Origin of the sequence: Microbispora sp. CA-135349, from assembly GCF_050947365.1 — a bacterium.
GTDB lineage: Bacteria > Actinomycetota > Actinomycetes > Streptosporangiales > Streptosporangiaceae > Microbispora.
Genome location: NZ_CP192001.1, coordinates 280,533 through 734,421, shown reverse-complemented (window position 1 = coordinate 734,421; position 453,889 = coordinate 280,533). Strand labels below are relative to the sequence as shown.

The 453,889-nt window shown below is 69.9% G+C and carries 433 protein-coding genes, 4 tRNA genes and 8 pseudogenes (1 of these 445 running past the window's edge); 195 read left to right on the top strand and 250 right to left on the bottom strand.

Going from position 1 to position 453,889, the window contains the following annotated elements:
- The 15 genes from nuoL to ACQPZZ_RS03505 form a co-directional block, all read right to left on the bottom strand.
- A protein-coding gene (nuoL, locus tag ACQPZZ_RS03575) for an NADH-quinone oxidoreductase subunit L (RefSeq protein WP_432928883.1) crosses the window boundary here: on the bottom strand, positions 1-275 show its 5' portion. Its footprint begins 1,567 nt before the window's first position; the window shows 275 of its 1,842 coding nt (coding positions 1-275); its start codon is at positions 273-275; its stop codon lies beyond the left edge, outside the window.
- Between the two features lie 66 nt (positions 276-341).
- Positions 342-638, bottom strand: coding sequence for an NADH-quinone oxidoreductase subunit NuoK (nuoK, locus tag ACQPZZ_RS03570; protein ID WP_139574092.1), 297 nt, complete (start codon positions 636-638; stop codon positions 342-344).
- Positions 635-1,561, bottom strand: a complete 927-nt coding sequence (locus ACQPZZ_RS03565; protein ID WP_432928881.1) for an NADH-quinone oxidoreductase subunit J — start codon at positions 1,559-1,561, stop codon at positions 635-637. The genes nuoK and ACQPZZ_RS03565 overlap by 4 nt, the downstream gene beginning before the upstream one ends.
- A complete protein-coding gene (nuoI, locus tag ACQPZZ_RS03560) occupies positions 1,554-2,069 on the bottom strand; it encodes an NADH-quinone oxidoreductase subunit NuoI (RefSeq protein WP_139574090.1) in 516 nt (171 codons plus the stop codon). The genes ACQPZZ_RS03565 and nuoI overlap by 8 nt, the downstream gene beginning before the upstream one ends.
- Positions 2,056-3,417: an NADH-quinone oxidoreductase subunit NuoH gene (gene nuoH, locus ACQPZZ_RS03555; protein ID WP_432928878.1), complete on the bottom strand. Its 1,362-nt coding sequence runs from the start codon at positions 3,415-3,417 to the stop codon at positions 2,056-2,058. Before nuoH ends, nuoI begins: the two co-directional genes overlap by 14 nt.
- Positions 3,414-5,810, bottom strand: coding sequence for an NADH-quinone oxidoreductase subunit G (locus ACQPZZ_RS03550; RefSeq protein ID WP_432928876.1), 2,397 nt, complete (start codon positions 5,808-5,810; stop codon positions 3,414-3,416). Before ACQPZZ_RS03550 ends, nuoH begins: the two co-directional genes overlap by 4 nt.
- On the bottom strand, positions 5,807-7,096 hold the full coding sequence (nuoF, locus tag ACQPZZ_RS03545) for an NADH-quinone oxidoreductase subunit NuoF (RefSeq protein WP_432928874.1): 1,290 nt from the start codon (positions 7,094-7,096) through the stop codon (positions 5,807-5,809). The genes ACQPZZ_RS03550 and nuoF overlap by 4 nt, the downstream gene beginning before the upstream one ends.
- Complete coding sequence (gene nuoE, locus ACQPZZ_RS03540) at positions 7,093-7,830, bottom strand: NADH-quinone oxidoreductase subunit NuoE (RefSeq protein WP_432928872.1); 738 nt, start codon at positions 7,828-7,830, stop codon at positions 7,093-7,095. Before nuoE ends, nuoF begins: the two co-directional genes overlap by 4 nt.
- Positions 7,827-9,116, bottom strand: coding sequence for an NADH-quinone oxidoreductase subunit D (locus tag ACQPZZ_RS03535; RefSeq protein ID WP_432934270.1), 1,290 nt, complete (start codon positions 9,114-9,116; stop codon positions 7,827-7,829). The genes nuoE and ACQPZZ_RS03535 overlap by 4 nt, the downstream gene beginning before the upstream one ends.
- 85 nt (positions 9,117-9,201) lie before the next feature.
- A complete protein-coding gene (locus ACQPZZ_RS03530) occupies positions 9,202-9,867 on the bottom strand; it encodes an NADH-quinone oxidoreductase subunit C (protein WP_432928870.1) in 666 nt (221 codons plus the stop codon).
- Positions 9,864-10,415, bottom strand: a complete 552-nt coding sequence (locus tag ACQPZZ_RS03525) for a NuoB/complex I 20 kDa subunit family protein (protein ID WP_363634703.1) — start codon at positions 10,413-10,415, stop codon at positions 9,864-9,866. Before ACQPZZ_RS03525 ends, ACQPZZ_RS03530 begins: the two co-directional genes overlap by 4 nt.
- 2 nt (positions 10,416-10,417) lie before the next feature.
- Entirely contained in the window at positions 10,418-10,777 is a 360-nt protein-coding gene (locus ACQPZZ_RS03520) for an NADH-quinone oxidoreductase subunit A (RefSeq protein WP_142567576.1), read from the bottom strand.
- A gap of 2 nt (positions 10,778-10,779) precedes the next feature.
- Complete coding sequence (locus tag ACQPZZ_RS03515; protein WP_363634704.1) at positions 10,780-10,923, bottom strand: hypothetical protein; 144 nt, start codon at positions 10,921-10,923, stop codon at positions 10,780-10,782.
- Positions 10,920-12,173 carry a geranylgeranyl reductase family protein gene (locus ACQPZZ_RS03510; protein WP_432928867.1) on the bottom strand — a complete coding sequence of 418 codons (1,254 nt, stop codon included), beginning with the start codon at positions 12,171-12,173 and terminating at the stop codon, positions 10,920-10,922. Before ACQPZZ_RS03510 ends, ACQPZZ_RS03515 begins: the two co-directional genes overlap by 4 nt.
- A 162-nt stretch (positions 12,174-12,335) precedes the next feature.
- Positions 12,336-13,058 (bottom strand): demethylmenaquinone methyltransferase, encoded by a 723-nt coding sequence (locus tag ACQPZZ_RS03505; protein WP_363634707.1) that lies wholly within the window; start codon positions 13,056-13,058, stop codon positions 12,336-12,338.
- Between the two features lie 101 nt (positions 13,059-13,159).
- Here ACQPZZ_RS03505 and ACQPZZ_RS03500 point away from each other — a divergent pair, with 101 nt between their 5' ends.
- A complete protein-coding gene (locus ACQPZZ_RS03500; protein ID WP_432928864.1) occupies positions 13,160-14,407 on the top strand; it encodes a hypothetical protein in 1,248 nt (415 codons plus the stop codon).
- Here the strand turns inward: ACQPZZ_RS03500 and ACQPZZ_RS03495 are convergent.
- The gene (locus ACQPZZ_RS03495; RefSeq protein ID WP_363634711.1) at positions 14,404-14,613 is read right to left on the bottom strand and encodes a DUF4229 domain-containing protein; all 210 of its coding nucleotides are present in this window, start codon (positions 14,611-14,613) and stop codon (positions 14,404-14,406) included. The two genes, ACQPZZ_RS03500 and ACQPZZ_RS03495, sit on opposite strands and share 4 nt — an antisense overlap.
- Positions 14,614-14,872: 259 nt before the next feature.
- Between ACQPZZ_RS03495 and ACQPZZ_RS03490 the strand changes: the two genes are divergently transcribed.
- Positions 14,873-15,094 (top strand): BldC family transcriptional regulator, encoded by a 222-nt coding sequence (locus ACQPZZ_RS03490; protein ID WP_079315524.1) that lies wholly within the window; start codon positions 14,873-14,875, stop codon positions 15,092-15,094.
- Between the two features lie 112 nt (positions 15,095-15,206).
- Here ACQPZZ_RS03490 and ACQPZZ_RS03485 read toward each other — a convergent pair whose 3' ends face one another.
- Both ACQPZZ_RS03485 and ACQPZZ_RS03480 read right to left on the bottom strand, forming a co-directional pair.
- Positions 15,207-15,443: a hypothetical protein gene (locus tag ACQPZZ_RS03485; RefSeq protein WP_363634713.1), complete on the bottom strand. Its 237-nt coding sequence runs from the start codon at positions 15,441-15,443 to the stop codon at positions 15,207-15,209.
- 8 nt (positions 15,444-15,451) lie between these two features.
- Complete coding sequence (locus tag ACQPZZ_RS03480) at positions 15,452-16,501, bottom strand: hypothetical protein (protein ID WP_432928861.1); 1,050 nt, start codon at positions 16,499-16,501, stop codon at positions 15,452-15,454.
- 343 nt (positions 16,502-16,844) lie between these two features.
- Here ACQPZZ_RS03480 and ACQPZZ_RS03475 point away from each other — a divergent pair, with 343 nt between their 5' ends.
- Positions 16,845-17,147, top strand: coding sequence for a PLD nuclease N-terminal domain-containing protein (locus ACQPZZ_RS03475; protein ID WP_363634717.1), 303 nt, complete (start codon positions 16,845-16,847; stop codon positions 17,145-17,147).
- 238 nt (positions 17,148-17,385) lie between these two features.
- Here the strand turns inward: ACQPZZ_RS03475 and ccsB are convergent, their stop codons facing one another.
- The 7 genes and pseudogenes from ccsB to ACQPZZ_RS03440 all read right to left on the bottom strand — a co-directional run bounded on the left by ccsB (position 17,386) and on the right by ACQPZZ_RS03440 (position 24,821).
- Entirely contained in the window at positions 17,386-18,360 is a 975-nt protein-coding gene (gene ccsB, locus ACQPZZ_RS03470) for a c-type cytochrome biogenesis protein CcsB (protein WP_432928859.1), read from the bottom strand.
- 3 nt (positions 18,361-18,363) lie between these two features.
- The gene (resB, locus tag ACQPZZ_RS03465) at positions 18,364-19,983 is read right to left on the bottom strand and encodes a cytochrome c biogenesis protein ResB (RefSeq protein WP_432928857.1); all 1,620 of its coding nucleotides are present in this window, start codon (positions 19,981-19,983) and stop codon (positions 18,364-18,366) included.
- Positions 19,983-20,714 carry a cytochrome c biogenesis CcdA family protein gene (locus tag ACQPZZ_RS03460; RefSeq protein ID WP_363634723.1) on the bottom strand — a complete coding sequence of 244 codons (732 nt, stop codon included), beginning with the start codon at positions 20,712-20,714 and terminating at the stop codon, positions 19,983-19,985. The genes resB and ACQPZZ_RS03460 overlap by 1 nt, the downstream gene beginning before the upstream one ends.
- Positions 20,707-21,336, bottom strand: coding sequence for a TlpA family protein disulfide reductase (locus ACQPZZ_RS03455; RefSeq protein WP_432928855.1), 630 nt, complete (start codon positions 21,334-21,336; stop codon positions 20,707-20,709). Before ACQPZZ_RS03455 ends, ACQPZZ_RS03460 begins: the two co-directional genes overlap by 8 nt.
- Before the next feature lie 205 nt (positions 21,337-21,541).
- Positions 21,542-22,156: pseudogene (locus ACQPZZ_RS03450) on the bottom strand (histidine phosphatase family protein); the annotation flags it as partial.
- A gap of 87 nt (positions 22,157-22,243) precedes the next feature.
- The gene (locus ACQPZZ_RS03445; protein ID WP_432928853.1) at positions 22,244-23,161 is read right to left on the bottom strand and encodes a LysR family transcriptional regulator; all 918 of its coding nucleotides are present in this window, start codon (positions 23,159-23,161) and stop codon (positions 22,244-22,246) included.
- 349 nt (positions 23,162-23,510) lie between these two features.
- The gene (locus ACQPZZ_RS03440) at positions 23,511-24,821 is read right to left on the bottom strand and encodes an FAD-binding oxidoreductase (protein ID WP_432934268.1); all 1,311 of its coding nucleotides are present in this window, start codon (positions 24,819-24,821) and stop codon (positions 23,511-23,513) included.
- A 176-nt stretch (positions 24,822-24,997) separates the two neighbouring features.
- On the opposite strand from ACQPZZ_RS03440, the gene ACQPZZ_RS03435 reads away from it, so the two are divergent.
- Positions 24,998-25,531: a Uma2 family endonuclease gene (locus ACQPZZ_RS03435; RefSeq protein ID WP_432928851.1), complete on the top strand. Its 534-nt coding sequence runs from the start codon at positions 24,998-25,000 to the stop codon at positions 25,529-25,531.
- Position 25,532: 1 nt separating this feature from the next.
- Here the strand turns inward: ACQPZZ_RS03435 and hemL are convergent, their stop codons facing one another.
- The 7 genes from hemL to ACQPZZ_RS03400 form a co-directional block, all read right to left on the bottom strand.
- Complete coding sequence (gene hemL, locus ACQPZZ_RS03430; protein ID WP_432928849.1) at positions 25,533-26,828, bottom strand: glutamate-1-semialdehyde 2,1-aminomutase; 1,296 nt, start codon at positions 26,826-26,828, stop codon at positions 25,533-25,535.
- 57 nt (positions 26,829-26,885) lie between these two features.
- Positions 26,886-27,530: a bifunctional DNA primase/polymerase gene (locus ACQPZZ_RS03425; RefSeq protein ID WP_363634735.1), complete on the bottom strand. Its 645-nt coding sequence runs from the start codon at positions 27,528-27,530 to the stop codon at positions 26,886-26,888.
- 217 nt (positions 27,531-27,747) lie between these two features.
- A complete protein-coding gene (gene hemB, locus ACQPZZ_RS03420; RefSeq protein ID WP_432928846.1) occupies positions 27,748-28,734 on the bottom strand; it encodes a porphobilinogen synthase in 987 nt (328 codons plus the stop codon).
- A gap of 66 nt (positions 28,735-28,800) precedes the next feature.
- The gene (locus ACQPZZ_RS03415) at positions 28,801-30,390 is read right to left on the bottom strand and encodes a uroporphyrinogen-III synthase (protein ID WP_363634739.1); all 1,590 of its coding nucleotides are present in this window, start codon (positions 30,388-30,390) and stop codon (positions 28,801-28,803) included.
- A complete protein-coding gene (gene hemC / locus ACQPZZ_RS03410; protein ID WP_432934266.1) occupies positions 30,387-31,259 on the bottom strand; it encodes a hydroxymethylbilane synthase in 873 nt (290 codons plus the stop codon). The genes ACQPZZ_RS03415 and hemC overlap by 4 nt, the downstream gene beginning before the upstream one ends.
- A gap of 35 nt (positions 31,260-31,294) precedes the next feature.
- A complete protein-coding gene (locus ACQPZZ_RS03405) occupies positions 31,295-32,593 on the bottom strand; it encodes a glutamyl-tRNA reductase (RefSeq protein ID WP_432928843.1) in 1,299 nt (432 codons plus the stop codon).
- A gap of 25 nt (positions 32,594-32,618) precedes the next feature.
- On the bottom strand, positions 32,619-33,317 hold the full coding sequence (locus ACQPZZ_RS03400; protein ID WP_363634745.1) for a redox-sensing transcriptional repressor Rex: 699 nt from the start codon (positions 33,315-33,317) through the stop codon (positions 32,619-32,621).
- Between the two features lie 195 nt (positions 33,318-33,512).
- Here ACQPZZ_RS03400 and ACQPZZ_RS03395 point away from each other — a divergent pair, with 195 nt between their 5' ends.
- Positions 33,513-33,761, top strand: a complete 249-nt coding sequence (locus ACQPZZ_RS03395; RefSeq protein ID WP_363634747.1) for a glutaredoxin family protein — start codon at positions 33,513-33,515, stop codon at positions 33,759-33,761.
- A 144-nt stretch (positions 33,762-33,905) separates the two neighbouring features.
- Here ACQPZZ_RS03395 and ACQPZZ_RS03390 read toward each other — a convergent pair whose 3' ends face one another.
- Positions 33,906-35,534 carry a putative quinol monooxygenase gene (locus tag ACQPZZ_RS03390; protein ID WP_432928840.1) on the bottom strand — a complete coding sequence of 543 codons (1,629 nt, stop codon included), beginning with the start codon at positions 35,532-35,534 and terminating at the stop codon, positions 33,906-33,908.
- Between the two features lie 289 nt (positions 35,535-35,823).
- Here ACQPZZ_RS03390 and ACQPZZ_RS03385 point away from each other — a divergent pair, with 289 nt between their 5' ends.
- The 3 genes from ACQPZZ_RS03385 (at position 35,824) to ACQPZZ_RS03375 (ending at position 38,165) form a co-directional block, all read left to right on the top strand.
- Positions 35,824-36,363: a sigma-70 family RNA polymerase sigma factor gene (locus ACQPZZ_RS03385; protein ID WP_363634751.1), complete on the top strand. Its 540-nt coding sequence runs from the start codon at positions 35,824-35,826 to the stop codon at positions 36,361-36,363.
- Between the two features lie 155 nt (positions 36,364-36,518).
- Positions 36,519-37,229: a DUF5667 domain-containing protein gene (locus ACQPZZ_RS03380; protein WP_432928837.1), complete on the top strand. Its 711-nt coding sequence runs from the start codon at positions 36,519-36,521 to the stop codon at positions 37,227-37,229.
- Between the two features lie 66 nt (positions 37,230-37,295).
- Entirely contained in the window at positions 37,296-38,165 is an 870-nt protein-coding gene (locus ACQPZZ_RS03375) for an HAD family hydrolase (RefSeq protein ID WP_432928835.1), read from the top strand.
- Here the strand turns inward: ACQPZZ_RS03375 and ACQPZZ_RS03370 are convergent, their stop codons facing one another.
- Entirely contained in the window at positions 38,166-39,632 is a 1,467-nt protein-coding gene (locus tag ACQPZZ_RS03370; protein ID WP_432928833.1) for an MFS transporter, read from the bottom strand.
- 126 nt (positions 39,633-39,758) lie between these two features.
- Between ACQPZZ_RS03370 and ACQPZZ_RS03365 the strand changes: the two genes are divergently transcribed.
- The gene (locus ACQPZZ_RS03365) at positions 39,759-40,760 is read left to right on the top strand and encodes an Lrp/AsnC family transcriptional regulator (protein WP_432928831.1); all 1,002 of its coding nucleotides are present in this window, start codon (positions 39,759-39,761) and stop codon (positions 40,758-40,760) included.
- Between the two features lie 7 nt (positions 40,761-40,767).
- Here ACQPZZ_RS03365 and ACQPZZ_RS03360 read toward each other — a convergent pair whose 3' ends face one another.
- The 11 genes from ACQPZZ_RS03360 to proC all read right to left on the bottom strand — a co-directional run bounded on the left by ACQPZZ_RS03360 (position 40,768) and on the right by proC (position 51,068).
- Entirely contained in the window at positions 40,768-41,814 is a 1,047-nt protein-coding gene (locus tag ACQPZZ_RS03360; protein ID WP_432928829.1) for an alpha/beta fold hydrolase, read from the bottom strand.
- Positions 41,815-41,946: 132 nt separating this feature from the next.
- Positions 41,947-42,861: a lysophospholipid acyltransferase family protein gene (locus ACQPZZ_RS03355; RefSeq protein WP_432928827.1), complete on the bottom strand. Its 915-nt coding sequence runs from the start codon at positions 42,859-42,861 to the stop codon at positions 41,947-41,949.
- 5 nt (positions 42,862-42,866) lie between these two features.
- Positions 42,867-43,898 carry an NAD-dependent epimerase/dehydratase family protein gene (locus ACQPZZ_RS03350; RefSeq protein ID WP_432934264.1) on the bottom strand — a complete coding sequence of 344 codons (1,032 nt, stop codon included), beginning with the start codon at positions 43,896-43,898 and terminating at the stop codon, positions 42,867-42,869.
- 71 nt (positions 43,899-43,969) lie between these two features.
- Positions 43,970-44,068: a 30S ribosomal protein bS22 gene (locus tag ACQPZZ_RS03345; protein ID WP_018654693.1), complete on the bottom strand. Its 99-nt coding sequence runs from the start codon at positions 44,066-44,068 to the stop codon at positions 43,970-43,972.
- Positions 44,069-44,223: 155 nt separating this feature from the next.
- The gene (locus ACQPZZ_RS03340) at positions 44,224-44,427 is read right to left on the bottom strand and encodes a helix-turn-helix domain-containing protein (protein WP_030456159.1); all 204 of its coding nucleotides are present in this window, start codon (positions 44,425-44,427) and stop codon (positions 44,224-44,226) included.
- A gap of 312 nt (positions 44,428-44,739) precedes the next feature.
- Positions 44,740-45,522 (bottom strand): phosphatase, encoded by a 783-nt coding sequence (locus ACQPZZ_RS03335; RefSeq protein WP_432928825.1) that lies wholly within the window; start codon positions 45,520-45,522, stop codon positions 44,740-44,742.
- Between the two features lie 42 nt (positions 45,523-45,564).
- Positions 45,565-46,728 (bottom strand): acetoin utilization protein AcuC, encoded by a 1,164-nt coding sequence (locus tag ACQPZZ_RS03330; protein ID WP_432928823.1) that lies wholly within the window; start codon positions 46,726-46,728, stop codon positions 45,565-45,567.
- Between the two features lie 97 nt (positions 46,729-46,825).
- On the bottom strand, positions 46,826-48,010 hold the full coding sequence (locus ACQPZZ_RS03325; RefSeq protein WP_432928821.1) for an ABC transporter permease: 1,185 nt from the start codon (positions 48,008-48,010) through the stop codon (positions 46,826-46,828).
- Between the two features lie 10 nt (positions 48,011-48,020).
- Entirely contained in the window at positions 48,021-48,764 is a 744-nt protein-coding gene (locus ACQPZZ_RS03320) for an ABC transporter ATP-binding protein (protein WP_432928819.1), read from the bottom strand.
- Positions 48,761-50,164, bottom strand: coding sequence for an efflux RND transporter periplasmic adaptor subunit (locus ACQPZZ_RS03315; protein ID WP_432928817.1), 1,404 nt, complete (start codon positions 50,162-50,164; stop codon positions 48,761-48,763). Before ACQPZZ_RS03315 ends, ACQPZZ_RS03320 begins: the two co-directional genes overlap by 4 nt.
- Positions 50,165-50,273: 109 nt before the next feature.
- The gene (gene proC / locus ACQPZZ_RS03310; RefSeq protein ID WP_432928815.1) at positions 50,274-51,068 is read right to left on the bottom strand and encodes a pyrroline-5-carboxylate reductase; all 795 of its coding nucleotides are present in this window, start codon (positions 51,066-51,068) and stop codon (positions 50,274-50,276) included.
- Positions 51,069-51,290: 222 nt separating this feature from the next.
- Here proC and ACQPZZ_RS03305 point away from each other — a divergent pair, with 222 nt between their 5' ends.
- Positions 51,291-52,859 carry an alpha/beta hydrolase gene (locus tag ACQPZZ_RS03305; RefSeq protein WP_432928813.1) on the top strand — a complete coding sequence of 523 codons (1,569 nt, stop codon included), beginning with the start codon at positions 51,291-51,293 and terminating at the stop codon, positions 52,857-52,859.
- A 104-nt stretch (positions 52,860-52,963) separates the two neighbouring features.
- Here the strand turns inward: ACQPZZ_RS03305 and ACQPZZ_RS03300 are convergent, their stop codons facing one another.
- Both ACQPZZ_RS03300 and ACQPZZ_RS03295 read right to left on the bottom strand, forming a co-directional pair.
- The gene (locus ACQPZZ_RS03300; RefSeq protein ID WP_432928811.1) at positions 52,964-53,698 is read right to left on the bottom strand and encodes an ABC transporter permease; all 735 of its coding nucleotides are present in this window, start codon (positions 53,696-53,698) and stop codon (positions 52,964-52,966) included.
- A 102-nt stretch (positions 53,699-53,800) separates the two neighbouring features.
- Positions 53,801-54,529: an ABC transporter ATP-binding protein gene (locus ACQPZZ_RS03295; protein ID WP_432928809.1), complete on the bottom strand. Its 729-nt coding sequence runs from the start codon at positions 54,527-54,529 to the stop codon at positions 53,801-53,803.
- Positions 54,530-54,810: 281 nt separating this feature from the next.
- On the opposite strand from ACQPZZ_RS03295, the gene ACQPZZ_RS03290 reads away from it, so the two are divergent.
- The 7 genes and pseudogenes from ACQPZZ_RS03290 to ACQPZZ_RS03260 all read left to right on the top strand — a co-directional run bounded on the left by ACQPZZ_RS03290 (position 54,811) and on the right by ACQPZZ_RS03260 (position 63,793).
- Positions 54,811-55,311: a hypothetical protein gene (locus ACQPZZ_RS03290; RefSeq protein WP_432928806.1), complete on the top strand. Its 501-nt coding sequence runs from the start codon at positions 54,811-54,813 to the stop codon at positions 55,309-55,311.
- Between the two features lie 194 nt (positions 55,312-55,505).
- Positions 55,506-57,380: a molecular chaperone DnaK gene (dnaK, locus tag ACQPZZ_RS03285; RefSeq protein WP_432928804.1), complete on the top strand. Its 1,875-nt coding sequence runs from the start codon at positions 55,506-55,508 to the stop codon at positions 57,378-57,380.
- Positions 57,377-58,030, top strand: a complete 654-nt coding sequence (grpE, locus tag ACQPZZ_RS03280) for a nucleotide exchange factor GrpE (protein WP_432928802.1) — start codon at positions 57,377-57,379, stop codon at positions 58,028-58,030. Before dnaK ends, grpE begins: the two co-directional genes overlap by 4 nt.
- 80 nt (positions 58,031-58,110) lie before the next feature.
- Positions 58,111-59,283, top strand: a complete 1,173-nt coding sequence (dnaJ, locus tag ACQPZZ_RS03275; RefSeq protein WP_432928800.1) for a molecular chaperone DnaJ — start codon at positions 58,111-58,113, stop codon at positions 59,281-59,283.
- Positions 59,284-59,287: 4 nt separating this feature from the next.
- Positions 59,288-59,599, top strand: a pseudogene (locus ACQPZZ_RS03270) (heat shock protein transcriptional repressor HspR); the annotation flags it as partial.
- Between the two features lie 59 nt (positions 59,600-59,658).
- Entirely contained in the window at positions 59,659-62,247 is a 2,589-nt protein-coding gene (gene clpB, locus ACQPZZ_RS03265) for an ATP-dependent chaperone ClpB (RefSeq protein WP_432928798.1), read from the top strand.
- A gap of 160 nt (positions 62,248-62,407) precedes the next feature.
- The gene (locus ACQPZZ_RS03260; RefSeq protein WP_432928796.1) at positions 62,408-63,793 is read left to right on the top strand and encodes a hypothetical protein; all 1,386 of its coding nucleotides are present in this window, start codon (positions 62,408-62,410) and stop codon (positions 63,791-63,793) included.
- A gap of 452 nt (positions 63,794-64,245) precedes the next feature.
- Here ACQPZZ_RS03260 and ACQPZZ_RS03255 read toward each other — a convergent pair whose 3' ends face one another.
- Entirely contained in the window at positions 64,246-64,785 is a 540-nt protein-coding gene (locus ACQPZZ_RS03255; RefSeq protein ID WP_432928794.1) for a hypothetical protein, read from the bottom strand.
- A 163-nt stretch (positions 64,786-64,948) separates the two neighbouring features.
- On the opposite strand from ACQPZZ_RS03255, the gene ACQPZZ_RS03250 reads away from it, so the two are divergent.
- Complete coding sequence (locus ACQPZZ_RS03250) at positions 64,949-65,356, top strand: hypothetical protein (RefSeq protein WP_432928792.1); 408 nt, start codon at positions 64,949-64,951, stop codon at positions 65,354-65,356.
- Positions 65,357-65,484: 128 nt separating this feature from the next.
- On the opposite strand, the gene ACQPZZ_RS03245 is transcribed toward ACQPZZ_RS03250, so the two are convergent.
- Together ACQPZZ_RS03245 and ACQPZZ_RS03240 are read right to left on the bottom strand one after the other, a co-directional pair.
- Positions 65,485-66,054, bottom strand: coding sequence for a TetR/AcrR family transcriptional regulator (locus ACQPZZ_RS03245; protein ID WP_432928790.1), 570 nt, complete (start codon positions 66,052-66,054; stop codon positions 65,485-65,487).
- Positions 66,055-66,300: 246 nt separating this feature from the next.
- The gene (locus ACQPZZ_RS03240; protein ID WP_432928788.1) at positions 66,301-67,392 is read right to left on the bottom strand and encodes a CapA family protein; all 1,092 of its coding nucleotides are present in this window, start codon (positions 67,390-67,392) and stop codon (positions 66,301-66,303) included.
- 118 nt (positions 67,393-67,510) lie between these two features.
- On the opposite strand from ACQPZZ_RS03240, the gene ACQPZZ_RS03235 reads away from it, so the two are divergent.
- Positions 67,511-67,954 carry a Fur family transcriptional regulator gene (locus ACQPZZ_RS03235; RefSeq protein WP_432928786.1) on the top strand — a complete coding sequence of 148 codons (444 nt, stop codon included), beginning with the start codon at positions 67,511-67,513 and terminating at the stop codon, positions 67,952-67,954.
- A gap of 67 nt (positions 67,955-68,021) precedes the next feature.
- Positions 68,022-69,470, top strand: a complete 1,449-nt coding sequence (locus tag ACQPZZ_RS03230; RefSeq protein WP_432928784.1) for a catalase — start codon at positions 68,022-68,024, stop codon at positions 69,468-69,470.
- Positions 69,471-69,596: 126 nt separating this feature from the next.
- Here the strand turns inward: ACQPZZ_RS03230 and ACQPZZ_RS03225 are convergent, their stop codons facing one another.
- Together ACQPZZ_RS03225 and ACQPZZ_RS03220 are read right to left on the bottom strand one after the other, a co-directional pair.
- A complete protein-coding gene (locus tag ACQPZZ_RS03225; protein ID WP_363634810.1) occupies positions 69,597-69,803 on the bottom strand; it encodes a DUF397 domain-containing protein in 207 nt (68 codons plus the stop codon).
- Between the two features lie 63 nt (positions 69,804-69,866).
- Complete coding sequence (locus ACQPZZ_RS03220; RefSeq protein ID WP_432928781.1) at positions 69,867-70,724, bottom strand: helix-turn-helix domain-containing protein; 858 nt, start codon at positions 70,722-70,724, stop codon at positions 69,867-69,869.
- Between the two features lie 679 nt (positions 70,725-71,403).
- Between ACQPZZ_RS03220 and ACQPZZ_RS03215 the strand changes: the two genes are divergently transcribed.
- The 3 genes from ACQPZZ_RS03215 to ACQPZZ_RS03205 all read left to right on the top strand — a co-directional run bounded on the left by ACQPZZ_RS03215 (position 71,404) and on the right by ACQPZZ_RS03205 (position 73,384).
- Positions 71,404-71,610, top strand: coding sequence for a hypothetical protein (locus tag ACQPZZ_RS03215; protein ID WP_432928779.1), 207 nt, complete (start codon positions 71,404-71,406; stop codon positions 71,608-71,610).
- Between the two features lie 150 nt (positions 71,611-71,760).
- On the top strand, positions 71,761-72,363 hold the full coding sequence (locus ACQPZZ_RS03210; RefSeq protein ID WP_432928777.1) for an HD domain-containing protein: 603 nt from the start codon (positions 71,761-71,763) through the stop codon (positions 72,361-72,363).
- Between the two features lie 109 nt (positions 72,364-72,472).
- Positions 72,473-73,384, top strand: a complete 912-nt coding sequence (locus tag ACQPZZ_RS03205) for a Rieske 2Fe-2S domain-containing protein (RefSeq protein ID WP_432928775.1) — start codon at positions 72,473-72,475, stop codon at positions 73,382-73,384.
- 118 nt (positions 73,385-73,502) lie between these two features.
- On the opposite strand, the gene ACQPZZ_RS03200 is transcribed toward ACQPZZ_RS03205, so the two are convergent.
- The 3 genes from ACQPZZ_RS03200 to ACQPZZ_RS03190 all read right to left on the bottom strand — a co-directional run bounded on the left by ACQPZZ_RS03200 (position 73,503) and on the right by ACQPZZ_RS03190 (position 75,497).
- Complete coding sequence (locus ACQPZZ_RS03200; protein ID WP_205830246.1) at positions 73,503-73,748, bottom strand: hypothetical protein; 246 nt, start codon at positions 73,746-73,748, stop codon at positions 73,503-73,505.
- Between the two features lie 6 nt (positions 73,749-73,754).
- Complete coding sequence (locus ACQPZZ_RS03195) at positions 73,755-74,504, bottom strand: sulfite exporter TauE/SafE family protein (RefSeq protein ID WP_363636131.1); 750 nt, start codon at positions 74,502-74,504, stop codon at positions 73,755-73,757.
- Between the two features lie 204 nt (positions 74,505-74,708).
- A complete protein-coding gene (locus tag ACQPZZ_RS03190) occupies positions 74,709-75,497 on the bottom strand; it encodes an ABC transporter ATP-binding protein (RefSeq protein WP_363634824.1) in 789 nt (262 codons plus the stop codon).
- Positions 75,498-75,561: 64 nt separating this feature from the next.
- On the opposite strand from ACQPZZ_RS03190, the gene ACQPZZ_RS03185 reads away from it, so the two are divergent.
- Positions 75,562-76,293 carry a hypothetical protein gene (locus ACQPZZ_RS03185; protein WP_432928772.1) on the top strand — a complete coding sequence of 244 codons (732 nt, stop codon included), beginning with the start codon at positions 75,562-75,564 and terminating at the stop codon, positions 76,291-76,293.
- A gap of 41 nt (positions 76,294-76,334) precedes the next feature.
- Here the strand turns inward: ACQPZZ_RS03185 and ACQPZZ_RS03180 are convergent, their stop codons facing one another.
- The 8 genes from ACQPZZ_RS03180 to ACQPZZ_RS03145 all read right to left on the bottom strand — a co-directional run bounded on the left by ACQPZZ_RS03180 (position 76,335) and on the right by ACQPZZ_RS03145 (position 84,926).
- The gene (locus tag ACQPZZ_RS03180; RefSeq protein WP_432928770.1) at positions 76,335-77,243 is read right to left on the bottom strand and encodes an LLM class flavin-dependent oxidoreductase; all 909 of its coding nucleotides are present in this window, start codon (positions 77,241-77,243) and stop codon (positions 76,335-76,337) included.
- 34 nt (positions 77,244-77,277) lie between these two features.
- A complete protein-coding gene (locus ACQPZZ_RS03175; protein ID WP_432928768.1) occupies positions 77,278-77,748 on the bottom strand; it encodes a hypothetical protein in 471 nt (156 codons plus the stop codon).
- A 568-nt stretch (positions 77,749-78,316) separates the two neighbouring features.
- Positions 78,317-78,778 carry a DUF427 domain-containing protein gene (locus tag ACQPZZ_RS03170; RefSeq protein WP_432928766.1) on the bottom strand — a complete coding sequence of 154 codons (462 nt, stop codon included), beginning with the start codon at positions 78,776-78,778 and terminating at the stop codon, positions 78,317-78,319.
- A gap of 177 nt (positions 78,779-78,955) precedes the next feature.
- Complete coding sequence (locus ACQPZZ_RS03165) at positions 78,956-79,903, bottom strand: LysR family transcriptional regulator (protein WP_432928764.1); 948 nt, start codon at positions 79,901-79,903, stop codon at positions 78,956-78,958.
- Positions 79,904-80,253: 350 nt separating this feature from the next.
- Entirely contained in the window at positions 80,254-81,738 is a 1,485-nt protein-coding gene (locus tag ACQPZZ_RS03160; RefSeq protein ID WP_432928762.1) for an MFS transporter, read from the bottom strand.
- A gap of 734 nt (positions 81,739-82,472) precedes the next feature.
- On the bottom strand, positions 82,473-82,937 hold the full coding sequence (locus ACQPZZ_RS03155; RefSeq protein ID WP_432928760.1) for a MarR family winged helix-turn-helix transcriptional regulator: 465 nt from the start codon (positions 82,935-82,937) through the stop codon (positions 82,473-82,475).
- 44 nt (positions 82,938-82,981) lie between these two features.
- Positions 82,982-83,599 carry a response regulator gene (locus ACQPZZ_RS03150; RefSeq protein WP_432928758.1) on the bottom strand — a complete coding sequence of 206 codons (618 nt, stop codon included), beginning with the start codon at positions 83,597-83,599 and terminating at the stop codon, positions 82,982-82,984.
- A gap of 34 nt (positions 83,600-83,633) precedes the next feature.
- Positions 83,634-84,926 (bottom strand): GAF domain-containing sensor histidine kinase, encoded by a 1,293-nt coding sequence (locus ACQPZZ_RS03145; RefSeq protein WP_432928756.1) that lies wholly within the window; start codon positions 84,924-84,926, stop codon positions 83,634-83,636.
- A gap of 124 nt (positions 84,927-85,050) precedes the next feature.
- Here ACQPZZ_RS03145 and ACQPZZ_RS03140 point away from each other — a divergent pair, with 124 nt between their 5' ends.
- The 3 genes from ACQPZZ_RS03140 to ACQPZZ_RS03130 are packed head-to-tail and all read left to right on the top strand — an operon-like array spanning position 85,051 to position 87,571.
- Complete coding sequence (locus ACQPZZ_RS03140) at positions 85,051-85,713, top strand: SDR family NAD(P)-dependent oxidoreductase (protein WP_432928754.1); 663 nt, start codon at positions 85,051-85,053, stop codon at positions 85,711-85,713.
- Complete coding sequence (locus ACQPZZ_RS03135) at positions 85,710-86,960, top strand: S-adenosylmethionine:tRNA ribosyltransferase-isomerase (RefSeq protein WP_432928752.1); 1,251 nt, start codon at positions 85,710-85,712, stop codon at positions 86,958-86,960. Before ACQPZZ_RS03140 ends, ACQPZZ_RS03135 begins: the two co-directional genes overlap by 4 nt.
- 41 nt (positions 86,961-87,001) lie before the next feature.
- Positions 87,002-87,571 (top strand): hypothetical protein, encoded by a 570-nt coding sequence (locus ACQPZZ_RS03130; RefSeq protein ID WP_432928750.1) that lies wholly within the window; start codon positions 87,002-87,004, stop codon positions 87,569-87,571.
- Positions 87,572-87,642: 71 nt separating this feature from the next.
- Here ACQPZZ_RS03130 and ACQPZZ_RS03125 read toward each other — a convergent pair whose 3' ends face one another.
- Positions 87,643-88,659, bottom strand: a complete 1,017-nt coding sequence (locus tag ACQPZZ_RS03125) for a lysophospholipid acyltransferase family protein (RefSeq protein ID WP_432928748.1) — start codon at positions 88,657-88,659, stop codon at positions 87,643-87,645.
- Entirely contained in the window at positions 88,656-89,453 is a 798-nt protein-coding gene (locus ACQPZZ_RS03120; RefSeq protein ID WP_432928746.1) for a GNAT family N-acetyltransferase, read from the bottom strand. Before ACQPZZ_RS03120 ends, ACQPZZ_RS03125 begins: the two co-directional genes overlap by 4 nt.
- Before the next feature lie 255 nt (positions 89,454-89,708).
- On the opposite strand from ACQPZZ_RS03120, the gene serB reads away from it, so the two are divergent.
- Positions 89,709-90,932, top strand: a complete 1,224-nt coding sequence (serB, locus tag ACQPZZ_RS03115; protein WP_432928744.1) for a phosphoserine phosphatase SerB — start codon at positions 89,709-89,711, stop codon at positions 90,930-90,932.
- Positions 90,933-90,936: 4 nt separating this feature from the next.
- Here the strand turns inward: serB and ACQPZZ_RS03110 are convergent, their stop codons facing one another.
- From ACQPZZ_RS03110 to ACQPZZ_RS03090, 5 genes are all read right to left on the bottom strand, one after another.
- Positions 90,937-93,072, bottom strand: a complete 2,136-nt coding sequence (locus ACQPZZ_RS03110) for an FUSC family protein (RefSeq protein WP_432928742.1) — start codon at positions 93,070-93,072, stop codon at positions 90,937-90,939.
- Between the two features lie 94 nt (positions 93,073-93,166).
- Positions 93,167-93,628, bottom strand: coding sequence for a SixA phosphatase family protein (locus ACQPZZ_RS03105; RefSeq protein ID WP_432928740.1), 462 nt, complete (start codon positions 93,626-93,628; stop codon positions 93,167-93,169).
- Positions 93,629-93,796: 168 nt separating this feature from the next.
- The gene (locus tag ACQPZZ_RS03100) at positions 93,797-96,130 is read right to left on the bottom strand and encodes a sodium-translocating pyrophosphatase (RefSeq protein ID WP_432928738.1); all 2,334 of its coding nucleotides are present in this window, start codon (positions 96,128-96,130) and stop codon (positions 93,797-93,799) included.
- Between the two features lie 403 nt (positions 96,131-96,533).
- Positions 96,534-96,962 (bottom strand): ATP-binding protein, encoded by a 429-nt coding sequence (locus tag ACQPZZ_RS03095; protein ID WP_363634858.1) that lies wholly within the window; start codon positions 96,960-96,962, stop codon positions 96,534-96,536.
- Between the two features lie 19 nt (positions 96,963-96,981).
- Entirely contained in the window at positions 96,982-97,332 is a 351-nt protein-coding gene (locus ACQPZZ_RS03090) for an STAS domain-containing protein (protein ID WP_030506779.1), read from the bottom strand.
- Positions 97,333-97,477: 145 nt separating this feature from the next.
- Between ACQPZZ_RS03090 and ACQPZZ_RS03085 the strand changes: the two genes are divergently transcribed.
- Positions 97,478-100,009, top strand: a complete 2,532-nt coding sequence (locus ACQPZZ_RS03085; RefSeq protein WP_432928736.1) for a DEAD/DEAH box helicase — start codon at positions 97,478-97,480, stop codon at positions 100,007-100,009.
- 204 nt (positions 100,010-100,213) lie between these two features.
- On the opposite strand, the gene ACQPZZ_RS03080 is transcribed toward ACQPZZ_RS03085, so the two are convergent.
- The 9 genes from ACQPZZ_RS03080 to ACQPZZ_RS03040 all read right to left on the bottom strand — a co-directional run bounded on the left by ACQPZZ_RS03080 (position 100,214) and on the right by ACQPZZ_RS03040 (position 110,207).
- Positions 100,214-101,941, bottom strand: coding sequence for a hypothetical protein (locus ACQPZZ_RS03080; protein WP_432928734.1), 1,728 nt, complete (start codon positions 101,939-101,941; stop codon positions 100,214-100,216).
- Positions 101,942-102,326: 385 nt separating this feature from the next.
- Entirely contained in the window at positions 102,327-102,719 is a 393-nt protein-coding gene (locus ACQPZZ_RS03075; protein ID WP_432928732.1) for an Rv3654c family TadE-like protein, read from the bottom strand.
- Between the two features lie 314 nt (positions 102,720-103,033).
- Positions 103,034-103,396 (bottom strand): TadE family type IV pilus minor pilin, encoded by a 363-nt coding sequence (locus ACQPZZ_RS03070; RefSeq protein WP_432928730.1) that lies wholly within the window; start codon positions 103,394-103,396, stop codon positions 103,034-103,036.
- Positions 103,397-103,560: 164 nt separating this feature from the next.
- On the bottom strand, positions 103,561-104,007 hold the full coding sequence (locus ACQPZZ_RS03065) for a DUF4244 domain-containing protein (protein ID WP_432928728.1): 447 nt from the start codon (positions 104,005-104,007) through the stop codon (positions 103,561-103,563).
- Between the two features lie 563 nt (positions 104,008-104,570).
- Positions 104,571-105,329: a type II secretion system F family protein gene (locus ACQPZZ_RS03060; RefSeq protein ID WP_432928726.1), complete on the bottom strand. Its 759-nt coding sequence runs from the start codon at positions 105,327-105,329 to the stop codon at positions 104,571-104,573.
- Between the two features lie 166 nt (positions 105,330-105,495).
- Positions 105,496-106,254, bottom strand: a complete 759-nt coding sequence (locus tag ACQPZZ_RS03055) for a type II secretion system F family protein (RefSeq protein WP_432928725.1) — start codon at positions 106,252-106,254, stop codon at positions 105,496-105,498.
- A complete protein-coding gene (locus ACQPZZ_RS03050) occupies positions 106,242-107,420 on the bottom strand; it encodes a TadA family conjugal transfer-associated ATPase (RefSeq protein ID WP_432928723.1) in 1,179 nt (392 codons plus the stop codon). The genes ACQPZZ_RS03055 and ACQPZZ_RS03050 overlap by 13 nt, the downstream gene beginning before the upstream one ends.
- Complete coding sequence (gene ssd / locus ACQPZZ_RS03045) at positions 107,417-108,595, bottom strand: septum site-determining protein Ssd (RefSeq protein WP_432928721.1); 1,179 nt, start codon at positions 108,593-108,595, stop codon at positions 107,417-107,419. The genes ACQPZZ_RS03050 and ssd overlap by 4 nt, the downstream gene beginning before the upstream one ends.
- 835 nt (positions 108,596-109,430) lie before the next feature.
- Positions 109,431-110,207: an oxidoreductase gene (locus ACQPZZ_RS03040; RefSeq protein ID WP_432928719.1), complete on the bottom strand. Its 777-nt coding sequence runs from the start codon at positions 110,205-110,207 to the stop codon at positions 109,431-109,433.
- A gap of 262 nt (positions 110,208-110,469) precedes the next feature.
- Here ACQPZZ_RS03040 and acs point away from each other — a divergent pair, with 262 nt between their 5' ends.
- The 4 genes from acs to ACQPZZ_RS03020 all read left to right on the top strand — a co-directional run bounded on the left by acs (position 110,470) and on the right by ACQPZZ_RS03020 (position 114,772).
- Positions 110,470-112,446, top strand: a complete 1,977-nt coding sequence (gene acs / locus ACQPZZ_RS03035) for an acetate--CoA ligase (protein ID WP_432928717.1) — start codon at positions 110,470-110,472, stop codon at positions 112,444-112,446.
- A 241-nt stretch (positions 112,447-112,687) separates the two neighbouring features.
- Positions 112,688-113,185: a phage holin family protein gene (locus tag ACQPZZ_RS03030; protein WP_432928715.1), complete on the top strand. Its 498-nt coding sequence runs from the start codon at positions 112,688-112,690 to the stop codon at positions 113,183-113,185.
- A complete protein-coding gene (locus ACQPZZ_RS03025; protein ID WP_432928713.1) occupies positions 113,175-114,095 on the top strand; it encodes an alpha/beta fold hydrolase in 921 nt (306 codons plus the stop codon). Before ACQPZZ_RS03030 ends, ACQPZZ_RS03025 begins: the two co-directional genes overlap by 11 nt.
- Before the next feature lie 290 nt (positions 114,096-114,385).
- The gene (locus tag ACQPZZ_RS03020) at positions 114,386-114,772 is read left to right on the top strand and encodes a DUF309 domain-containing protein (protein ID WP_432928711.1); all 387 of its coding nucleotides are present in this window, start codon (positions 114,386-114,388) and stop codon (positions 114,770-114,772) included.
- An 8-nt stretch (positions 114,773-114,780) separates the two neighbouring features.
- Here the strand turns inward: ACQPZZ_RS03020 and ACQPZZ_RS03015 are convergent, their stop codons facing one another.
- From ACQPZZ_RS03015 to nth, 6 genes are all read right to left on the bottom strand, one after another.
- On the bottom strand, positions 114,781-115,413 hold the full coding sequence (locus ACQPZZ_RS03015) for a response regulator (protein WP_432928709.1): 633 nt from the start codon (positions 115,411-115,413) through the stop codon (positions 114,781-114,783).
- Positions 115,410-116,513 carry a sensor histidine kinase gene (locus ACQPZZ_RS03010; RefSeq protein WP_432928707.1) on the bottom strand — a complete coding sequence of 368 codons (1,104 nt, stop codon included), beginning with the start codon at positions 116,511-116,513 and terminating at the stop codon, positions 115,410-115,412. Before ACQPZZ_RS03010 ends, ACQPZZ_RS03015 begins: the two co-directional genes overlap by 4 nt.
- Before the next feature lie 3 nt (positions 116,514-116,516).
- On the bottom strand, positions 116,517-116,711 hold the full coding sequence (locus ACQPZZ_RS03005) for a hypothetical protein (protein WP_432928705.1): 195 nt from the start codon (positions 116,709-116,711) through the stop codon (positions 116,517-116,519).
- A 74-nt stretch (positions 116,712-116,785) separates the two neighbouring features.
- A complete protein-coding gene (locus ACQPZZ_RS03000; RefSeq protein ID WP_432928703.1) occupies positions 116,786-117,976 on the bottom strand; it encodes a MarP family serine protease in 1,191 nt (396 codons plus the stop codon).
- 97 nt (positions 117,977-118,073) lie between these two features.
- Positions 118,074-118,733, bottom strand: a complete 660-nt coding sequence (locus ACQPZZ_RS02995) for an NUDIX hydrolase (protein ID WP_432934262.1) — start codon at positions 118,731-118,733, stop codon at positions 118,074-118,076.
- Positions 118,734-118,839: 106 nt separating this feature from the next.
- Entirely contained in the window at positions 118,840-119,577 is a 738-nt protein-coding gene (gene nth, locus ACQPZZ_RS02990; RefSeq protein ID WP_363634896.1) for an endonuclease III, read from the bottom strand.
- A 395-nt stretch (positions 119,578-119,972) separates the two neighbouring features.
- Here nth and ACQPZZ_RS02985 point away from each other — a divergent pair, with 395 nt between their 5' ends.
- Positions 119,973-120,653, top strand: coding sequence for a Crp/Fnr family transcriptional regulator (locus ACQPZZ_RS02985; protein WP_169949820.1), 681 nt, complete (start codon positions 119,973-119,975; stop codon positions 120,651-120,653).
- Here the strand turns inward: ACQPZZ_RS02985 and ACQPZZ_RS02980 are convergent.
- From ACQPZZ_RS02980 to ACQPZZ_RS02965, 4 genes are all read right to left on the bottom strand, one after another.
- Positions 120,650-121,441 carry an MBL fold metallo-hydrolase gene (locus tag ACQPZZ_RS02980; protein WP_432928700.1) on the bottom strand — a complete coding sequence of 264 codons (792 nt, stop codon included), beginning with the start codon at positions 121,439-121,441 and terminating at the stop codon, positions 120,650-120,652. The two genes, ACQPZZ_RS02985 and ACQPZZ_RS02980, sit on opposite strands and share 4 nt — an antisense overlap.
- The gene (locus ACQPZZ_RS02975; RefSeq protein WP_432928698.1) at positions 121,438-122,310 is read right to left on the bottom strand and encodes an NUDIX hydrolase; all 873 of its coding nucleotides are present in this window, start codon (positions 122,308-122,310) and stop codon (positions 121,438-121,440) included. Before ACQPZZ_RS02975 ends, ACQPZZ_RS02980 begins: the two co-directional genes overlap by 4 nt.
- 94 nt (positions 122,311-122,404) lie before the next feature.
- Entirely contained in the window at positions 122,405-122,866 is a 462-nt protein-coding gene (locus ACQPZZ_RS02970) for a RidA family protein (RefSeq protein WP_432928696.1), read from the bottom strand.
- Positions 122,866-123,018 carry a DUF4177 domain-containing protein gene (locus ACQPZZ_RS02965; RefSeq protein ID WP_076440089.1) on the bottom strand — a complete coding sequence of 51 codons (153 nt, stop codon included), beginning with the start codon at positions 123,016-123,018 and terminating at the stop codon, positions 122,866-122,868. The genes ACQPZZ_RS02970 and ACQPZZ_RS02965 overlap by 1 nt, the downstream gene beginning before the upstream one ends.
- 289 nt (positions 123,019-123,307) lie before the next feature.
- Here ACQPZZ_RS02965 and ACQPZZ_RS02960 point away from each other — a divergent pair, with 289 nt between their 5' ends.
- Together ACQPZZ_RS02960 and ACQPZZ_RS02955 are read left to right on the top strand one after the other, a co-directional pair.
- A complete protein-coding gene (locus tag ACQPZZ_RS02960; RefSeq protein WP_363634905.1) occupies positions 123,308-124,348 on the top strand; it encodes an ArsA family ATPase in 1,041 nt (346 codons plus the stop codon).
- A gap of 119 nt (positions 124,349-124,467) precedes the next feature.
- Positions 124,468-125,607, top strand: coding sequence for an ArsA family ATPase (locus tag ACQPZZ_RS02955; RefSeq protein WP_432928693.1), 1,140 nt, complete (start codon positions 124,468-124,470; stop codon positions 125,605-125,607).
- A gap of 157 nt (positions 125,608-125,764) precedes the next feature.
- Here the strand turns inward: ACQPZZ_RS02955 and ACQPZZ_RS02950 are convergent, their stop codons facing one another.
- Entirely contained in the window at positions 125,765-126,061 is a 297-nt protein-coding gene (locus tag ACQPZZ_RS02950) for a WhiB family transcriptional regulator (protein WP_030506755.1), read from the bottom strand.
- A 381-nt stretch (positions 126,062-126,442) separates the two neighbouring features.
- Here ACQPZZ_RS02950 and ACQPZZ_RS02945 point away from each other — a divergent pair, with 381 nt between their 5' ends.
- Positions 126,443-128,563 carry a transglycosylase domain-containing protein gene (locus ACQPZZ_RS02945; protein WP_432928691.1) on the top strand — a complete coding sequence of 707 codons (2,121 nt, stop codon included), beginning with the start codon at positions 126,443-126,445 and terminating at the stop codon, positions 128,561-128,563.
- Positions 128,564-128,658: 95 nt separating this feature from the next.
- Here the strand turns inward: ACQPZZ_RS02945 and ACQPZZ_RS02940 are convergent, their stop codons facing one another.
- Complete coding sequence (locus ACQPZZ_RS02940; RefSeq protein ID WP_363634912.1) at positions 128,659-129,114, bottom strand: GatB/YqeY domain-containing protein; 456 nt, start codon at positions 129,112-129,114, stop codon at positions 128,659-128,661.
- Between the two features lie 80 nt (positions 129,115-129,194).
- Here ACQPZZ_RS02940 and ACQPZZ_RS02935 point away from each other — a divergent pair, with 80 nt between their 5' ends.
- Positions 129,195-130,127 carry a metallophosphoesterase gene (locus tag ACQPZZ_RS02935; protein WP_432928689.1) on the top strand — a complete coding sequence of 311 codons (933 nt, stop codon included), beginning with the start codon at positions 129,195-129,197 and terminating at the stop codon, positions 130,125-130,127.
- A gap of 34 nt (positions 130,128-130,161) precedes the next feature.
- Positions 130,162-130,235 (top strand) — tRNA-Pro (locus ACQPZZ_RS02930).
- Between the two features lie 77 nt (positions 130,236-130,312).
- On the opposite strand, the gene ACQPZZ_RS02925 is transcribed toward ACQPZZ_RS02930, so the two are convergent.
- Positions 130,313-131,140 (bottom strand): SMI1/KNR4 family protein, encoded by an 828-nt coding sequence (locus ACQPZZ_RS02925; RefSeq protein WP_432928687.1) that lies wholly within the window; start codon positions 131,138-131,140, stop codon positions 130,313-130,315.
- Between the two features lie 77 nt (positions 131,141-131,217).
- Positions 131,218-131,565 (bottom strand): hypothetical protein, encoded by a 348-nt coding sequence (locus tag ACQPZZ_RS02920; protein WP_432928685.1) that lies wholly within the window; start codon positions 131,563-131,565, stop codon positions 131,218-131,220.
- A 796-nt stretch (positions 131,566-132,361) separates the two neighbouring features.
- On the opposite strand from ACQPZZ_RS02920, the pseudogene ACQPZZ_RS02915 reads away from it, so the two are divergent.
- From ACQPZZ_RS02915 to ACQPZZ_RS02880, 8 genes and pseudogenes are all read left to right on the top strand, one after another.
- Positions 132,362-132,499 (top strand): annotated as a pseudogene (locus ACQPZZ_RS02915) (GntR family transcriptional regulator); the annotation flags it as partial.
- Positions 132,500-132,611: 112 nt separating this feature from the next.
- A complete protein-coding gene (locus ACQPZZ_RS02910) occupies positions 132,612-132,977 on the top strand; it encodes an FCD domain-containing protein (protein ID WP_432928683.1) in 366 nt (121 codons plus the stop codon).
- Between the two features lie 86 nt (positions 132,978-133,063).
- The gene (locus ACQPZZ_RS02905) at positions 133,064-133,633 is read left to right on the top strand and encodes a DJ-1/PfpI family protein (RefSeq protein ID WP_432928681.1); all 570 of its coding nucleotides are present in this window, start codon (positions 133,064-133,066) and stop codon (positions 133,631-133,633) included.
- Positions 133,634-133,652: 19 nt separating this feature from the next.
- On the top strand, positions 133,653-133,811 hold the full coding sequence (locus ACQPZZ_RS02900) for a hypothetical protein (protein ID WP_432928679.1): 159 nt from the start codon (positions 133,653-133,655) through the stop codon (positions 133,809-133,811).
- An 8-nt stretch (positions 133,812-133,819) separates the two neighbouring features.
- On the top strand, positions 133,820-134,116 hold the full coding sequence (locus ACQPZZ_RS02895; protein ID WP_432928677.1) for a hypothetical protein: 297 nt from the start codon (positions 133,820-133,822) through the stop codon (positions 134,114-134,116).
- A 219-nt stretch (positions 134,117-134,335) separates the two neighbouring features.
- Positions 134,336-138,262 (top strand): ThuA domain-containing protein, encoded by a 3,927-nt coding sequence (locus tag ACQPZZ_RS02890; RefSeq protein ID WP_432928675.1) that lies wholly within the window; start codon positions 134,336-134,338, stop codon positions 138,260-138,262.
- Between the two features lie 202 nt (positions 138,263-138,464).
- Complete coding sequence (locus tag ACQPZZ_RS02885) at positions 138,465-140,396, top strand: ThuA domain-containing protein (protein WP_432928673.1); 1,932 nt, start codon at positions 138,465-138,467, stop codon at positions 140,394-140,396.
- A gap of 65 nt (positions 140,397-140,461) precedes the next feature.
- Positions 140,462-140,734: an amidohydrolase family protein gene (locus tag ACQPZZ_RS02880; RefSeq protein WP_432928671.1), complete on the top strand. Its 273-nt coding sequence runs from the start codon at positions 140,462-140,464 to the stop codon at positions 140,732-140,734.
- A 92-nt stretch (positions 140,735-140,826) separates the two neighbouring features.
- Here ACQPZZ_RS02880 and ACQPZZ_RS02875 read toward each other — a convergent pair whose 3' ends face one another.
- The 5 genes from ACQPZZ_RS02875 to ACQPZZ_RS02855 form a co-directional block, all read right to left on the bottom strand.
- Positions 140,827-142,290, bottom strand: a complete 1,464-nt coding sequence (locus tag ACQPZZ_RS02875) for an RICIN domain-containing protein (RefSeq protein WP_432928669.1) — start codon at positions 142,288-142,290, stop codon at positions 140,827-140,829.
- Positions 142,291-142,844: 554 nt separating this feature from the next.
- Entirely contained in the window at positions 142,845-143,723 is an 879-nt protein-coding gene (locus tag ACQPZZ_RS02870) for a DUF7710 domain-containing protein (RefSeq protein WP_432928667.1), read from the bottom strand.
- A 231-nt stretch (positions 143,724-143,954) separates the two neighbouring features.
- Entirely contained in the window at positions 143,955-144,824 is an 870-nt protein-coding gene (locus tag ACQPZZ_RS02865) for a DUF6745 domain-containing protein (RefSeq protein ID WP_432928665.1), read from the bottom strand.
- A gap of 260 nt (positions 144,825-145,084) precedes the next feature.
- Positions 145,085-145,684 (bottom strand): sugar O-acetyltransferase, encoded by a 600-nt coding sequence (locus tag ACQPZZ_RS02860; protein ID WP_432928663.1) that lies wholly within the window; start codon positions 145,682-145,684, stop codon positions 145,085-145,087.
- 196 nt (positions 145,685-145,880) lie between these two features.
- The gene (locus ACQPZZ_RS02855) at positions 145,881-146,492 is read right to left on the bottom strand and encodes a TetR/AcrR family transcriptional regulator (RefSeq protein WP_432928661.1); all 612 of its coding nucleotides are present in this window, start codon (positions 146,490-146,492) and stop codon (positions 145,881-145,883) included.
- 127 nt (positions 146,493-146,619) lie between these two features.
- On the opposite strand from ACQPZZ_RS02855, the gene ACQPZZ_RS02850 reads away from it, so the two are divergent.
- Both ACQPZZ_RS02850 and ACQPZZ_RS02845 read left to right on the top strand, forming a co-directional pair.
- A complete protein-coding gene (locus ACQPZZ_RS02850; protein ID WP_432928659.1) occupies positions 146,620-148,062 on the top strand; it encodes an MFS transporter in 1,443 nt (480 codons plus the stop codon).
- A gap of 31 nt (positions 148,063-148,093) precedes the next feature.
- Positions 148,094-148,882, top strand: a complete 789-nt coding sequence (locus ACQPZZ_RS02845) for an SDR family NAD(P)-dependent oxidoreductase (protein WP_432928657.1) — start codon at positions 148,094-148,096, stop codon at positions 148,880-148,882.
- A 45-nt stretch (positions 148,883-148,927) separates the two neighbouring features.
- Here the strand turns inward: ACQPZZ_RS02845 and ACQPZZ_RS02840 are convergent, their stop codons facing one another.
- The 4 genes from ACQPZZ_RS02840 to ACQPZZ_RS02825 all read right to left on the bottom strand — a co-directional run bounded on the left by ACQPZZ_RS02840 (position 148,928) and on the right by ACQPZZ_RS02825 (position 155,920).
- Entirely contained in the window at positions 148,928-149,788 is an 861-nt protein-coding gene (locus ACQPZZ_RS02840) for a TIGR03619 family F420-dependent LLM class oxidoreductase (protein WP_432928655.1), read from the bottom strand.
- A gap of 213 nt (positions 149,789-150,001) precedes the next feature.
- The gene (locus tag ACQPZZ_RS02835) at positions 150,002-150,598 is read right to left on the bottom strand and encodes a class I SAM-dependent methyltransferase (protein WP_432928653.1); all 597 of its coding nucleotides are present in this window, start codon (positions 150,596-150,598) and stop codon (positions 150,002-150,004) included.
- Positions 150,599-150,734: 136 nt separating this feature from the next.
- The gene (locus ACQPZZ_RS02830) at positions 150,735-151,859 is read right to left on the bottom strand and encodes a HupE/UreJ family protein (protein ID WP_432928651.1); all 1,125 of its coding nucleotides are present in this window, start codon (positions 151,857-151,859) and stop codon (positions 150,735-150,737) included.
- A 140-nt stretch (positions 151,860-151,999) separates the two neighbouring features.
- Positions 152,000-155,920, bottom strand: coding sequence for a metallophosphoesterase (locus tag ACQPZZ_RS02825; protein ID WP_432928649.1), 3,921 nt, complete (start codon positions 155,918-155,920; stop codon positions 152,000-152,002).
- Positions 155,921-156,313: 393 nt separating this feature from the next.
- Here ACQPZZ_RS02825 and ypfJ point away from each other — a divergent pair, with 393 nt between their 5' ends.
- Positions 156,314-157,198, top strand: coding sequence for a KPN_02809 family neutral zinc metallopeptidase (gene ypfJ / locus ACQPZZ_RS02820; RefSeq protein WP_432928647.1), 885 nt, complete (start codon positions 156,314-156,316; stop codon positions 157,196-157,198).
- A gap of 111 nt (positions 157,199-157,309) precedes the next feature.
- Positions 157,310-158,011, top strand: coding sequence for a DedA family protein (locus tag ACQPZZ_RS02815; protein WP_432928645.1), 702 nt, complete (start codon positions 157,310-157,312; stop codon positions 158,009-158,011).
- A 22-nt stretch (positions 158,012-158,033) separates the two neighbouring features.
- On the opposite strand, the gene ACQPZZ_RS02810 is transcribed toward ACQPZZ_RS02815, so the two are convergent.
- A complete protein-coding gene (locus ACQPZZ_RS02810) occupies positions 158,034-159,068 on the bottom strand; it encodes a lysylphosphatidylglycerol synthase transmembrane domain-containing protein (RefSeq protein WP_432928643.1) in 1,035 nt (344 codons plus the stop codon).
- A 252-nt stretch (positions 159,069-159,320) separates the two neighbouring features.
- Between ACQPZZ_RS02810 and ACQPZZ_RS02805 the strand changes: the two genes are divergently transcribed.
- A complete protein-coding gene (locus tag ACQPZZ_RS02805) occupies positions 159,321-160,388 on the top strand; it encodes a sporulation protein (RefSeq protein ID WP_432928641.1) in 1,068 nt (355 codons plus the stop codon).
- A 92-nt stretch (positions 160,389-160,480) separates the two neighbouring features.
- Positions 160,481-161,323 carry an arginase family protein gene (locus tag ACQPZZ_RS02800; RefSeq protein WP_432928639.1) on the top strand — a complete coding sequence of 281 codons (843 nt, stop codon included), beginning with the start codon at positions 160,481-160,483 and terminating at the stop codon, positions 161,321-161,323.
- A gap of 45 nt (positions 161,324-161,368) precedes the next feature.
- Here ACQPZZ_RS02800 and ACQPZZ_RS02795 read toward each other — a convergent pair whose 3' ends face one another.
- The 5 genes from ACQPZZ_RS02795 to ACQPZZ_RS02775 are packed head-to-tail and all read right to left on the bottom strand — an operon-like array spanning position 161,369 to position 168,986.
- Positions 161,369-164,218, bottom strand: coding sequence for a hypothetical protein (locus tag ACQPZZ_RS02795; protein ID WP_432928637.1), 2,850 nt, complete (start codon positions 164,216-164,218; stop codon positions 161,369-161,371).
- Entirely contained in the window at positions 164,215-165,330 is a 1,116-nt protein-coding gene (locus ACQPZZ_RS02790) for an ATP-binding protein (RefSeq protein WP_432928635.1), read from the bottom strand. The genes ACQPZZ_RS02795 and ACQPZZ_RS02790 overlap by 4 nt, the downstream gene beginning before the upstream one ends.
- A gap of 13 nt (positions 165,331-165,343) precedes the next feature.
- A complete protein-coding gene (locus ACQPZZ_RS02785) occupies positions 165,344-167,011 on the bottom strand; it encodes a VWA domain-containing protein (protein ID WP_432928633.1) in 1,668 nt (555 codons plus the stop codon).
- On the bottom strand, positions 167,008-168,486 hold the full coding sequence (locus ACQPZZ_RS02780; protein ID WP_432928632.1) for a hypothetical protein: 1,479 nt from the start codon (positions 168,484-168,486) through the stop codon (positions 167,008-167,010). Before ACQPZZ_RS02780 ends, ACQPZZ_RS02785 begins: the two co-directional genes overlap by 4 nt.
- The gene (locus ACQPZZ_RS02775; RefSeq protein ID WP_432928630.1) at positions 168,483-168,986 is read right to left on the bottom strand and encodes a hypothetical protein; all 504 of its coding nucleotides are present in this window, start codon (positions 168,984-168,986) and stop codon (positions 168,483-168,485) included. Before ACQPZZ_RS02775 ends, ACQPZZ_RS02780 begins: the two co-directional genes overlap by 4 nt.
- Positions 168,987-169,209: 223 nt before the next feature.
- Between ACQPZZ_RS02775 and ACQPZZ_RS02770 the strand changes: the two genes are divergently transcribed.
- Together ACQPZZ_RS02770 and ACQPZZ_RS02765 are read left to right on the top strand one after the other, a co-directional pair.
- Entirely contained in the window at positions 169,210-170,310 is a 1,101-nt protein-coding gene (locus ACQPZZ_RS02770; RefSeq protein ID WP_432928628.1) for a HesA/MoeB/ThiF family protein, read from the top strand.
- A gap of 23 nt (positions 170,311-170,333) precedes the next feature.
- A complete protein-coding gene (locus ACQPZZ_RS02765; RefSeq protein WP_363634973.1) occupies positions 170,334-170,465 on the top strand; it encodes a hypothetical protein in 132 nt (43 codons plus the stop codon).
- Positions 170,466-170,472: 7 nt separating this feature from the next.
- Here the strand turns inward: ACQPZZ_RS02765 and ACQPZZ_RS02760 are convergent, their stop codons facing one another.
- From ACQPZZ_RS02760 to ACQPZZ_RS02720, 9 genes are all read right to left on the bottom strand, one after another.
- On the bottom strand, positions 170,473-170,931 hold the full coding sequence (locus tag ACQPZZ_RS02760) for a nuclear transport factor 2 family protein (protein WP_432928626.1): 459 nt from the start codon (positions 170,929-170,931) through the stop codon (positions 170,473-170,475).
- A 147-nt stretch (positions 170,932-171,078) separates the two neighbouring features.
- A complete protein-coding gene (locus tag ACQPZZ_RS02755; protein ID WP_432928624.1) occupies positions 171,079-172,398 on the bottom strand; it encodes a sensor histidine kinase in 1,320 nt (439 codons plus the stop codon).
- Positions 172,395-173,084: a response regulator transcription factor gene (locus ACQPZZ_RS02750; RefSeq protein ID WP_432928622.1), complete on the bottom strand. Its 690-nt coding sequence runs from the start codon at positions 173,082-173,084 to the stop codon at positions 172,395-172,397. The genes ACQPZZ_RS02755 and ACQPZZ_RS02750 overlap by 4 nt, the downstream gene beginning before the upstream one ends.
- Positions 173,085-173,214: 130 nt before the next feature.
- Positions 173,215-174,540, bottom strand: coding sequence for a cation:proton antiporter domain-containing protein (locus tag ACQPZZ_RS02745; protein WP_432928620.1), 1,326 nt, complete (start codon positions 174,538-174,540; stop codon positions 173,215-173,217).
- A 52-nt stretch (positions 174,541-174,592) separates the two neighbouring features.
- Positions 174,593-175,936 (bottom strand): cytochrome P450, encoded by a 1,344-nt coding sequence (locus ACQPZZ_RS02740; protein ID WP_432928618.1) that lies wholly within the window; start codon positions 175,934-175,936, stop codon positions 174,593-174,595.
- Entirely contained in the window at positions 175,930-176,973 is a 1,044-nt protein-coding gene (locus tag ACQPZZ_RS02735; RefSeq protein ID WP_432928616.1) for an alpha-hydroxy acid oxidase, read from the bottom strand. Before ACQPZZ_RS02735 ends, ACQPZZ_RS02740 begins: the two co-directional genes overlap by 7 nt.
- Before the next feature lie 5 nt (positions 176,974-176,978).
- On the bottom strand, positions 176,979-178,547 hold the full coding sequence (locus ACQPZZ_RS02730; RefSeq protein WP_432928614.1) for an NAD(P)-binding domain-containing protein: 1,569 nt from the start codon (positions 178,545-178,547) through the stop codon (positions 176,979-176,981).
- Between the two features lie 83 nt (positions 178,548-178,630).
- Entirely contained in the window at positions 178,631-180,274 is a 1,644-nt protein-coding gene (locus ACQPZZ_RS02725) for a class I adenylate-forming enzyme family protein (RefSeq protein ID WP_432928612.1), read from the bottom strand.
- 190 nt (positions 180,275-180,464) lie between these two features.
- Positions 180,465-181,349 (bottom strand): GNAT family N-acetyltransferase, encoded by an 885-nt coding sequence (locus tag ACQPZZ_RS02720; RefSeq protein WP_432928610.1) that lies wholly within the window; start codon positions 181,347-181,349, stop codon positions 180,465-180,467.
- A 152-nt stretch (positions 181,350-181,501) separates the two neighbouring features.
- Here ACQPZZ_RS02720 and ACQPZZ_RS02715 point away from each other — a divergent pair, with 152 nt between their 5' ends.
- Positions 181,502-182,170 (top strand): GNAT family N-acetyltransferase, encoded by a 669-nt coding sequence (locus ACQPZZ_RS02715; RefSeq protein ID WP_432928608.1) that lies wholly within the window; start codon positions 181,502-181,504, stop codon positions 182,168-182,170.
- Positions 182,171-182,280: 110 nt separating this feature from the next.
- On the opposite strand, the gene ACQPZZ_RS02710 is transcribed toward ACQPZZ_RS02715, so the two are convergent.
- From ACQPZZ_RS02710 to ACQPZZ_RS02700, 3 genes are all read right to left on the bottom strand, one after another.
- Entirely contained in the window at positions 182,281-183,447 is a 1,167-nt protein-coding gene (locus tag ACQPZZ_RS02710; RefSeq protein WP_432928606.1) for an MFS transporter, read from the bottom strand.
- A gap of 22 nt (positions 183,448-183,469) precedes the next feature.
- Positions 183,470-183,931, bottom strand: coding sequence for a PPOX class F420-dependent oxidoreductase (locus tag ACQPZZ_RS02705; RefSeq protein ID WP_432928604.1), 462 nt, complete (start codon positions 183,929-183,931; stop codon positions 183,470-183,472).
- Between the two features lie 93 nt (positions 183,932-184,024).
- Entirely contained in the window at positions 184,025-185,020 is a 996-nt protein-coding gene (locus ACQPZZ_RS02700; protein ID WP_432928602.1) for a GntR family transcriptional regulator, read from the bottom strand.
- Between the two features lie 136 nt (positions 185,021-185,156).
- On the opposite strand from ACQPZZ_RS02700, the gene ACQPZZ_RS02695 reads away from it, so the two are divergent.
- From ACQPZZ_RS02695 to ACQPZZ_RS02685, 3 genes are all read left to right on the top strand, one after another.
- Entirely contained in the window at positions 185,157-186,260 is a 1,104-nt protein-coding gene (locus tag ACQPZZ_RS02695) for an FAD-dependent monooxygenase (protein WP_432928600.1), read from the top strand.
- A 164-nt stretch (positions 186,261-186,424) separates the two neighbouring features.
- Positions 186,425-186,616 (top strand): DUF5999 family protein, encoded by a 192-nt coding sequence (locus ACQPZZ_RS02690; RefSeq protein WP_432928598.1) that lies wholly within the window; start codon positions 186,425-186,427, stop codon positions 186,614-186,616.
- A 172-nt stretch (positions 186,617-186,788) separates the two neighbouring features.
- Positions 186,789-187,337 carry an ATP-binding protein gene (locus ACQPZZ_RS02685; protein WP_432928596.1) on the top strand — a complete coding sequence of 183 codons (549 nt, stop codon included), beginning with the start codon at positions 186,789-186,791 and terminating at the stop codon, positions 187,335-187,337.
- On the opposite strand, the gene ACQPZZ_RS02680 is transcribed toward ACQPZZ_RS02685, so the two are convergent.
- From ACQPZZ_RS02680 to ACQPZZ_RS02670, 3 genes are all read right to left on the bottom strand, one after another.
- Positions 187,300-189,765, bottom strand: coding sequence for an ATP-binding protein (locus ACQPZZ_RS02680; protein ID WP_432928594.1), 2,466 nt, complete (start codon positions 189,763-189,765; stop codon positions 187,300-187,302). The two genes, ACQPZZ_RS02685 and ACQPZZ_RS02680, sit on opposite strands and share 38 nt — an antisense overlap.
- A 102-nt stretch (positions 189,766-189,867) precedes the next feature.
- On the bottom strand, positions 189,868-190,095 hold the full coding sequence (locus tag ACQPZZ_RS02675) for a hypothetical protein (RefSeq protein WP_363635009.1): 228 nt from the start codon (positions 190,093-190,095) through the stop codon (positions 189,868-189,870).
- A gap of 58 nt (positions 190,096-190,153) precedes the next feature.
- Positions 190,154-190,627 (bottom strand): NUDIX domain-containing protein, encoded by a 474-nt coding sequence (locus ACQPZZ_RS02670; RefSeq protein WP_432928592.1) that lies wholly within the window; start codon positions 190,625-190,627, stop codon positions 190,154-190,156.
- A 161-nt stretch (positions 190,628-190,788) separates the two neighbouring features.
- Between ACQPZZ_RS02670 and ACQPZZ_RS02665 the strand changes: the two genes are divergently transcribed.
- A complete protein-coding gene (locus tag ACQPZZ_RS02665; protein WP_432928590.1) occupies positions 190,789-193,032 on the top strand; it encodes an MMPL family transporter in 2,244 nt (747 codons plus the stop codon).
- A gap of 233 nt (positions 193,033-193,265) precedes the next feature.
- Positions 193,266-194,495 carry an MFS transporter gene (locus ACQPZZ_RS02660; RefSeq protein ID WP_432928588.1) on the top strand — a complete coding sequence of 410 codons (1,230 nt, stop codon included), beginning with the start codon at positions 193,266-193,268 and terminating at the stop codon, positions 194,493-194,495.
- 23 nt (positions 194,496-194,518) lie between these two features.
- Here the strand turns inward: ACQPZZ_RS02660 and ACQPZZ_RS02655 are convergent, their stop codons facing one another.
- Genes ACQPZZ_RS02655 through ACQPZZ_RS02640 form a run of 4 tightly spaced genes read right to left on the bottom strand, consistent with a single transcriptional unit; the run spans position 194,519 to position 196,371 of the window.
- Positions 194,519-195,109 carry an N-acetyltransferase family protein gene (locus ACQPZZ_RS02655; RefSeq protein WP_432928586.1) on the bottom strand — a complete coding sequence of 197 codons (591 nt, stop codon included), beginning with the start codon at positions 195,107-195,109 and terminating at the stop codon, positions 194,519-194,521.
- A complete protein-coding gene (locus tag ACQPZZ_RS02650; protein ID WP_432928584.1) occupies positions 195,106-195,411 on the bottom strand; it encodes a DUF1778 domain-containing protein in 306 nt (101 codons plus the stop codon). Before ACQPZZ_RS02650 ends, ACQPZZ_RS02655 begins: the two co-directional genes overlap by 4 nt.
- A gap of 44 nt (positions 195,412-195,455) precedes the next feature.
- A complete protein-coding gene (locus ACQPZZ_RS02645) occupies positions 195,456-196,184 on the bottom strand; it encodes an MBL fold metallo-hydrolase (protein WP_432928582.1) in 729 nt (242 codons plus the stop codon).
- Between the two features lie 43 nt (positions 196,185-196,227).
- Positions 196,228-196,371 carry a hypothetical protein gene (locus tag ACQPZZ_RS02640; RefSeq protein WP_363635023.1) on the bottom strand — a complete coding sequence of 48 codons (144 nt, stop codon included), beginning with the start codon at positions 196,369-196,371 and terminating at the stop codon, positions 196,228-196,230.
- A 192-nt stretch (positions 196,372-196,563) separates the two neighbouring features.
- Here ACQPZZ_RS02640 and ACQPZZ_RS02635 point away from each other — a divergent pair, with 192 nt between their 5' ends.
- Complete coding sequence (locus ACQPZZ_RS02635) at positions 196,564-197,379, top strand: putative RNA methyltransferase (RefSeq protein ID WP_432928580.1); 816 nt, start codon at positions 196,564-196,566, stop codon at positions 197,377-197,379.
- 6 nt (positions 197,380-197,385) lie between these two features.
- Here the strand turns inward: ACQPZZ_RS02635 and ACQPZZ_RS02630 are convergent, their stop codons facing one another.
- Positions 197,386-199,854, bottom strand: a complete 2,469-nt coding sequence (locus tag ACQPZZ_RS02630) for an FtsX-like permease family protein (protein WP_432928578.1) — start codon at positions 199,852-199,854, stop codon at positions 197,386-197,388.
- Positions 199,848-200,576 carry an ABC transporter ATP-binding protein gene (locus ACQPZZ_RS02625; protein ID WP_432928576.1) on the bottom strand — a complete coding sequence of 243 codons (729 nt, stop codon included), beginning with the start codon at positions 200,574-200,576 and terminating at the stop codon, positions 199,848-199,850. The genes ACQPZZ_RS02630 and ACQPZZ_RS02625 overlap by 7 nt, the downstream gene beginning before the upstream one ends.
- A gap of 168 nt (positions 200,577-200,744) precedes the next feature.
- Between ACQPZZ_RS02625 and ACQPZZ_RS02620 the strand changes: the two genes are divergently transcribed.
- Both ACQPZZ_RS02620 and ACQPZZ_RS02615 read left to right on the top strand, forming a co-directional pair.
- Positions 200,745-203,486, top strand: coding sequence for an AAA family ATPase (locus tag ACQPZZ_RS02620; protein WP_432928574.1), 2,742 nt, complete (start codon positions 200,745-200,747; stop codon positions 203,484-203,486).
- Positions 203,487-203,596: 110 nt separating this feature from the next.
- Positions 203,597-205,387, top strand: a complete 1,791-nt coding sequence (locus ACQPZZ_RS02615; protein WP_432928572.1) for a prolyl oligopeptidase family serine peptidase — start codon at positions 203,597-203,599, stop codon at positions 205,385-205,387.
- A gap of 464 nt (positions 205,388-205,851) precedes the next feature.
- Here the strand turns inward: ACQPZZ_RS02615 and ACQPZZ_RS02610 are convergent, their stop codons facing one another.
- Positions 205,852-207,390 (bottom strand): PP2C family protein-serine/threonine phosphatase, encoded by a 1,539-nt coding sequence (locus ACQPZZ_RS02610; protein WP_432928570.1) that lies wholly within the window; start codon positions 207,388-207,390, stop codon positions 205,852-205,854.
- 154 nt (positions 207,391-207,544) lie between these two features.
- On the opposite strand from ACQPZZ_RS02610, the gene ACQPZZ_RS02605 reads away from it, so the two are divergent.
- Entirely contained in the window at positions 207,545-211,756 is a 4,212-nt protein-coding gene (locus tag ACQPZZ_RS02605; protein WP_432928568.1) for a HAMP domain-containing protein, read from the top strand.
- Between the two features lie 3 nt (positions 211,757-211,759).
- On the top strand, positions 211,760-212,386 hold the full coding sequence (locus ACQPZZ_RS02600; RefSeq protein ID WP_363635041.1) for a response regulator: 627 nt from the start codon (positions 211,760-211,762) through the stop codon (positions 212,384-212,386).
- Positions 212,387-212,889: 503 nt separating this feature from the next.
- Here the strand turns inward: ACQPZZ_RS02600 and ACQPZZ_RS02595 are convergent.
- Together ACQPZZ_RS02595 and ACQPZZ_RS02590 are read right to left on the bottom strand one after the other, a co-directional pair.
- Entirely contained in the window at positions 212,890-213,213 is a 324-nt protein-coding gene (locus tag ACQPZZ_RS02595; protein WP_354842435.1) for a nuclear transport factor 2 family protein, read from the bottom strand.
- Positions 213,214-213,471: 258 nt separating this feature from the next.
- Positions 213,472-214,302 carry an SDR family NAD(P)-dependent oxidoreductase gene (locus ACQPZZ_RS02590; RefSeq protein ID WP_432928565.1) on the bottom strand — a complete coding sequence of 277 codons (831 nt, stop codon included), beginning with the start codon at positions 214,300-214,302 and terminating at the stop codon, positions 213,472-213,474.
- Between the two features lie 58 nt (positions 214,303-214,360).
- Here ACQPZZ_RS02590 and ACQPZZ_RS02585 point away from each other — a divergent pair, with 58 nt between their 5' ends.
- Positions 214,361-215,017: a TetR/AcrR family transcriptional regulator gene (locus ACQPZZ_RS02585; protein ID WP_432928563.1), complete on the top strand. Its 657-nt coding sequence runs from the start codon at positions 214,361-214,363 to the stop codon at positions 215,015-215,017.
- Between the two features lie 408 nt (positions 215,018-215,425).
- Here ACQPZZ_RS02585 and ACQPZZ_RS02580 read toward each other — a convergent pair whose 3' ends face one another.
- Together ACQPZZ_RS02580 and ACQPZZ_RS02575 are read right to left on the bottom strand one after the other, a co-directional pair.
- Positions 215,426-217,147: an NYN domain-containing protein gene (locus ACQPZZ_RS02580; protein ID WP_432928561.1), complete on the bottom strand. Its 1,722-nt coding sequence runs from the start codon at positions 217,145-217,147 to the stop codon at positions 215,426-215,428.
- A 273-nt stretch (positions 217,148-217,420) separates the two neighbouring features.
- Positions 217,421-220,936, bottom strand: coding sequence for a hypothetical protein (locus tag ACQPZZ_RS02575; protein WP_432928559.1), 3,516 nt, complete (start codon positions 220,934-220,936; stop codon positions 217,421-217,423).
- Between the two features lie 188 nt (positions 220,937-221,124).
- Between ACQPZZ_RS02575 and ACQPZZ_RS02570 the strand changes: the two genes are divergently transcribed.
- Positions 221,125-221,667 carry an orotate phosphoribosyltransferase gene (locus tag ACQPZZ_RS02570; RefSeq protein ID WP_432928557.1) on the top strand — a complete coding sequence of 181 codons (543 nt, stop codon included), beginning with the start codon at positions 221,125-221,127 and terminating at the stop codon, positions 221,665-221,667.
- Here ACQPZZ_RS02570 and ACQPZZ_RS02565 read toward each other — a convergent pair.
- Positions 221,639-222,088, bottom strand: a complete 450-nt coding sequence (locus ACQPZZ_RS02565; RefSeq protein WP_432928555.1) for a hypothetical protein — start codon at positions 222,086-222,088, stop codon at positions 221,639-221,641. The genes ACQPZZ_RS02570 and ACQPZZ_RS02565 overlap by 29 nt on opposite strands.
- Positions 222,089-222,326: 238 nt before the next feature.
- Complete coding sequence (locus ACQPZZ_RS02560; RefSeq protein WP_363635055.1) at positions 222,327-223,007, bottom strand: DedA family protein; 681 nt, start codon at positions 223,005-223,007, stop codon at positions 222,327-222,329.
- 176 nt (positions 223,008-223,183) lie between these two features.
- Here ACQPZZ_RS02560 and fbaA point away from each other — a divergent pair, with 176 nt between their 5' ends.
- The 4 genes from fbaA to ACQPZZ_RS02540 all read left to right on the top strand — a co-directional run bounded on the left by fbaA (position 223,184) and on the right by ACQPZZ_RS02540 (position 227,244).
- Positions 223,184-224,206: a class II fructose-bisphosphate aldolase gene (fbaA, locus tag ACQPZZ_RS02555; protein WP_363635057.1), complete on the top strand. Its 1,023-nt coding sequence runs from the start codon at positions 223,184-223,186 to the stop codon at positions 224,204-224,206.
- A 169-nt stretch (positions 224,207-224,375) separates the two neighbouring features.
- Positions 224,376-224,798 (top strand): DUF3151 domain-containing protein, encoded by a 423-nt coding sequence (locus ACQPZZ_RS02550; RefSeq protein WP_363635059.1) that lies wholly within the window; start codon positions 224,376-224,378, stop codon positions 224,796-224,798.
- Positions 224,799-224,931: 133 nt separating this feature from the next.
- On the top strand, positions 224,932-226,215 hold the full coding sequence (locus tag ACQPZZ_RS02545; protein WP_363635061.1) for an adenylosuccinate synthase: 1,284 nt from the start codon (positions 224,932-224,934) through the stop codon (positions 226,213-226,215).
- 102 nt (positions 226,216-226,317) lie between these two features.
- Positions 226,318-227,244, top strand: a complete 927-nt coding sequence (locus ACQPZZ_RS02540) for a glycerophosphodiester phosphodiesterase family protein (protein WP_432928552.1) — start codon at positions 226,318-226,320, stop codon at positions 227,242-227,244.
- A gap of 184 nt (positions 227,245-227,428) precedes the next feature.
- Here ACQPZZ_RS02540 and ACQPZZ_RS02535 read toward each other — a convergent pair whose 3' ends face one another.
- The 3 genes from ACQPZZ_RS02535 to ACQPZZ_RS02525 all read right to left on the bottom strand — a co-directional run bounded on the left by ACQPZZ_RS02535 (position 227,429) and on the right by ACQPZZ_RS02525 (position 230,184).
- A complete protein-coding gene (locus tag ACQPZZ_RS02535; RefSeq protein ID WP_432928550.1) occupies positions 227,429-227,647 on the bottom strand; it encodes a ferredoxin in 219 nt (72 codons plus the stop codon).
- Complete coding sequence (locus ACQPZZ_RS02530; protein ID WP_432928547.1) at positions 227,644-228,840, bottom strand: cytochrome P450; 1,197 nt, start codon at positions 228,838-228,840, stop codon at positions 227,644-227,646. Before ACQPZZ_RS02530 ends, ACQPZZ_RS02535 begins: the two co-directional genes overlap by 4 nt.
- 225 nt (positions 228,841-229,065) lie before the next feature.
- Positions 229,066-230,184, bottom strand: a complete 1,119-nt coding sequence (locus ACQPZZ_RS02525; RefSeq protein WP_363635069.1) for a magnesium and cobalt transport protein CorA — start codon at positions 230,182-230,184, stop codon at positions 229,066-229,068.
- A 456-nt stretch (positions 230,185-230,640) separates the two neighbouring features.
- Between ACQPZZ_RS02525 and purD the strand changes: the two genes are divergently transcribed.
- The 8 genes and pseudogenes from purD to ACQPZZ_RS02485 form a co-directional block, all read left to right on the top strand.
- On the top strand, positions 230,641-231,882 hold the full coding sequence (gene purD / locus ACQPZZ_RS02520; RefSeq protein ID WP_432928545.1) for a phosphoribosylamine--glycine ligase: 1,242 nt from the start codon (positions 230,641-230,643) through the stop codon (positions 231,880-231,882).
- Between the two features lie 85 nt (positions 231,883-231,967).
- A complete protein-coding gene (locus ACQPZZ_RS02515; protein WP_432928543.1) occupies positions 231,968-233,569 on the top strand; it encodes a DUF262 domain-containing protein in 1,602 nt (533 codons plus the stop codon).
- 4 nt (positions 233,570-233,573) lie between these two features.
- Positions 233,574-234,764 (top strand): type II toxin-antitoxin system HipA family toxin, encoded by a 1,191-nt coding sequence (locus ACQPZZ_RS02510; protein WP_432928541.1) that lies wholly within the window; start codon positions 233,574-233,576, stop codon positions 234,762-234,764.
- Positions 234,765-234,784: 20 nt separating this feature from the next.
- The gene (locus ACQPZZ_RS02505; RefSeq protein WP_432928539.1) at positions 234,785-235,633 is read left to right on the top strand and encodes a phosphoribosylaminoimidazolesuccinocarboxamide synthase; all 849 of its coding nucleotides are present in this window, start codon (positions 234,785-234,787) and stop codon (positions 235,631-235,633) included.
- Positions 235,634-235,806: 173 nt separating this feature from the next.
- Entirely contained in the window at positions 235,807-237,084 is a 1,278-nt protein-coding gene (gene murA, locus ACQPZZ_RS02500) for a UDP-N-acetylglucosamine 1-carboxyvinyltransferase (protein WP_363635079.1), read from the top strand.
- A gap of 262 nt (positions 237,085-237,346) precedes the next feature.
- The gene (locus tag ACQPZZ_RS02495) at positions 237,347-238,591 is read left to right on the top strand and encodes a transcriptional regulator (RefSeq protein ID WP_363636135.1); all 1,245 of its coding nucleotides are present in this window, start codon (positions 237,347-237,349) and stop codon (positions 238,589-238,591) included.
- A gap of 36 nt (positions 238,592-238,627) precedes the next feature.
- Positions 238,628-239,632, top strand: coding sequence for an EamA family transporter (locus tag ACQPZZ_RS02490; RefSeq protein WP_432928537.1), 1,005 nt, complete (start codon positions 238,628-238,630; stop codon positions 239,630-239,632).
- Between the two features lie 275 nt (positions 239,633-239,907).
- Positions 239,908-240,342 (top strand): annotated as a pseudogene (locus tag ACQPZZ_RS02485) (Clp protease N-terminal domain-containing protein); the annotation flags it as partial.
- Between the two features lie 11 nt (positions 240,343-240,353).
- Here ACQPZZ_RS02485 and hisC read toward each other — a convergent pair.
- Together hisC and ACQPZZ_RS02475 are read right to left on the bottom strand one after the other, a co-directional pair.
- Positions 240,354-241,418, bottom strand: coding sequence for a histidinol-phosphate transaminase (gene hisC / locus ACQPZZ_RS02480; protein WP_432928535.1), 1,065 nt, complete (start codon positions 241,416-241,418; stop codon positions 240,354-240,356).
- Positions 241,419-241,495: 77 nt separating this feature from the next.
- A complete protein-coding gene (locus ACQPZZ_RS02475; RefSeq protein WP_432928533.1) occupies positions 241,496-241,972 on the bottom strand; it encodes a hypothetical protein in 477 nt (158 codons plus the stop codon).
- Between the two features lie 158 nt (positions 241,973-242,130).
- On the opposite strand from ACQPZZ_RS02475, the gene ACQPZZ_RS02470 reads away from it, so the two are divergent.
- Positions 242,131-244,218 (top strand): glycoside hydrolase family 6 protein, encoded by a 2,088-nt coding sequence (locus tag ACQPZZ_RS02470; RefSeq protein WP_432928531.1) that lies wholly within the window; start codon positions 242,131-242,133, stop codon positions 244,216-244,218.
- Between the two features lie 160 nt (positions 244,219-244,378).
- A complete protein-coding gene (locus ACQPZZ_RS02465) occupies positions 244,379-245,227 on the top strand; it encodes a polysaccharide deacetylase family protein (RefSeq protein ID WP_432928529.1) in 849 nt (282 codons plus the stop codon).
- Here ACQPZZ_RS02465 and ACQPZZ_RS02460 read toward each other — a convergent pair.
- The 7 genes from ACQPZZ_RS02460 to ACQPZZ_RS02430 all read right to left on the bottom strand — a co-directional run bounded on the left by ACQPZZ_RS02460 (position 245,206) and on the right by ACQPZZ_RS02430 (position 254,406).
- On the bottom strand, positions 245,206-246,492 hold the full coding sequence (locus ACQPZZ_RS02460; RefSeq protein WP_432928527.1) for an acyltransferase family protein: 1,287 nt from the start codon (positions 246,490-246,492) through the stop codon (positions 245,206-245,208). The two genes, ACQPZZ_RS02465 and ACQPZZ_RS02460, sit on opposite strands and share 22 nt — an antisense overlap.
- Positions 246,493-246,641: 149 nt before the next feature.
- Positions 246,642-247,298 (bottom strand): NUDIX hydrolase, encoded by a 657-nt coding sequence (locus ACQPZZ_RS02455; protein ID WP_079314646.1) that lies wholly within the window; start codon positions 247,296-247,298, stop codon positions 246,642-246,644.
- A 130-nt stretch (positions 247,299-247,428) separates the two neighbouring features.
- Positions 247,429-248,016: a hypothetical protein gene (locus ACQPZZ_RS02450; protein ID WP_432928524.1), complete on the bottom strand. Its 588-nt coding sequence runs from the start codon at positions 248,014-248,016 to the stop codon at positions 247,429-247,431.
- Between the two features lie 269 nt (positions 248,017-248,285).
- Positions 248,286-250,112, bottom strand: coding sequence for a DUF4434 domain-containing protein (locus ACQPZZ_RS02445; RefSeq protein ID WP_432928522.1), 1,827 nt, complete (start codon positions 250,110-250,112; stop codon positions 248,286-248,288).
- Between the two features lie 150 nt (positions 250,113-250,262).
- On the bottom strand, positions 250,263-251,351 hold the full coding sequence (locus ACQPZZ_RS02440) for a glycosyltransferase (RefSeq protein WP_363635106.1): 1,089 nt from the start codon (positions 251,349-251,351) through the stop codon (positions 250,263-250,265).
- 14 nt (positions 251,352-251,365) lie between these two features.
- A complete protein-coding gene (locus ACQPZZ_RS02435) occupies positions 251,366-252,628 on the bottom strand; it encodes a nucleotide sugar dehydrogenase (RefSeq protein ID WP_432928519.1) in 1,263 nt (420 codons plus the stop codon).
- A 110-nt stretch (positions 252,629-252,738) separates the two neighbouring features.
- Entirely contained in the window at positions 252,739-254,406 is a 1,668-nt protein-coding gene (locus tag ACQPZZ_RS02430; protein WP_432928517.1) for a glycosyltransferase family 4 protein, read from the bottom strand.
- 62 nt (positions 254,407-254,468) lie between these two features.
- On the opposite strand from ACQPZZ_RS02430, the gene wecB reads away from it, so the two are divergent.
- The 6 genes from wecB to ACQPZZ_RS02400 all read left to right on the top strand — a co-directional run bounded on the left by wecB (position 254,469) and on the right by ACQPZZ_RS02400 (position 262,608).
- Positions 254,469-255,596, top strand: a complete 1,128-nt coding sequence (wecB, locus tag ACQPZZ_RS02425) for a non-hydrolyzing UDP-N-acetylglucosamine 2-epimerase (protein WP_432928515.1) — start codon at positions 254,469-254,471, stop codon at positions 255,594-255,596.
- A 67-nt stretch (positions 255,597-255,663) separates the two neighbouring features.
- The gene (locus tag ACQPZZ_RS02420; protein ID WP_432928513.1) at positions 255,664-257,733 is read left to right on the top strand and encodes a glycosyltransferase family protein; all 2,070 of its coding nucleotides are present in this window, start codon (positions 255,664-255,666) and stop codon (positions 257,731-257,733) included.
- Positions 257,734-257,954: 221 nt separating this feature from the next.
- Entirely contained in the window at positions 257,955-258,884 is a 930-nt protein-coding gene (locus ACQPZZ_RS02415) for a CPBP family intramembrane glutamic endopeptidase (protein WP_432928511.1), read from the top strand.
- Between the two features lie 91 nt (positions 258,885-258,975).
- Complete coding sequence (locus ACQPZZ_RS02410) at positions 258,976-260,319, top strand: sensor histidine kinase (RefSeq protein ID WP_432928509.1); 1,344 nt, start codon at positions 258,976-258,978, stop codon at positions 260,317-260,319.
- Positions 260,307-260,966 carry a response regulator transcription factor gene (locus tag ACQPZZ_RS02405; protein ID WP_432928507.1) on the top strand — a complete coding sequence of 220 codons (660 nt, stop codon included), beginning with the start codon at positions 260,307-260,309 and terminating at the stop codon, positions 260,964-260,966. The genes ACQPZZ_RS02410 and ACQPZZ_RS02405 overlap by 13 nt, the downstream gene beginning before the upstream one ends.
- Positions 260,967-261,087: 121 nt before the next feature.
- Positions 261,088-262,608 carry an MDR family MFS transporter gene (locus tag ACQPZZ_RS02400; protein WP_432928505.1) on the top strand — a complete coding sequence of 507 codons (1,521 nt, stop codon included), beginning with the start codon at positions 261,088-261,090 and terminating at the stop codon, positions 262,606-262,608.
- A gap of 66 nt (positions 262,609-262,674) precedes the next feature.
- Here the strand turns inward: ACQPZZ_RS02400 and ACQPZZ_RS02395 are convergent, their stop codons facing one another.
- From ACQPZZ_RS02395 to ACQPZZ_RS02375, 5 genes are all read right to left on the bottom strand, one after another.
- Entirely contained in the window at positions 262,675-263,184 is a 510-nt protein-coding gene (locus tag ACQPZZ_RS02395; RefSeq protein WP_432928503.1) for a carboxymuconolactone decarboxylase family protein, read from the bottom strand.
- Positions 263,185-263,372: 188 nt separating this feature from the next.
- The gene (locus tag ACQPZZ_RS02390; protein ID WP_432928501.1) at positions 263,373-264,881 is read right to left on the bottom strand and encodes an SPFH domain-containing protein; all 1,509 of its coding nucleotides are present in this window, start codon (positions 264,879-264,881) and stop codon (positions 263,373-263,375) included.
- 41 nt (positions 264,882-264,922) lie between these two features.
- Positions 264,923-265,123, bottom strand: coding sequence for a hypothetical protein (locus ACQPZZ_RS02385; protein WP_030507699.1), 201 nt, complete (start codon positions 265,121-265,123; stop codon positions 264,923-264,925).
- Between the two features lie 121 nt (positions 265,124-265,244).
- Positions 265,245-266,312, bottom strand: a complete 1,068-nt coding sequence (locus ACQPZZ_RS02380; protein WP_432928499.1) for an acyltransferase family protein — start codon at positions 266,310-266,312, stop codon at positions 265,245-265,247.
- Between the two features lie 212 nt (positions 266,313-266,524).
- Positions 266,525-267,337, bottom strand: a complete 813-nt coding sequence (locus ACQPZZ_RS02375) for an SDR family NAD(P)-dependent oxidoreductase (RefSeq protein ID WP_432928497.1) — start codon at positions 267,335-267,337, stop codon at positions 266,525-266,527.
- 186 nt (positions 267,338-267,523) lie between these two features.
- Here ACQPZZ_RS02375 and ACQPZZ_RS02370 point away from each other — a divergent pair, with 186 nt between their 5' ends.
- Genes ACQPZZ_RS02370 through ACQPZZ_RS02355 form a run of 4 tightly spaced genes read left to right on the top strand, consistent with a single transcriptional unit; the run spans position 267,524 to position 271,442 of the window.
- Positions 267,524-270,103 carry a nitrate- and nitrite sensing domain-containing protein gene (locus ACQPZZ_RS02370; protein WP_432928495.1) on the top strand — a complete coding sequence of 860 codons (2,580 nt, stop codon included), beginning with the start codon at positions 267,524-267,526 and terminating at the stop codon, positions 270,101-270,103.
- A complete protein-coding gene (locus ACQPZZ_RS02365; protein ID WP_363635139.1) occupies positions 270,100-270,507 on the top strand; it encodes a roadblock/LC7 domain-containing protein in 408 nt (135 codons plus the stop codon). Before ACQPZZ_RS02370 ends, ACQPZZ_RS02365 begins: the two co-directional genes overlap by 4 nt.
- A 31-nt stretch (positions 270,508-270,538) precedes the next feature.
- The gene (locus ACQPZZ_RS02360; RefSeq protein WP_432928493.1) at positions 270,539-270,886 is read left to right on the top strand and encodes a DUF742 domain-containing protein; all 348 of its coding nucleotides are present in this window, start codon (positions 270,539-270,541) and stop codon (positions 270,884-270,886) included.
- Positions 270,867-271,442, top strand: coding sequence for a GTP-binding protein (locus ACQPZZ_RS02355; RefSeq protein ID WP_432928491.1), 576 nt, complete (start codon positions 270,867-270,869; stop codon positions 271,440-271,442). Before ACQPZZ_RS02360 ends, ACQPZZ_RS02355 begins: the two co-directional genes overlap by 20 nt.
- Before the next feature lie 70 nt (positions 271,443-271,512).
- Here the strand turns inward: ACQPZZ_RS02355 and ACQPZZ_RS02350 are convergent, their stop codons facing one another.
- On the bottom strand, positions 271,513-271,725 hold the full coding sequence (locus tag ACQPZZ_RS02350; protein ID WP_432928489.1) for a DUF4287 domain-containing protein: 213 nt from the start codon (positions 271,723-271,725) through the stop codon (positions 271,513-271,515).
- A gap of 143 nt (positions 271,726-271,868) precedes the next feature.
- On the opposite strand from ACQPZZ_RS02350, the gene ACQPZZ_RS02345 reads away from it, so the two are divergent.
- Both ACQPZZ_RS02345 and ACQPZZ_RS02340 read left to right on the top strand, forming a co-directional pair.
- On the top strand, positions 271,869-272,894 hold the full coding sequence (locus ACQPZZ_RS02345; RefSeq protein WP_432928488.1) for a PLP-dependent cysteine synthase family protein: 1,026 nt from the start codon (positions 271,869-271,871) through the stop codon (positions 272,892-272,894).
- A 382-nt stretch (positions 272,895-273,276) separates the two neighbouring features.
- On the top strand, positions 273,277-273,561 hold the full coding sequence (locus ACQPZZ_RS02340; RefSeq protein WP_363635149.1) for a hypothetical protein: 285 nt from the start codon (positions 273,277-273,279) through the stop codon (positions 273,559-273,561).
- A gap of 192 nt (positions 273,562-273,753) precedes the next feature.
- Here ACQPZZ_RS02340 and ACQPZZ_RS02335 read toward each other — a convergent pair whose 3' ends face one another.
- The 3 genes from ACQPZZ_RS02335 to xylA all read right to left on the bottom strand — a co-directional run bounded on the left by ACQPZZ_RS02335 (position 273,754) and on the right by xylA (position 277,071).
- Positions 273,754-274,401, bottom strand: coding sequence for a DUF998 domain-containing protein (locus tag ACQPZZ_RS02335; protein WP_432928486.1), 648 nt, complete (start codon positions 274,399-274,401; stop codon positions 273,754-273,756).
- A 125-nt stretch (positions 274,402-274,526) separates the two neighbouring features.
- Positions 274,527-275,897 carry a xylulokinase gene (gene xylB / locus ACQPZZ_RS02330; RefSeq protein WP_432928484.1) on the bottom strand — a complete coding sequence of 457 codons (1,371 nt, stop codon included), beginning with the start codon at positions 275,895-275,897 and terminating at the stop codon, positions 274,527-274,529.
- Positions 275,898-275,925: 28 nt separating this feature from the next.
- Positions 275,926-277,071, bottom strand: a complete 1,146-nt coding sequence (xylA, locus tag ACQPZZ_RS02325; protein WP_363635155.1) for a xylose isomerase — start codon at positions 277,069-277,071, stop codon at positions 275,926-275,928.
- A gap of 200 nt (positions 277,072-277,271) precedes the next feature.
- Between xylA and ACQPZZ_RS02320 the strand changes: the two genes are divergently transcribed.
- Positions 277,272-278,579, top strand: a complete 1,308-nt coding sequence (locus ACQPZZ_RS02320; protein WP_432928482.1) for an ROK family protein — start codon at positions 277,272-277,274, stop codon at positions 278,577-278,579.
- Between the two features lie 101 nt (positions 278,580-278,680).
- Here the strand turns inward: ACQPZZ_RS02320 and ACQPZZ_RS02315 are convergent, their stop codons facing one another.
- Positions 278,681-279,919 carry an MFS transporter gene (locus tag ACQPZZ_RS02315; protein WP_432928480.1) on the bottom strand — a complete coding sequence of 413 codons (1,239 nt, stop codon included), beginning with the start codon at positions 279,917-279,919 and terminating at the stop codon, positions 278,681-278,683.
- Positions 279,920-280,003: 84 nt separating this feature from the next.
- Between ACQPZZ_RS02315 and ACQPZZ_RS02310 the strand changes: the two genes are divergently transcribed.
- Positions 280,004-280,642, top strand: a complete 639-nt coding sequence (locus ACQPZZ_RS02310) for a FadR/GntR family transcriptional regulator (protein WP_432928478.1) — start codon at positions 280,004-280,006, stop codon at positions 280,640-280,642.
- Between the two features lie 158 nt (positions 280,643-280,800).
- Here ACQPZZ_RS02310 and ACQPZZ_RS02305 read toward each other — a convergent pair whose 3' ends face one another.
- Entirely contained in the window at positions 280,801-281,013 is a 213-nt protein-coding gene (locus tag ACQPZZ_RS02305; protein WP_204048993.1) for a hypothetical protein, read from the bottom strand.
- Between the two features lie 196 nt (positions 281,014-281,209).
- Here ACQPZZ_RS02305 and ACQPZZ_RS02300 point away from each other — a divergent pair, with 196 nt between their 5' ends.
- The 4 genes from ACQPZZ_RS02300 to ACQPZZ_RS02285 all read left to right on the top strand — a co-directional run bounded on the left by ACQPZZ_RS02300 (position 281,210) and on the right by ACQPZZ_RS02285 (position 288,096).
- On the top strand, positions 281,210-281,713 hold the full coding sequence (locus ACQPZZ_RS02300; RefSeq protein ID WP_432928476.1) for a VOC family protein: 504 nt from the start codon (positions 281,210-281,212) through the stop codon (positions 281,711-281,713).
- A gap of 149 nt (positions 281,714-281,862) precedes the next feature.
- Positions 281,863-282,717 (top strand): SAM-dependent methyltransferase, encoded by an 855-nt coding sequence (locus ACQPZZ_RS02295; protein WP_432928474.1) that lies wholly within the window; start codon positions 281,863-281,865, stop codon positions 282,715-282,717.
- Positions 282,718-282,917: 200 nt separating this feature from the next.
- Positions 282,918-283,268, top strand: coding sequence for an STAS domain-containing protein (locus ACQPZZ_RS02290; protein ID WP_432928472.1), 351 nt, complete (start codon positions 282,918-282,920; stop codon positions 283,266-283,268).
- 403 nt (positions 283,269-283,671) lie between these two features.
- On the top strand, positions 283,672-288,096 hold the full coding sequence (locus ACQPZZ_RS02285) for an HAD-IC family P-type ATPase (protein WP_432928471.1): 4,425 nt from the start codon (positions 283,672-283,674) through the stop codon (positions 288,094-288,096).
- Between the two features lie 110 nt (positions 288,097-288,206).
- On the opposite strand, the gene ACQPZZ_RS02280 is transcribed toward ACQPZZ_RS02285, so the two are convergent.
- Positions 288,207-288,695, bottom strand: a complete 489-nt coding sequence (locus ACQPZZ_RS02280) for an SDR family NAD(P)-dependent oxidoreductase (RefSeq protein ID WP_432928469.1) — start codon at positions 288,693-288,695, stop codon at positions 288,207-288,209.
- On the opposite strand from ACQPZZ_RS02280, the gene ACQPZZ_RS02275 reads away from it, so the two are divergent.
- The gene (locus ACQPZZ_RS02275) at positions 288,688-289,110 is read left to right on the top strand and encodes a hypothetical protein (protein ID WP_432928467.1); all 423 of its coding nucleotides are present in this window, start codon (positions 288,688-288,690) and stop codon (positions 289,108-289,110) included. The two genes, ACQPZZ_RS02280 and ACQPZZ_RS02275, sit on opposite strands and share 8 nt — an antisense overlap.
- Before the next feature lie 68 nt (positions 289,111-289,178).
- Here the strand turns inward: ACQPZZ_RS02275 and ACQPZZ_RS02270 are convergent, their stop codons facing one another.
- From ACQPZZ_RS02270 to ACQPZZ_RS02260, 3 genes are all read right to left on the bottom strand, one after another.
- Positions 289,179-289,700: a hypothetical protein gene (locus tag ACQPZZ_RS02270; RefSeq protein WP_432928465.1), complete on the bottom strand. Its 522-nt coding sequence runs from the start codon at positions 289,698-289,700 to the stop codon at positions 289,179-289,181.
- Between the two features lie 262 nt (positions 289,701-289,962).
- On the bottom strand, positions 289,963-291,393 hold the full coding sequence (locus ACQPZZ_RS02265; protein WP_432928463.1) for an aldehyde dehydrogenase family protein: 1,431 nt from the start codon (positions 291,391-291,393) through the stop codon (positions 289,963-289,965).
- Positions 291,394-291,498: 105 nt separating this feature from the next.
- Positions 291,499-291,969, bottom strand: a complete 471-nt coding sequence (locus ACQPZZ_RS02260; protein ID WP_432928461.1) for a MarR family winged helix-turn-helix transcriptional regulator — start codon at positions 291,967-291,969, stop codon at positions 291,499-291,501.
- Between the two features lie 95 nt (positions 291,970-292,064).
- Here ACQPZZ_RS02260 and ACQPZZ_RS02255 point away from each other — a divergent pair, with 95 nt between their 5' ends.
- Positions 292,065-293,687, top strand: coding sequence for an FAD-dependent monooxygenase (locus ACQPZZ_RS02255; RefSeq protein ID WP_432928459.1), 1,623 nt, complete (start codon positions 292,065-292,067; stop codon positions 293,685-293,687).
- Positions 293,688-293,732: 45 nt separating this feature from the next.
- On the opposite strand, the gene ACQPZZ_RS02250 is transcribed toward ACQPZZ_RS02255, so the two are convergent.
- On the bottom strand, positions 293,733-294,341 hold the full coding sequence (locus ACQPZZ_RS02250) for a cupin domain-containing protein (protein WP_432934260.1): 609 nt from the start codon (positions 294,339-294,341) through the stop codon (positions 293,733-293,735).
- Between the two features lie 213 nt (positions 294,342-294,554).
- On the opposite strand from ACQPZZ_RS02250, the gene ACQPZZ_RS02245 reads away from it, so the two are divergent.
- Positions 294,555-295,643 carry a L,D-transpeptidase gene (locus ACQPZZ_RS02245; protein ID WP_432928457.1) on the top strand — a complete coding sequence of 363 codons (1,089 nt, stop codon included), beginning with the start codon at positions 294,555-294,557 and terminating at the stop codon, positions 295,641-295,643.
- Between the two features lie 96 nt (positions 295,644-295,739).
- Here the strand turns inward: ACQPZZ_RS02245 and ACQPZZ_RS02240 are convergent, their stop codons facing one another.
- Together ACQPZZ_RS02240 and ACQPZZ_RS02235 are read right to left on the bottom strand one after the other, a co-directional pair.
- Positions 295,740-296,228 carry a DUF5946 family protein gene (locus ACQPZZ_RS02240; protein WP_432928455.1) on the bottom strand — a complete coding sequence of 163 codons (489 nt, stop codon included), beginning with the start codon at positions 296,226-296,228 and terminating at the stop codon, positions 295,740-295,742.
- A gap of 56 nt (positions 296,229-296,284) precedes the next feature.
- Entirely contained in the window at positions 296,285-297,325 is a 1,041-nt protein-coding gene (locus ACQPZZ_RS02235) for a trypsin-like serine peptidase (protein ID WP_432928453.1), read from the bottom strand.
- A 245-nt stretch (positions 297,326-297,570) separates the two neighbouring features.
- On the opposite strand from ACQPZZ_RS02235, the gene ACQPZZ_RS02230 reads away from it, so the two are divergent.
- The 3 genes from ACQPZZ_RS02230 to ACQPZZ_RS02220 all read left to right on the top strand — a co-directional run bounded on the left by ACQPZZ_RS02230 (position 297,571) and on the right by ACQPZZ_RS02220 (position 299,848).
- On the top strand, positions 297,571-298,056 hold the full coding sequence (locus tag ACQPZZ_RS02230; protein ID WP_432928451.1) for an SRPBCC domain-containing protein: 486 nt from the start codon (positions 297,571-297,573) through the stop codon (positions 298,054-298,056).
- A gap of 452 nt (positions 298,057-298,508) precedes the next feature.
- Entirely contained in the window at positions 298,509-299,348 is an 840-nt protein-coding gene (locus ACQPZZ_RS02225; protein WP_432928449.1) for a CDP-alcohol phosphatidyltransferase family protein, read from the top strand.
- Positions 299,349-299,401: 53 nt separating this feature from the next.
- Entirely contained in the window at positions 299,402-299,848 is a 447-nt protein-coding gene (locus tag ACQPZZ_RS02220; RefSeq protein ID WP_432928447.1) for a hypothetical protein, read from the top strand.
- A 126-nt stretch (positions 299,849-299,974) separates the two neighbouring features.
- Here ACQPZZ_RS02220 and ACQPZZ_RS02215 read toward each other — a convergent pair whose 3' ends face one another.
- Positions 299,975-300,316: a winged helix-turn-helix transcriptional regulator gene (locus ACQPZZ_RS02215; protein WP_432928445.1), complete on the bottom strand. Its 342-nt coding sequence runs from the start codon at positions 300,314-300,316 to the stop codon at positions 299,975-299,977.
- A 97-nt stretch (positions 300,317-300,413) separates the two neighbouring features.
- Between ACQPZZ_RS02215 and ACQPZZ_RS02210 the strand changes: the two genes are divergently transcribed.
- From ACQPZZ_RS02210 to ACQPZZ_RS02195, 4 genes are all read left to right on the top strand, one after another.
- The gene (locus tag ACQPZZ_RS02210; protein ID WP_432928443.1) at positions 300,414-301,292 is read left to right on the top strand and encodes an NAD(P)-dependent oxidoreductase; all 879 of its coding nucleotides are present in this window, start codon (positions 300,414-300,416) and stop codon (positions 301,290-301,292) included.
- A gap of 67 nt (positions 301,293-301,359) precedes the next feature.
- Entirely contained in the window at positions 301,360-301,842 is a 483-nt protein-coding gene (locus tag ACQPZZ_RS02205) for a DUF1992 domain-containing protein (protein ID WP_363635196.1), read from the top strand.
- 229 nt (positions 301,843-302,071) lie between these two features.
- Complete coding sequence (locus ACQPZZ_RS02200) at positions 302,072-302,722, top strand: DUF6461 domain-containing protein (protein WP_432928441.1); 651 nt, start codon at positions 302,072-302,074, stop codon at positions 302,720-302,722.
- 83 nt (positions 302,723-302,805) lie between these two features.
- Entirely contained in the window at positions 302,806-303,201 is a 396-nt protein-coding gene (locus ACQPZZ_RS02195) for an ACT domain-containing protein (protein WP_432928440.1), read from the top strand.
- 26 nt (positions 303,202-303,227) lie between these two features.
- On the opposite strand, the gene ACQPZZ_RS02190 is transcribed toward ACQPZZ_RS02195, so the two are convergent.
- Positions 303,228-303,713, bottom strand: coding sequence for a DUF2000 domain-containing protein (locus ACQPZZ_RS02190; RefSeq protein WP_363635202.1), 486 nt, complete (start codon positions 303,711-303,713; stop codon positions 303,228-303,230).
- Between the two features lie 110 nt (positions 303,714-303,823).
- On the opposite strand from ACQPZZ_RS02190, the gene ACQPZZ_RS02185 reads away from it, so the two are divergent.
- Positions 303,824-304,276: an Lrp/AsnC family transcriptional regulator gene (locus tag ACQPZZ_RS02185; protein WP_363635204.1), complete on the top strand. Its 453-nt coding sequence runs from the start codon at positions 303,824-303,826 to the stop codon at positions 304,274-304,276.
- A 158-nt stretch (positions 304,277-304,434) separates the two neighbouring features.
- The gene (locus tag ACQPZZ_RS02180) at positions 304,435-305,130 is read left to right on the top strand and encodes a helix-turn-helix domain-containing protein (protein ID WP_432928438.1); all 696 of its coding nucleotides are present in this window, start codon (positions 304,435-304,437) and stop codon (positions 305,128-305,130) included.
- An 18-nt stretch (positions 305,131-305,148) separates the two neighbouring features.
- Here the strand turns inward: ACQPZZ_RS02180 and ACQPZZ_RS02175 are convergent, their stop codons facing one another.
- Together ACQPZZ_RS02175 and ACQPZZ_RS02170 are read right to left on the bottom strand one after the other, a co-directional pair.
- Complete coding sequence (locus ACQPZZ_RS02175) at positions 305,149-305,652, bottom strand: nucleotidyltransferase domain-containing protein (protein ID WP_432928436.1); 504 nt, start codon at positions 305,650-305,652, stop codon at positions 305,149-305,151.
- A gap of 266 nt (positions 305,653-305,918) precedes the next feature.
- Entirely contained in the window at positions 305,919-306,389 is a 471-nt protein-coding gene (locus ACQPZZ_RS02170; protein WP_432928434.1) for a nuclear transport factor 2 family protein, read from the bottom strand.
- Between the two features lie 240 nt (positions 306,390-306,629).
- On the opposite strand from ACQPZZ_RS02170, the gene ACQPZZ_RS02165 reads away from it, so the two are divergent.
- The gene (locus tag ACQPZZ_RS02165; protein ID WP_432934258.1) at positions 306,630-307,670 is read left to right on the top strand and encodes an NBR1-Ig-like domain-containing protein; all 1,041 of its coding nucleotides are present in this window, start codon (positions 306,630-306,632) and stop codon (positions 307,668-307,670) included.
- A gap of 60 nt (positions 307,671-307,730) precedes the next feature.
- Here ACQPZZ_RS02165 and ACQPZZ_RS02160 read toward each other — a convergent pair whose 3' ends face one another.
- Genes ACQPZZ_RS02160 through ACQPZZ_RS02150 form a run of 3 tightly spaced genes read right to left on the bottom strand, consistent with a single transcriptional unit; the run spans position 307,731 to position 310,517 of the window.
- On the bottom strand, positions 307,731-308,696 hold the full coding sequence (locus ACQPZZ_RS02160; RefSeq protein WP_432928432.1) for a SpoIID/LytB domain-containing protein: 966 nt from the start codon (positions 308,694-308,696) through the stop codon (positions 307,731-307,733).
- 34 nt (positions 308,697-308,730) lie between these two features.
- Positions 308,731-309,630, bottom strand: a complete 900-nt coding sequence (locus ACQPZZ_RS02155) for a peptidase inhibitor family I36 protein (RefSeq protein ID WP_432928431.1) — start codon at positions 309,628-309,630, stop codon at positions 308,731-308,733.
- A gap of 41 nt (positions 309,631-309,671) precedes the next feature.
- The gene (locus ACQPZZ_RS02150; protein ID WP_432928430.1) at positions 309,672-310,517 is read right to left on the bottom strand and encodes a peptidoglycan-binding domain-containing protein; all 846 of its coding nucleotides are present in this window, start codon (positions 310,515-310,517) and stop codon (positions 309,672-309,674) included.
- Between the two features lie 347 nt (positions 310,518-310,864).
- Here ACQPZZ_RS02150 and ACQPZZ_RS02145 point away from each other — a divergent pair, with 347 nt between their 5' ends.
- Complete coding sequence (locus tag ACQPZZ_RS02145; protein ID WP_432928429.1) at positions 310,865-311,371, top strand: MarR family winged helix-turn-helix transcriptional regulator; 507 nt, start codon at positions 310,865-310,867, stop codon at positions 311,369-311,371.
- Positions 311,372-311,500: 129 nt separating this feature from the next.
- Here ACQPZZ_RS02145 and ACQPZZ_RS02140 read toward each other — a convergent pair whose 3' ends face one another.
- The 3 genes from ACQPZZ_RS02140 to ACQPZZ_RS02130 all read right to left on the bottom strand — a co-directional run bounded on the left by ACQPZZ_RS02140 (position 311,501) and on the right by ACQPZZ_RS02130 (position 314,335).
- The gene (locus ACQPZZ_RS02140) at positions 311,501-312,445 is read right to left on the bottom strand and encodes an NADP-dependent oxidoreductase (protein WP_432928427.1); all 945 of its coding nucleotides are present in this window, start codon (positions 312,443-312,445) and stop codon (positions 311,501-311,503) included.
- Between the two features lie 411 nt (positions 312,446-312,856).
- Entirely contained in the window at positions 312,857-313,156 is a 300-nt protein-coding gene (locus tag ACQPZZ_RS02135; protein WP_432928425.1) for a hypothetical protein, read from the bottom strand.
- Between the two features lie 870 nt (positions 313,157-314,026).
- Positions 314,027-314,335: a hypothetical protein gene (locus ACQPZZ_RS02130; RefSeq protein ID WP_432928423.1), complete on the bottom strand. Its 309-nt coding sequence runs from the start codon at positions 314,333-314,335 to the stop codon at positions 314,027-314,029.
- 370 nt (positions 314,336-314,705) lie between these two features.
- On the opposite strand from ACQPZZ_RS02130, the gene ACQPZZ_RS02125 reads away from it, so the two are divergent.
- The gene (locus tag ACQPZZ_RS02125; protein ID WP_432928421.1) at positions 314,706-315,293 is read left to right on the top strand and encodes a phosphotransferase; all 588 of its coding nucleotides are present in this window, start codon (positions 314,706-314,708) and stop codon (positions 315,291-315,293) included.
- Positions 315,294-315,906: 613 nt separating this feature from the next.
- On the opposite strand, the gene ACQPZZ_RS02120 is transcribed toward ACQPZZ_RS02125, so the two are convergent.
- On the bottom strand, positions 315,907-316,218 hold the full coding sequence (locus tag ACQPZZ_RS02120) for a hypothetical protein (protein WP_432928419.1): 312 nt from the start codon (positions 316,216-316,218) through the stop codon (positions 315,907-315,909).
- Between the two features lie 534 nt (positions 316,219-316,752).
- On the opposite strand from ACQPZZ_RS02120, the gene ACQPZZ_RS02115 reads away from it, so the two are divergent.
- Together ACQPZZ_RS02115 and ACQPZZ_RS02110 are read left to right on the top strand one after the other, a co-directional pair.
- Positions 316,753-317,244: a DUF4365 domain-containing protein gene (locus ACQPZZ_RS02115; protein WP_432928417.1), complete on the top strand. Its 492-nt coding sequence runs from the start codon at positions 316,753-316,755 to the stop codon at positions 317,242-317,244.
- Positions 317,245-317,816: 572 nt separating this feature from the next.
- Entirely contained in the window at positions 317,817-318,395 is a 579-nt protein-coding gene (locus ACQPZZ_RS02110) for a hypothetical protein (RefSeq protein ID WP_432928415.1), read from the top strand.
- A gap of 1,027 nt (positions 318,396-319,422) precedes the next feature.
- Here ACQPZZ_RS02110 and ACQPZZ_RS02105 read toward each other — a convergent pair.
- The 3 genes from ACQPZZ_RS02105 to ACQPZZ_RS02095 all read right to left on the bottom strand — a co-directional run bounded on the left by ACQPZZ_RS02105 (position 319,423) and on the right by ACQPZZ_RS02095 (position 322,939).
- Positions 319,423-320,991: a restriction endonuclease gene (locus tag ACQPZZ_RS02105; RefSeq protein ID WP_432928413.1), complete on the bottom strand. Its 1,569-nt coding sequence runs from the start codon at positions 320,989-320,991 to the stop codon at positions 319,423-319,425.
- 260 nt (positions 320,992-321,251) lie between these two features.
- A complete protein-coding gene (locus ACQPZZ_RS02100) occupies positions 321,252-322,064 on the bottom strand; it encodes an inositol monophosphatase family protein (protein WP_432928411.1) in 813 nt (270 codons plus the stop codon).
- Complete coding sequence (locus ACQPZZ_RS02095; RefSeq protein WP_432928409.1) at positions 322,061-322,939, bottom strand: DUF5919 domain-containing protein; 879 nt, start codon at positions 322,937-322,939, stop codon at positions 322,061-322,063. Before ACQPZZ_RS02095 ends, ACQPZZ_RS02100 begins: the two co-directional genes overlap by 4 nt.
- 157 nt (positions 322,940-323,096) lie before the next feature.
- Here ACQPZZ_RS02095 and ACQPZZ_RS02090 point away from each other — a divergent pair, with 157 nt between their 5' ends.
- The 4 genes from ACQPZZ_RS02090 (at position 323,097) to ACQPZZ_RS02075 (ending at position 324,771) form a co-directional block, all read left to right on the top strand.
- Complete coding sequence (locus tag ACQPZZ_RS02090) at positions 323,097-323,261, top strand: hypothetical protein (RefSeq protein WP_432928407.1); 165 nt, start codon at positions 323,097-323,099, stop codon at positions 323,259-323,261.
- A 5-nt stretch (positions 323,262-323,266) separates the two neighbouring features.
- Positions 323,267-323,626: a hypothetical protein gene (locus tag ACQPZZ_RS02085; RefSeq protein WP_432928405.1), complete on the top strand. Its 360-nt coding sequence runs from the start codon at positions 323,267-323,269 to the stop codon at positions 323,624-323,626.
- Positions 323,623-323,940 carry a hypothetical protein gene (locus ACQPZZ_RS02080; RefSeq protein WP_432928403.1) on the top strand — a complete coding sequence of 106 codons (318 nt, stop codon included), beginning with the start codon at positions 323,623-323,625 and terminating at the stop codon, positions 323,938-323,940. Before ACQPZZ_RS02085 ends, ACQPZZ_RS02080 begins: the two co-directional genes overlap by 4 nt.
- A gap of 99 nt (positions 323,941-324,039) precedes the next feature.
- Complete coding sequence (locus ACQPZZ_RS02075; RefSeq protein WP_432928401.1) at positions 324,040-324,771, top strand: GntR family transcriptional regulator; 732 nt, start codon at positions 324,040-324,042, stop codon at positions 324,769-324,771.
- Between the two features lie 16 nt (positions 324,772-324,787).
- Here the strand turns inward: ACQPZZ_RS02075 and ACQPZZ_RS02070 are convergent, their stop codons facing one another.
- On the bottom strand, positions 324,788-325,309 hold the full coding sequence (locus tag ACQPZZ_RS02070) for an Imm21 family immunity protein (RefSeq protein ID WP_432928399.1): 522 nt from the start codon (positions 325,307-325,309) through the stop codon (positions 324,788-324,790).
- A 131-nt stretch (positions 325,310-325,440) separates the two neighbouring features.
- Here ACQPZZ_RS02070 and ACQPZZ_RS02065 point away from each other — a divergent pair, with 131 nt between their 5' ends.
- From ACQPZZ_RS02065 to ACQPZZ_RS02040, 6 genes are all read left to right on the top strand, one after another.
- Positions 325,441-325,857 (top strand): plasmid replication, integration and excision activator, encoded by a 417-nt coding sequence (locus ACQPZZ_RS02065; protein ID WP_432928397.1) that lies wholly within the window; start codon positions 325,441-325,443, stop codon positions 325,855-325,857.
- Positions 325,854-326,132, top strand: coding sequence for a hypothetical protein (locus ACQPZZ_RS02060; protein WP_432928396.1), 279 nt, complete (start codon positions 325,854-325,856; stop codon positions 326,130-326,132). The genes ACQPZZ_RS02065 and ACQPZZ_RS02060 overlap by 4 nt, the downstream gene beginning before the upstream one ends.
- The gene (locus ACQPZZ_RS02055; RefSeq protein WP_432928394.1) at positions 326,129-326,458 is read left to right on the top strand and encodes a hypothetical protein; all 330 of its coding nucleotides are present in this window, start codon (positions 326,129-326,131) and stop codon (positions 326,456-326,458) included. The genes ACQPZZ_RS02060 and ACQPZZ_RS02055 overlap by 4 nt, the downstream gene beginning before the upstream one ends.
- 87 nt (positions 326,459-326,545) lie before the next feature.
- Positions 326,546-327,967: an FtsK/SpoIIIE domain-containing protein gene (locus tag ACQPZZ_RS02050; RefSeq protein WP_432928392.1), complete on the top strand. Its 1,422-nt coding sequence runs from the start codon at positions 326,546-326,548 to the stop codon at positions 327,965-327,967.
- On the top strand, positions 327,964-328,155 hold the full coding sequence (locus ACQPZZ_RS02045; RefSeq protein WP_432928390.1) for a hypothetical protein: 192 nt from the start codon (positions 327,964-327,966) through the stop codon (positions 328,153-328,155). The genes ACQPZZ_RS02050 and ACQPZZ_RS02045 overlap by 4 nt, the downstream gene beginning before the upstream one ends.
- Positions 328,152-329,174, top strand: a complete 1,023-nt coding sequence (locus ACQPZZ_RS02040) for a replication initiator (protein ID WP_432928388.1) — start codon at positions 328,152-328,154, stop codon at positions 329,172-329,174. The genes ACQPZZ_RS02045 and ACQPZZ_RS02040 overlap by 4 nt, the downstream gene beginning before the upstream one ends.
- A gap of 61 nt (positions 329,175-329,235) precedes the next feature.
- Here ACQPZZ_RS02040 and ACQPZZ_RS02035 read toward each other — a convergent pair.
- Positions 329,236-329,308 (bottom strand) — tRNA-Arg (locus ACQPZZ_RS02035).
- Between the two features lie 168 nt (positions 329,309-329,476).
- Positions 329,477-329,935 (bottom strand): MaoC family dehydratase, encoded by a 459-nt coding sequence (locus ACQPZZ_RS02030; RefSeq protein WP_363635232.1) that lies wholly within the window; start codon positions 329,933-329,935, stop codon positions 329,477-329,479.
- 208 nt (positions 329,936-330,143) lie between these two features.
- Between ACQPZZ_RS02030 and ACQPZZ_RS02025 the strand changes: the two genes are divergently transcribed.
- The gene (locus tag ACQPZZ_RS02025) at positions 330,144-330,266 is read left to right on the top strand and encodes a hypothetical protein (protein WP_363635234.1); all 123 of its coding nucleotides are present in this window, start codon (positions 330,144-330,146) and stop codon (positions 330,264-330,266) included.
- 52 nt (positions 330,267-330,318) lie between these two features.
- Here ACQPZZ_RS02025 and ACQPZZ_RS02020 read toward each other — a convergent pair whose 3' ends face one another.
- Both ACQPZZ_RS02020 and ACQPZZ_RS02015 read right to left on the bottom strand, forming a co-directional pair.
- On the bottom strand, positions 330,319-330,858 hold the full coding sequence (locus ACQPZZ_RS02020) for a DUF4142 domain-containing protein (RefSeq protein WP_432928386.1): 540 nt from the start codon (positions 330,856-330,858) through the stop codon (positions 330,319-330,321).
- Positions 330,859-330,968: 110 nt separating this feature from the next.
- Positions 330,969-331,790, bottom strand: coding sequence for a glycoside hydrolase family 16 protein (locus ACQPZZ_RS02015; protein ID WP_432928384.1), 822 nt, complete (start codon positions 331,788-331,790; stop codon positions 330,969-330,971).
- A 133-nt stretch (positions 331,791-331,923) separates the two neighbouring features.
- Between ACQPZZ_RS02015 and ACQPZZ_RS02010 the strand changes: the two genes are divergently transcribed.
- The 4 genes and pseudogenes from ACQPZZ_RS02010 to ACQPZZ_RS01995 all read left to right on the top strand — a co-directional run.
- Positions 331,924-332,325 carry a ribonuclease domain-containing protein gene (locus ACQPZZ_RS02010; RefSeq protein WP_363635240.1) on the top strand — a complete coding sequence of 134 codons (402 nt, stop codon included), beginning with the start codon at positions 331,924-331,926 and terminating at the stop codon, positions 332,323-332,325.
- A gap of 8 nt (positions 332,326-332,333) precedes the next feature.
- Positions 332,334-332,702 carry a barstar family protein gene (locus ACQPZZ_RS02005; protein ID WP_432928381.1) on the top strand — a complete coding sequence of 123 codons (369 nt, stop codon included), beginning with the start codon at positions 332,334-332,336 and terminating at the stop codon, positions 332,700-332,702.
- A 345-nt stretch (positions 332,703-333,047) separates the two neighbouring features.
- Complete coding sequence (locus ACQPZZ_RS02000; protein WP_432928379.1) at positions 333,048-333,761, top strand: hypothetical protein; 714 nt, start codon at positions 333,048-333,050, stop codon at positions 333,759-333,761.
- A 798-nt stretch (positions 333,762-334,559) separates the two neighbouring features.
- Positions 334,560-334,784, top strand: a pseudogene (locus ACQPZZ_RS01995) (response regulator transcription factor); the annotation flags it as partial.
- A 33-nt stretch (positions 334,785-334,817) separates the two neighbouring features.
- On the opposite strand, the gene ACQPZZ_RS01990 reads toward ACQPZZ_RS01995, so the two are convergent.
- The gene (locus tag ACQPZZ_RS01990; protein WP_432928377.1) at positions 334,818-335,513 is read right to left on the bottom strand and encodes an SDR family NAD(P)-dependent oxidoreductase; all 696 of its coding nucleotides are present in this window, start codon (positions 335,511-335,513) and stop codon (positions 334,818-334,820) included.
- Positions 335,514-335,615: 102 nt separating this feature from the next.
- On the opposite strand from ACQPZZ_RS01990, the gene ACQPZZ_RS01985 reads away from it, so the two are divergent.
- Positions 335,616-336,476, top strand: coding sequence for a helix-turn-helix domain-containing protein (locus tag ACQPZZ_RS01985; protein WP_432928375.1), 861 nt, complete (start codon positions 335,616-335,618; stop codon positions 336,474-336,476).
- Positions 336,477-336,487: 11 nt separating this feature from the next.
- Here ACQPZZ_RS01985 and ACQPZZ_RS01980 read toward each other — a convergent pair whose 3' ends face one another.
- Complete coding sequence (locus ACQPZZ_RS01980; RefSeq protein WP_432928373.1) at positions 336,488-337,117, bottom strand: hypothetical protein; 630 nt, start codon at positions 337,115-337,117, stop codon at positions 336,488-336,490.
- Positions 337,118-337,401: 284 nt separating this feature from the next.
- Between ACQPZZ_RS01980 and ACQPZZ_RS01975 the strand changes: the two genes are divergently transcribed.
- Complete coding sequence (locus tag ACQPZZ_RS01975; RefSeq protein ID WP_432928371.1) at positions 337,402-339,468, top strand: sensor histidine kinase; 2,067 nt, start codon at positions 337,402-337,404, stop codon at positions 339,466-339,468.
- On the top strand, positions 339,458-340,117 hold the full coding sequence (locus ACQPZZ_RS01970; protein WP_432928369.1) for a response regulator: 660 nt from the start codon (positions 339,458-339,460) through the stop codon (positions 340,115-340,117). Before ACQPZZ_RS01975 ends, ACQPZZ_RS01970 begins: the two co-directional genes overlap by 11 nt.
- An 8-nt stretch (positions 340,118-340,125) precedes the next feature.
- On the opposite strand, the gene ACQPZZ_RS01965 is transcribed toward ACQPZZ_RS01970, so the two are convergent.
- Positions 340,126-340,899 carry an SDR family NAD(P)-dependent oxidoreductase gene (locus ACQPZZ_RS01965; protein WP_432928367.1) on the bottom strand — a complete coding sequence of 258 codons (774 nt, stop codon included), beginning with the start codon at positions 340,897-340,899 and terminating at the stop codon, positions 340,126-340,128.
- A gap of 89 nt (positions 340,900-340,988) precedes the next feature.
- Between ACQPZZ_RS01965 and ACQPZZ_RS01960 the strand changes: the two genes are divergently transcribed.
- Positions 340,989-341,579 carry a hypothetical protein gene (locus ACQPZZ_RS01960; protein ID WP_432928365.1) on the top strand — a complete coding sequence of 197 codons (591 nt, stop codon included), beginning with the start codon at positions 340,989-340,991 and terminating at the stop codon, positions 341,577-341,579.
- Between the two features lie 173 nt (positions 341,580-341,752).
- Here ACQPZZ_RS01960 and ACQPZZ_RS01955 read toward each other — a convergent pair whose 3' ends face one another.
- Positions 341,753-342,451 carry a GntR family transcriptional regulator gene (locus tag ACQPZZ_RS01955; protein WP_432928363.1) on the bottom strand — a complete coding sequence of 233 codons (699 nt, stop codon included), beginning with the start codon at positions 342,449-342,451 and terminating at the stop codon, positions 341,753-341,755.
- 172 nt (positions 342,452-342,623) lie between these two features.
- On the opposite strand from ACQPZZ_RS01955, the gene ACQPZZ_RS01950 reads away from it, so the two are divergent.
- Together ACQPZZ_RS01950 and ACQPZZ_RS01945 are read left to right on the top strand one after the other, a co-directional pair.
- Positions 342,624-343,157, top strand: coding sequence for a YbhB/YbcL family Raf kinase inhibitor-like protein (locus ACQPZZ_RS01950; protein WP_432928361.1), 534 nt, complete (start codon positions 342,624-342,626; stop codon positions 343,155-343,157).
- An 8-nt stretch (positions 343,158-343,165) separates the two neighbouring features.
- On the top strand, positions 343,166-343,858 hold the full coding sequence (locus tag ACQPZZ_RS01945; RefSeq protein WP_432928359.1) for a metal-dependent transcriptional regulator: 693 nt from the start codon (positions 343,166-343,168) through the stop codon (positions 343,856-343,858).
- Positions 343,859-343,913: 55 nt separating this feature from the next.
- Here the strand turns inward: ACQPZZ_RS01945 and ACQPZZ_RS01940 are convergent, their stop codons facing one another.
- Positions 343,914-344,939 carry a helix-turn-helix domain-containing protein gene (locus tag ACQPZZ_RS01940; RefSeq protein WP_432928357.1) on the bottom strand — a complete coding sequence of 342 codons (1,026 nt, stop codon included), beginning with the start codon at positions 344,937-344,939 and terminating at the stop codon, positions 343,914-343,916.
- Between the two features lie 103 nt (positions 344,940-345,042).
- On the opposite strand from ACQPZZ_RS01940, the gene ACQPZZ_RS01935 reads away from it, so the two are divergent.
- Complete coding sequence (locus tag ACQPZZ_RS01935; RefSeq protein ID WP_432928355.1) at positions 345,043-346,074, top strand: saccharopine dehydrogenase family protein; 1,032 nt, start codon at positions 345,043-345,045, stop codon at positions 346,072-346,074.
- A 19-nt stretch (positions 346,075-346,093) separates the two neighbouring features.
- Here the strand turns inward: ACQPZZ_RS01935 and ACQPZZ_RS01930 are convergent, their stop codons facing one another.
- The 3 genes from ACQPZZ_RS01930 to ACQPZZ_RS01920 all read right to left on the bottom strand — a co-directional run bounded on the left by ACQPZZ_RS01930 (position 346,094) and on the right by ACQPZZ_RS01920 (position 347,674).
- Positions 346,094-346,888 (bottom strand): class I SAM-dependent methyltransferase, encoded by a 795-nt coding sequence (locus ACQPZZ_RS01930; protein ID WP_432928353.1) that lies wholly within the window; start codon positions 346,886-346,888, stop codon positions 346,094-346,096.
- 77 nt (positions 346,889-346,965) lie between these two features.
- Complete coding sequence (locus ACQPZZ_RS01925; RefSeq protein WP_432928351.1) at positions 346,966-347,184, bottom strand: DUF7662 domain-containing protein; 219 nt, start codon at positions 347,182-347,184, stop codon at positions 346,966-346,968.
- Positions 347,185-347,215: 31 nt separating this feature from the next.
- Entirely contained in the window at positions 347,216-347,674 is a 459-nt protein-coding gene (locus ACQPZZ_RS01920) for a hypothetical protein (protein ID WP_432928349.1), read from the bottom strand.
- Between the two features lie 86 nt (positions 347,675-347,760).
- Here ACQPZZ_RS01920 and ACQPZZ_RS01915 point away from each other — a divergent pair, with 86 nt between their 5' ends.
- Positions 347,761-348,216, top strand: coding sequence for a hypothetical protein (locus ACQPZZ_RS01915; RefSeq protein ID WP_432928347.1), 456 nt, complete (start codon positions 347,761-347,763; stop codon positions 348,214-348,216).
- 144 nt (positions 348,217-348,360) lie between these two features.
- Here the strand turns inward: ACQPZZ_RS01915 and ACQPZZ_RS01910 are convergent, their stop codons facing one another.
- Positions 348,361-349,065, bottom strand: coding sequence for a hypothetical protein (locus tag ACQPZZ_RS01910; protein ID WP_432928345.1), 705 nt, complete (start codon positions 349,063-349,065; stop codon positions 348,361-348,363).
- Between the two features lie 441 nt (positions 349,066-349,506).
- Positions 349,507-349,980 carry a hypothetical protein gene (locus tag ACQPZZ_RS01905; protein ID WP_432928344.1) on the bottom strand — a complete coding sequence of 158 codons (474 nt, stop codon included), beginning with the start codon at positions 349,978-349,980 and terminating at the stop codon, positions 349,507-349,509.
- Positions 349,981-350,231: 251 nt separating this feature from the next.
- Between ACQPZZ_RS01905 and ACQPZZ_RS01900 the strand changes: the two genes are divergently transcribed.
- The gene (locus ACQPZZ_RS01900) at positions 350,232-350,606 is read left to right on the top strand and encodes a hypothetical protein (RefSeq protein WP_432928342.1); all 375 of its coding nucleotides are present in this window, start codon (positions 350,232-350,234) and stop codon (positions 350,604-350,606) included.
- Here ACQPZZ_RS01900 and ACQPZZ_RS01895 read toward each other — a convergent pair whose 3' ends face one another.
- Complete coding sequence (locus ACQPZZ_RS01895; RefSeq protein ID WP_432928340.1) at positions 350,607-351,329, bottom strand: hypothetical protein; 723 nt, start codon at positions 351,327-351,329, stop codon at positions 350,607-350,609.
- 668 nt (positions 351,330-351,997) lie between these two features.
- Here ACQPZZ_RS01895 and ACQPZZ_RS01890 point away from each other — a divergent pair.
- A complete protein-coding gene (locus ACQPZZ_RS01890; protein ID WP_432928338.1) occupies positions 351,998-352,369 on the top strand; it encodes a hypothetical protein in 372 nt (123 codons plus the stop codon).
- Between the two features lie 300 nt (positions 352,370-352,669).
- On the opposite strand, the gene ACQPZZ_RS01885 is transcribed toward ACQPZZ_RS01890, so the two are convergent.
- The 3 genes from ACQPZZ_RS01885 to ACQPZZ_RS01875 all read right to left on the bottom strand — a co-directional run bounded on the left by ACQPZZ_RS01885 (position 352,670) and on the right by ACQPZZ_RS01875 (position 355,926).
- Complete coding sequence (locus ACQPZZ_RS01885) at positions 352,670-353,320, bottom strand: hypothetical protein (RefSeq protein WP_432928336.1); 651 nt, start codon at positions 353,318-353,320, stop codon at positions 352,670-352,672.
- Between the two features lie 117 nt (positions 353,321-353,437).
- Positions 353,438-355,474, bottom strand: a complete 2,037-nt coding sequence (locus ACQPZZ_RS01880) for a hypothetical protein (RefSeq protein ID WP_432928335.1) — start codon at positions 355,472-355,474, stop codon at positions 353,438-353,440.
- Positions 355,471-355,926, bottom strand: a complete 456-nt coding sequence (locus ACQPZZ_RS01875) for a hypothetical protein (protein WP_432928333.1) — start codon at positions 355,924-355,926, stop codon at positions 355,471-355,473. The genes ACQPZZ_RS01880 and ACQPZZ_RS01875 overlap by 4 nt, the downstream gene beginning before the upstream one ends.
- A gap of 267 nt (positions 355,927-356,193) precedes the next feature.
- Here ACQPZZ_RS01875 and ACQPZZ_RS01870 point away from each other — a divergent pair, with 267 nt between their 5' ends.
- The 12 genes from ACQPZZ_RS01870 (at position 356,194) to ACQPZZ_RS01815 (ending at position 366,416) form a co-directional block, all read left to right on the top strand.
- Positions 356,194-357,006, top strand: a complete 813-nt coding sequence (locus tag ACQPZZ_RS01870) for a helix-turn-helix domain-containing protein (RefSeq protein WP_432928331.1) — start codon at positions 356,194-356,196, stop codon at positions 357,004-357,006.
- Between the two features lie 96 nt (positions 357,007-357,102).
- Complete coding sequence (locus ACQPZZ_RS01865) at positions 357,103-357,522, top strand: ATP-binding protein (protein WP_432928329.1); 420 nt, start codon at positions 357,103-357,105, stop codon at positions 357,520-357,522.
- Positions 357,523-357,527: 5 nt separating this feature from the next.
- Positions 357,528-357,794, top strand: coding sequence for a hypothetical protein (locus ACQPZZ_RS01860; protein ID WP_432928327.1), 267 nt, complete (start codon positions 357,528-357,530; stop codon positions 357,792-357,794).
- Between the two features lie 146 nt (positions 357,795-357,940).
- Positions 357,941-358,783, top strand: a complete 843-nt coding sequence (locus ACQPZZ_RS01855; RefSeq protein WP_432928325.1) for a sigma factor-like helix-turn-helix DNA-binding protein — start codon at positions 357,941-357,943, stop codon at positions 358,781-358,783.
- A complete protein-coding gene (locus ACQPZZ_RS01850; RefSeq protein ID WP_432928323.1) occupies positions 358,783-359,601 on the top strand; it encodes an integrase in 819 nt (272 codons plus the stop codon). Before ACQPZZ_RS01855 ends, ACQPZZ_RS01850 begins: the two co-directional genes overlap by 1 nt.
- A gap of 987 nt (positions 359,602-360,588) precedes the next feature.
- Positions 360,589-360,999, top strand: a complete 411-nt coding sequence (locus ACQPZZ_RS01845; RefSeq protein ID WP_432928321.1) for a plasmid replication, integration and excision activator — start codon at positions 360,589-360,591, stop codon at positions 360,997-360,999.
- A 267-nt stretch (positions 361,000-361,266) separates the two neighbouring features.
- Positions 361,267-361,569, top strand: coding sequence for a hypothetical protein (locus ACQPZZ_RS01840; RefSeq protein ID WP_432928319.1), 303 nt, complete (start codon positions 361,267-361,269; stop codon positions 361,567-361,569).
- Positions 361,570-361,656: 87 nt separating this feature from the next.
- A complete protein-coding gene (locus tag ACQPZZ_RS01835) occupies positions 361,657-363,084 on the top strand; it encodes an FtsK/SpoIIIE domain-containing protein (protein ID WP_432928317.1) in 1,428 nt (475 codons plus the stop codon).
- On the top strand, positions 363,081-363,236 hold the full coding sequence (locus ACQPZZ_RS01830; protein ID WP_157099559.1) for a hypothetical protein: 156 nt from the start codon (positions 363,081-363,083) through the stop codon (positions 363,234-363,236). The genes ACQPZZ_RS01835 and ACQPZZ_RS01830 overlap by 4 nt, the downstream gene beginning before the upstream one ends.
- An 80-nt stretch (positions 363,237-363,316) precedes the next feature.
- Positions 363,317-364,891 carry a replication initiator gene (locus ACQPZZ_RS01825; RefSeq protein WP_432934256.1) on the top strand — a complete coding sequence of 525 codons (1,575 nt, stop codon included), beginning with the start codon at positions 363,317-363,319 and terminating at the stop codon, positions 364,889-364,891.
- The gene (locus ACQPZZ_RS01820) at positions 364,891-365,067 is read left to right on the top strand and encodes a helix-turn-helix domain-containing protein (RefSeq protein WP_359868289.1); all 177 of its coding nucleotides are present in this window, start codon (positions 364,891-364,893) and stop codon (positions 365,065-365,067) included. The genes ACQPZZ_RS01825 and ACQPZZ_RS01820 overlap by 1 nt, the downstream gene beginning before the upstream one ends.
- Positions 365,067-366,416, top strand: a complete 1,350-nt coding sequence (locus ACQPZZ_RS01815; protein WP_432928315.1) for a tyrosine-type recombinase/integrase — start codon at positions 365,067-365,069, stop codon at positions 366,414-366,416. The genes ACQPZZ_RS01820 and ACQPZZ_RS01815 overlap by 1 nt, the downstream gene beginning before the upstream one ends.
- Positions 366,417-366,518: 102 nt before the next feature.
- Here ACQPZZ_RS01815 and ACQPZZ_RS01810 read toward each other — a convergent pair.
- Together ACQPZZ_RS01810 and ACQPZZ_RS01805 are read right to left on the bottom strand one after the other, a co-directional pair.
- Positions 366,519-366,608 (bottom strand) — tRNA-Ser (locus ACQPZZ_RS01810).
- A gap of 189 nt (positions 366,609-366,797) precedes the next feature.
- Positions 366,798-367,361, bottom strand: coding sequence for a YceI family protein (locus ACQPZZ_RS01805; protein WP_432928313.1), 564 nt, complete (start codon positions 367,359-367,361; stop codon positions 366,798-366,800).
- A gap of 98 nt (positions 367,362-367,459) precedes the next feature.
- Between ACQPZZ_RS01805 and ACQPZZ_RS01800 the strand changes: the two genes are divergently transcribed.
- A complete protein-coding gene (locus tag ACQPZZ_RS01800; protein ID WP_432928311.1) occupies positions 367,460-367,957 on the top strand; it encodes a MarR family winged helix-turn-helix transcriptional regulator in 498 nt (165 codons plus the stop codon).
- A 136-nt stretch (positions 367,958-368,093) separates the two neighbouring features.
- A complete protein-coding gene (locus ACQPZZ_RS01795) occupies positions 368,094-369,098 on the top strand; it encodes a thermonuclease family protein (protein ID WP_432928309.1) in 1,005 nt (334 codons plus the stop codon).
- A gap of 9 nt (positions 369,099-369,107) precedes the next feature.
- On the opposite strand, the gene ACQPZZ_RS01790 is transcribed toward ACQPZZ_RS01795, so the two are convergent.
- Positions 369,108-369,608, bottom strand: a complete 501-nt coding sequence (locus ACQPZZ_RS01790) for a SigE family RNA polymerase sigma factor (RefSeq protein WP_363636147.1) — start codon at positions 369,606-369,608, stop codon at positions 369,108-369,110.
- A 274-nt stretch (positions 369,609-369,882) separates the two neighbouring features.
- On the opposite strand from ACQPZZ_RS01790, the gene ACQPZZ_RS01785 reads away from it, so the two are divergent.
- Positions 369,883-370,842: a hypothetical protein gene (locus ACQPZZ_RS01785; RefSeq protein WP_432928307.1), complete on the top strand. Its 960-nt coding sequence runs from the start codon at positions 369,883-369,885 to the stop codon at positions 370,840-370,842.
- Between the two features lie 3 nt (positions 370,843-370,845).
- Positions 370,846-371,676, top strand: coding sequence for a MauE/DoxX family redox-associated membrane protein (locus ACQPZZ_RS01780; RefSeq protein WP_432928305.1), 831 nt, complete (start codon positions 370,846-370,848; stop codon positions 371,674-371,676).
- A 105-nt stretch (positions 371,677-371,781) separates the two neighbouring features.
- On the opposite strand, the gene ACQPZZ_RS01775 is transcribed toward ACQPZZ_RS01780, so the two are convergent.
- From ACQPZZ_RS01775 to ACQPZZ_RS01750, 6 genes are all read right to left on the bottom strand, one after another.
- Positions 371,782-372,963 carry an AAA family ATPase gene (locus ACQPZZ_RS01775; protein ID WP_432928303.1) on the bottom strand — a complete coding sequence of 394 codons (1,182 nt, stop codon included), beginning with the start codon at positions 372,961-372,963 and terminating at the stop codon, positions 371,782-371,784.
- Between the two features lie 525 nt (positions 372,964-373,488).
- Positions 373,489-374,457 carry an ankyrin repeat domain-containing protein gene (locus ACQPZZ_RS01770; protein WP_432928301.1) on the bottom strand — a complete coding sequence of 323 codons (969 nt, stop codon included), beginning with the start codon at positions 374,455-374,457 and terminating at the stop codon, positions 373,489-373,491.
- A 73-nt stretch (positions 374,458-374,530) separates the two neighbouring features.
- On the bottom strand, positions 374,531-374,866 hold the full coding sequence (locus tag ACQPZZ_RS01765) for a hypothetical protein (protein WP_432928299.1): 336 nt from the start codon (positions 374,864-374,866) through the stop codon (positions 374,531-374,533).
- A complete protein-coding gene (locus ACQPZZ_RS01760; RefSeq protein WP_432928297.1) occupies positions 374,863-376,419 on the bottom strand; it encodes a radical SAM protein in 1,557 nt (518 codons plus the stop codon). Before ACQPZZ_RS01760 ends, ACQPZZ_RS01765 begins: the two co-directional genes overlap by 4 nt.
- Before the next feature lie 8 nt (positions 376,420-376,427).
- Positions 376,428-376,712: a hypothetical protein gene (locus ACQPZZ_RS01755; RefSeq protein ID WP_432928295.1), complete on the bottom strand. Its 285-nt coding sequence runs from the start codon at positions 376,710-376,712 to the stop codon at positions 376,428-376,430.
- 464 nt (positions 376,713-377,176) lie between these two features.
- Positions 377,177-378,010: a prolipoprotein diacylglyceryl transferase gene (locus ACQPZZ_RS01750; RefSeq protein WP_432928293.1), complete on the bottom strand. Its 834-nt coding sequence runs from the start codon at positions 378,008-378,010 to the stop codon at positions 377,177-377,179.
- A 175-nt stretch (positions 378,011-378,185) separates the two neighbouring features.
- Between ACQPZZ_RS01750 and ACQPZZ_RS01745 the strand changes: the two genes are divergently transcribed.
- Positions 378,186-379,034, top strand: a complete 849-nt coding sequence (locus ACQPZZ_RS01745; protein ID WP_432928291.1) for a M15 family metallopeptidase — start codon at positions 378,186-378,188, stop codon at positions 379,032-379,034.
- 252 nt (positions 379,035-379,286) lie between these two features.
- On the opposite strand, the gene ACQPZZ_RS01740 is transcribed toward ACQPZZ_RS01745, so the two are convergent.
- Positions 379,287-380,909 carry a cellulose-binding domain-containing protein gene (locus tag ACQPZZ_RS01740; RefSeq protein WP_432928289.1) on the bottom strand — a complete coding sequence of 541 codons (1,623 nt, stop codon included), beginning with the start codon at positions 380,907-380,909 and terminating at the stop codon, positions 379,287-379,289.
- Positions 380,910-381,781: 872 nt separating this feature from the next.
- Between ACQPZZ_RS01740 and ACQPZZ_RS01735 the strand changes: the two genes are divergently transcribed.
- Together ACQPZZ_RS01735 and ACQPZZ_RS01730 are read left to right on the top strand one after the other, a co-directional pair.
- Positions 381,782-382,657, top strand: coding sequence for an NUDIX domain-containing protein (locus ACQPZZ_RS01735; RefSeq protein WP_432928287.1), 876 nt, complete (start codon positions 381,782-381,784; stop codon positions 382,655-382,657).
- Positions 382,658-382,843: 186 nt separating this feature from the next.
- Positions 382,844-383,944, top strand: a complete 1,101-nt coding sequence (locus ACQPZZ_RS01730; protein WP_432928285.1) for a calcium:proton antiporter — start codon at positions 382,844-382,846, stop codon at positions 383,942-383,944.
- A gap of 114 nt (positions 383,945-384,058) precedes the next feature.
- Here the strand turns inward: ACQPZZ_RS01730 and ACQPZZ_RS01725 are convergent, their stop codons facing one another.
- The 4 genes from ACQPZZ_RS01725 to ACQPZZ_RS01710 all read right to left on the bottom strand — a co-directional run bounded on the left by ACQPZZ_RS01725 (position 384,059) and on the right by ACQPZZ_RS01710 (position 388,504).
- Positions 384,059-385,288: a family 16 glycosylhydrolase gene (locus tag ACQPZZ_RS01725; protein WP_432928283.1), complete on the bottom strand. Its 1,230-nt coding sequence runs from the start codon at positions 385,286-385,288 to the stop codon at positions 384,059-384,061.
- Between the two features lie 168 nt (positions 385,289-385,456).
- Positions 385,457-386,302, bottom strand: a complete 846-nt coding sequence (locus ACQPZZ_RS01720) for an MBL fold metallo-hydrolase (protein ID WP_363635378.1) — start codon at positions 386,300-386,302, stop codon at positions 385,457-385,459.
- 106 nt (positions 386,303-386,408) lie between these two features.
- A complete protein-coding gene (locus tag ACQPZZ_RS01715; RefSeq protein WP_432928281.1) occupies positions 386,409-386,834 on the bottom strand; it encodes a nuclear transport factor 2 family protein in 426 nt (141 codons plus the stop codon).
- Between the two features lie 239 nt (positions 386,835-387,073).
- Complete coding sequence (locus ACQPZZ_RS01710) at positions 387,074-388,504, bottom strand: MFS transporter (protein WP_432928280.1); 1,431 nt, start codon at positions 388,502-388,504, stop codon at positions 387,074-387,076.
- A 128-nt stretch (positions 388,505-388,632) separates the two neighbouring features.
- Between ACQPZZ_RS01710 and ACQPZZ_RS01705 the strand changes: the two genes are divergently transcribed.
- Positions 388,633-389,583, top strand: a complete 951-nt coding sequence (locus ACQPZZ_RS01705) for a sigma-70 family RNA polymerase sigma factor (protein ID WP_432928278.1) — start codon at positions 388,633-388,635, stop codon at positions 389,581-389,583.
- Here the strand turns inward: ACQPZZ_RS01705 and ACQPZZ_RS01700 are convergent.
- Positions 389,580-390,260, bottom strand: coding sequence for an alpha/beta fold hydrolase (locus ACQPZZ_RS01700; RefSeq protein WP_432928276.1), 681 nt, complete (start codon positions 390,258-390,260; stop codon positions 389,580-389,582). The two genes, ACQPZZ_RS01705 and ACQPZZ_RS01700, sit on opposite strands and share 4 nt — an antisense overlap.
- 146 nt (positions 390,261-390,406) lie before the next feature.
- Between ACQPZZ_RS01700 and ACQPZZ_RS01695 the strand changes: the two genes are divergently transcribed.
- Positions 390,407-391,648, top strand: coding sequence for an MFS transporter (locus ACQPZZ_RS01695; protein WP_432928274.1), 1,242 nt, complete (start codon positions 390,407-390,409; stop codon positions 391,646-391,648).
- 10 nt (positions 391,649-391,658) lie between these two features.
- Positions 391,659-392,507, top strand: coding sequence for a PIG-L family deacetylase (locus ACQPZZ_RS01690; RefSeq protein ID WP_432928272.1), 849 nt, complete (start codon positions 391,659-391,661; stop codon positions 392,505-392,507).
- Between the two features lie 4 nt (positions 392,508-392,511).
- Here the strand turns inward: ACQPZZ_RS01690 and ACQPZZ_RS01685 are convergent, their stop codons facing one another.
- From ACQPZZ_RS01685 to ACQPZZ_RS01650, 8 genes are all read right to left on the bottom strand, one after another.
- On the bottom strand, positions 392,512-393,381 hold the full coding sequence (locus tag ACQPZZ_RS01685) for an ABC transporter ATP-binding protein (RefSeq protein ID WP_363635388.1): 870 nt from the start codon (positions 393,379-393,381) through the stop codon (positions 392,512-392,514).
- Positions 393,382-393,401: 20 nt separating this feature from the next.
- Positions 393,402-394,193, bottom strand: a complete 792-nt coding sequence (locus tag ACQPZZ_RS01680; protein ID WP_432928270.1) for an ABC transporter permease — start codon at positions 394,191-394,193, stop codon at positions 393,402-393,404.
- Complete coding sequence (locus tag ACQPZZ_RS01675; RefSeq protein WP_432928268.1) at positions 394,190-394,873, bottom strand: hypothetical protein; 684 nt, start codon at positions 394,871-394,873, stop codon at positions 394,190-394,192. The genes ACQPZZ_RS01680 and ACQPZZ_RS01675 overlap by 4 nt, the downstream gene beginning before the upstream one ends.
- A 141-nt stretch (positions 394,874-395,014) precedes the next feature.
- Complete coding sequence (locus ACQPZZ_RS01670) at positions 395,015-395,929, bottom strand: hypothetical protein (protein ID WP_432928266.1); 915 nt, start codon at positions 395,927-395,929, stop codon at positions 395,015-395,017.
- The gene (locus ACQPZZ_RS01665; RefSeq protein ID WP_432928264.1) at positions 395,926-396,480 is read right to left on the bottom strand and encodes an RNA polymerase sigma factor; all 555 of its coding nucleotides are present in this window, start codon (positions 396,478-396,480) and stop codon (positions 395,926-395,928) included. The genes ACQPZZ_RS01670 and ACQPZZ_RS01665 overlap by 4 nt, the downstream gene beginning before the upstream one ends.
- Before the next feature lie 65 nt (positions 396,481-396,545).
- Positions 396,546-396,878: an aldehyde dehydrogenase family protein gene (locus ACQPZZ_RS01660; RefSeq protein WP_432928262.1), complete on the bottom strand. Its 333-nt coding sequence runs from the start codon at positions 396,876-396,878 to the stop codon at positions 396,546-396,548.
- Between the two features lie 98 nt (positions 396,879-396,976).
- Positions 396,977-397,912 (bottom strand): alpha/beta hydrolase family protein, encoded by a 936-nt coding sequence (locus ACQPZZ_RS01655; protein WP_432928260.1) that lies wholly within the window; start codon positions 397,910-397,912, stop codon positions 396,977-396,979.
- A gap of 14 nt (positions 397,913-397,926) precedes the next feature.
- Entirely contained in the window at positions 397,927-398,268 is a 342-nt protein-coding gene (locus ACQPZZ_RS01650) for a hypothetical protein (RefSeq protein ID WP_432928259.1), read from the bottom strand.
- A gap of 82 nt (positions 398,269-398,350) precedes the next feature.
- Here ACQPZZ_RS01650 and ACQPZZ_RS01645 point away from each other — a divergent pair, with 82 nt between their 5' ends.
- Positions 398,351-398,872: a helix-turn-helix domain-containing protein gene (locus tag ACQPZZ_RS01645; protein ID WP_432928257.1), complete on the top strand. Its 522-nt coding sequence runs from the start codon at positions 398,351-398,353 to the stop codon at positions 398,870-398,872.
- 5 nt (positions 398,873-398,877) lie between these two features.
- On the opposite strand, the gene ACQPZZ_RS01640 is transcribed toward ACQPZZ_RS01645, so the two are convergent.
- Positions 398,878-399,831 (bottom strand): helix-turn-helix transcriptional regulator, encoded by a 954-nt coding sequence (locus ACQPZZ_RS01640; RefSeq protein ID WP_432928255.1) that lies wholly within the window; start codon positions 399,829-399,831, stop codon positions 398,878-398,880.
- A gap of 59 nt (positions 399,832-399,890) precedes the next feature.
- Between ACQPZZ_RS01640 and ACQPZZ_RS01635 the strand changes: the two genes are divergently transcribed.
- Both ACQPZZ_RS01635 and ACQPZZ_RS01630 read left to right on the top strand, forming a co-directional pair.
- The gene (locus ACQPZZ_RS01635) at positions 399,891-400,436 is read left to right on the top strand and encodes a DinB family protein (RefSeq protein ID WP_432928253.1); all 546 of its coding nucleotides are present in this window, start codon (positions 399,891-399,893) and stop codon (positions 400,434-400,436) included.
- Positions 400,433-401,047 carry an N-acetyltransferase family protein gene (locus ACQPZZ_RS01630; RefSeq protein WP_432928251.1) on the top strand — a complete coding sequence of 205 codons (615 nt, stop codon included), beginning with the start codon at positions 400,433-400,435 and terminating at the stop codon, positions 401,045-401,047. Before ACQPZZ_RS01635 ends, ACQPZZ_RS01630 begins: the two co-directional genes overlap by 4 nt.
- A 23-nt stretch (positions 401,048-401,070) precedes the next feature.
- Here the strand turns inward: ACQPZZ_RS01630 and ACQPZZ_RS01625 are convergent, their stop codons facing one another.
- From ACQPZZ_RS01625 to ACQPZZ_RS01610, 4 genes and pseudogenes are all read right to left on the bottom strand, one after another.
- Entirely contained in the window at positions 401,071-401,805 is a 735-nt protein-coding gene (locus tag ACQPZZ_RS01625) for an alanyl-tRNA editing protein (protein WP_432928249.1), read from the bottom strand.
- 10 nt (positions 401,806-401,815) lie between these two features.
- Entirely contained in the window at positions 401,816-403,279 is a 1,464-nt protein-coding gene (locus tag ACQPZZ_RS01620; RefSeq protein WP_432928247.1) for an alpha/beta hydrolase family protein, read from the bottom strand.
- A 123-nt stretch (positions 403,280-403,402) separates the two neighbouring features.
- A complete protein-coding gene (locus ACQPZZ_RS01615) occupies positions 403,403-404,467 on the bottom strand; it encodes a serine hydrolase domain-containing protein (RefSeq protein ID WP_432928245.1) in 1,065 nt (354 codons plus the stop codon).
- A 78-nt stretch (positions 404,468-404,545) separates the two neighbouring features.
- Positions 404,546-404,731, bottom strand: a pseudogene (locus ACQPZZ_RS01610) (LuxR C-terminal-related transcriptional regulator); the annotation flags it as partial.
- Between the two features lie 328 nt (positions 404,732-405,059).
- On the opposite strand from ACQPZZ_RS01610, the gene ACQPZZ_RS01605 reads away from it, so the two are divergent.
- Positions 405,060-406,229, top strand: a complete 1,170-nt coding sequence (locus tag ACQPZZ_RS01605) for an endo-1,4-beta-xylanase (protein WP_363635418.1) — start codon at positions 405,060-405,062, stop codon at positions 406,227-406,229.
- A 225-nt stretch (positions 406,230-406,454) separates the two neighbouring features.
- Here the strand turns inward: ACQPZZ_RS01605 and ACQPZZ_RS01600 are convergent, their stop codons facing one another.
- From ACQPZZ_RS01600 to ACQPZZ_RS01590, 3 genes are all read right to left on the bottom strand, one after another.
- On the bottom strand, positions 406,455-407,462 hold the full coding sequence (locus ACQPZZ_RS01600) for a HEAT repeat domain-containing protein (protein ID WP_432928242.1): 1,008 nt from the start codon (positions 407,460-407,462) through the stop codon (positions 406,455-406,457).
- 6 nt (positions 407,463-407,468) lie between these two features.
- Positions 407,469-408,137 (bottom strand): HEAT repeat domain-containing protein, encoded by a 669-nt coding sequence (locus ACQPZZ_RS01595; protein WP_432928241.1) that lies wholly within the window; start codon positions 408,135-408,137, stop codon positions 407,469-407,471.
- A 166-nt stretch (positions 408,138-408,303) separates the two neighbouring features.
- Positions 408,304-409,725, bottom strand: coding sequence for an MDR family MFS transporter (locus tag ACQPZZ_RS01590; protein WP_432928239.1), 1,422 nt, complete (start codon positions 409,723-409,725; stop codon positions 408,304-408,306).
- A gap of 882 nt (positions 409,726-410,607) precedes the next feature.
- Here ACQPZZ_RS01590 and ACQPZZ_RS01585 point away from each other — a divergent pair.
- The gene (locus ACQPZZ_RS01585) at positions 410,608-410,811 is read left to right on the top strand and encodes a cold-shock protein (protein WP_139577431.1); all 204 of its coding nucleotides are present in this window, start codon (positions 410,608-410,610) and stop codon (positions 410,809-410,811) included.
- 176 nt (positions 410,812-410,987) lie between these two features.
- On the opposite strand, the gene ACQPZZ_RS01580 is transcribed toward ACQPZZ_RS01585, so the two are convergent.
- Together ACQPZZ_RS01580 and ACQPZZ_RS01575 are read right to left on the bottom strand one after the other, a co-directional pair.
- Positions 410,988-411,599 (bottom strand): dihydrofolate reductase family protein, encoded by a 612-nt coding sequence (locus tag ACQPZZ_RS01580; protein WP_432928237.1) that lies wholly within the window; start codon positions 411,597-411,599, stop codon positions 410,988-410,990.
- A gap of 74 nt (positions 411,600-411,673) precedes the next feature.
- Positions 411,674-412,513, bottom strand: a complete 840-nt coding sequence (locus tag ACQPZZ_RS01575; RefSeq protein WP_432928235.1) for a helix-turn-helix domain-containing protein — start codon at positions 412,511-412,513, stop codon at positions 411,674-411,676.
- A 264-nt stretch (positions 412,514-412,777) separates the two neighbouring features.
- Between ACQPZZ_RS01575 and ACQPZZ_RS01570 the strand changes: the two genes are divergently transcribed.
- A complete protein-coding gene (locus ACQPZZ_RS01570; protein ID WP_432928233.1) occupies positions 412,778-413,422 on the top strand; it encodes a hypothetical protein in 645 nt (214 codons plus the stop codon).
- 166 nt (positions 413,423-413,588) lie between these two features.
- Here ACQPZZ_RS01570 and ACQPZZ_RS01565 read toward each other — a convergent pair whose 3' ends face one another.
- The 4 genes from ACQPZZ_RS01565 to ACQPZZ_RS01550 form a co-directional block, all read right to left on the bottom strand.
- Positions 413,589-413,954 (bottom strand): hypothetical protein, encoded by a 366-nt coding sequence (locus ACQPZZ_RS01565; protein ID WP_432928232.1) that lies wholly within the window; start codon positions 413,952-413,954, stop codon positions 413,589-413,591.
- A gap of 376 nt (positions 413,955-414,330) precedes the next feature.
- A complete protein-coding gene (locus ACQPZZ_RS01560; protein WP_432928230.1) occupies positions 414,331-415,089 on the bottom strand; it encodes a response regulator in 759 nt (252 codons plus the stop codon).
- Positions 415,090-415,095: 6 nt separating this feature from the next.
- Positions 415,096-416,196 carry a sensor histidine kinase gene (locus ACQPZZ_RS01555; protein ID WP_432928228.1) on the bottom strand — a complete coding sequence of 367 codons (1,101 nt, stop codon included), beginning with the start codon at positions 416,194-416,196 and terminating at the stop codon, positions 415,096-415,098.
- A 378-nt stretch (positions 416,197-416,574) separates the two neighbouring features.
- Positions 416,575-416,799, bottom strand: a complete 225-nt coding sequence (locus ACQPZZ_RS01550; protein ID WP_432928226.1) for a nitroreductase family protein — start codon at positions 416,797-416,799, stop codon at positions 416,575-416,577.
- Between ACQPZZ_RS01550 and ACQPZZ_RS01545 the strand changes: the two genes are divergently transcribed.
- Positions 416,798-416,986 (top strand): hypothetical protein, encoded by a 189-nt coding sequence (locus ACQPZZ_RS01545; RefSeq protein ID WP_432928224.1) that lies wholly within the window; start codon positions 416,798-416,800, stop codon positions 416,984-416,986. The genes ACQPZZ_RS01550 and ACQPZZ_RS01545 overlap by 2 nt on opposite strands.
- Before the next feature lie 266 nt (positions 416,987-417,252).
- Here ACQPZZ_RS01545 and ACQPZZ_RS01540 read toward each other — a convergent pair whose 3' ends face one another.
- The gene (locus tag ACQPZZ_RS01540) at positions 417,253-417,729 is read right to left on the bottom strand and encodes a MarR family winged helix-turn-helix transcriptional regulator (RefSeq protein ID WP_432928222.1); all 477 of its coding nucleotides are present in this window, start codon (positions 417,727-417,729) and stop codon (positions 417,253-417,255) included.
- Between the two features lie 56 nt (positions 417,730-417,785).
- Here ACQPZZ_RS01540 and ACQPZZ_RS01535 point away from each other — a divergent pair, with 56 nt between their 5' ends.
- Positions 417,786-418,814 carry an NAD-dependent epimerase/dehydratase family protein gene (locus tag ACQPZZ_RS01535; RefSeq protein WP_432928220.1) on the top strand — a complete coding sequence of 343 codons (1,029 nt, stop codon included), beginning with the start codon at positions 417,786-417,788 and terminating at the stop codon, positions 418,812-418,814.
- A 52-nt stretch (positions 418,815-418,866) separates the two neighbouring features.
- Here the strand turns inward: ACQPZZ_RS01535 and ACQPZZ_RS01530 are convergent, their stop codons facing one another.
- Positions 418,867-419,433: a TetR/AcrR family transcriptional regulator gene (locus tag ACQPZZ_RS01530; protein WP_432928218.1), complete on the bottom strand. Its 567-nt coding sequence runs from the start codon at positions 419,431-419,433 to the stop codon at positions 418,867-418,869.
- Positions 419,434-419,543: 110 nt separating this feature from the next.
- Here ACQPZZ_RS01530 and ACQPZZ_RS01525 point away from each other — a divergent pair, with 110 nt between their 5' ends.
- A complete protein-coding gene (locus ACQPZZ_RS01525) occupies positions 419,544-420,500 on the top strand; it encodes an NADP-dependent oxidoreductase (protein WP_432928216.1) in 957 nt (318 codons plus the stop codon).
- A 33-nt stretch (positions 420,501-420,533) separates the two neighbouring features.
- Entirely contained in the window at positions 420,534-420,776 is a 243-nt protein-coding gene (locus ACQPZZ_RS01520) for a hypothetical protein (RefSeq protein ID WP_432928214.1), read from the top strand.
- A 156-nt stretch (positions 420,777-420,932) separates the two neighbouring features.
- On the opposite strand, the gene ACQPZZ_RS01515 is transcribed toward ACQPZZ_RS01520, so the two are convergent.
- Entirely contained in the window at positions 420,933-421,979 is a 1,047-nt protein-coding gene (locus ACQPZZ_RS01515) for a hypothetical protein (RefSeq protein WP_432928212.1), read from the bottom strand.
- 599 nt (positions 421,980-422,578) lie between these two features.
- On the opposite strand from ACQPZZ_RS01515, the gene ACQPZZ_RS01510 reads away from it, so the two are divergent.
- Complete coding sequence (locus ACQPZZ_RS01510) at positions 422,579-422,776, top strand: helix-turn-helix domain-containing protein (protein ID WP_432928210.1); 198 nt, start codon at positions 422,579-422,581, stop codon at positions 422,774-422,776.
- A 547-nt stretch (positions 422,777-423,323) separates the two neighbouring features.
- Here the strand turns inward: ACQPZZ_RS01510 and ACQPZZ_RS01505 are convergent.
- Positions 423,324-424,046 (bottom strand): annotated as a pseudogene (locus tag ACQPZZ_RS01505) (IS3 family transposase); the annotation flags it as partial.
- A gap of 168 nt (positions 424,047-424,214) precedes the next feature.
- Between ACQPZZ_RS01505 and ACQPZZ_RS01500 the strand changes: the two are divergent.
- Both ACQPZZ_RS01500 and ACQPZZ_RS01495 read left to right on the top strand, forming a co-directional pair.
- Positions 424,215-424,559, top strand: coding sequence for a hypothetical protein (locus ACQPZZ_RS01500; RefSeq protein WP_432928208.1), 345 nt, complete (start codon positions 424,215-424,217; stop codon positions 424,557-424,559).
- 12 nt (positions 424,560-424,571) lie between these two features.
- The gene (locus ACQPZZ_RS01495) at positions 424,572-426,827 is read left to right on the top strand and encodes an ATP-binding protein (RefSeq protein WP_432928206.1); all 2,256 of its coding nucleotides are present in this window, start codon (positions 424,572-424,574) and stop codon (positions 426,825-426,827) included.
- Between the two features lie 461 nt (positions 426,828-427,288).
- Here the strand turns inward: ACQPZZ_RS01495 and ACQPZZ_RS01490 are convergent, their stop codons facing one another.
- Complete coding sequence (locus tag ACQPZZ_RS01490; RefSeq protein ID WP_432928204.1) at positions 427,289-427,534, bottom strand: hypothetical protein; 246 nt, start codon at positions 427,532-427,534, stop codon at positions 427,289-427,291.
- Between the two features lie 1,945 nt (positions 427,535-429,479).
- Here ACQPZZ_RS01490 and ACQPZZ_RS01485 point away from each other — a divergent pair.
- Positions 429,480-430,790: an HNH endonuclease gene (locus ACQPZZ_RS01485; protein ID WP_432928202.1), complete on the top strand. Its 1,311-nt coding sequence runs from the start codon at positions 429,480-429,482 to the stop codon at positions 430,788-430,790.
- A gap of 544 nt (positions 430,791-431,334) precedes the next feature.
- Here ACQPZZ_RS01485 and ACQPZZ_RS01480 read toward each other — a convergent pair.
- On the bottom strand, positions 431,335-432,306 hold the full coding sequence (locus ACQPZZ_RS01480; protein ID WP_432928200.1) for a BsuBI/PstI family type II restriction endonuclease: 972 nt from the start codon (positions 432,304-432,306) through the stop codon (positions 431,335-431,337).
- Positions 432,303-433,763 (bottom strand): Eco57I restriction-modification methylase domain-containing protein, encoded by a 1,461-nt coding sequence (locus ACQPZZ_RS01475; protein ID WP_432928198.1) that lies wholly within the window; start codon positions 433,761-433,763, stop codon positions 432,303-432,305. Before ACQPZZ_RS01475 ends, ACQPZZ_RS01480 begins: the two co-directional genes overlap by 4 nt.
- Positions 433,764-434,330: 567 nt before the next feature.
- Here ACQPZZ_RS01475 and ACQPZZ_RS01470 point away from each other — a divergent pair.
- Positions 434,331-435,317 (top strand): annotated as a pseudogene (locus ACQPZZ_RS01470) (IS481 family transposase); the annotation flags it as partial.
- Positions 435,318-436,226: 909 nt separating this feature from the next.
- Here ACQPZZ_RS01470 and ACQPZZ_RS01465 read toward each other — a convergent pair.
- Positions 436,227-436,952, bottom strand: coding sequence for an XRE family transcriptional regulator (locus tag ACQPZZ_RS01465; protein WP_432928196.1), 726 nt, complete (start codon positions 436,950-436,952; stop codon positions 436,227-436,229).
- A gap of 160 nt (positions 436,953-437,112) precedes the next feature.
- Between ACQPZZ_RS01465 and ACQPZZ_RS01460 the strand changes: the two genes are divergently transcribed.
- The 3 genes from ACQPZZ_RS01460 to ACQPZZ_RS01450 all read left to right on the top strand — a co-directional run bounded on the left by ACQPZZ_RS01460 (position 437,113) and on the right by ACQPZZ_RS01450 (position 438,554).
- Positions 437,113-437,466 carry a hypothetical protein gene (locus tag ACQPZZ_RS01460; protein WP_432928194.1) on the top strand — a complete coding sequence of 118 codons (354 nt, stop codon included), beginning with the start codon at positions 437,113-437,115 and terminating at the stop codon, positions 437,464-437,466.
- Complete coding sequence (locus tag ACQPZZ_RS01455; protein WP_432928192.1) at positions 437,450-437,929, top strand: GntR family transcriptional regulator; 480 nt, start codon at positions 437,450-437,452, stop codon at positions 437,927-437,929. Before ACQPZZ_RS01460 ends, ACQPZZ_RS01455 begins: the two co-directional genes overlap by 17 nt.
- A 67-nt stretch (positions 437,930-437,996) precedes the next feature.
- A complete protein-coding gene (locus tag ACQPZZ_RS01450) occupies positions 437,997-438,554 on the top strand; it encodes an HD domain-containing protein (RefSeq protein WP_432928190.1) in 558 nt (185 codons plus the stop codon).
- A gap of 9 nt (positions 438,555-438,563) precedes the next feature.
- Here the strand turns inward: ACQPZZ_RS01450 and ACQPZZ_RS01445 are convergent, their stop codons facing one another.
- Genes ACQPZZ_RS01445 through ACQPZZ_RS01435 form a run of 3 tightly spaced genes read right to left on the bottom strand, consistent with a single transcriptional unit; the run spans position 438,564 to position 440,281 of the window.
- Positions 438,564-439,058, bottom strand: coding sequence for a hypothetical protein (locus ACQPZZ_RS01445; protein WP_432928188.1), 495 nt, complete (start codon positions 439,056-439,058; stop codon positions 438,564-438,566).
- Between the two features lie 3 nt (positions 439,059-439,061).
- Complete coding sequence (locus ACQPZZ_RS01440) at positions 439,062-439,538, bottom strand: NUDIX hydrolase (RefSeq protein WP_432928186.1); 477 nt, start codon at positions 439,536-439,538, stop codon at positions 439,062-439,064.
- 2 nt (positions 439,539-439,540) lie between these two features.
- Positions 439,541-440,281, bottom strand: coding sequence for an XRE family transcriptional regulator (locus ACQPZZ_RS01435; RefSeq protein WP_432928184.1), 741 nt, complete (start codon positions 440,279-440,281; stop codon positions 439,541-439,543).
- A gap of 150 nt (positions 440,282-440,431) precedes the next feature.
- On the opposite strand from ACQPZZ_RS01435, the gene ACQPZZ_RS01430 reads away from it, so the two are divergent.
- Positions 440,432-440,650 (top strand): hypothetical protein, encoded by a 219-nt coding sequence (locus tag ACQPZZ_RS01430; RefSeq protein WP_432928182.1) that lies wholly within the window; start codon positions 440,432-440,434, stop codon positions 440,648-440,650.
- 177 nt (positions 440,651-440,827) lie between these two features.
- Here ACQPZZ_RS01430 and ACQPZZ_RS01425 read toward each other — a convergent pair whose 3' ends face one another.
- A complete protein-coding gene (locus ACQPZZ_RS01425; RefSeq protein ID WP_432928180.1) occupies positions 440,828-441,184 on the bottom strand; it encodes a GntR family transcriptional regulator in 357 nt (118 codons plus the stop codon).
- 107 nt (positions 441,185-441,291) lie between these two features.
- Here ACQPZZ_RS01425 and ACQPZZ_RS01420 point away from each other — a divergent pair, with 107 nt between their 5' ends.
- The 10 genes from ACQPZZ_RS01420 to ACQPZZ_RS01375 all read left to right on the top strand — a co-directional run bounded on the left by ACQPZZ_RS01420 (position 441,292) and on the right by ACQPZZ_RS01375 (position 449,153).
- Complete coding sequence (locus ACQPZZ_RS01420; protein ID WP_142649204.1) at positions 441,292-441,633, top strand: hypothetical protein; 342 nt, start codon at positions 441,292-441,294, stop codon at positions 441,631-441,633.
- The gene (locus ACQPZZ_RS01415; protein ID WP_432928178.1) at positions 441,626-442,966 is read left to right on the top strand and encodes an FtsK/SpoIIIE domain-containing protein; all 1,341 of its coding nucleotides are present in this window, start codon (positions 441,626-441,628) and stop codon (positions 442,964-442,966) included. Before ACQPZZ_RS01420 ends, ACQPZZ_RS01415 begins: the two co-directional genes overlap by 8 nt.
- An 18-nt stretch (positions 442,967-442,984) precedes the next feature.
- Entirely contained in the window at positions 442,985-443,647 is a 663-nt protein-coding gene (locus ACQPZZ_RS01410) for a DUF2637 domain-containing protein (protein WP_432928176.1), read from the top strand.
- 14 nt (positions 443,648-443,661) lie between these two features.
- A complete protein-coding gene (locus ACQPZZ_RS01405) occupies positions 443,662-444,024 on the top strand; it encodes a hypothetical protein (RefSeq protein WP_432928174.1) in 363 nt (120 codons plus the stop codon).
- 21 nt (positions 444,025-444,045) lie between these two features.
- A complete protein-coding gene (locus tag ACQPZZ_RS01400; protein WP_432928172.1) occupies positions 444,046-444,186 on the top strand; it encodes a hypothetical protein in 141 nt (46 codons plus the stop codon).
- A 96-nt stretch (positions 444,187-444,282) separates the two neighbouring features.
- Positions 444,283-445,659: a replication initiator gene (locus tag ACQPZZ_RS01395; RefSeq protein WP_432928170.1), complete on the top strand. Its 1,377-nt coding sequence runs from the start codon at positions 444,283-444,285 to the stop codon at positions 445,657-445,659.
- Positions 445,659-445,850 carry a helix-turn-helix transcriptional regulator gene (locus ACQPZZ_RS01390; protein ID WP_432928168.1) on the top strand — a complete coding sequence of 64 codons (192 nt, stop codon included), beginning with the start codon at positions 445,659-445,661 and terminating at the stop codon, positions 445,848-445,850. Before ACQPZZ_RS01395 ends, ACQPZZ_RS01390 begins: the two co-directional genes overlap by 1 nt.
- A complete protein-coding gene (locus ACQPZZ_RS01385; protein WP_432928166.1) occupies positions 445,847-447,217 on the top strand; it encodes a tyrosine-type recombinase/integrase in 1,371 nt (456 codons plus the stop codon). Before ACQPZZ_RS01390 ends, ACQPZZ_RS01385 begins: the two co-directional genes overlap by 4 nt.
- A 213-nt stretch (positions 447,218-447,430) precedes the next feature.
- Positions 447,431-447,790: a hypothetical protein gene (locus ACQPZZ_RS01380; RefSeq protein WP_432928164.1), complete on the top strand. Its 360-nt coding sequence runs from the start codon at positions 447,431-447,433 to the stop codon at positions 447,788-447,790.
- 112 nt (positions 447,791-447,902) lie between these two features.
- On the top strand, positions 447,903-449,153 hold the full coding sequence (locus ACQPZZ_RS01375; protein WP_432928162.1) for a hypothetical protein: 1,251 nt from the start codon (positions 447,903-447,905) through the stop codon (positions 449,151-449,153).
- A gap of 264 nt (positions 449,154-449,417) precedes the next feature.
- Here the strand turns inward: ACQPZZ_RS01375 and ACQPZZ_RS01370 are convergent.
- Positions 449,418-449,506: transfer RNA gene (locus ACQPZZ_RS01370), tRNA-Ser, on the bottom strand.
- A gap of 100 nt (positions 449,507-449,606) precedes the next feature.
- Positions 449,607-452,213 carry an AAA family ATPase gene (locus ACQPZZ_RS01365; RefSeq protein ID WP_432928160.1) on the bottom strand — a complete coding sequence of 869 codons (2,607 nt, stop codon included), beginning with the start codon at positions 452,211-452,213 and terminating at the stop codon, positions 449,607-449,609.
- 114 nt (positions 452,214-452,327) lie between these two features.
- Between ACQPZZ_RS01365 and ACQPZZ_RS01360 the strand changes: the two genes are divergently transcribed.
- Positions 452,328-453,290, top strand: coding sequence for an NAD(P)H-quinone oxidoreductase (locus tag ACQPZZ_RS01360; RefSeq protein ID WP_432928158.1), 963 nt, complete (start codon positions 452,328-452,330; stop codon positions 453,288-453,290).
- Between the two features lie 58 nt (positions 453,291-453,348).
- Positions 453,349-453,876 carry a bacterial proteasome activator family protein gene (locus ACQPZZ_RS01355; protein WP_363635448.1) on the top strand — a complete coding sequence of 176 codons (528 nt, stop codon included), beginning with the start codon at positions 453,349-453,351 and terminating at the stop codon, positions 453,874-453,876.
- Positions 453,877-453,889: the final 13 nt, after the last annotated feature.

Genomic DNA, 453,889 nt, shown 5'->3' with positions numbered 1-453,889 from the left:
TGGATCAGCGAGCCCACAAAGGTGATCAGCAGGCAGAACGAGATCGACAGCGGGTCGACCAGCAGCCCGACCTTCGCGAGGCCGGGGATGAAGTCGTACAGCTCGATCCCGCGGCGGCGCTCGCCGGGGGCGAGGCCGAGCAGCTGCACGAACGACAGCGCCGCCACCACGAACGACGCGACGGCCATGAGCACGCCCAGCAGGTGGCCGAACTTGTCGGTCCTCCGGCCGCCAAGCAGGAGGACCGCCGCTCCCACCAGGGGCAGAGCGATCATGAGCCAGGCTGCTCCGATCGCTCCGCCGGAGTGCTGGATGATCTCAGCGGGTTCCACGGCCACCTCTTAGTACTTCAGCAGGCTGGCGTCGTCCACCGACGCGCTCCTGCGGGTTCGGAAGATCGTCACGATGATGGCCAGGCCGATGACCACCTCGGCGGCGGCCACGATCATCACGAAGAACGCGATGAGCTGGCCGTCGAGGTTGCCGTTCTGCCGGGCGAAGGTGACGAACGCCAGGTTGCAGGCGTTGAGCATGAGCTCGACGCACATGAACACCACGATGGCGTTGCGCCGTACGAGCACGCCGACGCCGCCGATGGCGAACAGCAGCGCGGAGAGCACCAGGTAGTGCGTGGTCACTTGCCGTCCTCCTCGCTCCGGGACTCCCTCACGGACTCACCGCGGGAGCTGACGACCCGGCCGGCGACGACGCCCTCCTCGGGCATCGGCTCGGTGTCGGGGCCGCCGTCCCTGGCCTCCTCGGCCACGGTGGGCGTGCTGTGCCCGCTCGGGTGCCCGTTCGAGCGCTGGGCGGCCTCCTCCTGCTCCAGCACGCGGGCGACCTCCGGGGGCAGAGTCCCCTGGGCCTCCTCGTACCGGGCGATGTACCGGTTGACCGACAGCGGCGAGACGGACCCGTCGGGCAGCAGCGCCGGCATGTCGATGGCGTTGTGCCGGGCGTAGGTGCCGGGGCCGGGCAGCGGCGCCGGGTTCTTGCCCGTCTTGCCGAAGGCGACGAAGCGCTGCCGGGACAGGTCCTTCTGGGTCGGCTTCGCCTCGGTGCGCTCCCGGTGAGCGAGCACCATCGCGCCGAGCGCGGCGGTGATCAGCAGCGCCGAGGTCACCTCGAAGGCGAACACGTGGCGCGTGAAGATCAGCTCGGCCAGGGAGGGCACGTTGCCCGCCTGAGTGGCGGCCGCCAGGCCCTTCGGCGAGCCGACGACGGCGTTGCCGATGCCGAGGGCGAGCAGGGCGGCGAAGCCGAGCCCGCCCACGATGGCCCAGAACCGCTGGCCCCTGATCGTCTCCACGAGGGAGTCGGACGAGTCCACGCCCACGAGCATGAGCACGAACAGGAACAGCATCATGACCGCGCCGGTGTAGACGATGATCTGCACCGCCGCCAGGAACGGAGCGTCCTGAACCGCGTACAGCACCGCCAGCGAGAGCATGACGACGCCGAGCATGAGGGCCGAGTAGACGGCCCTGCGGCTGAAGACGAGTCCGAGCGCGGCGATCACCGAGATGACCGCGAGCACCCAGAACGTGATGGACTCACCCATTGCTTCGACCCAACCGGTAGTAGTCCTCTTCGGTCTCGCCGAGGCGCATCGGGTGGGGCGGCTGCTCCATGCCCGGTCCGAGCGGCGCGAGGAGCATCTCCTTGGTGTAGATCAGCGACTCGCGGCTGGAGTCGGCGAGCTCGTACTCGTTGGTCATCGTGAGCGCCCGGGTGGGGCACGCCTCGATGCACAGCCCGCAGAGGATGCAGCGCAGGTAGTTGATCTGGTAGACGCGGCCGTACCGCTCACCCGGCGAGAAACGCTCTTCGTCGGTGTTGTCGCCGCCTTCGACGTAGATGGCGTCCGCCGGGCAGGCCCAGGCGCACAGCTCGCAGCCGACGCACTTCTCCAGCCCGTCGGGCCACCGGTTCAGCTGGTGCCGCCCGTGGAAGCGCGGCGCGGTGGGCCGCTTCTCCTCGGGATAGTTGACGGTCACCGGCTTCTTGAACATGTGGTGGAAGGTGACGCCGAATCCCTTGATCGGGTTCAGCCAATCAGTTGCTCCCACTGGTCACCTCCTTGGCGGCGTCGGGGTTGAGACGCGCGGCGGGCACGACTCCGTGGTAGTGCGGCGCGTCGAGCGGCGGCACGGGGAACCCGCCCGCGACCGGCTCCTCGCGCAGTTGCTCGAACTCCTCCTCGATCGCGGCCGCCTTGGCCTCCTTGCGGCGCTGGTTGACCGTGTCGAAGCGCAACCAGATCGCGAGGGCGCCGATGATGACGACAGCACCGATGGTCATGATGATCGCCCGGTTGCTGTCCGGCATCCGCAGCGCCTTGAACGTGGCGGCGATCAGGATCCAGGCCAGGTTGACCGGGATCAGTACCTTCCATCCGAAGGCCATGAGCTGGTCGTACCGGACACGTGGCAGTGAGGCGCGGACCCAGACGAAGAACCCGAACGCGATGACCAGCTTGGTGAAGAACCACAGCAACGGCCACCAGCCGGAGTTCGCGCCGTCCCACAGGGAGATCGGCCACGGGGCCCGCCAGCCGCCGAAGAACAGCGTGATCGCCATCGCCGAGACCGTGAAGACGTTCACGTACTCGGCGAGCATGAACATCGCGAACTTCAGCGAGGAGGAGTACTCGGTGTGGAAGCCGCCGACCAGCTCGCCCTCGCCCTCGGGGAGGTCGAAGGGCACGCGGTTCGTCTCGCCCAGCATCGTGATCGCGTAGATCAGGAAGGACGGGATCAGCGAGATCACGTACCAGGACGGCATCGGGATGGACAGTCCGCCGATGTCCCAGGTGCCGCCGCCCGCCTGCTTCGCCACGATCTCGTGGGTGGACAGCGTGCCCGCCTGGAGGAACACCGCGACGAAGGACAGGCCCATCGCGATCTCGTACGACACGACCTGGGCTGCCGAGCGCAGGCCGCCCAGCACGGCGTACGGCGAGCGGGAGCCCCACCCGGCGAGCACGATGCCGTAGACGCCGATCGAGGCGGTGGCCAGGACCAGCAGGACCGCGACCGGAAGGTCGGTGAGCTGCAGCGGCGTCCGGTGGCCGAACATCGAGACCACCGGCCCGAACGGCACGACGGAGAAGGCCAGGAAGGCCGGGACGGCGATGATGACCGGGGCCAGGAAGTAGATCACCTTGTCCACGGTGCGTGGCATGATGTCTTCCTTCAGGCCCATCTTCAGGCCGTCGGCCACCGTCTGCAGCAGGCCGAACTTACCTGCGCGGTTGGGGCCGTAGCGGTGCTGCATGCGCGAGATGAGCTTGCGCTCGGTCCACACGCCCATCAGCACGCCCAGCATCAGGAACACGAAGATCGCGACGGCCTTGATGATGATGATCCACAGGGGATCGTGGCCGAAGTCGTTCCAGGTGGGTCCGGGGTTGTTCACGAGACGCTCCCGATCTTTACGACGTCTCCGGCGACCGCGCGCAGGTCGCGCGTGACCGACAGGCCGGCGGAGTTGGACGGCACCCACACGACACGGTCGGGCAGGTCCGCGACGCGCACCGGAACGACCACGTCGTCACCGATGGTGATCTTTCCGCCGTCGACCGCGCCGATCTCGGCGGCCGTCGCCTCCGACAGCAGCGCCGCGGCCGCGCGGGCGGTCCCCGCCAGGTACGGCTCGCCGTCCTGCAACCGGCCGTCGTCGAGCAGCAGGTGCCAGGTGGCCAGCACGGCCTCGCCCGCCTGCGGCTCCGCGATCACGAGGCCGCCGACCGCGGGCGCGGCCGGACGCGGGCCCTTCCAGGACCCGAGCGCGGCCATCTCGCGCCGGGCCGCCGCGGGGTCGGGCAGGCCGAGGTGGACGTCCATCTGGTCGGCGATCGCGGCGATGGCGCGCAGGTCGCTCATCAGGCCGGGGACGGCCGTGGCCACGCCGAACGAGCGGCCCCTGCCCTCCCAGTCGACGAACGTGCCGGACTTCTCGGCCACGGCGGCGACCGGCAGGACCACGTCGGCCCGGTCGGTGACCGCGCTGGCGCGGATCTCCAGGCTGACGATGAACGGTGTGTTCTCCAGCGCCGCCAGGGCCCGGGCCGGATCGGGCAGGTCGTAGGGGTCGACGCCCGCCACGACCAGCGCGTCGACCTCGTCGTTCAGCGCGGCCTCGATGATGCCCGCCGTGTCGCGGCCGGGCGCCTCGGGCAGCGAGGCGACGCCCCACACCCTGGCGACCTCCGCGCGGGCGGCCTCGTCGGCGGCGGGGCGGCCGATCGGCAGCAGGCCCGGCAGGGCACCCGCCTCCAGCGCGCCGCGCTCACCGGCGCGGCGTGGCACCCAGGCGAGCCGGGCGCCGGTCGCCTGCGTGAGCCGTACGAGCGCCGACAGGGCGCCGGGGGCGGCGGCGAGCCGCTCACCGGCGAGGACGATCGCGCCCTCGGGCAGGACCTCGCCGGTGACGAGGTCGCCGAGCGCCTCGGCCTCGGCGCCGGGCAGGGTGCGGATGAGCGTGCCGTTCATCTTGGCCAGGCCCGGCGTGGCGAACGGCGCGAGCGCGTAGACCTTCAGGCCCCGCTTGCGCGCCGCCTTACGCAGGCGCAGGAAGACGATCGGCGACTCCTCCTCGGGCTCGAACCCGGCCAGGAGCACGGCCGGGGCCGTCTCCAGGTCGGCGTAGGAGACCTCGATGCCCTTGCCCGCCACGGCGTGGGCGAGGAAGCGCGCCTCCTCCTCCGAGTGCGGGCGGGACCGGAAGTCGATGTCGTTGGTGCCGAGGGCGATCCGGGCGAACTTGCTGTAGGCGTAGGCGTCCTCGACCGTGAGCCGCCCGCCGACCAGCACACCGGCCTTGCCGCGGGCCCGCAGCAGGCCCTCGGCCGCGACGGCCAGCGCGTCCGGCCAGGAGGTGGGGACGAGCTTGCCGCTCTCGTCGCGCACCAGCGGCGACCGCAGCCGGTCGGGCGCGGTGGCGTAGGTGAAGGCCCAGCGGCCCTTGTCGCAGTTCCACTCCTCGTTGACCTGCGGGTCGTCCCCGGCCAGGCGGCGGGTGACCTTGCCCCGCCGGTGGTCGGTGCGCAGCGAGCAGCCCGACGCGCAGTGCTCGCACGCGCTCGGCGTGGAGACCAGGTCGAACGGGCGGGAGCGGAACCGGTAGGCCGCGCCGGTCAGCGCGCCCACCGGGCAGATCTGGATGGTGTTGCCCGAGAAGTAGGACTGGAACGGCTCGCCGCCGGCGACGCCCACCTGCTCCTTGGCCCCGCGCTCGAAGAAGTCGATGAGCGGGTCACCGGCGATCTGGTCGGAGAACCGGATGCAGCGCGCGCACTGGACGCAGCGCTCGCGGTCGAGCAGCACCTCGGTCGACAGCGGGACGGGCTTGTCGAACGTCCGCTTCTGCTCGACGAACCGGCTCTCGCCCTGGCCGTTCGACATGGCCTGGTTCTGCAGGGGGCACTCGCCGCCCTTGTCGCAGACCGGGCAGTCGAGCGGGTGGTTCAGCAGCAGCATCTCCATCACGCCGCGCTGGGCCTTGTCGGCCACCGGCGAGGTGAGCTGCGTCTTGACCACCATGCCCTCGGCGACCTCGATCGCGCACGACGGCTGCGGCTTGGGGAAGCCGCGGCCGTTGCCCGCGTCGGTGATCTCGACCAGGCACTGGCGGCAGTTGGCCGCCGGCGAGAGCAGCGGGTGGTCGCAGAACCGGGGGATCTGGATCCCCAGCAGTTCCGCGGCCCGGATGATCAGCGTGCCCTTGGGAACGCTGACCTGGAAGCCGTCGATGGTCAGGGTGACCATGTCCACGACCGGCTGCTCCGGCTGCGTCGTCTGAACTGTCACTTGGACCCCCACACCGTGGAAGCGGCGGGATCGAACGGGCAGCCGCCGATCTCGAAGTGCTTGAGGTATTCGTCGCGGAAGTACTTCACCGACGAGTGGATCGGGCTCGTCGCGCCGTCACCGAGGGCGCAGAACGAGCGCCCCAGGATGTTGTCGGCGATGTCGGTGATGGTGGCCAGGTCCTCCTCGGAGCCCTGACCCTTCTCCAGCCGCTTGAGCACCTGCTTCAGCCAGTAGGTGCCCTCACGGCAGGGCGTGCACTTGCCGCAGGACTCGTGCGCGTAGAACTCGGTCCAGCGCATGACGGCCCGGACCACGCAGGTCGTCTCGTCGAAGATCTGCAGGGCGCGGGTGCCCAGCATCGAGCCCTTGGCCCCGACCGACTCGAAGTCGAGCGGCACGTCCAGGTGCTCGGCCGTGAAGATCGGCGTCGAGGAGCCCCCCGGCGTCCAGAACTTCAGCTCGTGGCCCTCGCGGATGCCGCCCGCCATGTCGAGCAGCTCGCGCAGCGTGATGCCCAGCGGGGCCTCGTACTGACCCGGCCGCGTCACGTGGCCGGACAGCGAGAAGATGCCGAAGCCCTTGGACTTCTCGGTGCCCATCCCGGCGAACCAGTCGGCGCCGTTGGCGATGATGCTCGGCACGCTCGCGATCGACTCGACGTTGTTGACCACTGTCGGGGAGGCGTACAGGCCCGCGACCGCCGGGAACGGCGGCTTGAGCCGGGGCTGGCCGCGGTGGCCCTCCAGCGAGTCGAGCAGCGCGGTCTCCTCGCCGCAGATGTACGCCCCGGCGCCGCTGTGCACGACGAGTTCGAGGTCGTACCCCGAGCCGAAGATGTCGGCGCCGAGGTAACCCTTCTCGTACGCCTCCCGGACCGCGGCCTGCACCCGGCGGATGACGTGGAGCACCTCGCCGCGGATGTAGATGAACGCGTGGCTGGCCCGGATGGCGTAGGACGCGATGATCACACCCTCGACCAGCGCGTGCGGGTTGGCCATCATGAGCGGGATGTCCTTGCAGGTCCCCGGCTCGGACTCGTCGGCGTTGACCACGAGGTAGTGGGCCTTGCCGTCACCCTGCGGGATGAAGCCCCACTTCATGCCGGTGGGGAAGCCCGCGCCGCCGCGGCCGCGCAGACCGGAGTCCTTCACCGTCTGGATGACGGCGTCGGGGTCCATGCCCAGGGCCTTCTTGGCGGCCGCGTACTCGCCGTACCCGTCGAGGGTGAACGAGTTGTCCTGGTCCCAGTTCCTCGTCAGAATCGGCGTCAGGGTGGTTGTCATTCCGCGCTCCCCTCGGCCTTGGGGGCCTCCCAGCCGTTGGCCTTGGCGACCTTCAGGCCCTCGAGCGACGGGCCGGCGGCCGACGGGCCGTCACCGGCCTGGCCGTCGGGGAACCCTGCGAGGACCCGGGACGCCTCCTTGAACGTGCACAGCCGGCCCGGGCCGCGCGTGGGCGCGACCTCCTTGCCGGCGCGCAGGTCGTCGACGAGCTGCCTGGCCGACTCCGGCGTCTGGTTGTCGAAGAACTCCCAGTTGACCATCATGACCGGCGCGAAGTCGCAGGCGGCGTTGCACTCCAGCCGCTCCAGCGTGATCTTGCCGTCCGCGGTGGTCTCGTCGTGGCCGACGCCCACGTGCTCGCTGAGCTCTTCCCAGATCTGGTCGCCGCCCATGACCGCGCACAGCGTGTTGATGCAGACGCCGACGTTGTACTCGCCGGCCGGCTTGCGCTTGTACATGGTGTAGAAGGTCGCGACGCCGACGACCTCGGCCTTGGACAGGCCCAGCATCTCGGCGCAGAACTCCTGGCCGGCGTCGGAGATGTAGCCGTCCTCCGACTGCACCAGGTGCAGCAGCGGCAGCAGCGCCGAACGCGGCCGGGGGTAGCGGCCGATGATCTCCTTGGCGTCCGTCTCCAGACGCTCGCGGACCTCGGGCGCGTAACCCGTGCTCATGGTCGCGCTCCCCTCCTCATTCGCTACGCGGGCGGTTTGAACCGTCGGCTCGCCGCTCATCGGTCCACACCTCCCATGACCGGGTCGATCGAGGCGACCGCGGAGATGACGTCGGCGACCATGCCGCCCTCGCACGTCGCGGGCACCGCCTGCAGGTTCGTGAACGACGGGTCGCGGAAGTGGACCCGGTAGGGCCGGGTGCCGCCGTCGCTGACCACGTGCGCGCCGAGCTCGCCGCGCGGCGACTCGACCGAGGCGTACGCCTGTCCGGCCGGCACCCGGAAGCCCTCGGTCACCAGCTTGAAGTGGTGGATCAGGGCCTCCATGGAGCTGCCCATGATGTGCGCGATGTGGTCGGGCGAGTTGCCGAGGCCGTCGGGGCCGAGCGCGAGCTGCGACGGCCAGCCGATCTTCTTGTCCTCGATCATCACCGGACCGCCCTTGAGCGGGCCGGACAGGCGGTCGAGCGCCTGCTCAATGATCTTGAGGGACTCCTCCATCTCGTCCATGCGGACGAGGTAGCGGCCGTACACGTCGCAGGTGTTCTGCGTCGCGACCTCGAACTCGTACGTCTCGTAGCCGCAGTAGGGCTGCGACTTGCGCAGGTCCCACGGCAGGCCGGCGGCGCGCAGCATGGGCCCGGTGATCCCGAGGGCCATGCAGCCGGTCAGGTCGAGGTAGGCCACGTCCTTGGTGCGCCGGGTGTAGACGGGGTTCGCGTCGAGGAGCTTGCGCATCTCCTTGATCCGCCCCGGCATGATCTTGAGGAACTCGCCGATCTTGTCGACCGCGCCGGCCGGCAGGTCGACGCTGACGCCGCCCGGCCGGACGTACGCCATGTTCATCCGCAGACCGGTGATGTACTCCATCAGGTCGAGCACCATCTCGCGCTCGCGGAAGCCGAACAGCATCGGCGTGGTCGCGCCCAGCTCCATGCCGAACGTCGCGATCGCGACGAGGTGCGAGGAGATCCGGGTGAGCTCCATTGTCAGGACCCGGATGGCCTGCGCCCGATCCGGGATCCTGTCGGTGATCCCGAGGAGCTTCTCGACGCCCATGCAGTAGGCGGTCTCGTTGAAGATCGGCGCGAGGTAGTCCATGCGGGTGACGAACGTGACCCCCTGGGTCCACGTCCGGAACTCCATGTTCTTCTCGATGCCGGTGTGCAGATAGCCGATCACCGTGCGGGCCTCGGTCACGGTCTCGCCGTCGAGGGTCAGCACGAGCCGCAGCACGCCGTGCGTCGACGGGTGCTGCGGGCCCATGTTGACGACCAGGCGCTCGTCGGCCGACTCGCTGACGGTCTTGACCAGCTCGTCCCAGTCCTGACCGGCGACGTCGTAGATCCGGCCCTGGGTTTCGGTGGTCTCGGTGGTGCTCACGACGCTCTCCTCGCTGCCCTCGTCCACTCGTGCAGGTCGCCGCGGATGCTCACGAGTACGACCTCCTCCGGTCCGGCGCGGGGACCTCGGCGCCGCGGTATTCCACCGGAATGCCGCCGAGCGGGTAGTCCTTGCGCTGCGGGTGCCCCTCCCAGTCGTCCGGCATCTCGATCCGGGTCAGCGCCGGGTGGCCGTCGAAGACGATTCCGAAGAAGTCGTACGTCTCGCGCTCATGCCAGTCGTGCGTGGGGTAGACCTGAACCGTGGAGGGGATGTGCGGGTCGGCGTCGGGGCAGGAGACCTCCACCCGGACGCGCCGGTTGTGCGTGATGGAGCACAGGTGGTAGACGGCGTGCAGCTCCGCGCCGGTCTCCTCGGGGTAGTGGACGCCCGAGACGCCGAGCGACAGCTCGAACCGCAGCGCGGCGTCGTCGCGCAGGTGCTTCATCACCTCGGGCAGCCGCTCGCGCCGCACATGGAAGGTGATCTCGCCGCGGTCGACGACCACGCGCTCGATGGCGTCGGCGAAGGCCGGCTCCAGCGCGTCGGCCACCTCGTCGAAGTACGACCCGTACGGCCGGCTGCTGGACAGCTTGGGCGGGCGGCGGACGACCAGGCGGTTGTAGCCGGAGGTGTCGCCGCTGTCCTTGACGCCGAACATGCCCTTGCGGGCGACGGGCTCCTCGGGCAGCCCGGGCAGGTTCTCGGTGGTCACTTCCCGGCTCCCTGGTCGATCAGCGGCAACGTGCGCAGTGCCTGGAGCTCCAGCTCCTCGATCTGCCTCTCGCGGTGCGCGCCGAACTTCATGTTCTGGATCTTGTCGTGCAGCTTCACGATGGCGTCGATCAGCATCTCCGGGCGCGGCGGGCAGCCGGGCAGGTAGATGTCGACCGGCACCACGTGGTCCACGCCCTGAACGATGGCGTAGTTGTTGAACATGCCGCCACTGGACGCGCAGACGCCCATCGCGATGACCCACTTGGGCTCGGCCATCTGGTCGTAGATCTGGCGGAGGACGGGCGCCATCTTCTGCGACAGCCGGCCGGCCACGATCATCAGGTCGGCCTGGCGCGGGGACGCGGAGGCGCGCTCCATGCCGAACCGGGCCAGGTCGTGGTTCGGGCCGCCGGTGGCCATCAGCTCGATGGCGCAGCACGCGAGACCGAAGGTCGCGGGCCAGACGGAGTTCTTCCGGGCCCAGCCGGCCACCTGCTCGACGGTGGTGAGGACGAACCCGCTCGGGAGTTTCTCTTCAAGACCCATGGCTAATCCCAATCGAGGCCGCGGCGACGCCACACGTAGGCGTACGCCACGAGAACGGTGACGATGAACAGCACCATCTCGACGAGCCCGAACACGCCGAGTCTGTCGAAGGCCACCGCCCACGGATAGAGGAAGATGATCTCGATGTCGAACACGATGAACAGCATCGCGGTGATCATGTACTTCAGCGGGAAGCGGCCGCCGCCGACCGGCTGCGGAGTCGGCTCGATGCCGCACTCGTAGGCGTCCAGCTTCGCGCGGTTCCAGCGCTTCGGCCCGGTGAAGGGCGCGATGCTCACGGAGAACACGGCGAATCCCGCCGCGAGGACCGCGAGCACCACGATCGGCACATACAGCTCCATGGCTACATGTCCTCGCTTACTCGGTGAATTTGGGCGATCACGAGAATGCCGGAGAACGCGGCCGGCCGGGCGGCCACCTGCGGGGCCGGCGGCGACACGCGCGTCGTCTCGGTCATGCGGGCTTCGGTCATGCGGGTTTCGATCATGATGGCGGAGCCACCTTGGACAAGGCGTTGATTATGCGGTCGGAGACGTCGCCCCGCCGGTCTGTGAGATTAGCGAGCAGCTTGAAGGCGAATCTCATCAGGGTGGGATGGGGCATCCCGTGCCGGGTGGCGAAGCTCATCACTCCCGGTCTTCCGATCGCCTCCACGAACAGGCGACCGAGGGTGAAGTATCCGCCATGGGCGTCTTTGAGCATACGAGGATACGCGAGTAATACACGCTCACGCTGGGCGGGCGTCGGCCGGGCCAGCGCCTGCGCGATCACCTCGGCCGCGACCCGGCCGGTTTCCATGGCGTACGCGATGCCCTCGCCGTTGAACGGATTGATCGAGCCGCCGGCGTCGCCCACGAGAACCAGCCCGCGGGTGTAGTGCGGCTGCCTGTTGAAGCCCATCGGCAGCGCGGCTCCCCGGATCGGGCCCGTCATGTTCTCTTCGGTGAAGCCCCACTCCTGCGGCGTGTTCTTCATCCAGCGCCGCAGCAGGTCCCGGTAGTCGATGTTCTTGAAGGCCTCGCTGGTGTTCAGCAGGCCGAGGCCGACGTTCGCGGTGCCGTCGCCCATGGGGAAGATCCAGCCGTAGCCGGGCAGCAGCCGGTCGCCGTCCCAGAGTTCGAGCCACGTCTCCAGGTAGTCGTCGTCGTGGCGGGGGCTCGTGTAGTAGGTGCGCACCGCCACGCCCATCGGGCGGTCCTCGCGCTTGTGCAGGCCCAGCGCCAGCGACAGCCGGGTCGAGTTGCCGTCGGCCGCCACCACGAGCCGCGAGCGGTAGGACACCTCCTCGCCGTCCGCCTTGGCGGTCACGCCCACGACGTGGCCGCTGCGCTCGTCGAGCACCGGGCCTGTAACGTTCACGCCCTCGCGCAGCCGGACGCCCGCGCCCTCGGCGTGCCTGGCGAGGATCTGGTCGAAGTCGGCGCGGGTGCGCACCAGCCCGAAGCTCGGGTAGCTCGTCAGCTCCGGCCAGTCGAGCTCCAGGCTCATGCCGCCCCCGTAGGCGCGCAAGCCCTTGTTCCTGACCCAGCCGGGGGCGTCGATGTCGACGCCCATCGCGACGAGTTCCTTGACGGCGCGCGGGGTCAGCCCGTCACCGCAGACCTTCTCCCGCGGGAAGCGCGCCTTCTCCAGCAGCAGCACGTCGAGACCGGAACGGGCGAGATGGAATGCGGCCGTCGAACCCGCGGGACCCGCACCGACGACGATGACGTCGGCGTCGACATCTCTCCGCGTCACGCGGGCTTGCTCGCTCACGGGGGACCTGTCCGTTCCAGGGAAGGAAGGCCTCGAATTGGTTTAGACCTTCGTGCCTTTGTGAACAACTTCACAAACTGTCGCGCCGCAGTCTAACCCCTATCCGCCGCACAGTGTCAGAGGGGTATGGCCAAGCACGTCTCATCACGCTTTGACCCCACGATGCAGGGCCACGATGCCGAGCGTGAGGTTGCGCCAGGCCACCTTCCGCCAGCCGGCCTCCTGGATGATCCTCGCCAGCGCCTCCTGGTCGGGCCACGCCCGGATCGACTCGGCGAGGTACTCGTAGGAGTCGGGGTTCGAGCTGACCATCCGGGCCACCGGCGGCAGCAGCTTCATGAGGTACTGCGTGTAGACGAGGTCGAACGACTTGGGCGTCGGCCGGGAGAACTCGCAGATCACCAGCCGCCCGCCCGGGCGGGTCACCCGCAGCATCTCGCGCAGCGCCTCCCCGGTGTCGGCCACGTTGCGCAGGCCGAAGGAGATCGTCACCGCGTCGAACGTCTCGTCGCGGAACGGCAGCCGCAGCGCGTCGCCCGCGACGAACGTGACCCCGCGCACGCCCCCGCCGTACAGGCCGGAGCCGCCGCGCCGCTCGACTCCGGTGCGGAGCATGCCGAGCGAGAAGTCACACGCGATCGCCCGCGCCCCGAGCGCGGTGAACGCGTCGGTCGAGGTGCCGGTGCCCGCGGCGAGGTCGAGGACCAGCTCGCCGGGCCCGGCGTCGATCGCCTCCGCGGTGGCCTTCCGCCACAGGCGGTCCTGGCCGAGCGAGAGGACGTCGTTGACCAGGTCGTAGCGCCGGGCCGTGCGATCGAACATCGCGGCGACCTCGTGCGGCTGCTTGTCCAGCGATGCGCGCGTCATGCAGGCAAGCCTAGGCCGCGGCGGGCGCGCCTCCTCATCACCGTCGCCGGATGAGCGGAACGTAGTTCGCCGATTACGTTGCGTCTGCTAGAAATTGGGGAATGCGCGTCACCACCGCCCTGCTCCCGGTCGCATCGCTCGTCACATGCGCCGCAGTCATCCCCGCCGCACCGGCGTCCGCCGGCCTCGGCCAGCCCCGCGTGGTGTCGGAGAATCCGGTGAACACCACACCGCATGTGCTGGACGGCATCGTCACCGCGTTCGCGCTGGTCGGCCGCACCGTCGTCGTGGGCGGCGACTTCAGCGCGGTGCGCGAGGCCCGGGGCGGGGAGGACCTGCCGCGGGCGAACGTCTTCGCCTTCGACCTCTACACCGGGCGCGTCCTGCGCGACTTCGCGCCGGACCTCGACGGGCCGGTGGCCGCGCTCGCGGCCGGCTCCGGCGGCACGGTCTACGTGGGCGGGGCGTTCGCCGCCCCCTCCCGGGGCCTGGTCCGGCTGCGCGTGTCCGACGGCGCTCCCGTCGACGGTTTCTCCGCCCCCGTCTACGGCGGGGAGGTCACCAGCCTGGTGCGGCTGGGCGGCGCGCTCTACGTCGGCGGCGACTTCAGCAGGATCGGGCGCAGCCCGCGGACCGCGCTGGCCCGGGTGGACGCCGAGACCGGCGCGGTGGACCCCGGGTTCACCGTCACGCCGGGCGACGGTCGCCACGGCGATCCCCGGATCTACGCGATGGCCGCCGTCCGCGACCGCTTAGTCGTGGACGGCTCGTTCACCACGCTCGACGGCCTGCGCCGCCCGCAGCTCGGGGTGATCGACCTGACGACCGGAAGGGTGGCCGACTGGGGCACCGAGGCGTACGCCCCGGCGTGCAAGCCGAACTTCCCGTCGTACGTGCGGGGGCTCGACCTGTCTCCGGACGGGCGCTACTTCGTGGTCGTCACGACGGGCGGGCCGGCGCGCGGCACCTCGAAGCTGTGCGACTCCGCCGCCAGGTTCGAGACGTACGCGAAGGGCGAGGCGGTCCGTCCGACCTGGGTGAACCTGACCGGAGGGGACTCCCTGTACGCGGTCGCGGTCACGGGATCCGCCGTCTACGTGGGCGGACACCAGCGCTGGCTCGACAACCCGGGCGGCGCCGACACGGCCGGCCCGGGAGCGGTCCATCGGCCCGGCATCGGGGCGATCGACCCGGTCACGGGCAGGGCGCTGCGCTGGAACCCGACGCGGGAAAGGGGAATCGGGGTAAAGGCCTTCCTGACCGTAAAGGCAGGTCTTTTGGTGGGAAGCGACACGACGGAGCTCGGGCATGAGTACCATGCCCGCGTCGGCATGTTCCCGGCGACCTAGTTCTTCCCTGTCTCCCGCCGTTTCCCGGCGACCCGCTCGCTCACCGCGTCGCGCTGTTTGGACAGCAGCACGTAGCTGGCCAGACCGCTGACCAGGACCGCGAGCAGGAGCAGTGGGAACGACCTCAGGCCGACGAGATACAGGACGCCGAGGGCGACGGCGAACAGGCCGAGGCGCGAAAGGGTGTAAACGACAACCGGATGCACAGCGTCGAGGTTACGTCACCCTCCCGGCGCGCCGGTCTCTCTTCGCATCTGCTGCGGGCACTGCTAGTGTTCACAACAAGGCGCTTTTGTAAAGAAACACCCATGAGCGCCCCAAAGAGGCTCTATCATATAACAATCGGGCACTGAGCCGGTAACAACCCGTGATCTTCTCCGAAAACCACGGATAAATCAGGCTTCGCTCGGCACACTGGTTACCTGTCCGCCCGCTGCAGGACGCGGGACGCGAGGGGGAGAGATTGTGGAGAGTAGCAGCGAGCGACTGCTGACTCCTGGAGAGGTTGCCGCTCTCTTCAGGGTCGACCCGAAGACCGTGACCCGTTGGGCCGCGGCCGGGCGTATCAGCAGCATCCGTACCCCCGGGGGGCACCGGCGCTTCCGTGAATCGGAAGTCCACGCCCTCCTTCGCGGTGAGGACGTCCTCACGGCCGAACGGCCGAACGGCGACTCCCCGCGAGTCTGACGCAGTACCAGCACCGGGTGATCCTGCGCGCTACCCGGACGCCGCAGGGTCACCGGAGTCAGCCCCACGTCATGTCTGCGTCCCGGCCTGTCCTGCTCCCTTGCCGGGGTCGTCAGTCTTGCTCCGCCTTGAAGGCCAGGAACGCCTGTTCCAGCGCGTCGTCGCCCTCACGCCAGCGGCGCCGTCGTTCGGCGTCCTCCTCCTCGGTGATCGACTCGGCCAGCCACTGTTCGTAGCCGGGCTCGCCCGGAGCGACCTCCACGTACGCGTTGCCGATGAGGCGCCCGTCATCCGTGGTGAGTGACCGAGGCACGCGCAGCGTCCCGTCGCCGAGCCGGATCACGTACATCGAATCACCTAGATTCCGTAACGCCGGTTGAAGAAGAGCATGACGTTGAGGGCCGCCCGCGTGTCGCCGCCAAGCATGTCGACCAGGGCGGGACGCTGCCGGGACGCGATCGCCGCGAACGCGTCGGCGAAGAACTCCTTGCGCCCCAGGCCGCCGGTCTGCCGGTGGAACGACGACGCGAACAGCGGCAGGCACTCCTCGTAGAGCGCCGCGAACTCGGGAGAGTCCGACACCCACTCTCCCGGACTCGCGTCCACGTCGTCCAGCGCATGGCCGACTTCGTGCATCATCACGTCGGGCGTGGGCGACGGCCGGTCCCCCACCACGATCTTGCGGTCGCCGTACGCGCCGGCGCAGATGTCCCAGGTGGCCCGTCCCGACGGCAGCGGCGCGCCACGCAGGTAACCCATGTCGTCGAGGTCGGGCACGCCGCCGCGTCCGACGTAGATGCCTTCGAGCCCGATGGCGAGCTTGGTCTTGAGCTGCTCGGGCAGCCTCGCCAGGCTGTCCACGGCCCGTACGGCGTCGGCGGAGGGCGGCCCCTCCGCGGCGTCCCACTCGCGGTGCAGGACGCGCTCCAGCGGCCCGCAATGCCGTCTGCCGTCCCGCAGATCGGGCGCGTCGGGCGAGTGCGGCGAGGCCCGCGTCGGAAGGTCGTCGAGCTCGAAGTCGTGCCAGGTGTACTGCGGCCGGTCGTCCACCACGGGTGCGGTGACCGCGTGGGCCCGGTCCACGGGCCGCTCCGGCGGCCATCCGGCCCAGTCGCCGCCCCACTGCCCGTCCCAGGGGGAATTCCTCGCGGGACGGGCGATGGACTCCCACCGCGAGGGGCGCCCCTGCGGCCGTTCGGGAGGCCGGTCCCGGTCCTGGTCCCGCTCCCCCGTCCGGTCGGGGGCCCGGTCGGGGGCCCAGTCGGGGGCCCGGTCGGGGGCCCGGTCGGGGGCCCGGTCGACAGGTCGTTCGGGACCATCCGTACGGCGGTGGGAGGACAGATAGGGTCCTCGCTGCCACCACCGTGACCCCCGCCGGTGGCGGCCCCTGTCGCCCGGCTCCGCCATCGCCCCCCCAGTCCGTCGCACCCCTCTGTCAGGCTCCGCGTTCCGGCGCCCTTCCCGTGGGTCTTCGCCCCGTCGCGTCGCCCGGAGCGGCACTCGCCGGTCGCCCCGCCGGGGAGGTTCCTCGCACACTCGGAATCTCCGGGGGGCCGGAGTCGTCGCCGACGCTGTCGCCGGTCACTTCTCCGCCTCGCGATGCGCCACTTCGGGCACCGCTCCGTCCGGGCGGACCCCGGCGGTCGCGGCACTCGGCATGCCGTGTACCGGTCCACCGTACGATGCCGCGCTGTCCGCGTCACCCCGAAGCCCGACCCGATCAGTCGCCGGAATGGCTTACCGTGTGGGCATGCCTAGCGTGATTATCGGCCTGGCGCTGCTTGCCCTCTGGCTCTACTGCCTGTTCGACGTGATCACGACCCCCGAGCAGGACGTGCGCAATCTCCCCAAGTTCATGTGGGTCCTCATCGTGATCCTCCTGGTGGACGTGGGCGCGCTGACCTGGCTCCTCGTGGGTCGTCCCCGCCACCGGCACGCCGTGTACGCGGCGGGGAACGGCCAGTGGTACCAGAGCGGCGACGTACCTCGCGGACCCGACGACGACCCCGAGTTCCTGCGCAGCCTGGACCGTCGCCTGCGCGACGAGGACTGAACCCCCCGTAACCGCGCGCACCCCCCGCGCGCCCGACCCGCACCGAACCCCCGCGCGGACTCCCCACCGAACCCCCGCACAGAACCTCGCGCGAACCCTCCCGGAGGCTCCCGCCCGAACTCCTCGCGGGCTCCTGCCCGACCCCCTCGCGGGCTCCCGCCCGACCCCCTCGCGGGCTCCCGCCCGGAGCCCTCGCCGTGGACCGCCCGTTGGCCGGGCCGTCTTACTTGGGCACGTCTTACTTGGGCACGTCGGCGTAGGAGTGCAGTCCCGAGAAGAAGATGTTGACGCCGACCAGGTTGAACAGCAGGCAGCCGAAGGCGACCAGCGAAATGATCATCGCGGCCTTTCCGCGCCACCCGGCCGTTGCCCGGGCGTGGAGATAGGCGGCGTAGACGACCCACGTGACGAACGCCCACACCTCCTTCGGGTCCCAGCCCCAGTAGCGGCCCCACGCCCGATCCGCCCACAGAGCGCCGGCGATGACGGCGAAGGTCCAGATCGGGAAGGAGATGACGATCGCCCGGTGCGCGACGCGCTCCAGGCCCTCCCTGCTCGGCAGCACCGACGGGCGCCCGTCCTTGCGGATCAGGTAGAGGATCGCGCAGACGCCAGCCAGGATGAACAGCCCGCTGGCCACGATCGCCGCCGTGACGTGGATCGCGATCCAGTACGAGTGCAGCGCGGGCATCACCGGGCCCGCCTGGACGTGCAGGAACAGCACGGCGAAGCCCAGCCCGAGCGCCGCGGTCACGGTCACGAACGCGCCGAGGAAGCGGATCGGCTGACGGATGAGCAGCGCGAGGAACGCGGTGACGGCGGCGAAGCAGATCGCCACCACGAACTCGTACATGTTGGCCCACGGCCACCGGTCGACGGCGATGCCCCGGGTGAGGATGCCGCCGAGGTTGCCGGCCCATCCGATCCAGGTGAGGACCACGCCGACGGTCCCCGCCCGGACCGCCCACGCGGCCGGCTGCGGGCCCGAGTCCGGCGTCGCGTCACCGGCGGGCGCGTCACCGGGTACCGCCGGGCCGCCCGCGCCGACGAGCTCCCGCCGGCGTGCGGCCACGACCGTTCGAGCCCTGCCGAACGCGAGATCCAGCGCGTAGCAGATCATCGCGGCGAGATACAGCAGGACGGTGATCAGGATGAGCTGGTCACTCAGTGTAGCGAGATTGTCGTTGACGGCTTGGCTTACCGGGGCGGGCATCACTCACTCCTCGTCCGGGCGGCCGCCCGGGGCAGCGTTTCCGGTGGGCGGGTCGCCGGTGGGTGGGCCACCGCGCAGGGCGGTGACGATCTGGGCGAACTCCTCGGCGAAGGCCGCGCCGCCGCCTTCTGTGCGGGTCAATCCTCCCACCGTGACCGTCCCGTCCTTCACCCGCACCCAGACGCGGCGGCGGCGGATCGTGAGAGACAGCACGAGCCCGATCACCGCGGCGGCCGCCGCCAGCAGGGCGGGTTCCCGGCCCGGGTCGTAGGTGATCTGGAGGCTGATCCACTCCTTCACACCGGTGAACTGGATCTTCCCGGCGCCGTCGGCGAGCTCCTTGGTCTCACCCAGGTTGAGCGGGGTCGGCTGGGCCGACATCGTGCCGAGCGGCTTCAGGTTCGTGGTGTCGAGCTGGTACACCGACTGCGGCTGCCCCGACTTCAGGCCGAGGTCGCCGCCGAACGGGAAGACCTGCACGGTCGGGTTCGCGGCGCCGGGAAAGACCGACACCCAGGCGTTCCCGGCCGGCACGGTCGTGGGCAGGAAGCGCGCCAGGAACCCGAGCTGGGTCGGCTGGGCGTCCGGCACCTTGATCACACACTCGGACGTGTACGTGGCCTGGTCGTCGGCCAGGCACGGCACCGGGCCGTCGTAGGCCACCTGGCCCTTGCCGTCGGTCACCCGGAACGTGGGGGCGTAGCCGTGCCCGATGAGGTAGGTCAGCGTGCCGTTCACGTCCAGCGGATCGTTGACCTTGAGATCCACCTCGCGCGGGGTTGCCGTCGGCGAGTCCTGGACGGCCAGCTTGGCGAGATAGTCGAGCGGCTGGCCCTGCTTGTCCCCTGTGGCGACATAGCTGGCCTGGAAGTCCTTCAGGGTGAAGGAGAACGGCTCCAGCGACTCGGCGGTGACCCGGTTGCCCGGCATGAAGCGGTCGTAGGCCGCCACGGCGTTGGAGAAGCCGTCGCCCTCCACCACCAGCACGTTGCCGCGGTAGCCGTACAGGCCTCCGGCGCCGACGGCGAACAGCAGCACGAGCAGCGCGACGTGGAACAGCAGGTTGCCGGTCTCGCGGAGGTAGCCCTTCTCCGCCGCCACCCAGCCGTCGCCGACGGCGACGCGAAACCGCCTGCGTCTGAGCGCGGCGGCGGCCTGCTCCAGGGTGAGGCGGCCCTCGAACGTCTCGCCGTGCGGCAGGCGCAGGAGGTTGCGCGGCGCGGCGGGCGGGCGGCGGCGCATCTCCTTGATGTGGACCAGCGCGCGCGGGAACACGCACCCGGCCAGCGAGACGAACAGCAGCAGGTAGATCGCGGCGAACCAGGGCGAACTGAAGACGTCGAACAGCCAGAACCGGTCAAGCCACTTCGCCTGGGTGGGGTTGTCCTTGAAATACTGCGCGACCCTGGCGGGATCGACGCCTCGCTGCGGATAGACGGATCCGGGGACCGAGCCGAGCGCGAACAGGAACAGCAGGATCAGGGCCGTCCGCATCGAGGTGAGCGTGCGCCAGAACCAGCGCAGCCAGCCGATCGGGCCCAGCCCGACGGGCTTCGTCCGCTCCTTTTCCTGGAGCGCCGACTCCTCCTGTACGGCGGACGCGAGGTCGTCGGGGGCGCTCATCAGATCACCGGCCTGAAGCCGCCGACCCACACCTGCAGGTGGGCGATGATCTCCGACCACTGCCCGGTCACGAGCAGCACGCCGACCGCCACGAGCATCGCGCCGCCGACCTTGGTGATCAGCGGGGTGTGGCGGCGCACCGCCTTGAAGGTGTGCAGCGCCTTGCGGTAGGCGAGACCCGCCAGCACGAACGGCAGCCCGAGGCCCAGCGCGTACGCGAAGGCGAGGGCGGCGCCGCGCAGCGCGCTGCCCTGGTCGACCGAGAGCGTCATCACCACCGCCAGCGTGGGGCCGATGCACGGCGTCCAGCCGAGGCCGAAGACGATCCCCAGCAGCGGCGCCGTCGCCATCCCGGCCGCAGGGAGCCGATGGATCCGCACGTCACGCTGGAGGCCGGGGATCACGCCCACGAAGGCCAGCCCGAGGACGATCGTCACCACCCCGAGGACTCTGGTGATCACGTCGGCGTTGCCGTGCAGCGCCGCGCCGAGGCTGCCGAACAGCGCGCCCCCCAGCACGAACACGACGGCGAACCCGAGCACGAAAAGCGCGCTGCCGAGCACCATCCGGCCCCGCTTCGGGTCGCCGCTCATGCCCGTGACGTACGACAGGTAGCCGGGGACCAGCGGCAGCACGCACGGCGAGACGAACGACACGAGCCCGGCGACCGCGGCGATCGGCGCGGCCAGCAGCAGCGACCCGGTCGCGACGGTGCTGCCGAGGTCACTCATCGGTCACCTTCGTGACGGCGGAGAGCAGGTCGTTGTACTTGACCGCGCCGAGCGCGCGGGCGGCGATGCGGCCCTGGGCGTCGATGATCAGTGTGGAGGGGATCGCGGCGGGCGGCACCGTGCCCTGGAACTGCAGCAGCACCTTGCCGCTCTGGTCGTAGATGCTGGGGTAGCCGGGCTCGACCGAGCGGTCGTACGCCTGCGCGGACGCCTTGAGGTCCTTGAAGTTGACCCCGAGGAACTCCACGCCCTTGGACTTGGTCGTCGCCGCGATGTCCTTGAGCACCGGAGCCTCGGCCCGGCAGGGCGCGCACCAGGAGGCCCAGAAGTTCAGCACGTGGACCTTGCCCGCGGTCAGCGTGGCGGTGCCACCGTCGAGGGTCTGCCCCTCGACCACGGGCGCCTTGTGGCGCTGGGCGGCGTCGAAGAACTCGACGCGGCCGTCCCCCGGGACGAAGCGCGTGTCGCCGGAGCGGGGCTGGGCCGCCTGGCCGCCCGCACAGCCGGCGAGAACCGTCGCGGCCACGGCCGCGGCGGCGAGCGCGGTCAGACGCTTGACGGTCACGCGCTTGACGGTCAGGTGCTTGACGGTCACGCGCTCGGCGGACAGGCGCTCGGACACGGGAGGAGGATCTCCTTGTACTACAACCGGTAGAGCTGTAAGCCTACCGAGCGATGCGGGTGCCCCGTTCGCCGGGTCACGCGCCGGGGACGGAGCGCGGGCCGGGCGTCTCCTCGTCCTCCGAGCTCGCCTGCAGTGCCTCGGGAAGCACCTCGTCGGCCTTGTCGAACAACGCGGCCTCCCCCTGCGGCGACGCGCCGACGGCCCTGAGCAGCGCTCCGGCGGGCTCGCTGTAGCCGACGCTGATGAGCCGGTCACCCTCGAAGGTCAGGCTGGTGAGGCTGGCGAGCGCGCACTGACGGCGGCGCGGGTCGTGCCACAGCCGCCTGCCCTCGGCGGCCAGCCGGATGATCCAGATGGGCAGCTGATGGCTGACCAGCAGCGCCTCGTGGCCGCGCGCGGCCGCCCGGGCATCGTCCACGACCGCCTTCATGCGCGCCACCACCCGCGTGTACGGCTCGCCCCATGACGGACGGAACGGATTCCTGAAGTGGCGGTAGGAGCGGGGGTCGCGGAAGACGTTGTCGCTGCCGGTCATCCGCAGGCCCTCGAAGACGTTGCCCGCCTCGGTCAGCCGCTCGTCGGTCGCCACCTCCAGGCTCAGGGCGCGGGCGGACGGCGCCGCGGTCTCCTGGGCGCGCTCCATGGGAGAGCTCCACAGGGCGACGATGTCCCTGCCCTCGACGGCCTTGGCGACCACCTCGGCCATCCGGCGGCCGGTCTCGGACAGGTGGTAGCCCGGCAGCCTGCCGTACAGGACCCCACGGGGATTGTGAACCTCACCGTGCCGGAGCAGGTGAACGATGGTCATCTCTGTCATGACCTGGACAGCCTACCCGCCGGGCGGCTCGGAGCACGCAGGGCGCAGCACGTCATTGGCAAGGCCGTACGCGTCGTCGGCGGGGCTCTACGCGTCGGAGGCAGGACGCAGCGCGTCACAAGCAGAGCGCAGCGCGTCGACGGCGGCGCGGATCGCGGGCCGGCGTGCGGCGTCGGTCCGCCAGACCGCGTAGATCCGCCGCACCGGCGGCGGCTGGACGGCCAGGACGGCGACGCCCTCGGGCAGCGGTCCCCGGCCCAGCCGGGGGATGAGCGCGCATCCGTGGCCCTCGGCGACCAGCGCGAGCTGGGTGGGGTACTCGTCGGCCATGCAGACGATCCGCGGTTCCCGCTCCTCCGAACGCAGCAGGAACACCAGGAAGTCGTGACACACCGTGCCGGGGGTCGAGCTGATCCAGCTGTCGCCGGCGAGGTCGCTCAGCCGCACCCGGTCGGCCTTCACCAGCGGATGGCCGGCCGGCACGACCACGTCGGCCACGTCGTCGAGCAGCGTCGTGCGCGACAGGCCCTCGGGCAGCGCCATCGGCCGGTTGAGCCAGTCCTGCAGGACGGCGAGGTCGAGGTCGCCGCGCACCAGCTCGCGGGTCTGCCGCTCCGGCTCCCTTTCGTAGACCAGCAGGTCGAGATCGGGGTGCTGCCTCTTGAGCGTGGTGAGGGCGCGCGGGACGATGCCACGGGCCGCGGTGGGGAAGGCGGCCATGCTCAGCCTGCCGACCACCGCTCCGCGCAGCGCCTCGAAGTCGGCCTCCGCCGTCTCCACGAGCGCGAGGATGCGCTCGGCGTGCTCGGCGAGCAGTCCGGCGGCGTCGGTCAGCTTCACACCGCGCCCGTTGCGCTCGATCAGGACGGCGCCGGTCTCCCGTTCGAGCTTGGCGAGCTGCTGGGAGATCGCCGAAGGGGTGACCATCAGCGCCTCGGCCGCGGCGCCCACCGAGCCGTAGACCGCCACGGCGTGCAGAGCCTTCAACCGGTTCAGGTCCAACATGTAGCCAGTCTAAACCGTTCTGGTTAGAAAAACTCGTTTGCACTCAACTGTTTAGCGATGCGACGATGTAGCCATGCGAATCTTCAACAAGCTCTTCACCAAGCCCACCCGTTCCGAGCAGACCTCCTATCTGGAGACCCTGGCCAGGCAGGCCAGGCAAAGCCGCGACCGGCGCCTCTCCTCCTCGCGCTGAGTTTCTCGCGTCTGTTCTCCTCCGGCTGATCCATGCGTCCCCTCCACCTGGCTCTCGCCGTCGCGCTCGCCGCCGTGTGGGGCTTCAACCTCGTCGTCTGACTTCACTGGTCCTCCAGGTGCACCCCGCCTCACGCTGATCCACGCCCGGAAACTCTCAGGCGCCGGCCGGCGGGATGACGTGGCCGCCCCCGAAGACGTTGCCGGGGTCGTAGACGGCCTTCACCTTCCGCAGACGCCCGAAGTCCTCCGGGGTGTACGCGGTGGCGGTGCGGGAGCAGTCGTGCAGGAAGTTCAGGAAGGAACCCCCCGTGGCGTGCGGGCGCAGCGCGGCGGCCAGCGCGGGCGCCTCGTCGTCCACGATGACCGAAAGTGACGTGTTCCGGTGGCCGGCGGGGCCGGCGCCGGGCGCCGGCCGGCTCATCGCGCCACCCCAGTGCCGGACCTCCACGGCCACCGAGGGCGTGGCCGTGACCGCCTCCACCACCTCGTCGGGCAGGCCGGTGAACAGATGGACCTGCCCGGGGGCCGTGCCACCCATCGAGGCCGCGGCGTACGGCATCGTGCGGAAGTCCTCGGCCAGGACCCGCCCGGCCGCCCGCCACAGGGGGCGCAGCAGGGACCGGGCGCGGTCCGCGTCCCCCGCGTACATGGCTTTGATCATCACGACCCGCCTGCCGCGGAGGGACGCGGGGACCCAGGCCTCCTCGGGCGCCAGGGTGAGCACGATCGCCGTGCTCAGCTCGTCGGGGATGTGCCCGATCCAGTCGCGGTAGCGGGCCAGCACCTCACCGGCCGTCTCGGCGGGGAAGCAGGCGCTGCCGGCGTAGACCTCGCGCACGGGGTGGAGGCGGAACTCCAGCTGGGTCACCACGCCGAAGTTCCCGCCGCCGCCCCGCAGGGCCCAGAACAGATCGGGCTCGTTGTCCGCGCTCGCCGTCACCAGCCGGCCGTCGGCCGTGACCACTCTCGCGCGCAGCAGACTGTCCGCGGCGAAGCCGTACCGGCGCGACAGCCAGCCCAGGCCGCCGCCGAGCGTGTAGCCGGTGACGCCCACGTCGCGCGACGATCCCGACAGCGGCGCTAGCCCGAACGGAGCGGCGGCGTCGAGCACCCGGCCCCAGCGGGCGCCGCACCCGGTCCTCACGGTTCCGCGCCGTGCGTCGACGGCGACGCCCGTCAGGCTCGAGGTCCTGAGCAACAGAGCACCGTCGCAGGGGACGTGCGTGCCGTGTCCGGTGCCCTGCACGACCAGCGGCAGGCCGCTCTCGCGAGCCGCGATCACAGCCGCTTGCACGTCCTCGGCCCCGGCGGCCTCCACGACCAGTGCGGGGCGTGGGTCGAACGCGTAGAGCGGCCGGCGGGCCCGGTCGTATCCATCCTGTCCGGGCAGGTGCACGTCCCCGGCGAAACGGTCGCCCAGCAGACGCGCGGCGAGGGACGCGGCCGGGAGCGTCCGAGCGGGCATGGTCAAGGCAGTGATCCTTCCGATGGGTTCCTGAGAGCGATCGGTTCAACCATATAGTCAATGATCGTGACAGTAAAGATTCGTGACTATATTTGCGCGCGAACCGCCCGGCGACGTCCACTCCCGATCCCGGATCAATTCGGAGACAAAGAAGGAAGGTCACGAGAATGAGTGGAATGACTACCGTGTGTAACGGTCATCTGCCCTCGGAGGGCCCGAACGGCGAGCCGGGCTTCTTCGAACGCGTCGAACTGATCGACGGAGCGCTCATCTTCGCGGCCCCGCAGCAGCGGTTTCACCAGCACCTGAGCCGGGGGCTGACCGAACGGCTCGACGCCCAGGCTCCCGGCCATCTGGCGGCGATCCACCGCATGGGCTCTCGGACGCGTCCGTGCCCGGATGTGGTGATCATCGACGCCGCGACGGACATGACCCGTACCTACTACGAGGCGCACGAGGTCCATCTCGTGATCGAGGTCGTCTCCCCCGAGTCGGTGGAGCGCGACCGCAAGCTCAAGCCCGCGCGATACGCCGAGGCTGGCATCCCGCACTTCTGGCGGGTCGAAGAGAGCGACGGGCGTCCCGTCGTCTACGTGTACGAACGGGACCCCGCCACGGGCGCGTACACGCCGACCGGGATCCACCACGGGCACCTGGCGGTGCAGGTGCCCTTCCCCATCGAGGTGGATCTCGACCAGCTGGTGAAATGAATCAGACGCCGGCGGCCTGGGCGGCGGCCTTGGCGGCCAGGGGCAGGGCCTCGGCCACCTGGGTGAGCGCCGCGTCGTCGTGGGCGGCCGACAGGAACCACGCCTCGTACGCCGACGGCGGCAGATAGACGCCCTGGTCGAGCATGCTGTGGAAGAAGGCGCGGTACGCGTCGGTGTTCTGCGTCCGCGCCGACTCGAAGTCCGTGACCGGGGTGTCGGTGAAGAAGATCGAGAAGAGGTTCCCCGCCCTCTGGAGGCGGTGCGGGACCCCGGCGGCGGCCAGCGCGTCGGAGGCGGCCCTGCCGATGACCAGTGCGGACGCGTCGATCCTGTCGTACACGTCGTCGTCGCAGGCGCGCAGCGTGGCCAGCCCGGCCGCGCAGGCGAGCGGGTTGCCCGACAGCGTGCCCGCCTGGTAGACGGGCCCCTCGGGGGCGAGCGCGGCCATGACCTCCGCCCGGCCGCCGAACGCGGCGGCGGGCAGCCCGCCGCCCATGACCTTGCCGAACGTCATGAGGTCGGCCTCGACGGGGTCGATGCCGTACCAGCCGGCGGCGGACACGCGGAAGCCGGTCAGCACCTCGTCGATGATCAGCAGCGCGCCGTGCTCGGTGCACAGCTCGCGCAGGCGCCGGTTGAAACCGTCGGCAGGTGGCACGACGCCCATGTTCGCCGGGCACGCCTCGGTGATCACGCAGGCGATCTCGAACGTGCGGAACGCCTCCTCGACCGCCTCGACCGAGTTGTACGGCAGGACGATCGTGTCGGCGGCGGAGGCGCCGGTGACGCCGGGGGTGTCGGGCAGGCCGAAGGTGACGACCCCGGACCCGGCCGAGGCCAGCAGCGCGTCCACGTGCCCGTGATAGCAGCCGGCGAACTTCACGACCTTCGCACGCCCGGTGAAGCCGCGGGCCAGCCGTACGGCGGACATGGTGGCCTCGGTGCCGGAGCTGACCAGGCGGACCTTCTCGAGGGGGGCCACCCGGGAGACGATCTCCTCGGCGAGCAGGACCTCGCCCTCGGTCGCGGTGCCGAACGAGAAGCCGCGCGCGACGGCCTCCTCCAGGGCCTCCACGACGGCCGGGTGGCGGTGGCCGAGGATCATCGGGCCCCAGGAGCAGACCAGGTCGACGTAGCGGTTGCCGTCCACGTCGGTGATGTAGGGGCCCTCACCGGAGGCCATGAAGCGGGGCGTGCCGCCCACGGCGCCGAAGGCGCGCACCGGCGAGTTGACGCCGCCGGGAACGATCCGGCGGGCGCGGTCGAACAGGTCCTCGGAGGTCTGCGTGCGAGTCACGCCCTCCAGATTACGGGCCCACCGGTTCGGAGCCCGTACCGGGAACCGGGACACGGCCTACTCGCAGTAGTCGGCGAGCAGGTCGAGCACACGCAGCGGGTCGGGCAGCGGACGCCCGTCGGGGGGCCTGATCCAGCTCACGACCCCGCCCGAAGGCGTGGTGGACGGCGGCGCGAGCACATAGCTGTCCCGGCAGTGCCAGCGCAGGCCCGGCGTGCTGTCGATCGTCTCGGGTCCCGCGTCCAGGCTGCAGGACCACCACTCGTCCTCGTCCTCGGGCGCCCCACGCGTGGCCACGAAAAAAAGCACCCGGTCGCCGTTCTCGGCGACCGGGCCCGTGTCGAAGCCTGCGGCGTCCATGGCGGCCAGGGCGGGACGGCCCGCCGAGGCCGGTACGTCGAACACGTCGAACACCCTGCCGGTGGGCAGGATCACGTTGGCGTCCTGGTCCTGTTTCCACCATCGCGTGAGCAGCGCGGTGTCCGTCGTGGCCTGCATCTGCCACGCGGGCGACAGCGGGTGCATCCCGGGGTCGGGACAGCCGACCCGGTCGCAGGAGCACGCCCTGCCCCCCTCGCTCAGCGGGTGGGCGCCCATGCAGCTCGCCCAGCCCAACTGCGCGTACTCGAGCACCGACGTCATCTTCCGCGGCGCGTGATGCCCACGTCGTTTCGCACGTCTGGCCAGCGGTACCCCCACCATGGCGTTCCTCCCCACAAGCGTCCTCAGTCGTGTCCGGCTGAACACGCCTACTGCGCGCGGCCCCGGGCGGCGCCTCGCTTCGCCGTCGCCCGGCCCACGCTCGTCACTCCGGGCACTCCTCGCCGCAGCCCTCCTGCGATACGCAAGATGCTCGCGGTACGTACCCGATAATGCCGTCTGCCCGATTTCGCCGCGGCAGGACCCCCCTGATGAGGTGTCAGGATAGTCCGCGGGCGACCTCGGTGGCCCAGTAAGTGAGGATCATGTCGGCTCCGGCGCGGCGGATCGCGATCAGCGACTCCATGATCACCCGCTCCCGGTCGATCCAGCCGTTGGCCGCCGCCGCCTCGACCATCGCGTACTCGCCGCTGACCTGGTAGGCCGCGACCGGCACCTCGACGACGTCGCGCACCTGCCGCAGGATGTCCAGGTATGCCAGCGCGGGCTTGACCATGACGGCGTCCGCGCCCTCGGCCAGGTCGAGGCGCACCTCGCGCAGCGCCTCGCCGATCGGGCCGGCCGGGTCCTGCTGGTAGGCGCTGCGGTCGCCGAACTGCGGCGCGCACTCCGCGGCGTCGCGGAACGGCCCGTAGAACCCGGAGGCGTACTTGGCGGCGTAGGCCAGGATCGGGACCTCGGCGAAGCCGCCTGCGTCGAGGGCCGCCCGGATGGCGCCCACCTGGCCGTCCATCATGCCGCTCGGCGCGATCATCCTGGAGCCGGCCGCCGCCTGCGCGACCGCCGCCGACGCGTACCGCTCCAGCGTCGCGTCGTTGTCCACCTCGCCGTCGGCCGTCAGCAGGCCGCAGTGGCCGTGGTCGGTGTACTCGTCGAGGCAGGTGTCGGTCATCAGCACCAGCGCGTCGCCCAGGTCGGAGGCGAGGTCGCGCAGCGCCACCTGGACGATGCCGTCCGGGTCGTCGGCGCCCGAACCGCGGGCGTCCTTGTGCGCGGGGATCCCGAACAGGATGATCCCGCCCACGCCGGCCTCGGCCGCCTCGTGGGCCGCCTTGCGCAGCGACTCACGGGTGTGCTGGACGACCCCGGGCATGGAGCCCACCGGCTGCGGCTCGGCGATGCCCTCCTTGACGAACATCGGCAGGATGAGCTCGGCCGGGTGCAGCCGCGTCCCCGCGACCATGCGGCGCATCGCGGCGGTGCGGCGCAGCCTCCGGGGCCGCGCCACCGGGTATTGGGCGTTCACGATGGTCTCCTTTGATCGCGTCGGCCCGCCGGGTGTCCGTCCCCGGCGGGCCGTACGCGAGTCGGTTCATTTCACACGTCGCCGCGCGCCCCTGCGCATCTGGGACGGACGGCGGGGCACCTCGCCCGCCGAGACCGCGGCGTGCCGCATCTTGGCACCATAGTCGGCCAGCGCGGCGGCGAGGGCCGATGCGGACGGCTTGTCGGCCATCACGTCGACCCGCAGGCCGAACTCCTCGGCCGTCTTGGCCGTCTGCGGCCCGATCACCGCGATCACCGTGACGTTGTGCGGCTTTCCGGCGATGCCGACGAGATTCCGCACGGTCGAGGACGAGGTGAACAGCACCGCGTCGAAACCGCCGCCCTTGATCGCCTCGCGGATCGGGGCGGGCGGCGGCGCGGCGCGCACGGTGCGGTAGGCCGTGACGTCGTCGCACTCCCAGCCGAGCTGGGTCAGCCCCGCCACCAGGGTTTCCGTGGCGATGTCCGCACGCGGCAGCAGCACCCGGTTGATCGGGTCCAGCATCGAGTCGTACGGCGGCCACTCGGCCAGCAGGCCCTCGGACGACTGCTCGCCCGTCGGCATGAGGTCGGGCTTCACGCCGAACTCCACCAGCGCCCGCGAGGTGGCCTCGCCCACGGCGGCGACCTTGAGCCCGGCGAACGCGCGGGCGTCCAGGCCGTATTCCTCGAACTTCTCGCGCACCGCCTTGACCGCGTTGGCGCTGGTGAAGGCGACCCACTCGTAGCGGCCGGTCACCAGGCCCTTGATGGCGCGGTCCATCTGCTGCGGCGTCCGCGGCGGCTCGACGGAGATCGTCGGCACCTCCTCGGGCACCGCGCCGTACGAGCGCAACTGCTCCGACAGGCCCTTGGACTGCTCCTTCGTACGGGGCACGAGGACCCGCCAGCCGAACAGCGACTTGGTCTCGAACCAGGACAGGCGGTCGCGCATGCCGACCGCGTCGCCCACGACGATCAGCGCGGGCTCGGTCATCCCGGCGTGCTTGAGGTCGGGACCGAGCCGTCCGAGCGTGGAGACCACCGTGTACTGCTCGGTGGTCGTGCCGTCGCTGGTCACCGCCACCGGCGTCGAGTCGGGCTTGCCGCCCGCGATCAGCGCCTTGCCGATCGGGACCGCGTCCGCGACGCCGTTGTAGATCACCAGCGTGCCCTCGCACGCGGCGTGCTTCGCCCAGTCGTCCGTCTGCGCCGCGTCCACGATCCGGAACTCCGGCGCCGACGCCGCCGGCGGGATGCCGGCGTACGTCAGCACGGCCGTGGCCGGCGGCACGCCGGGCACGATCTCGAAGTCCACGTCCGCCTTGGCGCAGGCGGCCACCTCGTCGGTGACGGAGGAGAAGAAGGACGGGTCGCCCGAGCACAGGCGCACGACCGTACGGCCCGCCTTGGCCTCCTGGATGGTCTTCAGCGACACCGAGTTCTCCGCCGCGTCCGCGGAGATGTCGACGACCTCGACGTCCTCACGGCAGTGGCGCAGCAGCGCGCCGTACGCCTGCCGGTCGAGCACGACGACGTCCGCCCTGCCCAGCAGGTCGGCGCCGCGCAACGTGAGCAGGTTCTCGTCACCGGGGCCGGCGCCGATGAAGGCGACGAACCCGGACCGGGTCTGAGTGCTGTGATTCGCGGGGCTCAATGGGCCTGCTCCCCCATCAACGTGTCGGCCCCCTCGGCGATCATGGCTGCCGCGAGTTCGCGGCCCATGATCACTGCCGTCGTAGAGGGTCCGGAGGTGGACTTGCGCACCGACCGCGCGCCGTCGACGTCGACGACGGTGGCGGTCAGATTGAGAATGTGCCCGTCACCGGAGGCGAAAGCACCTACCGGGGCCGCGCAACCGGCCTCGAGGGCGGCGAGCACCGAGCGCTCGGCGTCCACAGCGGCCCGCGTGAGCGGATCGTCGACGGCGCGGAGCAGCTCGATGAGATCGTCACGGTCGGCCAGGCACTCGACGGCGAGGGCGCCCTGCCCGGGGGCGGGCAGCATCTCGTCGACCTCGAACACCTGGGCGATCTCCCCGTCCCGGCGGATCCTGGCCAGCCCTGCGGCGGCCAGCACGATGGCGTCGAGCTCGCCCGACGTCACCTTGCCGATGCGGGTGTCCGCGTTTCCCCTGATGGGGACGTAGTCGAGATCCGGCCGGAGCAGGCGCAGCTGGGCCACCCGGCGCGGCGAGCCGGTGCCGACGCGGGCCCCGGCGGGCAGGTCGTGCAGTTTGGTCGGGCCGACGAGCGCGTCGCGCGGGTCGTCCCGCCGCGTGATCGCGGCCATCGCGATCCGCTCGTCCGGCTTGGTCGGCAGGTCCTTCAGCGAGTGGACCGCGAAGTCGACCTCGCCGGCGAGCAGCCGGCCCCGCAGGTCGTTCACGAACACGCCGGTGCCGCCGAGCTGGGTCAGGTGGGCCCGGGACACGTCGCCGAACGTGGTGACGCCGACGAGCTCCACCTCCCGGCCGGTCAGGGCGGTCAGCCGGTCGGCGACGATCTGCGACTGCGTGGTCGCCATCAGGCTCTTACGAGTGCCGAGCCGCAGTGGGGCGGTCACTGTTCCACCTCCAGGCTCGAAACGGCTTCGGGCGCCTTCGGGTCGAGGCCGAACAGCTCGCGCAGCGCCTCCGCGTACTGGTCGCCGCCCGGGGACGCGGCCAGTCGCTTGACCCGTACGGTCGGTTCGTGGAGCAGCTTGTCCACGACCCTCCGCACAGTCTGGGTGAACTCGTCGCGCACCCGTACGTCGATGTCGGGCAGGCGGGACAGCAACCGGCCCATCTCCGCCTCGACCACCCCGGCGGCCTTGCTGCGCAGGGCCACGACCGTGGGGGTGACGAGCGCGGCGCGCGCGGCGTCGAGATAGGCGGCGACCTCCTCGGTCACGATCCGCCTGACCTCGCAGATCGCCTCGGCCCTGCCGCCGTCGGAGACGTCGTCGCCGACGCCGTCCTGCTGCATCGACTTCAGGTCGACCAGCGTCACGCCGGGCAGGTCCCGTACGCCGGGGTCCACGTCGTGGGGCAGCGCGAGGTCGAGCAGGAACAGCGGCCGATCGCGGTCCCCGATCATCTCGGGGGTGATCGTGCGGGTCCCGGCGCCGACGCAGGAGATGACCAGGTCGGCCTCCGCCAGCTCGGCGGGGACGTCGGCCAGGTTCGCCGCCCGCCCGCCGACCGTCTCGGCGAGCCGTTCCGCGCGCTCGCGGGTGCGGTTGGCGATGACGATGTCGGTCACGCCGGCGCGGGACAGCGTCGCGGCGGACAGCGAGCTCATCGAACCGGCGCCCACGACCAGGGCGCGCCTGCCGGTGATCGGGCCGAGCACCCGCTCGGCGAGCGTCAGCCCCACCCCGACCAGCGACGCGCCGGCCCGGTCGATGCCCGTGTCGGCGTGCGCGCGCTTGCCCACGCGCAACGCGTGCTGGGCCAGCTCGTTGAGCGTGGTCCCGGCCGTGCCCTCCTCCTGCGCCAGGCGCAGCGCGGCACGGATCTGGCCGAGGATCTGCCCCTCGCCGATCACCATCGAGTCGAGCCCGCAGGCGACGGTGAACAGGTGTTGCACCGCCCGGTCCTCGTAGTGCACGTAGAGGTGCCGCGCGAGCAGATCCTGTGGCAGGCCCGAGTGCGCGGCGAGCGTGTTCGTCACCGCGGTGACGCCGCCGTGGAACCGGTCGACGACGGCGTAGACCTCGACGCGGTTGCACGTCGAGACGACCAGCGCCTCGGACACGTTCTCGTCCGCCTGCACGTCGTGCAGGAGCTTGACGAGCGCGTCCCCGCTGACGGTGACGCGTTCGAGCAGCGCTACCGGCGTGGTCCGGTGGCTGAGGCCGACGACGAGGACACTCATGAGCTCGCTCCGATCGATGGCTCACTCACATGACCACCCCGTCCGGCCACTCCTCGGCCATGATGGGCCCTCCATTAGCCTTGCGCTGCTCGTGGAACGCAAGTATCTGCAGCTCGATGGATAAATCGACTTTACGGACATCCACGCCGTCAGGCACAGCCAAGACGACGGGGGCGAAGTTCAAAATACTGGTGACGCCGGCCGCGGTGACACGATCGCAGACCTGCTGCGCCGCGGTCGCGGGGGTGGCGATCACCACGATCGAGACTCCGCGCTTCCTGATCACCGACTCCAGTTCGTCGGTGTGCTCGACGACGAGACCCGCGATGCGGTCGCCCACGACGTGCGGATCCGCGTCGAGAAGACCGGCGATCCGGAACCCGCGGGAGGCGAATCCGCCGTAGTTGGCCAGCGCGCGGCCGAGGTTTCCCACGCCAACGATCGCCACGGCCCAGTCCTGAGTGAGACCAAGCTCACGCGATATTTGGTAGATGAGGTACTGCACGTCGTAGCCCACACCCCTGGTGCCGTACGACCCGAGGTGGGACAGGTCCTTGCGGAGCTTGGCCGAGTTCACCCCGGCGGCGAGCGCCAGGTCCTCCGAACTCACCGTCGCCGTGCCCCGCTCGGCCATCCCGTTGAGCGCACGCAGATAAAGCGGCAATCTCGCGACGGTGGCGTCGGGGATGCCACGGTCGCGGGCCTGCGGGATTCGGCGGATCACTTGCCGGGGCTCCAGGGGAACGGACGGCCGGTTGCGCCCCCGGCCGCACAGCGGATGCGACGGTTGGATTCCAGGTTAGTGCTTTTGTGAAGCAATGCACAAAGTCGATCGTGCGGGGCTTCCCTCGCATCCAAGGGTCCCAGGAGGGGGCGGCGGTCTCCATTCCGGGCTGCGGGCATCGCGATAATCGGGAGCATGGCTCCTCAAGACCACCGGATCACGCTGCTCGGCAAGCCCGGCTGCCACCTGTGCGACGACGCCCGCGCGGTGGTCGAGCGCGTGGCCGCCGAGCTGGGTGTTTCCTGGGAGGAACGCGACATCACCGCCTCACCCGAGGACCAGGCGGAGTACTGGGAGATGATCCCCGTCGTACTGATCGACGGCGTGCAGCACGACTACTGGCGGGTCAACGAGAACCGCCTCCGCGAGGCCCTGGAGCGCTGAAGCCGCGACTGTGGCGCTCCAGCTCGTCGCCGAGGGCGGGATCGCCTTGATGGCCGGCTACGGCCTGGGGCTGATGAGCACGCCGCCGCCCTGCGGCGGTGTGCTCCGGGGTCACCGCCGCCCTGTGCGAGACCCCCTCATGATCTAGAGGACCTGGCGGGTGGGGAGGGGTGCCACCTTGGCGGCGTTGACGGTGAGCTCGATGACGTTGGCCGCCAGCACGTACCTCACCCGCTCGGTCGCGAACCGCTCCATGTGCGGCTGCCGCTGGTGCTCGCCGTAGCCGACCTCGTCGCGGTAGAGCTCGTAGACGATGCGCTGGAGCGGGGCCGACTTGACGCCGTGGCAGACGAACAGCAGCGTGTCGGGCTCGTTGCGCTGGACGGCCTCCACCGTCTCCTCGGCCAGCTTGTCGAACGCCTCACCCGTGCCGTCGAGCAGCGTGAAGACGGTCAGCAGGCCGTAGATGCCGGGGGCCGGCTTCACCGAGCTCCCCTGACCGGCCGGACGGTCCGCCTGCCCCTGCCCAGCGCCCTGCCCGCCGCCCTGCCCGCCGCCCTGACGGCTCATGGCCGGCCGCGACCTGCCGCCGAAGCCCACGCCGAAACTCGCCGCGAGGTCGGCCGGGTCGGGGACCTCCGCCCCGGGATAGAGGGCCCCGGTGGCGGGCATCGCCCTGTCGGGCTCGGCCGGCGGCGCCGCGGGCATGCCGTACTCGGGCCGGCGGGGCTGGCCGTACTCGTCGGCGGCGAGAAGCTGACCGGTCGCGGGCCCGCCGAAGTCGTCGGCGGGCGGACGGCCGTCGGAGGGCCGCATGCGGGCGGCGTAGTCGACCTCGCCCTGCTCCCCCGCCCGGTATTCGGCCACCAGATCTCCGAGCCCCGAGCGTCGCGGCGCTCCCGGCGCCCCTGCCGCTCCCGGAACGCCGGGGGGCACCGCGCCCGGCCCGCCGGGACGGCCGCCCGGGGCCCCGCGCGGCGGCACCGGCGGCCCCGAGGGCGCGGAGGGCACGCGGGTCTCGGCACGCAGCGCGGTGTCGGCCCGGGCGCCGCGCCGCCCCTGCCACTCCTCCTCCGCGGGCTCCTCGTCCTCGCCCTCGTCGTCGTACGGCGCGAGCGGGCGGGCCACGGCATACCAGACGCCTCCGGCGGAGGCGGCCAGCACCGCGACGACGACCAGCCCCGGAAGCCCGAATTCGAGCACACCCGAGATCGCCATTCCCGCCGGGGCGAGCACGACGGCCGCGTTCATGTTGTCGACGTCGTACTCGTCGCCGTCACGCCAGGCCATCACCGCCATGACGAGACAGAGCAGGAGAAGGAAGACCACCAGGCCGTGGACGCCCCGCAGCAGCCACTCCGGCCACAGGTCCCAATGCGCCGGCCCGTCAGGGAGGGATTTGCCGAACCCGGCGGTGACGACGGGGTCGAGCACCATGATGACCGTGCCCACAACCGTGAACGCGGCGCCGAGGAGCCATCCGGCGAAGCGGGCGCCGCCCCTCTCCGCGAGGAGCTGGATGACACCGACCGCCAGCCACAGCGGCGCCAGCAGCGAGCCGGTGATCTGGTAGGCCCGGAACGTCACGGGCCCGAACCCGGTGAGGTGACCGACGGCGATGGCGCCGAGCGACAACGTCAGCGCGCCCGTGGCGATGCTCCACGCGATCAGCCAACCGGCCGGCTCGTCACGGAGACGCCCGACGAGAACGCCGGTGGTGATGCCGGCGAGCAGAGCGCCGGCGAACGCGAGGAGAGCGACGAGGACTTCCATGGTGGCACCCATGCTGCCGGACATCGGCTTCCCACCGGTAGCCGGTCACCCGGTCCGGCGATGTCGTCACCCGTGTCTTCCCTGCCGAACGCGATTCCTCCATCCGAACGGATTGTGTTATCTCCCGTTGATTTCTAGAGTGTTCGAGCACGCCGACTCCCCTTCCCCCATGGGATAACGGATGCCGAACACGTGGCCGTTGGCCGGGCTTTCTCCTCCGGCCGCCGCAGGAGCAGCGCGACCCGCGCACTCCACCGGTCTCTCCGACCGGGAGCACGAGCACGACGAGATGCGAAGTCTCGTACTGCGCGCCAAGACCGGCGACAGCGAGGCGTTCGGCATGCTCTACGACCACTACCTGGAACTGATCTACCGGTACGTCTACTTCCGGGTCGGCAGTCACGCGCTGGCCGAGGACCTCACGAGCGAGACGTTCCTGCGGGCGCTGCGGGGCATCGCCGAGTTCACCTGGCAGGGCCGCGACTTCGGCGCCTGGCTGGTCACGATCGCCCGCAACCTCGTCACCGACCACTTCAAGTCGGGCCGCAACCGCCTCGAGGTGACCACGGCCGAGATACTCGACACCCCCCTGGACGGCCCGCACATCCCCGAGAACGCGGTCGTCACGAACATGGTCAACGAGCGGGTCATGCTGGCGATCAAGCAACTCGGCGCCGAGCAGCAGGAATGCGTGATCCTGCGCTTCCTACACGGGATGTCGCTCGCCGAGACGGCGAAGATCATGGGCAAGAAGGCCGGGGCGATCAAGGCGCTCCAGTTCCGGGCGATCAGGGCCCTCGCCCGGGCGCTTCCGGAGGATCTCGGCTGAAACGCCCGTAACCATTACCCATACCCCATCGTTGGGCATGTGGCAGGTCGGATCTTCAGGCGGTTGTCGCGGGCCGTCCGGAAGGTGATGAAACGCTTCCGAGCGGCCCCGCGAGCGGATTCCACTCGGCGTCAAGCGGGGATGGCGGGAGCGTGATGGGCTGGTGGCGACCCTCGCGCCGCGCGGGCGGCCGGTCGGCGGCCCGTACCCGCGGTGTCGCCGCGCGCGTGGGCGGCCTGCGCTCTCTGCTGGGCGGCGGCCCGAGACCGGAGTTCCGCGAGAGGCTGCGGGCCGACCTGATGCGCGCCCATGCCGCCGAGCGCGCCGCCGGCAGGCACGCGGCGGGAAAGCACGCGGCGCCCCCCGCGGCCGCACCCACGCGGCCCCGGCCCCGCAGGTCCCTGCTCGTACGGCTGTGCCCCCTGCTGGTCTTCTGCGTACTGCTGGCGGGGATGTTCGGCGCCGGTGTGCGGGTCTACCACTCGGTGCCCGGCGAGGCGCTGTACCCGCTGAAGAGGCTGGCGGAGTCGACGGTGCTCGACCTCGCGTACGACGATGAGGAGCTGGCGAAGCGGCAGATGGTCGCGGCGCGGCAGCGGGCGGCCGAGACCGCCTCGCTGGTGGGCGCGTCCGCCCCGGACCGCGGCCGGCTGATCGCGCAGACGCTCGACGACATGGAGACGACCACCAGGGCCGCGCTCAGCCGGGTGGCCCGGCCGGGACGCGCCTCGGGTGAGGCGCGCGAATTCGCCCGTGAGCAGCGCAATCTGGTGGAACCGCTACTTCCGAAGCTCGACCGGGAAAATCGCGATAAGGCCAACCAATACCTGAGTTATATCGAGTCGTTCACGGGTTCCGGCCGTTGACACGTCATGTCCCGCTCACCCCCTGGTCCCGTTCCGGGCGCCGCACGGCGGTTAAGCTGATGAGCCATGAGGCGGCTATTGCGACGGCGGGAAGCGGCGGAAATCGCCGGCGAGGTGGCGGCCGCCGCGGCGGTGTCCGCCCCCGAGGTCGTCCCCGATCTCACCGCGGCGGCGTTCTTCGACGTCGACAACACCATGATGCGGGGCGCCTCGATCTACCACTTCGCCCGGGGTCTGGCGGCACGCGGCCTGTTCACCAGCCGTGACCTCATGAAGTTCGCGCTCGGGCAGGCGTGGTTTCGCGTGCGGGGCAACGAGAACCCCGAGCACATCGCCAAGGCCAAGGAGATGGCCCTCGCCTTCGTCGCCGGGCTGAAGGTGGACGAGGTCGTCCGGCTGGGCGAGGAGATCTACGACGACGTGATGGCCGACCGCGTGTGGCAGGGCACCCGCGCGCTGGCCCAGGCGCACCTGGACGCCGGGCAGCGCGTGTGGCTGGTCACCGCCACACCGGTCGAGCTGGCCCGGGTCATCGCGCAGCGGCTCGGGCTCACCGGTGCGCTCGGCACGGTCGCCGAAACCGCCGACGGCGCCTACACCGGAAGGCTCGTCGGCGACCTGTTGCACGGCCCCGCCAAGGCCGAGGCCGTCCGGGCGCTGGCGCGCCGCGAGGGCCTCGACCTCGCCCGCTGCTCGGCCTACAGCGACTCGGCCAACGACCTGCCGATGCTCTCCCTGGTGGGGCACCCACACGCCATCAACCCCGACAGCGAACTGCGCGAGCACGCCAGAGAGAGCGGCTGGGAGATCCGCGACTTCCGCACGGGCAGGAAGGCGACGATGATCGGCCTGCCGATCGCCGCGACCGCGGGGGCCATCGCGGGCGGCGTCGCCGCCGGGATCGCCCTGCGCCGCCACTACCGCTCGGCCCTCTGATCAACCGGTCGGTCGCCTGCCCGCGGGCGCCTCGCGTACGCCCATGAACGCGGCCGTGACGGCCGTGACGGCGACGAGCGCGGCGGCGATCCCCAACGTGAGCCGGATCGCCCCCAGGGCGGCGCTGCCCGCATCGGAGTGCGCCCGGACGTCCGCGGTGAACCTGTGGAGGAACGCGGTGCCGAGAACGGCGACGCCGAGGGTGCCGCCGAACTGCTGGACGGCGTTGAGCAGGCCGGCGGCGGAACCGGTCTCGTGCGCCCGCACCCGTGACAGGGCCGTGGTGAAGAACGGAACGGTGAACAGGCCGTTTCCGGCTCCGCCGAGTGACAGCGCCGCGAGCAGGGGCCAGGGGTAGCCGTCGGCGGACGCGGCCCGATATACGGCGACGGCGCAGATCAGCCCGGCGAACAGGGCGGCGAGCCCGACGAGCATGATCTTCGCTCCGTGCCGGGGAACCAGGCGGGCACCGGCGTACCAGGAGGCGACGGCCATGCCGGCCGACCATGGGAGCAGGGTGAGCCCGGCGGTCAGGACGTCGCCGCCCAGCCCCAGCTGCACCTGCAGGACGATCGCCACCGTCAGTCCGTTCATCACCGCGAAGAACAGCGTGGAGGTCGCCAGCGCGGCCGGGAAGGCCCGGTCGCGGAACAGGCTGGGCTCGATCAGCGGGCTGCGGCCCCGCCGGGCGCGGTGGCGCTGGTGCCACCCCAGGACCGCGAGGACGACGACACCCGTCGCGAGAGCGATCCAGACCCAGGCGGGCCTGCCGGCGGCGTCGCCCTGGATGAGGGGATACACGATCAGGCCGGTGCCGAGCACGGCCAGCGCCGTGCCGGGCAGGTCGATGCGGGGAGGGCGCGGCGACCTGCTCTCCCGCAGGACGGGCAGGAAGGCCAGGACGAGGGCGGCGAGGGGAACGTTGACGAGGAACGCCGCCCGCCACGACGCGCCGAACAGGTCGACGCGGGTGAGAACGGCGCCGAGCACGGGCCCGCAGACGGCGGCAAGGCCCATCACCGGACCGATGGACCCCATGGCCTTGGCCAGGTCGTCTCCCTCGAACATGGACCGGATCAGCCCGATGGTCTGCGGGATGATCAGCGCGGCCGCCGCTCCCTGGACGGCACGGGTGGTGATGAGCATTCCCGAGCCGGTCGCGCAGGCGCAGACGGCCGATGAAAGCGCGAAGAGGGCGACCCCGGCCGCGAACACCCGCCTGCGCCCGGCGAGATCGCCCAGGCGGCCGCCGGGCACCAGCAGCACGGCGAAGGGCAGGGTGTAGGCGGCGCTGAACCACTGGATGTCGGACTCGGCGCCGCCGAAATCGCGGTGGATCACGGGCGCGACCACCGTCGTGATCGTGGCGTCCAGCAGGTTCATCGCCTCGGCGACCAGCAGCGCGACCAGGGCCGCCCACCGCCGTCGATACGCCGTCGCTACGGCGGTGTCCTCCAGTGCGGGCATGGCGTGTCCTTCCGGGTCGTTCGTGGGCACGCAGCAGCCTGGGGCGTACGGATGGCGAGCTTCCAGCAAGGACGCCGAATTCGCGGATTTCTTCCACGAGAAGCGGAACCGCGAGAGAATCCGACGATGCTGGATGAACTGGACCGGGGTCTCGTCCATGCCCTGCACGTCGACGGGCGAGCGCCGTTCAGCCGGATCGCCGAGGTTCTCGGCGTGTCCACCCAGACAGTGACGCGCCGCTACCGGCGGCTGCGCGCCGAGGCCGGGCTGCGCGTCGTCGGCCTGCCCGAGCAGGACCGCACCGGTCAGGCGCAGTGGATGATGCGGCTCACCACGACCCCCACCGCGTCTCAGGCTCTGGCGTACGCGCTGGCCCGGCGCCCCGACACCTCCTGGGTCAAACTGGCCTCCGGAGGCACCGAGATCTTCGCGATCGTCCACGCGGAGGACGACGGCCGCCTGTCACGGTCGCTGCTGCTGCACGACATCCCGCGTACGTCCGGGATCACGGCCGTCTCGGCGCACCTGCTGCTCCACACCTATCTGGGCGGCCCGACCGCCTGGCGTGGACGGCTGCGAACCCTCAGCGACGAGCAGCGACGGGCACTCGCAAGGCCGGCCGCCGCACCGGGCACCCGCGACCGGGTGAGCCTGACGGACGGCGACCGCGCCCTGATCGACGTCCTGCGTCACGACGGCCGGGCCGGCTACGCCGAACTCGCCGCGGCCACCGGCTGGTCTCCGGCCACCGCGGCGCGCCGTCTGTCCGAGCTGCGCGCCGGCGGGACGATCTTCTTCGACGTCGAGGTCGACGTCGCCGGCTACGGCGTCACCGCCCAGGCCCTGCTGTGGATGGCCGTCGCGCCCGCGCATCTGGACCAGGTCGCGGCCACCCTGGCCACCCACGACGAGCTCGCCGTCGTCGCGGCCACCACCGGCGCCACCAACCTGCTCGCCCATGCGCTCTGCGCCGGACCCGCCGATTTGCACCGCTACCTCACCCGGCGGCTCGGCACGCTCGACCAGATCCGCACCCTGGAGACCGCCCCCGTCCTGCACACGCTCAAGGCGGCCGGACACCTCACGCCCGTGGCCGCGCGGCCGGGATTCCGCGCGGCACGCGCCTGAACGGCGGTCAGGCCCCGGACCGGCCCCGTACCGGCCGGCTCGGCACGGCCCGCTCGATCAGGCCGGTCAGCTCCCGGTGCACCAGCCTGGGGCGTTCGAAGCCGATCATGTGCCCGGCATCGGGAATTCGCACGAACCGGGCATTCGGCAGCGCCTCGGCGATCCGGCGGCTGTGGACGAGGGGGGTGAGCCGATCCCGCTCACCCACCATGACCAGTGTCTCGATGCGCCGGAGCGCCTTCAGCGCGGCGAACTTGTCGTGCACCCGGAAGTCCCGGAAGAACCCGACCATGACCTCCGTCGGGGTCGCCGAGGCCATCGCGTTGACCAGCCGGATGTGCCGGCGGCTCGCTCCCCTGCCGAACGCGACGTAGCGCGTCACCGGCAAATTCGTCCAGCCCTTCAACCGCGGTCGCCCGTCGATGACCGCGGCGCGGGTCAGCATGTTCTCGAACATCGACGTCGCGACGCGGGGAGCCAGCCGCCCGAGCGGCCCGGGAAGGCCGAAGGTGCTCGCCTCGAGCCCGCCGGACGAGGTGCTGAGCAGCGCCGCACCGGCCACCCGCGACTCGACCAGGGCGGGATGCCGCTCCGCGAGCGCCATGATCGTCATGCCGCCCATCGAGTGCCCGACGAGGACGACCGGCAGCCCCTCCGGCACGGAGGCCTCGATGACGGCGGCCAGGTCGTCGCCCAGCCGGTCGATCGTGCACGCGTCCACTGCCCCGGCCGTGGAGTCGCCGTGCCCGCGCTGGTCGTAGAGGATCAGCGTGCCCAGGCCGGCCAGGGCCTCGCGCTGGAGCTGCCAGCAGTGCCGGTTCATCAGCCAGCCGTGCGCGAAGACGACGGCGCACCGGGGCTCGGGATGGTCGTCGATCTCGACGGCGAGCCGCACCCCGTCGCCGGTCGTAACCGTCATCCGGCGCACGGGCGCGCGGTCCAGAGCCTGCGCGGCCTTCCTGGCCTGCGTCCGCCTGCCCTGGACCCGTCGCGCGGTACCGATCGCCAGGCCGAGGGCGAGCCCGGCGAGGGCGGCCTTCCGCCCCTTGCTCATGGTGCTCCTCCGGGGTGAGAGTGAGCACACCATACCGACCAGTAGGTCGCTTTGCCGGACCGGGTCTCGATGATGCCCGGACGCCCTTGCGGAACGATGTCGCGGTGCACCGAAGCGGCGAACGCCTCGTTGTCACATCGTGATCGGCGGAAACGCGGGCCCCCGGCGCAGCCGCAGGGCGTCGAGCTGCGCCTGCATGCTCTCCCGGATCCGGTCGGTCAGGTCGAAGACCAGCATGGGGTCGTCGGCCTCCTCCGGGTCGTACTCGTCGGTACGGATCGGCTCGCCGAACTCGATCAGCCACTTGGACGGCAGCGGGAGCAGGCCGAGCGGCCCGAGCCAGGGGAAAAGCGGTGTGATCGGCAGGTAGGGCAGGCCGAGCAGCCGGGCGAGCGACGGGCTGTCGCCGATCTTGGGATAGATCTCCTCCGCCCCCACGATGGCGCACGGCACGATCGGCACGCCGGCTCTGATGGCCGACGCGACGAACCCGCCCCGGCCGAACCGCTGGAGCTTGTAGCGCTCGGAGAACGGCTTGCCGAGGCCTTTGAAGCCCTCGGGGAAGACACCGACGACCTCGCCCTTGCGCAGCAGCCGATCGGCGTCCTCCCGGCAGGCGAGCGTGTGACCGGACTTGCGGGCCAGGTGCCCGAGCACGGGCAGCTGGTAGACCAGGTGCGCACCGAGCAGGCGCAGCGGCCTGTCCAGCTCGTCGTGCACCGCGACCTGCAGCATCAGCGCGTCCACGGGCAGCGTGCCGGAGTGGTTGGCCACGATCAGCGCGCCCCTGCCGGGCGGCACGTTGCCGAGCCCGAGGACCTCGACCCTGAACCAGTGCCGGTAGAGCGGGCGCAGCGCCTCCAGCAGCACCGTGTCGTTGAGCTCGGGGTCGAAGCCGAACTCGTCGATCTCGTAGTCGCCGGTCACCCTGCGGCGCAGGAAGGCGAACAGCTCGGCGAGCCGCTCGTCGGCCGTGCCCCCATATGGGCTCCCATCCGGGCTCCGGTCCGTGCTTTCATCCGGGCGCCGGTCGCGGAAGTCGTCCATGCCGGTCACCGTTTCGTCACGACCTCGGTCAGCCAGTCGACCACGGCGCGCGGCAGCTCGCCGGGGCCGCCGCGTGATCGGAGGAAGTCGTCGAACGCGGCCGCCGTGCTGTACTTCGGCCGCCAGCCGAGCTCGGCGGCGAGCCTGGTGGTGTCCACCGCGCGGCCGTGGCTCATGAGCGACAGCTGCTCGGGTGAGAAGTCCACCAGCCGCGCTCCCCGGGCGAGCCCACTGACCAGGCGGAAGGCGGGAGACGGCATCGGGATCACCGGCCGGCCCGTCCGCCGCACGCACTGGGACAGCAGCAGGACGCCGTCGCCCGCGACGTTGAACACTCCCGGGTGGTCGGCCCGTGACGTACGGCACAGCACCTCGACCGCGTCGTCCTCGTGAACGAACTGCAGCCGGGGGTCGAAGCCCAGCACGGTGGGCAGCACCGGCTGGGAGAAGTACCGCGTCAGGGGCGAGTCGACGGTCGGTCCCATGAGGGTGGCGAACCGCAACGTCGTCGTCGTCACGTCGGGCCTGCGCCGGGCGAAGCCCCGCACGTAGGTCTCGACCTCTGTGGCGTCCCCGGCGTAGCCGTGATGGGACGCCTCGACCGGCATGGTGTCCTCGGTGAACACGGCCGGAGCGTGCGGCGAGGAGCCGTACACGGCCGTGGTGGACCGCACGACCACCCGGCGCACCGTGGCGGAGCGCTGACACGCCGCGAGCAGCTGCATCGTCCCGATGACGTTGTGCTCCTTCATGGCCGGCCGGCCGCCCGACTCGACGCCGGGGCCGCTGACCAGGCTGAGGTGCACGACGGTGTCGACGTCGGCGTCCCTGATGACCTTGCCCAGGTCGGGACTGCGCAACGCGACCCGCACGAACTCGGTGCGGCCGAGCACCGCGCCGTCCTCCCCGGCCGGGGATGGCGGCGGTGCCGTGTCCACGCCGATAACCCGGTCGACCTCCGGATCGGCCGCGAGCGCGATCGCCACACGAGCGCCGATGTGACCGGAGACACCGGTGACAAGCACAGTACGAGTCATCGACGCCTCGCCGGGGATGTGCGTGTTCACGGTCGCCCGGTCCCTGGGGACCGGTGCGCGCTCCGTCTCGGCTACTTCTTGTTACGCCGCTGGATACGGGTCTTCTTCAGCAGCTTGCGGTGCTTCTTCTTGGCCATGCGCTTACGGCGCTTCTTGATCACAGAGCCCACGGGACCCCCAGGTGAAGGTGTGTCTGTCAAACCGGCGCGCGAGCGCACACCGGCTCAACAGACTACCGGCGATCCGTGGTAGATCGCTCCCCCGGGGGACCCCGCGTCGGCAGGGAGTCGGCCACGCCGCCGTCAAGCATGACCTCCGGGGCGGTTCATCCCGCTTCGATGAACGCGTCCCGCAAGTAGTCGTGCACCGCCTGCTCAGGCACTCTGAAGGACCGGCCGACACGGATGGCCGGTAACTCCCCCGAGTGCACGAGCCGGTACACGGTCATCTTGGACACCCGCATGACGGTCGCCACCTCGGCCACCGTCAAGAACTTCACCTCGCTGAGAGGTCTTTCGCCTGCACCCATCGGACGCCTCTTCCGCACGTGTTTCCGGGTTATCCCCACTGGTGCCATTGCTCACGCACGTGTACTGCCGTCAGCGTAAGTCCGGACTCCGACTAGGCAAACCCCTCATTTCACCAGTCATCAGAGCCATGTGCCGTCAAAACCGGAAAAATTGCTGGCAGCAGCCGGGCCGTGCCCCTCGCCCCAATCCTGGAACGGACCAACTTCTCTCACATCAGAGTCGCCCAGGCACACGAAAAAGTTGGCAAACGGTGGGCACAGAGCCTCAAAAGTGGGCGCGAAATGCCCGGTTTAGGAGGTCCGGAAGGGGAGTCAGAGGCTACGGGAGACCTGCGCGAGCAGGTACGCCGTCAACGGAGCGTAGAAGCGCGGCAGCACATTGTCGTCCAGGGGAACGGTGACGGCGATCTTCCCCTCGGCCTCGCCCACGAACAGCGCCGGGTCGTTGCTGTCGGCGAAGCCCACGGTCTCGACCCCGGCCTCGCCCGCGGCTCCCGCCCAGCCGTGATCGGCGATCACGAGGTCGGGCCGCTCCTCGGCCAGCATCGCCTCCATCGGCGCCGCGTCGTGGGTGTGCACGAACGTGCCCCGGTCCTCCAGCATCGCCACGCCGTCGAGGTAGCGGATCCGCCTGCGGCGGCCGAGACCGCCGACGTACGTCCACCCCTCGGCGGGAAGCAGCAGCGTCGCCCCGTTCTCCGCGAGGAACCGTGCCATCGCGAGGTGCATGGTGAGCAGGCCGGTCGGGTGGCCGGTGGCGACCACGATCCGGGGCGAACCCCGCCGCAGGACCTTGGCGATGCGCTCGCCCATCTCCTCGACGGCGTCGATGGTCCGCTCGGGGTCGATGGTGTCGGGGCCCTCGCGATGCCCGGGATCGGCCACCACGCCCGCCTTGTCGGCCATGAGCGCCAGCACCTCGTGGTAGGACCACTCGCCCTCGAAGGTGAGCCCGAACAGGTAGTGCGGGTCGCGCAGCGCGAGCGACCGGTAGTGATCGAGGTTGTTCTCGCGACTTGTCGCCACGTCACCCGCGATGGCGGTCCGGACGAGGTGATCGCGCAGTTCGGCTCGGGAGGGTGGTGGTGCGGTCACGACAGGTACAGCGCTCCTCGGCTCGGCGTGATTCCGTCCTTCTCAGGGCATGGGGTCCAGCCCGTGGAAGGGGAACACCGCCTTCCTGGTCGCGATGACGGCCCGGTCGACGGCGTCCGCTGGATCGTATCCTCCCGAGATGTCCCGCCACTGCGGATGACGACCGTCTGTCATGGTCAAAGGCGGTATCTCCCCGGTGCGCTCCCGCACGTACGTCCGCCAGGTCGCCGGTGTGGCGGTCGACGGTTCGACGGGGCGCCCCAGCGCCTCGGCGATCAGATGGGTCCACGCCCGCGGCACGACCTGGACCAGTTCGTATCCACCGCCGCCCACCGCGATCCACCGGCCGCCGGCGGTCTCGTGGGCCAGCCGGTGCAGCGCCGCGTAGGCCGTGCGCTGGCCGTCCACACTGAGCATGAGATGGGCCAGCGGGTCGAGGGCGTGGCTGTCACAGCCCTGCTGGGTGACCAGGATCTGTGGCGCGAACGCGCGCAGCAGCGGCGGGACCACCGCGTGGAAGGCGCGCAGCCAGCCGGTGTCGCCGCACCCGGCCGGCAGTGCCACGTTGACCGCGGTGCCCTCCGCGCCGGTCTCCTCGGGGAAACCGGTGCCGGGAAACAACGTGCGCGGGCTCTCGTGCAGGCTGATCGTGAGCACTCTCGGGTCGTTGTAGAACGCCGCCTGAACGCCGTCGCCGTGGTGCACGTCCACGTCCACGTACGCGATCCTGGTCGCGCCCTGCGACAGCAGCCACGCGATGGCGACGGCCGGGTCGTTGTAGACGCAGAAGCCGCTGGCGGCGCCGGGCATGGCGTGGTGCAGCCCGCCCGCGACGTTGACCGCGTGCTCGGCCCCGCCCGACCACACCGCCCTCGCGGCGGCCAGCGTCGCGCCCGTGACCAGGGCGGACGCCTCATGGACACCCACGAAGGCGGGGTTGTCCTCGGTGCCGAGCCCGTAGCGCAGGTCCGGACGGCCGTCCTTGGAGACGGTCTTGACCGCCTCGATGTAGTCGCGGTCGTGCACCAGCGCGATCTCGTCCTCGGTGGCGGAGAGGCAGCCGATCGTCGCGGCGGCGTCGAGCACGCCCAGATCGCGCGCGAGCGCCATGGTGAGCTCGACGCGTACGGGCGCGAGCGGATGGCCGGGCCCGAAATCGTACGAAACCAGAGCGTCGTCCCAGACGACCCGCACCGCCTGACTCATGCCGTGACGCTATCGCACGATCGGTGACAGGCGTCCACCCGGGCGTCACAGCCCGTCAGTCCGTGGCCTGATCAGTCCGTACCCCGATCAGCGCCGATCAGTCCGTACGCAGCGCGACGACGGGATCGAGCCTGGCCGCCCGCCGGGCGGGGGCCACGCCGAAGAACACACCGACGGCCGCGGAGACCCCGAAGGCGAGCACGATCGACCACCAGGTGATCGACGCGGGCACCGGCGAGACCGCCTGGATCAGCAGCGCCCCGCCGACCCCGGTCAGGATGCCGATCGCGCCGCCGATCGTGGTCAGCAGCACGGCCTCGATCAGGAACTGGCCGAGGACGTCCCGGCCTCTGGCGCCGAGGGCCTTGCGCAGGCCGATCTCCTTGGTCCGCTCCCTGACGCTGACCAACATGATGTTGGACACCCCGACACCCCCCACCAGCAGGGAGATCCCCGCGATCGCGGCCAGCACGCCGGTCAGCATGCCGAGGACCGTGCCGATCGTGCCGAGCAGCTGGGTCTGCGTGACGGCCGAGAACTTCTCGCCCGGGTAGCGAGCGCCCAGCGCGGCCACGACCCGCTGCCGCAGCGGTTCGATCTCGTCCGGGCCGGAGGCGCCGACGGCGATGCCGTTGATCCTCGGCAGCCCGAGCAGCCGCTGGGCGGTGGTGACCGGCAGATGCACCTCCTGGTCCCGCGCCACCCCGAACGTGGCTCCGACGGTCTCGTAGACGCCGATCACCCGGAACCGCACCCCGGCGATCGTGACCTGGCGGCCGATCGGATCGACGTCCCCGAACAGCTTGGCCGCGACCTCCGCGCCGAGGATCACCACCCGCCGCCGCGTGTCCACGTCGGTCTCGCTGAGGTAGCGCCCTCGGCGCAGCGGCCGGTCGAAGACGTGCGGCATGTTCTCGTCGGTCCCGGTCAGCGTGGCGAACACCTCCACGCGGCCCACCCGGACCGGCTCGCCGGAGTTCACCGCCACCGTCACCTTCGACGGGTCGCCGACCATGCGCCGCACGTACGCGACGTCGGCCAGGTCGAGGCGGCTTTGCGTGGGGGCCGCGCCCAGCCCCACCTGGCCGGGAACCACGAGGATGATGTTGCTGCCGAGCCCCGCGATCTCCTGCTCGACGGCGTTCTTGGCCCCGGTGCCGATGGCGACGAGGATCACGACCGAGAGCACGCCGATGATCACGCCGAGCATGGTCAGCATGCTGCGCAGCCGGTTGACCCGCAGCGCGTCCACCGCCATGCGCAACGCCTCGGCCGTCTTCATGACAGGGTCCTCATCTGTCGAGCTCCACCCGGCCGTCCCGTACGTGGATCTGGCGCCGGGCCCGGGCGGCGACCTCGGCGTCGTGGGTGACGAGGACGACGGCGACGCCGCCCTCGTTGAGCCGTTCGAGCAGGCTCATCACCTCCTCGCCGTTGCGGGTGTCGAGGTTGCCGGTGGGTTCGTCGGCCAGCACCACCCGGGGGTCGCCCACCAGCGCGCGGGCGACGGCCACCCGCTGCTGCTCGCCGCCGGACATCTGGGACGGCCGGTGGGTGAGCCGGTGGCCGAGCCCGACCGCCTCCAGCGCCGCCCTGGCCCGCTCCCGGCGCTCGGCCCGGGACACGCCCCGGTAGACCAGCGGCAGCGCCACGTTGTCGAGCGCGGAGGTGCGGGCCAGCAGGTGGAAGGACTGGAACACGAAGCCGATCGTGCGGTTGCGCAGGTCGGCCAGCCCGGAGTCGTCGAGCGTCGCCACGTCCACGCCGTTCACCCGCAGCGTGCCGGAGGTCGGCCGGTCGAGGCAGCCGAGCAGGTGCATCAGCGTGGACTTGCCCGAGCCCGACGGGCCCACGATCGCCGCGAACTCCCCCTGCCCGATGCGCAGGTCCACCCCGCGCAGCGCATCGACATGCACCCCGCCGTCCAGCCGGTAGGAGCGGGTGAGGCCGATCGCCTCGAACGCCGGCGCCGCCGCCCCGATCGGCTCAGGTGCCGGCCGCGTGGCGGGCGCGCCTTGGCCGTCGTCGCGGCTCACGTCAGAGACTGGCCGGGGCGCACGGTGTCGGCGCCCCTGACCACCACGCGCTCGCCGGGGGACACCCCGCTCAGGATCTCCACGACCGCGTCGCCCTGCGCGCCCAGCCGGACGACCCGCCGTTCGGCCTTCCCGCCGTGCTCCGCCCACACGATCATCTCCCGGCCGCTCGTGACGATCGCCGAAGCGGGCACGGCGGTGGCGTTCTCCGACCGCCGTACGGCGAGCCGCACCACGGCGCTCATCCCGGGTTTGGGCGCGGGGGCCGCGCCGCCGTCGTCGTAGGAGCCCCGCCCCAGGCGCAGCCGTACGGGATAGCTGACCCCGCCGGTCGCGCCCTCCTTGGGGGCGACCCCGACGCCGGTCACGGTGGCGGTGTACGTCCCGCCGGTCACCGCGTCGAACTCGACCTCGGCGGGCGTGCCCTTGCGGACCAGCAGCACGTCGGTCTCGTCCACGTCGGCGGACAGCGTGAGCACGGACACGTCGGTCACGGTGACGATCGGATCACCCGCGGCCACCGGGACGCCGGTGGCGATCGTCCCGCCGGAACGGCCCGCGGGGGCGGCCGCGGCGGCTCCCGCCTGGCCCGCCCCCGTCAAGCCGGACAACCCGGCCGGTAGCTGCGAGACCAGCGCGTCGAGACCGGCGGCGCCGCCGGCGGAGGAAGCGCCGCCGAGCGTGACGATCCCGCCGAAGGGCGCCTTGACGACCAGGGCGTCCACGGTCTGCTCCGCCGCGCGCACGGCCGCTCTGGTCTGGGACCTCGACGCCGCCCGCAGCGACGCCATGGACGCGCTCAGCCCGCTCATCCCCGCGCTCACCTGGCCGCTCACCTGCGACAGCGTCTGGTCGATCGAACGGGTGAGCCCGTCGAGCACCGCCCCGAGCGCCCGCCGCTCGGCCCTCTGGCGCTTCTCCGCGGCGTCGATCGCGGCCAGCAGCCGGGCCCTGACCGTGCGGTCGCCGACCGACCTGGCCGCCTTCCTGGCCCGGGCGAAGGACGTGGCGACCTTCGCGTCGAAGGAGGCCGGCAGCCGCAGGCGCGGCAGCCGTACGCTCACCGGAGCGCCGCCGAAGGACACGGGACGGGCGGCCTGGCTGTCGGCCTTCCGCGCGGCCGACAGCTGCCGCTTGGCCTGGGGAGAGCTGATCTTGGCGATGATCTGGCCCTTTTTCACCGTGTCGCCGTCCTGGACGTACAGACGGGCGACCGTGCCGGATGCGGGGGCGGTCAACGTGGCCGTCGCACGCGCGCCCACCGTCGCCGGGGCCTCGACGACCTCGCTGACGGTGGTCCTGGTGACCGTCGCCACCTGGGCTTTCGGAGGTTCGGTCGACGAGCACCCGGCGGCGAGCAGGACGGCGAGAAGCGGGACGATCCCGCGACGAGGCGTCACCCGGCCAATGGTAAAGGAATGGTCAACGAGTGATCGGGCAGATGTCGATCATCGCATGGCGGCCGGGGCGCGAGCCGCGAGCACCGCCCGGCAGCCGGGACGCCGTGCCTCAGCCGGCGGCGAGACGGCGGCTGCGTTCGCACGCCGCCTCGATGGCGTCGAGGAACGCGGCCCGCACCTTGTGGCGCTCCAGCTCGGCGATGGCGGCGATCGTGGTGCCTCCGGGTGAGGTCACGGCCTCACGCAGGATCACCGGGTGCTCCCCCGAGTCACGCAGCATGATCGCCGCCCCGACGATCGACTGGGTGACCATGTCGAGGGCGGCGGCCCGCGGCATGCCCAGCAGGATCCCGGCGTCGACCATGGCCTCGACCAGGTAGAAGAAGTAGGCCGGGCCGCTGCCGGACAGGGCGGTGGCGGCGTCCTGCTGCTTCTCGGGGATGCGCAGCACCTTGCCCACCGGGCTGAGCAGCGCCTCGGTGCGCTTGAGGTGCTCCTCCGAGGCGTGCGCCCCGGCCGAGATCACGCTCATGGCCTCGTCCACGAGGACGGGCGTGTTCGACATGACCCTGACGACCGCCATACCGTCACCGAGCCTCGCCTCCACGAAGGCGGTCGTGATGCCGGCGGCCACCGAGATCACCAGCCGGTCGGCGGCCACGTGCGGGGAGACCTCGGTCAGCAGCGCGTCCATGTCCTGCGGCTTGACGGCGAGGATCAGCGTCTCGGCCAGCTTGGCGGCCTCGGCGTTGCTCACCACGCGCACGCCGTACCGCTCGCGAAGCGCCTCGGCGCGCTCGGGCCTGCGGGCCGTCGCCATGATCTCGTCCGGTCGCAGACCGGCGCGTACCAGCCCGGAGAGCAGGGCCTCGCCCATCTTTCCGGTCCCGAGAATCGCGATCATTCCTGCACCTCTTCTGGGCGTGGCCGGGATCTCCACGCAGCTTACCGGCCCGCCGCACGCGCGGTTCCGACACCCGGCGTCAAGATCCGGCGACGGGAAATGTTGCGGTTTCGCAACCAACCGCCGACGCCTGTCGCTTTGCACCGTCTTTATCCGGATGATCTACCCAAGATGCCATAAGTCGGTTTCAACGAAGGGGCCGTCGGCGTCGAAGGGGTTCACGTGAAGAAGATCCTCGTAGCGCTGGCCATCGCCGGCCTGGGTCTGAGTGGAGCGCTGGTCGCGCCACCCGCGGCCGATGCGGCCCAGGCCTCCGACTACACGCCGCCCGCGCCGCGGTGGACGCAGTGCGAGGGCCTGCCCGGCGGCATCGAGTGCGCGGCGGTCGAGGTCCCGCTCGACTACACCCACCCCCGGGGCCGGACGATCAAGATCGCCGTCTCCCGCAAGAAGGCGACGGACACCGCCCACTACCAGGGTGCGCTCCTGTTCAACCCCGGCGGACCCGGCAGCAGCGGCCTGGCGTACCCCGCGGTCATGGAGAGCCGGCTGGGCGCCGCCCTCGCCGCCCAGTACGACCTGATCGGCTTCGACCCGCGCGGCGTCGGCTCCAGCGAGCCCTCGCTGAGCTGCGATCCACACTTCTCCGATCCGGTACGGCCCGACTACGTGCCCTCCACCATCACCGAGGAGCTGGCCTGGGCCCAGCGCTCCCGCGCGTACGCCGAGGCGTGCGGCAGGACCTACGGGGACCTGCTGAAGAACATGACCACGACCGACGCGGCCACGGACATGGACCAGATCCGCAAGGCCCTCGGCCAGGAGCAGATCAGCTACGTCGGCTATTCCTACGGCACCTATCTCGGCGCGACCTACGCGACGCTGTTCCCCTCCCGGGTTCGCCGCCTGGTGCTCGACAGCAACGTCGACCCCTCACGGGTGTGGTACGAGGCCAACATCGACCAGAACCGCGCCTTCGAGGGCCGCGCCAAGGACTTCTTCGCCTGGATCGCCAGATTCGACGACACCTATCACCTCGGCACGACGGCCAGGGAGGTGGAGCAGGCGTTCTACACGGCCCGCGCCAGGCTGAAGGACACCCCTGCCGAGGGCAGGGTCGGGCCGGACGAGTTCGACGACACCTACCTGGCGGGCGGCTACCTCAAGAGCCGCTGGCCCCTCCTGGCGAACGCGCTGTCCCGCTACTTCACCGCCGGCGAGACGGCCCCGCTGCTGGCCGCCTACGGCACGTACGGCGACTCCAGCGGCGACGACAACGGGGTCGCCGTCTACTCGGCCGTCGAGTGCTCCGACGCCAACTGGCCGCGCGACTGGGCGAGATGGCACCGCGACATGTGGCTGTCGTACCGCGAGGCGCCGTTCCTGAGCTGGGGCAACGCCTGGTATAACGCGCAGTGCGCCTTCTGGCCCGTGCGCGGCGGGCACGAGCCGCACATCGACGGCCGCCGGGTCAAGGACGCGCTGATCTTCCAGGACACCAAGGACGGCGCCACGCCGTACGAGGGCGGGGTCGAGATGCACAGGCGCTTCCCGAACTCACGCCTGGTGGTCATGGACGGCGGCGGCAACCACGGCCTGACCGGCCGCGGCGACGCGTGCGTCGACGGCATCTGGAAGGCGTACCTGACCGACGGCACGCTCCCGATGAGCCGGCCGGGGCCTGACGCGCACTGCGCGCCGTTCCCCGACCCCGTTCCGCCCGCCCCGGTGACCGCGCTGCAGTCGGCTGTCCCCGTGCAGGGTGACGACTGGGTGCCCGGCGAGCGCTGACACCCCTTCTCCCGCGGGCCCCGGCCGATTCCCGGCCGGGGCCCTGCCTTCTCCGGTTCTCGGGGCACGGGTTCTCGGGACGCGGGGTGCCGGGGCGCGGTTTCTCACGGCGTACGCCGGCGCAGCGTGGCGGCGCCGAGCAGGAGGGCGAGCACGGCCGACCCCGCCACCACGACGACGTCGCGCCAGAACTCGGCGCCCTGCCCGGAGTCCGCGACCGCGTGCCCCATCGCCTCGATCGCGTACGACATGGGCAGCACGTCCGAGATCCATTCGAGCACGGTCGCCATCTGGCCGCGTGGCACGAGGATCCCCCCGAGCAGGATCTGGGGAAGCATGACGATCGGCATGAACTGCACGGCCTGGAACTCCGTACGGGCGAACGCGCTGCACAGCAGGCCGAGCGCGGTGCCGAGCAGGGCGTTGAGCAGCGCGACGAGCACCAGCGGCCACAGCGGGCCGGGCAGGTCCAGGCCCAGCCAGGTGAGGGAGACGGCCAGCGCGAGCGCCACCTGGGCGCACGCCGCCAGCCCGAACGCGAGGCCGTACCCGAGGAGGAGGTCTAGCCGGCCGAGCGGCATCGCCATGAGCCGCTCCAGCGTCCCCGACGTACGCTCGCGCAGGGTCGCGATCGACGTGATGAGGAACATCACCAGGAAGGGGAAGACACACAGGAGGATCGGCGCCCAGCGGCCGAACGACCGCGCGTCGTCGATCACGTAGTAGAGCAGGATCATCACCAGCGTCGGCACCAGCACCATCAGCGCGACCGTGCGCCGGTCGTGGTGAAGCTGGCTCATGATCCGCCGGGCGGTGGCGAGGGTGATCGCGATACTCATGTCACCTCCTCGCCTTCGGCCCGGAGCCGGGTCGCGCGGGAGGCGCGCAGTCGAGCACCCCGCGCACCGCACTGCGCCTGTCGGTTCGCCCGCTTCGCCCGCTCACGCCGCCGCCCTCTTCTCGATCAGGCGCAGGAACGCCTCCTCCAGATCGGTGGTGCGCGTGTGAGCGCGCAGGCCACCGGGGGTGTCGTCGGCGAGGATCTCCCCCTGCCGCAGCACGATGAGCCGCTCGCACCGCGCGGCCTCGTCCATGACGTGGCTGGAGACCAGGAGCGTGGCGCCGCCCTCGGCCAGGCGCCGGAAGAGCGCCCACAGCTCCTGCCGCAGCACGGGGTCGAGTCCGACCGTCGGCTCGTCCAGCACGAGCAGTTCCGGACGGCCGAGCAGGGCCACGGCGAGCCCGGCGCGGCCCAGTTGTCCGCCCGAGAGCGTGGACCCGAGCTTGTGGGCGGCGCCGGCGAGCCCCACCTCCGTCAGCACCCGCTCGGGGTCGTCCTTGGGCGCGCCGAGCACCGCCGCGAAGTAACGCAGGTTCTCCAGCACGGTCAGGTCGCGATAGACGGCCGGGCTCTGGGTGGAGTAGCCGATCCTGCGCCGCAGGCCCGCGCTCCCGGCCGGCTCGCCGAGTACGCGCACCTCGCCGCCGGCCACCGTCTGGACGCCGACGATCGCGCGCATCAGCGTCGTCTTGCCGCAGCCGCTCGGCCCGAGCAGGCCGGTGACCTGCCCCCGCGGCACTTCGAAGGAGAGGCCGTGCAGGACCTCGGTCCCGCCTCTCGACACCCGCAGATCCCGTACGGCGATCGCGGGACCCGATAAATTCATCATGTGTTGAAATTAGCCCGGCGACTCCGGCGCGTCAACGCACGAGCGCGTGACCGGCGCCGGCGCGCACAGCCGGTCGCATCGGGACCGCGGCCCCGGGCGCCGGTCACGGCCGCACTGGTTCCTCCTCGGAGCGCGTGTTCCCTCCCCGGAGCGGGTGTTCCCTGCTCCGAGCGCACCGGCGGGGCACCCCTGCGCGCCGGGAGCGCCGAGGGAGCGTTCCGAGGGCGCGTTGGACGGTCACAGCGGGTGAACCCGGAGGCCTTTACAACCGTGTAAGGGACATGAGAAAGCTCTGGCTCGTGGCCCTGCTGTTCCTGGCCGTCGCCTGCGGGGGAACCTCCTCCACCTCGGCCTCACCCGAGCAGCCGGAGGGCTCCCCCTCCGGCGCCGGGGCCGATCACCCCTCCCGCCCGCCGGTCCAGGCTCCGGGCGCGGCCACCGGCGCACCGGCGGCCCCGTCGGGCGCGCCGAGCGGCACTCCGTCTCCCGTGACCCCGGCCGGGCCCACTCTGCATCCCCGGAAGGTGCCGTGGGAGAGCGCCACTCCCGCGGCCGACGGCCGGTCACTCGACGTCGTGTGGTGGTCCGGAGTGGAGCCCTGCACCGTGCTCGACCGCGTCGAGGTGACCGAGAGCGCGCGCGAGGTCACCGTCACCCTGTACGAGGGACAGGACAGGCGATCGCCCGACGCCGTGTGCATCGCGATCGCGATCCTGAAGACCACGAAGGTGCACCTCAAGGCCCCGCTCGACGCACGGAAGATCGTGGACGGCGCCAAATAGGCCGGGCGGACGGGCGGCGTGCGGGCCGCCCGCCGCGAGGCAGGCAGGACGGTTCGCACGGATTCGCGGATGAAGGGAACAAACCCGCGCGCCTCAGGGTTGAGCCCCATAGACTCAAGCTGTTTGACAGAACCCCCACCGGGGCTTCAGTATTTGAGTCTGACCGACTCAACTTTGACTACAAGGACGTACTCATGGCACGTGCGGTAGGTATCGACCTGGGGACGACCAACTCCGTCGTCTCGATCCTCGAGGGCGGCGAGCCCACGGTCATCGCGAACGCTCAGGGCTCGCGGACCACGCCGTCCGTGGTCGCGTTCGCGAAGAACGGGGAGGTTCTCGTCGGCGAGGTCGCCAAGCGGCAGGCGGTGACCAACGTCGACAGGACCATCCGCTCGGTCAAGCGCCACATGGGCACGGACTGGTCGATCGAGATCGACGGCAAGAAGTTCACGCCCCAGCAGATCAGCGCCTTCGTCCTGCAGAAGCTCAAGCAGGACGCGGAGGCGTACCTGGGCGAGAAGATCGCCGACGCGGTGATCACCGTCCCGGCGTACTTCAACGACGCCCAGCGGCAGGCCACCAAGGAGGCCGGTCAGATCGCGGGCCTCAACGTGCTGCGCATCATCAACGAGCCCACCTCCGCGGCCCTGGCCTACGGCCTCGACAAGGAGAAGGACCAGACCATCCTGGTCTTCGACCTCGGCGGCGGCACCTTCGACGTGTCCCTGCTCGACGTCGGCCAGGAGGACGGGCACGGGTTCGTCGAGGTCAAGGCCACCAGCGGTGACAACCACCTCGGCGGCGACGACTGGGACCAGCGCGTCGTCGACGAGCTGGTGACCCGCTTCAAGAACGCGCACGGCGTGGACCTGTCCAAGGACAAGATGGCCCTCCAGCGCCTGCGCGAGGCGGCCGAGAAGGCCAAGATCGAGCTGTCGGCCCAGACCGAGACCACGATCAACCTGCCCTACATCACCGCCTCCTCCGAGGGCCCGCTGCACCTGGAGGAGAAGCTGACCCGGGCGGAGTTCCAGCGGATCACCGCCGACCTGCTCGAGCGCTGCAAGGGCCCCTTCCACCAGGTCATCAAGGACGCCGGGATCAAGGTCTCCGACATCGCCCACGTGGTCATGGTCGGCGGCTCCACCCGTATGCCGGCCGTGTCCGACCTGGTCAAGGAGCTGACCGGCGGCAAGGAGCCCAACAAGGGCGTGAACCCGGACGAGGTCGTGGCCATCGGCGCCGCGCTCCAGGCCGGTGTCCTGAAGGGCGAGGTCAAGGACGTCCTGCTGCTCGACGTCACCCCGCTCAGCCTGGGCATCGAGACCAAGGGCGGGATCTTCACCAAGATCATCGAGCGCAACACGACGATCCCGACCAAGCGCTCGGAGGTCTTCACCACGGCCGAGGACAACCAGCCGTCGGTGCAGATCCAGGTCTACCAGGGCGAGCGCGAGATCGCGGCGTACAACAAGAAGCTGGCCACCTTCGAGCTGACCGGCATCGCCCCGGCCCCGCGCGGCATCCCGCAGATCGAGGTCACCTTCGACATCGACGCCAACGGCATCGTGAACGTGTCGGCGAAGGACCTCGGCACGGGCAAGGAGCAGTCGATGACCATCACCGGCGGCTCGGCCCTGGGCAAGGACGACATCGAGCGCATGATGCGCGAGGCGGAGTCCTACGCCGAGGACGACAAGCGGCGCCGCGAGGAGGCCGAGGTCCGCAACAACGCGGACGCGCTGGCCTACCAGACGGAGAAGTTCCTCCGCGAGAACGACGAGAAGGTCCCGGCCGACGTGAAGACCGAGGTCAACGACTCGCTCGCCGAGCTGAAGAAGGCGCTGGAGGGCACCGACGTCCCCACCATCCGCACCGCCGCCGAGAAGCTCGCCACGGTCAGCCAGAAGATGGGCTCGGCCATCTACGCCCAGTCCCAGGCCGGCGCCGAGGGCGCCGCGGCCGGCGCGGGCGCCGAGGGTGCCGAGGGCGCGCAGGCGAAGGCCGACGAGGACGTGGTCGAGGCCGAGATCGTCGACGACGAGCGGGAGGGCGGCCGCAAGTGAGCCCGCGTGAGAACGGCTTCGAGGAGGAGCCGGTGATCCGCGACAACCGCAAGATCGACCCGGAGACCGGCAAGGCCCGTGAGTCCGACGGGGGCGCGCCCGAGGCCGCCCCCGGGGACCAGGGGGTGGAGACCGCGCCTGCCGAGGGGTCCGCGACGGGCCTGCTCGCCGAGCGCACCGCCGACCTTCAGCGGCTCCAGGCGGAGTTCAGCAACTACCGCAAGCGGGTCGAGCGCGACCGGATCGCCGTCAGGGAGCAGGCCGTCGCGAGCGTGCTCACCGAGCTGCTGCCGGTGCTCGACGACATCGGCCGCGCCCGCGACCACGGCGAGCTGACCGGTGGCTTCGCGAAGGTGAGCGAGTCGCTGGAGGCGGCCGTCGGCAAGCTGGGCCTGACCGTGTACGGCGCGAAGGGCGACCCCTTCGACCCGACCGTGCACGAGGCCCTGCTGCACAGCTACTCGGCCGAGGTGTCCGAGCCCACGTGCGTCGAGATCCTGCAGCCGGGCTACCGGATCAACGACCGGATCCTGCGCGCCGCCCGGGTGGCCGTGGCCGAGCCGAGCGAGGAGGCGGCGCCGGAGCAGACGGCGGCCGGCTCCGGTGAGTCCGGCGCGGACGGTTCGTCCGACGGGCCGGACGAGAACTGAAACCGCGAAGGTCTCTCCCGATCGGCGAAGATCGGGAGAGACACCGATTCACTCCCCCTTTCGTGCGAAGGAAGCGATAGATGAGCACCAAGGACTACTTGGAAAAGGACTACTACGCCGTCCTTGGTGTGCCCAAGACCGCGAGCGCCGAAGAGATCAAGAAGGCGTACCGCAAGCTCGCCCGGCAGTACCACCCCGACGCCAACCCGGGGAACAAGGAGACCGAGGAGAAGTTCAAAGAGGTCTCCGAGGCGTACGACGTGCTGTCCGACGCCAAGCGGCGCAAGGAGTACGACGAGGCTCGCACCCTGTTCGGGTCGGGCGTGGGCGGCTTCGCGGGGGCGGGCGGTCCACGCGGTGCCGGCGGCGGCTTCAACTTCGACTTGGGCGACCTGTTCGGCGGCTCTGGATCGGGCGAGCGGATCGGGGACCTGTTCGGGGGGCTGTTCAACCGGGGCGGCGCGGGCACGCGCACGACGACCGCCCGGCCCCGGCGCGGCCAGGACGTCGAGTCGGAGGTGACGCTCACCTTCGGCGAGGCGGTCGACGGCACGACCGTGTCACTCCGGCTCACCAGTTCGGCCGCCTGCACCGCCTGCGGCGGCACGGGGGCGAAGGCGGGCACCACGCCGCGGGTCTGCCCGACCTGCGAGGGAACCGGGGCGGCCAGCCGCAACCTCGGCAACTTCGCCTTCTCCGAGCCGTGCCGTGACTGCCGCGGCCGGGGCCTGGTGGTCGACGACCCCTGCCCCGTCTGCGACGGCAGCGGGCGCGGCAAGAGCACCCGTACGATCCAGGCCCGCATCCCGGCCGGAGTCGGCGACGGCCAGCGCATCAGGATCAAGGGCAAGGGCGCGCCCGGTGAGAACGGCGGCCCGGCCGGCGACCTCTACGTGCTGGTCCACGTCAAGCCGCACCCCGTGTTCGGGCGCAGCGGGGAGAACCTGACCGTCACGGTCCCCGTCACCTTCCCCGAGGCCGCGCTCGGCGCCGAGATCAAGGTGCCGATTCTCCGGGGGATGCCGGTGACCCTGCGCATCCCGGAGGGGACGCCCAACGGGCGGACGTTCCGGGTGCGGGGCCGGGGGGCCTCCCGCAAGGACGGCACGAAGGGCGATCTGCTGGTCACCGTCCAGGTCACGGTGCCCCAGAACCTCGACGACAAGGCCCGCGCGGCCCTCGAGGAGTTCAGGAACGCCACCGAGGGCCCGGACCTTCGCGAAGAACTGATCAAGCAGGCCAGAAGCGAGTGAGCCGATGGATGCCAGGTTTTTCGACCTTTCCGACGACACCCCCGTCTATGTGATCTCCGTAGCCGCCCAGCTGTCCGGGCTGCACCCGCAGACGCTCCGCCAGTACGACCGGCTCGGCCTCGTCAGCCCCGGCCGTACGGCCGGGCGGGGGCGGCTCTACTCCACCAGGGACATCGTGCTGCTGCGCGAGGTCCAGCGGCTCTCCCAGGAGCACGGCATCAATCTCGCCGGCATCAAGCGCATCCTCGAGCTCGAAACCGAGAACATGCGCATGCGCGAGGAGGTCACACGGCTCAGGGGTGAGGTCACCATGTTGCGGGCACTGGTCCGCTACGAACTGCCACCTGCCTGACCGGCGAATCGAGGCATTCACATATGGACTACAAGTTCACCCAGAAAAGCCAGGAGGCCCTGTCCGCGGCCGTCCGGCGCGCCGCGGCGGACGGCAACCCCGAGGTCGCGCCCGCGCACCTGCTGACGACCCTGCTGGCGCAGAACGGCGGCATCGCCGGGTCGCTGCTGCAGGCCGTCGGGGCGGACCCCCGGCATGTGCGCGCCCAGGCCGAGGAGCTGCTGGACCGCCTGCCCAAGGCGCAGGGCTCCACCGTGAGCGCCCCGTCCAGCTCACGCCAGCTGCTGACCGTGCTCAACACCGCCGCGCAGCGGGCCAAGCAGCTCGAGGACGAGTACGTCTCGACCGAGCACCTGCTCGTCGGGCTCGCCACCGACGGCGGGCAGGTCGCCGACCTGCTGAAGGCCGCGGGCGCCACCCCCGACGCGCTCCTGGAGGCGTTCGAGAAGGTCCGCGGGCACGCCAGGGTGACCAGCGAGACGCCGGAGGACACCTACCAGGCGCTGGAGAAGTACGGCGTCGATCTCACCGAGCGGGCGCGGTCGGGCAAACTCGACCCGGTCATCGGCCGCGACAGCGAGATCCGCCGGGTCGTCCAGGTGCTGTCGCGCCGCACCAAGAACAACCCCGTGCTGATCGGTGAGCCCGGCGTCGGCAAGACCGCCGTGGTCGAGGGCCTCGCCCAGCGGATCGTCGCCGGCGACGTGCCCGAGAGCCTGCGCAACAAGCGTCTCGTCGCGCTGGACCTCGGCGCGATGGTCGCGGGCGCCAAATACCGCGGCGAGTTCGAGGAACGCCTCAAGGCCGTGCTCACCGAGATCAAGGAGAGCAACGGCCAGATCGTGACGTTCATCGACGAGCTGCACACGATGGTCGGCGCGGGCGCCGCCGAGGGCGCGATGGACGCGGGCAACATGCTCAAGCCCATGCTGGCCCGCGGTGAGCTGCGCATGATCGGCGCGACCACGCTCGACGAGTACCGCGAGCGCATCGAGAAGGACCCCGCCCTGGAGCGGCGGTTCCAGCAGGTCTACGTCGGCGAGCCCACCGTCGAGGACACCATCGCGATCCTGCGTGGGCTCAAGGGCCGCTACGAGGCCCACCACCAGGTGCAGATCTCCGACAGCGCCCTGGTCGCCGCCGCGACGCTCTCCGACCGGTACATCACGTCGCGTTTCCTCCCCGACAAGGCGATCGACCTGGTCGACGAGTCGATGTCGCGGCTGCGCATGGAGATCGACTCGCGGCCGGTGGAGATCGACCAGCTCCAGCGGAGCGTGGACCGCCTGAAGATGGAGGAGCTCGCGCTCGCCAAGGAGACCGACGAGGCCAGCCGCCAGCGTCTGGAGAAGCTCCGCGAGGAGCTGGCCAACCGCCAGGAGGACCTCAACGCGCTGGTCGGCCGGTGGGAGCGGGAGAAGGCCGGCCTCAACAAGGTCGGCGAGCTGAAAAAGCAGCTCGACGAGGCGCGCGGCGCCGCCGAGCGGGCCCAGCGCGACGGCGACTTCGAGGCCGCGTCCCGGCTCATGTACGGCGACGTCCCCCGCCTGGAGAAGGAGCTCGCCGAGGCCACCAAGGCCGCCGAGACGGCGGAAACCGAGGAGCCGATGGTGAAGGAGGAGGTCGGCCCCGACGACATCGCCGAAGTCATCTCCTCGTGGACCGGCATCCCCGCCGGGCGGCTGCTGGAGGGTGAGACCGCCAAGCTGCTGCGGATGGAGGACGAGCTGGGCGCGCGCCTGATCGGCCAGCGCGAGGCCGTCCAGGCCGTCTCCGACGCCGTACGACGTGCCCGGGCCGGCATCTCCGACCCGGATCGGCCGACCGGCTCGTTCCTGTTCCTCGGCCCGACCGGCGTGGGCAAGACCGAGCTGGCCAAGGCTCTCGCCGAGTTCCTGTTCGACGACGAGCGGGCCATGACCCGCATCGACATGAGCGAGTACGGCGAGAAGCACAGCGTGGCCCGTCTGGTCGGCGCACCGCCCGGATACGTCGGCTACGAGGAGGGCGGCCAACTCACCGAGGCCGTGCGGCGCAGGCCGTACACCGTGGTGCTGCTCGACGAGATCGAGAAGGCCCATCCCGAGGTCTTCGACATCCTGCTGCAGGTGCTCGACGACGGCCGGCTCACCGACGGGCAGGGTCGCACCGTCGATTTCCGCAACACGATCCTGATCCTCACCTCGAACATCGGCTCGCAGTTCCTCGTGGATCCCACGATGGAGGGCGAGGCCAAGCGCGAGGCCGTGCTGAACGCGGTGCGGGCCTCGTTCAAGCCCGAGTTCCTCAACCGGCTCGACGACATCATCGTGTTCGACGCGCTGGGCACCGAGGAGCTGTCGCAGATCGTGGACCTGCAGGTCGCCCGTCTCGCGCGGCGCCTGGCCGACCGGCGGCTGACGCTGACCGTCACGCCCGCCGCCCGCGACTGGCTCGCGCTGACCGGCTACGACCCGTTGTACGGCGCGCGCCCGCTGCGCCGGCTGATCCAGTCGGCCATCGGCGACAAGCTCGCCAGGGAGCTGCTGTCGGGGGCCATCCGGGACGGCGACGAGGTAATCGTCGACTTTGACGAGGCAGGAGACACGTTGAAGATCAAGGCCGCTCGGTAAGGTCTTCCCCACCATTGAGGCAAGCGCGCCCCGCCCTTTCTGCTCGCTGCTACGTTCGGCGTTCGTCGGACTACCGTACGCGATCAGGGGGACGTGGATGTCCAGGACATCACGAAGTATTCGAGGGCGGTGCGTCGCGCTTGCGGCGGTCACTGCCGGCGTGAGCTGGCTGACCGGGGGCCCGGCGATGGCGAAGGCCGGCGCGCTCGCCGACGCCTGCCGGACCCAAAGCCGCGACGTCACGAGTCATGACGTCACGAGCCATGACGTGACAGGCCGCGACCTCCCGGGAGGGCTGTCCACCCTCGCTCCGGCGGCGGGTGTGCTGAGCATCGCCGACACGGCCGGGGCGGCCGCCGGTCAGGGGCACAACTCGCTTCCCACCGGCTTCGTCACGGCCACGCGGACCACGCGGACCGTCCCGGGGCCCGCGGCGCTGCCGGCCGTGCCAGGCCCCCGTACGCTGCCGGGCCCGGTAGCCGGCGCAGTAGCCGGCGCGGCGCCCGGCGGGGCCAAGGCCCTTCCCGTTGTGCCCGGCGGCGCGGCGGCGCTGCCCGCCGACGCCAAGACCCTCTCCGCACCCGCGCAGGCGGTCTCCGCCCCGGTGCGCAACGCCGTGTCCGGCACCACGGCGATTCCCGCGCCACGCCGCGCACCCGCCGCTCCCGCCACGGATGCCAAGACACTGTTCCCGAGCAGGAGCACCGTGCCGCTCCTGGCCGTCGCACCGGCCAGGCCCGGCGCCACCGGCACCTGCCCGCAGGAGGCGCTGCGGACCGCTCCGGCCGCCAAGGAGCGGGAGCACCCCGTCACGCAGGAGCGTCCGAAGAAGAGCCACCGGCGCACGAAGCCGGGAGGCGAGCCGGTGGACGCCGCCTCCCGGGGCGACTCGCCCCAGGGCCGGGCGTCATCACAGAACCCCGTCTCGCAGAACCCCGCGTCACAGAACTCCGCGTCGCAGAACCGCGTGTCGCACCAGCCGGAGACGAACAAGCCGGAGACGCACAAGCGGGGAGCGCAGAAGCCGGAGGCACAGAACCAGGGACCACAGGGCGTCACCGCACCTCTGGGCACCTCCACCAACAGCAGTTCGCAGAGCGGCGCCTCGGGCCAGAAGCAGAGCACGCAGACCTTCCCGGCCCGGGACCACCGCCACCGCAAGGCGCAGCACCCCCACAAGCAGCCGGGAAACCCGGCCCCGGCGCAGGCGGCCAACCAGGCCGCCAACCAGGCGGGCCAGACCGGCCAGGCCGGTCGGCCCTCGACCGGCACGCGGAACGCCTCTCTGCCGCAGGGCGAGCGCAAGGAGGCCAAAGACAAGCGTCAGCGGCACGACGGCGAGCGTGGGAGGGAAACCTCGGCGGCCGTGCGGCCCGACACGGCGGACGGCCGGCATGTGCCGCGTCTGCAGCCGCGGGAGCACCCCAAGGCGGCCGCGCGCCGGCAGAACGACGACATCACCGCCCCGGCCGCCCTCACCAAGGCGACGGGCACGCGCGCGGTGACCGACTTCGCCGCCGCCACCGGCAAGAAGCTCCTGCCGTAACCCGCTTCGCCGTGCGCCACGGACGAGCGCGGGACGGCGGCCTCGCGGCCCACGGGCCGCAGACGACGGCCAGGCCGCACGAGGAACACAGCGGCCGGGCCGCAGGAGGAACGCAGCGGCCGGGCGGGAGACGGGAGCACCCGCAGGGAAGGCGCACACCGACCGGCCGCACTCCCCGGCCGGGTGAGCGGTCTCCGCCCCGCCTCCACCCACAGCGACCCGCCACAATCCCGCCGCGGCCCGGCCTCGACCACCCGAGACACCGAAGACGGCAGAACCTGAGACAGCACAACCGGAAGACAGCGAGAGCACGACAGCAAGAACCGCGACAGCGGGATCAAGGGGCCGTGACCCACGGCCCCTTTTCGCATGACGGTCACCGATCACGCGGCGCGCAGCGTGCCTGAGGCACGGTGGACAGGCCCCAGGCGGAGCCGGGACGCCGGGAGGACTCAGCGGGAGACGTCGAGGAGGGCGTCGAGGTCGTCCTCCGGCAGGCCGAGATCGACCCGGATGCGATAGCGGGTGCGGAGCAGGGAGTCGCGGATGCCCGAAACCGTCGCGCCGCAGGCACGGATGCCCTCGGTGGCCCACTCGTGCGCCGCTTCGAGGTCGCCGTACGCCACGAGTGTCTCGGCGACGGTCAGCGCGGTGGCCGGATTCCAGTCACCCGCCCCGATCACGGCGATCACGGCCCTGGCCTCCTCGGGCCGGTCGAGCTCGAACAGCGTGTCGGCGATGCCGGCACGCGGGTCCACCTGCACCTCCCCGCCGTCCTCCACGGCGCTCTGGTAGCGGTCGAGAGCGGTCGCGGGCTGACCAGCCTGGCGCCACTCCTCGGCGGCGAGCACGAGGATCGCCGCCCTCGACATCTCTCCCGACTCGTACCCCTGGGCCAGCACGTCGAGGCGGCGGGCGAGGGCACCGTGGTCATCGAGCAGCAGAGCCTGTTCGAGCAGTCGGTCCACCTGCTCATTTGTCACATGTGCCACAGAGCCGAGGCTACCGATCTCGGCGTGCTTTCGCAGGACAACATCAGGCATTGTCAAAGCAACAATTAGTACACGTTTGGCTACTATGCGCTTTTCTCGGCAGATAGTCGGGCATATCGCACCACGCCTGTGCCAACCAAAGCTCGGCGAGGAGCGTTACAGCATGTCCAAGCGGGTGATACTGACTCTCGCCTCCACAACGGTGCTCGCCGCCGTGGTCCCGGGTTTCGCCGGATTCGTCACCGCCCAGTACGAGGCGCTCGACCGAGCCCATGCCGAACTGGCCCGGCTGCAGGCCAAACTGCAGATGCTGGAGCTGAGCGTCGAACCCGCAGCGGCGGTGGGGTGCCACGCCGAGAGGGCCGAGAAGGGACAGCCCAACCTGGCAGGCGAGGACGACACGCGGGAGCTGACGATACCGCCACGCACTCACACCAGGTCGTGGCAGAACACCTCATACGTCCGGGGCGCCGCTCCGGGGCTGTGGCCCTCGATCGGCGTCCCCCGCGCCGTAAGCGGCCCCCAGGCACCGATCGAGCCGGCGGGTGAGCCGGGCCGCCCTCACGAGTGAGCCACCGCATCACAGAGCCTCCGCACTACGGCCCCGGCGGCCGTCGACTCGCCGGCCGCGAGGCCGATCACCGTGCGGGAAGACGGCCCCACGACAGGCGCCCGTCACTCACACCGTCGCTCACACCGTCATTCGCCTCGTGAGACGGCGGAGGCGAGTTGGCGGGACAGATATCCGCGGACGAGCTGTTTGGCTTCGGCCACTATCCCGGGGTCGCCGCCCGGGTCGTGCCGGAAAGCGAGCTTCAGCACCGCGTCCCCGGCCTCGACGGCGACGAGAATGGCACGGTCCAAATCTTCGCTGTCCGCCAGTCCGAATTCGGCGAGGAGTAGCGCGCGGAGCCGTCCGGCGATCACGGTGTTGTTGTCGGACACGGAGTCGAGCAGGTCGAGGTCGAAGACCTCGCCGAAGTGCAGCGAGCGGAACCCGGGCACGCTGCGGTGCATCTCGACGTACTCGTCGATGATGACGTCGACGGCGTCCCACCAGCCGGCGTAGTCCTCGACCATGAAGCGACGGCCGACCCGCGCGACGAACAACTCGACGTTGCGCCGCGTCAGCGCTTGGCTGAGCGCCCTCTTGTCCGGGAAGAACTGGTAGACCGAGCCGATCGCCACCCCGGCCCGCTCGGCCACCCTGGTGGTCGTCAGCGCGTCGTACCCACCCTCGTCGAGCAACTCGGCGCAGGCGTCGAGCATCCGTTCCACTCTGCGGGCGCTGCGACGTTGCGAAGGGCGCCGCCGCAGCGGCTCACCGGGATGCGACGCGCGCGGCGACATCCCTTCACCATCCCCATGGTCCCGGCGCTCGTCGGCGATGGCGGGACCGCCTGCTTCCCTCACGTACCGGCTGGACACTCACCTATCTTGCCTGTTTCACGCGCCGTGGTCAGCGGTTGTCAGCCAGTCGTCCGATTTGCGGCGAGATATCGGTCGTACTCGCCGTCAGGAGTCGGCGGGTGCGGCCGACAGGCCGGTGCAGCCGCGCAGCGCGCGGTACGCGCCGAGTGCCTGCTGCTTGGCGCCGCCCGTCGCGGGAATCGGCACGCCGCCGTTGATCCTGGCGGGGGTCCACTGGTCCTTGAGCACCTTCCTGCCGTTGATGGTCAGGGTGAGCACGCCGGTCGCCCCGGTGTCCGGGCCCCAGTTGTAGAAGGCGAAGTTGCCCAGGCCGTACTGCACGTACGCCTGACCGGAGTAACCGCCGCCGAGCAGGATGTGCGCGTGGCTGCCCACGACCACGTCGGCCCCCGCGGCCACCAGCTTGCCTGCCAGGCTCCGCTGCACCGGCGTCGGGCACTTGACCAGCTCGGTGCCCCAGTGCAGGAACACGATGACGGTGTCGGAGTTCTTGCGGGCCTGCCGTACGGCGCGGATGAGGCGCGGCTCGTTCTTCGCCGAGGCGAGCCCCGCCTTGTCGCCGGAGGCGGTCCACGCCTGGATGAACTGCTCGTCGAGCACCTGGGTTGCGCCGATGATCGACACCCGGTTGCCGTTGACCGTCCTGCGGTAGGGCCGGTACGCCTCGGTCTCGTTCGCGCCGATGCCGATGACGGGGAACTTCGACGACTTGATCGCGGCGAGGGTGTCCCGCAGGCCGCTCTCCATGTAGTCCATGCCGTGGTTGTTGGCCATCGTGACGACGTCGACCCCGGCGGCCTTGAGCGCGGCGAACGCCGTGGCCGGGGCACGGAAGGTGAACTGCTTGCCCGGCGCGGGCGTGCCTCCGGTGGTGATGGCCGTCTCGAGGTTGAGCGCGGTGAGGTTGGATTTGCGCAGCACGGCGGCGATCGGGCCGAGGGCGGTACGCGGATTCGCGTCCAGCCGACTCCGCAGCACGCCCTCGAAGTGCACGTCACCCGCGAAGGAGATCGTGAAAGGCCGCCGCTGCGGTTTGGCGGACGGCGTGGCGGTCTTGACCTCCGGTTGTTGCGAGGCGCCGGGGACGGGCTCGCTCTCCGCCGGGCTGCACCCCGCGACAAGGAGGGGAGCCACGAGGAGGCCGAACAGGGACAGGACGAGGGGGTGACGTCTCACGGCACCTGAGCATGCCATCTCCCGCCGTCATCCGGGGAGTCCGCGGGAGATCGTGGGGCAAGTAACTTGGAGAGTTCCTTTACTTGAATCATTCAAGTTTGCTGCTAACGTGGGGGTTGTGGACGACGCCGGCCTCCTTCGCCATGCCGGACTGCGGGTGACCGCGGCCCGGCTCGCGATCATGCAGGCCGTGGGCGAGGGCGACCACCTCGACGTGGAAGCCATCCATCGCGGTGTGTGCGAACGCGTTGGTCAGGTGTCCTTGCAAGCCGTCTACGACTCGCTGAACGCGTTGCAGCGCGGCGGGCTTGTCCGCCGCATCGAGCCCGCGGGCAGCCCGACGCGGTACGAGACACGGGTGGGCGACAACCACCATCACCTCGTCTGCCGCCGCTGCGGAAAAGTCACGGACGTCGACTGCGCGGTGGGACACGCCCCCTGCCTGGAGCCGGCGTCGGACTCCGGCTACCTGGTGGACGAGGCGGACGTCATCTACTGGGGCCTGTGCCCCCCATGCCGGGCCGAGGCCGGCGGCGTCCCGTCCGACTCCGCCCGTGTCTGAGCCTCATGTCCCTGCTTTCCGTTGCTTTCCGCACGCATCCAATGAAGTGACCCCGGAGGACAGCCCCATGACCGACAGGCCCATCACCACCACCGACGCCGGGATCCCCGCCCCCAGCGACGAGTTCTCGCTGTCCGTCGGCCCCAACGGGCCGCTGCTGCTGCAGGACCACTACCTGATCCAGAAGATGGCCCACTTCAACCGGGAGCGGGTCCCCGAGCGCGTGGTGCACGCCAAGGGCGGCGGCGCGTACGGCGTGCTGCAGATCACCGAGGACGTCAGCCAGTACACCAAGGCCGGGCTCTTCCAGAAGGGCAAAGAGACCGAGCTCTTCCTGCGGTTCTCCACCGTGGCCGGCGAGCTGGGCAGCGCCGACACCGCGCGCGACCCCCGCGGCTTCGCGATCAAGTTCTACACGGAGGACGGCAACTACGACATCGTCGGCAACAACACGCCGATCTTCTTCATCCGCGACCCGCAGAAGTTCTCCGACTTCATCCACACGCAGAAGCGCCGCGCCGACAACCACCTGCACGACCACAACCTGCAGTGGGACTTCTGGACGCTGTCGCCCGAGTCGGCCCACCAGGTGTCGTTCCTCATGACCGACCGCGGCACGCCGCGCACCTGGCGGCACATGCACGGCTTCGGGTCGCACACCTTCCTCTGGTACAACGCGGCGGGCGAGAAGTTCTGGGTCAAGTACCACTTCAAGACCGAGCAGGGCATCGAGAACTTCACCGACGCCGAGGCCAGGGCGATGACCGCGGAGGACCCGGACTTCCACATCCGCGACCTGTCCGCCGCCATCGGGAACGGCGATCACCCGGCGTGGAAGGTCAACGTCCAGATCATGCCGTTCGAGGAGGCGGCGGACTACCGGTTCAACCCGTTCGACCTCACCAAGGTCTGGCCGCACTCCGACTACCCGGAGATCACGATCGGCCGGTTCGTGCTGGACCGCAACCCGGAGAACTACTTCGCCGAGGTCGAGCAGGCCGCTTTCGAGCCCGCCAACCTGGTGCCGGGCATCGGCGCGTCCCCGGACAAGATGCTCCAGGGCAGGCTGTTCTCCTACCCGGACACCCACCGCTACCGCATCGGCGCCAACTACCTGCAGCTCCCGGTGAACCGGCCCAAGTCGCCCGTCCACAGCTACAACAAGGACGGCGCCATGGCGTTCACCAACCCGGGCGACCCGTTGTACGCGCCGAACTCCTTCGGCGGCCCGGCCGCCGACCCCTCGCTCTACGAGGGCGAGAACTACCAGGTCGCCGGTGAGATCATCCGGAGCGCCTACGTGCGGCACCGCGAGGACGACGACTTCGTCCAGCCGCGCGCGCTGTGGGAGAACGTGCTCTCCGACGTCGACCGCGACCACATGGTGAGCAACATCGTCGGACACGCCTCGGCTCCCGAGGTCACCGGCGGCATGAAGAGGCGCGTGGTCGAATACTGGACCAACGTCCACAAGGACCTCGGCCAGCGCGTCGCCCAGGGGCTCGGCGTCGTCTGACCCCCTTCCCCTCACGTACGGCTCGCGCCCGATTCCGGGCGCGGGCCGTACGCGCGTCCCGCGAGCTCTCTGCCGACGCCCTTCGCGGGCGGTTCCCCCGGCGGGGCTCGTTGAGGGTCCGTATGGCTAAAGGTCGAACTCGCCGTCCTTCACGCCGCCGATGAACGCGTCCCATTCAGCGGGGGTGAAGATGAGCGCGGGGCCGTCCTGGTTCTTGCTGTCGCGAACGCCTACGTGACCGTCCGGCAGGACGGCCACTTCCACACACGCGCAGTTGTTGGCGCTCCGGCTGCTCTTCCACCAGGCGGCACCGGACAGATCGATCGAGTTCATGGACAATTAATCTCTCCCCCCGGAAATCAATCGCGTGTGGTTTCCGGGGCGGTCTAGAGCTGGCTATCGCCAGTGACGGACAGTTTTCTCCAAGAACCGGCGAGAGTCGTCCACGTCGAGGGCTTTGGTTTCCAGATAGTCGAACGCCACCTCGTACCGGTAGACGATCGCCTCGTCCTCGACCAGACGCCCGCCCAGGAGGGCTTCCAAGTACACGATGTCGTGGAACTCGGGCAGCTTGAGGTGGCAGAACGCCCCGGTGTTGATCGGGTGGTCCGCGTCGAGCGGAAGGATCCGCAACTCGACGTTCGGCAGCTCTGACACCTCGACCAGCCGCCTGAGCTGTTCCCGCATCACCTCGTGATCGCCGAACCTGCGCAGCAGGACCGACTCCTCCAGGACGGTCGAGATGGCCAGCGGGCTCTCCGCCCCGAGAACCGCCTCCTGGCGGGCCATCCGGACGTCGATCCGGCTGCGGACGCCGCCCGGCGCCACAAGGGTGCTCCGCTGTCCGCTCTCCATCATGACTCGGACGTACGCCTCGGTCTGGAACAGACCCGGCACCACCTGGGGTTCCCAGTTGCGTGCCACCGTGGCCTCGGCCTCCAGGCCAAGGAACGTCGTGTATTCCTTGGGCAGGGAGTCGCGGTAATCCTCCCACCAGCCCTTCCGGGTCGCGTCCCGGTGCAGGGCGAGCAGCTCTTGGCGCTGGCGGGAATCTACCATGTAGATCATGAGCAGCGCCTCGACGTCGGCGGTTCTCGGCGAGGTGCGCGCCGTCTCGATCCGGCTGATCTTCGCCGCCGACCAGCCCAGCCGGGCGGCGACCTGGTCGCCCGTCAGATCGGCGCGCTCGCGTAACCGGCGCAGCTCCTGCCCCAGCCGCCGCCGGCGGACGGTGGGACTGCCGTGCTGGGGCATCCCGGCCGACCTCCTTCATCCGGTGAATCCGGTGATTCCGGGTGGACGCACGGATGGTGGGCGCGCCCTGGCGGATCGGGCGCGCGGGGATCGGCGCCCTGTCCGAAGATTACCGCGCCCGCTCGTGCAACTTGCACGGTAATTTGCAGCGCATCCGCACAAGATTGTTGCGGATTTCTTTTCGCCAAGTATTGCAGGGCATTCCCCGGTGAGTCACGATCGATACGGGAAGGGTCTTCCGGAGTGTGGGGGCGCCGGCGACGCCGGCGAAATATTCCGAAACCCGCTTCCCCATCCGGGGCACGCGCCCGGCCAGGGAGTGTCTGAGAAATGCTGCCCGTCGCGAGCGTGAAACCAGGTAGTTGCATCGCGAGTCGGAGGAGGAGCCGATAACAGCGTTATCGGCGACGACAACGTAGCGAGGCGCCGCCTGGGCCACGCGTAGCAGGGCTTGAGGGTTGTCAGGCACGCCCCAGGGGCGCCGGCCGCTTCGGATGCGCGTGACAACGGGAGGCATCCGGGCCAGCGGGATTTCGACACTCGGCCGGCGCCGCCGGCGCTCGCACTTCACGAGCAGCGACCACCTATCGGGCCGTTACCTGAATGGGACGCGCCCCCGTACGACGAATTCAGGACTGACGAGATCTCCACTTGGCACCCACCGGAAAGGAGTCTCCCCATGAACCCCCCCGGTGCCGCCTGGTTATTGATGATCAGAAGCCGGATGACGATGGCCGATCTGGCGTTGTGCGCCGACCAGGACAGATGGGCCCGCGAACTGAGATGGACCGTCAGCCGCACCGGCTTCGGCGCCCGCCACTACCGCGACCCCCGCTTCGACCTCGTACGCGAACTCGAGGAGGTCGGCCGCCTCTTCACCGTCTGACGCCGAATTCTCCGACGTCAGGTTCACCGTTCGACACCCTCTTCCGCGAGAACCTCGCAGGTTCGCCATAGGCCCCGGCGTTTCATGGACCTGATGGCACCCGGCCGAGGATCCCCTACGAGCTGATCGTGACCGGTTAGGCTTGCGCGGGTGACGACCGCGCTCATTCACGAACGGCTGCAGTCCCAGCTCGCCTTCCACACGGAGATCGACAAGCTCAAGCGTGTCATCCGCCGGAACTCGCTGATCGACGGCTCACGCCGGGAGAACGACGCCGAGCACTCCTGGCATCTGGCCATGATGGCGATGACGCTGGCCGAGCACGCGCCTCCGGGAACCGACATGTCCAGGGTGGTCGCGATGCTGCTCGTCCACGACATCGTGGAGATCGACGCCGGCGACACCTTCATCTACGACTCGGTCGCGGTCGAGGGGCAGGCCGACCTCGAACGCGCCGCGGCCGACCGGATCTTCGGGCTGCTTCCCGAGGACCAGGGGACGCGACTGCGGGCCCTGTGGGACGAGTTCGAGGAGCGGCGCACGCCGGAGGCGAGGTTCGCCAGGGCACTCGACCGGCTCGCGCCGATCATCGCCAACCATCACAACGACGGCGGCACGTGGTCGCTGTTCAAGGTGACGGCCCGCCAGGTCATGGAGAAGGTGCGGCTCATCGAGGAGGGGTCTCCCACGCTCGGGCAGTACGCCGCGGGGCTCGTCGCCGCCTCGGTCGCCCGGGGTCATCTGGCGCCCTGACGGAAAGGGGGGGCCCTCTCCGGCCCGAAACTCGCATATACCGTCTCATGCCTGTCCATGTTCACAGCCGTGACGCGGGGGTACGTGATCCCGTGTTAGGGGGCGAAACATGGAAGAGACGACCAGGCCGCGACGTGCGGGCCGGACGGCACGGAGGGTCCCTTCGGCAGAGCTCCTCGACGGGCTCGAGCGGGCCACCTCGCTCGACCGGCCGATCGCCGTCCTCTCGAAGAAGGTCCGCCGCCGCCTCGGCCCCGGCAAGCTCCGGGACGTCCTGCACGGCGTGCCCATCGGGCATCCGCTGCATCCGGCGCTCGCCGTGACCACCTTCGGCTGCTGGCTGTCGGCGAGCGTGGTGGACATGACCAGAACGGGCTCACGCGCGGCCCGGACGCTGATCGTGGCGGGCCTCGGCAGCGCCCTTCCCACGGTGGCGGCCGGGCTCACCGACTGGTCCACCCTCCATCGGGAGCAGCAACGCGTGGGGTTCGTGCACGCCATGACCAACACCGCCGCGGCGCTCTGCTACACGGGCTCTCTTTTCTTACGGCTGACGGGACGCGAACGCGCCGGGCGCACACTGGGGTACGTGGGACTCGCGGCGGCCTCCGCCGGTGCGCACCTCGGCAGCCACATGTCCTACCGCCAGGCGGCCGGGGCCAATCACGCGGAGTCGGTCGGCCACCTCATGCCGCTCGGCTGGCACGATCTGTGCGCGCTCAAGGACCTGCCGAACGGACGGCCGGTCCGGCGGCGGCTCGGCTACATCGACCTGTTCGTCCTGCGCCTCGGCGACGACGTGAACGTGCTCGCCGACAGCTGCGCCCATCTCGCCGGTCCCCTTCACCAGGGCCGGGTCGCCATGGAGGACGGCGAGGCCTGCATCGTCTGCCCGTGGCACGGCAGCGCCTTCCGCATCTCCGACGGCCGGGTCATGCACGGCCCCGCCACGTCGCGCCAGCCGGCCTTCCAGACCCGGCTGCGGCAGGACGGCGTCGTACAGGTCCGTCCCGCGGAGTGACCGCACGGTGAGCACATCGAAGACCGCATCGGAGTCCGCATCGAAGACCGCGTCGAAGGCCGTGTCGAAGACCGCGCGGTGACCCTCCGGAAGCGGCGGGCCCATGCCCGGACCCGGATCAGCCGGTGTCCGGGCCGCGGTCGTCCGCGGGATGTTCGACCAGCGCCAGGACGCGATTGGACATGAACCTCGCGGTGCGGACGGGAGTGCCCGCCCGCGTGACCTCGGTGACCTCGACCACTCCCCGGCCCGTCGTGATCTCGATTCGGCGGCCCGCCCTGGTCGCGACCACCTCGTAGGTGCGCGGGGTTCCCCCCGCATCGATGACGATCTCCACCCGGTCGCCCTTCACAAGGGCAGACATACCCTTTCAGGACAACAACTTCACTATCGCCACGATACCGACGACAACAATGAATCCCCGTAGCAAGGGCGCGGGCAGCCGGCGTCCCACCCGGGCGCCGAGGAAGCCGCCGACGGCCGAACCGAGCGCGACCATCAGCACGGCGGCCCAGTCCACCGGCGCGATGAACGAGAACAGCACCGCCGCCGTGGCGTTGACCAGCAGCGACAGCAGGTTCTTGGCCGCGTTCACCCGTTGCAGGTCCTCGTCGAGGAAGCTGCCGAGCAGGCCGATCAGGACGATGCCCTGGGCGGCCCCGAAGTAGCCGCCGTACATGCCGGCGCCGAGGACGCCGAGCCAGAGCCATGGTCCGCCGTGCGGGTGCGGCCTTCGCCGTACGGCCAGCCACTCGTTGATCCGCGGCTGGAACACCACGAGGAGGCAGGCGACGGCGATGAGCACCGGGACGATGACCTTGAACGCCTCCGCGGGCAGCCACAGCAGGAGCAGGCCGCCGGCGAACGAGCCGATCACCGACGCGACCCCGAGCCGGATCAGCCGGTCACGCTGGCCCTTGAGCTCGGTGCGGTAGCCGAGCACCCCGGTCACGCCTCCGGGAACGAGCCCGATGTTGTTGGACACGTTCGCGACGATCGGCGGAAAACCGACGGCCAGCATCGTCGGGAACGTGATGAGCGAACCCGATCCCACGACGGCGTTGATGGCCCCGGCCCCGACACCGGCCGCGAAGACCGCGGCCGCCTCCCACGGCGTCACTGGCATCTCTCCCTGTTTACCTGCCTCGCTTCGCTCGGCTGCTCGGGGCGCTTTGAGGCCGTTGGTCGTGCCGGAGGCGCGCGATGAGCACAGCCCTCGTCGCGCTTGGTCGCTTCGCTCCCGCGCGCTCCTCAGTCCAGAACACGGCGCGCCCCTCGCTGTACGGCTATCCGCCAAGGGTAGGCGCCGGACTCCGCGTGGCGATCAGAGGGGACGGGCGTACCAGCGGCCCTCCTGACCGCGGTCGAGGTGCAGCGGCACGCCGAAGGTCGTGGACAGGTTCTGCGGGGTCATCACCGCGTCGATCGGCCCCTGGTCGACGACCGAGCCGTGCCGCAGCAGCAGCACGTGGGTGAATCCGGCCGGGATCTCCTCGACGTGGTGGGTCACCAGGACCATCGTGGGCGACTTCGGGTCCCGGGCCAGCGCGCCGAGGCGGCGTACCAGATCCTCGCGGCCCGCCACGTCGAGGCCCGCCGCCGGCTCGTCGAGCAGCAGCAGCTCCGGGTCCGGCATGAGCGCCCGGGCGATCTGCACCCGCTTGCGCTCGCCCTCCGACAGCGTCCCGAAACGCCGCCGGATCAGATGGGCGCAGCCGAGCTGGTCGATGAGCTCGACGGCGCGGGTGACGTCATGGGAGTCGTACTCCTCCGTCCACCGGCCCAGGATCGCGTACGACGCGGTGAGCACGAGGTCGATGACCTTCTCGTCCGGCGGGATGCGCTCCGACAGGGCCGCGCTGGCCAGGCCGATCCGGGGTCGCAGGTCGAACACGTCCGCCTGGCCGAGCCGCTCGCCGAGGATCTCCACCGAGCCCTCGGACGGGAACAGCAGCGATGCGGCCACCTGGAGCAGCGTCGTCTTTCCCGCGCCGTTGGGCCCGATCACCACCCAGCGCTCGTCCTCGCGGACGCTCCAGTCGATGCCGCGCAACAGAGCGGCGCCGTCCCTGCGGACGGCCACGTCCTGAAGCTGAAGCACCTGACCGCCCATGTGGTCCCCCTCCCGTGGTCACTGAGATAAAACTATTGCAGTCCGACCACATATCGTGGATCGGGTGCACATCGATTCACCGATCTCCGCCACGCTGGTCGCCTGGGGCAATGCCTGGCTCGGGGGACACGTGAGTCTGGAAGGCGCCCTCGACCGCGTCGAGCGCGAGGCCGGGCCACAGGTGGTGGCGGCCGAGGGCGTCGAAACCCCGTTGCTGGCCTTCCTCGTGGACCGGCGGATCGAGGGGCTCCGCGCGTTCCGGCTGGCCCTGCCCGTCCCCGGCGACCCGCTCGGGCTCACCGGCCCGCCCGCCTTCAACGGCGCCGCCGTCGACGCGGGCCAGGCCGCCGTGGCCGTGCTGCCCGGCCGCTGCCTCGGCCTCGTCCCCTCCGCCGACCGGAGGGGCTCGTCGTACTCGGGGATCCGCTGGGCCGTGGCCGAGGCGTCGGCCGTGCCGCCGGACGTGCCGTCCCTGGCCGAGGCCGAGCAGGCGCTGCGGACCACGATGATGGCCGCCACAGAGGCGCTCCTGGGCGTCGACGGCCCGGCGCAGGGTTTCCCCGCGCCGGACGCGCTCGACCGCGCCGGCGAGGCCCTCGCGCCCGGTTATCCCGGCAGGGCGCACCGGGTCGGCGCCCTCGCCTCCCGGCTGTCGGTCGCGCTCCGCCTCGCCGACGAGCGGGGGCTCACCTCGGGGCAGCTCGGCGCCCGGGGGCAGGCCCTGCGCGACCTCGACCGCGCCGTACGCCGGGCCAGGGTGGCCGCGCACAACGCGATCGTCGAATCCCAGGTCTGATCCCGGTCTGATCCCGGGTCTGACGCGCGTCCGCACCGGGCTCACCGCTTGGCGATCGCCTCGCGTACGGCGGGCACGACCTCCTGGGCCCAGCGGGCCAGGAGGGTGGGGTCGGGGGCGCCGTGGTCGGCGGAGAAGAGCGTGAAACCCGTCGCGCCGTGCTCCAGCACGGCTCCGGTCAGCTCCTCGACCCACTGATCCGCGGAACCGCCGATCCAGCGGCCGTCGGAGTCACGGGTGGCGGGCAGCGGCCGGTCGGTGATGCGCCCGGGGAAGTTGAAGACCGTGCGGATCTCGCTCGGATCGCGGCCCACGGACGCCGCCGCCTCGTCGATGACCGGCCGCGAGGCCCGGTAGCGTTCGCTGAGCCAGTCGGCCGCGTGGCCGGGGATCCAGCCGTCGGCCACCCGGCCGGTGGCGGCCAGGGATTTGCGGCCGACCGATCCGGTCCACACGGGCGGTGCGGGCACGGGGGCCGGCTCGATCTTGTTCACCCGGTAGTGCTTGCCCTGGTAGGTGACCGGTGAGCCGCCGCCCGACAGCATCTTCACCAGGACGATCGCCTCCTCGAAGGCGTCCACGGCGTCGCCGGGCGAAAGGAGCGGCACCCCCATGTCGGCGATGCGGTCCCACAGTCCGCCCGCGCCCATGCCGAGCACGACGCGGCCGCCCGACAGCGCCGACAACGACGTCACCGTACGCGCCAGCATGGGCGCGGGCCGGGTCGGCAGGTTGGTGACGTTGGCGAAACCGGCGATGCGCTGCGTACGCCCGAGAACGAAGCCGAGCGCGGCGTAGGCGTCCAGACGCCCGCCGAAGTAGGGATGGTCCGACAACGTGAAGATGTCGAGCCCGTCCCGGTCGGCCTGCTGGGCCATGCGCAACAGCTCGGGAATGTCGTCGTGGCCGGAATGCGCGCCGAAACCGAAGACGACGTCAGGTGCCGACATTGTTCCGCCTTTCTGTACCGGTGTGGAGTCCATGTCAGGCGCCGAACTGCTCGGTGAACCGGCCGGTTAACAGGTCGGCCCCCTTGTACGCCGAGACGGTCTCGGCCGGGACGACGACCGGTCCGTCGGGTGTCGGCAACTGGCCGACACCGCCACGCGGGCCGAGCGGGAGCAGGATCATGGGGTGGGGCAGCGGCTGATAGGTGGCCTCCGGCCGTTCGCCGCGTAGCTGAGCGATGATGTTGCGGGCCACCACCTCGGCGTGCTGCATCGCGTACCCGGCCATCTTGGCCTCGGGGACGTCGGTGATGTCGCCGACGGCGTAGACGTGCTCGTATCCGTGGACGTTGAGGGTTTCGGTGACGGGCACCTGCCCCCGTGGGGTGCGCGTCGTCAGCCGGCCGTCGGCGAGGTAGTCGCTGTTGACGCGTACGCAGTGGGCACGGAACCAGATGTCGGCGCCGATCTCCTCCCCGCCCGTGGTGGTGACGGTGAAGGCGGCCACCCGGCCTGCTTCCGTCGCCGGAGGCGCGGTCAGGGCGGTGCCCAGCCGCAGGTGCGCCCGCCCAGTCGGGCCGGGTCAGCGCACGCAGGGAGCCGGCCGTGTTGACGAACGCGTCCCGGGGGTCGACGAGGACGACGTCGGCCTCGGCGTCCAGCGCCTTGGCGACCGCGGAACCACCGTAACCCCCGCCGACGATCACGACTGTACGACTCATCATTCACGCTCCAACGCAGAGAAGGTTGCAGTTCGTGCTACGAACCATATTAGTTCGTAGCACGAACTGCAACCTTCGGCGAGCGTTCGACGACCCACCGCCGCTCGATCACCCGCGAATCCGATCTGCGCGGGGGCCTTGCGGACGATGTGCAGCACGGTCCGCAGCACGCGCGGGCCCGGATGGAATTCGTTCTCCCGACCGGGCCACCGGCATCACGCTGCCGCGCGTTCCAGAACCTGCCTCGGCGCGATCAAAAGAGTCCCCAACCGCTGTGTTACGACAACACGCGGGCCCGTGAGGTTCTCAAGGCGTTGCGAAATCTGCCCCGCGATAGCTGTGAACTGCGACTGCTTACGCGACCTGCCCGTTCACTTCCAGGGTGACACCCGGCTTCTCGGCCCAGAAGGCGAGCCGTCCTCTGATCCGCTCAACCTGCGCGTATGGTTCCGGGTAGGACCAGACGACGTCTTCAACCGGAGCCTCGCCGGTGTCAACCGACCAGTACACCGCATCTCCCTTGTACGGGCAGTGCGACGTCGTCGTCGTCGACCGCAGCAGATCCATCTTCACATCCTCCCGCGGCAGGTAGTACCGCGGTGGGCAGTTAGTCTCGGCGAGTACAAGCGCCCGTGAGGAGGTCGCGACGACCGTGTCATTGACTCGCACCACGATGTGGTCCGACACGTGTGTGAGCTCGATGCGATGTTCTTGTGTATTCATGTGAATCCCGTCAAACATCTCCGGCGGTGGCCGATGTTCACCGGCCGCGCGTCCACTGATCGTATTCCACCGTAACACAAATGTGTGCGCCACGCGGCGAATAATGCCACGCGTATTAGCCGAGCGATTCCAAGCTGAATGGATAGCCGATTCATATTCGCAGGCACCGGAAGCCACCTGAGTGGCCGGCCCGATGAAGTGTCCGATACGGCCGATGTCAGTTATGTGATCGTCACGCTCGCCCAGGGTTGGCCTCAGGTACGGCAGATTTCACGACGTCGCGCCGGCTCCCCGGAAAATGTCGTCTTCACGCGGCAGCAGCCAGTCGTACTGTTGGGCGACCAGGCGGGCGCATTCGACGAAGGCTCTGACCTGAGGCGTGTTCTCGACGGCAGGTGAGATCATCATGGCCCAGCTGAACACCGGAACAGGCTCGACGAGCGGGCGGAACACCAGGTCGGCCGGCGGTTCGTTCCAGCGCGTCGTCGGTGTGACGCAGAGCCTCTCGCGCAGCACGTCCGCCGCGCCATGCGAGCCGTAAGTGACGCCCGGCCACCTGCGCACTCGGATGCCCGCCTGCCGGCAGAACTGCGCGACGAACTCGACCCACTCGACGGCCACCTCTTCGGTGGGCAGCAACAACTCGAAGTCGGCCAGCCGCGCCACCGGCACGACCTCCAGATCCGCGAGCGGGTGGTCGGCGGCCATGCCCAGCATGATCGTCTCCCGCCGGATCACCTCGGCCGGAATCTCGATCGGACAGTGAGTGGCCAGCCCGAGCAGGACGTCGAGACGGCCCTCCTGCAGGGCGACCAGGCCGCGGGTGACGCCCTCCTCGATTTGCAACACCGGGATCTGCGGGTGCAGGCGCCGGAAGTGGCGCAGCAGAACTGCCCCGGTCTGCAGGCCGCTGGAGGAGATGTCGACCCGCAGAGAGCGCTGATGCCCGCCGTTGCCGGCCCGCTGGGCTGTCTTGAGTGCGTCCTCGGCCGCGGCGATCGACTGCCGCGCGGGGCCGAGCATCGCCTCACCCGCGGAGGTCAGCCGCACGCTGCGGGTGGTGCGCTCGAATAGCTTGACGCCGAGCTGGTGTTCGAGCTGCTGGATGATGCGGCTCAGCGCCTGCTGCGAGACATAAAGCCGCCGGGCGGCCCTGGAGAAGCTCAGGTCCTCCGCCACGGCGACGAAATACCGGAGATGCTTGAGTTCCGGTCCCATGTCAACTAGCAATTTTACCCACAAGGGATGATCGGTGCCACCGACCTTCCCGACGGCCACGGCCACGGCCGCAGTCGCGTCGGCCCGAAAGCCGGGGCAGGTCACGGGGAGCCGCCGGGTGGACGAGGCCCTCGTGCGCGGTCGGGGGCGGTCTTGTTCCACAGGAGTGGTCAGGGGCAGGGTGCTCACAGTGTCACGGGGAGCCGCCGGGTGGACGAGGCCCTCGTGCGCGGTCGGGGGCGGTCTTGTTCCACAGGAGTGGTCAGGGGCAGGGTGCTCACAGTGTCACGCGGACACGCTCGGCGCGTCCGCGCGACAGCAGCATGGCTCAAATGCCCCTTCCAGGGGGTCTACGCCGTTGCCGTCTGCTCCTGTTCTTCGGCGACCGCCTCGGGGGCGTCCATCCGGCCGAGGAGGGTGGCGATCGCGCCGAGCAGTGTGATGACGGTGCCGACGATCGCGCCGACGTGCAGGGCGGGGATGTAGTCGTTCGGGTCGGTTCTGCCGTCGAGCGAGGCGCTCACGCCCGTGGCCACCAGGGCGAGGCCAAGCCCACCGCCGACCTGGAGGGCGGTCTGCTGGATGCCGGCCGCCAAACCCTGCTGTGAGATACCGACCCCGGTCACGCCGCCGATGGCGTAGGTCGGGTAGGCGTTGCCCACGCCGAGACCCAGGCAGATGATCGATGAGGGCAGCAGCACGGTGGCGTAGCCGGTGTCGACGTCGACAAGGGCCAACATGAGGAATCCGACCGCGACCAGGAACAGGCCGGCGAGGCTGCCGGTGATCCGCATGCCATAGCGGCGAATGAGGGCCGGCGCCATGTAGCGGGATACGAGCGCGGACACCGCCGCCGCCGGCAGCAGCGCCAGACCGGTCTTCAGCGGCGAGTAGTGCAAAACCTCCTGCGTGTAAAGGGTGACCACGTAGGAGTAGCCGAACGGGGCGGCCAGCACGGCCAGCGACGAGATGTCGGCGTTGCGGAGGGTCGGCATCCGGAAGATCCCCAGGGGCAGAAGGGGATCGGGGTGCTTGGCCTCGTTGACGACGAACGCGATCAGCAGGACCACGGCGGCGACCGCGGAGGCGATGATCAGAGGCACTGGGACAATGTGGTCGGCGATCTGCGTGACGGCGAACGCGATGAGCAGTAGACCGGCGGTGCCGAGCACGCCGCCGAGCAGATCGTAGCGGCGCGAGCGGTCACGGGTCTCGGCGCTGCGGGGGATGACACGGACCGCGATGATCAGCGTGGCGGCCACGATCGGGACCTTCACGAAGAAGATCCAGCGCCAGTTGAGCAGGTCGGTGAGGACGCCGCCGAGGATCAGTCCGGCGGAGAACCCGGAGGCGGCGGCCGCGGAGAAGACGCCGAAGGCGCGGTTGCGCTCGTGGCCCTCGGCGAACGTGCCGGCGATGATCGCGACGCTGGAGGGCACGGTGAGAGCGGCGCCGATGCCCTGGACGGCGCGGGCGAGGATGACCACAACCGCGTTCGGCGACAGCCCGGCGACCAGTGACATGACGCCGAAGATGGTCAGGCCGAAAAGGAAGACGCGGCGGGCGCTCAGCAGGTCGGCGGCGCGGCCACCGAACAGAAGGAAACCGGCGTAGGTGAGGACGTAGGCGTTGACGGTCCACTGCACGCCGGCCGTGGACAAGTCGAGGCTTCCGCGGATGTCGGGGAGCGCGACCTGAGTGATGGACAGATCCAGAGCGTCGAGCAGGATCGCCGTGGACACCACGAGCAGGACCAACGAGGAGTGCCGGCCGGCTCGCTCCTCGAAAGGAACGCCCCTGACACCGTCGCCGGCCGAGTCCGTGCCCTGGCTCATGACAGCTCCTTGTTCACGATATTCCCTCGGTTCCGATTGTCATCGATTTCTAATCTCGGTTGCCGGAAATTGCGTAGGCAAATGTGAATGTTGGGGGCGGCGCCGCGCATTCGGTGAATTGAGGGCTCCCACGCTAGCGGCATGCTCGGCCGCGTGCACCACCCACATGACACGGTTTCGGAGTGAATGAACAGGAAATCATTGTTATTCGCAGGCACCGCGACGGTAGCGTGACCGCCCGACGGGAGCATGAAGTTCGGGCATGCCGAACGGGAGTGACGGTGCGGGTTTCCGCGGCCGAGGCTCGCCACGCTGCAAAAGCTGTTGGTGCAAGAAGGCAATAAACGTGCGGCGCGCTCGCTGTCGCTGGTGCAGGACACCGACGAATCGCTTTCGGACTCCGCGGAACAGCCGCAGGGCGTCGCTGCGCGTACGTCCGATCTTCCTGGACCTGTTCCGGCCGGCCGATTTGCCGGCCATCGCTACCCAGATGGACACGATGATCATCGGCGTCGCCGACACGAGGTCACCGTCGCCGCGATGCCGGCCGATCCGTTCACCAAGGCCGAGCCGGGTGGCACTGGAACATTGACGATTCAGCTACGCGAGGCGATTGCCGATGCTCTTATCCGGTCAGGTCCTGCGACTTACCAGACGTGTGTCGAGCCTTCCGGCCGGCCGACGGCGATGGGGAGGAGGCGTACTGCAGCAAGCGCGGATACGCTCTCAGCGGTTCAGCGCGTGAGGTCCGGTTCCATGAACACGGTGGGGACCTTGTTGTCCGTCACGACGCGGCCGAGCAGGGCGGCGAGCGTGTCGCGCTCCTCCGGGGTGAACCGCGCGGTGAGCTCCTCGATCCGGCGGCAGGTCGCGGCGTAGAAGTCGGCCGCCAGCGTGGCTCCCTGCCCGGTGAGCGACACCCGCACCGCGCGGGAGTCCTGGGGGTCGGGCGTACGCTCGACCAGTCCGTTGCGCTCGCTGCGGTCCACCAGGCCGGTCAGGCTCGACTTGGCCAGACCGAGCATCGCGCCCAGCTCGCTCATGCCGTAAGGCTGCGCCATGAGGACGCACAACAACTGGCCCTGCTGCTGGGTGAGGCCGTACTCGCGGGCGGAATCCGTGTACACGGCATTCACCAGGAACGTGGACCGCACCAGCGCGGCCACCGTCCCGATCCGGCCGCCGTCATCCTTGCTCATTTGTCCAGAGTAACCAATTCGTGAGGCGAACTATCATTTCCCGTTCAGGCGAGGCCGTGCCGTACGGCGTAGAGCGCCGCCTGGGTGCGGTCCTGCACGCCGAGCTTCATCAGCACGTTGGAGACATGCGTCTTCACCGTCTTCTCCGCCACCGTGAGCTCGCGGGCGATCTCGCGGTTCGACCGCCCGGCGGCGAGCAGCCGCAGCACCTCGCGTTCGCGGTCGGTCAGGGCGGCGGCCTCGGCCGGCTCTCCGGACGCGCGGGTCAGCATCGCCTCGGCCGCCTCGGGCGCCAGCAGGACCTGGCCGCCGTGCACGGCCCTGATGGCCTGGACCAGCGCGGCCGGATCGACGTCCTTGTAGAGGAAACCGGACGCGCCCGCCCGCATGGCCGGGGCCACGTCGCCCCGGTCGCTGACCGAGGTGAGCACGATCACTCGCACCTCCCGGCCGGACAGCTCCGTGAGCGCGCCGAGGCCGTCGAGCACCGGCATCTTCAGATCGAGCAGCAGCACGTCGGGGGCGAGCGCGGCGGTCATCTCGACGGCCTCGGCGCCGTCGGCCGCCTCCCCCACGACGCTGATGTCATCCTGGATCTCCAGGAACGTACGCAGGCCCTGCCGTACGACGGGGTGGTCGTCGGCGATGAGCACGCGGATCACGCGGGCACCCCCAGTCGGACGATGAGCACGCGGATCACGCGGGCACCTCCAGTCGTACGGTCGTGCCGCGGCCGGGCGCGGAGGAGACCGACAGCGTGCCGCCGACGGCCTGGGCCCGGTCGCTCATGGACGGCAGCCCCAAGCCGCGCATCCCGGCCCCGCTGAATCCGGCGCTGTCGAACCCGACGCCGTCGTCGTTCACTTCCAGTACGAGCCCGGCCGTGTCGTGGGCGAGCCGTACGCCGATGCGTGCGGCACGGGCGTGCCGTACGGCGTTGTGCAGCGCCTCCTGCGCGACGCGGAGCACGGCGACCTCGATCTCGGGCGCCAGATCGGCGGGCGGCTCCCCCTCGGCGGAGAACGTGACCGTCACGGGGTGCAGGCGGTCGAGCAGGGCCGCCTGCTTGCGCAGGCTCTCCACCAGGCCGTGCCGGTCCAGCTCGGCCGGGCGCAGCTCCACGATCACCGCGCGCAGCTCGGTCAGCGCCTCTCCCGCCATCCGTTCGACCCGTTCGATCGCCTCGGCCGCCCGCTCGGGGTCCGTACGGGCGAGCGCGGCGGCGGCCCGCGCGGTCAGCCGCAGCGAGAACAGCTTCTGGCTGACGGCGTCGTGCAGCTCGCGGGCCATCCTCGTGCGTTCCTCGACGACCGTGAGCTCACGCCCCCGCTCGTACAGCCGGGCGTTGGTGAGGGCGATGGCGGCGTGCGCCGCGAACAACGTCAGCAGTTCCTCGTCGGCCTGGTCGAATCCGCCGGGCCTGCGCTTGTTGGACAGGAAGATGATGCCGAGCACCGTGCCGCCGTCCATGATCGGCACACCCAGGAAGTCCTTGAGGATGGGGTGGGCCTTCGGCCACCACTCGAATCGGGGGTCCTTGCGGATGTCGGCCAGCCGCACCGGCGTCCCCTCGCGGAGCATCGCGCCGAGCATGCCGTGCTGGCGCGGGGTGGGACCTATGGCGGCCCACTGCTCGTCCGAGATGCCCTCGGCCACGAACTCGGCGAACGCGCCGTCGTCGTCGGGCACGCCGAGCGCGGCGTACTTCGCGTCGAGCAGCCGCGCCGCCGAGCGCACGATCACCTGGAGAACCTCGCGGACCGACAGGTGCCGGGTGACGGCGAGCACGGCCGAGCTGACCGCGTGCAGCACGGCGTCGCGGTCCCGCACGTCGTCCGCGGACGCGTCACCGCCGGGCGCGGGGAGGGCCTTTCCGGCCGCGGAGACGGTCTTGCCGGCCGCCTTGGAGACGGCCGGCGTGAGCGCGGCACCAGCCGGCTCGGGCGAGGAACGGGCCTTTTCTGGCACCGCGTCGGCAGGCTCGGGCACGGACCCAGACTAGGTCCCGCGCCCGGTGGGCCGCGTCGGCCGCCGGTCCTAGACCCAACTGCCGAGCGACGGCCGGGCCTCGGCCCGATGTGTGCCTGACGTGCCGATTCCTAGCGTGAGGCACATGAAGCACGCACTCATCACCGGAGCGTCGCGAGGGCTGGGACTGGCTCTCGCCAAGGCGCTCGCCGCCGACGGCTGGTCGCTCCTGCTCACCGCGCGCGGCGAGGAGGACCTGATGTCGGCGGCCTTCGACCTCGGCGCCCGGGCCATCCCCGGAGACGTCGCCGACCCCGCGCACGCGGCCAGGCTCGCCGAGGCCGTGCCCGAGCTGGATCTCCTGGTGAACAACGCGAGCGGGCTCGGGCCCGCCCCGCTGCCCAGGCTCGCCGACTATCCGCTCGACGCGCTGCGCGCGCTGTTCGAGACCAACGTGATCGCGCCGCTCGCGCTGGTGCAGGCGACGTTGCCCGCACTGCGCAAGCGGCGGGGCGCCATCCTCAACATCTCCTCGGACGCCGCCGTCGAGGCGTACGAGGGCTGGGGCGGCTACGGCGCCACCAAGGCCGCGCTCGACCAGGTCTCGAACGTCCTCGCCGCCGAGGAGCCCGACGTGGCGGTCTGGTGGGTGGACCCCGGCGAGATGCGCACCCGCATGCTGGCGGACGCCGTCGGCCCGGAGGAGGCGGGGGCGGCGCCTCCGCCCGAGAGCGTGGTCCCTGCGCTGCTGCGCCTCGTGGGCACCCGCCCCGCCCCGGGCCGCTTCACCCGGGGAGAGCTGACATGACCGCCCCCGGCCCTCACGCCGCCACCCGGACCCGGACCGGGACCGGGACCGGGTCCCCCGCGGCAACCCCCGCGACCGCCACCCCTGGCCCCGCGGGCGACCCGGACGCGAGGCAGGCCCGGGGCGAGGCAGGCCTCGGGACGCCGCCCGCCGACGTCAGGCCGTACGGGCCGGAGGGGTCGTTCGAGTTCACGCTGACGACCCCGCTGGAGGCGCACGAGCCGCCGGAGGCGCGCGGACTGCGCCGCGACGACGTCAGGTTGCTGGTGTCCCGCCGCGACACCGGCGAGATCTCCCACCACGTCTTCGCCGACCTGCCGTCGCTGCTGTCCCCCGGCGACCTGCTGGTGGTCAACAACTCCGCCACCCTGCCCGCGGCGGTACGGCTCGACCGGCTGGCCGTCCACTTCTCCGGCCGGCTCGCGTCAGGCGAGTGGCTGGTCGAGCTGCGCCGCCGTACGGCGACGGCGACGGAGCCCTACTCCGGCGCGGCGCCCGGGGAATGGCTGCCGTTGCCGGGAGGGGCCACGCTGCGCCTGCTGGCGCAGGAGACGCCGCGCCTCTGGCGCGCCCACCTGGATCGCGACGTGCTCGCCTACCTCGCCGCGTACGGGGTGCCCATCCGGTACGGCTACGTGAGGCGCGACTGGCCGCTCGCCGACTACCAGACGGTCTTCGGGGTCGAGCCGGGCAGCGCGGAGATGCCCAGCGCCGGCCGGCCGTTCACCCCGGACCTCGTCACCGCCCTGGTCGCCCGGGGGATCGGCGTCGCCCCGATCACACTGCACACCGGGGTCGCGTCCCCGGAGAAGGACGAGCCGCCCTACCCCGAGTGGTTCTCGGTCTCTCCGTGGACGGCCCGGCTGGTGAACATCACCCGAGAACACGGGGGCCGGGTGATCGCCGTCGGCACGACCGTCGTCAGGGCTCTGGAGACGGCGGCGCTGGAGACGCCTCCCCTGACCCCGGACCCGGCCGCAGAGCCGAGGGCGGACAGAACCACGGAGCCGGGGGCGGGCAGGGGCACGGTGCGGGCGGTGTCGGGCTGGACCTCGCACGTCGTCACACCGGCGGAGGGCGTACGGGTGGTGGACGGCCTGATCACGGGCCTGCACGAGCCCCGCTCCAGCCACCTGATGATGCTGTCGGCGATAACCGGGACCGGCGTGCTGGCCCGCTCGTACGAAGCGGCGCTCGATGAGGGCTACCTCTGGCACGAGTTCGGCGACAGCCATCTCATCGTGTGATACGTGATCAAACCGTGATCTCGATCGTCAAGGCTGACCGCATGCGTACCCCCATCGGCAAGCCGACCGCGCTGCTGGCCGTGCCACTGGCCGCGGGCGCGCTGGTCGCCTTCGGCGCGCCCGCCTCCGCCGCGACCACCGCGACAGCCGCGACAACGGCGTCCACGTCGTCCACGTCGTCCACGGCGGCGTCGGCACCCGTCCGCATCCAGGTCAGCTATCCCTACAGCGTCCGTGCCGGGCGTGTGGTCTCGTTCAAGGTCAGGCTCGTCAACAACCTCAGGACCAGGACCGACGAGATCTTCCTCGCGGTCAAGTTCCCCAAGAACGTCACCAAGACCCGTATCTACGTCCCGCACGGCACCAACTACCACGAGCACTGCACGCGGGAGCGGACCCGCGCGCTGTGCGTACTGCCCGGTCTCAAGAAGGGCAAGAGCTACACGTTCTGGGCGAAGGCCCAGGTGAGCGGGTCGGCCCGCGGCAAGCTCTACGGCTACTTCGGCGGCGCGGTTGTCGACACGTCGACGAACACCGACCCCAGGGAGCTGCTCAGCGAGTTCGGCGACAGCATCGGCTGGGTGAAGTCGAAGAGCTCGATCACCCGCTGAGATCCGTCCGTCGTTCACGGCGCCCGCCCGGCCTCCCCGGGCAGGCGCCGACGATCGTGTGACCGCCCCCGTCAGGCCGCCGCGACCTGCTCCGCGGGCTCGAAGAGCCCCGTTCTCACCTGGGCCTCGGCGATCCGCGCCAGCACCGCCCGCGCCTCCGCCCGGTGCGCCCGCCCACCGAGCGCGATCGATCCGTTCAGCCGTACGGCGGGGAAGACCGTCACCTCCGCGACGAGGTCCCGGGTCGCGACGATTCGCAGGACGGACGCGAGCAGCGTGTCGTCCCCGACGTACGACGGCCGGGTGGAAAGGGCGGCCCGCTCCCCTGTGTTCCCCTGAACCGCTGCGTTTCCGTGAACCGCCGTGCTTCCCTGAACCCCTGTTTTTCCGTGAACCGCGGTGCCTCCGTGAACCGCGGTGCCCTCCAGGAAACGCAGCGCCACCGGCCGTACGGGCACCCCCGCGTCGAGCGCCGCCTGGAACATCGCGGGCCGGAAGCGGCCCATCCCCCGTCCGCACCACGTGGTGCCTTCGGGAAACCCGGCCACGCTCTCGCCGCCCCGCAGCGCGGCGGTCATGGCCGCGACGACCCCGGGAAGGGCCGACAGCCTGTCCCTGTCGATGAACAGCGCTCCGCCCCCGGCGGCGAGCGTACCGACGATCGGCCACCTGCCCACCTCCGCCTTGGCCAGCGGGCGGCAGGCGAAGGTCGCCGTGATGATGAGCGGGTCGAGCCAGGAGACGTGGTTGCCGACGACCAGGGCGGGCCCGTCCTCCTCGGGCACGGCTCGCGCCCGCGCCGAGCCCCCGAGACAGGAGAACCCGCGGCGCGTCACGATCGTGACGCCGAGGGCCCGCAACAGCAGACGCGACCAGCGCGCCGTGATCGCCCCGCGCCGTGCCGTACGCCCCAGTGTGAGCGCGATCGGCAAACCGGCGAGCAGCACGGCGGCCGCGCCCGTCAGGCGGGCGGCCCGGCGCAGGGGACCGGCCGTACGCGCCTGCGTGCGGAGGCAGACATCCGGCGCGCAGGGAGAGACGGGCAGCCAGGCGGAGGAGGCCGCCGGCGGGTGCGCGACGCCGCTCACCGTGTCCGTCCGAGGAAATGCCGCAGGTAGCGAGGGTCGGCGTCGGCCACCGAGAGCAGCACGAAGAAGTCGGCGGTGCCGAAGTCCGGGTCGTGCGCGGGAGCGCCGCAGATCCACGCGCCGAGACGCAGGTAGCCGCGCAGCAGCGGCGGCAGCACGAACCGGTCGGGGCGGGAGATCCCGGCGTCGCGCCAGGGCCGGTGCGGCGTGACCCGATACTCCTGCGGCCCCAACTCGACCCGGTCGACGACCCCGGCGGCCACCGCGCCGCCGTCGTCCAGGGGCACCGAGCAGCAGCCCGCGAGCCAGGCGTGCCCGCGGCTGGTCATGTAGTGCGCGATCCCGGCCCACATCAGGGCGACGACCGCCCCGCCGCGATGGTCGGGGTGCACGCACGTACGCCCGGCCTCGACCAGGTCGCCGCGCAGGCCCCGCAACGCGCCGAGGTCGAACTCGGAGTCGGAGTAGAGCCGGTCGGAACGGCCCGGCGGCAGCAGGCGGTAGGTGCCGACCACCGTGTTCCCCTCGCGGACGAGGAGATGGTCGCAGTACGCGTCAAGCGGTTCGGCGTCGAGTCCGTTCAGAGGGGAGTCGAGCCGGGCGCCCATTTCCCCGGCGAACACCTCATACCGCAGGCGCTGGGCGGCGCGCAGGTCGGCGGCGTTCTCGGCGAGCCCGACGGTGTAGCGGCCGGAGTCGCCGGAACGGCCGGGGCCAGGGGAGAGCCCGGGGCCACCGGAGCCCCCCGGGTCATGGGAGTGCCCGGAGCCAGGAGAGTCCAGGGAGACCGTCATGCGCGTCACGTCCTTCCTCGGGATGCGTCGGCAGCACCGGTGGGACCGGTGGGGCCGGCCCGGCACGGAGCCGGGGGCACCGCACCCGAGAGGAGATCGCGTGCCCGCGCCTCCTCGGGTCCCGGCCTGCTCCGCGGCCCACCACCATGACGACATGCGGAAATGACAGCGGACCCTCAGAGCGGGGGCATGAAGGCGTCCGCATCGTGAACCTCGTGCGCGCTCATGACAAGCCGCACAGTAACCTCAAACAACGTGAACCAGCGCACGCTCCTGATCACGCTGACCGGTCCGGATCGCCCGGGCGTCACCTCGAGGCTGTTCTCCGTGCTGGCCGGGTTTCCGGTCGTCGTGGCCGACGTGGAGCAGGTAGTCATCCGTGGACGCCTCACTTTGGGCGTGCTCGTCGCTTACGCCGGGGGGCCACCGACCGGCACCGGAGGCACGATCGGCGGCCTGTGGACGGCCGTCGAGCAGGTCGCCGCCGACCTCGACATGGACCTGGAGATCGCGACCGGCACGACCTCCAAGGAGAAGCGGCGGCGCGGGCGACTGCACGTCACCGTCCTGGGCGCGCCGCTGTTGCCCGCCGCCATGGCCGGGATCTCCGGCCGGATCGCGGCGAGCGGCGCGAACATCGACAGGATCGAACGGCTGTCGAGCTATCCCGTCACGTGCATAGAGCTGGCCGTGTCCGGCGCCGACCCTCAGGCGTTGCGGGCGGAGCTGGCCGCCGAGGCGGCCGCCCAGCAGGTGGACGTGGCCGTGCAGCGCAGCGGCCTGCACCGCCGCGCCAAGCGCCTCATCGTGATGGACGTCGACTCGACGCTGATCCAGAACGAGGTCATCGAGCTGCTGGCCAAGCACGCCGGCTGCCTGGACGAGGTCGCCCGGGTCACCGACGAGGCCATGCGCGGCGAGCTCGACTTCGCCGAGTCGCTGGTCAGGCGCGTCGCGCTGCTCGAAGGGCTGTCGGAGGAGGTCTTCGAGAGGGTCGTCAAGGAGGTCGTCCTCACCCCCGGGGCGCGCACGCTGGTGCGGACCCTCAAGCGGCTGGACTACCGCTTCGCGATCGTCAGCGGCGGCTTCACCCAGATCACCGACTCCCTCGTGGCCGACCTCGGCATCGACTACTCGGCCGCCAACACCCTTGAGGTCCTGAACGGCCGGCTCACCGGCCGCGTCGTCGGTGAGATCGTGGACCGGCCGGGCAAGGCCCGCGCCCTGGAGCGCTTCGCGGCCGAGGCGGGGATCCCGCTGAGCCAGACCGTCGCGATCGGCGACGGCGCGAACGACCTCGACATGTTCGCCGCCGCGGGTCTCGGCATCGCCTTCAACGCCAAGCCGATCGTCCGGCAGGCGGCCGACACCGCGGTCAACGTGCCGTACCTCGACTCGATCCTCTACCTGCTCGGCATCTCCCGCGAGGAGGTGGAGGCGGCCGACGCCGAGGACGGCATGCCGCCCGCCCTGACCTGAGGGGTCACGACGGCGGGGTGGCGAACGCCCCGGCCGCCGCCGTGCACAGCCGTACGGCGTCGGCGTCCAGCGAGCGCAACGCCTGGTCGACGGCGGCGGTGCGCAGCAGCGCCCGTCCCGAGCCCGGCTCTGTGGCGGCCGTCCCCGGGCTCGGCTCGGTCGCGGCCGTCTCCAGTTCGGTGAGCCGGCGCTCGGCCTGGGCGCCGACCCGCACGGCGTCGTCCGCGAGCCCCCGGCTCACGTCCGCCGCCGGCTCGTACGGCTCCCGCCCCCGCACGGCCTGTGCGGCGGCCCGCAGGTGGCCGGCCACGGCGTCCAGGACGTCGGGGACCGGCCCGGCGCCGGTCGGCTCGTCGCGGAGCACCGAGATCAGCGTCAGAAGGTCGTCGCGGACCCGCTGGGCGGCCTCCAGGGCCTCGTCGACGGCGTCGGGGGCCGTGCCGCCGGGCTCCTTGGCGATGTAGCCGAGCGCCCCGGCGACCATCTCGGCGTCCACCGCGGCCTTCCTGATCCGCTCCTCGGCCCGCTCGGCACCGGTCTTCCCCCGGGCCAGCTGCGCGAGCGTCCGGGCGACCGCCGCGTGGGAGTCGAGCATCCGGCCGAGCCGCTCGGCCAGCCGTTCCGTCTCTCCCCGTGGCCACAACAGCCGCGCGCACGCGATGGCGATGACGCCGCCGACGACGGTCAGCACGACCCGCGACTCGGCGATCTTCGCGGTCTGCGGCACCTGGAAGTCGAGCAGCAGCAGCACGCACATCGTCATGAACGTCGCCCAGTAGGCCTGGTGGGTCGGGGCCAGTCCGAACGCCAGCGCGGCCGACACCCCGATCAGCGCGACGAGCGACCAGTGACCGGGCGCGACGTTCAGGATGGCGGCCGAGACCAGCCCGCCCGCCGTACTGCCGCCAACCCGCCACCACACCTTCGCGCGCGTCTCGCCGTACGTCGGCTGGATGGTGACCAGCACCGCGATCACCAGCCAGTGCGGGAACGCGGGCTTGAACAGCACGATGACGATCGAGGCGAAGGCGGTGCCGAGCACGACCCGCAGGGCGTGCCGCACGCGCGGGTCGTCGAAGGCGAGCGACGGGGGAGCCGCCAGGGTGGCCAGGTCGAGAGCGGGGCCGAGAGCGGGGCCGAGGCCGGGCGCGCACAGCCGGCCGGCCGCCTCGGCGGAGCCGTCGAGCGCCTCCTGGACCCGCCCGGCGCTGTGGGCGATCTGGCGGAGGAGGACGAGCACGACCATCTCGCGCTCGCCGCCCGCGGTCCGCTCGCGCAGCCGGTCCACCCGGTCGCCGAAGTCCACGACGGACACCTGCTCGGGCGGGCAGTCGGCCAGATACGCCCGCAGTGCCGCGGACATCGAGTCCACGAGGCCGCCGAGCCCCACCTCGTCCGCCGCGCCGGGCGCCCGTCGCGCCAGCGTGTCGTACAGCCCGCGCAACGCGATGATCTCGTGGAACACCCGGCGCAGCGCGATCGCGACGTCCTCGGCCGCCCGCGACCGCTCCCACCGCAGGCGGCGGGCCCGTGCCGTACGGATCTCGGCGATCGCGTCGGAGGCCTTCCTGCGGCGCTCGTCCCACTCGTCCTGCCCCACCGCGGGATCGGCCACCGCCTCGACCAGCCCGGCCAGGGTGTCGGCCGTCTCGCCCAATATCGTGACGATCGGCCGGGTGCGCCGCCACGGCCAGGACAGCGTGAGCAGGACGGCCGCCAGCAGGCCGCCGAGCAGTTGCAGGCCCGTGTGCGGCAGGGGGTCGAGCGGCAGCGGATTGGCCGCGGTCAGCAGCAGCGTGAGCGCCGGGGTGACGCCGATCGGGCGCACCAGGCCGCCGAGCCCGGCCAGGGCCGAGGCGACCAGAACCATGAGCCAGCTGCTCCCCGACAGCAGGATCCCCAGCGACGTCCCCACGCCGACCGACAGCACGACCCCGAACAGGTACGGCGTGCGCACGCCCGCGGGGTTCGCTATGGCCCGCCCCGCGACCAGCCACGCGCCGAGGCCGACGGTCGCGCCGCCCGCGGGATGACCGGTGAGCAGGCCCGTGAGTAGCGGGATCACCAGGCAGGCGGCCCCGGTCAGGCCGAAGCCGAGCGCGAGGCGCGGATCCTCCAGCCTCGGCGCCCTGGCGAGCACGACGTTCCTGAGCGGCAGGCGCTTCTTACTACCCGCGTTCCCGGGCCGCTATCGGATTTCCCGGGCCTTTCCCGGGCCGTCGTCAGGGTCTCCGTCAGGGCCGGCTCGTGTGGATCAGCCGTCCGGTGCCGGGAGCGGCGTCCTCCCACGGCACGTCCAGCTCGATCACCGCGTACGCGGCGGGCGGGAAGCCGTCGAGCCGGGCGTCCGTCAGAGCGGCGACGAGCTCGTGCACGCCCGGATTGTGGCCGACGAGCACCACCGACGCGATCTCGCCGTCCGTGCGGCGCAGCACGCCGAGCAGGTCGTCCGGGTACGCCTCGTAGATGTCGCGCTCGATCTCGATGGGGGCGTCGACGCCGAGCAGCTCCGCGGTCCTGCGGGTGCGCACCGACGGCGAGCACAGGATGAGCCCGGGAGCGAACCGCCGGATCTCCTCCCCGGCCGCCCGCGCCTCCCGCTCACCGCGCGGGGTGAGAGGACGTTCGGTGTCCAGGAGGCCCGGCGCGTCTCCGGCCGTGGCGTGCCTGACCACGACGAGCGTCCGGACGCTCACGGCATGGCCCAGACAGCGAGGCCCACGATCACGGCGATCATCACCGCCATGGTCAGCAGGATCAGCGCCAGCGTCCTGCCCCCGTTCGGCTTGTCCATAAGTGCTCAGTGTATGGAGAAGGTCCCCCGCTCCCGGAGCAGGGGACCTTCGAGCCGGTTGGAGGCCGCGTCAGTGGGCGACGGGCTCCGTGGCACGGGAGGCCTCGTCGGCCTCGCCGGACGGGGCGATGCCCGTGGCGCGGCGCTTGGAGACGACCACGGCGCCGACCACGACCGCCACCGCGATGACCGTCGCGGTGACGCGGACCGCGACGTTGTCGGCGTACGTGACGACGGCCGGGGCGATCAGCAGCGCGACCAGGTTCATGACCTTGATCAGCGGGTTGATGGCCGGGCCGGCGGTGTCCTTGAACGGGTCGCCGACGGTGTCGCCGATCACGGTGGCCGCGTGGGCCTCCGAGCCCTTGCCGCCGTGGTGGCCGTCCTCGACCAGCTTCTTGGCGTTGTCCCAGGCGCCGCCGGAGTTGGCGAGGAACACCGCCATGAGCGTGCCGGACGCGATGGCGCCGGCGAGGTAGGCGCCGAGCGGCGCGTACCCGAGCGCGAAGCCGACCGCGATCGGGGTCAGCACGGCGAGCAGGCCCGGGGTCGCGAGCTCGCGCAGCGAGTCGCGGGTGCAGATGTCCACCACGCGGCCGTAGTCCGGCAGCTCGGTGCCGTCCATGATCCCCGGCTTGGTGCGGAACTGCTCGCGCACCTCGTAGACGACCCGGCCGGCCGCGCGGCCGACGGCGCTGATCGCGAGGCCGGAGAACAGGAACACCACGGCCGCGCCGACGATGAGGCCGACCAGCACGTTCGGCGCGTCCACCGAAAGACTGAAGTCGGCGAACGAGCCCAGGGCGTTCTTCACGCCCTGCGTCGCCTTGGCGAGTTCGCCCTCGACCGCGGTGCGGAACGAGCCGAACAGCGCGGTCGCCGCGAGCACGGCGGTCGCGATCGCGATGCCCTTGGTGATCGCCTTGGTGGTGTTGCCGACCGCGTCCAGGGAGGTGAGCACGCGGGCGCCCTCGCCCTCGACGTCGCCCGACATCTCGGCGATGCCCTGGGCGTTGTCGGAAACCGGGCCGAAGGTGTCCATCGACACGATCACGCCGACCGTGGTCAGCAGGCCGGTGCCGGCGAGGGCCACGGCGAACAGCGCCACGGTCACGTTGCCGAAGCCGAGCAGGAAGGCGCCGTAGACCGCACCGCCGATCAGCAGCGCCGAGTAGACCGCGGACTCCAGGCCGACCGAGATGCCGGACAGGATGACGGTGGCGGGGCCGGTGAGCGAGCTCTCACCGATCTCCCGGACCGGGCGGCGGTTGGTCTCGGTGAAGTAGCCGGTGAGGATCTGGATGGCGCTGGCCAGGACCAGGCCCACGAGCACCGCGCCGATGGCGATCAGGCGCGGGTCGGCGGTGACGGAGGCGACGTCCGCGGCGGCGCCGGACAGGTCGGCGAAGCTCGACGGGAGATACGCGAACGCCGCGACGGCCACCAGCACGGCCGAGATGGCGGCGGAGATGAAGAAGCCGCGGTTGATGGCGGACATGCCGGAGCGGTCGCTGGCGCGGGGGGCGGTGGTGAAGATGCCGATGACCGCGGTGATCACACCGATCATCGGGACGATCAGCGGGAAGACCAGGCCCTCGGTGCCGAACGCGGCCTTGCCGAGGATCAGGCTCGCGACCAGGGTGACGGCGTACGACTCGAACAGGTCGGCGGCCATGCCGGCGCAGTCGCCGACGTTGTCACCGACGTTGTCGGCGATGGTGGCGGCGTTGCGGGGGTCGTCCTCCGGGATGCCCTGCTCGACCTTGCCGACCAGGTCGGCGCCGACGTCGGCGGCCTTGGTGAAGATGCCGCCGCCGACACGCATGAACATCGCGAGCAGCGCGGCGCCGAAGCCGAACCCCTCGAGGACGTTCGGCGCGTCGCCCTTGTAGACCAGCACGACGATCGCGGCGCCCAGCAGGCCCAGGCCGACCGTGAACATGCCGGCCACGCCGCCCGTGCGGAACGCGATGCGCATCGCGGTCTTCTCACCCGACTCCCGGGCGGCGGACGCGACGCGGACGTTTCCGCGCACGGCGAGCCACATGCCGATGAAGCCGGTCAGCGCGGAGAACACCGCGCCGACGACGAAGAAGACGGACCGGCCGATGCGCTCGCCGGTCGAGCCCGCCGGGAGCAGCAGAAGCAGAAACGGAATGATGACTACGAATATCGCGAGCGTTCGGAACTGCCGCGTGAGATACGCTGCGGCGCCCTGTTGCACGGCACGGGCGATGTTCTGCATTCGCTCGGTGCCCTGCCCGGCGGCGAGCACCTCCCGGACCAGGCCGCCCGCGACGGCCAATGCCAGCAAAGCCACGACGGCGACAACGATGACAAGAGTGAGATGGGAACCGTTCAGAGCTACCGCTGCGCCTTCGCCAGCGGCGTGCAAGGCAGACATCCGTCCTCCTCGGCCAGACGGGGTTTCGGTCCTCCTGCCCGGGCGGCGCTGGACGAACCCACTGGTCGTGCGGCGCTTCCGGGCGGGTTGGCAAGTGCCGCTTCCGGTTGCATCCGCAATACCTTGGCCGGTGCCGGGAGTCTACGCAGCGATGCCACGGATATGAAGGCCCTCGTGGCGCGTAATCGAAACGGCGTCCAGTAATAGGCGAACATTTGCGCCGCTTTGAAGGTGCTTTGACCAGCGGAGTCAGGGGCGCCACGGTGAAGGTCGGCCTGGTTACGGCGCTCCCCGATCCCTGATTTCGGACATCCCAAATCAGGGTGGGCATAACAAAGATCGAGTGTCACGCCGGGGGCGACACTCGATCTGTTCGAAGGTCTTGCACGTCCTCCGAGGCCGGTCAGAGGGCGGCGACGCCGTTGGGAGACGCGGGCCAGCTCATGCGGATGCGCATGCCCTTGGGCCCGGGTAGCACCTCGACGTCGTCGGCCAGCCCCGCGATGACCGCGATGCCCAGATTGTCGATCTCGGGCATGAGGCTGCCGTTCGCCTCCAGCATCTGAGGCGTCACATCCTCGCTCGGGGCGGCGTCGGTGACCGTCACCTCGAAACGCCCCGCGTCATCGCGTAACTCGATGCGTACCGGCTCGCCGGGGCAGTGGAGGCGGTGCGCCTCCACAGCCCGCGAGCACGCCTCTCCGACGGCGAGCCGCACCTCGTCCAAGATCGCCTCCGCCACACCCGTACGCCGGGCGATGGCCGTGGCGACCAGCCGGGCCGTACGCACGTGGGCGGGCAGAGCGCTGAACGTCAGCTCGACGGTGGCCATGTTGCCGAATCCCCAGCCGTCACTTGTCCCGGCCGTGGGCTTCCTTGGCCTCCTCGACCGAAGCGTAGATCCCGAAGACCTTCGTCAAGCCGGTGATGCGGAAGATCTTCAGAATGCGCTCCTGCGTGCAGACGAGCTCCAGGGAGCCGTCGTGCGCCCGCACCCGCTTGAGGCCGCCGACCAGCACGCCAAGGCCCGTCGAGTCGAGGAAGTCCACCTTCTCCATGTTCACGAGCAGGTGGAAGTTGCCCTTGTTGACCAGGTCGATCAGCAGCTCACGCAGTCTGGGCGCGGTGTAGACGTCGATCTCACCCTCGACATCGACGATGGTGAGATTGTCCTCGGAATGGTGGTCCAACTTCAGATCCACAGATCCTCCAGCGCCTTACTTGCGTAGGTCTCGATACAGGTCATGCATCCTGGTAGTCCAGAGGCACGACCCGATGCGCGGCATTCAACCACGCTACGACTCCGTGTCTATACGAAATCACGACTCCGGGCGACTCTCCCCGCAGATGCCAAACTGGAAACCAGTGACTCCGACTTCTTCGTCCTCTGCCCGAACAGGCGACCTTCTCACCCGTCTGCTCGCGGTTCCCGCGCGCCGGGGGCGCGTGACCCACGTGGAGCATGTTCCAGCACGTCAGGCGAGTGACGCAAGGTGGCCGGAGTGGGCTCCGGAACCGCTGGTCTCGCGGCTGCGCCCGCACGGGGTCACCGGCCTGTGGGAGCACCAGCTTCAGGCCGCCGAGCTGGTGCGTTGTGGCCGAAACGTGATCATTGCCACGGGGACGGCGTCCGGAAAGTCCCTGGCCTACCTGGTGCCGGCGGTCACGGAGATCTTCTCCGGCGGCACCGTGCTGTATCTCACCCCGACCAAGGCGCTCGCCGCCGACCAGCTCAGGGCCCTGCGCAGGCTGCGGCTCACGCAGGTGCGCGCCGCGACGTACGACGGCGACACGCCGCCCGAGGAACTCCGTTGGGTCCGTCAGAACGCCAACTACGTGCTGACCAACCCGGACATGCTGCACAGGTCCATTCTGCCTCGCCACTCGTCCTGGTCGTCCTTCTGGCGGCGGCTGCGGCTGGTGGTCGTGGACGAGTGCCACGGTTACCGCGGCGTCTTCGGCTCCCACGTCGCCCAGATCCTGCGCCGGCTGCGCCGGGTCACCGCCAAGTACGGCTCCTCTCCCGTGTTCCTGCTGGCGTCGGCCACCGCGAGCGACCCGGCCGCCTCGGGAATGCGCCTCACCGGCCTTGAGATGGCCGAGGTGACCACGGACGCCTCTCCCAAGGGTTCGACCACCTTCGCCCTGTGGGAGCCGCCTCTGACCGATTTACGCGGGGAGAGCGGGGCCCCGGTCCGCCGTACGGCCACGGCCGAAGCGGCCGACCTTCTGGCGGACCTCGTCATCGAGGACGTACGCACTCTCGCGTTCGTCCGCTCCCGCCGCGCCGCCGAGACCGTGGCCCTCACCGCCCGCCGCACGCTGGAGGAGGTCGAGGCCCTCCTCGACGCGGGACCCGCGCCGTACGGCGAGGACGCCGGGCCCGCGCCCTACGAAGAGGACGCCGGGCCCGCTCCCTACGGGAAGGACGCCGAGGACGCGCGGGAGGAGCTGAGCGGCCCGGGCGACGCCGGACGGTCTTTCGCGGCGGTCCCGGGCACCGCGGACGCGGCGGAAACCGGAGCGGGGACCGATCGCGAGAGGAACCGGCTCGCCGACCGGGTGGCGGCCTATCGGGCGGGCTACCTGGCCGACGACCGCCGGGTGCTCGAGAAGGCCCTGCGGTCGGGCGAGCTGACCGGCCTGGCCACCACCAACGCGCTCGAACTCGGCGTCGACGTCTCGGGACTCGACGCGGTCCTCATCGCCGGATGGCCCGGCACCCGTGCCTCCTTGTGGCAGCAGGCGGGCCGGGCAGGACGCGCCGGGCAGGACGCGCTGGCGGTGCTGATCGCCCGGGACGACCCGCTGGACACCTACATCGTCCATCACCCGGAGGCCGTGTTCGGACGGCCGGTGGAGGCCGTCGTCCTCGATCCGGATAATCCGTACGTGCTGGCACCCCACCTGTGCGCGGCCGCCGCGGAGATCCCGCTGACCGAGGACGACCTGGAGATCTTCGGCCCGGCGGCGCGGGGCGTGCTCGACGACCTCGTGAGTCAGGGACTGCTGCGCCGGCGGCCCACCGGGTGGTTCTGGACGAGCCGGGACCACGCGGCCGATCTGGCGGACATCCGCGGCTCGGGCGGCGCTCCCGTGCAGGTCGTGGAGGCGTCCACCGGCCGGCTGCTGGGCACGGTCGACGAGCCGTCGGCGCACACCATGGTCCATCCCGGGGCCGTCTACCTGCACCAGAGCGAGACGTTCGTGGTCGACGTGCTCGACCTGGACGCGGGGGTCGCCCTGGTCACCGCAGCCGAACCGGACTACGCGACCTTCGCGCGGGACGTCACCGACATCCGGGTGATGGAGTCGCTGCGTTCGCGGCCCTTCGGTCCCGGCGCTCTGCATTTCGGCTCGGTGGAGGTCACCCGCCAGGTCGTCTCGTACCTCAAGCGGCGCGCCCAGACCGGGGAGGTCCTCGGCGAGGAGCCGCTCGACCTGCCGCCGCGCACACTGTGCACCCGCGCGGTCTGGTGGACCCTGCCCACGCCCGCCCTCGCCGATCTGACCCGGCCCGGAGACGCGGTGGATCTCGGGGGGGCCGCGCACGCCGCCGAGCACGCCTCGATCGGCCTGCTGCCGCTGTTCGCGACCTGCGACCGGTGGGACATCGGGGGCGTGTCCACCGAACTCCACCCCGACACGGGCCTGCTCACGGTCTTCGTTTACGACGGCCACGACGGAGGCGCGGGCTTCGCCGAGCGCGGCTACGCCCGGGCGTCCGACTGGCTGACGGCGACGCGAGAGGCGATCGCCTCGTGCGAATGCGAACGAGGCTGCCCGTCCTGTATCCAGTCTCCCAAGTGCGGCAACGGCAACGAGCCTCTCGACAAGGCCGGGGCGATCCGCCTCCTCGACATCCTTTTGCGCGCCTGATCGGGCGTGTCAGGTGCCGGATGCGGACACGGCCCCTTCGAACGGACGAGAGGCCGGCCTCGGCGTCCTGCTCCTGCTCCGGCGGGTGACCGTGTGGCCGTCCGGGGCGCGGGTGTGGGCGCGCGCTCCCGGCGGGGATCGTGTGGCCTTCCGCGGCGCGGAACGGGCGCGTGCCCCCGGCGGGTCGCCGGGAGCTATCGACCGTCAGAGGTCGCGGCGACGGCCGGAGTACAGGGAGTCGTCGTCCTCCGTCCAGACGTCCGGTTCGGGCTGCCGGAGAGGCCGTTCCTGCGACTGCCCGTTGATCGCCGCACCGGCGGGCACCGCCGGTGCCGGGACCGCCGGCACCCGAGGGGACGGCCTTGCGGGAGACAGCGTCACGTGAGAGAGGGACGCCTGGCCGCCGTCACCGATGAGAGTGGCGGAGGTCGCCTCCTCCGCCGGTGACGCGCCGGAGGTCTCAGCGGCGAGCCGCGGCGACTCCTGCTGGTCCGTGGGGGTGAGCGGGGCGGTCGGCTCCTGATCGGACGGCGTGGTCCGCGTGTCCGCGGCCGTCGAGATGGGCGCGTCCAGGCCGGCCTCGGTGCCGGCCTCGGTGCCGGCCTCGGTGCCGGCCTCCGTTTCCGTCTTCGTCTTCGTCTCCGTCTCCGTCTCCGTCTCCGTCTCCGTCTCCGTCTCCGTCTCCGTCTCCGTCTCCGGGAGACTCTCGCGGGCCTTGGGCCTGGCGAGGATGACAGAAGGACGCCGGGCGGGGGTGGCCCCTCGGGCCTTCGCCGTGGCGGCGCCGGTGAGCGCGGCCGCACCACTGGCCACCGTGGCGGTCCGCGATGAGGCGTCCGCCTTTCCGTCGGCCGGCTGCGGTCCGGAGCCACGAGGCTGTCCGTCGCCCGCGGTGTCGCCGGTCAGGCCCTTGCGCCGCAGCCAGGCCCCCAGGTTCGCGCCCGTGAGCAGCAGGACGACGGCGAGCGCGATGTACGCACCGGTGCTGAGCCCCCCGAGCGGCAGGAAGGAGGACTGAGCCGTCATCTTCGGATCGTCGGTCTTCTCGGGAACGACCACCGGCTCGGTCTGATCACTGCCGCCGTTCGCCTCCGGCAGCATGAGCTCGGTGTCCTTCGGCAGCTCGGTGTCCTGGGGATGTGTGGCGTTTTCGGGGAGTTTTGTGTCCTTCGGCAGCGTGGGCACCGGGTTCTGCACGGCCGTGGACTGGTGTGCCTTCGGCGTCTTGGCGGCCTGCGATCCGGCCGCCGATTTGTCCGGCGTCTTCGACGGTGTCGGAGAGGGGCTCGGTGACGCCTTCGGCGCGGGAACGGCCACATACGCGGCCGAAGAGCGCTGAGATCCCACAGTGCCGCCAGTGCCGTCCGATCGGAACGCCCGGACGGAAACGTCCACCTTCTCCCCACCTAGCCCGGCCGGTATCGCGAGGCTCGTCTTACAGGACGAACCGGAACAGGCGGAGTCGACGGAGACAGAGCCGGACTTGCCGGCCTTGACCGAGCTGATCTCGTAGGACTGGAGATCCGATTCCGCGCCCTTCGCCCAGCTGACCAGGATCGTCGTAGGGTTCTTGAGCTGCGCCTCGACCCCGGTGGGAACCTCCGGCGGACGGCTGAGCACGAAGGTCGAGGTGGCGTAGGTCTTGCGCGTGACCTCACCCGACAGGCTGACCGTGAACGTGCCGTTGGGGGCGTCGCCGGGATCGAAGGATCCGCTGATCGTCTGGTTCGCGCCGCCAGTGGCGATCTTCTGCCGGGACACGGACGGGCCCTCGACGTACAGGGACATGCTGATCTGGTACCAGTCCGTCTTCGCGGACACGGCCACCGGACCGGACGACTTCACGACCTCCCCGTCCGCCGGGGACAGGATCTCCGCGTCGGCCGCGTTCGCCGGTGCGGCGCCGACAGTCAGCGCGGACGCCAGAGCCATCGAAACGATCATCGCCGTTGTGCCCAGCCTGCGAACCCTGGTCACGAGGCATCCCTTCGTGGAGAACCGTCCGCCCCGGCCGCCTTGGCCGAATGCGTCCGACGACTGAGAGTACGCGGCACTTTACGCCAGCCGTCCGCTCTTGGACCCTATGTCTAAGAAGTCGTGATTCTATTGCGACATGGGTTGCACGACATTACTCAAGATCCCGAAGTGAACCATATGTTGGGCCTTGTCCGGAGCAGCCGATGAGGTGTCATCGCGGCTCTACGGGTGTCTTTCGCCCGCGCGGAACCTACGACGGCGGGGAGGAGCCGGTGTTGTTTTCCGCGCGGTGATCCGCCCACCGGCCCCCGCTTGCCGGTGCCCGCCCTCGCACACCCCCTCATGCCGCCGCACCGACCGGACCGGCCCTGGCGGAAGCGGCGGCCGTCGTGGGACCGAGAAGAGGGATCAGGAACCGCACCCTCACCGTCACCTCCGCGACGCCGTCCGACAGCGAGCACGACCGCAACGACGCGCCGTTGACAGTGGTGATCGCCTCCGCTCGTTCACACGCCTCATCCGGGGCCGCCAGCGCCACGCGGGCGGCCCCGAGCGCGCCGAGATCGGCGGCGCTCTGCGCCCGGTGACGCGCGACGCGGGCGACGCCCACCTGAACGACGACCATCGCCACCGCCCATACGACGGTCATGAGGGCCATGGCCCAGATGGTCGCCGAGCCGCGTTCCCGCACGTGGCGCACGCCGTCCTCCCAGGCGGGGGATTCCCGGTGCATGCCTGTTGTCCGCGACGATCCGTCATCCACACGTCCCGGCCGGACAAGTGATCCACCACTCACGCTCCACCGGCTCTCAGCCATGCGCCATCAACGCTCCCTCGTTACGCAGACGGGTACTCCCCCGGCCCGGAGACAGCCTTGGTCCGCCCCCAGCTTGGAGACAGCCTTGGTTCTCCCATAGCTCGGAGACAGCCTGGTCCCCCAGCCCGAAGACAGCCCGGCCTCCCCTGATGTGAAGAGCGCCTTCCCTCGGTTCGCTCGCTTCCGTCCAAGGTCTCCCCTGCTTTCCGGAGTCCGGGGATCCGCCGCCTTCAAGGCGGAGGCGCCGGCGTATCCACCGTCGTCGGCAGTACGCCGGGTTCGGTGGCCGCGACGGCGGCTGCCCGGAGGCGAGCCGGCGGCAACGGTGACCTGAACGGTGGCCGAACGGTCGCGATGACCTCGACCCGCGTGGTGTCGGCCCCCGCGCTGATGGACACCGTGGCACCCTCGGGAGCCAGTCTCAGCACCGTCGCGCTCACCTCCTCGGTGGCCTCGCCCCGCGCAGCCGCCCGTGCGCCGGCCTGGGCGGCGTCCACGCATCGCAGTTGGGCGCCCGCGATCGTCACCACCCACAGTGAGGCGGTCAGCACCAGCACGAGGGCGGGGAGAGCGACAGCGGTCTCCGCGGTCACCGAGCCTCGCCCCCGCCCGAGCCGCATGTCCAGGACACGAGGCCGCGACGTCTCGGGAGATCGACGCAGCACAAGGGCACATCGGCGTAGCACCCGAACATGTCGACGCAGCACAAGGACACGTCGGCGCACCACCCGAACATCTCGGCGCAGCATCGACAGCCTCAGGCGGCCAGCTTCAGCGCCTTCTGGATGAGCGCGGCGAGCATGGACCTCACCTCGGCGCTGGTGACCACCTTCCAGAGAAGTGCGGCGAACCCGCAGGCGGCGATCGTGCCGACGGCATATTCCGCGGTCGACATCCCCGCGTCGGCCCTCGTCGCGGCCTGCACCGCCCACCGCATGCTCAGCTCCCGGGCGCGCCGCGTGACCCCGGCGACGGAATGCCGCAGCACCACGGACGACCGCCTGACGGCGGCGCGCGTCGTCTGCGCGACCCTCCGCAACCGGGCGCTTTCGTACCTCGCGCCCTGCTGCCCGGCACCCATCCGCCGCGGCAGTGCCGCCCCTGGGAGAGCGGCCAGCGCGCTGAGAACGAGGACCCGCCCCACGGCCACGCCAGAGCCGTGGCCGTCCGCCGCCCGCCGGCCGACGACCGCCCGCCGTCCCACACAGTCGGCTCCGGGGCCGAAACCCGGGCGGCCGAATCCGGGACCGGAGCCCGGCCGTCGCCCGGAGCGAGGCCCAGAGCGAGGCCCAGAGCGACGTCCGGAGCACATCGACGGCCCTGAGACATTGGAGCCGCCGGATCCTGCCCCGTGGCCGAGACGGGCGAAGACAGACGCTCCCCCGGAGCGGCTGAGCAGCGCCCTCCGCACGGAGCGCACGAGGGCCGCCCATCGTGCCGGCCGCGCCCGGTGACGGCCCACCGCGTCACCGTCTCGCCGCCGGAGAATCGGGCCCGTCTGGTTCCTTCCAGTCGCCGCGTGCTTGCTCATCGGTCCTCCTGACCCGCTCGGGGCGGCTCCTCCGCCCGTGCTGGGGCCAGGTTGTGGCATCGCGGGCGGCGGAATTCGGGCCGAGCACGGTTCTGTGGACAAGAGCCGCGCCATCGGAGTTGTCCACAGCACCGGCTCGGCACCTGTGGATGAACGACCAGGAGTCGGGGGCTTTCCGCACCATCCGTCCCCGGCCTACCGTCCACAGCTGTGGATGACGGTTATCCACAGGGTGTTCACGGCAGGAGGATCTGGCCGGCCAAGCCCGCGACCATGGGAATGATCCCGAGAAAGACGAAGGCCGGCAGGAAGCACAGCCCAAGCGGTGCGACGGCGTGAACTCCCACCCGTCGTGCCGCTGCCGAAGCGGCCGCCTGAGCCGTACGTCTGGCGTCGTCGGCGAGCCGGGTGAGGACCTCGGCTACCGGCGCGCCGCTCTGGGCAGCCCGGATCATCGTTCTGGCCAGGGCGGCGAGCGCGGGCTCGTCGGACAGAACGGCCCACGCCTCCTCGGGAGGTGCGCCCAGGCGCATCCGGGCACCGGCCCACGAGAGGCGCTCGCCCACCGGGCCCGCTATCGCGCCAGCGGTCGTCTCGACGGCACCGCTCATCGGCTGCCCGGCACGGAGGCAGGCGACGATCAGATCGACGGCGAACGGAAGGTCGGCCCCCATCCGCTCCCGCCGGCGCCTGACTTCAGCGGGCTCCCGCCTGCGAACAGCGACTAACAGGCCGATGGCCGTCATCGTCCCCGCGAGCACTCCCGCCGGACCGCCGAGAAGCAGGAAGATCGCGAATCCCACAGGTGCCGCGACGGCCACTCCTCGGCGAGACGCGCTCGCGTCCACCGGCATGGGGACCGACGTTCCCGGAATCGGCGCCTCGGGTGACGGCACCGACGACGCGATGGCGTTCAGCCGCGCGTCCGGCGAACGGGCCACCGGCCATGCCAGCATCGCCAGCGTGGTCAAAATCCCGGCCAGCACGGCGAGCATGTCTCGCCCCCCTTCACACGAAGCCCTCCTGGGCGGCGACGAAACCGGACACGGCGGTCCTCGCCCATCCTGAAGGCCCACACCTGATTCACCCGCGCCCGCCGCCCCGCGCGGCCACCTTCGATCACCTGGCCGCCGCCGCCGCGGCACACGCCGGTTCAGGCCGTCACCGTGGATCGGATCCCGGTAGCTCCTCCGCCCGGGTGACCAGCCTGTGCGTCCACCAGACGCCGGCGGCGTCGAGGGCGAGCCCGACGACCAGACATGCGAGCCCAGCCGGGCCACCGAGCAGGAACGCCAGCGGATTCATACCGAGTCCCGCGCCCATCAGCAGGCCGAGCACGGGCAGGCCCGCCAGCATCCGGGCGGTCGCCCGAGGCCCGGAGAGCTGGGCGGTCACCTCTTCCCGATGGGCCTGTTCCTCCCGCAGGGACGCGCACACCCGTTCCACCAGTGCGGTCAGGCCGCCGCCCACGGTCACGCTCACCCGCCAGCACGCGGCCAGCCGGACCAGGCCCTCCCCACCGCGGGCGGGTGCGGCGCTCAGCAGAGCCGCGGCGACGTCGCCGCCATCTCTGGCGGCTACGACCACCGGGGCTAGCGCGACCGGATCGGGTGGGCTGATGGAGGAGACGGCCCGCGCGAGAGCGTCACCGGGAGGCCTGCCCGCCGACAGCTCGGCCGCCAGGCTCTGGCACAACTCGATGGACGCCGCACGCCAGGCCGCCGCCGTCGCCCCCGGCCGTGGACGGAGCACGAGAGCCGCCCAGAACCTGCGCAGGTTCCTTGGCCGGCGCGTTCCGGTGAGCGACGCCAGGCGTGTCGCCCCGGAAACCGGCCCGGCCCACACCCAGGCGGCAAGGGCGGCGGCGAGCACCGCGGCCACGCCCAAGGCCAGCCCGCCCGGCGGCGTCATAACGGCCATGACGCCGGGCAGCGTGCTCGCAACGCGTCGAAGGACGGGCCCCGGCGGGCCCCGCGGTCCGTGCCGAAGGTCAGGGCCGGAACCGCCGTCACAAGGCCGGACGGACCGCGTTCGAGCACACAGATCTCCGACACGCGGCGACGGCCGCCCCCGGCATCCCGCACCAGGTGGATGACGAGGTCGAGCGCGGCGGCGATCTGGCTGTGCACCGCCTCCCGCGACAACCCCGCGGCGCAGGCCAGAGCCTCCAGCCGGGCGGGCACATCGGCGGCGTTGTTGGCGTGCAGCGTTCCGCAGCCGCCTTCGTGGCCCGTGTTCAAGGCCGCCAGGAGATCGACGACCTCCGCTCCCCGTACCTCGCCCACCACGAGACGATCGGGCCGCATCCGGAGGGCCTGCCGTACAAGATCGCGCAGTTCGACCCCGCCCGCGCCTTCCAGGTTCGGCGGCCGGGCCTCCAGCCGCACGACGTGCGGATGCACGGGCTGCAGCTCGGCGGAGTCCTCGACCAGCAGCAGTCGCTCCGCCGGACCGGCGAGGGAGAGCATGGCGCTCAACATTGTCGTCTTGCCGGTGCCGGTGCCCCCGGTGACCAGGAACGCCAGCCGCGCCGCCACGATCGCGCGGAGCACGGCGGCTCCGTCCTCCGAGGCGAGCTCCTCCACGGTGAACGCCCGCCGCGAGGGCAGCCGCAGGGACAGGCAGGTCCCCTCCGCCGCGATCGGCGGGAGTACCGCGTGCAGGCGCACACCGCCGGCGAGCCGGGCGTCCACATAGGGACATGCGTCGTCGAGACGCCGCCCTGCCGCGGCAGCCAGACGCTGAGCGAGCCTGCGGACCTCGTCGTCTCCCGGAAAGGTCACACCTGTCCTGCGCAAGCCGTCCCCGTCGTCCACCCACACCTCCCGCGGCCCGTTCACCAGGACGTCCGTGACGCCCGGCTCGGCCAGCAGGGTTTCGAGCGGGCCCGCGCCGATGAGATGGGCGCGCAGCGTGCGTGCGACGGCCAGGATCTCGGCGTCGCCGAGCACGGCCCGCTCCGCGCGCAGGGCCGCCGCCACCTGGGCCGCGGTGGGAACGGCACCGGTCTGCGACAGCCGTACTCGGACCGCCTCGACCAGATCCGCACCGACCCCGGGAACGGTCACCGGGCCGGCGCGGGTCACGGGCCACCTGCCCCGGCGGCCGGTCGACCGATCCGGCCGGTCCGCGCAGCCCGCTCAGCCCGACCGGTCCGCTCCACCCGGTCGGTTCGCGCAGCCCGCTCAACCCGACCGGTCCGCTCAATCCGGTCAGTCCTGGAGGAACCGCCCAGGAGAGACTCGAGCAGCTCCGCGCAGAAGCGGCCCAACGGGGAGCGGCGCAACGGCGGCGGGTCGCCCCGATCCAGTGTCTCCACAAGTCCGCGAACCTCCGGCATCACGCCCGCGCACGGGGCCGACAAAGAGGCCGCGACGACGTCCGGATCGAGCGTTCCCGCGCGCATCACCAGGCGCAGGTCGCCGGTCCCCGGCCGGAGCAGGGTCACCGTCTGGGCCGCCGCCAGCGCTCCTCGCAGGTCCGCGGGAACGACGACGATCGTCGCGGCGGCCCTGGCGAGCGCCTCCGCCTCGCCTTCGCCGAGATGCCGCGGCAGGTCGACCACGACCAGGTCACAGCCGCGCCTCGCGGCGTCGAGCACCACGCGCATCGCCTCCCGGGGGATGGGCAGCGGCTCGCCGCGATGCGCGGACAACACGGTGAGCTCGCCGAAGGTGGGCAGCGCCTCCTGAAGGGCGGCGAAGCTCACTCTGCCTTCCCTCCCGGCCACGTCGGGCCAGCGGGCGCCCAGGGCCTCCTCCTGGCCGAGCAGTACGTCGATCCCTCCACCGAGCGGATCGGCGTCGACCAGGAGCGTGCGCAGCCCACCGCGGGACGCCGTCAGCGCCAGGGACGCCGCGAGGACGGTGGCACCGGCGCCGCCTTTCCCCCCGGCGACGCAGAGGACCGTGCCGGCCCGGGTCGCGGGCTCGGCGGCGTCGCCGAATTCCTCCATGAGGAGCCGTTCGGCCTCGGGCAGCTCCAGTACGGTGTGCGCCCCGACGGCGACGCACCTGCGCCACATGTCGGGGTCGCCGGCCGTCCGCGTCACGACGACCACGTTCTGCCGGGGTGGCGGGCCCGTGGCGGCGAGATCGTCGGCCAGGTCGCTGCCGACCACGACCAGCGGCGCCCGGATCCAGTACGGCCGGACGTGCGCGGCCGCGTGGGCGACGTCGAGTTCGACGCCCGCGGCGGCGGCGATGCGCAGCAGATCGTCGAGGAGTTCCTGATCGGTGGTTATGGCCAGTGGGCGTGGCATCGGTGTCTCCCTGTGGTCCGGGACGACTCGGCGTCCGGCACGACCACAATGCGAGGGGCCGCGACCGGCCCGGGAGAGCGAATCATGTTCTGTGGACGAAGCCCGGCCTGTGGACAAAGGCCGGCGGCTCGGTCGTCCGCCGATCGGCCACAGGTTGATCAAAAGAAAGGGCGACCCCCGCCGGGGGGGGAGAGCGGGGGCCGCCGAGTGGTCCGGCTCTGGGGGGGTAGAGCCGGTCCCGTGTTACAAGAAAGCTTTAAACAAGGGACCAGGGCATGGCAAGGGTTTCGCCGCCCGCGAAGCGGTCGATATGGGGAGACACACCGCATGCTGCCTGATCACGAGAGGTGCACCGAGGACTCGTCTCCCATTTGAGTAAAGATCTGTCCAAGAGTCAGTGTTACATGTCGGCAGGCGTGGCCGCAACGGATGCACGCGACGGCCGCAAGGGGTGACGCACCGCTACTTCTATGCCGACATACTCCCCCAGTGGGGATGGGCTGACAGGAATGACTGAGGTGACTCGGTAATGCTCTTGGCCTCAGGGGTTTCCATCTCAGGGAAACGGACGTAAAAAGGGATTACGGACCTGCGGGTCCGCGTACGGCATCGGGCACCCACGCGCGACCAGCCGCGGGAGGCGTGTCGAGACGGGCTTGACCCGCTCCGACGAATTCAGGTGCACGCTTGGTAACCCGGTGACACGTACCGGCGACGGCGTTCCACACCAGGGACGCCGTCCGCTTTGTCCGCACCACGGCCACACACCACGGCCACACACGACGGCCATCTCAGGCGAACCGGCGGCGCCGGGCAGCCACGGCCCTCGCGTGGATCAGCGGGACATGGCCTCGCAGATCGCCGTCGTCTCGCGGACCCCGAGGACGACCGCCGACGCGCAGTGCCGCACCCACGTGCCCACGCCCTCGCCCGTGCCCGTGCAGTACGCCCTGAGGCTCTCGGCGTACGCGTCGCCGAGGTCGGCGTGGCCCACCTCCACGATGGCGAGCGACTTGGGGTCGAGACCGAGGTCGACCAGGGTGAGCCGCTCCGCGGCGCGGGCGACCAGGCCGTCGGCCACGCCGAAGGGACGCAGCACCGCCAGCTCCGCGTGCACTACCGCGGCGAGCACGAGCGCGGGAGCCGCGGTGGAACCCGTGAGCAGCCCGGCGAGGGCCGACATCCGGGCCGCCGTCTCCTCCGCCCCCGGAGCCGGACCGACCCCGAGCGGGTCGGCGGTCGTGGGCGCGGTGCGCGGCCTGCCGGGATCGGCGGTCAGCCCGGCGGCCGCCAGCGCGTGCAGCCGGGCGAGCACCTGACGCGGCGCCGATCGCCACGTCGGGGCCAGCCGGCCGAGTTCGGCCGAGGCGCGCAACGCGCCCTGCACGACGGGGTCGGTCACCTCACCCATGCGCAGCGGCTCGAGCGGCACGTCCACGCCCTCGATAGCGGCGGAGGCGCGCGCGCCGCGCAGGGCCGACTCGGCCGACACCTCGGGACTGCGCCGGCGCAGCACCCGGTGGCGGTAGAGCCGGTCGACGGCCTCGCGGGCCTCCTGCACGGCCTCGGGCACGCCGGGCAGCCCGGCGATCACGGCCAGGGGATCGCTCACAGCCCCCGACCATACCCGCCGGTAGGGCGTCGTTCGCCGAGGAGGTGCGGCCGTTCACCGCACAACGACGACACCGGTCTCGGCCGGCTTCCCGCCTGGGGCTAAATTTGCAGGCCAAAGGCCGGTAACCGGACAAAACGCCCCCACCCCGATTACTTGTACTTGACACCGCTCGCCTGGTGAAGTGGGACACGACATACCCCTGCTTGGCCGAGGCGGCCGAACGAGAGACAACCTTTTAGACGCTGTGAAGGAGTACGGAGTGGCCACCGAGACCCCCGGTCAGGAACCCCAGGAGACGCTGTCGAACCTGCTGAGCGAGACGCGCAGGTTCGAGCCCCCGGCGGACCTGGCCTCGGCCGCGAACGTCACGGCGGACGCCTACGAGGAGGCCGCCCAGGACAGGCTCGCCTTCTGGGAGCGCGCCGCCGAGCGGCTGACGTGGGCGGAGCGCTGGGACACCACGCTGGAGTGGAAGCCGCCCTTCGCCAAGTGGTTCATCGGCGGCAAGCTGAACGTCGCCTACAACTGTGTCGACCGCCACGTCGAAGCCGGCCGGGGCGACAAGGTCGCCTACTACTGGGAGGGCGAGCCGGAGGGCGACAGCCGTACGATCACCTACGCCGACCTGCAGAAGGAGGTCGCGAAGGCGGCGAACGCGCTGCAGGAGCTGGGGGTGCGCAAGGGCGACCGGGTCGCGGTCTACATGCCGATGATCCCCGAGCTGCCGATCACTCTGCTGGCCTGCGCCCGGATCGGGGCGATCCACTCGGTGGTCTTCGGCGGCTTCTCCGCCTCCGCCCTGAAGAGCCGCATCCACGACGCGGACGCCAAGGTCGTCGTCACCGCCGACGGCGGCTTCCGCCGCGGCGCGCCCAGCGCGCTCAAGCCGACCGTGGACGAGGCGGTCGCCGAGTGCCCCGGCGTCGAGCACGTCCTCGTGGTCCGCAGGACCGGGCAGGACGTCGCGGTCACCGAGCGCGACGTCTGGTGGCACGACCTCGTGGACCGCCAGCCGGCCGAGCACGAGCCCGTGCCGCACGACGCCGAGGACCCGCTGTACATCCTCTACACCAGCGGCACGACCGGAAAGCCGAAGGGCATCCTGCACACCACCGGCGGCTACCTCACGCAGGTCGCCTGGACCCACCACGCGGTCTTCGACCTCAAGCCCGAGACCGACATCTACTGGTGCACGGCCGACATCGGCTGGGTGACCGGGCACTCCTACATCGTGTACGGCCCGCTCGCCAACGGCGCGACCAGCGTGATCTACGAGGGCACCCCGGACACCCCGCACCGCGGCCGCTTCTGGGAGATCGTGCAGAAGTACAAGGTCACGATCCTCTACACCGCCCCCACCGCGATCCGTACGTTCATGAAGTGGGGCGACGACATCCCCGCGAAGTTCGACATGTCGTCCCTGCGGGTGCTCGGGTCGGTCGGCGAGCCCATCAACCCCGAGGCGTACGTCTGGTATCGCGAGCACATCGGCGCCGGCCGCTGCCCGGTGGTGGACACGTGGTGGCAGACGGAGACCGGCGGCATCATGATCAGCCCGCTCCCCGGCGTCACCGCCGCCAAGCCCGGCGCCGCCATGCAGCCGCTGCCCGGCGTCTCCGCCGACGTGGTCGACGACCAGGGCAACTCGGTGCCGAACGGCGGCGGCGGCTTCCTCGTGGTCCGCGAGCCGTGGCCGTCCATGCTCAGGACCATCTGGGGCGACGACAAGCGCTACGTCGACACCTACTGGTCGCGGTTCGAGGGGATGTACTTCCCCGGAGACGGCGCCAAGCGCGACGAGGACGGCGACCTGTGGCTGCTCGGCCGGGTGGACGACGTCATGCTCGTCTCCGGGCACAACATCTCCACGACCGAGGTCGAGAGCGCGCTGGTCAGCCACCCCAAGGTGGCCGAGGCGGCCGTCGTGGGCGCCACCGACCCGGTCACCGGCCAGGCCATCGTGGCCTTCGTGATCCTGCGCGGCAGCGCGGAGGAGAGCGACGACATCGCCGCCGAGCTGCGCGCCCACGTGGCCAAGACGCTCGGCCCGATCGCCAAGCCGCGGCAGATCCTGGTCGTGCCCGAGCTGCCGAAGACCCGCTCCGGAAAGATCATGCGCCGGTTGCTGCGCGACGTGGCGGAGAACCGCTCGCTCGGCGACGTCACCACGCTGACCGACAGCTCGGTCATGAACCTGATCGCGGAGAAACTGCCCAGCGCCAAGAGCGACGACTGATGGCGAACCGCCCGATCTCGTGAGGAAGGCGTGGACGACCGGCGTCCACGCCTTCCTCGTCTCCGCGTCCGTGCGGCGAGGAGCGGGCGGGTCGCCTGAGGTGTCATATTCCGGCCGCCTGTGGGCAGGTCCCCGCATGTGTGGGCTTCGGACCGCGGTCATCCACAGGCGAGGGGCTTCACGTGCACGTGCGCGGACGGGCACGAGATGATGTTTGATAGTCGCAGATAGGAGATCGCTCATGCCCGAGGACGAATCGCTCGGTGCGCTGGTCGCCCAGGCGAGCCATCACATCTCGACCCTCGTACGGTCGGAGATCGAGCTGGCGAAGGCCGAGCTCAAGTTCGACGCGAAGCGGGTCGGCACCGCGGCGGGGCTGTTCGGCGCCGCGGCCTTCATCGGGCATCTGTGCCTGATCCTGGCCTCCTTCGCGATCGCGTACGCCCTCGTGGCCGCGGGGCTGGCCACATGGCTCGCGTTCACGATCGTCACGGTGTTCTACCTCCTGATGGCCGGGTTGCTGGTCCTCATCGGCTACCGCCGGCTCAAGGGGCTGACCGGCATGAAGCGCACCAGGCGGAGCCTGCGCGGCCTGGCGGGCCCGGAGGAGGCGGAGGAGCTGCCGGAGAGGGTTCCGGCATCCGGACCGCGGCCCGCGGCCCCTGCGCCGCCGCCGTACACGGGCCCGACCGCCGGGCAGGTGGGCGCCCACCGGGAGTCCGTGAGCGATGCCGGCTGACGAGGCGCTGACCGAGGTCGACGGCCCCTGGACACACCGGACGGTGCACGCGGGCGGTGTGCGATTCCACGTGGCGGAGGCCGGGGACGGGCCGCTGGTCCTGCTGCTGCACGGGTTTCCCCAGTTCTGGTGGACCTGGCGGCACCAGCTCCCAGCCCTGGCGGAGGCCGGTTACCGGGCCGTCGCCGTCGACCTGCGCGGGTACGGCACCAGCGACAAGCCGCCACGCGGATACGACCTGCCCACACTGGCCGTGGACGCGGCGGGCCTGGTGCGCGCGCTCGGCGAGACGAGCGCCGCCGTGGTGGGGCATGACTGGGGCGGTCTGCTCGGCTGGACCATGGGCGTGCTCGACCCGAAGGTGGTGCGCCGGCTCGTCGCGGTGTCGGCGCCGCATCCGCTGCGCATGCGTGCCGCGCTGTTCACCGACCCGCTCGGGCAGCTCAAGGCCAGCCGCTATGCCCTGGGATTCCAGCTCCCGTTCCTGCCGGAACGGAAGCTGACCCGCAAGGGTGGCGCCGCGGTGGGCCGGTTCGTCGAGCGGTGGGCCGGGCCGCAGTGGCCGGGCGACAGCGTGACGCACGTGTACCGGGAGGCGATGCGGATCCCCACCGTGGCCCACTGCGCGCTGGAGTACTACCGCTGGTTCGCCCGGTCCCAGGTCCGTCCGGACGGCTTCCGCTACGCCCGGCAGATGCGGGCGGAGATTGAGGCTCCGACGCTGCAACTGCACGGCGCGCTCGATCCGTGCGTCCTGCCGCGGACCGCCCAGGGCTCCAGCAGGTTCGTGGCCGCGCCGTACCGGTGGCGGCTGATCGAGGGCGCCGGGCATTTCCCGCACGAGGAGCGCCCCGAGCAGTTCAACGCCGAGCTCATCTCCTGGCTCTCCGACCCCGAACCCGACCGCTGACAGTGTCGTCCACATCGGCACCGGTTCCGCCGTCGCCGGCCTGGCGGCGCTCCCCCGCTGCCGGATCGGTACCCGTGATCTTGAAGAAGATAGTAGAAATGTGCCCTGAAGTGGCCCAACTCCCTGTCCGGCGTTCCGGGAGATCGCCGGCGATCCGGCCATCCTGAACCGCCCACGCGCCCTGCGGAGAGATCATGCGTGACCGTGACGAAGCGGGCCGCCCCCGCAATGCACGCCCTCGCGACGAGTACGGCAGGCCGCTCCCCAAAGGCACAGAGGGAGTGCCCCGAGTGCCTGACGACTACGCCCCCTCCGCCGAGGAGGCGCTGGAGGAGGCCAGGAAACTGCTCGCGGCGGGCCGGCCGTTCCACGCCCACGAGGTGCTGGAGGCCCGTTGGAAGACCGCCCCGGCCGAGGAACGCGAGTTGTGGCAGGGGCTCGCGCAGATATGCGTGGGACTCACGCACATCCAGCGCGGCAACCTTTCCGGCGCCGCCGCCCTGCTGACCCGTGGATCCGCCCGGCTCGGCGCGTACGGCTCCACCCGGCCCTACGGGCTTGACCTGCGCGCCCTGGCCGTGCAGGCCGACGCGGTCACGACCGCCATCGACGAGGGGAACGCCGACGCCGGCTCCGCCGTCGCGGCCATCCTGGCCCGCCTGACCCCCGCCGAGTAGCGAAGCCGCTAGAGCAGCTTGTCGCGCGCGTAGGCGGCGGCCTCCGTACGGTTGCGGACGCCGATCTTGGCGAAGGCGTTGTTGATGTGTGTCTTGACCGTCGTCTCCGCGATGAAGAGGGCCGAGCCGATCTCCGCGTTGCTCAGACCCCCGGCGACGAGCCGCAGCACCTCGGTCTCCCGCACGGTCAGCCCGTCAGGACAGGCCGTGACCGGCGGCGGCGCGGCGCGGGACAGCGCGTCGACCAGGCGTCGGGACACCGCGGCCGAGAACGTCGACTGCCCGGAGGCGGCGGAGCGGAGGGCGGCGGCGATCTCGGCGCGCCCGGCGTCCTTGGTGAGATAGCCGCAGGCCCCGGCCAGCAGGGCGGAGTCCACCGACCGGTCGTCGTCATAGGTCGTCAGCACCACGACGGCCACCTCCGGATACTGTCGGGTGATCCGCCGGGTGGCCTCGACGCCGTCCATCACGGGCATGCGCAGGTCCATGAGCACGACGTCGGGACGCAGCTCGGCCACCAGGCTCAGGGCCTGTTCCCCGTCCCCGGCGTCGCCCACCACCTCCACGTGGTCGACCAGGCCCAGCAGCGCCACCAGGCCCTCACGCATGAGCTGCTGGTCGTCCACCACCAGCACCCTCATTCCGGCACCTCCGCCCGCACCTCCCACAGACCGCCCGCCGGGCCGGCGTCCAACGTCCCACCGGCGAGCGCCAGCCGCTCACGCATGCCCTGCAGGCCGTGCCCGGATGACACCGCGCGTCCGGCCTCCCACGGGTTGCGAACCACCAGCCGGACGGCGCCCTCGCCGTAGCCGAGCTCGACCGTGACCGGCTCGCCCGGGGCATGCCTGGCGGCATTGGTCAGCGCCTCACGCGCCGTACGCAGCAGGCAGACCTCCGCCGCCGGGGTGATCGGCCGCCGTGTGCCCGCCGTACGCAGCTCGGCGGGCACGTCGTGGTCCCTGCGGTGCTCGGCGACCAGCAGGCTCAGCGCGTCGGGCAGCGGCGGCACGTCCTCGCGCAGGGCCGCCACCGCCGAGCGCGCCTCGACCAGCCCCTCCCTGGCCAGAGCCCGCGACCTGCGGATGCGCACCACCGCTCCCGCCACGTCGCCCCGCTCGGTGAGCAGGGCCTCGGCGACCTCCAGTTGCACTCCCAAGGCGCCGAGGGAGTGCGCGAGCACGTCGTGGAGCTCCCTGGCGATGCGGGCCCGCTCGTCGAGCGCCATGGCCCTGGCCCGGTCCTGCTGGGCCCGGCGGTACTGGCGCCGATGCAACGCGAAAAGCACGGTGCACAGCACGACCGCGGCGCGGACCACGATCGCCGATCGCGGCCGCTCCCACCACAGCATGCCGCCCGCCATGAGCGCCAGGTCGGTCACGGTGACCGCGGCGATCGCCCCCATGCTCGGCGTCACGTGCGCCGCGAACAGCAGCAGCATCGCGAACACGAACACCGTTGGCGCCGCCTCGGCCGATCCCGACACCGACGCGGCGATCGCCGAACCGGCCGCGAGCAGGGCCACGGCGACTCGCGGGAAGCGGCGGTCGAGCAGCACGAAGGCCAGCCAGCACGCCATCGACGCGCAGAGCGCCGACCGAACCAGCGCCGGGGCGCGATCGGGCGACGCGGTCGCGAGCGACCAGGCGAGGACCAGGCTCATCAGCAGCCTGACCAACTGGCCGGTCTCGGGGTCGTCGGCCGCCAGGAGCCGCACGACCCGCCCCCACACCTCCCGCATCGCCTAGCGCGAGTCCGCCAAGGTCAGAATCATGTTCAACACGATAAGCCGGAAGGCCACGAAGCCGGCGATCACCAGTAGAGCCGCGATCACGATCGCGAGCAGGACCTTGCCGTTCATCTTCCCCCCGTTGGCGTCCAGGAGCCGGTTCAGCAGGTCGAGCCAGATGCGGCCCGACCCTCCGGTGCGTCTGTCCATGCCTGGGACGGTAGGGACGGGGCGGGGTGGAGCGGCACCTCCGAAGGGTGGAGAACGGGGTGGAGTGCTGGACCTCAGTCGCAGTCCTGGGTGCCCACGCGGACGACGGCGCCGCTGCCGTCCTTGGCGTCGGGCATGACCTCCTCCGCCGTGAGGGCGAAGCCCGTCTCCGCCTGGTCCGTCGCGGCGGCGAAGATCACTCCGAGCACCCGGCCTTCCGGGCTCAGCAGCGGCCCGCCCGAGTTGCCCGGCTGGACCTTGCCCCGGATGGCGTAGACCTCGCGCTCCACCTTGCGCTGGTTGTAGATGTCGTACGACTCGGCGCGCTGCTTGACCCTGATGCGCGCGGCGAGCGGCGTGAAGGGGTGTCCCTTGGGATAACCGGCGATGATCGCGCTGTCGCCCTTGTCTGCGGCCATGTCGAAGCGCAGGGCGTTGATCGGCAGGCCCTGCACGAACAGGACCGCGATGTCGCGCTCGGGGTTGTACAGGACGACCCGTGCGTCGTACTGGTTGCCCTCGTAGTCGGTCACGTGCAGCCCCTCGGTGACCCCGGCGACGACGTGGGCGTTGGTCATGATCCGCTGTCGTGCGTAGACGAACCCGGTCCCCTCGATGCGCTTGCGGCAGCTCGGGGCCGTGCCCTGCACCTTGACGATCGCCCTGCGGGCCCGGACGAGCGCGGGGCTTCCGTTGATCAGGCTCTGGTCCGGCGGCGGCACGTTCTGGCCGCCGATCGAGGTGATGACCTGCGGCCACTCCGATGTGCTGACGAAGTCCCTGAACTGCTTCTGCAGCGCCCCCACGCCGTCCGGGATGGCGTCGTCGACGCCCTGCCAGATCATCGAGCCGTTGATCTGGTCCTTGACCAGCGGCTGGCCGATGCTCATCGAGACCATCAGGGAGCCGATCAGCCAGGCGATGGCCAGAACCGACAGACCGCTGGCGACCGAGCCGCCGAACGCGTCGACCGCCTTGGCCGGCTCCCACGTGACGTGGCTACGGGCCATGGCGCCGAGGGTGGAGGACGCGAACTGCCCGATGGTGGCCGTCAGGAAGACGATGACGATGGCTAACAGGGCCCGCTCGATGTCGCCGCTGACGATCGCTCCGGCCAGAGGTGGCGCGATGAACAACCCCAGGATGGCGCCGCCGACGAATCCGAAGAAGCTGAAGGCCCCGATGATGAAGCCTTGCCGGTAGCCGGATACCGCGAAGGCCACCACCAGGCCGATCAGAATGAGATCCAGAAGATCGCCGCGCACGCTTTCCACGGTATAGCCACGCCATCCGTCGTGCGGGCGTCTGCCCGGGTCTCATCGCTGTCGCGCGGCCCCAGCAGGCCCCTCGAACCCGGGACGCTCAGCCCCGCGCGGCCAGGTTGACGACCTCCGGGGGGAGATCCTCGATCCGTGAGCGGTCCCAGGGGCGCTCGAACCCCGCCGCGGTCAGCACGCCGTCGAGCACACCGGCCGTGAACCCCCACACGAGCAGGCCGCGTACGCGGAACGCCACGGAGGGGCCGACGCCGCGCGGGTGGCGCAGCCGCAGCCGGTTGGCGGGGTCGACCAGCTCCGCGATCGGGACCCGCTCGACGATCTCGACCTCGTCGGGAGACGCGGCGTGCACGACACACGGCGTGTGCCACCAGGCGAGCACGGGTGTGACCCGGTTGTCGCTGCGCCAGACGTAGAGCTCGGGCATGGTCCCGACGACCTCGACGCCCGCGGGATCGAGCCCGGTCTCCTCCTGCGCCTCCCGCAGGGCCGCGCCGATCGGGCCGTCGTCGCCGGGGTCGACGCCGCCGCCGGGGAAGGCGGGCTGGCCGGCGTGCACCCGGCCCTTCGAACTGCGCTGGATCAGCAGGATGTCGGGCCCTTCGGGTCCCTCGCCGAACAGCAGCAGCACCGCCGCCGAGCGGCCGGCGCCGTTCGCGGGCGGCCGCAACGCGGTGGGAACAGGGCTGTGCGCGGCCTTCGCGGCCAACTCCGTCAGCCAAACGGGAGCCACGACCACCTCCATATCGTCACGCCGCATCGTCCCACCGCATCGTCACACGGGGCACGCGCGGGCCCAGGCGTGCCGTACAACCACGCGAGAGCGCGCGAGCTTCCCGATCACCGGGTGCTCACGAGAACGGGCCCGGCCGCACCAGCGCGCGCGCCTCGTCCGCGTCGGTGGGGCCGGTGCCGTACGACGGGCAGAGCGCGGCGAGGGGGCACACGCCGCAGGCGGGTTTTCTGGCGTGGCAGATGCGCCGGCCGTGCCAGATCAGCCGATGCGACAGCATTGTCCACTCGGACTTGGGGATCAGCTCGCCGACCTCGTGCTCGATCTTCACGGGATCGGTCTCGGCCGTCCAGCCGAAGCGCCTCGTCAGCCGCTGGAAGTGCGTGTCGACGGTGATGCCGGGGACGCCGAAGGCGTTGCCGAGCACGACGTTCGCGGTCTTGCGGCCCACGCCGGGGAGCTTGACGAGGTCGGCCAGCTTGCCCGGGACCTCCCCCTTGTGGTGCTCGCAGAGGGCCTGCGCCATCCCGATGATGCTGTTGGCCTTCGCCCGGAAGAACCCGGTGGACCTGATGATCTCCTCGAGTTCGGCGCGGTCGGCCCCGGCGTAGTCGGCCGCGGTCCGGTACTTCGCGAAGAGCACCGGCGTGACCATGTTGACTCTCTTGTCGGTGCACTGGGCCGAGAGGATCGTGGCGACCAGCAACTCCAGGGGGTTGCCGAAGTCGAGTTCGCAGTGGGCGTCGGGGTAGGTCTCGGCCAGGATCCGGTTGATGCGCCGCGCCCGCCGTACGAGTCCCAGACGGGTCTCGGCCTGGCGCTGACGCCGCCGCGGAGCGGCCGTGTTCGTCGCCATGCCGCAAGCGTAGGGCCTCGGGCGAGCGCCCACCTCACGGTCGGCCCGGCCCGTATCCACGCTTCCGGCGTCCGCCGGCCATTCCCGTCCTGCGGGAGGTCACCTTGTCATACATGCCACATATGCAGCCTGTATTTGCCAATTTGTCCCTACACGGCGCAATACACTGTGCCCGTAGGGGGACGACCGGCTACCCGAGCCGGTCGGGCACGCGATGGGCGTCAGGATAGGTTTCCGCCAAGATTGTGTTGTTTCGTCACAGACGGCCCACGACTGCGAGCCGGGACAGCGCCCATGCGACGTAACGGGACACCCCGTAAGCCGCTGTGCAGGGCGTGCGTCACAATGGCTAGCACGGAGCCGGCGACCGAGCGCGCCCGCAGCAAGGAGGCACCGTGAGCACCGAGGAAGTACTGAGCAAGGCGCCGCTGTTCTCCGCGCTCGACCGCGAGAGCGCCGCGGCTCTGCGCGCGAGCATCACCGAGGTGGAGCTGCCCAAGGGCCGCACCCTCTTCAGCGAGAACGAGACCGGCGACCGGCTCTACGTGGTGCTCGAAGGCAAGATCAAGCTGGCGCGCACCGCCCCTGACGGCCGGGAGAACCTGCTGAGCGTGCTCGGCCCCGGCGAGATGTTCGGCGAGCTGTCGCTGTTCGACCCCCGCCCGCGTACGGCCTCGGCGATCGCGCTGACCGACGTGCGCCTGGCCGGGCTAGGCCACGACGACCTGCGGCCGTGGCTGACCGGCCGGCCCGAGGTCGCCCTTCACCTGCTGCGCGCACTGGCCCAGCGGTTGCGCCGGACGAACGACGTGCTCGCGGACCTCGTCTTCACCGACGTCCCCGGCCGGGTCGCCAAGCAGCTCCTCGACCTGGCCGACCGTTTCGGGCAGAAGACCGACGACGGCATCCGGGTGCACCACGACCTCACCCAGGAGGAGCTCGCCCAGCTCGTGGGCGCCTCTCGGGAGACGGTCAACAAGGCCCTGGCCGACTTCGCCCAGCGCGGCTGGCTGCGCATCGAGGCCAAGGCCGTAGTGATCATGGACAGGGAGCGGCTCTACAACCGCTCTCGCTAGAGCGTCTTGAGATAGTTGAGCTGAGCCGCCACCGACATCTCGGCGGCCGGCCACAGCGACCTGTCCACCTCGGCGTAGACCATCTCCACGATGTCGCGCGCGTCCCTGGCGCCCCTGCGGATCGCCTCGCGGATCTGCTCCAGCCGCTCACGCCGGTGGGCGATGTACGCGTCGAGCACCCCGGACGGGTCGGGCAGGACGGGCCCGTGACCCGGCAGCAGGGCCGCGGCCTCCAGCATCTCCGCGCCCCGCCTGAGCCTGTCGAGGCTGCGCAGGTAGTCGCCGAGGTCCCCGTCGGGCGCGATCACGGTCGTTCCCCGGCCGAGGACGGTGTCACCGGTCAGCATCGCCCGGTCGCCGGGCAGCCAGAAGCACAGCGAGTCGAACGAGTGCCCGGGCGTGCCGACGACCCGCACCTCCACGTCGCCCGCCGTCACCACGTCGCCGTCGGCCAGGCCCTCCTCGCCCAGGCGGTGGCGGGGGTCGAGCGCCCGCACCGGCGCGCCGAGCATCCGCGCGAGCGTCCCCGCGCCCTCGCTGTGGTCGGGGTGGCCGTGCGTGAGCAGGACGGCGCTCACCCGGCGGCCGTCCACCCGCTCGGCGACCCGCCGCAGGTGCGCCTCGTCGTCCGGGCCGGGATCGACGACCAGTACGGCCCGCTCCCCTCCGATGATCCACGTGTTGGTGCCGTCGAGGGTCATCGGTGACGGATTCGGCGCCAGCACGTTCACCGCTGTCGCCGTGCCGGAACCGTCCGGGCCTTCCACCGGTATGCGCAGGCCGCTCACTCGCCCGCCTCTCCTGTCTCGGGGATCGTCTCGGAAATCGTCCCGGGGATCGCCTCGGTGATCACCTGGGGGATCATCAGCACCATCCGCCCGTCCACCTCGGCGGGCTCCGGCTGGACGGTCGTGATCGACCGGGGGCAGGCGAACACGTCGCCGATCGACTCGAACGCCGCCATCTCGGTCAGTGTCCGGAAGGTGGGCGGCAGCATGCGCGCCGTTCCCGCCCTCGCGGCGGCCAGCGCGTCCCGCGGCCGCATCCAGGCCACCCCGGACGCCTCGCCGCCCACGTCACGCGTACGCTGCCCGGACGGCAGCGCCGCGACGAAGAAGCGGGTGTCGAAGCGCCGGGGCTCCACGACCGGCGTGATCCAGTGCGCCCACGCCTTGAGCAGGTCGGACCTGAGCACGAGACCGCGCCGGTCGAGGAACTCGGCGAACGACAGCGTGCGCGCGATCAGCGCGAGGCGGTCGGCCTCCCAGCCGGCCCCGGTCGTGTCCGTCACCACCGTGTCCGCGCTCGGCCCGGCCAGGAGCACGCCCGACTCCTCGAACGTCTCGCGTACGGCGGCGCAGACGAGGCCCCGGGCCGTGCTCTCGCCGGCCCGGAAGACCTCGCCCCACTCGGCCGGCGGCGGGCCCGCCCAGGCCACGGTGTGGTCGGCGTCCCGTGGGTCGACCGACCCACCGGGGAACACGTAGGCGCCGGCGGCGAAGGCCATCGTGGCCTTGCGCCTGAGGAGATACACCTCCAGAGGGTCGTCACGCAGCAGCACCACCGTGGCCGCGTCCCTGGCGGGGACGGGAGCCAGGCGGCCGGCGAGGATCTCCCGCGCCCGCTCGCCGACCTCGCCGGGCAGCGGAAACCCCATGAGGCCCTCCAGAACAACGATCGGTTCGCACCGGTCCTCATGCTCCCCCACGCCTTCGCCGGGCCGCAAACCCCGGTCCCGGAGAGCCGGACGGTCAGCGGACCTCCGCGATGACCTCCACCTCGACCGGCGCGTCGAGCGGGAGGACCGCCACGCCGACCGCGCTCCTCGCGTGCCTGCCCGCCTCGCCGAACACCTCGCCGAGCAGTTCGCTGGCGCCGTTGACGACCTGCGGCTGCCCGGTGAAGCCGGGAGCGCTCGCGACGTATCCGACCACCTTCACGATCCGCACGACCTGCGACAGGTCGCCCACCAGCGCCTTGATCGCCGCCAGGGCGTTGACCGCGCAGATGCGCGCCTGTTCCTTGGCCTCCTCGGCCGACACCTCCGCGCCGACCTTGCCGGTGACGCCCAGCTCGCCCTTCACGAGCGGAAGCTGGCCCGAGGTGTAGACGTAATCGCCCGTCCGTACGGCGGGCACGTACGCGGCGAGCGGGGGCACGACCTCGGGCAGCGTGAGCCCGAGCTCGGCGAGCCGCTCCTCCGGGGTCGCCATCACTTGGGCCGCTTCATGTAGGCGACCAACTGCTCGGGGTTGGGCCCCGGGATGACCGAGACGAGTTCCCACCCGTCTTCGCCCCAATTGTCCAGAATTTGCTTCGTAGCGTGCGTGAGCAGCGGCACGGTGACGTATTCCCACTTGGTCATGGGCAAAGGCTATCGAGGCACGGCCCGCCAGGAGTGGTCAGGAACGCCGTACGGCCCCGCCGCGGGCGGGCACGGCGAACGTCGGGCCCCGGCGGCCCGGCCGCGGTCCCCGGCACGATCCCCGGCACGCGCGTTCGCTGACCTCCCGTTGACGAACCTCACCGGATCGGCTCGCAAGCCGTACCTCGGGTTACGGCGGGGGACGACCCCCGCGTATCGGCAGGTAACCCTTGGGTAGCCTTCCTCACGTGGGCGCGTGGAGCAGGCACGCCGACGCGGAGGAGGCACGGTGAGTCAGCCGACCAGCAGTCGCGGCGGGAGCGACGGGGGAACCCGGGACACCGACTGGGACGGCGTGCGCCTGCACGTGGTGAGCGGCAAGGGCGGCACCGGGAAGACGACCGTCGCCGCCGCGCTCGCGCTGGCCCTGGCGGCGGGCGGGCGCAAGGTGCTGCTCGTCGAGGTCGAAGGCCGGCAGGGCATCGCCCAGGCGTTCGACCTGCCGCCGCTGCCGTACGAGGAGCGCAAGATCGCCGTGGCGCCCGGCGGCGGGGACGTGTACGCGCTGGCCATCGACCCCGAAGAGGCCATGCTCGACTACCTCGAGATGTTCTACGGCATCAAGCGCGTGGGCAAGGCGCTGACCCGCATGGGTGTGGTCGACTTCGCCACGACCATCGCCCCCGGCCTGCGGGACGTCCTGGTCACGGGCAAGACCACCGAGGCCGTACGGCGCCGCGACAAGCTGGGCCGCAGGGTGTACGACGCGATCGTCATGGACGCGCCCCCGACCGGCCGGATCGCCCGATTCCTGAACGTGACGCAGGAGGTCGCCGGGCTGGCCCGGGTCGGGCCCATCAAGAACCACGCCGATCTCGTGCGGGGTGTCCTCGCCTCCCCGGAGACGGCGGTCCACTTCGTGACGCTCCTGGAGGAGATGCCCGTCCAGGAGACGCTGGACGGCATCGAGGAACTGCGCACGACGGGCCTGCCGGTCGGCGGCGTGTTCGTCAACATGGTGCGCCCCGCCGGGCTGCCCGAGGGGGTGCTGGAGGCGGCCGTCCAGGGCCGGTTCGACTCCGCCGAGCTCGCGCTCGGCCTGAAGGCGGCCGGGCTGACGGACGCAACGGCCGACGCCTCCGCGGTCGCCGAGGCTCTCGCGCACGAGGTGACCGAGCACGCCCTGCGGACCGAGCTGGAAAAGCGCGAGCGCGTCACGCTGGAGGAGGCGGCGGTGCCGCGGTACGACCTGCCGCTGCTGCCCGACGGCGCCGACCTGGCCGGGCTCTACGAGCTGGCCGACGCCCTGCGCGCCCAGAGTGTGGCGTGAGCGGTGCGCGGCCCGAGCAGTGCCCGGCCCGAGCAGTGCGCGGGCAGAGTGTGGCGTGAGCAGTGCGCGGCGTGACCAGGGCCTGCGGCGTGACTTCCGATCGAGTGAGAGGCTGAGCTGTGACCAGGACGGCGCCCGCGCTGGACATTGACGCGATCTTGGATGATCCCGGCACTCGGATCATCGTCTGCTGTGGCTCGGGCGGTGTCGGCAAGACCACGACGGCCGCGGCCCTCGGGTTGCGCGCCGCCGAACGGGGCCGCTCCGTGGTCGTCCTGACCGTGGACCCCGCCAGGCGGCTGGCCCAGGCGATGGGCCTGACCGAGCTCGACAACACCCCCAGGCGCGTGCACGGCGTCGACGGCGCAGAAAAGGCCGGCGGCGAGCTGCACGCGATGATGCTCGACATGAAGCGGACCTTCGACGAGATCATCGAGGCCCACGCCGACCCCGAGCGCGCCCAGCAGATCCTGACGAACCCCTTCTATCAGTCGTTGTCGTCCAGCTTCTCCGGCACGCAGGAGTACATGGCCATGGAGAAGCTGGGCCAGCTGCGCCGCTCGAACGAGTGGGACCTGATCGTGGTGGACACCCCCCCGTCGCGGTCGGCGCTCGACTTCCTCGACGCCCCCGAGCGTCTCGGCCGTTTCCTGGACGGAAGGCTGATCCGCATCCTCACGGCACCGGCCAAGGCCGGCGGTCGCGGCGCGTTCAAGCTGCTCAACGCAGGTTTCGGGATGGTCGCGGGCATCCTGACCAAGGTGCTCGGGGCTCAGGTGCTCAGGGACATCCAGATGTTCGTCACCGCGCTCGACGCGGTGTTCGGCGGGTTCCGCCAGCGCGCCGAGCAGACGTACCGGCTGCTCCAGGCACCCGGCACGGCGTTCCTCGTCGTCGCCGCGCCGGAGCGCGACGCGATGCGAGAGGCGTCCTACTTCGTGGAGCGGCTGGCCGACGAGCGCATGCCGCTGGCCGGCCTCGTCGTCAACCGCGTACACCGGCCGCTGGCGCCGTCGCTGTCGGCGGCGCGCAGCTCCGCCGCCGCCGAGGATCTGGACGTCAGGGGCGAGCACGAGCTCACCGCGGCCGTGCTGCGGCTGCACGCCGGAAGGATGCAGCTCGCCTCCCGGGAGCAGCGCCAGCAGGAGCACTTCACCTCGGCCCATCCGACGGTGCCCATCGCACAGGTGCCCGCGATGCCCGAGGACGTGCACGATCTGGCGGGACTGCGCCAGATCGGGCAACTCCTCGCGTCCTGAAGACCGGCCGCCCGGCTGAGCTCCTCGGAACCGCGTCGCCCGGCTGGACGGCGGGAAACCCGTCGCCCGGCTGGGCTCCTGGCGATCGGTCGCCCGGCTGGGTTTCCGGACACGTGTCGTCCGGCGTCCCGCTACGCCGCGGGACGCCGCGCCGGGGTCAGCCGGCGATCAGCTCGTTGGTCCGCTCGTACTCTTCCTTGGCGGACTCCAGCAGGTCGCGCCAGGACTCCACATCTGGCCTGCGCCTGAGCAGCGCACGCCGTTCCCTCTCGGTCATCCCGCCCCACACCCCGAACTCGATGCGGTTGTCCAGCGCATCGGCGAGGCATTCGGTGCGGACGGGGCACCCACGACAGATGAGTTTGGCCCGGTTCTGGGCGGCGCCTTGCACGAAGAGTGCGTCAGGATCCGCACCTCGGCAGGCGGCACGGGAGGTCCAATCCGTGATCCACATGTTCGACCCCACTCCCCTTAGGTGGTCAGTCGTCGTTTCGGCCGACGGGCGCGGGCGTCGGGCCTCCTGGTTGCAGTAGCCGCAGAGGAGAAAGTACGCAAGGAAACGATCGAACCGACATACCCCGGGGGGACCAAATTCGTGCATGGTCATGTCAGGCCATGTGGCCGGGAATGACTAGTCCCCCCCTCGGCGGGGTAATGCGGACCCGTGAGGTCGATGCCGGGAGAGTCACCAAACGGACGTACCCTTGGATCCGTGCAAGCACAAGGCAAAACTCTGGCATCCCGGACAGGTGCGGCCCTGCGCCTCGTCGGCGCCGCGGGCGTCGCTGGAGTGCTGGCGGCGGCGATTGCACTACCCGCCGTAGGCGGGGCCGGTGTGACGGTCAAGTCGAGTATCGAGACTCTGAGCCTCAAGCCGGCGGACCTCAACGAGCCGCCGCTGCCCGAGAAGACGGTCCTGCTCGACGCGGACGGCAAGCAGATCGCCCAGTTCTACTTCGAGAACCGGGAATCGGTCCCGATGGACCGCATCGCGCCGATCATGCGTCAGGCGATCGTGGCGATCGAAGACTTCCGCTTCTACGAGCACGGGCCTCTCGACGTCGAGGGCACGACTCGCGCGCTGGTGAGGAACATCACCACGGGTGGGGTGACCCAGGGCGGCTCGTCCATCACCCAGCAGTACGTGAAGCAGGTCCTGTTCAACAAGGCGGAGACCGACGAGGAGAAGGCCGCCGCCGTCGCGCCGACCGTCGGGCGCAAGCTCAACGAGATCCGCTACGCGATGTCGATGGAGCAGAAGTACTCCAAGGACGAGATCCTCAACCGCTATCTCAACATCGCCTACTTCGGCGCCAGTGCGTACGGCATCGAAGCGGCGTCCAAGCGGTTCTTCGGCAAGCACGCCTCCGAGCTGAACCTCGCCGAGGCGGCGACGCTGGCGGGAGCCGTCCAGGACCCGAACGCCACCGACCCCAACCGGGGCAAGACGTTCCGGGACCGGCTGCTGGCCCGGCGCAACGTCGTGCTCGACCGCATGCAGGAGCTGCACATCATCACCGAGGCCGAGCGCGACGCGGCCAAGAAGAAGAAGCTGGGGTGGAAGGACAAGGAGATCCCCGGCGGCTGCGAGGAGAGCGACTACCCGTACTTCTGCCTGTACGTGCGCAACGAGATCCTCAACGACGCGCAGTTCGGCAAGACCAAGAAGGCCCGACAGGACTTCCTGGCCCGCGGCGGCCTGACGATCCGCACCACGCTGGACCGGAAGATGCAGAAGGCCGCCGAAACGGCGATCAAGAAGTACGTCCACCCGTCCGACAAGCCGGTCGCCTCCGAGGCTCTGGTCGAACCGGGCACGGGTGCCATCAGGGCGATGGCCGCCAGCCGGAAGTTCGGCACCAGCAAGAAGAAGAACGAGATGTCGATCAACGTCGTGGCCGACGCGCTGCACGGCGGCGGCGCGGGCTTCCAGGCAGGATCGACCTTCAAGGTGTTCACGCTGATCACCGCCCTGAAGGAGGGGTGGAAGATCAACGACGGCATCAGCACCGGCGCGACCTTCCAGGCCAGCGGTCCCTCGGCCTTCAAGGACTGCGACGGCAACCTGGTCGGTGACCCCCGGGGCATCCAGCACAACTCCGAGGGCGGCAGCGGCGGGTTCCTGACCCTGCAGACCGGCACCTTGAAGTCGGTGAACACCTTCTTCATGGCCTTGGAGCAGAGGGTGGGGCTCTGCGATGTCGTGAAGACCGCCAAGGACTTCGGCATCAAGCGGGCCGACGGCGCGAAACTGCGCGAGTTCCAGACGTTCACGCTCGGCTTCAACGAGATGGACCCGGTGACCGTGGCCAGCGCGTACGCGGCCATCGCGGCGCGCGGGAAGTACTGCAAGCCCATGGCGATCACGGAGATCACCGACCGCTACAACAAGGTGACCTCGTTCAAGCCGTCCTGCAAGCAGGCCGTCGAGGCCGAGATCGCGGACGCCGCCACCTACATCATGTCGGGCGTGTTCACCAAGGGCACCATGTCGGCCGTCGGCGGCATCGGCAGGGACGCCGCCGGCAAGACCGGTACCGGCGACCAGTCCCGCACCGTCTGGTTCGCCGGGTTCACTCCCGACCTCGCGGGCGCGGTCAGCCTCGGCGACCCGCGCGGCCCGATGCGGTATCCGCTCCCTGGACAGGTGATGGCAGGCCGGACGTACGGCTCGGTCTTCGGCGCCACCGTGCCCGGTCCGATCTGGAAGGCGACCTTCCTGTCGGCGCTCAAGGGCGTCGAGGCCTCGTCGTTCGTAAAGCCGGACATGTCCAGGTTCGGCGGCTGCGCCCACCAGTGCGCGCCCCCGCCGAAGCCCAAGGTCGACCGGGGCGATGGCGACGGCCCCGGAGGCGGTTTCGACTTCCCGGGCGGTGGCCGTGGTGGCCGTGGCGGTGGTCACGGCGGCGGCCGGGGTGGTGGTCCCGGCGACGCGCCGTTCAACCCCTTCGGGTGATCCTCTCCGATGGGCCGCTCCTCTCACGGGGAGCGGCCCATCGGCCTTTCCGGTCCCGGCCGGCCTTTCCGGTCCCGGCCGGACGCCCTCTGCCGTCAGGCGGACAGACGGGCGCGTACGGCCTGGGCGACCCGGCCGCCCTCGGCGCGGCCCGCGACCTTCGGGTTCAGGACCTTCATGACCTGACCCATGGCCTTGGGGCCCTGCGCGCCGCTCTCGGCGATCGCCTCGTCGACGAGCGCGTGCAGCTCGTCGTCACTCAGCTGGGCGGGGAGGTACTCCTCCAGGACCGCCTGCTCGTCCAGCTCCGCCTGGGCCTGCTCGGCCCGCCCGGCACCCGCGAACGCCTCGGACGCCTCCCGGCGCTTCTTGGCCTCGCGGGTCAGCACCTTGACGACCTCGTCGTCGGCGAGCTCGCGGGCCTGCTTGCCCGCGACCTCCTCGACGTTGATGGCGGCCAGAGCCATCCGGATCGTCCGGACCCGCACCTCGTCACGCGCCTTCATCGAGGCCGCGAGGTCGGCCTTCAGCTTGTCCTTCAACGCACTCATGCGTCCATCTTGCCGTGCCCCCGCTCCGGTCTTCGCCAGGTTATGCGGGAGGCGGGCCGTGCGTCGGGCATCATGGCTGTGTGAGGAAAGCAGCCGCGATTCCCCTGTCCATCCTCGGCCTCGGCGTCGCCGGTGTCGGCTACGCCGCCGTGATCGAGCGCAACTGGTTCCGGCTGCGCCGGTTCGACGTCCCCGTCCTGGCTCCGGGCCAGCGGCCGGTCCGGATCCTGCAGATCTCCGACCTGCATCTCACGCCCGGGCGCCACCGGCTGATCAAGTGGGTGCGTTCGCTGGCCTCGCTCGATCCCGACCTCGTCGTGAACACCGGCGACACCCTGGCGCACCCCGACGCCGTCGCGTCGTACATGTACGCCGTGGAGCCGCTGCTCGACCGGCCGGGCCTGTTCGTCTACGGCTCCAACGACCTCTACGCTCCCCGGCCGAAGAACCCCGCGCGTTACCTGTGGCGTACGTCCAAGGGGGACTCCCGGCAGCACGTGCCGAACCTGCCCTGGGCCGAGCTGGGCGCCGCGATGCGGGAGGCCGGCTGGCTGGACATGAACAACACGACGGCCCGTCTCAAGGTGGCCGACCTCGATGTCCACGTGGGCGGCATCCACGACTCCCACATCGACCGGGACCGCTACGACGAGATCGCGGGGCCGGCCCCCGCCGACGCCGACCTGCGGCTCGGCGTCATGCACTCGCCCGAGCCGCGCAACATGACCCGCTTCGCGCAGGACGGCTACCAGGTGCTGCTGGCGGGACACACTCACGGCGGACAGCTCTGCATCCCCTTCTACGGCGCCCTGGTGACCAACTGCGGCATCGACCGCGCCCGCGTCAAGGGGCTGAGCAGGCACGAGAGCGCCTGGCTGCACGTCTCGGCCGGCCTCGGCACCTCGCCGTACGCGCCCGCGCGGTTCGCCTGCCCGCCCGAGGCGACCCTGCTGACGCTCGTCCCCCGCCGCCCCGTCGTGCCGGATGACACAAGCAGCCGCAAAGTCCGCTAGACTTGCCGAGGCACAGAGCAAAAGCCTGAGCCACCGGGGTGTAGCGCAGCTTGGCAGCGCGCTTCGTTCGGGACGAAGAGGCCGTGGGTTCAAATCCCGCCACCCCGACCCAGAAGTACCAGCTGAGAGGCCGGTTCCGAAGATCGGAACCGGCCTTCTGCATTGCTGAGTGACTAACTGAGTGACTACGGCTTCGGAGGGTACGGATCTCCCAACCGAGGCCACTCCCAGTGGAACCACTCTCGGGGCAGAATCTCACGCATGGCGTTGACGGCCTCAGGTGTGCGCCCATGGATCCTGAGACCGGCTCGACTCCATGGCCGATGCCAAGGCCCACTCAGATGCTCGTACTCATCTGGGATGGAGTGGAACCGGTCAAGGGAGACGATCACGTCCTCCCCGACGTACCAGCGGCTCGCTGGGGCGCATTCCATATGCCCAATGGGCAGTGGCGGAAGCGCCAAAGGCGTGAATATGCGCTCCACATCGGCGATTTCGTTTTCGAGCAGCTCCCCATACATCTCCCGAGCGCCATCCAGGCAGGCGGATTCGACGAGCATCATCTCAATACAGGCAGTGGACAACCGTTCGGACCACGCGATCCCACCCTGATGCTCGTCATGATCGCAGTCGGAGGACTGCACTGTAGGCGGATCGTCCATGTCGAGGTCCGCCACTCGTATGTACCGCTCCCAGACGCCCTGATTCTCGTGCTGATAGGGCAGCAGGCCGCTATCTTCGTCCACGCGGAGCTCGTCCGGGTGCTGCAGGAAATGCAGAGTGCCGCAAAGATCCGCACGCTTGCCGAAGAGCATGTACGCCTCGCGCAATGCGGCCGGGAGCTTGAGGCCCAACCGCTGCTCAACGGCGTTCAGCTCCTCCTCGGTGTAACCGTCGCCATCCCTGAGAGGAGTCATCCAGGCTTCCGCGAAGCGCCGTATGAAGATCCAAGCACTGTCCTTGTCTCGCACACCAGCGGCGAGATCGGTTGCGAGATCGAATCGTTCGGACACGGGCGTGATCATACAAAGCGCAGACGAGGGGCCATTCAGAGCAATCAGAATGGCCCCTCGTCTGCGGAAACTCACGATCAGGTGTCGAAGATGCGATCCATGGCCACGGCCCCTGCCTGAAGTACCGGACGGATCTGCTTGCGGTAAACGGCCTCAGTGACGGCAGTGCTGCTGTGGCCGACGAGCCGGGAGATCTCCTCCAGGGGGAGGCCGTTGTTCTCCTGCCACCTCTCCCCCGCGGCTTCTCTCTCCCTTTCCTGCTGTTCTTTTTGTCGCTGCACGTTTTCCGCGCTGAGGTCCCGGAGCTTTCGAGCGCCCAGAGCGGGAATGATGTGGGTATTACACCGGATCGCGCAGGCGGCGACGGTGCCCTTGTCGCGTCCATTGAGCCCGTAGGCCGGCCAGTCATTCACCGCGCGCTCCACCGTGTAATCCGCCGGAGCGATGGCGAGGCCGTCTTCGTAGTCGCGTCGTCAGGGGCGTCAGGAGAAGGGCACACCCTTTCGTGCCGGCGCTCATCCCTCGGCCATCTCTGCCGCGGCGGTGGCCGCAGGGTCTGGTTGCTGGCAGGGCACCGGCCGCAAAGCATTAGGCACGTACATGCACCAGGCGTGGGTGTCACCCCACACCCGACCGGCGTTGTAGCGCAGGAGGTATGCCCACCCCGGCTCTCCCCCAGGTCTGCGGACCAGCGCCCGGGCCAGCAGCGTCGCGAACCGCACGATGCCGTCGTCGCACAAAACCTCAGCACACAGGCGAATGCTCTCCTGCACCTCGCCCAGGAGCACAACAGCAGGCGGAAGCGCAGGACGCGGAAGCGGCGGCCGCGACCCCCGGTGGCGAACCGAGCAGGACGTCGAGCATGCTCCAGAGAGCTTTAGGTGGTCGAAGTAGGGCGCCGGCAGGCGGTTCCGCGATGGTGCAGGACGGCTAGCATCCGCCACCTTTCCTATACGATCCGAGTGGTCGTCAGCATGCAGCAGCGTTGCGTCCGATGTCAACAGGTTCGCGAAGAAAGGGACCTCACGTCACGATGGTCGACGAAGCGTCGATCGCACGGGGCCGTGAGGCCAGGACGTGCTGGAAAGTCCTCAAAACCGGCTTCCGGCGATCACTGGAGGACTTCCCCACAGTGCTACGCACCGTGACCAAACTGGAGGTCTTCCGACTGTACGGCCCGTACTGAAACACCAACCAAAATGGTTTTGGGGAGTCCTCCTGATGTCGCTACGGATCGAGCCTGGCTCCCGCGCCACGATCGACGTCCTGGCGCGGGAGCTGGGGGTCTCGCAGACGCCGATCCGAGACGCTCTCAACCACATGGAGGCGGAGGGCCCGGTCGTGCGTGTGCCTCATGCCGGCTATCGCATTCCCCCCAGATCACCCGTCAGCGATTCGAGGACAGGCTTGAGCTCCGCCTGCTCCTGGGCCGGCGGCGCGCAGATCCGCCGAACGCGCATAGCCCCAGCAGGTGGCCGGTCTGCGGCGGATACTGGAGGAGATGGCGGAGCTGGAGGGGCAACGGGATCAGGGCCTACGGCGCCTTCGGGCTGCGCGACGCCGCTTTCAGGATCTCGTCGCCCTGAGCGCGGAGAACCAGGTCATCCGCGAAGCGCTCGCTCGCCTGCACACGCACGTGCACCTGTTCCGGCTTCTCCACGACACCCAGGTCACCCACCTGGCCATGGCCGAGCACGAAGAAGTCGTGACCGCGATCGCCGCGCGTGACCCCGACGCCGCCTACGCCATGCGCCGGCACATCCTGCTGTCCGGCGAGCGGTTCTGGCGCTTGTTCGACGAGGTTAAGGACACGGACAAAATGGCGGTAAAGGCTTGACGGGCGGGCCGGGCCGAGGAATGCTAACGCAACCGGATCGGATCGGATCGGATCAATCTCACCCGCCCATTTGCGAGGAGAAGCAGGTGCCCAGAGCGCTACTCCTTACCGGCGATGCCGCCGAGGAGCTCGACACCATGTATCCCTACTATCGCGTGCAGGAGGGCGGCTGGGACGTCGACGTCTCGTCACGGACGTTGCGTGACGTTCAGCTGGTCATCCACGAGTTCGACCCCAACTCCGACGCCTACGTGGAGAAGAACGGCCGGAAGTTGCCGGTCGACGTGCCCTGGGCCGAGGTAGACGTCGAGCGCTATGACGCCCTCATCATTCCTGGGGGACGTGCCCCCGAGTGGATCCGGGTCGACCCCGACGTCAGGCGCATCACCGAGCACTTCTTCGCGCGCAACCTCCCGATCGCGCTGGTGTGCCACGGCGCGCAGGTGCCGGCTGTGTACGGGCTGCTGAAGGGCCGGAAGACGGCGTGCTTCCCCCCCATCACCGGTGACATGGAGAACGCGGGCGCGACGGTCATCGACGCTCCCGACGTGGTGGACGGAAACCTTGTCTCCTGCCGCGGCTGGCCCGACATGCCGCAGTTCGGCAGGGTGATGATGGAGGTCTTCTCGAAGTCCGTCAACTCCGCATCGACATGAGCACACCTGGCCTGTCTCGGTGACGGCACTTCGGACCGTCACAGTCGACGGCTCCCCCGTCCACGTCATGGAGAGCGGCACCGGGCCCGCGGTGCTGATGCTGCACGGCTCCGGACCCGGTACGACCGGATCCGGCGCCTGGGCGGCGACCGCACAGGCGCCGGCGACCGGCGCATGATGCAGGCGGTGGCGCAGGTCGGCCAATGGCTCGGGCTCGGCGGCTCGATCGTGGCCAACCTGTTCAACCCGCGACTGATCGTCATCGGGGGCTACTTCGCCTCAGTGGCCGAGTGGCTGCTGCCCCACGCGCAGGATCAGCTGCAGCGGCTCGTGGTGGCCGCCCCCGCCGCCCAGTACCGATTCGTCGCCTTCACGCTCGGCTTCGGCGCCGCTTCCCGCGGCGCCGCGAGCATGGTGGTCAACCGAATCATCGACGATCCGACAACGATCATGGATTCACTACCCCGGCCGACAGCCTACTGACGGCCCCACAGACCTGGAGGCGGCACCTCTCCAGCAACCCCCCGTATCCGCAACCAACGCCAACAAGCGGCAACAAGCGCGGCGGCGCGCGCCTTGCCTGACGTCCCCCCGGTCAGGAAAGGGTTTCCCATGTCACCACGTCATCGAACGTGGGCCAGGCTGCTCGACGCAGCCCTGCCAGAAAACGGACGACGCCCGAGACGTCGCACCGCGACCACGATGGCCTTAGGCCTCATCGCCCCTTTCATCACGCTCCTCGCGACGCCGGTGAGCGCCCAGGCCCCCACGGCGGCTGAGCCCGCTTCCAGCGCTGCGGCGGCGTTGCTGCAGCCGTCCGCGTCTGCCGCCAAGGCCGCACCACCAGACGCCGGCTTCAAGGTACTCGTGGTGCGCAGCACCCAGGACGCGGTGTCGTCGGCCGGCCTGGCCGCGATCCGGGATGCGGCCAAAACCGGTGATTTCACGGTCGTGGCGCCCGGGCCCGCTGACGTGGGCGACCATTTCACGAAGAAGAAGCTGGAGCAGTACCGCGCGGTCGTGTTCTTGGACACGGGTCACGCGAGCCCGCTCACGGACGCGCAACGCGCGAACTTCGAGAGCTACTTCCGCGGCGGCGGCGGCTTCGTCGGCGTCGGCTCGGCGGTCGAGACCGACGAGTCCTGGTCGTTCCTGACTGACCTCCTGGGGACGCGTGCGTCCGGCAGGACCGACGTGCAGTCGGGTGACGTGAAGGTCGCCGACCGCGTCCACGACGCGACCAAGGATCTGCCGCAGATCTGGTCGCGGACCGACAGCTGGTACAACTTCACGAAGAACGTCCGCGGTGTGTCACACGTCCTCGACACCGTCGTCGAGGACCCGTTCGGGCCGCAGCCGCAGGGCGCCAACCTCGACGGGATCGCCGGGGGCACGATGGGCGCCGATCACCCGGTCTCGTGGTGTAAGGACTTCCAGGGCGGCCGCTCGTTCTACACCGGCCTGGGCAACACGGCCGCGAGCTTCGACGCCGGCCTCACCAAGCACCTCAAGGGCGCGATCGGCTGGGCCGCGGGCCAGGCCGACCCGGTCTACAGCGATTGCGGCGCGACCGTGCTGGCCAACTACCAGCAGACGAAGATCGGCTCGCCGCCGAACCTGCAGGAGCCGATCGGCTTCGACCAGCTGCCGGACGGCCGCGTTCTGCAGACGGACCGCCTCGGCTCGCTGCGCATGCACGACTCGACCACGGGCGTCACCACGGTCGTCGCCAACTTCGCCGACCCGAGCCTGCCGATGACGCAGCAGATCTACTCCGCCGGCGAGGACGGGCTCTATGGCCCGGCGGTCGACGCCGACTTCGCGACCAACAAGTGGGTCTACCTCTACTACTCGCCGAAGGAGGTCACCGACGTCAAGCTGAGCGACGGATCGGTCGTCACCCAGATCACGCCGAACACCACCCCGCCGAACGTGGCGGCGTCCAAGACCGCGTGGGATCCGTACGTGGGCTATTTCCAGCTCAGCCGCTTCAAGTTCGTCGACGCCACCGACAGCACGCCGGCGCACCTCGACATGAGCTCCGAGCAGCAGATCATGCGCGTGCCGGTCAACCGCCAGGAGTGCTGCCACGTCGGGGGCGACATCGACTTCGACAAGCACGGCAACCTCTGGATGGTCACCGGCGATGACACGCCCGCGGGCGGCATCAACGGCGGCGGCTACGGGCCGTACAACTCGCAGAAGACCGACGAGCAGCAGACCGTGCGCGTCACCAACGCGACGGGCGGCACGTTCACGCTGACCTTCGAGGGCCAGACGACGGAGCCGATCGCGTGGAACGCGGATCGTGATGCGATCGACGCGGCGCTCGAGGCGCTCTCGAACATCGAGGCGGATGAGATCCAGACCAGTGGCGGCCCGGTCAACACGTCGAACGTCAACGTGTTCTTCCGCCGCGGCAAGCAGCAGTCCGATCAGCCGCAGATCACCGCCGACGGCGCCGGCCTGACCGGCACCGCCACGCCGGCGATCGCCACCAACACGGCGCAGGCGGGCGGCTGGTATCAGCGGCTCACCGGTGACTCGCGCCGCAGCGCGCTGAACACCAACGACCTGCGCGGCAAGGTGCTGCGGATCAAGGTCAAGGACGGCGACATCTCCGCCGCCGACGCCAACAAGGTCGACTTCGGCTCCGGCAAGGGTGCCTACTCGATCCCGTCGGGCAACCTGTTCCCGCTGGTCGCGGGCGCGCCGCAGGAGAAGACGCGGCCGGAGGTCTACGCGATGGGTTTCCGCAACCCGTTCCGGATCCAGGTCGACGAGAACGACGTGGCCTACATCGGCGACTACTCGCCCGACGCCCAGACACCGCAGCGCTCGCACGGCCCGGCGGGCACCGGTCGCTACGAGATCGTGCGCAAGCCGTCCAACTACGGCTGGCCGACGTGCTACAAGCGTGACCTCGCGCACTATCAGTGGAACTTCCACGAGTTCGCGCCCGGCACCACCACCGCGGGCACGCCGCTGAACAACCCGCCTCAGAAGTTCGACTGCGACGGGCCGACGCAGCGCAACGACTCGCTGTGGAACATTGAGGGCGGTCCGACGGTCGAGCCGGGCCTGAGGGACGTCCCGCCGGTCACCGACCCGGACATCTGGTACTCCTACCGCGACAACAACCCGAGCGCGCCGCTCGGCACCCCGTGCGAGGCCTACTACGCGCCGACCCCGGGCCCGATCGCGCCCGGCTCGACGACCGAATGCCCGCGGCTGTTCCCCGAGCTCTACACCGGCGGCGTCGGTCCGCACGGGGTCACGAAGTACCACTACGACCCGGAGAACCCGAACCCAAACAAGTTCCCGCCGTACTACGACGACTCGGTGATCATCAGCGAGTGGACGCAGGACACGCTGCGCGAGGTCAAGCTCGACAAGCAGAACAACCACGTCCAGAAGATCAACAACTTCCTGGACTGCGGCAGTCGTGCGAACGCCGGGGCAGGCAGGTTCCGGTTCGAGTGCGACAACCCGATGGACTTGCAGTTCGGTTCTGACGGCGCGTTCTACCTGCTGACCTACGGCAACGGGTTCAACGTCATCAGCCCCGACGCGGGCATGTACAAGTGGGAGTACGTCAAGGGCAGGCGCGCGCCGAAGGCCGTGCTCACCACGGACCGCACCGACGGCTCAACGCCGCTGACCGTGAACTTCTCCAGCGCCGGCTCGCTGGATGAGGATCCCGGCGACTCGATCCGCTACGAGTGGAACTTCGGCGACGGCTCGGCGATCGAGACCGACCCGAACCCGACACACACCTACACGCAGTCCGGCCGCTACACGGCCGTGCTGACCGTGCTCGACTCGTCCGGCAAGAAAACCTCGACCAGCACCGTGATCACCGTGGGTAACACGAGCCCGACGGTGGTCGTCAATACGCCGGTGGAGGGCGGGACGTTCGCGTTCGGCGACGACATCCCGTTCTCGGTCACGGTCACCGACCCCGAGGACGGGACGGTGAATTGCTCCGAGGTGCAGGTGACGTTCGTGCTCGGTCACGACGCGCACGGCCACGCCGAGGAGTCCGTCAACGGCTGCTCGGGCGTGCTCCACACGGAGGCCGACGACGTCTCACACGGCGGCACCGTCTTAGGCGTGGTCCAGGCGCGCTACACCGACCACGGCGGTCCCGGCGGCGTCCCACCGCTGACCACGACCGGCCAGCACCAGATCCGCCAGAAGCACCAGGAGGTGGAGTTCGTCGTCAACCAGTCCGGCACCAACACGGCGACCAACACCGACGGCGGCGCCGGCGTGCACCGCGGCAGCCTGGGCTCGGGCGACTGGCTCCAGCTCAACGGCCCATTCAACCTGACCAACATCGATTCGATCATGTTCCGCGTGGCGGACGCGGCGACCGGCCGCACGCCTGGGTCGCCGCTGGCGGCGATCGAGGTCCGTCAGGACTCGATCACCGGGCCGATCCTGACGACGGCCAACCTCGTGTCCACCGGCGGGACGGGAACCTGGACAAGCCAGACGTTCCCAGTCTCGATGTCCGGGACGCATGAGCTGTTCCTGGTGTTCCGCTCGGTCACGGGTGGCGCCACGGGCGGCAACCTGTTCAACCTCAACTGGGCCGAGTTCGTCGGCACCGGCATCGGCACCTAAGGAACCCGCCCGTGCCGACGAACCCGGGTTCGTCGGCACGGGCATCGGCACCCAATGAACCCGCCCGTATAGCGGCAAGAAAGAGAAGACATTCATGCGAAGAAGATTTCGCACATCGGCAGTGGCCGCCTTCCTGACGGGGGCCGCACTCATACCCGCGGCACCGTCGTGGGCAGAGGAAACGACACCGCCGACGATCAACGTGGCGACGCTGTCGCCCTCCGCGCCGACCGGCCAGAACAACTGGTACACCGGCCCGGTGACGCTGAACGTGTCGGCGACCGACGACGTCGGCATCGCCAAGTTCCAGTACTCGCTCAACGGCGGCGCCGCCTACATCGACGTGCCCGTCGAGGGGGCGCCGGCGTCGGCCACTGCGTCGGCGGTGATCACGCAGGAGGGCAACACCAGCGTCCGGTACCGCGCGGTCGACACGGCCGGAAACGTCGCGGCGTTCCGCTCGATCTCGGTCCGGATCGACACGCGCGCGCCGGCTGCATCGTACCCGGCGATCACCGACGGTCACGTCGGTCACGTCGCCACACTCATCCCGACGCGCACGGACCCCGCCCCCGGCTCGGGCGGAGTGGCTGTGCTGAACATGTACCTCGACGGCAAGCTGGTCCCGCCGTTGCCGGTGCAGACCTCCGACCTGTCGCTCGGCGTGCACACGCTCGCGGTGCATCTCTCTGACGCTGCTTCCAACAGCGCGAAGTACACGCAGACGTTCATCGTGACGACATCGTTCGCGGACATCGGCACGCTGATCACCCGGTTCGTGACCGCCGGCAGCGTCCCGGCGGAGGTCGGCGCGGCGCTCCAAGCCAAGCTCGACCAGGCGAAGGCGCTCGCCGACGCCGGTTCGGCCAAGCGCGCGAGCCAGGTCCTGCACGAGTTCGTCTCGATCGCCGGCGACCAGATCGCGCCCGGCTCGGCCCGCAGCACACTCGTGGGCGATGCGCGTTACCTGATCGACCAGCTCAACGGCCGGCTCGCGCCGGAGCCCGCGACGGGCCTCAAGTCTGAGCCCGCGGAGGGCCCGAAGTTCATCCCGGACCCGGTGCTCGCCCCGCTCCCGCACAACCCGGACGCCGACTACAACGTCCTGGTCTTCTCCAGGACGACGGGCTTCCGGCACGACCACATCCCGCACACCGTGGCCGCGATCCAGAAGCTCGGCATCGCGCACAACTTCAACGTCGACGTCTACGACCCGCAGCTCCCGACCGTCACGCTGCCCACGAGCCCGTTCCTGAGCCTCGACACGCTCAAGCAGTACGACACGATCGTTTTCGAGTCCAACGTCGGGCACCCGGGCCCGCTCAATCCGATCACCGAGCAGCCGAACTTCGAGGCCTACATGCACCAGGGCGGCGGCTATGTCGGCATCCACGGCGCCGCCGACTCGTTCGAGATCGGCACCTGGCCGTGGTACGGCGACCTCGTCGGTGGGTTCTTCACCAACCATCCGAACGGCCAGAACGGGTTCGGCCAGTGCGGCAGCTGCATCCACACCGAGGTGGTGACCGAGGACAACACGCACCCGGCGACCGCGCATCTCCCTGACCGGTGGATGACGGTCGACGAGCTCTACAACTTCGACCGCAACATGCGGGCCGACGTGCACACGCTGCTGAGCCTCAACGAGGACAGCTACCAGCGCAGCCTCAACAGCGGCAACGCGGCCACCAACCCGCTGCGGCTGATGAACGGCGACCACCCGATCGCGTGGTGCCAGAACTGGGGCGGTGGCAAGGCGTTCTCGAACATCCTCGGCCACTTCCGGACGCAGTACTACGACGACTCGTTCATGCGGATCATCCTCGGCGGGATCGAGACGACCGCCGACCGCAAGGGCGCCAACTGCTCGTCCTACCGTGAGACCAGCCTGCTGATCGAGGCCGACCGAGCGGCCGGGCTGCTGACCGCGGCCGCCGCGGACGCCGCCGATGCCGCCCTGGACATCGCGCGGGACAGCTACCTGGCAACCAACTACACCACCGCCATCCCGGCGCTGAACTCGATCGTCGACCTGGCGAACGACAAGGCCTCCGGCGACGCCGCGGCGCGTTCCGAGCTCGCGCGGCAGGCGCGCGAGCTGCGGGAGTGGATGCAGAACCTCAACCGCCGCTGACCCGTTGACGCGGCGGGGGCGGTGGATCGCCGCTCCCGCCGCGCTGACGCTGGAGCGCCGCCTTCATGACCTCCGGCCCGCCGCCTGGGCGTGCCGACCACCTGGGGGAGGTGCTGGGCGACGTCGGCCGTCTGCACCGGGCCGGTGTTGAGATCCTCGCCGGGACGGACGCGAACGCTGAGTCGTCCGCGCCGCTGCCCGTGCCCCACGGCGAGAGCCTGCATCACGAGTTCGAGCTGATGGCGCGGGCCGGAATGACGCCGGTGGAGATCCTGCGCTCGGCGACCGTGCCGCCCGCCCGCGCCTTCGGCCTGGCCGACCGGGGCGTGTCCGGATGAGGATGGTCAGACCCCGGCGCCGAGCGCGCACAGCACGCGATCGGCACCGGGGAGGGATGTACCGCGGATCCGCGGTTACGTCGAGACGACCGTCAGACGGCCGTGCGCGACCACTGCTGATTGGTGCCGCTGTTGCACGCGTACTGCTTGAGGATCACACCGTCCGCGGTGGACGCGGCCGGTACGTCCACGCATTTGCCGCTGTGGCGTGCGCGGAGCTGGAAGTAGCCGCCGTTGGCGACCATCTGGAACTGCTGGTTGTTGCCGGTGCCGCAGGTGTACTGGATGAGCTCGGCACCGTCGGCGGTTGAAGCGCCCACGACATCAAGACACTTCCCGCTGTGGCGGCTGACGATGCGCCAGTAGCCGCTGCCGGCGTCCTGGAACTGCCACTGCTGCCATGGGTTGCCGCCGTAGGTGTACTGGTCGACGCGCGCGCTGTTGTTGGTGCTCGCCTGTTGGACGTCCATGGCCTTGCCGCTGTGGCGCGCATCGATCCTGTAGAACGTTTCCGGCTGCGGCGAAGGGGTGGAGTCGCGGACGGTGTCGCCCCAGCCGTAGCGGACCCGGTCGGCGCCGGATTGGTTGCGGACGGCCAAGGTGAGGTTGGTGCCGCTGCCGCCGAGGGCCCACATCGAGTAGTGGTCGTAGCCGAGGCCTGCGGTCACCTTGCCGCCGAGGGCGGGCCAGTAGGTGCCGCCCATCTGGTTGTCCCGCATCACCTGGGCCACGGCGCGGAGGTAGCGCACGAAGTTGTCGGTGCTGTTCGGGTCGGCGTAGTTGAGGCCGGTGGCCATCGGCGCGCCGTATTCCGTCACGACCGCGCGGGAGGCGCAGTTGCCCAGAAGCGTCTGAATGTGGCTTCGGAAGGCGTCGTAGGTCATCGCGCTGTAGAAGAAGGCGTAGTAGTGGAAGGACAGCAGCGTCGAGTTGAAGCGGCTGTCGTTGCAGATGTCACGCAGGTCCTGGCTGAAGCCGGTGCCGCCGATGAGCACCCGGCCGGGCGCTGCCGAACTGTGAGAGCTGAGCCAGTTCGCTGCCACGTTGCGCCACTCCGCCGATGAGTAGCCGTGCGGCTCGTTCATCGGCTCGAAGTAGACGTTGCCGTTCGAGCCGTACGTGCTGATCACGGTGGACCACATCGAGTTCCATGCGGCGAGGTTCGTGATCCTGCCGCCGGAGGCGGCGCCGTCCTCCCAATAGGCCAGGATGACCTTGAATCCACGGTCGGTGGCGGCGTCGATGGCGCCGCGGTAGGAGTTCCACCAGGTCGTGTTGGCCACAGTGTGGGTGTTGATGGGCAACCGGACGGTGTTGACCCCCATGATGTATTCCATGTAGTCGTAGAGCGAGTTGGCCTTGGCCCGTACTGTCGCGTTGCTGTCGGACTGGCTCAGGCCCTGCACGACGAGCGTGCCGGTGCTGAAGTTGTCACCCAGCACGGCCCAGTTCATGCCTCGGAACTGGTTGGTGGCGGCATTGGCCGACGGCGCGGGGACGAGGGCTGCCATTGCGGTGAGCGCGGTCAGCACAAGGGCGATCAGCAACCGGCGCAACGACCGGATACTCCGCGATGGTCCTGATGAGTAACCATCAGACGCCATACTCAGTGCCATGAAATGTCCCATCACTAGATCTGAATTGCTGGGTCGCAATTTCACTTACGCACATTGTTAGCGATAACAAATAAATGCCGATCACCCACGGAGGCCTCACGCTAGAGAGGAGGCGGGAGTGCGTCAACAGAAAGGGAGACGACGTGCTCGAACCGCTGGTCCGTGACGGACACCGCTGTAAATTTCAGACAGACTTCCTGGTCGCGTCTACGCCCCGATGGTGCCGATGCGACTCCACCGCGCCTCGGCACACGTTTCGCTCTCCGATCGCGGCCCGGCCGGTGCAGGGGACGAGCAGGATCGCCTGCCGCCCGGGGCGCCGCGGCCTACCAGGCCGAGGGCAGTCCCTGCTGGACACCCGGAGGGCCGCCGATCATGCAGGAGGAGATCGGGCCGATGCGTGGAGGCCGACGGCCCGTTCAGCTGTCGCAGCCGGTCAATGATTCTCGGTACGACCCGCGGGCGGTCCTTGCAGCGCTGCCGGAAAGCGCCTATTAGTCGGGACGGCCGCCAACCAGGTGGACATGACGTAACCCCGGGCTGAAGGCGGCGACGTGCTCGGCGGTGCCGTGGTGCGCCTTCGAGGGCGTGAAGCGGCCTTCGCTGACCGCGACGTCGTAGGCGCCGCCGAAAGGGTACTCGGCCAGAATGCCGGTCACCTGGTGCTCGGCCGCCCAGGCGAGTCCGGCGTCCAGCGTGTCGAACACCCCGGAGGCGTGTCGGGCGTGGTCACCGTGGAAGATCCAGACGGCCGGCCTGAGCGGACTGCGCTGGTCGGCGCCGGGCCTGCGGCGCAGGCCCTCAGGCGTGAACGAGAAGGCGCCGGGGAAAGGGCCTGGCCGATGACGTACGGCGAGCACCACCGGTTCGGGGTGCACGCCCCGCAATCCGTTCTCGGGTGAGGGGTTCGCGAAGGCGTTCCACAGGTGCAGGAAAATCACGTCGTCGTCGCGATCGGCGGTGACGTAGGCAAGGGTCTTGGAGTAGAACGGGTTGGTTCCGCCGATCCACAGCGACGGGGGCCCGAACGTCTCAACGACTTCGGACAGCGTGCGGTCCTGCGTCACCCACCCGCCGATGTCGGCGCTCAACCGCTGGTACTCCGCCGCCGACAGCGCCCGATCCGGCTCCAGCCAGCCGAGACGATGAGCGATTTCGGCATAGACGGAGGCCGTGGCATCACGCAAGGCGTCGGCGGGAAGGATGCTGCTGTAGGCGCCCCTGACGCCCGTCGCGTCGAACGCGTCGCGCTCACGTAGTCGATCGCACTCCGCCCACCACCGCGTCAGGCTCCCGTCCACGGCGGCCATCGCCTCCAGCAGAAGCCGTTCCGCCGTCTCATCCCTGCCGTACATGCCAGGACGACGAAGCACACCGTTCACCTGATCCAGGTGGTGCCGGCGAGCCTCATCGAGAACGGGATCCGAGTCCCCTCCGCTGCTCATCGCATTCGATCATGACATACCAGCGCAATCCGAAGTATCGGCACTCAGCCGCCGGTGAAGCGACTTTCGGGCACATGAGGCGACCACCCGGCTGCCGCCACGCCTTCGTCCTGGGGCGGGCCGGGACGAGAGCCTTTCTCGTCCCGGCCCGCCCGTGGGTCATGCCGGCAGCGGGTGCCAGCCGTCGCGGTAGCGGACACCGTCGCGCCGGAGCCGGACCTCGTCGTGCCAGGTCCCTGGGACTGGTTCGGTGCGGACCAGCTCGGGGCGATCCACCACGACGCACACATCCTCGCCGGGCCACCACCAGCCGCCGGAGCGCGCCAGTGCGGCCCAGTGGCCGAGGTGCTCGATCTCGTCCGGCCCGTAGGAGGCCAGTCCGAGCCGGTGCAGGGCGTCGTAGTAGGCGACCCACGCCGCGTCCTGCTGCCCGTACCAGCAGGCCGGCACGGGCCCGCCGCCGGCCAGCGCGGTGCGGATCGGCATGCGGAATCCGTGCGCGAGGCTCCGGTGCAGTGCGGTGCGGATGCCCCGGTGCACCACCACGCCCAGGGGAACGCCGGCGTCGAGCGCCTTCAGCGGTGGCAGCTCGGGCCAGGGCTCGCCGCCTTTGCCCTTCCGCGCCGAGGACAGCTCGGGGTCGGTGTGGGAGACGCCGGCGCTGAGTGCGCCACGCAACTGGGACTCGAGCATGGCCAGATCACTGGCCGGTGGCGGTGTCCCCCGTGGATGAGGATCCCGGATCCACCCGTAGAGCTGGTCGAGGGTGGGCAGACCGGCGACAAGCGGGATCGCCTTGTCCGGTGAATCGACCCATTCGAACCACGGCTTCGGGCGAGAGATCCTCGCGTAGAGCGCGGTCAGGCTGTTCTCGACGGCCTGCCGGTCGGCCGGCTGTGTGCACAGGCCGTGGTCAAGCCACTCTTGTCGGATCTTGACGGCTTCCTGCCACCGGTCGTGAGCGCTCCTGCTGCTACGAACGTCGGCCACAGGTTCGGCGGCGGCATAGCGCCGCGTGAGCGCGGTCACCGCGCGTGGGCGTCGCCGCCCTTTCGGTTGGAGATCATGTCTCGATGATGGCCTGCGTTCCGCGGTGCGCGCAACCGCGTAACCGATTCCCGCCCAACCGCCGCTGCTTACCGGCCGGCCGAAACCGGTGACGACCTGGACGACCGGCGCGCCGCAGTAGGTCTGGAGCCGTTCGAGACGTACGAAGCCCAGATGCGGCGCCTGTACGAGGGCGACATCTGACGTCGTTCTCTCCGTGCCTTCCTGTCCGTGGCGGGCGCCTACAGGGCGTCGGGGCGCCAGCCGGTGACGTCCTTTTCGGTGATCTCGCGCACGATCCGGGCGGGGTTGCCGGCGGCGATGACGCGTGCGGGGACGTCCCGGGTCACGACGGCCCCGGAGCCGACGATCGCACCGTCGCCGATGGTCACACCGGGGTTGACGGTGACCCCGCCCCCGATCCACACGCTGTCGCCGATGGTCACGGGCTTGGCGTAGCAGGCGCCGGCGGCGCGCTCGTCAGGATCGATGGCGTGGTTGGACGTGTAGATGCTCACGCGCGGTCCGAGCAGGACGTTGTCGCCGATCGTGATTCGCGCCCCGTCGAGCATGACGGCGTCGAAGTTGGCGTAGAAGCCGGCGCCGACGCTGATGTTGTAGCCGAACTCGCACCGGAAGGTGGGCTCGAAGTACGCGCCGGGGCCGACGTGGCCGAGCAGGTCACGCAGGAGGGCCTCGCGGTGGTCCTGGGGAGCGCCGAAGCTGTCGTTGTAGGCGTTGGCGAGCAGCACGGCGCGCCTGCGGGCGGCGACCAGTTCGTCGGTCAGGTCGTTGTACATCTGCCCGGTGAGGATGTGGGCGCGCTGTGCCTCGAGGCTCACGGTTGTCTCCTGCGGCGTTCGGTCGTCGTACTCGTCGAGGAGCAAGTGTGGCGGAGACCGGCGACCGGCCCTGACGCGCCTCTCCTGCCGAGAGCATGACCCGCACGCGGTCGTCGCGTTCGCGCGAGCGCCGGCGTGGCCGCCGTACGCGACGAGTCCCCAGGTCCTCGGTAGGACCGCCTGCCAGAGGCGAGCATCACGTGGTCGAGAGGGCCCCGGCGCGGGCCGCCGCCAGCGCCGCCGTGGCGGCGCGGTCCGCCGCGGCCTCGTCCAGAGGTTCCCCGGTGTTGAGCAGGGCGTAGTACAGGGGTGCGGAGACGGCGGCGATCACCCGGCGCGGGTCGGTGCCGGTGGGCAGCTCGCCTCGTTCGATCGCGTCGGTGACGCAGCCGGCCCATTCGTCGATGCGTACGGCGTAGAAGCGGCGCAACGCCTGCGCCGCCTGGTCGTTGCAGAGCGAGGCGGCGATCAGCGCCTTGAACAGCCGCCCCTGGCGGGCGTCGGTGAGGGTTTTGAGAACCAGGCGGGCGTTGTCGCGCAGGTCCTGGCCGATGTCGCCGTTGCGCGACCGGGGCAGGGATCGTTCGGCCATGTCGTGGAGAAGGTCGGCGGCGAGCGCACCGGGCGTGCCCCAGCGGCGATAGAGGGTGGTCTTCCCGACTCCCGCGATACGCGCGATGTCGCCGAGGTCGAGCCCTTCGAAGCCCTTCTCGGCCAGCGTGTCGGCGGCGGCTTCGAGAACGGCCTCGCGGACGCGGGCGGTGCGTCCACCTGGGCGGACGGCACCGGGCGGTGGAGTGGCTGCCATGACGGCTCCTTCCCCTAGGGGTTCACTATCGGGACCACAGTTCCCTTAAGGCGGCATGGGGTGCTAGTGTCCCTCTCAGTCTAACGGGACTACAGACCCGTTAAGTCCTGAAGGGATGGTCCCTGGCATGTCCACCACGAAGTCCCTGCCGGCGGCCTCGGCCGCCACACCCGAGGCACCGCCGCGACACCTGACCAGCCGCCTGAAGGTCATCCTCGCGGTGCTGCTGGTCGCCCAGTTCATGCTGGCCGTCGATTTCTCGATCCTGAACGTGGCGCTGCCCGCGATCGGCGACGACCTCGGATTCGCCCTGGCCGACCTGCAGTGGGTCGCCACCGCCTTCGCTCTGTGCGCGGCCGGCTTCACTCTCTTCTTCGGCCGCATCGGCGATCTGATCGGCCGCAAGCGCGTCTTCCTCGGCAGCCTCGCGCTCCTGGGCGCGGCCTCGCTCGCCGGTGGGCTCGCCCCGACCCCCGCGATCCTCATCATCGCCCGTATCGCCCAGGGGCTCGCCACCGCCGCCGCCACCCCGGCCGGGCTCGCCCTGCTCACCACGTCCTTCCCCGAGGGCCCCCTGCGCCAGAAGGCCCTGGGCCTCAACGGCGCGCTCATGTCCGCCGGGTTCACCGCCGGCGCGGTCCTCGGCGGCGTGCTCACCGACCTGCTGTCCTGGCGCTGGGCCTTCTTCATCAACGTCCCCGTCGCCGTGGCCGTGCTCCTCGTCGCGCCGGCCGTCATCGCCGAGTCGCGCCCCGCCGCCCGCCCCACGGTCGACCTGCCCGGCGCGCTGTCGGTCACCCTCGGGCTGCTCGGTGTCGTCTACGGCCTGACGCGGACCGGCGAGCACGGCTGGACCGAGCCCCTCGCCCTGACGGGCCTGCTGGCCGGGGCGGTCCTGCTGGTCGTCTTCTACCTTGTCGAGCGCAGGGCGGCCCAGCCCCTGGTCCCGGTGCGCGTGCTGCGCAAGCGCACCGTGGCCTGGGGCAACGTGCTCGGGCTGCTCGCCTTCGTCACCGAGACGTCCCTGGTGTATCTGCTCACCCTGTACATGCAGAAGACCCTCGGCTTCTCGGCCCTCGCCGCCGGGCTCTCCTTCGGCGTCCTGGGAGCCGGAACCGTCACCGGCGGCGTGCTCGCCCCGAAGGCGATCGCCCGCACCTCCACGACGGCCGTCCTGGTCGGCGGCGGGCTGCTCCAGGCCGTCTTCACCGCCGTCCTGATCTTCCTGGGTGACACGCCGGCCTCGATGGGACTGCTGCTGCCCGCCACCTTCCTGGGCGGCGTGGGCAACATGCTCGTCATCGTCGGTTTCATGGTCACCGCCACCACCGGACTCCCCGACCACGAGCAGGGCCTGGCCACCGGCCTCGCGTCCATGTCCCAGCAGATCGGCATCACCATGGGAACCCCGATCATGTCCGCGATCGCGACCGCCACGGCCGGGGGCGTGGTGTCCGCCGGGGCGATCCTGCACGGTGTCACCGCCGCCGTCGCCGTCAACGCCGTCCTCGTCCTGCTCGGCGTCCTCCTCTCCGCGGTCTTCCTGCGCGCACGCCGCTCGCACGCCTGACCGGCCCCTCCCCCTCGTCACGGAGCACACCATGGACCTTCAGCTCACCGGCAAAGTGATCCTCGTGACCGGCGCGACCAGCGGCATCGGCCTGGCGACCGCGCGGTTGCTCGCGGCCGAGGGAGCGCACGTCGCGGCACTGGCGCGCGGCGGCTCCGCACTCCCCGTCCTTCCGCCCGGCACGCTGCTCATCCGCGCCGACCTCACCGATCCGGGCACCCCCGCGCATGCCGTCGCGCGGATCACGGACCGGTACGGCAGGCTCGACGGCTTGGTCAACAACGCCGCCTCCCTGACCTCCCGCGACTCCTTCGCCGCGATCGACGACGACCAGTGGCACGCCACGTTCGAGCTCAACCTGCACGCGGCGGTCCGGATGACCAGGGCCGTGCTGCCGATCCTGGAGAAGAATCCGGAGGGAGGCGCCATCGTCCACGTCGCCAGTGAGGCGGCCCGCCTGCCCGACGCCTCGATCGCGGACTACGCCGCGTCGAAGGCGGCACTCCTGTCGGTGTCGAAGTCCTTGGCAGCCGCTCTGGGTTCGGCCCGGATACGCTCCAACGTCGTTTCCCCCGGGCCCACGCGCACCGCGCTCTTCGACGCGCCGGGCGGCTTCGCCGACCAACTGGCCCAGCGCTTCGGCATGTCGCCGGCGGAGGCCGTCGACCACTTCGTACGTGTCGAACGGCGACTGCCCACGGGACGCATCGGCGACCCGGAGGAGGTGGCAGGGGTGATCGCCCACCTGCTGTCGCCCCTCGCGGCGCAGGTCACCGGCGCCGAGTGGGCCATCGACGGAGGAGCCCTGCGCCAGCTGTGAACGCTCGCGGGCGCCCGGCCGACGCACCTGGCACCAGGCCAGGTGTCAGCCGGAATGTGGGAGGGCGAACCGCTGGGCGAACGCGGACATCTCGTCCCGCTGGCGCTCCGGTTCCGCGGACGAGGGGCTGACCACGATGCGGGTCACACCCTGCGCGGCGTACGTCTCGACGCGTTCGGCGGACATGTCGATCGACCCCCAGCGGGTGTATTCCAGCGCATCGGGATCGCGACCGGCCTCGGCCGCCGCGGTGCGGGCCAGTTCCCACTGGACGGCGCGTTCCTCGGGAGTGAGCGCGCCGCCCGGGAAGTAGCCGTCGCCGCGTCGTCCCGCGCGGCGGGCGGCCGCCCGGCTCGACCCGCCCACGTGGATCGGCAGGTGCGTGCGGCCGTAGGGCTTGGGATAGCTGCACACGTCGTCGAAACCGAAGAACTCGCCGGTGAAGCTGACGCCTTTTTCGTCCCCCTCCCACAGCAGCCGCAGCACGTCGATGGCCTCGTCGGCACGGCGCCCGCGGGTGCCGAAGTCGACGCCCGTCGCCTCGGCCTCGCCGGGCAGGCTGCCCAGCCCCACGGTCAGCAGCCGCATCCGCCCCGTGGACAGCACGTCGATGGTCGCCAGTCGCTTGGCCAGGACCACCGGGTGGTGGTACGGCAGAAGCAGCACGGCCGTGCCGAGCAGGAGGCGTCGCGTGGCCGCCGCGACGAAGCCCAGGCAGTCGAGCGGATCGGGGTAGGGCAGCGCCGGTGGGATCTCGAAGGGGCCGATCGCGGCGCCGGGATACAAGACGATGTGCTCCGGCAGGTACAGCCCCTCGAAGCCGCAGTCCTCGGCGTGGCGGGCGTAGGCCACGAGCGCGTCGGGGTCGAGCCCGTTCGCCGTGGAGTAGCTGGTCGCGAATTTCATCGGAGCTCCTCGGGCCGGTATCCGCGATCACGTTAGAACCTTGTCGCAGGCGTCAAGGCAACCCGCTGTGCCGCCTCAGGCCGGGTACGCGTGCGTCTCGGTGGCCTTGACGCCGGTCCAGGGCTCCCGGCCGGGGCGAGGCCGAGGTCCGGCGGTGTGGCGATCACCGCGGTCACGAGGCGTGGTGGACACGAGCGATTTGGCGGGGATGTCTCATCTGCGAGCGAGCGCCAGGTAGCGCTCCTCGGTGTCGTGGTAGTCGAGCAGGGTCCAGCCGGCGGTGCCCAGCAGGGGACGGAGGTTGCGCTCGGCGCGGAGGTCGTCCGGGGTCAGACTGCGGCCGCGCCGTGCCGCGAGCACCGCACGGCCCACGGGGTGGAACAACGCAAGCCTCCCGCCGGGGCGGGTCACCCGGGCCAGCTCCCGCAGCACGGCCGCCGGCCGGAGAACGTGGGAGATCAGCCCGGAGGCCAGCACGCCGTCGGCCACGCCGTCGCGGAGCGGAAGCAGCCCGACGTCGGCGATCAGCAGCCGGCCGTACTCGCCGCGTCCCCGGTCGCGGGCCGACCGGATCATCTCGGGAGTGACGTCGACGCCCACCACCTGTCCGGCGGCCCCGACCGCGTCCCGGAGCAGGGGGATCGCCCGGCCGGTGCCGCATCCGGCGTCGAGGGCCAGCCCTCCTGCCGGCAGGGCCAGCTCGGCGACGGCGGCGGCGAAGGCGGGGCCGTCGTCGGGATACTTCTCCTCCCAGGTGGCCGCCTTCGTGGCGAAGAACTCCCTGGTCGCTTCGAGGGATCGGTCGTTCATCGTCTTCGTCTCCCCGCTGTAGGAGGTGGATGAACGATTCGACCACGGTGAGGGCCTCGTCACGAAGCCGGACACCGACGGCGAGGCCCGCAGGAAGCGCGGCGCGCGATCACCGCGGGCTTCCGTCAGGCTGTCGTCAGGCGGAGAGCGCGATCCGGTCGACGCACCAGTAGAGGCCGACCACGACGATGGGGACCGACATGGCGGCGGTCGCCCAGCGCACCGCGGTCGTACGGCGCAGCAGCACCAGCAGCGGGAAGAGCACCGCGATGATCAGCAGCTGGGTCGCCTCGATGCCGACGTTGAAGCTCAGCAGCGACAGGAGCAGCTCCCACGACCCCTTCTCGTCGATGTCCAGCGCGCTCGCGAAGCCGAGCCCGTGCACCAGGCCGAAGGCGAAGACGATGGGCAGCCGCCACCTGCCCAGTTTGTCCTCGTCGCGGCCCAGGATGTTGGCGACGGCCACGACGATGATCGACACCGCGATGACCGGCTCGACGATCCCCGCGGGAACGTGCACGATCCCCAGCGCCGCCAGGAGGAATGTGATGCTGTGGGCGGCCGTGAACGCGGAGGCCGTGACGACGACGTCCCGCAGGCGGCGAGCACCGATGAGCAGGGCGAGCAGGAAGAAGATGTGATCGAGCCCGGACAGCAGGTGCTCCGCCCCGAGCAGGAAGAACTCCCCGATCTGGCGCGAAGCCCGGTGCTCGCCGGTCCGCAGCGTCGGGTTTCCGGCGGTCAGGACCGCGGAACCCGTCGTTCCGTCGAGCGTGTAGCCGACGATCGTCTCCGTGCTGTGCACGAAGCTCTCGGCGTCGGGGAAGAGCGCACTCGAGATCGCGTGTTCTCCACCGCCGTCGCCCGCGCAGTGGTAGCCGAGGGTCACCACCGCGTAGGCCACATTGTCGCGGTCGCGCACACCCGCGTCGCCCACCGGCGTGGGCGTGCAGGGCCTGTCGCCGTACGCCACGGCGAAGCGGCGCGTGACGTAGTCGATGACGGCGGCGTGGTTCTTCTTGAGCTGGCGGAGTTGCTCGGCCCGCTCCTTCGCGTCGTACGCCTCGGCGTACAGCCAGGCCGACTTCATGAGGAGGTCGTATTCCAGGTCGAGCACGACTCTGACGTCCGCGCCCGTTCCGGTCACCGTGGCGTGCGCCTTGGTGGTCGCGTTGTGCGCCGCCGCCGGAGCGGAGAACGCCATCAGCCCGCCGAGGGCGAAGGCGAGAGCGAGGACGGCGGCGGACAGCCTGCGAGACATGTCTCGTTCTCCAGGTTGAGAGGGGCCCGGGCTCGGGCCCGGGATTCGAGGGGTCCGGGATTCGAGGGGGTCCGGGTACTGGGGAAAAGGCCGCCCCGGACGCTCCGCGTCGACACGGGGCTCCGGGGCGGCGATGGCGGTTACCTGCGCTGGAACCAGCGGTAGAGAGGCGAGTCCGGTCCCCACTTACCGGGGCGGCCGTGCTCGTCCTTCGTGACGAAGACGCTCGGCTCGGAGGCGGTCACGCCGCCGCCGGTGGAGCGCGCGGTGACGAACCAGGCGTAGGCCGTGTCGCCCTTGAGACGCTTCCAGGTCACCGAGGCCACCTGGCCCGACGGAACCGTGCTCGTGCCGACGACCCGGGTGGGCTTGTAGATCGCCAGCGAGTCTGTCGTGAAGCTCGTCGTGCGGGTGGTGAGGTCGACCGGCAGCACCATGTTGTCCTCGCGACCGTCGTAACGGCGCAGCGGGTCGAACTCGCCCGCGCCGAAGTCGTTCAGCAGCGGGGAGTAGGTGTCCACCGTCATTTCGGCCCGCTTGACGTCGAACTGCAGCAGCCGGAAGAAGCTCGCGCCGAACTGGAGCTGGTCGTCGGGGTTGTATCCGCCGACCTGGGTGAGCCCGAGGCGGTCGGCCGAGACCGTGTAGAACTGGTAATCCGCCAGCAGTTCGACGACGCCCTTGCCGACCTGGCCGACCTTCGGCTTCACGTTGGTGGCCACGCCGTGCTCGTGCCCGGCGAGGATGAGGAAGACGTTCGGGTTCTTCTCGACCACCGTCTTGTAGAGCATCGAGCCGTCCGGCGCCGAGAATGCCGCGCCGCGCCCGTCCGGGTTGGTGCTCGGCACGAGGTAGTCGTGCGAGAGCAGGATGCCGTTGCGGTCGGGGAACCGCTTGAAGACGGAGTCGGCCCATTCGGCCTCCTCCCGCGTGACGCCGTACGACAGGCCGACCACGACGAAGTCCAGCCCGCCCGCGGAGAACAGGTCGTAGTGGTTCTGGTTGTCGCCCTCCTTCCACGGCCCGCCGTACTCGGCGTGCTGCCAGCCCTGCGCCGCCGTCTGGTAGCGGCCGGGGCCGTAGTACGTGTTGTAGATCGCCCCCGGCCCGTCCTCGGTGCCCGACTGGTTGTCGTGGTTGCCGGCGATCACGCCGTTCGGGATCTTCGCCTCGTCCAGGACACGCTGCTGCTTGGACGAGACCTCGAACTCGCCGACGACCTGCCGCTGCGTGGCCTCGTCCGCGGGCTTGCGGATGTTGTTCTCGATGAGGTCGCCGGTGTGCGCGACGTACGAGATCTTGCGCTGGTCCTTGTTGTCCTTGATCCAGTCGACGACCCCGGCGTACGCGGACTCCCACACCGCGCGCTCCTCGGCGGTCTCCTGCTCCACCGCGCCCTCGGAGAGGTACTGCGTGTCGGTGAAGTGGACGATCGAGAAGTCGTACGTGGAGGGGTCGGCGAAGCCGTTCGGGTCGCCGGGGTCGATGTCGTCGGCGAACGGGTCCTCGCCCGTCACCATCACGTGGACCTGCTGCCCGTCGACGTACTGGTCGCCGACGACGGCGGTGAGCCCGGTCTGGCCCTCGGCGGCGCCGCGGGAGCTCGTCAGCAGGTCCCACGCCCGGGTCTCGGTGTTCCACGCCCGCAGCGACACCAGGCGCTCGGGGTCGATGACGCCCTCCCAGCGCAGGACCGGGGCGTCCACGTGGCCCTTCACCTGGATGTCGTACCGCTGGTAGGTGACGTCGCGGCCGGCGGGCGCGTCGAGCGTCGCGCCGTCGGCGGGCTCCAGCCCCGTGGCCTTGACCTTCTTCTCGCCGGGCACCTGCAGGGTCGTGGGAACGGTCTCCGCCACCCCCTGGAACGCCTGGTTCGGGGTCAGGATGTCGGCTTCGGAGAACGTCGCCTTGACCTGGCCACCGCCCGGCTCGGCGACCTTCGCCGAGAGCGTGACGGAGCCCGGCACGTCGACGGCTCCGGACGCCGGGGTGAGTTCGGCGGGGGCGTCGGGGATGCCGGCGGACTCGAACGAGACCTCCCGGGTGGCGGTGTTTCCGAGCGAGTCCGCGGCGGTCACAGCGAGGGTGTGCGAACCGGGCCGCAGTCCGGGGCCCACCTGGGCGCCCGGCGCGATCGGCTGCCCGTCGAGCGTGACGTCCGGCCCGGACACCACGCCGGAGGCGTCCTCCAGCTTGACGTCCAGCACGACGGACGCGGTGATCTTCTCGCCCGCGGCGGGGACGCTCGTGGCGACCTTGGGCGCCGAGTTGTCGCTGATCAGCGTACGGGTGGCGGTCTCGCCCGTGGTCGAGGTCGCGGCGAGGGTGTGCTTGCCGTCCTTGATCGCGGTGGTGTCGAGATCCGCGCTCAGGCCGCCGGCGGGGGCGTCCACGAGGAACTCGAGGTCGATCTCGGTCAGCAGGTTCACGTTGTCGCCGCAGTTGCCGTCGCCCATGCTGTAGGAGCTCTTGAGCATCTGGCCGGTCGCCGTGCCCCGCACCGGGGTGAGGGCGATGTTCGAGATCGCGAAGTCGTCGCGGTTGCCGCCACACGACGTCGGATAGGTGCCGGTCACGAAGTCGATCGTGTTCCAGCCGGGCACGAGGTACTCGTTCGGGAAGGTGAAGTCGACCCGCCGGCTCACGAAGTCGCCGTCGAGCACGACCTTCCGCCCGTTCACGAGCAGGTGGTTCTGGTAGCGCGCCTCGATCGAGTTGGTGCCCACGGTGAAGCTGAGGGTCGCGTCACCCGAGCCGAGCGTCCGGACGACGTGCACCGCCGGGGCGTCGATCGTGTAGCGCAGCTCGACCTCGCGGAGGGCGGTCTGGCTGCTGCCGCAGTCGCCGTCGCCCAGGGCGTAGGACGGCTTGACGTCCTGACCCTTCACGGTGGCGCCGTCGAGGGCGAGGTCGAGGTTGGCGATGGTGAAGTCGTCACGGTCGGTGCCGCAGGACGCCTTCCAGTCGCCGGTCACGACCTTGACCGTGTTGTCGCCCGGCACCAGGAACCGGGCGGGAACGGCGACGGTGACGCGCCGGCCGGCCCAGGTGCCGCCCAGGTCGATGCGCTTGCCGTTGACGAGCAGGAAGTCGTCGTACTTGTCGTCGATCGAGTCCGCGCCCACGTCGAAGCCGAACATCGCCGCGCCGTCGCCCAGGGTGGCCTTCGTGGCGGGTTCCGCGCCGTCGACGGTGAGGGACGAGACGCCGCCCGCACCGGTGGCCGGCACGGTCGCGAGGATCGGCGTGGTGCCCGCCACCAGCGTGCCGTCCGTGGGCAGCAGCCGGGGCGCCCCGGCGGGAGCGTTGTTCACGGTCACGGTGTGCTTGACCGTGGCCCCGGACGCGGCCTTGGCGGTGACGGCGTGCTCGCCGTTGGCCAGCGTCGTGGTGTCCAGGTCCGCGGCGAGACCCGTGGTGCCCCGCGGGTCGCCCTTGACGAAGAACTTCAGCGCGGCCTGCTTGAGCAGCGCGGTGTTCGAGCCGCAGTTGCCGTCGCCGAAGGACAGCGTGTAGGGATTGTCCTCCCCGTCCGCGACCTCGCCGAGCAGTTCGAGGCCCACGTCGGTCAGGACGAAGTCGTCGTAGTTGGTGCCGCACGAGCTCTGAACCGTCCCGGCGAAGATCTCGATGGTGTTCTCGCCCTTGACGAGGTGTTCGTTCGGGATCTCGATGGTCGCCCGCTCGTTCACGAGGTCGCCGATGTCGCTCCGGTGGACGCCGTTGACGAGCACGTAGTTGTGGTATCGCGCCTCCGTCGAGTTCGAGCCCACGTCGAAACGGAGCCTCGACACGCCCACCGTGCGGGTGGCGTTCAGAGCGGCGCCGTCGACGGCGAGCTCGGCGACGCTGTCACCGGCCGCGGCCGGAACCGCCGCGACCTTGACCGTGCCTTCGATGTACGAGCGGTCGGCCGGGCTGAGGGCGGGCGGGGTGGGGGAACCGGTAGGCGTCGGGCTTGGGCGTCCATGACCCGCTTTCGCTGGATCCGGGTCGGCGTGCGCCGCCGTTACGACGCCGCTGACGAGCAGCGTCGCGACCAGGGCGATCACGGCGGCCACGGCGAGACGCCCTCGCCTCCTCAGGCCTCTCAGCAGCTGTCTCGCTGCCACTGGCTGCATCTGGTGCAGTCCCTTCCATCACGGTGCATAAAGCGCCGATAAAACGGCGCGGTCTCGACCGGTCACAGTGGATCTCGCGAGTGAACGACGTGCGTGAAGAGACTGAAGCAAAGGCGAACTATCGCCTCATTCTGGTCATCCGTTACGAATCGGGAACGATCAGGTCACCATGGGGGGCAATTACGCAAAGCACACCAGTCGGCTGAGTTTTGTTCGCTTTTATCCCCGAATGCGCGGAAAGGGCACTTCTGGTGACGAAGCACCGGATGAGCGAGTGGCGGGCGTCGGGGATCATGGGGCTGGCAGGTTCCGGAACAGGGGAAGGCGGGCGCGATGGACTTCCGCGACGACGTGGATCTCGACGCGTCACAGGTGGAGGAGAGCGGCGGAGGGTTCCCGGGCGGCGGGCTCGCGATCGGCGGAGGCGTCGTCGGTGTCGTCGCCCTGGTGGTCGCCCTGGTCCTGGGCGTCAACCCGGCCGATCTTCTCAGCGGTGGAAGCTCCTCGTCCGGTGGGTCCACGGGCGCGCGTCCGGCCTCGGATCTGACCGGCCAATGCAAGAAGGGCAGTGACGCGGACCAGTCGGAGAAGTGCCGCGTGGTGGGGGTGGTCAACAGCGTCCAGAAATACTGGCGGGACGCCTTCGCCGAGCGGGGCAAGCAGCCGTACCGAAACGCGCGGACCGTCCTGTTCACCAAGGCCGTGAGCACCGGCTGCGGCCAGGCGAGCTCGGCCGTCGGCCCCTTCTACTGCCCGGCCGACAGCAAGGTCTACCTCGACTTGGGCTTCTTCGAGGAGCTGGAGAGCCAGTTCGGCGCCAAGGGCGGGCCGTTCGCCCAGGCATACGTGATCGGTCACGAGTACGGCCACCACGTGCAGAACCTGCTCGGCACCACCCGGCGGGTCGGCGGCGGCGGCCAGGGGGCCGGCAGCGCCTCCGTACGGCTGGAGCTTCAGGCGGACTGCTACGCGGGGGTGTGGGCGAAGAACGCCGTCGACACGGGGTTCTACGAGAGCCCGTTCACCGCGGCGGACATCCAGGAGGCCCTGGACGCCGCGGCGGCCGTGGGCGACGACAGAATCCAGGAGCGCGCCCAGGGCAGGGTGGACCCCGAGGGGTGGACGCACGGAAGCTCACGGCAGCGGGTGAAATGGTTCACCACGGGATACGAGACGGGCGCCCCCGCCCGGTGTGACACGTTCTCCGGCACCATCTGACGTTTTCCCTGCGGGCTCGACGCTTACCGAGGTTTTCCCGCCGTGGGCTACTGGCGTTCCCCTCGTCACGTGCATTGTGGGGAGACAGTCGTCGTGGCGGTGGGGGGTCCGATGACGCAGGGGCTGCAGCAGTTGATGGCGGTGGCGGGCCCCTGGGCCTATCTGGTGGTCGGGCTGATGGCCTGCGCGGAGACGGCGGCGCTCATCGGGCTCGTGGTGCCGGGTGAGCTCACCCTGCTGATGGCCGGTTTTCTCGCCTTCTCGGGGCACGCGAGCCTGCCTCTCATGATGGCGGCGGCCGGCGTGGGTGCGCTCGCCGGGGATTCGATCAGCTACCGGATCGGCCGGCGGCTGGGACCGAGGGTGCGCGACAGCCGGCTGGGCCGCCGCGTGAGCGCGGAGCGCTGGGACCGCACCGAGGACTACCTGCGGCGGCGCGGCGGGTGGGCGGTCTTCTTCGGCCGCTGGGTCGGCCTGCTGCGCGCCCTGGTCCCCATGCTGGCCGGCATGGGACGCCTGCCGTACGGCAGGTTCCTCGCCTTCGAGGTGCCCGGCGGCCTGGCCTGGGGGGCGGGAACCGTGGGGCTCGGGTACGCCGCGAGAGGCTCGTACGAGCTCGTGGAGCGGGTCTCCGGGCGGGTCGGCCTCTTGGTCCTCGCCGGCCTGGTCGTGCTGGCCGCCGCAGGCCTGGGCCTCCACCGGCTGACCCGGCCGCGCTCGCCGGTCGCGGAGTGCGAGCGCGAGTGCAAGTACGAATGCGAGTGCGAGCGCGCCAGGGTCACGCCCTCCGGCCGCCCGGCGAAGCCGCGGTGACGCGTTTCGCGACCGATCGTGCTCACGGCCGTGCCCGTGCGGTCAGCGACCAGATGCTCCAGGCGAACCAGCCGACCGGGATCTCGATCAGGTGGGCGAAGAACCAGAACAGCAGCACCGCCGCCGTGGCCGCCCCGGGCGCGACGCCGAAGCCGATCAACGCCAGCGCCGTCGCCGACTCGCTGATCCCCGATCCGCCGGGAGTGATGACGGCGGTGGTCAGCACCCGGTTGATCGCGAAGGCCGCGACCGCCTCGGGGATGGCGACCTCGGCACCGGTCGCGTGCAGGCATCCGATGAACAGAACGCACTGCAGCGCCATGTAGGCGACCATGCCGAGCGTGAGCCGGGGCCACCGCGTACGAGTGATCTCGATGGTGGAGTGACGCAGGTCGAGCAGGAAGTCTCGCAGGCACGGCTTTCGCCTGAGCGGCAGGAACCGGACCACCCGATCCAGGCCCCGCCCCAGCAGGTCGGCCACCCCCTCCCGGTGGAGAGCGGCCGACATCGCGGCGACGACGCCGACGAGCAACGCACCGCCGACCCCGGCGGCCGCCCCGAGCCGGCGATCCGGCATGTACCCCGCGCCGAGCAGGCAGACGAGTCCCACGGCGGGGAGCAGGAAGCGGGACAGCAGGTTCCACACGCCCGTCACGACCGTCGAGGCCACCACCGGTCGCCGCCCGAAGCCCCATCTGGTCATCATGGTGACGGTCATGGCCACGCCCACGGCCCCGCCGAACGGCAGCACGTTGCTGGCGCCGCTGCCGACGCAGTTGACCAGCAACGCCCGGCGCCTGCTCAACCCGGGCAGAGAGTCGCTCAGCACATTCGAGTACGCCCACAGCCCGGCCAGCCAGACCACGGTGAGCACCGCCATCGCGCCCCAGCCGACCCGCACCAGGCGCTCGTCGAGCTGTCCCCAGGTGACTCCGGTGATGTGCGGAAGGAACGAGATGAGCACGGCCGCCAGAGCCAGGGAGATCAGCGACATGACGACCCTGTTCCGGGGCGCGCGGCCCGTCGCCGCCTCTGCCTCCGCCTGACTGGTCTCCACGTCGATTCCCCGCCTCCGTCAACAGTGACCTGTTCACCCGCGTACGCGAGCCAAATGGAGAACAATCCAGAACATCCTCAGTTGGGCAAAACCGGCGGCAAATCGCGGTAATCCCCGAGGCGCGGCCGATTTCGAGGCGTGCCGATCACCGGAAGGGATCTCTCCCCACGGTCCGGAACCCGGCGACGGTCCTTGATCGTTCAGATGGGCGGCTGACACACCTCATTCGACCGTCGACAGGGAGAGAAACACGTGGTCTTCAAGCGGATGCTGGGCGCTCTCGGAGTGGGCGCCCCCTCGGTGGACACCGTACTGACCACTCCACGAGTCCGGCCGGGCGGCGTGCTCACGGGCGAGGTGCGACTGTCCGGCGGCGACTTCGACGCCGAGATCGAGGACATCACTCTCGGCCTGGTCGCCGGCGTGGAGATCGAGCACGGCGACGGCGAGAGCGCGGGGCTCGGCGAGTTCTCCCGCGCCCGGGTGTCCGGTCCGTTCACCCTGCGCGCGGGCGAGAGCCGGAGCATCGCCGTCCAGATCCCGGTGCCGTGGGAGACCCCGATCAGCGAGATCGACGGGCAGCACCTGACCGGCATGGCGCTCGGGGTACGCACCGAGGTGGCCATCGCCAAGGCCGTCGACAAGGGCGACCTCGACCCGATCGCCGTCGAGCCGCTCCCCTCGCAGCTCCGTGTCCTGGAGGCGTTCCTGCAGCTCGGTTTCGCCTTCAAGTCGGCCGACCTGGAGGCGGGCCATCTGCACGGCGTGCGTCAGGAGCTGCCGTTCTTCCAGGAGATCGAGTTCTACCCGCCCCCGCGGCACGCCGGTGTGGTGGGCGAGGTCGAACTCACCTTCGTGGCCGACCCCGCCGGTCTGGAGGTGATCCTGGAGGCCGACAAGCGGGCCGGCCGTCACTCCGGCGACGCCGTCGGCCGCTTCCGTGTCGATCACCAGGACGCGGTGCGGATGGACTGGCCCGGGGAGATCGACCGCTGGCTGACCCGGCTGACCCAACACGCCGCACCGTACGGCGACCACCACGGCGGCTACGGATACGGAGAACACGGCGGGTACGGGAGCCACGGGTACGGGGAGCACGGGCACGGAAGCCACGGAGGCCTCGGGTACGGAGGTCACGGGGGCCACTACGAGGGCCACCATCCCCACCATCACGGTCACCAGGAGCACCACAGCGGCCCCGGCTGGGGCGCGGTGGCCGCGGCCGGCGCCGCCGGAGTCGTCGGCGGCCTCGTGGCGGGCGAGATCATCGAAGAGATCTTCGAGGGCGACGAGGACGAGGGCGGAGACGGCGACTGGTAGAGCCCGCCCGTGCCACGGCGGCGCCACCTGGCGCCGCCGTACCGGGACGACCGATGTTCCGGCCGATGCCCCGGGCTGACCGATGCCGCGGGGTGACCGATGTTCCGGCCGATGCCCCGGAGTGGCTGGCGAGCGTCGGCGACGCACGGCTCCTCTCCCTCGGCGCCGAACGGCTGACCTCCCTGTTCACGTCCGCCAAGCCCGCCATCGGTGCCGTACGGGTACCGGTGCCGGACACTGCGGGCGCCGAGCGGGACGGCGTCCGGGCCCTGGACGTCCTCACGGCCGTCGCCGCCCGCACCCGTGCCGCGCTCGCCGAGAGCGGCACGGCCGCGGTCGTCACCGTGGGCGGCGACTGCGGGGTGGAGGCGGAGCCGGTGTCGGCCGCCCTCGAGCGACACGGCGACGGGCTCGTCGTCGTCTGGTTCGACGCCCACGGCGATCTCAACACGCCCGGCTCCTCACCGTCGCACGCCTTCCACGGCATGGTCCTGCGCACCCTGCTGGGCGAAGGGCATCCCGATCTGGTCCCGTCACGGGCTCTGCGGCCCCGGCAGGTGATCCTCGCCGGAGTCCGCGCGCTGGATCCGGCGGAGCTGGCCTACGCCACCGACGCGGGCCTCGCCTGGCACACCGTGCCCGAGCTGACGACCGACCCCGGCGTCCTGGTGTCGGCCGTCGCCGCCGCCGGGGGCACCGCCGTCTACATTCACATCGACCTCGACGTTCTCGACCCGGAGGAGTTCGGGTCGCTCAGCTACCCCGAGACCGGCGGTCTGTCCGTCGCGACACTGCGGGACGCCGTACGCGCGCTGACGACCCGCTTTCCCCTGGCGGGCCTGGGGATCACCGAGTACGCCCCCCGTCGCGACGAGGACCAGGCCGTCCTCGCCTCGCTCGTTCCGGACCTGCTCGCCGGCGCCTCCGCCGGGTAGACACGGGGACCGCCACCCCGGCATCACCACGCGCGCACCAGCACCTCAAGGCACGGCACCCCCCAGGCACAGCACCACCATCGGCAGGCGCTGGCCAGGCGCCGCACCCCTCAGGCGCCGAGCAGCGCGGAGACCGCGCCGGTCGTCGCCGGATGCCGGGCGAGCAGGGCCCGCACCTCGCCGTTCTCCGGGTTCTCCCGCCCGGCGCTCCCCCACCCGGCCGTACAGCCGAGCAGTGCTGCCACGGCGTCGCACGTGTGCGGGTGCCGGGCCAGCAGCGCGGGCACCGGCCCGCTCGGGGCGGGTGCCGCCCGGGCCTGCCGCGCCGGCGCGGCAGGCCGTTCCCAGGGCGGGGACCAGGCGTCCAGCTCGTCCAGTTTGCCGGGGAAGGTCCGGCCGGCCTCCCGGACGAGGACGGGGACCAGCTCCGGCGCGTGCCGGCGGAGTGTGATGATCAACGTCGGCAGCCACGGCAGCAGGACGGGGTCGGGCAGTCGCGCGAACGCCTTCGACAGCGCCTCGACCACGAACGGCGCGAGGCCGGGGACGGGCTCCAGCGCCTGGACGAACCCGCTGACGTAGAGCGGATACGCCGGGACGACGAGCGGGTTGGCCAGCAACTCGTCGCAGCGGGCGCGCAGCTCGTTTCTGGTCAGCAGGCCCAGCTGTGTCTGCGCCGCCCACAGCAGCGCGACCTTGGCCGGGTCCCGCGGGTGCGACTGCCGTACGGCGAGTTCGAGCTGGGCCCGGTCGCAGCCCAGCGACAGCGCCGAGCATCGCGCCGACCTGCCGTACGCCGGTGTCGTCGTCGGCGAACGCGGTGGGCAGCAGCGTGCAGTAGTGGGCGTACCCGGCGGTGACGAAGTCCTCGCACCAGGCGGGCAGCGACGGTTCGCTCGCCTGGTAGTAGGTCAGCAGCCGCCTGATCCTGCGCAGCACCTCGGGCGCGTCGTCCACGGTGCGCTCGGCGGCCAGCAGCTCGACGGCGCGGGCGCCGAGCTCGCCGGGGAGGCGGCGGCCGCCCACATAGAGGATGGCGTCCTCGACGGCCGCGAGCGCCACCCCTGCAGTGGCCTGGGGATCCCACGCCGTGCGGCGCAGCCGTTGCTCAAGCACCTGTTCGACGGTGACGCCCTCGTAGCCCAGCTCGATGATCTCCCGTTGGTGCCGGCCGAGCGCCACGTCCCAGCTCTCCTGGATCGGCCGCTCGCCGAGGCGGCGCGCTCCCATGATCGGCCGGATCGCGCCGTCGGGCAGCAGGTAGCGCAGCGTCCACAGCAGGTCGGAGCACGGCTCCAGCTCGGGATCGGCCTTGAGGTCGAGCAGCACCCGCTGCTGCGTGCGCCTGGTCAGGTCCAGGCCGAGGGGCTCCAGCCGGTCGTACACGTCGCGGGCCAGCGGGGGCAGCGCGTCGTAGCCGACCATGCCGATCTTGTCGCCGCCCAGGAGGATCTCACACAGGCGCCGAACGTCGCGGCGGCCCGGCACCGCGTCCTTCTCGATGCAGGTGACGGCCGCGTCGGCGAAGTCGTACGGCGTGGGCCTGGCCCGGCCGCGCAACCCGGCGAGCAGGATCGACGTCTCGAACACGGCGATGGCGTCGGCCGTGCTGGCCAGATAGCCGTTGCGGCGGGCCAGCCGCACGATGTCGACGCACCATCCGCGCAGTTCGTCCTCGTCCAGGCCGTCCAACGTGGGCGGGGTGGCGAGGAACCCGGAAAGCCGGTCACCCGCCGGCTCCGCCGCGACGGCCGGTGCGGCCTTGGCGGCCCGCCTGGCCCGGCCGCCCTGCTGGCCCTCCAGCCGGTACGGCGTGACGCCCCCGCGCCTGACGGCCTTGGCCCACGTGGCCGCGGCGATGGACACCGAGCCCTGGGCCAGGCCGAACTGCGCCTCGATCGCCGAGTGGCTGGAAGGGATCAGCCCGTACAGCCAGCGGGTGCCCGTGCGCGGACTGATGGCGTACGACGGCGCCTCGGACCGCAGGCCGAACTCCGCGACCGTGCTGACGGCGTGGAAGGCGCCGCACACGTACAGGCAGTCGGCCGGGTCGGCGCCCGACGCGGCGAGATGCTCGCGGATGCGCGTCCACATGTAGCGCTCACGTTCCTCGTCGACGGCCAGGCGGTCGTCCCCGCCGGGGCGCAGCCGCCGGAACAGGCTGCCGATCAGCGCCATCGCCTGACGGTAGGTGTCGTAGCCGGCGCCGGTCAGCGGCTGCTCGACGTACTGGTCCCACCACTCCGACCAGTGCCGCACCTTGCCGTGGTGCAGCAGGTGCTTTTCCAGCTCGGCGAAGCGTGGCCGCAGGTCGCCGATCTCGACGCCCACGGCGTCTCCGTGGAGCGCCTGCTCGTCGCCGTGCCCGTCTTCGGTCGCGCCGGGCTCCTGCGCGGCCGCACCGTCGCCTTCCCGCGGCAGCCACTGGAAGACGTGGTCCACCGAGCGGTCGACCAGCACGACCTCGACGCCGGGCGTGTCGAGCGCGTACGCGATGGCCTGGTATTCCGCCGACGCCTCCGTGACCGGCGCGATCACGCTGAGCGGCCCGGAGCCGGGCGGGAACCCGTCCAGCCGGGTGGCGAACGCCTGCAGCGCCACCGGCAGTTTGCAGTTGCGCAGCTCGTCGAGGAGCGGGCGCATGTCCTCGCACAGCTCCAGGTAGACGACCTTGGGCCGCTTGTCGCGCAGCCGGCGGGTCATGGCCAGGGCGGAGGCCGGCGAGTGGTGGCAGACCGGGAAGATCTCCAGCTCCTCGCGCAGCATGCGGTCGACGTCGTCGACCATGCCGGACAGGATCCCGGCCAGGGTGCGGGACGGCGGCGCGTCACCGCCGCCGGAGAAGGCCGCGGCGGCGTCGAGCAGCTGCTCGCGCAGGGCGTCGAAGGTGCTCATGACAGCGTCGAGATCGCCTGACGGCCGCCGTCGAGGAACCGCGTCCACTCGCCTCCGTCGTTCTTGCTGCGGGGTTCGACCACCCCGTGCCAGTACTTGTTGAGGATGGCCAGGTCTTCGGGGGCGCGCCTGGCCAGGGAGCCCACCAGCGCGCCGGCCAGCGTCTCGGCGCGCAGCGTGCGGTCGCCGAAGAACTGGCTGTGCAGGATGGCGTCCTCCAGCACGCCGATCTGCTCGGCGGTGGACAGGGCCGACTCCAGCTTCTCGTCCTCGCTCGTCGCCGAGGCCGCCGCGGCGCGCAGGTCGGCGAAGCTCTGCAGCAGGATGTCGAGGAGCGCGGGCGGCACGTCCAGCTCGATGCGGTGCCTGCGCAGCAGTTCGGTGGTGCGGAAGCGGACGATCTCCGCCTCGCTGGTCTTGCTCGTCACCACGGGGATCCGGACGAAGTTGAACCGCCGTTTCAGCGCCGAGGACAGGTCGTTGACGCCCCGGTCCCGGCTGTTGGCGGTGGCGATGATCGAGAACCCGGGTCTGGCGAAGACGGTGTTATCGGTGTCGAGCTCGGGGATGGAGACGTACTTCTCCGACAGGATCGAGATCAGGGCGTCCTGCACGTCGCTGGTGGCGCGGGTCAGCTCCTCGAAGCGGCCGATCATGCCCTGCTCCATCGCCGTCATGATCGGCGAGGGGATCATCGACTCGCGGGACTGGCCCTTGGCGATCACCATGGAGACGTTCCACGAATACTTGATGTGGTCCTCGGTGGTGCCCGCCGTCCCCTGCACGACCAGCGTGGAGTTGCGGCAGATGGCCGCGGAGAGCAGCTCGGCCAGCCAGCTCTTGCCGGTGCCCGGGTCACCGATCAGCAGCAGGCCGCGGTCGGAGGCGAGCGTCACGATGCTGCGCTCGACGAAGCTCCGGTCGCCGAACCACTTCTGCGGGATCTCGCGGTCCAGGCCGTCGGACCGCTCGCTGCCGAGCACGAACAGCCGGACCATCCGGGGGCTGAGCCGCCAGGAGAACGGCTTGGGGCCGTCGTCGATCGACTCCAGCCAGTCGAGCTCCTCGGCGTACTTCACCTCTGCGGGCGCGCGGAGCATCTCGTTGGTCATGTGAGGGGGTCTCCTAGGCGAGGAAGTTCTTGAGTTCGAACACGAGCTTGCGGATGTGGCCGGAGATGACCGGGGTGCCCAGGTCCTTGAGCTTCTGCCGGAACCACGGGTTGACGCTCTGCTGGCCACCGCTGTTCACCGAGCCGACCGGAATGAGCCGTACGCCGGATCGGTGCAGCGCCTCCATCCCGGCGTAGACGGCGTCGCAGTTCCATTCGTAGAAGTCGGATATCCACACGACCACCGTGTTGCGGGGGTCGGCGACCTTCGGCTGGGCGACGGCCAGGGCGGCGGTGCCGTCGGTGCCGCCGCCGAGCTGCGTGCGCAGCAGCACCTCGAACGGATCGTGCACCCACGGGGTGAGGTCGAGCGCGCGGGTGTCGTAGGCGACCAGATGCACGTCGACCTTGGGCAGCCCGGCGAAGATGGACGCCAGGATGGTGCAGTTGACCATCGCGTCGACCATGGAGCCGGACTGGTCGACCACCACGATCATCCTGGCCGGCGTCGTGCGTCTCGCGGTACGCCGGTAGTAGAGCCGGTCGACGTAGAGCCGCTGGTCCTCGGGGCTGTAATTGGTGAGGTTCTTCCAGATCGTGCGGTCGAGGTCCAGGTTGCGGAACACCCGCTTCGGCGGCACCGACCGGTCGATGGCGCCCACGCTGGCCTTCTCGACCTGTGTCCGCAGCACCTCGGCGACCTCGTCGACGAACCTGCGGATCAGCGCCTTGGCGTTGGCCAGCGCCACCCCCGACAGGTTGGCCTTGTCGCGCAGCAGCTGCTCGACCAGCGACATGCTGGGCGTGAGCCGCCTCGCCAGGGCCGGGTCGGCCAGAACCTCGCGCAGCCGCATGCGGCTGACCAGCTCGGCCTCGATACCGGCCAGCGCCTTGGCCAGGTCGTCGTCGCCGATCCTGACGCCGGCACCCGGCCCGAACCCGGCCGCGGGCCCGGACCCGTGGCCGGGCTCGGCTTCCGCTCCGGGTGCGCCGCCCGGCTCTCCCGACGTCCCTTCCGCCCCGGGCCGGGCTCCCGGCGCCACGCCGGTGCCCGTACCTGCTCCCGCACCGATTCCAGCACCGATTCCAGCACCGGGCACCGGCCCCGCGCACATCGCCCACTTGAGCCAGGCGGCGTCCTGCTGCCAGGTGGCGAGCCGGCCGGCGCTGACGTCACCCGTACCGGTGGCGAAGACGTTGAGCAGCAGCTTCGAAACCAGGGCGGCCCTGTGTACCTCACCACCGGGCACCTCACCACCGGGCACCTCACCGCCGGGCACGAGCAGGGTCTCGAACTCGGCGTGCAGTTCGGGAAAGCGCTGCACCAGAGACTCGACCGACGCGGCGGGGTCGAGCAGCCCGGCGGGCAGGCCCAGGTCCTCGACGACCGCGACACTCGCGGTCTCCAGCGCGGGCTGCTCCTCGTGGTCGAACAGCCGGGCGAGCAGTCGCCAGTAGAGCACCTGACGCCGGTTCCGGTCGGCGTCCGTCAGGCCGTCGGCCGTGACCTCAGCCGCCGGAGCGGTCGCCTGAGCCCGCGACAGCGCAGCCGCCGCGGTGGTGTCCTCGCCGGTGGCCCCAGTGGTGGCCGCGGTGGCGTCCTCGCCGGTGATCCCAGGGGTGACCGCAGGGGCGTCCCCGCCGGTGGGCGGGTGCGCGCTCGTGAAGGTGTCGTCGGTCATCGTCGCAGCAACCGCCCGGCTCGTTCACGCAGCACGGTGACCGCGTCCGCGGCACGCGCCTCGGCCTTGGCCGCCTTGGGATCGGTGGGGCCCAGCGCCCAGTCGCCGGTGGCGACCACGGTAGTCTCCCGCTTCACCTTCGCCTGCACGGCCAGCGGCTGCAATATCCAGCGGCCGCCGTCCCACCGGACCAGTCCCACACACGCCGACGAGGCCGCCACAAGCTTGGGCGTGAGCGGGCCGCAGTCGGGCAGCCGTTCGGTGTCCACCGCGATGACGGCACCGCCCAGCTCGAAGGAGCCGTCCTTGGTGACCTTGTAGCCCTCCACCAGCACGGGTTCGGCGATGCGTACCGGTGCGCGGTCGAGTGGCGGCACCGCGGGGGCGAGTGCCCCGGGCAGGACCAGCCGGGCGGTCGCGAACGGGTCGGCGGGTTTGCTCACGAGCGCGCGATCGTCGTGCCAGACGAGGTCGCCGCCGTCGAGCAGGGGCATGTCCGTGATGTCGAGGCCCCGGCGGTCGGCCAGCGCGGCCAGCAGCACCTTGTGACGCTGCGGCAGCTTCCACAGCGCGGGCCCGGCGATCGTGTCGACCTTGGCGACCGTGACGGAGGTGCGCACCAGCCTGCTCCTGCCGCCGCCGGGGGGTTCCAGGACGGCGTGCACCTGGAACTGGACGGCGGTGCCGTGCTCGTGCACGTCGACCCCGAGCACCAGCAGCCGTCCCGACACCATGGCGGTGGGCCGCGGCTCGCCGGTCAGGACACCGTCGTGCGACAGCAGCAGGGCGCGGGTCCACAGGTCGGCCCAGCGCCGCACCGGCAGGTGCTCGGCCGAACCGATCGGGCTGCAGGCGCGCAGTTCCGCGGCGAAGCCGTCGAGGAGCACCGCGAGCCTGCGCAGGGCCGGCACAGCGAGCAGGGCCTCGATGATCTGGTCGGCCGCGGAGACGAGGTCGTGGTCGACTCCGCGCCAGCCGGTGATGGCCAGCTCCCGCAGCCAGGAGCGGACGCCGCCGAGCACGTTCCCCACCGGCTGCGCGCCGTCGCCGGACGCCGAACCACCCCAGGCAGGGCCGCCGGAAGCAGGGCCGCCGGTGGCCGAACCACCGTCGGCCGGGCCGCCGGGCGCGGACGGCCATTCCGCCCGCTCCCGCCCCAGGGCCGCGTCGAAGCCGCCGAGCAGGGCGTCGTGCACGGCCCCGGACAACGCCACCCGGCCGCCCGCCAGGGCGGTCAGATGCTCCTGCGTGATCGAACCGGACACGACCGCGTCGGCGGCCTCGGCCAGCCGGTCGCCGAGAGGGCTGGACGCGAACGCCGCGGCCACCGCGTCGGCGTGCTCGTCGGCGAGCCGGGCGAGGCCGTGCACCAGGGCGTCGTCGAAGCCGTCCAGCAGCGCGAGCGCCTGCGCGGTCCCCTCGCCGACGTCACCGGAGTCGCCGGCCAGGGCGACGAGCTGTACGGCGAGCATCATCGCACCGTCCCCGTGGCCGGGAACCAGTGCAGCTCCGGGATCGGCTCAGTGGTGTCGGGCACCTCCAGGTAGGCCAGGTGGCGCAGGAACCGGCTGAACACGACCGCGGCGGGGGCGGGCTCGTGGACGCCGCCGAGGCAGTCGATCAGCTCGGCGCCCTCGGGGACCTCGGCCCGCAGGTAGCGGCACACGCGGTCGATGCCGTACTGCAGGACGGCCTCGGCGACCAGGGCGCGCAGGTGCTTGCACGGCGAGCCGTACAGGCCGCCACAGGGGCGGTTGTTGTTGGTGCTGCAGTTGTAGTTGTGGGTGCCGACGGCGACGGAGGAGACATAGACCCGGCTGATGTCCGAGCCGCTCGACACCACGCCCTGCAGCCGGCCGTCCGCCAGCTCGACGAAGGGGACCTTCGCCAGCTTGCGCGGCTGGATGGGGGGCACCACGCGCAGCCTGCTGTGTCGCGCCCACACGGTCACGCCGTCGGGGGAACGCTCTGTCATGATCCGGAACGTAGCCGAGCCGTACGACAAAACCGCCGCCCGCCGAGGGCGGCCTGTGCACGGGCACGGCATCGCCTGCCACCGCGATCAGGAATGCCGCCGTAATCAGGAAAGTCACCGACTTCGGCATTCGTCTTGACATCGATGGACACTTACAGAAAGATCCACTTGTCGATCATTGTCCCGCTCGCGATGCCGAGAGGTCGCCTTGCGGTTGCCCCGCGTGAAAGCCCAGCACCGCCCGCACCGGTACGGCGACGACCGGATCCGGATAGGCGGGTCGATCTACGGCGTGGCGGCGGAGATCAGCGATCCGGACGGCTACGCCTGGACGGCCCTGACCGCGATGGACGGCACGAGGACCCCGGACGAGGTCGCCGCCCGCCTGCGCCACGCGTTCCCCGGGCTGACCGCGGCCGAGGCGGCCGGCGTCGTCGGCCTCCTGCTGAACTCGGGATACGTGGAGGACGCCGCCGCGCCGGGGCCCGAGGAGCTCAGTCTGCGGGAGCTCGAACGCTACTCGCGCAACGCGGCGTTCTTCCGCGGCGTCGACCTCACTCCCCGGGAGCACGGCTGGGAGGCACAGGTCCGCCTCAAGCGCTCCCGCGTCCTCGTCCTCGGACTGGGCGGCACCGGCAGCCACACGGCCTGGGCGCTCGCCGCGTGCGGCGTCGGTGAGATCCATTGCGTCGACCGCGACCTGGTCGAGCTGTCCAACCTGACGCGGCAGGCCCTCTACCGGGAGGCCGACATCGGCAGGCCCAAGGTGGACGTGGCCGTCGCCCGGCTCGCCGAGGTCAACTCCTCCGTTCGCATCACCGGGGAGATCCGGGCGATCGAGTGCGAGGAGGACATGCTCGGCCTCGTACGCGGGTTCGACGCGGTGGCGATGTGCGCCGACGAGCCGGCCGGCCGGGGCGGCATCCGCGTCTGGGCCAACCGGGCCTGCCTGGCGGAGAGGATCCCGTGGGCGCTCGGCGGTTACAACGGCCCGCTGGTGAGCGTGGGGGCGTTCACTCCGGACGGCCCGTGCTACGAGTGCCTGACCGCGGGCATCGACGCCTCCCTCGCACCGGGGATCCCCGTCGACCTCGGCGGGCCGGGCGTCATCGCGCCCTCCGCGGGGGTGTCGGGTCACCTGACCGCCCAGGCGGTCATCGCGTTCCTGACCGGGATTCCCGCGCCCTCGGGCAGCTACGTCACCGGAGTCAACCTCATCGCCCCCGACCAGCACGTTTACACGCGTCATCCGGCGGCGCCCGGCTGCCCCGCCTGCACGCCGGACGCGCTCCGCGCCGAAACCCTCGGCAGCGTCGCCGGGTGACCGCCACGAGGAGAGAGGCAGCCATGGACGTCACCGAGCCCGCGCCGCGGGAGGAATGCCCGGCCGCCGGACAGCCCGCCGTCGCGGGGATATCGATCCGGCTGCTGGACAAGACCGAGGTCGCGCACGCGTACTGCGGCATCTCCAACAGTTGACGGAATGTCAGGCGAGCGGGAGGCCGGCCGCGCGTTCTGACGCGGGGCGCGGGCCGCGGATGCGCCGGTCGCTCTCCTCGATCGGCACGTCGTTGATGCTCGCCTCCCTGCGGCTCATCAGGCCGTCGGCGGTGAACTCCCACAACTCGTTGCCGTAGCTGCGCCACCATCGTCCTTCGGCGTCGTGCCACTCGTACTGGAACCGTACGGCGATGCGGTCGCCGCCGAAGGTCCACAGGTCCTTGCGCAGGGCGTAGTCCCGCTCGTGCTCCCACTTGCGGCGCAGGAAGGCGACGATCTCCTCCCGTCCGGTCAGGAACTCCGAGCGGTTGCGCCACACCGAGTCCTCCGTGTACGCGAGCGCGACGCGTTCGGGATCTCTGGTGTTCCAGGCGTCCTCCGCGGCCTGCACCTTCTGCCTGGCGGTCTCCTCGGTGAACGGCGGAAACGGTGGTCGCCGGCTCATCGTGCTCCCCCTTCCGGACAGGAGAACGCCCGTTGCCGAGCGGCTCCCCCAGTGCCGCGCCTCCACGGACGCGCTGGTGGAGACGTACCCGGATCAACGCGACCGGTAGCGGAACCGGTCCTCAACCGAATAGCCCGGACAGCCGCTTCACGCGCCCCCGTCGGCGGGGCGGGGAGAAGTCGCCTCCGGCGTCCTGTTCATCTCGCTTCGCACCTGCTGGGGCAGCAGGATCCGGGACGTGCGCGGAACGAGGTCCGGCACGGCCCGTGGGAGGCTGATGGTGAAGGTCGCACCGGCCCCCGGCCGCCCGTCCACGTCGATCGTGCCGCCGTGCGCGTCCATCACCTCGCTCACGAGAGCCAGGCCGATGCCGAGACCTCCGGTGTGCGGCCTGCCGACATGTCTGGCGAGCAGGCGCTCGCCGTCACGCGGGTCCAGCCCCACGCCGTCGTCCCGCACGCTGAGCTGGACCACATCGGGACCCGAATAGACGGTCATCCAGATGTGCCCGCCCGGGGAGGTGTGGCGGAGCGCGTTGTCCAGAAGCGCGGAGATCACCCGGCGCAGCGCGGACTGCGCCCCGCGCACGACGTGATCACCCGGCCCCCTGCGCAGGTCGATCGTCACTCCGCGCTGCCCGGCGCGGGCCGCCTCGGCGCCGGCCGACTCCTCGGCCAGCGCGCCCAGGTCCACGGGCCCGGACGGCTGACGGTCCTGCCTGAGCTGGGTCGACAGCAACAGGTCCTCGATCACCTCACCCAGCTGGCCGATGCCGGTGACCAGCCGGTCGACGTCGCCCGCGACGAGACGGGGATCGGGCTCCCGCTTCAGGCGCCGCGCGGCGAGCTGCGCACGGACGTGCAGACGGGTGAGCGGGGAGCGCAGTTCGTGGCTGACGTCGGCGGTGAACCGGCGCTGCCGGTCGAGGGCCTCGCCCAGCGGAGCGATCGCCCGGCGGGCGAGGATCTGGCCGATCAGCAGCGCCGCCAGCAGGGCCGCGATCTCGGCGGCGCCGAGCACGCGCAGCAGCCGCTGCCGCTCGGTCATGGGGAAGTACAGGTCCATCACCGCCTGCAGGGGCACGTCGCCGCGCCGCTGCGTGCGGACCAGGTACATACTGCCGCCGATCTCCACGACATCGACCCGGGTGCGGCCGTCGGCGGCCACCCGGTCGAGGGTCTCGCGCACCGGCAGGCCTTCCGGCGCCCCCGGGGATGTGCGCACGGTGTTCGCCCGCAGTTCGAACAGCCAGACGCAGGGCGGCGGGTGATCCATCGGTGCCGACTGCGCGGCCACGGCCAGGTCCCGCCGGGCGGTGGCGTCCTGCTGGTCGACGACGACGCCGTAAACCAGGGCGCCCAGCAGGGCGATCGCCAGCGAGAACGCCGCCGCCACCTGTGCGGTGATCCGGCGGCGGGCCCGTGTCAGCAGGCGCCGCTCCGGGTCGAAGGACCGTGATCTCGTCACAGCTCACCCAGGCGATACCCCACGCCCCGTACGGTGCGCACGACGCCGGACCCGAGTTTGTTGCGCAGATAGTAGACGTAGGTGTCCACGATCGACTCGGTCGTCGCGCTGTCGAAGACCCGCTGCCGCAGCGAGGTGCGCGTGTGCACCTGCCGGGGCCGGGCCGCCAGCGCGTGGAGCAGCCGGCACTCCTGGCCGGACAGCGTCACCTGTTCGCCGGACGGCATCCGTACGGTGCAGGACGCGGAGTCGAGCCAGCCGCCGCCGAGCGGCAGCAGCGCGGCCTGGTCCAGGTTCCTGCGGTGCAGGGCCCGCACCCTGGCCAGCAGTTCGTCGATCTCGAACGGCTTGACCAGATAGTCCTCGGCGCCCGCGTCGAGTCCGGTGACACGGTCGGCGAGGGCGCCGAAGGCGGTGAGCATCAGCACCGGCACGGTGACCGCCTGGCGGCGCAGCCGTCTCAGCAGATCGAGCCCGTCGACCACGGGAAGCCCGCGGTCGATGACCATCGCGTCGTAGTCGCGGCTCAGCCCCAGGTGCAGGCCCCGCTGGCCCTCCAGCGCCAGGTCGACCGTGTATCCCTGCTCGGTGAACACGTCGACCAGCATGTCGCCCAGCTCGCGGTCGTCCTCAACGAGCAGCAGGCGACGGGAGCGCGGTTCGGATGTCCCCGGTATCCGTGCCACCGCACAACCGTGGCACTTGTATCAGGAAATATCCAGACTTCGGCCACGCTCCCGGCGCCTCGCCCCAGCACTCTGCGATTTTCCGGAGCTACTGCCTGAAACTAGATGAAATTACAACTAAACCGGTTTCTCACACCGTCACGCGCGCCTGCCCGGCCGTGCTCTCCGCCGCGCTCGCTCTCTCAAGGCGCTCCGGCAACGCCAGTTTGTACAACGGTAGGGCTCCCGCGGTCGTGAGCACGGCCACGAGGACGAGCATCGCGAAGACCTCCTGCGTGATCATGCCCTGCGCCAGGCCGATGTTGATGAAGATGAGGATCATCAGCCCCCGGGCGTTCATCATCGCGCCCACCGCCCACGACTCGCGCCAGCCGAAGCCCAGCGCCCTCGTCGGCAGCGCGCAGCCGAAGTACTTACCGCAGAAGGCCACGGCCAGGATCACCGCGAACGCCAGGAGCGCGGGGCCGCCGGCGATGCCCGCGAGGTGCGTGTTCAGCCCCGAGAACGCGAAGAAGACGGGGAGCAGCAGGGTCGAGACGACGTCCATCATCCGGCTGTGCAGCGCGGCGCGGAACGCCGGATCGCGCGGCATGGCCAGCCCGGCGACGAAGCCGCCGAACACCGAGTAGACGCCGATCAGGTCGGTGAACCAGCCGGCGGCGAGCGGCACCAGAATGATCACGTACACGGCACCGCCGCCGAGTTGCCCGGTGGCCGCGACGCGGCGGCCGAGGGGACGCAGCAGCGGGGCCACCACCCCGAGCATCACCGCCGCGAACACCGCCGCCAGGGCGATGGTGCGCAGCGTGTCGCCGGCGCCGCCGCCCAGATGTACCGCCGACAGCGCCGCGAGCAGGCACCACGCCACGGCGTCGTCGATGGAGGCGGCCAGCAGGGTCAGCCTGCCCACGCGGGTGTTCTGCAGCCGGCGCTCGTAAAGGATCCTGGCGAGCATGGGGAACGCGGTCAGCGACAGCGCTCCTCCCAGGAACAGGGCGAACTCCCACCGGCCGACGTCCGGACGGGAGAGGCTGTCCCACAGGACGAGGCCGACGGCGCCGCCGAGGAGCATCGGAGTGCCGATCCCCGACACCGCCAGCACGCTCGCCTTGCGGAACTCGCCCGGTGACCGGGCGTCGTGGTCCATCCCGGCCCCGACCAGGAACATGTACAACGTCAGGCCGAGCGTGCTGATCACGTACAGGACCGGCCTGACCTCGGTGGGGAACAGCGCCGCCTCGGCGCCGGGGAACAGCGCGCCGAGCAGCGTCGGCCCGAGCAGGACGCCGGCGATCATCTCGCCGACCACGCGCGGCTGCATCACGAGATTGGCCAACCGGCCGCACACCGCGGCGGTCAGCAGGATGACGGCCAGGGCCGGCATCACTTTGAGGGTCAGTTCCAGGTTGGCGTCGGCAGCGGGAGCCGCGGCCAGGGGAAGGGCCGGAACGAGCATGACGGAGCTCCTCCGATCGTGGTCGGATCTGACACCGGCAGGCGCCGGTCACTCATGAGCCCGCGGGGCGGGCGTCGCCGGAGAAGTGGCGCTCGCACAGCCGCAACCGGCGCGCGTCCCAGACCATGTACGTGCCGAGGACGAGCTGCACGAGGCTGCGCCACAGGTCCTCCCAGCCGTCCCAGAACCGCATGAACAGCAGCGTCAGGCGGTGTCCTGGCCCGCGCCGCGCCCGCAGGGGGGTGAGGAGGCATGGTCCCCGGTTGGGCAGGGACCGGCTGTGGGAGGCGGTGGAGTCGAGCCGGTACGCACGGAGGATCTCCCGCACCGCGACCCGCATGGCGAGCGGAGCGAGCCGCCACGCCGGGCAGGGGCGGTTCGCCGGCATGCCGAACGGGACGTGGTTGAGCTCCCTGATCGGGGCGTGACCGGGGGCGAAGCGCCCGGGGTCGAAACGCCCGGGATCGGGGAAGCCCGCGCGGTGGAACGCGGGGTAGTCGAAGCACAGCACCGAACCGGCCGGGATCGTGACCCCCTCTCCGACGGGGATGTCGCCGGTGGCGACGCGGTGTGCGATGCCGAAGAGCGGGTAGAGCCGCAGCGTCTCGGAGATCACCTGGTCCAGGTAGCGGTCGTCGCCGTCACGCGCCCCGGCCTGTACGTCCGGATGCTGTGCCAGTGCCATCAGCACGTGCGCCATGGCCTCCGACATCTGCACGACGGCGGTGTTGAAGAAGGCGCCCTGGAGATACAGCGCCTGCTCCCTGGCCGTCAGGCCCGCCGGGAGCTCCTCCCGGACCCGGGGCAGCGACTCCACGAGATACTCGGTCAGCCGGTCACGCCGGTCCATGTGCCGCAGGCCGCAGCACTTCAGGGCCGTCACGACGTCGTCCGCGTTGCCGACGATCAGGTCCCGGGCGTGCGACGGGCAGGGTTCGCCGAACACGAGCTCGTAGGAGAACTCGGCCCACACCGGCATCATCAGGTCGCGCAGCCGGACCGTCCCCCGCCTGCCTTCCATCGCGCGGGCGACGCAGCGGCGGGTGAGCTCCTCCACCCGTGCCCGCGGCACGGACAGGACGCGGCGGGTGGCGAGGGCGACGGCGTCGTACCGCTCCCCGGCCTCCAGATGCTCCTGGTGCATCTCGGGTCCCGGCGACAGCCAATACCAGAACAGGTCGGACAGGGCGGCGCCCCTGCTGCGGCCGGAGGCCGCCGGATGGGAGTAGACCTCCCTGAACCGATCCACGCCCACCAGTTCGCCGGGCACGGTAATGCTCTCGTCGCCGTTGATCCTCGTGAACACCCAGCCGCGCACCGCGACGACACGCCCGGGGAGCCACCGGGGCAGGCTGATCACGACGATCGCCGCGACCACCCACACCGCCGTCAGCATCGCCGCACCAGATCCGGTCCGAGCTCGCACACCGAGGCGACGCCGCACAGGGTGAGCGCGTGCTCGACCTCGTCCCGCAGCAGCCCGAGCACCCGGCAGACGCCGCGCTCGCCGTCCGCCGCCAGGCCCCAGATCACCGGGCGGCCCAGCGCGACCGCGGACGCGCCCAGCGCCATCGCCTTGACCACGTCGGTGCCGCGCCGGATCCCTCCGTCCACCAGCACCGGTACGGCCCCGCCGACGGCGGCCACGATCCCGGGCAGCAGATCGACGGCGGCCGGGACCGTGTCGAGCTGCCGCCCTCCGTGGTTGGAGACGTACAGCGCCGACACGCCGTGATCCAGGGCGAGGCGCGCGTCGGCCGGATGGGTCACGCCCTTGAGCACGATCGGCAGCCTCGTCATCCGCCTCAGCAGGCCGACGTGCTCCCAGGAGATCTCCGGCGACATGACGATCGGCCGCACCTGCCCGGGGCCGCCGTCGCGCAGGTTCTCGCAGCGCATGCCCTCCGGCAGGTCGTCGAAGCCGTTGCGCGCGTCCCGGTCACGGCGTCCCCGGGCGGGCGAGTCGACGGTGACGACCAGGGCCGCGCATCCGGCCGCCTCGGCCCGCCGGACGATGGCCTCGGTGAAGGCCATGTCCGGCTGGACGTAGAGCTGGAACCACAGGGTGGCGCCCGGCGCGGCCGCCGCGACGTCCTCGACGGCGACGGTGGCGGCCATGCTCACGATCATGACGGTGCCCGCGGCGGCCGCCGCGCGGGCGGTGGCCTTCTCGCCCTCGGGATCGGCCAGCCGGTGGAACGCGGTCGGCGCCACCAGCACCGGCATGGACACCGGCCTGCCGAGCAGGGTGACCCCGATCCGCGGGCTCCCCGTGCCGCGCAACACGCGCGGCAGCAGCCCGAGCCGGGCGAACGCCGCCTCGTTGGCCCGCACGGTGATCTCCTCGCCGGCCCCGCCGGCGAAGTAGTCGTAGTGGGCGGGGTCCAGGCGGTCCCGGGCCGCCGCCTCGAACTCCCGGATGGTCGGGCGCACGGTCGTCACACCGAGACCGGCAGGCTGTGGTGGGCGAAGAAGTCCCTGAGCGGCCGGACGTGCACCTGCTCGGACGTCCAGTCGTTCTCCAGGTTCTCGGTGACGTGGTGGACGGCCTCCACCACGCCGCCCCGGTAACGGCGTACGACCGGGTGGAGGTAGTGGCCCTCGTGGGCGCGGGCCGCGTCACTCTGCCGGATCCGCCCGACCGAGACGTCGAAGGGATCCACCTCGTCGTGGCCGGGGCCGTACTCCAAAGTGATCGCGAAGTGGCCGTCGTCGCCGATCGGCGGGCCCTGCAGGTCGACCGGCAACTCCTCCAGATAGCGCGCGCCGCCGCGCCCGTCGGGGACGATGACGTCGGCCAGCACCCCGAACTGCTGCCACAGCGCCGAGCTGCGGTTGACCCGCTCGATCACGGCCGCGGCGAGCGCGTCCGGATCGCCGGGCAGGTCGCGGCCGGGCCAGTCGACGCCGTGATACCGGTGCTCCAGGGCGCGGTGCAGGGCGCGTACGCCGTAGCGGAAACCGTGGATGAACCCGTTGGTGCCGCGCTTGAAGTCGCGCGACTGGGTGATCGTCCCGGCGAAGTGGAGATCGGGCACGTTGACCGACTCGAACGCCGGGGTCAGCGCCGGGAACCTGTCCCCGATCGTCAGCTCGGGACGGCACTCGGGAGAGAAGATGGAGGCGTCGAACCGGAATCCGGTGCAGACGAGCACCCGGTCGTACGGGATGTCCTTGGTGACCTCGTCGGCCCGGACGAAGGCCACCGTCACCACGTACGAGCCGTCGGCCCGGCGCTCGATGCGCCTGACGTCGCCGTCGAGCACGGCGTTCTGCAACTTGAGCTGGTAGGTGTCGAGGAAGTTGTTGTTGAACGCGCGCAGGTGCCCGACGAAGTGGGTCCGCCAGGCCAGCTTGACCGAGTGCGGGCCGGCCACGTGGATGACCGCGGCGGTCTCGATGAGGTTGTCGGCGGTCTCGAAGGCCGAGTTGGCCTTGCCGATGACGAGCACCCGCTTGCCCGTGTAGTCCGCGGGGTCGATGGAGTGGGTGCTGTACTGCTCTGCGGTCTCGATGCCGGGGATGTCCGGGACGTTGGGCCGGGTGACCCCCGTCGCGACGATCACCCGCCGTGCCCGGTACGTCCGGCCGTACTCGTCGGTCAGCAGGAACGGGCCCCCGGCGTCCGGGCGCGCGACCTCGGCGATCCGTGCGTCGTACGTGACGTGCAGGCCCAGGACGGCGGCGTAGTCCTCCAGATAGCGGACGAAGTCGTCGGCGGCGGGGAAGTAGCGGTCGCTGTAGCGGGTGAACAGGAGATCGGGGTTGTCCGACAGCAGCGAATTCCAGTCCATCCGGAGGTTGAGCTCCGGATCGTCCCATCCGGTGTGCTTCTTGTTGATGGAGATGAGCTTCCTGTGGCGGGGAAAGGTCCGGAAGAACGCGCCGGGTTCGGGCGCCGCCTCCAGGATCCGGTAGCTCCGCCCCGTCCGGTGCAGGAAGTGGCCCATCTGCAGGCCTGCCGGTCCGGCGCCGATCACCAGGTAGTCCAGAGTGTTGTCCGGCACTGACGCCTCCCTCACTGGGGTGGTTGAAGTTTCACCAGTGTTGGCCGGGAATTCTCAGAGATCGATCAGAGCGCGGAGATCGATCAAAGCGCGGAGGACAGGTACTGCTCCAGCAGGGCGCGCTTGTCCGGTTTGCCGCTGGCCGCGACCGGCACGGCGGACACCGTCGTGATCGTCCGGGGGACGCTGTCGGCGCCGAGCTCGGCGCGGACCAGCTCCGCCAGGGCCGCGTGGTCCGGGGTGCGGCCCGGACCGGGGACGACGAACGCGTGGACGGCCTCCCCTGTCCGCTCGTCCGGCGATCCCGTCACGTACGCCTCGGCCACGTCGGGATGACCGGCCAGCGCCCGCTCGATGGGACCGGCGTACACGACGATCGCGTTGACGATGATCACGTCTCTGGTCCGGCCGGCCAGGTACAGCAGGTCGTCGTCGAGGTGGCCGAGATCACGGGTGCGCAGCCAGCCGTCCCGCAGCACGTCGCGGGTCTCCTCCGGCTGGTCCCAGTACTCCGCCATGAGGAAGGGGCTGCGCACGTGGATCTCGCCGGTGCGTCCCGCCGCGACCGGCCGGCCCTCCTCGTCGCGCACGCTGATCTCGACGTCGGGATGCGCGCGGCCGACCGAGGCCGCCACTCGGTCCCGCGACCGGGCGAGCTCGGCGGGGGTGAGCATGGAGATGACGCCGGCCTCGGTCGCCCCGTACGCCACGTGGACGACGGGGCCCAGCCGGTCCGCCGCCTCCAGCAGCCGATGCCGGCTGACAGGCGATCCGGAGACCGTCAGCGCGCGCAGGCTGCCCACGTCGACCGCCTCCTCGCGGAGCAGGTCGAGCATCTGGCACAACCGGGGCACCGTCACGATCGCGCCGGTGATCCGGTGCCGTTCGACGGCGTACGGGAACAGCGGCCGGCCGTCCTCCTCGGGAATCACCGCGGTGCCGCCGCCGAGCAGGCACGCCGCCAGGAAGTCGAGCACCACCAGGCTGGACAGGGTGCCGAACAGCAGATAGCGGTCGAAGGACTCGGCGAAGCCGGGGGCGACCGACGACCAGCCGCGCTGGCAGGTCCAGTGTGCGGCGAGAGCCCGGTAGGTGAGGGCGCAGCCCTTCGGCCGGCCCGTGCTGCCGCTGGTGAAGGTCAGCAGGGCCACTTCGTCCGGACGTGCCGTGACGGCCGGGAAGCCGTCGCCGCCGGGATGGGCCAGGAGGTCGGCCGCCCCGTCCGCACCGGGGGTGGGCCCGAGCGTCAGCACGGTGGCCGGCCCGGCGGCCGGCTCGATGGCGCGGAGCAGTTCCGGTGTCGCCGTCGAGCGGTCGAGAACGACGGCGTCGACTCCCGCGCCGAGCACGTGGGCGAGCTGACCGGGCGCGTATCCGGGCCGTACGCCCACCACGCGGCAGCCCAGCACGTGCGCGGCCACCTGCGCGGCGAACCCCTCCGGCGAGACGCCGGTGCTGACGGCGACGCCCCGGCCCGGGCCGAGGCCCGCATCGCGCATGGCCGCGGCCATGCGCCCGATGAGCTCCAGCAGCTCGCCCCGGGAGACGATCCTGTCGCCGTGTTCGAAGGCGGCCGTGCCGGGCGAGCCGCGCAACGCCTCCAGCAGCACGCCGGGAAAGGCACCGGCCGCGTGCTGGTTCAGCGACTCGCTGCGGTTGGTGGACTGGCTGTGCTCGGAGGGCTCGCCGCGTTCCTGGTGTAAGGCGCGCGTCGCGGGGTCCCGCATGTCCGGCTCCTTCGTCTCGCGAGGCGCCCTGCCGCAGCGACGACACGACCGGCTGCGGCCGGGCGCCGGGTTTCCACCGGCTGTCGCCCGACGACGGTAGGCGGCACAGATCAGAGACGGATCAGAACGAGGCGCGCACCGTGAATTCGCGAACCAGGAACCCCCGAGCCGGGAACCGTGGATAGGGGATTCAGCCCATCGCCACCGTCAGCGGCGCGAACAGCCTGGTCCGGTCACCGGGCAGCGGCCTGCCGCCGTGGACCATGAAGGACGTCCAGAACGCCTGCGACACCCCTCGGTCGCCGAGCCAGCCGAGCAGGCCGGGCCGGGTACGGTCGACCTCCACGCGTACCGGGCCGTCGGCGGTGCGGGCCAAATCGGTGATCAGAGCGCGGGCGACCTCCTCGCCGCCGGCCACGACGGGTCCGATCACCAGCGTGTTCAAATTACGCCACATGCCGGCGTACCCGATCAGCCCCGAATCGTCCTCCACGACCCTGACCTGCTCGGCGAAGTCGAACAACCGCGCCAGCAACGCGGACCGGTCGGCGCCGAAGACCTCGGCGTCGAGAGCCAGCAGGGCGGGGAGGTCGCGGCCGGGGTCGGCGGGCCTCGACCGGACGGGATCGCCCCCGGCGCGCAGACGCCCGACCCGCGCCTCCGCGACACACAGCGTCTCGAACCCGAGCTTCTCGTACAGCGGCCGGCCGGACTCCGTGGCCCAGAGGAAGACGACCGCGTCGCCGGCCGCCTCGAGCGCGTGCGTCATCAGCCGCCGGCCCAGCCCGCGCCCGCCGTACCGGGTGGCGACGAGCATCATGCCGATGCCCGCCGCGGTCGTGCCGTACCGGGTCAGGGTGACGGTTCCCGCGAGCTCTCCCGACGGGGCGTCGATCCCGTAGCCCTCGCCGTTCTCCAGGATGAACAGCCACTTGCGCCGCTCGGGACCCCAGGCGCGGTCCTCGCTCAGGGCGAGACATCGATCCAGGTCCTCGGGGCCGAGCCGGCGAACGGGAAGCTCGGCGGCCGGGGTGGTGAGCGGGTCGGCCATGGACGTGTACGCCTTCCTGTTCATGGACGTCCCTGTGCTGCGGAGCCGGTGCGACGCCTGCGGTGCTGTGCGGGGCATCGAGGCTAGCCCGGCCCCCGCGACGGGCGAAACCGGTTTTCCGGCCGTTCGCCGATAACCGGATGCGACACGGCGGCGGGCATCGTCAGGATCGACGTATGCGACACTGGCCGCTCTTCGCGCTGCGACTGACGACTCCCCGGCTGGAGCTGCGCCTGCCCGATCTCGACGACCTGGACGCGCTCGCCGACCGAGCGGCCGAGGGCGTCCACGATTCCGATGCGATGCCGTTCGGCGTGCCGTGGACGGACGCCCCGCCGCACGAGCGCGCCCGCTCCACCGTCCAGTTCCACTTCCGGCAGTGGGGCGCCTGGTCCCCCGGCGACTGGAGCTGCTGCTTCGTCACCGTGTGGGAGGGTCAGGTGGTCGGCATGCAGGCGATGAGCGCAGTCGACTTCGCGGTCACCCGCGAAATCTCCACCGGCTCCTGGCTCGGACAGCGCTTCCAGGGCCGGGGTATCGGCACCGAGATGCGCGCGGCGGTCCTGCATCTCGCCTTCGCCGGCCTCGGCGCGCGGTACGCCCGATCGTCCGCCTTCACCGACAACCCGCGCTCGCTGGCCGTCTCCCGCAAGCTCGGCTATCGGGACGACGGCCTTTCCGTCCACACGCGCAGGGGCGAGGCCGTTCTTCAGCAGCGGCTGCGGCTGTCCCGCGAGGAGTGGACGGCCCCCGGCGGGTTCGGGATCCACGGCCTCGAACCCTGCCTGCCCCTGTTCGGCATCGACGCCCCGGACGGGCTCACGGGTGCAGGGCGAGTCCCCTGAGCACCTGTTCGCAGTGTTCCTGGGGGCCGCATACGGCCGGCTCGACGAGCGGCATCTCCTCGGCTGCGACGGCCCGTACGGCGGCCCGGTCGTGGCGCTGCCGGTCTGGTTCAGGCCGTCCACCGCCCGCGCCTGCCCGCGTATGCGGCGGCCCCCGCGAGCAGCCCGGCGAGCAGCAGGTAACCCGAGGTCAGGGACAGCGCGGTCGCGGCCGCCCCGACAAGGAGCGGGCCACCCGCGTCGCCGATCTCTCGGCCCACCTCGGCGCTTCCCATGGTCTGGCCCATGCGCGCGGGAGGTGTGGCCTCGGCCAGAACGGCGAATCCGAGCGGAGTGACCAGCCCGATCCCCGCGCCCGCCGTCGCCGCCGCGAGGACGAGCGGGACCACGCCCGGCACGGCCGCGAGCGCGAAGGCCGCCGCGCAGAGCAGCAGCCCGGTGGCCAGGCCGTGGACCGGGCTGATCCTCCTGGCGTCGAGTGCCCGGCCCGCCAGTGGCTGGGCGACGGCGGCGCACGCGGCCAGCACGGAGACGACCACACCGGTCGTGATCGGCCCGAGTCCGTCCGCCCGGCCGGACACCGGCAGGAAACCGACCCCCACAGACAGCGCCGCCGTCCCCGCCGCCAGGGCCGTCACCGGCCGCAGGAACCCGGGATCGGCGAGACGCCGGGCGAGGTCGCCCACGGTCTGCCTGGTGCGCGGCAGCGGCGGCACCGGGGGCACCGTGAGGGCCGCCCAGCAGGCCACCGCGGCGGCCAGCACGGCCATGACCGCGAACAGCGAGCGCAGGCCGCCCGCCGCGACGACCGCCCCGCCGAGGAAGGGGCCGAGCATGTAGCCGATGCTCTTGTAGAAGCCGTACGAGCCGAAGGCCCGGCCGCGCGCGGTCTCCGGTGTCAGCCGCGCGACCAGCGCGGACGCCGCGGGTGAGAACGCCGAGGCCGCCGCGCCCTGTCCCAGCCTCGCCGCCAGGAGCCACCCGGCGTCGGCGGGACCGTGGGACCGGGCCGCCACCACGTAAACGCCCGAGGCGAGGACGAACGCGACGAGGCCGCCCACGAGCACCGGGCGCGGTCCGATCCGGTCGGCCAGCGTGCCGAACGCCGGTTTGAGCACGACCTCGGCGCCGTCGTACAGGGCGAGCAGCAGGCCGAGCCGGAGCAGGGACGCTCCCGCGCCGTCACCGGCCACGCCGAGGTTGGCCGCGATGCCGTGCGCGCCGAAGGCGGTGGTGAACCCGGCGGCGTACAACGGCCACAGCTTCGCGCGGCTCAATGGCCGGTTCGAAGACGGCCCGTCACGCCAGGCGCGGGGGGAACCCGCCGGTGGCCACCGGCCCCCAGGACGTGGGGGTGATCCGCAGCAGCGACTTGCCCTGGCGGACCATCGCCGCGCGGTACTCGTCCCAGTCGGGGTGCTCACCGGAGATCGAGCGGTAGTACTCCACCAGCGGCTCCAGGGCCTCCGGCAGGTCGAGCACCTCCGCCGTGCCGTCCACCTGCACCCACGGCCCGTCGAAGTCGTCCGACAGCACGAGCACGCTCACCCGGGGGTCGCGGCGGGCGTTGCGGGTCTTGGCGCGTTCGGGGTACGTCGACACGACGATGCGGCCTTCGCCGTCGACTCCGCAGCTCACCGGGGACGCCTGGGGGCCGCCGTCACGTCTCGTCGTGATCAGGATCGCCTTGTGGCGATCACGCAGGAAGTCGAGCAGCTGCTCATGGGAGACCTTGTCGGCGGTCGCGATCCTGGGGCTCAAGCCTTCTCCTCGCCTTCGGCTGTGAGCGCGGCGTACGCCGGACGGTGTGCCGGGCTGGTTCGCCCGCCGCGCTCGCTCATGCCGCCACTTTAATCACCGTCCGGAGTCGCGGCTCCGCTCCACCAGGCGGGTGAGACCGTCGAGCAGGAGACGCATGCCGAGCTCGAACAGGTCGTCGAGGCGGAAGTCGTACCCGTCGTCGCCCAGTGCCCCGATGACCCGGGCGAAGTCCGGGTAGCGCCCCGACTGTGCGATGGCGGTCAGCGCCGGTCCCTGGACGTCCATCCACTCGTCCTCCGACAGGCCGGTCGCCGCCTCGATCTGCGCCTCACGTTCCAGGTTGATCGCGAGGCCCTGCACGTGGCTGTAGAGCAGGATGTGGACGTCGATCACGGTGGCCGCATCGAGGCCGAGACCGTCGAGGGCGCCCAGCGCCCAGTCGGCGTGCACGGTCAGTCCGGGCAGCGCCAGCGGCCTGCCGAGCGGGCTGAGCTGCGCCAGCCACGGATGCCGCCGGAAGATCGCCCACAGCGTGCGGCCCGCGATCTCCAGCCGTTCCCGCCAGCCCTCGGGGGGATCATCGGGATAGCCCAGTTCGCCGAACGCCGCGTCCGCCATGAGCAGGATCAGATCGTCCTTGCTTCCGACGTACCGGTAGGGGGACATGGCCGAGACCCCGAGCCGGGCCGCCACACCGCGCATCGACAACGCCGGAAGCCCTTCGGCGTCCGCGATTTCGACGGCCGCGCGTACGACGCGCTCTCGGGTCAGGTCGCGTTCGGCCCCCGCTCCCGGCCGCCGCCTGACCGCGTCGGCGTCGCGTGAGACCGGCGCCGTCGTCCGATCTTCACGCGGCGCCACCGGCGGGAGAGCCGGGGGCGGCTCCGCGACGACCGTGCCGACTCGGGGTTCGGCGCGGACCACCCCTTCCCTGCGCAGTTCGGCGAGCGCCTTCGTCGCGGTGGCGAGCGCGACCCCCCACCGGGCGGCCACCTGCCGGGTCGAGGGCACCCGATCGCCGGGCGCCAGCTCGCCCTCGGCGATCATGCGCCTGATGTCGGCGGCGATCCTCACATACGGCGGCGTCACGTCGATTTCCTCCTCTGTACTAGGACAGAACCTATCTGTCCTAGTACAGAAATCCCCGATAATCCCTGGTTGCAGAGCTGTTGCTTACACCGTACATTCAGTGCGCATACGGCATCCACACCCTCTGGGAGCTTCGATGGACAACGTGCTCGTCTCCGGCGCCGGTGTCGCGGGGATCACGCTCGCCTACTGGCTGCGTCACCACGGCTTCGCCCCGACCCTGGTGGAGCGCGCACCCGGCCTGCGCGCCGGAGGGCAGGCGATCGACGTACGCGGCGTCGCGCTGGAGGTCGCCGGCCGCACCGGCGTCCTCGACGAGGCACGGCGCCTGCGCACACGCCACCGCGGCATGTCGGTGCACGACGGCGCGGGCAACGAGATCATGCGCTCGGAGGAGATGACCTACAGCAGCGGCCGTCTCGACAACGACGACATCGAGCTGCTGCGCGAGGACCTCACCCATCTGCTGTACGAGCGGACACGTAGGGACGTCACCTTCCTGTTCGGTGACTCGATCACCGCGCTGGAGCAGAACGACCGGGGAGTGCTGGCCCGGTTCGAGCACGCCGGGCCGCGCCGGTACGACCTCGTCGTGGGCGCGGACGGACTGCACTCCACGGTCCGGCGGCTGGCCTTCGGGCCGGAGCAGGAGTACGTCCACCACCTGGGGACCTACCTGGCCGTTTTCGGCATGGACAACGTCCTCGGGCTGGAGGACTGGCAGGTCTGGATGCAGGACGGAGAGCGCGGGTACGGCGTCTTCCCCGTCCGCGACAACACCGAGCTGCGGGTCAGCCTCGGCTTCCGGTCCGAGCCGCTCGACCACCGGGACCCCGCCCGGCTCCGGGCGGCCCTGGCCGAGGCGTTCGCGGGCGCGGGCGGGGAGACGCCGAGGCTGCTGAAGGGCATGGAGCAGGCGAGCGACTTCTACTGCGACTCGATGGCCCAGATCCACATGAACCGGTGGTCGTCGGGACGGATCGGCCTCGTCGGCGACGCCGCCTACTGCCCCTCCCCTCTGTCGGGCCAGGGCACGAGCCTCGCCCTCGTGGGCGCGTACGTGCTCGCGGCCGAGCTGGCGGCGGCGGGAGGCGCGCACGAGGCCGCCTTCGCCCGCTATGAGGAGCGGATGCGCCCCTTCGTGGCGCTCAACCAGGCGCTGGCGACGGAAAACCCGGGCCGCGGGGCCTCCGGGGAGTCGGTCGATCGGGCCAAGGACGCGATCTCCCTGGACGGGTGAGGGCCGCCCACGCGGTTTACCCGCCGTCTACCTCGGCTCCACCCCCTACCTACGTATCCCCCGAACAGGTATCGATACGGGTGTTTTCCCCCTCCTCTCCCCAAGACGCGAGAAGGCAGCCTGAAAACGTCACCAAGAGTGCATGAGAGCCAGGGGGACCGATCATGTGCCAGCACCACCCGCAGTGCCCGCCGGCGGATGCTCCCGACCGTGACGCTGCCTGTCTGATCGCCTTCCACCCGGAGCAGGGATGGGGACTGCTCTGCAACGGCGTAGTGCTCTTCGAGGACAGCGGCGAACTCATGCCGGACGGACGCAGCGTTCCCGCTCGCTCGTCTCTGGCGTACGCCGCATGAGCGAGCGCGGCGAACTACTCAGGAGACACGGCGCCTGGCGAGGTGCCGGACCGCGCACCTCCGGCACGACCGAACCGCGCGCCTCCGGCACGACCGAACCGCGCACCTCCGGCACGACCGAACCGCGCACCTCCGGCACGACCGGGCCGCGAGTCAAAGGTGAGGGAAAGGCATGAGCGTGATTTACTGTCCCGTCCAAGACGAGTCACCGTCGTCCGCGCACGACGGTGGGGCGCCCGCCGCCCTGCCGCGCCGGCACTCCGTGATCCGGCACCGCTGGGCGACGTTGCGGCAGCGGGTCGGCGACCTCACGATCCGGATCGCGGACGATCTCGACGTCGAGTCGGCGTCCTGGCGGCTGCCCGCCGACGCCGCCTCCGCCGGGCGGGCCCGCCGGCTGACCCGCGAGCGCCTGAGCGCCTGGGGACTGGAGAAGCTGTCCGACGTGGCCGAACTGCTGGTGAGCGAGCTGGTCACGAACGTGCTGTGCCACACCTGCTGTGGCGACCTCGTCGTACGGCTGTCGGCCGTCGAGGGGCTGCTGCGCTGCGAGGTGGAGGACTGCGACGGCGTGCTGCCCGAGATGGCCCGGCCGTCCGCCGGTGACGAGAACGGGCGCGGACTGCGGCTGCTGGACTCGCTGGCCTGTTGCTGGGGCGCGGAGCGCACCCGCCAGGGCAAGATCATGTGGTTCGAGCTGCCGGCGTACGCCTTTCGCTGACGGGGCCGCCGCCCGAGCCACTGCTTGGGCCGCCGCTTGAGCCGCGAACCGAACCGCCGACCGGGCCCTCGACCGGGTCGTTCCCGCCGTCCGCGGCCGGATCGCCGGGGCGGTCGCTCAGCCGCTCCTTGATCCAGGCGGCCACCTGGGCGCGGGACTTGAACCCGAGCTTGTCGAGGATGTGCTCGATATGGCCTTCCGCCGTGCGCTGGGAGATCACCAGTCTCCCCGCGATGTCCTTGTTGCTCAGTCCCTCGGCGACGAGGCGCGCGATCTCGGTCTCCCGCCGCGTCAACGGCGCGATCCGCCCCTCGATCGGCGCGGGCCCGCGGGCGGCGGGCGTCCGCTCGCTCAGGGCGTACGCCAGCGCCTCCTCCCGCGTCAGCGCCGCGCCTCGGGACACCTCGGCCAGGAAGGCGGGCTCGCCCAGCGCCTCGCGGGTGGCCGTCTCGCACTCGTCGTGCCGGCGGCTCATGTAACGGAACTCGGCCAGCCGCTCGCCGACGGCCTGCCAGAAGGTCCGTACGACGCCGAGCAGCCGGGCCGCCCTCTCGTACTTCTGCTCACCCGCGGCGAACCAGGCGTGGGCCTCCAGGTTCATGCCCATGCCGAGCTGGTCGCCCACCGCCGTGTTGTAGCGCAGGCTCTCGTTGTCGCACTCGCAGGCCGCGCGCATGTCGTCCCGGCACCAGGCGTCGATCGCCAGCGCCAGCAGTGCGTACGCCCGGTGCCAGCCCTCGCCGTACAGGTCGCACAGGGCCACGCACTCCTCGGCGAGGTCGCGGGCGGCCGGGCGGCCGAGGAAGGCGTTGGCCAGCGCGAGCCGGTTGAGGGCCAGCGCGAGACCGATGGGGTTGCCGACGGCCCGGTGGGCGGCCGCCGCCTCCTCGTACCGCCGCATGCCGCTCTCCAGGTCGCCCTCGCACACCGCCGCCATGCCGGACAGGAACGCGATGTAGCCGAGCGTCACCCGCAGCCCGAGCCGCCCGGCGATCGCCGTGGCCTCCTCCAGCCGTGCGAGCGTGGTGGCACGGTCGTCCCTGAGCAGGGCGATCCAGGCGCCCGCCCACAGCGCGTGGGCGCGCACCTCGCCGGGTTCCGTGGCGGCGGCAAGGCTCCGGTCGAACCAGCCGGCCCCCTCCGACAGGTGGTAGCCACTCCAGTGGTAGAGCAGTTCCGCGGTCATCGCCAGGCCCGTCCCGGCCTCTCCCGGCTCCCGCAGCGACCAGTCCAGGGCCTTGCGGAGGTTGGCGTGGTCGCGCTGCAGGCGTTCCACCCACGACTGCTGGGCGGCGCTGAACAGCTCCGCCCAGGCCCGTGAGGTGATCTTCCGGTAGTAGTCGCGGTGCCGCCGGTGCAGCGTCGCCTCGTCCCCGGAGGCGGCCAGCAGCTCACGGCCGAACTGCCGCACCGTGTCGAGGAGGCAGTAGCGGACCACGCCGTCGTGCTCCCGGCGGAGCAGGACCGACTTGTCGACCAGCCCCGCGACGAGTTCGAGCACGTCCTCGCGCGCGATGCCGTCGCCCGCGCACACCTGCTCGGCCCCTTCCAGGTCCAGGCCCCCGACGAAGACAGAGGCCCGCTGCCACAGCAGCCGCTCCTGCTCGGTGCACAGGTCGTAGCTCCACTCGAACAGCGCGCGCAGCGTACGCTGCCGGGGCAGCGCGGCTCGCGATCCCCCGGTGAGCAGCCGGAACCGGTCGTCCAGACGCTCCAGCACCTGGCTCACCGACAGGACGCGCAACCGTACGGCGGCCATCTCGATCGCCAGGGGCAGGCCGTCGAGCCGGCGGCAGATCTCGGCCACCGCCGCCTCGTTCTCCTCGGTCACCTCGAACCCGGGGACGACCGACGCGGCCCGCTCGGCGAACAGCCGGACCGCGTCCGACGCGGCGAGCGGCACCGCCGAGTCACCGCCCGGCTTGGGCATCGACAGCGGCGCCAGCTCGACGATCCGCTCGCCGTCGATGCCGAGCACCTGCCTGCTGGTGGCGAGGACCCGCAGCTCGGGCAGCGCGCGGACCAGCGTGTCCACGAGCACCGCGCACTCGGCGAGGACGTGCTCGCAGTTGTCGAGCACGATCAGGGTCTGCCGCCCACGCAGGTGTTCGACCAGCGCGCCGAGCGGCGGCCGGGTCGAGTGGTCGTTGACCGACAGCGCCTCGCCCACCGCCTGCACGAGCAGGGCGGGATCCTCCAGCGCGGCCAGTTCGACCAGTCGTACGCCGCCGGGGAAGCTCCTGCGGACCTCCTCGGCCGCCCGCAGCGCGAGGCGGGTCTTCCCCACCCCGCCCGGGCCGATCACCGTGACCACGTGCGCGGTCCCCAGCAGGCGCTTGAGCTCGGCCAGCTCGTGTCGGCGCCCCACGAAGCTGGTCACCTCCGCGGGCAGCCCGGCCGGTTCCCCCCTGGCAACTCTCGTTCGCATAGCGGTCATGACGTCCACGCCGCCCCCGTCGTCCGGTGCGCCACGGCCTCGTGGCACTACCAGCGTACAAACGCCTCGGGGATCGGCTCGGGGGCGGCGGGGTCAGGCCCGTTCCATCCGCCGCAGGATCTGCTCGCGCCTGACCTGCAGGTCGTCGATGAGCGCCTCCTGCTGCTCGACGTTGGTCAGCAGGGTGGATCTCTCCGCCATGTCAGTCGGCGCGTCCCAGCTCTGCCCGATCTCCTCGCGTATCTGCGCGGTCTCCTTGCGCAGACGCTCGATCTGGGCGTCCACCTCCTCGAGCTCCTTCTTGAGCTCCGGATCGTCCATGCCTCACCGTCCCGTTCGTCACTCCGGTTCGGTCACCCCATTCCACGAGGACGGGAAACTATTCGGCGACGGCGGCAGGGAGGTAAACGGTCTCCCCGGTCTCGCGGGCCCGCTGGGCGGCCGTCAGCCGGGCCACCAGGTAGCCCGGCATGAGAGAGGCGGCCTGCTCCGCGGTGAAGAACCCGTAGTCGTCCAGCTCCTCCTCCTGCAGGACGACCCCCGTGCCGTCCTCGAACGTCCCGCAGTCGAACAGGAAGTGGACCAGCGGAATCGGCCGGTCGTCCAGCGGCGGCACCCACTGCACCACGAGCAGGCGGCCCACCGGCCGGGTGACGCCCAGTTCCTCCGCCAGCTCACGGCCGCAGGCCGCCTCGGGCGATTCGCCCTCGTCGACGTGCCCGCCAGGCCAGCCCCAGTGGTCGCGGTAACCCGGTTTCACGAGCAGGACCCGGTCCGAGGAGTCGGTGACGAAACCGGCCGCCGCGGCGGCCACCTTGAACAGCCCCGCGTAGAAGGCGTCCGCCGGGATCACAGCAGCTCCGATCGCATGTCCCTGAGCCTAATGGGGGACTTCCCCTAGATCGCGGGGAGGAGACGTACGTCCCGAGCAGTACGCGCGATCTGGTCTGCACGCCCGATGTACCGCCCTTGATCGATTCCTACCGTGTGAGGCAGTCGGGAAAAGGGGAGGTCATGAGAGGCCGCAGGAACTTCGCCGCCGCCATCGGCGGCTGGAGCGCGCGCCACCGCTGGTGGGCGCTGCTCATCTGGATCGCGTTCGTCGCCGTCGCGACGGTCGCGGGCAACGCCGCCGGCACGGTGGAGATGCGCGGCTACGAATCCGCGACCGGCGACTCGCGCCAGGCCGAGCAGATCCTCGACGGCGCGGCGTTCAAGAACGTGGCCGGCGAGGTCGTGCTGGTCCAGACCCGCACGGGGACGGCGACCGTGACCGACCCGGCCTTCCGCCGGGCGGTCGAGGACGTCAAGAAGGCCGTCGAGGCCACCGGTCAGGTCGAGCACGTACGCACGCCGTACGACAAGGAGCCCTCGCCGGTGACGCCGGACCGGCTCACGGCGCTGGTCCAGTTCGACATGAAGGGCGACGGCGCCACGGCGGAGGAGCGGATCCAGCCGGTGCTCGACGCGGTGGCCAGGGTGCAGGGGGCGCACCCGGACCTGCGCGTGGAGGAGGCCGGATCGGCCAGCGCGGGCAAGCTGATCGGCGAGGCCCTCGACAAGGACTTCGTCCGGGCCGAGCAGCTCTCGCTGCCCATCACGCTCGGCATCCTGCTCGCCGCGTTCGGCGCGCTGCTGGCCGCGATCGTGCCCGTCGCGCTGGCGATGACGGCGATCTTCGCGGCCACCGGGCTGCTGGCCTTCACCAGCCACCTCCTGCACGTCGACTCCGCCACGACCAACGTGATGCTGCTCATCGGCCTCGCCGTCGGGGTGGACTACTCGCTCTTCTACATCATGCGTGAGCGGGAGGAGCGGGCGAAGGGCCGGAGCAAGAAGCGGGCGATCGAGATCGCGGCGGCCACCTCGGGACGCGCCGTGCTGATCTCCGGGATCACCGTCATCGTCGCCATGGCCGGCATGTTCCTCACCGGCGACGGCGTCTTCATGGGCTTCGCCGAGGGCACGATCCTCGTGGTGCTCACGGCCGTCGCCGGCTCGCTGACCGTGCTGCCCGCCCTCCTCTCGCTGATCGGCGACAAGATCGATGCCCGCGTGATCCACGGCACCGTACGGGCCCTCAGCGGCGGCCGAATCACCTGGCGGCGGATCCTCGGCGTGCGCGGCGGCCAGAGCCGGGTCTGGGGGGCGATCATGCGCCCGGTGCTGCGCCGCCCGCTCGTCTCCGTGCTCCTCGCCGGTGGTCTGCTGGTCGGCCTGGCGATCCCGGCCTTCCAGCTGAAGACCGGCACGCAGACCATCGACGACCTGCAGGGCGACTACCGGATCGCCGAGACGTTCAAGCGGATCGACAAGGCGTTCCCCGGCGGCAACGAGCCCGCGGTGGTCGTGGTCAAGGCGGCCGACGTGACGACGCCCGCGTTCACCGCCAGGATCGAGGACTTCCGGCGGCGGGCGCTGGCCACGGGCGAGACCAACGAGCCCTTCGCCGTCGCCGTCAACCCGGACAAGACAGTGGCCAGGATCAGCATCGGCATCAAGGGCACCGGCGTGGACGAGGTGTCCGAGCACGCGATCCGCACGCTGCGCGAGAAGGTCGTCCCGGCCACCCTCCCGGGCGCCCACGTCACCGGCAACACCGCGGGCTCCATGGACTTCAACGCGCAACTGGCCCGCCGGATCCCGCTGGTGTTCGCGTTCGTGCTGCTACTCGCGTTCGTGCTGCTGCTGGCCTCGTTCCGGTCACTGGTGGTGGCGGTCAAGGCCATCCTGCTCAACCTGCTGTCGGTCGCAGCGGCGTACGGCGTGCTCGTGCTGGTCTTCCAGAAGGGGTACGGCGAGAGCCTGCTCGGCTTCCACTCGACCGGGACGATCACCAACTGGCTGCCGCTGTTCCTGTTCGTGATCCTGTTCGGGCTGTCGATGGACTACCACGTCTTCATCCTCAGCCGGATCAGGGAGGCGTACGACCGGGGCATGAGCACCGAGGACGCCGTGACGTCCGGGATCAGGAGCACGGCGGCGGTGGTGACCAGCGCCGCGCTCATCATGGTGGCGGTGTTCGCGACGTTCGCCACGCTGTCGCTGCTGACGTTCATGCAGTTGGGCATCGGCCTCGCGGCGGCCGTGCTGATCGACGCGACGATCGTGCGCGCGGTGCTGCTGCCGGCCACGATGAAGCTGCTCGGCGACTGGAACTGGTACCTGCCGCGCTGGCTGGACTGGCTGCCGCGGCTGTCGCACGGCGACGACGTGGCAGAGGAGACGCCGGAGGAGCGGGTCCCCGCCCTCGTCTGACACTGCGGCGGTGCGCCGGAACGGTGACCCTGCCTTCCGGCGCACAGCCGTTCACCGGCCTTTTCAAATGGGCCGCTCTCGGACGGCCCCGCCACGGACGCTGCCCGGAATGGCGTGCCCGGAGGGAAGCGCACCGAGAGGATGCCCCGAGCACTACAGCAATCCCGTGTCGGCGCACGCGTGACAGAAGTCACGTAAGGGGCAATAAGTACATAACGGTAAAATTTATCTACGTGGGTCATACGGGTGGAAACAGTCGCAAAGCCCTGATCTACTGGATCGCCGGTGTGCTCGCGTACATGGTCGCGGTCTTCCACCGGCAGTCGCTCGGCGTGACGGGGATCGACGCGGCGACGAGGTTCGGGATCGGACCGGCGGCGCTGTCCACCCTGGCGATGTTGCAACTGCTCGTCTACGCGGCCATGCAGATTCCCGTCGGCGTCCTGGTCGACCGCCTGGGTTCGAAGCGCATGCTGCTCGTCGGCGCGGCGGTCATGGCCCTCGGCCAGCTCCTGTTCGCCGTAGCCACCGGCCTCGCGGCGGCCGCCGCCGGGAGGGTGCTGGTCGGCTGCGGCGACGCCATGACGTTCATCAGCGTGATCCGGGTGGTCAACGTCTGGTTCCCGCCCCGCCGCAATCCGCTGATCGTGCAGCTCACCGGCATCCTCGGCCAGTTCGGCGCGGTCGTGTCGGCCGTGCCGCTGATCACCTCGCTGCACGCGTACGGCTGGACGCCGACCTTCCTGTGGGCGGGCGGCCTGGGGGTGGTGGCCCTGGCCGCCGTCGGCCTCTTCCTGCGCGACCGGCGGCCGGAACGCGCGCCCGCGGCGCTCGGCGTGCGGGCGGCCTGGGCGGAGCCCGGCACCCGTCTCGGGATGTGGACCCACGCGGCCACCCAGTGCTCGTCCGCGGCCTTCACGATCCTGTGGGGCTATCCCTTCCTGGTGCAGGGCCAGGGCCTGTCCCCGCGTACGGCCGGCGTGCTGCTGACCACGCTCACGCTGCTCGCGATGGGCTGCGGGCCGCTGCTCGGCCACCTCGCCGGGCGCTTCCCGCTGCGCCGCTCGTGGATGGTGCTCGCGGTCATCGGCGCCACGGCCGGCGCGTGGACGCTCGTCCTCCTGTGGCCCGGACCCGCGCCGCTGTGGACGCTCGGGCTGCTCATGCTGGCCCTCGCCACGAACGGCCCGGGCTCGATGGTCGGCTTCGACTACGCCCGCACGTTCAACCCGGCCGAGCGCATCGGGGTCGCCACCGGCATCGTCAACGGGGGCGGCTTCGCCGCCTCGATGTCCCTGATCGCTCTGGTCGGGGTTGTCATGGACCTGCAGAACGACTTCCGCTGGGCGTTCGCCGTGCAGTATCCGATCTGGCTGCTCGGGGCCGTACAGGTGGTCCGCTACCGCGCCCGCGCCCGCCGCCGCGCCACAGTGCATTCCGCTCCCGTCCCGGCCCCCGCCTGACCGGGGACGACATCGGAGCAGGCTCATCGCCAGGTGTCGCGGCTGCTCTCCACGTCCACCGCATCCGTGAAACCCGGGGTCGTGCCGATCACGCCGCCCAAAGCACTGCCCGGAAGGGCCCTCCGCAGGTCCTTCATCAGCAGGAGGAGGTGCAGAGGATCGCTCGGGCTCTGCTCGAACGCGGCGAGCCGCAGATAGAAGGCCCGCGCCGTCTCGCTCTCACAGTGGATGAGCATGGCCCGAACACCGATCTGGTCGGCCACCCGCGCCACTCGCCGGAAAGCGTCCACCACGAGTGCCCGTCCCAGCCCGATGCCCTGCGCGCCTCGGTCCACCCCCAGCCGGGCCAGGATGACCACGGGCTGATCGTGACGCCCGGCCCCTTTGAGCAGCCGTGCGGGAGCCGCAGCCGGACCGACGCTCCCGGCCGCGAGTGCGTAGTAACCCACAACCCTGCCGGCCTCGATGTCGCGCACGACGTAGACGCGACATCCTCCACTCGCATGCGCCTGCAGCGCATGGCGCGTCAGCCAATCGCTCTGGGCGGGGGAACCGCAGTCGAAGCCGTCGAGGCCGCCACCCCCGGTGACGGGGGACACCGCGGACAGCTTCACGGGTTCTCGTCCAGAATCGTCGGGGTCGTCATGAGCTCGGAGAGTCCCGGCACGTCGCGAGACTCCCGTGACAGGGCCGCGTCGAAGGCCTGCCACTGCTCCTCGTCGAGCCGGAAGACCGTCCGGTCCGCCAGCAACTCACGGGCGGCCGTGGTCGCCGCGCCGAGGACGAACGAGGAGACGGTGTCCCCGGCGGCCTCGCTCGCGTTCTCCAGCAGCCGCTTGGTCTCCGCGTCCACGCGCAGGTTGATGCGTTCCTCCTTGGCACCCACGACCAGAGCGTACGTACGTTGTGCACCCATAGCCAAGAGCTTAACAAGGAGATGAGCGAAGAGTGACCGTTCGATTACCTTACGTGCACGAAGGGGTCGGGGAAGTGGGAGGGGGCGAGGACGGCGGCCCGGGCGAGGATGTCCTTGCGCGTCCGTACGGCGAGATCCGGGTCCTCGTCGTACACGTAGGGGATCGAGGGATCGGCGACCTGGACGGGGTGGAGCACGGCATCGCCGCTCATCACCAGATCTCCCACCTCGACGCACTGGTGGCCGGGCGTGTGGCCGGGCGTGTGCAGCACCCGGACCCCGGGCACGAATTCCGCGTCGCCGTCGACGACGTCGAGCCGGTCCCGCAGGGGGTCGAGGATCAGCTCGCGCACCGGGCCGGAGGCCCACTCGGTCTCCGTCCGCTGCACGACATAGCGGGCGTTGGGAAAGGCGGGAGCGCCGCCCGCGACCGCGCCGCCCGCGTGGTCGCTGTGCAGGTGGGTCAGCACGACGACGTCCACGTCGGCCGGGGCGGCCCCGGCGGCGGCCAGCTCTCCGCCGAGGCGGCCGGGCAGGGGCGCCCAGGTCGCGGGCGCGTCCGCGCCGCCGATCCCGGTGTCCACCAGGACCGTGCGGCCCGCCGCCCGCAGCAGGTAGCAGTGGAAGTGCAGCACCCACTCCTCGCCCGGGGCGAACATCGCACCGGCGAACATCTCGGGCAGCGGCTTGCGGACCGGTTCCTTCATGGGACCCACGGCATCGCAGAGCGGGACGATCTCGACACCGGACACGATTCTCGGCTCATGCGGCATCGCATCACGATAGAAGAAGGGCCCACGACAGAAGAAGCGCGGTTCAGCGGACGGCCAGGACGGGCGCGTAGTCGACGTCGAGATCGGCGGCGTAGACGGCGCGCTCACAGTGGGCGCAGCGGTAAAGGATCGGGCCCTCGTCGAGCTCCGTACGGCAGCGCGGGCAGCGGCGGCGGGTGCGGGTCATCTCGGATTCCCCCTTCGAAAGCTCCTTGCGTGTCAATGGAACCTCCGCCGGCTTGTCGAACTCCTGCAATCGACTTGCCGCCCGCCTCCTTGCTTCCCCGGGCCGTCCCGTGCCCGGCGTTCCGGACGCGATGCGAGGGGGCGGCCGCGCGGGCGCTCTCCGGTGCGGCCGCGCAGCCGGGATGATGGACGGGTGCTCGCCGACGTCATCGATCATCTCGTCTGCCCGGCCTGCGGGACGGCGGTCCACCTGGCCGGCGGGTCGGTCAGGTGCGCGCGCGGCCACTCCTTCGACGTGGCGCGGCAGGGATACGTGAACATGCTCACCCGCCCGGCCGGCACGGCCGACACGCCCGCGATGGTGGCCGCGCGGGCGCGCTTCCTGGAGGCGGGGCACTACGCGCCGCTGGCCGGCCGCCTCGCCCGGATCTGCGCGGGCGCCGCCGTGGTCGCCGACGCCGGGGCGGGCACCGGCCACTACCTGGCCGCCGCGCTCGGCGCCGACGCGGTGGGCATCGCGCTCGACGTGTCGAAGCACGCCCTGAAACGGGCCGCACGCGCGCATCCCCGCATCGGCGCCGTGGTGGCGGACGTGTGGCGGCCGCTCCCGGTGGCCGACGGCCGCGTGGACGTGCTGCTCAACGTCTTCGCACCGCGCAACGCGGAGGAGTTCGCCCGCGTGCTGCGCCCGGGCGGCACGCTGGTCGTCGTCACCCCCGCCCCCGGTCACCTGAGCCCGCTCGTCGAACGGCTCGGCCTGCTGAGCGTGGACGAGGACAAGGAGCGCCGCCTGGAGGAGAGCCTGGGCGGCCGTTTCGCCCGCATCGGGGAGGAAACGGAGGAGATCGCGCTCACGCTCGGCCACGACGAGGTCGAGGCGGTGGTCGGCATGGGTCCGAGCGCCTGGCACACCCGCCCCGAGGAGCTGGCTGCGAAGATCGCCGCGCTCCCCGACCCGGTGCCGGTGACCGCGTCCTTCCGCGTCACCCGCTGGGCCCTGCCCGCTTGACCGGGGTCACGAGCGCGGGATCGCCACGCCCCCGGTGCGGATGGTGCGGATCGCGGGGGCGACCGCCGCGCCCGCTCCCAGCAGGAAGCAGACCGCGATGACCGCGACGACCGGCTGCCACGGCACGGCGAAGGCGAAGGGCCCGGCCAGGCGCAGCAGGGCCGCCCCCAGCCCCAGCAGGCCGAGTGCCGTGGCCGCGAAGCCCAGCACCACTCCGACGGCCACCACCGCCAGCGCCTCCGCCACGACATACCGCAGCACCTGCGCCCGCGTCGCGCCCAGCAGCCGCAGGCCGCCCCGCTCCGCCGCCCGGTCGGAGGCCGCCATCAGCAGCGTGTTGACCAGCGCGATCACGGTGTAGCAGAGCATGATCCCCAGCACGGCCAGCAGGCCGAGCCGGCTCGCCGAGGCCTGCCGGTCGCCGGACTCCCGTTCCCACTCGGCCCTGCTCACCGCGCGGGCGTTGTGGCCGCGTACGGCCTGTTCGAGCGCGGCCCGTACGGCCGGGGCCGCCACCCCGGGGCGCGGCGTCACGTACGCGACGGAGGGCAGGGCGGAGAACGCGTGGGCGGGCGTGACATAGGCGTCGGCCGGCGAGTCGTCGCCGAGCACGCCGGTCACCGTCAGCGTGACCGGGCTGCCGTCCGCGCGCCACATGCGCACTCGCTGCCCCAGACTCAGCTCCCAGGTCCGCGAGACGACGATGGTGTCGTCGCGCAGCCCGGCCGTCGATCCGGCGACCAGCGGGACCGACAGCGCCGTGGACAGCGTGCCCGGCTCGACGGCCTGGGCGGGCCTGCGGATGAGCTGGGTGTCGCCTTCGAGGGTGTACACGCTGGTCTCGGTCTCGGTGGCCACGTCGGCGCCGGGGACGGCCCGCAGCCGCTCGACGAGCTGCCGGTCGAGCCCGGCGTCCCCGTCGGGAAGCACCAGGTAGCCGGCGCGCACCGGCCGGGTCTGCAGCGCCGACTTGGCGGCGTCGCTCATCGCGGCCCCGCCCAGCAGTGAGGCCGCGAGCGCCACGGTGACCAGGACCGGCGCGGCCGTGGCGGCGGTCCGCCCGGCCGAGGCCGCCGTTCCGCCCGCGACCACGACACCGCCGGCGCCGGGCAGCCGCTCCAGCGGCGCGACGAGCAGCCGGGTGACGGGCCGCACGAAGACCGGCGCGAGCAGGCCGAGCGCGGCGATGAGCAGCATGACGATCGGCATGAAGGTCTTGTTGTTCGTGGCCGACCCCGGGTCTCCGATGGCGTTCACCGCCATGCTGACCAGCGCCGTGCCGAGCAGGCCCAGTCCGGCGATCCACCGGGCCGGCGTCATCGCACGGGGTTCCACCGCCGCCTCGCGCAGCGCCTCGGCGGGCCGCACCCGACCGGCCCGCCGTGCGGCCACGGTCACGCCCGTCAGCGCGACCAGCACACCGGTGCCGAAGGCCACCCAGGCCGGTACGGACGACTCCGACGGCGTCAGCCACTCGGGCGCCATCCCGAGCGCGGCCAGCCGGTCGAGGATCGGCCGGGTGGTCAACGGGCCGAGGAACGCGCCCACCGCGGAGGCGGCCACCGCGACGAGGGCGGCCTCGCCGTACATCATCCGCCTGACCTGTCCCGCGGTCGCGCCGCTGGTCCGCAGCAGGGCGAACTCGCGCCGCCGCTGCCCCACCGCGAACGCGAACGTGGACGACACCACGAAGATCGCGATGAAGGCGGCGAACCCGGCGGCGATGCCGGCGATCGTGTTGACGTTGTTGCGCGCCCGCTCGTCGGCCTCGCGGAACGGGTCGGCCAGCGCCCGGTCCTGCCCGGTCAGCACCCGCGCCGTCCCCGCCACCGCCGTCCGCACCTCGGCGGCGGGCCGCCACAGCGCGAGCGCGTCCACCCGTGGCGACAGCCGGGCGGCGTGCGCGTCACCGAAGAACACGGTCGGTTGCGGCCCCGCCTCTGTGACGCCCACCACCCGGTACGTCGTGATTCCGGTCGCGGTGACCACCGGCACGCGCCGCCCGACCAGCGCCCGCGCCGCGGTGGGCCCTCGCCGCCCGGGCAGCGCTCCCGCGCTGATCGCGATCTCTCCGTCCCCCGAGGGCGCGCGGCCCGAGACGAGCGGCTGCGGCGCCGTACGGGCGGCCGACCAGGGCCTGCCCACCGCCGGCGGCCCGCCGGAGAGCCGTGCGGGGAAGACCCGGTCCACCACCGCGCCGGGGAAGCGGGCGGCGAGGTCGTCGCCGAGGCCGCGCGGCTCGGCAAGCGGCGCGCTGCTGCCGCCCCGCCAGGTGTCCACGGTGAGCCGGTCGCCGGGCACGACCACGACGGGTGCGGCGGCGTACCGCTGCGGCCCCCGCGGCGGTGACGTGATCCCGGAGGCCAGCACCTGGCCGAGCGCGGCGATCAGCGCGGCGCCCAGCGCCAGCGCGGCGAACGTGCCCGCGAAGGAGATCCAGCGCGTACGCAGCGTGGACCAGGCGATCCTCAGCATGACGCCTCCAGCTGCAGCATCCGGGTGGCGACCAGTTCGGCGGTGGGCTCGTACAGCTCGCCGTACACGCGGCCGTCGGTCAGGAACACGACCCGGTCGGCGTACGAGGCCGCCACGGGGTCGTGGGTGACCATGACGATGGTCTGGGCCTGCCGGTCCACCAGGGTGCGCAGCAGCCGCAGCACGTCACGGCTGGTGTTGGCGTCGAGGGCGCCGGTCGGCTCGTCGGCGAAGAGCACCGCGGGGCGGGTGACCAGCGCCCGCGCGATGGACACCCGCTGCTGCTGCCCGCCCGACATCTCGGCGGGCCGGTGCCCGGCGCGCTCGGCCAGGCCCACCGCGGCCAGGCTCTGCCGCACCAGCTCCCGGTCGGGGCGCCGCCCGGCGAGCCGCAGCGGCAGGCCCACGTTCTGTTCGGCGGTGAGCGAGGGCAGCAGGTTGAACGACTGGAACACGAAGCCGATCCGGTCCCTGCGCAGCAGCGTCAGCTTCCGGTCCCCGAGGGTCGCCAGGTCGCGGCCGTCCACGACCACCCGGCCCGCGCTGGGCCGGTCCAGCCCCGCCGCGCACTGCAGCAGCGTCGACTTGCCCGACCCCGAGGGCCCCATCACGGCGGTGAACGTGCCGACGCCGAAGCCGATCGTGACGTCGTCCAGCGCCGTGACGCCGTGTGCGTGGTGTTTGGTGACCGCGGTGAGATCGACCGCCTGGGTGGTGTTCACCCTGAGAACGCTAGGAACGCGGACGTCCGAGGGGTATCGGACACATGACCAGTGCCGTCATCGGATGCACCACCGCGCGATGATCAGGAGCACCGGGGTGCCCCGCGGATCGTGCCGCGGCGACCGCAGGAGGCGGAAGATCGGACGGATACGACCTAGGATGCCGGGGTGCTGTGGGGGCGTGCGACCGATCAAGCGGTGATCGACGGCTTGCTCGATCGGGCGCGCGCGGGACGCTCCGGCGTGATCGTGGTCCGGGGCGAGCCGGGCATCGGCAAGACGTCGCTGCTGGCGTACGCCGCGGAACGCGCCCGGGACATGGGCGGCATGCGCGTGCTGCGCGGCGTCGGCGTCGAGACCGAGGCGGAGATCCCGTTCGCCTCGCTGCATCTGCTGCTCGGGCACACGCTCGACCGGCTGGACGCGCTGCCCGCGCCGCAGGCGGCCGCCCTGCGCGGCGCCTTCGGCCTGGCTCCGGTGACCGACCACCGGCTGCTGGTGGGCCTGGCCGTGCTGTCGCTGCTGGCCGAGCTGGCCGAGGGCGGGCCGCTGCTGTGCCTGGTCGACGACGCGCAATGGCTCGACCAGGAGTCGGCGCAGGCGCTGCGGTTCGCGGCCCACCGGCTGCACGCCGAGGGCATCGTCATGGTCTTCGCCGCGCGTGACGGTTTCGACCCCTCCGGCCTGCCCGAGCACCGCCTGCCGGGCATCGACGCCGACAGCGCCGCCGCGCTGCTCGCCCACGCGGCCCCCGGGCTCGCCCCCGGCACCCGCGACCGCCTCATCGAGGAGAGCTGCGGCAACCCGCTCGCCCTGCTCGAACTCCCGCGTACGGACCTGCCCGCCTACGACCGCAGTCCGCTGCCGCTGCCCGCCCGCATCCAGCAGGCGTACGCCATCCGCATCGCCGAGCTGCCTCCGGACGCCCAAAAGGCGCTGCTGGTCACCGCGCTGACCGACGGCGGCGACCTGGACGTCGTCGTACGGGCGGGCGGGGAGCTGGGGATCGCGCCCGCCGCCCTGGGCGTGGCCGAGCGGGCCGGTCTGGTCAGGATCGACGGCGGGCGGGTGACCTTCACCCACCCGCTCATGCGCGCGGCGGCCTTCCGGCACGGCACCTACGACCTGCGGCTGGAGATCCACACGATCCTGGCGAGGCTGCTGGAGCATCAGCCGGACCGGCGGGCCTGGCACCTGGCCGCCGCCGCCACCGGCCCCGACGAGACGGCGGCACTGGCGCTGGAGCAGGCCGCGCGGCGCGCCAGGGACCGCCACGGCGACGCCGGGGCCTGCGCCGCGCTCGAACGGGCCGCCGAGCTGACCGAGGACCGCGCGCTCAAGGCGGGGCGGCTGACCGCGGCCGCCGTCGCCGCCGCCGACGCGGGCCAGTCCGGCCGGGCCAAGCAGCTCATCGAGCGCGCCGCCGCGCTGGTCACCGATCCCCGTTCCCGGGCCCGGCTCCGCGAGCTGCGCGCCCGCATCGCCTTCGACGAGGGCGCTCCGTACGTGGCCCACGAGCTGCTGCTGCGGGGCGCGGAGGAGCTGGCCGCGCTCGCGGCCGCGGACGCGGCGGACTCCGACGGGCAGGCGCGGCAGGACCGCGTCGCGGCCGGGCTCATGCTGACCGACGCCGCACGCAACGGCTGGCAGCTCGGCGACCCGGAGAGGGTCGCCGAGGCGGCCGCGCGCCTGCACGCGCTCGGCCTCCGTCCGGAGGACGGCCTCGATCCCGCCGTCCAGGCCGTGACCGGCGCGGCCGTGCTGCTGCGGCAGGGACCGGAGCGGGGGCTGCCCATCATGCGCGACATGGTCGCCAGCGGCGGCCGGATCACCTCCGGGGCGCACACGTTCCGGATCAACGCGGCCTTCGTCGCCCCGCTCGTCGGCGACTTCCGCACCGGGCACGACATCTCGGCCGCCATGGCCGCGGAGTGCCGGGCCGCCGGCGACATGGGCAAACTCCCCCTGGTCCACGTGACGCTCGCCGCCGCCGAGCTGTATCTCGGCAGGTTCAGGGACGCCGAGGCCACCGCGGCCGAGGGGCTGCGGCTCATCTCCGACACCGGGCAGCGCAACCGGGCGGGCTATCTGGAGGGCACGCTGGCCTGGCTGGCGGCCGTGCGGGGCGAGGCGGACCGGTGCGCCGAGCTCGCCGCCCGTTCGCGTGACCGCTTCGACGCCAACCACATCGTCAACGGCCTGGCCTGGGCCGAGTGGGCGCTGGCCCTGCTCGACCTCGGCCAGGGCCGGTTCGCCGAGGCTCTGGACCGGCTCGACGCCGCCATGTCCGGCCCGGTACGCCACCAGATCCAGGCCGTCTACTTCGCCCCCGACCAGATCGAGGCGGCCGTACGGCTCGGGGTGCCCGCGAAGGAGCCGCTGCGCCGGTTCGAGGAGTGGGCGACGGCCTCGGGGCAGGACTGGGCCCTGGCCGTTCTGCACCGCTGCCGGGCGCAGCTCGAGACCGGCTGGGAGCGGGCGCACGAGCACTTCCGGACCGCCGTAGGGCTGCACGCCGGCAGCGGCCGCCCCTGGGAGGCGGCCCGCACCGCGCTCGCCTTCGGGGAGCGCCTGCGCAGGGAGCGCGACAAGGGCAGCGCCCGGCCGCACCTGCGGGCCGCGTGGGAGACCTTCGAACGGCTGGGCGCCCGCCCGTGGGCCGAGCGCGCGAGCACGGAACTGCGCGCCACCGGAGACACCAGCTCCCCGACAGCGCGCGGGGAAGCGCTGTCGGCTCTGTCCCCGCAGGAGCTCCAGATCGTACGGCTGGCCGCGAAGGGCCTGACCAACCGCGAGATCGGCGCGCAGCTGTTCCTGAGCCCGAAGACCGTCAGCTACCACCTCTACCGGGCGTTTCCGAAGCTCAACGTGGCCAGCCGCGCCCAGCTCGCCGGCCTGGACCTGTCCTGAGCCGCGCACTCGGACTGCCTAATGAGACAACATCTCCCATTTGTCGGTCATTGTCGCCTGTTGCGGGACATACTGAACTCGACCCCGTAGGAACGCAGGGGAGGGCCCGCATGAAGGCCGAGGAACGCTGGCAGGCCAGATTCCGGGCACCGCGAGTGACCCTGCCCACCTGGGCACGCCACGCGCCGCACCGCGCCGTCTACCGCGGCAACGCCTCCGGGGCCTGGGAGATCTACGCCTGGGACCGGTCGAGCGGGCGGACCCGCCAGGTCACCGACCGCCCCCACGGCACGCGGTACGGCGCGATCGACCCGACCGGCCGGTGGATCTGGTGGTTCGGCGACACCGCCGGCGACGGGTACGGCGTCTGGTCGCGCCAGCCGTTCCACGGAGGCCCCGACGAGCCCCTGGTCATGCCGCCCGGCCACCCCTGCGGGCTCGCGCTCGCCTCGGACGGCACCGCGGCCGTCGGCCGCTCCTCGCGGGACGGCTTCGAGATCCTGCTGGCCAGGCCCGGCGAAGAGCCGGTCACGCTGTATCGCCACGACGAGTACGCCGCCGTCGCGGACATGTCCCTCGACGGCTCGCTCATCGCCGTCAACCACAGCGAGCACGGTGACGTCCTGCACCCGGCCGTACGGGTCGTAAGGGCGAACGGCTCCACGGTCGCCGAGCTGAACGACGGACCGGGCAGGGGCGTGACCGGCGGCAGGTTCGCCCCCGTCCCCGGCGACCGGCGCCTGCTCGTCCTGCACGAGCGCCGGGGCCGCCGCGAACCGCTCGTGTGGGACCCGGTGACCGGCGAGCAGCGGGAGATCTGGCTGCGGGTGCGCGGCGACATCTCGGCGGACTGGTACGACGACGGCCGGGCCCTGCTCATCGTCCACCGCCAGCGGGGACGCACGGAACTGCTGCGCTACGACCTCGCCGGAGGCGGCCTCACCCCGATAGAGAGCCCGCACGGGGTGATCGAGGCGGCCGCGCCGCGCCCCGACGGCACCGTCGAGTACGCCTGGTCGAGCGCGTCCCACCCGCCGGTCGTCAAGTCGAGCAGCGGCCACGTGGTCCTCAGCCCCGGGCGCACGCCGCCGCCGTCCGTGCCGCTGGAGGACATCGACGTGGAGGGCCCTGGCGGGCGCATCCACGCCCTCGTCTCCCGTCCCGAGCGCGTGGCCGCGCCGTATCCGACGGTGTTCCTCCTGCGCAGTCACGGGGGGCGGCTCGCGGAGTTCGGCGGCGGTCCGGGCGGCCAGGACGACGACTCCTTCAAGCCGCGGGTCGCGGCGTGGGTGGACAGCGGCTTCGCGGTGATCCAGGTCAACCACCGGGGATCGGCGGGGTACGGCTCGGCCTGGCGCGACGCCCTGCGCGGCGACATCGGTCACATCGAGCTGGCCGACGTGGCGGCGGTGCGCGACTGGGCGGTGGAGCGGGGCATCGCCGACCCGGACCGCCTCGTGCTCGCCGGCACGGCGTGGGGCGGCTACCTGACCCTGCTGGCGCTCGGCACCCAGCCGAAGGCCTGGGCGGCGGGGATCGCGGCCGTTCCCATCGCCGACCACGCCGCGGCGTACGAGGAGGAGGCCGAGTGCCTGCGCGCGGCGCACCGGGCGCTGCTGGGCGGCTCCCCGGCCGAGGTGCCCGAGCGGTACGCCGCGTCCTCCCCGATCACGTACGCCGACATGGTGGAGGCGCCACTGCTGGTCATCACAGGGGACGAGGACCCCCGCTGCCCGGGACGGCATGTGGACGGCTACGTGCGGGCGCTGACGGACCGCGGCGGGGACGTCTCGGTCTACCGGTACGCCGCGGGCCCCGGCGCGCCGACCGTGGAGGAGCGGATCCGGCAGATGACCGTGTCCATCGACTTCGCGGTCCGATCCCTGCAGGCCCGCGGCTGATACCGGAAGGCCCGGCCGAATGCCCCGGATTCGCATCCGTACGCTGCCGCGGCCGAAAGAGCCTGTGGTCGGCTCAGATCGTTTGATATCCGACCGATATCGGCCATGAGTCGCTGCTGCATTTGGCATTTGATTTGACGGAATTGGCAACCCAAGGGCCGTAAACCGTGGTGTAACCACCGCTACTGTTCTGACAGAAGAGCAGGACGCGCGTCTGGGTCACTCCGGTACCGCTGCACAGCGCCCAGCCGGTGCCGCCGCTGGATAGGCACAGCTTTGATGGATATCCATAGGGAATGGCATGCAATTCGCGTGAGCGATTAACGGGCCGGTCCCGGGGCCGCAGATTCAAGCCCGGAATGGGGAAACAGTCCGTCGAGACGCCGAAAGGGCCGCCGAACAACCGGCGGACGACGGCGGTGCTCCGCGGCCTCCGCGGGGCACCGCCGTGTCCGCGAGTGCGGTCAGGGCGCGCGCAGGACGAGGATGGCCAGGTCGTCGGCGCTCGGCTCGGGCGCGAAGTCCTGCACGGCGCGGCGGATGCGCTCGGCCACCGCACGGGCGGACAGGTCGGCGCACTCGGCCAGCAGCTTGGCCAGGCCGCCGTCGTCGTCGAGCAGCCGGTCGCCCGACCGCCGCTCTGTGACACCGTCGGTCACGCCCAGCAGCACGTCGCCGGGGGTGAGCCGCAGGTTGTCCTCCTGGAACTTCGCCTCGGGGAACACCCCGAGCAGCGACTGCGGCGAGGCGACGACCTCGACGACGCCGTTCGGCCGCAGCCGCAGGGCCTCCGGGTGACCGGCGGAGACGAGGCGGATGTCGAGGCCCTCCGGCACGACCGTGATCTGACCGTGCAGCAGGGTCAGGAAGCGGGCGCGCTCCCCCTCCTCCAGGATGGCCTGGTTGAGCCGGCCCACGACGGCGGCCACGCCGTACCCCTCGCGGGCGAGCAGCCGGAGCGTGTGGCGGGCCAGCCCGGTCACCGCCGCGGCTTCGGGCCCCGTGCCGCAGACGTCGCCGATCGCGAAGCGCCAGACTCCGTCGCCGATCGGGAACAGGTCGTAGAAGTCGCCGCCGACCTCGTTGTACTCCCCGGCCGGCTCGTAGATCACGTGGAAGTCGAGCCCCGGGGTCGTCGGTTCGTCCGGCGGCAGGAGGCTGCGCTGGAGCGCCCGGTTGGCCGCCGCCTGCTGCGCGTACAGACGGGCGTTGTCGAGCGCCAGCGCGGCGCGCCTGCTGAGGTCCTCGGCGATCTGCATGGCCTCGTCGGGGAAACGGTCGCGCCGGCCCAGGCACATCACGCCGAGCCGCCGCCCCCGCGCGGTCAGCGGGTACGCCAGCGCCTGCCAGTCGCTCATCGGCAGCACGGCGGGGTCGTCGTCCCCCGGCAGCGCGATCTCCTCCAGTTCCTCGCGCATGGCGTCGATCTGGGTCTCGTCGGCGTGCCAGAGGTAGGCGGGCCGCAGCTCCCCCGATCCGTCCTGGGCGGTGTAGACGGCGCACCAGCTCGCGAGGCGCGGCACCACGATCTGCGCGACGATCGCCGGGACCATCTCCGGGTTGAGCGTGCCCGCGAGCAGGTCGCTCGCGTCCGCGAGGAAGCCCAGCCACCCCGGGCCGTGCGCGGCCTCCAGCAGCCACTCGTCGCTCTGCACGGGCTCCCCGCCCGGCAGGTCCAGCCGGGCCCAGCGGGTGCGCAGCGACGAGGTGAACGTGACACCCCACGCGACGGCGTCGGCCGGCGGACCGAAGTCCTGGCCGTCCGTCTTCTCCCGCACCTCCACCTGGATGGACTCGCCGTGGTGCAGCCACACGATCTCGAAGGGCGCGCCGGCCGCCTCCGCGACCAGTTCGCCCACCAGGCGCTCGGCCTCGGGCAACGCCGACATGGCGGCCCACGCGGTCATGACCTCACGCGTGAACCGCTTCGCATCGGGTACGGCCGTCTCGCCCGGCGTGAAAGACGCCGCCAGGACGGCTCGAGGGGTAGTTGTCACCACCATTGTGCTTACCACACTTCCGGCTGACCTCGGGTCAAACAAGAGGGCCCCGCACCCCACGGAACGTGACAGACTGGCATGGAGTCCGCGGCTGGACAGGCCGTATGAGGCCCTAGACCGTGGTCGCGTCAGCCCCGATCGGGGTAAAGGAGGCTAGATGTCGCCCGCCAACGCCGAGCTGGCCGGGACCGAACGGGTCTACCGCGAATCCGATCTCGTCCCCTTCCTGGAGACGCTCATCACCTGGCGGGACGGCGATTTCCGCCGCCGTGTCTCCCACGCCCCGCCGGGAATCCTCAGCGAGATCCGGCTGCTGCTCAACGAGGTGGCGGACCGGCGCGAACACCTGGCCAACGAGCTCGCCCGGGTGCGCCGCGAGATCGTCAAGGAGGGCCGGTTCACCGAACGGCTGAGCCCCGGGCCGGGCGTCGGCGCGTGGGCGGAGAGCGTGGGCTCGGTCAACGACCTCATCGACGCCATCGTGACGCCGGTCAGCGGCGCCGCCGACGTCATCGACGCTGTGGCCAAGGGCGACCTGTCCCGCCGGATCGACGTGGACCGCGCGGCCCGCGGCGAGGTACGACGGCTGGGCAAGGCCATCAACGGCATGGTCGACCAGCTCTCGCTGGTCACCTCGGAGGTGACACGGGTCACGCGCGACCTCGGCACCGAGGGCAAACTGGGCGGCCGGGCCAACCTGCGCGGCATGTCGGGAAGCTGGCGCGACCTCACCGTGGCCGTCAACACGATGTCCGACCGCGTCTCCGCTCAGGTCCGCGACATCGCCGAGGTGACGACCGGTGTCGCCCGCGGCGACCTGAGCCGCAAGGTCACCGTCGACGCGGTCGGCGAGATGCTGGAGCTGAAGCACACCGTCAACACGATGGTCGACCAGCTGTCGGCGTTCGCCGAGGAGGTCACCCGGGTGGCCCGCGAGGTGGGCACCGAGGGCAAGCTCGGCGGCCAGGCGCAGGTCCGCGGCGTGTCGGGCGTCTGGAAGGACCTCACCGACAACGTCAACTTCATGGCCAACAACCTGACCTCCCAGGTCCGGCAGATCGCCGTCGTCTCCACCGCCGTCGCGCAGGGCAACCTGACCAAGAAGATCACCGTCGACGCCCAGGGCGAGATCCTGGAGCTCAAGGAGACCCTCAACACGATGGTGGACCAGCTGTCTGCCTTCGCCGACGAGGTGACCCGCGTCGCCCGCGAGGTCGGCACCGAGGGCAAGCTGGGCGGCCGGGCCGAGGTGAAGGGCGTGTCGGGCGTCTGGAAGGACCTCACCGACAACGTCAACTCGATGGCCAACAACCTGACCTACCAGGTGCGCAACATCGCCCAGGTGACCACCGCCGTCGCCAACGGCGACTTCACCCGCAAGATCGACGTCGACGCCCAGGGCGAGATGCTCGAGCTCAAGAGCACCATGAACACCATGGTCGACCAGCTGTCGTCGTTCGCCTCCGAGGTGACCCGCGTCGCCCGCGAGGTGGGCACCGAGGGACGGCTGGGCGGCCAGGCGCAGGTCCGCGGCGTGTCGGGCATCTGGAAGGACCTCACCGACAACGTCAACTTCATGGCCAACAACCTGACGTCGCAGATCCGGCAGATCGCCGTCGTCTCCACCGCGGTGGCGCAGGGCAACCTGTCCAAGAAGATCACCGTGGACGCCCAGGGCGAGATCCTGGAGCTCAAGGACACGATGAACACGATGGTCGACCAGCTGTCGGCGTTCGCCGACGAGGTGACCCGGGTGGCCCGCGAGGTGGGCACCGAGGGACGGCTGGGCGGCCAGGCGCGTGTCCCCGGCGTGTCGGGCGTCTGGAAGGACCTCACCGACAACGTCAACTCGATGGCCAACAACTTCACCTACCAGGTGCGCAACATCGCCCAGGTGACCACCGCCGTCGCCAACGGCGACCTCACCCGCAAGATCGACGTCGACGCCCAGGGCGAGATCCTCGAGCTCAAGAGCACCATGAACACCATGGTCGACCAGCTCTCCTCGTTCGCCTCCGAGGTGACCCGCGTCGCCCGCGAGGTGGGCTCGGAGGGCCAGCTCGGCGGCCAGGCCCGGGTCGAGGGCGTGGAGGGCACCTGGAAGCGGCTCACCGAGAGCGTGAACGAGCTGGCCGGCAACCTCACCACCCAGGTGCGCGCGATCGCCCAGGTGACCAGCGCCGTCGCCCGCGGCGACCTGACCCGGTCGATCACCGTCGAGGCGCCCGGCGAGCTGGCCCAGCTCAAGGACAACATCAACACGATGGTCGCCACGCTGCGCGAGACGACCAAGACCAACCAGGAGCAGGACTGGCTCAAGTCCAACCTGGCCCGGATCTCCCGCCTCATGCAGGGCCACCGCGACCTCATGGAGGTCGCCCGGCTGATCATGAGCGAGCTCACCCCGCTCGTCTCGGCCAGCCACGGCGCCTGCTACCTCTACGACGACGGCCGGCTCAATCTCATCGCCGGGTACGGCATCCAGCCGGGCTCGACCCCGAAGCCGAGCTTCGAACTGGGCGAGGGCATCATCGGCCAGGCCGCGCTGGAGACCAAGCAGATCATCCTCGAAGGTGTGCCGGTCGACTCCATCACGGTCGAGACCGGGCTCAGCCGGTCGAACCCGGCACAGATCGTCGTGCTGCCGATCCTCTTCGAGAACCAGGTGCTCGGCGTCCTGGAGATGGCCTCGTTCACCCAGTTCAGCGAGGTCCACCTGGCGTTCCTCACCCAGCTCGTCGAGACCATCGGGGTCACGATCAACACGATCATGGCCAACTCCCGTACCGAGGACCTGCTCACCGAGTCGCAGCGGCTCGCGATCGAGCTGCAGGAGCGCTCCGACGAGCTGCAGCGCCAGCAGGAGGAGCTGCGCCGGTCCAACGCCGAGCTGGAGGACAAGGCGGCGCTGCTGGCCAAGCAGAACCGCGCCATCGAAATTCAGAACTTCCAGATCGAGCAGGCACGGCGGACGCTGGAGGAGCGGGCCGAGCAGCTCGCGGTGTCCTCGCGATACAAGTCCGAGTTCCTGGCGAACATGTCCCACGAGCTGCGCACCCCGCTGAACAGCCTGCTCGTGCTCGCCAAACTGCTCACGGAGAACGACGAGGGCAACCTGACCCCGCAACAGGTCGAGTTCGCCCGGACCATCCACGACGCCGGTTCCGCGCTGCTCCAGCTGATCAACGACATCCTCGACCTGACGAAGGTCGAGGCGGGCCGCATGGACATCCATTCTCAGACGATGTCGCTGTCCGCGCTGGTCGACTACATGGAGGCCACCTTCGCGCCGCTCGCTCAGGACAAGGGCCTGTCGTTCGCGGTCGAGGTCGACCCCTCCGTGCCGAACGAGCTGAGCAGCGACGAGCAGCGACTGCAGCAGGTGCTGCGCAACCTGCTGTCCAACGCGGTGAAGTTCACCCACCAGGGCGCGGTCAGGCTGGAGGTGACCCGCGCGCCCGCCGACGTCCCGTACGTGGACGAGAAGCTGCAGGGCGCGCAGGAGGACATGCTCGCCTTCAGGGTCGTGGACACCGGCATCGGCATCGCGCCCGACAAGCTCGAAGTGATCTTCGAGCAGTTCCGCCAGGCCGACGGCACGACCAGCCGCAAGTACGGCGGCACCGGCCTCGGCCTGTCGATCTGCCGGGAGATCGCCCGGCTCCTCGGCGGCGAGATCCACGTCGAGAGCGTCCCCGGAGAGGGCAGCACGTTCACGTTGTACCTGCCCCCCAGCTACACGGGGCCGCTCGCCGCGCCCGACGGCGGCGCGATCGCCGCTCCGCCGAAGCCTGACGGCCGCGAGAACGAGGGCCCCGACCTGCACGTCAAGGACATCCTCCCGGAGATCCCCCTTCCCACCGACCTGCCGCTCCTCCAGTACACGCCGCTCGTCGACAGCCACGACTGGCAGGGGGACGACCCGCTGGCCGGGGCGAAGATCCTCATCGTGGACGACGACATCCGCAACGTCTTCGCGCTGACCAGCGTGCTGGAGCGGCACGGCTCGACCGTCGTGTACGCCGAGAACGGCCGCGAGGGCATCGAGCAGCTCGAACGCAACGAGGACGTCGCGCTCGTGCTGATGGACATCATGATGCCCGAGATGGACGGCTGGGCCACGACCTCGGCGATCCGCACGATGCCGCAGTTCGCCGACCTGCCGATCATCGCCTTGACGGCGAAGGTAATGCGGGGCGACCGCGAGAAGAGCATCGCTTCTGGCGCCTCCGACTACGTGCCCAAGCCGGTCGACGTCGACCGGCTGCTCGAACGACTGCGCGGATGGCTCATGCGCGGCCGCAGCGGGGGCACAGAACGAACGAGGGGCGTGCCGTCCCCGGAGTCCCGTGACGCCCAGGAGGCGTGATCGATGCCTGAGCGTGCCAGGGTCCTGCTGGTCGACGACCGTGAGGAGAACCTGATCGCCCTGGAGGCGATCCTCAGCTCGCTGGACGTCGTGCCCATACGGGCCCGGTCCGGAGAGGAGGCCCTGAAGGCCCTCCTGTCGACCGACTTCGCTCTCATCCTGCTCGACGTGCGCATGCCCGGCATGGACGGCTTCGAGACCGCCGCGCACATCAAGCGGAGAGAGCGCACCAGGAACATCCCGATCATCTTCCTGACCGTGGTCGACAGCGCGCCCGACTACGCCTTCCGCGGGTACGCCGCCGGGGCCGTGGACTACCTCACCAAACCGTTCGACCCCTGGGTGCTGCGCGCCAAGGTCGCCGTGTTCGTTGAGCTCTACACGATGAACCGGCGGCTCGCCGAGCAGGCGGCGCTGCTGCGGGAACGCCTGTCAAGCGAGCTTCCGGACGGCGGCGACCACACCTCCGTACTCGCTGAACTGGCGAACCGCGTCACCGCCGTGGAGGACGAGTTGCGGCGGGTGCGTGAACTGGCGGACAAGTCCGGCGACACGCCCCTGAACGGCGCGGTCGCCGAGCTGGGCGAGCGCGTCGCCCACCTGCGCGCGGGTTTCGACGCCCTCGGCTGAGCCCACGCGCATCTGCCCCCCGGCGCGCGCCTGACGCGCGCGGGCGGTGCGAATGCCTGACAGGCCCGGGCGTGCGTCCTTGTCCATGAGCTTCCGGATCACGTCCAAGGTCATGAAGGTCGCGTATCGCCGGGACCCGTCGGGAAAGGTGATCGTGGCGTTCGCCTGATCGGCCGTGTCCGGCCCATAGCCTTGCCAAGCCGGAATGGTCATCTCGAACAGAGGGTCTGCGATCGTGTAGAAGGTCCCGTCGAAGCTGATCATCGCTCCGCCTCTCTGATCCGGTGGCCGTAACAAGATCGCGCCCGACACTGAGGTATCGCAAGAGCGGCCTAGGTGTACTCCCCAGGGAGGTTGGTGACGCGGCTGACGGGTGGCTGCGCTTTCAGCGCAGAGGTGGAGGCCGGCGAGGTAGCTGCCAGGGGTAGTTCGTCCATGGTGCCCATGGCTGGTTCCCTGTTCTTGGCCGGGGCAGCCCTCAGGCCACCCCGGCCGGTGATGAGTCAGACGGGGTCGATCGCGAGGTCGGTGACCTGGTCGTCCTTGATGCCGAACACGAACGCGAAGGACAGAGGCCCGCCGGGGAACTCACCGTCCCCGGAGGCCACCAGGCGGTCGCCCGCGAACGAGGTCGGCGTGATCACGATCTTGGGGTTGATCAGGTGCCCCTGGATCCACTCGCGGATCTCGGCCTCGCCGGCGTAGGTCGTCCCGTCATCGCGCACGGTGGCCCCGTCGCCGAAGACCGCGGCCAGCGCGTTCGCGTCGTGCGCGTTGGTGGCCGCGATGAAGTTCTCGACAGCCTTGGGAAGGGTGATGTCGTCCATTTCTGCTCTCCGGTCTTCTCGGGTGACAGGACGCGGGCGCGTCCTGGTACGTCCCTGCGGCACCTCAGCAGCACGATGACGATGCGGGCGGCGACCGCCACAGGCCGTGCAGCGCGGTGACCGGCTCGAGGTGCCGAGCAGGGGTCAAGTCGGCATAGACATGCGCGGGGCGCTTACTGGGATGAAGGCTTCGTCGGGTCGGTTGTGTGTGGTAACTCAATCCACCCCGACGAGGCTCCTCACGTTCTGGCAACAGGCTTAGAAGTCCGCACTGCGCGAGAGCTCTTCGTTCGCGCGCAGCTCCGCGAGTGCGTTCTCGTGCATCGCAACAACGACGTCGTAGCCAGAGTTGCCGAGCACGATCCGTTGCGGCGGAACGGGTGCGTTCATCGCGCTGATCACGGCCTGCACTCCGCGTTCAGGGTCACCCTCTTGCCTGCCGTTATGTTCCACGAACGCCGCCTTGACGCCCTCGACCAGCGGCACGTAGGCGTCGACGGTCTCGTTGACGGGCTCGTTTTGGAAGCCGGCGTAAGCCTTGGTGCGGAACGCTCCCGGCTCTACGACGAGCACGCGCACACCGAACGGCTCAACTTCATGGCGCAGTGTCTCCGACAGTCCTTCGAGCGCGAACTTCGCCGCTGAGTAGTAGCCGAACCCCTGTGCGCCGACGAGGCCTGCCACCGACGACATGTTCACGATCCAGCCGTCGCCGCGTGCTCGCATACCAGGCAGGACCGCGCGTATCACCTCGACCACGGCGAATAGGTTGAGGTCGAACGTGCGGCGGATCGTCTCGTCGGGGGCCCCCTCGACCGAGCCGAACCAGCCACGGCCCGCGTTGTTGACGAGCACGTCGATCCCGCCAAACCGCTCCTCTGCCGTCTTGACCGCCGCACGCACCTGCTCGGCATCGGTGACATCGAGCTGGAGAACCAGCACACGGTCGCCGTACGGTTCAGCCCATTCCTGCAGTTCAGAGGGCCGACGTGCTGTCACCACCACCTGATCGCCCTGTTTCAGTGCAGCCTCGGCATAGACCAGGCCGAACCCTCCGGGTGTCCCGCCGGTGACGAACCAAGTCCTCATGGACTTCTCCTCTCGCTATAGCGAGCAATGTAGCGCTATATGGGCTACTATAGCAAGCATGCAGAACGCACGGGATCGACTCCTGCTCGTCGCGGCGGAGTTGCTGGAGAGCGGCGGCACGGTGTCCACGAGGGCGGTGTGCGAACGCGCCGGGGTGCAGGCCCCGACGCTGTACCACCACTTCGGCAGCAAGCAGGGCCTGATTGACGCCGTGCTGAACCACGGCTTCACCCAGTACACCGCGATCGAGAGCTCTGGCGACCCGCTGGACGACCTGCGCGAGGGCTGGGACAGGCACGTGCGGTTCGGGCTGGAGCACCCGTCGTTCTACGGGCTGCTTTACGGCCGCGTCGAACCGGGAAAGCCCTGCGCCGTCACCGCTCCCGCGCACGCCGCGTTGCGCGACCGGTTGACCGCCGCCGCCGCCCAGGGCCTGCTCAAGGTGCCAGCAGACGAAGCCGCCGAACAGGTGCTTGCCGCCAACGTCGGCATCACGCTCACCTTGATCAGCCAGCCGGAGCCGGACTTCAGGCTGTCCGAACGCGTCCGCGAGGCCGCGCTGGCCGGAGTCCTGCACACGCCCTCCGCCGACGCCCCCGCGACCCGTGCGAGCGCCGCACTGACGTTGCGTGCGCTGGTCGGCAACGACCCGGGCGACCTCACCCCTGGCGAACGCGCGCTGCTCGGCGAACTGCTGGACCGCCTGGCCCGCTAGAGCACGCGGTGTTCCTCAGAGGGGCCGCACGACCTCGTCGCTCCGGACGCGCGGCCCCGCCCGGATGTGCCGCTGCGCTACTTGGTTTGAATTGTCAGCCAGGACTCTCAACACGCGCGAGCCCGTGAAGGCCTGACGTGCGCGGGCGCGTGAATGCCTGACGTGGATGGGGGCGTGAATGCCTGACGTGGATGGGCGCGTGAATGCCTGACGTGGATGGGCGCGTGAATGCCTGACGTGGGTGGGGGCGGCCTTGGCGATTCGCCGTCGGCAGGAGACGTCACTGCGCCGGCCGGAAGCTCCGGTCCTCGCGAAGCCCGCTCCGCTGGGCCTTCGCTGCGGTCCTCCCTCCCGCCCGCTCCGCTCCTCCCCGCCGCACCCGTGCGCCCGGGAGCGAGGACGGCCGGGTCAGCGGCGGGCGCGCTCGAGGGCGTCCCAGAAGCCGCGGCGCAGGGCGTGCCGGACCTCGTCGTGCAGCAGGAAGTCGATCGGCAGTGAGGACCCCTGCAGCAGGCGGGCCTCAAGGTCGGACGGCATGCGGGGCTTGCGGGCGAGCACGGCCTCCAGCCACAGGGCGGGCGCGTCCCGGGCGACCGACTCACCGAAGTCGTGGCCCTCCTTGTGCGCCGCCTTGACCGCCTCGGCCAGCGTCGTGGTGCCCCCGGTCTGCACCGGCACCGGCGCGGGCTGAGGGCCCGTGTACGGTCCCAGCTGGGAGGGCGAGTAGCCGGAGCCGTACTGGCTCTGCACCGGGCTGCTCGGCGGCGTCTGGGCCCCCGAGGGCGGCGACGGCGGGGTGGACGCCGGGGGAGCCGGCAGCGGCGTGCTCACGGGTGGCGGAGCCTGCCGCGGCTGCAGGGGCGGCAGGCCCTGCGGTTGCTGGGACTCCGGCGAGTACCCGTTGTAGGCCGGTGGGGACGGCTGCGCGGGAAGGGCCGGACGCGCGTGGGACGCGGAGGACCGGCCGCCACTGTGTGCGCCCGTGCCCTGAGGAGTGCCCGTGCCCTGAGGAGTGCCCGTCGCATGAGAGCCCGTGCTTTGGGAGCCCGTCCCCTGAGTGCCCGTCGTATGAGAGCCCGTGCTCTGAGAGCCCACGCCTTGGGAAGTGCCCATTCCATGAGAGCCCGTGCTCTGAGGAGTGCCGGTGCTGTGAGCGCCGCTTCCGTGAATGCCCGTGCCGTGCGATCCGGAACTGTACGTTCCCGTGCCGTCCGTCCCTGTGGCGGGTGTCCCTGCGGAGTGTGTCCCTGTGGGGTGGGGTTGCGTGACGTTGAACGCCGTGCCGGACGCGCTTGTGTCGTGCGACGCGCTCGGCGACTGAGCGCCGAACGATCCCGTCGCCGGATTCGCCCCACCCGGGAGGGCGGTGGCGGCGTGGCTCCCCTGAGACTGGGTCGCGCTCGGCTGTGTTCCGTTGTGTTGGGAGCCGTTCTGCTGGGAGCCGTTGAAGGAAGTGCCGTTGGACAGCGAACCGTTCCCGAGGGGGACGAGGCCATTGCCGTGGGACTGGCCGTTGCCGTGGGACTGGCCGTTGCCGTGGGACTGGCCGTTGCCGTGGGACTGGCCGTTGCCGTTGCCGGAGCCGGGGGCCGTCCCGGTCAGCATCGTGACGTACGGCCGCAGATGCCCGCTCACGATCTCGACGAGGTCGTCGCATTCCTGCCGCAGGGTGCGCGCCGCCGACCAGGCGCCGTCGGAGGCGATCTGCATGACGGTCACGCGGATGCCGAGATCCTGCGCGTCGCTGATCACCTGGGTGAGGTCCTCGTCGCCGCTGACCACGACCGCGTCGCAGACCGCGTTGTTGCGTGCCAGGGTCATGAGGTCGCGGTGGACCTGGGCGTCCACACCCTCCCGCCGGCCCGGCCGGATCCGGCCGAGACGAAGCTTGAGCCCGGGAATGTCCGCCAGCACGTCGTGCTCGGGCGTACGGAGGCCCTCGACGGTCGCCTCGTACCAGTAGCAGCGCAGGAGCGGCAGGCCCGTACGCTCTCTTGACAGGTTCGTCAGGAACTGCAGCAGGCCCGGATAGTCCCAGGAGACGGCCTCGCGATGGCGGGTCCCATGGACGGCCATCGCGCCGTCTGCCAGCAAGTAGCCGGCGTCAACGAACAGCGCGCAGCGATCCACGCGACACCGCCCTTCCTACGTGGCCCTCTCAGGGTAGTCAAGCGTGTCTTCCCGCGAGGGTGATTCCCGGCGATTCAGCCCTCGCCCGCCTGGTGGGGGTCGGGATGCCAACGACCCTGGGATCGGAAGCGTTAACGCCGACCGTACCAGTTTGTCCAGGTATCGCCTCCCACCAAATTGTTATAGAACGAGGGGACATTCGCGCTCCGTTCCGCCGAGCGAGCACGTCTGGGGACGCACCCGCGGTGGGGGCTCCCCGACCGGGACGGACCGTCACGACCATGTTCGCGCGCTCACGACCGCGACGCCGAAGAAGACGGGGTCACGCCCGGTCGCGAGCTGGAGCGCGGGATGGGGTCCCAGGAGGGCGTGGAGGGTGTCGACCACGACGCCTCCGGCGTCGCTCCGGCCCAGGACACCGGGCCGGTGCCGGTCCTCCCTCTGCGCGCGATCACCCACGGTGACCACCCCCGCCCTGACCCCCTCGCCGTTCCACACCATCAGGTCGATTCGTGCGGGCGCGCCGTCCGGGGCGAGGCCGTCGAGGGGGAGCCGCAGGGCCTTCTCCTCACCGCCGACGACCGCGGCGGCGTCCAGCACCGCCGCCCGCGTGTACGGCTGACGCACGTCCGTCACGATCACCACCAGACCCCACGCCGCGTGCCGGACCGTCCCCGCACGCGCCGGAACGCCCGCGACCCACCAGCGACCACCACCCGCCGTACGGACGAGAGAGGTCACGTCGGCGAACGCCTGGTAACCCGACCCGATGGGCAGAGTCCGCCGGGCGACCTCGGCGGCGTGCAGGGTCGCGTATCCCGGCCTTCCCGGAGCGCGCACCCTGATGTCCTCTGCGGGAACGACCCCCCGGCCGCCGCCGGACCAGTAGAGGCCCGCCCACAGCACCTGGCCTCCGCCCGGCAGGGCGAGATCGGCACAACTGGACGTACGCGTCGACGGGTCCCTGTCGAGGTCGACCGGCACGCTCACGCCCGGGTTCCGGCCGCCTGCGCCGGCTCCACAGGGTGCGGCCGGCGCCGCGGAGCCGACGAGCACGTTGCCGACGACCCGGGCGGCGAGGCGGCCGTCCGCGGCGAAGCGCGCCGCCGCGCCCGAGGCGCGCACTCCCACGGTCGATTCCGCGGTGGTCTCCAGCCGCCCCGACCGTACCCGTACCGTGAAGGCCCGTCCCGTGGGCGCATCCGCGGCCACGGTCACCTTCAGGAAGATCGCCGTCACCTCACCCCCGGCGAGCGGCCCCCGAACGCACCGCACCGTGCTGCCGGACGTCTTGTTGCCGGACGTCTTGTTGCTCGACGTCTGGCTGCTCGACGTCTGGCTGCTCGACGCCAGACGACCCGACGCCTCGCACGCCCAGTCGTCGTCCGCGCCGCTCCCCGTCCGCGCGCGTTCCGCTCGCCCACCCGTCGTGTGCCCCTGACCGGTGCCGTCGCTTGCCCTGCGATCCGCCGGCGTGCCGCCGTTCTGCCCCATGACGTCCGGCTTCGCCTCGTGGCCCTGCCGCCTGTCACCGTTCACGGGGCTCTGTGAAGCACCGTTCGCCGTGCGGTTCCGGCCTCCGCGCTCGTCCTGATTCACGTAGCGAACGCCGGGCGGGAGGGTCACCGTCGCGGTGACTCCGGCGGTGGCCGCGTCGCCCGCGTTCCGCACCCGTACGGCGACGAGCCCCGGCTGGCCGCGCAGCAGGGCGCCGAGCGGGTCGACGGCGACGACGATCGTCTCCTTCGCCTTCTTGGCGCTTCCCGCGGGCTTGTGGTTGTTCCCGCTTCCCACGACCTCGTGGGAAGCGGCGCCGCTCCCGTCCGGTCGGCCTCGCTCTTGGGCCGCACGACCGCGTTCCCCGGCCTGCGGGCGGCCCAGCGCGTCGCCCAGGCTCACGAGTGGGGTGCCCCCGGTGGCCGGTCGCCGGGCCTGCGGCTCACGCCGGTCACCAGCCCGCCCCGGCGCCTGCCACGCCCCGTCCCCCGCGCTGCTCCGCGCGCGGACCTGCTCGCGTTGGTCCTGATAAGGGTGCCGGGAGAGCTGCCCTCGCACGCGTTGCCGTTCGGGAGCCTGGCCCCGTGAGGCGTCCGTGTGGCGGACGCCCCGATCGCGACCGGCGAGGACGGCGGCCGCGCCCGGCTCGCCCCCGTCGCGGCCCCCCGCGCGGCCGCCCGCCGAGCCTCCCTGCGCCCCGCTTCCCTCCGCCGTGCTTCCCTGCGTCATGCCGTCTCGTGGCGAGCCTCCCTGCGCCCCGCTTCCTTGTGGCGGGGCCTCCTCGCGCCGTGACCGGCGGTCGGCACCGGGCGTGCCCCTGCCGGTGGTCTCGGGCATGCCGAGCGCGATGCCCGCGCCCGGCGAGCCGGGAGGGCTCCCCGCCGCCGGATCGTTCCCCGTCCCGAGGGCCGGGGCGCTCGCCACCGTCCCGGACGTCCGCACGCTCGGCCTCGTCGGGTCGTGCGGGTTCGTGGGCTCCGCCGATCCGGCGTGGCCGGTGGCCGCCTGTGAGCGCGAGGCGCCGCCGTCCGCGGCTCGCGGGCGGTCCAGGGCCCGCGTCCCTTCCCGGTCTCGGGGACCGTCTCCGGCACCGACCGTGGAGAACATGCCCGTCGGCTGGGCGACGAGCAGGAAGGCGGCCGTCGCGAGGCCGGCCACGGCGATGCCTCCGAGCACCGCCCGCTGCGGCGTTGGCACGCTCCGCGCGAGTGCGGACAAGCGCGCCAGCGCCGCCCGCGCCCGCGTGAACACCGCCCGCGCCGCCGCGCTCGCCCGCGCCCAGGTCTGTCCCGTCTGCGCCCGCACGAACGTCACCCAGCCCAGCCCCGGCCGGGCGCGCCGGGCTGCCGCCCGGGCTCGCGTCACCACCGCCCGCGGCATCGCGCCCGCCTTCCCGCACACGCGCCGGGTCGTCACCCGTGCCCGGCCGTACGCCTGGAGCAGAGCGTTCGCCCGCCCGCGCACGCCGTTGCCCACCCCGTCCACCCTGCCGCCCACCCCGCCGTCCGGTCCGCGGCCGCTCGTGCCGCTCGTCGTGCCGTCCCCGGACGACCGTGAGCCCGTGGCGGTCGCGGCGGCGAGGCCGGCGAGGTAGTCGTCCACGGCCGGCCCGGCGACGAGCTGGCCGACGACGGCCCGCAGTTCCTGCGTGAGACCGACCATCTGCAGGAAGACCGACCGGCAGTCGATGCACTCGGCGACATGGGCGTCGACCGCGCCGGCCTCCTTCTTGGGCAGGCCGTTCCCGACGTAACGGAGGATCATCGACAGGATCGGCCGGCACTCGGCCCGGGGGCCGTTCTCCAGGTGCAGCCGCACGTATGCCTCCCGCAGGCCCTGACGGGCTCTGCGGAACAGACACATCGCGGCCCTGCCCGACATGCCGAGCAGCGGGCCCGTGTCGGCCGGCCTGCCGCCCTCGATCTCCACATGCCACAGCAGCATGCGCCAGCGTTCCGGCAGCGAGCGGTACGCCCGGGCGAGCGGCGAGCGCTCCAGCCCGGCGAGCTCGGGGTCCACGTAGAGGGAGTCGCCGTCGGCCAGGTCGACCGCTCCGGTGGCGGCGTAGCGGCGCAGCGACGCGAGGAGATAGGGCCGGAAGGCGGAGGCGGGGCCGCCGCCGCGCCGCACCACCTCCAGCACCCTCGCGAAGGTCTCGACGAGGAGGTCCTCGGCCGTGTCCTCACTCTGTGCGATCTGCCGCGCCAGGGACCGCGCGGCGACCGAGTGCCGCCGGTAGAGCGTGCCGAAAGCCGCCGCGTCGCCTCCCCGCACGGCCTCGAGCAGCTCCATGTCGGCATGCCGGACTTCTCTACGCATTGCGACCTCGCGATTACGATGAGTTGCACCGCGATACATTCCGCAGTCCATGTCCTGGCTAAACCGCAGCGGCCTCTTTACTCTCGGTAGTTGTCGCTCGTCACATCCGCAAGCCCGGCCCGTTCGGCCCGCGCGGTGAGACCGGCCGTACGCTGAGCCTCATGAGTGACCGCGAGAGACTGCTGGACGAAATCAAGAACAAGGGCATCGTGCACGGCCGGGTCGTGCTGTCCTCCGGCAAGGAGGCCGACTGGTACGTGGACCTGCGCCGCATCACCCTGGACGGCGTGGCGGCGCCGCTGGTGGGCCGCGTGATGCTGGATCTCACCGAGGACCTGGGCTACGAGGCGGTCGGCGGTCTCACGCTGGGCGCCGACCCGGTGGCGACGGCCATGCTGCACGCCGCGGCGGCCCGGGGGCGCGCCCTCGACGCGTTCGTCGTCCGCAAGGCGGGCAAGGCGCACGGCCTGCAGCGCAGGATCGAGGGTCCCGACGTCGCCGGACGCCGGGTGCTCGCGGTGGAGGACACCACCACGACGGGCGGGTCCGTGCTCACCGCCGTGGACGCGTTGTGCGAGGCCGGCGCCCAGGTCGTGGGCATCGCGACGATCGTGCACCGGGGCGGCGACGAGGCGCTGGCCGCCACGGGCGTGCCGTACCGCTCCGCCTACACGCTCACTGATTTGGGGATCGCTTCACACTGAACGCCTGCCGCTCGCCGGGCGGCCCGGGGGACCTGGCGGTTCCGTTCTCGAGGACCTGCACCGTGCTCGCGTCGTCGAGGACGACGTCGAGCTCGGGCTGGAAGTAGGACGCCTGCTCGTCCCGGGCCAGATCCCGGTCGATGAGCACGTCGCCGCCCGGCACCCGGACGAACACGGGACACCGCTCGGCCTGACACACCACCCGGACGGTGGGCACGCGGGGCGCGGAGGGCTCTGCGGAAGGCTGGGTGGAGGACCGCGCCGACGGGGTGGGGGAGGCGCCGGCGGCGGGCTCCTGCGATCCCAGGATGGACAGCAGCGCTCTCGCGCCGATCACGATGACGGCGAGCAGCAGCACGACCGCCAGGCCGGTCACTGCCAGCCTGGCGATGCCGAGGGGATCAGACCTGTGGCGTCCCACACCCGGGAGAGTAGCGGGTGTGGGACACATCTCAGTGCTGACCGGTCACTTGTTGTGCGGTTGCACTTCCCCGCAGGTCACCCGCCCTCTCCAAGCGTTCCGGGGGTGGCCCTCGCGCCGTTCCGGGACCGGTCCGCTCTCCCGGGTCACGTCACCGCGGAGCACCGGTCGTGCCGCGGCACGACCGGTCGCGCGGCCGGCATGAAGGACCGTACGGCGGGGCCTCTACCCGGGGCGTCTACCTGGGGGCGTGGTGACGGCCCTTGGGGACGGCGGCGCCGGCCCGGCGGTTCTTCAGCACCTCACGCACGATCGGGATCAGCGACAGGACCACGATGACGAAGACCCCGGGCAGGATGTATTTGTCGATGTCCTTGACCGTGTCCCCCAGGAAGCGGCCGAGCAGAAGCAGGGCCTCGACCCAGACGACGCCGCCGAGGACGTTCCAGACGAAGAAGCGGCGCGCGTCCATTTCCAGCACGCCGGCCACCGGGTTCATGAAGGTGCGGACGATCGGCATGAACCGCGCGGCGACCACGGCCTTCGCGGGGCCGAACTTCTCGAAGTAGTACTCCGCCTTCTCGACGTGCTCACGTTTGAACAGCCTCGAGTTGGGTTTGTCGAACATCTTCCGTCCGACCTTCGCCCCCAGGAAGTGGCCCAGCTGTGCGCCCGCGATCGCCGCCAGCGGCGCGCCGATCAGCAGAGTCGGCAGTGACAGCGGCGCGATCCCGAGCTCCTGCACCGCTGCGGCGGTGCTGAAAATTCCAGCGGCCACCAGCAACGAGTCGCCGGGGAGGAAGAACCCGACGAGCAGCCCCGTCTCGGCGAATACGATGGCGATGACGCCGATCGTCGCGAAGGCGCCGAGCATGCTCAGCCACCACTTCGGGTCAAGAAGGTCCAAGAGCACGTCCACGGGGCGAGCCTACCTGTCCCGGATGAGATGAGACTGAGAAGCGGCAGGGCTGTGGAAAACCGTGAAGGGCGGAATGACCGCGGCTTTCCGGCGTCCCGCGTACCCGGCTTTCCGTATCCGGCCGGCCTTCGGGATACTTGGCCACGCCGCATACCGTCAGAAGGAGATGACTTCGCATGCCTATCGCGACCCCAGAGGTCTACGCCGAGATGCTCGACCGCGCCAAGGCGGGCGGCTTCGCGTACCCGGCGATCAACGTGACCTCGTCGCAGACCCTGCACGCCGCGCTGCGCGGCTTCGCGGAGGCGGAGAGTGACGGGATCATCCAGGTGTCGACCGGTGGCGCGGAGTTCCTCTCCGGCACCACGGTGAAGGACATGGTCACCGGGTCGGTGGCGTTCGCCGAGTTCGCCCGCGTGGTCGCCGAGAAGTACCCGGTGACGGTGGCGCTGCACACCGACCACTGCCCGAAGGACAAGCTCGGCTCGTTCGTCCGCCCGCTGCTGGAGATCTCCGCCGAGCGCGTCGCGCGCGGCCAGGACCCGCTGTTCCAGTCGCACATGTGGGACGGCTCGGCCGTGCCGCTGGACGAGAACCTCCAGATCGCGAGCGAGCTGCTCGACAAGACCGCCGCCGCCAAGGTCGTCCTCGAGATCGAGATCGGCGTGGTCGGCGGTGAGGAGGACGGCATCGTCGGCGAGATCAACGAGAAGCTCTACACGACGCCGGAGGACGCGCTGGCCGTCGCCGAGACCCTCGGCCTGGGCGAGCGTGGCCGCTACATCGTGGCCGCCACCTTCGGCAACGTCCACGGCGTGTACAAGCCGGGCCACGTCAAGCTGCGCCCGAGCGTGCTCAAGGAGATCCAGGACGCCGTCGGCGCCAAGTACGGCAAGGAGAAGCCGTTCTCGCTGGTCTTCCACGGCGGCTCCGGCTCCACCGCGGAGGAGATCCGCGAGTCGATCTCGTACGGCGTGGTGAAGATGAACATCGACACCGACACGCAGTACGCCTTCACCCGTCCGATCGTGGACCACATCTTCCGCAACTACGACGGTGTGCTGAAGGTCGACGGCGAGGTCGGCAACAAGAAGGCCTACGACCCGCGCGCGTACGGCAAGGCCGCCGAGGCCGGCATGGCCGCTCGCATCGTCGAGGCCTGCCAGCAGCTCAACTCCGCGGGCACCAAGCTCAAGTGACGGACGGCCCGGCGCGAACGGAGGACGATCTTCTGTTCCCGCCGGGCCGAGCCCGTCTGGCTTCTCCACGTCCGCCGGAGAACGGCCCGCACTCCGGCGGACGGGCCCTGCCCGTTCGAAGGACGAGAGCAGGGCAGCGATTCGCAGACACGTAAATTACGCTGATCAGATGGAAACGCACGAGAACCTCCTTGCCGGCCCGCCGCCCACCCTGCTGCCGGACAACCTCGAGGCGCGGCAGATGCTCGAGTCGGGCGCCAAGGCGGCGGACGTGGCCGCTCGCTTCCCCGCCTACTCGGCCGCCTGGGCCGCTCTCGCCGACGACTACTTCGCCGCGGGTCACGCCGTCACCTCGTACGCGTTCGCGCGCACGGGGTACCACCGGGGTCTCGACCAGCTGCGCAGGGCGGGCTGGAAGGGGCATGGGCCGATCCCGTGGGAGCACGAGCCGAACCAGGGGTTCCTGCGCTGTCTGAACGCCCTCTCCCGGGCCGCCAACGCGATCGGTGAGAAGGACGAGGCCGAGCGCTGCGCCCAGTTCCTGCGCGACAGCAGCGCGGCCGCCGCGGAGACGCTCGCCGCGAGCTCCTGAGCCCGCGGAGGGGCCCGTCTCGCGACTTAAGACTCCGTTCACCGTCGGCATGCCCCTCGGGTAGTCTCTGTGTGCAAGAGGCCCCTGCCGCGCTTGCGTCAGGGGCTTTCGTCTTGGTGCAGGAGTTAAAACCATGCCGGCTGTCGTTCTCGTTGGCGCCCAGTGGGGCGATGAGGGCAAGGGGAAGGCCACCGACCTGCTGGGCGGCGACGTCGACTACGTCGTCCGTTACCAGGGTGGAAACAACGCGGGCCACACCGTCGTCATCGGCGACCAGAAGTACGCGTTGCACCTGCTGCCGACGGGTGTGCTGTCGCCCGACGTGGTGCCGGTGATCGGCAACGGCGTGGTCGTCGACCCGGGTGTGCTGCTCAGCGAGATCGACGGGCTGGCCGAGCGCGGCATCTCCTGCGACCGGCTGCTGATCTCGGCCAACGCGCACCTGATCATGCCCCAGCACAAGGCCATCGACAAGGTCAGCGAGCGTTTCCTCGGCAAGGCCAAGATCGGCACGACCGGCCGCGGCATCGGCCCGGCGTACGGCGACAAGATCTACCGCATGGGCATCCGCGTGCAGGACCTGCTCGACCCCGGCATCCTCGGCAAGAAGATCGAGGCCGCGGTGAGCGAGAAGAACCAGATCCTCACCAAGATCTACAACCGCCGGGGGCTCGACCCGGCGAAGGTGCTGGAGGAGTACCTCGGCTACGCCGAGCGGCTGCGTCCCCACATCGCCGACACCTCGCTCGTGCTCTCGCGGGCGCTCGACCAGGACAAGGTCGTGCTGCTGGAGGGCGGCCAGGGCACGCTGCTCGACATCGACCACGGCACCTACCCCTTCGTCACCTCGAGCTCCCCCACCTCGGGCGGCGCCTGCGCCGGCTCCGGCATCCCGCCCACCCGCCTGACCAGGATCATCGGCATCCTCAAGGCGTACACGACGCGTGTGGGGTCCGGGCCGTTCCCGACCGAGCTGCTGGACGAGCAGGGCGACTGGCTGCGCCAGACCGGCGGCGAGTACGGCGTGACCACCGGCCGCAACCGCCGCTGCGGCTGGTTCGACGCGGTCATCGCGCGGTACGCCACCCGGATCAACGGGGTGACCGACTTCTTCCTGACCAAGCTCGACGTGCTGTCGGGGCTGGAGCGGATCCCGGTCTGCGTGGCGTACGACGTCGACGGTGTCCGCCACGACGAGATCCCGATGACACAGACCGACTTCCACCACGCCACGCCGATCTACGAGGAGCTGCCCGGCTGGCAGGAGGACATCACCAGCGCCAAGACGTTCGACGACCTGCCGCCGAACGCGCAGGCGTACGTCAACGCGCTGGAGGAGATGAGCGGCGCCCCGATCTCGGCCATCGGCGTGGGTCCTGGCCGCACTCAGACCATTCAGATTCGTTCCCTCATCTGAGGACCATCCAGATTCGTTCCCTTATCTGAGGATTCGTGGCGTACGCGCCCGGAACCGGGGGGTTCCGGGCCGCGGACGTGCGAGGCGGTAGGGTACGCCGCTGTGCATGGATACGTTGAGCTGCACGGGCACCGTGGAGCACGGGGCCTGAGGCCCGAGAACACCCTGCCCGGCCTGGCCTTCGCGCTGGAGCTGGGAGTCGACGCACTCGAGTTCGACGTCGCCATGTCCGCGGACGGACAGCTCGTGCTCACCCACGACCTGCACGTGTCCGCGGTGACCAGCGCCGACACGGGCATGGCCACGCCGGGCGACGAGATGTTCCCCTATGTCGGCAAGCCGGTCATCGCGCTCACGCTGCCGCAGCTGCGCACCCTCGACGTCGGCGTACGGCTGCCGGAGCGGCCGGACGACCGCTTCGCGCTCACGCAGGTGCCGCTGCCCGACACGCGGATGCCGACGCTCGGAGCGGTGCTCGGCCTGATCGGCGCCCTCGGCGCGGACCACGTGCGTCTCCACGTCGAGCTGAAGTCCGATCCCACCCGTCCCGACCTGTGCGCCGACCCGCGCCGCTTCGTCGAGGAGGTCGTCAGCGAACTCGACCGGCACGACCGGCTGTCGAAGGCGGCCCTGCTCAGCTTCGACTGGCGCATCCTGGAGATCGCCAGACCGCTCGTGGAGCGGCGGTACGCGCTGGTCGAGCGCGACACGATGACTCCTGCCTGGATGAACGGGATCCGCCTCGGCGAGGCCGGCGGCGATCTCGCGGCGGCGGCCGCGGCGGTGGGGGCGACGACGCTGTCCCCCGACCGCGTGCTCGTCGACGAGGCGCTGATGACCGGGGCGGCCCGGCAGGGCCTGCCGGTCGTGGTGTGGACGGTCAACGAGCCCGACGAGGCCGCCCGGCTGATCGACATGGGCGTGGCCGGCATCGTCACCGACTATCCAGACCGCATGCGCCGTCTGTGGAAGGCTCGCGGCCTTCCGCTGCCCGGCCCGGTGAGCCCGCTCCGCCCGGTCGGCGCCTGACCCCTCGGACCCGCGGACCCCGGGCAGGGGAAGAGCCCCGCCCGGACGGCGGTTGTCTCAACCACCGGGGCGGGGCTCCAGGGTCACCCACAAGAATGGCTTTTACAGCCGATTACCAGCCAATCGCATCGGACCGTGCCCGTCAAGTCGCTGAGCGTCACTCGGCCCAGCATGCCGGGCGGGTTCACTCCTCCACGGACAGCGCGCCGGACGGGCAGAGCTGTACGGCCCTGTTCACGGCGGTCACGAGATCGGCCGCAGGCTCGGCGTCGAGCACCACGACCGTCCCGTCGTCCTCGCTCTGGTCGAACACCTCGGGCAGCGTGAGCACGCACATCCCCGCACCGACACACCGGCCGGTGTCCGCCTTGATCTTCATCGTTCCCCCAGCGGTCTTCCTCACCACAGCACCGGCAGCCGGTGCACACCATAGATCGCCATGTTGGACCGCAGCGGCACCTCCCGCGCCGGCACGGCCAGGCGCAGGTTGGGGAAGCGGCGCAGCAGGGCGGGATAGGCGATGCGCATCTCGATCCGGGCGAGCTGCTGCCCCAGGCACTGGTGGATGCCGTGCCCGAAGCTCAGGTGCCCGTGCGCAGGCCGGGTCACATCGAGCGCGTCGCCGTCCTCGAAGCGCCCGGGATCCCGGTTCGCCGCCCCGAGGGACAGCGTCACCGACTCGCCGGCCCTGATCAGGGCGCCGCCGACCTCCACATCCTCCAGGGCCGTACGGGTCGGCCCGATGTGCACGATGCTGAGGTAGCGCAGCAGCTCCTCCACCGCGTTCTCCACCGCGGCCGGATCGTCCCGCACGAGGGCGAGCTGTTCGGGGTTGGTCAGCAGCGCGAACGTGCCGAGGCCCAGCATGTTCGCGGTCGTCTCGTGCCCCGCGATGAGCAGCAGCAGTCCTACGCCGCCGATCTCCTCGGCTGTCAGCTCCCCGCCCGCGACCAGGCCGCTCAGTATGTCGTCGGAGGGATCCTTCGCCTTCGTCGTGACGAGACCGTGCAGGTAGAGGTACAGATCCTGCACCGCCGCCCGGATGTCCTCGATCGAGGAGTCCAGGTTCAGCAGCACCGCCGAGTCGCGCTGGAACTTCTCCCTGTCCTCGTACGGCACGCCGAGCAGTTCGCAGATCACCAGCGAGGGGATGGGCAGCGCGAAGGACTCGACGAGGTCGGCGGGCGCGCCCTCGCGCTCCATGGCGTCGAGGCGGCTCAGGGTGATCTCGTGGATCCTCGGTTCGAGCTGCTTCATCCGCCTCACGGTGAACTGCCCGGTCAGCAGGCGGCGGTAGCGGGTGTGCGCGGGAGGGTCCATGCGGATGAAGAACCCCGGTGTCAGCGGCTCACGGCGGAACTCCCCGCGCTGGGGGATCGGCGAGTGCAGCAGTTCGGGGCGGCTGCTGAAACGGTTGTCGGCCAGAATGGCCCGTGACTCCGCGTACCCCGTCACCAGCCAGCCGTCGTGCCCGTCCGCGTACGTCATCCGCTGGACGGGCGCCTCGGCACGGCGGCGTGCCAGTTCGTCCGGCGGGTCGAAGGCACGTTCCCGAGTGAGGGGATAAGTCGCCAGCCGGGGTGTCGCCTCTGTCATGACACGCTCCTGCGAGAGTGGAAACGGTCGAGTGTCGAGCGCCCGCTCCCCCACCTAACAACATCATCTGACGTATCGCAATGACTGGTTGCTCACGATTACGGTCAGAAAGCGTACGCGTCCCGATTGTGCGGGCCGGAGGACCGATCCGGAGGACACCGGCGCGGGTTTCACGAGAAGGCGACGCCCCCGGGACGCGCGGGGCGGCGTCCCGGGAAAGGGCGGTCAGAGCCAGCCGTTGCGCCGGAAGGCGCGGTGCAGAAGCGTGCAGGCGATCACCATGACGCCGATCACGACCGGATAGCCCCAGACGGAATCGATCTCCGGCATGTTGTGGAAGTTCATGCCGTAGATCCCGGCGATCATCGTGGGGACCGAGATGATCGCCACCCAGGAGGAGATCTTGCGCATGTCCTCGTTGGCGAGGGCGTTGGAGCGCGCCAGGGCAGCCTGGAGGATCGAGTCGGACAGCTCGTTGGACGCCTGGACCTGCTCGCACACGCGGGACAGGTGATCGCCGACGTCGCGGAAGTACTCACGCATCTCGGAGGGGATGCTGCGCCGCTGGGGAAGGGCGTTGAAGGGGGTCTGGAGCGGCCCGACGGCGCGCTTGAGCTCCAGCATCTCGCGCTTGAGCTGGTAGATCCTGTTGATGTCGCGGGAGCTGACCTCGGCAAAGACGGCCGCCTCGACCTCTTCGAGCTCGGCCTGCATGAGGTCGGCCACCTGCAGGTACTTGTCCACGACGTGGTCGGCGATGGCGTGCAGGACGCCCGTGGGGCCGCGGCCGATCAGCTTCGGCTTCGACTCCAGCTTCTCGCGGACGTCGCCGAGCGGACAGTGCCGCCCGTGCCGTACGGTCACGACGAAGTCGGGCCCGACGAACGCCATGATCTCGCCCGTGCCGATGATCTCACTGCTCGCCGTCGACACCTCGTGGTCGAGGAACGCGACGGTCTTGAGCACCATGAACAGCGAGTCGCCGTACCGCTCGACCTTGGGCCGCTGGTGGGCCTTGATGGCGTCCTCGACGGCGAGCGGGTGCAGGCCGAACACCTCGGCGAGCCACTCGACCTCGGGCGCGGCGGGCTCGTGCAGGCCGACCCAGACGTACGCGTCGGGCACCTCGTTGGCCTCGTTGTGCTCGCGGACCAGGCGCACGGCCTCGGGAATGCCGCCGGCCTCGACCTTCTTGCCGGCGACGTACGCGCCGAACTCGACGAGGGAGTTGCTCGGCGGCACGCAGCGGACGACCGTCTCCGCGTTCATCGACGCGGCGCCGAGGTGCGTGGACATGACGCGGGTGTGCCTGTTGATGCGGGGAAAGAGCAGAGAGGAGCGCATGGCGGTCCCTTCCCGCCCGAGCCGGCACGCTCTACGCGCGACGTGATGTCACCCCTTCATGCAGGCGTGAGCTGCCCTCGGGCTTCAGTTTCGGAGTGGTCGGGAATGCGCACGACGTACGTGCGCGAGCACGTACTGACGGGATCACCAGAAGGCATCCCAACCACCTCCAATCGCCACGAGACAGCGCGAAGCCTAGCTAATCTACCACATTGCCGTTCGACGGCTTTTCCAGAGTACCCGCGTCAAGTGCCGTCGATCATGCACTTCTTGCCAAAAACAGCCCGAACAAACTAGCCATCGCTGTGTAACCCCACCCAAATGGGGCATCACCCCATGCCCCTTGTGGATGGCCCGGAGAGCGCCGGCGCGTCCGGACAGCTCCTCGGCGTCCGCACCGGGACGCCGGCCCGTGCCCGAGAACGGGAGGCGGCCGAACGCTGCGACAATGGTCGGGTGCGCGTACTTGTCATCGGTTCCGGGGGTCGTGAGCACGCTCTGTGCCGGGCCCTGCGGCTCGACCCCGCCGTCGTTGAAGTCCACTGCGCTCCCGGCAACGCCGGCATCGCCGAGGTGGCCACCCTGCACCAGGTCACGCCGACCGACGGCGCGGCGGTGACCGCGCTCGCGGAACGGCTGGGGGCCGGCCTCGTGGTGATCGGCCCCGAGGCGCCGTTGGTCGCCGGCGTCGCCGACGCCGTCAGGGCCGCCGGGATCCCCTGCTTCGGCCCGTCGGCGGAGGCGGCCCGGGTCGAGGGGTCCAAGGCGTTCGCGAAGGACGTGATGACCGCCGCCGGCGTGCCGACCGCGCGCGCGTACACCTGCACCACCGAGGAGGAGGCCGCGGCGGCGCTCGACGAGTTCGGCGCGCCGTACGTGGTGAAGGACGACGGCCTGGCCGCGGGCAAGGGCGTGGTCGTGACCGACAGCCGCGAGGAGGCCCTCGATCACGCCAGGGCGTGCGGGCGGGTCGTCATCGAGGAGTACCTCGACGGCCCCGAGGTGTCGCTGTTCGCGCTGTGCGACGGAACGAGCGCGGTGGCGCTGCAGCCCGCCCAGGACTTCAAGCGGGCCTACGACGGCGACAAGGGCCCCAACACCGGCGGCATGGGTGCCTACACCCCGCTGCCGTGGGCGCCCGAGGGCCTGTCCGAGCGGGTCATGGACGAGATCGTGCGCCCGACCGTGGCGGAGATGGCCCGGCGCGGCACGCCGTACACGGGAGTGCTGTACGCCGGGCTGGCGCTGACGTCGAGCGGCCCGCGGGTGATCGAGTTCAACGCGCGGTTCGGCGACCCGGAGACCCAGGTCGTGCTCGACCGGCTGGAGACCCCGCTCGGTGAGCTGCTGCTCGCCTGCGCGACCGGCGCGCTCGCCGGTCACCCGCCGCTGCGCTGGCGCGACGGCGCCGCCGTGACCGTGGTGCTCGCCGCCGAGAACTACCCTGCCGACCCGGTGAAGGGCGACCCGATCGCGGGGCTGCCGGTGACCGTCGAGGATGCGTACGTGCTGCACGCGGGCACGACCCTGGACAAGGACAACCGGATCGTGTCCAACGGCGGGCGGGTGCTCAGCGTGGTCGGCACGGGCGCGGACGTCGCGCAGGCGCGGGCGCGCGCCTACGAGGCACTGGAGCAGATCACGCTGCGCGGCTCCCACCACCGCTCCGACATCGCCCTGGCCGCGTCCTCCTCCTGACGCCTGACGAAAGGTGATGTCCGCGTAACGGTTGGTGCACGGATCGTACGCGGACATACCATCTGATCAGCGGAGGGGAGGGCGCATGGCCGCGGTGACCAGGCCCAGAGTCGACCAGATCCGGCCCAGGGATCTGGTCGAGACGGTGCTGAGCGGGCGCCTCCGTATCCCGTCGTTCCAGCGATCCTTCCGATGGGAACGCGACGATGTGGTCAAGCTCTTCGACAGCATCCTGCGCGGCTATCCCATCGGAAACCTGCTGATGTGGCGTCGCCCGGCCGGCGCGGCGAAACTCATGGTGGGACCACTGGAAGTCGACGCTCCCGAGGTTTCCGACGCCTTTTGGGTGGTCGACGGGCAGCAACGCGTCACCAGCCTCGTCGGCGCGCTCGGTATGCCGGACGACGTCGTCGACCCCCGCTTCCGGATTTTCTACGACCTCCGCGAGGACACCTTCGTCTCGACCGGGCGACGTGACGTTCCCAGGCACTGGCTTCCGGTGCGGGTGGCGCTGAGCAACGTGCGCGTCCTCGCATGGCAGCGGGAGCGCCCCTGGCTCACCGAGTCGGACATCGCGCGCTGCGATGCCGTGGTCACCGCCATCCGGGACTACTCGATCCCGATGTACGTGGTCGAGGGTGACGACGAGCAGGCGCTGCGCGTCATCTTCGACCGTCTGAACAACTTTGGAAAGCGCCTGACCCAGGCGGAGATCTTCACCGCCCTGCACACCGTTTCCGGGCAGATGGAGCCGTCGGGGCTGAACGCGCTGGCCGCGAACGTCAAGGGCTTCGGCTTCGGTGAGATACCCGAGCGTGTTCTCATGCAGTCCGTCCTCGCGATCCGCGGCGGCCGCGTAGACCGGGACTTCAGGGGCGAGTTCCGTGACGACGAGGACCGGCACGAGGCTTTCAAGCGGACAGAGCACACTCTGGGGATCGTTGTCGACTTCCTGCGGGAGGAGGCGGCGATTCCGCACGTCCGGGTGCTTCCCTATATGCTCTTTCTGCCGGTTTTGGCCCGATTTGTCGCCCTGTTCGGCCCTCCCGGGGGTCGTGCTGCCGAGCTGTTGCGCCGATGGATCTGGCGAGGCTCGGTGCTGGGAGTGGCGCCACAAGGAAACACCGTGGCCCTGCGGAAGAACGGGTTGGCAGTCGGCGAGGATCCGGTGGCGAGCGCCGACCGTCTTCTGCGCCTTCTCCCATCGGGCACGCCGTCCTGGCGTCCCGACCTTTCCGCCATCCGGCTCAATCAGGCGCAGGCGAAGGTCAACCTCCTCGGCATGCTCTCCCGGCGGCCCCGGGTCATGGCGGCCCCTCCCGGTGCGGAAGCCCGGGTCGAGGCGGTGATCGATGCGACCTGGCTCATGGATCAGGGGTGGAATCCACTCGTCGTGATCATGGGGGATGGCGGGGCTCTCCAGGAAACGATGGCGAATCGGCTCGTCCACCCTCTCGACGTCTCCGACGGGGACATCTACGACGCCGTCGACAACCGCCGGCTGGACACCGCGACGCTCGAAAGCCATTTCATCGACGATCTGGGTCTGTCTCTGTGGCTGCAGGACCGCCAGGAGGATTTCGTACGACATCGCGCGTCGCTGGTGCGTGCGGCGATCGAGGACCACGTGCAGGAGAACGCGCTCTTCGGTTTCCCCGACGGCCCTGAGCTGGTCAGGCCAGAGTGAGCGCATGAGCACACAGACCACCGCCCAGGTGCTGCTCGGTGAACGCCCGGTCGGCATGCTCACGATGCGAGCGGGCCGGGTGACGTTCCAGTACACGGATCGGGGGCTCGACCGGCCCGTGCTGGGCCTGGCGTACGAGTACAACCCGCGCAAGCGGGAGACCGCTCCCGGCGGGCAGCTTCCGCCCTGGTTCGCCAATCTGCTGCCGGAGCGGGAGTCGGGGCTCCGGCGGCTGATCACGGCGCAGCTGGGGCTCAAGTCCGTCGCGGACTTCTCCCTGCTCGTTCACCTCGGCCAGGACCTGCCGGGGGCCGTACGCGTGGTCTGCGAGGAACCCGGCCTGCAGGACAGCGAGACGGAACGCGCGTGGCGACGCCCCGACGCCCGCAAGATGAGCTTCTCTCTCGCCGGCATGCAGGTGAAGCTCTCGATGGTGCGGACCGCGGACAAGTTCTTGTACGAAGGAACCGGCGGCGACTGGATCGTGAAGTTCCCCAGCGACCGCCATGATCTCCTGCCCGAGAACGAGCACGCCATGATGACCTGGCTCGCCCTGTCTGGCATCGACGTGCCGCCTCACGAACTCGTCTCCGCCGAGTCGCTGGCCGACATCCCGGACGGACTGATCCGCCCGGGGGAACGGGTTTTCGCGATCCGGAGGTTCGACAGGCGCGCGGGAGAGCGGATCCATCAGGAGGACTTCGCCCAGATCTTCGGGCTCCTCCCGCAGGAGAAGGACCGCGGACGCGCGGAGCACGTCGGAGCGGTGATCCAGCGGGAGTGCCCGGACGATCTGGAGGAGTACGTCCGGCGTCTGACGGCGTGCGTCCTCATCGGCAACACCGACGAGCACCTGAAGAACTGGTCGCTGCAATATCCCGACGGGCGGAGCCGCAGGCTCTCACCGGCCTACGACTTCGTCTCGGTCACCTCCTACGAGACGTTCAGGAGGGACGTCCTCACCTTGCCGGTGGGCGAGCAGAACGACACGTCCTTCATCACGCTCGATCACTTCCGCCGCTTCGCCGAGACCGTGGGCGCCGACGAGGAGAAGGTCACCGCGGCGGTGTCGGCGACGGCCGAGGCCATGGCCTCCTCGTGGTCCTCGGTGCTGCGGGAGTGTCCCGTTCCCCCGTTCGTGGCCGACCACGTCGGCGCGCGGCTGCGTACTCTCCCCTTGCTCAATGCGGGATGAAGAGCTGGGAAGATGGAACCGTGAAGCACCTGCACTCCGGCAAGGTACGCGACCTCTACGAGACCCCTGACGGGCTGCTGCTGATGGTCGCGTCCGACCGCATCTCGGCCTTCGACTACGTGCTCGAACCCGGCATCCCCGACAAGGGGGAGATCCTCACCCGTCTGTCGCTGTGGTGGTTCGAGCAGCTCAAGGACGTCGTCCCCAACCATGTGGTCTCGACCGACGTCCCGGCGGAGTTCGCCGGCCGCGGCGTGCTGTGCCGCCGGCTGCGGATGGTGCCGGTGGAGTGCGTGGCCCGCGGCTACCTCACCGGCTCCGGGCTGGTGGACTACCGCAGGGAGGGCGTCGTCTCCGGCGTACGCCTCCCGGAGGGGCTCACCGACGGGTCGCGGCTGCCCGAGCCGATCTTCACGCCGTCGACCAAGGCCCCCATGGGGGAGCACGACGAGCCCATGACGTACGACGAGGTCGCGACGGAGGTGGGCGAGGACGTCGCCGAGCGGCTGCGCCTGATCACCCTCGACGTCTACAGCCGCGGAGCCGAGATCGCTTTGGAACGTGGCATCATCCTGGCCGACACGAAGATCGAACTGGGCTGGGACGCCGACGGTGTGCTGACGCTGGGCGACGAGGTGCTGACGCCCGACTCCTCCCGCTTCTGGCCCCTGGACCAGTGGGAGCCGGGCCACTCCCAGCCGTCGTTCGACAAGCAGTTCGTCAGGGACTGGCTGCTGTCCCCCGAGTCGGGCTGGGACAGGTCGTCCGGAGAGGCGCCCCCGCCGCTGCCCGACGAGATCGTCGAGCGCACCCGCAGCCGCTACGTCGAGGCGTACGAACGGCTCACCGGAGAGCGCTTTCGCGGCTGAATCACACAGGTCACAGCAGTAGTCTCAAGTGACCCGTTCCCCCACGCGTTCTGGGGGTAGTTCCTCCCCGTAACTCCCGGGCCAGCGGCTACTCTAGGCCGATCGTCCTCCCCGACGATCGGCCGCCGGCTGACGGGAGTCCCCCACTTTCCCCCGAAATAGGAGTCGTATTCATGGTCCGTTACCGCGTGCGCGGTGGCAACGTACTGCGTGGAACCGCCTTCATCCAGGGCGCGAAGAACGCCGTACTGCCCATGATCGGGGCGGCGCTGCTCGCGGCCGAGGGCCGCACGGTGCTCCGCAACGTGCCCGTCATCGAGGACGTGCGCCGGGCGGTCGAACTCGCCCAGGCCATCGGCGCGAAGGTGGAGTTCCACGAGAGCGAGCGGACGCTCGTCATCGACGCCTCCCGCCTGACCAGCCCTGTTCTGCCCGCGGAGATCGCCCGCCGGTTCCGGGGGTCGGTGCTGTTCGTCCCCGCGCTGCTCCACCGCCTCGGCGAGGCGATCATCGAGGGCATCGGCGGGTGCAACCTCGGCAGCCGCAACCTCGACTTCCACTACCTGGGCTACAAGCGCCTGGGCGCGATGGTGGACGAGGGCGAGGCCGTCATCCACATCAAGGCCGGCGGCCTCCTCGGCGCCCCCCTGTACCTCGACACCCCGTCGCACACCGGCACCGAGAACCTGATCATGGCCGCGTCTCTGGCGCGCGGGACCACCGTCATCGAGAACGCCGCCCTCGAGCCCGAGGTGCTCGACGTCATCACGATGCTGACCCGGATGGGCGCGCGCATCCGCGGCGGCGGCACGGGCTTCATCACGGTCGAGGGCGTCGACGAGCTGACGGCGGTCGAGCACACGGTGATGCCGGACCGGCTCGACGCGGGCGTGTTCGCGATGGCATCGGCGATCACGGGTGGTGAGGTGAGCCTGGTCGGCGCCTCCCTGGAGCACCTCGGCGTGGTCCGGTGGAAGCTGGAGCAGATGGGCGTCGAGTTCGAGCAGCACGGCGCGGTGCTGCAGGTGCGCCGTGACCGGCCGCTGCGCCCGATCAACGTGATCACCGACACCTACCCCGGCTTCGCGACCGACCTGCAGTCGCCGCTGATGACCGTGGCCTGCCTCGCGGAGGGCTCCAGCTACATCCACGAGCGCATCTTCGACGGCCGTTTCGCGCTCGCGGGCGAGCTCAACAAGATGGGGGCGAACGTCGAGGTCGAGGGGAGCCGGGCGGTCGTGCACGGTCCCACACCGCTGCGCGGCACCGACGTGACGGCGCACGACCTGCGGTCGGGAATCGCGCTCGTGCTCGCCGGTCTCGCGGCGGAGGGCGAGACGACGATCGGGTCCGGATATCTCATCGACCGCGGTCACGCCGCGCTCGCACAGCGTATGCAGGCGCTCGGGGCAGATGTGGTGCGTGAAATTTCCACTTCGGACGAGGGCTGAGTCCGCAAACCTTTACTAATGCCCTGACCAGCGGGGACCTTCCGATTTACGGAAGCGCCCCGACCACCCAGAATGGTATTCCGGAAAATCTGGGCGTGACATTACGGCCTTAACCAGCGATCGTTCCAAAGAGAAGCCACAACAACGAGGGCGACGTGGGATGGGACGAACATTGGTCGAGCGCACGGAAGACACTCCGCGCGGGTCACGTCTGGGAACGGTGACACCCGACCTCACCATCGGCGTGGTGGGGTCGCACGATCTGGTCGAGCGGGTGATGTTGATGGGGCACTCGGCTGCCCCGGTGCCCTGCCGGCTGGTCGCCGCCGCATACCGGGATGAGCAGGAGGCGGCGGACAAGGTGACCCGGCTCGGGCCGGGTGTGGACGCGTGCCTGTTCGCGAGTCCGGTGCCTTTCGAGCTCGCGCGACGGGCCGGGGTGCTCACGATGCCCGCCACGCACGTGCAGCTTGGCGGGGCGGCACTCGTGGCGGCGATCGCGCGGGCCGCACTGGACGAGCGGATCGATCCGCGCCGGGTGAGCGTCGACGTGGTCAGCCGGCCGGACATCGACGAGGCGTACGCGGATCTCAACCTCTCCTCCGGGGAGGTGCACAGCCGTGACGAGCCGGGCCCTGTCGGCGCGATCACGGCCTTCCACGAGCGGCTGCTCCGCCAGGGGGCCACGACGGGCGCGCTCACCTGCGTGTCCGGCGTGGCCGACCGGCTGACCGCCGCCGGGGTGCCGGTGGTGCCGATCCGGCCGACCTCCGCGGCCGTCCGTACGGCACTGCACACGGCGGCGCTGCTCGGGGCCCGGCACCGGCTGGAGGAGTCGCAGCTCACGGTCGTGCTGGTCGAGGTGCCGACACTGCGCGAGCCGGTACGGCGGGCCGCCCCGCGCTACTGGCGTGACGAGCTGCGGTTGTCGCTGCACCGCCTGCTCGTGCAGGAGGCCAACCGGATCAACGCGAGCGTGTGGCCGATCGACGACCACAGCTACCTGGTGGTGGCCACGAAGGGCTCGATCGCGACGGCCACGGACGGGTTCCGGGTGCTGCCGTTCGCCGCGAGGATCCGCGAGGAGCTGGGCCTGGCCGTCGAGGTGGGTGTGGGGATGGGCCGCACGACGCACGAGGCGGAGACGCACGCGAGGGGCGCGCTCGCCCGCACGCAGGGCGGCAAACAGCCGCAGGGCTTCGCGGTGGACCGGGAGGGCCGCGCGCTGGTGCCGCCGCCCCGGATGCCGCCCCAGCCCGGCGGGCCGATCAAGCCCAAGGGGGTCGAGGTGCTGGCGCGCCTGGCCGCCAAGCTGGAGGGCGGGGACACGGTCGTGGACGCGGAGGGGGCCGGGCGCATGCTCGGAGTGACCCCGCGTACGGCCAGGCGGTTGTTGCGCACGCTGGTTGACGAGGGACTCGCGTGGCCGCTGCCGCCGAACCGAACCCCCCAGCCGGGCCGGCCCCGGCAGCTCTACCGGCTCATCGTGGAGAAGCTGAACCGGTAATCACCGTCCGGAGGCGACGGTTTATTGTCATGACCTATGGAGCGAAACGGTCATGACATACGGGTGTGGTTGGCGCTGGCGGCCGTGTACGTGGTGTGGGGCTCGACGTACCTCGGCATCGCGATCGCCATCGAGACCCTTCCGCCGATGACGAGCGGTGGACTCCGTTTCGTCGCGGCGGCGCTGATCCTCGGCACGGTCCTGCTCGTCAGGGCCGTGCCGTACCGGATGAGCTGGAGACAGTTCGGCGGCGCCGCGCTGGTCGGGCTCCTGCTCCTCGCCGGGGGCAACGGCATGGTCGCCGTGGCCGAGCAGCACATCTCCAGCGGCCTGGCCGCGCTGCTCGTCGCCTCGACCCCGCTGTGGCTTGTCGTGCTCAGGACGGTCTTCCGGGACCGGCCGCACGTGCTGACCCTGGCCGGGGTGCTGGTCGGCTTCGCAGGCGTCGCCTTCCTCTCGCTCGGCGGCGACGACGCGTCGGGCAGCACGGGCAGCGGGGTGGGCATCGCCGTGGTGTTGCTGGGTTCGTTCTCGTGGTCGGTGGGGTCGTTCATCTCCCCGCGGATCCCGATGCCGGCCAATCCGTTCGTGGCCAGCACGGTCGAGATGGCGGTGGGCGGCGCCGCGCTGCTGGTCATGGGCGCCGTGCAGGGTGAGCGGCTGCACCTCGGCGCGGTGAGCTGGCAGTCGTGGGCGGCCCTGGCCTACCTGGTGCTGGTGGGCTCCCTGATCGGCTTCACCTCCTACATCTGGCTGCTCGGCCATGCGCCGATATCGCTCGTGTCCACCTACGCGTACGTGAACCCGGTGGTGGCGGTGATCCTCGGAACGGCGATCCTGTCGGAACCGGTCACCGGGGCCATGCTCGTGGCGGGAGCCCTGATCGTCGTCGGGGTCGCGCTGGTGGTCTCGACAGAGCGCCGCAAGCGGGCCGGTGGGAGGCCTGCGGTGCGGAAAACGGCGACGGGCCCCGAACGCGACCCGGCGTCCTCGCCCGGTGGTGAACGCCTCCCGGACGCCCGGCCGGCCACCGAGGCGTGACAGCGACCCGGCTCGGGTGAAAGCGCGAGGGCGGCGCCCGCGATTCGAGGCCGCGACCGAGTCGGCCGCTTGATTTCGAAGCGATTCGCCAATCGTGCCGCGACATTCGTCAGGGGAATCATGGAATAAGGCGGCAGACGCCCGAACTTCGGCCAGTCTCCTTACCAACTCTGCTCACGGCTGCATGCATGACTCGCAGAGGTCCACTACCGTCAATCACAAACGTCCCATCGGACCCACAATGGGACCACTGACTGCTTTGTGAGGAGTGCGCAATGTTCGAGAAGTTCACCGACCGAGCGCGACAGGTCGTCATCCTGTCTCAGGCCGAGGCCCGGATGCTCGACCACCACTCCATCGGCGCCGAGCACATCCTGCTCGGACTGATCCGCGAGGACGGGGGCATCGCGGCCCAGGTGCTCAAAAGCCTGGGCCTGAGCCTTGAGGACGTGCGCCTCCAGGTCAAGGAGGCCGCCGGCCACGGCCAGGCCGCCCCGTCGGGGCACCTTCCGTTCACTCCGGCGGCCGGCGCGGTCCTCCAGTCGTCGAATCAGGAGTCCCTGGAGCGCGGCCATGACCGCATCGGCACCGAGCACATCCTGCTCGCGCTCATCCGCGATCGCGAGAGTGCGGCGTGCCGGATCCTGGTCACGCTCGGAGCCGGCCTCGACCAGGTGAAACAGAGCACGGACGCGCTCGTCCGGCAGTACTACCCGGCGCGCTAGAGAGCCTGGCGGAACGCCTCGGCGGCGGCAAGGAAGACGTCGTTGGCCTCTCCGTCGCCGATCGAGATCCGGGCCCCCTCCCCGTCGAACGGGCGCACGGCGACACCCACGGCCGCGCACTTCTCGGCGAACTCCATCGTTCGCTCGCCGAGGCGCAGCCACACGAAGTTGGCCTCCGTGGGCGGGACGGTCCAGCCCTGCGACAGCAGCGTCTCCCTGACGCGGGCACGCTCCTTGATCACCGTCTCGACCCGCTCCTGCAACTCGTCCTCGGCCTGCAGCGACGCGATCGCGGCCGCCTGGGCGAGGTGGTTGACCGCGAAGGGCAGCAGCGTCTTGCGGACGGCGGCCGCCACCGGCTCGTGTCCGATCAGGTAGCCGACCCGCAGCCCCGCCAGGCCGTACGCCTTGGAGAACGTGCGCAGGACGGCGACGTTGGGGCGGTCGCGGTAGAGCGTGAGGCCGTCCGGCACGTCCGCGTCCCTGACGTACTCCCGGTAGGCCTCGTCGAGGACGACGGTGACGTTCTCCGGCACGCGGTCGAGGAATCGCGTGAGCTCCTCCGTCCGGTTCACCGTCCCGGTCGGGTTGTTGGGGTTGCACACGAAGACCAGGCGCGTCTCCGGCGTGATCGCGTCGGCCATGGCGTCGAGGTCGTGCGTTTCGTCGCGCAGCGGCACCTCGACCGCGTTGGCGCCCGAGAGGCCGACCAGCAGCGGGTAGGCCTCGAACGAGCGCCACGCGTACAGCACGTCCGCGCCGGGCTCGCCGACCGCCTCCAGAATCTGCTGCGCGACCGCCACCGACCCCGCGCCCAGCGCGACGTGGGCGTACGGCACGCCGAACCGCTCGGCGACCTTCTCGGTGAGCCGGACCGCGCCGGGGTCGGGATAGCGGTGGACGTCCGTGGCCGCCCGTGCGATCGCCTCCACCACCGACGGCAGGGGTCCGAAGGGGCTCTCGTTGGAGGACAGCTTGTACGACCGGCCGTCCGGGGAGACCACGGCCTTACCGGGCTTGTAGGGCGGCATGGTGTCGAGGATCGAGCGGAATCGAGGCATGTCCTAACGATAGGAGATCCGCCTGATCGGGCGGCACCCCGCACGCCCCTCCGTGGACGGCCCGCGGGCCCCTGCCCCTAGTTGTAGTAGGCATAGAGGGTCTTCCAGGTGCCGGCGTACTGGCAGGTGAGAGACGGCTTGGCGGCCTTGGTCTCGGAGCAGGTCTTGAGCTCGACCTCGCCGACGTTCCTGACGGTGAAGGCGAACTTCGTCTTCGCGCCGTACGAGCAGGTGCGGTAGTTGCGGTAGGCCAGGTGCGGCTTGTTGGCGGCGTCGAAGTAGCTGACGCGGAACAGGGCCCAGCCGCAGGTGGACGCCTTCTGGGTCAGGCTGGTGACGCTGCCGGCGACCTTGACGTACGGCGCGGGCCGGCTCGGGTCGTCCTTGGCCGCGGCGGTCAGCGAGCCGCTCACCTTGGCCTTCGACCCGGCCGCGTAGTAGGGGCCGAAGGGCTTGGCGGCGTCGGCCTGGGCGGCCGTCGCCGTGGCGAGCGGGGCCAGGGCCAGGATGCCTGCCGCGAGCGTGATTCCTGCCAGGGAGCGGGTGAGGGTCATGGCTGGGGTTCCTTTCCTCTGTCGTTGCGGGCAGTTTGTCGCGCGCCGCTTTCAAAGTCCTTGACGCCCGCTGTACCGCGCCCTTCGCCTGGCCCATCGCCTGGTGGGCCGGGGACCGCGTGGTTAGGATCACGCGGTAACCGGCGAGCGGGGAGAGCATGACGAGCGGCGCGGAGGGCGGCGGACCGCGAGACGGCGATCCCCGGCGGATCGGGCCGTTCCGCATCCTCGGCACGCTCGGCCAGGGCGGCATGGGCACGGTCTACCTCGGCCGGGACGACGAGGGCCGCGACGCGGCGGTCAAGGTGATCCATCCGCAGTGGGCGGCCGACCCCGACTTCCGGCGCCGGTTCCAGCGCGAGGTCGCCGCCGCGCAGCGGGTCGCCCGCTTCTGCACCGCCGCCGTCCTCGGGGCGGGGCTGGACGGCGACGTCGCCTACCTCGCCACCGAGTACGTCCCCGGGCCCACGCTGCAGGAGGTCGTGCGGGAGCGTGGGCCGCTGGCGGGGTCGAGCCTGGAGGCGGTGGCGGTCAACGTGGCCGTGGCCCTGCAGGCGATCCACAGCGCGGGGGTGATCCACCGCGACCTCAAGCCGTCGAACGTGCTGCTGTCTCCGGTCGGTCCCAAGGTCATCGACTTCGGCATCGCCCAGGTCACCGACACCACCGCGGACATCAGCGGCATCGTCGCGGGAACCCCGTCCTTCATGTCACCCGAGCAGGCGAAGGGCGACCGGCTGACCCCGGCGTCCGACATCTTCGCCTGGGGCGCCCTGGTGGCGTACACCGCCTCGGGCCGGGCGCCGTTCAGCGGCGGGTCGATTCCGAGCATCCTCTATCGGGTGCTGCACGAGCCCCCGCACATCTCGGGCCTCGACCCCCGGCTGCGGTCGATCGTCGACCTGGCGCTGGCGAAGGACCCGGCCCACCGGCCGACCGCGCAGCGGCTGGTCGAGATGCTGACCGGCCACGAGCCGATCGCACCCGCGCCGGGGAGCGTGCGGGGAGAGCCGACGGCCGTGGCGAGCGCGACGGGCGGGACGGGCGAAGGCGGGGCGAACCGCCGGTCGCGCCTGGGCGTGGGCATCGCCGCCGCCGCCACCGCCATCGTCGTCACGGCGGGCGTGGTCGTCGCCGTCCGGGCCGCGTCGTCCGGCGACTCCGGGCCGTCTCCGAAACCCCCGGCGCACGCCACCGCGAGCGCCTCGGGCGGGAACCCGCTGCGCGGGCAGGCCGTACGGCTCTACGCGAGCCCGACCGGCGACGAGGCGCACCAGGCGGACGTCTGGCAGGCCGCGGGCCGGGCCGGCGACGCCGCGCTGATGCGGAAGCTGGCCGCCGTGCCCAGGGCCGTGTGGCTCGGCCAGACGAGCGCGAGCGAGGCCGCGCGTACGGCGAGCGCCACGGCGGAGGCCGCGGCGCGGCAGGACGCGGTTCCGGTCTTCGTCACCGACCACATCCCGCTCCGCGCGTGCAACGAGGACGGCGGAGCGGCGGACTCGGCGGACTACCTCGCCTGGATCGACGCGCTCGCGTCGGCGGTCGGCGACCGCAGGGCGGTGTTCGTGCTGGAGCCCAACAGCCTCGCGGAGTTGCCCGGCTCTCCCGACTGCTCGCTCGGTGACGCCGCCGACCAGCGCGCCAGGCTGCGCATGCTCGCCTCGGCGGCCAAGCGGCTCGGCGCGCTGCCGAACACCGCCGTCTACCTCGACGGCAGCCTCGACGGCTGGCCGTCGCCGGAGGTCGCCGCGACTCGGCTGGTCGACGCCGGGATCGCCGACGCGGACGGCTTTTACCTCAACGTCTCCGGATTCCAGAAGACCGATCGGCTCGTCGCGTACGGCACCCGCCTCGCCGCCTGCGTGAAGACCAAGTCGTCGAATCGCGGCCGCGCCTGCGACGACGCCGGCACGGACGCGGGAACGGCCGGGCTCCCCCACTTCGTGATCGACACGAGCAGGAACGGCACGGGCGAGTGGACCCCGCCGGAGGGCAGGTACAAGGACCCCCAGGACTGGTGCAACCCGCCGGGACGCGGCGCCGGCGCACGGCCGGCCACCCGCACCGGCAGTGCGCTCGTGGACGCGTACCTGTGGGTGCGGCCGGCCGGCATGTCCGACGACCGGTGCGATCGCGGCGAGGGCGGTCCCACCGACCCGGTGTACGGCGTCGTCCCGCCCTACGGCGGCGTGTGGTGGCCCGAACTCGCCCTCCAGCGGGCCGAGGCCGCCGTTCCGCCGCTCTGACGAGCGGCTCGGCTCCGGTGCGCGGGCAGCTCGGGTCGCTCGTCGGTCCAGCCGATCGCCCGATAAGAGGTGGAGACACGCAGCTCCGCCCGCCGCGATCCACTTCGCAGCCGTCTTCGTCACCTGTCACATCGGAGGACAAGCACTAAGATCCACCGACATGTGGCGGAAAGTACAAATCGTGATGGCCGGTGTCTGCGCAGCCGGCGTGTGCGTCGTTCCCACCGCGGCCGGCTCCGCGACCGCCGCGACCGCCGAGGCGGCGGCCGTGGCCGCGAAGGCCACGGCCACGGCCGGGGTGCAGAAGGCAGGGGTGCAGAAGGCCGGGGTGCAGAAGGCCGGGGTGCAGAAGGTCGGGGTACAGAAGGCCGGGGTCAAGAAGAAGGACGTGCCCTACTGCGCCCGATACAAGTGCATCGCCCTCACGTTCGACGACGGCCCGTGGCCCTACACCCCCGAGCTGCTCGACACGCTGAAGAAGCACAAGGCCAAGGCCACGTTCTTCCTCCTCGGCCGGAAGGTGGCCAACCGGCCCGAGCTCACCCGGCGGATCTACGAGGAGGGGCACGACATCGGCAACCACACCTGGACCCACCCCTCGCTCACGAAGCTGTCCGACAGTGAGGTGCTCGAAGAGGTCTCCAGCACCTCCGACGTCATCTTCCAGATGATCGGCAAAAAGCCGGACTACATGCGCCCGCCGAACGGCGCGACCAACGCCAGGGTCTCGGGTCTCATGGCCGACCTGGGACTGCCGCAGATCCTGTGGACGGGGTCCACGCTCGACTGGCAGGCCCGGAACACCAAGGTGATCGCCCAGCGCACGCTGAAGCTCGCCAAGCGCAACGGTGTGATCCTGCTGCACGACATCGTTCCCGAGACCGTCAAGGCGATGCCCGGCGTGCTCACCGCGCTGGAGAAGGAGCACTACAAGTTCGTCACGCTGACGACCCTGCTGCAGGACCGCACCCTGCGCGGCGGCGAGATCTACCCGCCGCGCGGCAAGTAGCCGGTGCCGGGCGTCTCCGCGTACGGCGCCGGGGCCCGCAGCGCCGGGGACACCGGCGCGGACAGTTGCGGGGACACCGGCGGTGACGTCGGTGGGGACAGCTGCGCGGACACCGGTGCGGACACAGGCGCGGGCACCACGGGCACGGCGGAGGCCGCCGCCGTCTCCGGCAGGGGGACGTGGGCGGCGTCGGCCGTGAGCGAGCGCTCCAGCGCCGCGCGCATCCGGGGTTGCAGGGGCCGCTCGACCAGGCGGTGCACGCCGTACGCGACCACGAGCGCGGCGGCCACGGCCAGCGGGAGCGTGACGCGGTTGCCCAGCACCGGGTGGAGCCACTGGATCAGCAGGAACCCGACGTGGTGGTGGAAGAGATACAGCGGATAGGTCAGCGCGCCGAGGAAGGTGAGCCACCGCCAGTCGATTCGGACGAACGCGCCGACGGCCACGAGGATCATCACCAGGAAGATCAGCGAGATCACGCCCACCACGAGCGCCGAGCCCAGCGCCTGGCCGTATCTCCGGACCGCCGGTGGTCCCTCGTTCAGCGCCGAGTAGAGCGCGAGGATCCAGCCCATGCCCACGAACAGCCAGGGGAACAGCGACCCGCCGAAGCGGTGGATGAGATAGAGGGCCATCCCCGCGATGAAGTACGGCGCGCTGAACGGGACGAGCACCGCCTGCAGCAGGTCGGCGTCCACCCGGTCGGCGATCGCCAGCAACAGCACCCATGCGCCCATGAACGCCAGGCACCGCCTGTAGGTGATCCCCACGGCCGCCAGGCAGGCGATGAGGGCGTAGAAGACCAGCTCCTGCCACAGCGTCCAGTAGACGATCTCCAGATCGCGTACGCGGAAGCCGTGCTGGAGCATCGTCATGTTGGCCAGCAGTTCGGTGAGGCTCGGCCGGTGGTCGGTGATCAGGCCTCCGACGGCCAGGCCGCCCAGCGCGAGCACGCTCGCCCAGTACGCGGGGAACAGCCTGGCGATCCGCGACGCCGCGAAGTGGCCGGGCGTGCGGCCCCAGGCGCTCATCAGGATCACGAATCCGCTGATCAGGAAGAACAGGCGCACGCCGTACACGCCGAACATGGTCACCGCGCTCAGCGCGGGGAAGGCGTTGGGCGTGCCCCAGGCACGCGTCTCGCCGAAGTGGAAGAGGACGACGCCGAGGGCCGCGCAGAACCGCAGAAGGTCGAGAACGCGCAGCCGGGACGGTCCGGGGGGAATGGCCGGCGCATCGGGGATGCGGGGGGCCGCAGCCAGCATAGGCCGGAATATATCCTGAAAGATCACTGTGAGTCGGAGCATTCGGTGGGCGAAGCCCGTCGAGCCTCCGTATCCTCGCCCGGATGTCCGGCCGAGGCAGGCGGCGTCCCGCTCACCGGCCGGACCCGCCCCCGGCCGGGCGCGGCCGGTCAGGTGCGCAGCATGGGCGGATGCAACAGCACGGCGGGACCACGGCGGTAGAGCATGGCCGGACGGCCACCGTCGCGGGTCGTCGTGCGCCCGGTGGGCACGAGGAAGCCCTCCGTCTTGGTGACCTTCCGGTGAAAGTTGCGCGGGTCGAGCGGCCGTCCCCAGACGATCTCGTAGACCCGGCGGAGCTCCGCGACGGTGAACTCGGGCGGGCAGAAGGCGGCGCCGAGCGAGGTGTATTCGAGCTTGCCCCTGGCCCGCTCCACGCCGTCGAGCATGATCCTGCGGTGGTCGAAGGCCATCTCGGTCAGCTCGGCCACCGGCTGCCAGCTCATGTGGGCCTCGGTCGACGCGGGCAGGTCCGGGGCGAGTCCCAGGTAGGCCACGCTGACCACCCGCTGGCGCGGATCGCGGTCCGGATAGCCGTAGGTCTGGAGTTGCTCGAGGTGGACCGGCGCCCCGGGAAGGCCGGCCCGTTCGGCCAGCACGCGGGCCGCCGCGGCCGGAAGGTCCTCCTCCAGCTTGATGAAACCGCCGGAAAGCGCCCACCGGCCCTCGTACGGCGGCCGGTCGCGCCGCCAGACGAGGGCGCTGAGCTGCTGGGACCTGACGGTGAGCACGACCAGATCCACGCTGACCGGAATGCGCGGGATCATGTGCAGCACGCTACAGGACGCGGGCCGCGGTTCGGGCCGTCCTGAGTCGGCGGGGAGCCTCACCACCGCGTGCCCCCGGACGTCGCCCGGCCCGGCGCGTCCGAGGCCGGGCGACACACCACCGGGAACGTCAGAGCGCCTGCGTGGGCTTGACGTAGGTCACCCGGAGGTTCAGGTAGGCCGCCACGCCGACGTCGTGGCCGCGTGCGGCGAGCAGGTTGCAGCAGTCCAGGTAGGCCGCGGGGACGACGACGTCGATCGTCCCGCCGGCGCAGTTGCCGCCCTTGACGCTCTGCAGGAGGTGGCCGTTGAAGTAGACCTGCGCGTCGTTGTCCACCGTGCCCTGGATGCGCACCTCCTGCGCGTCGCGCGGCAGGTGCAGCCAGTGGCGCACCAGGATGTCGGTGTTGACCGCCCACGGGGTCTTGACGTTGGCCGGGTTGTTCCACGAGCAGGTGCCGTTGGTGGTGCCGAAGCCCGCCTGTCCCGTCGGCCAGGCGCTGTCATCGAATCCCCGCTCGGCGAAGTCCGGCACCTGGGTCGTGGCGGGCACCTGGCGGTAGGTCCAGCCCGTGCTGTTGTAGCCGAGCGCGGTGACGACGTAGGAACGCGCGTTCGCGGCCTGGGCGGCGGTGGCCGCCGGGGCGGCCAGGGCCATCGCGGCCACCAGCGTGCCCGCCGCGAGCCCTGCGGGCAGGAGGTGACGAAGTCGGTTCATGTGCGGTCTCCTTGTCGATCGTCGGATGCCCCGATGCGGCGGGCACCTCGGAACCGGCGTGGACGGGCCGGCCGTCGCTCCGCGTGCGGCACGAGATCTGCCACGCGGCGGCGCAGGCAAAGAAGATCAGCGCACGGGGCCGGCCGCGCGGACGCCCCGCCGCGGCATTGTCCGTTCCTGGCGCGGACATTGCCGGGTTCAGACGGGACACGGGAACCGGGACACGGGCCGGTACGGCCCGGCCCCTCCCGACGCTCGCGGAAGGGTGGTCAGGCGGTGTTGTGGTAGTAGACCGCCTCTGCGGCCTTCCTGCCGTCGGCGGAGGTGACCTCCACCCGTATCCAGGCGTCGCCGGGGACGGTGGCCCAGTCCACCGGGATCCAGATCATCTCCGTGCCCGTCGGCAGCCCCGTGATCGGCGTGGGGTCGTGCCAGCCGACCGCGGCCGAGTCGACGACCCGCGGGGTGTCCTGGCCCGGCCAGCTCAGCGTGACTTTGCCCGAGGCGAGGTGGTAGCCGCGGATTTCCAGGCCGTCCTGGATCTGCCGGGCGCGCCGCTGCGCCTCGATCGGGATCGGGCGGTCCCAGTCCCTCGCGATCTCCTCCGACAGCGAAGGCGAGCCGCAGGTGAAGAAGTCGCTCCACATGTACGAGATGATCTTCGACACGTACGGCGCGGCGAGCGTCACCTGCGTGTCCAGCCTGGGCTTGTCCGTGCGCCCGCGGGTGCCCTGACGGCCGCATGCCTCGATCGAGGTGGACGGCTCGAACGCCTCCACGTTGGCCCACAGCTCCACCTGGATGTTCTCCTGGGCCAGCTCCTGGCGGGCCAGGGACATCGCGCGGTAGTAGTCCCGTGTGGCGCCGTAGTAGGCCGTGGCGTACGTGCTCTCGCCGACGACCGGCTTGAGGCTGTCGTCCACCGGCTTGTTCTTCCAGTTGGGCCAGAACAGGCCGACCTTGCCCGTGCCCCGGCCGTCCTGCGGCGCGATGATCTCCACGCCGGTGCGCGCGAGGGCCTTGAAGCCCTCGGCCACCTGACCGGGCGTGGAGGTGTACTTCACCCGTCTGCGGCTGTCGATGTACGGGCTCACCAGGATCGGCTTGTCCGGCAGCACCTGTTCGACGATCAGGTGCTGCTCGGCGTACACCTGGAGCGTCTGGACCTTGCTCGGGTCGGGCCAGTCCCGCAGCTGCAGCTCGAACGGCTGGTAGACACCGCCCAGGGACTCGCGGCCGTTGAAGCGGTCGCCGTAGTCCTGCAGGATCCGCCGGGTCAGGGTGGTGAGCGTGCCGATGTGCCGGGGGTCGGCCCGGGTGGACTCCTCGGGGTCGCGCGGCGCGAGCGGCAGGGCCGGGAAGACCTTGATGCCGAACCGGTCGCCGAGGCCCAGCAGTTCGCTGAGGCTGTCCTCGGCGCCCGCCGAGACGAGGATCAGGTGAAAGCCGCGCCCCTCACGGGTGAAGTCGCAGGTGGGGTCGTCCGAGCCGTCCTCGGGCGCGAGGAGCCGGAAGAAGACGGCGTCCCCCACGACGACCTCGTGCTCCATCTGCGGGCAGCGGAAGATGTCATGGCCGAACCGCTCGTCGGTGCGGTAGACGTACGTCCGCGTGATGCGGTTGCCCGGGTTGGCCGCCTGAAGCTCCTTTTCCGCCGCCTTCAGGCAGGTGAGCCCGTTCTCGACGCAGCGGGCGTACCTGGCGTCGGGCTTCGGGTCCTTCCCCTCGGGGGTCGACGCCTCCAGGACCTGCCCCGCGTCGTCGGTCTCGCGCGGCGACAGGCCGAAGCCGAGGCGCACGACCGTGTCTCCGCCGAGGCGGTGGATGGCCTCCAGCTGGCTCCGCCAGGTGCAGGGGTCGGAGGTCGGGATCAGCCAGTAGCCGCTCACGGCGTACGGCGTGGTCGCGGCGGTCTCGAACGTTCCGCAGGGGTCGGTGAACTCGCTGTGCGTCGGCGACCCGATCCCGGGTGTCGCGGGGGCGGTCTGCCCGGCGCTGGCGGTGCCGGAACCGGTGCTCCCGTCGCGGAGGACGATCACCACGGATGCGACACCGGCGAGAATCACCACGCCCAGGATCAGAGTGAGCCAGCGCACTTTCAGGACACTACCGCCCGTCGTTCAAATGATCTTGCTGCGCACAGACTACCCGCTTATCGCACTGCCCGACGGTCGTCACGAGCCGTCCCGAGCAGTGTTCACCGCGCGTTCAGACCCGTCCGTACGAGCCGTGTGACGGGTGCGTCCTCAGCGCTTGACGCCCGCCCAGGTCTCCAACTGGTCGACGAACCGGCGTGCGGAGTTGGGCCAGTGGTGGTACGCCCGTGCGGCGGCGTAGCCGCGTCCGCCGGTCCCGTTCCGCTCGAAGGGGTTGTCCCTGAGCTGGAGCACCGCCCGCGCCACCGCCTGGGCGTCCCGCCAGGGGACGACCAGGCCGCACTGGTACCGCTCCACGAGCTCCACGGCCCGCGGCGAGGGAGTGGTGATGACCGGGATGCCGTGCGCCATGTACTCCACGATCTTCGTGGGCATCGAGTGGCGATAGTTGGGCTCGTCGTGCAGCAGCGAGAGCCCGGCGAGCGCGCCGTCGAGCCGCTTGAGCGCCTCGTCGTTCGGCATGAAGTCGCGCCACTCCAGCACGCCCTGGGCGACGGCCTCGTTCAGCAGAGGGCGGCTCTGCGGGTCGGCGTAGCCGATGAGCTCCACGGCCACGCGGTGCGGCCGCAGCAGGCGGGCCACCTCGACGGCCTCCTGCACGCCCCGGGCCTCCGACAGCCAGCCGAGGTACACCACCCGGTCATCGCCGGGCGGGCTGACGCTGTCGGGCACCCAGGTCTCGTTCGGCACCACGAGGTGCTGCTGTTTGAACCGCCCGGCGTACGCCGACTCGGCCAGCAGCAGGTGCAGCCGGCGCTCGGCGGTCCCTTCGAGGAGCCGGGCGAGGAACCGCGTCGGCGGGCGCAGGAACGCCGGCAGCCACGGCTTGAGCGACAACGTCGCCGGGGTGTCCTCGTGGACGTCCCACACGACCGGCGGGCGCCGGCGCACCCCGGCGACCGCGAACAGCAGCTCGGGGTCGTGGATGAGCGCCAGGTCGACCTTGCCGCGCATGCTCTTGAAGAGCTTGCGCGCCGCCCGCACCGCCGCCAGGCGGCGCCGCTCGGCGGCTCTCGGCAGGTCCACACCCGTCACCCACGAACGCGGCACGACCCCTCGGGCGGTGTACGGCGCGGCATACGTGACCTCATGACCGGCGTCGACGAGCGCGCGGATCTGCCGGTGCAGGATCCGGGCGTCCTCGGGGTGATGCACCACCGTCATGACGAGCACGTGCACGCGCGAAACCCTTCCTACAACCGCTCGACGCGATCACTCGTGGTCAGTACGCCGCGAGTGTCCAGCACGAGAGGGGCTCGCTCCTCCACCACGTCAAGGTCGAACACCGAGTGCTGCTGCAGCAGGACCACCACGTCGGCGGCGGCCACGGCCTCGCCCAGGTCCTCCTCGCGGGGGATCGCCCTGCCCTCGACCGACCACTCCTTGACGTACGGGTCGCAGAACGACAGCTCCGCGCCCAGCTCCAGGAGCGCCTCCGCCACGGGGATCGCGGGCGTCTCCCGTTCGTCGGCGATGTCCGGCTTGTACGTCACGCCGAGAAGCAGGACGCGCGAGCCGTTCACGGGCTTGCGTGCCCGATTGAGCAGCCGCTGCACGCGGGCCACCACGTACGAGGGCATCCGCTCGTTGATCTCCTGCGCCAGCTCGACGAACCGGAAGGGATAGCCGAGCTTGCGGACCGTGTACGACAGGTACGAGGGGTCCACGGGGATGCAGTGCCCGCCGACGCCGGGGCCCGGCAGGAACTTCTGGAAGCCGAAGGGCTTGGTGGAAGCCGCCTCGATGGCCTCCCACAGGTTCACGCCGAGCTCGTCGCAGAAGATCGCCATCTCGTTGACGAGGGCGATGTTGACGTGCCGGTAGGTGTTCTCCAGCAGCTTGGCCATCTCCGCCTCGCGGGTGCCGCTGACCGGCACGACCCGCTCGACGAACTGGGCGTAGAAGGCGGCGGCCCGCTCCTTGCAGGCGGGGGTGTAGCCGCCGACGACCTTGGGGGTGTTGCGCAGGCCGAACTTCGGGTTGCCCGGGTCGATCCGCTCCGGCGAGAACGCCAGGTGGAAGTCCTCGCCGGCCACCAGGCCGGACTGCTCCAGGATCGGCCGCGCCAGCTCGTCGGTGGTGCCGGGCCACGTGGTGGACTCCAGCACGACGAGCGTGCCCGCCTGAAGGTGCTGTGCGACGGTTCTGGTCGCGCCCTCGACGGCCGACAGGTCCGGACGGTGGTCCTCGTCCAGCGGCGTCGGGACGCAGATGACGATCGTGCGCGACCGCGACAGCACGGAGGCGTCCAGCGTGGCCGTGAAGCCGGCGGACAGCATCGCGTCGAGGTCGGCGTCGGTCAGGTCGTCGATGTAGGAGCGGCCGGCGTTCAGGGCATCGACCTTGCGGGGGTCGACGTCCAGACCAGCCACCCGCAGGCCCGCCGCCGTGGCCTCCTTGGCCAGCGGCATGCCCACGTATCCCAGCCCGATGATCGTGAGATCGAAGGCTGTCACGACGAGGCCTTGGGGGGAACCTGGGGGCGGAAACAACACTTCATGGTGGCAAAGGTTATCTCAACTCGGAACCAAGCATGCCTGATGCAACACATCCGACTTTCTGCTGTTTATCGGCTTTCGGTCAACGACTGGTAGATGCCCCGGTAGGTGCGGGCCAGGCTGCTCCAGGTCCGGTGCGCGGCGACCTCGGCCTTACCGGCCTCGCCCATGGCGCGGCGGCGCTCCGGATCGTCGCGCAGCGCGGCCAGCGCCTTGGCGAGCTCCGCCGGGTCGCCGGGCGGCACCAGCAGGCCGGCTCCCTCGCCGCCGACGAGCTCCGACAGCGCGGGCAGGTCGCTCAGCACGACCGGCTTGCCGAGGGCCATCGCCTCGACCGGTTTCAGCGGCGTGACGAGGCGGCAGACGCGCAGGTCCTCACGCGGGCAGACGAAGATGTCGATGGCCGCCTGGGCCTGCAACGCCTCGTCCGGCCCCACCCGGCCGGGCAGGATCGCCTCCTTCAGGCCGAGCAGCTCGACCTGTTCGAGCAGCGCGGGCCGTTCGGCCCCGTCGCCGACCAGCAGGACCCGCACCGGCGTTCCGGCGTCACGCAGCAGCGCGGCGGCGTTCAGCAGCGTGGCGAAGCCCTCGTAGGCGACGATGCTCGACACCGAGCCCACGACGATCTCGTCCCGGCCGATCCCGAACTGGTCGCGGAACGTGTCTCCGTCGTAGTCCGCGGTCAGCAGGGAGTCGTCCACGGCGTTGGGCGCGAGGAAGATGCGCTCCCTGGGCACGCCGCGCTCCACGATCTCGGCGGCCATCGTCTCGGCGAGCGTGACGACCGCGTCGGCCTCGCGCATGATGTGCGCCTCGCGCTCACGCTGGAGTCGGTGCCGCTCGCTGCCGACCCTGGCCGGGTCCCGGGAGACCCAGGTCTCCTCCAGGAAGCCGCGCACCTCGTACACGAAGGGGGTGTTCGTCCGCTCGCGCACGGCGAGCGCGACCGAGCCGTTGCGGTGGTCGGTCGCCGCGTGCAGGACCTGCGGGCGGAGGGTCCTGACCAGCTCCGAGACGTCCGCGGCGCCCCGGATCATGCGCCCCTGGCTCTCGAACGGCATCTCGCCCTTGGGCAGCAGGCGGTAGTAGGGGATGCCGTCGATCTCCTCGAACGCCTCGGCGTCGGTGTGCCCCTGGAGCATGGGCCAGCCCCAGCTCGTCACGACGTGGGGGTCGAGCCCGGCCGCCTTCTGCGCGGTGACGATGCGGTGGGTGCGCACGGTGTAGCCGGCCTGCGTGTACGGCAGGGCGTTGGTGACCATGTGCAGCACCCGGCCGGGCACCCGCTCACCCATGATGATCTTCGGTTTGGGCGGGATCGGGGTGGGCCCGAGCGCGGCGAGCTCACCCTCGTAGTAGGCCATCCTCCGGCGGACGAACGGCCAGCGGCTCTGCGGCTGGAGCACCTTGACCGCGTCGGACATCCGGCCGGCCTCGAAGTGGGCCTTGGCGTCCCGCAGCGGGCCCTTGGCCGCACGCTGCAGGATCTTGCGGGTCCTGACCTTGACGAAGCGGGCCGCGGGCCAGGCGACGCGGCCGACGACCGGGCGCACCCCGGCCGGCATCGCGTCGGCGGCGGCCTGGGCGACCCGCATGGGGTCGGACTTGACCTTGCTCACGAAGATCCGGGAGACGAGAACCGGGTTCTTCGCGAACCCCCGGAGGAAGCCGCCGAGGCCGGCCTTCGCGGACGCGGCGGACACGGCCTTTGCGGGCTTGTTGGCCTCGGTTTCCACGGCGCGACCGTACCATAGGCAACGTTTGTCCCAGGTCGGAGAAAAGGCGAAAGGCGAGGTAGATGAGAGACAACCCCCTCGTCCTGCACGTACTGGGCGCCCGGCCCAACTTCGTCAAGGCGGCCCCGGTCGTCAAGGGGTTGGCCGAGCTCGGGATCCGGCAGGGCATCATCCACACCGGCCAGCACTACGACGCGCTGATGTCGGATGTGTTCTTCGCCGACCTGGGGCTGCCCGAGCCGATCGCGAACCTCGGCGTCGGCAGCGGGACCCACGCCCGGCAGACGGCGGCCCTGCTCACGGGGCTGGAGGACGTGGTGCTCGAGCACCACCCGGCGCTCGTGGTGGTGTACGGCGACGTGAACTCGACGCTCGCGGCGATCCTCGTCTGCGCCAAGCTGCACGTGCCGACGGCGCACGTCGAGGCGGGCCTGCGCTCGTTCGACAGGGAGATGCCCGAGGAGGTCAACCGGGTCGTCACCGACGCGCTGTCGGACCTGCTGTTCGCCACCTCGCCCGAGGCGCTGTCGCACCTGGCCAACGAGGGTGTGGACCCGGCGAAGGTGCACCTCGTCGGCAACCCGATGATCGACAGTCTGTTCGCCGCGCTGCCGAAGCTCGACCCCGCCCCCGTACAGGAGCGGCTGGGGATCTCCGGGCGGTACGCCGTCGCCACGCTGCACCGGCCGGCGAACGTCGACGACCCGGAGGCGGCCCGCGAACTGGTGGACGCCGTGCTCGGAGTGGCCGATCAGGTGCCGGTCGTCGTTCCGCTCCACCCGCGCGGCCGGCAGCGGCTGGCGGAGGCCGGTCTCGTGGACCGGGAGAACCTGAAGATCGTCGACCCGCTCGGCTACGTGGACTTCCTGTCCCTGGTGCGCGGCGCCGCCCTGGTGGTGACCGACTCGGGCGGCGTCCAGGAGGAGACGACCATGCTGGGCGTCCCCTGCCTCACCGTGCGGCCCAACACCGAGCGGCCGGTCACCGTGACCCACGGCACCAACCGGCTCGTCACCCCCGCCTCGCTGCCCGCCGCGGCGTCCAAGGCGCTGGCGGACGGCGCGGCGACGCCGAGCGGCGAGCTGCCGCCGCTGTGGGACGGCGCGGCCGGGCCGCGTATCGCCCGCGTCATCGAGGCCTGGCTCCGCGATGACAACCTCTCCCCCGCCGCCAAAGGCCGGGTCGGCTGAAACCCCTATTTAGGCATAAAGGCGGCGCTGCCCCCCGTACGATGACCCTTCCGTAAAGGGGAGAGGTATGGCTGAGACCGAAGAGACTCCTGAAGAGCCCCGCTTCCAGCGGCTGGGGCCGGTGAACTGGCTGCCCGAGGAGCGCAAGCACGTCGAGCAGTACGAGCAGCGGATCCGCGACCTGGAGAACCGGCTCGCCTACCAGGAGGCCCGCGCGGACTACGCCCTCTGGAGGCTGCAGGCCACCCAGACGCAGAAGCCCTACCGGGTCGCGCAGGTGCTGACGAACGCGGCGAAGCCCAAGAAGATCGTCCGGTTGCCGCGCGATCTCAGCAAGGCGATGAAGGACGGCAAGAAGGCCCCGAAGGCGCCGCCCTCCGCGATCGAGGTCGCCGCCGCCGCCGAGGCGCGGGGCCCCGAGGTCAAGATCCCGGGCCTCAAGTGGCCGGACGGCCCGATCGTACGGCCGGACCTGCGCGTCGCGGTGATCCTCGACGACTTCTCCCGCATGGCCTTCAAGTACGAGTGGGACCAGATCGAGTTCGGTCTGCAGGACTGGCGCGAGATCTTCGCCGAGAAGCGTCCCGAGATGCTGTTCTGCGAGTCGGCCTGGCACGGCAACCAGGGCCGCTGGCGCTACCAGATGACCGGGACCAACGCGCCGAAGCAGGAGCTGCGGGACCTGATCGCCTGGTGCCGCGAGGAGGGCATCCCCACGGTCTTCTGGAACAAGGAGGACCCGCCCAACTTCGACTTCTTCATCGACACGGCCAAGCTGTTCGACTACGTGTACACGTGCGACGGCGACATGATCCCGAAATATCGAGAGATGCTGGGTCATGACCGTGTCGGCGTGCTGCAGTTCGCCGCCCAGCCCCGGATCCACAACCCGATCCAGACCAAGCAGGGCCGGCCGTACGACGTGGTCTTCGCGGGGATGTACTTCCGCGACAAGCACCCCGAGCGGCGCGAGCAGATGGAGACGATCCTCGCGCCCGTACGCCCGCTCGGCCTGCACATCTACGCCAGGAACGCCTCCGTGGCCGACAAGTACGCCTGGCCCGAGGAGTACCGCCCCCACATCGTGGGCGAGCTGCCGTACGAGCAGATGCTGGCCGCGTACAAGATGTACAAGGTCTTCCTGAACGTGAACTCGGTGATCGACTCGCCGACCATGTGCGCGCGCCGGGTGTTCGAGCTGTCGGCCTGCTCGACCACGGTGCTGTCGGGGTGGTCGCGGGCCATCGAGGAGACCTTCGGCCCGCTCATCCCGGTCGCGCACTCCCAGGAGGAGGCGTACAACCGGGCCATCTACCTGATCAACAGCCCCGAGCTGCGGGCGCGCCAGGGCCACCTGGCGATGCGCGAGGTGTTCGACAAGCACCTGTTCTCGCACCGGGTCGACCAGATCCTCGGCGACCTCGGCCTGCCGGTCGTCTCACGGTCGCGGTCGATCTCCGTGGTGCTGCCGACCAACCGGGCCGGCCAGCTCGAACACGCGATCAGCCAGGTGGCGCGGCAGCGGCACCGCAACCTGGAACTCGTGCTGGTCATGCACGGCCTGTCGGAGGACCCGGCGGTCGTCCGGGACAAGGCCCTCGCGGCGGGCATCCCGGCCGTGAAGGTGCTGACCGCAGATCCGTCCTGGACGCTCGGCGAGGTGCTCAACCACGGCATCGCCCACGCCGAGGGCGAGCTGATCTCGAAGATGGACGACGACAACATCTACGGCGAGCACTACCTGTCGGACCTGGTCCGCTCCTTCGACTACGCCGACGCCGAGATGGTCGGCAAGGGCGCGCACTACACGTACTTCCCCGACCAGGACGTCACGATCTTCCGCCTGCCGGGGCTGGAGCACCGCTACGCCCACCTCATCCAGGGGGCGACGATCCTGGCCAAGACCGACCTGCTGCGTGCCTTCCCGTTCGAGGCGGTCAACGCGGGCGAGGACACCCGGCTGGTACGGCGCTGCAAGGAGGAGGGCGTCCGGATCTACTCGGCCGACCGCTACAACTTCATCTACATGCGCGGCTCGGACGCCACCGCCCACACGTGGCAGGCGGCCGACTACAAGCTGACCCGCAACGCGCAGTTCTGCTTCGCCGGCAACCCCGAGCCGCACGTGCTCATCTGATCGTCGGGAGGAGGGCCGTTCAGGGCACGTGGCAGCCCTGGACGGCCGCCTCCGGCCTGCTCCGCACCCTCTCCCGTCTCCCGGCCGACGCCCTGACCTGGTCGTTCGCTCCGTGGTACCCCTGGCTATACCTCCATTGGGCAGCACGCGGGAGCGACCGGGAAGGCCCGCGGCTGGTGTGCTGATCACTGTCAGTCGAGCACTCCACGGGAGACAGTGAAATGGCAGTCGACAGCCGGCCGGAGGCCGGAAACCGCACGAGCGAGACCGGGATCCGGGGCTTCATCCGCCGCCGTCCGCTGGTCAGCTTCTTCGCCCTGGCCAACCTCATGAGCTGGACGGCCTGGTTACCCTACGTCCTGTCGAACAACGGCCTGGGGGTCTGGGACTTCGACTTCCCCTCGCTGCTCGGTACGACCCAGTTCGCCGGCGTTCTCCCCGGCGCCTACCTAGGCCCCATCTTCGCCGCGTACATCGTGACCAGGATCGCCGACGGCAGGGAAGGCGTCCGCCGGTGGGTCGGGCGGATGACCAAGTGGCGGGTCGGCTGGGTCTGGTATCTCGTGGCCGCCCTGGGCGTCCCCGCCGCCATCATGGTCACCGGTCTCGCGCTCTCCGGCGACGACCTCCGCATGCCGCCCGTCGCCGTGCTGGTCGCCTACGTGCCCAGCCTGCTGCTCCAGATGGTCACCACCGGGCTGGCCGAAGAGCCCGGCTGGCGTGACTTCGCCCTGCCCCGTATGCAGCGCAGGTTCGGCCCGCTGGGCGCCACCGTCATCCTCGGCCCGCTGTGGGGCGTCTGGCACCTGCCGCTGTTCCTGAGCCAGTGGGGCGGGTGGCCGGACGTCACCTGGATGAGGGTCGGCGAGTTCATCGCCTTCGCCTCCGTCTTCAGCGTGGTCGTCACCTGGGTGTTCAACCGGACCGGCCAGAGCCTGCCGCTGGTCATGCTGCTGCACGTCAGCGTCAACAACTTCATGTCGATCGTCTACTCGGGCATGTTCCCGTCGATCGACACCCCCGAGGCCGCGAGTCATGTCACCCTGCTCGCGGCCACCACGGCGGCGGTCCTGGTGCTCCTCGCGACCCGCGGCCGCCTCGGCTACCGTCCGGCCGGGGAACCCGCGCCTGAACTCACCCCGCAGCGCTGAACCGTCGCGCCGAACCATCGCGCCGACAGCCCGGACACGGGCACATAGGCCGCGAAAAGACCCTAAGCTCCTTGGCCCGAGGGGGTGCACGATGGCGGCGCGCCAGCGGAAGCCGGCCGACACCCGGCAAGACGACCGGCGAGACGACCGGCGAGACGACCGGCACGACGGCGGGCGAGACGACCGGCACGACGGCTCGCGAGACGGCCGGAGGGGTGTCGCCGCACGCGCCCGCGGCGTCTTCGACGCCTTCGAACACCTCGTCGGCGGTCTCGGCACCGCGCTGCTGGCGCTCGCCGGTCTGCTGTGGCTCGTCCTGGTCGCGCTCACCTGCGTGATCGGTCTGGGCCTGCTCCTGGCGCCCACCGTGCCGCGTGTCGTGCGGTCCGTGGCCGAGCGGGAGCGCGGCCGGTTGTCCCGCTGGGGGCCGGAGATCGTCGCTCTGGGACCCGCGCCGGCCGGCGTACGCGCCGCCCTCGCCGATCCGGCCGTACGGCGGGAGCTGTGCTGGCTCCTCGTGCACGCCACGCTCGGCCTGTCGCTCGGCCTGGCGGCGGCGACCCTGGTGGTGGACGCCGTGCAGGACATCACCTATCCGCTGTGGTGGCGGGCGCTGCCCGTGGAGGACCCCGCGCCGACCACGGTGTTCTGGGACGTGCGCGACGACGCCGACGCCTGGGCGGTCGCGCTTCTCGGCGTGGGACTGGCCGTCTGCTTCCTGGTCCTCGGGCCGGGGATGGCCCGGTTGCAGGCCTGGCCGGGACGCCGGCTCCTGGCGCCCACCGCCGACATGGACCTGTCCCTGCGCATCGCGCAGCTGTCGGCCACCCGTGCGGCGGCGCTGGACGCCCACGCCGCCGAGTTGCGGCGGATCGAACGCTCCCTGCACGACGGGGCGCAGAACCGGCTGGTCGCCGTCACCGTGCTGCTCGGCGCGGCCCGCCGCGCGCTGGCCCAGAACCGGCCGGGCGCCGATGACATGCTCGAACGCGCCCAGGAGACCGCCGAGCAGGCGCTGGCCGAGCTTCGTACGGTCGTCCGCAGCATCCTGCCGCCCGTGCTGGCCGACCGGGGGCTCGCCGACGCGCTCGCCGGGCTCGCGGCGAACTGCGGGGTGCCCTGCCGGGTCGACGTCGACGCGCCCGGCAGGTGCGCCGCCTCCATCGAGGCCACCGCCTACTTCGTGAGCGCCGAGGCGCTCACGAACATCTCCAGGCACAGCCGGGCCCGGCACGCCACGGTGACCGTACGGCGTGAAAACGGCCGGTTGTCCCTGCGGATCGAGGACGACGGCGTCGGCGGCGCGGACGAACGGCACGGCTCCGGGCTCACCGGCATGCGCAGCCGGATCGAGGCGCACGACGGCCGTCTCACCCTGACCAGCCCACCTGGTGGGCCGACCACCCTCGACGTGGAGTTGCCGTGCGGATCGTGATAGCCGAGGACGACCCGTTGCTGCGTGAAGGGGTCGCGCTGCTGCTGCGCGCGGAGTCGCTGGACGTGGTGGCCACGACCGACTCGCCGGACACCTTCCTGGCGGCCGTCGACGCTCACCGGCCCGACGTGGCCATCGTCGACGTCCGGATGCCGCCGACCCACACCACCGAGGGCATCGAAGCGGCCGTGGAGGCCAGGCGCCGTCAGCCCGGCCTGGCGGTGCTCGTGCTGTCCGCCTATGTCGAGCAGGCGTTCGCCACCGAACTGCTCGCCGCCGGAACCGACCGGCTCGGATATCTGCTCAAGGAGAGAGTCGGCCGCGTCGGCGAGTTCCTCGACGCCCTGCACCGGGTGGCCGCCGGAGGCACGGCCATCGACCCCGAGGTCGTCGCACAACTGCTGACGCGCACCCGCTCCGACAGCGGGCTGGAACGGCTGACCGCCCGGGAACGCGACGTGCTCGCCCTGATGGCCGAGGGGCTGGGCAACACCGCCATCTCCGAACGGCTCTTCGTCAGTGAAGGCGCGGTCCACAAGCACATCCGCAGCATCTTCGCCAAACTCGACCTGGCGCCCACCGACCGGGCGGACCGGAGGGTCACGGCCGTCCTGCGCTACCTGGAGGAGACCCAGCGCCGCGGCTGACGTCGTACCGGCGACGAGGAATGCTGGGCGGTTTGCGATAGTTGGCCTGTTCCGGGGCCTTCCCGCTTCAGGCGGGCGGGTCCCGCGTACGTGCACGAACGCGTTCAGGGGAGCCTTCCACGTGACCACGACGACGACATCGAAGGGCATCGGCCTACGGTCGGAGCGCGGTCCCGTGCTCGCCGCCATCATGCTCTGCACCGCTCTGGTGGCGCTGGACAGCACGATCATCGCCACCGCGGTGCCGTCCGTCGTCACCGACCTCGGCGGGTTCTCCCAGTTCCCCTGGCTGTTTTCGATCTACCTGCTCACGCAGGCCGTGACCGTCCCCATCTACGGCAAGCTCGCCGACGTCTTCGGGCGCAAGCCGGTGATGTTCTTCGGCATCGCGGCGTTCCTGCTCGGGTCGGTGCTGTGCGGAGTGGCCTGGAGCATGCCGGCGCTGATCGCCTTCCGCGCGATCCAGGGCATCGGGGCCGGGGCGGTGCAGCCGATCAGCATGACGATGGCCGGCGACCTCTACACCGTCGAGGAGCGGGCCCGCGTCCAGGGCTACCTCGCCAGCGTGTGGGGCATGTCGGCCGTCGTCGGCCCGACGCTCGGCGGTGTGTTCTCCGAGTACGTCTCCTGGCGCTGGATCTTCTTCATCAACCTGCCGCTCGGCGCGGTGGCCGCCTGGATGCTCGCGCGGCGCTTCAAGGAGCAGGTGAAGCGGGGCTCGCACCGGATCGACTACACCGGCGCCGTGCTGCTCACCGGCGGATCCTCGCTGCTCATCCTCGGCCTGCTGGAGGGCGGCGTCGCCTGGGACTGGAACTCGGCGCCCAGCCTGCTCATCTTCGCGGCGGGGCTGCTCCTGATCGTCGCCTTCGTGCTCGTGGAGCGCCGCGCGGCCGAGCCGGTGCTGCCGCTGTGGGTCTTCCGCCGCCGCACGCTGACCGGCGGCAACCTGACCTCACTCGGCATCGGCGCCCTCACCATCGGGCTCACCTCGTACGTCCCGACGTACGCGCAGGGCGTGCTGGGCACCGGCGCGCTGGTGGCGGGCTTCGCCCTGGCCGCGCTCACCGTCGGCTGGCCTCTCGCGGCGACGTTCTCCGGCCGTTTCTACATGCGCATCGGATTCCGCGACACCGCGCTGATCGGCGTCGTCGTGGTGGTGGCCGGCACCGTGCTGTGCGCGCTGCTCGGGCAGAACGCGATGATCTGGCAGGTCGCCGTCGCCTGTTTCGTCGTCGGCGTCGGCCTCGGGCTGTCGGCCAGCCCCACGATGGTCGCCGTGCAGTCGGTCGTCGGCTGGGAACGCCGCGGCGTGGTCACCGCGACGAACATGTTCTGCCGTTCGATCGGCAGCACGGTCGGCGCCGCCGTGCTCGGCGCCATCTCCAACGCGACGCTGTCGGACCGCTTCGCCCACCCGCCCGCCGACGTCGCGGGACGCCTGCCCAACAGCCTCGACGCCACGAGCCTGGTGTTGAAGGCCCAGGGCGCGCAGGCCCATACGGCCACCGCGTCCTTCGTCCGGGGCGCGTTGTACGACGCCGTCCACCACATCTTCATCGCGCTCGTCGTGGTGGCCGTGCTCAGCGTCGCCGCGCTGCTGCTCATGCCCCGCCGTACGACCGAGCTGACGTTCGACTGACCGGGGTTCCCTGCCCGCTCGGGGTGGAGGCACGGTCGCCGTGCCCCCACCCCGAGCGCCTTGGCGCTAGCGCCTCCACTGCTCCGCCGGTGACAGTCCGGGGAGCGGCTTGCCGATGAGGGCCAGGGGGATGAAGAAGCAGACCTGGCCGATCGCCATGATGAGCGTGGCCAGCGCCCTGTCGTCGTAGTGCTCACGCGCCTGGGCGTACAGCTCGTCGGAGACGCGCTCCCCCGCCGGGTTCGCGGTGAGGACGGCCTCCACCAGCGCCAGCGCGGCACGTTCGGCTCCGGTGAAGTAGGGGGCGTCCCGCCATGACGCCACTGCGGTGATGCGCTCCTCCGTCTCCCCGGCCTTACGGAGGTTCCCTGTGTGCAAAACGGTCAGGTAGGTGTTGCCGACGATCTGCCCGGCGCGCAGGTGCAGCAGGCTGATGGTGTTCTTCGGGACCGAACCGTTCCCCGTGGCCTTGAACAGGACTTCTCCGATGTCCTTCAGCTCCGGGATGAGCTCGGCGGGGTTGGGCAGACGCGACTGGGAGGCATCCTGCTCGGCGGTCGCGGGTGCGGTCGACATCGTGGGGTCTTCCCTTCCGGTTTTCGTCGTGGTCACCGTTCTGACGGGCCGCAGGCGGTGAAGGTGACCGGCGATGGTGATCCTGTCCGACCCCGGCCGGCCGGCCCGGCTCGACCTCACCCCCATGGAGTCATGACACCCGGTGCGTTCGTCCCCGTCCGGAGGGACGGGGACGAACGCACGCACCGTCAGGAGGCGCCGTCGACGGCGTTCTTCACGACGGGCTCGGCCGGCGGAACCGCACCGTTGACGCTCGTCGCGGCCGGGGTGCCCCCGGCGAGCAGGGAGCGCGCCAGGCCCAGCCCGGTGCCGCCCAGCGTCAGCGCCTTGGCCAGCATCTCCTCGATGCCCTGGGCGCCGTTGAGCACGACCATGTGGTCGACGTTGCCGAACGCCTTCGCGCCGGCCTCGACGATCTGCGGCCAGTTCTCGGCGAGCTGCTGGGCGATGACGGCTTCCTGGTTCTCGCGCAGCGCCTCGGAACGGGCCCTGATCGCCTCGGCCTCGGCCAGACCCTTGGCCTTGGCCGCCTCCGCCTCCGCGAGGCCCTTGGCCTTGGCCGCCTCGGCCTCCGCCAGACCCCGCGCCTTGGCCGCCTCGGCCTCGCCCAGACCGGTCGCCTTGGTCGCCGCCGCAGCGGCCTCACCGCGCACCCGCACCGACTCGGCGTCGGCCGCCGCCGCCTGCTTCACCTGGGACGCCTGGGCGGCGGCGCGCAGCTCGGTCTCCCTGGCCTCCGCCTCGGCCTGGGCGATGCGCGCGTCGCGCTCGGCCTGGGACAGCGTGACGGTCTCGTACGCCTTGGCGTCGGCGGGCTTGCGCACCTGCGACTGGAGCCGCTGCTCGGCGAGCTGGGCCTCCAGCTCCGCGGCCCTCGTCTCCTGGACGACGACCTCCTGACGCGCGGTGGCCTCCGACAGCGGACCGGCCTGGCGCGCCTTGGCCGCCGCCTGGTCCACCTCCGCCTGGTAGCCGGCCTGCTGGATCTGCGACTCGCGGATGGCGGAGGCCTTCTTGGCGGCCGCGACCTGCTCGGCCTCGGTGGCCTCCTGGTCGCGCTGCGCCTCGGCGATGCGCGCGGCGGCGGCGATCTTCGCGGCGTGCGGCTTGCCGAGGTTCGTGATGTAGCCGGTCTCGTCCTCGATCTCCTGGATCTGCAGCGAGTCGACCACCAGGCCGAGCTTGCTCATCTCGTCGGCCGCGGAGCTGCGGGTCTCGCTGGTGAGCCGCTCGCGGTTGAGGATGAGGTCCTCGACGGTCAGGTTGCCGATGATCGAGCGCAGGTGACCGGTGAACAGCTCGTGGATGGCGCCGTTCATCGAGTCCTGCTGGTCGAGGAATCGCCGCGCGGCGTTCGCGATGCTGGTAAAGTCGTCGCCCACCTTGTAGATGATCACGCCGCGCACCTGGACCGGGATGCCCTGCTGGGTCACGCAGTTGACCTGCAGGTTGGTGGCCCGGCTGTCGAGGCGCAGCCGCCGGGCGGTCTGGAAACCGGGCAGCACCGCCGTGCCCTTGCCGGTCACGATCTTGAAGCCGAGGCTGTCGGCCAGCTCGTTCTTGGTGTGCGCGCCAAGGCCCGAGATGATGAGCGCCTCGTTGGGCTCGGCCACGCGCCAGATGGCCTTGAACAGGAGGATGAGGACGATGACGGCGACGATGGCCACACCGCCCACGACCACGATCTCCGTTGGCATGGGAGCCTCCGTGCAGTGGGGGGAAGGGAGGAGGGAGCGAGTCAGACGACCGCGCGAGCGACGTAGACGGTGCGCGGGGGCGAGTACTCCACGACGACGACGATGGACCCCACCGGGATCTCCTCGTCCGGAATGCTCGGATAGGCGTAGAACGCCTCGACACCCCCGCGGATGGGCACCATCACTTCGCCGACGAGGCCGGGGCCGATCCTGCCCGTGACCCTGCCCTGTCTGCCGACCACCCGCGTCACCCCGTCGTTTCCACCGCTCCTGGCTGCACCGCGAACGCGCACGTTACCCCGTATCACCGTGCCGTGACAGAGCCGTCTTCCGTACCCTGCCCCGCCGGCCGCGCGATTCGCCCTACTCTGCACCATCACTCAGGAGAACGGAGGGTTTACGCACGAAGTTCCGGTCATGGCGCCGTCTGGTGAATACCCAGGAGACGTCGGGCTCGACCGCCCATCGGAACGCCCCGCGTACCGGGGACGTGCAGAGCAGGGCCGCGAGAACGGCCCCGAAGACCGCCATGGCGGCCACGCCGAGCGGGCTGACGAGAGCGTCGTGGAAGCGCTCTGCCACCTTCACGACGAATCCGTGCAGCAGGTAGGCGTACATCGTGGCGGCGCCCAGGCCGGTGAACCAGGTGCGGCGGCTCGGGGTGACCGCGAGGAACGCCGCGACCAGCAGGGCGCCCACCGCCAGCATGGCGAGCCGGATCAGCGTGCCGGTCAGGTCGTCCACGCCGATCTGGTGGTTGGAGTGACGCCAGCGGATCCACTCCGTCGGCACGAGCGTGTGCACGGCGAACGCCGCGGCGAGCGCCGCCGCCAGGACGGCCCCGCCCGCGATCCTCACCCGGAGCCCGCGCAGCAGGTCGAAGTGCTCCGGTGTGAGCATGAGGCCGAGCACGTAGAACGGCAGCAGGCCGAATGTCCGGTTCATCGACAACTCGTCAGGCAGGGCGCTGGTGCCCGACAGCAGGCACAGCCCGACCGCGATCACCAGGGGCCGGCGCAACTGGTGCCATACGGGCGTGGACAGCCGCCACAGGAACAGCGACATCAGGAACCAGGTCAGATAGTACGGGTCGAGCAGGCTGATCTCGAGCTTGCCGTACAGGAAGAAGCGGGGCAGCGAATAGGCCGTCTCGAAGATGACGTACGGCACCGCGAGACCGCTGATGAGCTTGCGCGCCCTACCCGGGGAAAACGTGAAATTTCGGGACAAATAGCCACTAACGACGATGAAGAGTGGCATATGGAACAGGTAGACGAAGAAGTAGAGCGCGTGCGCCGCGGGGACGTCCCGCAGATCCTCGACGAGGTGCCCGGAGACGACGAGCGCGATGGCCAGGAACTTGGCGTTGTCCAGCAACGGGTCACGGGCGACGGCCACACCGGACGGGCGGGCGGGAGCGGTCACGGTCATGCGGCCGGACCCTAGTCACCCGTCCGTGAGCACCGGCGCAACCGCGGGCGAACACTGCCCGAACTTCTCGTACGGCCGCCCCGGCCCCGCTTCCGCCGTCGTGGATCCGTCCGGCGCCCGAGAATCCGGACGACCGTGTGACCCGGCGTCCGGTCTTCCCGGAGCGTCGCAACGTGCCGCTCTTTCAAGCGGACAGGTTCAAGCGGACAGGTTCAGGCGGACAGGCCGGTGGCGGCGAGGCTCGCGTCCCACAGGGCGGCGGCGAGGGCGGGGTCGGACATCTTCCCCGGCACACGCGCGGGAGCGTTCTTGACGAAGTACCGCCCCGGATGCGCGACGCCGTCGGGGTGGGTCGCGAGATGGACGAGCCGCTCCGCCCCGGCCTCGACCGGCTCGCCCATGCCGGGCAGATGCCACACCACCTTCATGAAGAACGTGCCCTCCGCGAAGCCGGTCTTGAGGACGCCCGGGTGCAGGCACGTGGCGGCCAGGCCGCGCTCCGCGAGCGACACGGTGAACAGCGCGTTGGCCTGCTTGGAGTCGCCGTACTGCAGCCAGCCGTTCCAGCGCCGCCGCTCCCTGGACAGGTCCGCGGGGTCGAGGCCGCCCGTCTTCGCGGCCCGGGACGAGGTGGTGACGACCCGGGCGGACGACGCCGTCAGCCGATCGAGGAGCAGGTTCGTCAGCAGGAACGGCGCCAGGTGATTGACCTGGATCATCCACTCGTTGCCGTCCACGGTGGTCCGGCGGTCGGGCGTCATGACGCCGGCGTTGTTGATCAGCACGTCGATGCGCTCGTACCGCCCCAGCAGCTCGGCCGCCAGGCGGCGCACCTGATCAAGAGAGGAGAAGTCCGCGACGAGCGTGTCCGGGCGGTCGCCGCCCGCCTGCTCCACGCGGTCCGCGACGGCGCGGAGCTTCTCGGGCGTACGGCCCACGAGCACGATTTGATGACCTCGCCGGGCGAGATCAAGGGCAGAAGCTGCACCGATTCCGGCACCAGCCCCAGTGATCACGGTAATCATCGAATCCTCCCACTGCGCCAGAACTGTATCGGTGCTAGCCTTCTGTGCGATCTTCCGGAGGTGCATTTCCCCATAAATGCAGCGCGAGCCTCCAGCAATGCAGGAGTGGCCATGGGTTCCAAAAACCGGTCGATTCGGTTCAAGATCTTTCTGTTGCTGCTCCTACCCTTGCTCATGCTGAGCGCTATGTGGGGCTTTGCCCTGAAGCTCACGGTTGGCGATGGCCTCGTCCTCCTCAACTCCAAGACGCTCTACGACACCATCGGAGCGACCTCCACCGACCTCGGCACCGCGATCCAGACCGAGCGCGCGCTGACCGCCGGCGTGCTGAGCAGTGGTCAGACCACCTCCACCGCGCTCACCGCCCAGCAGGCCAAGACCACCGCCGCCGCGGACAAGTTCAAGAAGTCCGCCGGCGAGGAGGCGACCCGCAACGCCATGAGCGACGAACTCGTGGCGCCCCTGGAGTCCCTGCTGGCCTCCCTCGAACGCCTCCCCTCGATCCGCGAGTCCGTCGCGCTCGGCAAGGCCGACAGGCTGACCGCGATCTCCGCGTACAACACGATCATGGACGATCTGTTCGCGTTGTACGAGCGGCTCGTCTCGGTGCCCGACCTGACCATCTTCCAGCAGGCCAGCGCGATGCAGGGGATGGGCAACGCGCACGAGATGATCACTCGTGAGGACGCGCTCGTACGCGGCGCGCTCGCCAGCGGCGTGATGACGGCCGAGGAGCAGAACGCCTTCAGCGAGTGGGTCGCGACCCGCCGGTTCCTCTACGGCAAGAACCGGCCGGTCCTCGGCGGTGAGATGCGCGCGCCGTACGAGCAGGTGCTCACCTCGCCGCTGTTCGACCGGTTCACCGCACTGGAGAACCAGATCGTCTCCCAGGTGCGCTCCGGCGGGCCGCTCCCCGCCGAGGCCGAGAGGTGGTCGCCGACCGTCGACCAGCTCGTCATCCGGCTCGACTCGGCCCGGTTGAAGGCCTCGGACGCGCTCAGCGCCTCCGCCACGTCGGTCGCCACCGGGATCATGCTTCGCATCCTGATCGCAGGCGGCCTCGGTCTCGTGGTCATCATCGCGACGATCGTCTTCTCCGTCCGGTTCGGCCGCCGTCTCGCCCGCGACCTCGCCGGCCTGCGCGACGCCGCGCTCGAGCTCGCCGACGTACGACTGCCGCAGGTCGTCGAGAAGCTGCGGCGGGGCGAGGACGTGGACGTCGAGGCCGAGGCGCCGGCGATCAAAGCGACGGGATCCAACGAGGTCGAGGACGTCGCCCACGCGTTCAGCTCCGTCCAGCGCACGGCCGTGGAGGCCGCCGTCGGGCAGGCCGCCCTCCGCCGCGGCGTCAGCCAGGTCTTCCTCAACCTGGCCCGCCGCAAGCAGACCCTGCTGCACCGTCAGCTCACGCTGCTCGACGCGATGCAGCGCCGCGCCGAGGACCCGGAGAGCCTGGAGGACCTGTTCCGGCTCGACCACCTGACCACCCGTATGCGCCGCCACGCCGAGAGCCTGATCATCCTGTCCGGCTCCGCACCCGGACGGTCGTGGCGCAAGCCGGTGCCGTTCATCGACGTGGTCCGCGCGGCGATCTCCGAGGTCGAGGACTACACCCGCATCTCCATGGCTCCGATGCCGAACGCCGCCGTCGCCGGCGCGACCGTGGCCGACGTGGTGCACCTGATCGCCGAGCTGCTGGAGAACGCCGCGATCTTCTCGCCCCCGCAGACGAAGGTGGAGGTGCGCGGGGAGGTCGTCGCCAACGGACTCGCGGTGGAGATCGAGGACCGCGGTCTCGGCCTGATGCCCGAGGAGTACGCCGAGATCAACGCGCGGCTGGCCGACCCGCCGGAGTTCGACCTGGCCGACAGCGACCGGCTCGGGCTCTTCGTCGTCGGCCAGCTCGCCGCCCGGCACGAGATCAAGGTGGTCCTGCGGGGCTCGCCGTACGGCGGGACGACGGCGATCGTGCTCATCCCCCGGGCGCTGATGGCGGAGGAAGGCTCGCCCTCGGCGCTCGCGGACCCGCCCGCCCGCGGCGCCCATGCCAGGCCCGCACTCGCCGCCGCCGGCGGCGGCCCCGACACCGACATCTCGCTCAGCGAGACGCTCCACGCCGACCTCGGCCTGGACGGCCCGGTCCCCGCCGGTGGCGCCCGGAGGATCCACACGGTCTCCGGAGAGGTCGCCGAGGACGTCTCCGGCGACATCCCGGCAGACCTCTCCGGAGAGAGCGCGGAGCCTACGGGCGCGTCCGAGCCGTCTCCGTTCTTCACGCCGGCCGTCCTGCGGACCGAGTCCGTGCCCTCCGCCGCACGTGACGACCTGTCGCCGCGGTCCCTCGGCTCCGGCTTCGGGAGCCCGCGCCCTGCCGCCGTTCCCTCCGGTCCGGCCTCCGCTTCGTTCGCCTCTCCGGCCCCCGTCTCGCCCTCCTCCGAGCCGGCGTCCCCCAGGGCGGCCGTGAACGGCCTGGCGCAGCGGACGAGCACCAAGCGGGCCGGAGGCTCCGTCTCCAACGGCACACACGCCGGCCTGCCGCGCAGGGTCCGCCAGGCCAACATCGCCCCGCAACTTCGCGCCCAGCCCCCGCAGGCGCCGCCGCTGTCCGCCCCGCCCGTGGAGGAGCGGTCGCCGGAGGAGGCCAGGGCGACGTTCTCCGCCTTCCAGCGCGGCGCGCTGCGGGGCCGGGAGGACTCCGACCAGCCGGGTGGGGCCGCACCCGGCGATCACGTACACAACACGCACGGCGAGAAGGGTGACGAATGACCGGCAAAGCGACGTCGACCGGCGAACTGAACTGGCTGCTCGACGATCTCATCAGCAGGGTCGCCGCCGTCCGCCAGGCGGTGATCCTCTCCACCGACGGCCTCGTGGTCGGCGCGTCCCAGGGGCTGAGCCGGGAGGACGCGGAGCACCTGTCCGCGGTCGCGGCCGGGTTCCAGAGCCTGGCGCGCGGCGCGGGCAGGCACTTCGGCGGTGGCGAGGTCAGGCAGACCGTCGTCGAGATGGAGGCCGCGTACCTGTTCGTCACGGCCGCGGGCCAGGGCACCTGCCTCGCCGTCCTGGCGGTCTCGGACGCCGACGTGGGCCACATCGCGTACGAGATGGCGATGCTGGTCAAGCGCGTGGGCCAGCACATCTCCACCAATCCCCGGCGGATCTCGCCATGAGATGGGCAGCCACATGACGGGACCCCAGTGGATGGACGAAGAGGCCGGGCCGTTGGTCCGGCCCTACGCGCTGACGGGGGGCCGGGCGCGGGTCTCGGGGGCCAAGCTCGACCTGATCACCATGGTGACCGCGACGAGCGCACCGCGGGACGTTCCCGCCGTGGGCCCGGAGCAGCGGAGGATTCTCGAGCTCGCACGCTACGGCGCGTCGGTGGCGGACATCGCGTCCGACATCGACCTGCCGCTGGGCGTGGTCCGCGTCCTGATCGGGGATCTGCACGATCTCGGACTCGTCGACGTACGGGCTCCGGGCACGGTTGCGCCGCTGCCAAGTGAGCGCATTCTCAAGGAAGTGATCAATGGCCTTCGCGCCCTCTGAGGAGCCGGTCGCCCTCAAGATATTGGTGGCCGGCGGCTTCGGCGTCGGCAAGACCACGCTGGTCGGCGCGATCAGCGAGATTCGCCCCCTGCGTACGGAGGAGGTGCTGTCCGACCGCGGCGTCGGTGTCGACGACACCGACGGTGTGGAAGGCAAGACGACCACGACGGTGGCGATGGACTTCGGCCGCATCACCATCAGGGAAGGGCTCGTGGTCTACCTGTTCGGCACCCCCGGGCAGGAGCGCTTCTGGTTCATGTGGGACGAGTTGTCCTACGGAGCACTCGGGGCGGTCGTGCTGGCCGACACCCGGAGGCTGACGGACTGTTTCCCCTCGATCGACTACTTCGAGCAGCGCGGCACGCCGTTCATCGTCGCCGTGAACTGCTTCGAAGGCGCCGATCGGCACGAGGCCGAGGACGTGCGGATCGCGCTCGACCTCGACCCGGACGTCCCCGTCCTGCTCTGCGACGTACGACGCCGCCCCTCGGCCAAGGTCGTGCTCGTCACGCTCGTGGAGCACGCGCTCAAGATGCTGACGGCCGCCCAGCGCTGACCTGCCCGCGTGGCCGGGGCCGAGCCGGGCCCCGGCCAGGGCCGGACATGTCCCCATGGAGCACTGTCCCCTATTTGGCGCTGTCCTCGGCGAGGGTGTGCGCGACGAGGGCGTTCGCGTGTCCGTGTCCCAGTCCGTGCTCGCTCTTGAGCCAGGAGACGAGGTCCATGTGCTTGGTCAGCGGCGAGCGGCGGATGAGCTCCTTCCACTCGGCGATCGGTCGGCCGTACTTCTCCTCGATCGAGGGGAAATAGCTGGCGGGGCCCTTAACCGGCTCGGTCATGTCGTGTTCTGTCCGTCCAAGTCGCAATTGTGGTCAGTTGCGTGCGACAGTGTGCCGCACAGGAGCGCGGAGGGCATCTCCCGTTCGGCGGAGACGATCACCTCTGAGGGGACCGGCCACGCACCGGCGGCTGGAGTACGACCATGACCAACGGGTGGGCGGCCGAGGCCGTCGCACGCCTGGACCGGGAGCGGGCTCAGGCGGGCACGACACCGCTCCGCGAGTTTCCGCTGCCCCGCGCGTGGGGCGTGCGGCTGCGGCTGAAGGACGAGTCGGCGCAGCCCACCGGGGGTCTCAAGCACCGGCTGGCGCGCGCCCTGTTCGCCCAGGCGATCACCTCGGGGCACATCACCGAGGGGACGACCGTGGTCGACGCCACCGGCGGTCCCATGGCGGTCGCCGAGGCCTGGTTCGCCCGGCTGCTCGGCCTGCCGTACATCGCGGTGATGCCGAAGAAGTCGTCCGGTGCCGGTGTCGAGCGGCTGGGCGGCACCTGCCGGCACGTCGATCCTCCGCTCGCCGTGTACGAGGAGGCCGCCCGCCTGTCCGACGAGATCGGGGGTCACTACCTCGATCACTACCGCTCGGCCGCCGCGGTCGACTGGCGTGGCGCGAGCCTGGCCGACGAGCTGTTCGGGCAGCTCGACGGCTGCCCCCGCTGGATCGTGGCCGGGGCGGGCACCGGCGCCACGTCCGCCGCCATCGGACGACACCTGCGGGCCCACGGCCTGCCGGGAGGGCTGGCCGTGGCCGATCCGGAGAACTCCGCCTACTTCCCCGGCTGGGCCACCTGCGCCCCTGACTACGCCACGGGCATGCCCAGCCGCATCGAGGGCGTCGGCCGGCCACGGATGGAGCCCGCCTTCGACTCCGCGCTCGTCGACCTGGTCGTCCCCGTGCCCGACGCCGCGAGCGTGGCCGCCGCCCGCTACGTCCGGCGGGTGACCGGCCTCGCGGTCGGCCCCGCGACGGGGACGAATCTGTGGGCGGCCCTCGAACTGATCACCCGGATGCGCGACAGGGGCGAGCGGGGCGACGTGGTCAGCGTGATCGGCGACGCGGGCGAGCGCCATCTCGCGACCTGCCACGACGACGCCTGGGCGGCGGGCAGGGGCCTCGACTGGCGGCCGTACGCCGAGCGCCTGCACGACCTGCTCGGCGAAGTTTGATCCCTCGTGGTGCCGGCGTGCTCGTGCTCCCCAATGGGACCTCATGGGAGGCCCTCCACGCCACACCCACCAGGTGCAGGGGTTCTGGGACGGATGGCTGCGCGGACGCTCCAACTCCTGGATCGACGGGAACCGTTCATTCCTTCTGACCCGTCATCATGAATTGATCCGAGCCCTCAACCAGTGCCCGGCTGCCAGAATCCCGCCCGGGGCGAAGATCGGCGGGAGGGCACGGGTAACACGCACAGCAGGGCTTGACCTGTCAGACACGACGTGGATTCGTGCAGGAGGAGCGGTGGAGCACGAGCCGGTGAGATCGGCGCGACGGTGGGTCCTCTGGTCCGTGGCCCTGAGCGTCCTCGCCTCCCTTCTCCTCCTTGTCGTGCCGGTTTTCGCGTCGGAAACCCCCGGCGGGACCAGTGTGGAACACGCGATGGACGTCATCGGCCCTCGCGCGCTCCTCGTCCTCGTCCCGTCGGGGATCGCTCTGCTGACGCTGCTGGCCTTCCAGATCGGCGGGACGTCGCGCAGGGCGGTGGCTCTCACCGGAGCGATCCTGCTGGGGGCATGCTGCCTCCTGACCCTGCCCTCGGTGGGGTTGCTCTTCCTGCCGTCCGCGGTATGCATGCTCGTCGCATTCGGACGGTCGCCGGTCACCGGTCGATGACGGCGGCCGATGACGGCAGCGAACGACGGCGGCCGATGACACCGCACGCCGGGCCACGCGGCGCCCCCGCGCCCGCGCGACCCGGCGTGCCGCCCCTCCGCCCCGCAACCGGTGGACACGGTTCAGCGGCGAACACGGTCCAGCGGGCGAACACGGTCCAGCGGGCGAACACGGCTCATCGGTGAACGCTGCTCATCGGTGAACCAGGAAGCCGGCGCGCCGGCCGCTCATTCGTTCGCGCAGCCACGGCCCCCAGGTGAGCTGCGTCAGCCGTACGGCGAGCACTCCGAGGACGGCCACCTCGGCGGTGAGGAGAAGCCGCTCCACCAGGCCGATCATGACGCCATGGCCGGGCAGCGCGACGTACGTGATGACCGCCAGGCCGAGACCGGAGGCGAGCGCCGACCACTCCAGCGGCCGGACGGCGGCCTTCCATCGCTCGTCCTGTCCCAGGCGGCCCACCAACTGGATGGCGGCGGCGGGGACGCTCACGAAGGCCGTCACCGACAGGACGCCGTGAAGGTCCCCCTGCCAGGCGGCGCCCGACGGGACCACGGCCGCGCCGATGAGCGAGACACTCCACAGGCCGATCAGGCGGGCGGGCCAGCCGTCCACCGGGGCGTCGAGCGCGCGCATTCCGGCCAGCAGCGCGAGCGAGGCCAGGCCGAGGACGGCCATGGCCGTCTCGATGGCGCCGCCCCCGTCGCGGGCGGCGTACTCGCTGATCGTCATGGAGACGGGGTCCAGGGAGGGATCCCCGCCCACCTGCGCCGCCACCACGGTGACGACCGCGAGCAGGATGCCGCCGCCGGCGAGCAGGGGATAGATCCTCTTGACCATAAGGAGAGAATCCCGCGAACAGCCCGTTCCTAACATCCGGGACAACGCGTAGTTCCCCCCGAGAAGGGGTCAGGGTCGTCTCAGGGTGGGGCCCCGGGGTCACCCGGGGGCCCCACCCTGAGACGTCACTCCTGCGCGGCTTCGTGGTAGCGCTCGCGCAGGCCCGAGGTGGGGTCGGCCTCGTACCGCTCGGTGGCGCCGGTGTCCCACACCGGCGGTTCCGGCTCCCCGGACAGCAGCCAGGCGGCCTGCTTGGCCGCGCCGTCCGCGACGTACTCCCCCGGAGTGGGGACGAGCACCGGACGCCCGAATACGGTCGGGGCGATGCGACGCACGGCCTCCGAGCGCGCGCCGCCGCCGATGAGCAGCACGCGCTGCGGCTCGACGCCGAGAGCGTCCAGCGCGTCGGCGAGCCCGCAGAGCATGCCCTCCACCGCGGCCCTGGCCAGGTGCTCCGGGGTGGAGTTGCCCAGCCGCAGGCCGTGCAGCGAACCGGTGGCGTCGGGCAGGTTCGGGGTGCGCTCCCCTTCCAGGTACGGCACGAGCACCAGCCCGTCCGCACCCGCGGGGGCCCGCAGAGCCAGGTCGCTCAGCTCCTGGGGCGTGACCCGGAGCATCCGGGCCGCCGCGTCCAGCACCCGCGCCGCGTTCAACGTGCACACCAGCGGGAGGTAGTGCCCGGTGGCGTCGGCGAACCCGGCGACCGCCCCGGAGGGGTCGGCGGACGGGCCCTCGGCGACGGCGAACGCCGTCCCGGAGGTGCCGATGGACACGACCACGTCGCCGGGCCGCATGCCGACGCCGAGCGCCGCCGCCATGTTGTCACCCGTGCCGGGCGCGAGCAGCGCGCCACCCTGCTCGGCCGTTCCCGCCTGTTCCGCGGGACCGAGCACGCGGGGCAGGTCCGGAACCCTGCCCATGGCGAGTTCGAGCAGGTCCGTCCGGTACTCCCCGGTCGCCGGCGACCAGTAACCGGTGCCCGAGGCGTCGCCCCGGTCCGTCGTGATCGCGCCCCGCCGCCCGGCCAGCCGCCAGGTGAGCCAGTCGTGCGGCAGGCACACCGATCGCGTACGGCGCGCGTTGTCCGGCTCATTGCGGGCGAGCCAGCGAAGCTTGGTCACCGTGAAGGAGGCCACCGGAACGCTGCCGACGGCCTCGGCCCACGCCTTCGGGCCGCCGAGTTCGGCGACCAGGTCGGCCGCCGCCCCGGCCGAGCGGGTGTCGTTCCACAGCAGTGCGGGCCGGACCACCTCGCCGTCCTCGTCGAGGCAGACCATGCCGTGCTGCTGCGCGCCCACGCTGACGGCGGCGACGTCCGCCAGACCTCCCGCCTGCTCGATCGCGCTCTGCAGCGCGGTCCACCAGTGCTCGGGATGGACCTCCGTGCCGTCCGGGTGGGGGGCGCGGCCCTCGCGCACGAGGGCCCCGCTCTCCGCGTCCCGGACCACGACCTTGCAGCTCTGGGTCGACGAGTCGACCCCCGCCACGAGCGTCACAGTCGTCTCTCCGCTCTCAATGGACCGTTCAGCCGCGCACGCCGAGGAGGTGCTCGATCGCGAGCTGGTTCAGCCGGGTGAAGTGGAAGCCGCGCGCCGCCACCGCGTCCACGTCGATCGACTCGGCGAGGACGTCGTCGTACGTCTCGCCCGCGGCGAGGGTCGGCTGCGCCAGCTCGTTGTACTTGCTGGCCTCCAGCGCCTCCTGCACCTCGGGGTCGGCGCGGTAGGCCTTCGACTTCTCCTTGAGGATGAGGTAGGTCCGCATGTTGGCCGCGGCCGAGTCCCAGACGTCCTGCTTGTCCTCGGTGCGCAGCGGCTTGTAGTCGAAGTGGCGCGGGCCGTCGTAGCCACCGTTCTCCAGCAGGTCGACGAGGAAGAACGCGTTCTTCACGTCGCCGTGGCCGAAGATGAGGTCCTGGTCGAACCGCGGGCCGTGCTGGCCGTTGAGGTCGATGTGGAACAGCTTGCCGTGCCACAGCGCCTGCGCGATGCCGTGCACGAAGTTCATGCCGGCCATCTGCTCGTGACCGGTCTCGGGGTTGAGGCCCACCATCTCGGGGTGCTCGAGCGAGTTGATGAACGCCAGGGCGTGCCCGATCGTCGGGAGCAGGATGTCGCCGCGCGGCTCGTTCGGCTTGGGCTCGACGGCGAAGCGGATGTCGTAGCCCTTGTCGATCACGTACTGGCACAGGAGGTCGAAGCCCTCCTTGTAGCGGTCGAGCGCGACCCGCACGTCCTTGGCGGCCTCGGACTCGGCGCCCTCACGGCCGCCCCAGCACACGTACGTCTTCGCGCCCAGCTCGGCGGCGAGGTCGATGTTGCGCATGACCTTGCGCAGCGCGTAGCGCCGGACCTCGCGGTCGTTGCTGGTGAACCCGCCGTCCTTGAAGATCGGGTGGGTGAACAGGTTGGTGGTGGCCATCGGCACCTTCATGCCGGTGTCGGCCAGCGCCTTCTTGAAGTTCTCGATCGCCTTGGCCCGGTCCGACTCCACCGCGAGGAGGTCGTCGTCGTGGAAGGTGACACCGTACGCGCCGAGCTCGGCCAGGCGGTGGACGCTCTCGACCGGGTCCAGCGGAGCCCGGGACGCGTCGCCGAACTGGTCGCGCGCCTGCCAGCCGACGGTCCACAGCCCGAACGTGAAGCGGTCCTCGGGAGTGGGGGTGTACATAAGTCGCCTCCGAATTAGTCTACGTTGTGGACTAAATATCGGACGTGATGAGCCGCAGGGTCAAGAGGGTGTGTGCGTATTCTCAACGTCCGCCGGTGGAGGATGTGATGCCCGTCCGCGAGGCGGGCGGCGGGACGACGACGAAGGGGCGCGATGACGCAGGCGTTACGACGTGAGACGGAAGGTGTGTGAAGGGTGCGATGACGCAGGCCGTGCGGCATGACGCGATGCGCGCGCGGAACCTGGCGCTCGTCCTCGGCGCGGTCGGCGCCCGGGGCTCGGTGACGCGCGCCGCGCTCGCCGAGATGACCGGCCTGACCAAGACGACCGTGTCCAAGCTCGTCGGCGACCTCATCGAGGGCGGGCTCGTGGTGGAGACCGGGACCGTGCGCGACGGCGAGCGCGGCAGGCCGGGGGTCGAGATCCGGATCAGCGGGCAGCACGTCGCCGCCCTCGGGCTGGAGATCAACGTCGACTATCTCGCGGCGTGCGTGGTCGACCTCGCCCGGACCGTACGGCTGCGCCGTAGTACACAGGCTGTGGACAACCGGGCCGCATCCCCTGTGGATGTGATCGCGCGACTTGGGGATTTGGCCGCATCGGTTGTGGACGAAGCTGTGGAGAAAGGTCTGCGGGTGGTGGGCGGCGTGCTGGCCGTCCCGGGCCCCGTGGACATGACCAGCGGGGTCGTCCACAACGCGCCGAACCTGGGATGGCGCGACGTGCCGCTGGCCTCGCTCCTGCGGTTCCCCTTTCCCGTAGGCGTGGAGAACGAGGCCAACCTGGCCGCGCTCGGCGAGCTGTGGTTCGGGTCCGGGCTGCCCGATTTCCTGCACGTGTCGGGAGAGATCGGCATCGGGGCGGGCCTCGTGGTCCGCGGCCGGCTCTTCCGGGGCGCGCACGGCTTCGCCGGAGAGCTCGGGCACGTCGTCGTCTCCCCTGACGGCCCGCAGTGCCGCTGTGGCGGCCGGGGGTGCCTCGAGCAGTACGCCGGTCAGGACGCCCTCCAGACCGCCGCCCGCGGCGCCGCCGCCCCGGTCCGCCCCGCCCCCGGGACGCGGCCCGCCACCGGTACGCGGCCTGCCACGACCTCCGGGGACGCGCCCGCCGGCTCCCCCCGCGAAGGCACGGACGCGCCCGCCGGCGCGCCGGGGACGCTCCTTCCCGCGCAGCAGGGCGTGTCATGGCTGCTCTCCCGGCTCCGGGAGGGCGACCCGGACGCGCGTGCCGCCTGTGAGCGGGCGGCCTGGGCGCTCGGCGTGGCCCTGTCGTCGGCGGTCAACCTCGTGGATCCCGACGCGATCGTCCTCGGCGGGATCTACGCGCCGCTCTTCCCCTGGATCGGCCACATGGTCGCCGACACGCTGAAGGCCCGCCTCGGTCAGATGCGCGGCGCCGTACCACCCGTGGTCGTGTCACGGCTCGGCGCCGAGGCCGCCGCCCTCGGCGCGGCCGGCCAGGTGATCGAGCAGGTCATGGCCGACCCCGCCGCCCTCCTCCAGCATTAAGTCGTGTCCGGACGTCGGCTACCGAATCGCCACTCGGTGGCGTGCGGCCGGTGACACGGATTCCGGATCTGTCGCATGACTCTTATCGTCGCGGCTGCCGCTCAGCGTCGCGCGTCGCCGGCCGGTGGCGCGGAGTCCTCCACGAAGCGAGGACGGCAGGCGAACCAGCCGGCGATCACCCCTGGGACGGCGCTCGCGGCGAGCACCAGGAGCGGGATCGACCACGATCCGGTCGCCTCGCGCAGCAGGCCCAAACCGATGGGACCGAAGCACGCCAGCCCATAGCCGATGCCCTGAACGAAGCCCGACACGGCGGAGGCCGTCTGCGGGCTCTTGGTCCGGCGGTTGATGAGGGTCATGCAGAGCGGGAAGGTGCTCACCCCGATTCCCAGTGCGCATGCCCACACCAGCGTGCCGTCGAGCGGGGACAGGAGCATGCCCAGGTATCCCGCCACCAGGAAGATCGCACACCCGACGACCACGATGAACGGGTTCTTCATGCGCGTGGCCAGGTGGGGAACCACCAAGGCCGCGAGCATGCCCCATGCCGAGTAGAGCGCGACCATGGAGCCGCCCAGGGCCGCGCTGCCTCCCGCGTCGGTGAGCACCGCCGGGACCCAGGTGATGATCCCGTAGTTGGACAGCGAAATCATCGCGAAGAGGATCACCAGGCCCCAGACGGTTGACGACCGGCTGATCCTCGGTCTCGCATCGGCCGCCGTCACGGCCGCGGGCGCGTGGTGATCGGCGGGCAGCCTGACCGCCAGGATGAGCCAGACCACGCCGGCCACGGCAGCCGGTCCCGCCCAGATGCCTACCGAGAACCGCCACGTCGCCGCTTCTGCCACCGGGACCGCGAGGAGCGGAGCGATGAACTGGCCCGCCTGCATGAGGATCAGGTAAAGCGAAGTCCCCAGGGCCAGTCGATCGGCGAACCATGCCTTCACCAACGGAACGACCACGACGTTGGCGGCTCCGATTCCGGCCAGTGCCAGGACGGTCGAAAGCACCAGCAACAAGGGCGTTGGAGAGAAGGCGCGCATCAGGATCGACAGAGCCGTCAGGCCCAGCGCCACAGTGGCCGTGCGCTCGAGTCCGAACTTCCTCGTCACCGCCGGGGCGAGGAACCCGAAGACGCCGAAGGACACCGCCGGCACGGTGCCGAGCAGGCCGGCAAGCGTCACCCCGAAGCCGAGATCGGATCCGATGATCTCCAGAAGCGGAGTGAACCCGGTCACGGCCGTGCGCAGGTTGACCGCTGTCAGGGCGATGGCGAGCCAGGCCCACAAGGTCAGACGCCCACGATGCAACGGAACGAGCGACGAGGAGAGCGTTGCCACGTTATACTCCATTGTAATGTTAGCAGATGATGGGGTTATGGGATGAGTTACGGAGAGTCTGGCACGCGCCGGCCCATGCGTCGAGTGGGACTCATCGACCAGGCCGCCGAGCGCTTCCGCGAGGAGGTGGTCTCCGGACGCTGGCCGGTCGGCGAGCAGATACCGACCGAGGCCGCACTGGTCGCGGAGTTCGGGATCGGTCGTAACACGGTGCGCGAGGCGCTGCAGTCGCTGGTGCACGCGGGTCTGCTGCGCCGCGAGCAGGGCCGGGGCACCTTCGTCATCTCCAGCTCCGAGCTGACAGGCACTCTTGAACGTCAGCTCGCCGGCGGCACCCGTCGCCACTACCTGGAACTACGCCTTGCCCTTGACAGCGCCGCGGCGTCACTGGCCGCGTCGAACCGCTCGGACGCCGACATCGAGCTGCTCCGCGAGCTGCGCGACCGCCGAGAAGCGAGCTGGTCGACCGATGATCTCGACCTGCGAGCGAGCGCCGACCTCGCCCTGCACCGCGCGATCGTGGCAGCGACGCACAACCCTCTCTACGTCAAGCTGTACTCCAGCATGCTCGACGTCTTCGCCGCCCACATGCGCGACGAGAAGAACGAGGACGAGGACGCGGCACACCGCCACCACCACGAGCTGGTCGAGGCGATCGCGGACGGGGACGCCGACCGCGCCGCCATGAAGGTGGCTTCCATCTTCAAACCCTTCATGTGCTGAACCACGCAATCGCCTCCCCGCTCGGGCCAGGCGTCACCGCGCCTGCGGACGTCTGCACGCCGAGCGCGCTCGGGTCCCCTCGGCCGTCCCGATGACCGTTGCGGAGGCCGTCCCGGGTGAGCGTGCGGACCCCGTTGTCCCTGGGGCGGCCGGACGGCTCACAGACCCGAGGGGTCGCGGCCGAGACTGATCTCCTCGGCGATGCGCCGCAGCTCGTCGGCGGCCAGCCGGGGCGTGCCGGGCAGGCCGGCGGCCAGCGCCGAGACCACCTGGTGGTACGGCGCACCGGCATGACGGACGGCGACCTCGTGCACCGCCCGGAACAGGACCAGGTTGTCCTCGTGCTCCCGCGTCGCCCTGTCCACGATCATGACGCCCCCTTCGCCGGCCTCGTCGCCGGCACCCGCTACCGGACCGCCCGCGTCCGGCGTCGCGCGAAACGCCGGCGGACGGCTCGCCACCCCCCGGCGGCTTGCCCGTGGGCAACCGTACGGCCTGCCACCGACAGTTTGTGGGGAACCCGGCGAGGTACAATTACTTGAGAGTTCAAGTTTTGGGGAGGGCGTCATGCCGGTCCAGCGACTCAACCACGCCGTGCTGTACGTGCGGGACGTCTCCCGCAGCGTGGCCTTCTACCAGGAGGCCCTCGGGTTCCGCGTCGTGCAGGCGTTCCCCGGGGCGGCGTTCCTGCAGGCCGAGGGATCCTCGAACGACCACGACCTCGGGCTGTTCCAGATCGGGGCGCAGGCGGGGCCGTCGGCCGCCGGGCGCGCGACGGTCGGCCTCTACCACCTCGCGTGGGAGGTGGACACGCTCGCCGAGCTGCACCGGATCGCGACCACGCTGACGGAGATGAACGCCCTGGTCGGGGCGTCCGACCACTCCACCACCAAGGCCCTCTACGCGAAGGACCCGGACGGGCTGGAGTTCGAGGTCTCCTGGCTGGTGCCCGCCGACCTGCTCACCGACGAGATCCTGGAGGGACGTACCCAGATCAGGCCGCTCGACCTCGCGAAGGAACTGGAGCGGTTCGGCGCGCAGACGCGTGGCGGAGTCGGCGTCAGCGTCTGATCCGGCCCTCACGGGCCGCCGTCGCAGCCGGCCGCGGCCCGCTGGCCGACCTGTTCGTGCCACTTATCGCAAACGCCCTTCTTTCGGCCGCCCGGGAGCCTTACCATGATCACGGTCTGGACCGGTACGGCGAGGGAGCAGGACGGATCGTGGCCGACGACAAGTACGTGAGCGGTGCCCCTGCGGAGAACGAGCAGGCGGAAGCCAGGATCGACACGAGCAAGCCGAGTATCGCCCGTGTCTACGACTTCTTCCTCGGCGGCAAGGACAACTTCGCCATCGACCGGCAGGTGGGCGAGGCGACGTTGCAGATCGCGCCGGACGCTCCCGCGGCGGGCCGCGCGAACCGCGCCTTCCTCCGGCGCGTCGTCCGTCACCTCGCGGCCGAGGCGGGCATCCGGCAGTTCGTCGACATCGGCTCGGGCCTGCCGACCCAGGGCAACGTGCACGAGGTGGCCCAGCAGGTCGACCCGCAGGCGCGGGTCGTCTACGTCGACAACGACCCGATCGTGCTCGCGCACGGCCGGGCGCTGCTCGCCACGAACGGGAGCACCACCGTCATCGAGGCCGACATCCGCGATCCCGAGTCGATCCTCAACCATCCCGCGGTAGGGGCGCTCATCGATTTCGACCAGCCGGTGGCCCTGCTGCTGTTCGCGATCCTGCACCACGTCAACGACGACGAGGACCCTCAGGCGATCGCCGCCCGCTTCCGCGCGGCCCTGCCCTCCGGCAGCTATCTGGCGCTGTCCCATTTCCACAACCCGGGCCCGGCCATGCCCGAGGTGTCGGCGCAGGCCACGTCGGCCGAGAAGCTGTTCAACGAGCACCTGGGCACGGGCCGGTGGCGCACCCGCGACGAGATCCTGGCCTACTTCGGCGATATGCCGCTCCTCGACCCCGGTCTGGTGCCGCTCGCCGAGTGGCGGCCGGACCCCGACGAGTTCGTCGATCGCGGCATCACCTATCACACCTTCGTCGGCGGTGTGGCACATAAACCCTGAAAAGCTCTTCATGCGTTAAACGTGAGTTACGTCACGGCCTCGTCGTACGGCCTGCGCGCAGTCGCCGCAGGCCACAGGGTCCGTGGCCGGTGCGACGGCCTGCGGCCCCCGGTGACCCGGACGGCGGTTCGGTTGACATCGGTCAGCAGCGACGGTGATGCTCGGAGGTGGCTGCCCCTCTACAGGAAGGCGGCACCGTCATGATGACCGTCAACGGGTCGTTCGAATCGGCCCTCAGCAAGAAGACCCTGCTCTACCTCGACAAGCAACTGGTCGTACGCGCCTCCCAGGACGGCTCCGTACGGCTGATCGGGCAGATCGATCTCACCAACGGCGACGCCATCGCCGGCGCCCTGCACAGGCAGTGGACGAGGCCGGGGACCGGGACCGTGGACGTCGCCGAGCTCCAGTTCATCGATCTCTACGGCCTGCGCGCTCTGGCCCTGCTGTCCGACACCCCCCTGGGCCGGCCGATCCGGCTGCACAACGTCAAGCCCGGGCTGCGCAAGCTGCTCGGCATGCTCGACTGGCCCGCTTTCACCATCGGGTGATCCCGCGACCGCGCGCGGGCCCCACGGCCACGCCGACCGCGGACGGCCGTGTTTCTCTCTTTCGCGGTTTCTCTCGCTCTCGCGTTTCTCGCGCTCCGGATGGAGGAAAAGTATCCGAGGACGGTCGTACGACCGTTATGACCAGCGCTTGAGCCTTCGTACGTGTTCAGGCGGAATCCATCCGTGAGTTCCCCCCGACTCTCGCGAGGAGGGGTGATGAGCCATTTCCGGGCACTCCGGCAGCCCGCCACCGAAGGCGGCCATCCGCCGACGTGGCGCAGCCGCCGCCACGCGTCCGCGCGGCGATGACGAGGCGACCTGGCCGGACCGGTTGACACACCGGTACGGCCGCCCGCTCCGGCCCGGACTCCCGCGTCCGGGCTCCCGTCCGCTGGAGAGCCGAATGTTCCTTAACCAGATGCTCACGACGTCCGCGGCCCTGCTGCGCGGCGTGCTGCCCGAACCGCTCCGGGATCTGTTTCCGAGCCCTCGCGAGGTGCGCCGTTGCCCGGGCGGCCTGCGCATCGACCTGCGGGGGATCGGCCGGCCCGGCTCCGAGGACGCTGCCGGGCGGCTGGAGGAGCGGCTGCGGGCCGTCCCCGGCGTGGAGCGTGCGGAGGTCAACGGCCGCATCGGCGCAGTCTTCGTCGCCTGCGATCCCGAGCGGACCGACCAGGACCGGTTGCTGGCCGTCGTCACCGAACTCGACGAGCAGGAGGAGCACGCCCACGAGAGCCCCGTCCATCTCGTGGAGGAGCACCTGCGGGCGACCGTGCGGCTGACGGCCGGTGTCGCCGGAATCGGGCTGATCTTCCTGGGCAAGGCGATCCGGGCCCCTCAGCTGCCGGCGGCCGTGCCCGCGTTGCTGCACCTGGCCGACGCCACGCCCGCCATCCGCGAGCAGCTCGACCGCCGGCTCGGGCGCCGTCCCACCGACGCCCTGTTCACCACCGCCGGCCTCGTCACCCAGACGCTCACGCTCCGTCCCACGGCGCTGTTCGTGCAGGCCGTCGCCAACGTGGGCCGCTACATCGAGACCAGGGCCAGCCGGTACGCCTGGGAGAGACTGGAGGAACGGCTGGCCACGCGTCCGGGGGCCTACCACCACATCAGGGCCGAGAGCCGGCGGCGGCCGGTTCCTCTGCCGCACGGCCCGATCGAGCGGTACGCCGACCTGGTCGCCCCGCTCAGCGCCGCCGCCTACGCGGTGACCCGGGTGTTCACGCGGGGCGAACGGGCCGTGGCCATCCTCGTGTCCGCCACCCCGAGGGTCGCCGACCTCAGCCGGGACGCGTTCGCCGGCGCGATCAGCCGCGCGCTCGGAAAACACGACACGGTCGTCTTCGACGCCGAATGCCTGCGTGCGATGGACCGCGTCGACACGATCGTCCTGCACGCCGACGCTCTGACGACCGGCTCGTGGACGATCGACCGCGTCGAGCCGCTGCTGGCGGGACAGGACACCGACGAGCTGTACTCCCGGCTCTACTCCCTCATCGACTTCTCCGACCCAGGCGGCGCCCGGACCGCGGACGGCTGGTCGGTCCGGCCGCTGCCGGACCCGGAAGACCTGCTCGCCGACGCCGCCGTCTGGCGGTCGCGCGGGCTGCGAGCGGTGGAGGTGTCCAGGGGCGGCACCCGGGTCGCCGTCGCCGGTCTCACCCAGGAGATCGACGCCCTGGCCGTGCCCATCGTCGGCGCGGCCAAGGCGGCAGGCACCGTCCTGCTCGCGGGTGGCGACGAGGGCGGCTACGAGGGCTTGGCGCAGCGCCTGGCTATCGGCCGTACGCTGCCGGGCGGCGCCGAGCTCGGCCGGCACGTGCACGACCTGCAGGAGCGAGGCCACTGCGTGGTCGTCGTGTCGCGGGGCGCCTGGCAGTCGCTCGCCCAGGCCGACATCGGCGTCGGGGTGATCGATCCCGCGGCCGTCGAGCCCGGATGCATCGTGCCATGGGACGCCGACATCGCCGGCGAGCTGCACAGCGCGCACCTGCTCCTGCGCTGCCTGCCCCGGGCGCGCGCCAACAGCGGGAACGCCGTACGGCTCGGCGCGGCCGGCGCGGTCGTCGGCACCCTGCTGGCCGTCGCGGGCCCGGCCGCCACCGCCCTGCGCCGGGCGCAGCTCGCCGGCGCCGCCGTCTCGCTGGCCGCCATCGTGCTGGGCGAGTGGGGCGGGCAGAGCGCCGGGCGCATCCCCACCCCGCCGCGCGCCGACACCACCCCGTGGCACGCCATGTCCGCCGAAGAGGTGCTCGCACGGCTCCGTTCCTCCCCCGACGGCATCGGCGAACAGGAGGCGGGCAGGCGCCGTACGGAGGCCGCGCCCGAGGCGGCGGAAAGACCGCACTCGCTGGCCCGCGCCACCGTGGAGGAGCTGGCCAATCCGCTCACGCCCGCCCTCGCCACCGGCGCGGGCATATCCGCCCTCGTCGGCTCGGCCCTCGACGCCGTGCTGATCAGCGGCGTCATGGTCATCAACGCGTTCCTCGGCGGCGTGCAGCGGTTCAAGGCCGACCGGGCGCTGCATCGCCTGACCGAGTCGACCGAGGTCCTCGTACGGCTGCACCGGCCCGGGGGAGTCGTCGAGACGACCAAGGACGAGCTCGCGCCCGGCGACGTCATCGAGCTGCGCGCCGGAGACGCCGTGCCCGCCGACGCCCGCGTCATCAAGGCCGTGGGACTGGAGGTGGACGAGTCCACGCTGACCGGCGAGTCGCAGCTCGTGGCCAAGACCGCCGCGCCGACCGTGGCGGCGGCCATCGCGGACCGCAGCTCGATGGTCTACCAGGGCACGTCGATCGCGGCGGGCAGCGGGCGTGCGGTTGTCGTCGCGACCGGCGGCATGACCGAGTCGGGGCGCAGCGCCAGGCTGGCGGGCGAGCCGAGCCCGCCCACGGGCGTGGAGCTGCGCCTGCGTGAGCTGAGCCGCCGCATCCTGCCGCTGTCGATCGCCTCCGGAGTGATGCTGCTCGTCACCGACCTCCTGCGCGGACGGCCGCTGGCCGCCGCGCTCACGCCCGCCGTCAGCCTGACGGTCGCCGCCGTGCCCGAGGGGCTTCCGTTCGTCGCCACCGTGGCGGAGCTGGCCGCGGCGCGGCGGCTGTCCAGGCGCGCCGCACTGGTGCGCAACCCCTCCACGATCGAGGCCCTGGGCCGGGTCAACGTGCTGTGTTTCGACAAGACGGGCACGCTGACCGAGGGCCGCATCAGCCTGCGTCACGTGTCGGACGGGCGGGCGGGCCGCCCGGTGGAGGAGATCGCCGAGGAGGCGGACACCACGCTGCGTCGCGTCCTCGCCGCGGCCGTGCGGGCCAGTCCCAAGTCCGGCGGGGGACGGGTGATCGCCCACCCGACCGACCGCGCCGTGCTGGACGGCGCGCACCGGCTGGGCGTCACGCCCCAGGAAGGGTTCGAACGCTGGGAGCGCGTGGACGAGATGCCCTTCGAGCCGGGCCGCGGCTATCACGCCGTGCTCGGCCGCACCGAGGACGGGCACCTGCTCAGTGTGAAGGGCGCTCCCGAGATCGTGCTCGACCACTGCGTCACGGTGCACCGCGACACCGGGCCGGTCCCCTGCGACGAGGCCGTACGAACGGAGCTGGGGCGCGAGGTGGAGCGGCTGGCCAGGCAGGGCTACCGCGTGCTCGCGGTCGCGCAGCGGCCCGCCTCCGACCGGAGCGACCTCGACGAGTCACGCATCGAGGAGCTGTGCTTCCTCGGCTTCCTCGGCCTCGCCGACCCGGTCAGGTCCACCGCCGCGGAGAGCGTCAGGCGCCTCACCCGGGCCGGGGTGCGGATCGTCATGGTCACCGGCGACCACCCCAGCACCGCCGAGGCGATCGCGGTCGAGCTGGACGCGCTGAACGGCCAGCGCGTCATGACCGGCCCTGAGCTGGACGAGCTGGACGACGAGACGCTGACCAAGGTGCTGCCCGAGGTGGCGGTCTTCGCCAGGACCACCCCCGCGCACAAGGCCAGGATCGTCACGTGCCTGCGGCGGGCCGGGGAGGTCGTCGCCGTCACCGGAGACGGCGCCAACGACGCGCCCGCCATCCGCACCGCCGACGTGGGGATCGCCCTGGGGTCCCGCGCGACGCCCGCCGCGCGGGCCGCCGCCGATCTCGTCGTCACCGACGACCGCATCGAGACGATCGTGGACGCGATCGTCGAGGGCAGGGCGATGTGGACCTCGGTGCGCGACTCGCTGAGCATCCTTCTCGGCGGCAACGTCGGCGAGATCGCGTTCACCGTGGGAACCAACCTGCTGGCCGGCGGCAGCGCGCTCAACGCCCGGCAGCTGCTGCTGGTCAATCTCCTCACCGACATGGTGCCGGCCATGGCGGTCGCCGTACGGCCGCCCGCGTCGACCGATCCGGACAAGCTGCTCGCCGAGGGCCCCGAGGCGTCGCTCGGCGAGTCGCTGACCCGCGACATCTACCTGCGTGCGGCGGTCACGACGGCGGGGGCGACGGCCGCGTGGATCCTGGGGCGCATGACCGGAACCCGCACGCGGGCGAACACCATCGGCCTGGTCGCGCTCGTGTCCGCGCAGCTCCTGCAGACGCTCTCGGGCGGCGGCAGGGACAGGATCGTCGTGCTCGCGGCGCTGTCGTCCCTGGCCGTCCTGTGGCTCATCGTCACGGTGCCGGGGGTCAGCGCGGTCTTCGGCTGCCGGCCGCTCGGCCCGGCGGGCTGGGTGATCGGGCTGGGCAGCGCGGCCGCCGCCACGCTGGTGGGGATGCTCGTTCAGCGCCCGGTCAGGGAGGCGACGACCCGCGCCGAGGCCGAACGCCGCAGAGCCGCGGCCCACCTCCCCGTCCCGGCCTGACCGGATCGCACCGGCCTGACCGGATCGCATCGGCGTTCACCGCGCCGGCCGGCACGGCGCCCGCCCACCGCGGCCGGGCGCGCACCAGGGCGCTCAGCGGGAGACGACGCTCACCAGGGGGCGGGCGTTCCGTCCCAGGAGAAGAAGCCGCCGGTGGGACCGTCGTCGGGCAGCAGGGCCAGCCTGACGGCGCCGGCCGCGCCCTCGGCCGGATCTCCCCCGATGGCGGCGGCACGCGGGGCGAGATCGGTCGCCCGCACTCCCGGGGCCGGCGCGTTCACCTTGAACCCCTCGGCCGCGAGGGCCTGGGCGTAGAGCAGCGTCAGCGCGTTGAGCGCCGTCTTGGAGGACCGGTACGCCGCGGTGGAGCCGGCCGAGACGGCGAAGTGACGCTCCGGATCCGCACTCCACGTCAGCGATCCGGTGCCGCTGGAGACGTTGACGATGCGGGGCCGGGCCGAGCGGCGCAGCGCCGGCAGGAAGGCGTTGGTGACCGCGAGGACGCCGAAGAGGTTCGTCTCGAACGTACGGCGGAAGCTGTCGACGTCGGCCTCGGGCGCGGGGCGGCTGTCCACCTGGACGCCGGCGTTGTTGACCACCGACGAGCGCCGCCGCACCCCCGGCCTGCGCCGGGAGGAGGTCGCCGACCTGGCCCACATGGCCCGGCGGCGTTTCCTCGGCCACCACCACGAGAGCTCGAGCGCCGAGCAGTTCGGCCACATCGTGGTGTCCCGGCTGCGCCGCGCCGCGCAACGTTATCCCCGCGACGAGGCGCTCGGCCGGCTGCTCGCGGACCTGCGTGCGGGCAGCGAGGAGTTCACGCGCATATGGGATGCCGATCCGGTGCACGACCCCGGTCACCGCAGCAAGGTCGTCGACCACCCGCGGGCGGGGCGGCTGCACCTGAACTGCGACGTGCTCGCCATCCCCGGCGACGACCAGCAGGTGGTGTTCGTCACGGCCGACCCCGGCACCCCGTCCGAGCGGGCCCTGCGCCGCCTGCTCGCCGCGTGAGCGAGACGGCCGGTCCCGTCAGACCCGGCGGATGACGGAAAGACGCCGGCGACGGGTCCCCGGCGCCGTCAGCGGTGGCGGCGGTGCGCCTTGCCGCCGTGGCGGTGCTTGTTCCCCCAACCCCGAACGGCGTGGTGCTGCCGCGCCGCGTGGCCGTGGAACTTGTGGGCGCGCGGGTGGTGGGCGAGCGGCTTGTCCGTCACCTTGAACTTCTGGAATCCGAAGTCGGGCAGCGTGATCGGCTTGGAGGGGTCGTCCGAGATCGGGACGACCACCACGTCGTGGCGCACGCCGTCCTTGCCCTTCAGGTGGTAGACGGCCTGCTTCGGTTCGCTGGGCGGTGCCATGACGGCAGCGGGCCGCGCGGCGACCGGCATGGCGACCGGCGCGTACCCCGAACCGTAGCCGGGGGCGTAGTCGGGGCCGGTGGGGCCGTAGCCGGGGTTGCTGACCACTGTGTCGGGCGGCGCGGCCGCGAGCGGCGCCGCGCCGCCCGCGGACGTGCCGGCGGACGGCGCGGGGTCGGCGGACACGGCCGGTCCGGCGATCAGGGTCGCGGCGAGGGCGGCGGCGGCCGAGTAGATGATCATGAGTCTCCCCCGAGGTCACGGATCGTATGAGGAAGACGGTAGGCAGGGCGTCACCGCCGATCACGCGGGCCGCGTCCAATGTCCGGTCAAAGTTGAAACTTGCCCATCATGATCATCGGCCGGCCCGTCCGCCGCTCCGCCACCCGTCCGCCCGAACGCCCGGCAGAGCCGCACGCCACCCCGTGGGTCTCAGCAGAGCAGCGGGCTCAGCGCAGGAGGCTCAGCGCAGGAGGCTCAGCGCAGGAGGCTCAGCGCAGGAGGCTCAGCGCAGCGGGCTCAGGTGGACGACCTTGGTGTGGGTCATCTCGTCGAGCAGTTCAGGGCCGTACCCGAAGCCGTGCCCGCTGGCGCGCAGTGGCTGGGCCGCGCCTCCCGGGGCTCCGCCGAAGACAGCGTTGATCTTCACCGTGCCCACCGGCAGCTCGCGCCAGGCGCGCTGGGCGTTGGCCATCGACGGGGTGAGGACGGTGGCCGCCAGGCCGTACCGCGACTCGCGGGCCAGCTCCAGCGCCTCGTCGAACGACTCGACCACCCGCACCGCCGCGACCGGCCCGAACGTCTCCTCGCGCATGACGTCCATGTTCTCCGTGCAGTCGGCCAGGACGGTCGGCGGGTAGAAGGCCCCCGGCCCCTCGGGCACGTACCCGCCGGTCAGCAGCCGTGCGCCCGCCTCGATCGCGCCGCGTACGTGCCGGTCCACGACGTCGCGCTGGGCCCGGTCGACGAGCGGCCCCAGCGTGGTCTCCTCGTTCGTGCCGGGCCCCACGCGCAGCTCCTCGGCCCGCTGCACGAGCGCGGCGAGGAACTCCTCGGCGACGTCGCGGTGCACGTAGACGCGCTCGGTGGAGGTGCAGATCTGCCCCGCGTTGGCGAAGCATCCGGTCGCCGCCTGTCCCGCGGCCCACTTCACGTCCACGCCCGCGTCGACGATGAGCGGGTCCTTGCCGCCGTTCTCCAGCAGGGTCTTCGCACCGGTGCGCGCGGCCACGGCGGCGATGGCCCGGCCCGCGGCGGTCGAGCCGACGTGCGCGACGAGGTCGACGCCCGGGTGCGCGGCCAGGGCCTCACCCGGATGCCTGTCCCCCGGCACCATGGTCAGCACGCCCGGCGGCAGCTCCGCCGCCATCAGCTCGGCGAGCAGCGCCCCGGTGTGCGGCGTACGCTCCGACGGCTTGTGCACGACCGTGTTGCCGGTCACCACGGCCGCGCCGGCGAGCCCGCAGGCGATGGCCACCGGGTCGTTCCAGGGGGTGATCACGGCGACGACACCGCGCGGCTCGTGCACCATGAGGTCGGTGGCGTCCCAGCCGCCCTGCAGGCTCCGGCCACGGTGCAGCGGCCCCAGCTCGGCGTACTGCCGCAGCGTGCCGATCCCCGCCGCCACGCCGCCACGGCTGTCGCCGATCGGCTTGCCCATCTCCCTGGTCACCAGCTCGGCCAGCTCGTCCGCGCGGGCCTCGATCCGGTCGGCCATGCGGTGCAGGCACGCGGCCCGCTCGGCGGGAGCCGTACGGGCCCAGCCGGGCTGGGCGCGGCGGGCCGAGCCGACCGCCCGTTCCACGTCCTCCGCGCACCCGGCGGGGAAGTCGCCCACCGGCTCCCCCGTGGCCGGATCGGAGATCGTGCGGTCTCGCTCGTTCGCGCTCGCCGTCCACTCGCCGTCGGTCAGCACCCAGCGATCCCTGTCCCGCACCCCGGTTCTCCTCCCGCGACTCGCACAGCTGGGATCGCTCTACCCTCCGGCGCGTACGGATATCACCCGGCTTCTTCACTTTCCGTATGCGACGACCGACAACGGTCAGCGCCGCGGGCGGCCGGTCAGCGCGGCGGTCACCTCGTGCGCCCGCTCGTTCAGCCGGGCGACGAACTCGATGAGCAGGGCGAGCTGCTCGTCGTCGTAGTCGGCGGCGATGGCCCGGAACTCCGACTCGACCAGGGCGAAGATCTCCTCCAGCGCCGTCTCGTGCCGTCCCGTCGAGCGGATCAGCACCTTGCGGCGGTCGAGGCCGTCCCGTCGGCGCTCGACGAAGCCCCCGCGTTCGAGCCGGTCGATCAGAGACGTGACGGCCGACGTGCTCAGGCCGGTGAGCTCGGCCAGCCGCCCCGCGGTCAGCTCCGGCTCGTGGCGGGCCAGATCGAGGCACTTCAAGTCGGTCGGCCCGAGCCCGAACCGGTCGGCGATGGCCTGATGCAGCACGACCCCGCGGCCGGCGTTCTCGCGCATCGCCTCCATGAGCGACCGCAGCATCTCGGATCTGTGCCTTGACACGACGACTCCACCGGGCTCATAAAGAAAAAGATATCTCGATGAATCGAGATTTCCTACCCATCGAACGACTTTCCCGTCGCCCCAGGGAGTACATCATGGCAGCGGAATCCGTACCCGTCCTCGTCGCCGGAGCCGGCCTGGCCGGGCTGTCCACCGCGATGTTCCTCGGCCTCCACGGGGTTCCCGCCCTCGTGGTGGAACGTCACGCGGGCCTGTCCGTCCAGCCCAAGGCCCGGGGGCAGATGCCCGCCACCATGGAGGCTCTCGCCACGGCCGGGGTGGCCGAGCGGTTCGCCGCGGCGGCGCCGCCCGGGAAGAACCTGGGCGTCATCGTCATCGCCGAGAGCGTCACCGGCACCGTGCTGCACGATTTCGTCGAGGCCGCGCCGGACTTCTCTCGCTTGTCCCCGATACCGATGGCCGCGACCAGCCAGGAGCGCGCCGAGCGCATCCTCGCCGGCAGGGCCGCCGAGCTCGGGGCCGAGATCAGGTTCTCCACCGCCCTGGAGTCCTTCCGGCAGGACGGCGACGAGGTCGTCGCGTCGCTCCTGGACACCGCGACCGGGCGGCGGCGGACCGTGACCTCCCGCTACCTCGTCGCCGCGGACGGCCACAAGGGCACGATCAGGGACGCCGCCGGGATCACCGTGCACGGGCGGACCTCGTCCCGGACCAGCCGATCGGTCTTCCTCCAGTTCGAGGCCGACCTCGACGCGTCGCGCAAGGACGCCGCGTTCGCCCTGTTCTACGTGCAGAATCCCGCACTGCCCGGCGGGTCGGCGACCGTGGTGACGACAGACCACCCCGGCCGCTACATCTTCAACTCCGTCTTCGCCGCGGGCGAGGAGCCCGGCCCGGACCGGCTCGCCGACATGATCCGCATCGCCTGCGGGGTGCCCGATCTCGACCTACGGATCGTGGACACCGCCTGGTCGTCCTCCGACAGGTACGTCACCCGGGTGGCCGACACCTTCCAGTCCGGACGGGTCGTCCTCGCGGGGGACGCCGCGCACCTCATGCCGCCGAGCGGCGGCCAGGGCGGCAACTCCGCCGTGATGGACGGATACCACCTCGCCTGGAGGATCGCGTACACGCTGTCGGGCGTGGCGGGCCCCGGCCTGGTCGCCTCCTATGACGCGGAACGCCGGCCGTACGCCGACGTCCTGGCCGAGCAGCAGTACGCGAACATGGTCCAGCGCCACGCTCCTCACCTGCACGACGACAGCGTGGCCGAGATCATGGATCCCGCGGTGGGACTGTTCGGATACCTCTGCCCCTCGGGCGCGTTCGTCGCGGAACCGGGCGACAGGGACGCGCTCTTCGAGGACCCGGCCTCGCCGTCGGGACGCCCGGGGGCCCGGGCGCCGCACGTGCGACTGAGCCGCGGCGGCACACCGGTCTCGACCCGCGACCTGTTCGGCACCGCGTTCACGCTCCTCGCGGGCGCGGAGGGCGACTCCTGGGAGAAGGCGGCGGCCGATGCCGCGGGCGCGGTCGGCGTCCCGCTGGAGACGCATGTCGTGGGGAGCGCGGCGGAGACGCGTGTCGTGGGGAGCGCGGCGGGTCTCGGCGACCCGGAGGGCCGGTTCCCCGCCGCGTACGGGATCACCGCCGCCGGCGCCGTGCTCGTACGGCCCGACGGAATCATCGCCTGGCGTTCGTCCGGCCACGCGGACTCCCGGGAGCTGGAGAACGCGCTCCGCACGGTCCTCGGGTGAGCGCCCCGCCGTCCGTACGAAGCCGCCGCGGAGCCGGCGAGCGGCTCAGAGGGCGGTGAAGTCGGCGAAGTCGAAGCCGGGGGACACGACGCAGCTCACCAGCACACCCTCCGTCCCGGCCGGACGGGCCGCCTGCCAGGTGCCCGCCGGCACCACCGCCTGAGGGACCTGCCCGTGCTCCACATCCGGGCCCAGGACGATCACGTCCTCCCGGCCGGGACGCTCGCCCGCGCCGCCGAGCACCAGCGTCAGCGGGCCGCCCCGATGCCACAGCCACACCTCGTCGGACCGTACGGCGTGCCACACCGATTCCTCGCCCGGCTGCAGCAGGAAGTAGATGCCCGTCGCCGTCGCCCGCCTGCCGTCGTAACCGGGCGGCTCGACGGAGACCGGCGCCCGCCACGTCTCGCGATACCACCCGCCCTCGGGGTGCGGCAGCAGGCCGAGCGCTTCGGCGATCGGGGGACGCGCCTGGACCGCCACGAACGCCCCGGTGACGTCCCGGCGCAGGAAGCGGAGCGGCGCGCCCGGGTCGTCCTCGTCCACCGCCACGACGGCGTCCGTACCCGGGAAGGCCGCGGTGGCGAGCCGCAACGCCTCCTCCTCGTCGCGGGCGGACAGCCCGGGGCCGCCGGGGTGGGCGGCCAGCGTCATCAGCAGCACGCGGCCGATCGTACGGCAGGGCGGCGCGGCGGGCCCGCGGGCCGGGTGGCCGGCCACGGGCGCCTCGACGGGAGCGCCTGCGGCGACGGCACCGCCCCGACCAGTGTTACTTGATCGTTACGGAATCGGCCGCACAAAACGGTGGTTTCACACGTTCCAAGTCAGTGCAAATCACTGCGATACACCCCCTATGAGGAGTAGACCGTGAATACCCTCCGGCGGGCGGCCCACGTCACACTCACCGTCGCCGCCATCGCCGTCGCTACGGCCTGCTCGGCGGGAGGCACACCCACCCCCGCCGCATCAGTCACTGGTGCGGCCGGTACGGCCACTCAGGCTCCGGCCACTCAGGCCCCTGGCGCCAAGACGGCGGCACTCGCCCCGCGCGCGGCGTCCAAGACGGCACGCAAGGCGGGAAGGCCGAAGCTCGGCATCGCCGACATCACGCCCATGGGCGAGAAGGTCGAGCGCGTCGGCGTCGGTTTCCCGATCATCGTCACCTTCGACCGGACGGTCCGCGACCGGGCGGCCGCGGAAGCGGTGCTGCAGGTCCAGGCGGACAAGCCCGTCGAGGGCGCCTGGCGATGGGTCTCCGACCGCAAGGTCGTCTACCGCACCAAGACCTACTGGAAACCGCATCAGAAGGTCCTTTTCTCCGCACACCTGAGCCAGATCCCCGGCAACGAGGCCGCCAAGGACGTCTCGCGCCGCTTCGCCGTCGGCACCGCCAACATCTCGGTGGTCGACACCAAGAGGCACGTGATGAAGGTGCGCCGCGACGGGAAGCTGGCCAAGACCATCCCGATCAGCGCGGGCCGCGGCGGCCTGCCGCGGAACGGCGTCGACGTCTACCTCACGACCACCGGCGTGCACCTCGCGATGGGCAAGAAGCGGGTCGAGACGATGACCTCGTCCTGGCTCGGTGTCACCGACCCCAAGGACCCGCTCTACTACAAGCTGGAGATCCCCTGGGCGGTCCGGATCTCCGACAGCGGCGAGTACGTCCACCAGAGCGCGGGCGACTACCAGTTCCTGGGCAAGTCGAACCAGAGCCACGGGTGCGTGCGCGCCACGCCCGCCGGGGCCAAGTGGTTCTACGGCATCAGCCAGCGCGGTGACGTCATCACGGTCACCGGCACCAAGCGCAAGCTCGACTGGCGCAACGGCTGGAGCTACTGGCAGCTGAGCTGGAACCAGTGGAAGCGCGGCAGCGCGCTGCCCGCCGGTGCCGCCTCGGCGACGCCCTCGCCCTCGGCCTCCCCGTCCGCCGACGAGGACGCCCTGCAGGGATAGACCGTCCGCTCTTCACGGCGCTCCCACCCCCGGGCCGTACGGCCCCGGGGTGGGAGCGCCGCGTGCTTTCCTGCGCCTCTTGCGCCAGATCGGGCATCAGGCCGTGAGAGACCTCCAGGACTCCACGGTCGCTTCGGCGATGGTCTGTATGCGCCGGCCGTACGCCTGATGCCCGTCGGACACGAAACCGCCGTCGCCGCACGGCAACCCGGAGAAGCCCGCGCGGAAGGGCCCGGGGGATCCGGGTCCCGGGAGCGGCGCGTACTCCGCGAGCGGCGCCATGTCGTAGCCCGACCGCACCCCGTGCTTGTTCCGCGCCACCTGATGCGCCTGCACGCGGAGCAGCGCGTCGAGGCCCTTGTCGAGGTAGAGCTGCAGCAGGCGGAACTGCACGTCGAGGTACTTCTCATGAGCCCGGGCCGGGTGCTGCAGGAGGTACGCGCAGACCACGGCCGCGTGCCACCGGTACATCTGAGGGTCGGCCTGCTCCTCGGCCAGGATCGCGTAGAAGTAGTCCGCGCACTCGCCCAGCGGACCGGCGATGGCCCCGCAGTCGCACCGGCCCGTGGTGGAGCTGTCCGTCATGGCCCGCACCGTAGGCGGCCGGCGACAGCCGTGTCGACGGCATTTCGTGCAGGGCTCTACGCGATGCTCCCGGTCCATTGCTTTGTCGCATTCCGGTAGACCGCGTACAACTCGCTGTCGAAGTACGGCGAGACGCCGCTGTCGTACCGGCCGTCGCCGTCGGTGTCGGCCACACTGATCGTGATGCCGTTGAGATAGCCGCTACCGCTATCGTCCGCGTATTGGATCAGCCACGACGACCCGAGGGAGCCTTCGCCGGTGAACGGGGAGTCCACGCCGACGGGGCGGTCCATGCGCAGGCCCGTGACCTTCATCGCGAACGTCGATCCCGTCGACCGTTCGAGGGTCACGCCCGTGTAGGGGCGGCTGCCGTCCGGATCGGGACCGGCGGGATAACCGAGGATGTCGGCCGCCGGCGCGAGCGGCTGGTTGATCGCGAGCCCCTGGCCGCCGACGTTGTCGGCCAGCTTCCCGACATCGGTCAGCACGTCCGGAGCGGAGAAGACGACACCGTTGTAAACGTTGACGAAGGCGTAGTCGCGGTCGAAGTCCCGGATGTCGTCGAAGTCGTAGTGGCTTTCGGCCTGCTTCCCGACGTACAGGCCAAATGGGGTCGCGCCCTCCGAGTAGCCGGGGACGAAAACCCACTTGGCGAGCGCACCGGCCGGCGCCTCGATGTCCAGCAGGCAGTGTCCCGCCGTCGCGACGATGTTCCGGTATTGCGACTGCATGGCCGTGCCGGTGCACCAGTGCGGCTGGAGGTCGCTGCCGATGAAGAACACCTTGCCCGAGGTCGTGGGCATGCTCCCCTCCGGCACGGCCGGCCCCTGCAGCGGCGGGACGAGCGCCGGGGGACCCTCCGGAACGACGTCCGTGGACAGGCGCTCCCCGCCGGCCGCGGTCCGCACGGCGTACGGCGTGGCGTTCTTCAGGTTGGCGGCTCCGTCGGCGAGCCAGAACCGCGCCACCTCCTGAGCGGCCGTCACCGTGCGAGCCAGCGGGACCACCAGCACACCCGCGGCCTGCGCCGGTCCGCTGACGGCTGTGGAACCCAATACGCCCAGGCCGATGCCCAGCGCGATCAATGCACGTCTCACGGTCGATCTCCCGTCCGGTCGTGGGGCGTCTTCGCGCCCTGTCAGCGCGGAGAGCCCACCGGCCACCATGGCCGGCGACGGCATGATCGTAACCTGAATCGCGCCAATTCTTGGATCACATGTTCGAAACAAGAAGTGTCCATCTCGACGACCACGACCTAGCACGAGAGCACTGCTCTTGACATGTCCCGCGAGTCTTCAGAGCATTGCTCTCGTTGATGATCGATAGTCTCATGGAGGAGCGCATGTCACTGCTTTATTCGGGTCCGTCCCTGGCCGTCCTGCATGACGAGTACGCCGCACGGGGACGCGTCGACCCCGACGCCCAGCTGACCTCGTCGTCGCAATTGGTCGTGGACGTGCCCGTGGAGCGGGTCTGGGCGGTCATGGCCGACCTGCGGGCATGGCCGTCATGGGCCTCCCGCATCCGGATCCTCGAACTCGGCGACGTACGGCCCGGCGCGTCCTTCCGGTGGCGCCTGAACGGCGTGCCCCTGCGGTCGCGGTTCGCCGTGGTCGAGCCCCGGCGGGAACTCACCTGGACGGGCACCTTCCTCGGCCGTTACCGGGCCGTGGACCGGCACGTCCTGGAACCGCTGGAGGGCGGGCGCACGAGGATCACCGTGGAGGAGTCGCTCGCCGGTCCGCTGCTGCCGCTCTTCTACCGGGAGCCCATGCTCCGGGCCAACCACGAGCGATGGCTCGCGGATCTCGCCCGCGCCGCCGCCTGAGCCCGTCCCACCCCGGCATCGGCCCGTGGAGCCGGTACGCCCGGACCGTCTCGCGAACTGAACGCACATACACCGAAAAAGTCGGAATTTGGCTTTTCGGATAATTCCATCGCCCCAGAGTGCCTGTGGAAAAAGTCGACGGGCGATGCCGGGCGATGCTTTGATGAGCAGTAGCGAAAGAAACGCCGGTCAAAGGGCAAACACATGCTTAAGATACTTCTTCAGCAAATGGCGGCACTGCTCGACCCCGATGACGACCCGCATCTGGGCGACGACGCGCATGCCCTTGACCAGGATGACGACGCGGACGAAACGGAAGATCTGGACGACGACTTCTGACGTTTCCCCCGAAATCCCTCCACAATTCAGGAAGTCCCCAAATGACGTTCACACTCCATGACGTACGTTCTCGGACATATAAGGCACGCGACGCCTGGTGGACCGTTTTCCTGGTGGACCCTCTGGCGGGCCGGCTGGTGGTGACGACGGCCAACCGCACGTCCATCACCCCGAACCAGATCACCTGGGGCGCCTTCGTGCTCGGCCTGGGCTCGGCCTGGTGCTTCCTGCGGGCCGAGTGGCCGTGGCTCGTCGCCGGGGCCGCCCTCTACCACGTGAGCTTCGTCCTCGACTGCATGGACGGGAAGATCGCTCGGCTCAAGGGGTCGGGCACGGTCCTCGGCGGCTGGCTCGACTACGTCTTCGACCGGATCCGCGTGCTGGCCTGCACCGCCGCCCTGATGTGGGGGCAGTACCGCGCGACCGGGCAGGACATCTATCCTGTCCTCGGCATCGGCGTGGTGTTTCTCGACATGCTGCGCTACGTCGACGCCCTGCAGATCGCGAAGGTCCGCCGTCAGATGCGCCGCGCGCTGCGGCACGCCTACGAGGAGCCGGCGGGCGGCGGCCCCGTCGCGCTGCCGGCGTCTTTGCTGCGCGATGACCTCGACAACGACCCCGACGACGTCCGAATCCGCCTGACGGACGCCGTGGACCTGCAGAGGGAGTTCCGCGACCGTTTCTCCTGGTACCCCGGTCTGCGTGAGTGGCTGCGCGAGCACCGGATCCGCACGCACCTGGTCAGCGGCATCGAATTCCAGATGGCGGTGTTCATCGTCGGCCCGCTGGTCGGCGCGGTCGTCCCGGTCACGATCGGCGCGGCCGCACTGCTGCTCCTCTTCGAGGCCGCCATCATGTACAAGCTGGTGCTGTCGTCACGGGATCTCAGCCGGGCGCTGGCCGCGATCCGCACGTCCGCCGAGCCGTCCGTCTCGGGCGCTCCCGCCGGTTGAGCGTCTTGTGTTCGCGCCGATAGAGGCGCCGCCGCGTGGGGTAGCGGTGGGACATGACCGAACGCGAGGAACTCGCCGGCCTGCCCGATCCCGGCCACCGCCGCCCCGAAGGGCTGGACGACGTCACCGTCGACGCGCTGGGCAGGCTCAGCAAGGCGCTGGAGACCATCCACCGGGTCAGAGGCCACCTGTACGCCTTCCACCAGCTCACCGGCACCGCGGACTTCGAACTGGACAACGCCGTACGGCTGCTGCGGCAGGCCGGGCACGACAAGTGGGCCGACCGGATCGAACGCGAGCTGATCGGCCGCAACGTCATCCAGGGCCGCTGGACCTTCCAGATCGTCGAGGAGTACGACGACGGTTACTACGCGACCTTCCAAGAGCTGGAACGCCAGGCTCGCAACGAGCTGGCCGGGGGGATCCGTCACCTCTACGAGGCCGAACTCAAACAGCAGCGGCGCACGCCTGGTCAGCCCGGCCACGAGACCACCCCCTGAGGCCCGGATGCCCGTCCGGCAGTCCGCGAACGTTCACCGGGAGCCAAGGAGCGGAGCGGGCTTCGCGAGGACGGGAGGTTTCCTTCCGGCGCAGTGACCGACTCGGCCGAGGTCCGTCCCCGCCGGTCAGTGACCGTCGCGTCCGCCGAGGAGGTGGTCGCGCCCCCACACGCCGAGCGGCGCCAGCGCATCGTTCAGCGTGACGCCGAGCGGGGTCAGCGAGTATTCGACGTGGGGAGGCACCTCGTCGTACACCTCGCGGTGCACGATGCCGTCGGCCTCCATCTCACGCAGGTGCGAGGCGAGCACCTTCTCGGTCACGCCCGGAAGCATCCTGCGCAGCTCGCCGAAACGGCATGCGCGTTCGTTGAGCGCCCAGAGGATCGAGCTCTTCCACTTGCCGCCGATCACCTCCATCGCCGCGTCGAGCCCACATCCGGCCGCTCCCGGGCGCCGTGCGGTCCGCATGCCCCACCCCCTCCTGGCTGCTCGCTCACCCCGAAGTAAGCACCCACTTCAAAGTGCGTACTTGATCGGCTCGAAGCTCGTGACCAGCCTAATCGGCATGACCCACAACACGGAGAAGTCCCCGCTGTCCCTTCTCGGGCTGGGCGCGATGGGCGGCGCGCTCGCCCGCGCCTGGCTCGCCGCCGGGCACCCGCTGACCGTCTGGAACCGCACCGCCGGCCGGGCCGAGGCCCTCGCCCGCGAGGGCGCGCGCGTCGCCGCGACCGCCGCCGAGGCGGTGTCCGCGAGCGACCTGGTGATCGTCTGTCTGCTGGACCACGCCTCGGTGGACGACGCCCTCGCCGGCGTCGACCTGTCCGGCAAGGACCTGGTCGACCTCACCACCGGCACCCCGGAGGAGGCCCGCGCCCGCGCCCGGTGGGCCGAGCAGCGCGGCGCCCGGTTCCTCGACGGCGGCGTCATGGCGGTCCCGCCCATGATCGGGGCGCCGGGCTCCGGGGCGTACGTCTTCTACAGCGGCTCCCGCGCGGTGTTCGAGGCCCACGCGGGCACGCTGGCCACACCCGCCGCCACCGTCTACACCGGCGAGGACCCCGGGCTCGCCGCCCTCCACGACGTGGCGCTGCTGAGCGCGATGACGGGCATGTTCGCGGGAGTGGCGCACGCCTTCGCGCTCGTCCGCGAGGAGATCCCCCCGAAGGGCTTCGCCGGCCTCGTCGTGGACTGGCTGAGGGCGATGGCCCCGTACGCGTACGGCGTCGCCGACCATCTGGACAGCGGCGACTACACGAAGAACGTCACGTCCAACCTCGCGATGATGGTCCGGGGCAACGCGACCCTGCTGCGCACGGCCGAGGAGCAGAAGGTCAGCCCCGAACTGCTCACGCCCTTCACGACCCTCATGGAGCGGCGGCTCGCCGACGGCCACGCCGACGAGGGCACCACGGGGGTGGTCGATCTGCTGCGGGTCCCCTGACCCGGGCCGCCCACGCCGGAAAGTTATCCTCACAGAAGGATGCCGACGACGTCGTGCGAGGTGAGCCGTGACCGAACGCAAACCCCTCGGTATGAGCTTCGAGTCGTGGATCGACCGGCAGATCCGCGAGGCCACCGAGCGCGGCGAGTTCGACGACCTGCCGGGCGCGGGCAAGCCCATCCCCGGCCAGGGCAAGCCGTACGACGAGATGTGGTGGATCAAGCAGAAGATGCGCGCGGAGAACCTGTCGTTCCCGCTGCCGGGGACACTGGCGCTGCGCAAGGACGCCGAGGAGGCGAGGGCGGAGGCGCTGGGCGCGCGGACCGAGGCCGAGGCGCGCAGGATCGTCGAGGAGATGAACGTCAGAATTCGCGACAGCCACCGCACGCCCCTGTCCGGCCCGCCCGTCGTGCAGCCGCTCATCGACGTGGACGAGGTGGCCGCCGAATGGCGGGCCCTGCATCCGGTGGCCGAGAGGAAGCCCGCTGCCGCGCCCGCTCCCGCCACGCGCCCGAAGCGCACCTTCCTCCGGTGGTTCGGGCGCCGCTGACCCCCGTCGTCCGGGACTGACGGTCGTCGGGCGAGGACCCTCCGATCGCCCACGCCGTGACGACGCGGTGCATCAAGCAAGATCCAAGCCGATTGCAGGAGCGTGTCGCGATCCTTCTGATGTCGGCGGCGTCCCGCTGCCGTCGGACGGAAACGCGACGAACGGCCTCGGCTCCGGATTTTGTCGGCGGCGGCTGCCACGATGTCGCGAAACGACCATGGGAGCCCAGGTGCCTGATCCTCTCGCCCCCTTCCGGTGGCTGGCGGCCCCGGCCGGAACCGCGCACAACCCGCTGGGCGACGTCTTCAGCGTGTCGTTCTTCCACGGTCTTGAGCCCGCCGATGTCGCGGCCCGTTTCGAGTCCGCCGGAGCACCGTCACGCTCGATGAGCTTCGCCGAACTCGAGGACGAGGTCACGCGGTTCCTCGAAGAGACCGACGGCGGCGACGGCGGCGGACACGTCGGCATCACCAGGATCGGCGAGTGGAGCGTGGCGCTCGAGCCGTGCGGCTGGCACACCGCGCTGGGCGAGAACCTCGCACGCCTCGCGCAGGGATGCGAGGCGGTGGCCGTCGGACGGCACGACTACGCCGAGCACGGCTTCCTGTACGCGGTGGACGGCGAGATCGTCACCGCGTTCACGCCGCACGCGTCGACCAACCGCTGGGGCAGCGACCCCGACCGGCTGAAGGAGCCGATGCGCAGGGTCCGGCTGCCGTTGACCGCCGCGACCGGCAAGGCGGTGTGGAACGCGCGGTGGGACGACGCGCTCCCGAGGGCGTTCGCGCTCGCCGCCACGATCACCGGGGTGACCCTGACCCCGGATTGCTTCGACGGGCCGCTGCTGGTCGCCTCCATGACCGAGTGGTGCCAGGTTTAGGGAAGTCGCGGAGGCTCGCCGCACGATCCTGCCGCAAGGCCGGGCCGCGGCGGCTTGTCGGGGGGCTCTGCTAGACACGATCCATGAGCTCACCCGCAGCCCAGCGGCTCGGCATCGTGCCGTCCGTGTTCGCCGTTCAGCACCTGCCGCAGGCGACGTTTCCCGAAGACGACGACTGGATCGCGCTCGTGCGCGCCCCGGAGGGCCTCACAGTGGTCCGGGAGACCTGGCCGGCCGGGTCAGGTGACCGGTGGATCGGCCTGTACGGCGGGGAGACGGCACACGGCCTCGACGTCCCGGGCATGCTGGCGGCCGTCGTGGGCCCCTTGGCGGAGGCGGCCATCCCGGTGTTCGTCGCCTCGACCTTCCACGGCGACCTGGTCCTCGTGCCCGAGCCGAGGATCACGGACGCGGTCGCCGTCCTGGAGGAGGCGGGACATCGGGTGGACACCCGCCACCTGCGCTCACCCGGCTCCTGATCGCCCCGGCGTCCCGGAACGACGGGTCACGGCAGCAGGGGCAGCCTTCCCACGATTTTGTCCACCCGGTTGCGCGGCCCGACCACGCTGACCGCGTAATACTCGACGTCGTCGGCCGTGGTCTCCTTCATCGCGGCGAGGTAGTCGGCGTAGACCCGCGTGCGCTGCGCGGCGGCGGGCATGCCGGCCACGTAGCACCCGGCCGACGACGCGGCCTTGGCCCGGATCGCGCGCAGCGTGGCGGTGTCCGCGGCCAGCACCGAGCAGCCCGCCCAGGGCAGACCCGGGTGCGCGCCGCCGTCGGCGTCCACCGCGTCGTCGCCGAGAAGCCCCGTCACCGCCGCCGAGGTCGCCGCGGCCACGCAGACGGCGGCGTTCGCGGCGCGGCCGGCGGGAAGATCGCCGTCGACCACGATCACCCACTTGAGGCGGGCCGCCCGGGTCGGGAGGGCCGGGTCGATCTCCTCCGGGGCGAACCCGATCCCCGCGGTCATGCCTTCGTCCGCCGCCATCGCGTTCTCCTGTCCATGCGTCCGGAACTACCCCGTCGATGCTAGGCACTCGTACAATTGAGCTGCAATAACTCCGTACTTAATTTGGAACAGAGAGCACGCGGGCAGGCATGGACGAACTTGATAAGGCGATCCTGGCGGAACTGCAGTCGGATGCACGGAAGACCAACCGTGATGTCGCCGCGGCGGCCGGGGTCTCGCCGACCACGGCTCTCGACCGTACGCGGGCACTCCGTCAACGCGGCGTCATCCGGGGAGCGATCCTCGACGTCGACCTGGCGGCGATCGGGCGCCCGGTCCAGGCCCTCATCGCCATCCGCGTACGTCCCCCCTCGCGGCGCAACATCGAGGGCTTCCGCAACTGGGTCAGCGCGCTCCCCGACACGCTGGGCGTCTACGTGACGGCCGGCACGGAGGATTTCATCGTGCACGTCGCGGTGCCGGACAACGCCAGCCTGTACGCGTTCGTCATCGACAAGCTCACCGAACGGCCCGAAGTCGCCGACGTCCGCACGTCGATCGTCTACGAGCACATCCGCAACACCCGGATCAGCCCCGCATGAGCCCGCGCCTGCCGGCCTGTCTCTGCCACCGGGCCGTCCGGCCCGCAATGCCGGAATTTCTCCGTCTGGGCCCTCGTCGTAAACGACTGGTCCCGCCACGGTCCGCCTCGTAGATTGTGATCCTCGAAAGGATCTTCGGTAGCGAGGGGGGGACGCGGATGGGGTTGGAGGTCGAGAGCCGGCCGTCCGACTCGCCGTACATCGAGCGGGTGTGGCGGAGCACCAGCGACGACGTCGGCGGGATGACGTCGGTCGCGACGGCGAACTGGGACCTGGTCTTCTGGGAGCATCTCGGCCGGGTCAACGTGTCCCTTCAGGGTCCGGAGCCGAGGGCCAGCCGGGCCGAGGTTCCCGAGCACGCCACGTTCTTCGGGATCGTGTTCTCGCTCGGCACGTCGATGCCGCACATTCCGATCAACCGGCTCGTCCACGGTGGCGCGGAGATTCCCGACGCGACGCGCACGTCGTTCCATCTGAAGGGCTCCACCTGGCGCCTCCCGGACTACGACAACGCCGAGGAGTTCGTACGTCGGCTGGTGCGCGAGGAGATCGTGGCCAGCGACCCGGTCGTCACCGCGACACCCGACGTGGAGGACCTGTCCGAACGCACCGTCCAGCGGCGCTTCGTGGCGGCGACCGGACTCACCCGCGGCACCGTGCGGCAGATCAACCGGGCCAGGCAGGCCGCGGTCCTGATCCAGGAGGGCGTGCCTGCCGTCGAGGTGGTCCACCGGCTCGGATACTTCGACCAGCCGCATCTGGCGCGGTCGCTGACCCGTTTCATCGGGCGGACCGCCACCCAGTTGAGCAGGCGGAATCCGCCGGAGCCGCTGTCACTCCTGTACGGGTCCTGACCGCTCGCCCCGGCACATTCACCAGTGCGTGGTGACGCCGTACGCCGCGCGCAGGTTCGCCATGTCGTGCAGGTCACGGTCGCGTGGATCGTAGCCCTGGTGGAAGGCGACCTGCTGACCGACGGACAGGCAGCGCACCCGCACGCCCTCGATCGTGCCCGTGACGAAGGCCGCGGCCGGGTAGTGGAGCACCGCGCCGCGGGCGTCCAGATGCTGCACGGCCGAGCCGTCCTCGGCGACGTGCAGCGGGTGGAGATCGAGCTCGTGCCCATGGCCGTCGACCATGACGAACCTGGCCGGCCGCCCGGGCACCGCGCCGGGCCGCTCGGCATACCCGGACGACTCCAGCTCGCCGATCACCAGCCGCTCCTGTTCGGCCCGGTGGAGCAGGTCGAGGTCATGATGCTCCCGGGTGACGCGCCCGACCAGGACGTCGATCCCCCAGCCTCCGGCGACCCAGACCTCGCACCCGGCGGTCTCCAGCGCGTTCAGCACCCGCAGCATCTCGCCTATCGGCAGCACCGGTCCCGCTCCCCTCGACTCGATCTTCGAGCCACGCTACCGCGCGACCGACGGTCCACTCCGCGGCGTCCCGCAGTCGAGGAGGAAGGGCCGCGAGGATGTCCGCGACGAGGGATTCGGGGTCCACGAGGACACCGCGAGCCGGTGATTGATGAGAGCAGAAGGCCAGGGTGTCGGCCGCAGGCGAGCCGCTGGCCCGGCAGGACATTGTCGTGTGACCCATCCGAGCCGTCCACCGGCCCGGCGGAGCACTCGAACCGGCGGCCTCACGCCCTCTTCCATGACGCGGACTCGGCGTGCACCTGCTCGAAGAGCTGGGTCAGCCGGCCGAGCCCCGCCGCGGTCCGCAACACGTCGGAGTAGTCGCGCAAATGAACGATACGGCCGCCGCGGGCGCGCAGGACGAGCACGAACCGGGAGGTGAACGGCCGCCCGGTCGCGTGGTCGACAGCGTCCATCTCACCCTCGGAGATGACCACTTCGGCGTCGGCCGTCTCGTGAACGCACACCTCACGCAATCCGGTCAGGGGCGGCTTGGGGACCGACCCCCATGCCGCCCTGAAGCCGGCGCGGATCTCCTCGCGCCCGTCGTACCGCTGCGACGGACCGCGATGCGGCGTCCAGAACACGAACTCGTAGATCGCGTCATCGGCGAACAGATCGGCGAGTCGGTCGGGCGAGAAGTCCAGCATCGCCTGGTGGAAGCGGTCGAGCAGGTGGCGCGGGGTCGCGGGCATACCGCCTCCTTCATCGACGTGAACGTGCCTCAACAACCGTAGAACGAAAAACGATGCCGGGTCAACGAGCGTAGAGCCAATGGATATCGCGTCGCGGGAGACATCACGCCATCGCTTCCCCGGACGTGATGTGAGTCGACCGGGACGATCCGGGCGCGCGGCGCGGGAGGACGTATGCGAGATCCTCCGTAAGCTTGAGGGGATACCGTGGGCGCTGTTAGCTTCACCCGGGTGGACGACATGCCCGCACGGGCGGAGGCGATCGAGGACTTCGCGGCGGCACTGCGACAACTCCGCAAATCGGTCGGCAATCCACCCTTCCGCGAAATGTCCGGCCGGTCGGGAGCGATCTCGCACACGACGTTGCACGAAGCCACGAAGGCCAACCGGCTCCCGAGTTGGGAGACCACCGTCGAGTTCGTCAAGGCGTGCGGCGCGGACCCGGCCGCGTACCGCGAACGCTGGGAGAGGGCGAACTTAGCGGTCAGATCGGCGAGCGCCGGAGATCCTTCAACCCGCGCGGGCACCCTGGGGACCCGTCCGTCCGACGGACTCGAAGCGTCCGCCACGGGCCTCGCGGAAGGTCGCATCGTGCACAGCGCCGCCGCATCGCAGGCCCCACAATCCGCTGGCGGCACCCCGGTATCTCTGCCTACGCCGCCACCACCGCCCGACGGGATCGCGCACGACGTCCCGCCCGTCCCCTCCGCGGCGGGGGGCCGAGGGCGATTGCGGCCGACCCGCCCGGCCGCGCTCGCGGTAGCGGCCGTGGGCGTGGCGACAGTGGTCCTCGTCGTGGTCGCCGTCAATCGTGGCTCCGGAATCGACGAGCACGGCCTGAACCCGTCTGACAGCCCGTCGAAGACCGGGCTGTCGGCCGCCGACTGCCCGGTGCAGGCCACCACCCCGCCGTGGATTCCGCCTGTACACGAGGGCGACTCGGCGAAGTTCATCGGGGACGTCACGCTGACCGACTGCACGCGCGTAGGCCCCCGCCAGACCGTGACCAAGGTATGGCGGCTCAAGAACGCCGGGACCGTGCCGTGGAAGGGATATTCGTTGCATCGCCTCGACCTCCCGCAGCGACCCGATCAATGTCGAACCGTCTCCGACGTACCGGTTGAGGACACGTCACCCGGAGAGGTGGTCGACATCCGGACCGACATCACCACGCCGGGGAAGCCAGGCCTGTGCTACGTGCGGTTCAAGATGATGGAGGGGTCGGGGCGGGTCGCGTTCCCCGGGGGCCGGCCGCTCAACTTCCAGATCATCGTCGAATGACGCACGATTCCCCGCCGTGCGTCACACGGCGGGGAATCAGGGGCGGACGACCCTTGGGGATCAGGAATTGAGAGCGATCCCGTTGTAGTAGTAGGTGAGGATCCGGGAGTGGCTCCAGCCCGCCTCTGCCTTGTCGCGGGAGCCGGTCTGCGACATCCAGTCGCCGGTCACCCAGTGGCCGCACGCCGTCGTCGTGGAGCAGTACTGGGCCTTGAAGATCTTTCCATCACGCGTCATCCGGGTGCCCCATGTCGCGTCGACCGCGGCGTTCGTCGCCGCCGTCGCGGAGCCGGGCTTGTACACCTGGCTGGACGTGTCGTCGGTGACGTCGTAGCACTGGCCGCTCGGCGTCTTGCTCGCCGACCTCAGCGCCCAGTACCAGCCGAAGTGCTTGACCGCGATCGCCCCGGCCCTGAGAGACTCCGTTGGCCAGTACGACCGCCACTCGTTGGGCAGGACGTTCTTGATGTAGGTCTTGAACTCCACCCGATCCACGCGATCGAGGGCTTTCCGGTAGACGAGGATCGTCGTGGGCAGCCTGCTGTCCGTACCGTCGGTCTTGCAGCCGGTCGGCGGTGTGGAGCTGAGGAACTGGTGGGAGGCGTTCTGGTTCTTCAGGCCCGCCTTGAGGTTGCCCTTGGCGCCGGGTGCGAAGTCCTGGTAGACGCTGCTGCCGTAGTTGCTGTTGTAGTAGACCCGGACGGTCTTTCCGCTGCGGTTCCAGACCGAGGCGGCGGAGTTCTTGACGCACGTGCCCCTGCCGTTGCCGGGTCCCTTGAAGTCGTAGCAGGACGGCTGCTCGGTGCCGTAGTCGCCGACCGATCCGGTGAAGTCCGAGACCGACCCCTGGTTGTTGCTGTTGAAGTAGTAGCAGAACTCGCCGCTGTCGCACACGCCGTCGCGGGCGGCCGCCGAGGCGGGCGAGGCGGTGGCGAGCACCGCCCCACCGAGCATCGCCCCTCCGAGCACCATCGCGGCGGCCGGCGCGACGAGCCGCGAGAGCAGTAGTGGAGTTCGTGGAGACACAGTCGTCTTCCTTCTCGTCACAGGCCGCGGTGCGCTAGCGGACGTTGTAGCCCTGGGAGACCCAGAACGAGTTCGGGTTCGGGTTGCTCAGAACCGGGTCGCCCACACTCTTGGCGGCGAGCGTCTGCCGTCCGGGGCGCATCTCGACGTGGGTGTGCGCGGCGCCACTGGACGACACCCCGTGCCACGCCTCGTCGGCGATGACCTGGCCGCGCGCGATCTGCTGGCCCACCGCCAGGGAGGCCCGCGGAGCGGAGTGCAGGTAGATGATCGTCTTGTTCAGCGAGGAGTTGTAGATGGAGATGGTGGACAGCCCCGAGCTGCCGTTGGACCCCCGCGCGAGGTAGATGATCTGACCGCTCACCAGGGCGTGCACATCCGAGCCCACGCCACGGGCGATGTCGATGCCCTCATGCCGGCCGGAGGTGCTGATGTAACCGTCGAAGCCGCAGCTGATGTGGCCGCCGCCGGTCTTGTACAGCGCGTACGACATGTCGACGCGCGCCGATGACGTCGACGGGTCGAACTGGTGGGAGGCGTTCTGGTTCTTCAGGCCCGCCTTGAGGTTGCCCTTGGCGCCGGGTGCGAAGTCCTGGTAGACGCTGCTGCCGTAGTTGCTGTTGTAGTAGACCCGGACGGTCTTGCCGCTGCGGTTCCAGACCGAGGCGGCGGAGTTCTTGACGCACGTGCCCTTGCCGTTGCCGGGTCCCTTGAAGTCGTAGCAGGACGGCTGCTCGGTGCCGTAGTCGCCGACCGATCCGGTGAAGTCCGAGACCGACCCCTGGTTGTTGCTGTTGAAGTAGTAGCAGAACTCGCCGCTGTCGCACACGCCGTCGCGGGCGGCCGCCGAGGCGGGCGAGGCGGTGGCGAGCACGGCTCCACCGAGCACCATCGCGGCGGCCGTTGTGCTGAGGATCTTGCCGAGCGTTCCCATGGTGTTCTCCTTCGTGTCTGTGCAGCTGGGTTTTCGGATGGTCAGCGGCGCTCGTACTCCTCCCAGGTGCGGATGGGCACCTTCGGGCCGTCGTCCGGGCCGCGGCCAGCGAGCCCGTTCAGGCCGAGGTAGTAGTCACCGATCTGATGCTGGGCCTGGCTGGAGAGGTCGGTGTCGTTGATGGCGGCGGCGTGGATGTGCCATGGCCAGTCGGCTTGGTCGGGGCTGCGCACCCATGCCGCGAAGCCGACACGCCGCAACGCGCGGACGACGGCGGTGCGGGTGGCCGAATCCATTCCGTCGACCGAGATGTCCACGACGCCGCCGCCGTCGTGGGTGCCCGCGGACGTGGGGTCGCCGCCGGGGTTGTACGACCCCTGCAACAGCACGAGGTCGCGGCCGAGTAGCCGCTTCGCCTCGGCCAGCATGCTCCGCGTGCGGGTGTCGACGACGACGTCGCCGGCGGACACCCGAACGCCCGGTCTGATGATGTGCGTGACCGTGAAACGGCCGGCTCCAAGCTTGGTGAGCGACGTCTCACCCGGGAGGCCGTTGGCGGCGAGCCCGGTGAAGCCGAGCGACTTCTGGAACTTCGCGAAAGCGGCGACCGTCGTGGTGCCGAAGTAACCGTCCACCCACTTCGCGTCGAGCAGGTGCCGGTCGCGCAGCGCCTGCTCCACGAGGAGCACGCTGGCCTTCGCGCCCGGGGTCAGCGTGTCGTCAGCCCGCCGCGGGTCGATCTGGGCCGCCTTGACAGCGGCTTCCATGTTCACGCTCGGAAGGGCACTGGCGTCGGCTGCCTGTGCCGCCGACATGCCGGACGCTCCGGTCACGTAAGCGAGCAGGGAGGCCGCCGCGAGTGCGGCGGCGCATGAAGGCAGCTTCATCGTTTCTCCTGGGGTCGGACACCGGCAGGTGATTCCTGCGGCGGACCCACGGTTTCGGACCGCCCATGCTGTCCACAAGGAGATCGGTGTTGTCAGCCTGTCCGTCAGATTCCCCGTACAGGCGTACGCGCCGCCTGACAGGTAATTCCAGGCGAGCGAGACACACCGCCTGACGCAGGACGGTGCTCGGGCAAATCGATGCGGCCGCGTCCAGCCGCCTGGAATGGCTGCCTGCCGTAGGCCGGAGCCGCAGGCCCCCAGGAGCGAGGCCGACGCGGCGCTGCCTGATTTCGCCGTGTTCCTGGAGCCAAGGAAGCCGTTCGAATTCGAATAAGTAGGGTGGGTGTGTGAGCGACCCGGCGCCCGGTCTGAACACCGAACAACTCGGTGCGTACTTCGCCTTGATGGAGGTCAGCAGCCTTCTTCAGTACGCGGTGGAGGAGCACCTGCGTGCCGATGGTGACCTCAGTTACGTGCAGTTCCAGATCCTCGCTCGGCTGGTGGATGCGCCTGAGGGCAGGCTGCGGATGACCGATCTGGCCGATGGCGTCGTGTACAGCCGCAGCGGGCTCACGTATCAGGCAGGGCTGTTGGACAAGCGTGGTCTGATCACCCGTTCACCGTCGCCGGATGACGAACGCAGTGTGATCGTGACTGTTACGGACGCCGGCCGGGACCTGGTCGCCCGGGTGCTTCCCGGACACGTCGACCGTGTACGGCGGTTGTTGTTCGATCCGATGATCGACGGAGACCTCACCGCGCTCGGTGAAGTTCTGACGCGCGTCCGCGAACATATACGCGCCACCCCGCCACGGTCCGCCAAATCCCGCGCCGGACGTAACCGAACCGACTGACCCGCCAGCGCCGTGGCACGTCAGCTCGACGCCGGGGCGAGGGCGGGGTAGTCGCGGTGATCGCCAGGGCCTCGGCACTCTCGGGATCCGACGAGAGTGCCACGGTCGTTTGCCTTCAGCGTCGGGGGATCAACCGGCGGGTGCGACGATGACGACCTTGCCGCGCAGCGCGCCTGCGGCGGCCTGAGCGTGGACTGCCGGCAGCTCGGCCAGCGGCACGCGCTGGGCCACGTCGACGCGCAGCTCTCCGGAGTCGATCAGCGCCACCAGCCGCGACAGCTGATCGGCGTCACTACGGACGAACAAGTCGATGCCACTCACGCCGCGCTGCTCGTCGGAGGGCGCGGGCATCCACACCGTCGTGTTCACCAGCACTCCGCCGGGACGGATCAGGGTGAGCAGTGCTGCCAGCCGCTCCGGGTCGATCGGAGCAAGGTTGAGCACGATGTCGACCGGCTCGCTCACCGCCGCGGTCACCTCGGTGGTGGTGTGGTCGATGACCTCATCAGCGCCCGAGAGCTTGACCTGCTCGATGCTCCGCGGGCTGGCCGTGGCGATCGCATACGCGCCGGCATACTTGGCCAGTTGCACGGCGTAGCCACCGACCGCTCCGCCCGCGCCGTTGATCAGCACGCGCTGCCCGCTCGTGAGCTTGGCGTGGTCGAAAAGCGCCTGCTGCGCCGTGAGGCCCACCACTGGCAGCGCGGCGGCATCGGGCAGCGGGATGCTCGTGGGCGCCGCCGTCAGGACCTCGGCCGGCGCGAGAACGTACTCCGCGGCCGCGCCGGTCCCCGCCATCGGCAGGAAACCGACGACCTCGTCACCGACCTCGATGCCGTGCACGCCCTCGCCCAGTGCGTCGACCGTGCCGGAAACGTCGAGACCGGGAGTGTGCGGCAGCGTCACCGGGATGGGACCTTGCATGAAACCCGCGCGGATGTTGCCGTCGACTGAGTTGAACGACGTCGCGGCAACCCGGATCCGCACCTGTCCGGCGTCGGGGACGGGCTGCTCCACATCCTCGTAGCGCAGGACATCGGGGTCGCCGTACTCGTGGAAACGCACTGCCTTCATTGCGGATCTCACTTCCGATGGAGAGATAGGTGCTTCGAACTCGAAGCACCTAGAAGTAACCTTATGCCCGCTTCGAATTCGAAGCAAGTTGTGGCCTCTGCGGAGTGGGCGGCGACCTTCGGAGTGCAAGGTGATCTATATGCGCAGCTCACGTGGCGACGGACGCTCGCCGGCAGCGAGGTGCCGCCGACTTCGTTGAACGATGCGCTCGGTGATCTTGAAAGACACTGCCGTCAACGCCCTGCAGCAGGCATGGCACACCAGCCCCACCGGGCCCGTGACGACTGGCGAAGTCAGGGAACGTCGGCGCGCAGTGAACGCGGCCCACCTCGTCGCCCCGGTCCGTGCCAGAGCCCGCTTCGAACACGGACACCTCGTCGAACGACCGCGGGTCGTTTATCAGCCGTCTTGTCACTTGCCGATCACGTAGCGGGTGTGAGCCCCGTCCATCCACTCCCTGTCGATCTCCCGGCCCGTCACCCGGCCGACAAGCGCCAGGGCAGAGGTGAGGCAGGTCGCCAGGGGCGGGCTGTACCCGTTGCAGGCGAGTCCGATGAAGTCCTGCCACTCGTCGGGGACCTCCTCCTCTCCATAGTCCTCCCCGCTCTCCAGGCGGGCCTCCTCCCACGCGCGGTACTCCAGCCATCCCGTCGGCAGTTCGGGGTCGTTCTCCCAACTGGAGTCGCCCCAGTCGAACTGCAACCCCTGCATGTACGGATCGAGCGCCTGAGGGTCGCTTCCCCAGCGCTTGCCGGGGACGGTGACGCTGAGTCCCGTGACGTACCACCGTTGACCGCGTATTCGAGATCACGCGGCCCGTTCAGATCCCAGCCCACCAGCAGCGCCCGCCCGCCGGACGACAGCTCCCGCAGTGCCCGCTCGCAGTCGAACCCCTGCACCTGGATGATCTGCGTCCAGTCAGCCGTCAGCCGACCGGCCCAGACGATTCCTTCACCGTCGGAATACCTCTCGCGCAGGAGATCGGTCCAGGTGCACTCGACCGAGTCGTCCACGTCCGCGACCGACACCCCCAGACGCCGGGCGGCCTCCCACACCTCCAAGCCCTCCACCCACGCGGCCATGAACCACTCGCCCATGCCGTAGGACCGGACGAGATGCCACAGACGCTCTGACTGCCGCATTCCCGCTCCCTGCCCGTGCATCGTTCCGGGGCGACTCAAGCAGACATCCCCGACAGCTCCTTGATCGACGCCACGCCGAGGCTCTCGCGATCACGCGCATGCCGGGAACGGCCGACTGTCCGGCTCCATCGCGGAAGAAGACATCGCAAGAAGGGTTGGAAGCCATCCTCTTAGCAAGGGTGCTAGCAACGAGCCGAGATGATCTAGAAAGCAAGACGGCCCCTGAACGGCATACCGCCTGTTCAAGGACCCTCTGTGAGGTGCGCGGCCGAGAGGACTCTAACCCCTAACCTTCTGATCCGTAGGTCCCCGAACGGGCCTCCAGGATCGTTCAGAGTCGTTCGCCATGCTGGTCGACGGGACTCCGGCCGTTCAGATCCGTCCGGCTCGGTTCATGATCGCCCGCTTGGGTGGCTCCCACGGTGGCTTCCAGTACGGGCTACTCGTACAGGTGGGCGGCGTGGATCTGGAGAGCGAGCGACTGCCATGTCGGCGGGTCGACATCGTCCTTGAACGGGGCTCCTTTACGAATACAGCCGTCCTGGAGCCATGCTGCCCAAGATCTGAGGAAGTCGCCAACGTACATGCTGCTCCAGCGGCCGTCGACGAATTGCTTCCCCTCGCAGACTTGCCGTTCGCACTCGGCGCGATCGGCATCGAAGTCGTCCGCCATGATCTTCAGGTAGGCGGCGAAGTCGCGCATGTCACGAACACGCTCGACGTCCGGGGGAAGTTCACGCGGTGTCATGGGGATGAGAGTAAAAGGCGGGCTGTCAGCGTGGGAATTGCATGGACCACGGCCCGTACCAGCGCTGAACTGGGCAGAGCCAGGTCACGGGCTAATCGCCGGGCAATTAGCGTGCAAGCAGCCAGGGTGACGAGGGGGCAACCACGGTCACTCATGACCGGCTCCACGCTCGCGCGGCGGGATGGGTAGCCCCTCCCGTTCCTGAGGGCCTGTGGACAATGGGCGCATGACTGAGCTGTCTTTACCCGGGGGCAACGTGAACTCCGTCGTACGGGTTGGGGACACGGTTCGCCGACCACCGTCATCCGCGTTCACGCGCGAGCTGCTTGGTTTGTTTGAGCGCCATGGTTGGAGGGGGTCTCCGCGTTTCGTGGGTGTCGACGAGCTGGGTCGCGAGATCCAGAGCTTCGTCGACGGCCACGTGGCCTGGGACGACGAACAGCCTCCCGACGTCACCTCCGACCGGAGCTTGGCGGCGGTGGCCGAGCTCGTCCGGGAGTTCCACGACCTGACCGCCGGCACGGCGATGGCCGGCGAGCACGAGGTGGTCTGTCACAACGACCTGTCCCCTAAGAACACCGTCTATCGCGACCTCGGTTTGGGGCTGCGGCCAGTGGCGATCCTCGACTGGGACCTCGCCGCGCCGGGCGCGCGGATCCATGACGTGGCACACGTGTGCTGGCAGTACGTCCGCCTGGAGCCCGCGGTGTCGGACGTGGCCAGCGCGGCCCGGCGCGTTCGGTTGATCTGCGACGCCTATGGCCTGACGGATCGGAGCCTTCTGCTGGAGACGATCCTATGGTGGCAGGACCGCTGCTGGCGGGGCATTGAAGCCGCAGCGGAAGCGGGAATTCCGGCGATGATCCGGTTGCGCGAGCGCGGTGCGGCCCGGTCCGTTCGGGACGCTTACCAGTGGGTCGCGGCTCAACGCGAGGCTCTGCAGAGCGCCCTCCGGTAGGCACCGCAAAACCAATCATGTTCCTTAGGGCATCTGGCAAGCATGATCGACAGTTGGGCTGCTCCAGGTGTCTTGGAAGACATCCCGGCAGCGGCCCGACTACTCGCACACGGCGCGGACCGCCGCGACCTTGCCCAGCTCGCGCGAGTTGCCGCCTATGAGGCGGTATTCGGGCTGCTCTACAACCTCACCGCCGCCGACCGCGACGGCGAAGCACCAGACGATTCCCCAGGCTGGCGACTGATGGAGACCACAGCATCGGGTGAACTAACAGGCAGAGCAGTCCGGCATCTTCACGAGGACCTACTCACCATGGACCCCTCAGGCCGCGACGGTCGGGATCTCTGGGATCGCCAGTAGATGCTGTTGCTGTATCACGCTGCTGTACAGAGATCAAAAAAGCCCATCCCGATGATCGGAATGGGCCTTTAAGCTGGGCGCGGCCGAGAGGACTCGAACCCCTAACCTTCTGATCCGTAGGTCCCCAAACGACATCCACGGTCGTTCAGAGCCGTTCGCCGTGCTGCTGCTCAAGCCTGTGGCTGTTCAGATCCGTCCGGTTCAGTTCTTGATCGTCCGTCTGGCTGGCTCCCAGGGTGGCTCCCAGAACGAACTACTCGTACACGTGGGCGGCGTGGATCTGGAGAGCGAGCGACTGCCATGTCGGCGGGTCGACCTCGTCCTTGAACGGGGCTCCTTCACGGATACAGCCGTCCTGGAGCCATGCTGCCCAAGATCTGAGGAAGTCGCCAATGTGCATGCTGCTCCAGCGGCCCTCGACGAACCGCTTCCCCTCGCAGACTTGCCGTTCGCACTCGGCGCGATCGGCATCGAAGTCGTCCGCCATGATCTCCAAGTAGGCGGCGAAGTCGCTCATGTCACGAACACGCTCGACCTTCGGGGGAACTTCACGCGGTGGTGTCATGAGGACGAGATTAAAAGGCAGGCTGCCAGCTCGGATATTGCATGGATCACGGCGCGTACGAGCGCTGTCCTGCACGTGGAGCCGGTCGCGAGTGAGCGTGGCTGTCCCCTCGTCACCCCGCCTAATGGCACGTTAATGGCACAAAGATCAGCCCGGGACCTGCGTCTTACCACGCGGCGCGCGAGCAGGTTGGAGCCGAGATCGCAGGGAAGGGCACTCAGGGTGGCTTCGGGGGAGAGTAGTGCACGTGCGGATCGGCGAGCTGATCTCGAAGTGACACCAAGGAGTGGACAACCCCTCCTTGGCCCGGCGCGATACAAAATAGGGCATAGTTCCCATATTTCTACACACGTGCCATACGGGGACAATCGTTTTTGGGCCCCGCAGCAAACCTTGGGGAACAGGTGGGATGATTCCGCTACGCTACGTGATGATTCAAAACAAGTGGCGCCGCTACTGACACGTAGAGTAGTGTTATGCATCGAAGACCCAGAACCGGACACATCGACCCGAAAGATCAATTATCTTGCCCCGGTGGGATCTCTGGACCGGTCGGCGTGCAAGGAGTGGTTCAGCGTCGCCTACGTCCAGGCGCTCGCATCAGCCGCCGGCTACGCCGTCGAGATAAGCCGAGTCGACCAGTTCGGGATAGATCTCGAAATTCGGGACCGCGCTATGCGCATAGATGTTCAAATGAAGTGCACAGAGCGATTGAAGTCACTAGATGACCAGAGCTTCACATTCGATCTCGATGCGCGCACATACAACCTCCTTTGCGGTCCCGACCGAATACTTCCAGGATATTTGTTTGTTGTTGAAGTTCCCAGCGATATCAATGAATGGGTAACTTCCACCTCGGAGGGCATCCTCCTGCGTAGACTTGGGTACTACGCTAATATGACACTTTTGGAACCGACGAATAATCATGCGTCGAAAGCGGTTCACATTCCAAAAGTGAATCGGCTCACTGTCGAAAGTGTCGAGCAGATCATGCAAGAAGCGCGGGGTGGCAGATGGCGCAAATGACAGCAGGCCTGCCGCAAGTCACACCAGAAGGACTTCGAGCTTACCTGCAAGCTCAAGGATTTACATTCGAGAGTCGCCCACGTCCCACTTTCGAGCTATGGGAAAAAGGTGACTCGGAAGTCCTAATTCCTCTCAAATCCGAGGCGCCTGACTATGAGAGGCGACTGCAGGATTTGATAAATGACCTATCACAGTATCTGCATGCCACGATAGAAAGACTAGTCGTCGATCTAGCTTACGCGGAAGACGATGTAGTTCAATTGCGATTGCACAACTATCGGGATTACATTCCCTTGATGGATGCGTCGCGAGTTATCAAGAGTGCTCAGAATCTTGCGATTGCTAGTGCATGCTCGACACTACTGCGGCGCTCACACCACGGCAAATCGCGCCCTAAAAGAGCGATTGATTTTGCTCGGTCTGTAGGGATGGGGCACACTGCAAGAGGGAGCTTCATCATCCCGATTGTTAGCCCAGTTAGTAGTCTGCAACCAATACCGCTGCCAGGAACCGAAGACCCTTATATCAGCGTGGAGACAGAGAGATCTGCTTTTCCTCGTAGGGTATTCGGGATGCTCGCCGACTCCTTGGAATTAATTCACAAGCTTATAGTCGAGCGCTCTCATATGCCTTCCAAACGAGAACTCAACGCAGCAGTCCTTCAGGGGGTATCCTCTGATGCCTGCGTTGCGCTGGCGGACCTAATAAGTAACCCAGCTTCCGGTGAACTGGATGTCTCTTTCCAGTGGGCAGTCACGGCAGCTCCTCCTAGAGTGGGGCGTGACCGCTTGGAGTTTCCTGCCGAGTCGGCCCCGGCGATCACAGAGATGGGACATTTGCTAAAAGAGAATGTTCACATAGAAGAGCGAGTGATCTATGGGTTCGTGAGCTCTCTTGACCGAGAGCCAGATGACGACGAGGGGACTGTTAAGGTAAAGGCGTTGATTGGTGGTCGGATGCGTCCAGTCAAAATGGTCTTAAGGGGGCCCGACTACCATAATGCGGTGGAATCACACGATTTGAAGCAACGTGTAGTCGTTGCGGGCACTCTTGATAGGGCTGGCAACGGAAGCCTCTATATGAGCCGCGTTGACTTCTTTCGTGCGGACGATTATCTGCCTATGCAGGCCAATTTAGGGTTCGACGACTAGGGATTAGCACCTCCCCGGCTCGACGCTTAAGTTTGATGGGTAGTCCGAAGCTTTGGCTGCGGAGCCTAAGTCTTGGTTCTGGCGTGGCACCTGTCAGCTTGGGAAGCCCTGCAGATCAAGGCTCGTGAGCTAGGCAAACAATGACCTGGGCCTACGGCGGTCGAGTCACCGCGAGTCCCCGCTGCTCGCCAACCGAACGGGCAACGGCCTGGTGCGCTTCGCGCACGCTCCACCTGCTGATCATCCCGTGTGCCGTCGACCCGCCCGCAGGGGAAGCGGGACAGGGCCGGACGGTCAAGGTGGAGCGCCCTACTGGACGAACGACCTTGACCGTCCGGCCCTGGTCGGCTCGGCTTGCCCCGGGTCGACGGCGGACGGGATGATCAGCCCCCTACCTCAACCGCCTACGGCCTTGGGTTAGGCAAGGCGATCATCCCGGAGCCGGAGTGCCCCCGCCGGAGGCACGGATTACGGCATCACCTTGTGCAGGAAGCCAGCGAGCAGGACACCTGCCCCTATCCCCGCTCCCGTGCTCGCGCTCTCCCTCCCTACCAGGAGGCCCAACGCTATCGCGATCGCGATGATGACTACCCAACGTGTAGGAAGTTTCTCTGGTTTCTCGAGGTCGGGGGTCGACTGCTGCTTAGGCTCTCTCACCTTGAAGAGGCTCATTCTGGTTGCTCTCCCGCAACGTTGTGATTGTCCAGGGGATGCGGCGCGCGCTGCGGACTTAGTCTCCTGAGGGTTGCGAGGTCTTGTCATTGACAGTTTCGAGTTACCAGCGGGTTAAAGTGTCAATGAGCGTAACAATGCGCAGGCCAGAGGGGGTGTTGGCGCAGCCCGAGCTGCCGGCGGCCGGGACCGGCCCCCAGGCCGCATGCCCGGCCGCCGAGCGGGCGCAGGGCCGCGAGGCGGCGCGCAGCGCCGCCCTTGATACCTACAAGCACAACTCGGCAAAACTGATGTGTGCAGGCTTCCGTATAGGTCGCAGAACGACAAGCGCGGACCCTTGCGGAGGTGCTTGAGCCTACGCGGGATCGCGCCACTCATCCGGGGGAACTATCTTTGCCTGCACTCCAGCATGTTCCTCAAGTAGGTAGAGAAGGTTGGCTCCGTCAATCAGCTCGATCGGCTTATTCTTTGCAAATTCGAATGACGCTTGACCATATCCGGCTGTCGTCACAAGGATGCCCTTGCTTGCACCCTCGTTTTGTAGCGTGCCAAACAAATCGCGGACCGCCGATACTCCTACGGTGTTCTTGTAGCGCTTCGCCTGAATCACTACCTTCCCTCCGAAGATGGGACGAGGGTCGTAGGCAATGCAATCGACGCCGCCATCTCGTGAAGCTCGTGTCTGTCGCGCTTCGAGGCCCATCTTTGTGAACAGATTTTGGATCAGCGCTTCGAACTCTCCGGGGGAGAGGTCCATGAGATTGGGCCTACTGTCAACAATCGACAGAGCGTCAGACTCCTCCACGAAGCGGGCATCCACCATGTTGAACTCGAGCACCGGGCGGACCGGCGTAAGTTCTACGGGGCTCTTGGAAACCCCTGCGGACAGGTGCTGAAGGCACTTGAGCGGATCAACATGCGCAAGGTCGAGCGCTCCGAAGGTGTCACGGGTAGTGCGAAGCGTGATCAGGCACGGACGGATCTTCTGTCCCGAGGCTGGATCGATCGTGTTAACGACGCCATTGAATACAACTACGTCCAAGTGCCGTCCACGATCAGCTTCGAATAATTCGTGGACCGTCCTGAGCGCGACCTGAGCGATTGCGGCTGCATAGGTGCTCTTGATCTGTGTAGCTGGGCGGGGTGATTCGTTGATGGAGTCTGTGCTCTTCACATACCGGTGCTGCTTAACTGCAGGCACGATGTCCACAGTTGGTAGCTCATACTCCACGACCAGTTGACGCGACTCCGGAACAAAAGCAATCTTGAAGTGCTGAGGGAAGCCGTCAGGGTAGCTCGAACGTTGTAAGACCATGTCGTAGTAGGAGACGACCGCGTCCGGGTCGCCCGACTCGTATTCGTTACGAAACGCATCGATCTCGGCGTGCTGTCGAGCGGCGTCAGCCTTCCTGGCGCTCACCATGCCCTCATAGGCGGCCCTCGCTTCCGCCAATGCCTGGGTTCGGGCGCGCTCCTGTGCCTGATGCTGTGCCGTGGCCTGCTGGAACTGCCCCTGCGCAGCGGTTAACGCCTGCTGGTACTTCGACTTACCGAATAGCTTTCCCACACCCGTCGGCTCAGCCGGCGCGAACTGCTCCCACTGCGGTGCCGGAGTGGGAACTTCCAGGTGTCTATGCTGCCAGGCTGGGATCGTGGCGGGTCTTTTGAGCGACTCGAAGTCGATGTGGTCATCGACCTGCAAGGTAGCCTGCAGAATCGTGGCGAGCGCCTGCATGCGGAGTTCCAAGGCCTCGTTCATCGCTGCGACATCAGCAGCGCGGGACTCCTGGTAGAGCCGCTTGCGTTCCTTCTCCTCCGCAGCTTGGGCACGAGCGTAGGCAGCTCTGGCCCGTTCGGCGTTGCGTTGGGCTGCCTGCTGAGCTCTGATCTGCTGCGCCTGAGCGCGAGCTGCCTCTCGCTGCATCTGTGCAATCGTCGCCGCGAGGGAACGCCGCCGAGCCACTGGTTCTCCCTACATTCTCTGAAATCCGACTGCCCCGACTAGCAGAAGCAGTGGCAAGGGCATTGCAGGCTCCTGCTCCTTATTGCCTTATATCGTTCCAGAGCGTACACCGCAGGCCTCAATGCAGAAGTGCCGCCTATGTACCAAAACGCCCGTTAAGTACGTTTATGCGTACTGTTGAGGCGTATAGTCTGCGCGGCAGCGATCATAGAGTCGGCAGGCTAGGCCGTACGGTCCGCGTCTTTTTCGGCTCCTGCGACGAGTTCGACGAGGTCGGCGAGGATCTTTGGGGCTGCGGCGATGGTGGCTCGGGCTTTGGCGGTGTGGGGGGTGCCGTCGATGTCGGTGACGATGGCTCCGGCTTCGCGGGCGATGAGGACGCCTGCGGCGGTGTCCCAGGGGTTGTTGGACAGCATGATGCAGGCGTCGGTCTTGCCTTCGGCGACCCATGCGAGATCGACGGCGGCTGAGCCGAACATGCGGACGCGCTGCACGCGTGTAGCGAGCTCGTAGTTGAGCGGGAGCCGGACGCGGTTCTTGGCCTCGGCTCCCTTCCCCACGGCGTAGTCGCCGACCGAGACGATGGCGGCCTCCAGGGCGTCGGTGGTGCTGGCGCTGATCGGGTGGCCGTTGGCGGTGGCTCCGGCCGTCTCTGCTGCGGCGTACCGAGTGCTGAGAAATGGCAGGTCGATCACGCCGAGGATGGAGCGGTCGTGGTCGATCAGACCAAGCGAGGTGCCGCACAGCGGGATGCCGTGGGTGAAGTTGGCGGTGCCGTCGAGCGGGTCGAGTGCCCACATGAGGCCGTCGCCGGCACTCGTTATGCCTTCCTCCTCGCCGAGGAACCCGATCTCTGGCGTTTCCCGTGACAGGAAGTCGCGTACGGCGTGTTCGACGGCGTAGTCCACTTCGGTGACCATGTCGCGGTCGCCTTTGGCCGTGACGAGGCCGGGAAGCTTGGTGGTGATGATGTGGCTGGCGATGGTGACGGCCTGCTCAGCTATGGGCAGTAGCGCGCGGGCGTCAAGGGTCATACGGGTTTGCTCCGCTCCCACATAGAGGTGAAGACCTGGTCGAAGACGGGAAACAGCCCGTCGGCGGCGGTGTTGTCGGTGATGACGAGCGTAGGTGAGTCGACTCCGCGGGCGGCCGGGAGGTAGGGCTGTACGACGCAGGTCGAGCCGTCCACGATCAGGATGTTGAAGCGGATCGTCTCGTCGTAGACGTGAATCTCCAGCCGTTCGGCGGCTTCGGGGTCGAGCCGGTCGCGGAGCCGGGTGAGCATGCTGATGTTGAGCGCCGTCAACGTCTGGAGGGTGCCGTCGGTGTAGTGCTCTTCGCGTTCGCGGGCCTTGATGGCCTCGCCCTTGGGGTCCAGGAACAGGCAGCGGATGCGGGTGCCGTTGTCCAGTAGGCGGGTGAGCTGGTGGTCGGGGTAGCTCTGGCAGAGCACGTTCAGCGATAGGCCGCAGGCGTTGATCTCCTTGGCGCCGTCGAACAGGGACGCGGGCGGGTAGGCGGCGCTGAATGCGGACCGGCTGCTGAAGACGGCCGTGACGTCGGCGAAGCGGGCGTCCTCGCACGGGTCGGGCGCGGGAGCGGTGTTGTCTTGGGTGCTCCTGGGGGCCGGTACGGCCGCTGCCGCTTCCGCTGCGGTCTCGGCGGAGAACAACTGGTGCGCGGTCAGGCCGGGGAACATCGCCTCCAGGACCCGGCAGTGATCGGCGTAGGGCAGGCCCTTGAGTTCGCCGGACAGCCAGCGGTGGAGCTGGGCGCGGCTGGGCCACCTGCCCGCGAGGGCGGGGTCCACCTTCTTGGCGGCCTTGTCGTACTCCCGGCAGAAGGTGCTGTAGGTCTGCCAGTGGCGCTGGCGTAGGAGCGACTTCAGCATGATCGGCTGCTCGGTCATCATCCGCGCCCTCGGGGTTGGGGAGCCCTGGTAGGCCCAGGTTAACCAGGGACGCGGATCACGGGGAGACAAAGACGAGACGAAGCGAGACACGATGCGCCCAGGCGGGACATCCACGCGGTCGAGACGCGACAGGCCGCCGGGCAATTGTTGGATCATGGCTGGTCAGTGTGGGTTGTGCGGAGGGCGGGGCTGGAAATACGCCAGTCCCCGGCGCGGTGTCGTCGCGGCCGAAGACGGGGCCGGCGAGACCGTGGCGGGTGAGCGGGTCAGGGTCGAGTGCCTGGGCTGCCAGGGCTCCGGCACGGTGCCGGAGGAGTGAGGCCGATGGCTACCCGCTGGCTCGACCAGATCGCCTGTCCTTCGCTGCCGCCCGATGTGCCGCTGACCGCTGAGCGGGCGGCCGGGCTGCTGTCCGCGGAGTTGTCCATCGGGCACGGCATCGCTACCGATGTTCATGCCGGGCACGGGGTGGCGTTCCTGTCGGTTTGGGTTGACCTGCTCGTGTGGACCAACGGCCGGTGGTTTCGCTGGTCGACAGGGCGGCGCTCGGCCAGTGGCCGACTCGTGTTCGCCTTCGCTCCGGCGCATGACATCGTGACCACAGCCCGGCGGGTGGCCCTGCTTCGGGAGGAGTTGCGCCGCACGCACCCCTACTCCCGGTACATCGAGGACGGCAGCGCATGACCTCCCGGCATCTGAGTCCTCACCTGCCGCGCCCTCAGGCCGACGCCGAAGCACTCGTCTGGTTCGCGCCCACGCCCACCAGCCGTGAGCTCGTTTTGGCCTGGACGTGCGACTGTTTGGCGATCTTCTTCGAGCTGATCCAGTCGGGCGGGGTCGCGTTCATCAGGAAGACGATCCAGGACGAGCGTGCGCCGGTGATCGCCGAGACGCACCGGTGGCCGCTGCGGGAAGCATGGCTCACCTGGGCGGCGATGCTGGCTGGTCAGGTGCGGGTGAACGGGCGCGGCGGTGTGGTCGAGTCCTCAGGGCAGTGAGGAAACTCCCGCGCCGTCGCGCCTTCTGCTTTCCCTGGGGCAGACAGAATCAGGACGGATAGCTAAGCTGACGACAAGTCGAGTTGTAGGGAAGTCGTCATGTCGTCCGAAGAGTACGCTCCGCCGAAGTACGCGCAGATCGTCCAGGCCATCCGGGGACGTATCGCGGACGGCACCTATCCTCCGGGCTCGCTCCTGCCGTCGGAGACGCAACTCATCAACGAGTTTCACGTCAGCCGGCCCACGGTCGTCCGCGCTCTGCAGGTCCTCCAGCTCCGGGGCGTGATCGAGCGGGAGCACGGCAAAGGCTCCTTCGTGAAAGCCACGCCGCCGGCCGCGGCTGAGGAAGCCTCCCGGCCCGGCCGGGCCGTACTCGACCGCGCGGAAGCCGACGAGAACGGCTCCCCGGTAAGCGTCGGGGCGCATCCGGCCCCTGCGAGCGTCGCCAAGCTCCTCGGCGTCCCCGAGAAGTCGCCCGTCATGATGCGGCGCGTCCTGTTCCGCGATGCCGACCGGCCAGTTGACCTCGTCACCATCTGGTGTCCAGTGGAGCTGGCCGAAGGTACCGACCTGGGCCAGCCCGAACCGCTCACCGCCGGTATCCGGCAGCATCTCCAGCGCACCAAGGGCCTCAAGCTCGAACACATCGCGGAACGGCTCAGCGCACGGCACCCCTCGACGGAAGAAGCCAAACTCCTGGAGCTTCGTAAGACCGCGCCCGTCCTCGGCGTACTGGCCAGCGTCTACAACGGCGGCGGGCGTCCCGCCCTCATCGTGGACTTGGTCCTCCCCGGCGACCTTCACGAGCTGGAAGATGCCTACTCCCTTTGACGGGCTGGCGCTCGGCTCATGTGAACCGAACGAGGATCAGATACGCCCTTGGATGCTCCACATAGGCGGCGCGTACCGTGTACCGACCGGGGGCGAGGTCGATGACGAGATGCTCTTCTGAGGCGATGTCGTCATGCCCATAAGCGGAATCGAAGAGAATCAGCGGCTCGTCGACGGTATACGTCAACTCCTCGCCTTCTGGCACTGACTCTGCGTCCATGACCTCCGTAGCGACGTCAACCAGTTCCTGCTCTGAGTACGCCCCCACCCAGGAGATGAGGGCCCTTCGTTCGGCGAGGAACGTTGTAGGGGACGGCTCGGCCTTGACCAAGGCTTCGGCCGGACCAACCCGGATCAGCCCGATGTATCCGGGCACCGAGCAGGCGCGGCCGTAGTCGCCTTCGTCCTCGGGGTAGTTCCTGGGTGCTCCGTGCCAGTACGGGAGGGCTGACTGCGGCACGAGGATATGCGGGCCACCCAAGCTGCTCACCCACGTGAGCCCTTCGGATTCTGCCTGCTTCGGGTCATTTGCGGTCATGTCGCAGAGCGTACGCAGGCAACACGTCAAGATTCTCGGCAACTCGACTTGTCGAGTGCGGAGAAGATGGGTACTCTCAAAACAGCTCAACAATACGAGTTGTCGAGAAGGCGAGAGGAAGGAGATGTCTCATGGCACTACAAGGACCCATCCCAGTGACCTTCGACATGGTCTTCCCCCACGGCTGCTACGTCGTCGGGGAGGTCGAGCAGGTCAAGGACTTCGACGCATCGACCAACGGCCGGTTCGTCCAGGCGCGGGACAAGCAGACGGGGGAACTCGTCTGGCAGGTCGCCGTGATGGACGCCGACCCGACCCTGAAGCCCGCGCAGAAGACGGTAGCCGTCAAGATCCTGGCTCCCGTCCAGCCGGTGCCGCCGGCCCCCATGGCGGGCCTGCCGTTCACCCCGGTGGAGTTCGACGGGATCAGCGTCACGCCGTACGTCAACCAGGCGGGCCGCCTGGCCTACTCGATCCGGGTGCGGGAGATGCGCGCTCCCCGCGCCAGCGGCGGCCGGGCCGCTGCTCAGGCGAAGGACGCGGCATGACGGGGCGGCGTACCGTGCCGCCAGTCAGCACGATCAACCTCAAGACCGGGCCGGGCGCATCGGCGGCCAACCACCCCTACCCGCAGCGGTCACCCGTCCTCGGGCTGATCTTCGCCGGCGTCCAAGTGCTCGTCACCACCTCCGCCGGAGACCAGGTCACCGTCGATGACCTGGAGTTCGCCCGCTGCCTGGCGCGTGAGGCGGCCTCGTTCGCCCGGTCGGTGGAGCGGATGTTCCACGGCCTCACGGATGGTGAGGGGGTGGCGGTCCGATGACGCCGGACCCCTACACCTACCTCACCATCTCCATCACCTCCGCCGAGCGGCCACGCGTGAACGTCGGGTTCTACACCTCCGGCCTTCGCGCCGACGTTCGGAAGCTGGAGTCGGGGCGGCCGTACCTGGTCCTGGAGTCCGACGAGGCGTACGTGTCGATCTCCACGACCGGGGCCGGACCGGCCACCGCGAACGACGTGGAGACCGCCCGGCGCATCTTCGACGCTGCCGCCCGGTACCTGGCCGACTGCGAGCGCATGCACGCCGACCAGTCGGCCGACTCCGACCAGCTCGCCCTCCCCGTCGTCGGCGAGACGGCGGCCTGAAATGCAAGCGGGGCCGCAGGAAGCGGCAACTTCCGGCGGCCCCTCAACTCTCCCTGACTGCGAAATCACGAGAGGACACGAAGTCTAATGTTCCGAAAACTGCCTGGCGACGAGGCACGCAACCTCGTCTCCACCACCCCAGACACGGCCGTGGTCTTCCGCCCGGCCGTCGTCCGAACCCCCGCCATCGTCACCCTGGTGATCTGGCTGTCCCGCCTGGTCGCGGGCCTGGTCCGTCTCGTGGTTCGGCATCCGGTCGCGGTGGCCGTGCCGGTCGGCCTCGGGGTGATCTGGACCCTGTACGGCTGGCGCCTGGCCCTGGTGATGACCGGCTTCCTGCCCTCGGCGGGCCTGTCATGGCTGCTGCTGGACCGGGCCTCGTTCCTACGCCTGGTCGGCTGGCCACTACTGGCCTGGTGGCGACTCGTCGCCGTCTATCGGCGGCACTGGCAACCGGTCATGGTCGTCTCCGGCCTCGGGCGGCACATCCGGGGACGCGACTACCTGCCCCGCCTCGTGCGGGTGGAGTGCGACGGCTGGGCCGACCGCGTCAGCGTGAAGATGCTCAACGGCCAAGCCGTCACCGACTGGGCCGACCGCATCGAGCACCTGGCCCACGGCTTCGGCGCCCCCTCCTGCCGGGTCGCCGTCGCGCGGGCCGGGCGGCTCGTACTCACCTTCCCCCGGCGTGACCCGCTCGCCGAACCCCTGCCCGCGCTTCCGGTTCCCGAGGTCGCCTCGGTGGGGCCGGTCGAGATCGGGCGGTGCGAGGACGGTACGCCGCTGCGGTTGAAGGTCCACGGCACGCATGTCCTGATTGCGGGCGCGACCGGGGCCGGTAAGGGCTCGTATCTGTGGTCGACCATCCGCGGCCTCCTCCCGGCGATGCGGGCGGGCCTGGTGCAGGTCTGGGCGCTCGACCCCAAGCGGATGGAACTGTCCTTCGGCCGTGCCCTCTTCGGCAGTCGGTACGCGGCCGACCCGAAGGAATGCGCCGACCTGCTCGATGAGGCCGTGTGCGTGATGCAGGAGCGGGCCGACCGGTTCGCTGGCCTCCAGCGCTCCCACACGCCGACCGTGGCGGATCCGTTCGTCCTGGTGCTCGTTGACGAGGTGGCGTTCCTGACCGCCTACCAGCCCGACAAGCAACTCCGTCAGCGCATCACGGCGGCCCTGGCCACCCTCACCACGCAGGGCCGGGCGGTCGGCGTGGGTGTGATGGCCGCGCTCCAGGACCCGCGCAAGGAGGTCATGAACATCCGCAACCTGTTCCCCGACAAGATCGCCCTCCGGCTCGATGAGTCCGAGCAGGTGGACATGGTCCTCGGCGACGGCGCGCGCGACCGGGGCGCACTGGCCGACCACATCTCACCGGTCCCGGAGCTGGGCGCAGGCGTCGGCTACGTCCGGTTGGAGACCTCCCCTGATCCGGTGCGGGTGCGGGCGGCGTACGTCTCGGATGCCGACATCTCCGCGATGGTCGCGGAGTTCGCGGGGGTGGGCCGATGATGCGCCTGGCTCACATCCTCGACGGGCTGCGCTGCTCGGGCTGCGGCGCGCTCGATGTGCTGTGGCTGGACCCGGTGCGCGGGATCGTCGAGTGCCACGAGTGCGGCGAGAAAGCCGCCGTCATGGTCGACGGCCTCACCCCGGCCGACATCCTCGACCCCATCAGCGCTTGGGACGGTGACCGGTGACCAACCCGTCCGACCGCTCCACACCCCGCGCCGTCCGGATGGCACAACCACTGGCTCGCGAGGTCGTGGAGGAGATCGCCAAGCAGTACGGGGTGTGCATCCGGCCCGTTCCGCTGCGGCGGCAGGACATCCTCACCGGGCAGGTTGAGGTGATCGACGTGCCGTGCGGGGCCACCTTGGAGAGCAAGTGCCAGCCGTGTGCGAAGCGGAACCGGCAGCTTCGGCGGGCGCAGTGCCGGGAGGGCTGGCACCTGGAAGCCGAGCCGGTGAACCTCCCCGATAACGCTGATGAGTATCAGCGGCACCTCGTGGAGTTGCGGGCCGATGCTCAGGCGTGGCGGGATGAGGTGGAGAAGGCCGGCGGGGACACCACCGACCTGGACGCCGCGATCGTTGAGCTGGACGAGGAGATCAACCGGGCGGGCCTGCGCGGCAACGTCCTCGGCCGGACCTCGGGCAAGCGATCCCGCTCGACGAAGCGGCGGCAGGACGCCCCGGATCTGCCCAAGCGGCAGATGACCAAGACCACGCTCGGGCGGACCTTCACCGGTTCGGACGGCAAGACCTACCGGCCCTCGATGTTCGTCACCCTGACCCTGCCGTCGTATGGGCGGGTGCTGGAGGGTGCCCCGAGCGACCCGGACCGGTACGACTACGCGCGGGCGGCCCGTGACGCGCTGCACTTCTCGAAGCTGGTGGATCGGTTCGTGCAGAACCTCCGCCGCGTGGCGGGCTATGACGTGCAGTACTTCGCCACTGTCGAGCCCCAGAAGCGGCTCGCCCCGCACCTGCACATGGCGATCCGCGGCACCCTCCCGAGGGCAGAGCTGCGGCAGATCATCGCGGCCACGTATCACCAGGTGTGGTGGCCCTCAACCGATGACGTCCGTTTCGAGGGGGACCACCTGCCGGTCTGGGAGGACGGGGCCGGCTACCTCGCCATTTCGAGCGCTCTACTGGGCCGACCGAAACGGGTGGCTCCCAAGGTGGCTCCCACAGACACGGAAGAGACCGCGTGAAGCCCGAAAACACTAAGGCCCGTTTCCAGGTTTTCCCTGGTCACGGGCCTTCTATGATGTGCGCGGCCGAGAGGACTCGAACCCCTAACCTTCTGATCCGTAGTCAGATGCTCTATCCATTGAGCTACGGCCGCTTTGCTGTCCGTTCACCTGCGGTGCCCGGCGACGGGTGTAACTCTACCAGACCCTCCACCCCTGCTTGCGCCAATAAGTCGCTCCGCCCCCGGTCACGCCGCCCCTGTACGCTCGGAGCGCGGCGGGTGGGAAGGGTCAAGGGTGGGAAGGGTCAAGGGCGCGAGAGGTCACTCCTGAGGAACGAAGAGCGTGAGCATGTCGGCGACGCAGGCCGGCCTGTCGGTTCCCTCGACCTCGATCGTGACACGGAGGTTCGCGAGGGTGCCCGAGGGAGTGCCCTTGACGTCGGTGATCTCCGCCCCGGCCCGTACGCGGGATCCGACGGGGACCGGCCGGGGGAAGCGCACCTTGTTCAGGCCGTAGTTGATCGCCATGCGCAGGCCGTCGACCCGATACAGCTCGCCGATCAGCGACGGCAGCAGCGCGAGCGTGAGGTACCCGTGCGCGATGGTGCCCCCGAAGGGGCCGTCCTTCGCCCGGTCCGTGTCCACGTGGATCCACTGGTGGTCGTCCGTCGCGTCGGCGAAGAGGTTCACCCTCTCCTGGTCGATCTCCCGCCAGTCGCCGTATCCGAGGTGCTCGCCTTTGGCCGCCTTGAGTTCGGCGAGGTCGGTGAAGATCCGCATGACCGCACCCTACGCGCGTGCGTCCGCATCCGATGGGAAGAGGGGGACTCCGGGCCCGCTGCCACCCACACTGGTCTCATCGGGGAGCGATTGAGCTATGACGTCCAGCAACGAATACGTCTCTCTCAGTGACGAACGGCGCGATCCCCGCGGGGGTATCAGCACGACGCGGGGTGCGGGCCGGAACGCACCCCGGCATGGAGGAAACGTGGACGAGCGGCCCGGCCCACGCGGCAAGCGGTATCGGCTCCGCGGGCTCGTCGCGGTCATGGTCGCGGGTCTCGTCTGCTGGGCGCTCGTCATCCTGCTGCTGGTCAAACTGTTCGGGTGAGCCTCGGAAGGGGATGCGCCGGCCGGAGACCCGCCCCGGCCGGCACCGGTCGTCACTCGCCGCTCTGGATGCTCTCGACCAGGTCGAGATGCTCCTTGACCACCGGCTTGGCGGCCTGGGCCAGGTTCTTCACTTCCTGGGAGGACCCGCTGGACACTTCCTCGTCCAGGGCGAGCAGGGTCTTGCGGTGATCCCTGATCTGCGCGTCGACCCAGGCGCGGTCGAACGCGGCGCCGCTCTTGGCGGAGAGCCGGCGTAGTTCGGCCTGCTGCTCCTCGCTCGGCTGGCCCGGCAACTCCACCTTCAGCTTCTCGGCCACCCGCTTGACCTGGTTGTCGAGGGAGGTGTGGTCCTCGACCCACTTCCTGCCGGCGTCCTTGACCGACTGCTTGGCGGCCTGCCGCTCGGCGGTCTGCCCGCCCTGGATCTCCGCGAGGTTGTCCTGATGTGCAGCGACCAGGAACGCCTTGTCCTTGTCGCTGACATCCGGCGGCGCCGCGTATCCCGCGTTCGGCGGCGCCGCATAGCCCGCGGTGACCCCGGACAGCGCCGCGGCCACGGCCGCCACCAGGACGATGAGCCATCTCAGCATCAGATCCTCCGATCCTTCGCCGGACGGCCGAGCACCGGCTGATCGGCCTCGACCATCCGGGCATGACGCTTCAGATGCCTCATACCCACCAGCCATGCTCCTTGTGCGGCTCAGCCCGTCTCGGGCCGGTAGCCCCGCACGTAGTCGACGACGAACTCCTTCGGGTACGGCCCCACCCGCTCGGGCCCCTCGGCGTCGGGGAACTCGTAGATCCCGAGCATGAGCTGCATCGGATAGTCCGGGGACTGCCGGATCGTCTTCACTTGCCGGCCGTCCACGAAGAACGTCACCCGGCCCGGGGCCCACTCCGCCGCGTACACGTGGAACTCACGCGCGTCGATGGGGAGGACCTCGGCGGCGAACTCGTCGGTGATCGCCGGGTCGCCGAACGGGTGGACGCCCATGCCGACCGCCGCCGTGTCCGGCCCCACGTCACGCCCGAAGATCTCGCACACGCAGATCTCCGCGGACCGCTCGGGCGCGTCCTCGAAGCCGATCATCCACAGCGCGACCATGGCGCGCGGGTCATCGGTGGCCCTGGCGCGCATCTCGATCAGGCCGTGGTGGGGGGTGTAGAGCCGCGCCTCGTCCTGCGCCTCGCGGACTACGGCCAGGCCGCCCCGCCCGTGCTGGCCGATGCCACTGCCCACCGGCCCGGAGAACACGCCCGTCTGCAGCGAGGACACGCGCAGCCGGCCCTCCATCTCCGGCGACCACGGCGGCTGGTCCTCCTCGATCAGCAGGCGCAGGCACCCGTCGCCCATGCGGTATCGGGCCGCCGAGGCGGCGCGCGTGGTCCACTGGGGCAGATATCGCGGGACCCACCGGCGCTCGTCGAGCACGTCCCCGTCGAAGGTGTCCTCGAACTCAAGCACGTAGCCGGCCTTGGTGACCGGGTCCGGCGCGTACGTACTGTTCCTGGCTTCGTTCATACGTCAATCCTGGATCGATCTGTGAGGGACCGGCGCGCATCCCGGGGCATACGAGAGGAGACAACGTCCTGGCTTGTCGGTGTCGAGATGACGCCGGCGAGTGCCCGTCCTCTCGCCCTCGCAAGGAGGTCTCGTGCGGACCCCGCGACGCTTCCCGCCGTCCCTCACCGCCGTGATCGCCGCCATCGTGTGCCTCGCCGGTCCGACCGGCACCGTCCCCGCCCACGCGTCGGTCCACGGCTCCTGCACGATCTCCCGCTGCGCCGACGCCCGCTCGGCGAACGCGATCTGGGCCGGGAAGGGGTATCCCACCGGCGGCGGCTGGTACTCCTGGCCCGACGGCCAGTACAACTACACCGGCGGGCGCTTCCACAACCGGGAGGGCCGGCTTCCCGGCGGCGCCGCCTACTACGAGTACGACGTCTACTCCCGCCCACGCGGCGCCTCGCGTGACGCCTACCGGATCGTCGTCGACCGCGGCACCGGCGTCACCTGGTTCTCGCCCGACCACTACACCGACTTCTACCGGCTCTAGGACCTGTCATGGCCTCCGCCGCACGCCCGCTGCCTCCGTGGCTCACGGTGACCGCCGATCCCGCCCCGGCGGTCGCCGACGGGCGGGCCTGCCGGACCCGTGACGCCTTCTTCGACGAGGTGACACGCGTTCTCCGCCTCCCCGCGTACTTCGGCCGCAACTGGGACGCCCTCACCGACTCGCTGCGCGACATCGGGCCGGTCCACCTGGTCGTGAACCACGCCGAGCAGCTGCTCGACGCCGAGCCTCCCGGGCAGTTCGCCACGCTGCTGGCCGTCCTGGCGGGTGCCGCCGAGGCCGGGCTGACCCTGGCCCTTCACACGGACCCCGCCCACGAACCTCTGCTCCACCGCCGGCTGATCGACGCGCTTCCCTGACCGGCGAAGGCCCGAAGAAACGCCCCGCTCTTACTTTTTCGCTTTCCGCCGAAATATCAAAACAAATAATTCGGGCAGAGATTTTTCCGGCAGCCGATCACGCCCCGTTCTCCGGATCACGCCGTCCGCCCTTTGTTCGCAAACAGCCGAAGTAGCCAGGACCGCGGACCGGCGCGACGCGACCGGAGACGGAGCGTGTCCTACCCATTTCCGCCCGGCATCTACAAATGCGGGCACACCCCCGGAGTTCCGCGAATCCGTCACCCTTCGTAATTGGACATCATTCACGGACTGATTACGGTGGAATTACACGCATCCAGGAGTGAGGACGGCGCGGAAATGAAGATGCAATACTTCGAATACTGCTTCGCCGACCGCCTCTTCTATGACGAGCCGAACAGATGGGCGGCCGAACATAAGGGGTACAGGCAGGCCACGATGCCGGTGCCGGACGGCCGGCAGACCGGCGCCAAGGGCCCGTGGTTCAACTACATGCGCACCACGTCTCCCCCTCCGAAGCAGGGCTGGAAAATTCACGTGTCCGCCACCCGTGAAACGGCCCAGCGTGTGCTCGACATCACGGCCGACTACTGCCTGCGGCAGGAAATCCCGTTCAAGTTCCTGGTCAGCGAGGCGGCCTTCATCGGCCGCAACCTCAAGTGCGCCGACCGGAGCGGCAGCGGCAAGTTCATCACCATCTATCCCGCCTCCGACGAGCGGCTCGAAACGATCCTCACGGATCTCGACCCGCTGCTGACCGGACTCGGCGCTCCGTACATCCTGAGCGCTCTGCGCTGGAAGGACGGCCCTCTTTATCTGCGTTACGGCGGCTTCGTCGAGCGGTTGATCCGCAACGAACTCGGCGAGCCCGCGATGGCGATCGAGACGCCGGACGGCGATCTGGTCGTCGACCGGCGCGAGCCCGTCTTCTACGTGCCCGACTGGGTGGAGCCGCCGGCGTTCCTCGCCGACCACCTCAGCGACCGCAAGCGGTCGGACCCGCCCGCCGACTTCCGCGGGGAATCGCCTTCGGCGACCTCCACCCGAACAACATCGTGATCACCGAAGACGGCCAGGTGAAGCTGGTCGACTTCGAGCTCGCCACGTACGTCGACCAGGACAAGCGCATCGGCATGGGCGCGCCGGGCTTCATACCGCCCGACGACCGGGGAAGCCTCGCGGCGGACCGCTTCGCCCTGGGGTGCCTGAAGATAGCGCCGTTCCTCCCGCTCACCGTGCTCCTGACGCTGGACACGACCCGCGCCGAGTTCCTGGTCGGCTTCATCGAGGAGCGGTTCCCCGTTCCGGACGGCTGGGGCGCCAAGGTGCTCGCGCAGCTCGACCTGGGGCCCTCTCCGTGGGCCGGCAACGAGGAGCAGATGGCCCGCACCGGCGCGCTCATCGCCGGCGCCGGGGACGGCACGATCGACTGGGCGGAGATCGAGGCGTCCGCGGCCCGGTCCGTGTGGGCGAGCGCGACTCCCGACAGGGAGGACCGGCTCTTCCCCCGGAGACGTCGAGCAGTTCCTCCTGGGCGGCCTCGGCTTCGGCTACGGCACGGCGGGAGTCCTCTACGCCATGGCCAAGAGCGGGCACGGCCGCCGGGAGGAACACGAGGAGTGGCTGCTCGAACGGGTACGCGGCCACAAGGGCGTGCCCCGGGTCGGGTTCTACGACGGTCTGCACGGCATCGCGTACGCCTTCGAGGAGATCGGCAACAGGGACGCGGCGATGTCGGTGCTCGACATGATCGCCGGGATCGGCGAGGTGTCGCTGGCCGACGAGCTGCTGACCGGTCTGAGCGGTGTGGCGCTCAACCAGCTCTACTTCGCCGGGCGCCTGGGGGACCAGGGGCTGCGCGACTACGAGATCGCCCTGCTCGTCGGCGCCGGCGCGTCCAACCGCGAGATCGCCCGGTAGCTGCACATCACCGAGGGGACCACCAAGAACCACATCTCCAGCTGCCTGCGCAAGCTCTCTTTTCGCGACCACACCCAGCTGGCCGTCTGGGTCTCCTCGCTGTCCGTCGGCACGCCCGATGATCCGCACCTGGCGCGGAATCACGTCGGCGGGCCGGGCTGAAGCGCCCCGGCGTCCGGGCGGTGCGCTCGCGGCTCACCAGGGCACGGTGCCGGAGCGGTCGACGAACCGGCCCGTTCCGCCGCCGGCGCCCTCGGTCGCGAGCGTCACGATCGCGTCGGTTCCCTCCGTCACGGTCTGGTGGCCGCTGTGCCCGTTGAGGTCGGTCGCGGTGTAGCCGGGGTCGGCGGCGTTGACCCGGATGCCGGGCAGCGCCTTCGCGTACTGCGTCGTGAGCATGGTCACGGCGGCCTTGGAGGAGGTGTACAGCGGCCCGATGACCTTCGACTCCACGCGGGCCGGGTCGTGGGTCAGCGCGAACGACCCCGTGCCGCTGCTCACGTTGACGATCGAAGGGTGCTCCGACCGCCGGAGAAGCGGCAGGAAGGCGTTCGTCACGCGGACGACGCCCACGACGTTCGTCTGGTAGACCTCGAGGGCGTGGTCCGCGGTCAGCTCGTCGGCGGGCACGTGCGGGCCGATGATCCCGGCGTTGTTGATCAGGACGTCGACGCGGCCCTCGTGGGCGGCGACGTCGGCCGCCGCGGCGGCGACGGACCCGTCGTCGGCGACGTCGATCCGCACGAAGCGCGCGCCGAGCTCGTCGGCCGCCGCCTGTCCGCGCTCGGGGTCCCGGGCGCCGACGATGACGGTGTGGCCGAGGTCGATGAGGCGGCGGGCGGTCTCGAACCCGAGGCCCTTGTTGGCCCCGGTGATGAAGGTGATCGTCATGGCTCCAAGCTTCGGCGGGCCGGGCGCGGACAACCAGGGAGAGCGCTCCGGTAGGACAGGCAGTACCACCCTGGCGTCCCGCGACCGGCGCAGAATGGGCACATGACCACAGACGAGACGAGTCTGGGCGCGACGATCCGCGCGTGGCGTGACCGGCTCTCCCCCGCGGCGGTCGGTCTGCCCACCGGCCGCGTACGCCGTGCCGCCGGGCTGCGCCGCGAGGAGCTCGCCGATCTCGCGGGCGTCTCGGTGGACTACGTCGTACGGCTGGAGCAGGGCCGGGCGACCACGCCGTCGGCGCAGGTGGCCGCCGCGCTGGCGCGGGCGCTCCAGCTCAGCCGCGCCGAGCGCGACCACCTCTACCGGCTCGCCGGGCTGCAGCCGCCCCTGGACGGCGTGATCAGCGATCACATCCCGCCCGGGATGCAGCGGGTGCTCACCCGGCTGGGCGACGCGCCGGTCGCCGTGTTCGCCGCCGACTGGCGGCTGCTGTGGTGGAACCGCGCTTGGGCGGCGCTCCTCGGTGACCCCTCCGTGCTCGCGCCGGAGGAGCGCAATCTGGTGCGCTCGCGTTTTCCCGTTCCGTCCGACCGGGCGCGCCTCGCGGCCTGGCCCGTCGTCTCGGAGAACGCGGAGGCGACCGACCGGGCCATCGTCGCCGACCTGCGCCGCGCGTCCGGCCGCTACCCCGAGGACGCGCGCCTCAGCGGGCTGATCCGCCGGACGCTGGACGGCAACCCGCAGTTCGCCCGGCTGTGGCACTCGGGCGCCGTCGGCAGCCACGCGGAGGACCGCAAGACGATCAGGCACCCGGCGATCGGGGACATCACCGTCGACTGCGACGTGCTGTCCGACTCCGACACCGACCTGAAGATCGTGATCTACACGACCGTCCCCGGCAGCGAGGACGAGACCAAGCTCGACCTCGCCCGCGTCGCCGGTGTCACGGCCCGCGCGTTCTGAGGGCTCGTCGTTCAGTCCCCGCCGCGCACGAGCTCGGGACGAAACGCGATGATGAGGCCGAGCGTGGTGTAGCCCACGAGCAGGTGGGCCGCACCGACGACGTCCGACACGGAGGAGCCGAGGATCGCCATGGTCGGAAGGGTCACGACCACCCAGCTTTCGGCGACGAGCGGCCAGAGGCGGGCCGCCCCGCGCCACCGCCCGGCGACGGCGACCTTGACGCCGATCACGAACATGCCCAGCATCGACAGCGGCCAGAACGCGTCGAGGATGCCCATCCAGACGCTGTCGCGCGCGGCGGGCAGGAACGCGTGGAAGACGCTCCACGCCATGGCGAGGGCCAGCAGCACCCGCTCGACCTGCAGCATCGCGCGCGCCACGCGGCTCACGCCGGTCGCGCCGGTACGGCCCATGATCGCGAGGAGGCACAGGGCGCCGAACTGGAACGCCAGGCCACCCAGGTCCGTGATCGTCACTCCCGCCTCGGTCGCGGGGTTGAAGCCATAGAGGAAGCTGACGGCGGACCAGGTCAGAGCTCCGGTGGACAGGCCCAGCGCCAGCCGGCGTACGGTCGTCTCGGCGGGCGGCGCGGACGAGGACGCGTCGGCGGCGTGGGCGTTGCGCTGGGTGTGAGCGGTCATCGGTGTTCCTTCGGTTGAGGAGGCGTGTCGTGGGGGCGGCGATCGCCGCGCCGACGAGGACGATCCTCATGAACCACCGACCCAGGCCGTCAGGTCGTCGCGTCCCGATTGGCGGCGTACTTCGTGTCCCAACCACCTAGGACGCGCGTCCCAGGTGGTGCGTGGCGAACCATGCGGACGGTGGTCGCCGGACGCTCCATAGGGACATTCCGCACCTGCTACGGCACACTTTCCTGGTGCAGTTTGTAACGGTTCGCTGGCTTTCGCGGCTGAGTGTCGGGCCTGTGCTCCTCGCGATCGCCGTGACCGCCACACCGGTGGCAGCGCTCATCGATCTGCGGGTGCCCCAGGCCCACCGCGCCGTGCTCGAACTGCAGCCGGGCGGAGTCGACGCGATCGCGGGTGTCGCACTCGCCGCGGCCGGCATGGTCGTGCTCCGGCGCTATCCGCGTCATCCCCTCGGCCGCCTGATGTCGGGCTTCGGTGCCTGGTGGGCGCTGGACGGCGTGGCGTCGTCGTGGGTCGCCTACGCCACCCTGCACGAGCCCGCGCTCGCGGGCGCGTCCGCCGCCTTCGTGGTCTACCAGCGGCTCGGCGCGGGGCTGGTGCTGCTGCTCCCCCTGGTGCTGCTGCTGTTCCCGGACGGGAAGCTGCCCTCCGGGCGGTGGCGGGTCGCCTCGCTGTTCAGCCTCGCGCTGACGAGCCTGCTCCCGCTGGCCCTGCTCGCGGCGCCGTCCGCCATCGCCCAGGCGACCGCGGAATCCACCCCGCTGCCCGCGCCACTGCGAGGGCTGAACCTCGAGGCGCTCTATCTTCCGCTGCCGGACGCCGTCTGGACCGGTGTGCTGCGAGTGGCGCAGCTGTGCCTCCCGCTGAGCCTGGTCACTCCGTTCGCCGTCGTAGTGCGGCGCTACCGCACCATGACCGGCATGGACCGCGCCCGGATGCGCTGGCTGGTGTGGGCGGCCGTGGTCGACCTCCTGGTCATGCTGACGTTCCGGCTGCTGCCCAACTGGTTCGGCGCCGTCGGCCTGACCACCGCCGTGATCCTCACCTCCGGGTCGGTCGCGATCGGGATCGTGCGCCCGGATCTCGTCGACGTCGACCGGTTGCTCGGCGGGACGCTGGTGTACGGCCTTCTGCTCGCCCTGACGTTCGTCCTCGACCTGCTGGTCCTGGGCGGCGCCGGCCGGTTGCTCGGGCCGCGCCTGAACGAGGGGGAGCGGCTGGTCATCGCCGTTTTCGCGGTCGCCATCCTCTACGCCCAGCTCCGGCACCGGTTGTGGCGCCTGGTGCGACGCTGGATCCTCGGCGACCGGGACGATCCCTACCACGTGATGTCCGGGCTCGCCGAGCGCCTGGAGCGTACCGACGACTCGGAGGCGCAGCTCGTCACGCTGGCGCGTACGGTCGCGCAGGCCTTCCGCACGCCCTACGTCGGCGTGGAGATCACCCAGGTCAGCGGCGAGGTGCTGCTCGTCGAGGACGGCGAGCGCCCCGCCGGGACGCAGGCGCTCCCCATCACCTATCGGGGGGAGCGGATCGGGCGGCTGGTGCTGCCGCGCCGGGCCGCCCGCCGCAGGCTCACCGCCGGCGACGAACGGCTGCTGGCCGACCTGATCCGCCAGGCCGCCGCGGCGGCCCGTGCCGTACGCCTCGCGGAGGAGCTGCAACGCAGCCGCGAGGGCATCGTCTCCGCCGTGGAGGACGAGCGCCGCCGCCTGCGGCGCGAGCTCCACGACGGCCTCGGCCCGGCCCTGGCGGCGGTCGCCTCCCGGATCGACACCGCCCGGATCACCGCGCGCCGGTCGCACGAGGACGCGGACCGGATCCTCGGTCTGGCCCGTCAGGAGCTCACCGGGATGCTCGCCGAGGTGAGGCGGCTGGTGCACGGCCTGCGCCCGCCCGCGCTCGACGACGTCGGCCTGGTCGGGGCGATACGCCAGCAGGCGGAGCGCCTGCGGACCCCGGGGCTGGCCGTCCGGGTCGAGGAGTCAGGCGACCTCACCGGTCTGCCGGCCGCCGTGGAGGTCGCGGCGTACCGGATCGCGTCGGAGGCGATCACCAACGTGGTCAGGCACGCGAAGGCCGGCGAGTGCGTGGTGTCGCTCGTCCACGACGTCGCGGGCGGGCACCTCGACGTCGTGGTCGTCGACGACGGCGTCGGCCTCGCGACCGAGGCGGCGACCGGCGTGGGACTGGTGTCGTTGCGCGAGCGGGCCGCCGAACTCGGCGGATCGTGCACCGTCACCCCGGGGGAACCGGCCGGCACACGGGTCTGGGCGCGGCTGCCCGTCACGCCGCGGACGCCCGCGCCGGCGGCGGCAGGAGAGGTGGGAGATGACCGGTAAGCGACCGGTGCGGGTCCTCGTGGTGGACGACCATCCGGTGTTCCGCGAAGGATTCGCGGCACTGCTGAGCAGCATCGACGAGGTCGAGGTGGCCGGGACCGCCTCGACCGGCGCCGAGGCCGTCGAGCAGGCCGCCGAGCGGGAACCCGACGTGGTGGTCATGGACGTGCAGATGCCCGGCATGGACGGCATCGAGGCCACCCGTCGCATCCTCCGGACGCACCCGGAGATCGGCGTCGTGGTGCTCACGATGTCGGAGGAGGACGGCACGATCTTCGACGCGCTGCGTGCCGGCGCCCGCGGCTACCTGCTCAAAGGCGCCGAGCCCGACGAGGTCGTCCGGGCGATCACCACCGTCGCGGGCGGCGGTGTCGTGTTCGGCGCGGTCCTGGCCTCGCGCATCGCCGACTTCCTGGCCCCGAGGCCGCAGACCGGCGGCGCCACGCCGTTCCCCACCCTGACCGCGCGGGAACACGAGGTGCTCGACCTGGTGGCCGCCGGCCTGTCGAACGGCCAGATCGCCGCGCGGCTGTTCCTGTCGCAGAAGACGGTACGCAACCACGTGCACGCGGTGCTCACCAAGCTCCAGGCCGCCGACCGGGCGGAGGCGATCATCCGCGCCCGCGACGCCGGCATGGGCCGCGCGTAACCGGCTTCTCAGGCCTCTTCTGGGTCGCGTCCGAGGACCGACCGGCCTCCGTCGACGGGCACGGTCGCGCCGTTGACGAAGCTCGCCTCATCGGACAGCAGGTAGGCGACGACGGCGGCCACTTCCTCCGGGCGTCCCACCCTGCCGACCGGATGCAGCAGGCTCATCTCGTTCTCTACGCGGGTGGCCGCCGCGGGCTCCTGGCCGCGCAGGAACGCCTCATAGCGTTCGGTGGTGATCGAGCCGAGGGCGACGGCGTTGACCCGGACGCCGCGCGGACCGTAGTCGACGGCGAGCGCCCGGGTGAGCCCTTCGACGGCGGCCTTGGCCGTCGCGTACGTCAGGGAGCCCCGTACCGGCCGCTGCGCCTGGTGGGAGGAGACGTTGACGATCGCCCCGCCCGCACCGGCGTCGAGGAATCGGCGGATCGCGGTCATGCATCCGACGACCGCGGGGTTGAGGTTCGCCCCGATGAGATCCAGGACCTCGCGCCCCGACGGGGCGTCCAGCGAGGCCGCGCGGAACACGGCCGCGTTGTTGACCCAGCCGGTCAGAGGGCCGGCGGCCTGCGCCAGATCGGCGGCCTGCTCCGTGACCGTCTCGTCGGCGGCGTCGCCGACCACCGGGATGACCCGGGAACCCGCCGGATGGGTGCGGGTCCACTCCAGCGCCGAGGAGTCGAACTCGATCACGACGACGCTGTTCGCGTCTCCGAGGAGCCGTTCGACGAGCGCGCGCCCGACGCCACGGCCACCCCCGGTGACAACGTACGAAGAGCTCACATCCGCCCCTTCAGTGCATCGATATCTACTCGGCCGACGATCCACATACCCCGATGACCCATATATTGATCATCACTACTATTTGCGCCGTGATGAGAAAATTGATCTCCCTGGCCGCCGTCGCCGGCGCCGTCATCGGGGCCGTCGCCGTGACCGGCGCCGGCAGCGCCTCGGCCTCCTCCACCACATTCCTGCGGCTGCCCGGCGGGCCGACCCTGGAGATCCCCCGCGCCTGGCGGGTCCACCGGAGCGCCGACCAGGTGCACGTGGTGACCGGCGCCTGCGCCAAGCCCACGGGGCACTACTTCGAGCCCGGGTGCCGCGGATTCTGGGTGATGGGCGCGAAGACGCTCAAGACCGGCGGCGAGGGCTTCCGGCGCTACAACCCTGTCAATGGACCGTTCTATCCCGCCGTCGACGTGGCTCCCTGTCCGGCGAACCCCAAGCTCGGCCACGTCCTCGGCAAGGCGATCGCGGTCGGTTACCGGAACATCGGGCAGGGCCACAAGGCGCACTACCGCGTATGGCCGGGCCGCTGTGTCACCTATGACGACGCGACGGAGAAGTCGACGTTCACCCAGCGCGAGTGGTACCTGCCGAAGGAGAGGCTCCTCATCGTCGACCAGTGGGCCACCCCCGGCCTCGCCACCGTGCTGAAGAACGCCACCTGGGCGAGTTAGGCCTTTTCACCCCCTTTACAGAAGGGCCGGAGCGCCGGCCACGGCCCCGGCCCGCGGCGCCCTTCGGCCATAGATCCTCTGTCGGTCCGGGGCCGAACCCGCCACCTTGCGTCCGCGACGTCGGCAACTCCGGTGATCGGGTGTACTCGTGGGCCAGGTCGGTGAGGCGCGGATCAGGCATCCTTCGCCTGGTGGGGGCAGCCCGTCAATGCGGCCGCGGTCAGAGTGAGGTGCTGGGCCAGAACCTCGGCCGCGGTGTCGGCCTCGCGGGCCAGCGCCGCCTCCTCCAGGCGGCGGTGCTCGCCGAGGGCGTCCCGGTCCGGAGTGCGCTGCGCCGCCCAGCGGCGAGCCAGCTCGCTCGCGGTCCACATCCGGTCGAAGGTCTCCAGCAGGACGGGGTTGCCGCAGCCCTCCAGCAGGGTGCGGTGGAAGACCCGGTGGGCCTCGGACCATGCGCTGCTGTAGTACTCGCCCTCCTCAGGCACGTACGCCGGGGTGCGCGCCAGACGGTGGTGAGCGGCTCGGACGCGGGCCTCCCAATCGACGTCGCCGCGCTCGATCGACATGCGCAGCACGACCGGTTCGATGGTCCGGCGGGCCTCCGCGATCTCCTGCCAGCGGCGGTCGGAGAAGGCCGGGACGGCGAAGCCGCGGTTGGGCAGCCGGTCGGCGAGGCCCTCGCCGACCAACCGCACGAGCGCCTCGCGCACGACGGCCAGGCTCACGCCGTGTTCCTTGGCGAGATCCTGGGGTTTGAGAGCGTCAGCGGGGGCGTGGTCCCCGCGCATAATCGCATTTCGCAGGTGCGCGTAGACCTGCTCGGAGAGCATCTGCTTCCCCGGTGAGTTCAAGGCGTGGGCCGTCTGGGTCATGCGGCCATCATAGACGATTGGACAAATAATCGATTATCTGTGCTATGGTCGATCATGACGGAAGACGCCGGCGGTGCCTGTACGCGAACCGCCGGCCGCATCACGGCCAGTCCGCATCACGGCCAGTCCGCAGCACGGCCAGTCCGCAGCACGGCCTGAAAGGAACGACGCGATGAGCGCTAACGACCCCTTCGCCCGCCTCCCCGAGGCGGCCTCCTTCACCGTCACCAGCACCACCGTCAGCGACGGTGCCCCCTGGCCGCCCGAGCAGTTCTCCTCCGGCGTCCCCGGCGGGAAGGACATCTCCCCGCAGCTGTCCTGGAGCGGCGCTCCGGAAGGCACCAAGAGCTACGCCGTCACCGTCTACGACCCCGACGCTCCCACCGGGTCCGGGTTCTGGCACTGGGCGGTCGCCGACATTCCCGCCACCGTCACCGAGCTGCCCGAGGGCGCCGGCGACGACACGGGTTCGGGCCTGCCCGAGGGCGCCTTCCAGCTGCCCAACGATGTCCGCGCGGCCCGCTTCATCGGCGCCGCGCCGCCGGCCGGGCACGGCCCGCACCGCTACTTCATCGTGGTGCACGCCCTCGACGTCGAGTCCATCGGCGTGCCGGCCGACGCCACCCCGGCCCTCCTCGGCTTCACCATGTCCGGCCACACCCTCGGCCGCGCGGTCCTGACCGCCACCGCCGAAACGCCCGCCTGACCACCAGCATGTCCGGACTCATCGACACCACAGAGATGTACCTGCGCACCATCCTGGAGTTCGAGGAGGAAGGCGTGGTTCCCATGCGTGCCCGCATCGCCGAGCGCCTGAACCAGCGTGGCCCCACCGTCAGCCAGACCGTCGCCCGCATGGAGCGTGACGGTCTGCTGCAGGTCGCCGGCGACAGGCACCTGGAGCTGACGGAGGAGGGCCGGCGGATCGCCACGCGCGTGATGCGCAAGCACCGGCTCTCGGAGTGCCTGCTCGTCGACGTGATCGGGCTGGAGTGGGAGCAGGTCCACGCCGAAGCCTGCCGCTGGGAGCACGTCATGAGCGAGGCCGTCGAACGCCGCGTCCTGGACCTGCTGCGGCACCCGAGGGAGTCGCCCTACGGCAACCCGATCCCGGGCCTGGAGGAGCTCGGCGAGGAGGGCGTCGCGGATCCGTTCCTCGACGAGGGCATCGTCAGCCTCAGCGAGCTGGAGCCTGGACCGAACGGCGCGAGCGCGGTAGTGCGGCGCATCGGGGAGCCGATCCAGACCGACCCGCAGTTGATGCACACCCTGCGGCACGCCGGGGTCCGGCCCGGCGCGGCCGTGAACGTGACGTCGTCACCCGGCCGCGTGATGGTCGGCAGCGGCGGGGAGTCCGCCGTACTACCCACGCGGACCGCCGCGCACGTCTTCGTGGCCAAGCGGTGAATCCAGCCGGACGCCGACCCGTTCGCCCTGGTCCGTGGATGGCCCTCGACCACGATCACGGCCGAGGGCCGGGCTGGGCTACCCCAGAACCGTGCTCGTCCCCCGGCCCGCAGAACGGGGCGTCAACGGTGGCCGACAGGGCCCGCGACGAGCGGAAGGTGCGGCGGTAGGTGTCCGGAGGCACGCCGACCGTGCGGTTGAAGTGCCGGCGCAGTGTCGTGGCGGTGCCCATGCCGGTGGCCGCCGCGATGGCGTCGACGCTGTCGTCGGTGGTCTCCAGCAACTCCTGGGCGTGTCGGATGCGCTGAGTCAGCAGCCATTGCAGCGGGGTGGTGCCGGTCACCGACCTGAAGTGACGGCTGAGGTTGCGTGAGCTCATCCGCGCCCGACGGGCCAGGTCCTCCACGGTCAACGGCAGGTCCAGCCGTTCGATCACCCAGGGGAACAGTTCGGCGAGCGGGTGGTTGTCCGGGGCGGGCACCGGGGTGGTGACGAACTGGGCCTGGCCGCCGTCCCGGTGCGGCGGCACGACCAGGCGGCGGGCGACCGTGTTGGCGATCGAGGAGCCGTGGTCGAGGCGGACGAGGTGCAGGCACAGGTCCATGGCCGCGGCCTTGCCCGCGGAGGTGAGCACGCTGCCGTTGTCCACGTACAGGACGTCCGGGTCCACCCGCACCTTCGGGTAACGGGCGGCCAGGTCCTCGGTGTGCGCCCAGTGCGTGGTCGCACACTTCCCGTCGAGGAGCCCCGCGGCGGCCAGCACGAACGCGCCCGTGCAGAGGGAGGCCACGCGCGCGCCCGCCTCGTGGGCCGCGCGCACCGCGTCGACCAGGCCGGCGGGCGGGTCGACGTCGACGTCGGCCCAGCCCGGGACGATCACGGTGTCGGCACACCGGAGACGGTCGAGGCCGTGGTCGGGCTCCAGCCGGAACCGGCCGGCCCGTACGGCTCCCGGCCCACAGACGACGAGGTCGTACCAGGGCCCGGCCACGCCGGCCGGGTGCGCCCCGAAGACCTCGTACGCCAATGACAGCTCGAAATGCAGCATCCCGTCGGTGACGGCCAGCGCGACAGTGCCCATGTCCGGAATTGTATGGGTATTGGCGTTCCGGACACTCGCGACGCGACACCCGCCATCGCCAGGATGTTCACGACACAGATCGTTGACGGCAGGAGGAGAACCGATGGGATCGGGGCTCACGGTGGTGGTTTTCGGGGCGTACGGGCACACGGGACGCTTCGTGGTGGCGCAGCTGCGGGATCGTGGGTTCGTTCCGGTTCTGTCCGGACGCGACGCCGGCAGGCTGGCGACGCTGGCGGCGTCCGAAGGCGGGCTGGAGGCCCGCCCGGCGTCGGTCGGCGACCCGGCCTCGCTCGACCGCGCGCTCGCCGGCGCGGCGGCCGTGATCAACTGTGCCGGGCCCTTCGCCACGACGGCCGCCCCCGTGATCGAGGCGGCGCTGCGCGCCGGCATCCCCTATGTGGATGTGGCGGCGGAGATCGAGGCCAACGTCGACACGTTCACCCACTTCGCGGACCGTGCCCGCGCCGCGGGAGCGGTGGTCGTCCCCGCCATGGCCTTCTACGGCGGCTTCGGCGACCTGCTGGCCACCGCCGCGATGGGCGACTGGACGACGGCCGACGAGGCGCACGTCGCGTACGGCCTGAGCAGCTGGCACCCCACCGCCGGGACACGCGCCTCGGGCGTGATCTCCGGGCAGCGGCGGGGCGGCCGGCGCGTCCGTTACGCGAACGGCCGGCTGGAGTATCACCATGACGACCTGCAGACCCTGGAGTGGCCCTTCCCCGGCCCGATGGGGCCCCGGGCCGTCATCGGGGAGTTCAGCATGGCCGACATCGTCACCATTCCCAGCCACCTGTCCATCCCCAGCGTGCGTACGTACATGACGGTCGAGGCGGCCAGGGACCTGTCGGCCCCGGACACACCGGCGCCCGCCCCGGTCGACGAGAGCGGGAGGTCCGCGCAGACGTTCCTCGTCGACGTCGTCGTGCGCTCCGGCGGCCGCGAACGGCGCGCCGTGGCGAGCGGTCAGGACATCTACGCCGTCACCGCGCCGCTCGCGGTGGAAGCGGTCGACCGCATTCTCACCGGACGCACCAGGACGGTCGGCGTCGCCTCCGCTGGCGAGATCTTCGACGCCCTCGGCTTCCTCCGCGCACTGTCGCCCCACGTGTCCCTGGAACTGCTTTCCTGACGCGCTCCCCGGCGCCCGTTCAGCCGGGCTTGCGGGCGTAGACGTACATGACCGGCAGATCGAAGGCGTCCGGCTCGTCCAGCAGCTCGGCGACCCGAGCGAGGTAGCTCGCCCTCAAGGCGGCCGACTCCTCCGCGGCCAGCGACGCGACTTCGGGATAGTTCGGGTTCACCACGTGGCCCCGCCACAGATCCGCCGCGGTTCTGGGCGGGAGCGCGATCACATCCGGCACGGCCCGTTCGTAGACGAACCCCGCCTCGGCCACCGCCGCACGGCTGCTCTCCTCCGTGCCCACCTCCGCCATCGGGTCGATGAGGGCGAGGCCGAAGTCCCCGGCGCACTCACGGAACACCCGGGCCGCGCGGGGGAAGCCCGCCCGCATCGCGGAATAGCAGAGAAGGCCGCCCGGCCTCAGCACCCGGTGCCAGGCGGCGAACGCCGTCGAGGCCGGCAGATAGAGCATCCCCGCGCAGCACAGGACCACGTCGAACGCCTCGTCGTCGAACCCGTCTAGAGCGGTGGCGTCCGCCTTCACATAGCTCACGTTGGTCAGCCCGGACGCGGCGAGCAGCCGGTCGGCCTCCTGCAGCATCCCGGCCGAGATGTCCACACCGATCACCTGACCGGTGGGACCGACCGCCCGTGCCGCGGCCAGCGCCGCCAGCCCCGTGCCCGTGGCGGCGTCCAGCACCCGCAAGCCGGGCGTCAGGCCCGCGAGCTCCACCAGCCGCTCGGCGTAGCCGGCGTGCCAGCTCAGATGCCCATAACCGGCGGCTCGCCCGTCGAAGTACGACTCCATTCGCCTGTGATCCATAAGCCCATCATGTCCGCCCGCCGGGAGGCGGGCTTCCCTCCCGCCACTGTCCCGGCCGCGTATCAGTCGCTGCTGACCTACGCCGCAGGGTCGGGCCTCGCCGTGTAGCCGGCGTCGAGCCATACGGCCTGCGTGTGCTTGGGATCGCTCGCCCACCAGGCTGAGTGCTTGTAGGCGCTGGGAGGCAGCTCCGCACCGATGACGCGTGCGACCTGGGCGAAGGTCATGTCGACGTGCTCGCGTCCGTCCTGCCGGAGATGGCGTGCCAGGCGTTCGTACTGTTCTCGGGCGACCACGCCGTCAGTGTGAAGGTCGACTCGGCGCTTGTCACGCGCGGAGGATCTGCGAGATGCGCTGGTGGGACAGGCGCATCACGCTGCCCACGTCGCGGGTGGTCCACCCTTGGGCGGTGAGGAGGCGGGCGGCATGCCGGACGGCGTCGCGCTCGGCCTGCTCGGCGAGGGCGCGCGCCTGGCGTGCCTCGATGACAGCCGCGAGGGCGGCCTTGGCCTCCGGGTCGGCGGGCTCGACGTGGACGCCGATCGCTTCGGGCTTGTCCTGAAGGGCGTCGAAGATGAGCTGGGCGACGTTGCTCCTGACGTCTGCCCAGCTCGCGCCCTGGGCCTGGACCGTGCGCCCGCCAGGGATCTCGACCGTGGCGGTCCACTGCTTTCCGGTGCGCGTGACGGTCGCGAAGTATGTGACAGTTTCGACGGCGACGTCGTCGTCGCTCGGGGGGACGAGGTCGGGCTGGTCGAAGATCAAGTCGTGGTTCATCAGCTTCATGGCCTCACAACTTAGACACCACAGCGCGCCGCGTCTAGACTGCTAGCCAAAACCCGTCTAGCAGACTTGCCACCACCATCTCCGGCATGAAGCCTGACATCTTCGTGGAATTCGCCGCATTGGGCAGGCTCCGCTCTTTGTCGCCGGGCATGAGTCGGTCGGAGGTGTTCAAGAAGCTCGGCCGACCGGACGGGAGCACCTCAGGCTTCGACGCCGACCCTTATTACGCGTGGTGCTACGAAGACCTTGAGCTGGGCCTCACAGCCGCACATCACCGTGTGTCCTACATCGCCATCGAGCCTCGCGGCGCCCACGCGGAGCTGCCCGCCCTCGTTCATGCCGGCCGCGTCATGACACCCAGGAGGGACTGTTTCCTCGCAACGCTGCGAGCCCTGAAGCTGACACTCGGGGAATGCGAACCGTTCGTCCCCGGAGAGTCCTGGTGGCGGGTGAGCGAATCGGGGGTTGTGCTGCGGTTCGATGACGATGGCCTCCTGGAGGCTATCCATGCTTCGGACAAACAGCTCTCTATCCAGCTCTGACGGCGATGCCGAAGATCGCCCAATAGGTCCCCAGGAGATCGACAAAGCCTGCGGCTCCTACCTCAGCCGGTTACGGTCCGCGTTCTCCATCTCGGCGACGTCGCGGAGCCGAAGCGCCCCCGCCGAAGGCGACTCACTGGCGGTTCAGAGTCGGCTCCAGCTGCGGTGGGTCTCAAGTGCGTCGGAGAGTTCCCGGGCCGCTTCCGGCGAGCCGGCGGAGAAGAACGCGCGCTCCAGGATCGCCGCAGGGGACGGTCCTCTGATCCAATTGTCCAGGAGCACGTACCATTCGGCGCCGTGGGCGACGCTGACGGTGAAGTCGTGCACGAGCCACGCCATGTGACGGGCCGCCGCCTCGGTGATGTTGGACTCCCACTCGGAAAGGTAGGGGGCCAGATCCAGCTCCAGACTGTCGGCAATGATTTCGATCATCTTCATGACGTCGACGTCGCGCGGATAGTGGTTCAGGGTGTGCCGCCACCAGGCACCGATGGTGCCGATAACGGCTTCCTGCTCCGGTTGCCTCCAACTTCTCCAGCGGACGCCGACCCGGCCCATCAGGGAGTCGGCGTGGAAGAAACCGTCGAGCTCTTCGAGGATGAGCAGTTCGAGCAGCCGGGGGAGAAAGTGCTTGAATTCGTCGAGGTCACCCCAGGTGGACAAGGCATGGCCTGCGTAGGGCCCCAATGCGGATGCGGTGAGCATGCGGAGGGGTACTGCGCGCGTCGCACGAACCTGTTCATCGGACACGCAGTGGTCACACGCGTTGGTCTTGGCCGGAAGCGGATACCGGGAGAAGGCCGAGTAGAGAGTCTCCAACGCGCGGCCGAGATCAGACGGCGTGTCCATGCTCGGATGCTAGCGGGCGGCTGCTCGGGCAGCGGAAGTCGGGTTTTCCGCTTCAGTCGAGCGGGTTGCGCGTAGTCGTACGCGCCGCAGGAATCGTCGCTTCGGGTACAGGCGGCCCGAGCTGCCGGCGGCCGGGAGGACATGGCCCCAGGCGCATGTCCGGCCGCCTGGGGGGCGTAGGGCCGCGAGGTGGCGAGCAGCGCCACCGGCCGATGGAGCGCCGCGAGGACTACAAGATGTGGAAGGCACTCCTGAAGCAGGCCGGGGTCAGGGAAGCCCGTTTGCACGACGCTCGCCACACCGCGGCCCCCGCCGAAGCCCGGCGCGAGTACGTCGGAACCCTCGGCCAACACCGCAACCGCGACGGAGGCTTCTGGGGCGCCTCCACTGATCCCCTCGCCGCAGACCAAGCCCTCGCGGCCTACTGTCACATCATTTGATCTACTCCACCCACCACCAGCCGTTGCCAAGGTCGCGGACCGGATAGCCGACATCGCCTGCCGCGGTCTGCACCACCCTCTGACTGCCCTTTGGCAGGTAAGCGATCCCCGCCCCGGTCTCCCCACGCCACTGATCAATGAATACGGGCAGGTAGAGCGCGTTACCTTGCCGCTCGACCTTGCCGTTCACCGACAGGTGCTCCATCCACGAGGGCACCGTCATCGGTCGGCCGCTGTCATAGGCGTTGGCCAGTGCGGCGAAGGTGTCGCGATGGAGCCAGAACATCCCATTCACATAGAGGGCATTCCAGTCCGTCATGCGGACACCGGCCCACACGGTCAGCATGACAACGGTCGTCACGACACATCGGCCGTACGCCCTGCCCGCCAGATAGGCAATCGCAGTCTTCGTTGACCAGACGATCGCCCATCCCCAGGCCATCAAGATCACGATCCAACTGAGCCACAGGCTCATCCGGGAAAGCGGAATCCACAGGACTTCGAGGCCGACAAGGGCAAGCCAACCGGAGCAAGCAAACACGAGAAGCCGGGGAAGGCGTCTCCGCGATCCCGTCCGGACACAAGCTGCCACAGAGACAGTCTGATCAGTGGGCTACGCGGCAGCCATCGGTGCGCGAGATATCTGCATGCCCTTCACATTCGCCGCACAATTGCGTCCCTTCCCTACATCAGCCACCTCGCCGGTGCGGGCGAAGGCTCGTAGCTGTGGTCGACCATCCGCGGCCTGCTCCCCGCGATGCGGGCAGGCCTCGTCCAGATGTTGAAACCCTCGGTCAGTACCGCAACCGCGACGGAGGCTTCTGGGGCGCTTCCACCGACCCCCTCGCCGCAGACCAAGCCCTCACCGGCACCATCCCCGTCAACCAAGTAAGCGCCGCGGCCCTGCTCACCGACGGCGCCGACGCCGTTGACCGCTACGGCCTCATGACTCGGCGGCTTCTCCTCGACGTCCTGGCGCAGGACGGACCGTCCAAGCTCATCAGTCGGGTACGCGAAACCGAGCGCTCCGACCCCCACGGCGAACGCTGGCCACGCAGCAAGGCCCACGAGCATGCGAGCGCCGTCTTCTGCCTCGTCTGACTACTCGACCCACCACCAGCCGTGGCCGAACGGTCGGACTGGCCTGCCAAGGTCCCCCGCCGCGGTCATGAACACAGTCTCGTAATCGGGCGGAAACGGCACGTAGGCGATCCCCGCGCCTGTCTCGGCCCTCCAGTCCTCGTACACCGGGAGATACACGCCGTCTTCCTGCACCTGCACGCTTCCGTCAATTGAGAGGAGACCCGTCCACCACGGCACCGGCAGAGGCTCCCCCTGACGGTAGGCCGCACCGATAGCGTCGAACCGGTCTCGCTGTAACAGGAAAAGACTGTCGATGAAGGCGTTCTCCCAGTTCGGAATGGCGAGTGCGGCAGCAACGATCACACCCATGAATAGAGGCACCGTCGCCCGGAGATAGGCCCTACGCGACAGGTAGGCCATCACCGCAAGGAACGTCCACCACGCGGACCAGGCCAGCAACGCCATGATCAGCAGCCAGTACCACAACGAGAGCGCTCGGCCCAGTGGGAGGCGTAGATAGCAAGCGGCTACAAGCAGGAGCCAGCCCAGCAGGGCCACAGCCGACAGCGCTCGATGCCATCGAGAGCTCTTCCTGAGAGTCACCCGCGCAGTCTCGCCGTACGAGAGAGCACCGACCAGGCTTCTACAGGTACTTTCACCGGCTCTGCACACATCCTCCGCGGGCAGGCAACACAGCAAGACTGTGACCGGCTCGTGGAGAAAGATCCATCCCTGGACCATCCAGCTGCAGCAGGGGTCGGGAGATCAAAAAGCCCCCCTCGCCGAAGTCGGCGAGAGGGGCTTTGAACTGCGGAGGCTCGGGGATTTGAACCCCGGATGGGCTTAAGACCCAAACCGCATTAGCAGCTCGGCTCTTGGCCGTCCCGATCCGTTCCACCTGGACCAACACCGCTCCGCGGTCCTCCTGGAACTGCCTGGGACGGCGGGGAACTGCAACTAAAACTGCAACTAGAGCGGGCTCATGACCTGCGCGGATGCGCACGTCTCGCCCTCCGCGCATCCCGTATGCCGTCGACCCACCGCGAAGCGGCAGCGGGCCGGCGACGGAGGGGCAAGCCCGTCTTTGCGTGTACCTTAGCCGGTCGCTGTTCCTCGGCGATTGGATGCCAAGGGTCGCAGACGGGCTTGAGCCGGAGGAGCCGGTCTGCTGGGCTGTGCCTGGGTCGATGGCAGAAGGGATGCGCGGCTCCTACCTCAGCCACTTGCGGCCTGCGCTCTTCAGCGCGGCGCCATCCCGGAGCCGGAGGCCCTCGCCGGAAGACTTTTCAACTCTGTCCGGGAGAACAACAAGCTCCTGCGTCGTTGGAATAGGCGTCCCGAGAAAGGAGATGCCTGTGTCCGTGGTTGAGACCCTCGTAGGGACCGTAACAGGAGGAGCTATCGCAACCTTGAGTTCCTGGCTGGGAAGCCGTTGGCAGGCGAAAGAAGCCCGAGCGGCTCGACAGGAACAGTCTCAACGGGAAGACCGATTACGCTACGAAGCCGAGCGGCGGAATCTCTACGCACGCTTCGCGCTAATGGCGGACACCGCGGCAGGCGGCAAGTATGCGGCGCTGGAGGGCGATCTCTATCGGCTGCGCTGGGAGATCGGGTTACTTGCCTCTCCTGATGTGGTTCAGGCGGCGCACCGTCTGACCCAGGCGCTAGGTGGTGTGGGCCCGCATGCGGAGGATCCATACGTTGAGATCGCCAACTTCGTGCACGCTGTGCGAGCTGAGCTTGGGTTCCCCAACGATGGATTGTTACCGGAACACTTTTAGGCGCAGGACTGAACCTCAGTAGGCGGCATGAGCCGCCGCCGGCCGGGACCGGCCCCTAGGCCGCATGCCCGGCCGGCGAGCGGGCGACGGGCCGCGAGGCGGCGCGCAGCGCCGCCCTTGATCTCTACAAGCCAAATTCGGCAACGTCAAAACCTTCGGAGGGCTGGACATGGAATTGCTTCCGAGCATCCATTCAGAGGTCGGCCCCTAGTGCCTGCGTATTCACTCTCACCAAGCCTGCGGAGCCCTCGCGTTTCCGCAGGTCACAGGGCACCCCTGAATGGACATACCGGACAGGGCCTACCACTCGCCAGCCATAAGCTGCTCGACTTTCGCCACAAGATGCGGCTGATTGGTTTGAGCGAAGGTAGAAATCATAATAGCCATAAGCATTCGCTTTTGATGCTCATGAGGGAAGCTTGCAACGAAGGACCGAAGAATCCCCAACAATTGCATATCAACAGGAGTGTCAGTCGAGGGCGGTAAATCATCAAAAATCTTGGTCATGCCCTTTACTTGCTCAATCAGACCTTTTACTTGCTCTGGCGATGGGGGCTTTCCAAGTGCACCAGTCTGCGGGTCAAGCCACCAAGCCAAAGCGACACTGGGATCTGATAGAAGACCTCTCAACGCTGCCGCGCGCTGTCGCTGAGCAACATCCTCGATAGCCTGCAAGCGCTGTTTCTCCAGGAGCCTGTTTACCGCCGACTCGTCATCACGCGACATGCTTAGGCTGATCGAACCTACGACTATTACCTCAGGAATCTCCGGTACGGGAAAAGGTGTATCAAGCCTCACCTTACAAGAATCAAGCGCGCCCGCCATATCCGAAGGGTCGTGCAGCTTAGTAACAGCAGCAGCTTCCCTTCGCAGTAATATACGGGATGATGCCGCCACATATCGTGGCCTTTCTAGCGCCTTTTCAATGCCTTCCAAAACGGAGGCGCTCATGCGAGCAGAGAATGCTACGCCTACACACGAGCTAGGTAGCCGCGCAGGAAAATTGCGAGTCTCTGCATGTAGAGTACGAAGCGCCTTACGGCGTTTCCACCACGACGGGGACAAGCTCTACTGCTCCGCGGCTTCTACGGTGCCGTTATTCTGTCGCAGCTTCTGCCATAGCCGCTGCCGCAGAAACACGAGTGCGTCATGACTTGAATCCTGGTCCATGTGCTGCGCCCCGTACAGCAAGGCGGATATAGGGCTTGAGGTAAGGTGAGAAAACACTATTCTCTGCAGGATTTCTAGCGATGGCGCCTCAGGTAGGGTGCCCGCAGCGATGCCACTGGCCCAGGCAGCGAGAACATTTTGAGCATGAGCTTCAACGGTAGCGTCCTTCAGGACTTCCTTCCATGCGTCAACGAACGCGTCCATAAGCTTAGTGTTGGTGGCTGCGACCGCTAGCAAAGCAGCCAAAGATGACGAGTCATCCGACTGCGGATCGACGAGTGCAAGAAACGCTCTGCGTCCTGAGAGAAGCTGATCCTTCGACACCCACTTAGTAATATTCGGCCATACGTGATTGACCAACAGTGTGGCGTCTGCGGCCATAGTCCTAATCGCCTTTTCAGCTTCACGGACTGCTTCATCGTGATGAGGCCTTCTCAGGATCCACTGCAACCGGACTAGAGCTTGTCTTGGATACTCTCGTGCGAAGCTGCCCTGGCAGGTAAGAGCCACAACAGTGGCCAATTCCACAGGTCCAGCCGACGACCACTTCAGAAGGGTCGAACGGACGGCTGGTCCTAGGGTCGGCGACTGGGACGCGGCGTCAAGCATGGTTGCTACCAGACGGTGCCGATCGCCTGAAGCTGACTCAGCTTCCGTCCACTTCTGCGCCAGCCCTAAAAGATCTATGTGGTCCTCTTCGGCGGCAAAGTCTACGAGTGTCTTGCTCAGAGTCTCTAGGTGCGCCTCGCCAGGTTGATTTGGAGCGGTGACCTCTTCGATCCAATTGAGTAGCGGTTGCCGAAGGTCGGGGCGTTCACGCCAGACACGCTTGAGTGTTGCAAGGTTGAGCCCTGGTCTACCGCTCAATGACACGCGCCCATCAACTACGGAAGCGCCAATTTTCTCCAGAAGTGTTGTTAGCTCAGGGGCCGCGAGGATGCTCTTCACATCCACTGCAAGAGACGGGCCGATCAGTGAGCGCGAGATGGACTGGATATCGAGAGGCGCAGCTCCGTCAAAAAGGGCAGCAGTGATGAGGAGGGCACGCTCATCGACAGCATCTTCACTTTTTGCACCGAAAACAGCCGTAAGATGGCTGGCCCACTCGCGAAATGCGTCTATCGCGCCAGCAAGGTCACTTTTCTCATCCGAATCACTATTGAGTAAGCCCGCAAGGCGGACCGCATCCTCGGGAGTGGTGCTTTGAGTAATTAGATTAGCATACTTGCCATCCGGGGCACCGTTTTCCGCTAGCTTCAGCCATTCAGCTCGATCGGCTCGTTGGTGTATATGGGTTAAGTGGCTGATAGCTATTTGGCGGGCAGACGGCCTGTGTTTGGCGCTTACAAAAACCTGGGCGAGAGAGCCGGAAGAGTGCGGCCAACCGTTTTCGGTTGAGATGATCACTAAGACGCTACTCTTAGCTTTCAACTTGGCCCCATGAGAAACAAGCGCCATTGCGATATCTGCGGCATTTGACCATTGGTCGATCTCAGAGGCCACATCCAGAAGGTAAGCGCGATTTGCATCGCACGGGAGCTCTACGACTTGCGGCCTGTCTACCTGATACCAGTCCGGGGTTAGCTGTTTCAATGCCAAGGGCTGACTATCTGTCGTGGCTCTTTCGTCCGCGATCTCCACAAGCGCCTTTATAGCTGTCGTGCGCTTTGCCCTGCCGGAAGGGCCGCCAAGCACCGCTAGGCCATGCCATTTCAGGCGATTTATTAGGCTACCGATGGTAGGAACTTCCACCCATGCATTCCTCACGACCATAAGATCACTTTGAGGAATATCGTGCTCAGGCAGAGTCTCACGGACGTATATCGACCCGAGAGCTTGGAGGATCGTGGAGTTCTCATTGTGCTGAGCTAGTAGATAGCTGGCAGCGCCCTCTACCGTAGAGATGGCCTGCTGGCTGTGCGGGTTTTCGGTCACTGAGAATCCTTACGATCACGGTTGTAAGAAATATCGCCACCCCCCGTATTAATATCACCCCCCGCCTGCAAGACCTGGCTGTTTATGTTATGCAAGGCCGTGAACGTAGAGGCAGCAACTTCTTCTCGAATTTGGCCGGCGTGCTGATCCAGTAGGCACTGGAGATCAACAATCGTGTCGGGGTATTGCTGTAGAAACGCCGCAAGCTGGATAGTCCAGCGCTGTCGGAGATTGCTCGATACATCTTCAAGATGCTCCTCGCCAACCGCCTCCAACTGCTGTCGGTCCTGATCCAGCATGTCAAGGTGGCGGGACTCCGTCTCGGCCCCTCCCCTGCCGAATAAGGCAGCAAGCGCTTCTCGGAACTTCTCCCAGCCGGTCTTGATCATTTCAGCTACCAGCACTTGGGATCCTTGTGCGGCGAGCTGCATCAGCTCCATGGCGTCGCTCATGGGTTACCTCCTGCAGGAGAGATGTCGTCGGAGAGATCTTAAAACTTGTCGCGTTCCAAAGCGATGGTTACCAAAAAATGGATTCAACGGTATTAATGGATGCGATTTTTACCAGTTTTCGGATACCCAAATCATCGACGCCTCCGTGGCCTTAAGACTGCAGAGGAGCTGAAGCACCGCGTCATCCTCTCGCTGACGCCGCTGGGGGTGCTGACCGCACGTGGTAGAACGCTCCTCATGGAGGATCGGCGGGATCGGTTGCGGAAGTTGGGTGAGCTGCTGCGGCGGCTTCGCAAGGATGCGGGGCTGACGGGTAAGGAGCTGGCGGAGCGGGCCGGTATAGCTCAGCCGACGATCTCGCGGATGGAGACGGGGCGGCTGCTGCCGACTCCGGAGACGGTTGAGCGGGTGTCCACAGCTCTTGACCTCGACCAGGACGCGCGGCGCGAGTTGGACACTTTGCTCGTGCGGCTGCGTGACGAGGTGTCGCGGCTGAAAGGTGGGCTTGCTGGCCGGGAGGCGGCGAATGCTGCGCGGGTGCGCTCGTCGCAGTGGATGGCGGTCTTCTCCTCGGCGATGATTCCGGCGCTGTTGCAGACGGCGGAGTATGCGCGGCTGGCGGTGGCACTCGGCCGGGATGTCGATGAGGAGGATGCGGCCAAGGCGGCAGCCGCACGGGTCGACGTTCAAGCGGTGCTGTTCGAGGAGGGCCGGCGGTTCGCGTTCGTGCTGACTGAGGGTGCGGTGCGTACGTGGCCGGGGTCGCCGTCGTTGATGCTGGCGCAGCTCGACCGGTTGACCCAGGTCTCGACGCTGCCGCATGTCCGGCTCGGCGTCGTGCCGTGGAAGACAGAGGTGCCGGCCTTCCCACTGCATGGGTTCACCGTCTTCGACGGGTCCGTGAGTGTGGTGGAGAGCCTGACCGGTGATCTCACGCTGACGGAGACGGCCGAGATCGGCGCTCATGAAGAGGCGTTCGAGGCGTTCGCGAGTGCGGCCGTGTACGAAGACGACCTGCGGACGCTGCTGGATGAGATCGCGGCGGACTTCCGGGAGTTGGCGAAGCAGCTCGACGACTGACGCATTTATGCGTCGTATTCCTTGAGAACCTTCTAGCGTTGGTCATACGCTCCAGTCGAAGGCATGTCTAGCCCCCTATACGACGGAGCGTGTCCCATGCCCCCATGGCGCCTGTCCCGGCACTTCCTCGGCCGCCCCGCCTCGGTCACCGAAGCCCGCCGCTTCATCACCGCAACCCTCGGCAACTGGCCCGTCGTCGAATCGGCCGAACTCATCGTGAGCGAACTGGCGACCAACGCCGTCCGGCACACCGCCTCGGCCCGCTTCGGCGGCAAGTTCATCGTCAGCATCCAGGCCGAACCCGATCAGGTCTGGCTCGGCGTCACCGACGAGGGCGGCCCCGAAGTTCCCCGGCTGGTGCGGCCCAGCGATGATGAGGGCGGGCGCGGCCTGCTGCTGGTCGCCTCCCTGGCGGACAACTGGGGCGTGTACGGCAACCAGGTCGGCCGTACCGTCTGGGCACTGCTCAAGGTCGACCCCATCGCAGCCGCCGCCCACGCGACGTGCCGGTCATGAGCTGCGTGAGCCCGCACGTCCCCGATCGCCGGCAACCCGCGTGCAAGAAGCTGGAATGGTTCAAGCCCTCGGACGGAGCGCGGGTGCGGGTGCTCGCCTGGACCTGCGACTGCCTTGCCATGGTCTATGAGCTGTGTCAGGCGGGTGGGCAGGGGTTCATCCGGCGCACCCTCCAAAACGAGGACGCACCCGAGATCCGCGAGACCCACCACTGGCCCATCGCCCAAGCGCGCGAGACCTGGGCGGCCCTGCTGACGGGAATGGCGCGATGAGCCCGCGCGGTGTCCCCAACCGGCGCTCAGCGATCCGCGCCGTGGACCCAACAACCGGCAAACCCGCCAAAACCGTACTGTCAAGAGGGATAGACGGCATTTCGTCTAGGGCCCTAGACTCGGTGGCGCACCATCTAGGAGGTACCGTGCCACCGAGCGACCTGGACAAAATCGCCGCCATCGACGATCCCTACCTGCTGCTCCGGGTCGCCACCGAACGACTCAACGCCGCCCAGCAAGAAGTCACCGAACTAGCCCGACTCCGCCGCCGCGTCATCCAAGAACTCCACGCCCAAGGCATGTCGTACGCGCAGATCGCCGAGAAGGCCGGCCTGTCCCGCGGGCGTATCCACCAGATCCGCCACACCGGCCCCGCCCCCGAAGGCGCCTTCCTCGGCGTCGGCACCGTCACCGTTGTGACCCCCCTGCGGCACGACGCCGCAACCGGCCGCTCCATGGTCGCCCTGGACGACATGCGCGCCGGCAAGCGCCTGGAAGACCTCGCCCGGACCTTCGGCCTGACCGTGGCAACCGACAACGTCACCGTTGACGGGCAGATCGACCTCAACCGCCCCGGCCTGCTCGTCATCTGCGGCCCCCGCATGTCCGATGCCATGCGCCAGGCGTACGACTCGGATCCGGTCATCCACTGGGACCGCGACGACACCGGCTGGAAGCTCGTCGACACCCGCACCGGCCGCGAGTACCGCTCCGGCTCCCAGCTCGACCCCGCCCAGCCGACCGACTCGGCCTTCCTCGGCCGCCTGCCCCGCCCGGACGGCAACGGGTCATTCCTGGCCATCGCCGGTATCCACCCCAACGGCTCCCTCGGCGTCATCCACCTACTCGCCAATGAGATCGCCACCCTGTGGGGGCAGGTCGGCGACCGACGCTTCTCCTGCGTGGTCGGCGTCGAATACGACCCGCAAACCGGGGAACCAGTGCGAGCGGAACTGGCCAGCCCGCTCTACCGGCACGAGGACACCTGATGCGCGCCGCCTTCGCCAGCGAACCCGCCTACCCCGACCGGCCCAACGAAGACTTCATCGGCGCCACCGCCGACGCCGTCGTCCTGCTCGACGGCGCCAGCATCCCCCCAGGTGTCACCTCGACCTGCTCTCACAGCGTGCGGTGGTACTCCCACATCCTCGGCTCCACCCTGCTCGCCGAGATGACCCAAAGCGCCGGCCCCCTGCCCGAGCTCCTCGCCCAGGGCATCAAGCACGTCACCTCACTGCACGACTTCACCTGCGACCTGACCCACGGCGGATCCCCCTCAGCAACCGTCATCATGCTCCGCCAGGTCGCCGACCACCTCGACTGGCTCGTCCTCGGCGACAGCACCCTCATCCTCGACACCGGCGCGCCCGAGACGACGGTGATCTGCGACAACCGGCTAGAACAGGTCGCCGCACCCCATCGCGCACGGCTCGACAGCCTGCCCGGAGGCACACCCGAACACGCCGACGCCCGACGCGAGTACGTCGAAAGCCTCGGCCAGTACCGCAACCGCGACGGCGGCTTCTGGGTCGCCTCCACCAACCTCCTCGCCGCCGACCAAGCCCTCACCGGCACCATTCCCACCGACCAGGTACACGCCGCGGCCCTACTAACCGACGGAGCCGCCGACGCCGTCAGCCGGTACGGCCTCATGACCTGGGCACAGCTCCTCGAACTTCTGGCGCATGATGGACCGGCTGAGCTCATCCGCAAGGTCCGCGAGACCGAACGGTCCGACCCTCAAGGCAAACGCTGGCCTCGGAGCAAGAGGCACGATGATGCCTCGGTCGTGCAAGTGAGCTGGTAAGAGAATAGGTCGCAATCCCTTTCTCACGAAGCAGCCAAGCTGCAACACCTCAGTCTCGCCAACGCGCCTCCGCACCTCTTGTGCAACTAATTAATGACCCACTACCGGAGGACATGCAGGTCCAGAGGTTTCGCACCTCGGCAAGCGAATAAAAAGTCGAGAAAACAGAGTATCAGCCAAGCTGCAACACCTCAGTCTCGCCAACGCGCCTCCGCACCTCTTGTGCAACTAATTAATGACCCACTACCGGAGGACATGCAGGTCACAGGGGTTTCACACCTCAGCGCACGACTAATTAGTGTGCAACCCCTCCGGAGATGCAGGAGTCGCATGCGGAGACATGTTCCTCCGCCAGCACATCACTAACGATGCCGCATGAAAGATCGGATCGACATTCTTCTACATGCCAGAGCGTCGACAACTTTTACGATTTTCTGTCAGAATGCACGAGCAGCGGTCAAGGCTGCTATCTTTCGAGCCGTCGGCAACCAGATGCCGACTCACTCCCCAAGCGAGGGATTGGCTGTACAGTGACGTCTGATCAGAAAGGGCAGTGGATGCACTGCGGCATTACGATCCGCCCCGGCGGATTCCTCTTATGGTGGCGCTCCCGGCGGCGGAAGCATATGGAGCCTCGCCGCCGGGTGCTCAGGGTGGACTGGCGCTCGCGTTAACGGTCTTGCGTGCCGGGTGGAGGGTGGCCTCCCTTCACCCGGCCTAGACGACCAGCCTTTCGCCTCCGCAACCATATCCCCTGGCAGGCTCGACAGGAGGCCATAGGAATCCTCCCTCTTACGGTCATTTGCGGACGAACCTTCCCAAACTGTGCAGACTCCTTGCCTCGATAGACAGGCCCAATCGACCCACTGATTAGCCCCCTAGACAGAAGCGAGCGCTTAGGTTATCGTTTCCGCATAGCCCCCTAGACAGTTCTCGTGACGGGTCGGCCGCCACTGTCTAGGGGGGTGGACAAGGAGGTGGTGAACGATGGCACTGCAAGGACCCATTCCGATCAGCTTCGAGCTGCTGTTCCCGTACGGCTGCTACGTCGTGGGCGAGGTGACCGCGGCGAAGGACTTCGACGCCAAGCGGGACACCCAGGCCAAGGACAAGGTGACCGGCCTGCCGGTCTGGCAGGTCCCGGTGATGGACGCCGATCCCTCGCTCAAGGCCGCGCAGAAGACGGTGACCGTGAAGATCCTGTCGGAGGTTCAGCCGGTGGTCCCGCCGTCGCTGCCTGGTGTGCCGCTGGCCCCGGCCGAGTTCGAGGGTCTGGAGGTCAAGCCGTACGTGCATCAGGCGACGGGGCGGCTGGCCTACTCGATCTCGGCTCGGGTGATGCGGGCTCCCCGCACCGCGGCCGGCAAGTCCTCCAACGCTGCGAAGGACGCGGCGTAATGGGGCGGCGGACGGTGCGGCCTTCGGCCGTGATCAGCCTCAACACCGGGGGCGGTGCTTCGGCCAAGACCATGCCGTACCCGGCGCGGACGCCGGTGCTGGCGCTGGACTTCGGCTCGACCTCGGTGCTGCTGTCCACTTCGGACAGCGATCAGGTCAGCCCGGCCATGTGGAGTTCGCGCGGCAGCTCGCCCGTGAGGCGGCTTCGTTCGCCCGGTCGGTTGAGCGGCGGTTTCACGGCCTGGCCAACGGTCGCGGGGTGGCCTGATGGCACATGGTCCCTACACCCACGTGTCGATGTCGATCGACCCCGGTCAGCGTCCCCGCATCGGGATCTCGTTCTACGCCTCGATCACTCGGGCGCGGGCTCGGGTGCTGGAGTCCGGGCGGCCGTACCTGGTCCTGGAGTCCGACGAGGCGGACGTGACGGTCTCGACCACCGGGGCCGGCCCGGTCACCGCCGACGACCTGGAGATCGCGCGGCAGATCTTCAACGCCGCCGCGCGGTACCTGGCCGACTGCGAACGCATCCACGCCGAACACGCCCAGGCCAGCGACTCGGCGGCCTGACACGCAAGCGGGGCCGCTGGAAGCGGCAACTTCCGGCGGCCCCTCGGTCTCTCCCTGACTGCGCATCACAAGAGAGGAGTTCAGCTTATGCTCAAGCGCCTTCCCGGTGGCGAGGTGCGCAACCTCGTATCCACCACTCCCGACACGGCGGTCGTGTTCAAACCGGCCGTCGTCCAGACCCCGGCGATCCTCACGATCCTGGTCTTCCTCGGCCGCCTGGTCGCCGGGCTCGTCCGTACCTTCCTCGTCCACCCCATCGCGGTCGCGGTGCTCGCCGTGCCCGGCGTGATCTGGGTCCGGTACGGCTGGCCCGTCGCGGTCGCCACCGTCACCATCCCCGGTTCGCTGTTGTTCGGCTGGATGTTGGCCGACCGGGCATCGTTCGCCCGCTGGATCGGCTGGCGGCTGCTGGCCTTCTGGCGCCGGTTCTGGATCTACCGGCGGCACTGGCAACCCGTGATGATCGTGTCCGGGCTCGGCCGTCACCTCCAGGGCCGCGACTACCTGCCCCGCCTGCTCCGGGTCGAGTGCGACGGCTGGGCCGACCGCGTCACCGTGCGCATGCTGTCCGGGCAGGCCGTCAAGGACTGGGCCGACCGCACCGACCACCTCGCCCACGGCTTCGGCTCCCCCTCCTGCCGATTCGCCGTCGCCAAGGCCGGCCGGCTCATGCTCACCTTCCCCCGGCGCGACCCCCTCGCCGAACCACTGCCCGCCGTCCCGATCCCCGAGTCGGCGACGGTCGGGCCGGTGGAGGTAGGGCGGTGCGAGGACGGCACGCCGTACTGGCTCAAGGTCCACGGCACGCACGTCCTGATCGCAGGCGCGACCGGGGCGGGCAAGGGCTCGTGGCTGTGGTCGTCAATCCGCGGCCTGCTCCCCGCGATGCGGGCCGGCCACGTGCAGGTCTGGGCGCTCGACCCCAAGCGGATGGAACTGTCCTTCGGGCGGGCGCTGTTCGGCACGAGGTATGCCGCCGACCCGAAGGAGTGCGCCGACCTGCTCGACGAGGCCGTCAGCGTGATGCAGGAGCGGGCCGACCGATTCGCCGGCCTCCAACGCTCGCACACGCCGACCACGGCGGACCCGTTCGTCCTGGTGCTCGTCGATGAAGTGGCGTTCCTGACCGCCTACCAGTCCGACAAGCACCTGAGGCAGCGAATCACGGCTGCCCTCGCCACGCTCACCACGCAGGGCCGGGCGGTCGGGGTCGGCGTGATGGCCGCGCTTCAGGACCCGCGCAAGGAGGTCATGAACATCCGCAACCTGTTCCCCGACAAGATCGCCCTCCGGCTCGACGAGTCCGAACAGGTCGACATGGTCCTCGGCGACGGCGCACGCGACCGGGGAGCCCTGGCCGACCACATCTCACCCGTCCCCGAACGCGGCGCGGGCATCGGCTACGTCCGTCTGGAGACCTCCCCCGATCCGGTGCGGGTGCGGGCCGCCTACGTCTCCGACGCCGACATCCGCGAAATGGTCGCCGAGTACAGCGGTCGAAGCGAGGCCGCATGAACGGCCTGGCGCACTTCCTCGACGGGCTGCGCTGCTCGGTCTGCGGCGCGCTCAACGTCCTGTGGCTCGACCCCCTGCGCGGCCTGGTCGAGTGCCACGAATGCGGCCAGACCGCCCTCACCATCCCCGAGACCGCAGAGGAGGACAGTTGATCGACGCCCAGCAGACCGGGGATGACCAGCCGATCTCCCCCGCTCGGCTCAACGACCGGTCCACTCCCCGCGCCGTCCGCATGGCTCAACCGCTGGCGCGGGACGTGGTCGAGGAGATCGCCAAGCAGTACGGGGTGTGCATCCGCCCGGTTCCTCTGCGGCGGCAGGACATCCTCACCGGACAGACCGAGGTCATCGACGTCCCCTGCGGGGCGACACTGGAGAGCAAGTGCCCGCCGTGCGCCAAGCGCAACCGGCAACTCCGGCGGGCGCAGTGCCGGGAAGGCTGGCACCTCGACCACGAGCCGGTCAACCTGCCCGACAACGCCGATGAGTATCAGCGTCACCTCGTGGAGCTGCGGGCCGACGCTCAGGCATGGCGGGACGAGGTGGAGAAGGCCGGCGGTGACACCACCGACCTGGACGCCGCTATTGAAGACCTGGACGAGGAGATCAACCGGGCCGGGATGCGGGGCAACGTCCTCGGCCGCACCTCCGGCAAGCGCTCGCGGTCCACGAAGCGGCGGCAGGACGCGCCGGATCTGCCCAAGCGGCAGATGACCAAGACCACGCTCGGGCGGACCTTCACCGGCTCGGACGGCAAGACCTACCGGCCGTCGATGTTCGTCACACTCACGCTCCCGTCGTACGGGCGGGTGCTGGAGGGCGCGCCCCTCGACCCGGACGCCTACGACTACGCGCGGGCGGCCCGCGACGCGCTGCACTTCTCCAAGCTGGTGGACCGCTTCGTGCAGAACCTTCGCCGGGTGGCGGGCTATGACGTGCAGTACTTCGCGACGGTCGAGCCTCAGAAGCGGCTCGCGCCGCATCTGCACATGGCGATCCGCGGGACCCTGCCCCGTGCGGAGCTGCGGCAGATCGTCGCGGCCACGTATCACCAGGTGTGGTGGCCGTCCACTGATGTCGTGCGGTTCGAGGGGGAGCACCTGCCGGTCTGGGAGGACGGGGCCGGCTACCTCGACCCGGCCACGGGGGAAGTGCTGCCGACTTGGGAACAGGCCCTCGACCAGCTCGACGCCGACGAGGACGCCGAACCCCTGCATGTGCTCCGCTTCGGCGACCAGCTCGACATACAAAGCGTGCTCGCCGGGACCCTGGACGCCGACCAGCTCATCGGCTACCTGTCGAAGTACCTCACCAAGAGCCTCGGTGACGCGCTCGGCACTGATGACCCTCGGCGCAAAGCACACGCCGAACGGCTGCTGGAAGCGCTGCGGTTCGAGCCGTGCTCGCCGACGTGCCCGAACTGGCTGCGGTACGGCGTGCAGCCCAAGGGCGCCAGACCCGGTATGGCTCCGGGCCGGTGCAAGGGCAAGGCGCACAAGCCCGATCACCTCGGCTACGCGGGGCGGCGGGTCCTGGTCGCAAGGAAGTGGTCAAACAAGACCCTGACCGAGCACAAGCAGGACCGCCGCACGTGGGTCCTGGAAGCGCTCGGCGTCGAAGACGAGCCGGTCGACCCCCACCGCTACATCTGGCGACCCGTCAAGCCCGGAGATCCCGACCTCGCACCCATCGGCGTCCGACTCCTGCGCTCGGTCCACGAACGCCAGCGCTGGCGCAACCACCTCGACCGGCTCCAAGCCGAGGCAGACGGACAAGATTTTTCGGCAACTGAAGGGAGGGCAGCGTGATGGACAGACTCTTCTACCGGCCCAAGGACGCGGCGGTCGTCCTCGGGATGAGCCGTACGGCGGTCTTCCGGCTGATCAAGAGCGGAGAGCTTCGCTCGGTCAAGTACGACGGATATCGCCTCGTCCCGGCTGACGCCCTTCAGGAGTTTGCCCGGCGCCTGACCGAGGCGGCGTGATGGCCGACCGCAAACCGAACGGGCGATCGTCCATCTACCTCGGCCAGGACGGCTACTGGCACGGCTGGGTGACCGTGGGCATCAAGCCGGACGGCTCCCCCGACCGCCGTCACCGGATGGGGAAGACGGAGGCGGAGGTCACGCGCAAAGTCCAAGAGCTGGAGGGCAAGCGCGAGACCGGGCAAGTGGCCAAGCCGGGCAAGGTCCCGACCGTCGCCGAGTGGATGACCGAATACCTCGACGTCATCTGTGACCGTCTCGTGGCGTCGGGCAAGATGGCGCCTCGGACCCTCGACGACTACCGGTCCAAGACTCGCCACTGGATCATCCCGCTCCTCGGCCGACACCGCCTCGACCGGCTCGCCCCTGAGCACCTCGACAAGGCGTACGCGACGATGCTGGAGCAGGGCCGCTCGTCGAGCACGGTCCTCAAGGTGCATCGCATCCTGTCCCGCGCCCTGAAGATCGCCGTACGCCGGAACAAGGTCACCAGGAACGTCGCCACGCTCGTGGACGCCCCGGTCGCTGCTGATCCCGACTTGGAGCCGCTGACGCGGAACGAGGCACGAAAGATCCTGGAGGCGGCCAAGTCGCGCCGGAACGCGGCACGCTGGTCGGTGGCTCTTGCCCTCGGCATCCGCCAGGGCGAAGCGCTCGGCCTCCGCTGGTCCTTCGTCGACCTCGAGACCGGCGTGATCAAAGCCTGGTACCAGGCACAGCGATCACCGTGGAAGCACGGCTGCGACGACCCGCACACGTGCGGCAAGGAGTGGCACCGCTGGCCGTGCAAGCCGCGGTGCAAGGTCCACAAGCATGACCCCGCCTGTCCACAGAGCTGCACAAAGCGCGGCCACGTCTGCCCGACACGGACGTGTGCGAAGGACTGCACCGGCCACGCCGACCGGTGCCCGAAGCGTACGGGCGGTGGCATCGTCTTTCGGCAACGCAAGGGCCGGAGTCGGCTGACCCTCCAGTGCCCGCCCGAGCTGCTTCCGATCCTGCGGGAGCACAAGAAGCGCCAGGACGCCGAACGGGCGGAGGCCGGTGAGCTCTGGGAGGATCACGACCTGCTCTTCCCGACGAGGCGGGGCCGGCCGATGGAGCGCAGCGAGGACTACAAGATGTGGAAGGCGCTCCTGCGCCAGGCCGGGGTCCGGGAAGCCCGGCTCCATGACGCGCGACACACGGCCGGGACACTCCTCGTCGAGCAGGGCGTCCACATCCGGGTCGTGCAAGAGATCCTCGGCCACGCCCGCGTCACGACCACTGAGCGTTACACCCACATCGCCAGTCCCCAGGTGAAGGACGCCAGCGAGCGCATGGGGGCGGCCCTGTGGGGCGAGGACTGAAACAAGGGACTGAAGGCAACTGCAACTAGAACTGCAACTAGAGGCCCCTGGGAGATCAAAAAGCCCCCCTCGCCGAAGACCGGCGAGAGGGGCTTTGAACTGCGGAGGCTCGGGGATTTGAACCCCGGATGGGCTTAAGACCCAAACCGCATTAGCAGTGCGGCGCCATAGACCTGACTAGGCGAAGCCTCCTGGTAGCGCGTTGCTCAGCACAGCGTACCGGCGATCGTCCAAGGCGGCAAAGCGGATTGCCGAGTGAAGCTCGCCACCGTCGTGGACCTCGCGCGGCGGGGCGTTTTGGATCGGTGCACAGCCCTTGTCCACAGGCTGTGGACAAGGGCTGTGCACAGGGTGTGGATATCCGCCTCCGCCCCGCACAGGCTACGCCTGGCGGATGGCCTCGCCCTCGATCTCGATTTTGACCTTCTTGCCGACGAGGACGCCACCGGTCTCCAGGGCCTGGTTCCAGGTCAGGCCGTACTCCTCGCGGTCGATCTCGGTCTCCGCGCCGAACCCGAAGATCTCCTGACCCCACGGGTTGTTGGCGGCGCCGTTGAACTCGACCTTGAGCTCGACTTCATTGGTCACGTCGCGGATCGTGAGGTCGCCGACGAGCGTGAACTCGTCGCCCGACAGGCCGGTCACCCGCTTGCTGCGGAAGGTGATCTCGGGGAACTTGTCGGCGCTCAGGAAGTCGTCGCTCCGCAGGTGGCCGTCGCGGTCGGCCACACCGGTCTCGATCGTGCCCGCCTTGATGACGACGTCCACGCTGGACTCGAGCGGGTTCTCGGCGATGACGATCTTGCCCTCGTAGTCGGCGAAGTGGCCGCGGACCTTGCTGACCATCATGTGCTTGACGACGAAACCGACACGCGTGTGGGCCTTGTCCAGCGCGAACTCGCCGGCCGTCGGGACCTTCAGGCCCTCCCACTCACGGATGCTCATGACTGCTCCCCTGATCGTTGCTGTGCGGATGTCTTACTCAGCAAATGTCTACCGGAGAAATATTCCTCTCGTCAACTATCGTGCCGTAGACTCGGGCCATGGACCCATTCGACGACCCACGGCTCACGGCGATGGGCCTGTTGGCGGAGGTCTGCACCGGGCTGTCCGACAAGACCAGCCCCACGTTGGCCGCCGCCGGACTGTCCGAGGTCGACTTCGAGACCCTGATCCGGCTGGCCCGTTCGCCGGAACGACGCCTGCGGATGAGCGATCTCGCGGCCCAGACGTCGCTGTCCACGAGCGGGATCACCCGGGTGGTCGACCGCCTGGAACGCGACGGGCTCGTCGAACGGCACGCCTGCGCCAGCGACCGCCGCGCCTCGTACGCCGTGCTGAGCGAGACGGGGGCGGAGCGGCTGCGGGCCGTGCTCCCCCGGCACCTCGAGGACATCGAGACCTGGTTCACCGGGCTGCTGACCGAAAACCAGCTCGCCGAGTTCCTGCAGGCACTGCGGGTGATCCGCGACGTCGTACGGCCCTGCGCGACCGCCGGCGCACGGGAGGCAGGCAGGGCTCCGCAGGCCAAGGCGGGCTGAGTCCCCCGAAATCGGGATGAGAAGGAACTGACCGGACGACTGGCGTAAACGATCGTTTTCTGGTGGACTCCGTAATTCAGGAAACGGCTCCACGACAGCCGACGCAGTCCCCCGTACCCGAGCCCATGGAGCGCCCGTGCGTTTCCCCTCACGCGCACTCGCCGTCCTCGCCGCCGCGGCCCTCGCGGTCCCCGCCGCCGCTTCCACCTCCGCGTTCGCGGCGGCCACGGCGACCCCGAGCCCGACCCCGAGCCCGAGCCCGACGCCTTCTCAAACGCAGACGCAGACGCCCGCCGCGGCGACCCCGAGCCCCCGCGCCACCTCGAATGCGACCCCCAAGCCCACCACCACGACGAAGACCACGCGGCCGAAGAGCGTGCCGAAGGACGCCGTCCAGGTGACCGTCAAGAAGATCCTGACCGGTGACACCGCGGATGTCGTCACCGTGAGCGGCAGGACCGTACGGATCGGCCTGCTGGAGGCGGAGGCCCCCGCCAAGGGCGCCTGCTGGTTCCCGGAGGCGACCGCCCGGCTGAAGGCCCTGCTGCCGCCCGGCAAGCCGGCGTACGTTCAGGCCGCCGAGCAGGTGCCCGAGAAGAACCGCATTCTGATCTACCTGTGGTCGTCCACCGGCGTCTACGTCAACGGCGACATGGTCAGGAGCGGCCTGGCCCAGACCGTGAACTCCTTCCCCGAGCACACCTACACCCTGTGGCAGTACAACGAGCAGGTCCGCGCGCAGATGGACAAGGTGGGCCTGTGGTCGGGGTGCTGGGCGGCCGACACCTACGACAGGCGTTCCGGCGTCCAGGTCCCTCCGGGCACCGGCGACGCCCTGACCCCGGCGCCGATCGAGCCGGCCGACGCGGCCCCCGCCCCGCCCGGCACGACGTACTCCCCTGAGCCGCTTCCGCAGGGAGGCACCACCGGATCGGTCGCCGCGGTCAGCCCCTCGCCGACCCCCAGTCCGAGTCCGAGCCCCAGCCCCAGTCCGAGCCCGAGCGCCGGCGGCGCGACCGACACCAGGTACGGCACCTGCGAAGAGGCGATCGCCCACGGGTTGGGCCCGTACTATCGCGGATCCCTCGAGTACGAGTGGTACACCGACGCCGACAGCGACGGAGTGGTCTGCGAGAGGTGACGCGGGGCGTCAGTTGACCCTCTTGCGGGCGTCGGGCACGACCAGGTCGCCGCGCAGCTTGGCCATGCCTCGCGAGACCGAGCTCTTGACCGTGCCCACGCTGATCCCGAGGGTCCTGGCGATCTCGGGCTCGGTCATGTCCTCGTAGTAACGCAGCACGATCGCCGTACGCTGCCGCGCGGGGAGGCGGTCGAGCGCCTGCTCCAGTTCGTCGTACCGGTGCCGCGGGTCCTGCTGCACCGGTACGTCGGGGAGCTCCTCGGAGGGGTATTCCTCCAGCTTGCGCCGCCGCCACCAGGAGATGTTGATGTTCACCATCGCCCGCCGCACGTAGCCGTCGAGCGACGAACGGTCGCGGATGCGGTCCCACGCGAGGTACGTGCGGGCGAGGGCGGTCTGCAGGAGGTCCTCGGCGTCGCTGGGGTTGCCGGTCAACTGGTTGGCCACGCGGAGCAGGGCCGCCCCGCGAGACTGCACGTACGTGCGGAACTCCTCATGGTTCACGATCAGGGATCACCAACCCGGCCAGAGAGGCATCTCGTGCCAGAATCGCAGCCGTGCCCTCGGATCCGGCTGAACCGAAATCCAGGTTTCGCACCCTCCTGGGCAAAGACCGGGCAAGCCGGTGGCGGCCCGTCACGCACGCCGTACGCGCTGTCGGGCAGTGGTTTGCCCGTAACAGGTGGCAACGCCTTGCACCGGGAGGAGGAATATTGATCCCGGACGCCACCAACGCCCGGAAAACCGCCTCTCCATCCCCCTCCGGCATGTGAGGCTGGAAAGCGTGGAAGGGGCGATGTCGTATCGGGCCGGAGAGCGAAGGCGGAAGCTGGCGGCGGCGGTTCTCGGCCGCGACGCCGGGCCCCCGCCGCGGTCCCCGGAGGAGACCGAGCCGTTCGACGTGATCAGCGGCGACCTCCTCGACGTGAGCCCGCACCTGATCATCGTGGAGACCGCCGACGGCGAGCAGCGGCGTCTGGTGATCGCGCCATGGGCGACCGCGTGGCGTGGGGGCGCGGTGGCGCCCGCCGACCTGCCCGCCGGGGCGCGGGTCGTCATCCGGGCGCTGCGATCCGGCACCGTGGCCGAGCACATCTGGGCCGACATCACCCGGATCACCGGCGTCATCCGGGAGGTTCGGGGCCGGCGGGACCTCACGATCGAGCTCGACTGCGGTCCACATCGCCGGGAACGCTCCATCGTCGTTCCCTACCGCTCCTCCGGGCGCATCCGGGTGCGGCACCCCAAGCTGGAGCCGGGCTACCTGTTCGACGCGATCGGGCTGCTCGACCAGGGCATCACGCTCGCGCAGCTCCCGGCGACCTCGCAACCGCCGTACCGGGCCACGGCCGCGCCCCCGCCTCCGGCGGCGTACGCAGGAGGCCAGGCGGGCATCTCGGGCACGGCCGTATGGGCGGACCTCACGGAGTTCGCAGAAGAGGGCGTCGCCTATCCAATGATCGAACGCGAGGACACCGGCTGTGAGGAGGGCGGCGTCTCCTGCGCCGGCCTGCCGTACCTCGCGCTGGGCTCGCTGCTGCGCGTGCGCAATGTGTGCGACGGCCGGGCGGACGCACTGCCGATCGTCGCGTGCGGGTGTCTCGCGGGGCGGTTCTGCGACCGATGCCTGGAATGCGGCACGTCCCCGCGCGGCAGGATCATGGAACTGGCCGCGTCCTCGTACGTCGCGCTCGGCGGAGACTTGACCAAGGGCTGTTTCAATGTCCGCGTCGGATTGGGGTGACCGGTGCTTTCGACCATCGCGGCTGCCGCGCTGCCGATCCTCGTGGTGACACTGGCGCTGGGCGGCGTCGCCAAACTGGCCACGGCCGGACGCGAGGCGTCGCCGGGGGCGCTGGCCCGGCTCGGCCCGGCGGTGCTCATGCCCGAGCGCTTCGCCAGGCCCGCCACGTATGCCTGCTCCCTGGCCGAGCTCGCGCTGGCGGCCGGTCTGCTGGTCGTGAACCACCCGGCCGGCCGATGGCTACCGGCCGCGTTCTTCGCCGTCGCGACGTACGTCCTGTGGGATCTGCGCAGGCGGCGGCCGGACGTGGGGTGCGGGTGCTTCGGAGACGTGAGCGACACGCCGGTCGGGCTGCGGTCGATCGGCCGGGCCGCGGCGCTGACCGCGATGGCGGTCCTCGTCGGGGTCGAGGGCGTCACCGGGCTGCCTCGTGTCACCGTGGAGACGGCGCCCTGGATCGGCGCAGGGGTCGCCCTGCTGCTCGTCTGCTCCCCCGAGATCGACGAGATCGTCTCCCGCCTACGGCACCGGGCGCCGTGCGAGCAGCGGCCGACGCCGCCCGGACGGGCCCTGTCACGGTTGCGGGCCAGCGCGGCGTGGCGGGCCCATGCCGGGTCGCTGCTGACGGACGAGCCGGCCGACATGTGGCGCGAGCTGTGCTGGCGCTTCTTCGTCTTTCCCGCGCAGGGCGACGCGGAGGTGGTGTTCGCCGTGCATCTCGACGGCCGGCGTCCCGACGTACGTGCCGTCGTGGTCGGGGCCGACGGCCACGTGACCGCGGCCGGTGACCACAGCGCCGCCTCTCTGCGGGAATCTACGCCTGTATCGGCCTGACGCTATACATGCGTAGATTCCCGCATCGAGGACTTTCACTTCAGCTCTCTACGGCTCTCTAGCTTCCCCTCTAGAAAGCCGTAGAGAGGTCGATGGGCGCGCCGGTCACACCGGCTGCGCGCGGAGGAACCTCCCGAAATGCGGAACGGTGAACCCGATCACACCGCGTTCGGCGCTGTAGATCAGACCCTTCTTGATCAGGCTGTCGCGGGCCGGGGACAGGCTCGACGGCTTGCGGCCCAGCACCTCGGCCACCTCGGCGGTCGGCACGGGGTCGTCGCCGAGCTGGGCCATGGCGTGCATGTAGTCCCGCTCGGCGGGGGTGGCCCGCTCATACCGGCTGCCGAAGAAGCCCACCGCGAGCTCCTCCTCGGCCTCCGGGGCGGACACCTTGATGTCCTCGGCCGTGATCGGGCTGCGCGGGGCGAGATCCCAGGCGACCTTGCCGTACGCCTGGACGAAGTAGGGGTAGCCGTCGGCCGCCTCGTACAACGCGTCGAGCGCGTCGGGGGTGAACTCGACGTCCTCCCTGGCGGCCGGGGCGATGAGGGCCAGGTCGGCGGCGTCCCGGTCGAGCCGGTCGATGCGCGCGTAGCGGAACAGCCGCTCGGAGTAGCTCTTGCTCGCCGACAACACGCTCGGCAGGTGCGGCAGGCCGGCGCCGACGACGATCAGCGGGCCGCCGTTCTGCGACAGCTCGTGACAGGCCGCGCACAGAGCCGAGACGTCCGGCGCCTGCACGTCCTGCATCTCGTCGATGAACAGCGCGATGCCGACGCCGAGATCGGTCGCGACGCCCGCGGCGTCGATGAACAGCTCGGTCAGGTCGATCTCCAGGTCGCCGGAGTCGGCCCGGCCGCGCGCGGCGGGCACGTCGATGCCGGGCGACCAGTGGGAGGTGCCCTTGGCCGCGGCGGGGTCGCGCATCGCGAACGCCTTGAGCACGCCGAGGAACTCCTCGATGCGCTCGGGGGCGCGGTGCCGGGGGGCGAGCTCCCTGATGGCCATGTGCAGCGCGGCCGCCACCGGGCGGCGGATCGACTGGTCGGGCCTGGCCTCGATCTTGCCGGTGCCCCACAGCCGTTGCATGGCCATGGATTTGAACGTGTTGAGCAGGACGGTCTTGCCCACACCGCGCAGGCCGGTCAGGACCATGCTCCGCTCCGGGCGGCCCCGGGCCACCCGCTCGAGCACGATCTCGAACTGCTGCAGCTCGCGGTCGCGTCCGGCGAGCTCCGGGGGGCGCTGACCGGCGCCGGGGGCGTAGGGATTGCGCACGGGGTCCACGCTCTCGGACTTTATGACGGCATATAGCGGCCGTCGTAGATTTCCGTAGAAAGCGCTACGGCGTGTCGCCCGGCGCGGCCCCGGCACGCATCGCCCGGCGATGGGCGGTGCCTGAACCGGGACGACCGGGACGACAGCGGGCGGAGCCGGGGAGGGCACGACCGGATCGAAGACCACGGGTCCGGCGACAGCCGGAACGGGGGCGGCGGACACCGTGGGCACAGCCATCACACACCCCTTACCTGCCGGGACTCGACCGAACCCGTGTTCGATCCGATGGCCATGACTGTAGCGCGTCATCGAACACCTGCGCGAGCTTTCCGCGAAAGCGCCGTCAAACACCGTCGTTCAGGTGGCAGCCCAACCCCACTGGCCCTGCCCCTGCAACGGCCCCTGCAGCGGCCCCGGCAACGCCCTGCGCGCCGTAATCGGCGGCGCGACGCGGCCCACATCCGCCTGTCCGCCGGCCTGCCCTGCGACCGATTCCTCGCGCGGCCCGCGCGTTCGCATGCCTCGTCTTGGCGTTCAGCGCCAGTGGTCGCGTTCGGGGAGCCTCACCCACGTGCTGGGCGAGGCGATGGCACTGGCATCGTCCAGTCGCAGGCCCGCGCCCGCACAGCAGTACGCCAGCGCTCGTCCACGGAACAGGTAGCTGCTGAGGATCTCCTCCGCCGAGCCGTCGGACGAAGGGTTGCCGCCACCGGGATGGGTGTCCCATGCCACGATCCCGCCGTCCCGGGTGACGCTCCCCTGGTTGCCGCTCTTGGGATTGGCGTACATCGCGAAGCAGACCGTTCCCGCCGACAGGCGCTTCGTGACACCGGTCGCGTACGGCATGTATCCCCACGGCTGACTGACGACGCAGCCGCCGGGCACGTCTGTCATCCCGACGATGGCGAGGTTCTCGTCGAAGTCCTCGAAGATGTCGTCCTCGAGAAGCTCGTCGACTTCGGCGCCGTCGACAGGGGCGGCCTCCAGGCGGCGTGCCGCCTCGGCCGCGGTGACGCCGGCCACGCAGGCCACGGCCACCCCGTCGTAGTAGAAGTCGCCCAACGCGTCGATGAGACGCCTGGCCTCCGCCACCGACTCGAGTTCGGCGTCGGACAGGCCGGGCCGGCCGGCGGGATCGCCGAACAGGCCGGGGATCGGCGAGGCCAGGCTCAGCCGTCCGGGCGACCAGCCGTTCATCATCGGCCGCCACGGGTCGGCGCCGGCCTCGGCCAGGATCCGGGCGTTGTCCGGACGGCCGGCGAAGACGGCCCTCCACAGCGCCGTACGGCCCTCCTGCTCGGCGTCGACGTCGTCGACGCGGGCGACCAACTCCGCCACCACCTCGGGAGAGCCGCATTCGGCGGCCGCGTGCAGCGGCCGTCCGTGGTAGAACACCCCCGAGTTGGGATCGGCGCCCGCGTCGAGCCGGGCCCGGATCAGCCTCAGGTTCTTCCAGGAGTCCCAGCCGATGCCGGACCAGGCCGCTTCGTGGGCGACAGCCATGACGCTCCCTCGGTGAGTAGGTAGGCCGATCATGGCGAGGCCCACCGACAAAACCGTGCCGCTTCGGAGTCCGCTAACGGGACACGTGCGGGAGCACGATGGCCGCCACGGCGGCCAGGGCGATCAGCCCCAGATAGGCGAGGACGAGCCGGGTGTCCCTGAGATAGCACTTGCTCCTGGTGAGCCCGGCACGGCGCGCCCGCCAGTATCCGGCGAATCCCAAGGCCGCGAAGCCGAGCACGGCCCAGGCCCCGAACACCCAGGCGAGCAGCGCCACCGTCGCGTACACGCACAGCTTCAGCGGGTCGTACGGCGTGGCCTGCCCGCCCCCGGCCGATCGGGCGGCGACGGCCTGCTCGTACGCGACGCCGGTCGGCCGGTCGCCGGGCTCCCCGTTCGGGAGGCTCATGTGATCTCCAGCAGCGGAAGCCGTACGCCGGGGTCGGCCGCGGCGACGGCGGAAAGGCGCTGGCGCGCGAGCGCCGGCCAGGCCTGGACCGCGCAGAACGGCGCGCACTGGTCCTGGTCGGAACGGGTGCCGACATGGACGCAGCACTGGATCAGCCGCTCCTCCAGCATCGTGGACATGTCCATGAACGGCTTGATCGTGATGCGGACGACCCGTTCGCCGAGCAGCCGGCGCAGCCGCCGCTTCCGGCCGGGCAGGGCCGAGGACGCGAGCGTCAGCAACGTCGACAGCCCGAGGTCGCAGTTCTCGCAGATGTCGCGCCAGATCTTGCCGATCTCGGGGTGCGACAGCGACGACTGCTCCGACAGCAGGCCGAGCAGCGACTCCTGCACGGCCATGCGGAGCTCACGGGGGATCTCCGAGTCGGCGATGCGGTTGGAGACGAGCCCGAGGTTCTCCTTGAGGCGGTCGTGCCCGATCAACGCCGTCAGGGAGCGCCACCGGTCGGCGTCGTCCTTGACCATGTAGCCGACCGAGCAGCAGTGCGGGTGCGAGCAGGGCAGGGCGGTCAGGTCGCGCCAGGTGACCAGGCCGTCCGTCTGGGGGCCGAGGCGCTTGAGCACGCCCGTGTGGGTGAGCCGGTCCATCGGGTCGATCGCGCCGGACCGTCCCGAGCCGAACTGCGGCTGGATCGAGACGCCTCCGACGTACGGCGTGTCGAGGGCCAGGCGCACGACGTCGCCGATCTCACCGTCGTTCACCCCGAGGGCGGCGGTCATGACGAGCGTGGTGAAGATCTCCCGCTCGGACAGCCGGCGCAGCGCCTCCGCCTTCTGCCGCCGCAGGTCACCGCCCCGGTGGTGCCGGGACGCCTCGGCCGACAGGCCGTCGTACTGCAGATAGACCTCGACGCGTTCGCGATGCTCGGTGAGCAGGTCGAGCAGGGCGTCGTCCCTGGCCACCAGAAGCCCGTTCGTGTTGATCAGGACGCGGGTGACGGGCCGGGCCGCCAGCTCGGTGAGCAGCTCGGGCAGGTCGGGGTGAAGGGTCGGCTCGCCGCCGCTGAGCATGAGCACGTCGAGACGGCCGTTCTCGCGGGCCAGGCGCTGGTCGACGTTGGCGAGGATCTCCCGGACCGGCACGATCCCCCGCAGGTCTGGCGAGGACTCGGTGAAGCAGGTCGGGCAGCGCAGGTTGCACGCCTCCGCCACGTCCTCGAGGAGGATGCACGTGTGCTGGGTCTGCATCTCGGGCAGCCCCCGCAGGTACGCCTCCGGGACCGGATCGAAGTTCCCTGCGACGTCGGGGAGGTGCGCCTTGGTGGGGGCGGTCCACTCCTCCAGGTAGGCGAGGATCTCCGGGTCCTCGTCGTAGAGGGTCCTGACCATGCCGTGGGTGCGGCAGCCGCGCTCCAGGTAGACGCGGCCGTCGCGGGCCACGAGCCGGCCGGACAGCCGCGGCACCTCCGCCAGCGGACGGTCGGGCCGCTCCTCGTGGCAGCGCGGGCAGAACGCGTTGACGTAGCGGAGGATGCGATCTCCACGCAGGGGCATTCCGGTGCTCAAAACATGCCATCCGTGTAGAACGAGGGGTTGACGCCGGTGCAGAGGCCGGCGGTGAGAATCGTCAGGAGCGCCCAGCCGATCATCAGGCCCAGCCCGAGCCCGCGAGACCAGGGCTTACGGAGAAGAAGCAGGAGCGTTCCGCCGCCGAACGCGATCGCGGCCAGGATCACGGCCCCGCCGATGAGCGCGACGTTCTTGTGATCGCTCGCGATCCCGTCCGCCACCGACAGGGTCACGAGGAAGAGCACGAAGTTGACGACCACATAGGCCACGATCCCCACGAAGGTCATCGCGATGACCGTGCCGGTCGAGTTCGGAGCCGGGGGCGGCGGCCATGGGCGCGGCGCCCCGGGCCCCGGGCCACCCGGGCCGAAGGGTCCCCCCGGACCCTGTGGCCCGCCGGGACCGAAGGGTCCCCCCGGACCCTGTGGCCCGCCGGGACCGTAGGCTCCACCCGGGCCGAAGGCTCCCCCTGGACCATGTGGCCCGCCGGGTCCCGGGGGTGATTGCGGGCCACCGGGACCGTTCGGCGCGCCCGCGCCGGGACCGTGCTGACCAGCCGGGCCGTGATGAGCACCGGGGCCGTGATGAGCACCGGGAGCAGGGGACGCCGAGCCCTCGGACTGGTCGCCGGACGCCGCTCGGCCCTCGGGCCGGTCACCGGGAGACCCGGGCGGGCCTTCGGGCCGGTGAGGATCGCCCTGCTGCGGGTCGTGCGGCCGCTCGGGCGGCTCGGGGGGTGTGCTCATCTCTCCTCCTCGCCCACGGGCGACAGCCGGGCGGCCGGTAACAGCGGTTGCCGCTCGCCCCGCCGGGGGAGCAGTCGATCGTAGAACCCCTTGCGATATCCGAGCCAGAGGCGGACGGCGAGAAGCGCGAGCCCCGGGACGAGGAACCACTGCGGGCGGGTCAGGTCGAGCCAGACCGTCTCGTTCGCTCTGGTGAACTCGACGAGGAATCGGAAGACGGCATACGCGCCCAGATACAGGGTGAACAGTTCTCCCGGCCTGTCGACCCGGCTTCGCGCCCACAGCAACGCGCCGAAGGCGGCGAGCTGGAAGACGGTCTCGTACAGGTATGACGGGTGCATGGCCTGCCCGGCCAGGCAGCCGGGGCACTCCGGGACGGTGGCCGGGGCGTGGACTCCCCAGGGAAGGCTCGTGGGCCGGCCGGGGGCCTCGGTGAGGAAGCAGCCGACGCGGCCGACGGCCATGCCGAGCGCGACCGCGGGCGCGAACAGGTCGCCGGTCCGTTCCCGGTAGCCGATCAGCCGTTTCGCGACCAGCACCCCGACGTACGCGCCGGTCAGGCCTCCGAGAATGCTCCGGGCACCGAACATCCACGCCTCGAGGAGGCCGGGGTTGAGCGCGGGATTGAGATGCTCGGCCCAGCCGGACAGCCGCATGCCCATCGCCCCGCCGACCAGCGCGCCGGTGACGGCGACGAGGGACTCCTCTTGCAGGGCCCCCCGGCGGCGCGCCTCCAGGACGAACACCACGCTCGCGAGGATCACGCCGAGACCCACGAAGAACGCATGGGTCGGCACGCTCACCCCGCCGAAACGCAGCTCCTCAAGCACGACGCCACCCTAGCGACGGCCCATAACGAATCCGACTGCCAATTCGTACGGCTTGCGCCCCTTCTGTACGGCGATTCCAGCCGAATCGCCGACGCTTTGTCCACAGGAATCCCGCTGTCCACAGGAAACGTGCGCGACCGCCGGCGCACGCCTTGTCCGCAGGTAACCTGCGCCTATGACCTTCTTGTGGAACCGCAGGTCAGCGGTAGTGGTAGCGGCTCTCGTCGGTATGACCGGCTGTGCCGGGGTCGGTGACGCGGGTGCGTCCGACACCGCCCGGACCCGGGTGTCCGCGCCCGCCGCGGCGTCGTCGCCGTCCAGCACGGCCGGCGCCGGCCCCTCGGCCGCGCAGGCCTCAGCCGCGTCCGCGTCCGTCACCCCTCCGCCCGTCACGCCCTCGGCCGCGCCGATCTCGCCCGCGCCCGGCAGCGGTCCCACGCCGAGCCCGAGCGGGCCGCCGCCCTTCTCGGCGAAGATCGAGAAGGTGTCCCGCGACGACGTCCGGCACTCGTGGCGGCCCGGCTGCCCGGTTCCGCTGAGCGGGCTGCGCAAGATCACCATGACCTACTGGGGCTTCGACGACCAGGCGCACACCGGCACGCTCGTGGTGAACAAGAAGGTGGCCGAAGACGTGGCCTCCGTCTTCGGGAAGCTCTACGACATGCGCTATCCCATCCGCCGGATGGAGCCCGTCGACGTCTACAAGGGCAGTGACTACGACTCCATCGACGCCGACAACACCTCGGCCTTCAACTGCCGCAACGCCACCGGTTCCGGCAGCTGGTCCAATCACGCGTACGGCCTCGCCGTGGATCTCAACCCCCGGGAGAACCCGTACGTCTACGCGAACGGGTCCAACGCCCACCGCAACGCCGACGCGTTCGTCGACCGGCCGCTCAAGAAGCCCGGCGTGATCAACGACGGGGATCGCGTGGTGCGGGCCTTCAGGCAGATCGGCTGGGGCTGGGGCGGCTCGTGGTCGGGCGCCAAGGACTACCAGCACTTCTCCGTCAACGGCCGCTGACGCCGGTGCCGCGCAAACCGCACCGCGGGCCCCGCCCACCGCGTACGGCGCGTGGGCGGGTCGCCCGCCGGTGACCCGGTGACGGTTGTCCCGCCCACGGGGTGTCCCGCCCCGCCGGTGATCCTGTGACGGGTTGCACCGCCCGCCGGTGACCCTGTGACGGTTGCCCCGCCCGCCGGTGACCCTGTGAGAGGCCGGCAGGGCCGAGCCGTGCTCCGCCGGGGAGCGCTTGCCGGGTGACGAGACGACCGGTTACGGCGTGACCGGCCTGCCGCCGAAGGTCACGACGAGGTGGCCGTCCGAGGCGAAGGACCAGCCCATGGCGCCGGTGTAGGAGGAGCACCGGGACCCGTTCGAGCCGGACCAGAACTGGTTGGAGCTGTCGGCGTTACCGACCGTCTTGTCGTTGGACCCGCTGCCGCTGCGGCACGAGGTGTTGTTGCGGAACACCGAGGTGCCGGCGTCGAAGGAGAAGTTGCGCTCGGCGTTGTCGATGCCGACGTTGTTCGAGATCGACATCGTGCCCGGGTTGCTGTTGTAGGTGAACCCGTGGTGACCGTTGCGGTAGGCGATGCTGCGCCGGACGACGTGGTTGACGGAGATCTTGTCGCCGCCCAGTTTGTAGCCGTTGCGGTCGCCGTCGCCGGCCTGGCTGCCGTCGGTGAGGGTGCCGTTGTTGTAGGACAGGGAATCCTCGATGGTCACCGGCCCGATGGCGCCGGTGTCCGTCTTGGTGTAGAGGTCCCAGCCGTCGTCGATGTTGTTGTGAGACACGTCGTAGCGGAAGACGTTGCCGGTGCCGGTGGTGAGCTTCGCGGCGAAGCCGTCGGCGTCCTCGCCGTCGGAGTCGGCGTTGTCGTGCGACTCCGCGCTGAGGATGAGGTTGTTGGACGGCCACTGGTCACGGGGAGTGTCGGAGGCGATCCGCCCGAGCTGCAGCCCGGTGTCGCGATTGAACCGGGTCACCGTGCGCTCGATGATGTTGTTGCTGCCGCCGACGTAGATTCCGTTGTCACCGGCCCGCTCGACGACGATGCCGTACACATGCCAGTACGAGCCGTTCACGGCGAGTCCGCGGTTCGACGAGGACTCGCTCTGGGCCGAGAAGTTCAGCACCGGAGTCTCACCGGGGTAGGCGGACAGGGTCTTGCGGGCGTTCGAGGTGCCGTTGTTGCCCGGTGCGATGGTGATCGTCTGCGTGAAGGCGTACCGCCCGCCGCGCAGATAGATCGTCCCGCCGGGGGCGACGCGCGTGATCGCCGAAGTGAGGGTCGTCGGGTCGGACTGCGTCCCCGCCGCGCCGTCCCTGCCGTTCGGCGACACGTACACCGCGCCACTCGACGGCGTGGTCGAGGGCGAGGGGGTGGGTGACGGCGAGGGCGAGCGTGTCGGGGAGGGCGACGGGGTGGGCGACAGGGTGGGCGACAGGCTGGGCGAGGGCGTGGGCGATGAGGTGGTGGTGGAGCCGGTGCAGGTGACGCCGTTCAAGGTGAACGCGGCGGGCTTGGGGTTGGACCCCGACCAGCTGCCGTTGAAGCCGATGGACAACGACGCGCCGGTCGCGATGGCGGCGTTGTAGTCCACGTTCGTGGCCGTGACGTTCTGCCCGCTCTGGCTGTAGGTGGCCGACCAGCCGGTGCCCACCTTCTGACCGCTGTCGGGTAAGGCGAACCCGAGGGTCCAGCCGTTGATCGCGCTGCCCAGGTTCTGGATCGTGATGCCGGCGGTGAACCCACCCGGCCAGTCGTTGGTCGTGTAGGTCACGGCGCACCCGGTGGCGGCCTGTGCCGTTCCGGCGGTGGTCACGCCGGCCAGGGCGACGGCTCCGGCGAGGGCGCCGATCACCGCGACGCCCGTTCTGGTTCTGCTTTTCACAACCGAGCTCCTTGCAAGGTCGCGCAGGGCCCCTGACCGAGGAATGACTCCTGACCCCACAAGGGGTTTCGTGCACCTGAACTACATCCATTCACAGGAACACCGCGCATCAAGCTACGACCCCGTCGATCGCCGGTCAACGCCGCGCCGAGGCGGCTTTCCGCCCAGGACGGCCCTCACTTGCGCAGGGATCGCTGGAGACGAGTAACGGAATCCGGGACCGGCTGAAACGTTCAGGCGAGAACTCGGAACACAAAGGGCGGCCGCCGGCGTTCATCGGGCCACTGCCGGGGAGATCCTCACCCAGCCGGCCTGCCGTCGCCACACCACTCCCCTGACGGCGGCGACCCTGCCGGTACGGATGTACCGGCAGGGTAACGAGCCGAGCCCGTCGGAAACGGTGATCGGATAAGAGGCACCACCACCCGCACCGGCGACGGCGCGAGAAGGAGGAGAGAAAAGGGAGGACAACGCCCGCTCCTCCGGCCGCAGGAAGCGGGCGTCTCTCCAGATATGACATCTCCTGATTCTCCGGATAAAGGGGAATCACGAGTGAGGGCTCACACGTTAACGGGCTCCGGACACCGGGTCGGAAAGGATCGCTCACCGGTTAATAACGATCGGCCTACGACACCATCACACTGGCGATCAGCCATGTTCCACAGGTCGGCTCCCTGCCGATCGCCACCACTTCCCGCGAACCGCTCACGAGGCCGCCACGCGCCTTCGGGACGTACGTTTCGCGACGCGGATCCAGGTCGTCCCGCATCGCGGGTGGAGTGACCCTCGTCGATCTGGTCGCCGGGCTGGAGGTGCCCCTCGGACACTGGTGACCGTCAAAGCGATTCGGCGGGCTGCGGCAAGATGGGTGCATGGCGGCGAAGGACGGCGACGGCTGGGCCCTGTGCGAGCTGGGGCACCAGCACTGGGGACTGTACGGCGCCGCCGGCCTGCTCACCGTGCACCACACGCTCGACGGCATGCCGTACGTGCTGATGCAGAAGCGGGCCTGGTGGAGCCATCACGGCGGGACGTGGGGGCTGCCGGGCGGCGCGTGCGACAGCCATGAGGACGCCATCACCGGCGCGCTGCGCGAGGCGCGGGAGGAGGCCGCGCTGGACGCCGATCTCGTCCGGGTGCGCGGGCTCTACGTCGACGACCACGGCGGCTGGTCGTTCCAGACGGTGATCGCGGAGGCCGGGGGGCTGCTCGACGCCGCGCCCGCCAACGGCGAGAGCGCCGACATGCGCTGGGTGGCGGCCGACGAGGTGGCCGCGAAGGAACTGCATCCCGGTTTCGCCGACTCGTGGCCGAGGATCCGGCCGGCGCTGAGCCCGGTGGTCGTCGTCCTCGACATGGCCAACATCATCGGCGCGCGGGCCGAGCACGGGTGGTGGAAGGATCGCGCGGGGGCCGCGAACCGCCTGCTCAACGAGCTGGTGCCCCGTGCCGCGCAGGGCTTCGACGAGATGCCGGAAGGGGTTCCCGCCCTGGCCCGATGGTTCCCGCGCGTGGTCGCGGTGCTCGAAGGGGCGGCGGCCGGCGCCGCCGATCCGGGGCCGGTGACCGGGGACCTGACGGTCGTGGTGGCCGGGGGCAGCGGGGACGACGCGATCGTGGAAGCGGTGCGCGGCGCGCGGTCATGGGAGACGGCCCTCGTCGTCACCGCCGACCGGGGGCTGCGCGAGCGGGTGACGGCCCTCGGCGCCCTGGTCACCGGTCCTCGCTGGCTGCTCAAGCAGCTCTGAGACACACCCATCCCGGCCCTCGACCACGCACAACCCTGCCGTCAACCGCGCACAACCCCCGCCCCGAACCACACCCATCCGCCACTGAGCCCGGCACACCCCACCCCTGCACCCGGCACATCCTGCCCCCGAGCCGGGGCACCGAGGGCTTTATGCCCATTCGCCCCATTTGGGCAGGATGAGAATGTGACCCTGCGCTATCGCCGGCTGGCCGCCACCTGGACCGTCACCGTTCCGATCCTCGCCGTGGCAGTGCTCGCTCTGGCGTGGGGACGGACCATCCCTCCCGTCGTCGTGGTGATCGCGGCGGTCTTCCTCTCGGTCTCGGTGCTCGCGGCCGTGCACCACGCCGAGGTCATCGCCCACCGCGTGGGCGAGCCGTTCGGGTCGCTCGTGCTCGCCGTCGCGGTCACGGTGATCGAGGTGGCACTGATCATCAGCCTCACCGCGTCGGGCGGGCCGGCCGCGTCGTCGCTCGCCCGCGACACGGTGTTCGCCGCCGTGATGATCACGTGTAACGGGATCGTCGGCCTGTCTCTGCTCGTCGCGGCGCTACGGCGGCGGGTGGCGGTGTTCAACGCGGAGGGGACCGGAGGCGCGCTGGCCACCGTCGCCACCCTGTCCACGCTGAGTCTCGTCCTGCCGACGTTCACCACCGGCCGGCCGGGGCCGATCTTCACCTCGGCCCAGCTCGCGTTCGCCGCGCTCGCCTCGATCGCGTTGTACGGCCTGTTCGTGCTCACGCAGACCTTCCGGCACCGCGAATACTTCCTCTCGGTGGAGCCCGGGACCGAGGGACCGGATGCCGCCGGCCACGCCGCTCCGCCGACCACACGGGCTGCCACTGCCAGCCTGGCGCTGCTGCTGACCGCGCTGATCGCGGTGGTGGGCCTGGCGAAGGTCGAGTCGCCCGCCATCGAGGCGACCGTACGCGCGGCCAGCCTGCCGCAGTCCGCGGTGGGCGTCGTGATCGCGCTGCTGGTGCTGCTGCCGGAGACCCTCGCCGCCGCGCGGGCGGCCCGGCGCGCCCGGGTCCAGGTCAGCCTGAACCTCGCCTTCGGCTCGGCCATGGCCAGTATCGGGCTCACCATTCCGACGATCGCCGCCGCCTCGCTGTGGCTGAAGGGGCCGCTGCTGCTCGGACTCGGCCCGACGCACATCGTGCTGCTCGTGCTGACGGTCGTCGTGGCGACCTTGACCGTGGTGCCCGGCCGGGCCACCCTCCTGCAGGCGGGCGTGCACCTCACGCTGTTCGCCGCCTTCCTGCTCCTCGCCGTGAGCCCGTGAGCCCGTGAGCCCGTGAGCCCGTGAGCCTGTGAGCCCGCGATGCCGCGAACCGCGGAAAGACCTGACCGGAGTGAGAGGCCGGGACCTCTCACTCCGGTGACGCCGGTCACGCGGTCAGCCGCGGGTCCACTTCTGGTTGGCTCCGCCGGTGCAGTCCCACAGTTGCAGACGTGCGCCGCTGGCGGGATTCACGTCCACGATGTCCGCGCACCGGTTCGCGGGGACGTTGACGAGGTCACCGGCCGGGGTGAGCGTGAAGCGCTGGGCGCCGGTGCCGTTGCACGTGTAGAGCTGAATGGGCGTGCCGTTGGCGGTGCCGGCCGCGGCGGCGTCCATGCATTTGCCCATCGCGCGGACCGTGCCGTCGCCGTTGATCGTCCACTGCTGTGCGGCGGTGCCGTTGCAGTCGTACATCTGCAGCCGGGCGCCGTCGACGGGGTTCGCGCTCGGGATGTCGACGCAGCGGCCGTTCAGGTTGGACTTCAGCGCGCTGCCGGTCCCGCCTCCGCCGTCGCTCGTCCAGGCGGAGACGCGGACCCAGTCGATCAGCATCGTCTGAGGGAACGACGTGGTGGAGTCGGGGTTGCCCGGCCAGTAGCCGCCGACCGCGACGTTCAGGATCATGAAGAACGGGTGGTCGAACACCCACTGATTGCCGCGGATGTCGGCCGGTGTGACGCGGAAGTACTCCGAGCCGTCCAGGTACCAGACGATGAGGTTGGGCGACCAGTCGACGCGGTAGGTGTGGAAGGCGTCGCCGAGTGGCGCGCCGATCGTCCGGTTGCCGCCGACGCCGCTGCCGCCGGAGTAGCCGGGGCCGTGCACGGTGCCGTAGACGGTGCCGGGCGTGTTGCCGACGTTCTCCATGATGTCGATCTCGCCGGTGTTCGGCCAGTTGCCGCCGCCGAGCATCCAGAACGCCGGCCAGATGCCCTGACCCTTGGGGATTTTGATGCTCGCCTCGAAGCGGCCGTACGCCTGGCTGAACTTGTCGGCGGTCAGGATGCGGCCGGAGGTGTACTGGCAGGTGCCGTAGTGGCACTGATAGTTCGACGGGTTCTCCCGCCGGGCGGTGATGGCGAGGTGTCCCTGCCCGTCGTGGTACACGTTGCGGGTCGAGTTGGTGTAGTACTCCAGCTCGTTGTTGCCCCAGCCACCGCCGCCGATGTCGAACTTCCATTTGGAGCCGTCAACGGGCGTTCCCGCCGCGGCGTTGAACTCGTCCGACCAGGTGATGGGGCCGATGGCGGCTTCGGCTCGGTCCGCGCCCGTGCCGGCGACCAGGCCGCCGGTCAGGCTGACGACCATGGCCGCGGCCATGATGAGGAGCCGGGGTTTGCGCATGGAGATCTCCGGTTGGTGGGGGGATGCCAGCAGGATCTCCGGCCCGCGCCCCTACGCGGAGAAAGGGGGCGCACCGGTGCGTCCAGCGCTTCAGCTAAGTTTTAACTCTTGAATTAAGATGCAACACCCCCATCGCGCGGACTGTCAATAGACCTTGACTGAGATGTGTCAGCCGGGCCCGGCGACGGGACGGCGCGGGCGTACGCCGGCCTGCCGTACGGGCAGCCGGTAGGTCTCGCCGCGCATGAGGTAGTGGACCAGGTGCGACAGCCCCGCGCTCCGGACGTGCCGCTGGAAGTCCTTCAGCGGAGAGGCGAACGCCGCGTAGTCGTCGTAGTGCACGGGCAGGGCCGAGTCCGGCTGTATCAGCCTGAGCCACTCCGCTCCCTGGGCGCCGTCCATGGTCACCGTGAGGCCGAGGATCCGCGTGCCGCCGAGATGCACGATGCCGACGTCGATGTCGGGGAAGCGCCGCGGGATCTCCGACAGGCACTCGTCCATGACCGTGTCACCGCTGATGTGCAGGCGCAGGTCCACCTCGCCCGCGTGGGCGAAGTCGAGCACGCTCCCCATGACCGGCGGCATCAGGCCGTTCGCCGGACCCGGCGCGTGCCGCGCGGGCGTGGCCGTCACCGTCAGCGTGCTGTCCCCGTGGCGCTGGTGGTAGTACTCCCAGGGTTCCAGGCCGATGGCGTGGTCGAATCCCTGGCGGCGCACCCGGGCCGCCGCGTGGCGGGTGGTGACGATCGGCAGGTCCTTGTCGAGGCCGTTCCTGGCGATCCTGTCCCAGTGGTCGCCGTGCATGTGCGACAGCACGACCAGGTCCAGGGGCGGAAGCTGCGCGATCTCCATCGCCGGCTCGGTGCGGCGGCGGGTGCTCAACCCCCAGCCGAGATGGGCCCGCTGCCCCTTGTGCAGGAAGTTCGGATCCGTCAGCAGGGTGAACCCGTGAGAACGGATGATCATGGTGGCGTTTCCCACGAAGAACACGGTCGCGTCCGCTGGATCGGGCATGACGCCTCCCCTCTCCCAGACTTTCAGGCTACGTAAACCGCTACAAATCACCCCAAAGCGGGGGGCGGTTACCGATGCCGCGCCCGACAAGATGCGCCCGGAAGGTTCAGCCGGAGACGAGTGAGAACCCGAGCTGGGAGTACAGCTCAAGCAGGTCGAAATAGTCCCGATGGGCGGCCACGAGGCCGTTCTCCGCGTGGCAGGCTCCGCAGCCGCGCACGGTGATCCGCCGGCCGCTCGCGCCCATGACACCGCCGCCGGGCAGCGGGAAGGGCCCGCTGTGCGTGCCCGTCATCGTCCACTCGCTGAAGCCGGGGTCGGCGTAGTCCATCCTGTTCCAGACCGTCAGGGTCATGTCGCCGAAAGCCTTGAACAGATCTTCCCAGTATCGGATGATCTGCTCCCGCCCCTCGCACTCCCGCAGCGGGGTGGACAGGACGGCGTTCCGGTCGTAGCAGGCCGACAGCCGGGCCAGGTCATGGGCGTTCACCGCGTTCAGCACGCGGTCCGCGAGCTGCCGGCCGTCGGGCATCCCGGATCACTCCTCCATGCGTACGCCCACGGTAGCGCCGCCATGGCAAAGGGCGTCGTCAGGAGACGCAACACCGCCGGATGCAACGCACGGGGCGCCTTCGGCGTCCCTGGAATCGTGGACGACACCTTCGACGATCTCGTCCGGGCGCGCGGCTCGGCCCTGCGGCGATCCCGGAGGAGTGAGCCACCTGGGACCCCGGGGAGCCCGGGGTCCGCTCGGTGTGTGCGCCGGGGTGCTCAGGCGGGCCGGGGCCGTGCGGCACGGGCCAGGGTGACCGCGGCCACCACGCCGAGGGCCGTGACGATCGACAGCCACCAGGCGGTCGTGCCCATCGCCTCCGGCCTCGGCGGATCGGCCAGGCTCAGGAAGACGGTGCCGAACACCGCCACGCCGGTCAGCTGGCCGAACTGCATGGCCGTCGTGAGCAGGCCGCTCGCGTCGGCGGCGCGGGCGGGTGGCACGTTGACCAGGGCATGGTTGAGCAGGCTGATCGAGATCCCCAGCCCGGCGCCGTAGACCACCAGCGCGGCCCACATCATCGGGCCGCCGGTCGCCGATACCGCGAGACCGGCCGTGCCGAGGGCGCACAGGACCAGCCCGGACGCCGGGAGCAGCCGGTGGATCCGGCCCGGCAGCCTGCGCCAGTAGAAGCTGGCCAGTCCGAACGCCGTCGCCATGGGCAGGAACGTGAGCCCGGCCGGCATCGGGCTCTCCCCGAGGCCGCTCTGCAGGTGCATGGCGAAGGTGAACAGGAACCCGCCGTAGGCGACCATCACCGCGATCAGCGTCGCCAGGCCCGAGGGCATGCCGGTCGCGCGCAGCACGTCCAGGTTGAGCAGCGGGTCGCCGCCCCTGGCCGCCGTACGGCGCTGCGCCACGACGAACACGGCGGCGAGCACGACCCCCGCGGCGATCGAGACGTACGCCCACACGGGCCAACCGGCCTCCCTGCCCAGCACGAGCGGAAGCACGATCAGGAGCGTCGCGGGCAGCGCGAGCGCGAGGCCCCGCAGGTCGAGCCCACGCGCACCGCGCGGCCCGGACGGCGCGTCCGGAGGCACCAGCCGGGGCACCGCGACCGTCAGCAGGACGCCCGCGGGGACGTTCACCAGGAACACCGGCCGCCAGCCGGTCCCGGCCAAATCGGCGCCGGTCAGCACCCCGCCCAGCGTCAGCCCGGCGACCGAACCGGCCGAGAGCACCGAGGCGTACGCGCTGAGCGCCGTGGCCCTGGCCCTGCCGGTGAACCGGGTCTGGATCACGCTCATGATCTGCGGGACCATCACCGCCGCCGCGGCCCCCTGGACGAACCTGAAGGCGATCAGCGTCCCGATGTCAGGAGCGAGCCCGCACAGCAGCGAGCCCGCGGTGAAGGCGGCGACCCCGATCACGTACATGCGGCGCCTGCCGTACAGCTCGCCGAGCCGGGCGCCGGTGATCAGCAGGGTCGCGTACGCGATGATGTAGCCGCCGACGACCAGTTGCAGGGCGGCCCCTGAGGCCTCCAGGTCGGCGCCGATCCGGGGAATCGCCACGTTGACGATGTAGAGGTCGAGCAGCCCCATGAACTGGCCGGCGAGCAGCACCGCCAGCATCGGCCAGGGCCGCCCGGCACGGGCCGGGGCCGGCCGGGCAGAGGCGGGGCGGGTGGTGTGGGTGGGGATCATCCTCGTCCTTTCCACAAGCGGTTTCGCCGGTACGTACCGGGAGCGTGCGGCCGACTCATCGGTCACCGATGAGTCGGCGGCGGCGAGCCGGTAGATACCGGTGACGGCGACGCGACGCGGGAGAGCGCATGTGGAGTGACGAGGAGTTCGAGCGGATCACCGGGCCCCACCGGCGTGAGCTGATGACGCACTGCTACCGGATGCTGGGCTCGGTGCACGACGCGGAGGACCTGCTACAGGAGGTCATGCTGCGGGCATGGCGGGCGTCGGGCGACTACGACGAGCGGCGGGCCTCCCCGCGCACCTGGCTCTACCGGATCGCGACGAACGCCTGCCTCACGGCACTCGAACAACGCGGCCGCCGGGCACTGCCCTCGGGCCTCACCGGCCCCGCCGACGACCCGGAGACGGGGCCGCAACGGAGGCTGCCGGAGGTGACCTGGCTGGAGCCGATCCCCGACGCGCTGGTGGACCCCGCCGCGATCGTCGCGTCCCGGGGCGGGATCCGGCTGGCGTTCGTCGCGGCCCTGCAGCACCTGCCGCCGCGGCAGCGGGCGGTGCTCATCCTGCGCGAGGTGCTGGCCTGGCGGGCGAGCGAGGTCGCCGACCTGCTGGAGACGTCGGCCGCCGCCGTCAACAGCGCACTGCAGCGCGCCCGCGCCCGGCTCGCCACGGTCGCCCCGGCCGAGGACGACCTCGTGGAGCCGGACGACCCCGCCGGCCGCGACCTGCTCGACCGGTACGTCGCGGCGTTCGAGAAGGCCGACGTCGACGCCCTCGAACGGCTGCTGCGGGAGGACGCGGTCCTGGAGATGCCGCCGTTCCTGTCGTGGTTCTCCGGCCGGGAGGAGTTCGGCCGTTTCATCCGCTGGGTCTGCACCCGGCGCGGCCCCTGGCGGATGGTGCCGACGCGGGCCAACGGGCAGCCGGCGCTCGCCGCCTACGTCGACGGCGGCGACGGCGTCCCGCGGGCCCACTCGGTGCAGGTCTTCACCGTCACCCGATCCGGCGTCGCGCGGAACGTCGTGTTCGGCAATCCCGCCCTGTTCACCGTCTTCGGGCTGCCGTCCACGCTCTAGGGAAGGAAGGCGAGCACCTCGCGGACGAACGCCTCCGGGGCGTCCTCGTGCACCAGGTGCCCGGCGGGAATCGTGACGAGCGTCGCGCCGGGGATGCGGCGGGCCATCTCGGCGACCCGCTCCTGCGGGATGTGGCTGTCCGGCCCGCCGCCGATCACGAGCGTGCGCGCGGTGATCAGGCCCAGCCGCTCCAGCCACGCCGGGTCGGGCCGGTCGACCTCGGGCCTGATCGCCTCCACCATGGCCCAGTCGAACGTCAGCGGCCCCTCCGGGCGTACGAGAGGAGGCGGGACACGCGGCACGGGGAGCGGGACGTCCTCCAGGATCAAGGTCCGCACCCGGCCCGGCCGCTCCGCGGCGAGCAGGTAGGCCACGACGCCGCCCATCGAGTGCCCGATCAGGTCCACCGTGCCGAGCGACAGCGCGTCGAGGAAGGCGAGGACGTCGTCGCGCATGAGTTCAAGCCCGTAGGTCCCCGGCCGTCCGCTGGCGCCGTGGCCGCGCAGGTCGAGGGCGTACACGTGCCGGTGGGCGGCCAGAACCGGCGCGACGCCCGCCCAGTCGGCCATGCCCTCGCCCAGCCCGTGCAGCAGGACCAGCGGCACGCCGCCATTCGTCCCGTACGTCCGGTACGCGATGCGAACGCCGTTCGCCTGAACCGACGCATGATCCGTCACATCGTCACGATAGCCACCCAAAACCCCTATGGGAGCATCAGGGACTCCAAGTAGCATGACGCCGAAAACGGGATCACCGTTGATCACGGATACGGCCGATCCCGCATGCCGGGTGGCCGGAAGGCTGCTCGTACGCGGGAGGTCAGGTGTCCGGACTGGGGCGTCGGTTGTGGGCGCCGGTCGCGCTCTCCTACGTCACCTTCATCCTGGTCGGTCTCAGCTCCGGCGTGGGCGGGGTGCTGCTGCCGGCGCAGATCGACGACTACGGCCTCGACAAGGCCACGATCGGCACCCAGTTCTTCGCCTTCTCCGCCGGGTTCATGCTGTCCGGCTCGACCGCCGGCCCGCTGATCAACCGCCTCGGGATCCGGGCCTCGCTCATCCTCGGCGGCGGCACGTTCGCGCTGGCCGGCCTCTTCACGGCCGTGCGCCCGCCGTTCCTGGCCTTCCTGGTGGGCCAGATCGTGGCCGGGTACGGCACGGGCATCTTCGAATCGGTGCTGAACGCCTACCTCACCGACCTGCCCGGGGCGACGACGCTGCTCAACCGCCTGCACGCGTTCTTCGGCGTCGGCGCGCTTCTCGGGCCGCTGCTGGCCACCTGGATCTTGACCTTCCTGCCCTGGACGGCCGTGTGGCTGGTCCTGGCCCTGGTCTGCCTGCCGCTGCTGATCGGCTTCTACCTGACCCTGCCCGCCCGCGAGGCCCCGCCCCCGGGGGAACACACGGGAGAACACGCCGGGCCCGCCACTGGCGGGCTGCTGGCCACCGCCTCGCGGCAGCCCGCCGTCCTGCTGGGCGCGGTGTTCCTCGCCGTGTACGTCGGCCTGGAGATCAGCGTGGGGAACTGGGGGTTCAGCTTCCTGGTCGACGAGCACGGGCAGAGCGACCTGCTGGCCGGCTACACCGTCTCCGGTTACTGGCTCGGGCTCACCCTGGGCCGCTTCCTGATCAGCCCGATCGCCACCAGGCTCGGCCTGACCGCGACCGGGATGACCTTCATCTGCCTGGCCGGAGTCACGCTCAGCACGATGCTGGCCTGGCTCGCGCCGGGCGCCGCCGTGGCCACCGTGAGCTTCGTGCTGCTCGGCTTCTGGCTGGGGCCGATCTTCCCCACGACGATGGCCGTCGCGCCGCGGCTGACCGTGGCCCGGCTGGTGCCGACGGCGATCGGGCTGCTGAACGGCGTGTCGGTGGTCGGCGGCGCCGTGTTCCCGTGGCTCGCCGGTGCGATCGCGCAGGGCGTCGGGCTCTGGACCCTGCCGCCCTTCGCCGTGGTGCTGGCCCTGCTGCAGCTGGTCGTCTGGTGGCTGCTGGCCGGCCGCATGGCCCCGGCCCCGACACCGCCGGTCAGCGGTGTCCCCGCGCGAGATCAAGGGGCGATATAGGGTCGTCCGGGTGACGGTAAACGACACTGCGGGGGACGGAATGGACCGAGAGCTCACCCTGATGGCTGTGCACGCCCACCCGGACGACGAGGTGATGGGCACCGGCGGGGTCTTCGCGAAGTACGCCGCCGAGGGTGTCCGTACGGTCCTGGTGACGTGCACCAACGGGGAGCAGGGAGACGGTCCCGGAGGGGTGAAGCCGGGCGAGCCCGGCCACGACGACGCCGCGGTCGCCGAGCGGCGCCTGGCCGAGCTGCGCGAGTCGGTCGGCCACCTCGGCATCGGCCACCTGGAACTGCTCGGCTACCGCGACTCCGGCATGGTCGGCTGGGAGGGCAACGGCCACCCGGACGCGTTCGCCAACGTCCCGGTCGAGTCGGCCGCCGCCCGGCTCGCCGAGCTGATGGAGCGCTACCGGCCCCAGGTGATCGTCACCTACGACGAGAACGGCAACTACGGACACCCCGACCACATCCAGGCCCACCGCATCGCGGTCGCGGCGGCCGAGATGACCGGCATCCCCGACAAGCTCTACTACGTCGCCGTGCCGCGCGAGCGGATCCGGGAGATGTTCGAGTTTCTGCGCAGCAGCGGCATGGCCCCGGACGACTTCGAGCTTCCCGACGACTTCGGCACCCCCGAGGAGCTCGTCACCAGCGTCGTCGACGTGTCGCCGTACGTGGAGAACAAGTTGAAGGCCCTGCAGGCCCACGCGAGCCAGGGCGAGAACATCCCCATGCTGCAGATGCCGCCCGAGGCCCAGCACCGGGCCTTCTCGCACGAGTTCTTCACCAGGAAGACCTCCCGCGTGGACGCCCCGGACCACGAGGACGACCTCTTCGCCGGCCTCCGCGACTGAGCGCTCAGCTCGGGACGGCCTCGCGCATGAGCGCGACGTAGCCCTCCTCCAGCGACGGCTGCACCGGGACCGCCGCCGGATCCGGCTTGGCCGGGCTGACCACGCGGTAGTGCGTGCCGTCCGGCCCGCCGACCGCCGACACGACCACGCCTGTGGCCGGGGGCGGCCCCTGGGTGACGACCTCCCACGTCGCGCCCCGGGCGCGGCCGATGATGCCGGTCACCGGACCGGTGAAGATCACCCGGCCCGCCGCCATGACGGCGGCCTCCTGGCAGGTCTGTGCCACGTCCTCCACGATGTGGGTGCTCAGCAGCACGGTCCGGTGCCCCGCGATCTGGGCCAGAAGCGTGCGGAAGCGGATACGTTCCTCGGGGTCGAGCCCGGCCGTCGGCTCGTCCACCACGACCAGCGCGGGGTCGCCGAGCAGGGCCTGCGCGATGCCGACCCGCCGCCGCATGCCGCCGGAGAAGCCCTTGAGCCTGCGTCCGGCGACGTCGGCGAGCCCCACCATGTCGAGCAGCTCGCCGATCTGGCGGCGCCGGGCCGAGTCGTCGTCGAGGCCCTTGAGCAGCCCGATGTAGTCGAGGAACTCGCGGGTCGTGAGATCGGGATAGAGGCCGAGGTCCTGCGGCAGGTAGCCCAGCCGCCGCTGCACGGCCAGCCGTCCCGCCCGGGTGGTGAGGTCGTGGCCGCCCACCAGCACCCGCCCGCCGGTCGGGGACAGCACCCCGGCCAGGATGCGCATCAAAGTGGTCTTGCCGGCGCCGTTCGTGCCCAGCAGGCCGAACATCCCTCCGGGGACCTCGAGATCGACGCCGCGCAGCGCCTCGACGCGTCCGAACCGCCTGCGCAGCCCGCTGATCGTGATGTCCATGGTCTACTTCGGTCTCTCTTTCAGGACGAGGTACGGCGGGTCATCAGGGAGCCCGCGAACGCGAGGGGCAGGGACGCGAGCACGGTCAGCAGGACGACGCTGAGGAGCGCCGCGCCGCCGCCCGGCTCGGGACGCAGGAACGGGAGCCAGCCGGAGTCGCCCGCGTAGAGGGCCTTCCCGCCCATGAGCCAGCTCGCCGGATAGTCGCCGATCGGTGTCAGCAGCGTCCCCGTCAGCGAGGGCAGATAGTTCGGGCCGAGCATGTTCCCCCAGAACCAGTAGCCCGCGAACAGCACCCGGAACAGCGGCGCCGAGATCACCATCGGGCAGACGAGCGCGAACGCGGCCACGAACGCCAGGCCCGGCAGCAGCACCACGGCGAACGCCACGAAGGCCCAGCCGAACAGCGCGACATCACCCCGGTGAACGAACTCGCCGCCGGCGGTGACGAGGAGCACCAGCAGGCCGGGGACCGCGGTCGCGGCGACGGACCCCGCGTACTTTCCGGCCACCAGCGCGCCCGGGCGGGCCGGCAGGCTGGCGAGCAGCGGCGCGGCGCCGATCCTGTGGTCGCGGACCAGCCGGTCGGCCAGCACCATGCCGAACCCGATCGGCAGCAGCATGGAGAACAGCAGCGCCCACGACGCCATCACCTCGGCGGCGCTCGTGCCTGCCGGCAGGTAGCGCGGCCCCCGGTCGCCCTGGGCGACGGCGATCAGCATGGCCAGGCCGGCGGTGCTCACCCACAGGGACCGCTTGCGGATCTGCATCCGGAACTCGTACCGGCACACGGCGGACAGACGCGACCTCATACCTCTTCCTCCGTCAGGAGACGCTCCGGCCGGCGCAGCAGCAGGAGCGCGGCCGTGATGAACAGGACGCCGCAGGCCGCGAGCACCGCACGGTTCGTCCCCCAGCCGTCGGCGACGCCCGCGCGGCTGGTCATGAACAGGAAGAACGGGCGCGACCACGTCCCGGCGGCCAGCGCCGGGGCGAACAGTTGCTGGCACAGCCACACCACGGCGACCGTCGTGGTCGCGAGCACGACGCTGCGGCCCAGGACGGCCACGAGCAGGGCCAGGCCGGTGAGCCCCAGCAGCGGCGACGCCCAGACCAGGACCGACGCGAGGGGTGACTGCGGTCCGGTCCACGAGCCGGTGAGCCGCAGCACGGCCGAGAAGAGCACCGACAGCGCGGCGCCGATCCCCGCGACGACGCCGAGCCTGCGGCCGAGCGTGCCCGCATAGGCGGCCGGGAGCGCGAGCTGCAGCTCACGACAGCGGTCCACGCTGACCACCGTGACCGCCGCCATCGCCGCGGCCAGGGGGACGAGCGCCTCGACGCCCGAGAGGAGCACTCCGTGGACGGACGGCGGGGGCGCGCCGAAGCCGAGACTCGCCACCGCGAGGGCGAGGGTCACCAGCAGCGACGCCGGGGCAGCCAGGCATGCCGGCCATCCCGCACGCCGGGCCTCGTACCGCCACAAGGACATTGATTTCACGCGAGTGGGTACCGGCCGGGCCGGGCCGGTTCACCAGAATCTTGTTCTAAGAAAAATCCGGCCCGGACCACAAGGCAACCCGGACCACAAGCGGCCCGGACCACAAGCGGCGCGGACCACAAGCGGCGCGGATCAGAAGCCGATCCGGTGCGCCCGCCCATGGGGCAGGCGCGGCGACAGCAGCACCGCCACCGCGACGAGTACGGCCGCGCCGGTCAGGACGCCGGCGCCGGGGGTGCACAGCCGCTCGACCACGGCCGCCAGAGCCCGGTCGATCGCGCCCGTCATGGCGAGGAGCCGCAGCAGCCACAGCGCCATGGCCGCCCCCACGCCCACGGACGGCCGCCACAGCACCGACAGCGTGAAGCTCAGCGCGGACAGCGGCACCAGCGGGCCGAACCACGCCGCCGCGAGGCCGAGGAGCCCGGCGACCGGCTCCAGCGGCACGAGCGCCAGTGTGACGAGCAGGCTCAGTGCGCCGATCACGCCGAGCACCAGCGTGAGCCGGGCCAGCAGCACCACCCTGGGCGACGTGGGGGTCGCCGCGACCAGCTCGCCGACCGGTTCCCGATCCGTTCCGCACGCCCCCGCCGCCGCGAGCGCCGCGGCGAGCGGAATCACGGTGGCGAGCACCTGAGGTGCCAGCCCCGCCGACGAGACCCGGGCGGCGACCACGCCGCCGACCACGAGCGCGGCCACGGCCAGCGCCCAGACCGGCCACCTGACCAGGGTCCACTGGCGGGTCAGCAGGCCGAAGGCCCGCCGCCACGGCCGCCGCCCCACCTCACCGGCGTACCTGGGGACCGGGTGCGTACGGGCCCGCACCCGCGGCTCGGCCGCGCCGATGCGCTCCCGGATCGCGGCGAAGATCGACGGCGCGGGCGCGGCCACCGCGGCGGCGCGCCCGGCGACGGCCGAGCGGACCTTTCTCCACGACTCGGCCTCGGCGGCGCATTCGGCACACGCCCGCACATGGGCGTCCACGGCGGCCGGATCCGGGAGGACACCGGCGGCGTAGTCGGGCAGCAGCTCGGTGGGGTGGTTCATCGGCCGGCCTCCTCGATCTCAACAGGCAGGGCGCGGGCCAGCGCGGCCCGGGCGTTGAACAGGCGGCTTTTCACCGTCCCGGCCGGGACGCCCAGCACCTCGGCGATCTCCGCATGGGACATCTCGGCGGCGAACGCGAGGTCGAGGACCTCGCGGTGGAGCGGGGCCAGCGTCCGCAACGCGGCCGCGACCGCGGCCGTGTCCGCCCGTGCCAGCGTCACCGCCTGCGGCCCGGGCTCCGGCGACGGCAGGTCGAGCGCGTCGTCGAGAGGCCGCGACGCCGGCAGATGACCGCGCATCCGCTTGAGCGCCTGGCGGCGGCAGATGCCGAACAGCCAGGTGCGCACCAGCGACCGCTCTTCGAACGCGCCGGCGCCGCGCCACACGGCGATGAACGTCTCCTGGAGCGCCTCCTCGGCCGGTCCGCGCTCGCCGAGGAGTCCTTCCGCGTACGCCAGCAGCGCCCGTGCGTGCCGTGCGTACAACTGCTCGAAGGCGTGCTCGTCACCCCTCGTGACCTGCCGCAACAGCTCCAGATCCGTCGTGTCCATCGTGATGGGTACTGTTCCGGACGCCGGGGTTCACCGCAAAACAGCCGCTTTCCGAGTGATTCGCATCACACTGGCCTCGTCACAGTGGACCCGTCGACCCGCAGCGCGGTGCCGCGGGGCTTGCCGGTCGCCCGCACCTCGGCCTCGGCCAGCGCGTCCCGGTTGTCGGCCATCAGATCGGCCAGCTCGACGAGCAGCCGCTGACGCTCGGCCGGGGTGGTCCGGCGCCAGGCCCGGGCGGCCTCCGTGGCCGCCTCCACCGCGCACGCCACGTCCCGCTCACCCGAGCGGGCCGCCCTGCCGTACACCTGCTCGGTGGAGGGATCGATCAGGTCCATCCACGCGCCGGAGGCCGGCTCGCGGCTCTCCCCGGCGATCACATTGCGTACGGTGTCCACGACGGTCTCCCCTCCGGCACCCCGAGGTCGTCATCCCCCGAAACGGGCGTGCCGAACGACTGGAGACGCGGCTCCGCCTCGTCCGGGGTCTTCGACTGTCAGCGCCCGTCCCGCACCGGCACCGCGAGCGTGCGCGCGAGCCAGCCGGTGACGAGGTCTCTCACCTGCGCGTCGATTGGCTCGCGCGCCTCACGCTTGTACGCGCGAAGCGACGGCGGCCCCGGCTGCCTGCGCAGGATGTGGTCGAGATCGGGGATCAGGCGGGTCTCGATCGGTCCCGGCACCAGCTCCGCCATGCGGGCCAGGTCCCCGGGGTCCACCTGGAGGTCCTTGTCCCCCGTGACGGCCAGCACCGGCGCCTGGATCAGGGCGAGATCGGCTGTGGGGTCGTAGTCGAGGAACTCGCGGGTCCAGCGGGCGTTCACCCGGACTCCGCCGATGCGGGCGACGTCGGTCGTCGTACGGCGGATGCGCTCGTGGTTCTTCGTCACCTTGGTGACCAGGTCGGTGCGGGTGAGGCGCAGCAGGGCGCGGACGACCGCCGGCATGGTGGGCGCGAGGCGCGCGGCCTGCCACCGCAACAACTCCGACCCGATCTTCGCGGCGCCGGCCAGCAGCACGACGGCCGCCACCGTGTGGTCGTGGGCGGCGAGGTTCGCCGCGATCAACGCTCCCTCGCTGTGCCCGGCCGGCGCCACGCGGGCGGGATCGATCTCCGGACGCTCGCGCAGCGCGGCCAGCGCGGCTCCGGCGTCGTCCATGTTGTCGCGGAGCCCGGCCGCCAGGAAACTCCCGGTGCTGGCGCCCACGCCCCGCTTGTCGTAGCGGAGGGACGCGATCCCGGCGGCCGCGAACGCCTCCGCCAGCTGACGGGTCACCCCGAGGGGGAGGCGCCGATGGTCGGAGTCGCGGTCGATCGGTCCCGAGCCGGGGACCAGCAGCGCGGCGGAAAAGGGGCCGTCGCCGTCGGGCAGGGTCAGCGTGCCGGCGAGCCGCTCGCCGCCCGAGGCGAAGGTGAGGTCGATGTCGCGCATCGCGCCGATCCCTTTCAGACTCCGGTGAGGGTGGCGACCACGGCACGCGGGTCGTCCACGCCCAGCAGCAGGGAGGCGTAACCGTGCCCGTCGAGGTGGATGCGCACCGCCGACTGGCCGTCGCGCACGTCGACGAACTCCTTGCCTGCCCGGCTGTGCCAGGTCCCGAGCTTGCGCAGACCGGGCACGCCGAGCCCTGTGCGCACGCCCCGCGCCGCGCCGAGCGCGTCGTCCACGATCTCGGCGGACCTGACCGCCGAGCGCGGAACCCGCAGGTCGGCGCGCAGGGCGGCGGCCTTCTCCACCGCGGTGAGGTGGACTTCGACGGCGTCGGCGGTGATGGTCACGGTGCTCATGGCGAGCCTCCCAGGTCGTCTCCGTGGTGAGTCTGATTGTTATCGCTTGTGAGAATGATGTCAACTATGAGAACGTAGGACCATGACGACGGCCGAGTTGCTGCTGCACCCGATCCGGCTGCGCATCGTCCAGGCGCTCCTGGGCGAGCGGATGCTGACGACGGCCGACCTGCGCGCGGAGCTCCCCGACGTGCCGTCCGCGACCCTCTACCGGCAGATCGCGGCGCTGGTCGAGGGCGAGCTCCTGGAGGTCGCGGCGGAGCGCAAGGTGCGGGGCACCTTCGAACGGACCTACCGGCTGCGTACGGCCAACCCGCACGTCAGCGCCGACGAGGCGGCCGGGATGAGCACGGAGGAGCACCGTCAGGCGTTCATGACGTTCGTCGCGTCGCTGCTGGCCGACTTCGACCGCTACCTCACCCGGGACGACGTCGACCTCGGCCGCGACGGCGTGGGATACCGGAAGGCGGCCCTGTACCTCAGCGACGAGGAGTTCCAGGACTTCCTGCGGGAGCTGAGAGCGGTGATCACCTCGAGGCTCGCCAACCAGCCCGCGCCCGGCCGCACCCGGCGCATCCTGTCCACCATCCTCATGCCGGACTGAGACGGTCAGGCGCCGGCCTGGAGAAGACGGCGTCCGAGGGCTTCGACGGCCTCCCGCAGTTCGGGCGGCCCGACGATGCGGAAGGGCGCCCTGATCGCCGTGAGCTGCCGGGCGTACCACTCCGGTTCGTCCGTGCTGCCGACGAGGCGCGTACGGTGCGCGTCGATCGGCTCGGGACGGCCGAGACTGCGCGGGACCCACTCGGTCACGGCCTCGGCGGGCGCGTCGACGACGACCTCCACCTCGTGCCGCCACCCCGCCGACAGATGGTCTTCCAGCACCCGCGCCGGGTCGAGATCGGCCGGAGGGACGGCCGGAACGTCGAGAACCTCGGCACCGGCCACCTTGTCCACCCGCAGCACCCGGCGGGCGTTCTTCGTGTGCGACCAGCACAGCAGATACCACCGGCCGCGGCGTACGACGACGGCCCACGGATCGACTTCCATGTCGCGCTCGTCTCCGGGCCGGATGCGATATCCGAGCCGAAGCCGGCGATGTGCCGCACAGGCCTGGACGAGGACGGCGACGGTCTCGGGCCCGGGAGTCCTGGCGCCGGGCTCGGGGTGTCTCGCGCTCATGCTCCGCACCGCCTCGGCCTGCCCGGCGACCGCTTCTGGCAGTACGCGCAGGATCTTGCCGAGCGCGCCGCCCACGGGATCGGCCGGATCCGCCGAATCGTGCCGGCCGTCCAGCACGGCCATCACCAGCCCGAGCGCCTCGGCCTGCGTGAACATCAGGGGAGGCAGCCGGAGCCCCCGGCCGATGCGGTATCCCCCGTAGGGGCCGCGTTCGGACTCGACCGGGATGCCGGCCTCACGCAGGATGCCGACGTAGCGCCGGGCCGCCCGTTCGGAGACGCCGAGCCGGCCGGCCAGCCGTTCGGCCGTGATCCCCGGACTGTTCTGGACCAGTTCGAGGAGCAGGAGCGCCCGGGCGGTGGGGCTCTCGTCGCGTTTCATTCGGCAACCCGTCGGATTCCGGAAGGGGATCGTCCGGAATGCACCGTAGCCTGTCCGCCATGACCGAAAACATCCTTCGTGAGCCGCCGGTCGCGGGCGACGAGACCGACACCTTGCTGGGCTCGCTGGAACGCCAGCGCCGGATCTTCGCTTGGAAGTGCGGCGGGCTCGACGCGGCCGGCCTGCGGGCGACCGCCGCCGCGTCGTCAATGACCCTGGGCGGGCTGCTCAAGCACCTGGCTCTGGTGGAGGACGACATGTTCTCCCAGAAGCTGTTCGGGCGACCGCCGGCGCCGCCGTGGGACACGGTGGACTTCGACGCCGACCCCGACTGGGAGTGGCGCACGGCCGCAGAGGACACACCCGAGCAACTGACGACCTTGTGGCAGGACGCGGTGGCCCGGTCCCGGGCCGGCGTACGGCAGGCCCTGGCGGAGGGCGGTCTCGGACGGCTCGCGGCGTACACCAACTCACGCGGTGAGACGCCCAGCCTCCGCCGCCTGCTGATCGACATGATCGAGGAGTACGCCCGGCACATCGGGCACGCCGACCTCATCCGCGAGTCCGTCGACGGCCTGGTCGGAGAGGACCGGCCGGCGGAATGAGGCAGGACATCACCGAGCCGATCCCCGCCGACCGGCTCGTCATCGTCCCCGCCAACCGGGCGTCGTGGGACGACGTGCGGGCGATCCTCGGCACGATCGACTGCCATTGCCAGCGCTACAAGATCTTCACCTACCGGTGGAACTCGGTCTCCGCCACGGAACGCGCCGCGCGCCTGCGCGAGCAGACCGGCTGCGAGACCCCCGGAGCCCGGTCGACCACCGGTCTCGTGGCCTACCTTGACGGTGAGCCGATCGGGTGGTGCGCGGTCGAGCCCCGGACGGCCTATCCCCAGCTGACCCGCACCCGCGTCCCCTGGACCGGCCGGCAGGAGGACGAGACCGACGACAGCGTCTGGGCCGTGACCTGCTTCGTCACCCGCAAGGGCTTCCGCCGGCGTGGGGTGACGTACGCGCTCGCACGCGCCACGATCGACTTCGCGCGAGAGCGGGGAGCCCGGGCGCTGGAGGCCTATCCCATGATCACCCGGCCGGGCGTCGAGATCACCTGGGGGGAGCTCCACGTCGGCAGCCGTGACGTCTTCCTGGACGCGGGGTTCACCGAGGTGAGCAGGCCGACCCTCAGGCGAGCCGTCGTACGGATCGACTTCTGACCGGCCCGCGGCCCGCGGTGCGGTCAGTCGGAGATCGCGATGCGGAGGCGGCGGAAGCCCCGCCCCTTACTCTCGATCTTGGCGACCTTGATCCTGCCGATCTGCCTGGTCGAGGCGACGTGCGTGCCCCCGTCGGCCTGGGTGTCCAGGCCCACGATGTCGATGATCCGCACCTCGGGGATGTCCTCCGGCACCAGGTTCGTCGCGGTGCGGATGATGTCGGGGATCGCGAAGGCCTCCGCGCGGGGCAGCACGCGTACGTCGATCCGCCGGTCCGCGGCGATCTCGGCGTTGCACGCGTCCTCGACCGCCTCCTTGAAGCCGGGCGGCACCTCGGGGAGGTTGAAATCCATCCGCGCGCTCATCGGCTCCATGTTGCCGCCCGTGACCAGGGCACCGTAGTCGCGGAACACCACGCCGCACAGCACGTGCAGGCCCGAGTGGGTGCGCATGAGCGCCGAGCGCCGCTCGTCGGCGACCGCCGCCCGCACGACCGTACCGGCGGGCGGGATCGGATCGTCCGGCGCCGGGACGAGGTAGAGGTCGTCGCCCTTGCGTACGCCCTTGATGCGGGTCTCGACGCCCTGCCACAGCAGCACGCCCTGGTCCGGCGGCTGGCCTCCGCCGCCCGGGTAGAAGGCCGACCGGTCCAGGACGATCCCGTCCGGCGTGGCCTCCAGCACGACGGCCTCGAAGGACCGTAGATCCTGGTCGGCCAGCTCCAGCCGCCTCGTCCGCCCGTGGAGATCGAACGTCATTCCACGGAGTCTAGTCACGGCCCCCCGTGTCATCCTTCCGCGCGGGCCGGTGGACGGTGAGATCGCCGTACGGGCGCAGGAGCGTGGCCAGGTCGCCCGGTTTGTCACGCAGGGTGGCGTCGAGGAAGGCACCGGTGGCCGCCGTGGTGACGGACAGGCCCCCGGTGCGGCCCAGGGAACCGACAACGGACGGCACCGGCGGCAGGTAGAGCGGCGCGTCGGCGAAGGTGAGGTGCGCCGCGCCGGGGACCGTGATGCGGTAGCTCTCCGACGTGCTCAGCGAGAGGATCCGGGTGAGACGAGGGATGTACGACGGGTTGCCGGCCGGGTCGACGGGATGGGTGAGCGCGAGCACCGGCTGGTGGTAGGGCCGGGGCGCGGGGTCGTACGGATAGCCGTCCAGGTCGATCACCGCCGCGAACCGGCGGTCCTGGCGGGCGGCCCGCAGGGCGGCGCCTCCGCCGATGGAGTGGCCGGTCGCCGCCGCCCGCGCGGTGTCGAGCCGCCCGGTCAGCGAGCCGGTCAGCGGGCCGCGGATCTCGCCCCTGTCGAGGCGGCCGAGCTGGGTGAGGACGAAGCTGAGATCGGCGGCCCTGACCGCCGTCCAGCCGGTCGCGAGCCGTCTGTCCTTCTCGTCGTCGCCGGTGGACACGACGCGCGTGCGGATCGTCCGTCCGTCGTCGAGCACGACGGCGGCGGAGTCGTACAAATGGTCGAGGGCCGCGACGACGTAGCCGCGGCCGGCCAGTTCCTCCGCCCACGCGGTGTTCTGGGTGCGCACGCCGCCCAGCCCGGGAGAAAACAGCACGACGGGGAACCGCCCGGCCGCCGCCGGCGCGTCGTACACGGCGCCGGTGCGGGCACGGACCGCGTCGTCCAGCAGGAAGGCGGGCACGCCGATGTAGCCGGTCAGGCCGTCGGCGACCGTACGCGCCTCCTGCTCGGTGCGGCCGAGATACCGGGCACGGGGACCGGCCGTGCCCGCGGGTGCGGGGTACCACACCTGCACCACGACCGTGCGGTGGTCGCCGGGCTCTTCGGTGGCGGGCTCGGGGCGAGAGGCGTCGGTCCACTGCATGACCGCAGTGCCCACCGCGTACGGACCGGACGGCCCGGGGAACACGGGCACGGGCACCGCCCAGGCGGCGGCCGCGCTCGCACAGACCAGGCCGAGGCCGGCCACGACTCCCGGCAGGGCGAGCCACCGTCTCACCCGCCGGGCCGGGCGTCCGGCGAGCACCGGCACGGCGAACGCGAGCGCGACCAGGACGCCGGCGAGCGCGGGCGCCATCTGCCAGCGCAACCCGCGCACGCTCAGCACGATCCCGGACAGGGCGACGACCACCGCCGCGGCGAGCGCGACCGGTCGCCGGGCCCGGAGCGGGCACCACCGCGACGACAGCAGGCCGACGACGCCCAGCAGAAGCAGGATCTCCAGGGGAGACATGCCGATCGCCGTGATGATCTCGGTCATGCGACCATCGTCGATCCCGCGCGGGGGCGCGTACCTCCCCCTGAGGTGCCTGCTTTCGTGCGACCGCAGTCGCATCATCGCGCCGGCGGTGATCCCGGAGTCTGATCACGTCACGGACACGTCTCAACCCGCCGACCTGCAGAAGACCTTCACGGCGATTCCCATGACCTCCGCGGTGGACGGGTTGCGGGTCGAGGGGTTGATCGACAGGGTCAACGATCTGCCCGAGTCCGAGCGGAACGCGAACGTCATGTATCCGATCAGCTCACCGCTGTGCCCCCACACCGTGCCGCACGGCAACGCGTAGGCCTGCAGCCCGAGCCCGTAGCCGAACCCGGCTCCCGTCTCCACCGTCGTGCGCATGGCCTTCAAGGACGCCCCGCTGATCAGCTTGCCGCCGAGCAGCGCCGACATGAACCGCTCCAGGTCGGCCGCGGTCGAGATCATCTCCCCGGCGGCCCAGTCCAGCGAGGGGTTCATCCGCGTCGCGTCCACCAGGCCGGGCAGCGGCTCGTACCCCTTGGCGTGCGGTGACGGCAGTCCTGCCCGGTCGCCCGGCACCACCGTGTGGCGCAGCCGCAGCGGGCGCAGGATACGGCGCCCGACCTCCTCGCCGTACGGGCGGCCGGTCAGCTTCTCCACCAGCAGCCCGAGGACCACGTAGTCGGTGTTGGAGTAGTGCCACTTCCCGTCGTCAGGGAGCTTCTTGGCGAAGGCCACCTTGAGCAGCTCGCGCGGCTGGTAGGAGCGGAACCTGGCGTCGCCGCGCCAGCGGTTGGTCGAGTATCCCGGCTCGCTCATGTAGTCGTACAGGTGGCTGGTGTGGTTGAGAAGCTGCCGGACGGTGATCCGGTCGCCGCCCGGCACCAGGCCGGGCAGGTACTCGTCGACGGGGTCGTCGAGCCGCACCTTGCCCTCGTCCACGAGCTGGAGCACCACGGTCGCGACGAAGGTCTTGGTGACGCTGCCGATCCGGAAGTATCCGTTCGGCGACGGCCGTCCCCCGCGCTCGACGTCGCGCACACCGACGGCGCCCGACCAGGTGCGGCCGCCGCCGGAGATCCGCGCCAGGGCGGCCGTCGCCCCGCCGCCGGCCACGATCTTCTCCATGTCGGGGCGTACGTCGACGGTCTGGCCGCCCGCCGCCACGACCGCCGCCACCAGCACGTTCATCATCGTCTGCATCATGTGATCGACGCTATGGAGATCGGTTTCACGGCGGAATGCGGTGCTCCGCCCGCTTCACCTGCGGAAAACCACAGCGGCTCAGGAGCCGGGGTGACGCAGCACGGCCAGGACCCGGCGGCTGTAGCCGGTGGTGTGCGACAGCGCGAGCTTGTCGAACAGCGCGTTGACGTGCTTTTCCACGGCGCTCCGCGACACGTGCGGGGATTGGGCGATCGAGGCGCTGGTCGGGCCCAAGGCCGCGAGCTCCAGCACCTCGCGCTCGCGGGCGGCGCCGCCACCGCGGAGGTCTCACGCGATGAAGCAAACGCCGAAAAGTTTCGGAAGAGCTGTCGCTTGCGTCACAGCAGTACAGGAGCTGACTCTCGCGTTCTCTGCCCCGAAAGCCGTTGTTCCTACGAACTGACTGGTGATCGGGACCCTTGACGTACAACAACCGGGTTTCTATGGTCGGCATTACTTTCGTAATGCCACCGAAACTTTCGGACATCCTCACGGCCGAAGAGGAGCCATCGTGGTCAACCGAAGCGGCCCGGGTGAGGCTGACCTGACCGCAGCACCCGTCAACCCCCCACTTTCCCCCCGAGGAGTTAGTGTGCTTCGTTCCGCACTGTCCATCGGCCTCGTGAGCGCCACGGTCCTGTTGGGCGGGGTTGCTCTCACCGGCTCGGCCTCGGCCGAACCCGGTGCCGGCCCCGCACAGTCCCAGCCCGGCCGCTACCCCGCGGACTCGCTGCGCGCGCTCGGCGACCGGATCGGCCTGCGTATCGGCACCGCCGTGAACACGGACGAACTCGGCAGCAACGCCGACTACACCCGGATCACGGCCGAGCAGTTCTCCAGCGTCACCCCCGAGAACGTGATGAAGTGGCAGCTCGTCGAGCCCACCCGAGGCACGTACGACTGGGCCGCGGCCGACCGGCTGGTCGCCTTCGCGAAGAAGAACAAGCAGCTGGTGCGCGGTCACACGCTGGTGTGGCACAGCCAGCTGCCCGAGTGGCTCTCCTCCGACGGCTCCACCACCACCCTGTCCGACAACGAGCTGAAGGCCCTGCTGAAGAAGCACGTCCAGGACCAGGCGAGGCACTTCAAGGGCGACATCTGGCAGTGGGACGTGGTCAACGAGGCGTTCGATGACGACGGGAAGCCCCGCCAGACCATCTGGTACAAGGCGTGGGGCGGACTCGGCTACATCGCCGACGCCTTCCGGTGGGCGCACGAGGCCGACCCCAAGGCCCTGCTGTTCTACAACGACTACAACCTCGAGTTCACCGGGCCGAAGAGCAACGCCGTCTACGACTTCGTCAAGACCCTGAAGGCCCAGCGCGTGCCCATCGACGGCGTCGGCTTCCAGGGCCACCTCGACACCCAGTACGACTTCCCCGACCTGCAGAACAACCTGCAGCGCTTCGCGGATCTCGGCCTGAAGGTGGCCGAGACCGAGGTGGACGTCCGCACGTTCACGGAGGCGTCGCCGAACGTGAACACCCCGACCAGCCCGCTGGCCAAGTACGCCCAGGAGAGCTACTGGTCCCGCGCCCTGAAGGCCTGCCTCGCGGTGCGCGAGTGCATCTCGTTCACCCCGTGGGGCTTCGGCGACACGTATTCCTGGATCCCCGGCTGGTTCGACGACCCGCAGGAGGGTGCCGCCCTGTTCTACGACGCGGACCTGAAGCCCAAGTCGCAGTACTACGTGCTCCAGCAGGACCTGGCACTCGCCGCCGGTGCGCCGCGTCGTGCCGACGGGGGCCCGGGCCGCCACTGACCCATCGCGCCTGACACAACGCCACTGGCCGTACCACCACTGGCCGTACCGCCGGGCACGGGGCCGCACTCCACCGCGCGGCCCCGTGCGCCGTATCGCGCCGTACTGTGCCACTTGCGCCGTACTGTGCCACCCTTACGCCGTACTGTGCCGCCCTTACGCCGCCCTTGCGCCGCGATCCGCGGTACGGCCCGGGGCGGCGTGGTCGGCGGCAGGACGGCTCCGTTATCGCGCGTCGCCGCGGAGCCCGAGAATGTACGTCGCCGTGAGCGCGACGGCACGGTCGTCGTCATGGGACAGATCCGCGAGGGCCCGTGACGTGGTGGGCCCGGGGATGTCCGCGAGCGCCTGTGTCAGCCGTCGGCGCGCGGACGGCTCAACGGCGCTCTGGGCGAGACGGTCGACGAGCCCGGCGGCGATCCGATCCGCCAGCACGGGATCACTCGCCAGCGCGCTCAGCGCGTCGGCCGCATCGGTGTCGTTCACCCCCTCGACGATCATGTCGACGAGCGTCGGGACGGCGTCGGCTCCGCCACGTGTACCGAGCGCCAGAGCGGCACACCTGCGGACCACGATGTCGGGGTTCGTGAGGGCGTCCCGCAGCAGTGCGGTGGCCGCAGCGTGCGGAATCTCGGCGATGGACTGTACGGCACGTTCGCGCACCTCGGCCACCGGTGAGCCGAGGCCCTCCGCCAGCAGTGCCAGTCCGTCGTCTCCCGATCGCGCCAGAGCCCACCGAAGGGCTCCGGCGACGTTCGTGTCCGTCTCGCTCAGCGCCGCCTCGACCAGGGCTTCCACCGGCAGCGGCGCCTCCGTGACCGACGACAGGGCCGCACGCTGGCGCTTTCCGGCGCTCTCCGACCCCAAGGCCTGGAGGAGTTCGACGATCCGCAGGACGTCCTCCCAGTCGGCGGGTTCCGCGGCGTCGATCCGGACAAGCCGCGTGAGCAGCTCCGTCTCACGCGCGATGCGTTCGCGCGTCTGGCGGATGAGGTCGTCGACGAGCTCCGAGGGCGTGAAGCCGGGATCGTCCAGCGCGCGCCCGACTTCACGAAGCGACAGCCCCAACGACCGCAGGCTCTCGATGTGGAAGATCCGCCGGATGTCCTCGCTGGAATACTCCCGATAGCCGGCCTCGCTACGACCCGTCGGCCGCACCAGGCCGAGCGACTCGTAGTGCCTGAGCATGCGGGCGCTTACCCCGGACCGCCGTGCCACATCACCGATCAACACCGCCTGTCACGCCTCCTGGCCGGTCGTGCCGAGAGCGACGATGCGCTTCGCCTCCTCGACCGCGAACTCGAATCCCGCATCCGGATCGCGCGCCAGACGGTCCGTGGCGATCGCGTGCTGACGCACGCGAGGGTCGCGATCGGCCGTCGCGGCGCGCAGGATCGGCGTGATCGCCTCACCGAGCGCGATCAGCGCCCGGCTGAGGCTCAGCTGCGTCTCACGCTCCCCGCGCCCGAACTGTGTCGCCAGCACCGCGGCCAGCTCGCCTTCCTCGCCTTCGGGCACGAGTACGACCGCCGCTCGCCAGGCGGTCCGCGCCACCTCGTCGTCGGCGTCGGTCAGCAGCGCCCGGGTGATCGCCGGCCACGCCCGCCGATCCCCGATCTTGGACAGCGTGTGCAACGCCTGGCTGCGCGCCTGCGTGCGCTTCGAACGCAGTTCGGCGATGAGCGTGGGGACCGTCAGCGACGACGGGTGGCGGGTGAGCGCCCACGTGAGCATGTCGCGCACGAAGAAATCGGGCTCGATCGCGCATCGTTCGACGAGCTTGCCGACGAACAGCGGGTTCGGGCTCGTGCCGGCCGCCAGCGCCGCCCGCAGCCGCACCGACGAGCTGCCGTTCTCCAGCTCCTGAAGAGCCCGCATCGTGTTCGTGTCCTCTTTCGGTACGGCCATCGGGACCACCTCCGTGGCCACAGTGAAGACCTTGTCACCGTGTCAAGGTCAAGCGGAGCAACACCGTGAGGCGGCGCTCATTCCCCGGCCTGCTGCTTGTCGGGTGGGCACAACCCGCCGGACAGGAGAAATCAGAGCGTGCCGCTCCATCGACATCACGCCCGTTTCACAGGCCGGACTCCTCGGGCTCGGCGACGCCGTTCGCCCGGGCCGGCAGGAGCACGGCGCTGACGACCACAGCCAAGGACAGCACCGCGCCGATGATGAAGGCCAGCCGCATGCCGCCGAGATCGGCCAGTACCTCCGAGACTCCCGCGGATCTCAGGGCGTCGGCTCGCGCGCTCATCACGGTGATCACAAGCGCGGTGCCGAAGGCCGCGGCGACCTGCTGCAGGGTGCTGAGGATCGAGCTGCCATGCGAGTAGAGCTTCGGGGGAACCGCTCCGAGCCCGAGGGTGAACACCGGGGTGAAGGTCGCGGCCAGACTTACCATCAACAGCGCGTGCAGCCCCAGGAGCTGCCAGAACGGCATGGTCATGGTGACCTGTGTGAAGCCGGCGAGCGCGAGGGCGATTCCGATCGCGCCGGGGACAACCAGCACCCGGCCACCGAACCGGTCGAACAGGCGGCCGACGGCCGGCCCGAGCAGCCCCATCGCGAGGCCGCCCGGCATCACGAGGAGTCCGGTCTCCAGAGGGCTGAGCTCGCGGACGTTCTGCAGATACAGCGGCAGCAGGATCATCGCACCGAGCATCGCCATGAAGGAGACCGCCATCAGGATCAGCGCGATCGTGTAGGTGCGGTGGCGAAGAGTGCGCAGGTCCATCAGGGGGACACCGCGCTTCTGCAGCGCCAGCTGGCGGACGACGAAGACCGCGATGGCGACCAGGCCCGCCGCCACGATCGAAGCGGCCACGCGGACGTCGCCGCCCTCGAACCGGCTGAGCCCGTAGACCAGGCCGCCGAAGCCGGCGGCGGCGGTCACCACGCTCAGCCAGTCGATGGCGCTGGCCTGGGGCTCCCCGACGTTCTTGAGCTGCCGCAGACCGCTCCATGTGATCACCGCGGCGATGGGGATCACCACGGCGAACAGCAGCCGCCAGGATCCGAGCTGGAGGATCACCCCCGAGACCGCCGGGCCCATCGCGGGCGCGACCGAGATGGCCAGGGAGACGTTGCCCATCACACGGCCGCGATCCGCCTCCGGCACGACCTGCATCAACGTCGTCATCAGCAACGGCATCATCACGGCCGTCCCGGACGCCTGGATGATGCGGGCGCCCAGCAGCACCTCGAACGACGGCGCGACGGTGGCCAGCGCCGTACCGAACAGGAACAGTCCCATCGCGGTGGCGTACGCACGACGGGTGGTGACCCGTTGCAGGAACCATCCGGTGGTCGGGATGACAGCAGCCATGGTCAGCATGAAGGCGGTCGAGAGCCACTGCGCGGTCTGCTCCGAGATGTGCAGCGCGCCCATCAACCGCGGAATAGCGTTGATCAGGAGCGTCTCATTGAGAATGACCACGAACGTGGCGAGCACCAGCAACCGGATCACGGGCGGAGTGCGGCCCGAAACCTTGGTCACGGGTGTGGTAGGCGGATCAAGCTGTGCGACGGACACGGCGCCTCAATCAGGTTTGTCGGTGAATGACGTGGTCATGGCTGGCGCCCCGGCCCGGGGACCCAGTCCCACAAGAGTTCGTGGTTATGGCAAGCCTGGCAGCCACCACCGACAAAACTCATCGCCGTGCCCAGGGTCCCGGCGAGTGACGCGAATGTCATCCGGTTTTCCACCGGCGGACAGCGGACTCCGGTCGCGTCCACGGAGGCGCCGGACGTGTGAGCTTCCGCCCGAGCTGAGACCGCCCGCCGCACCGGCTGCTTCTCCCTCGAGCAGGAGATGCCGTGGACGGGGTGAGACCGGCGGAGGATGCCCAGCCCCGGCAACGGAGTGGGACGCGTATGGCTAACCGCCCGGACACTCGTTGCCGCCCCCGCTGTGCTCGATGCAGTGGTGGGCGGGCGACCATTCGGGTGCGGGCTCCCCGTGATGCCTGTAGCCTCACCCCCGGCTCGAACCTCAGTCGAGAAAAGCATCAAATCCTGGTCGAAGACATCGTAGATTTTCAGACACCTGCTGCGATCCGTCGATCGTCTGCGATGCATCGCGTTCGTGTGCCCACCCGACCGCTCCCGGGCGAGGAGCGGCCCCTGCCGGGGGACGGGCACGGAGCCTGTGGAGGCGCCGTACGGGGTTTTGCGTGAGAGTGGCGCGGGGACGGCCTCGTGGCGTGTAGTGTCGCAAGCAGAGGTTGTGTCGAAGTACCAGTATGCGTTGAAGCGCCTGCTGAGTTATGACAGCGGGCGTTACCGTATGGAGCCGAGGCTTTCCCAAGGCGGTCGGTCGCAGCAGCCCGAGGATCACGTCCGTGGCTCTCGAGATCGTTTCATCAGAGGAGAAAGCATCATGGCTCAGGGAACCGTCAAGTGGTTCAACGCCGAGAAGGGCTTCGGCTTCATCGCCCCCGACGACGGCACTCCGGACGTCTTCGTCCACTACTCGGCCATCGACGCCGGCGGCTACCGCTCGCTGGAGGAGAACCAGCGAGTCGAGTACACCGCGGGCCAGGGCGCCAAGGGCCCCCAGGCCGAGCAGGTTCGGCCGCTCTAAGCAGCCACGGTCGCTGCCGGGCCCACTGAGATGTGGCCCGTCACCGACGGCACCCGGGCCCCGGGGCTTCTCACGAGGCTCCCGGGGCTTCGTCGTACGGACGCACAATCGTCAGCGGCGGAGGCCACGCTTCTCCCAGCGTTGGCCGCACGACGCCTCCAGACCGCCCGGCCGCGTCAGCGACGTACCCTGAACTTCAGGTGCAGCACTCCGTCGCCCTGGATGACCACGTGGGGATCCTCCAGCAGGTGCTGCCCATCGATGCCGCCGAAGTAGCGTTTGCCCGACCCGAACACCACCGGCACCACGTCCATCGCCACCTCGTCCACGAGACCGGCCGCGAGGATCTGGCTGCCCACGTCGCCGGCGTTCACAGCGACGGTTCGCTCCCCGGCGAGCTTCTGCGCCTTGTCGATCGCTGCCGTCACGCCGTCGACGAAGTGGTACGACGCCTCGGGGTGCCAGCCCTCGGGCTTGGGCCGGTGGGACACCACGACCACGTGGTCACCCGCGGGCGGTCGACCCTCCCAGCCGTTCACCAGGTCGAACAGATGGCGGCCCATCACGATCGTGCCGATCGACTCCCACATCGTCCGGACATACTCCGCCGACGTACTTGAGACCCTGAAGTCACTGCCCGAACCGGAATGGTCGTACTGCTGGTCGCCGCCTTGGACGATCGGGGTGTCCCCGTTGAAGTACCAATCGTGGAGTGGCCCGACGTCGTCGTTCTCGTCGGCGATGAAACCGTCCACCGACACCACGTTGTGCATGATCACTGTGCCCACGGGTTCTCCTCGATCCTCTTCGCGCGTTCGCCCACGATCCTGTCGGTCCCGGAGGCGACCGGGCTTGTAGAAAATCAATCAGCAGGCATCGGACCGTGGTCCGGTGGGAACCCCTGCTCGACGGGGAATCGGCGCCGCAGGGCCAGGTATTCCGTCGGGGTGTGACCGGTGAAGTCCTTGAACTCCCTGCTGAAGTGGGCCTGGTCGAAGTAGCCCGCCGTATGGGCGAGTTCCGGCCAGTCGACCGGACGGAGAGCGTCGACGGCCAGGATCAGCCGCGCGAAGCGGTAGATTCGCGCCACCCGCTTCGGAGTGATCCCGACATGAGACTTGAACTGCGTGGCCAGGTGATTGCCGCTCACCCCGGCGGCATCGGCCAGCGCGCCGACCGGGATCGCGCCGTGAAAAGTCTCCAGACGCCCGCCTGTGTGCCGGACCAGGTCGAGACCGCGCGACGCCTCCGCGAACCGCGACCGTAGCTCCTCCTCCAGCACCCGCAGTGTCTCGGTGGCCGATGCGCTGTCGCCGACCCGGTTGCGAATCCGGTCCACCGATCGTCGCCAGACGGCGTCGACCGGCACCCATCGGTCCCGCAGCTCGATCGCGGGCATCTCGACGAACGGCGACATCCCCCAAGGTTTGAAGTGCACCCCGACGAGCCGCACCTTTGCGGGGTACTCGAAGAGGAAACGCCTGGTCCACACACCCATGAACCACCCGTCGGTGAACACCACAGGCGGCACCGCAGGGTCGGAATCCCACAGGCGAACCGGTCCGTCCAGGTTCACGAACAGGTGTGCCGACGGCATCGGCGGGACGTTCATCCGGCGGTGTCGCGGCACCCCGGTCAGGCAGTAGATGTCGTCGATGAACTGGTCAAGCGGCGGCGCGGGCACCCGGCCGACGTATTCCATGAAGTCAGTGTGGCCGACGCGAGCTCGATTCGCGAAGGGAGGTCGGCGGCCCTCAACTCTGCGGCCTGCCGAGGTGTCGATTTCGGCGCCACGACAAACCCGCCGTTTACCACGACCACCGAGCCGGGATCCGCGTCGCCGGGCCGCGAAAACTCCGGTCCACTTCGGCCACGTTCGAGGGTGGCGACGGCAATCGCCGTAGGGGACAGTCATCCCACCAGGTCTGAGGTATCGAAAAGAGCGCCGTATTAATAGCATTGATCGTTGGTCACTCCCTCTCTGCGGCTCCGCGTAGGCCCGTCCGCCCTGGCGAAGACCGCAATTCCGGCGACCACGCTTCTCATCCTCCTCTACCTGGCCATATCCGCGCTCACGCTCATGCGGTCATCCACATCTCAGGAAGCCGCACATGGCCCGGCCCTCTGCGCGTACATCCCGGATGCTCCGCCAAGCCGGCAGGAGGAAATAAGGGACCAGCTGGGCTGCGGGCCTTCGTCCGCGCCGGTCCTGTTCGCGGGTGTCGCGTTGATCGGCCTCGTTCCCGCGATCGCGATGACCTATCTGAGCGTCCGGGTATTGCGCTTTCGCGCCGACCTCTTCGGCACGGTGCTGGTCATTCAAGGCGCCGTGAAGGCCAAGCGCTTCGACCTGTCCACGGCGCACGTTCGCCTGGATGCCACAAGCGGCAGGCGCATCCCCTATCTGCAGATAGTGGAGTCCGCCTCTGCCGGCGGGCGGCTGTACCTTCGCGATGCACGTACCCCGCTGATGCCCCCCGATGATCTTCTCGCCGTCGCCGAAGCGATCGAGTCCGGTAGACGGCCCGAGCCGTTCGCCGGCCAGGCGACCGAGACGGCCACGGCCCTCCGTCGCCTCGCCTCTGATCCAGTCATCCGCTCAGTCGTCTGAGACCGGCGGAACGACGGGAAGCCCCACCCGCGACTACCGGCCCCGGTGCACAGGAAACCCCCGAACCCGTAGGTTCGGGGCAGGCAGGGCGGTGACCCGAGGTCGAAGCACCCCTTGAGAACGACCCCAAGAGGTGCTTCGCGGGGTCATTCCGAAAGACCGATCATCATCGGCACTTCCAGCCGAATGCGTTCCAGGTCACGATCACCGCCTTGGTGCCACGGTGCGCGACATTGCAGTACTTCTGCATGTCAACGCCCCCGAGCGTGGTGACCGTCACCCCCACTCCCGCAGGGACCGACGCGGAATACGAGTTGACCCGGCAGACCCACGAGAAGGGGTTGCCGTAATTGACGTAGTCCGCCCATGCCGAGTAGTTGTTGTACGTGTAGCGGCAGGCCTGGGTGACGTTGATCTTGTAGTCGGTCGCCGCCGAAGCAGAGCCGGCAGCAGCGAAAACGGTGACGAGCGAGCTCACAGACGCAAGGACCGAGAGTCCAATGCGCTTACGCCATTTGACGGCGGCGTTCATGGTCACTCCCTTTTCGTACGCGGATTTCATGATCGTCCTCATCTGAAGGCGTTGGACGGCAGGACGCCGTTCGCGTGACGGCAACGGGCAGGGCGAACCAGGTCAGCCGGCAGTCGCAGCCATTCGGCCATGTGGTTCCGGCCCAATTCCTCCCTCCGATCCCGCGCGCTTCGTCCGAGGACACCACGGTCTCCCGTGCGAACGTCCGTGTCAGCCGGGAAAACCCGGTACTTGAGCCACGCGCCTCCCGATCGTCGCCCAATGCCGCGGACCCAGCGTGTTCCAGCCCCTTGAGCGGCCTCGCCCCTTCCGGGGCCACGGCTTCGCTCGAGCTCGCGAAGAAGGGATCACCCCGCTCATTGGGAACCCCCGTGCTTCAGCGCCGGCTGCGGCCGCGACTCCAGGGCATGCGTCTCGCGATGCGACCGAATACGGGACGTTGACCGGCCTCATCGTTCACCAGATCGCCGGGGCCGATCCCGAGATCGTGCACCAGGTCGGCGTATCCCTTCTCCCGGCTCACGAGTTCGGCCGCGAAAATCTGCTTGATCTTTTCCTTGTGGTCTTCAATGGTGCGGACGGATCGCTGACGCCGTTCGGCGATTTCCGCATTGCTCAGGTTGCTTCGGAGCAGGATGAGGGTCTCTTCGAGAGTCCCGGACAGTCGTATGTCGGGGCAACTGCGAATCAGGCACCTGAGTTCGTCGTGAAGTGATTGCGTGACGATCCGGCCGTTCCTGCCGATCTCCTCGATGGCCTGGACGACTTTGGAGGTGTCTGGGCCGTACTTGCTCACGTAACCGGCCGCCCCCGCGGCGACGCATCGGCCCACAGGTTCGGGTCGCTCCTCGGCGGAGTACACCAGAACCCGCTGATTGAACTCTTCGACGAGTTGCCGGATCGCTCTGACGCCCTGCAGCACGGCCTTGTCTCCGGTCTGCCTGTTCAGGCAGAGATCGAGCACCACGACATGGCATGGTTCGCGCTGCAGGGCAAGAAAGTCCTCGACTGATCGATATCCGCCCACCTGACGAATTTCGCCGGCGGTGCCGACATCGAATCCCTGGCGGTATAGGGGTTCGTCGTCGATGACGACATAGCGGACCGGCTCGTGTGCCGTTGCCAGCGTATTCATCCCGTCCTACCTTGGTACGACGATTTCGACTGCCGTTCCTCGTCCCGGAATCGAGTGGACGGAGGCTCTGCCACCAACAGCAGCTAAATGCCTACCGAGAATCTCAGTCATGCCGAACCCGGGTCGGTGCAGCGGGGCGCTGAAGCCTGGACCGTCGTCCAAAACCCTGACGGTCAACCTGTGCGGATCGGTTGCGGCCGACACGACGACGTGCGCGCCCATCGCATGCTGCTCGACGTTCGCAAGAGCCGTGTCCAATGCCCTCTCGAGCCGCTCGGCCACGTCCTCCGGCAGCTCGACCGGCTCGCCGATGTCCATCGCGATCCGTGCCGAGAGCACCTGATGAATCCCGACCACCCGTCGGACCAGCGCCTCGATGTTCGTAGGACCAAGGTTGCCGTCCACATACGAGCGCATCTGTTCGTACTTCGCCCGCCGCTGGCCGGCGATGTCGGGACGCGCCCTCTCGTCCGCAGTGGCGGGGTCGTCCAGCTTCAGATATGGCAGCAGGTCGTGCACGATCGCCCTGCTGCGCTCACTCTCCAGTTCGGCGATGCGCAGCCGAGCGTCGTCCGCGCTTTTGGCGAGCCTCCTGACGAACCGGGTGAAAAAGAAGGCGACCGTCGCAAATCCCGGATACGCGACCGAGTTCGCCAGTGCGGTCGCGAGATCGGAGCGATTTCCCGTCAGGGGAAGCGCCGTCACGGCCAGGTAAGTGGCCGCGAGGGCTCCCGAAGAGATCAATACGCTCCTCCACCGGCGACAGACGCCTCCCACAATCACCGCCGTCGAGAGAGTCACGGGAAAGGCCCACATGGTCCAGACCATGAGGCGCTGTTGAGGTGCTATATAGAGGGCAGCCGAAGCGAGCGCGGCAAGAGAGAGCAGAAAGTCGACGACATAGGGCCAGGCGAAGGGCAGAACGGACCGCCGCTTGATCAGCCAGAGCCCCAGCCCCAGTGACTCGAGTGAGACGAGAGTCAGCAGCCCACCATCGAGTAGGGGGCTCGTAGACTCGCCGATACTCCCGGTAAGAACGGAGATTAGGGACTGAATTAGGTCAAATGCCCTAATTCCGACACCTATCGTTACCAGACTGAACTCCACGCCTTCTGCTGTAGCTGGGGCATGGCGTTCTGAGCGCATTCAGCCTCCCATATAGGCAGAGCGCTCAAGATACTACGATGTGAACCACCATGGCGAGATTCGCGGCATGTGCGATCCACCATCGAGACAGCGATGACGTTGGCGAGAGATAAGAGCAGGATGCCCGCAGTGTAACTGATGCACTATTCAGCATCGATACAACCATTGTATGGCTTCAAGAGTCCAAGCCGGCAAGCCGCTGTCTAAGACGTTCGGGTTATAGGGCCTGACCTTCGGCGTGAGCCGGCAGACGGCCAGTGCGGTGCTATTGATCTTTGACGCCACCACCAGCGGCGGCATATCGTGACGGATCGCCAGGAGGTGCTGGAGGGCGTTCGGTCAGCGATGGAAGCGCGTTGTCTCCTCCAGAGGCTCGCGGCCGACGGTGACCGCGTTGATCGCAGCCGCGGGGTCCGCGTAGCCGAACGAGATACCGAACAACAGCCTTCCGCCCGTGATGCCGAGCGTCTCGCGCACGGTTTCGGCGTAGAAGCTCAGCAGCGCTTGAGGGCAACTGGACACCCCATAAGCGGCCATGGCAAGCAGCAGGGTCTGCGCGTACATGCCGACATCGGCGGTCAGTCGCGGGTCGCCCGATTCTGAGCCGGAACTGCTCGCCGAGCAGTTGGTCATCCTCGCCGACGGCGCCGTGAGCCGCGCCATGGTGCTCAACGACCCCGACTACGGCCGCCATGCCCGTGCGGCCGCGGAGACCCTCCTCGATCACGCGGCACGCCGTCCCCGCCGGTGAAGGCCGCACACCTGACCGTTGCACGGCAACCTGCCACGACGGCCGGCTCGAGCCTCGGCTCGCAACGATCGTGCCGAGTTCCTTTTCATGAGCGGCCGCGCCTCCTCCCGCCGCCGGGGTAACCCGCGGTTGCCGGGCCCGCGTCCAGCTCCGCGGCGCGCCGCTCCTGCTCGACCCGGGGTGTGCCCGCCGGCTGCCGGGTACCACATGACCCAGAGATAGCGCGCCCGCAGCGATCCGTCACCCACCACGAGAACGCCACGCGTTCATCCTGAGTGCGGGCTCTGCGGCGGTCGCATTTTCGTGAGCAGCGCGAGCAAGGTGCCCTGTTCCTCCGCATCGAGGCCGGCGAAGAGGCCGGAGGCGTGCAGCCGGGTTCTGAGTGCATCCCAGAGTTCGTGGCCGCGTTCGGTCAGGGCCAGGGTGCGCTTGCGGCCGTCGGCGGGGTGGGGCTGGCGGGCGACGAGCCCGGTGGCTTGGAGTTTGTCGGCGACGAGGCTGACCGTGGAGGGGTCGCAGCGCAGCCGGGCCGCCACCTCCCTCATCGTCGGCGGCTCGGTTCCCGGAGCGAGTGCCCACAGCGCACCGGCCACGGAGGTCGGCACCCCGAACTCGCCGAGGACTTGGGCCACGACCGCGTCCGCCGCGTTTCCCACCTCCACGAGAACACGGACGATCTCGGCCTTCCGCTCGACGTCCGAGCAGTGGGCCGCCAGTGCGTCCACGTCACGGTCAACGGTCATGGGCCCATGATACGCTCCTCACATCAATGAGAAACTCAATGATTACAGAGGACTAAATGAGCGGAGGCCACGCCGGCGAGACGGTGCTTGTCACGGGCGGGACGGGTTACCTGGCCGGTTGGGTGATCTCGGGCCTGCTCCAGCGCGGCTATCGGGTGCGCACCACCGTGCGCGGCCTCGACAGGGCGGAGCAGGTGCGCGCTGCCGTCGGCGAGCAGGCGGGCGGACGGGCAGCCGGGGCCGTCGAGTTCGCGGCCGTTGATCTTCTTCACGACGACGGGTGGGACGAGGCGGTCGCGGGTGCCGATTACGTGCTGCACACCGCCTCACCGATGCCCCTCGGTTCCGGCGTGGACCTCATCACCACCGCCCGCGAGGGCACCCGTCGCGTCCTGGGCGCCGCCGCCCGCGCCGGGGTGAAACGCGCCGTGCTCACCTCCTCCGGCGTCACGGCCGACACCGGCGACCCTGACACGGCCGCGACTGAATCGGTGTGGACCGCCCCGTCCGGCACCCCGCTTCGCGCGTACCCCGACTCGAAGATCCTCGCCGAGCGCGACGCATGGGATCTCGCCGCCGCCACCGGGCTCGAACTGACCGCCGTCCTTCCGACGTTCATGCTGGGCCCCACGCTGGGCGCGTCGAACAGACCGGGAACGGTCGAGATCATCCGCCGCCTGCTCACCCGTGAGATCCCCGCCGTGCCGAACATCGGATGGAACATCGTCGACGTCCGTGACATCGCCGAACTGCACATAATCGCCATGACCAGCCCAACCGCCGCAGGCCAGCGCTTCCTCGGGTCGGGCAGCTTCTGGTGGTATCAGGACATCGCCCGGATCCTGCGCGAAAAGCTCCCGGACGAAGCCGCCAAGGTGCCCACGCGCACCATGCCCGACATCGTCGTCAAGCTCCTCGCCCGCCTGAACCCGCAGATGGCGATGCTGCGCCCCGAGCTGGGCCGCACAAGGCTCGTCGACAGCAGCAAGGCCCGCACCCAGCTCGGCTGGCATCTCCGCCCCGCTGAGGAGACCATCATCGACACCGCCACCGCGCTCATCGCCAACAACGCACTCGGCAGGTAGCCGCCGCCATCGCGATCCGGAAGCCGGCCCGCAACGCCGCCTCGATCCGGGCTCAGGCCGGCCGGGCGGCGGGCCGGAGGCCGTCCATCAGGAGGTCCAGCAGGCGACCGGCCTTGGCTTCATGCTCGCGCCGGGGGGCCACGGTGAAGATGCCGATGAGGGAGGCGGCGATGTCTTCGGCGCTGACGTCGGAGCGGAGGTCGCCCGCCGCGCGACCGGCGTCGAGAATCGTGGTGATGGCCGCCAGTAGCTCGCTCCGGGTCTGCGCATGGGCGATCTCGCCCGACTCGATCATCACAAGCAGCGTGTCGAGCATGCCGTTCTTGGTCGCGATCCAGTCCCCGAACAAGTCCATCCAGCGCCGCATCGCCGCGGCCGGGGGCAGCCGGCCGAGCAGCTCGCGGGCGCCGGTCGTCAGCCGTACGACCTGGTCCCGGTAGACCGCGTCGACCAGCGATTCGCGGGTCGGGAAGTGCCGGTAGAGCGTGGCGATGCCGACTCCGGCCTCGCGGGCGATCGCACGCATCGACGGCTCGGCATCAGCCGACGCGAACACGCGGGTCGCCACCGCGAGCAACTGGTCGCGGTTACGGGTCGCGTCCGCCCGTGGCGCGCGCATCTCCGCCTCAGTGAAAACGGATCGCGCTCCGGTTGTGTTAGGGTCATCCACGGAAACGGAGCATAGTCCGTTTCAACACGTTCCCTCGGTCCCCAAGGAGACAGGCGTACATGCAGGAACAGAGCGATCACCCGGCGACGAGCAGGAGCAGGGCGGTCAGGCTCGATTCATTCGGCGGCCCCGAAGTCCTGGACATCCGTGAGGTTCCCGCTCCGCACGCCGGCCCGGGACAGATCCGCGTGCGGGTCACCGCGGCCGGTCTGAACCCGATGGACTGGATCATGACCGCAGACGCGGACACCGCCGCCCGGTTCGGCTTGAGCCTCCCGGCCGGGTTCGGGACCGACTACGCGGGGCTGGTCGACCAGGTCGGCGAAGGGGTGACCGGCTTCGCGCCCGGCGACCGGGTGTTCGGGGGCGCCCTGTCCCGCGCGGTCGCCGACTTCGTGGTGATCGACCCGGCCGGGGGGATCGCGGCGAACGAGGCCCATCACACTCCCGACGGCGTCGACGACCGCACCGCCGCCACCCTCACGATCGCCGGCCGTACGGCATCCGCCGCCCTCGCCGTGGTCGACCCCGGCCCGGACGACACAGTGCTGATCGGCGGCGCGGCGGGCGGGGTCGGGGTGTTCGCCGTCCAGCTGGCCCGGATCGCAGGAGCGCGCGTGATCGGGACGGGATCGGCGACATCATCCGATTTCCTGCGCGATCTCGGAGCCGAGCCGGTCGCCTACGGCGACGGCCTGGCCGACCGGGTCCGAGCCCTCGCTCCCGGCGGTGTCACCGCCGCCATCGACCTGCACGGGACGGAGACAGTGCACGCCGCGAGGGAACTCGGCGTCCCGGACGGCCGCATCTGCACCATCGCCGCGCAAGTCGACGGCGTGCCGGCGGCCAACGGCGCGAACGCCGCCCCCGGCGCCCTGGAAGAGGTCGCCCGCCTGGTCGCGGCGGGCCGACTTCGAGTGCCTATCGCAGCGACCTTCCCGGTCGAGCAGATCCGCCGCGCGGCCGAGCTCCAGGCCGGCCGGCACGTGCACGGCAAGGTCGTCATCGACCTTTAGATCACCGGGCCGAGCGACGCTACCCTCGGCGAGGTGGTGGAGAGAGAGCTCACGATCAGTTTGACGCAGGATCAGGCTCTGGTGCTCTCTGACTGGCTCGACCGAGTGATCGGCACCGCGGAGTTCGACGACTTGGTCGGCGAGGACCGCGCGGTCTGGTCACCGCTACACCTGATCGCCGGGACATTGGAGACCGCGCTGGTTGAGGTCTTCATGCCGGACTACAGCGGACACCTGGATGCTGCCCGGAAGCGGCTCTTGTTCATCGCGGCGTAGCAGCCGCCGCACAGGCTCGACAGGTCATCCGGCACGATCACGGACCGGCGGACGTACCTGCCGTCGGCGGGCGGGTCCTCACCCACGGGCCTGCTCCTCGTCGCCGATCATGCGGTGTTGATCCTCCCCGTTCGGGACCGGGCTGCCAGTTGGGGGTCAGCGAGCGATTGACTGCTGGCCCGTATCCGGGCCGGGCCGGCTCGCCTCAACCTGCCGAGGTTCGAGGCGGGACAGCGCGAGCCGGGGGTCGGTAAACAGCGACGGGTTCTCCTGTAGGACCTGCACCTGCTCGGGTGTGAGTTCCCGCACCACCGGCACCCCGTCGACCTTCACGATCAGGATGTTGCTGATCATAATGAGTGCGTCCGGGGTGGTCTGCAGCTTGTCCAGCAGGTTGGCGACGGCCTCGCCCTGTGCCTTGGTGATCTGGGACTGCGGCTCGCCGTACCAACGCGCCTTTGCTCCGGCCGTGAACGCGTCGCCGGCCTGGTCGATGCGGTCCGGCTCCACCTGCCGTTTGAACGCAGCGGTCAGCACCTGCCACACCGACCCTTCGATGCGGGGGCTGACCGTGACAGGGGCTAGGCCGAACGCCTCCAGTGCATCGTCGAGTGCCTGACGCACGGGGCCGTACGCGTCATCGTTAGAGACGAACAGCACGACCGGGGACAGCGGCTGCGCGTCGTCCAGATCTGCAGCTGCGTCCAACAACGCAATATTGATCCAGCCCTGCACTGCGAGCTGTGGATTCTCCGATTGGATGAGGGGCAGCGCGTCGATCAGGGCATGGCGGTAGGCCATGACATTCCGTATCAACACCTTCCACCGCTCCAAGAGGTCATCCTGCAAGCTGCGATGGGCTGCCCGAAGGGCTGTCTTCATGCGGGACATCAGGAGGTGGAGTTCCCCGGCGTGCGCGACCAGATCGGACCGCGGAACAGAGCCATGACCGAAGCTTTCCAGGTGGGCTGTCAGATCGGCGTTCGCATGGTCCCAGTCCTGCAGTGCCTTAGTCCGCCTCTGATGCTGACGCATCACCTCTCCAAGGGCCTGCTTATATTCCTTCGTATCCGGCTTGAGCTCCCGCCGCAGCGCCTGCATGCTGTCGCGGAGCTCGTGGGCGATAAGTTCCTGCCTTCGGTCCAGCCGGACCCGCTGCTCAGTGGGCGGCGCATCGTCCGGACGATCACGTTCTTCGCTCAAGTTCTCTCCTTCTCTGGAGTCGCGCGGCTAAAGGTCAGCGCCGCGCATCACGTTGTAGCGCCGCCCTTCGGCGTTGTAGACCCGTTGGGGCGACGGCTGGAGTTCGGCGTTCTTTCCGGTCATGGGGTCGATGTGCGGCAGGCGGGCGATGCCGAGGATCGCGGCGGAGTGTCGGGCGCGGTAGCGGTCGAAACACTACGGCAGTTTCCGGGCCGAGCTCGATAAGGCTGGTCGACGGAGGATGCTGCCGCTCGGCAGAACCAGGATCTACCTGGCTGACGCTGCTTCGAGGGCACGTTAAAGTGACGGTTGCTACATCCTCGCAGCAGCCCACGCTGCTGAGTCTCCGTTATCCGGGCCACCTAGTCGGAGAAGATGAGGCGCTTCAACGAAGCGGAACGGCCATACGAAAAATGACCGCCGAGCCACTGATAATGGCGGAGGGACTGGTAATCGAGGCGAGGGCATTTCAAGAGTTCCTCGATCAGCATCCACGGCGTGGGCTGCTTTGGCGACGGAGGTGCGCACTCGGCTGGCCGCGCTGGAGATGCGGATAGGGTCTGCCTCCGAAGCTGCCAACCGTCGGTCTGGCCAAAGCATTGGAGTCGTTGATCGACCACGACAGGGCCATGCGAGAGAGGGCTAGCTCGATAACACTGCCGCTTACACAGGCGGAGTTGGCCTCCCTTATCGGAAGTTCGCGAGAGACAGTAGAGAGGATCCTCCGCGGTTGGCGGCAGCGAGGGATCGTGCGAACCGCCTACCGCCCGTCAGTGATCGGCACAGCCGCATCCTGATCGACACACCGGCGTCGTCACCCTGCGCATCGGCGGCCGGCTCCACCACATCGGCATCGGACGAACCCACGCCCGAACCCACGTCATCCTGCTCGTCGACGATCTCCACGTCCGCGTGGTCAACGCCACCACCGGAGAGCTCCTCCGCGAGCTGATCATCGACCCCACTCGCGACTACCAACCCCAGTACACGAAGAAACCCCCGAACCCGTAGGTTCGAGGGTTTCCGATGTCTTGCGACATCACAGAGCGGAGAGCGTGGGATTCGAACCCACGAGACCGGTCACCCGGCCTAGCGGTTTTCAAGAGCGCTACGATTCGTGCGGCTGCACCGCCTTTGACCTGCTGTTGATCCTCGGAGTCGACTACAATCAGTGAAGATCATCTCGCGCATATCCCGCGCCTCAGACGTCAGGGTCGGGTGCCTGTTTCACCCCTCTGTGATGGTGCCCTCTTGGCTGTGCGGGACTTGTTCTGGTAGATCGCGCCGCCTCTGGAGCATGATGACGGTCATGGATGGCAATCCCCTGAAAGCGTGGGGACGTTTCTATGCGGCGATGGCCTCGTGAGCCCTCGTTTTGGCAGCCGCTCGAGCGGCCATGATCCGTTGCTCGTAGGCGGCTGGTGGTAGTCCGTCGGCGGCGCTGTGTCGACGGCGGGTGTCGTAGAAGTCGGCGATCCAGGTGGCGATTTTCACGCGAGCCTGGTCGCGGGTTGCGAACTGATGCCGGTGCACGAGCTCTACTTTGAGGGTGGAGTTGAACGACTCGGCCGCGGCGTTGTCCAGGGCGCAGCCGACCCGGCCCATGGATTGCACCACGCCCCAGTGCCGGCAGGCGGCCTGGAAGCGGGCGGCGGTGTATTCACTGCCGCGATCCGAGTGGAAGATCACCCCGTTGCCGGTCCCGCCCCTGGTCGCGGCGGCCATCTGCAACGCGGCGACCGTGAGGGCGGCATCGTGGTGGGCGGAGGTGGCGTAGCCGAGCATCCGGCGGGAGAACAGGTCCTCCACCGTCGCCAGATACAGCTTTCCTTCGCCGGTGGGGATTTCGGTGACGTCGCCGCACCACAGCACGTCCGGCGCGACCGCGGTGAACTGGCGTCGCACCAGATCGGGTGCGGCCGGCCGCTTCCCGGGCCTGGTCAGCCCTCGAGGTTTGCGGCGCTCGCGGGCGACCAGGCCGAGTTCGGCCATCCGCGCGGCCACGGTGTTGACCGAGACCCGCCACCCGTCCTGGTGCAGGTCCCGGGTGATCCGCGGGGAGCCGTAGGTGCCGGCGGAGTGACCGGTATCACCTGCCTATCATCAGGTCATACATGCCCGAAAGGGCCTTCAATGTGAACATGGGGTGATCGACGAGCCCTATGAGGGTCCAGGCCGGGGCGATGACAAGTGATGAACGCGCTCACATCCCGCATCCAGGGGGATAATGTGTGTATGTCTCGACGACTACTTGCGGGGATGTTTGCGGCCCTGGCAATACTGATCACAGCCGGGCTTGTGATCTACTTTCTAAAAGCCGGGCTAGACAAAGCGGACAAGTTGGCGAGCGTGGTTAGCGCCTCTATCGGCATTGCAGCCCTGACGTCGTCTCTGTATTTCGGTATGAGCGATCGTCAGCCAAACAGCCCGTCGTCGTCGCAGGACGAAAGGCAAGCATCCCTACAGAACCGCATCGACGGCGGGACTTTTCATGGCCCGGTCATTCAGGGTCGCGACATCAGCGACGTCACCTTCAACTCAAGCGAGCCGCCACCGTCAGACGAGTCAACACATGATTAGACGACGAGCAAGATGACGCACAACAAGATCACCGGCGGGATCTTCTTCTCCTCCGTGATCCAGGGTCGCGATATCAAGGTGCAACTTCCACCGCAGGTGCAGACCGCACTACAGGGCCTCCCAACTCCGTCACCAACCTTTGTGAGCCGTGAGGACGACCTGGGCCTGCTCCTAAACCTTTTGAGGGGGGGCAGCACAACCCGCCGCTGCGTGGTGGCCGGCCTAGGCGGAGTGGGGAAGACTGAACTTGCATTGCAAGCCGCACATAGGGCTCTCGCGAAGGGTTGGTTCCCGGGAGGCGGCTTGTTCATCGATCTGTTCGGCTATGACCCGCAGCGTCGCGTCGAACCCTCCGCTGCACTAGACAGGCTTCTGCGTGCCCTCGGTCTTCCTAGCGAACACATTCCTGCCGAGATCCAAGACCTTTCCCGTCTTTTCTTCTCAGTCCTTAATGCATTCGCCCAGGAGGGCCGCGAGATCGTCGTCGTCCTCGACAATGTCTCGTCCGCAGCCCAAGCCCGACCGCTCCTGCCGCCCGACCGTGCCGTGATCGTCACCTCTCGTCATAGTCTGGGGGATTTGGATGCTCGGCTCCTGGAACTCGATGACCTCACGCCCGAAGCATCCGTGGAGCTGTTGACGCAGCGGCTTCATCTTGCGCGAGGAACTGATGACACAAGGATCGCCTCTGCTCCGGACGACGCCATTGAAATTGCTCGCCTATGCGGAGGGCTTCCGCTCGCCCTAGGAATTGTCGCGTCGCTCCTGTCCACCAACCCAAATCGCTCGATCGTGTCGATGGCCACGGATCTACAGAACGCCCGAACCCGGCTGGATGAGCTTCAATATGGTCGGGGCGAGGACGAACGAGCGGTGCGAGCAGCCTTTGACCTCTCGTATGCCCAGCTGAGCTCTACCGAGGCAAGCGCGCTGAACCTGTTGACTGTGAATCCCGGCCCTGACATATCCACCGAGGCGGCAGCAGTCCTCACCACGATGAGCCAGCGAAGATGCCGAAAGGTTCTAGAGGAGCTTGCACGCGCACATCTGATCGAGCATGGCACGGCCGAGGATCGCTGGCGTATGCACGACCTTCTCCGACTCTATGCCGCCGAAAAGAGGGACACGTCGACATCCCCTGACACCAGAGTTCGAGCCTTCGAAGCGCTTATGGAGCACTACGAACGTGTCGTTCATACGGCCGTTCGTCATCTAGACCCCACCGACAACCATCCATCCAGCAGACGATTTCCGGACCGAGAAGAGGCGTTGACCTGGCTGGACATGGAATATCCGAATTTGTTAGCCGCCGTCAGCGCCGCAACTGATACTCATCTGCGCACCGCTTGCGATCTCCCCCAGATGCTCTGGAGCTTCCTGAACTTCCGCCGACACTTCGCCGACTGGATCCTGCTCGGTGGCTACAGTTTGGGTGCCGCCCAGGCGCTAGGAGACCGAAGGTCCGAAGCGAAGGCGCTCAATCATCTCGGGATGGCACTTCTTGGGGAACGCAAGTTCAACGAGGCCGTCGACAGGTACGAGCAAGCCGCCGCCATCTTTCAAGAGATCGGCGATCTTGAAGGCGAGGGCATGGTCTTGAACAATCTCGGTGGAGTCCTGGACGCCATCAACCTGCTGGACGAAGCCGCCGCCGCCTGCCGGAAAGCCGCAAGTATCTACGGCGACCTCGGAGATCAGCACGGCAGAGCCCGCGCACTGACCAATCTAGCTGACATTCTCCGCCGCAGCGATGAGGACGAGCCTGCCATGCAAGCGCGCAGGGAAGCGCTCCGAATCTTCCGCGAGGCCGGCGACCAGCACGGTCAAGCGATCATCATGGACAACTCGGGGCTCCATCTCTTATGTATCGAGCAGTTTGACGATTCGCGCTCAGCCTGCGAGGAAGCCATCGCCCTCTACACCGAGTTGGGCGACGCTCACGGTTTGGCGACCTCCCTACGTACGCTTGGGCTAGCTCTGGCTGGGCTGAATCGTCATCAAGACGCCGTCGATGCCCTCCAGAAGGCCGCCGACCTCTTCCAGGACACAAACGACTCGCACGGCGCCGGCCTCGCCCTACGTGCTTCCGGGCTCGTTCTCAAAGAAGCTGGACGGCACAGGGAAGCCAAAGCGGCCTACGAGGAAGCCATTTCGATCTTTGAGGGCCATGATGAGCTTGATGAAGCGGAATCGATCCGTGTAGTTCTTGCGGATCTGGGTCGAGAACAGGGCTGGCTCCGCCGGTTGTTCCGACGGTGGATCCACTGAGCCGACGGAGTTGGACTACCCGCCTCAGCCAGCCTCGCGCCGCCCCTGATCAACTAGCGAGGCGCTGTTAAGCACGATCGTTAGCAAGATCGCACAAACGTCGTGACAACCGGAAGGCCCCTGACCGCGATGACGCTGATCAAGGGCCTGTCGTATGAGAGCCGCCTTGGGAATCGAACCCCAGACCTTCTGTTTACAAGGGAAGGGCAGATGCCTTGTCGGCGGCTCCTCGTCCTGCTCAACCGGTAGATACTGGCTGGTGAGGTGTGACGATGTGAGATGGGGTTGCTGTACATGCTGCTGTACAGCAACCCGCTCGGCGGACCGTCACTCCTTCTATTCGAAGCCACCTACCTATGATCTCTAGCATGGCCAGCCCGGGCCTGGCTCGGGGGAGAGATCTGCAAAAGTCCGCCAACGCCCGCGGAGGCGTACGCCTCGGTCGTCACTCGGTTAGTCACTCACTCTGAGGCATCCTGCACGACCGCCTTACGTTCGGCGGCAGAAGACAACGGGTGACCCAACTCAACCTCGCCAGGTCGCTTCGGGCCGCCGCCCACGACGTACAGGGCGACCATAGCTGTGACCTGGCTCATGATCTGTGAGATATCAGCGGAGGTGATGCCGATGAGCGCCAGCACAATCGCCAGACTTGCCAGGATTCCTGCGGTCCAGACAGAGTTACTGGCGGAGGGTAGTCTCTCCATACATGGTCTCCTTGAGAAGTAGGGGACATGGAGCCTCGCGCAGGCATGAAGATCGTTCGTAGCGGGATCGTCTTCATGCCTCGCGTGGCTCGCTACGGAGACCATACGCCGCCCCGGGGAGCGCCCCAGATCAAGCAAAAATCCCTAGGTTATGCGCGCGCTCATCCGTTCACAAGGATGCTCTAAGCGCGATTCAAGGCCCTGAGCTGGCCTTCAAACATTAAGTACCCGCACATTGCACCAGGTCAAAACGTGATTAGGGTGTACTGTTGGCGCTGTTGACACTCCGAACTCCACTGCTGAATCGTTATCAGCTTGATACCTTGCAATGTGCCGAATATCCGCTTTTTACATTGAAGAGAAACTGTTCTCATGGGGCACGTGCAAGCCGCCACCCTCACAAACGGCAAGGACTGCCGGCGCTCCTCCTTCCTGATCACCTCACACGCCGTCGACCCACTGCGGAGCGGCAGCAGGCCGGGGACGGAGGGGGCAAGGCCAGCCTGTTAGCAAGATCGAGAGTCCGGCCGCTCGTGCGCAGGAGCGATTGTGGGTGTGTTTAGTCGATGAGATGGCCTAAAGTCCTAGGTCGTGAGTGAGGCCAAAAACCCGCCTGAGGATCAGTCCGCAGCGGAGCGTGCGGCCAAGGCTGAGCGGCGGAAACTGCGTGATGAACGGTGCCAGAAACTCCGAGAGCGAAAGAAACAGCTACTCGCCGAGGAAGGCATCAAGGCTCGGGCAGCGATGGGGCGCGCAGTGCGGGAGCAGGGCTCGACTCCTCCGCCTCCCTGGAACAAACGTCCAATAGCCAAGAGGTACTACTGAGCTGAGCGAACACCGACTCAGACAGCTCTTGATCGTGGGCTGCACCAGTTCATGAAGGCTGGTGGAAGCACCCGCTTTAGGAGAGCGGTGATCCCTTCGGGGCCCCGACGCCCTTTACCTCGGCGTACGCCCTCACAGGCGCCAGGTCGCCTTCTGATCAATCCGCGCATATGTCGCGCTCTGCAACCCGTACTCGGAAAGGATTTCCAAAGCCTCCAGCACACCACCGACCACATGATGGGCGTTGTGCTCGTGCTCGGGTCAGGCTCCGCGGTCGATCGAGATCGAACAGAGGCCGGCGGCGTCCGCCGGCTACGTCGGCGGCGGGGTTGTCGCCGATCACCCATCAGCCCTTGTGCCAGCGGTGAGGCTAGCTAGGCCGATTGTTCGCTGCGTTGTCGTACCTGATCGATACGCTCCGAGACATGGCATCCCGTGAGATCGTCCCGATCACCTACGAGATCGGCTACCGCATTAGCATGATGTGCCACTGGGCTGCGGTCGGTTCTTCGGCTCCGCCCTCTCCGCCTTCCCTGAGGTCTACATCGACTTCAGCAACTGGCTAGTACAACAAACGCCGGTACGCCGTCCCTACATACCTTCGACGCCACCGGCCAACAGGGCCCCCACAAGAAGCGCCCCAGTGCGGACGAGACGGCCGGCGGAACCCAGGCAGGAGCGGTTGACATCGCAGCTCACTGGAACCCATGGCTTTTACGAAACATTGGGACAACTTATACAACACCTGACTATTTGATTCGCGAGGACTGGCTGACGGCTCGTCGGCGACCTCGTGTACTCATCAGCTAGTAGCGGCGGCTAACGCCGAGGCGGTCGCATATGACGGCAATGCCGCACGACTGCTGAACTGCACTGGCATAGCGCCTAGCCGCTCACAAGCGAACGGTTCCCCCTTATAGCACCGGCATGATACGGAGAAAGGCTAGCTATAGTGAACGATGTCATCCTGCGTGGCCCCCTGGGAGAGACCGCACTTCGACTAAGCCAGTCGGAAGGACTGTGTGCTACCTCAATCTACACAGCATTGCTAAGCCTGTGGTCGGCCGCCATCGCTCCGACTACAAGAATCTATTCGCTATATAATTACCGACCTACCTTGGTGTGGGTTGTGCTGGTATCAAATGATCACGATACCGACAAGCGCTCACTACTGGACGTTGCCTACGAGGCAGCGGGAGGCGTCCACACTTTCGAGAACCTCAATATTCACAAAGACCTAACCACCAAAACGCAAGTACACAAGGAGATAAAAAGAGATCTTCAGACGGCTACTAGCACAAGGGTCTCCTCGCTACTCACAGGAAGTCCTTTCACAAAGAAGTCACGAGGACCTTACATAGTCCATAAATTCCTGGAATACGAGTTGTGCAATTTATGGGATGGATACGAATTTGCAGGAGTAGACAAAAGGCGTCCGATGAAGATTTCTACACGATCGACACTGGTGGTTGCATGGGAAGTTTCTGACCTTGAATGGAGCTCCGGGTTCAGAGGACTCGATACGCCCGCCTACAGTCGACTCCTTCCGTTCAGAGTCGGAGCTGGTTACCAGAATAAGATGGTCGATGCAGTAAGAAATGACACCCAGCACAAGGACATTGAGGCAGCCTACAAATGGGCGACCAGAGAGAGGCGCATACTACAACTGACTCGTGCGGGCGCTATCAAGTGGTACAGCATTCGTCAATCTGAGCGCGTTCTACTTGAGTGCTTGACCGGCACGACTAAGGATCACTTTGTGCGGCTGGGTGAACATACTCTCCGAATAGCTGCCGCTCTAGCGGCCTCCGAAAGGACTACGGCGATTGGAGGAGCTCTTGTCGAAGCAGCATGGTCCCTAGTCAGGCGATCTATAGTCGACGCCTTTCATCTCGCCCACTCCATTGGTGGGCAAATCGACACGATTCTAACCGATATTGATAACAAAGTTAGTACCATCGGCGATGCGGATCCGAAGCGACCCATATCGGCCGCCTATGTTCCACCCGGTCCTCATGACAAAGATGCTTTCGATCAAAACGCTGGCCACATAAAGTTAATCATCAAGAAAGCGACCCGGGACAGCCTCCTGGCCAGCCGCATAAAAAGCTGGTATAGAGACCGATGCCAGATCTGCGGCACTACGCTTTCGATTCCGGCACCACCTTTCACATACAGCGAGGCCGCCCACATCCAGGCATTTGGGGGTGTGCATGATGGCCCCGATTGTGTCGAAAATCTTCTATGTTTGTGCCCCAACTGCCACGTACTATTTGACAAGGGCGCACGGTACCTAACCGACGATTTCCGTATCATGGATGCTGTTACCGGACAGGAGCTAGGCGAGCTGACAGTTCATCCACAACATCACATTGACCTAAGCTATGTGCGCCAGCACCGACAGCGCTGGAATTTTGGTAGACAGACCTGATTTTGCGTGTGCTGGTGTAGCGAAAAACCGTCGTCAGAGAGCTCTGGACAATAGCCGGTGGTCAGACGCGTGTAGATGGTGGCACGGATGTGTCAGCGTGTGGCAACGTTGCTGTCAGTGCTGCTGTCACCTCAGCCGTAGTCCTCCGATGCCAAGACCCGACGAAGGAGGGGCTTGGCGGCGATCGCCCCCAGCCCGTACGGCAGTCAGCGAAGTCAGCGTTCGTCACGGCCTCGACCACACCCAGAGGGGCAGGGTTGCCGTCACCTTTGAGCCGCTCTACCTCGTGCTCATTCTCCTGCGTCGCTTCCCCGTAGCTGCGAACCCCGGCCAAAGCGGAGCGGGTCAAGGGGCGGCCGGTCAACCGCGGACGCAGCGTCATAGCGACTCTTCTCCCAGACGGTCGCGCCGCGCTCCCGTAGTCCTTCAGCCGTGGCACGAGCAATAATTTGGTAGCTCTCGCTCCGACCGCCGCAGAGCCTCAGCCGCGCGAAGTCCCTGTCATGCGCCGCCGCTCCGACGTCACAAAAGTCCGGCTTTCATACTATTGTTCGTAAGGGCCGAGGAAACGTGCGCCATTCAGGTGAATCAAATGATCAGGGTCGTCCGCCACCCATGCCTCGGTCTCCCAAGCGAGCTCGGGGAGCCACTGGCGCATCGCCTCACGGTTCTCGAAGCAACTCACGAAAACGAGTCCCGCTGCCGGCGTAGCGAATAGTTCACGAAGGGTACGGCGGCGCTCGTCATCGAACGGACCCTTGCTTTTTACGGCCTCCATAAGGAAGAGCCATCCACGGGCTTCGTCGTATAGGACAAGGTCCGGCATTCGCCCATGGGGATCGAAAGTCAACCCAAGCTTCTCCTCAAAAAATTTTTCCTCGAAGAGGGCTCGTTTTCCCCGAGTGTCTCCTAGATAGAGCACCTTCGTGCCGGGCGCAAAGCGCGGTACAAACTCCTCAACCATTTTCTTCAGCAACGGGTTCTGTCCGGAGGGAGAGAGTAGGAACGCCTCCCCGTCAGGCAAATCAACAGAGATCATCGCGGCATGGAGGGCTTCCGCTCGCGCTTTAACTGCCTCCGACGCTTCATTAAGGAAGCCAACAAGAGCATTCTCGAAAGCGTCCGTACCATATAACCTGACTGCTGCAACCGCCTCGTCGGACAGGCAATACTCGTTGAGTTGCGAATTCGTGGCGATATTTTGGTTATCCGGATTGAGGACCGCGAATCCGTTATCAACCCACTGACGTAGGGTTTTCTTGCGGAAATCTTCCCGGCTACCAGTGGCGTAGGGCTTGGCCCAGTGCTCACCAGACCAGTCCATGATCTTCTGCACGCCGAGACGCGGGGTGGTTGAGTCGGCCCAGCGGCCTCCCGGCTTCAGACCAGCAAGCGCGAGCAGCGTTACGGCACTGCGGACATTGTATCGCTGTGCGTCGAACCCGAAGCTCTTTAGCAGCGCCCGTGCGGTGCCGATGGTCGCTATCGTCTCGTCGATGTCATTGCTAGCGGTCACGCGGTGGAGTCTGGCACTTCCGAGAAGAGTTTGGCTACCACGGCGTCCAACGTCTCCTGGTCGGGCAAGCCGTCGGGCGCGGTCTTGGCGAGAAGGATGAGGTCCTCGCGACAGGGGAACGGGAGCCGGCGTAGGTCGCCCGCGTTGACCTGGGTGTGGCCCGAGAATGCTCGAAAGTATTGATCTAATATGGTCGAGTTAAGCCAGAGCATGAGACCGCGGGCGAGGTTTCTCTCAAGCGGGTTATTCGATTCATGTAGATAATTCGTCTTGTTATCAAATGCAACTTCACCGGGTCCATCCCAGAGCGCAGCAATGACACGTCGGCGGTCCTCCTTCGCAGTTTGCCGTTTAACTACAACATACGGGCCTTGAGGGAGGACTTGGCGGATTGCGGCATCGTCAATGGCAACGAATCCCTGCGGCTTTCTCGCGTTCACTTGTGGCCACTCGATCCCACCGGATCGAATGTTCGACTGATAGATCATTGGGGTGACGCCGGGGGTGTTGAGGTCATCGGTCAGGTATTGGCGGTTACGGAAATCGACCACCTTTCCAGTACTGACGTCGATGCCGAGGTCGGACAAGGTGAATCTCACAGCCGAGGGTACTGATACACTCTCGACGAAGTGCACGATTTTGTCATCGTCTCCACTCTGAACAATCGCGGAGAAGGGAACGGAGCGTGTGACCGGATCCTCGTCATGCGCAACCGATTTCGAGAGGATCACGTTGGAAATTTGAGGCCTCAAACTGAAAGCGACAATAACGTTTTCCTGCTTCACCTTCGTGTCTGCGAATACCTTGGTGCGACTTTCAAATTCATGGAGCACGTCGAGACTCGCGGTCGATAGCAGCCAGTGGCGGAATGGACGATAGTAAGTCCCATTTGCCCATGAGCGGGGAACGATAAAAACTCCCTGCCCGTCCTTATTGAGTGAAGCGACTGCCCTCGCCCAAAAGGCTACGTAGACGTTGGGGGTATCGATGGCGCGCGCTGCCGTTGCAAGCCGTGCAGGCGAATCTGCGGCAAGCTTTCCGTACGGCGGATTGGCGATCACGAGGTCGAACGGACCATCCAACTTGGCGCTCTTGTCAAGCAAGTAGTCACCCTCGACCAGGTCGTAGGAGATGCCATAGGCAGCCTGGCATTCCTCCAGAGTGGCGCGTAGGCAGGGCGTGATGGAGGGGTCAGTTTCCACGGCCACGACGTGAACGGCAACGTCGGGGCGTTCGGTATGCAGTCGAGCAACGAGAGCGGCGGTCAGAGACCCAACGCCAGCTCCTGGATCGAGTACCCGGACAGTGTCACTGAGGTAGTCGACTCGAAGCATTGAGGCCATCAGCGTGGCGGCCTTCACGGGAGTGAAGAACTGCCCTAGCACCGCTTGGGTACTCGGGTCTAGTTTGCCGAGAGCAGCTTGGCGCCGGGTCTCAGTGCTGGTGATCGGATCCACGCGTAGAGCGTAACGGCCCAAGTGGGGAGTGCACTGACGGGCCGACACACGACAGTGAGGCTCATCGAAGCCCGACTGTCCGGGTCGATTTGGTGCCGACGGCCGAGTTCGCCCACATCGCGCACAGGACGATCTACCGAGTCAGCAGCCGCGGGTCCAGAGGGCTCTTGACCGATGCGGATACGTCGGTAGGTTATGGATGTCCCGCCCCTTCCGCTGGGTCGAGGCTTGGCGGGCCTGGAGTAGAGGGATCTCCTTCGGGCCTGCCAGTGATCTTCCGTTTGGAGTCGGTTGTGCGGTGTCCCTCGCGCGTGGGCGGTGCTGGCCGCGACCGGCCGGAGAGCCGCAGCGCGGCCAGCAGATCGCCCGACGCGCGGCGGGTCGCCGTAGGCGATCCGCCTTGATAGCGAGAAGAAAAGTAGCTTCCGGCGGCAGGACGGGTCGTTGTCCTACCTCGGCTGATGGTTGACACGGCGACTTCGGTTGATGCTTTACACCACGTCGGCTGACCTGGCTTTTATGTGATCGACGGCGATCACATGGGGGGCCGGGTTGGCGCTGGTGGAGCTGAGCGTCTTGGAGCAGCGGTATCGCGCTGTGCTGGAAGTAGAGGCAGGATCTCCGGTGACCGAGGTCGCCGAGCGGTATGGGGTGTCGCGGCAGTCGGTGCACGCGTGGGTGCGGCGGTATCGCGATGGCGGGTTAGGTGCGTTGGCTGATCGCACGCACCGGCCGGACACCTGCCCCCATCAGACGTCGGATGCGGTGGAGGCACTGGTATGCGAGTTGCGCCGCCAGCATCCGCGGTGGGGGCCACAGCGTCTGGCCTATGAGCTGGATCAGCGAGGTGCCGGCCCGGTGCCGTCGCCGGCCACGTTGTATCGGATCCTGGTCCGCAACCAGCTCATCACGCCCGGGCAGCGGCGCCGGCCCCGCTCGTCGTATGTCCGCTGGGAGCGGGACGCCCCGATGGAGCTGTGGCAGCTGGACGTTATGGGCGGGGTGTTCCTGACCGACGGGCGCGAGCTGAAGCTCATCAGCGGAATCGATGACCATTCCCGGTTCATCGTCATCGCGCACCTGGTGGTCCGCGCGTCCGGGCGGGCGGTCTGCCGGGCCTTCGCCGAGGCGATGCGCACCTTCGGCGTGCCGGACGAAGTTCTCACCGACAATGGCAAGCAGTTCACCGGCCGGTTCACCAAGCCCCGCCCGACTGAGGTGCTGTTCGAGCGGATCTGCCGGGAGAACGGCATCACCGTCCGCAACACCAAGCCCCGTTCCCCGACGACGACCGGGAAGATCGAGCGCTGGCACAAGACCGTGCGGACGGAGTTCCTGTCCGTCCACGGTGCCTTCGCCAGCCTCCAGGCCGCGCAGGCCGCGCTGGATGCCTGGGTGAGCAGCTATAACACCGTCCGCCCGCACCAGGCTCTGGGCATGGCCACCCCGGCCAGCCGCTTCGCAGGCGGATCAGCGTCGGCTGCTGCCACCGACGCCGATGTGCCGCTGCGGTTGCCCGCCGACCTGACAGCCGTGCCTGCCTCCTCGTCTGCGCCGATCGGCCACCCACTCAAGGCCCGGCAGGTGGACTCGGAGCCGATGCCTGCTGCCGATGGTTTCCCCGCCACCGTGGACCCTGGGGGTGGTGTCCCGGCCGCGGTGGAGTTCGACCGCCTCGTGCCTGCCAGTGGGAACATGACCGCCTGCGGGCGGCAGATCTGGCTGGGCCGCCAGCGGGCCGCGCAACAGGTGACCATCTGGGTCTCGGCCACCACCATGCACGTCTTCTCCGGACAGGAACTGCTCAAGACCCATCCGGTACTGCTCACCGAGGGCGATCTGGCTCAGCTGATCGGCCAGGGCGGACGCCTCGGCCGGCCATCACCGGCCACCGCCCTGCCGCCGGGACCCTTGCCCGCCGACACGGTCGTGGAGATCGATCGGCAGGTCACAGGTTCTGGATGCGTCAACGTCGCGGGCAAGCTGATCGGCGTCGGCCTGCCACTGGCCGGCAAACGCGCCACCCTGCGCATCGATGCGTCGCTGATGCAGGTCATCATCGACGGCACGCTGGTCAAAACACTGCCCAGCCCGGTCACCGGGCCCCAACGCCGACGTCTGCGAGGCGCTCGTCTGGCCGGGCTGGCTCCCGCCGCACCGGCTGGCGCGGTGCAGGTTGAGCGGGTGGTCTCCCACACCGGTTCGGTGAAAGTCGCCGGCTGCAAGCTGCAGATCGGCAGCATCCACCGCGGCAAGGTCGTCACCATCGTCCTCGAAGAGACCCAGTTCCGGATCCTCTACCAAGGCGAGGAACTGTCGACCCATCCCCGGGTGGTCGTCAAGGAGGTGAAACGGCTACGAGCAAGCGGCAACATCGACTACGGAATCTAGGCCCGGTGTAAAGCATCAGCCGAGACGAATCCGTCAAGCATCACCTGAAGTTCGACACGGCAGGACGGGTCGTTAGCGGAGCGGTTCGGCTGTGGCCCAGACGCGTTCGAGGCTGGTGAGATAGACGGCTGTGCTGTCTTCGTCCCTGGTGGCCGTGAGGTACAACACGGGGGCCTGGGTCGCCGCGGTGCCGTAGGCGTGGACGTTCACGAGAAGCTCGGTGTCGGCTCGGTAGATGGAGTTGTAGAGCGTCGTGCGGTGGAGTCGGATCTCCACGCCGTCGATCTCGTGGAGCGGCCGGTACAGCATGAGGGCGTTCCGTACTCGGGCGGCCATGACGTCTGCTCCGATGCCTTCTTCTGCTCCTCGTGCGGCCACCTCGGGGCTGTCGGGGTCGCCGAGAAGGATGCGGACCTTCACGCCTGCGCGGGCTCGGCTGCCCAGGAGGCGGATCATGCCGGTGTCCTCGGCGAGGAACAGGCTGCTGTAGGTCAGGATGTCGATCTCGCGACTTGCGCTCTGGAAGAGCCGCCGCCAGATGTTCTGCGGTACGGCCCAGCGGTGGGGATAGACGGCTTTCACTTCGTGGGAAATGGTTCGCCGCGGTTGGGCGACGTCGGGCCACAGGTCACTCTCGTCGAGTTGCAGCATGTCGGCCAGTGCCCAGCGGTGGCGGGGGTAGGGGACGCGGCCCTTGAGCCAGCGGTCGACCGTCTTGGGGTCCACTTCGAGGGCGGCGGCGACGTCGACGGTTCCGAGTCTGGCCCGGGCAAGGGCATGGCGCAGGGTGTCGCTCATGGGGTGCACCTCCTGGGGCGGCGGCTCTGCCTGCGACGTTAACACGAGACGTCCCTAGACGTCCCTTAGTCGCGGTGTAGAGGTTCCCCCGCCTTGGCGGAAGCTCGTTCGGCATGGGCGCGATGAACGCGCCCACCAAGCCGAAAGGCGCGTGTCAGGCATGGAGCAACTGAGGCCGGTCCAGAAGCGGCAGCGCGAGTATCAGGAACAGCTCTTGACGGAGCTGCGGGATGAGCTGGAACAGCGCGGGATCACGGTGGTCCTGATCGTGGATGAGAAGAACCGGCCAGCCCTGGACGTGACCGACAGCCGGCTACGGCCCCGCCGGGTCTACATCCACCTGGCGTTCTTGTGGTTCTACTGGGGCGACCAGCACGACGAGCGGGTCTCGTGCCTGCGCCTGCTGCCGGCGGCCGACCGCATCGAGAAGGCGGCGCGTGAGGGCTGGCGCGACGGCGAACAGGGAGAGCTCGGTATCGACCTGACGAAGATTCTCGATGCGCACCGCTCCTGAACGGCGCAAGGCATGGCTGACAGGGCAAAGAGTCTCCGGCAAGCTGGCTGAGCGGCTGCGCGAACGGATCACGACGGGCGTCTATCCGGTAGGGCGGGCGCTGCCCTCGGAGACCGCTTTGACGGCGGAGTTCCGCGTTGCCCGCACCACAGTGCGTCGCGCGTTGCGCACCTTGGAGGCAGAGGGGTTGATCGTGACGGTCCCCTCCAAGGGGCGGCTCGTACAAGGCGCTGACGCGCCGGTCGATGCCTCCTACCGCTACCAGCTCATCGCCCGGGAGCTGCGGCGACGAATCGAGCGGGGCGACCTCAGCCCTGGAGACCTGCTGCCCAGCGAAGCGGAACTTCGCTGGCTGTACGAGGCGTCGCGGAACACCGTACGGCAGGCGTTCGCGGAGCTGGAGCGCGAAGGGCTGATCGTGTCCCGGCAAGGCAAGGGCCGGTTCGTCCTTCCTGGCGAGTAGGACGTCCCAGGACGTCTGGGTTGGAGCTCTAGGTCGCATAGAGGCGGGTGCGCCTATCGTCTGTCTCGTGGAGCAAGCTGCGTGGGCGCGTGATCTGGCCGAACAACTCCTAGCCGAGCCGCTGCCCCGGCGCTGGGCACACACCCAGGGTGTAGCGGCGCAGGCCGCGACGCTGGCCCCGATCCTTGGCAACGAGGCCGACACGCTGGCCGCTGCCGCCTATCTGCATGACATCGGCTACTCCCCAGAGCTGGTCGACACCGGGTTTCACCCCCTCGACGGTGCCCGCTACCTCCGAGATGTGGCGGGCGCCGACGAGCAACTGTGCCGCCTGGTCGCCCATCACTCCTGCGCGGTCAACGAGGCCACCGAACGCGACCTGTATGAGGCATTGACCAAGGAGTTCGCCCCGGAGCGGCGGGAGCTGGCCGACGCGTTGACCTACTGCGACATGACCACCGGTCCCGACGGCCGGCACCTCGACGTACACGAGCGGCTGGCTGAGATCCATTCCCGGTACGGGCCAGAGCACCTGGTGAGCCGCTCTATCACGACGTCTACGCCGTGCATCCTGGCCGCTGTTCGAGCGATTGAGACGAAGCTGCGCGAACTGTCGGCCCGCTGACCGACGGGCTCACTCCTCCATGTACGCCTTGCGGATCTTGGCGCCGCCGTACGCTCCACGAGGGTTGCAGACCGGGCATCCGCAGGGCGGGGTGCCGTGGGCGTTGGGCATGTAGCGCCATCCGGTCACTTGGTTCACGCTCCTGATGCGGTGGATCTCCCTGGCCTGGATCGGGCGCGGGACCAGGAGTTCGTATCCGCTGGCGTCCTGTTGCTCGGCGATCAGGGCGGCCGCTGCGGCGCTGCCGAGTTCGACCGGCGGGGCGTTGTAGTGGCCCACCAACACCGGCTCGTCATCGGGGATGCGGAAGTGGACGGCAACGAGGGTGCGCTGACCACTACGGCGTAGCTCACGGCCCCACTGATAGGTGATTTGGTAAGAGGGCAGCACCGGCAGGCAATAGACGCCTGTCGCATCGCTCCGCCCCACGCTGACGGCGCGGATGCCCGCCCTCCGAATCGGGCGGATGTTCTTGGCCGGTGTGAGGTGCACGAGCAAGGTCATGGCTTATCCGATGTGTGGCAGGGCGGTGCCGGCGAGGTAGTGACCGATCCGCAGGGCCATTGAGCGGTCCATCGGCAGCGTCGCCACCTCGCCGCGTGGCACCCATCGGACCTCGGTTGACTCGCTGCTCGGGGTCGGTTCGCCGCTGATGGCGCGGGCGGTGAGGACGATGGAGAACTCCTGCCGGGCCTCGCCGTTCGAGGTGTAGAGGATCACGTGGTGGGGATCGGTGTAGGTCCCGACCAGGCCCGTGATCTCGCACAACACGCCCGTCTCTTCGAGGGTCTCGCGTACGGCCGCCTGTGGGAGGGACTCGCCGAGGTCGATCGCGCCGCCGGGGACGGCCCAGTTGTCGTTGTCGCTGCGGCGGATCATGAGGATGTCCCCAGCGTCGTTGGTGACGACGACATTGACGGACGGGACGAGGCTGTTCGGCTTGGGTGCGTCAGGGTCGTCGTAGTAGTCGATCCGGCGGGCCACGATCACGACCCTACCGGCGTGGCCTGCTCCCAGACCCGCTCGAAACTCTCGATGTAGGTGGTGACCATGTCCCCGCCTAACACCTTGCGCAGGTGCAGGACGGGGGCGTTGCCGGCGGGCACGCCGTACACGTGGGTGTTGACGAGAAGTTGATCGTCGCCGCGGTAGATGGAGTTGTACAGCACCGTGCGGTGAAGCCGGATCTCCACTCCGGCGACGCCGCGGATGGGCCGGTAGAGGACGAGGACGTTGCGGATCTTGGCCGCCATGCCGTCGTCAATGCCCTCGTCGGCGCCGCGCTGGGCGACCTCGGGACTGTCGGGGTCGCCGAGCAGAATCCGTACCTGTACCCCGGCGGCGGCCTTCTCGCCGAGCATCCGCACGATGCCGGCGTCGTCGGCGAGGAACAGGCCGCTGTAGACCAGGATGCCGATCTCGTCCTGGGCCTGGGCGAACAGACGTCCCCAGGCGTCCCGGGGGACGGCCCAGCGGTGCGGGTAAACGGTGACGATCTCGCTCTCTGACGCTGAGGCGACCTGCTCACGCGTCAACGCCTCGGGCCACAGGTAACTCTCGTCCACCCCCAGGTGGGTGGCGACGGCGTACCTGTGCTTTCGGTACGGCGCGCGGCCTTTGGTTATCCAGCGTTCGACGGTTTTGGGGTCCACCTGGATTGCGGTCGCCAGTTCGGCGATGCTCACCCCGCGTTCCAGAAGGGCCGCGCGTAGTCGCTCGTTGGCCATTTCACCTGCCGCGTCAGGACGTCCAGGGACGTGGCAATCGTAGACGGGACGTCTTGAACATGTCCCGTCGTGTAGTGATCTCGTCCTGCCCTTCCGCCGCACTCTCGGTGTCACAACGCACCACTACCTGCGGCGGAAGGAGAACAGACCATGACAGAGACCACGATTGCCCTACCGGAGGAGAGCCCCGACTGCGCCTGCGGCGCGCTCCTGAAGCCCGGACAGATCCACTGCAGCAAGTGCCTCGCCCGTCAACGCTGGGAGCGGCGCGAGAAGGCCCGGCGCAGGGCCGCCCGGCGTCGCGCCATCACCCGCCGTCCCCCGCGCGGCCCGCGCAGCGCCGCCGCCCTGGGGGTGATCTGGTCGTGAGCTCGCTGCCTCTGATCATCGCCCTGGCGCTCAGCGCGGTCGTGGCCGTCGGCTTCGTGGCGGTCCTGGTCGGCATCCGGCGAGAGGACAAGGCCATGTTCCGTGGCAGCGCCTCCGGGGATGCGTCGGCACGGCTGGCCCGTCACGTGACGGGCTTGAAGGTCCGGAACGGCGGCCCTACGTCTCGGATCGCTGAGACAAGGTCGCTTCGACCCGCGCCAGGCGTTCCGACAGGTCCTGTACGGCGGTGCGTAGCGCGATGACCTCGCTCGCCAAGTCGCCCGCCGGCCCTGGGTCGGTGTCCGGGACGTCTTCCCGGACGAACACGCCCTTGCCCTGCTGGCCGATGACCAGGCCCTCGGTCCGCAAGATCCCGACCGCCAGCTTCACGACGCTGAGCGAGGCGTCGTACCGAGCGGCGAGCTGGGTGGTCGACGGCAACGGCGAGCCGGGCGGCAGAGATCCGCCGCGTATCTGCTCGCGCAGATCGTCGGCGATCTGGAGGTAACCGGGCCGTCCCGTCTTCTTGACCATCGCCCCTTATCTCAGCACAGCAACACGACCAAGCCAACCGAGAGAACATTGACAACCAGGCCAACCTAGTTAACTATGTTGGCCACGAGACTAAGGAGGTCCACAAGATGCGCACCATTCCAATCCCGGTAGACGTGACCAAACTGCAGTTCGTCTGCGTCCGCGCCCCCCGCCCGCGCGTCCTCAACCAGGACACCGGCGAGATCAAGACCGACAAGAACGGCAACACCGTCTACGAGATCGTCCTGTCGGTGGAGGACGAGTTCGGCCGGATCGAACTCGTCAAGGTGGGCACCTCCGGCGAGCCCCAGGTGGCCGCCGGGCAGGACGTCACCCCCATCGGCCTGGTCGGCTACGTCTGGGAAATGTCCCGGGGCGGCGAGGCCCGCTGGGGCATCAGCTACCGGGCCAGCTCGATCGTCCCAGCAGGGGTGACCGCCCATGCGTGACGCCCTGCTGATGCTGCTCGCGGGCCTGGCCGCTGCGGTGGCCGGCCTGTGGGCCTGGCGGCTCCTGCACTACCGGTCGTACTGGCTGGCAGTCGGTTTCCCGCTGATGGCTGCCACGATCTGGGCGACCTGGCGCAAGGTGGCCCTGGGCTGCGGCCTGACCAAGAAGCGGCAGCGCTGGTGGTTCACCGTCGTTCCCGGCGCGATTGCCTCGACCGGGCTCGTGAAGGTACGGCGGCGCTTCCAGCGGGTCGCGGTCGACACCAAGCCGTTCATGTGGCTGCCGTTGCCGACCCGGCACGGCTGGCGGGTCACTGTCCACACGCTCGAAGGGCAGATCCCAGCCGACTACGCCCAGGCCGCCGAGCGGCTGGCGCACTCCTGGGGTGTCCACGCCGTGCGGGTCTCCTCCCCGCGGCCCGGCCGTGTGGTCCTGGCCGCCACCGTGCAGGACCCACTCGTCCGCCTCGACCACCTCCCCGCCTCGCGCGACCTCCTCACCGTCCACGTCGGGCGGCTGGAAACCGGTGGACTGTGGACAATCGACTTCCGCACGGTGCCGCACTGGATCAACGCGGGCGCCACCCAGTCCGGCAAGTCCAACCTCGCCAACGCCCTGCTCGTCGGGCTGGCCCCGCAACCGGTCGCCCTGGTCGGCATCGACCTCAAAGGCGGCGTCGAGTTCACCCCGTACGCACCTCGGCTGTCGGCCCTGGCGACCACGCGGGCCGAGAGTGTGGGCCTGCTGGATGACCTGGTGGCGCTCATGGTCGATCGGATGGGGCTGTGCCGTACGGCCGGCGCGCGCAACATCTGGCAGCTGCCGCCCGGCGTGCGCCCGGTCCCGGTGGTGGTGCTGGTCGACGAGCTGGCCGAGCTGTATCTGATGGCCGACAAGTCCGAGAAAGACGAGATCGCCCACACCTCGACCGCGTTGCTGCGGGTGGCCCAGCTCGGACGGGCGTTCGGCATCTACCTGTTCTGCTCCGGCCAGCGGATCGGCTCCGACCTCGGCCCCGGCGTCACCGCGCTCCGCGCGCAGTGTTCCGGGCGGATCTGCCACCGAGTCAACGACCCCGAGACGGCAACCATGACACTCGGCGACCTCGACCCAGCAGCCCTGGTTGCCGCCCGTGCGATCCCCGCCGAAACGCCCGGCGTCGCGATCGTCGCCTCCCAGGACGGCCAGTGGTACCGCGCCCGCTCCTTCTACGTCGCCGAGCAGGTCGCCGAACACGCCGCCCACACCTACGCCCACCTCACCCCGGACTGGGCCGACATCGTCCGGCCCGACCGGGACGGGGCTGCCCTGTCCGCCCTGCTGTCCGCCTGACCGAGAAAGGGGGTAACGATGCGACGCCTCGCCTCATGGCTGCTCGACACCGGGCCGGTCCTCGTCCTGGCGGCCATCGCGGGTGCCGGATCGTTCACCCACATCCGCGACACCGCCACCGACCACGGACAGACCGGCTGGATGTCCTGGGCCGTGGCCGTCTGCGTCGACCTCACCTGCGTCATGGCCGCCCGCGAACGCCAGCGGGACAAGAAGATGGGCCGCCAGCGCGACGGGTGGGTGTCCTGGCCGACGCTCGCCCTGGCCGGCGGAATCGTCCTGTCCCTGGCCGCCAACCTGCACCAAGCCGAACCCACCGTGTGGGGCTGGCTCACCGCTGCCACCCCCGCCGGGGCATTCCTCATCGCCGTCTCGATGCTCGAACGCCGCGCCGCAGCTTCTCGTCCCGCCCAGTCCACGCCCGTCCTGACCGTCGATGCCGTCCCGTCCTCGCCGCCCCCGGCCCCGGCGCTCGTCCCCGCCGTACAGGACGGGCAGGACGGCGAGCCGGGACCGTCCCCGGCGCTGGTCGACTACGCCCGCCGCGTGGCCGACGAGCACCAGGCCAAGCACGGCAAGCCGATCACTCGAGACCTGCTGCGCGCACGACTGGGCGTGTCCAACCAGCTCGCCTCCGACCTGCTGCGCACCCTGCGCACCGCATCCGAACCCATCGCATGAGAGGAGACCACCACATGACCAACGACGACCACCGTTCCGCGCTCATCGCCGGGCTCCGTGCCCTGGCCGACTTCCTGGACGCCAACCCGGCCGTCCCCGTCCCTTACTCGGTCAACGTGCTGCACTTCCCGCACCGCGCCCCGGATGCCGAGATGTGCGCCGAGGTCGACCACATCGCCGAACTCCTCGGCACCTCGATCGATCCGCGCGAGCGCGAGGCCGGCCACTACGCCGCCTCGATCTGCTTCGGCCCTGTGGAGTACCGGGCTGTGGCCATCCTCGCCGCCCGTCGCGCTCAGTACGAAGCCGAACGCAGCTACGAGGGCTGCATCCAGTCCGACCCCGTTCCCAACAAGAAGGCGGCGCAGGCCGCCTGACCACCAAAGGAGGTGATGCCCATGACCGACAGCGAGCAGGCCCCGCCCACCGAGTCCACGCCGATCACGCCGCGGCGATGGCAGTGCTGTCACTGCGGCGGAGGCGGTCTCGACTCCTACGGCGAGACCTGCCGCCACTGTGACGGGCTCGGCTTCTGCTGAACCGTCAGCGCCCCCGGCCTGGCCGTACATCCGCCAAGACAACCGCCAGGTCGGGGGCCATCCCTCCACCCCATCGAGTGAAAGGAGGTCTCCATCTTGCCCGTAACATCCGCCAACGCGCACGCCATCCGCGGTGCCATCGCCCGACTCAACAACCCTGACTGCTCCCGCTTCGCCTCCCAGATCCGCCGAACCCACGGATGCCGGCAGCCGATCCACCTGCGGGGCAAGGTCGAACACTGGGATAAGGCCACCGGGACCCTGCTGCACCGCTACAGCACCCACCTCGAACCCGACGGCGTCCTACGCGTCCCGTGCAAGACCCGCCGCGCCTCCCGCTGCCCGGCCTGCGCCGAGACCTACCGCGCCGACACCTACCATCTCATCCGCGCCGGCCTCGTCGGCGGCAAAGGCGTCCCCACGTCGGTGACGACACACCCGTGCCTGTTCGTCACCCTCACCGCACCGTCCTTCGGCCCGGTCCACACCCGCAGGCAGCACAACGGGAGCGTCCTGCCCTGCCACCCTCGCCGCGACGCCGAGACCTGCCCGCACGGGCGCGTCCTGTCCTGCACCGCCCGGCACGGGAGCGAGGATGAATGCCTCGGTGAGCCGCTGTGCCGCGACTGCTACGACTACACCGGCTCGGTCCTGTTCAACGCGGTCGCGCCGCTGCTGTGGAAACGCTTCGCCGACGCCCTGCGCCGGCACCTGGCCAAGCTCGGCGGACTGACTCTCCGCGACATGCGGGACCAGCTCGTCGTGTCCTTCGCCAAGGTCGCCGAATACCAGCGGCGCGGCGTCGTCCACCTGCACGCTGTGATCCGCCTCGACGGCCCGGCCGGACCCATCTCCCCGCCCCCGACCTGGGCGACGCTCGACCTGCTCACCCAGGCCGTAGAGCATGCCGCCGCCGTAGTCACAGCCAAGGTGCCCGCGTACGACGGCCACCCGGAACGGGTGCTGCGCTGGGGTACGCAGCTCGACGCCCGTCCGATCGCGATGGACGGCGAGCTGACCGACCAGGCCGTAGCCGGGTACGTGGCCAAGTACGCGACCAAGGCCGCCGAATCCGTCGGCACCATCGACCGGCGCATCGTCCCCGGCGAGGACCTGACCGCCCTGCACGTCCGCGACCACGCCCGACGGCTCATCGCCGAATGCCTCCGCCTCGGCTCCTTCGAGGAACTGGCTGAACTTCGGGTGACCCAGTGGGCGCACATGCTCGGCTTCCGCGGCCACTTCTCCACCCGATCCCGCCGCTACTCCACCACCCTCGGCGACATCCGCGCCGAACGGCAGAACCACGCTCGCGACGAGGAGGTCACCACCGGCCGTCTGCCCCTCCTCGACGAGGACACCGTCCTCGTCATCAGCGAATGGGAGTACGCCGGAAAGGGTTACTCCCCCGGTGACGCCCTCGTGGCCGCTCTCACCGCCTCCTCGTCAACCGGCGTCGGAGGGAGCGGCTGATGGCGCGCAACGACCAGCTCCTCACCGTCCCTGAGGTGCTTGCTGAACTCGGCGGAGTATCCCGCCGAACCTTTTACCGCTGGCGCGAACTCGGCCACGCGCCTAAGTGCATCAAGCTCCCCAACGGCGAACTCCGCGTCTGGCGCAGCGAGCTCACGGCCTGGCTGGCCTCCCTTCAGGAGGCCGCGTGAACACCAGCTATGACGTGAAGTTTTGGGACATCCGTCGCAACGCCTCCAGCAAGACACCCTCCTACGTCGTCCGCTGGAAGGTGGGTGGGCGGGAGAAGTCGAAGACTCTAAGGACAAAGGCCCTGGCCGAAAGCTATCTATCCGAGCTTCGCCAGGCCGCCAGAAGCGGTGAGGCATTCGACATGGTGACGGGGCTGCCCGTGTCGATGCTGAAGGCCAAGAACGCCGTTACGTGGTACTCGTTCGCTCTGGCCTACGTGGATATGAAATGGCCGCACGCGGCGGCGAAGACGCGGGATAGCCTGACCGATGCCCTCGCTACGGTCACCCCGGCCCTCGTGGTGGAGGACGCACCCGGTGCGCCGGATGTCGCGGTGCTGCGGGAAGCACTCCGGCAATACGCACTCCCCCCGTCGTCTCGCGGCCTCGCTCAACCAGAAGACATCCGCCTGGCTCTCGCCTGGCTCGAGCGCCATTCCCTCCCCGTTGCTGACTTGGCCAAAGTCCGCAATGTACGCCTCGGCCTCGACGCGCTGACGCTCCGGCTCGACGGCGGAGCAGCTGCGCCCCCGACCATCGCGCGCAAGCGCTCGGTCTTCTACAACGCCCTTCAGTACGCGGTGGACCTGGAAGAGTTGCCAGCCAACCCCATCGACAAGGTCAAGGCTTGGAAGCCGCCGAAGGTGCGTGAGGTGGTTGATCGGCGCGTGGTGGTCAACCCGAAGCAGGCGCGCGAGCTGCTGACTGCGGTCACCTACGTGGGCCGCCTCGACCGAGGGCGTCATCTTCGGGCCTTCTTCGCCTGTCTCTACTTCGCCGGCCTTCGCCCCGCGGAGGCCCTCGGTCTCCGTAAGCAGGACTGCTACCTTCCAGAGACCGGCTGGGGACGTCTGATCCTCGCCAAGTCGAAGCCGCAGGCCAACAAGAAGTGGACGAACAGCGGAGAAGCTCACGACGATCGAGGGCTCAAGCATCGCGCTCAGGACGAGGGCCGGCCCGTCCCAATCCCACCTGAGCTGGTGACCACCCTTCGCGAGCACATCGAGGAGTTCGGCGTTCATGACGACGGGCGCCTATTTCGCACGTCACGCGGCGGCGTGATCTCGATTGGGACATACTGTGACACCTGGAAGGCGGCGCGAGCCCTGGCGCTGTCCCCCGAACAGGTGGTTTCCCCACTGGCCGCCCGGCCATACGACCTGCGTCACGCTGCGGTAAGCCTCTGGCTCAATGCCGGAGTCTCAGCCCCTGATGTGGCAGAACGGGCAGGACATGGGGTAGACGTCCTGCTCAAGGTCTACGCCAAGTGCATAGACGGCGGCGCAGAAATCGCCAACCAGAGGATTGACCTCGCTCTGAACTCGTAATCAGGGCAGGGGACGGGCCCCTGCAAGAGGGCCGGGGTCCGTTCCTCCCTGACGCGACGTCCGGTTCGTGTATGTCCCTTCAACCGCCCTGCCGGCGTTGCCGCTATTCGGACAGCGCCCGCAGTACTCGATCCGTTCCCGGGACATGGATGCCGTTGGGTGCGTAGGGTTAACACCTACTAGGTTCGACTAGCGATTAATAGGAGATCAAGGGTGCCAGACGCCGGGATCGCCGAGTTGAGAGCTAAGCTGCAGCGACTGCACGAGGACTACGTCAGGAAATCTAAGCAGGCACTAGCGGCCTTGGAACGCGAAGAACGTGCAATCAAGCGAGAGATAGCCGCAAAGATCAAGACGGCCGGACAGCTCAAGGTTCTGATGCGCCTAACCGCAGGTCCGGCTGTGACTAGCTACCACTCTGCCCGCTACCCGTGTGGACGTGTCACATTCAGAGAAAACTACAAGGAGCTGGCAGAAGCGGATGCGCAGGGCCGCGGCCTGTTGCGGTGTACGGCCTGCAACTGGTCACGCCACGAGATGGACGAAGCCGAGCATCCGAGTGACGGTTCGTAGCATCGTTCAACCAGGACAGCCTCATGCCTGATAGCCTAATTGGCTGCCCTTTCCCCCGGCCACCGCCTAAGCCGTACAGGCGAACGCCGCCGCATGCAAAGGAGTGTGCGCCATGCCCCAGGCGGTCATCAGTTACGTGGGCGAGATGCCCTACAGGCCGGGGGGCATCGAAGACCTACATCCGTTCGTGCCATGCCTGCAAGCTGAGATGGGCGACGAGCTGCTATTCAAGGTGTGGGTGCAACTGTCCTTCGAGGGCAGCATCAACGCCATCCGGCAACTTGAACGACGGGGACTATCGACGGACGCGGCGAATCAGGTTATTAGTCACGCGCTCGTTCGGTATGGAGTGGATCGCTTAGAGCAGTTCGTCACCGAGTACTTGAGCGCTGGTAGCGGGCCCGCCGGATCTTCTGACGTATGGCGCCTGACCACTGACAACGTACCGCAACTACTTGCGCTTGTTGAGCATAAGACGTGCGACTACCAAATGCGCATGCAGCGTGATCTTTTTTGCACGGCGGCGAGCGCCAAGGACGCATCAGGGGTAGGAAAGGTTAACGGGCGCAATGCCGCTCCTACCAGTAGACCTCTATGCCAAAGCTGCGCGCTGCCTGGTACCCAAACCATCTGCTCCCATCTCATGCATCCAAGAGTGACGGCCCTCATAAGTGGTGCATCAAGGATTTCCGAGCGCCACGTCGTCGACGCTCTATGCGACAGAGGCATGAACGAGGTGCGCAACGTGGATGGATGTCGTGCTGGGGGGCATGGATGCTGGCAACGCATCGTGGCAGTCGAGCCACCGGATGCACCGCCCGTCTCACCACTCGAACTGGCAGAAGCGTTCGACGTGTTGGATGCCGTGTGGCGTCTTGCATTCGACAAGAAGAAGCCGCTGCTGTCGTTGAGTACGGTAGCAACGCCGGCCGCGTTGTCGCTGCGCTGCACTACGCGAGCCGAGTTCGAGACACGCATCAGCGACTTGGCCGACCTGATCGATCGCATCAAGGTAGACGATCTTTATTTGAAGCCGCGTTCGGAAGAAGAGTTAGAGAAGGACAAAGACAAGCTGAAGGCAAGCCTCAACCGCATTGAGGACTGTCTGCATTACCACCTGGATCGTGCACAGCATGCGGCAGTAGACAGGGCTATCAAGACTTTGCGCACGATCCGCCAGGCGCGTAACGCGGAGCAACACGGCATCACCGAAGGCGGGGGTCTGACGGCAAAACTCCGTGATCTGGGCATCTATGACGCCCCGCCGAATTGGGGCGGCGCATGGGATGCGGTGCGGGCACGAGCAGTGGAGGCACTGACCACCCTCCGGCATGAGCTCATGGCGTACGTAAACGTGCAGTGAGGCCGAGCAATCGCTCGGTCCTCGCGTCCGTCGGACAAGGTAGCCAAGATGCTAGTGATCAGGCTCAGAGAGTTGTGGGAGTGGCCGAGGCGCCCTCCCGCAACCGGGTGGCCTGCCAAAACACACCCAAGATCATTCCGCGCATATTCCGCAGACAGCGGCCGAGGGCTGCTCAGGGTGGTGTACGGCTGCGCACGGCTGAAACGATCAACGGCGTCTGACCCGAGCGAAACCGCTGGTCAGACGCCGTTTTGGCTGGTTGAGCGGAGAGCGTGGGATTCGAACCCACGAGACCGGTCACCCGGCCTAGCGGTTTTCAAGACCGCCGCCATCGTCCACTAGGCGAGCTCTCCCCGGCGCCCCGCGGCTGGAGGCGCCACGCAGGAGCCTAGTCTGTCACTCCCCGGCACGTGACCGCGACCGAGAAAGAGATCGTTCCCGGCCCGCGATCGGTTACAGGTGATCGGGAATTTCGGAGAACCTGCGCTCGGTCAGCGCCTGCGGCCCGGCGAAGCCATCGCCCACGGAGGCGGCCAGACGGAGGTAGGCGTCCCTGGTGGCCTGCTGAAGGCGGTCGAGATCGATCTCCGCCCCCTCCTCCAGGTGGGCGTCGTACGGCACACGGACCACGGTGCGGCAACGGGCGGCGAAATGAGCCTCCAGCTTGTCGAGGTCCACCGTGGACTTCGAGCGCTGCCGTACGCTGCACAGCACCACGGTGGCGGCCCGGACGAGATCGCCGTAGTGGTGCGCCTCCAGCCAGTCCAGCGTGGCCGAGGCCGCCCGCGCGCCGTCCACGGACGGCGAGCTGACCAGCACGATCTGGTCGGCCATACCGAGCACACCCGACATGGCGGAGTGCAGGAGGCCGGTGCCGCAGTCGGTGATGCAGATGGAGTAGAAGTTCTCCAGCACCTGCGCCACCGCGTGGTAGTCCTTGGCGCTGAACGCCTCCGACACCGACGGGTCGCGGTCCGACGCCAGGATCTCCAGCCGCGACGGCGTCTGCGACGTGAAAGCCCTGATGTCCACATACCGCTTGATCTGCGCGCGCTCGTTCAGCAGGTCGCGTACGGTGGCCGCGGTCTCCAACTCGACCTTGTCGGAGAGCGTCCCGCGGTCGGGGTTGGCGTCGACGGCGATGACACGGTCGCCGCGCACCTGCGCGAGCGTGGCGCCGAGGCCGACGGTCGTCGTGGTCTTGCCCACACCACCCTTGAGGCTGAGCACGGCGACCCGGTGGTGGCCGGTGGCGACGGGCGTGCGGGCGCGTTGCACCAGTTCACGACGCCGCCGCACCTCCGGGGCCTCGCCCGGCTTGATCAGTCCGGCGGACGCCTTGTAGACCAGCCGGCGCCAGCCCGTCGCGGGAACGTTCCTCCGTCCCCTCAGCAGCGTGACCGGGTCGAGGCTGTCGGCGGTCGGCTTGGATCCTGCCGCTTTCGGCCCTGCCGCCTTCGACCCTGTCGTACGTGCCGGCGAGGCGAAGGCGTGGGCAGGGGGAGCCGGTCGGCGGGGAGACTGGTACGCCTCCCGCTCTGCCACCGCGTCCCGTTCCGCCGGCGCGTCCCGTTCCGTGACGAGCGCCTGCTCGGGTGCGAGGCTCGGCGTACGCTCGGGCGCGGGCTCCGGCATGGGCGAACGCGCGGGAGCGGGCGCGGGCGCCGCGACAGGACCCGGCTCGTACGGCTTTCGCTCCTCGGCGGCCAGATCCTCCCGCAGCGAACCGGTGAAGCGGTCGTCCTTGATGTCCGGAGGGGCCTCGGCGCGCGGGGCGGCGAAGGGAGACGGGATCTCCGGCGGCGCGGGCTGCTCTTCCGGCTCGGCGGCGGTGGCGGGTTCCTGCTGAGCGGCCGGCACCGGCACGGCCGGCTCCAGCCAGCCCCGCAACGGCTCCTGGGACGCGGACGGCGTGCCGGGCTCCGACGAGGAGAAGGGCTTACGCGTCTCGCTGTCGGAGAAGGCTCCGACGTTGTAGCCGTCGGTGTCCGCGGGCGAGCCGGAGAAGGCGCCGAAGGCCCGTTCGCCGAACAGAGGGGTGGTGAAGGACGAGGAACCGTCCAGGCCCCCCTGCGACGAGGTGGGGCGGCCGTCGTCCTCCGGCTCCTGGTCACCGCTCGGCGACTCCGGCGTCATGCCTGTGGACGTCGCAGACGGCTCCGATGCCGCACCGAAAGACGCGCCGAAAGAGGGCGCGAAGGACGACTCGGACGCCGCGCCGAAAGACGGCTCGGACGACGGAGGGCTTACGGGTCCGGTCGACGACGCGGACATCTCCGCGGGCTCACCGAAAGCCGTGCCACGGCCGGACGTCTCCCCAGGGTCACCGAAAGCCGTGCCACGGCCGGACGTCTCCGCATGCTCGCCGAAGGCGTCGCCTCGGGCCGCCGTCTCCCCAGGGTCACCGAAAGCGCCGCCCCGGCGAGATGTCTCCGGATGTTCACCGAAAGCGCCGCCCCGGGTGGTCGTCTCCGTAGATTCGCCGAGGGCGCCGCCCCGGAGGGACGTCTCCGGCGGCAGGCCGAAAGCGCCGGAGGACTCGACCGGCGGCGCGTCCTCACGCTCGTCCGCAGGCGAGGAGCCGGGCCTGGTCACGAAGGCCGTCGTGTCGCCGAAGGCCGATTCGCCATACCCCGAATCGGCTCCATAACCCGATCCAAATTCGGACTTTTCCACGCTTTCGTACCCAAAGCCGCCCGAATATCCGGAGTCGCCGCCGAAGAGGGACTCGCGGATGGGACTGGTGGACGACGCCTCGGAGGCCTCCGCGGTCTCCTCGTCCTCCTGCCGCGGGGCACCGTACGCGGAGCCGGTCGCGCTGTCGGCGGCGCCGCGGATCAGACCGCCGGACGCGGGCTCGGCCGGGACGAGACTCCAGGGGTCGGCGGGGTACGGGGAGACGGGCTCGGGGTCGGCGGACGACGGCGGTGGAGAGGCGACGGTGGCGGAGGTGACCGCGCTGACGGCTATCTCGACCTCGTCGGGCATCTCCTTGATCGCGTCAAGCCACGCGAGCTGGTCCTCGAGAGAATGGGGATCCTCACGATCATGTCTCGCCACCGTGTACCCCCTCGGGCTGGGCTAATGGGGTAGCAAACACATTGCAGATTAGCGCCCCGTAATGCGGTGAATACGGGCAACCGCCTACTTCCCCGCCACGCTACTTTAGGTCACATGCGTGCGATCGTGATTTCCGAACCCGGCGGACCTGAGGTTTTGGCTTGGGAGGAAGTGCCGGACCCGCATCCCGCCCCAGGTGAGGTGGTCATCGACGTCGCCGCCTCGGCCGTCAACCGGGCGGATCTGCTGCAGCGCCGCGGCTTCTATCCGCCCCCGCCCGGCGCCTCCGAGATCCCCGGACTCGAATGTTCGGGAATGATCATTGAAGTCGGCGGGAATGTCCCTCATCTCGCGCCCGGCGATAGGGTCTGCGCCCTCCTTGCCGGCGGCGGATACGCCGAACGGGTGGCGGTTCCCTGGCAGCAGGTGATGCCGGTGCCGGAGGGCATCCCCCTGGACGAGGCCGCCGGTCTCCCCGAGGTCGCCTGCACGGTGTGGTCGAACGTCTTCATGACGGCCCGCCTGAGGAAGGGCGAGACTTTGCTCGTCCACGGTGGCGCGAGCGGCATCGGCACCATGGCCATCCAGCTCGCCAAGGCGTACGGCTCGCGCGTGCTCGTGACGGCCGGGTCGGCGGACAAGCTCGCGCGCTGCCGCGAGCTGGGCGCGGACGAGGGCGTGAACTACCGCGAGGAGGACTTCGCGGAGCGGTTCGAGGGCCAGGCCGACGTCATCCTCGACATCGTCGGCGCGAAATACCTGCCCGGGAACCTCCGTGCCCTCGCCACCGGCGGCCGCCTGGTCGTCATCGGCATGCAGGGCGGCGCCAAGGGCGAGCTCGATCTCGGCACGCTCCTCGCCAAGCGGGCGGCGGTCCACGCGACCGGGCTGCGCAACCGTCCGGTGGACGACAAGGGCGTGATCTGCCGGGGCGTGGTGGACAACGTGTGGCCACTCGTCACGGCCGGGGCCGTACGGCCCGTGGTGCACGATCGGATCCCCCTCGACCAGGCCGCCCAAGCCCACCGCATGCTCGAAGAAGGGCAACACGTGGGCAAACTCCTGCTGGTGAGGTGAGCTAGGTTGATGGGGTGAGCACGGTGTGCCCCGGCGAATCAGGAGATGTAAGCGATCGATGAACGCAGACGAGAGCACGCCGCAGATCGTGGTCGTGGGGCCGCAGGGCCTCTCGGTCTCCGGCGGCAACGGTAATGGCGAGCACGAGGAGCGGTCCGTCGCCGACCTGGTGGAGCAGCCCGCCAAGGTGATGCGGATCGGCAGCATGATCCGCCAGTTGTTGGAGGAGGTGCGGGCGGCTCCCCTCGACGAGGCCAGCCGCAAGCGGCTCAAGGACATCCACCAGAGCTCGATCAAGGAGCTGGAAGAGGGTCTCGCCCCCGAACTGGTGCAGGAGCTTGAACGGTTGTCCCTGCCGTTCAGCGACGAGACCGGCACCGCGCCCAGCGACGCGGAGCTGAGGGTCGCGCACGCCCAGCTCGTCGGCTGGTTGGAGGGCCTGTTCCACGGCATCCAGACCACGCTGTTCGCCCAGCAGATGGCCGCCCGCGCCCAACTCGAGCAGATGCGCCGCGCACTCCCCGGCGGCATGAACCCGGGCACGCAGGACGACCAGGGCCACCGCGCCGGCGGACCCTACCTGTAACGCTGGGCTCTGC

Coding starts and splice junctions, on each gene's coding strand:
- ACQPZZ_RS03565 (WP_432928881.1), bottom strand. CDS start 1,561: ATGGGTGAGTCCATCACGTTCTGGGTGCTCGCGGTCATCTCGGTGATC.
- nuoF (WP_432928874.1), bottom strand. CDS start 7,096: ATGACAACCACCCTGACGCCGATTCTGACGAGGAACTGGGACCAGGAC.
- nuoE (WP_432928872.1), bottom strand. CDS start 7,830: ATGAGCGGCGAGCCGACGGTTCAAACCGCCCGCGTAGCGAATGAGGAG.
- ACQPZZ_RS03525 (WP_363634703.1), bottom strand. CDS start 10,415: ATGGGTCTTGAAGAGAAACTCCCGAGCGGGTTCGTCCTCACCACCGTC.
- ACQPZZ_RS03520 (WP_142567576.1), bottom strand. CDS start 10,777: ATGGAGCTGTATGTGCCGATCGTGGTGCTCGCGGTCCTCGCGGCGGGA.
- ACQPZZ_RS03515 (WP_363634704.1), bottom strand. CDS start 10,923: ATGATCGAAACCCGCATGACCGAAGCCCGCATGACCGAGACGACGCGC.
- ACQPZZ_RS03505 (WP_363634707.1), bottom strand. CDS start 13,058: ATGACGCGCGCATCGCTGGACAAGCAGCCGCACGAGGTCGCCGCGATG.
- ACQPZZ_RS03500 (WP_432928864.1), top strand. CDS start 13,160: ATGCGCGTCACCACCGCCCTGCTCCCGGTCGCATCGCTCGTCACATGC.
- ACQPZZ_RS03485 (WP_363634713.1), bottom strand. CDS start 15,443: ATGTACGTGATCCGGCTCGGCGACGGGACGCTGCGCGTGCCTCGGTCA.
- ACQPZZ_RS03480 (WP_432928861.1), bottom strand. CDS start 16,501: ATGGCGGAGCCGGGCGACAGGGGCCGCCACCGGCGGGGGTCACGGTGG.
- ACQPZZ_RS03475 (WP_363634717.1), top strand. CDS start 16,845: ATGCCTAGCGTGATTATCGGCCTGGCGCTGCTTGCCCTCTGGCTCTAC.
- ccsB (WP_432928859.1), bottom strand. CDS start 18,360: ATGCCCGCCCCGGTAAGCCAAGCCGTCAACGACAATCTCGCTACACTG.
- resB (WP_432928857.1), bottom strand. CDS start 19,983: ATGAGCGCCCCCGACGACCTCGCGTCCGCCGTACAGGAGGAGTCGGCG.
- ACQPZZ_RS03460 (WP_363634723.1), bottom strand. CDS start 20,714: ATGAGTGACCTCGGCAGCACCGTCGCGACCGGGTCGCTGCTGCTGGCC.
- ACQPZZ_RS03445 (WP_432928853.1), bottom strand. CDS start 23,161: ATGTTGGACCTGAACCGGTTGAAGGCTCTGCACGCCGTGGCGGTCTAC.
- ACQPZZ_RS03440 (WP_432934268.1), bottom strand. CDS start 24,821: ATGCCCGCTCGGACGCTCCCGGCCGCGTCCCTCGCCGCGCGTCTGCTG.
- ACQPZZ_RS03435 (WP_432928851.1), top strand. CDS start 24,998: ATGACTACCGTGTGTAACGGTCATCTGCCCTCGGAGGGCCCGAACGGC.
- ACQPZZ_RS03425 (WP_363634735.1), bottom strand. CDS start 27,530: ATGGTGGGGGTACCGCTGGCCAGACGTGCGAAACGACGTGGGCATCAC.
- hemC (WP_432934266.1), bottom strand. CDS start 31,259: ATGGCGACCACGCAGTCGCAGATCGTCGCCGACCGGCTGACCGCCCTG.
- ACQPZZ_RS03405 (WP_432928843.1), bottom strand. CDS start 32,593: ATGAGTGTCCTCGTCGTCGGCCTCAGCCACCGGACCACGCCGGTAGCG.
- ACQPZZ_RS03395 (WP_363634747.1), top strand. CDS start 33,513: ATGGCTCCTCAAGACCACCGGATCACGCTGCTCGGCAAGCCCGGCTGC.
- ACQPZZ_RS03390 (WP_432928840.1), bottom strand. CDS start 35,534: ATGGAAGTCCTCGTCGCTCTCCTCGCGTTCGCCGGCGCTCTGCTCGCC.
- ACQPZZ_RS03385 (WP_363634751.1), top strand. CDS start 35,824: ATGCGAAGTCTCGTACTGCGCGCCAAGACCGGCGACAGCGAGGCGTTC.
- ACQPZZ_RS03380 (WP_432928837.1), top strand. CDS start 36,519: ATGGGCTGGTGGCGACCCTCGCGCCGCGCGGGCGGCCGGTCGGCGGCC.
- ACQPZZ_RS03375 (WP_432928835.1), top strand. CDS start 37,296: ATGAGGCGGCTATTGCGACGGCGGGAAGCGGCGGAAATCGCCGGCGAG.
- ACQPZZ_RS03370 (WP_432928833.1), bottom strand. CDS start 39,632: ATGCCCGCACTGGAGGACACCGCCGTAGCGACGGCGTATCGACGGCGG.
- ACQPZZ_RS03365 (WP_432928831.1), top strand. CDS start 39,759: ATGCTGGATGAACTGGACCGGGGTCTCGTCCATGCCCTGCACGTCGAC.
- ACQPZZ_RS03360 (WP_432928829.1), bottom strand. CDS start 41,814: ATGAGCAAGGGGCGGAAGGCCGCCCTCGCCGGGCTCGCCCTCGGCCTG.
- ACQPZZ_RS03355 (WP_432928827.1), bottom strand. CDS start 42,861: ATGGACGACTTCCGCGACCGGCGCCCGGATGAAAGCACGGACCGGAGC.
- ACQPZZ_RS03350 (WP_432934264.1), bottom strand. CDS start 43,898: ATGACTCGTACTGTGCTTGTCACCGGTGTCTCCGGTCACATCGGCGCT.
- ACQPZZ_RS03340 (WP_030456159.1), bottom strand. CDS start 44,427: ATGGGTGCAGGCGAAAGACCTCTCAGCGAGGTGAAGTTCTTGACGGTG.
- ACQPZZ_RS03330 (WP_432928823.1), bottom strand. CDS start 46,728: ATGAGTCAGGCGGTGCGGGTCGTCTGGGACGACGCTCTGGTTTCGTAC.
- ACQPZZ_RS03325 (WP_432928821.1), bottom strand. CDS start 48,010: ATGAAGACGGCCGAGGCGTTGCGCATGGCGGTGGACGCGCTGCGGGTC.
- proC (WP_432928815.1), bottom strand. CDS start 51,068: ATGATCGCGATTCTCGGGACCGGAAAGATGGGCGAGGCCCTGCTCTCC.
- ACQPZZ_RS03300 (WP_432928811.1), bottom strand. CDS start 53,698: ATGAGTATCGCGATCACCCTCGCCACCGCCCGGCGGATCATGAGCCAG.
- ACQPZZ_RS03295 (WP_432928809.1), bottom strand. CDS start 54,529: ATGATGAATTTATCGGGTCCCGCGATCGCCGTACGGGATCTGCGGGTG.
- ACQPZZ_RS03290 (WP_432928806.1), top strand. CDS start 54,811: ATGAGAAAGCTCTGGCTCGTGGCCCTGCTGTTCCTGGCCGTCGCCTGC.
- dnaK (WP_432928804.1), top strand. CDS start 55,506: ATGGCACGTGCGGTAGGTATCGACCTGGGGACGACCAACTCCGTCGTC.
- dnaJ (WP_432928800.1), top strand. CDS start 58,111: ATGAGCACCAAGGACTACTTGGAAAAGGACTACTACGCCGTCCTTGGT.
- clpB (WP_432928798.1), top strand. CDS start 59,659: ATGGACTACAAGTTCACCCAGAAAAGCCAGGAGGCCCTGTCCGCGGCC.
- ACQPZZ_RS03250 (WP_432928792.1), top strand. CDS start 64,949: ATGTCCAAGCGGGTGATACTGACTCTCGCCTCCACAACGGTGCTCGCC.
- ACQPZZ_RS03245 (WP_432928790.1), bottom strand. CDS start 66,054: ATGCTCGACGCCTGCGCCGAGTTGCTCGACGAGGGTGGGTACGACGCG.
- ACQPZZ_RS03230 (WP_432928784.1), top strand. CDS start 68,022: ATGACCGACAGGCCCATCACCACCACCGACGCCGGGATCCCCGCCCCC.
- ACQPZZ_RS03225 (WP_363634810.1), bottom strand. CDS start 69,803: ATGAACTCGATCGATCTGTCCGGTGCCGCCTGGTGGAAGAGCAGCCGG.
- ACQPZZ_RS03220 (WP_432928781.1), bottom strand. CDS start 70,724: ATGCCCCAGCACGGCAGTCCCACCGTCCGCCGGCGGCGGCTGGGGCAG.
- ACQPZZ_RS03215 (WP_432928779.1), top strand. CDS start 71,404: ATGAACCCCCCCGGTGCCGCCTGGTTATTGATGATCAGAAGCCGGATG.
- ACQPZZ_RS03205 (WP_432928775.1), top strand. CDS start 72,473: ATGGAAGAGACGACCAGGCCGCGACGTGCGGGCCGGACGGCACGGAGG.
- ACQPZZ_RS03200 (WP_205830246.1), bottom strand. CDS start 73,748: ATGTCTGCCCTTGTGAAGGGCGACCGGGTGGAGATCGTCATCGATGCG.
- ACQPZZ_RS03190 (WP_363634824.1), bottom strand. CDS start 75,497: ATGGGCGGTCAGGTGCTTCAGCTTCAGGACGTGGCCGTCCGCAGGGAC.
- ACQPZZ_RS03180 (WP_432928770.1), bottom strand. CDS start 77,243: ATGTCGGCACCTGACGTCGTCTTCGGTTTCGGCGCGCATTCCGGCCAC.
- ACQPZZ_RS03165 (WP_432928764.1), bottom strand. CDS start 79,903: ATGGGACCGGAACTCAAGCATCTCCGGTATTTCGTCGCCGTGGCGGAG.
- ACQPZZ_RS03160 (WP_432928762.1), bottom strand. CDS start 81,738: ATGAGCCAGGGCACGGACTCGGCCGGCGACGGTGTCAGGGGCGTTCCT.
- ACQPZZ_RS03155 (WP_432928760.1), bottom strand. CDS start 82,937: ATGAGCAAGGATGACGGCGGCCGGATCGGGACGGTGGCCGCGCTGGTG.
- ACQPZZ_RS03140 (WP_432928754.1), top strand. CDS start 85,051: ATGAAGCACGCACTCATCACCGGAGCGTCGCGAGGGCTGGGACTGGCT.
- ACQPZZ_RS03135 (WP_432928752.1), top strand. CDS start 85,710: ATGACCGCCCCCGGCCCTCACGCCGCCACCCGGACCCGGACCGGGACC.
- ACQPZZ_RS03130 (WP_432928750.1), top strand. CDS start 87,002: ATGCGTACCCCCATCGGCAAGCCGACCGCGCTGCTGGCCGTGCCACTG.
- ACQPZZ_RS03120 (WP_432928746.1), bottom strand. CDS start 89,453: ATGACGGTCTCCCTGGACTCTCCTGGCTCCGGGCACTCCCATGACCCG.
- ACQPZZ_RS03100 (WP_432928738.1), bottom strand. CDS start 96,130: ATGTCTGCCTTGCACGCCGCTGGCGAAGGCGCAGCGGTAGCTCTGAAC.
- ACQPZZ_RS03095 (WP_363634858.1), bottom strand. CDS start 96,962: ATGGCCACCGTCGAGCTGACGTTCAGCGCTCTGCCCGCCCACGTGCGT.
- ACQPZZ_RS03085 (WP_432928736.1), top strand. CDS start 97,478: ATGCCAAACTGGAAACCAGTGACTCCGACTTCTTCGTCCTCTGCCCGA.
- ACQPZZ_RS03080 (WP_432928734.1), bottom strand. CDS start 101,941: ATGGCTCTGGCGTCCGCGCTGACTGTCGGCGCCGCACCGGCGAACGCG.
- ACQPZZ_RS03075 (WP_432928732.1), bottom strand. CDS start 102,719: ATGCACCGGGAATCCCCCGCCTGGGAGGACGGCGTGCGCCACGTGCGG.
- ACQPZZ_RS03060 (WP_432928726.1), bottom strand. CDS start 105,329: ATGCTCGCCGTGCTGGCCGGGATTTTGACCACGCTGGCGATGCTGGCA.
- ACQPZZ_RS03055 (WP_432928725.1), bottom strand. CDS start 106,254: ATGGCCGTTATGACGCCGCCGGGCGGGCTGGCCTTGGGCGTGGCCGCG.
- ssd (WP_432928721.1), bottom strand. CDS start 108,595: ATGCCACGCCCACTGGCCATAACCACCGATCAGGAACTCCTCGACGAT.
- ACQPZZ_RS03030 (WP_432928715.1), top strand. CDS start 112,688: ATGCCCGAGGACGAATCGCTCGGTGCGCTGGTCGCCCAGGCGAGCCAT.
- ACQPZZ_RS03025 (WP_432928713.1), top strand. CDS start 113,175: ATGCCGGCTGACGAGGCGCTGACCGAGGTCGACGGCCCCTGGACACAC.
- ACQPZZ_RS03015 (WP_432928709.1), bottom strand. CDS start 115,413: ATGAGGGTGCTGGTGGTGGACGACCAGCAGCTCATGCGTGAGGGCCTG.
- ACQPZZ_RS03010 (WP_432928707.1), bottom strand. CDS start 116,513: ATGCGGGAGGTGTGGGGGCGGGTCGTGCGGCTCCTGGCGGCCGACGAC.
- ACQPZZ_RS03005 (WP_432928705.1), bottom strand. CDS start 116,711: ATGGACAGACGCACCGGAGGGTCGGGCCGCATCTGGCTCGACCTGCTG.
- ACQPZZ_RS02995 (WP_432934262.1), bottom strand. CDS start 118,733: ATGGAGGTGGTCGTGGCTCCCGTTTGGCTGACGGAGTTGGCCGCGAAG.
- nth (WP_363634896.1), bottom strand. CDS start 119,577: ATGGCGACGAACACGGCCGCTCCGCGGCGGCGTCAGCGCCAGGCCGAG.
- ACQPZZ_RS02975 (WP_432928698.1), bottom strand. CDS start 122,310: ATGGGGTTTCCGCTGCCCGGCGAGGTCGGCGAGCGGGCGCGGGAGATC.
- ACQPZZ_RS02970 (WP_432928696.1), bottom strand. CDS start 122,866: ATGGCGACCCCGGAGGAGCGGCTCGCCGAGCTCGGGCTCACGCTGCCC.
- ACQPZZ_RS02965 (WP_076440089.1), bottom strand. CDS start 123,018: ATGACCAAGTGGGAATACGTCACCGTGCCGCTGCTCACGCACGCTACG.
- ACQPZZ_RS02950 (WP_030506755.1), bottom strand. CDS start 126,061: ATGTGGATCACGGATTGGACCTCCCGTGCCGCCTGCCGAGGTGCGGAT.
- ACQPZZ_RS02940 (WP_363634912.1), bottom strand. CDS start 129,114: ATGAGTGCGTTGAAGGACAAGCTGAAGGCCGACCTCGCGGCCTCGATG.
- ACQPZZ_RS02890 (WP_432928675.1), top strand. CDS start 134,336: ATGGCCTTAGGCCTCATCGCCCCTTTCATCACGCTCCTCGCGACGCCG.
- ACQPZZ_RS02880 (WP_432928671.1), top strand. CDS start 140,462: ATGACCTCCGGCCCGCCGCCTGGGCGTGCCGACCACCTGGGGGAGGTG.
- ACQPZZ_RS02855 (WP_432928661.1), bottom strand. CDS start 146,492: ATGGCAGCCACTCCACCGCCCGGTGCCGTCCGCCCAGGTGGACGCACC.
- ACQPZZ_RS02850 (WP_432928659.1), top strand. CDS start 146,620: ATGTCCACCACGAAGTCCCTGCCGGCGGCCTCGGCCGCCACACCCGAG.
- ACQPZZ_RS02845 (WP_432928657.1), top strand. CDS start 148,094: ATGGACCTTCAGCTCACCGGCAAAGTGATCCTCGTGACCGGCGCGACC.
- ACQPZZ_RS02840 (WP_432928655.1), bottom strand. CDS start 149,788: ATGAAATTCGCGACCAGCTACTCCACGGCGAACGGGCTCGACCCCGAC.
- ACQPZZ_RS02835 (WP_432928653.1), bottom strand. CDS start 150,598: ATGAACGACCGATCCCTCGAAGCGACCAGGGAGTTCTTCGCCACGAAG.
- ACQPZZ_RS02830 (WP_432928651.1), bottom strand. CDS start 151,859: ATGTCTCGCAGGCTGTCCGCCGCCGTCCTCGCTCTCGCCTTCGCCCTC.
- ypfJ (WP_432928647.1), top strand. CDS start 156,314: ATGGACTTCCGCGACGACGTGGATCTCGACGCGTCACAGGTGGAGGAG.
- ACQPZZ_RS02815 (WP_432928645.1), top strand. CDS start 157,310: ATGACGCAGGGGCTGCAGCAGTTGATGGCGGTGGCGGGCCCCTGGGCC.
- ACQPZZ_RS02795 (WP_432928637.1), bottom strand. CDS start 164,218: ATGAGCACCTTCGACGCCCTGCGCGAGCAGCTGCTCGACGCCGCCGCG.
- ACQPZZ_RS02790 (WP_432928635.1), bottom strand. CDS start 165,330: ATGACCAACGAGATGCTCCGCGCGCCCGCAGAGGTGAAGTACGCCGAG.
- ACQPZZ_RS02785 (WP_432928633.1), bottom strand. CDS start 167,011: ATGACCGACGACACCTTCACGAGCGCGCACCCGCCCACCGGCGGGGAC.
- ACQPZZ_RS02780 (WP_432928632.1), bottom strand. CDS start 168,486: ATGATGCTCGCCGTACAGCTCGTCGCCCTGGCCGGCGACTCCGGTGAC.
- ACQPZZ_RS02775 (WP_432928630.1), bottom strand. CDS start 168,986: ATGACAGAGCGTTCCCCCGACGGCGTGACCGTGTGGGCGCGACACAGC.
- ACQPZZ_RS02765 (WP_363634973.1), top strand. CDS start 170,334: ATGGACGTCACCGAGCCCGCGCCGCGGGAGGAATGCCCGGCCGCCGGA.
- ACQPZZ_RS02760 (WP_432928626.1), bottom strand. CDS start 170,931: ATGAGCCGGCGACCACCGTTTCCGCCGTTCACCGAGGAGACCGCCAGG.
- ACQPZZ_RS02745 (WP_432928620.1), bottom strand. CDS start 174,540: ATGCTCGTTCCGGCCCTTCCCCTGGCCGCGGCTCCCGCTGCCGACGCC.
- ACQPZZ_RS02740 (WP_432928618.1), bottom strand. CDS start 175,936: ATGCTGACGGCGGTGTGGGTGGTCGCGGCGATCGTCGTGATCAGCCTG.
- ACQPZZ_RS02725 (WP_432928612.1), bottom strand. CDS start 180,274: ATGCGGGACCCCGCGACGCGCGCCTTACACCAGGAACGCGGCGAGCCC.
- ACQPZZ_RS02720 (WP_432928610.1), bottom strand. CDS start 181,349: ATGAACAGGAAGGCGTACACGTCCATGGCCGACCCGCTCACCACCCCG.
- ACQPZZ_RS02715 (WP_432928608.1), top strand. CDS start 181,502: ATGCGACACTGGCCGCTCTTCGCGCTGCGACTGACGACTCCCCGGCTG.
- ACQPZZ_RS02695 (WP_432928600.1), top strand. CDS start 185,157: ATGGACAACGTGCTCGTCTCCGGCGCCGGTGTCGCGGGGATCACGCTC.
- ACQPZZ_RS02690 (WP_432928598.1), top strand. CDS start 186,425: ATGTGCCAGCACCACCCGCAGTGCCCGCCGGCGGATGCTCCCGACCGT.
- ACQPZZ_RS02685 (WP_432928596.1), top strand. CDS start 186,789: ATGAGCGTGATTTACTGTCCCGTCCAAGACGAGTCACCGTCGTCCGCG.
- ACQPZZ_RS02680 (WP_432928594.1), bottom strand. CDS start 189,765: ATGCGAACGAGAGTTGCCAGGGGGGAACCGGCCGGGCTGCCCGCGGAG.
- ACQPZZ_RS02675 (WP_363635009.1), bottom strand. CDS start 190,095: ATGGACGATCCGGAGCTCAAGAAGGAGCTCGAGGAGGTGGACGCCCAG.
- ACQPZZ_RS02665 (WP_432928590.1), top strand. CDS start 190,789: ATGAGAGGCCGCAGGAACTTCGCCGCCGCCATCGGCGGCTGGAGCGCG.
- ACQPZZ_RS02650 (WP_432928584.1), bottom strand. CDS start 195,411: ATGGGTGCACAACGTACGTACGCTCTGGTCGTGGGTGCCAAGGAGGAA.
- ACQPZZ_RS02645 (WP_432928582.1), bottom strand. CDS start 196,184: ATGCCGCATGAGCCGAGAATCGTGTCCGGTGTCGAGATCGTCCCGCTC.
- ACQPZZ_RS02640 (WP_363635023.1), bottom strand. CDS start 196,371: ATGACCCGCACCCGCCGCCGCTGCCCGCGCTGCCGTACGGAGCTCGAC.
- ACQPZZ_RS02630 (WP_432928578.1), bottom strand. CDS start 199,854: ATGCTGAGGATCGCCTGGTCCACGCTGCGTACGCGCTGGATCTCCTTC.
- ACQPZZ_RS02615 (WP_432928572.1), top strand. CDS start 203,597: ATGAAGGCCGAGGAACGCTGGCAGGCCAGATTCCGGGCACCGCGAGTG.
- ACQPZZ_RS02610 (WP_432928570.1), bottom strand. CDS start 207,390: ATGGTGGTGACAACTACCCCTCGAGCCGTCCTGGCGGCGTCTTTCACG.
- ACQPZZ_RS02605 (WP_432928568.1), top strand. CDS start 207,545: ATGTCGCCCGCCAACGCCGAGCTGGCCGGGACCGAACGGGTCTACCGC.
- ACQPZZ_RS02600 (WP_363635041.1), top strand. CDS start 211,760: ATGCCTGAGCGTGCCAGGGTCCTGCTGGTCGACGACCGTGAGGAGAAC.
- ACQPZZ_RS02595 (WP_354842435.1), bottom strand. CDS start 213,213: ATGGACGACATCACCCTTCCCAAGGCTGTCGAGAACTTCATCGCGGCC.
- ACQPZZ_RS02590 (WP_432928565.1), bottom strand. CDS start 214,302: ATGAGGACTTGGTTCGTCACCGGCGGGACACCCGGAGGGTTCGGCCTG.
- ACQPZZ_RS02585 (WP_432928563.1), top strand. CDS start 214,361: ATGCAGAACGCACGGGATCGACTCCTGCTCGTCGCGGCGGAGTTGCTG.
- ACQPZZ_RS02575 (WP_432928559.1), bottom strand. CDS start 220,936: ATGGAGCTGCTCGAGGCCGTGCGGGGAGGCGACGCGGCGGCTTTCGGC.
- ACQPZZ_RS02570 (WP_432928557.1), top strand. CDS start 221,125: ATGAGTGACCGCGAGAGACTGCTGGACGAAATCAAGAACAAGGGCATC.
- fbaA (WP_363635057.1), top strand. CDS start 223,184: ATGCCTATCGCGACCCCAGAGGTCTACGCCGAGATGCTCGACCGCGCC.
- ACQPZZ_RS02550 (WP_363635059.1), top strand. CDS start 224,376: ATGGAAACGCACGAGAACCTCCTTGCCGGCCCGCCGCCCACCCTGCTG.
- ACQPZZ_RS02545 (WP_363635061.1), top strand. CDS start 224,932: ATGCCGGCTGTCGTTCTCGTTGGCGCCCAGTGGGGCGATGAGGGCAAG.
- ACQPZZ_RS02530 (WP_432928547.1), bottom strand. CDS start 228,840: ATGACAGAGGCGACACCCCGGCTGGCGACTTATCCCCTCACTCGGGAA.
- ACQPZZ_RS02525 (WP_363635069.1), bottom strand. CDS start 230,184: ATGCGCTCCTCTCTGCTCTTTCCCCGCATCAACAGGCACACCCGCGTC.
- ACQPZZ_RS02515 (WP_432928543.1), top strand. CDS start 231,968: ATGGCCGCGGTGACCAGGCCCAGAGTCGACCAGATCCGGCCCAGGGAT.
- ACQPZZ_RS02510 (WP_432928541.1), top strand. CDS start 233,574: ATGAGCACACAGACCACCGCCCAGGTGCTGCTCGGTGAACGCCCGGTC.
- murA (WP_363635079.1), top strand. CDS start 235,807: ATGGTCCGTTACCGCGTGCGCGGTGGCAACGTACTGCGTGGAACCGCC.
- ACQPZZ_RS02490 (WP_432928537.1), top strand. CDS start 238,628: ATGGAGCGAAACGGTCATGACATACGGGTGTGGTTGGCGCTGGCGGCC.
- hisC (WP_432928535.1), bottom strand. CDS start 241,418: ATGCCTCGATTCCGCTCGATCCTCGACACCATGCCGCCCTACAAGCCC.
- ACQPZZ_RS02475 (WP_432928533.1), bottom strand. CDS start 241,972: ATGACCCTCACCCGCTCCCTGGCAGGAATCACGCTCGCGGCAGGCATC.
- ACQPZZ_RS02470 (WP_432928531.1), top strand. CDS start 242,131: ATGACGAGCGGCGCGGAGGGCGGCGGACCGCGAGACGGCGATCCCCGG.
- ACQPZZ_RS02465 (WP_432928529.1), top strand. CDS start 244,379: ATGTGGCGGAAAGTACAAATCGTGATGGCCGGTGTCTGCGCAGCCGGC.
- ACQPZZ_RS02460 (WP_432928527.1), bottom strand. CDS start 246,492: ATGCTGGCTGCGGCCCCCCGCATCCCCGATGCGCCGGCCATTCCCCCC.
- ACQPZZ_RS02455 (WP_079314646.1), bottom strand. CDS start 247,298: ATGATCCCGCGCATTCCGGTCAGCGTGGATCTGGTCGTGCTCACCGTC.
- ACQPZZ_RS02450 (WP_432928524.1), bottom strand. CDS start 248,016: ATGAACCGACTTCGTCACCTCCTGCCCGCAGGGCTCGCGGCGGGCACG.
- wecB (WP_432928515.1), top strand. CDS start 254,469: ATGAGAGACAACCCCCTCGTCCTGCACGTACTGGGCGCCCGGCCCAAC.
- ACQPZZ_RS02420 (WP_432928513.1), top strand. CDS start 255,664: ATGGCTGAGACCGAAGAGACTCCTGAAGAGCCCCGCTTCCAGCGGCTG.
- ACQPZZ_RS02415 (WP_432928511.1), top strand. CDS start 257,955: ATGGCAGTCGACAGCCGGCCGGAGGCCGGAAACCGCACGAGCGAGACC.
- ACQPZZ_RS02410 (WP_432928509.1), top strand. CDS start 258,976: ATGGCGGCGCGCCAGCGGAAGCCGGCCGACACCCGGCAAGACGACCGG.
- ACQPZZ_RS02395 (WP_432928503.1), bottom strand. CDS start 263,184: ATGTCGACCGCACCCGCGACCGCCGAGCAGGATGCCTCCCAGTCGCGT.
- ACQPZZ_RS02390 (WP_432928501.1), bottom strand. CDS start 264,881: ATGCCAACGGAGATCGTGGTCGTGGGCGGTGTGGCCATCGTCGCCGTC.
- ACQPZZ_RS02380 (WP_432928499.1), bottom strand. CDS start 266,312: ATGACCGTGACCGCTCCCGCCCGCCCGTCCGGTGTGGCCGTCGCCCGT.
- ACQPZZ_RS02375 (WP_432928497.1), bottom strand. CDS start 267,337: ATGATTACCGTGATCACTGGGGCTGGTGCCGGAATCGGTGCAGCTTCT.
- ACQPZZ_RS02370 (WP_432928495.1), top strand. CDS start 267,524: ATGTGGGGCTTTGCCCTGAAGCTCACGGTTGGCGATGGCCTCGTCCTC.
- ACQPZZ_RS02365 (WP_363635139.1), top strand. CDS start 270,100: ATGACCGGCAAAGCGACGTCGACCGGCGAACTGAACTGGCTGCTCGAC.
- ACQPZZ_RS02360 (WP_432928493.1), top strand. CDS start 270,539: ATGGACGAAGAGGCCGGGCCGTTGGTCCGGCCCTACGCGCTGACGGGG.
- ACQPZZ_RS02355 (WP_432928491.1), top strand. CDS start 270,867: ATGGCCTTCGCGCCCTCTGAGGAGCCGGTCGCCCTCAAGATATTGGTG.
- ACQPZZ_RS02350 (WP_432928489.1), bottom strand. CDS start 271,725: ATGACCGAGCCGGTTAAGGGCCCCGCCAGCTATTTCCCCTCGATCGAG.
- ACQPZZ_RS02345 (WP_432928488.1), top strand. CDS start 271,869: ATGACCAACGGGTGGGCGGCCGAGGCCGTCGCACGCCTGGACCGGGAG.
- ACQPZZ_RS02335 (WP_432928486.1), bottom strand. CDS start 274,401: ATGGTCAAGAGGATCTATCCCCTGCTCGCCGGCGGCGGCATCCTGCTC.
- xylA (WP_363635155.1), bottom strand. CDS start 277,071: ATGTACACCCCCACTCCCGAGGACCGCTTCACGTTCGGGCTGTGGACC.
- ACQPZZ_RS02320 (WP_432928482.1), top strand. CDS start 277,272: ATGACGCAGGCCGTGCGGCATGACGCGATGCGCGCGCGGAACCTGGCG.
- ACQPZZ_RS02305 (WP_204048993.1), bottom strand. CDS start 281,013: ATGATCGTGGACAGGGCGACGCGGGAGCACGAGGACAACCTGGTCCTG.
- ACQPZZ_RS02300 (WP_432928476.1), top strand. CDS start 281,210: ATGCCGGTCCAGCGACTCAACCACGCCGTGCTGTACGTGCGGGACGTC.
- ACQPZZ_RS02290 (WP_432928472.1), top strand. CDS start 282,918: ATGATGACCGTCAACGGGTCGTTCGAATCGGCCCTCAGCAAGAAGACC.
- ACQPZZ_RS02285 (WP_432928471.1), top strand. CDS start 283,672: ATGTTCCTTAACCAGATGCTCACGACGTCCGCGGCCCTGCTGCGCGGC.
- ACQPZZ_RS02270 (WP_432928465.1), bottom strand. CDS start 289,700: ATGATCATCTACTCGGCCGCCGCCGCCCTCGCCGCGACCCTGATCGCC.
- ACQPZZ_RS02255 (WP_432928459.1), top strand. CDS start 292,065: ATGGCAGCGGAATCCGTACCCGTCCTCGTCGCCGGAGCCGGCCTGGCC.
- ACQPZZ_RS02250 (WP_432934260.1), bottom strand. CDS start 294,341: ATGACGCTGGCCGCCCACCCCGGCGGCCCCGGGCTGTCCGCCCGCGAC.
- ACQPZZ_RS02240 (WP_432928455.1), bottom strand. CDS start 296,228: ATGACGGACAGCTCCACCACGGGCCGGTGCGACTGCGGGGCCATCGCC.
- ACQPZZ_RS02230 (WP_432928451.1), top strand. CDS start 297,571: ATGTCACTGCTTTATTCGGGTCCGTCCCTGGCCGTCCTGCATGACGAG.
- ACQPZZ_RS02220 (WP_432928447.1), top strand. CDS start 299,402: ATGACCGAACGCGAGGAACTCGCCGGCCTGCCCGATCCCGGCCACCGC.
- ACQPZZ_RS02215 (WP_432928445.1), bottom strand. CDS start 300,316: ATGCGGACCGCACGGCGCCCGGGAGCGGCCGGATGTGGGCTCGACGCG.
- ACQPZZ_RS02210 (WP_432928443.1), top strand. CDS start 300,414: ATGACCCACAACACGGAGAAGTCCCCGCTGTCCCTTCTCGGGCTGGGC.
- ACQPZZ_RS02195 (WP_432928440.1), top strand. CDS start 302,806: ATGAGCTCACCCGCAGCCCAGCGGCTCGGCATCGTGCCGTCCGTGTTC.
- ACQPZZ_RS02190 (WP_363635202.1), bottom strand. CDS start 303,713: ATGGCGGCGGACGAAGGCATGACCGCGGGGATCGGGTTCGCCCCGGAG.
- ACQPZZ_RS02185 (WP_363635204.1), top strand. CDS start 303,824: ATGGACGAACTTGATAAGGCGATCCTGGCGGAACTGCAGTCGGATGCA.
- ACQPZZ_RS02180 (WP_432928438.1), top strand. CDS start 304,435: ATGGGGTTGGAGGTCGAGAGCCGGCCGTCCGACTCGCCGTACATCGAG.
- ACQPZZ_RS02170 (WP_432928434.1), bottom strand. CDS start 306,389: ATGCCCGCGACCCCGCGCCACCTGCTCGACCGCTTCCACCAGGCGATG.
- ACQPZZ_RS02165 (WP_432934258.1), top strand. CDS start 306,630: ATGCCCGCACGGGCGGAGGCGATCGAGGACTTCGCGGCGGCACTGCGA.
- ACQPZZ_RS02155 (WP_432928431.1), bottom strand. CDS start 309,630: ATGGGAACGCTCGGCAAGATCCTCAGCACAACGGCCGCCGCGATGGTG.
- ACQPZZ_RS02150 (WP_432928430.1), bottom strand. CDS start 310,517: ATGAAGCTGCCTTCATGCGCCGCCGCACTCGCGGCGGCCTCCCTGCTC.
- ACQPZZ_RS02140 (WP_432928427.1), bottom strand. CDS start 312,445: ATGAAGGCAGTGCGTTTCCACGAGTACGGCGACCCCGATGTCCTGCGC.
- ACQPZZ_RS02135 (WP_432928425.1), bottom strand. CDS start 313,156: ATGCAGGGGTTGCAGTTCGACTGGGGCGACTCCAGTTGGGAGAACGAC.
- ACQPZZ_RS02130 (WP_432928423.1), bottom strand. CDS start 314,335: ATGACACCGCGTGAACTTCCCCCGGACGTCGAGCGTGTTCGTGACATG.
- ACQPZZ_RS02120 (WP_432928419.1), bottom strand. CDS start 316,218: ATGACACCACCGCGTGAAGTTCCCCCGAAGGTCGAGCGTGTTCGTGAC.
- ACQPZZ_RS02110 (WP_432928415.1), top strand. CDS start 317,817: ATGCTCGCCGACTCCTTGGAATTAATTCACAAGCTTATAGTCGAGCGC.
- ACQPZZ_RS02105 (WP_432928413.1), bottom strand. CDS start 320,991: ATGCAGCGAGAGGCAGCTCGCGCTCAGGCGCAGCAGATCAGAGCTCAG.
- ACQPZZ_RS02100 (WP_432928411.1), bottom strand. CDS start 322,064: ATGACCCTTGACGCCCGCGCGCTACTGCCCATAGCTGAGCAGGCCGTC.
- ACQPZZ_RS02095 (WP_432928409.1), bottom strand. CDS start 322,939: ATGACCGAGCAGCCGATCATGCTGAAGTCGCTCCTACGCCAGCGCCAC.
- ACQPZZ_RS02090 (WP_432928407.1), top strand. CDS start 323,097: ATGGCTGGTCAGTGTGGGTTGTGCGGAGGGCGGGGCTGGAAATACGCC.
- ACQPZZ_RS02085 (WP_432928405.1), top strand. CDS start 323,267: ATGGCTACCCGCTGGCTCGACCAGATCGCCTGTCCTTCGCTGCCGCCC.
- ACQPZZ_RS02080 (WP_432928403.1), top strand. CDS start 323,623: ATGACCTCCCGGCATCTGAGTCCTCACCTGCCGCGCCCTCAGGCCGAC.
- ACQPZZ_RS02075 (WP_432928401.1), top strand. CDS start 324,040: ATGTCGTCCGAAGAGTACGCTCCGCCGAAGTACGCGCAGATCGTCCAG.
- ACQPZZ_RS02070 (WP_432928399.1), bottom strand. CDS start 325,309: ATGACCGCAAATGACCCGAAGCAGGCAGAATCCGAAGGGCTCACGTGG.
- ACQPZZ_RS02065 (WP_432928397.1), top strand. CDS start 325,441: ATGGCACTACAAGGACCCATCCCAGTGACCTTCGACATGGTCTTCCCC.
- ACQPZZ_RS02060 (WP_432928396.1), top strand. CDS start 325,854: ATGACGGGGCGGCGTACCGTGCCGCCAGTCAGCACGATCAACCTCAAG.
- ACQPZZ_RS02055 (WP_432928394.1), top strand. CDS start 326,129: ATGACGCCGGACCCCTACACCTACCTCACCATCTCCATCACCTCCGCC.
- ACQPZZ_RS02050 (WP_432928392.1), top strand. CDS start 326,546: ATGTTCCGAAAACTGCCTGGCGACGAGGCACGCAACCTCGTCTCCACC.
- ACQPZZ_RS02045 (WP_432928390.1), top strand. CDS start 327,964: ATGATGCGCCTGGCTCACATCCTCGACGGGCTGCGCTGCTCGGGCTGC.
- ACQPZZ_RS02030 (WP_363635232.1), bottom strand. CDS start 329,935: ATGCGGATCTTCACCGACCTCGCCGAACTCAAGGCGGCCAAAGGCGAG.
- ACQPZZ_RS02020 (WP_432928386.1), bottom strand. CDS start 330,858: ATGCTGAGATGGCTCATCGTCCTGGTGGCGGCCGTGGCCGCGGCGCTG.
- ACQPZZ_RS02015 (WP_432928384.1), bottom strand. CDS start 331,790: ATGAACGAAGCCAGGAACAGTACGTACGCGCCGGACCCGGTCACCAAG.
- ACQPZZ_RS02005 (WP_432928381.1), top strand. CDS start 332,334: ATGGCCTCCGCCGCACGCCCGCTGCCTCCGTGGCTCACGGTGACCGCC.
- ACQPZZ_RS02000 (WP_432928379.1), top strand. CDS start 333,048: ATGCAATACTTCGAATACTGCTTCGCCGACCGCCTCTTCTATGACGAG.
- ACQPZZ_RS01990 (WP_432928377.1), bottom strand. CDS start 335,513: ATGACGATCACCTTCATCACCGGGGCCAACAAGGGCCTCGGGTTCGAG.
- ACQPZZ_RS01985 (WP_432928375.1), top strand. CDS start 335,616: ATGACCACAGACGAGACGAGTCTGGGCGCGACGATCCGCGCGTGGCGT.
- ACQPZZ_RS01980 (WP_432928373.1), bottom strand. CDS start 337,117: ATGACCGCTCACACCCAGCGCAACGCCCACGCCGCCGACGCGTCCTCG.
- ACQPZZ_RS01970 (WP_432928369.1), top strand. CDS start 339,458: ATGACCGGTAAGCGACCGGTGCGGGTCCTCGTGGTGGACGACCATCCG.
- ACQPZZ_RS01955 (WP_432928363.1), bottom strand. CDS start 342,451: ATGACCCAGACGGCCCACGCCTTGAACTCACCGGGGAAGCAGATGCTC.
- ACQPZZ_RS01950 (WP_432928361.1), top strand. CDS start 342,624: ATGAGCGCTAACGACCCCTTCGCCCGCCTCCCCGAGGCGGCCTCCTTC.
- ACQPZZ_RS01945 (WP_432928359.1), top strand. CDS start 343,166: ATGTCCGGACTCATCGACACCACAGAGATGTACCTGCGCACCATCCTG.
- ACQPZZ_RS01940 (WP_432928357.1), bottom strand. CDS start 344,939: ATGGGCACTGTCGCGCTGGCCGTCACCGACGGGATGCTGCATTTCGAG.
- ACQPZZ_RS01935 (WP_432928355.1), top strand. CDS start 345,043: ATGGGATCGGGGCTCACGGTGGTGGTTTTCGGGGCGTACGGGCACACG.
- ACQPZZ_RS01930 (WP_432928353.1), bottom strand. CDS start 346,888: ATGGATCACAGGCGAATGGAGTCGTACTTCGACGGGCGAGCCGCCGGT.
- ACQPZZ_RS01920 (WP_432928349.1), bottom strand. CDS start 347,674: ATGAAGCTGATGAACCACGACTTGATCTTCGACCAGCCCGACCTCGTC.
- ACQPZZ_RS01915 (WP_432928347.1), top strand. CDS start 347,761: ATGAAGCCTGACATCTTCGTGGAATTCGCCGCATTGGGCAGGCTCCGC.
- ACQPZZ_RS01910 (WP_432928345.1), bottom strand. CDS start 349,065: ATGGACACGCCGTCTGATCTCGGCCGCGCGTTGGAGACTCTCTACTCG.
- ACQPZZ_RS01905 (WP_432928344.1), bottom strand. CDS start 349,980: ATGAGCCTGTGGCTCAGTTGGATCGTGATCTTGATGGCCTGGGGATGG.
- ACQPZZ_RS01895 (WP_432928340.1), bottom strand. CDS start 351,329: ATGGTCCAGGGATGGATCTTTCTCCACGAGCCGGTCACAGTCTTGCTG.
- ACQPZZ_RS01885 (WP_432928336.1), bottom strand. CDS start 353,320: ATGAGCGCCTCCGTTTTGGAAGGCATTGAAAAGGCGCTAGAAAGGCCA.
- ACQPZZ_RS01875 (WP_432928333.1), bottom strand. CDS start 355,926: ATGAGCGACGCCATGGAGCTGATGCAGCTCGCCGCACAAGGATCCCAA.
- ACQPZZ_RS01865 (WP_432928329.1), top strand. CDS start 357,103: ATGCCCCCATGGCGCCTGTCCCGGCACTTCCTCGGCCGCCCCGCCTCG.
- ACQPZZ_RS01850 (WP_432928323.1), top strand. CDS start 358,783: ATGCGCGCCGCCTTCGCCAGCGAACCCGCCTACCCCGACCGGCCCAAC.
- ACQPZZ_RS01845 (WP_432928321.1), top strand. CDS start 360,589: ATGGCACTGCAAGGACCCATTCCGATCAGCTTCGAGCTGCTGTTCCCG.
- ACQPZZ_RS01840 (WP_432928319.1), top strand. CDS start 361,267: ATGGCACATGGTCCCTACACCCACGTGTCGATGTCGATCGACCCCGGT.
- ACQPZZ_RS01835 (WP_432928317.1), top strand. CDS start 361,657: ATGCTCAAGCGCCTTCCCGGTGGCGAGGTGCGCAACCTCGTATCCACC.
- ACQPZZ_RS01830 (WP_157099559.1), top strand. CDS start 363,081: ATGAACGGCCTGGCGCACTTCCTCGACGGGCTGCGCTGCTCGGTCTGC.
- ACQPZZ_RS01825 (WP_432934256.1), top strand. CDS start 363,317: ATGGCTCAACCGCTGGCGCGGGACGTGGTCGAGGAGATCGCCAAGCAG.
- ACQPZZ_RS01820 (WP_359868289.1), top strand. CDS start 364,891: ATGGACAGACTCTTCTACCGGCCCAAGGACGCGGCGGTCGTCCTCGGG.
- ACQPZZ_RS01815 (WP_432928315.1), top strand. CDS start 365,067: ATGGCCGACCGCAAACCGAACGGGCGATCGTCCATCTACCTCGGCCAG.
- ACQPZZ_RS01805 (WP_432928313.1), bottom strand. CDS start 367,361: ATGAGCATCCGTGAGTGGGAGGGCCTGAAGGTCCCGACGGCCGGCGAG.
- ACQPZZ_RS01800 (WP_432928311.1), top strand. CDS start 367,460: ATGGACCCATTCGACGACCCACGGCTCACGGCGATGGGCCTGTTGGCG.
- ACQPZZ_RS01770 (WP_432928301.1), bottom strand. CDS start 374,457: ATGGCTGTCGCCCACGAAGCGGCCTGGTCCGGCATCGGCTGGGACTCC.
- ACQPZZ_RS01765 (WP_432928299.1), bottom strand. CDS start 374,866: ATGAGCCTCCCGAACGGGGAGCCCGGCGACCGGCCGACCGGCGTCGCG.
- ACQPZZ_RS01760 (WP_432928297.1), bottom strand. CDS start 376,419: ATGCCCCTGCGTGGAGATCGCATCCTCCGCTACGTCAACGCGTTCTGC.
- ACQPZZ_RS01745 (WP_432928291.1), top strand. CDS start 378,186: ATGACCTTCTTGTGGAACCGCAGGTCAGCGGTAGTGGTAGCGGCTCTC.
- ACQPZZ_RS01735 (WP_432928287.1), top strand. CDS start 381,782: ATGGCGGCGAAGGACGGCGACGGCTGGGCCCTGTGCGAGCTGGGGCAC.
- ACQPZZ_RS01725 (WP_432928283.1), bottom strand. CDS start 385,288: ATGCGCAAACCCCGGCTCCTCATCATGGCCGCGGCCATGGTCGTCAGC.
- ACQPZZ_RS01720 (WP_363635378.1), bottom strand. CDS start 386,302: ATGCCCGATCCAGCGGACGCGACCGTGTTCTTCGTGGGAAACGCCACC.
- ACQPZZ_RS01715 (WP_432928281.1), bottom strand. CDS start 386,834: ATGCCCGACGGCCGGCAGCTCGCGGACCGCGTGCTGAACGCGGTGAAC.
- ACQPZZ_RS01710 (WP_432928280.1), bottom strand. CDS start 388,504: ATGATCCCCACCCACACCACCCGCCCCGCCTCTGCCCGGCCGGCCCCG.
- ACQPZZ_RS01705 (WP_432928278.1), top strand. CDS start 388,633: ATGTGGAGTGACGAGGAGTTCGAGCGGATCACCGGGCCCCACCGGCGT.
- ACQPZZ_RS01685 (WP_363635388.1), bottom strand. CDS start 393,381: ATGGACATCACGATCAGCGGGCTGCGCAGGCGGTTCGGACGCGTCGAG.
- ACQPZZ_RS01680 (WP_432928270.1), bottom strand. CDS start 394,193: ATGAGGTCGCGTCTGTCCGCCGTGTGCCGGTACGAGTTCCGGATGCAG.
- ACQPZZ_RS01675 (WP_432928268.1), bottom strand. CDS start 394,873: ATGTCCTTGTGGCGGTACGAGGCCCGGCGTGCGGGATGGCCGGCATGC.
- ACQPZZ_RS01670 (WP_432928266.1), bottom strand. CDS start 395,929: ATGAACCACCCCACCGAGCTGCTGCCCGACTACGCCGCCGGTGTCCTC.
- ACQPZZ_RS01665 (WP_432928264.1), bottom strand. CDS start 396,480: ATGGACACGACGGATCTGGAGCTGTTGCGGCAGGTCACGAGGGGTGAC.
- ACQPZZ_RS01655 (WP_432928260.1), bottom strand. CDS start 397,912: ATGCGCGACATCGACCTCACCTTCGCCTCGGGCGGCGAGCGGCTCGCC.
- ACQPZZ_RS01650 (WP_432928259.1), bottom strand. CDS start 398,268: ATGAGCACCGTGACCATCACCGCCGACGCCGTCGAAGTCCACCTCACC.
- ACQPZZ_RS01645 (WP_432928257.1), top strand. CDS start 398,351: ATGACGACGGCCGAGTTGCTGCTGCACCCGATCCGGCTGCGCATCGTC.
- ACQPZZ_RS01640 (WP_432928255.1), bottom strand. CDS start 399,831: ATGAAACGCGACGAGAGCCCCACCGCCCGGGCGCTCCTGCTCCTCGAA.
- ACQPZZ_RS01635 (WP_432928253.1), top strand. CDS start 399,891: ATGACCGAAAACATCCTTCGTGAGCCGCCGGTCGCGGGCGACGAGACC.
- ACQPZZ_RS01630 (WP_432928251.1), top strand. CDS start 400,433: ATGAGGCAGGACATCACCGAGCCGATCCCCGCCGACCGGCTCGTCATC.
- ACQPZZ_RS01625 (WP_432928249.1), bottom strand. CDS start 401,805: ATGACGTTCGATCTCCACGGGCGGACGAGGCGGCTGGAGCTGGCCGAC.
- ACQPZZ_RS01620 (WP_432928247.1), bottom strand. CDS start 403,279: ATGACCGAGATCATCACGGCGATCGGCATGTCTCCCCTGGAGATCCTG.
- ACQPZZ_RS01615 (WP_432928245.1), bottom strand. CDS start 404,467: ATGATGCAGACGATGATGAACGTGCTGGTGGCGGCGGTCGTGGCGGCG.
- ACQPZZ_RS01595 (WP_432928241.1), bottom strand. CDS start 408,137: ATGGCCGTACCGAAAGAGGACACGAACACGATGCGGGCTCTTCAGGAG.
- ACQPZZ_RS01585 (WP_139577431.1), top strand. CDS start 410,608: ATGGCTCAGGGAACCGTCAAGTGGTTCAACGCCGAGAAGGGCTTCGGC.
- ACQPZZ_RS01575 (WP_432928235.1), bottom strand. CDS start 412,513: ATGGAATACGTCGGCCGGGTGCCCGCGCCGCCGCTTGACCAGTTCATC.
- ACQPZZ_RS01565 (WP_432928232.1), bottom strand. CDS start 413,954: ATGAACGCCGCCGTCAAATGGCGTAAGCGCATTGGACTCTCGGTCCTT.
- ACQPZZ_RS01560 (WP_432928230.1), bottom strand. CDS start 415,089: ATGAATACGCTGGCAACGGCACACGAGCCGGTCCGCTATGTCGTCATC.
- ACQPZZ_RS01545 (WP_432928224.1), top strand. CDS start 416,798: ATGCCGACATCGGCGGTCAGTCGCGGGTCGCCCGATTCTGAGCCGGAA.
- ACQPZZ_RS01550 (WP_432928226.1), bottom strand. CDS start 416,799: ATGTACGCGCAGACCCTGCTGCTTGCCATGGCCGCTTATGGGGTGTCC.
- ACQPZZ_RS01540 (WP_432928222.1), bottom strand. CDS start 417,729: ATGACCGTTGACCGTGACGTGGACGCACTGGCGGCCCACTGCTCGGAC.
- ACQPZZ_RS01535 (WP_432928220.1), top strand. CDS start 417,786: ATGAGCGGAGGCCACGCCGGCGAGACGGTGCTTGTCACGGGCGGGACG.
- ACQPZZ_RS01530 (WP_432928218.1), bottom strand. CDS start 419,433: ATGCGCGCGCCACGGGCGGACGCGACCCGTAACCGCGACCAGTTGCTC.
- ACQPZZ_RS01525 (WP_432928216.1), top strand. CDS start 419,544: ATGCAGGAACAGAGCGATCACCCGGCGACGAGCAGGAGCAGGGCGGTC.
- ACQPZZ_RS01500 (WP_432928208.1), top strand. CDS start 424,215: ATGTCTCGACGACTACTTGCGGGGATGTTTGCGGCCCTGGCAATACTG.
- ACQPZZ_RS01495 (WP_432928206.1), top strand. CDS start 424,572: ATGACGCACAACAAGATCACCGGCGGGATCTTCTTCTCCTCCGTGATC.
- ACQPZZ_RS01490 (WP_432928204.1), bottom strand. CDS start 427,534: ATGGAGAGACTACCCTCCGCCAGTAACTCTGTCTGGACCGCAGGAATC.
- ACQPZZ_RS01465 (WP_432928196.1), bottom strand. CDS start 436,952: ATGAGCGACACCCTGCGCCATGCCCTTGCCCGGGCCAGACTCGGAACC.
- ACQPZZ_RS01460 (WP_432928194.1), top strand. CDS start 437,113: ATGGAGCAACTGAGGCCGGTCCAGAAGCGGCAGCGCGAGTATCAGGAA.
- ACQPZZ_RS01455 (WP_432928192.1), top strand. CDS start 437,450: ATGCGCACCGCTCCTGAACGGCGCAAGGCATGGCTGACAGGGCAAAGA.
- ACQPZZ_RS01445 (WP_432928188.1), bottom strand. CDS start 439,058: ATGACCTTGCTCGTGCACCTCACACCGGCCAAGAACATCCGCCCGATT.
- ACQPZZ_RS01435 (WP_432928184.1), bottom strand. CDS start 440,281: ATGGCCAACGAGCGACTACGCGCGGCCCTTCTGGAACGCGGGGTGAGC.
- ACQPZZ_RS01430 (WP_432928182.1), top strand. CDS start 440,432: ATGACAGAGACCACGATTGCCCTACCGGAGGAGAGCCCCGACTGCGCC.
- ACQPZZ_RS01425 (WP_432928180.1), bottom strand. CDS start 441,184: ATGGTCAAGAAGACGGGACGGCCCGGTTACCTCCAGATCGCCGACGAT.
- ACQPZZ_RS01420 (WP_142649204.1), top strand. CDS start 441,292: ATGCGCACCATTCCAATCCCGGTAGACGTGACCAAACTGCAGTTCGTC.
- ACQPZZ_RS01415 (WP_432928178.1), top strand. CDS start 441,626: ATGCGTGACGCCCTGCTGATGCTGCTCGCGGGCCTGGCCGCTGCGGTG.
- ACQPZZ_RS01410 (WP_432928176.1), top strand. CDS start 442,985: ATGCGACGCCTCGCCTCATGGCTGCTCGACACCGGGCCGGTCCTCGTC.
- ACQPZZ_RS01405 (WP_432928174.1), top strand. CDS start 443,662: ATGACCAACGACGACCACCGTTCCGCGCTCATCGCCGGGCTCCGTGCC.
- ACQPZZ_RS01400 (WP_432928172.1), top strand. CDS start 444,046: ATGACCGACAGCGAGCAGGCCCCGCCCACCGAGTCCACGCCGATCACG.
- ACQPZZ_RS01390 (WP_432928168.1), top strand. CDS start 445,659: ATGGCGCGCAACGACCAGCTCCTCACCGTCCCTGAGGTGCTTGCTGAA.
- ACQPZZ_RS01375 (WP_432928162.1), top strand. CDS start 447,903: ATGCCCCAGGCGGTCATCAGTTACGTGGGCGAGATGCCCTACAGGCCG.
- ACQPZZ_RS01360 (WP_432928158.1), top strand. CDS start 452,328: ATGCGTGCGATCGTGATTTCCGAACCCGGCGGACCTGAGGTTTTGGCT.
- ACQPZZ_RS01355 (WP_363635448.1), top strand. CDS start 453,349: ATGAACGCAGACGAGAGCACGCCGCAGATCGTGGTCGTGGGGCCGCAG.